Source organism: Clostridium sp., from assembly GCF_022482905.1.
In the GTDB taxonomy this organism is placed as follows: Bacteria; Bacillota; Clostridia; order Clostridiales; family Clostridiaceae; genus Clostridium_B.
On the sequence record NZ_JAKVOI010000001.1, the window covers coordinates 1 to 461,373 of the forward strand.

Below are 461,373 nucleotides of genomic sequence, written 5' to 3' on the forward strand. Positions count from 1 at the left end.
ATGCAAGAGAAAATAGTATAAAAATTTAAAACCCTTGTAGTATCAAGGCTTGAGCGTAATAGAAATGCTATTCGTCAAAAATTCGTCAAAAAATATTGTTTATAATATTTTGAGCCTTATGCATCATATCTTTTGTAACATGGGAATAGGTATGCATGGTTTGTTCTACATCATGGCCAAGTAATTTAGCTGCTGTTAGCCAGTCAGTGCCATCTGCAATTAATAGAGTAGCATAAGTGTGTCTAAGCTCATGTATAGTAAGATCAAATCCCACTTTTTTGAAATAGTTCTTTAGCATCTGGCTTAACCCTTGAATTTCTTTATAGGCTATAACTCTATTGTCTATATTTATAGGGTGTGAATTTTTAAAATCTAATAGATATTTTATAGTTGTTTTAGACATGGGAATTGTTCTATAGGAGTTTTTACTTTTAAGTTCACCGAAACCGGTTTTACGTGGCCCTATATTTTTCCACTGTCTGTCTATTTTTATAGTTCCCTTTTTAAAATCAATACGATCCCAGGTTAATCCTAATATTTCGCCGACACGCATCCCACAAGCCCCGGCAAGAATAAACATTATCTTATATTTGGGATTCCTGGTGTTTGAAATTAATTTTTCAAATTCGGCTCTGGTTAGAGCCTTTTTAGTACTTGGTTTCTTGCTTATCTTTATATTGATGTTATTTACAGGGGATTGAGGTATAATTTTATAGGGATCAACTGCCGCCCTGAAGATTACTTTTATCCGGGCTAAATAGGTATCAATCGTAGAGTATTTTAAATCATTCTGTGTCATTTTGTCGACACACATTTGGATATCAAGTGGCGTCACCTCGGTTAATTTCTTGTCATACAAGGTAGTAAAATAGTTAAGAGCACTTTCATATAGCAGTATAGTATTTTGCTCTCTATATAATTTTAAATGCTTTAAATACATGTCTATAAATTCTTTAAAAGTTATTTTGTCATATTCAGTGTTGATGTTATTTTTTATAGTTTCTTTTAATTGTTCCACTGCTTCCACAGCAGCATCCTTAACTTCCTGTGGAACTTTTTTCTTATCTGTTGCTTTAAATCCTTGTTTGCTTTTTTGTTTCCATCTCCCGTTATTATCTTTGTAAGATATAATATACTGCCAGCTATTGTCTTTTTTCCTGTAAGAAATGTTATATTGCATAAATAATCCTCCTCCTTTAATAAAACATATGTTCGCATACAAATTAAAAAATATATAGTACCTACATTCGTACCACCTCCTTAAATCCAATCAAACTTTAGTTTTAATAAATCTGATGAAACATTTTCTATGTGCGCTATTTCATCAAATGTATATCCAGCATAATCATTCAAGACATCATCTTTTATTAAAAATTCTGCGGCGAATAAGTTAGCTTCTCTTTCTATCTTGCAAGTTAAAAACAGTGTATAACTCTTCATAAAATAGCAATTGGTCTTTTTATGCAATACAGCGTGTCCTATCTCGTGGGCCAATACAATTATTCTTTCATAGTCATTTAAACAAGAATTTAAAAATATAGTTCTGCGACGATTTAAGTACATATATGCACCTGAGTATGAACCCAAAGGAACTATTTTTAAAACAACCCCCAAACATCTGGCAAGTTCATATACATTGTTAGTTTTGTATTTTCTTATTAATGCTCTTACTATTATTTTTATTCTAGAGTGCATTTCCCCACACATCCCCTTTTGTTATTTCCTGTATTTTTTAGGAGTATAAGTTTCTTTGTTTTTTACCTTTATGGTTTTTAAAGCCAGCTCAATTGCACTCCTAAATAATTCCTTATCCTCTTCCTTCATTTCTATGCCATTATAGTAAGATGGTCCTGATTCGCCTTTGTCCAATTTATCCATAATAGAATCAACATCTTTAGATATATCTCTAAGATCCCTTTTATTTAATTCAAGCTTTTCAGCTTCTTCTTTTTTAATATTACCTAATAGATCATCCACGCTTATTTTTAGAGCAGAAGATAATTTTTCAAGAGTATTCCTTGAAGGATTTGAGATTTTTTCATTTTCAATTTCACTTATTGTGCTTTTATTTATACCCGAAAGAGTTGCAAGTTTATTAATACTCAATTTATATTTCTGTCTTAATTTTCTTAAATTTTCACTTAAATTACTCATTGTAATATTTTCCTTTCTGTTCGGTTTATATTACATATTATAATACGAATGTTTGATAAAGTAAACAGCAATTCTAAGAAAATTAAAGAAAATTAAAGTATACTATAAATATTGTTCGAATTATCAAACAATATAGTCAATATTAAGAATTGAGTGTTTGACTAATCAAACATATAATATAGGCATAGTCAAACGGAAGGAGGTTGAAAAATATTGAACAACAACATAAAAGTGTTAGTCCAAAACTTGAAAGCTTCAGGAATTACAACAAGCGAAATAATTGAAAGAAGTGGTTTGAGCAGAACTCAATTTTATGCAATTTTAAATGGTGAATGTGTTCCAAAGCTTGATAATGCTAATAGGATATGTAAAGTTTTAGGAGCCAGCATTGAAGACGTATTTCCGGATTTAAAACCAGAAAAGGAGTTGAGATAAATGGAACAGCTTTTAACCAAGCCACAACTAGCCGAACACTGGCAGGTAACAGAAAAAGCTATAGAAAAGTGGATTAAAGATGGACTCATAACACCGTGCCAAAGAGTGCCTGGCCGTATGAGATTTTCACCAAGGTATATAGCCGAACTTGACGGAGTTAAACTTGAAAAACATTCCCCACTGGAATGGAGAAGATTGCAGAGGGAGTTGGAATTCTGGAGGACAAAGGCCGAGAAAATGGAGGAAACTTTTAACAAGCTGGATATGGTTATAACGGAAACCAGGTATTTAAAGCAGAAAGAAGCATAGACCTACATAAGCAATTTTAAGGTAGGTGATTAAGATGCAAGAACAGTACGACGCAATGCACGAACTCATTTTAACTATAGCAGAGAGCTTTGGTATGTCGCATGCAGATGCAGAAGTGTATGCCAGAAAGTTGAAAAACATGGCATTGGATGAATACAGAAAAGCTTTTAGAAAATAGGAGGTGAAATATAAATAATGGAATTTGGAACGTCTTATTTATCAGACAAAATATATATGGGAACTAGTAAAAAGCTAAAAGATGGTACTGCAATTTGGACAAAACAGACAGATGTAACGGACGCAGTTGTTAAAGCGGTATTTGAACACATGTATCTTGAGGCAGAAAAAACAGGTGCATATGAAATCTCAATACCTGGCTTTGGCAAAATGGTATTTACACGAGAGGGAAAGACGGGTGATACAAAATGATTGAACACATATTTAAATTGGAAGATGTTAAGCCAGGAGTACCAAAAGTGTACCAGTTCCCAGATAACAGTAAGGTCACAATAAATGATTTTCAACTTAAAAAAGACTGGGTTGCAGAAGTGGAGGTTACAAAATTAAAAGACCTGCCAGACACGATTTTTGTAACATTGTACAGCAAGTTTACGGAAATAGGTACTGTAGTGTCTAAAAGCTCTTACACATTGGAACTAGAGGTTGTGGATGGCGTAAAGTACTATTATTTGGAGCCATTGAAGGAGAGTGAGATAAATAAAATTGAGTGATATAAAAATCAAATCTGAATTTAAAAATTTATTGCCACCACTAACAGAGGAACAGAAAACAGAGCTTGAAAAAGACATTATAAAAAATGGCTGCCTTACTCCATTGGTAGTATGGAACAACATTTTAATAGATGGACATCACCGTTATGATATTTGCACTAAAAATGGCATACCGTTTGATCTAACAGAAATGGAATTCAAGGGCAAGCTGGAAGCTATGGAGTGGATTTGGAGTAATCAGAAGAACAGAAGAAATCTTAATAAATATGAACTTGCTCAAATAGCGCTTAAATTCAAACCTGTAATAGAAGCTAAAGCAAAGGAAAATCTCAAAACATCAACTGGCGGTAAAAATCCTCGGCCTTGTCAGAAATCTGACAACCCTGCAATAGATACTAAAAAAGAACTTGCAAAAATAGCTGGGGTAAGTCATGACACAATCCACAAAGTTGAGGTTATAGAAAATCAAGCTCCGGAGGATATTAAAAAGCAGGTAAAGGCTGGAGATTTGACAATCAATAATGCATATATTCTCACTAAATCGGCTGTAGAAGCCAAAAAGAAAAATGAGGAACAAGAAAAACTTTATAAAGAGCAACTTGAAAAAGAGGAGCAGGAACAGGAAAAAAGGAAAAAACAGGAGGAACTTGAAAAATCATTACCTGAAAACGCAGTCCTGATTGATAAGTTTAGGAAACCAAAAGAAACCCACATTTTCGGAATAACTGATTTCAATAATCTAAGTGAAGAACAACTTGGCGATTGTATAAAACACTCAAAAAAATATGAAGACGCAATATCTAAAGTAGCACTTTTAAGTACAAGCAATGATTCACTGAAAGCGTGGAGTTGTATAGCAAATACGACAGAACTTATTGACATAGAACTATCAGAGTTAAGTCTTGCTATCAAGAATTTAATAACGATCCAAAATTATTTTAAGGGGGTAAAAAAAGATGGGTAACTACAGCAGTCTTGAGAAAAAAGCAAGAGAAGCCATATTGGAACAAATGGACGAGCTTGGAGAAATAACAACAGATGCCGTAATGGAGCTTATAAGACCACACTATATCTTTGATATTCGTAAACTTAGAAATCAGGCTCTTAGACGTACCGCAAACAGTTTAATGCGAAGATATAAGGATGATAAGGGAATAAGGACATGTTTCAACTATAAGGATGATGGCGTTTCTAAATATGTGAATGTAGATAAAACTAAAAATTTAAAAGCTCTTGAGAATATAGAAGCTCAGTTAAATAAGAAATACAAAGGGTTAAATGCATCCAAGAAAAAAGTGGCTTTAAGAAAACAAGTACTATCCGGCCAGATATCTATAGAAGACATTGAAACAGAGAAGGAAAGGGGCACTGGAAGTGATTAAAATTATAACGCCCGAACGGGCAGACAGCATAATCGAAACCAGGAAGCCTTATGGCAGATTTATCGTGTTGGAGAAAGGTTGGTTTGTTGGTATAGACAACACCGCAGGAGAAGCATGGACAGAAGATTTTAAGCACCTTAAGAATTGCCTGGCATATCTGCATGGAGCACCGTTGGAAGATTGTTTGGAACTAGAATGGGGTGAAAATAATGTCTAGCGGCTGGAGTTGCTCATGTGCTGGTAGCAGAAAAGAGAAAATGAAAAATTGGAGAGTTGTTGTCCGCAATGGTAACTACTCAGAGTTTGAAAGTCCTAAGGGAGCATTTCACCCCAGTAAATATTCATCTGTAAGATGTTTGAAATGCGGTAGCATATGGAGAACTAAGGCAAATTACGTTAATGAATTAGAAGATATTTGAAAGGTAGATGATTAAATGACTGATTTTTGGTACAGGCAGCCAATACAAAGCAAAGAGTTTAAGGAGGGATTGAAGCAGGAAAAGCTATTCAGGCTGTATATGTTATTAGCTAGTTTAATTAAGGAAGAAAGAGAAGGACAGAAGGTTAAAAGTAGAATAAATGCTGTTAGGAGAGAAATTGGAAGGAGGAAAGGAAGTTGAAGGAAAATTGGTATGCACTTATCTTAGCTGTGGAAAAGGGTATTTCCTGTGAAAAAGCACTTGTAAAAATGGGTGTAAGTAGTGAACCTCACGTGCGTCGCACGCACAGGGAAGTACAGCAGAAAACCAAAGAAATGTTAGAACTTAGAAAGAAAGGCTATACAGTAAGGCAAATTGCAGAAATTTACAAACTTAGTTATTGGACTGCGAGAAGCAGAATCAAACGAGCTAAAGGAAAGGAAGTGAGAATATGTCGCAATTAGGAGCTGAAGTTTTAGGAGTCTACAGTCTGATAGCTGTAATTGTACTAGCTATATACCATGCAATTAGATATACAAGAGAGGACAGCATAGAAAATCAGTTAACTATAGTTGTCTTGGTACCTGTAATTATATTTCTAACAAATGTTATTTGAAGGAGGAAGATGGATGATTTACTGCACAGTTGGTAAATGCCCTATAGATCTTAAAGAGCCTATATGCTGTATTTACTGCAACAAAAACAAGAACTGCCCCAATGCTTGTAAAAGTACAAGCAGAGAATGTCGATTAAGTTTTGAGAATAGAAAAAGAACCCTTTGCAGAGGGTCCAAAAACAAAATTAACTAATTCCACTTTACTATAGAGTGGGAAATAAGTCAAATATGGAGGAATTAAAATGGAACAAAATCATGTTGTTATAGACCTGGACACATTTTCAAACTTACAGAAAGAAGCTGACGAATTAGAAAAACTTAAAAAGGAAAATTTAATACTCCCTAAGGATGTTTTTACAATGAAGAGAGACTTTAGAGACAAAGTTAACTTAGCAATTAATGGAACAATTGCTCTAAATATAGCGAGAGAGCTTTTAAGCAATAGCGAATTTAAGGATAGTCATATAGAAGATTTTGAAGAAAAGGATATCGAGGACAGGCTATTAGAAATAGGAGAATTTTCACTGATTTTTATAAACAAGAACGAGAAAACCGAGAAAGCTGAAGAAGATGAGTAAGGTTATAAAGGAGATAAACACACCGTTCAAGGGACTGCTTGCCACTCTTAATAGTTTGCTAGAGGTATTAAACAAGCTGGATTATAGAATCTATGACGCTAATGATTCAGACTATTATATTTTAGCAATTTCATATAACGACAAGGAAGACAGATTGGAAACTATTTGGGGAGAGGATAAATAGATGGAGAATTTTAAATTCAAGATACTTGAAATTAAACAAAACCCTGACGTAACAACTATAAAAGCTGCATTAAGGCAGAGTTATTTAAGACAATTGGAAAATGAATTAGAGCCTGGAGAAATAATTTAGGAGGGATAATATGGCAGATAAAAAAATGGTGGTTTTAAATGAAAGCCACACAATGTTAAATAAATTGCTTGAGACAAAACAGGAGGCGCTTCCAAAGGATTTTAACAAGGCAAGATTTTTACAGAATTGCATGACCGTTCTACAGGACACCGAGGGAATTGAACAATGTCAGCCGATTAGTGTAGCAAGGACAATGCTCAAAGGTGCATTTCTGGGGCTGGATTTCTTCAACAGGGAATGTTATGCAATACCGTATAGTGGAAGCTTGCAGTTTCAGACTGACTATAAAGGCGAAATTAAATTAGCTAAGAAATATAGTTTCAATCCTATAAAGGACATATACGCAAAGATTGTCCGCGAGGGTGATGATTTTCAAGAAAGCATTGAAGATGGAAGGCAGACAATCAACTTCAAACCGTTGCCGTTTAATAATGGTGAGATTATAGGGGCGTTTGCGGTATGTCTCTTCCAAGATGGCAGTATGCTTTATGAAACCATGACAAGGCAGGAAATAGAAGGTATACGAAACAATTTTTCCAAGGCAAAAAACAGCCCGGCATGGGTGAAAACCCCGGGAGAAATGTACAAAAAGACAGTGCTCCGAAGGCTGTGCAAATTAATTGAACTTGACTTTGACAGCGTCGAAACCAAAAAAGTCTACAATGAGACATCTGATTTTGAGTTTGAAAATCAAGAACACGAGGTTTCAAATTTTGATAAAGATGATAGCAATATCATTGAAGCTGATGCAGAGGTTCAGGAAGATACTTCGGAGGTAGGTGAAGACATTGAGAAAGATTAAGTTTAGGGCTTATATTAAAAAACTTGGAAAGATAGTGAATGTGGAAGAAATCAATTTTAGTAATGAAACAATAGGAGTAAAAGTACCTGGTGAAGGGTATTTACTTGTATATAACTTTAAAGATTTTGAGCTTATGCAATACACAGGCTTGAAAGACAAAAACGGCGTTGAAGTGTACGAGGGTGACATTTTGAAATTATTTTACGGGAAGGAAAATACGCCGCTTACAACAACCAAGGTATTTTTTAATAAAGAAGGGTATTGGGATTCAAAAAATCTGTCAGAGCAACATCCTGTCAGAGCATGCTATGGCGGATTTAATAAATGTGAGGTTATAGGCAATATTTATGAGAATCCAGAACTTTTAGAAGGTGAAGAAAATGCCAGTAACTAAGGAAAATTACTTCACCAAAGAAAATGACAGAGAATATATGTCAGTCAGCTTATTCAAGAGTTTTAAAGAATGTGAGGCCAAGACAATGGCAAAGCTTAACGGAGAATGGGAAGATAGCAACAAAGACGCCCTCCTACTTGGTAGCTATGTTCATGCATGGAGTGAAGGTACTTTAGAAGAATTTAAAGCCGAGCATCCAGAAATGTATTCTTCTAGAGGCAAAACCAAGGGACAGCTAAAATCTACCTTCCAGATTGCAGACCGCATGATTGCCACTCTAAAGGATGATGAACTAGTCAAAGAAGCCAGAGAAGGTCAGAAGGAAGTTATTCAAACTGCGGAATTGTTTGGGGTTCCATGGAAAGCCATGTTCGATATATACAATCCAGAGAAAAAGGTTATTGTGGATTTGAAAACTACCAGGAATATACACAGCAAATTCAATGGTAACGAGAACTTTATAACACACTATGATTACTTATTGCAGATGGCTATATACTGCGAAATCGACCGTATAAACCGCAAGGCGGATGATTACTTTCAGCCCCACATAATAGCCGTTTCCAAAGAAGAAATCCCGGACAAGGCTGTAATACTTCTAGGTACGGAATTCATAGAGGATAAGTTGCTGGAAACAGAAATATTAATGGACAGGGTGAAAGCCGTTTGGCAAGGCAGAGAACAGCCGACACGGTGCGAAGAATGTGACTATTGTAGATCTACAAAGAAATTAGAGAAAACCATATTTTATATGGACCTATAAGGAAGGGGAAAAATATGAAGCCAGAGGAAATCAAAGCAAAAATAATTGATTTACTTATAAATACTAACAGGAAAGGCATAGAGAGAGTAATTAAGTATATGGAGGACAGTGACTTCTTTGAAGCTCCTGCCTCTACAAGGTACCATGGCAATTATAAAGGCGGTCTTGCAGAACACAGTTTAAATGTCTATGAAATATTTAAGAAGAAAAATGTTGAGTACGATTTTGGATTGAGTGACGATACTGTGAAAATTACTGCGTTGCTGCATGATATATGCAAAACCAATTTTTATACTGTGAGTTCCCGAAACATGAAAAAAGAGGGTAAATGGGTAAAAGTTCCTTACTATGCAGTGGATGACCAAGCACCTTTCGGGCATGGAGAGAAAAGCGTTATTATACTCCAACAATTTATAAAACTAGGCAGAGAGGAAGTAATAATAATCAGGTGGCATATGGGTGGCTATGAGCCAAGCCAGAATTACAATAGTATAAGTAAAGCATGGAATATTTGCAAAGCCGGAGTTGCGCTTCACACGGCAGATTTAGAATCCAGCTATATATTAGAGACACATTTTGAACCGGGCGAGAGCACGAAACAGATGTCGTTTAAAGCTTAGGTGATAGCAATGGTTATTATGGCTGTACCATATAAAAATTTTAAGGAAAAGATAAAAATTACAAAAGAATATGGCGGAATGTACCATATAGAAGACCTTAATATGTACAGCACTAGAGGCATTTTATATATGGAAAGAAGGGAAACAATTGAATAATATACAACTTGTGGGTAGATTGACACGCGATCCGGAGTTAAATTATACACCTGGAAGTGGGCTGGCAATAGTTAAATTCACATTAGCGGTAAATAGGCCACGGTTTAACAAAGACAAACCCCAGGAGGCGGATTTTATAAATTGTGTGTGCTTCGGAAAGAGAGCTGAAGCAATAGCAAATTATGTTCAGAAAGGGCATAGATTCGGCGTTATAGGTAGACTACAGATTAACAAATATACGGATAAAGAAGGTAATAACAGGTGGAGCAGTGATGTTATTGTAAATGATTTTGAGTTTATGCAGGATAAAGGAAATAACAATAGCAGCTACAATAATTATTCTGCGGCTCCACAGCAGAATAATGATGCTGATTATGTGGAAGTTGAGGACGACGGAGACATACCATTTTGATAAATGAAATTTCAGTTAATACCCTCAGAAAGAGCTCTTGGCAAAGCTTAGAGAAATAATTCCGAAATTGATACTTATTTCAACAAATGCAACTAATTTTACAAAATTTTTAAATGAATTGATTATCATAAAACATCCCTCCTTTAGTTGCTTTGCCGAGTCTTCCAAGGTAATGCCCTTTCTCAAGGTATTAACTAATATAATTATAACATATAAAGGCAGGTGATTAGATGCAGATACATTATAAATTTTCAGATATGGAAATTTGGAAAGATATTAGAGGATATGAAGGATATTATCAAATTAGCAATAAAGGCAGGATACGAAGTCTAAACAGAGCTATAGTTGATAATAGAGGCATTAAGTTTAATAAAAAGGGTAAATTGTTGTCAACTCATAAGGGAGAAAATGGATATATATATGTTTCCCTAAAAAAGAAAAACAAAACTAGAACATTTACAGTGCATAGACTAGTAGCAATCTATTTTGTTTCAAATTTATTAAATTTGCCTATTGTTAATCACAAAGATGAAAATAAAGAAAATAATAAGGCTGAAAACCTTGAATGGTGTACCTATAAATACAATAATTCATATGGAACTAAAATAGCAAGAGGAATGGAAAATAGAGATAACTCTTATATTGCAGCCCGAAATAAAAGAGTGCTTAGTAAAAAAGTATTTCAATATAATTTTGACGATAATTTAATAAAAATATGGGCAAGTACTAGGGAATGTCAAAGAAATGGTTTTAGTCAAAGTTGCGTTGCGGCATGTTGCAGGGGCGAATATAAGCAGCATAAAGGATATAAATGGGCTTATGAAAGAAGGGATAATATTGCATTATAAATTTACTAATAAAGAAATAGGCGAAATATTAAACAACATAGTAATTTTAGTAGATTCCAGAGAACAGGCAAACCTTCATATATTAAGTTGGCTAAGTAAAAATAAAAAGAAATATAAAGTCCAAAAAATTGACTATGGTGATTATAGCTGCTATCTACCTGTAGGAAGTTTCAAAGGCCAGACAAGAGATGTCTATTTTACAGATGAATTGATAATAGAGAGAAAATTTTGTATTGACGAATTAGCCATGAATCTAAAAGACAAAAAAACTAATTTAGATGAAATAAAAAAAGAGACAATTGAATTATTTGGAGAAGAATATTTAACAAAAGTACTTAGAAGCGATTATAACAGGCTTAAATATGAATTTTCCAATATGAACAGACACGATATAGAATTTTATATCTTCTTAGAAGATCCGAATTTTGATAGAAATATTAGAACTGGCAACTACAGGTCACAATATAAGCCACATACGCTATATGCAAGGCTTAAAGCACTGGAAAGAGAATTTCATACAATAATAAGGCCTTACAGCAAAGAGATTATAGCAAGTGAAATATATAACACATTGAGATACGGAGTAAGAAACATTTTAGTTCATAGAGGTTTTATTGAAGAAAAAGAATTGGATACAGATATAAGTCCGGAAAGTCAGCAGGCGGCAAAATAATCATAGGAGAGGATTATATGGACAGGTTAAAAATAACTAATGTTTTTTGGAAGATATGGTATAGCGAAATACGGCAGACTGACAAGCCCATTTGTGCGAATTGCGGAAAAGAATTAAAAAATGGTGATTATATAGATCATTATTATCCAATGTACCAAGACAGAAATTGTTGCAAAGAATGTAAAATTAAAGGCTTATAGTCAAGGAAAATCCGTACTTAGAAAAGAGGTGAGAAGGTGGAACTGCAAGATATAGACTTAAAAAATTTGATAGAAAGAGAAACAGGAGAACATTTTAATAGGCAGGGGTATATAAAATGCCCCTTCCACAATGAAAAGACACCTTCCCTTGCAGTAAAATTTTATCCGGATGCAAATAAACAACGGTTTAAATGCTTCGGCTGTTCAACATCTGGAGATAGTATTGACTTCATAATGAAATTTAAGAATATGGCATATGAGCAGGCTCGGGAATATTTAGGGCTTACAGTTGAAAAAAGTGAGCAGGAACAGCAGGTTGAAAGGGTACAAGGCTTTATAGACTGGCAGATAAAGAAATTCGGATGGAAAGATACTCTCATAGGTTTATTTCCCTTCACAAACGATAAAAGCGAGATTGCATACTTTAAGGCTAAATTTAAAGATAGCGAAGGTAAAAAAAGATTATCTTATTACCATATAGAAAATGACAAGGTAGTTAATAAAAGAGGTTCAGAAGAGCTGCCGTATAACCTGTATAACGCATTACAGGGCATTGAAAATGATAATGTACTAATTATATGCGAGGGTGAAAAAGACGTAAACAATCTCAATTCTGTGCTTAAACGGAGCAATTACGTGGCAACCAGTGTTAAAAATGTAAAAGACCTATCAATGTATGAAGGTGCATATTTATACATCTGTGGAGACACTGGAGAAGCAGGAGAAAAATACAAGTGGTCCATATATAAAAAACTGTTTGGCTCCGCAAAATCATTTAAATTTATAAACCTCCCAGGTATAAAAAGCCTGGGAGACAATAAAGATGTAACCGACTGGCTGGATGCTGGACATGATAAAAAAGATTTATTAAATGCATTTGATAGGTCACTGGATTTAAAAAATAAATATGAGTTGCAGCAAGACTCTTTAGGTATTTACAAAACTATCGCCAAGGACGGCTCAGAGAAAAAAATATATATGACGAATTTTAATGTGGTGGATGCCACGGCCATACATTACGTAAACGAAGATGTTGAAGGTATAAAACTATCTATAAAAACATCTTTCGGCGGCATAATTGAAAAAAGAGATTATGTCACTGTATTTGATGATCCAAAATCATTCAGGAACTTTTTAGGATCTATGGACTTAATATTTAAAGGGCGTGTTGATGATCTGATGAATCTGAAAGCATGGGTAAATAAATATTTTGCCATTGAGAAATCGAAAGTTTATTCAGGCACTAGATTTGTATTTGAGAATAATGATATAAAGCTAGTAACTCAAGATGGAATGATAACCAGTAAGGGCGTAAATACCAAAATAAAAAGTGACGGCGGAACAGCTATTAAAATTGTAAATATAGATCCTATAGGGAAAGAAGAACTCCAGAAACTTATGAAATATTTATTTGAGTTTGCACCAAAGAGGATAAGCTATTCGGTTGTAGGTACCATAATTAATAATCTTGCCATAGCTCAGGCCATAGAGTTAAATATTAGTTTTCATCACTTGTTACTGGCGGGTGAGAGTGGCGGCGGTAAAAGTACAGTAATGGAAAATGTTATCGCTGCTATACTGAATTACCCGAAGGATGATATCAAGTCGATTACACTTACAACGCCTTTTGCTATGGAAAAAGCTTTAAGTGAAGGAAATTATTCATTGCTCTTCGAAGAGTTTAAACCAAGCAAAATGAATGATTATAAGAAAAATATGATAAGTGAAATTTTAAGAAACAGCTATGACAGACACACAGTAGATAGAGGTAATAGAAATCTAAAAAGCAATACAGTTCTTGCACTTACAAGGCCGCTTATACTGGCAGGTGAAGAAACATTTATTAATAATGAAAAAGCACTAAATGAAAGGTCATGTATTATTTATCTATCGAAAAACCAAAGGACAAAAGAGCAAACCACAGCTATGGAGTGGATCATAAATCATCAAGATATTTTGAATAAGCTTGGGCGGAGCTTAATTGAAATAGTCTTAAATATGTCAGTGGAGGAATATAAAACATTAAGAGAAAATGAATTTAGTGAGATAAAAGGAATTAAAGACAGGCCAGGCAATACAGCAGCCAATATTTGCACTGGAATTGCTATATTAAATGAGCTTATTAATCAATATGGTTTACAGAAAATTACAAACTATGAGAATGTAGTTGTCGCCAATATAAGAAATGAGATACTTGACGATATGGATGATTCACTATCGGAAGTTGAAAAGATTTTAGCATTATACGACCAAATTATAGGAGATGGTAGAATATATGAAGATAATGTTAAAAAAGCTGTACAGAGAAAAGATGGAAGTTTGTATATCAGGACCAGCGAAATGTATAACCAGATCTTTTCCTATATGAAGGACATTGGGAATAAACAATCCTTGATGGAGCTAAAGGATTTTAAGAAGCAGGCAAAAATGGCAGGATATCTATTGAAGGCATCAGATAGGCAAATAAAAGTAGAAAGTGCTAACATAAGGTTTGATTTATACGACATTAGTAAAATTAAAAAACTAGGGCTTGAATCTTTAGCCCCGCCGGATATCTTTGAGGATGAATGGGAAAAAGGGGAACAGAAAGTTGTGTTTCCGGACAAGTTCAACAAAGGTAACTAATTTCATAAATGGTTACCTATTTGTTACCAAAAATGTTACCTGCTCAAAGCATTGGTATTATTGGCTTTATATATTATATATATGTGTTAGTAACAAAGTAACATAAATATATATGTACACGCACGGGTACACATACACTCATATATAAAAGTTGACTGCATATCATTTTAAAAAATGTTACCTTGCTACCGAAAGTGCGTAAAGCTAGATATATCAATGGATGGAATAGGTAACAAAAAGCTGAAAAAAGTGTTACCAAAAATGTTACCGAAGGACGTTTTGATAGAAAAATGCTACATGAATAGAAATTTTAATCCCAGGGAGGTATATTGTTTATGGCAAGTAAGGACAAATATTATAGAATTGTTGAAGCTATGCTTTATAGATATAAAAATGTTGAAGCAGAAATTCAAAATATAGATTTGGCAATTGAAGAATTGGAATATGAATATCAGGGTTGCCTCCCTATAGGATATAAAGAGAAAAGTGGACCTACTTATAAGTTTAGCAGTGTTGTTGAGAATGAATTTACAAGTAAGAATATAAGACCTGAACATCTAAAGATATTAAGGCATAAGGCTGAGATGCAGAATAAAAGGATAGATAATGCATTAAATGCATTGGATGATAGGTCAAGAGAAGTAATTGAATTAAAATACTTTATAAAGCTATCCAATAAACAAATTGCTATTCGGTTGGATTTAACTGAACAGTGGGTATGTGAGATTAAAAGAAGAGCTATTAATAATCTGGTTGCATCTATGTTCATGGTATAGTTTAATAAAACTTTCATAAAAGTTTCATTTTAGTTTAATTATAATTTCAAACAAAGGAGTATTATAATATCATAGAAATTATTTAAAGGACATCTAGTCATATAGGTGTCTTATTTACGTTAAGTGTAAGGGAGGGATAGAAATGCTTACCAAGGATCAGGAGAAGATGATTACAATGCTTATTGAAGGTGAGAAGATAACTGATATTGCTAGGAAGATTGGAGTGAGTAGGCAGACTATTTACTCGTGGAGGAGTAATGATGAAGTTAACGCTGAGCTTGACCAACGGAGACGAGACATTGCTAACCAAGGTAATAACTATATACTGAAGGATGTTAGGACATATATAGATAATATTAAAGATTTAGCTAACAACAGCACTGACAAACGAGTTAAGCTTGCAGCTAATCAATGCTTGTTAAGCCAGATATATGGTAATGCAACGGCTGTAGTTCAAACTCTTAATAATGACACAGAGAATAACAACGTAAATGAGAATGAGCTTGAAGAACAACTCAAGAAGTTTAAAAATATGAGAGTTGTTAAGTAGAAATAGCTTGAAAGCGTTGATATGACTGGGGTTGAAAGAGGTTGAATGATTATTTACAACTTCGCTAAAATTTGATTTAGCGAAGTTCATATTTGGAATGGCTGAAGAGATCCCCGGACCCGCCCACCTTCTAATTTTTGGAAATGAAAATAGCCCGGTGAGAGGTGTCACAATTTCTGTGATATTTTAAAAAGCCATGTGGAAAACTTTGTCATAAAATGATATAATATGACAGGGGGAGGTATGCTATTATGGATTATTTAACAGCTTTTGTTGAGAGCAGATTTTTTTTGGAATGGATAAAACCAATAGTAACTCCTTTGATGGTAACTTTAATAACATATTCAGTTGGTGTTCTCCGTAAGAGAAGAAAAAGTGAAAGCGTAATTAGGAGTGTAAAAGTTGCTAATAAACAATTAGTAGATGCTGTTAGACCATTTTTTATTCAAAAAATTAAATTAAGGAAAGAAGTTATATTAAATATCAGAAATGCTATTAAAGAACGATATGATAATATAGAATTAGATTCTTTATTTACATTAGATCAGATTAAAGAAAATATTATTTTAGATATTTCAGAGACTAGATTTTTAAAAGACCAGGATAAATTTGATTTAATAGATTTTACAGAAGATACATTTAAAGAATATGTACCAGAGGAAAACGAACAGATAGCGGAAAATCAAAATATTGACATGCTTATAAGAGAGCGAGATAAAATAGCTCGTTATGATGAAATGTTAATTTTTACAATGGTACCTATTATTGTAACTGTGCTTATGTTTCTTATACAAAATGTATTTATGATTTCAAAAAATCATAAACCAGTGAATATATTTTTTTCAACAGAGAACATATTTATAGCAGCTGGTATAGCTGTACTTATAATAGGAAGCGTAAATGCTATCATGAAAATTGTAGAACATTTAAAAAATAAGAAGGAATAATATTTAAGAACTCTTAATTAGGGCTCTTTTTTCATACCTAAAATTGTGAGGTGATTTAAATGTATAGTTGGTGTATGGCACATCCATGGATGGCTTTTATTATTTTAATAATATTAGCTGATTCTGTTGGATATTGGTTCCACGGTGGTAAAAAGGGTGATTCTTAATGTTTCAAAATGAAGACGAACAAAATAAGTTTTTACTATACAAGTACCTTCAACAAGTAGGTTTTGACGAATCCACCGCAGAAAATATGATCCTACAGCACAGTTCAAACCTATTCGGCTACCACGGGTTGAGTTGGCAGTTGGGACGCATGAACCTTGAATTCTTCTGTATGTATTTTCTCCAGGATACATTTCTTCCGAAGGAAAATAACACTGCGGCGCCTATAGCTAATGTTCATAGAGATATTTGGAGTAATATACAAGACAGTATTATCGGTAATGGTGAAAATCAAAGAGGATGGATTCTTCCACGTGGCACTGGTAAATCTGCCTTTGGAAATTTTGCCCCGACTTGCTGGTGTCATGCATATGGAATCAAGAAATACACCTTGATTTGTTCTGATATAGGATCTACAGCAGAGAAATTTATCAAGGATATCAAGAATACCTTCCTTGAGAATAATTACATTAAACAAGCTTTTGGAGTGCTACTGAATGACAAGGATAAGAGATATATTTGTAATTCAACTCAATTAGAATTTACAAACAAAACATTCATTGAAGCTATTTCTTCTAGTTCTCCAATGAGAGGTAGAAAATATGGTAATAATAGACCTGATTTAATAATTTTAGACGACTATCAATCAGAGCCAGACGTTAGGACTGATGATGCAAGGGAAAAGAAGTGGAAAAGGTTCTCTGATGATGTTAAATACGCAGTTCAGAAGCCAGTTACCCGTAATGGCAAAACAGTGAAAAAAGGTACAACTTTGATAGCATTGGGAACTCTACAGCATAAAGAGTGCTTTTATAGCAGGCTTATGAAGCAGCCAACATGGAAATTTAAAAATGAGAAGGGTGTTTTGGTTGATGATATAGACACATATTTTAATACCGGTCTGTGGGAGCAATTTAAAAACATCCTTTTTGATTTTAAGAATGAAACTCACTTAGAGGATGCAAAAGAATTTTATTATAGCCATGAAAAAGAAATGCAGTTCCCTATGTTATGGGCTGAATTTTGGGACTGTTTAGATATGGCCATGAGTTACTATGAAAATCCGGCCAGCTTTAAACAGGAAGTTCAAGGGGATGTTGATTCTATAGGCGAAAAGTGGTTTAAAACTGTTGCAACACAGCCCCGGGAGGAAATTGAAACACATTCCTTTATGAAGACAATGCTGTGCATGGATCCTGCCAGTACCGACAATGGAAAATCTGATTATTCAGCTTATCTGGTGGGTTCCGAAGCTGAGAATAATCTAAAATACGCCCGTAAAGCAGAATTAGCGAAAATCAATGCCAGAACTGATTTTGATAAGTATATAGGCCATGCAGTGGAGTTACTAAAGGAATATCCGGACGCTACCCACGTCTATATTGAGAAAAATACATTCAATGGTGCAGATGCTAATTTATTAGAGAATAAAATTAATGCTGATGATGTGCTACGGGTAAGGAATATAGAAATTATAAATGAAATGCAGCGCAAAAATAAGGATGATAAAATCAGCACGATTATTCCTTATATGAATAAAGGTCAGATTATTTTCGCTGAAGAGGACCAGGATTTTATAAAACAAATTATGGAATTCGCCGGGCAGAAATTTAGCATCCATGATGATGCTCCAGATATAACAGCAGAGTTCGCAAACAGAATTGAAAATATAGAAGTTATCCACAATGTGCAGCTCTTTGATAGAAGAAAATTAGGATTGTAGGAGGTGATATTGTGCCAGCAGATTTGGAGCTTTTAAAAAAATGTAAGCAGGATTTTGATATGAAGCTTCCGGGATATATGTTAATGCAAAAATATTATGATGGTCATACTGAAGCCATGGAAAACTATAAGATGATTACAAAGCGTGCCAATACGAAGGTGCGCTGTAATTTTATACAGAAGTTTATAAATGAAGAGGCGAGTTACTGCTGTGGTAATAAAATAACTTATTCGAGTCACTCCAATAACCAAAATGTAATCGAGGACTTGAGATTGAATTTTAGGCACTGGAGAGAAAAACACAATAAGGAACTGTGTAAGCAGAGCCTTATTTTTAATGAAGCTTACGAGCTTTACTATATTGATTCTGATGGTCTATTTAATAGCTTGATTTGTACGCCTTTAGATAGCTATATTCTTCAGGATGATTTTGGGAATACGCAACTTTTTATACGATTCTGGACCAAAAAGTTTGACGATATGCGTACTCTCTATGCTGATGTGTATACTAATGGTGATATTAGCCATTACACCGTTATAGGTGATGTATTCAAACCTACTACAGGAGTTAAGGCGGATAGCAATGTATTTGGAAAGGTGCCAGTATCTGTTGTGAAAATTGGCACTATAGATGAAAGCTTATTTTCCATATTGAAGGGCTTGCAGGATGGATTTGAAACAAATTTGTCTGATATGGTGAACGAAATAAGTGATTTTAGGAATGCATATTTAATTTTCCAAAATTGCAAGTTAGATGATGAAACTAAAGACGAGAATGGAGAAACTGACTTAGACAAGATGAAAAGGCTTGGAGTTATGAGCCTTACAGGCGACAAAGCAGATGCAAAATGGTTGATTAAAGAAATTAATGATGATTTTGTCCAGAATACATTGAATACCCTTGAGGATAAGATGTACCAGCTAGCTTCACACATAAATAACAATGAAAAATTAGTATCCAATACAAGTTCTCTAGCTTTAAGAAACAGGCTCATAGGGCTTGAAGAAAAATGCACGAACAACATACAAGCTCTTGTGGATGCCATAAAGGTACGATTAAAGTTTCTTTTCATATACCTAAAAATTAGGCAAAACAAGGATTATGACTGGAAGGATATAGACATTAAAATTGTGCCTAACATTCCTACAGATGATTTGATGATAAGCCAAATTATAAGCCAGTTAAACGGGAAATTATCTACTAGAACGGGGCTCGCACAATTAAGTTTCATTGATAATCCCGACAATGAAATGAAGGAAATTGAAAAAGAAAGCAAGGCTGATTCTATAGGTCAGAGTCTTTTGAATGGTGGTGAAGGTGATGGCGAAGGTGGATCCGCAGTACAGGAGGGCAATAGAGCAGATAAGGCTTGATTCTGAAAAATATGCAGACGAACAGATGAAAGATATGTACTCTGACCAGAAAGACAAGCTTAATGAACTACACAGCTTCATAGGCATGATGTATATAAAATATAGTATAGATGGTCTATTAAAATTAAATAAAGCTCAAAGAGTCTCTATAACGTCTGCATTGGATTCTAAGTTGAAATCCATAGGGAAAAGCTTAGGGCAGAAAGAAGTCAGTAAAATAAAAAGTATTTTAAGTGAAACTTATAAGGATACCTATTATAAAAATGCTTATGTGCTCGACAAAGGCATGGATGTAAATATAAAATTCAAGATGCTGAAACAGGAATTTATTGATTCTGCTGTAAATGCAAAATTTAAAAGTTTAACTTTTAGTGATAGAATTTGGAATAATAAAGCAGATATGATTGATAAGTTAAAAAAATCTTTAGTTGAAGCCTATAAGGGTAATATTGCCATAGATAAAATAGCAAAGGATGTGCAGCATACTTTTAATGTAAGTGCATATGACAGCAATCGGCTTGTGGCTACAGAAACGGCAAGGGTGGCAGTAAAAGCGCAGGAGCAAATCGGCATAGATAGTGGTTGCAAGGAAGTAATGTGGTCTGCAACTTTAGATCATAGAACGGCGCCCTATGATGCCAGCCTTGATGGCAAGGTATGGAGAATAAATGAAAGCCACCCCGAACCAGTAATGGACACTCACCCACGTTGTAGATGTGTACTTATAAATGTACCGTTTGAAGGTTGGAAACCGACTAAAAGAAAAGATAATGAGACTAAAGAAATAATTGATTATATGGATTACGAGCAGTGGCTGAAAGAAAAAGTGGGAATTTCTAAAAGCAGTGACGCAAATTCTAAAAATAATGATATAATAAATAATACAGAAACATTTGGCGCATTAGATTTAAATGAAAAAGCAGTTAAAAGTCTAAAAGCCATTCATGCTGAGTTAAATGAATATAGCAGAACAAATCATAAAGAAAAACTTGTGGCCATGAGTATTAAAGATGGTTTAAAAAGGCAGGAATTAACTGGTAATGGTAATTCTGTTGTATTTACTAGTGAGCTTATTAACTTCTTAAATAATAGCGAGGCTAATAGTGTGATGTTGGTGCATAATCACCCGGGGAGTTCTTCTTTTTCAGATGCAGATCTAAAGGTTATGGTTAATTTCAATTCTATAAATGGAATAACCGTTGAAGGCCAAAATGGGACCAAATATATTTGCAAAATAGGCGATGGCATAATTCCTGATAACCTTTCTCAAATTACAGAGGATTTTAATGAGATAAAAAATGAATTGTTTGATGATTATAGGGCTAAAGTATTAACTGACGAAATGACACCGGATGAAGCGTGGTACGAACATTCAAATGAAGTTATGGAACGATTGGCTCATAAATATAATTGGATATATAGGAGGATAGAACCAAATGAAAAATAGAGAGAAAATGGGATTTGATCTAGTTGATAATAAACCAGACTATTTTATGACAAAAGAAGAAAACATAAAAAGAGATAAGAAAAAAATCAAAGAGGTTTATGAGGAAGACTCAAAATCAGATGATAAATAGAAGCCTTGTACTTAAATAAATAGTATAAGGCTTTTATTATGTCTAAAATTAAAGTCTTAGAAATAAGGCTTTTTTATTTTATAAAAATTTATGGAGGTGGGAAAAATGGATTTCGGGAAAGCGATTGAGGCAGTAAAAAAAGGATATAAAGTTGCTCGTAAAGGTTGGAATGGTAAAGAACAATATATTGAACTTGCGAATGCAATAAGTTATTTGAACACAAAGGGGAATGTAGTGAATTGTAACCATGAGGCTATAGGAAACAAGGCAATTGCTTTTGTTGGAACATCAGGGATACAGATGGGGTGGCTTGCGTCACAGGCTGATATGCTTGCAGAAGATTGGGTAATAGTCGAATAAAGTTTTAAAAAGTTCTTTATTTTTATAAAAATAATTGTGTTCTTAGTCCTATATTGGGTTAAGAGGGCATAGGAGGCGTAAAAAATATGTTAAAAAAGGAATTAGCAAAATTACTTGAGACTTTGAAAGATGATGATAACATAGATGAAACAATATCTAAAAGTGATTTGGGTAAGGCACTTGTAAATAGTGGTTTAACCTTGGATACTTTTAAAGAAAAAATTGAGAGTGATCCAAACTTTAAGTCCTTTATTGATTCTGAGAAGGATAAGCATCTTCAGAAGGGTATTGATACTTTTAAAACTAACAATTTACAAAAACTAGTTGATGAAGAATATAAGAAACAGCACCCCGAAGCCGATCCGAAGGATACTGAAATTGCAAAATTAAAAAAGCAATTTGAAGATATGCAAAAAGAGTCTCTTAAAAAAGACCTGACCAATAAGGCTTTGAAAATAATGACAGAAAAGAAATTGCCTGCCGATTTGGTCAGTTTTATTGTTGGGGCTGACGAGGATACTACAAACAAAAATCTTGAGACTTTGGAGAAGGTTTTTAATAGCCATGATGAAGCTATAAAAACGGAAATATTAAAAGATGGTACCTATAAACCAGGCGGTCAGGGTGGTGCTAAACCAACCGAAGATTCCGTTAAGGGACAAATAAATTCTATATTTGGAATTAAAGAATAGGAAGGATGATGAAATATGGAAAATGCAATTAATTATGCAACTTTATTCATGCAGGCACTTGATGCACAGATAGCTCAGCAGGCAACAAGCGGATGGATGGAAAGAAACGCAGGACAGGTTATTTATAACGGTGGAAAAGAAATAAAAATACCAAAAATAACCGTTGATGGCCTTGCTGATTATTCTAGGGAAGATGGTTATACCAGAGGCGCCGTTGGTCTTGATTATGAAACTATGGCCATGACTATGGATAGAGGTAAACAATTTTTGCTTGATTCTATGGATATTAACGAAAGTAATTTTGTAGTGAATGCTTCAACTGTAATGAGTGAGTTCCAGAGGCTAAAGGTTATTCCCGAAATAGATGTCTATAGGTATTCTAAAATAGCAGCTCTGGCAATTTCTAAAGGAAAAGCAAGTGGAGGATATACTCCTGTAGTTGACGACGTGCTGACTAAATTAAAAACAGATATTGCGGCAGTGCAGGACATTATCGGAGATGTACCGTTAGTAATTACAATGAGCAGAACTGTTAAAAATACTTTGGATATGAGTAAGGAAATTACAAGAAAGTTAGAAGTAGATACATTTACTTCTGGACAATATAACACTAAGGTTTCCATTATAGATGACTGCCCTATTGTTCCAGTACCAAGTGCAAGATTAAAAACAGCATACGTGTTTAATGATGGTAAAACTACAGGACAAGAGGCTGGCGGATTTACTCCGGATGCATCTGCAAAAAGTATTAACTGGATTATATGTGCTCAGAATGTGCCTATAGCAGTTTCAAAAACAGATAACATGAAAATATTTGCTCCCGAACAAGTACAGAGCCATGATGGTTACTTGATGGATTATCGTAAGTACCACGATTTATGGATCCCTGACAATAAGTTTGATGCACTGTTTGTGAATGTTAAGGAGGCGCTTGCATAATGTCTTTTAAATTGCAGAATTTGAATGTTATAAGGATAGTTGAAACTGAGGCACAAAAGCAGAGGCTTATAGCGCAGGGATTTAAGGATATAACTCTTAAACCAAAAGAAGAAAAGCCGCCTGAAGAACCTGCAAATACTGCACCACCTGCAGACGATAAGGCAAAACAGGGTAAAAAGTAGGTGATTTTATGACCGTATTGGATGATATAAAAACTATAAGAAATATATCTGATAATAGCAAAGACAACCTTATAAATATTTATATCCGAAGGGCTGAAACTCTTATAAAAGAATATCTAAACTTGAATGATGATTCCACAGATATTCAAGAAGCTTATCCGGATGCGGTGGTTTGTTATGTTATTGAATGTCTTACCCGTAAAGGAAATGAAAATATAAAACAGTTCCAGCAGGGGGCGAGAAGTGGCACTTACGAAACTGGACTTAGTAAAGAAGTAATAAGCCTCTTACCTGCCCCGTATGTGAGGATGATGGGATAATGCTACAGAATTTTACAGTAGGTATATATGTAAAAACTGAAGGACATCAGGATAGCCACGGTTCTTGGGTACCCGGAGAAGATCAGCATATAAAGGATATTGACTGCGATATACAGCCTTATTCACAAGAGCTTTTACTAAAGGAATATGGTTATAATATTGAAGTCAATAAGCGAATTTTTGTAGATTATTACGAGCCTTTAATTAAAATTGGTATCATTTTAAAGTATGTGAATAAACGTGGCGAAACTGAGGTATATGAAGTTAAGGCGATACCTTGGGATGATGAATATATGGAGGTGGCATGTCTTGAGTTACAAGAGCAATCTGAATGATGTCCTGGACGCATTAGAAAAAGGGAAGAAAGATGCACTTACTACAATTGGCACTTTTGGAGTTGCCGAGGTGCAATTAAGAGCACCAGTAGGAAAAAAGGAAGATGGTGACATAGACCCTGGAAGACTTAAAGGAAATATAACGTTCCAGGTTCACGACGATAATAACGGCGTTGATATTGGTGCCACTAATGCGGTTGTGAATAAAAAGGGTGAGCCTTATGCCGAATGGGTTGAAAAAGGAACTTCTAAAATGGCAGCGCAACCATTTTTGGAACCTGCCGTTATGGACAACTTAAGTAAAATTGAAGAAATAGCAGGACAAAAAATAAGCGTAAATATGGGAGGTAAATAATATGTTAAATCTGTATGATAGGATATTTGAGATTATAAGTCCTATAGTGACAAGCTATGCGGAGCATTACCCAACAGAAATGACAAAGAAATATCCGTATGCAGAATTTAACTTTCCCTAATATAACTGCAAATAATGAATACAGTGACTTAAACCAGCTTCAAATTGATATTTGGAGTAATAAGAGTGGACAGGTCGCAGAAATTGAAGCTATTACAGACAACTTAGTAAAGGCCTTAAATAAAAAAATAATAAATACTGGTGATATGCTTATCCAAATATTTAAGGATAATCCATATCGTCTGAAGCTCCCGGACAGTGATATAAATATACAGCGCCGGGAGCTTCGATTTTTAGTGAAATTATATGAAAAGGGATGATTATAAATGAATGGTACAGCAATAACGGGTTTTACTCCAAGTACTCCGAACCATCTACTTTTAGATGCAGGTGCAGTGTATAAAAATTATGGATTGCCTGACGAGGAATTACTTGGGGCAACTAGCGGAGGTAACGAGTTTAAAATAGCTCCGAAATTAAGACAGCCTAAAATAGATGGATTAAAAAGTAGTTATGCAAAAGGTATGGAGCTTATAACGGAAGTTGAAGTAACGCTAAAGACAAATATGCTTGAAGTTACGAAAGATATCCTTGTAATGGCTTTACTGGGAAAAGTAGATGAAAGCAGTAACGATGATTATTACGTTATAACAGGAAAGGCCACGATTTCCATAGATGATTATATAAATAATGTAGCTCTTGTAGCAAGACTAAGTGGCAGTAGTACTCCCGTGGTGATAATCCTTAAGAACGCTTTGAACACGGACGGACTGGATTTAAAGACCGAAGACGATAAAGACAATACTCTTCCGGTTACATTTACTGGACACGTCGATCCTTATCGCCCTGATGATTTGCCATACGAAGTGCATTTTCCTAAAGTAACGGACGTATTTGGACTTGCAAGTGCAGTTGTACAAGACGGTAAGGTAATTCTGTCATTTACTTCCGACGTAGCTGAAACAGTTCCTTTGAGCGGTTTTGTGGCAACAGTGGCAGGTGAAGCAGATGTAATTAGTTCTGTCGTAAGAGGAGAGGACGCAAAAACAATAGAACTTACTTTAACTACAGCGCCCACAGCAGGGCAGGCAGTAACTGTAGCTTACACGAAACCTACGGAAGAAAATGAACAGGTAAAATCCGCAGTAGGAACGGCACTTGAAACTTTTAGTTCTATAAATGTGGTAAATAGTTAATGGAGGGATTTTAAATGGCAGAGGAAAAAGAAAAATTATTGACAAGAGGTTTGAAGACCAAGGATTTGTTTAGCTTTACAAGAATAATTAAAAAAATGAATATAAAACCTGAACTTAAAAAGCTTGTAAAAGACGTAACAGGGAAAACAGAGGAAGAAAAAAAGGCTATGCAGCGGGATTTAAAAGTCGATATTATGTTTACTTTTATAGAAAGCATAGGAAACGCAGATCAGGAAATATATAAATTCTTAGGAGATTTGGCGGATAAAAAGCCAAAAGAAATTGAAGATCAACCACCACAAGACACTATGCAAATGGTTGAGGAATTATTTAACGAGGATGGGTTTGGAGATTTTTTATCTTCAGCAGTCAAGTAAATGAAGTTGACTGCTTGGATATTTTATTAAACAGATATAATTCTTCTGTAATGGAACTGGATGTTGTTTACGGGCTTGAATTAATTAAGAAGGCTTATGAAAAACAAATAGACAAACAGTTATGGCAAATGTGGCTTGCAAAGTATCCTTATATGGATAAAGATACTTTTATTAGTTTTGAGAAATTTAAAGAAGGAATGACTGATGAAAATAAATCAGGGAAACCAAAACAGACAAAGGAACAGATAATTGCCATGGCTGAAGAAATAAAAGCTGCGGATCAGAGACAAAGGGGGATAGAAAATGCAAATATTTAGTTTAGTAGGTTCTATCCTCTTAAAAGACAACGACACTAAAGGCAAACTTAAGGATATAGATAATACTGCAAAGCAGACAGGAAATAGTTTTGATTCTGTGTTCGATAAAATGGGAAGTACTGCGGTAAAAATTGGCGGTGAAATCGGTACTGCTATAGATAACATAGATAAGAAATTTCAACTATGGATGGCAGAAAATAAAAAGACGGCCAGTAGCAGTGAAGTAAGCGCCAAGGCTCTCGAAACTTATAAGGGCAAGATGCAAGCATTGTCCGAAGAAATTGAAAAAAGCCAAAAAGCCTTGAAAGGCGTTGCTGATGAATTTGGAAAAGGTTCTACTGAGTATAAAGAAGCTGAAAATCGAGTTATAGATTTAAAACTTAAATATAAAGAACTTGAGGACGAAAGTGGCAGGCTTCAAAAAGCTACCAACTCTATAAATTTTAAAAAGATTGCAGAAAGTGCAGCATCCGTGGGATCCACTATGACAATGAAATTTACAACTCCTATACTTGGAGCGTTAGGATTGGCGGCAAAATCGGCTACAAGTTTTGAGCACCAGATGGCGGATATAAGAAAGGAAATTGTCGCAAGTGGTGTTCCTATAGCACAAGTAAATAGCCTTATGTCACAGATGTCAAAAAGTTCTATTGCTTGGAGTGAAGATTTTGGACAGTCTACAGATGATATAAATGAAGGGCTATTGACTCTTGTAAAAGATGGCTATAGTGCTGATGAAGCTATGAAGATAATGCATAATTCGCTTTATGCCGCAAGAGGTGCCAATGAAGATTTATCTACTACAGTTGACGGACTTGGTTCCAGCCTTGAAGCTTTTGGGTTAAAAACAAATAATGCAGCGCAAACAGTAAAAAATATGTCTAAGTTAACAGATGCTTTTGCCTACGTAAGTAACCACACCAAAGGTAGTATGAGTAGTTTAAGTGAAGCTTCTAGTATTATGGGCTCAACTTTTACGGCATTAAAAATTCCTATGACACAAGCCGCATCTGCAATTGGTATATTGCAATCAAATGGTATAGATGCAAGTACTGCCGCAAATTCTTTGAAAGCTGGGCTTGTAAATTTAGTAAACCCGACAGATCAAATGTCTGCTGCCATGCAGAAAATGCATCTTGAAGTATTTAACGTTAAGGGTCAAATGAAAGATCTCCCTACAATCCTAAATGATATAGAAAAAGGGACTAAAGGATGGACCGATCAACAGAAACAAGCTGCCATTGCTACCTTATTTGGAAAGGAATCTTTGTCCAGTTGGAATGTGCTTTTAAACAAAGGCGGAGATCACCTCGGAGAATTATCCAAAGGCGCAGAAAATGCAACGGGTGAAGTACAGAAATTGTCTGATGCCATGAAAGATACTCCGGAGAACCAATTTAAGGAATTAAAAGAGAGTGTACACGCTTTGGGCATTGCTTTTGGACAGGACGTTTTACCAGTATTGACGCCATTTATAAAAAGTTTGACAGATATGATAAAAGCTTTTAGTAATTTAGATGATGGCACGAAAAAAGTAATTTTGACTTTTGCAGGCATAACCGCCGCGACTGGTCCGTTGCTATCAATTTTCGGTCATACTTATGACAATGTAAATAAATTGAATGAGTTTTTAGATAGGGCAAAAATAGGAGAAAAACTTTCTGGAATATTTACTAAAGTTCCCAAAGTAGCCCCTACAGCAGTATTTACAGGATTGGTGAATGGATTAAGTATAGCGGGAGCTGCAATATCTAGGTTTATTACTGGACCATGGCTATTGCTTGGTAACAGCTTTAAGGCTCTACCTAATTTAATTAGAAATTTTTCTTTTGCAGGAATCGCAGAGAAAATAATCACACCATTTAAAAATATACCTACATTATTTACCGGAATATTTGGTAAGGTTCCAGGTATATTTACGGGGTTTAGAACTGTTCTAACTGGTTTTGCATCTACAATTATCAGCTTAGGTCCTAAAGTAATTACGGGAATTAGATCTATGTTTAGTATTCAGGGGATCATGACAGGCGCAAGAGCGGCATTAGGGTTATTTACAAACCCTTGGGCGGTATTAATTTTGGCTATAGTTGCAGGTGTTGGAGCTATAATTGCCAATTGGGATAAAATAAAAGCTTTTGCGCAAAAAATATTTGGTGGAGATACAACTCAAATATTTACGCAGTTCAAGGAATTTTTTACACAGGTTTGGACCGACATACAAGCTAATTTAACGGCCGCGTGGAATTATATAGGACCAACAATAACTAATGCAGTAAAAGAAATACAGAGTTTTTGGAATGAAGTTTGGCCACAGATAAAGCAGGTTTTCGTGGAAGTATGGGACGTCATGAAAGTTTTATTGGCTCCTGCAATGGCGGCAATGTATACTGCTATTTCAGGTGGTATAGGACTTATAAAAGGAATTTGGGGCCCTGCTTGGAACTTGCTAAAAGATACTCTTAAAACCGCATGGGACTTAATGAGAGATGTTGTTAAAACTGCATGGGATCTTATTTCTGGAATAATTAAAGTCGGTCTTGATATTCTTACAGGAAACTGGGGCAAAGCTTGGACTGATATGAAATCCACATTTAGCAATCTTTGGAAAGATATAAAAGGTTTATTCGGAGATATGGCTAAAGATGCTATCAATTGGGGCAAAGATTTAATACAAGGTCTAATTGATGGCATAAAAGGAATGATTGGCGGTGTAGGAGATGCGGCTAAGGCGATAGGTGATAAGATAAAAAGTTTTCTACATTTCAGCCGACCAGATGAAGGGCCACTTAGAGATTACGAAACGTGGATGCCTGATTTTCTGCAAGGTTTAGCTAATGGCATAATAAAAAATAAGGATATTATTACAAAGGCAATGCAAGGCCTTACAGGTTCTATGTCTTTAGGAAACAGTAATAATTCTAATAAAGATTATGGACAGAATTTAAATAAATCTCTGGGTGAAGGTATTTCTGATAGTACAGACCAGGTGACAAAGCCAGTTAATAATCTCGTGACTACAGTGTCCACCACAATTGATAATCTTGTTAGCTCCTTTACCCAAAACGGCCAGAATAGCGACACTAATTTAGGAAATGGAATAACAGATAATGCAAATGCAACTATTAATCCACTAAATACCTTAATAACTACAATAACCACAGGAGTGAAAACATTTGTGCAGGCTTGTATTGGACATGGACAGGACACAGATACAAACCTTGGCAGTGGCATAACAAATAAATCCGGCGAAGTGATTAATGCTGCAAATACTGTAACTACTAAAGTGGGTAACAATTTAGATACTTTCGCTAAGGGCTCTATTAAATATGGACAAGGCGCGGATACATCTATAGCTACAGGAATAACCAATACAGCTAATAGCGTTACGAGTGCCGCTACTAATTTAGTAAATAAAGTTGGAAGTATATTAAAAACTTTTGCAAGCAGTTGTGTTTCTATAGGTAAATCCATAGGCGATTCCATAGCAAGTGGGATGAAATCCAGTGAAGCTAACGCTGTTTCTATAGCAAAAGAACTTACGCAAAAAGTAATAGATGCTTTTACCAACAAAGATGGCTTTGACATACACAGTCCTTCCAGAAGATTATTTAAAATAGGCTCTTATGCGATACAGGGACTTATAAATGGATTTTCTTCTATGGATGTTAAAAACTTTTTTCAGAACAAAATTGCGAGCATGATAGGGAGTGCCAGTGGCGTAGGTGGAAGCTTGCAAAGCTGGCTTGCTACAGCTCTTGCGATAACAGGGCAAAGTATGGCAGCGCTTCCAGCGCTCGAGCAAATAGCAATGCACGAAAGCGGTGGCAATCCTAATGCTATAAATTTATGGGATTCTAATGCGGCGGCAGGGCACCCAAGCAAAGGACTAATGCAGACCATAGATGAAACTTTTAATAGATTTGCTATAAAAGGATTAGGCAACATATGGAATCCTATAGCAAATGCTGTAGCCGCAATAAGATATATGGTGTCCCGTTATGGCAGTGTTATGAATGTACCAGGCATAGTAAGCATGGCAAATGGTGGCTCCTACGTTGGCTATGCAACTGGTACAGACAATGCGAGTGAGGGTGCTCATCCGGTCGCAGAAAATGGAATTGAAATAGTTCTTGGTAAAGCTCTTAAATGGTTTAGTGGCGGAGAAACAGTCCTTAATAATGCAGACAGCATGAAACTTATAGGAAATATAAAAACTGCCATTGATACAGTTAGAAGCCTTGGAAATATGAGCTTTAATTCAATTCCTGCTATAAAAACTGAAACCAAGAAAGATAAAACTGATTCTGAAAGTGGCAATAGTAATAAACCAGCGAATATATATTTTGTAATAAATAGTGAAGCTGTGGCAAAAGCAACGATTGACGATATAAATAAGTTGCAAGGAGATATACAAATTAAAACCACGAGATTAAGGAGGGGTCGTAAATGATACCGTACAATGGAATAACTTTTAATGGCAAGCATAGTTTGAATGATTTCGGACTGTGGGTTGAAGAAAAATCAATAGAACCTCCTCCTAAAGTTAAGGTTTTGGAATCTGTACCATATATGCATAGCAAATATGATTTTAGCACCATAGGTTCTGGCGGAGAAGAGGTCTTTGATGCCAGGACCATTACAGTAAAACTTGCATTGCTTTGTTATACGCGAGAAGAGTTATATACTGTTTACAGTCAAGCGTTGGAATGGCTTATGGATTGTGGCCAAAGTAAGTTAATGTTTGACTTTATGCCCGATTTTTATTTTCTTGCAAGAGTAGATGAAGCTCCGAAGCTTGATGAGTTTATAGACAACGGAGATTTGGAAGTTACTTTCGTGGCAGAGCCTTTTAAAATATCCACCTCTTTTATGGGTGACGATATTTGGGACACCTTTAATTTTTTAGCAGATTACACGCAATATACGAATCAATTTGCCATAGACAGTGAAACCACTGTAATTATGTACGACAACGGCAGGTTGATAAAACCTGTAATAAACTGCACCGCCGCAATGACTGTAACTTACGAAGGTAAAACCTATAATCTAAACGTAGGTGATAACAAATTGTGGGACTTGAAACTTAAGAACGGTAAAAATGAATTGATATTTAACGGTAATGGAACGGTAAAAATTCTATTTAGATGGGAGAGATTGTAATGTATAAAATTTGTGTTTACAATGGTGGACAAGAAACGGTTATACATTATCCTGTTCCGGATAAAGAAGCACCGCACCTTTTTAAAATGGATTTAACAGAGAAGGATAATGATATAGATACCTTCTCTTTTTCTATTGATATTGGTAATGCAGGATATAATTCACTTAAAGAATTTAAAACCAAAGTGAAAATAATAGACACTAGGGATAATAGTATTAGATTTACAGGCAGAATTTTAAAAGCCCCTGAAAATATGGATTCTAATGGATTTTATAAAGATGCTGAATGCGAAAGTGCTATGGCTTATCTTTTAGATAGTACGGCGAGAACACAAACTTATTTGACTTCTGATGTTAGTAGTGCCTTACAGGATTTACTTAATAGACATAATAATATTGTTGAAGATGATAAAAAAATATATCTCGGCACTGTAAATGTATCTGGAAGTATAGCCTATACGTGCCAGTATGAAACGACTTTAAGCGCAATAGTGAATATGCTAGGAGATATTAAATGCCACCTGCAAGTTAGGGAAACAAACGGAAAATTATACTTGGATTGCCTGAAAGAATTAAGTGATAGGATTATTGATGTCCGCCTTGGTATGAATATGAAAAGCCTTGTAAAAACTATAGATACCACTGATATTGGTACACGAATTATTCCTTTAGGAGCTAATAACCTTGATATTTCTAGTGTGAACAGTGGGCTTGATTATATAGATGATTTAAGCGCTAAAAGCTTGTATGGAGTTATAGAAAAACCAGTTGAATACAGTGATATAACGGATGCTACAGAGTTGAAAAATAAGGCTATAGCTGATATAAGTAGTTACACACAACCAAAATTGACGCTTGAAATTGATGCAGATGATTTGAGTTTTCTTACTGGTGTTCCTGCTGATGTATTTAAGAAGGGGTTGAACATCCATATTGTTAATCCTGTAATGGGAATAGACTCTATATTTACATTGGTTGAAGTAGATGCTGATTTAACACAAATATATAATCCAAAACTTACAATTTCCAATACACCAACATCTATACAAGATATTATTTCAAATATGCAAAATACGGCAGTGAATAATGAGTCTGTTCATAATGGTGTTCAGGTAGGAGACAGTTTTGGAATTAGAGTTGTAAGTGGTGACGGGAAGTTTGTAACCACTCTGAACGCTACGGAGGGTATTTCTATAGAGGATATAGTTGGAAATTTAAAGATGTTTTTTGTGGATATAGAAAACAGTACCTTGACTATGGATGGCATACAGCAGCTGACCAAGGACGGGAAAGTTGTGATTATAAATACAACAAACGATAATGGAGGCTTATTCAAGATTTTCGACAAGGATGGGAATATAAATTTATCTGCCGGATCTGAAAGTGGAAGTGCGGATAATGCAGGTGGTACATTGAATCTCTATAATGATGATGTATCTAAAAAGAGGGTTGACCTTGGCATAGTGAAAAACGGTGACTATGGAGTGGTCCAGGTGCATAATAGCGCGGATAAGGTAAAGACTGGAGTATATGGTGATATGCCAAGCTTATTCGGGCCTGGACTATATGTGTTTAACGACAGTGGAGGTGTTGCAAGCTATATAACTGAGACAGGTGGAGCTATAAATCTTGAACCTATTGCAACTAGAGCATGGGTAGAAGATTATGTGGCAAGCCATGCAGGAGGTGGAGCATAATGTCGGTTGATGTTAGCCAGGAAACCGCGCAGATAAGACATGCTGTATATGGAAAAGAAGTGAGAGAATCTCTCGCACATGGCATAGAAAAAATTGCTGGAGACGTAAATCAATTTGAAGAGACAATAGATAAAGACCAGCAGGATTTTAAGGATGAAATAACTAAACGACAGGATGATTATGAAACTTCTCTATCAAAAAAAGAAAATGATTTTGAAGATAATATGGAAGATAAGCAGCAGGCATATGAAGAAAATATAACTGGAAGACAGGATAATCTTGAAGATAGGCAGGGAAAACTGGAAGTACGCCAGACTAACCTTGAGAATACTTTTACCCAGGAAATTGAAAATGCCGTTAGCGAAAATCCTTCGTCTGCTGAAACAGTGTATGCAAGGACTGATCATGTAAATAACGTCACTTACCACAATCTTGGTGAAAGATTAGATACCGTTATGAACTTATTGGGATATATTCCAGTGGATGGCGGTAGTTTCTTTGATGATTATATAGAATTTGAAAAAGATGGTGGAACATTTTAGAGGAGGAGGTTAAATATGCAGACGCTATTATTAAGGAGAGGCAAAAATGAAAATCTAGATAGCCTTGAATTGCAGGCGGGAGAGCCTGCTTTTGTTTTAGACACGGGAAAATTAATTATCGGTAATGGTACTAACAAAGTAGTGATTAACCCTGCAAGTCCAGTACAAAATGTTAATGGTAAAACTGGGGCGGTGACGATATCTAAGTCAGATGTAGGGCTTGGCAACGTAGCAAATGAAAGTAAGGCAACAATGTTTACAAGTCCTGCTTTTACAGGAACGCCTACAGCACCTACTGCAACAACGAGTACAAATAATACTCAAGTTGCAACTACAGCTTTTGTGAAAGCACAAGGGTATTTAACGGGCAGTTCAACGATAGACGGAGGAACATTCTAAGGAGGGATAATATGGCTAATAAAATACAGTTAAGGCGTGGGCTAAAAGCGAATTTACCAACACTTGCTATTGGTGAACCAGCATTTTGCACAGATACAAAAGAATTTTATATAGGTACAGCATCCGGAAATGCAAAAATGTCGTCAGATCCTATAGATACTTCTGGTTTTGAAACTACTGCCGGAAGCCAAGCGAAGGCGAATGCGGCTTTAAGTAGCGCAAAAAGTTATGCAGATACAGTTCTAACAAATTCCAAAAGTTATACAGATGGTCTTGTTGGTAATATAAATGATTCTGCTTTGGATGCTAGTGTTAAAGGTAAATCCCTTACGAATATGATAAAAGTGCTTTTTCAAAATGTCAATAATGGGAAAAATAGCGTTTATTCCGCCATTGTTGACAAGGGTACAACACCAGCCAGTAAAGATTTTGCGGACTTGGTGGCAGGAATAAGCGCAATTAACACAGGTAAGAAGTGGGCCAGTGGGACAACCTCAGCTGGCAGTCAAACCAGTTTTGAATATGCTGATGGTTCTGATACCGGTTCAGCTTATCCTTTAAAACTACCTATAACATTTGAGCCTTCTCTTGTTTTAGCTGTGAGTCATGTAGCTTCTTATTATGTAGCAGTATATAGCAATATTTATGATGGCTATTATTCAAAGACTGCTAAGGTTATCCAATACATTGGCAGTAGTAGCCATGATAAAATGGTTGCTAATTATAAAGGAGATGTAAGCCCTGCTGGTTTGACAAGTGGCGGATTTACAATTCCAGCGATAGGATCTAGCTGGGTGTATAATTGGATAGCAATAGAATAAGGAGGTTTTATAAATGAAACAAATAGGAAGAAGAATATACTATGATAAAGCAACGGGAAATGTTTTATTGGATACTGGAGAAATGCAGGGTTCTGATGGAGCTTTAAAAGAAACTACAGTTGATCAAGATTTTGAATCTTATACAGTGTTGTCTGAAAGGAATGCAGATACTGTTGGAGTAATACAATTGGAATATGGAGACTTATCGGATAAATTTAGTACGTGTACAGGCTATTATGTAGATATAACTAAAATCCCAATAGATAAAGCGGCTATAGTTTTTACTTTTACAACACCAGAAGCGAGTTTGGAACATGTTAAACAGGTTAAAATAAATGAGCTTAGCCAAGATTGCCAGAGCGCTATTGTTGGAGGATTCCACAGCACAGCGTATCAAAACGTAGACAAAGTCTACGATAGTACGCAAGAGGACCAGGCAAACATAACAGGCAACGCTTTAAGTGCTATGTCTAAACTTGCAGGAACTCCGGGATGCCAAGATGACAAGTTCTACTACCATGCACGTGGAGAAGAATTCGTGGAGTGGACACCAGAGGAAACTTTGGCACTCGCAAGGGATTTCAAGTTGTTTAAGGAACAACAGCTGATTAAAAACAAGCAATTGCAGGCTTATGTGGATACCTTAGAAACTGTAGAGGAGGTACAAAAAGTAACATGGGATACAGTTGTTCCAACTTAAAAAAGGACTTGATTCTAATAGTTGCAATGGGAACTATATATATGGTATTGGAGGGCATATGGCGCGGATGGACACACATAAGTATGCTTGTAGTAGGCGGTATTGCTGCTTTTCTGGTGGGGAGGTTGAACGAGCATCCCAAATTCTACAACAGAAAGATGTGGGAACAATGTTCTATAGGAACTGGCATAGTCCTCGTATTGGAATTTACAAGTGGCATGATCCTAAATGTGTGGCTTGGTCTACAAATATGGGACTACAGCAATATGACGGGTAATTTATATGGACAGATATGCCTGCCGTATGCAGTACTGTGGTTTATGTTGGTGCCGTTTTGTATATATGTGGACGACTATCTGCGGTATAGAATATTTGGAGAGGAAAAGCCGGAAAGATTACTAGAAAATTATAAGAATTTATTTAAAGGTAAATAGAACACAGGGCAAAATAGGAGCTAGAGATAGCTTTTTTATTTTGCCTTTTTAAGGAGGCTAGAGATGGAAAATGAAATATTTAAAATGGCAGTACAGCAGGGTATATGGGCCATGCTGTTTATTTTTATACTTATCTATGTGTTGAAGGAACAGAGGGAAAGGGATGAAAAGGCAGGGGAAAGAGAGGCAAATTACCAGAGCATCATAGCAAAACTCACTGATAGGCTTAAAGCTATGGATGATATCGGTGAGGATGTAAAAGAAATAAAAAACAAAATATTTAAATAAGGAGGAAAATTAAATGCTAATAACATACGATTTCGGGCATGGTACCGGACAGGATAGGGGTGCGAATGGATATCGAAATGAGGAACATGACTGCAGGGAATATGGCGCACTTGTAATACAAAAGTTACAGAAGCTAGGGCATACCTGCTATAACTGTACACCTTCAGCTAGTCCGCCACTTACACTTGGGCAAAGCCTCGCCTATAGAGTGAACAAAGCTAATTCAATAGGTTCTCAATTACATTTATGTTTTCATGTAAATGCTTTCCAGACAGATAAGGCCACAGGATGCGAGGTAGAGTATGCTAGTTCTTCAGGACAGGCTTATGCATCTAAGGTATCAGCAGAGATTGCTTCAGGCTTAGGATTAACCAATAGGGGAGCTAAAAATCAACCAGGACTGTATGTACTTAGGCACACGGCCATGACAGCAATATTGGTTGAGCCATTTTTCTGTGACAATAAAAATGACTGTAATAAATACAATGCAGAAAAGCTGGCAACGGCTATAGTTAAAGGCATTACAGGACAGACGATATCAAGCGGGGAACAAACTACATCTACAGCACAGGCAGTACCAAACTATGATACCAGTATTCCAACAGGAGCAAATATATTCCCGATACCAAACACACCATTCTACATTGAGAAAAGAACGGATGGTGATATGGGAATACATCTGGACAGGGGCAATTATCTTACTCTTAGAAAGGGTGGAGCACCTGTAGTAGTTTATAACAATAATAAAGGTCAAGGCGGCTCTAAAGTATTATTTTAATAAAAATTTATGGAGGTAATATATTATGGAAAATATAACAAGTATAATTGCACAAGGTGTTTTAAGCATTGCAGGGGCGTTAGCCTCTTATTTTATTGCGGTAGGTGTTACTTATCTAAAAAAGAAAAAAGAGGCTTTAATAAATCAATTAGGAGTAGACCAATACAATAAGGATTATAAACTTGCACAGGATATATTCTATATAGTGGAACAGCAGTTTAAATTTATACCAAATGCTGGGGAGCAAAAAGCAGATGCATTTAATAAATTATTGAGCGAAAAAATTCCTGGGATATCTCAAGAGGAGTTAGACCATTTTAGAGAGGCTATTGTAGGAAAAATAAATACAGAGGTTAAGAGTTCTAATATATTAGCTCCTGCCTTTGTGGATGGTAAGGACGTATCAGATGTAGTACAGCCAGTACAGAAATAATTATACCCCGGGAAACCGGGGCTTTATTTTTTTATTTATTTGCAGGTAAATCATTAAAATCTTTTAATTTATTGTATATGCCAGTGGCAATTTTATAACCATCTGCAATCCTGTAAGGGCGTGTATAATCACCATAAACAGATCCCTTAAAGTTGCTATAGTCAATTTTGCTCATAGTAGTTTTACTATATTCCATCCAGATTGCTAACCCTTCAGAAGTTTTCCCATACTCATCTTCAAAATCCTCATCAAATTCCAAAATAAATTTATCTATGTTTTTATTCTTAGACAGAACTTCACTATAGGCTACTATTGTACTGGCTGCTATTTTAGCGAGATCAGTCTCATCTCCAACCTGTGGTTTAAATGTAATCGTAACAGTTTTGCCATTACCAGTACCAATTACATCAATATTTTTAAATTCCTTCTTAGAATTTATATCAAGTACATTTGTGCCTTTTACTTTTTTAAGCGCATCTTTTACAGTAGAATTATTTACTGTACTGTCAGCAAAAGTTGTTTTTGTAGATGCTTTTATTGTTGGTTTTGAAGTTTTTTGAGCTGTATTAGTGGTATTTGTGGTATTGACTGGCTTAGAATTACTATTGCCGAAATGTATTCCGATGGCCACAACAACGATTATTGCAGCTAATATTAAAATTGGATGATTTATTTTACTTTCAGGTCTTTGTTTCATCATTTTAATAAATTTATTATATTCTTTTTCGCTAGCTTCAAATTTAGCTGTCCCAATTTCTGTTATAATTTCAAGTATGTTATTATTAAATGCAGTATTCTTGTACTTATACTCTTTAGCATTTTTATCAGTTCCGCCTGCATTAAAGGCTATCTTACCATTTGTAAACTTGCAAACAGTAATAGTCTTATCTATAGGTATATCTTTAAAATCTCCACCTAAGTATTTTAAATTTAACCTCATAACAAAATCCCCCTTTATATTAAAATTGTATATAAAATGAGGGATTTTGTAAATAGAGAATATATATATAATATAATATGAGTAGAAACTCCAGCTTGAATTTAGCTGGAGTTATGTTTTGCCGTCAAAAATTCGTCAAAATTTCAGTTCTGACTTATAGTTTTTTGTTCTTAACATAATTTTACAAACTATGTTCAAGCTCTTTATTTAAAACACTTAACTCTTATTGTTCTAAAAAAATCTTACATTAATATATATGCAAGAGAAAATAGTATAAAGGTGTGAAATAAATTTATCTCACCCACATGTTAAAAATTTATCTTTTATTATGAAAAACTGTTACATTATCTATAATAATCTGTTATAATTAAAAATAGTAGGTTAAAGGGCATTTTGGGTGAAATATAATGTTTTCATAAGTAAAAAAATGCTTTTTATCTATAATAGAATATATAACACAAGGGGGAATCTGATTGGTAACCTTTGAAACACCATTAAAAAAATTGAAATATAGTATAATTAAACAGGTTATAGAGCTTACAAAAGATAATAAATTAACAAAGAAACGACTAGAGACAATTCCATACAATATAATTGAAAATGACAAATCTGAATATAGATGCTGTGTTTACAAGGAAAGAGCTGTTGCTTATGAAAGAGCAGTATTAGCAGCGGGATTTTTACCTACCGATAATACTGTGGAAGATCTTAAAAAAATTGAAGATAAGACTCATGTTATGTTTGTACTTTCTTCTGCCTGTGATCAGTGCCCGATAGATAGGTACAATGTTACAGAAGCTTGTAGGGGATGTATCCAGCATAAGTGCATGGAAGTATGTCCAGCAAAGGCCATTACAAGGGTAAATGGCAGGTCCTATATAAATCAGGATCTGTGCAGGGAATGTGGAATGTGCAGAAAAGTATGTCCTTATAATGCCATAGCGGAGGTTATGAGACCTTGCAAGAGATCATGTCCTACTGGTGCCCTGGAGATAAATCAGGATGATAGGAAAGCAAAGATTGAAAATGAAAAGTGCATAAGCTGCGGTGCCTGTATGGAAGCATGCCCTTTTGGTGCCGTATCGGATTTAAGCTATGTGGTTGATGTTACCAGAGATTTAATATCTGGTAAAGAGGTATATGCAGTAGTGGCACCTTCCATAACGGGACAATTCGGACCTAAGGTAACCGTAGGACAAGTTAAAAATGCCTTTAAGAAGATAGGATTTAAGGATATGGTGGAAGCAGCCTGTGGTGCGGACGCAGTAACAGTAAATGAGGCCAATGAGTTTGCTGAAAGAATGGAAAATAAAGATAAGTTTATGACAAATTCATGTTGTTCAGGTTTTATGAACTATATAGAATTAATGTTTCCCAATTTAGCGGATAAAATATCGGGAACTGTTTCACCAATGATTGCAACTGCAAGATTAATAAAGGCATTTAATAAAAATTCCATAGTTGTATTTGTAGGACCGTGTACTGCAAAAAAAGTTGAGATTACGAGAGAGTCTATAAAAAATGATGTTGATTACGTACTTACATTTGAAGAGATGGCTGCATTTATGGGCGCTTTTTCCATAGATCCTGAGAATTGTGAAGATGAGCTCATAGATGATGCATCGGCCTTTGGAAGAGGATTTGCACAAGGCGGAGGTGTTGCTGCTGCTATACAGGACTATATTTCCGAGAAAAATATGGATGTAGATTTTAAGCCTGTCAAGGTAAGTGGAAAAGATGAAATAAAGAAAACTATGGTAAGTGCAAAAGTAGGCAGAGTCCCGGGAAATTTTATAGAAGGTATGATGTGCCAGGGTGGTTGCATTGGAGGACCGGCAGCCATGGTGTCATCTATGAAGGCCAAGCCTCAGCTTATAAAATTTAGTAAACAGTCCAATAAAAAGACCATATTGTCAAATGAAAATCTTGAAAAATTCAAGGAAATAAATATGGAAAGGTAATATTTTATGTTTTTATAAAAAAGGAGAGGTAATTGGATGCTTTAAAACGTATTCAATTACCTTTTGCGCTTTAAAGATTTAAATCAGTATAAATAAAACTCACATGGACATTATAGTAAATAGAGTTAATTATAAGTCAATAATGGGATGTTTTAAGATGAAAACTGCTGAATTAGATAAAAAAATGATTAAGATGATATTGATAGGTATAATATCGGTATTTATACTGATAATTGCATATGAGTATTATTTCAAATATATGTATATTGTAAAAAGCCCTAAAAAGTTAAAATACATAATTCTATCTTATGGCAGATATGGAATTCTTGTATTTTTAATATTGCAGATGCTTCAGGTCGTCGCTTTTTTCATACCTGGAGAATTGATCCAAATTGCATCCGGTTATATATATGGAACATTTTGGGGAACTCTATTATCTATTTTGGGAATAACTTCAGGAAGTATAATTGCATATCTGATTTCGAGAATATTGGGAAAACCTCTGTTAGTCAGGATGATATCAAAAAGAAAATTTGAATTTTTCAAAAATATTCTTAATTTTAAAAATATGAATTTATTGGTATTCTTTTTGTATTTGATACCTGGTATACCCAAAGATATTTTGGCCTATATATGTGGAATATCTAGGATTAATTTAAGAGATTTTACTATATATTCTACGCTGGGCAGACTGCCGGGAATAATAATTTCTTCTTATTTTGGTTCAAAAATTTATTCTGGTGATAAACTTATGCTTATATTTATATCGGTAGCTATGATTTTACTATTTACAATAGGATTTCTTAAGAGAGAAAAAATAATGTTGAAGATATCAAAATATAAAACATAACTATATATGTGATATTATGAAATCAGTAGAAATTAAAAGAAATATTTATTTAATAACAGCAAATTTAGCAAATTGGGCTATATATACCCTATATGTGGAAAATTAGAATTTGAAAATATAAACTGTATTTATTATTATAATAATTGTGTTAGCACTCAATAATATTGAGTGCTAATAATGAGAGTTAATATTTGTTTAAAGTTGTCAATATTATTTTAAATTAATTAAAAATAATTTTAAGGAGGGGTTTTAATGAATATTAGACCACTTGGAGACAGAGTTGTTATAAAGAAAATCGAGGCAGAAGAAACTACAAAAAGTGGAATAGTTTTACCAGGAACTGCCAAGGAAAAACCACAGGAAGCTGAAATTGTAGCTGTTGGAGCAGGCGGAGTAGTAGATGGAAAAGAAGTTAAAATGGAAGTAAAAGTAGGTGACAGAGTACTATTCTCCAAATATGGTGGAACTGAAGTAAAACTTGATGGTCAGGAATATACAATTTTAAGACAGGATGATATTTTGGCTATAATTGAAAAATAAAATTAGATTCATATAATTTATAATTTTAAAGTTGTGAGGAGGGTTTTTTATGGCAAAGAGCATTCTATTTGGTGAAGAAGCCAGAAGATCTATGCAGGAAGGCGTAAATAAATTAGCAAATACAGTAAAGGTAACACTTGGACCAAAAGGAAGAAATGTAGTACTTGATAAAAAGTTTGGTTCACCGCTTATAACTAATGATGGTGTTACCATAGCAAAGGAAATTGAATTGGAAGATCCTTATGAAAATATGGGAGCTCAACTTGTAAAGGAAGTTTCAACGAAAACAAATGATGTAGCAGGAGATGGTACTACTACAGCTACATTGCTTGCACAGGCTATAATAAGAGAAGGATTAAAGAATGTTACAGCTGGTGCCAATCCTATGCTTTTAAGGCAGGGTATAAAAAAGGCAGTAGACAAAGCAGTAGAAGAGATAAAGAAGATTTCAAAAAAAGTAAGCGGAAAAGAAGACATAGCACGAATTGCAGCTATATCAGCTTCGGATGATGAAATTGGCAAGTTGATAGCAGATGCTATGGAAAAGGTAGGAAATGAAGGAGTTATAACTGTTGAAGAATCAAAATCAATGGGCACTGAATTGGACGTTGTTGAAGGTATGCAGTTTGACAGAGGATATCTGAGTGCATATATGGTAACTGATTCAGAAAAAATGGAAGCTGCATTGGATGATGCCTATATATTGATAACTGACAAGAAGATATCAAATATACAGGATATACTTCCGCTATTGGAGCAGATAGTAAAGCAAGGAAAGAAACTGCTTATAATAGCTGAAGATGTAGAAGGTGAAGCACTTACTACATTGGTTATAAACAAGTTGAGAGGAACATTCAATTGTGTGGCAGTTAAGGCTCCAGGATTTGGTGACAGAAGAAAAGAAATGCTTCAGGATATAGCAGTACTTACAGGTGGCAAAGTTATATCGGATGAGTTGGGAAGAGATCTTAAGGAAGTCAACATAGAAGATCTTGGAAGAGCAGATAATGTTAAAGTAACAAAAGAAAATACTACGATTGTAAATGGAAAAGGCGACAAGAGTGCAATTTCAGACAGAGTAAATCAGATTAGAAAACAGGTTGAAGAAACTACTTCAGACTTTGATAGAGAAAAGTTACAGGAAAGACTTGCAAAACTTGCAGGAGGAGTAGCAGTAATAAAGGTTGGAGCAGCAACTGAAACTGAATTGAAAGAAAAGAAGATGAGAATAGAGGATGCCCTTGCAGCTACAAAAGCAGCTGTTGAGGAAGGATTGGTTCCAGGAGGCGGAACAGCTTACTTGAATGTAATTCCTGAAATTGAAAAATTAACCTCAGATGTACAGGATATAAAAATTGGTATTGAAATAATAAGAAAGGCACTTGAAGAACCAATAAGACAGATAGCAGCCAATGCAGGCCTTGAGGGATCGGTAATAATAGAAAAAGTTAGAAATAGTGAACCAGGCATTGGATTTGACGCTTTGAGAAATAAATATGTCAATATGGTAGAAGCTGGTATAGTAGATCCAACCAAAGTTACAAGATCAGCTCTTCAAAATGCTGCATCGGTAGCATCTACATTCTTAACTACGGAATCGGCAGTGGCTGATATTCCAGAGAAGAATAATGCTCCAGTTCCAGGAGCAGGTGCACCCGGAATGGGCGGAATGGATGGAATGTATTAATAATACACATCCTGAAAAGTATACATTTAATAATAACCCGGTATCGTTATGGATCCCGGGTTATTATATTTTATGCAAAGAATATATTTTATAAATGTGTAAATAATTCTATAATAGGAGGAAATAATAAAATGAAAATATTAGTTTTTATTTTAGGTACTATTATAGGAAGTTTTTTAAGCTTATGTGTATACAGGATACCTCGTGAACAATCCATAATATATCCCCATTCCAGATGTACAAACTGTAATAACAAGATAAAGTGGAGAGACTTGATTCCTGTTTTTAGTTACATACTATTGAAGGGCAAATGCAGGTACTGCAATCATAATATATCACCACAATATTTTATAATTGAAGTTATAACAGGAATATTGTTTATTTTATTGTACATAAAATATGGATTTGGATTGATGTTTGTGAAATATGCGGCATTTCTGTCCATAGTATTACTGATAGCTGTTATCGATATCTATACAATGAATGTATATTTTAACACGATTATTGCAGGAATTGGTGCTTCAAGTATATTTCTATTAGTTGAATACTATATGGGATATGATATAAAAACATTTATATATGGAGGAATTGCAGCAGGACTATTTATAGTTTGTTTAATTTTACTTACCGGAGGCATGGGATTTGGGGACGCAGAGGTTTGCATAATAGCAGGATTGTTTTTAGGATTTAAACTTGTATTGCTGATGATTATCATTTCATTTTTCATCGGGACACTGGCAGGAATAATTTTAATTGCACTGGATATAAAATCCAGAAAAGATTTCATACCGTTTATACCATTTATTACAGCGTCTTCGATTATAACAGTTCTTTTGGGAAATACCTTAATGAGAATATATATATCCACAGTCTATTTCTAAAGTTTGCAATATATTTACGTTGACAAAAACAGAAAAATTGAATAAAATAGTGTAAATAGTTAGTGAAACAGATAGAAATACATCAAAATTTATAAAAATAAATAAAGAATCTTTTATTCAGCTCATATATCCCTTGAATATGGCAGGAAGTATCTACCGGAGGCCGTAAATTTCCGACTATGAGTGGAATTCTTATGTTATAATCATATTAATTTCACAAAATAATGAATTAATATGTTTTTTATTTGTAGGTAAAATATTTTCATTGCATATTTAAAGCTGGACATTTAAGAAATATAAATTTATAGGAGTGATTTTAATTGGCAAAAATTTTAAAAAAGGCATATACTTTTGATGATGTTCTTTTAGTACCAAACAAGTCGGAAGTTTTACCAAGAGAAGTTTCGTTGAAGACCAATCTGACAAAGAAAATAGAATTGAATATACCGATCATGAGTGCGAGCATGGACACTGTTACTGATTCAAGAATGGCTATAGCATTGGCGAGAGAAGGCGGTATTGGAATAATACATAAGAATATGACCATAGAACAGCAGGCCGTTGAAGTAGACAGGGTAAAGAGACAGGAAAATGGAGTAATAACAAATCCATTTTATCTTTCTCCCGACAATACCATAGATGATGCACTTTTACTTATGAGCAAATATAGAATATCTGGAGTTCCTATAACTGTAAATGGCAAACTTATTGGAATAATAACAAATAGAGATATAGTATTTGAAACAGATTATAGTAAAAAAATTTCAGAAGTTATGACTAGGGAAAAATTGATAACAGCTGCCCAGGATACTACTATTGAACAAGCTAAGGAAATACTGAAAAAGTATAAAATAGAGAAATTGCCTCTGGTTGACGCTGATAACAACCTTAGAGGATTGATAACATTAAAGGACATAGAGAAAGTAAAGAGATTCCCTAGTAGTGCCAAGGATGAAAAGGGAAGGCTTCTATGTGGAGCAGCTGTTGGTGTTACAAAAGACATGATGGACAGGGTGTCTGAACTTGTTAAGGCCGGAGTTGATGTTATTACGGTTGATACGGCGCATGGACATTCAAAAGGAGTTCTGACTGCAGTAAGTTTTATAAAAGAAAAATATCCTGATCTACAAATAATTGCAGGAAATATTGCAACAGCTGGAGCTACCAGGGACTTGATTTTAGCAGGTGCAGATTCAGTAAAAGTCGGTATAGGACCGGGATCCATATGTACTACCAGAGTTGTAGCCGGAGTAGGGGTTCCCCAATTGACAGCAGTAATGGACTGTGTAGAGGAAGCCAATAAATATGATATTCCTGTTATTGCTGATGGAGGAATAAAGTATTCGGGAGATATAGTAAAGGCATTGGCTGCAGGAGCCAAGGTTACCATGATGGGGTCCATGCTTGCAGGATGTGAAGAGGCACCTGGTGAAACTGAAATATACAAAGGAAGGACTTATAAAGTTTATAGGGGAATGGGTTCGCTTTCTGCCATGGCAAGCGGAAGTAAAGACAGATATTTTCAAGAAGGAAACAAAAAATTGGTACCGGAAGGTGTGGAAGGAAGAGTTCCTTATAAAGGATATGTTGCAGATACCATATTCCAGCTGGTTGGAGGAATACGTTCCGGAATGGGATATCTGGGAGCTGCTACACTGAACGATTTATATGAGAATTCCACCTTTGTAGTACAATCTGCAGCAGGCTTGAGAGAAAGTCATCCTCATGATATATCAATGACAAAAGAGGCACCAAATTATAGTGTAAGACAGTAGCAACTAATTTTATTGGGAGGAAATTTATGGACAGGGAATTGATCATTGTAGTTGATTTTGGTGGACAGTACAATCAACTTATAGCAAGAAGAGTGAGAGAAAACAATGTCTATTGTGAAATAGTTCCATATACTTGTCCTGTAGATAAGATAAAGGAAAAGAAGCCTAAAGGAATAATATTTACAGGTGGTCCCAAAAGTGTATATGGGGAAAATGCACCAAAGATAAGTAAAGAGATTTTTGAGCTGGGAATTCCTATTCTAGGTATATGCTACGGACATCAATTTATATGTGCCAATCTGGGAGGAAAAGTTGAAAGCGCTGTAGTTAGAGAATATGGAAAAGCAGATGTAGTGCTGGACAATAATAGTATTTTGTTCAATGGAATAGATGAAAAACAGAGCTGCTGGATGAGCCATACGGATGTGGTTTCCCGTGCACCAGAGGGTTTTAAAATTTTAGCTACTACAGATGAATGTCCTGTGGCAGCTGTGGGAGATGATTCCAGAAGAATATATGGAGTTCAATTTCATCCGGAAGTACAGCATACACCTTTCGGGAAAAAGATGATTTCAAATTTCTTGTTTACAATATGCAATCTCAAGGGTGACTGGTCCATGTCATCTTTTGTAGAAGAAAAAATCAGATCCATAAGAGAAAAGGTAAAAGATAAAAAAGTCATATGTGCCATGTCGGGTGGAGTTGATTCTTCTGTAGCTGCGGTACTTGTACATAAGGCAGTAGGCAAGCAGCTTACATGTATATTTGTAGATCATGGACTTCTCAGGAAAAATGAAGGAGATCAGGTTGAAGATGTATTTAAAAAGCAGTTTGACATGAATTTCATAAGAGTAAATGCAGGAGATAGATTTTTAGGCAAACTTGCAGGTGTAGATGATCCTGAAAAAAAGAGAAAAATAATTGGAGAAGAATTCATAAGAGTATTTGAACGGGAAGCTGAAAAGCTTGGGGATATAGCTTTTCTTGTCCAAGGTACCATATATCCGGATGTTGTAGAAAGCGGACTTGGAACTTCGGCTACTATAAAGAGCCACCACAATGTAGGAGGACTTCCGGAAAATATGAATTTTGAGCTTATTGAACCTCTCAGAGAGTTGTTCAAGGATGAGGTAAGGGCAGTAGGTGAAGAACTGGGAATACCACATAAATTAGTCTGGAGACAGCCTTTTCCAGGACCAGGCCTTGCTATAAGAGTATTGGGTGCAGTTACAGAGGAAAAGCTCGAAATAACAAGAGAGGCAGATGCAATATTTAGAGAAGAAATAGCAGAGGCAGGATTGGACGAATCAATATGGCAGTATTTTGCATGCCTTCCTAATATACGTTCGGTAGGTGTCATGGGAGATGAAAGAACTTACTGCTACACTGTTGCACTCAGGGCGGTTACATCTTCTGATGCTATGACATCGGATTGGGCCAAGATACCATATGAGGTACTTGACAAAGTATCAAGAAGGATAGTAAATGAAGTTAAAGGTGTAAACAGAATTGTCTATGACATAACGAGCAAACCTCCTTCTACTATAGAGTGGGAGTAAAATAAAAGAACGTGAAATCCAAGCAAACAAAGGGTTTTACGCTCTTTTTATTTCATGCTCAAGAACCAGTTCAGCAATAAAGTCAATAAATGGCCGGTTGTCTTTGTGAGCACGCTTCAGAAGGCTAATATATTCCTGGCGCAAGATCGGAGAAATGACAGCCAGGTAAGCCATCCTGAATAAGAGTCGCATTTATAAGCAGCCTGGAAATTCGACCGTTACCATCGATAAACGTATGAATGAAAACAAAGCGCTTATGAAGTTGGGCCGCAAACTCTATGGGATGATATTTGTTACGGTCAGAAGCCGACTACTGGAATAGCTTCTTCATTTCGCTACCGCTTGTTATTCCGGTGCCATTTTCAGCACCACACCAAGGACAATCTATACTATCACGCTCTTTTCCCCCAGGATAACCGGCGTTTGATATGGTAATGGTGAAATTTTCTAGAATCATTTTTTGGCTGAAAGCCTGTGGACTTTTCCCGGATAACCGGGCAAGCTTGGAGATGCTTATTCCAAGCTTCACACATAGAATTTTCAGCTGTTCAGATACTGACATACCAACACCTCTTTCGATATTCTGGTATATTGAAATATACTACAATAACATAGAGAAGGAATCAGACAATTGGCTATAAGATACCATTTCAGTTCAGAAAATAGCATGTTATTGATGTAACCAATATAAAAGTATTGTAAAAATGTTGTTGACAAATTATCTTAAAAGTTATATCATGTAGGAAATTGAAAAAAGAAAAAACTTCTTATCAAGAGAGGCAGAGGGACTGGCCCTATGATGCCCGGCAACCTGAATAATTTTATATTCAATGGTGCCAATTCCAGCAGGAATACCTGAAAGATGAGAAACTTAAAGGATATAACTTCCTATGGTTTCTCCAGAGGAAGTTTTTTATTCGTATTAATTTGTACTGACTAGAAAAACTAGAGGTCAAATTTAATTTATTATATAGATATTTTTATATTTTATAATAGATTAAATTTGACCTTTTTTATTCAAAAAATTAATAAATAAAACTAAAGGAGTGGTAAAAATGAAATAAAAACAAATATACTTTTAACCAAAATAGTAAAAAGTATAGAAATATAATAAAAATTAACAAAATTAATTGGGAGGAATTTAATTTGAAAAGTGTGAAGAAGATAATGTCGCAAATACTAATTTTAGTATTGGTATTAGTATTTTTTATAGGATGTTCACAAAATGGACAAAATAGCCAGAACTCTAATAATAATGGTAAAAAAGAAGTCGTAAAAATAGGAATAGGCTATCAAACAGTAACATCCCAAACTTGGGGTGCATTGATAATAAAGAATAAAAAACTTTTTGAAAAATATCTTGAAGAAAAATATCCTGATAAGGACTTTGTGGTTGATTGGTTCAATGCTCAATCGGGCCCCCCTTTAACTAATAACATGGTAGCAGGCAAACTTCAATTTGCTTTTATGGGAGATATGCCAATAATTATTAATGGTGAAAAAGGTCAATCGAGTTCAAATTATAAATCCGTATTTTTAGCTTTTGATGGAAAGGGAGAAAACGGAAAAAATCAAGCTATTTTGGTTCCTAAAAATAGTAAAATAACTTCTGTTAAGGATTTATCCGGGAAAACTGTAGCAGTTCCATTGGGATCCAGTGCGCATAGACTATTGCTCAATGAATTAGACAAGAATGGTGTAACGGATAAAGTAAATATAGTAAATCAGGATCTAACTGTTGGAATGACTAATTTGGAACAGAATAAAATAGATGCCCTTGCAGTATGGGAACCATTTACCAGCCTGATAGAAAATAAAGGAATCGGGAAAGTATTGGTAGATGGCAGTGATACTAAAGTTGATTATTTAGATGGAATTGTGGCAGATAGATCATGGGTGGAAAAGAATAAAGACTATACTGTGGCATTATTGAAAGCATTAATTGAAGCACATAAATTTATAAGGGAAAATCCAGATGAAGCAGCCAAAATATTTTCTGACGAAAGTAAATATTCATTAGAGGTCACAAAAAAAATAGTGAATAACGTAAGATTCGATCCAGTTATATACGATAAAGACGTATCTACATTGGAAGGAAGTAAAGACTTTTTAGAAAAACTTGGAAAGATCAAAAATGTCGATTTAAATGAATTTGTTGATTCTCAATATATAAAGGAAGCATACAAAGATTCGAAAATCGCATATCCCAGTGAAGAAGTCTTAAAAGGAAATTGGCAGCAGGTAAAGTAAAAGGAGAAGATAATTATGAAGCAAAACACGGCTCCTTATTTAAAAATAAAAAGATATATTTATCATATAATTTCCATAGCAGTATTTATTGTTATATGGTATATATTTGTTAAATTTAATCTAAGAAAGCCATTGATGTTTGGAAATCTGCCATCTCCCTTGGAAGTTTTGAAATCAATTAAGATAGTTTTAGTAGATAAGGTATTTTATATGCATGTTCTATATAGTAGTGCAAGAGTTATATCTGGATGTATATTAGCTCTTCCTATGGGGGTAATATTTGGTCTGTTGATAGGACTGACCAATTTTGCAAAAAATTTTATTTCACCGGTCTTTGAAATGTTGAGACCTATACCTCAAATTGCATGGATACCTATAGCAATATTGATATTCCCATCGGCTGAAGGTAGTATAATTTTTATAACATTTTTAGGTGCATTTTTTCCTATATTAATTAATACTATTGCAGGAACACAACAAGTTAATTTATCTCTTATTGATGCAGCAAGAAGTATGAATGCCACTAGATGGCAATTGATTAAGTATGTTTATTTTTCAAGTTCTGTACCTAATATTTTTACAGGACTTACTTTAGGAGTAGGTAATTCATGGATGAGTGTTATAGCTGCTGAAATGATTTCTGGTAAATATGGAATTGGATATTATACTTGGACATCTTATACTTTAATGCAATATCCTGAAACTATTGTAGGAATGATAACTATCGGTATAATAGGTACCATATGTTTCTCAGCTATAAAAATATTACAGAAAAACGTATTAAAGTGGCGCAAATGATGGTGGTGATTATAAGTGATTAAAATTAAAAATGTGTCCAAGGTATACAAATCTGATAAAAATATAAAAAATAAAGAAGTTTTAGCATTGAAAGATATTAATTTAGTTATTGAGGATAATCAATTTATCTGCCTTTTAGGTCCATCGGGATGTGGAAAAAGTACATTGTTAAGGATAATTGCAGGATTGGATTTACCTACAGAAGGAACTGTTGAAATAAATAATGAAGTTATTGACAAGCCTAACAAGGATAGTTCTATGGTATTTCAAGATTATGCTTTATTTCCATGGAAAACAGTTATAGAAAATGTGGAATTTGGTTTAAAATTGAGGAAAATTCCAAAAAATGAGGCAAAGAATAAAGCCCTTAGATATCTAAAACTTGTTAATATGGAAAAATTCAAAGATGCTTATATACATCAATTATCTGGTGGAATGAAACAAAGAGTGGCGATAGCAAGAGCACTGGTTATTGAACCTGAGATACTTTTAATGGATGAGCCTTTTGGGGCATTAGATACTTTTACAAGAATGCAATTGCAGGATGAATTGATTGATATATGCAAAAAGCGGAATTTAAGTGTTGTATTTGTCACTCATGATATTGAGGAGGCTGTATATTTGGGAGATAAAATTGCAATCATGAAGTCAAATCCCGGGAACATAAATTCCTTGATGGAAATTTCACTGGATAAGCCTAGGAATAGAATTGATAATGGCTTTGTGAATTATAGAAATTCAGTATACAAAGAATTTTCTTTGGCTAAAGATATGAAACCAGAATATAGTATATAACTTTTATTAGGAGGTAAGGTAATGAGTTTTGAGAGAATAAAAGCTGATGTATGCATTGTAGGTGGTGGTAGTGCAGGAACTATCGCAGCAATTAAAGCAAAAGAAAAGAATCCGGATTCGGTTGTAATTATATTTGACAAGGGGCCAATTGAAACATCTGGAGCAATAGGAAGAGGGATGGATGCACTTAATATAGTAGCAAGTCCCGGCTATTCAACTCCAGAAGATGTAGTTGAAGCACTTACGAAAGTAACAGAAGGTATTTTGGATCAGGAACCAGCCTATGTTTTAGGACAAAAAAGTATTCAGGTTATAAAAGATTTGGAAGATTATACTGGTAGAGAGCCTGGAGATTTATTTCCTATTGATGAAAATGGAAATTATAAGACAAATTATCTTCATCCTGTAGATCATCCCCTATATCTTGCCATGGATGGAGAAGATATAAAGAGGGGTTTAGCTGAAAGGGTAAAAAAGTTAGGCGTGAAGGTATTTAACTTTACACCTGCTGTGAAACTATTTACTACAAATGGAAAAATTTCAGGCCTGCTTGCATTTAATATTCGAACGGGAAAGATCTTTGTAGTAAATACACCGGCAGTTATACTTACAGCAGGTGCAGTAGGTAAATTTGGACTTCCTAAAGATGGATACTTAAGTGGAACATATGAGTTCCCAGGAAATACTGGAGAGGGTTTTTCTCTGGCATATCGAGCGGGTGCCGAATTGGTTAATCTTGAATGTTTTCAAACCAATTTATTGATGAAAGATTATAATGGACCAGCATGTGGATATGTTGTAATACCAAGAGGTGGATATGGAGTAAATGCCCTGGGTAAGAGATATTGGACCCATGGTTATTGGTCCGGAGATATGTTCCTGGCTGTATGGCGTGAATTCTTAGAAGGCAAAGGTCCAGTATATTTAAAAATGGATCATCTGCCTAAAGAGACTATAATCGGATTAGAAAAAATTCTTTGGGGAACAGAACGAACTACTCGAGGATTATTTCATAAACAACGAGGAGAAGATTATAGGAAATGGGATTCTGTAGAGCAGGATATGGAAGAAATAACTTTATGCAGTGGTCATAGCATGTCTGGAATAAAGGTCAATAAAGATACAGAGACAAGTGTTGCTGGACTATATGCGGCTGGAGATTGTGCAGCTGTACCTCATCAATATCTTACAGGAGCATTTGTATTTGGAAGTATAGCAGGTGAAAAAGCAGTTGAATATTCCAAATTACATGAAGCTGAAAATATTGATGAAGATATAGATAATATTGTAAAAGAAATAGAATTACCGCTAAATAATGTTGAGGGATTGAATGTAGAAGATGTGGAATATAAAATTAGAGCTAGAATAAGTCAGTATTTAACACCTCCTAAGAGTGATCCTCTCATGGAAAAAATGCTTTGGTGGGTTGACAGGATAAGAAAAGAGGATATAAAAAGAATAAAAGTAAGTGATTATCATGATCTGATAAAAGTTACAGAAGTAAATAGTATTTTGGATTGTGCTGAGATGGCAGCTAAGGCTTCGTTATACAGGACTGAAAGCAGATGGGGACTTGGACATTATCGTTTGGCATATCCTAAAAGGGATCCTAATTGGGAACATAAATGGGTGGTAATACAAAAAGATTTGGAAAATAATGAAATGAGACTGTTTAAAAAAGAAGTACCGGAACATAAATGGAAGTTTGAAGAGAAATTAGAATATGAATACCCAATTTTAAATGTGGATATAGGAAAAGGATATGTTCCTCCTAAAAATGGGGATAGAGATCCATGGATAGAGGAGAAATTTAAAAGAGAGGGATTTGATATTCCCAAAAGAATTGTTCCAGAATTTAATGGAGGTAATAGAGATGAGCAGAAATAATAGAAGGGACTATCAATGGATAAACTTTGATGCAGATAAATGTGTTTCCTGTGGCCTGTGTGTTAATTATTGTCCAAGGGATGTTTTGAGAATTGGAGAAGATGGAGTGCCATTTATGAAATATAAAAATGATTGTTGGTATTGTGATGCCTGCTCATATGTTTGCCCTAAAAATGCAATAGAATTAACAGAAGTTCCATATTTAATAAAATAATACAAATTATCTATGGCTTAGTTTGAAATTAACATTTACAAATTAATCATAATATGTTATTATATAGGAAATTGAAAAAAGAATAACTTCTTATCAAGAGTGATGGAGGGACTGGCCCTATGATATCCGGCAACCTGAATGAATTTTATGTTCAACGGTGCTAATTCCAGCAGGTAAATCCTGAAAGATGAGAGACAAAAGGACATGACTTCCTGTGGTTTCTCCGCAGGAAGTTTTTTAATTTTAATTTACTGGAAAAGCCAGAGATTAGATTTTATTAATATAAATAGATCTAATCTCTCTTTAAATATAAAATAAGGAGTTGATCACGTGTCTGAGAAGAAATTCAATTCGAAGGAAAATGGCTGGAGTGATCTTGTCAAAAAGGAAGACTGGTGGGCAGTATGGATAGGATTGATTCTGGTAGTGGCGGCAGTTGTTTTTTGGTCTTCTGGAAGCTCAATAAAATTTATTACCGCCAAAATTCCAAAATGGACAAATATAAGTGCTCTTTTCTCTGCACTGGGAAATAACATCTGGTCCATTGTACTTCTGTTTGTTGTATTTTTAATATTATTTTCTATTGTAAATTTATTTTTACATTACAAGTTTAAGGACTTTTTCATAGGATTTTTACTTTTATTTATTTTGAGTGTTATAATTAATTCTTTTAGTTCCTGGAGCTGGGCACAAAAATATAATCTTGAAGCACCACTTGTTGCCTTGTTCATAGGACTTATAATCAGTAATTTACTTTCTATTCCGAGATGGTTTGAAACAGCACTCAGAACAGAGCTATATGTAAAAGTAGGTATTGTACTTTTAGGTGCTACACTTCCCTTCACACTAATTGTAAAAGCTGGTCCCGTTGCATTTTTACAGGCGACTTTAATTGCAGTTTCAACGTTTTTGATAATTTATTTTGTAGGTACAAAATGGCTGGGATTGGATAAGAGATTTGCTGCCACTTTAGGGGCTGGCGGTTCCATCTGTGGAGTTTCAGCGTCAATAGCTGTAGGAAGTGCCATACAGACGAAAAAAGAACATGTGTCTGTAGCCATCTCCCTAGTAGTGGCCTGGGCGGTTGTGATGATTTTTGTACTTTCCATATTTATAAAAGTTACGGGCATACCTGCAGGGGCAGCAGGGGCATGGATTGGAACATCTGAATTTGCAGATGCTGCAGGAGTTACGGCAGCTAGTTCTTTTGGAGATAAAGCCATAACCACATTTACTCTTATGAAGGTTGTAGGTCGTGATATATTTATTGGAATCTGGTGCTTTATTCTCGCTATAATCTCCATTACTAAATGGGAAAATAAAGAAACCGGTGTAAAGGCCAATGCCTCTGATATCTGGCATAGATTTCCCAAATTTGTAATTGGATTTTTTGTAGCCTCAATATTTCTTACTATTTTGCTTTCAAGTGCTTCTCCTGCTGCTGCAGCAGCCATTAATTCCAATATAATTGCTCCAATTAAAGAGATCAGAACCTGGGCATTCACTTTTTGTTTCCTTTCCATTGGACTTACTACCCGCTTTAGACAGCTTACAGCTGTCGGCTGGAAGCCTTTTGCTGCATTTTCAGCTGGAGCAGTGGTAAATGTCATACTTGGATATTTGTTTTCTGTGGTGATTTTAGGATCTTATTGGTCAAGCTTATAGGGTGGAATTCAAATTTGAAAAAAGGGGATATCCTTATTCAGGATGTCCTCTTTTTAAATTGGAAAACCTATTAAACTAAAGTATTCCCCATTTTCTCCCGTATTCTACTTTCAGAATGTATTCTTCATCCTTAAATCCATTCTCTTTCAACATTTTAACTGCATAGTTGAAATCAAAAGTCTCGGTTTCCATAATTATTCTGTCTTTCTTAGCAGTGATCATCCAGTCATTATGGGCTGATTTTAAAATTTCCAGCATTGAGGCAATTCTTGAAAGACGCTGCTCCAGCAAGTGACCCCAATTTTTCAATGATTCAGCAGCTGTTTCCGTGTCCTCCAGTTTGGAGACTTTTGGGCAGGATTGAAAAAATTCAAAGATTATACGGACATTTTGTATACATGTGATTTGCTCCTTATTCACCGATAAATACTTCCTTTCCTAAATGAATCTAATATATACTATTTTATATTTTATTTTAAAATGCAGCAATAAGTAAATCTTTATAAGCACTTCATATCTTCTTCATAGCCAATCTATATAATAAAATTTAAAATTAGCAATAAGGAGTTGACGGCAATTTGCATACTTTAGTTTGTGTAAAACAAGTACCAGATACTACAGAAATTAAAATGGACCCAAAGACTAATACTCTGGACAGATCGAGTGCACCTACGATTTTTAATCCATATGATGCTCACGCACTTGAAGAAGCTGTTAGAATCAAGCGGAAATTTGGCGGCAGGATTTCTGTAATCTCAATGGGACCGCCTCAAGCACAAGAGGTGATTAAAAAATCCATTGAAATGGGTGCAGACGAAGGATATCTGCTTTCAGATCGTGCCTTTGCCGGTTCGGATACATTGGCAACGAGTTATATACTTGCAATGGGTATAAAAAAAATAATGGAAAATGAAAATATAAATATAATATTTTGCGGCAAGCAGGCTATAGATGGAGATACGGCCCAGGTTGGGCCTGGCATTGCTTCCAGGCTTGGTATAACTCAGCTGACTTATGTTGAGAAGATACAAAGTTTAGATCTGAAGGAGAGTACTGTTACAGTACACAGAAAAATTGACAGTGGATATGAAGTTGTGCAGTCAAAGCTTCCCTGTCTTATTACAGTAGAAAAAAGTATCAATGAGCTAAGTTTTTCTCCACTGCCAAATATGATTAGGGCAGCACGCTACAGAGCAAAAATTTGGGGAATCAATGATTTTAATGCTGATTTAAACCAATTGGGATTAAAGGGGTCTCCAACATCAGTTAGACGTATTTTCCCACCGGCCCAGAGATCTGGTGGAGAATTGCTCCATGGCAGTACTGATGAAGTTGTAAAAATACTTGTAGATAAATTAAAAGGAGGAATAATTAAATGCCAATCATAGTTGGAGATTCCTGCATAGGCTGCCAGTCATGTATTTCCAATTGTCCTGTTGGAGCTTTAGAAATGAATGGCGAAGATAAACTAACAGTCAATGCTGAAAAATGTATCGATTGTGGAAAATGCATTTCCATATGCCCGGTGTCAGCTTTAAACAATCCTGATAATAAAAAAAATAATAAGATAGTGCTGCAAGAGAGATCTTCTTTAAAATCTCCCATCAAGTCATGTGACAATACTGAAGGCATATGGGTTTTTGCAGAGCAATTGGAAGGAGAACTTGCTTCTGTCACCCTGGAACTGATAGGGGAGTCAAAGAAACTTGCTTCAAAATTAAATGTAATAGTATCTGCTGTTCTATTTGGAGATAAAGTAGAGAATTTAGTTTCTGTACTTTTTGAATATGGTGCTGATAAAGTGTATCTAGTAGACAATCCGGTGTTTCACTTCTACAGGGCGGAGACCTATAGTAAAGCCTTTTGTTACCTGATAGATAAGTATAAACCGGAAATATTGCTTATAGGTGCTACCACAACAGGACGAGATTTGGCTGGTGCAGTTGCCACTTCCATGAAAACGGGGCTTACAGCCGACTGTACCAAGCTTGATATTGATTTGGAAAAAGGAATATTGCTTGCCAGCAGACCTGCTTTTGGTGGGAATATTATGGCCACCATAGTATGCAAGGATCGCAGGCCTCAAATGGCCACAGTTCGGCCGAGGGTTATGAAAATGCCTGAACCCAAATTGGATAGAAGGGGTTTTATAATAAGAGAAAAATTTACTATTGACGAAAGTTCTCTGCGAACCAAGGTGCTGGAAATAGTCAGGCAAAAGTCGGAAGATGTGAGGCTTGAAGATGCGAAAATTATAGTCTGCGGAGGACGTGGGGTACAGAATGAAGAAGGTTTTATGCTTTTGGAAAAGTTAGCAAGAGTACTTGGAGGAGTTGTGGCGGGAAGTCGTGGCGCTGTGGATAAGGGTTTGATAGATTACAGGCATCAAGTTGGACAAACGGGCCAGACTGTATCACCAAAATTATATTTTGCAATAGGAATTTCTGGAGCTGTTCAACATGTTATTGGAATGCAGGGAGCTGAAACTATAGTCGCAGTTAATACAGATAAAGAATGCCCGATGATGAAACTTGCCACATACAGTATAGCTGGAGATTTATTTGAAGTGCTGCCTAAAATGATTGAAAGTTTTAAACAAGTCCTATCAGATAGTTATGAGATAAATGCCAATAGTTTGCATAACAGAATAAAGGGGGCAGGCAAAATTGACTGAAAAATTTGATGCTGTTGTTGTTGGTGCAGGTGTTGCAGGCCTTGCATCGGCATATGTAATGGCAAAAGAAGGCCTTAATGTCATTGTTGTTGAAAAAGGGAAACATCCTGGATCAAAAAATGTTATGGGTGGAGTATTATATCGTCAAATGATGGAGGAAATTATACCAGATTTTTGGAAAGATGCTCCACTGGAACGCCCTATTATTGAGCAGAATTTCTGGATCTTGGGAAAAAACTCTGTAGTTAAAACTGGATATAGGGGTATGGAATGGGGAAAAATCCCGTATAATAATTTTACAGTATTCAGAGGAAAGTTTGATCATTGGTTTGCTAAAAAGTGTGAGGAAGCTGGAGCACTGATCATTAATGAAACTGTGGTAAAAGAATGTATAGTAGAAAATAATAAGGTTGTTGGTGTAAGGACAGATAGGCCTGAAGGTGAAATTTATGCTAAAGTAGTGGTTCTTGCTGATGGAGTAAATTCACTCCTGGCTAAAAATCTTGGATTTCACAATGAATGGAATAGAGATCAGGTAGCTCTTGCTGTCATGGAAGAATTAAAGATGCCTTCAGAAAAAATTGAAGAACGTTTCAATCTTGATAAAGGTATGGGGGCAACTATAGAAATGTTTGGAGACGGGACACTGGGAATGGTAGGTACCGCATTTATTTATACAAATAAAGAACATATATCTATTGGCTGTGGAGCTTTGCTTTCACAGATGTGCAATAAAAACGTGAATCCCTATGAATTATTGGAATATATAAAGCATCATCCAATTATCAGGCCTTTAATTGAAGATGGAGAGTCCTGTGAATATTATGCCCATTTAATTCCGGAGGGTGGATATAACAGCATACCTAAGCTTGTTGGCGACGGCATTATAGTAGTGGGAGATGCTGCCCAATTTGTAAATGGTATTCATCGTGAGGGTTCAAATCTTGGAATGACATCGGGGCGTCTTGCCGCCGAAGCTATAATACGTGCCAGGGAACTGGGAAAATTTGATGAGCAAACACTTTCATACTATCAAGACCGTGTAAAAAATAGTTATATAATAAAGGATTTAAAGAAATATAGAAATGCTTCTACAACAATGGAAAACAATCCACAATTTTTTAATCATTATATACCAGCAGTCAATAAAGCTATGAGTGAGATGTTCACAGTTGACGGTATGCCTAAATCAAAAAAGCAGAAGCTGGCTATTAAGTACATGACTTCAGGCAGATCGATATTAGGTTTGGCAAGAGACGGATTAAAGATATGGAGGGCTATGAAATAATGGAAGAAGATAAGGTAAGTATTGATGACAAGTTGTTTTTAAATAGCTATAATGTTGACACGATTTCACATCTGGCTATTAAAGATTCTAAAGTATGCCTGAATTGTAGTGAAAGGATTTGCACTTTTGTCTGTCCTGCCCATGTATATGAATGGAAAGATGGACGTTTGACAGTTAGTTATGAAGGATGTCTTGAATGTGGTGCATGTCGTATTGGATGCAGGCATGGCAATATTGACTGGACTTATCCAAGAGGAGGATTTGGCATACAGTTCAGATTAGGATAGCATGGATTAATTTAAGAGTACTGCAAAGAGACCAGCAGGCTATTTTGTCTGCTGGTCTCTGTAATAATGTTATGGAGGGGAGAAATAAGATATGAGTATCAAATCAGTTATAAAACTTATGGATGTAAAAACTCTTATTGCAGGTACAGTTCCTGTGATTTTAGGTTCAATATATTCATTGTATGCTTTTAAAAAATTTAATGTACTATATTTTGTTTTATTAATATTTGCAATTATACTAATCCAAAGTTCCACTAATATGATCAACGATTATTTTGATTTTAAGCGAGGAGCAGATAACGGGAAAAATGCCAGTGAAAAAGTCTTGATAAGCGGAGAGATGACCAGTCGTCAGGTACTTTTTATTGTAGCTGTGTATGAGCTTATAGCTCTAGCAATTGGTATTTTTATAGCAGTTCAAACAAGTTATTATATTTTGTTGGTTGCTGTTGTCGGAGGTGCCATTTCAGTTTTGTATGCTTCCGGACCTTTACCAATTTCGTATACACCTATGGGTGAGATTGTATCAGGAATAACCATGGGAATCGGTATAACTACAACGGTTATTTATATTCAGTCAAATGTAGTCACTCTAAACACAGTGCTGGTAGCAGTTCCTACTGCCTTGTTTATTGGTACTATATTACTGTCCAACAATTTAAGTGATTTAACAGAGGATGAAAAAGTTGGAAGAAAGACATTACCTATAATTATTGGAATTGAAAATGCAGAAAAACTTTGGATGATAAGTGTAATTTCCTTGATTATATTGACTTATATATTAGTTATAATGCATATTTATCCCCTTATTGTATTGATACCAGTTACTTTATTATTTCCATACAAATCAATTTATGATTTTTTATCCTATAGTAAAAATATATGCACAAAAAACAGGACGATGGGGACCATAGCAAAAATTGGGCTGAAATATCATATAGCTGTAAGTACAGGATTGGCAGTTGCAATTTTAAATTCTTTTTGGAGCTAGGTTATAGTTATATTATTTGATTTTTTAATCATAGGCTTTGTACCGTAGTGTATAGATGCTATTCCTGCGGACAAAGATTTGTAGTTAGCATCATAAAAGCCTGTGGCTTTAAACATATACCTGAGTTCAGGCTTTGTCATAAAGTTATTTACGGAGTCCCGGAGATAAGAATAAGCGTTTTTACTGCCAGTTCCAAGGTATCCAATAACAGGAAGAATATTGTTGAAATACAATCCATATATCTGCTTGAATATAGGTAGTTGAGGAGTTGACAGTTCAAGGCATACTGCTTTTCCACCTGGTTTTAAAACTCTGTAGATTTCAGATAATGCCTTTGTTTTATTTACAATATTTCTTAATCCAAAAGCAATAGTTACACAGTCAAAGCTGTGGTCACTAAAAGGAAGTGCCTGTACATCACCTTTAATCAATTTATATTTATAATCATTGATACTTTTATTAAGATGTTTATAGCCAGTGTCAAGCATGGCTTCATTAAAATCCAGGCCTATAACTTCAGCATCCTTACCAACTTTTTTGCATTCATAGTATACCATTTTACCGGTACCACAACATAAATCTAAAACTTTGCTATTGTTCTCTATATTTGAAATATCAATGGCTTTTTTTCTCCAAATACTATCAATATTAAGAGTCAGCACTGTATTTAAAATATCATACTTTTCAGCAATAGATGTAAAAATATTTTCTACATTGGATGATTCAATTTTCATATCATACCTCTCTTTTACATTTAAATAAAGACCATATTCATTGTTTATGTGAAATATGGTCTTGAAATTTCAAGTTACATACGCATTGCCATTGGAAGAGCAAATAATATAATATTTACAACTGCCAGGAATACTATTAAGATTGTATAAACAATTGAAGTTTTTAAAACATTTCTATTCTTATAAGTATGCTTTGAAATTTTGTAGATGGTGTATATTGACCCTAAAGCTCCCAAACCTATTAATATAAACTGGAGTGCCTGTATGGTTTCATTGTTTAAGATAGAAGTTGATCCATGCATTTCTACACCAAAGAGTTCCATGAAGGTGAAAATTACGGATTTACCCTCTGCAAGCAAATGAAATAAGTTATGAGCTATATGTCCGGATAAATCCAAAGGTATAATGGCGTATCCGAATCTAGTAAAGTTTTGTTTGACTGAATCTCCATTAAATTTCTTCGCAATTAATCCTGTTATAGATAATAAAACAATAGGAATCAGCATAGCAATAATAAAAGTTACAGTGAAGGTTATGTAATAACTTGTAGTACCAAGCACATTTTCAAGCTGATTTAGGATATCTTTCCATATAGCCAGCATAGTAATATTCTGGACAAATACAATACCCATAATTACAACGGCTAGAAATGCTTCTGGAAGTTTTGGCTTGCGAATAAACCATAATTCCTTGGTAGGTATACGTGGATATACTCTAATAGAATCATTGGGACAATTTTTTACACAGTTACCACAAAAATTACATTCTGCATTGGTTTCCATGACTCTTGGAAATTCAAACATTGGACATCCTGCAGCCTTTTCACCACCCTTATAACAGGCAAGTACTTTACATTTGGCACATTTTTCTGGAGTTGCTCTTAATTCCATCATGCCAACCCTTGTATAATTGCTGGATACACCTCCAAGAAAACATAAATATCTGCACCAGGTTCTGCGTTCAAAGAATGCCCCCGAGAAAATGACTCCAATAGTAATAAGCAGTAGTACAACTCCTGAACCACGTGGTGATTCAACAACACCCCACACATGATCGCTCCAGGTTATCATTATAAACATTGCATCTATAATCCATATTCCATATTTTCTTAAAAATTTAGGAACTGGTCGATTGTTGCCAACAAACTTTTGAATAATATCATTAACAAGACCAAAAGGACATATGGCACACCAGAATCTACCAAGAAGAAATAGCATAATTGGTAGTATAGGCCACCATAATACCCATGTCCCAGCTGTACCAAAGTTATCGTGGGCAATAGAAGGTCCAACTAGTAATTCATAGACAATAAAGGAAAAAACTATTAAAATCGGCCACTGGAATATACCAGGGTACCATTTACTTTTTATAAATTCTTTAAATGTCTTGTTTTTAAGTAAATTTGCATTATTTGTATTATATGAAGAATTGAAATTTTTTTCATCTTCACATTTTTTATTTTCCATCATAAGAATTATTTCCTCACTTTCTATGCTGCTGAAGCTTTTTTCTTGTTTTTTAATATTCCAGCAATAATAATAATTAAGACAACTGCTCCTAAAAACCCGCCTATGACAAACCAATTAGGTCCGGAGCTAACTACTTTTATGTCAAAGTCAGCCATTTTTTCCTGGCCTTCTGCTGTAAAATTTGTTTTAATTGTCCAATCACCCTTATCTGAAAAATTTAGAGCCCCTGTATACTCCCCTTTTTCATGTCCTTCCTTAAAGTCAACAGTCTCGGGTTCAGAATCATCCATATTCATATTATCCATATTGTCTTTTGGCATGTCAGCAGTTACTTTAACATTTGCATTTTCCAATGGCTGTCCTTTTTTATCGTAGAGTTTGATTGTCAATGTGTTGTTGCCGACGTTCACTGTATCACCACTTGATATCAAGTCAATTTTTATTCCGTCTACGTTTTTTTCAATTTTGGTTCCACTGCCATCAGCCAGTACAGCTGCGGATAATATAAGTGTAAAAAATAACGCCATGATCGAATTTTTAATTAGTTTACTTTTCATGTTTTATACCCCTCCAATAATAAATGATAGTTTGTTTTATCCTACTCTAATCTCCAATTTATTTTTAATTTCTATAGTTGGTTTATATAAGTCCAGTACATAATCCACCAAGTTAGTCAGGCTTTCAACATAATTAGAATCCTTAAGGTTTTTAATGGAATCTTTAGCATTGGATGCAAATTTGAAAGCTTCCGTTATATCTATATTTTTTATGGCTACTGGATCTTTATCAATATAGTCATCCAATATTTGATATGTAACACCTAAATTATGACCATAATTTAACAGCATATTGAACTCTTTTTCATCTGCACCAGATAAAGCAGCCCCAAGGCCACAGCATACTCCCATAAAAAATGCTGTTTTTTCTTCAACTATTTTTAGATATGTTTCACGATTTATATTTGAAATGCTTGCATTTAGTATCTCAGATGCTGACATGACTTCTGTAACTATTCCCATGGTTTCGGAAAAACCTTTGGGAAGTTTGTCTGAAAATATAAGAAAAGCTCTGGAATATAATGCATCACCAGTCAATAAGGCTATTTTATCTCCATAAACTCTATTCAGTGTTTCATGATTACGTCTTGTTGAATCCCCATCGATTATATCGTCATGTATTAGGCTTGCACTGTGGATAAGTTCAATACCAACACACAGGTGTATTAATTTTTGTTCTACACTTTCCAGCACGTGGTTGTTTACAGCCCTTGATGACAGCAAGGTTAATATTGGGCGCAGGTATTTTCCCGTACTTGAGAAAAAATATTTAAAGATGTCTCTCGTTGAATTATCGCCTATATTATTAGTAATAGTTTTTAATTCGATTTTTACTTTGTCAAGTTCCTCGGCTATTGGCAAACAGATTTTACTAAATTCCATATTGTTTTACACCCCTTTTTATATAACTTGCCTAGCTATTATATAGAATGAATTAAGTATATAAACAGCATATGAAGATATGATGAAGACAAAAAGGACTAGATAAAATTAAAAGGCATTGAAATGTAGGAGAAAAATAGAAAATTATTATATAATAAGATATATAACCCATTAAATAGGTTAGGAGTGAAATTTTATGAATAGATTAAAACACAAAAAAATAATTATTGCAGTCACATTAATATTCGTTACTTTAATAGGAACATCTGTATTTGCATTTAATATTATAAGGAATTCAACTATCCCAAATAAAGCTATGTCATCAAAAAATTTTAACAGCCGAGTAACAGATTTTAAAACTAAAGATGAAGTTAATAAAAACATAAAGGTTAAATTTAAGGAGCCTAAATATAAACATGCAAATATGAAACAAATACATGTAGAGGGACAAAGACAAAGTAGTAGTTTAGGTTCATTTGATTTAACCGTAACGACATATAAAGGAGATGATAATAAATATATAAGAATACAAGAAGCCAAGGATACAGGAAAACCGGCGGAGTTATTGGCTAATTCTAAGAAAATATCTATCAATGATATCGACGCATGGATTTATGGTGATGAAAAAGGTGACAATTATAAGCAAATTATGTTTTGGAGAGATGGGATATATTATAATGTAGCATCAGATATAGATTTAAATGAATTAATAAAAGTGGCAGAATCAATAGAATAATTAAAAAATTTTAATTATTTTTGTGCATATTATCTTGTTGCTGGGATGTAATATCACTGGATTTATACTTATAATATGATGCCTTATATATATAAAATCCGCTAAAAATAGAAAGTAAAACTGATATAAAAATTCTTAACCAATATAGGGAATAATTATTATCAACAAATGTATTTTTTATGATTAAGCATAAGAATATTACGGGAATTAATAGTAAGTACATAAAAAGCCTGCTTATATTTCCGTAATACTTTTTTAAATCTTTTTCATCAGTATAAGCATTAATTGACAATTCATTATAAGAATCTTTTTCTTTTTGTAATATTAAAATTTCTTTATTTATATCATTTGAAGTTACTAAAGGTGATTTATTACCGTGGAATTTAATTCTTAACTTTAAACGTAATATTGAAAATTGTAGTAAGTTAAAATCTTTGATATAGGATTTAATACCAAACTCAGCCAGAGTATTTCTATAATTTTGTATATAGTTAATGTCTCTATTAGCAATAAATTCTACAGAATAAATATATTTGTTCTTTTCTGTTTTGCTAAAATAATAAGTAAAACCTGTTTGAGAAATCCTTTCAAGCTTCAATCCTTTTTTAGACATATTATTTAGCCACTTTTCATGACTTTCAAATGGATCTAAAAAAAACTTTAACTTTTTAATCATAATAGTATTATCCTCCTAATTTATATATTTTTTACCGAAATCATATAACATTTTTATACGGATAAATTCGCTTGTAAGAATATTTTTACCCTTCTCTGAAAGCACATAGCAATTCCTCTTCACATATCTAGTATCAGCAGTAGAAGTTATATACCCATTTTTATCTAGAGAATTTATAATTCCATATAAAGTTCCTGGCCCTAGGTTTATTTCACCGTGGGTTTTTTCCTCTAAAAATTTTTTTATGCCATAACCATGATTTTCATACAAAAATGCAATCATAACATAAAAAGTAGACTCAGTTAATGGTCTTGATTTTTTCCCCATGACAGTTACTTCTTTCTCAGTTAAAATATAGTACGCATTACGTAGTATAATAATTATAACACTATATCTGCTGGATATCAACTTCAAATAATTGTAAAACAAACTAGTTGATTTATACAATTAAATAGTCTAAAATTTCAATTAGGGGTTAATATATATAAATTTGGAGGTAAAAGTTATGGTGAAAAAGGGTATAACTTTGGATTTAAGCAAGGCAGAACCTTATTTGGGGAAAAGTGAAATCGAAAAATTAAGGCCTTTTGTTTCAGCGGCACATAAAATGCTGAAGGAAAAAAATGGTTCAGGAAGTGATTTCCTTGGATGGATTGATCTGCCCGTAAATTACGATAGAGAAGAATTTGACAGGATAAAGAAGGCGGCGGAAAAGATAAGATCTGATTCCGATGTACTTATAGTAATAGGGATTGGTGGATCATATCTTGGATCAAGGGCAGCTATAGAAATGCTGACCCATACATTCTACAACAGCATTTCAAAAGATATAAGAAAAAGTCCAGCTGTATTTTTTGCAGGAAACAATATAAGTTCTACATATATGTCCGATTTACTGGAGGCTGTAGAGGGAAAGGATGTATCCATAAATGTAATTTCAAAATCCGGAACTACTACAGAACCTGCTATTGCCTTCAGAATTTTCAAAGAGCTTCTTGAAAAGAAATACGGCAGGGAAGATGCCAAAAAGAGGATTTATGCAACTACCGACAAAAACAAAGGGGCATTGAAGTCATTGGCTGATGCAGAGGGCTATGAAACTTTTGTAATTCCGGATGATGTAGGGGGAAGGTATTCTGTTTTGACTCCTGTTGGACTTTTACCTATAGCTGCTGCAGGAATTGATATAGATGAAATGATAAGGGGAGCTGCTGACGCAAGAGAAAAATATGATATGGATGATCTGGACAAAAATGATGCATATAGATATGCAGCGGCTAGAAATGCACTCTTTAGGAAAGGGAAGACCATTGAAATGATGGTTAACTTTGAACCTTGTCTTCATTATTTTGGAGAATGGTGGAAGCAGCTGTATGGTGAAAGCGAAGGAAAGGATAATAAAGGATTGTTTCCAGCAGCAGGTGATTTTTCTACAGATCTTCATTCCATGGGACAATATATTCAGCAGGGATTGAGAATTTTGTTTGAAACTTTTATAAATGTGGAGAGCCCACGAAAGGATGTATTTATAAAGAAAGACAGTGAAAATCTTGACGGACTTAACTTCCTTGCAGAAAAATCAATGGATTTTGTGAATAATCAGGCACTCAGAGGTACGGTACTTGCGCATAATGATGGAAATGTTCCTGCTGTAGTTTTGAACGTACCCGAGCTGACAGCATATTATTTTGGATATCTGGTTTATTTCTTTGAAAAATCCTGTGCAATAAGTGGATATTTGACTGGTATCAATCCATTTGATCAGCCTGGAGTCGAAGCCTACAAAAAGAATATGTTTGCTCTTCTTGGTAAACCGGGATATGAGGATAGAAAGGCAGAGCTGGAGGAAAGACTTAAATAGATATTTAGTTGCCCACTTCATCGTATATTTTGTAATGAAGTGGGATTATTCAATTTGAGAAAGGTGAATCTTATGAAAAGAACATTTATTAAACTTTTGATAATATATTCTATCTTGTTTTTCATTATAAATTACTTTAACACTTCGGATGTCAATACTTTGGGGATAATTAAAATAATTGTTATAGCAGTTCTGTGCGGTGCAGCACTTTCAGGTATTACCGTACTGCTTAAAATCAATTTTGTGAAACACAATAAAGAGAGGTTGAAAAACCACAATAAAAAATTTTAGTGTCTGGATGTGATACAAATTATGAAAATACTGGTGGATGCAGATGCATGTCCGGCAAAGCATATAATAGAAGAGGTGGCATCTGATAATGGTATAGCTGTCACGATGTACTGCGATATGAATCATGTTCTGGGCAGTAATTACAGTACAATAAAATATGTAGACAGCGGGTTTCAAAGTGTTGATATGGTACTTATCGGTGAAGTTGGTGCTCATGATATAGTAGTAAGCCAGGATTATGGAGTTGCGGCCATGGCATTAGGGAAGAAGGCCTATGCTGTAAGTCCCAGGGGATATATATATGATGATAAAAATATAGATAAACTATTATTTGAAAGGCATATATCTTCAAAAGTAAGGCGTAGAGGTGGAAAAACTCCCAATCCCAAAAAAAGAACGTTGGAAGATGATAAAAGGTTGGAAAAATCGCTTGAAAGGCTCATAAGTATGAAAAAAAACCTATGACATAATATGGAATTATAGTATAATTTAAAGTACGGCATATTTGTAGATTTATTTGGGGGTGATATATGTGAATGAATTGGCGATAAGTTGTGATGTTGAGAGTCCCGAAGTGGAAAGATCTCCGGTTATTATAAATATAGAAAATCAGTTTGATGATAAATTATTATACAAGTATATAATAGGATATAATGGAACGTGGAGTGTTCTCAAGGATTTTACTTATGATAGAAATGTGAAGTGGACTCCCAGAAAAGATGGCAAATATATAGTTATGGTACAGGCTAAAAGGGAGGGTGGTAAGAAAAGTTTTGATTATATATCCAGAATGAATTACATAATAGGTGATGTACAGGAGAAATTCATAAATGATATTATTCTAAATAAAGATAGATTTACGCTTGGAGACAAGTTAAAAATAGTTGTAGATACAAATAAATGTCCCCTTATGTTCAGATATTGGGTAAAAGTTCAAAATCAGTGGAGACTTGTAAAAGATTACTCGACGGAAAATACACTTACATATACAGTAAAGTGTGAAAGTAATGGTGAAATACTGGTAGAATGCAAGGATATTGATTCTGAAAGTGATTTTGATGATTTTAAAAAAATAGATTTTTGTGTAGACCCTGTAAAAAAAGTTGAAATATTGGACTTTAAATGCTTGGACAGTGAATTGATTTCAGGATCGGAGATAAGTTTTCAGGTTGTATCAAAACGTGAAGAGAATAGGACAATACTTTATAAGTTTTTTAAAATAGATTCCAATGGAAAATCAGAGTGTATCCAGAATTATTCCACAAGAAGGATAGTCAGCTATGTAGAAGAAAAAGAGGGCTCATACAAACTCTTATGTCTTGCGAAGGATATGTATTCCACAAATAATTTTGACGATAGGGCAATTCTTAATTTTAGTGTAAAAAAATACAGGGAAATAATCATAAAGAATTTCATGACAGATTTGAATTCACCCCAGCTTACAGATACGGATATCAATATAATTGCCAAGGTTACAGGTGGAAAGGAACTTGTTTACAGATATGTTATCGAGGGAAATGAAAGACATGATTCCGGATATATAAGGTCATCAAGTTATTTGTGGAACAGCAAGTCAGCAGGTGAATACAGGATAATGCTGTTTGTGAAGGACATATCCTGTGAAAAAGAATATGAAGCCTGCGAATATATGAATTTTACCATAGATGAAAAGAGCAGCGAACCTGTCAATATACAGGATGTTACATTGAACAGAAATGACAGGATATTAAAAGGTGAGATTGTAAGGGCAGTTGTTTCGGCTTCAGGCGGAACGGATTTGAAATATGCTTTTTCAATAAGAAAAGATGGGGAGAATATAGAAAATATAGATTATGGAGTAAGCAATTGGCTGGAATTTGTGCCAAAGGAAAAAGGAGAATATGAGCTGGAGGCATTTGTAAAGGATAATTATTCAGAAAGGGATTATGACTGCCATATGATTAAAACCATAAATGTATTCAACTGCATACCTGCAAATATTGACTATATAATATACCCCATTAGAGAATATTATATGGTTGGCGATGAAGTATCAATATGTATAATAGTGCAGGATACTAAAAATGTACTGGTCAAGTATGTAATGAGCATAAATGGACATGCTGTTGAGGAAACAGATTTTATAGAGGAAAAGGAATATAAATTTGTACCAAAATGCAGCGGAAGGTATGCTCTGGAAGTATTTGCAAAGAATATTAAAAGTGATGTTGAGTTTGACTGCAGGAAGCGGTTGAATATTGGGATAAGAGACACGATTCCTGTTACGGATACAAAGCTTGTCTGTGAAAAAAATAAGTTTTTGATAAATGAGCCCGTTACATTTTATGCACATAGTTCTGGAGGAAAAAATGTAGTTTATGAATTTTATATAATGGAAAAGGGGAACTGGATTCTAGTTCAGAGCTACAGCAGAAAAAGCAGTTATACTTTTATACCATTTGACAGGGATGAATATAAGGTTATGGTACTGTGCAAGGATCAATACAGCGGGGATGTCTATGAAGATTATGATATATTTACATTTAAGGCAACATAGGTTATCATAAAAGTATCTTTAAATTAACATATGATTTAGGCGGGTGAAGAAATGAACGTAGATGGTGTATCAGATAAAAATGTTGATAATGCCCAAAAATTGCTGGAATTTCAGATGATGTCTCAGATTTTAAAGACGGCATTTGGAGACTCTGACTCTTTCAATTTGATTATGGAAAGTCTGACTAAAGCTATAAGCGATAGTGATGGCAATATAGATTTATCCAAGTTCAATCTGGGAGAGGAAGACTTGAGCAAGCTTGGATATGGCGGCGGACAAAGACTGAACAACGTTTATGCATCAGTAAAAAACGATATAAGCAGTGGCAATATGAGCATAGATGAAGCAGTGGAAAAGGCATCCAGAAAGTATGGAGTGGATAAAAATCTTATAATGGCGGTTATCAAGCAGGAATCAGACTTCAACACCAATGCCCAGTCCTCTGCAGGTGCAATGGGACTTATGCAGCTCATGCCTGGAACTGCAAGAGAGCTTGGAGTGGATAATGCATATAATGCAGAGCAGAATGTAGATGGAGGCACAAAATATTTGAAAGAGCTGCTGAATATGTATGGGAATTCTAAAGAAATGGCATTGGCTGCCTACAATGCAGGCTCTGGTACATTGGAGTCCAGGGGAGTAGACAACATATCAGGCATTTCAAAGCTGCCCTATGAAACTAGAGATTATGTTCAAAAGGTTATAGGATATTATAATAATAATAAAACAGTCTGATGGACTGTTTTATTTTGTATACTAATATATTTAATGGAGGTTGTACATGGAGAGACTGGATAAGATTTTATCAAATTTGGGATATGGGACTAGAAAACAAGTTAAAGCACTGGTAAAGGAGGGACATATAAAAATAGACGGTGTTTCTGTACGTGATAGTTCCATCAAAGTTGATACGGATAATAATAAAATAGAGATTGATGACAGAATTGTTGATTATAAGAAGCATGTCTATATTATGATGAATAAACCTGATGGAGTAGTATCGGCGACTTATGATAATTATGATGAAACTGTCATAGATCTTTTAGAAGCTGAACACAGGGCTTTTGATCCATTCCCCGTGGGAAGACTTGATAAGGATACAGTTGGACTTCTTCTTATAACTGATGATGGCGAAATAAATCATAGGATGATATCTCCCAAATGGCATATTGACAAGGTGTATTATGCTGAAATAGATAAAATTTTGACTGACAGTGATATTGAAGAGTTTGAAAAAGGTATAGTTCTTGATGACGGATATAAGTGCATGCCGGCCAAACTGGAAATTATAAAGGCGGATAAGGATGGATCCATGGCAAATGTAACTGTACAGGAAGGAAAATTTCATCAGGTAAAGAGGATGTTTGAATCATTGGAGAAGAATGTAGTATATTTGAAAAGAATAAAATTTGGACCGCTGCAATTGGATGACAATTTAAAAGAAGGGAGCTATAGAGAATTATTTGAATTTGAGTTAGAAAGCATTAAAAATAGTTTAAATATGAATTGATTACGGGCATATTAATATAAAATTTACAAATGTTCTTTAGAAATAACTTGATATTTTTGAATCGTTTTACTATAATAATGGTGCAAAGGTAAATAAAAGGAATAAATAGCCCCCTTTTTATTTATGAGCAAACAGCCTATGCCCCAATGGGCTGTTTTTTACTTTGTAGATAATTGTCTGCAGGATTAAATTACATTTATGCTATAGATTAATGCTTTAATACGTGATAAAATTAAAATAGTACAACTTAAAAGAATTTAAGGGGTTGAGACTATGGAAGAGTACAAATCCAAATTGAAAAGTGATGAAATGGATTATCTGTGTGAAGCTGTACTTTGTCTTGAAACCAGGGAAGAATGCTATAGATTTTTTGATGACATATGTACCATAAATGAAATAAAATCCTTGGAACAGCGACTACAGGTGGCAAAGATGCTGAAAAACAAGAAAACATATTTGGATATAGCGTCAGAAACGGGTGCAAGTACTGCTACGATAAGCAGGGTGAACAGATGTTTGAACTATGGAAGTGACGGATATAAAATAGTTTTGGATAGATTAAAAGATAAATAGATATATAGGAAATGTGCCGGTTCAGCACATTTTTTATTTTTATATGATTAAATTTTTAAGTAAGATGATATAATATAAAAGATAAAGAGTTGTTACTTAAATAATCATCAACAGGACAAAAAACCAGGGAGAGGATTCAATGGATTTAAAAAACCTTTTAAATAAAGAACAGTATGATGCAGTAAATACAATAGACGGACCGCTTCTCATACTGGCAGGAGCAGGATCAGGAAAGACAAGGGTACTTACTTATAGAATAGCACACATGATTAAGGATCTGGACATATATCCTTCCAAGATATTGGCAATAACTTTTACAAATAAAGCTTCAAGTGAAATGAAGGAAAGGGTAAGACAACTTGTTGGAGATGAAGTAGACAATATGTGGATATCGACTTTTCATTCAAGCTGTGTAAGGATACTCAGAAGGGAAATAGATAAGCTGGGTTATAATAAAAACTTTGCCATATATGACAGCTATGATCAAAAAGTACTTATAAAACAGTGTATGGAAGAACTGAATGTAGATGAAAAACAGATAACAGCCAGAGAAATAATAAACAAAATAAGCGAACAGAAGGATAATCTCATATCTCCCGTCAAATATAAGAAACAAAATGAGAACAACTTCAGATTGAACAAGGTTGCAGATGCATATATTCTCTATCAGAAAAGATTGAAAAACAACAATGCGCTTGATTTTGATGATCTGATATACAAAACTGTTGAACTTTTCAGGGAGCATAGAGATGTGCTTGAATTCTACCAGAGAAAATTCAAATATATAATGGTAGATGAATATCAGGATACAAACAGATCACAATATGAGTTTGTAAAACTTCTTGTAAGTCTGCATAAAAACATATGTGTAGTCGGTGATGACGACCAGTGCATTTATGAGTGGAGAGGAGCAGATATAAAGAATATACTTGACTTTGAAAAAGATTATCCTGATGCGAAAGTCATAAAGCTTGAGCAAAATTACCGTTCCAAGGGAAACATACTGAAGGCTGCCAATGATGTTATAAAAAATAACTGTGAGAGAAAGAAGAAGATACTTAGAACCAGCAACGACAATGGTGACAAGATAAAGTTGTATAGAGCATATTCCGACATTAATGAGGCAGATTATGTAGCCAGTCAGATAAAAAAATTGTGCAGAGAGGAAAATAGAAAGTACAGGGATTTTGCAGTGCTGTACAGGACGAATGCCCAATCCAGGATATTTGAAGATATATTTATGAGAAACAACATACCTTATAGAATAATCGGGGGCCTGAAATTTTATGATAGAAAGGAAATAAAGGACATAATGTCCTATTTGAAATTCATAAACAATCCGCTTGATGATATAAGCCTGAGGAGAATAATAAATGAACCCAAGAGGAATATAGGAAATACAACTGTGGACAAAATACAGGAATTTGCATCTTCAATGGACGAATGCATGTACAGTGTGCTTCTTGATGTGGAAGAAGTCATAAACTTGCCCAAAAGAAGCATTTCCTCCATAAAAAAATTTGTAAGCCTTATAAATAGTTTTATAAAGAGCAGAGATAGAATATCGGTTTCCAGTTTGTTGAGGGAAATACTTGAAACTACTGGATATCTGGATAAACTCAAGGTTTCAAAGGACCCTGATTCAATAAGCAGGCTGGAGAACTTGAAGGAGCTTGTATCTGCTGCCGTAGAATTTGAAACTTCGTCAGAGGATAAATCCCTGTCTGCATTTTTGGAAAAAGTAACCCTTGTATCTGATGTAGACAATTTTGATGAGAATTCAGATACTGTTGTTATAATGACAGTTCACAGTGCAAAGGGGCTTGAATTTCCAGTAGTGTTTATGGTAGGTATGGAAAATGGAATATTTCCCGGGAACCAGTCCATTGATAATCCTGGTGAAATGGAAGAATCAAGAAGACTGTGCTATGTTGGAATAACAAGAGCCAAGGAAAAGCTGTACATGACTTCATCCCAGAGCAGAAGAGTGTTTGGAAGAATGGCATGTTATAGTGAATCCGATTTTATATCTGAAATATCCGGCAGCTTGAAGGAATATGATAATATTAAAGCTGCACCGGAAAAGCTGAACAAGAAAATTATTTCAAACAATATAAATAAATGGGCATCCAAAATTTCTACGGAAATATCAGTAGATAGTGAAAAAATACGGCCTCCAAAAGTTGAAAGAGAAAAATTTAATGGATTAAGGGCAGAAGACATAAAAGCAGGTATAAAAGTAAGACACAATAAGTTCGGAATAGGAACTATAGTGAGCGTAAACAAAAGCGGTGAGGATATAAAATTAACTATTGCTTTCGACAAGAGGGGAATAAAGAATCTCATGTATGGAATTGCGCAGCTTGAGGCTGTATAGATGTCAAATGATAATTAGTATGGGGTGGTAACTTGTGAGTGGGGTCGATGACAAATCCAGAAAAATAAGTGAACTGATAGACGAATTAAACAGATATTCTTATGAGTACTATGTACTTGACAATCCAACTGTATCTGACAGCCAATATGACAAAAAATATGATGAACTTGAAGCACTGGAGAAGGAAACGGGTATAATATTTCCACATTCACCGACTCAGAGAGTAGGTGACAGGGTACTCTCCCAATTCCAGAAATACACACATAAAAGCAAACTCTGGAGCATGGACAAATCTCAGAGTATAGAGGGAATACATGAATGGCACAATAGAAATGCAAGGATTGTAAATGAATATAATTCAACACATGATGACAAGCTTCCAGAATTAAAATATATTTTGACCAAGAAATTTGATGGATTAACTATAAACTGTACTTATGATGGAAAAGGAGTACTTGTGAAGGCTGCTACAAGAGGCACTGGAACAGTTGGAGAAGATGTGACGGAACAGGTCAGGACGATAAACTCAGTTCCCCTTAAGATACAGAATGAAAATTTAATAGAAGTCCATGGAGAAGCCATTATGACCAAGAAGGCCTTTGAAGAATATAACAGTAAATCCGATGTACCTCTTAAAAATTTGAGAAATGGAGCTGCAGGTGCTCTTAGAAATCTGAATGTCAGGGAAACATCAAGGAGAAAGTTATCTGCTTTTTTCTATGATGTAGGATATAATGAAGGAAAAGCTTTTGAAAACTACATTGAAATGATGGATTTTATAAAAAAGATGGGATTCCCGGTGGACCCGTACATAAAAGAATGCAGTACGGTTGATGAAATAGAAGAACAGATTTCGTATATCGAGAGCATAAGAGATACACTTCAGTATGATATAGATGGAGTTGTTATTGTTGTAGATGACATTAGAACAAGAGATGTACTTGGTTATACAATTAAATTTCCAAGATGGTCCATAGCATATAAATTTGCAGCAGAGGAGGCAACTACAACACTTCTGGATGTAGAGTGGAATGTAGGACGAAGCGGCAGAGTTACTCCAACGGCAATACTTGAACCTGTGGAACTTGCAGGTGCTACCATAAAAAGGGCCACTTTGAACAATATGGATGATATAAATCGGAAGGGGATTAAAATAGGCTGCAAGGTATTTGTAAGGAGATCCAATGATGTAATACCTGAAATTATGGGTGTTGCGGGGGATGATCCGGAGAAAACTATGGAAATTCAGCCTCCAAAAGTTTGCCCATATTGTAAAAGTGAGATTGTCCAGGAGGGGGTTCATTATTTTTGTGAAAATACACTTTCATGCAAGCCACAGCTTGTAAAGAGTATTGTCCATTTTGGAGGCAGGGAAGCCATGGATATAGAAGGATTCAGTGAAAAAACAGCCTTTCAGTTGTTTGAGGAATTAAACATAAAATCCATACCGGACCTGTTCAGGTTGAATAAAGAAGAATTGATGAAACTGGATAAGTTTGGTGAGAAAAAATCACAGAATCTTATAGATTCAATAGAAAAGAGCAAAAATTGTGATCTGGCATCATTCATATATGCCCTTGGGATACCCAATGTAGGCAAGAAGACTGCTTCGGATCTTGCAAATACGTTCAAAAGTCTCCACGGTTTAATGAGTGCTGCTTATGAAGAGCTCATAAGTATTCAGGATATAGGAAATGTAGTTGCAAATACTATAGTGGAATTTTTCAAACAGAAGAATATAATAAAGAGTATAGAGGAATTATTAAAACTGGGAGTCAATCCATATTTTGAAGAAGCCAGAATTGAAGAAAGTATATTCAGTGGGAAAACCGTAGTAGTAACAGGGTCACTTGAAAATTATACGCGAACAACTATAAAACAAAAATTACAGGAACTTGGAGCTAAAGTATCGGAAAGTGTAAGCAGAAAGACAGATTATCTTCTTGCAGGAGAATCAGCAGGCTCAAAGTATGATAAGGCAGTTAAATTGAATATTCCAATAATAAGCGAAACTGAATTTGAAAAATTAATCTAACTTGTTTAATCGTTGGAGGATAAAAATGAAGAATACATTTAATTTGTTAGGATGGATAGGAGTTATTTTCACTACAATTGCATTGATATTGACACTTCTCACTACATATCAATTTGTCTATATAAAGTATTTTAATGGGTATTATACACTTCAGCTGTCCATAGCTGCAACTATGATAATATGGTCTTTAAATATGGTTATGTCAAGGGGTAACTTTAAAAATGTAGTATATCCTATAGCATGTATATTAATAGCATTTGCGACTATATTTTTTATGTACATGAAAGTTTATTGAATATATAATGGGGGCAATCCTTTGTGATTGTCTCATTTAATTTTATAGTGTTTTACCTATAATTAATTGAGGAGGTTTTGCAATGTCTGTTTCTATGGATGATATAAAATATGTATCTTCACTTGCAAGATTGGAATTCAGCGAAAGTGAGGGCAGAGAATTGAAAGAGTACCTGGACAGGATTTTAAAATATATATCCAGATTGGATGAACTTGATGCTGAAGATGAGGAGGAACTTGTTAATCCATACTACATGAAATGCAAATTCAGAGAAGATGTGCTGGAAGAATCATTGAAGATAGATGAGGTGATTGGGAATTCACCGAAGCATATTGAAAATTATATTGTTGTACCGAGAATTATGGAATAGACTTTGAAACATCGTACGTCATTTATAGGGAGTGGTATTTGCATGATGGAGTTTACTGCTGTTGAGTTGAGAAAAATGATATTGAACAAAGAGATAAAAGTTGAAGAAGTTGTAAGATCCTATCTTGATAGAATAGCTGAATTGGATGATAAGCTGGGGGCTTATTTGTATGTGGCGGAAGATGAATCGATAAAAAGAGCAAAAGAGCTGGACAGCAAGCTGGCATCTAATGCAGATATGGGAAAATTAGGAGGACTGTTTGGAATCCCGATAGCAGTCAAGGACAATATAAGCGTTTCCAAAATGCAGAATACCTGTGGGTCGAAAATGCTTGAGGGATATATATCGCCCTATGATGCCAGTGTTATAGAGAGAATAAAGAAAGAAGACGGTATAATACTTGGTAAGGTCAATATGGATGAATTTGCCATGGGGTCTTCAACAGAAAACAGCTGTTTCAAAGTAACCAGAAATCCCTGGGATTTTGAGAGAGTGCCTGGAGGTTCATCGGGAGGTTCTGCAGCTTCCATAGCATCATGTGAGAATCCCCTTTCACTTGGTACGGATACTGCAGGGTCTGTAAGACAACCATCATCATTTTGTGGAATAGTTGGACTTAAACCTACTTACGGAAGAATATCAAGATATGGTGCCGTTGCTTTTGGCTCAACTCTGGATCAGATAGGTCCAATGGCCAAAACTGTTGAAGATTGCGCCCTCCTTACACAGTATATAGCAGGTTATGACAAGAGGGATTTTACAACTGCAGATGTGGAGGTCCCGAATTATATTGATAGTTTGACTGATAATATAAGAGGGAAGAAAATAGGGATACCACTGGAGTATTTTGATCATACAATTGATACTGAAGTTAGGAAATGTCTTGAAAAAGCCATTGAAATTTTCATAGAAAATGGAGCAGATGTCAGATGCTGTTCGCTTCCGGCTTCCAGATATTCACTTGCAGCGTATTATGTGATAGGCTGTGCCGAAGCATCTTCAAATCTTGCAAGATTTGATGGAATAAGGTATGGTCATAGATCACAGGAGTGTAGGAATTCAGCAGATGTATATTTTAAATCCAGAAGTGAAGGGCTTGGTGAGGAAGTAAAAAAGAGAATAGTGCTTGGAACTTATGTACTGTCCAGAAACTATTGTGATTCATATTATAAAAAGGCACTTAAAATTAGAAATAAGATAAAGAAAGAATTTCAAAATGCAATGAAAGAATTTGATGCTATAATATGCCCTACAAGTCCTACAACAGCTTTTAAAATAGGTGAGAAAAAAGATGACTCTGTATCGATGTATATGTCTGATATCTATGTTGTCCCTGCGAATATAGCGGGAACCCCTTCAATTTCAATACCTTGTGGTATGGCAAACGGGCTTCCTGTAGGAATGCAGCTGATGGGCGGATATTTTAAAGAAGATGTATTGTTCAATCTGGCGTATAGTTTTGAACAGTCCACAGATTATCATAAATTGAGACCTGAAAATTCATGGATGAAATGCTAAAGGAGTGAACCTTTTTGGAATTTGAAATGATTGTAGGATTGGAAGTTCATGTTGAACTTTCTACAAATACAAAGATGTTTTGTGGATGCAGTACCAAGTTCGGAGAAATACCCAACAGTCATGTATGTCCTGTATGCCTTGGACTTCCCGGATCCCTGCCGAAGTTGAACGGAAAGGCAGTGGAGTATGCTGTAAAGGCAGGTATTGCGTTTAATTGTGACATAGCAGGAAACAGTAGAATGGACAGGAAAAATTACTTTTACCCTGACTGTCCTAAAAATTATCAGATAACCCAGAATCAATTTCCACTCTGCAGGAATGGATATATTGAAATAGAATTGGAGGATGGAGCAGCTAAAAAAATAAGACTTGACAGGATACATATTGAAGAAGATGCGGCAAAGCTCATTCACACTGGTAAAGGAACACTTGTGGATTATAACAGAGCCGGAATTCCACTTATTGAAATAGTTTCAAAGCCGGATATGAGAACATCCGGGGAAGCTGTATCATATCTTAAAAAATTGAAGGACACACTTCAATACATGGGTATTTCAGATTGCAGAATGGAGGAGGGATCCTTGAGATGCGATGCGAATGTATCTGCAAGATTGAGAAATAGTTGTGAATTGGGCACAAAAACGGAGATAAAAAATTTGAATTCCTTTAAAGCCCTAAAAAAAGCGATTGAATATGAGTATAAAAGTCATGTAAATACAATAAAAGAAGGGAAAAAAGTAAAACAGAAAACTAGAAAATGGGATGATCTAAAATTAGAAACTGTTGATATGAGAAATAAGGAAGAAGGAAATGACTATAGATATTTCCCGGAAGGGGATCTCTTACCTGTATGTATTTCAAATGATTATATAGAAAAAGTAAAGAGAAGCATACCCGAGCTGCCTTATGAAAAGGCGGGGAGATTTGAGAGAAAATATGGAATCGTGGGAACTGATGCTTTAAATATTGTTTTGGATATAAGCAAGGCCGGATTTTTTGAAGATACGGTTAAAATATGCGGCAGACCAAAAACTGCTTCCAATTGGATATTGGGATATATGACCGTACTCTTGAATAAAAATTCTATGGACTTTGATAGTATAAAAATTACTCCCGATAATATGGCGAAGTTTGTAAAATTGATTGAAGATGGTGTATTATCAAGCAATACAGGAAAGAGAGTAATGGAGGAGATGCTTGATACAGGAGGAGATCCGGATGAAATAGTTGAAAAAAGAGGATTGGCACAAAATAATGACAGAGGGGAAATCCTGAGAGTTGTGGAGCACGTCATAAATAAAAATCCTGGGTGCATTGAAGATTATAGGAATGGTAAGAAAAATGCTGTAAGATTTATTATAGGTTTAATTATGAAGGAAACAAGAGGAAGAGCAAATCCAACAATTGTAAATGAACTGGTATTGGAGAAACTCAGTAAGATTTGAATATGTATATAAAAATAAAAAGACACAGGGTGGTCTTTTTATTTTTTGACTTCATCCTTTGGAAAATCAATATCGGAAATGCGAATGTTTTCTGATATTCTATGTAAATGTTCTGCTATTTGTTCAAGTAAATAATTTTTATATTTTATTTGGGAAAGAGTTTGTTTTATGACTATAAATCCCCAGATGAGTATAAATACTATTGTACACATGGTTAATATCCCGAGAATTTCTATAGAAAGTATCATTTTACTATTCCTCCATGGTAAAAATTATAAACATATTATATCATAAAACGTTAATGCAAGTTAATTCGTTTATTTTTTTTATATATGTCAATAATTAAATATGTATAAATAAATTTTAAATGTCCATCAAGATAAGGAGAAAATTATGAGAAAGTTTATTTATTTAACTGCTGCTGCAATTCTAGCCAGTATTGCTATTATCCTTTTGAGCGGCGTATCTGTAGAAAAAAAGGCCAGACAGACAGACAGCAGTGATTATCAGAACTCAATTGTCTATAATATAAATGATTTTCCAAAGGATTTGATAATGCTGAGTTCCTATAATATACAGGAAAAAGATATACTTTCAAATTTATTTGATGGTCTTGTTTCCATTGATGAAAACGGCAATATAGTTCCTGACCTGGCAGAAAAATGGGATGTAAATCAGGATAAGACTCAATATACATTTACCATAAGAAGTAATGCAAAATGGAGTAATGGAGAAGATATAACTGCAGAAGATTTTGTAGACTTTTTTTCTCATATATTAAATAGGAATTTGAAGAATGTATATTCAGATCAATTGAACTGTATATTCGGAGTAGAAAAATATAGAGAAGATGATGGAAACTTCGAGGATGTTGCCATAAAAGCACTAAACAGAAAAACTCTCCAGATAAGGCTCAACTACTCTTCGGATTATTTTTTGAATGTGATGGCACAGCCTGTTTATTCTCTCAGAAAAATAGATGATGATCTGCTTAATTGGAAGAGGAAATATAAGGATATAGCCTATTCCGGAAGTTTCAAAATAGATAAGATATCAGATGAAGGGTATATAGAGATGAAGAAAAATAATAAATACTGGAATAAAAACAATGTTAGAAACAGCAGGATAGTCATAACTTCATTTTCCAGCAGTGAAAGTGCATTAGCAGCATTTCACAACAGCAAGATAAATGTATTTACAAACCCGCCAATTAGTGAGATACAAAATATTGAAAATGTTTCTGTGGTCCCGGCTTATGGAGGCAAAACACTTATCTTTAATATGAAAAAGCATGGCATTTTGGATAATATATACTTCAGAAGGGCAATTGCACTTTCAATTAGCAGAAAAAATATAATTCAAGATATATTGAAAAACAAAGTTGATGCGGCTGCTACTTATATACCGTACAGTGACAATATAAATTCTGTGGATCTCATGTCTCATAAGAAGGAGGCAGAAGAATTTATCAACAAGTCAAACTATGAGTATAATGGAGTACCCTTGAAAATTATATATATAAATACAGTAGAAAATAAAAAATTATGTGATTCCATAGCAAAAAATATTAAAGATACTTTTGATATAGACGTAAAATGTTATGGATATGACAGAGATGATTTTGATGCTGAGTTGAAAGGTAAAGACTATGATATAGCAGAAATAGGTTATAGGGGTAATTACTATTATCCATTGGAATTGCTGAACAATTTTGAATCATACTCCAAATTGAATTTCGGAGGGTATATCAGTACGCAATTTGATACAAAGATGCTTCAGGCAACTTTTGAGAAGGATGGAGCAAAGAGATTGACATATCTTAAGGAAGCGGAAAGTATACTTCTGAATGATAGTGCTTTGATACCTCTATATTATGATAGTACTATTATTTGTACTAAAAGCTATGTAAAAGGTGTTTATATAAATAAGCTGGGGAATGTAAAATTGGATAAGGCTTACTTGTCAAAATAAGCCTTATCCAATTTTTAGAAATTTCCCTTGAAAACATATAGTGTCAGGAAGAAAATAAACATATTCTTGTAAGAGTCAAAGGAAATCTTTGGAGATTTAAAGTGACCTTTTTTTCGACTGTAACTTGCATATTTTGCGAATACTGGAGCAAGTTCACATGTTTCGGGTAAAGGTACTGAAGGCATTCTGAAATTCTTTTCTTCTATTAAGTCCTCTGATTTTAAAGAAAAACTTCTATATCTTTCTGCGTTGTTCAGGTTTGGAGCTTCAGGCCAGCTGAGGATCAATCCTGAATCTATTATCTGATTTGTAAATATATCCATGGCTATTGAAGTACTTTCGTTTTTCCCTTTGTTTATATCGCTGTCTGTTAGGCAGCAGATCAGATACATTAGTATTTCAAGACAGGAAAATTTTACGTTCTTCTCTGAAGTATTTTTAAAAAATATGCCTTTGTCAGGATCATATAGATTCATCAGCTTTTTATAGATAAAGTCTGCATTTTCTTTGGCTTTTATTATGTTTAAATATTTGTATATAAGTATATAATTTATATAATTCAGGCAGTCGTTCTCCAGACTGTTTTTTCTATCTATGCTGCCGGTGTGTTCATCACCGTAAAATTTTTCAAACATCAATTCAGATATATCCAGTATCAGATTTTTAGATTTTTCATCTTTAGAATAACTATAAAATATGTTAAGGGCGAAACATAATTTTGTGAGCTCTGAAAAGGACTGATTATATAAGTTATCTTTTAACTCTACAAGCATGTTTAATATATCAAGAGAGAAGTTCCTGAATTGTTCTTTTTCACTTCCTTCGAGAAAAAGACTGCATTTGTAGTAGGCAGCCATTAGAAGAGACTGGGTTGAAAAATCAAATTTACTGGATTTGTCTGTGAATTTTGGTTGTTCATCATAGGAACTGTTTTCATGCTTTTTATCAACAAATACTCCCTGGCTCGTTCTAAAATACAAGGCGTAAAATTCAAGCTGCTTTTTGCATGTGTATATATAGAGTTTTCTTAAATTATATTTGTTTTTGTCTATATCCTTAAATAAACTGTAGTAATCACAAAGTTCAAGAAGGCAGAGGGTCATGAGGGCATTGCTGTCTATGTTTATCTCCTTTTTGAATTTTTCATCATTCCAGCATAATTTATTATTTATATTTATTAAATTTGGATTTGCCTTTCTATATATACACAGGAGTGGAGAAAGGTTTTTAAATGTGGTAATATCAAAATCAGGGATATTTTTTGATTTAAGATCTTTTGTCTGTATAGTAACACCACATTTTGAATACAGAACAATTTGTCTTAAAGACTCTTTTGACAGATAATACAGTTGAGATTTGATATTATCAGTACTTATTTTATTGATTTTTAAAAATGGACCTATATACTTCAAAACACTACACCTACCATAAATTAATCCTTATATTAATAATATGATATATAATATAAAATAGTGACTACTTGTTAGAAAAGAGAGGAAGATTTTTATGAAAGTTGGAAAATTGAGTTGGGATGATCTGAAAAATTTAATAGATAATAATAAAACTGTATTGAGAAGCGATGTTAGAATAAGAGGTGGTATAGGAGAAGATTGCAGCGTAATCAATTTTGGAGAAAAAGAATGTGTGGTATCTACAGATCCAATAACCGGTGCAGTGAAAAACAGCGGGAAATTAGCTGTACATATAAATTGTAATGATATAGCTTCCTGTGGAGTGGAGCCTGTTGGCATTCTTGTAACTATTCTTGCTCCTGAAGATTGTACTCTGGATGATATAAATGCCGTCATGAGGGAAATTGATATTGAAACGAGAAAATTGAATGTAGAAATACTTGGAGGTCATACGGAGGTAACCAGGGCTGTAAATAAAATTGTTGTATCATGTACCGTACTAGGAAAGGGAAGAAGTGGATCCGCGGTTTCAACATCTGGAGCAAGAGAAGGTGATGATATATTAGTAACTAAATATTTATGCCTGGAAGGTACAAGTATTATAGTAAGCGACTATGAAAAACAACTGAGTAGCTTGCTTTCAAAGGAAGAGATAGAGGAGGCAAAATCCTATATTGAATATATAAGTGTAGTTAAAGAAGGAATTATATCTGGAAAATTCGGGGTGAATTCAATGCATGATATAACTGAAGGTGGAATTCTTGGGGGCATATGGGAGGTAGCCAAGGCCAGTGGTACAGGTTTTAGAATATATATGGATAAAATGCCTATAAGTAAAATAACAAGAAAACTGTGCAGTGCTTACAATATAGATCCGCTTAGACTGATATCATCGGGAAGTATGCTTATAACTACTCATAGAGGGAGAGATCTTGTAGAGATTTTGAAAAACAGTGGAATCAAATCTTGTATTGTAGGTAAAATTACGAAAAAGAATGGTATACTAGTAAATGGGAAAAATGAAACTGAAGTAGAACCGCCTGAACGTGATGAATTATTTGTATTCAAGGAAAGATTTGATAAAAAGTATTATTGATTTTGGAGGTATAATATGCGAGTTGATGGTAGAAAAAATGACCAGATAAGGCCAATAAGGATAACAAGACACTATACTAAATACGCTGAAGGCTCAGTGCTTATAGAAACCGGTGATACAAGGGTCATATGTACTGCATCCATAGAGGACAGGGTCCCTCCGTTTTTAAAGGGAAAAAATGAGGGATGGATTACTAGTGAGTATAATATGCTTCCCAGGGCTACGCAGGCAAGAAAGATAAGGGATATATCGAGAGGAAAAATTGATGGAAGAACCATGGAAATACAGAGGTTGATAGGCAGGGCACTCAGATCGGTCGTAGATTTGAAGGCCATTGGTGAAAAGACCATATGGATTGACTGTGATGTAATACAGGCAGATGGAGGAACAAGGACGGCATCCATATCTGGCGCCTTTGTAGCTTTGGTTGATGCTGTAAATAAACTTCATAAGCACAGTCCATTTAAAATATATCCTATTAGAGATTTCGTAAGTGCTGTCAGTGTTGGAATAGTACATAAGGTAAAACTTCTGGATTTGTGTTATGTAGAAGATTCAAATGCCCAGGTGGATATGAACATTGTTATGACAGATACGGGGAAATTTGTAGAAATACAGGGAACAGGCGAGCAAAATCCGTTTTCGAGAGAAGATTTGGATGAGCTTCTTGCAATGGGACAAAAGGGAATAAAAAATATGATTCATGCCCAAAAAGACAGTCTGAAGATGGATTCCCTCTGGATAGGAACAGGTGGACAATAATGAAAAAATTGATAGTTGCAAGCAACAACAAGAATAAAATAAGAGAAATAAAGCAGATATTTTCACAGCATAATATCGATGTAATTTCTATGGAACAGGCAGGTATAGATATGGATGTTGTAGAGGACGGAAATACATTTATGGAAAATGCCTGCAAAAAGGCAAAACAGATACATGACATATCGGGAGGTATAGTACTTGCAGATGATTCTGGTATCATGGTAAAAGGATTAAATGGTGCACCGGGTATATACTCTGCCAGATTTTGTGGAGAACACGGTAATGACAAGAAGAACAATGAAAAATTATTAAAATTGCTGGAAGGAAAAAGTGAAGAAGACAGGAAGGCCAGGTTTGTTTGTGCCATAGCTATTATTTCTGAAAGCGGACAGACGTTGAAAGTAACTGGAGAAGTAGAGGGAATAATAGCTAATAAAGAATTAGGACAAAATAATTTTGGATATGACCCGTTATTTTATGTACCTGAATATAAAATGACATTTGCACAGATGTCTCCTGAATTAAAAAATTCAATAAGCCATAGAGCTAAGGCTCTGAAAGTTTTAGTGGGTAAAATTGATAAATTAATGGAGGAGGGTTGAGCTTGAGAATAGGTGTAATAAGTGATACACACAGGTATGCAGAAATTATAAAAAAGGCAATTAAGGTATTTGACAATCCCGACCTGGTAATACATTTAGGTGATAATGTACAGGATGTGAATATTATAGAAAAATTGTATAGGGGAAGAATAATCAATGTCAGTGGGAATTGTGATTTTTCAACGCACATTCCCAGTGAAAGGTTGGAGATAATAGAAAACAAAAAATTTTTTTTAACTCATGGACATAAATATGATGTTAAATATGATATATCACGATTGAAATATAGGGCTATGGAACTAAATGCAGATGTAGTTCTGTTTGGACATACTCATATATCTAAAATAGCGTATGATAATGGGATATGGTTTATAAATCCCGGAAGTCCGTATTTGTCTAGGGATGGGGTCAATAGTGTAGCTACAATAGATATTGAAGGTGGCATCATAAATGCCAGTATCAGGAAGGTTTGAATTAAAAAAGTCTAAAAAAACAAAAATAGCTATTGACGAATTCAATTATATCGTGTAGAATATTCTATGTTGTTGAGTGTTTGAAAAGCTTTCGTGGATATATACGAAAGATTTATTGATTTCGGGGTGTGGCGCAGATGGGAGCGCGCGTGGTTTGGGACCATGAGGTCGCAGGTTCAATCCCTGTCACCCCGACCACAAATCAATATGCACATATATCGTGCGGGTGTAACTCAGTGGTAGAGTGCTAGCCTTCCAAGCTAGTTATGAGGGTTCGATTCCCTTCACCCGCTCCAAAAGTATGCGTCTTTAGCTCAGTTGGATAGAGCAACGGCCTTCTAAGCCGTGGGCCGGGGGTTCGAATCCCTTAAGACGCACCATTTAGGCGCCATTAGCTCAGTTGGTAGAGCATCTGACTCTTAATCAGGTTGTCCGGGGTTCGAGCCCCCGATGGCGCACCAAAAATGTGGTGGACGTAGTTCAGTTGGTAGAGCGCCAGATTGTGGTTCTGGTTGTCGTGGGTTCGAGCCCCATCGTCCACCCCAAAAAGTTGGGGTGTAGCCAAGTGGTAAGGCAATGGACTTTGACTCCATCATTCGTAGGTTCAAATCCTGCCATCCCAGCCAAAATGGTTCACTAGCTCAGTTGGTAGAGCACATGACTTTTAATCATGTTGTCCGGGGTTCGATTCCCCGGTGAGCCACCAGTACTTTGTAAAAATGTAATTATATATGCAGGTGTGGCGGAATTGGCAGACGCACTAGACTTAGGATCTAGCGCTTTACGGCGTGGGGGTTCGACTCCCTTCACCTGCACCATTAACATTTGTAGATAATTTTTTAAGACGAGCGGGAGTGGCTCAGTGGTAGAGCGTCACCTTGCCAAGGTGAACGTCGCGAGTTCGAATCTCGTCTTCCGCTCCATTTTGCGGGTGTAACTCAGTGGTAGAGTGCTAGCCTTCCAAGCTAGTTATGAGGGTTCGATTCCCTTCACCCGCTCCAAAGTATGCGTCTTTAGCTCAGTTGGATAGAGCAACGGCCTTCTAAGCCGTGGGCCGGGGGTTCGAATCCCTTAAGACGCACCATTAAGCGCCATTAGCTCAGTTGGTAGAGCATCTGACTCTTAATCAGGTTGTCCGGGGTTCGAGCCCCCGATGGCGCACCAAATCAATTATATGTTTTCGGGGTGTGGCGCAGATGGGAGCGCGCGTGGTTTGGGACCATGAGGTCGCAGGTTCAATCCCTGTCACCCCGACCACAAATCAATATGCACATGTATACACATGCGGGTGTAACTCAGTGGTAGAGTGCTAGCCTTCCAAGCTAGTTATGAGGGTTCGATTCCCTTCACCCGCTCCATTTGTATTTACAGGATATTCAGAAATAGATTTAAGGCACCCATAGCTCAGTTGGATAGAGTGATGGACTTCGAATCCAGAGGCCGGGAGTTCGAGTCTCCCTGGGTGCACCATTAACCATTGATAACGCTGATAACACTAAGTTTCAGCAATTTAAAATTTGCTGATTTTTCTATTTTAACACATAAGAAAATAATGACCTGTAAATGAGAAGATTTTACATGGTAAACTTATACCAGATTAGTCATTTTGCTATTTTGAATAAAATTTTGTAATTATCACCAAACTTACAAATGCCACTACAATTATCATATAAATCTGAGAATAATATGTATTTTAATTTTATATGATTAAGATCTTTGAATGAAGGTCTTTTTAATTGGGCTAATAATTCTTTTTCACGTGAATCTGGTGCCACTAAGAAAAAATTGTATTGTTTGTCACCAAGAGAAGTTGCTAAGTCTAAAAGCCTTAAAATACCTGAATATATAGATGTACTTTTTTCTATTTCAAAAGCACAGTCTATTTCTTTGGTATTTTTATTTATCCAAATAACATCAATTAAAGAAACTGTTGTTAATACATCCCTCGGAATATCCAATTGTGGGAGATTTGACAACGTCATAAATTCTAGACTTTTTCCATCTAAAGATTTGCAATGGTCGTTTAAAGCTATAAAAACATTATATCCAAGACTTCTTCCGATTTCAGTTAATAATATTTGAATTTTAAGATGTTCATTTTCTTCTTTAAATTCAAATTTAACTTGATCATGACGTTTTTTAAGAGTCTTTTCTAGTTTGTTTTTATCAAATTTCAATGCGCTTTTCCAATTACCGCCTACAACTATTTTCCATATACCTACATCAAATAAAAAACCGGATAAGGCACCTAAATCTTTTGATAATATAGATTTGTACTTTTCATTTACATCAAGTATGACTTCTCTCATTTCTAAATAATGCCTCCATGATCCAAGTTTCTTTTTATCATTGAAAACAGTATTAAATCCATTTACCATTGCTGTATTAAATGGTGGTATGAAAGTAGGATGTAAGAAATAAAGAATGTTAGCTACAGCAGGAGCTAGTCCATTTATTTTATATTCATCAAGTTTGATAATTTCCTTTATTATTTTATCAGTATTCTTTGCAGATAAACAAGACTCCAGAAATTGTCCAAAGATAATCTTATTTCTTTCATTTTCATATATGTCAGGAATTCTTAATTTGGTTTTCCAGAAAAATGGATGGGCGGCTCCTTTAAAAACCTGTTTTTGTTCAGTTATGCAGGATAATACAAATTCTAATGGTGAACCTTTAAAATCATTTCCAAAGGTTCCTTTTTGATAGAATCTATAACATTTATGATCCCACGTCTTATTGATCTAAAAGCTTTCATTCTTGTTTCATTTTCGATAAACCATGTATTATATACTGATTCTGGATCAGATTTAAAATATTCAATTTGGTCTTTTAAGTTAACTGCCAATCTAATTTCCCCCATGAAAAATTTTATATAAAAATAGTGTAAACTTATATTTTTAATGTATCTAACCTAATTATACAACAAATAGCTGATTTCTATATACAATACAACAAAAAGTTGAAAAGCTGATGAGAGAAATGTCTAGGTAGGAAGAAGAAGTTATGAAATGTAAGTAAGTTCAATAAAAAACAAAATGTTAAAATCAGGAATCATACAAGGTCCAATCTTGTATGATTCAAAGAGACTATTTTAATTTTTTTTCATAGCTTTCAACCATCTTTTTAACCATCTGGCCTCCTATAGAGAAAACTTGTTGTTCGGGGTTATGGCTTTTATTGTATTTGGCTAATTCTTCTGCAGATTCAATTTTTAATTTTTCAAGGCCTTGTCGGGCTTCTGGTACTAATATTTTATTTTTCCTGGACAAAAAAATCATCTCCTTTTGATTATTTTGTGTATTTTAAATAATCATATACAAGAGTTTAAAAGGAAAGTTATCGGGTAAAAATAAATTCTTAGATTATAAAAAAAAGAAAAGCCAAGGGGTGAAATCCTTGGCACAATGTTATTTGGTATAGGAACTATGAAGGAAACTAAACACTGGGGATTCATCATCCCCAGCATAAAGTAAGTATCAATGTACTGGGAGACAAAATATTCTAACTCATATAAATTTCTTTCAAACTTCACATAAACTCTAACATTCTAACAACTCAAGTACATTGATATCCTTATATGAATAGCATGTGCAGAATTTAATTTATTATACAAAATTTTAAAAAATAATTATTCAAATGCTTGATAAAGTTCAAATTGAGATAATTATGGATAGTTACTTGAAGAACAATATTGAAAAGAGGAACAGATAGAAGATATAGAGAGAACTTTGAAAAATATGGAAACTAACAATTTTTCAATAAGAATAAAAGAAGTATTTTTGTATATTCTATATTTTGTATGAATAATTAAAATTACTTACTAAGGAAGGTGTATTAAATGAATACAGCAACTATATCTATGAATAAATATCAGCAGTGCATTGATGAATGTAATAAATGTGCCCAGAAATGTTATGAATGTTTTAAAGCATGTTTAAATGAACCGGATGTCCAGAATAGGAAAAATTGTATAGGTACACTTATTGAATGTGCCCAAATGTGCCAGATGTCAGTATCGCTTATGTCTATGGATAGTTATTTAGTAAAGGATCATTGTACGATTTGTGCTAATATTTGTGATAAATGTGCACAAGAATGCAGAATGTTTAAAGAACAACATTGTCAAACATGTATGCAGGAATGTCAAAAGTGTGCAAATGAGTGCAGAAACATGGCTAACATGTAATTAATAAAAATTCTTGCTTTGAGGAATTATTTAAGCTTTAATTTTGATAAGCCTATGCCTCAGGGTTAAATTAAGCTGCCAATGTGGAAAATTGTAAATAAAATAAATTTTTATATACTGTGTATCAGCATCTGATGTAATGTTGGGTGCCATTAAATATTGTTCATAAAGTAAATGGTTAATTAATAAATTTGACATAATGCTGTAACAAATGATTTGTAAAATAATAAGCACATTAAGGAAACATCCTTAGAAAAACTTAAAAATAATAGTTCCCTCTATTATTATAAGCAAGTGCCTGTGGTTGCAGGGCACGATAAACTTAAGTGCAACCGCCATTGGGTTATAATTTTGATAGATTTCCTTAAATAAAGTGCACTTCTTTGTCAAGACAATTTTTTAGTGAATTTATATAGATTGTTTATCTGGAGGCTGCTTTTTCCTTCATGATTTCCAACAAGCTTTAGATGTTGCTGAATGATATGCTTGTACGCACTCCCTAGCTAGTTAGATAAATTTTTCTTTGAAAAATTGAATAACACGGTGTATTATCTAATTATTGTATTTAAATGATAATTAATTAGGGAGGAAATTTATGTTAGATGTGATGAGTTTTATCGTGGTAGGTATTGCCGCAGGTATTTTGAGTGGATTATTTGGAATTGGTGGTGGAATAATTATAATTCCGAGTTTAATGTTTTTTAAAGGATTTTCTCAACTACAAGCTCAAGGTACTTCTCTGGTTGCTATGCTTCCACCTGTAGGTATACTTGCATTTATTGAGTATTATAAAAAGGGAAATACTAATTTGGTTGGAGGCATAATTATTTGTATTGCAATGTTATTGAGCGCTAAATTCGGAGGGCAATTAGCAAATATGCTTCCTATGAATGTGATGAAAAAGGCTTTTGGAATATTTGTTATTTTAGTTGGAATAAAAACTTTTTTCGGCAAATGACTGATATAAATACTATTTACCAGAGTAGCGAAAAATAATTAATTTACTTATATATACCGTATTATTCAAAAGAATTCTACGGTGTTTTTTATATTTACAAAGAATCAAAGATGAAAGCTTCTGAAATTAAGGTTATTGCAATTATGAGTTTTTAAATACTGGGAATTAATTCCTGATTAATTCTTTTAATTTTGATTTTCCATTTTATTTTGAAAAAAGAGATATTAATAAAATTGCAATAAGTGCAGTAAATAGCATAATGAAAATAAAACTACGGGCGAAAGAAGAGTAAGAGATTACTTTACTTTTAATTTGATAAATTGTTGATATTAAACCTCCAATTATTACGACTAACAATAGATCCCAATTTGAGGCTATAAGTGTATTGCTTAAGTGTAATCCTCTTATGAATCCATCTATGAGAACTGCAAACAACATAAATCTGCCAGCGTAGGCATCTCCTTGATATACAATGTTTTTTGTTCTCTCATCTACAACATCATAAAAGAGGGTATTTTTACCCTGTTTGTTATTTCTTCTAAACATTTTTTATTCCTCCTCCAAATAGAATAGATATTCAAAGTTTTTTTTCAGACACTTTGAAAGAATTAGTGCTAATTTAGCTGTTGGACAGTATTGACCAGTTTCTATGGAACTTATTGTTTGCCGACTTACGCCAGCCATAGTTGCAAGTTGTTCTTGAGAAATGTTGAGTTCAGCACGTGCAACTTTTAAACGATTATTTAATTTTGTCTTATTGTCCAAAGGTAACACCTCCACTAATTAAATGGTATCATGAAGGAACATATTTATATTTAGAGGTTTGTTCAATGAGTAAATTGCCAGTAACTAGAAGACAATTTCTGTAGTAAAATAATCTCCATAGGTATAGATCAGTTAAGGGGTAGGAAAGATGGCAGTAAAGAAACATAATGGAAGCTTCCCTACATAAATCTAAATATTCTAAAAGCTCAAGTATATTGATATCCTTGTATAAATATGGTACTATAGGCTAAAATAAGAAATGTATTATTAAATTACATGAGTATTTACACGAAAAGGAGAATTCGTTTATTATGCAGGTTAAGATATTTAAAGAAGAAAAAATTAAAGAGCTGGAAAATGACATTAATAATTTTATTAAAGATAAGGCTGTTAACGACATAAAGTTATCAGTGCGAGAAAATTCAACGATAAAATATATTGCTATGGTCATTTATAAAGAACAAAATCAAAGCAAGCAAAATCAAAATAAACGGAATGTGACAAAGAATGCATAACAAAATTACTTTTAACAATGTTTTAACGTTTAATTCCCTATTTAGAAATAAATTACATATATAATAATATATGTCCTAAGGAAAATACTTAGAGGGAGAAGTAAGCATTTGATTAGCTATCAGATGTTTATTTTTTTATTCATAAAATATAAATCATTAAATTTTAAGTCTATCAAAAATCCGGTAGTGAAATAAGTTGTAACTATTTTAAAGGTTTTACATAACATAAATTGAATTGCTTAATTTTGGAGGATATTATGTATTTTTATGAATACCCATTTTTTAGTTATAATGTCTATGGATATAGAAACGATGATATGAATGTACCTGTCAAAAAAGCTGTGGCCTATATAGTGGGAGGTCCCTTGGCTCCTAATATAAGAGGTACTGCTGTCTTTACCCAGGTACCTGGGGGAACAGAGGTATCTGTGGAAGTTAACGGATTACCACCGTATAGACCTGCAATGGACGGAAATCCTCAAATTGGACCTCACGGATTCCACATACATCAGAATGGTACATGTGCTGTAGGTAATTCTGAGGAACCATTCAATGCTGCTGGAGCACATTGGAATCCAACTAATCAGCCTCATGGCAATCACGCAGGAGATTTTCCCGTTCTCTTTTCTAATAATGGTTATTCTAGAATGACTTTTTTTACAAATAAATTTAATGTTGCTCAGATTGTTGGAAAATCCCTGATTATACATGAGAGCCCGGATGATTATAGAACTCAACCTTCTGGAGCATCTGGCAGAAGGCTAGCTTGTGGTGTTATTAAAGCAGTAATGTGATATGTGCAGTTTATTTAACCTGTATTTAATATATTCTTAACAGTACAGGACTAAAATAAAAAGTGAAGTTTATCCAGATAAAGTTTATTTACAATAGTTCCCTATAATTAAGTAAGCATTTTGAGTCAATTGCTCGGATGCTTATTTTCGTTATCCGTTAAATAAAGTAGATAGAGACAGAAATCAAGTTAAAAAGAGCTCCCGGCAGGGCTCTTTTTTCATCATGTTAATCTTAAACCCAGATCTAAACGTCATCAATGATTTATTTATAATTAGTCCTTTGAAAATTGAAATGCTACGGTGTATTATATAATTAGAAAAGTGGTGATATTATGAAAGATAAACGTTTTGAAACTATATTTACACAGGGAGTAATGGAAAGTTATAGTATAATAGTTGATAGAGAAACTGGGGTAAATTATTTATATGTCAGCAACGGCAGTTCTGGTGGATTAACTGTATTGTTAGATTCAGAAGGAAAACCTGTTATAACAAAAAAATAAATTCATATTATCAAGTGATGTATCACCAGAAAAAAATTTTACAATATTAAGGAATTAAGTATTCAAATTATTCCTAAGCGATGAGGTCTGCCTTTTATTTTAATATTGTTCATATATTAAATGATTAATTAATAAATTTGGCACAATATTGTAACAAAAATTGTTTAACATTTTAAATAACATAATAGTTCCCTATAGCAAAATAGGCATTTGGACTAAATAATCCAGATGCCTATTTTGTATTTAGAAAAGAAACTATTATAATTAGTTAACTTATTTTAAACCCTGTTCATAGGCCTGAACCATTTTTTTGACCATGTTTCCGCCTATGGAACCGGCCTCTCTGGAAGTAAGGTCACCATTGTAACCCTGCTTGAGGTTTACTCCAACCTCTGCAGCAGATTCCATTTTGAACTGGTTCAATTTTTCTTTCGCTTGTGGTACAATTGGTTTGTTGCTGTAAGACATTTAAAACACTCCTTTTTATAATATTAATTACTACTTACAATTAAAGTTTGTACATTATGCAAAAAAATATGTTAGGTAATTGAAGGTTGGGTTGGAAGACTTTAATATGAGAATTTCAGTTAATTTTTTTATTGACTTTAGCATTGCTATATGCTATTCTTAGAACAATAAAATATTACCTTTAAATAGGTCCTGTGAGATTTAGAAGGTGTGATTTTAGTTATTTATGATAATGATAGTGTAATTATGCCTTCTTTTATGGAGGCATTTTTTATACCTTTAAATTTAGCACCGAGAGGCTAAAAAGGAGGATTGTCAATGTTAAAAGGAAGACATCTTATAGATATAAAAGATTTTACCAGGGAAGAATTAAAAGAAATTTTCGACCTGGCAGATGTAATAATTTCAAATCCACAGCATTTTTCACATATTTGCGAAAGGAAAATATTAGCTACATTATTCTATGAACCAAGCACAAGGACGAGACTTAGTTTTGAAACAGCAATGCTTAGACTTGGAGGCAAGGTAATAGGATTCTCGGAACCCAATTCAAGTTCTGTATCCAAAGGTGAAAGTCTAGCTGATACCATAAGGATAGTTGGTTGTTATGCGGATGTAATTGCCATGAGGCATCCAAAGGAAGGAGCTCCCAAGGTTGCTTCCATGTATTCAAAAATACCTATAATAAATGCAGGAGATGGAGGACACCAGCATCCGACGCAGACATTAACGGATCTCCTAACAATAAGATCCATAAAAGGGTCTTTATCAAATCTAAAAATAGGCTGCTGTGGTGATCTTAAATTTGGAAGAACTGTGCATTCATTTATAAAAGCCATGTCAATGTATGAGAATAATGAATTTTTTCTCATATCCCCGCAAGAATTAAAAATACCCAATTATATTAAAAGAGAAATGGATAGAAACAATATAAGATATATGGAGACAAAGAAGCTGGAGGAAGTTATAAATTCACTTGATATACTCTATATGACAAGAGTTCAAAAAGAGAGATTTTTCAATGAAGAGGAATATATGAGACTCAAGGACAGCTATGTACTTGACAAGGCCAAAATGGAGACTGCACCCAAAGAAATGATAGTTCTTCATCCGCTGCCCCGCGTCAATGAAATTTCGTATGAAGTTGACGATGATCCGAGGGCTTGTTACTTCAAGCAGGCCCAGTATGGAGTTTATGCGAGAGAATCGCTCATAATAAAGCTTTTGGGAATAAATATATAGTAGGGGGCAGCAATATGCTTAAAATTACGAGTATCAAAAATGGAATTGTAATAGATCATATAAAAGCCGGTTACGGTATAAAAATATTCAATTATCTGAAGCTGACAAATGTAGATTATTCGGTAGCGCTTATAATGAATGCCCAGAGTGCCAAACTGGGCAAAAAGGATATAATAAAAATAGAGAATAAACTTGAACTTGACTTCACGGTACTGGGTTTCATAGATCCCAATATAACAATAAATATTATAAAAGACGAAGTCATAGAAAAGAAAATAAAACTGAAATTACCTAAAAAAGTTGAAAATGTCATTAAATGCAGAAATCCAAGATGTATAACTTCAGTGGAAAAAAATATACCACAGGCCTTTTATCTTGCAGATGAAGAACTTGGGGAATATAGATGTATCTACTGTGATGAAACTTACACTGATTTTACAATTTAAAGGGATTAAAGAAAGGAATAATTTTATTTATGATAATAGATAGACTTTATGAAAGTGTGAAGCAAAAAGGACCTGTATGTGTAGGATTGGACACCTCGGTGGAGTATATGCCGGAAAATATTAAAGAGTCAAGTGAATCCATTGAAGATGCTATATTTGAGTATAATAGAAATATAATAGACAGTACCTTTGATATAGCTGCCTGCTATAAAGTACAGATTGCATATTACGAGGCGCTTGGAATAAGGGGATTTGAGGTATATTCAAAAACTCTCAAGTACATAAAAAGCAGAAAAGGACTGGTTATTGCTGATATCAAAAGAGGGGATATAGCGAAAACTGCAGAGATGTATGCAAAGGCACATTTTGAAGGAGATTTTGAAAGTGATATTGTAACTCTCAACCCTTATATGGGACTTGACACAATAGCTCCGTATATACCATATATACAGCAAAAGCATAAAGGAATATTTGTGCTTGTAAGAACTTCAAACGGTGGAGCAAAGGATATCCAGTACCTTGATACGCAACAAGGCGGAAAAGTCTACAGGGTAGTTGGAGAAAAGTTAAAAACACTGGGAGACAAATATTTGGGAAAATGCGGATATAGTTCCATAGGAGGGGTAATGGGATGTACTCATCTGGAAGAGGGAAGAGAAATCAGAAAACATCTTGACAATACATTCTTTTTGATACCGGGATATGGTGCACAGGGTGGAGCTGCAAAGGACGTAGCTGTATATTTAAAAGACGGTAATGGAGGAGTCGTGAATTCTTCAAGGGGTATTTTGATGGCATACAAAAAGTATACTGACGGGTGGAAAAAATATGGAGAATGTGCGAGAATGGAAGTATTAAAGATGAGAGACGGCATAAGTCATGCTGTTTCAGAAATGGAGAAGATTTAAGTGGAGGATAAATTAAATCATATTGTCTGCAGGGTGGAAAAAAATACTGAAATCAAGGGCAACGTATATGAAATTGAATTTAATGGAAGATTCTGCGGATCTCCAGGGCAATTCTATATGATGAGAGCATGGGACAGGGAACCATTACTTTCAAGACCTATAAGCATACATTATCTTGATAATGAAAGGATTGCTTTTTTATATCAGGTAGTTGGTCAGGGTACTAAAAAACTTAACCTGTTGAAGACAGGTGATGAAGTGAGGCTTACAGGACCTCTTGGAAATGGATTCAATATAGATAATATAAGTGGGAAAGTGTCTATAATAACTGGAGGGATAGGAATTGCGCCCATGCTGTATCTAGCCAGAGCTATAAAAAAGGCATCCATGAAAAGAAATATCAGACTTGATTTGTATGCAGGTTTTAAACAAGATACATATATATTAGACAGATTTGGAAAACTTGTAGATAACATCTACTATTCCCTGGAAACCGGGAACAATGGTACAAAGGGATATATAACGGATATTTTTCATGCTGGAGAATATGACCAGGTGCTGTGCTGCGGACCTGAACCAATGATGATGAAAGTCGTGAAAATGTGCAGAGAAGAGTCCGTACCTGTATATGTTTCTATGGAAAAGCATATGGCATGTGGTATAGGTGCATGTCTGGTCTGTACCTGCAAGACGAAATATGGCAACAAGAGAACCTGCTGTGACGGACCTGTTTTTTCAGGAGACGATCTAATTATATAATATATTGTAGAAGGAGGATATCCATGGATATCTGCGGAGTGAATTTTAAAAATCCTATAATAGCTGCATCGGGAACCTTTGGATTTGGAGAAGAGTACAATAAGATATTCGATGTATCCACATTAGGAGGAATATGTTCAAAGGGACTTACATTGAACAAGAAGGAAGGAAACAACGGACTTAGAATTTTTGAAACCCCATCTGGAATTTTAAACAGTGTAGGGCTTCAGAATCCTGGAGTGAAACATTTCCTGAAATTTGAACTTCCTGAAATGAAAAAGTTCAATACTGTAGTCATAGCCAATCTTGGAGGGGCTACATTGGAAGATTATGTAGAAGGAATAAAGCTGCTTGATGATTCGGATGTTGATATGATAGAATTGAATATTTCATGCCCAAATGTAAAATTCGGGGGTATGGCTTTTGGAATAAAATCTTCCATTGCCTATGAAGTAGTCAGTTCTGTTAAGAAATACTGCAAAAAACCTCTAATAGTAAAATTATCACCAAATGCTGAAGATATTGTGGATATGGCGCAGAAGTGTTCCAATGCAGGGGCTGATGCCATATCGCTCGTGAATACTTTTAAGGCAATGGCAGTTGATATTTACAATAGAAAACCTGTATTTGATAATATCACGGCCGGACTTTCCGGGCCGGCAATAAAACCTATAGCTCTCAGAATGGTGTATGAAGTTTCAAAAGCAATAGATATTCCGGTTATAGGAATTGGCGGGATATGTACCTGGGAGGATGCAGTTGAATTCATAATGGCAGGAGCAAGCTTGATACAAGTAGGTACTGCTAATTTTATAAATCCTAATGCCTGTACTGAAATATTGGATGGAATAGAAAATTACATGAAACATGAAAAACTAAAAGACCTGTCCGAAATACGCGGAGTGGTTTAAGTTCAGTTGAAAATTTGTAAAAAGTAGGAGGATTATTGATAAATTATGAGTGATGATAATTTAGTTGTAAGTAAATTAAAGGAAGTAGGTGCTCTGCTTGAGGGACATTTCCTATTATCTTCAGGCAGGCATAGCGACAGGTATTGTCAATGTGCCAAGCTTCTTCAATATCCGGACAAGGCGGAAGAAGTTTTAAGTGTTGTTGCCAAAAAACTTGAAGAACTGGATTTCGATATAATTGTAGGACCGGCAATGGGAGGGGTAGTAGTATCCTATGAGCTTGCAAGGCAGCTCAACAAGCCGGGAATATTTGCCGAAAGACAAGATGGCAAGATGACTATAAGAAGAGGATTCGAAATAAGAAAGGGACAGAAGGTAATAATATCGGAGGATGTTATTACAACAGGAAAATCGTCTCTTGAAGTGGCAGGTATTATAGAAGGGCTTGGGGCCGAGGTTGTTGCACTCTGCTGCATAGTGGACAGGAGAGCAGATGGGGTAGATATACCTTATCCAGTCTACAGTTCTGTAAAGCTGAATATAAATACATATGATGCAGATAAATGTCCTCTATGCAAAAAGGGAATTCCCTATGAAAAGCCGGGAAGCAGGGTGTTCAACAAATAGTTCTGGTGTGCATTATATTTTATATTTCCAGATATGTTAATGGTGTCTGGAAATATTTTATCTGTACTCTTTTATAAATTCATAAAAAGTTAGTATTATTTCCATGACTTTTGAGTTATAATAAAAAATGAGTTTCACGATAACAGCTAATTATTTTTTAATTAGTTTATGAATTATGCCTATAAAAAAAGTTGCAGAAGGGAGGCACTGCTGTTATATAAAAAACAGTGGGAATCTAGTGAGAAGAAAGCCAAGTATTTTTAGTAAAGACTATGAAAAAAAAATGAAGCAGAGAAGAATAAAAATTTTTATAATCTCTGCAGCATGTATAGTACTGATAATTTTAATTGGTGTTTACTTGACTGGTGCATTAAAAGATGTTTTAAATGATGTGGGCAAGAAGGCACAGAACCCTGTTGTGCAGAATCAGAAAATTACAAAGACACCTGCCAAACCTCAGACGTCTGAAAACAAAACTGAAAAGACACAGTATACAGTACAGTTGAGCAGCGGTAAAAGTGTAAATTTAATATATGAGAATAAAAATAACAGTAAAGCATTTAAAGACATTACTCCTAAAGATGCTAATGTAGTATATAGTATAAGTCCTTCTGGAAAAAATGTTGTTTTATTTGACGGCAAAATTCAAAGTATGCTTTTATTTGATATTAATGGTAAAAAGCAGGATATAACAAATCCCCAATATATATCAAGTACTGGTTCAGTTGTATCAAAAGATGGACAGCTGTCATCAGATCCAAATTATATATGGTGCAGTTCACCAAAGTTTATAGATGATAATAATATAGCATATATAAGCCAACTTCCATGGATTGGAAAGACTTCGAAATATATATGGATCGAAAACATAAAAGATAAAAGTCACTTAATGGTTCAATCTGTGGAGGGTGAGGATATAAAATTTGGAGATTCTACAGATAAAGGTCTTACTGTTGTAGTCGATGGTAAAACTATGTATTTAACAGCATCAGGTGGAATTAGTCAATAAACTTTAGTTTATTGACTTTTTAAATGCTGAAAATTTACTGTACACAATAGTATTTGAGGAGGTCAAAGCTATTTATGATTATAGGATTGTCGTCTGCAAGCTTTTATCCGAATATAAAAACTGAAGATAGTATACCTCTTATGAAGTCATTGGGATTTGATGTGGGGGAAATATTTCTTAACAGTGCCAGTGAATATAAACCTGAATTTGGCAAAATACTTTTGGACAGGGAACTGCAGCATGATTTCAAGGTTAATTCCATACATGCATTTTCAGTTTCATTTGAGCCTTACTTGTTTGATGATTATAAAAGAAGAAGGGAAGATTCATTGAAATTGTTTAAAAATGTATGCAGACTGGCTGAAATTATAGGGGCAGGGTGCTATACATTCCATGGGATGAGGTACAGAGATATTCATTCCATAGATATTGACTTTATAGTAGATATTTATGATAGACTTATGTATATAGCAGGAGAGCATGGAGTAAAACTCTGCCAGGAGAATGTGTTCTGGTGTATGTCCAATAGTATTGAATTCCTATATGAGATTAAGGATAGATGCAGGGAACATTTATATTTTACATTGGATATTAAGCAGGCATATAAATCAGGAAAATCTCCGGAGAAATACATTGATATCATGGGAACTGATATTGCAAATTTTCATATAAATGACAGAGATAGCAACAGCGTATGTCTGTTGCCGGGTAGAGGGGATGTGGACTATAAAAAAATAGCTTGTAAATTTAAGGAAATAGAGTATAATGGAGTAGGTATAATTGAGGTTTACAAAGACAATTATACTAAATACAATGAACTTGCAGAGTCAAAAAGATATGTTGAAAGGGAGTTTGAATAATTTAATCCGTATGATTGAATAACAACTGTTGTATAGATTTCTGCAGGAGCTGAGTGTTTATGAACAAAATATTTGAACACCATATATAAAATTTGTGCTTTTTAGTATATAATTATAATCAAGGAGTCTTTATAAAAATTTAAGATAAAAATTTAGTTTAGATTTAGTGAAGTTCTTGACAATATAATTCATGTAAATGTATATGAAATATGTTATAATATCATAGTTAATATAAGCGCATAGTGTAATTTAGGAGGAAATGAATAATGAACGTTAAAATGGAGAAAGTAGAAAATAACGTGGTAAAATTGGAAATAACAGTAGAACTTGAGAAATTTAATGAAGCAGTAAAAAAGGCATTTGCAAAAAATGCTAAAAAATTTAATATACCAGGATTTAGAAAAGGCAAGGCTCCAATGAGCATAATAAAGAAATATTACGGCGAAGGTGTATTTTATGAAGATGCTATAAATTTTTGCTGTGATGATACATATCCAAAAGCAATACAGGAAAATGATATAAAACCTGTTGATTATCCTCAAATTGATGTACTCCAAATTGGAGAAAACAAGGATTTTATATATACAGCACTTGTAACAGTAGTGCCGGAGGTTGAACTTGGCGAGTACAAAGGAATTGAGGTCAAAAAAAATACATATAAGGTAGAAGATGCTGAAATAGAAGATGAATTAAAATCAAGGCAGCAGAAAAATGCAAGGATTGAGACAAAGGAAGATGGAGTCATTGAAAAAGGGAATATAGCGGTAATAGATTTTAAGGGATATGTAGACGGCAAACCTTTTGAAGGTGGAGAAGGAAAGGATTACGAACTTGAAATAGGTTCGGGAACATTTATAGATAATTTTGAGGAACAACTTATAGGATTAAAGACAGGGGATTCAAAAGATGTGAATGTTACATTCCCTGAAAAGTATGGTTCTGAAGAATTAAACGGTAAAGATGCATTGTTCAAGGTAACCATTAAAGGTATAAAGATAAAGGAGCTTCCAGAACTGGATGATGAGTTTGCAAAGGAAATTTCTGAATTTGACACTCTGGGCGAAGTAAGAGCAGATATAAGAAAAAAGAAAGAAGAACAGAATGAATTGAGGGCAAATAAAGAATATGAAGAGGCAGTTATTGATGCTGTAAGTTCAAATGCAAAAGTTGATATTCCCGAAGTTATGATAAAAAAGGAAATTGACAGTATGATTAAGGATTTGGAAATGAGATTGAAATATCAGGGACTGGATCTTGACTCATATTATAAGTATACAAACAATACTGAGGAAAAAGTCAGGGAATATATGAGGGAAACTGCAGAAAAAAGAGTTAAAAATGACCTTGTAATTGAGAAAATATCCAAAGTGGAAAATATAAATGCTACGGAAGAAGAACTTTTAAACAGGGCAGCCGAAATGAGTAAACAGTATGGAAGCAATGATACTGAGAAAATGGCTAAATTGATTCTTGACAGTCAGAGAAGTTATCTGGAAGTTGATGTAATAAATGAAAAAGTTATAAAAATGCTTGTTGACAACAGCAAGGCAATAGCATAATATGGTTTGTAATAATTATTTAAAAAAGTAGTTGTATAAAGGAGGAGAGATTTTATGAGTTTAGTACCAGTAGTTGTTGAACAGACTAATAGGGGAGAAAGATCTTACGATATTTATTCAAGGCTTTTAAAGGATAGAATCGTAATGTTAAGTGAAGAGGTAAATGATGTTTCAGCCAGCCTTATAGTAGCACAGCTCTTATTTCTAGAAGCGGAGGATCCTGATAAGGACATATCATTGTATATAAATAGTCCTGGAGGTTCAATAACCTCTGGTATGGCTATTTATGATACAATGCAGTATATAAAACCAGATGTATCAACTATATGTATGGGAATGGCAGCTTCTATGGGATCATTTTTACTTGTAGCAGGTGCAAAAGGAAAGAGATTTGCTCTTCCAAATGCTGAAATAATGATACATCAGCCTCTAGGTGGATTTCAAGGGCAGGCAACAGATATTGGAATCCATGCAAAGAGAATACTTACTATAAGAAAAAAATTAAATACAATATATAGTGAAAGAACAGGTCAGCCACTTGAAAAAATTGAGCAGGATACGGAAAGAGATAATTTTATGACTGCCGAGGAAGCTAAAAATTATGGATTAATAGATGAGGTTATTACGAGGAAATAACCTTTAGTGAGGTGTAGATATGGCCAAAAATGATGATAGAAAACAACTGAAGTGTTCATTTTGTGGTAAGACACAGGACCAGGTTAGAAGACTGATAGCAGGACCAGGGGTGTATATTTGTGATGAATGTATAGAACTTTGTTCTGAAATAATAAGCGACGAGTTTGAAGATGATGTTCAGGTAGACATGACAACTCTTCCAAAACCTGTAGAAATTAAAAGCTATCTTGATCAATATGTAATTGGTCAGAATGAAGCTAAAAAGTCATTGTCAGTAGCAGTGTATAATCACTATAAGAGAATAAATTCCAATAGTCATAACAGTGATGATGTAGAGCTGCAAAAAAGCAACATACTTTTACTTGGTCCTACAGGTTCTGGTAAGACTCTTCTTGCACAGACTCTAGCTAAATTCTTGAATGTTCCATTTGCGATTGCGGATGCAACTACTCTGACAGAAGCTGGATATGTGGGAGAGGATGTTGAAAATATACTTTTGAAGCTTATACAGAATGCTGACTATGATATAGAAAGAGCTGAGCATGGTATAGTCTATATAGATGAAATAGACAAAATTGCAAGAAAATCTGAAAATCCATCTATTACAAGGGATGTTTCGGGAGAAGGGGTGCAGCAGGCACTTCTTAAAATATTGGAAGGAACAGTTGCTTCAGTACCTCCCCAGGGAGGCAGAAAACATCCTCATCAGGAGTTTATACAGATAAATACAACCAATATTTTATTTATCTGTGGTGGAGCTTTTGATGGAATAGATAATATTATAGAACGCAGAACAAGAACCAGCACACTTGGATTTGGTGCAGAAATACAGTCAAAAAAGGAAAAGGATATTGGAAAACTTCTCAAGGAAATAATGCCGGGAGATCTTTTGAAGTTTGGTCTTATACCAGAGTTTGTAGGCAGAATTCCTATTGTGGTTACATTAGACGCTCTGGATAAAAAAGCGCTTATTAGTATACTTCAGGAACCGAAAAATGCACTTGTAAAGCAGTATAAAAAGCTGTTTGAACTTGACAACGTAGAACTTGAATTCAAGGATGATGCACTTGAGGCAATTGCAGATGAAGCATTGAAGAGAAATACCGGTGCAAGAGGACTTAGAGCTATAATAGAAGAAACCATGAAGGATATAATGTTTGATATACCTTCGAGGGAAGAAATTGCTAAAGTTATAGTAGATAAAAATACCATAAAAGATAAGAAGCCGGAACTTATAACTGTTGAAAATGGCAAGAGATCTCCTATAAAGGTTAAAAAAACTAGGCCTAGAAAAGGACCGGAAACAGCATAGGTTGTTTATTTTGAGTATTGAGGGTACTGTAAAATTCAGTACCCTTTTTAAAATGCCATTTGTATTGCAGTAATTGAAAAAAGGCCATTTTATAGTTATAATATATTAGTCTAATGTATTTGAGATTAGACTATGTAAATTGTTAAAGTGAGGAGAGAAATATGGACGAAAATTTGGAAGTAATGCCTTTGATTCCACTTAGGGGTATTACTGTGTTCCCATATATGGTTTTGCATTTTGATGTAGGTAGGGAAAAATCCAAGCTTGCATTGGAAAATGCCATGCTTAATGGACAGAAAGTATTTTTATCATCCCAAAAGGAATATTCAGAGGAAGAGCCCCATAGTGAAGATATATATACTGTAGGTACAATATGCAATATAAAACAGATATTGAAACTTTCAAAAGGGAATGTAAGGGTGCTCGTAGAAGGGGAAAAAAGGGGCTTATTAAAAAAATACATAGATGAAGACCCTTTTTTTAAAGTTGAAGTTGAAGTAATGGAAGATGATCGAGTTATTGATAATAATTACAAAGCACTTATTAAATATACGATAGAAGCATTTAGCGAATATATAAAATTATCTGACGATAATTTATCTGAATCTATTGTTACAATGAATGACGTGGACAATCCTGACAGGATGGCTGATATTATAAGCTCTTATCTAATATTAGACCACGATAAAAAGCAGGAACTCCTGGAAACCTATAAGACAGAGGAAAGGCTTAAAAAGATACTTGCTATACTAGTCGATGAAATAGAGATATTGAAGGTAGAAAACAAGATAGGTATAGAAGTAAGGAAGAATATAGATAAATCTCAAAAAGATTATTATTTAAGAGAGCAGCTTAAAGCAATACAGGAAGAGCTTGGAGAAGATGATGAAAATACAAGGGAGATAACTAAGTATAAAAACAAAATATCGAAAAATAAGTTCCCAAAGGCAGTAAAGGAAAAGGTTTTGTATGAGGTTGAAAAATTAAGCAAGCTTGGGAGTTATTCTACTGAATCAGGCATAATAAAAACATATCTGGATTGGGTAATTGGCCTGCCGTGGAATATTAAAACCAAAGATAATCTGGATATAAAAAATGTGAGAAAATGTCTTGAAAATGACCACTATGGCCTGAAAGATGTTAAGAATAGGATAATAGAATACCTTGCAGTTAAGAAAATGAACAGGACAATGAAGGGGCCTATTTTATGCCTTGTAGGGCCTCCGGGAGTAGGGAAAACTTCTATTGCAAAATCAATTGCAAAGGCACTAAATAGAAATTTTGTACGGATGTCTCTTGGCGGAGTCAGGGATGAAGCTGAAATAAGAGGACATAGAAGAACTTACGTTGGTTCTATTCCAGGACGGATAATATATGGTATAAAACAGGCTAAATCCAATAATCCTCTGTTTTTGTTAGATGAAATTGACAAAATGGGATTGGATTTTAAGGGAAACCCGGCAGATGCACTTCTTGAAGTTTTGGACAGCGAGCAAAATAATACTTTCAGAGATCATTATCTTGAGCTGGATTTTGACTTGTCTAATGTACTTTTTATAACTACAGCCAATACATTGGATACTATACCGCCTGCTCTTATGGACAGGATGGAGATAATACGAATATCAGGATATACAAATGAAGAGAAGTTTCATATATGCAAAAAGTATATTATTCCAAAACAGTTTAGAGAAAATGGTATAGAAGATAACAAAATTAAATTTTCTGATTCCTCCATATATACGATAATAGACAATTATACAAGGGAATTCGGAGTAAGAAATATGGAAAGAAATGTGGCTTCAATAATAAGAAAGGCAATTGTTGAAATTTTAGAAAAGAATAAAGACAGGGTGTTTGTGAATACTACTAAGGTAAAATCATATTTAGGTGTGGATATGTTCAGTTTTGATAAAATAAGTGAGGATGATAAAATAGGAGTGGTAATGGGAATGGCCTGGACGGCTTACGGTGGTGATACATTACCTGTAGAAGCAGTTGTAATGCCGGGAAAGGGAAGATTGGAACTAACGGGTCAACTTGGAGATGTCATGAAGGAATCTGCAAAAGCAGGATACAGTTATATAAGAGCTAATTATAAAAAATACTTGAATATAGAAGATGACTTTTATAAAAATTGTGACATTCATATACATGTACCAGAAGGTGCTATTCCTAAAGATGGTCCTTCTGCAGGAGTTACAATGGTTACGGCTATGATTTCAGCTTTAAGCAAGAAAAAAGTAAAACACAATGTTGCTATGACAGGGGAAATAACATTGACAGGAAGAGTCCTTCCTATTGGAGGACTTAAGGAAAAAAGTATGGCTGCATACAGGGCAGGAATAGATACGGTTATAATTCCAAGGGAAAATGAGAAGGATCTGGTAAAAATACCTAAAAGCATAAAAAGTAAGATGAAATATATAGTTGCGGATAATGTAGATGTGGTGTTGGACAATGCTTTAATTAATTGAGATAATAGTATGAGGAGGTGAATATATATTTGGAGATAAAACAGGCTGAGTTTATAATATCTGCAGCAAAAAAAAATCAATATCCAAAGGACAACGTAAATGAAGTAGCATTTGTTGGAAGATCCAATGCGGGAAAATCATCTTTAATAAATACCCTTGTGAATAGAAAAAAATTGGCTAAAACGAGTAGTACTCCTGGAAAAACAAGACTTGTAAATTTTTTTCTAATAAATGAAAAATTCTATTTTGTAGATTTGCCGGGATATGGTTATGCAAAGATTTCAAAATCTCAGAAGAATAATTGGAAGGAGATAATAGAATCATATCTTCTTAAAAGGAAGCAGCTAAAAGCTATAGTACTGCTTCTGGATTCAAGGCATAAACCAACAGCAGATGATGTTACAATGTATAGATGGATAGTATACTATAATTATAAGGCCATAGTTGTAGCAACAAAAATAGATAAAATATCCAGGAACCAGCTGGCTAAAAATTTAAAAATTATAAGAGAAACACTGAACTTAAAACCACAGGATGATTTGTTTACTTTCTCATCTTTAAATAAACAGGGCAAAGATGAACTCCTAAATGAAATTGGACGTATATTGGAAGGTGATAAACCTGAATAAACTAAATCTTATAAAAGATATTATTGTCTTTTCTCTCGTATATGTTCCACCTCTTATAGTATTTGGAAGACATTGGCTAGAAGTGAAAAGAAACAGAGTGATTTTAATATTCATAAGCATAATATATTTTATTTTGCCTATATATACGCAAAATATTGCACCCTTCATATTTGTTCTGTTTAATATAAAATATATGCAATCTAAGGAAAAATGCAATTATTTTAATATCAGGGAATTTAAAATTTTAGAAGGGTTTAGAATGGCAGCTATATCATATTTGGTGATTATTATAATATTACTTGCCCAGAGTGCCATTGCCTCCAGCTTTAAAATTGATTTGAGCCAGCAGCAGGAGATTGTAACCCATATGTCAGGTATGCCCTTGATAAAATTTGTTTTAATGATGCCTGTAGTTATACTGTTTGCTCCTGTATTGGAGGAATTTGTATTCAGGTGGATGTTTTTTGAGAAAATATTTAAAAAAAGGTTGGGAATATATGCAGCGGCAATACTGAGCAGCCTTATATTTTCATTTGTTCACTTCAGTTTATCTGCATTTTCCATAATATTGTGGATAGGTATTTATAATTGTTATTTAGCTCATAAGAAAGGATTCTGGTATGCTGTTTTTAATCATTCCTTTTTTAATTCCATAACGATGATTGTACTGCTTGCACAGAAACTAAGAGAATATGGATTTATGTAGGCACTGTTAATGTATAACAGTGCCTTTGAAATATTATTATATCTATCTATGTCTTTTATGACCATCAGAGTTTGAACTCATAAAGTCATTTAGAAATTTTGCTGCATCTGGAGAATTTTGAAGTTCTCTAACTTTCTGTAACACTTCATTTTGCATCTGATTTCTGTTTTCAAGACTGGAAAGTCTTTTTTCTAGGGCGCCAAGTTTGGATTTTATATCGGAATCATCAAGTCCGGTTTCACCGAGATCACCCATATTTAAATTATCTAACATTGAACTAATTTTATCATTTGACATCATTCCTCTTGAGCCACTAAACGAAGACAGCATGGATAATAATTGAGTAATATCAATATTTTTTAAAATATCTCCTAGATTAAATCCACTGTTGACGTTGTTCCTATGGTGATGTTTTGACATGAAATCACCCCTCCTTAAGATATTTCTTTTCTCATCTCTATGTGTATCACTTTAATATAAGTGTTTGATACTATATATTATTCATAAACAATGTATTTGACACAAAATAAAGTTTATATTTTTATGATAATTTTAATTTAAGATGAATAAATTTCTTATAATAGGGGATTATATAAAATGTAATCGGAGATACATTCTCCTATGCATCACATGATTTTATGTCATTTGATGTAATAACCCCCCATCCCCCTTGGGACCGTAAAGCGGTCCCTTTTTATATATATTTATTTCATGAAATTTAATATATTGAAACAATTTTGAAATGATTGGACTCGGTACTGCTGGAGTCGGATACAAGGACTAGTTTTACAGTATAATTTTTTATTACCGAGTTATTTGAATTTGATATGCCCTTAAAGTTCAGTATCCAGGATAGTTCTGAGGTATTTCCTTTATTGTCGCATTTTTTTTCCATAAATATTGCATCTTGAAATATGTAGGAATTATTTGCAGTGGCAAGTTTATCTATCGAATACAGATCCTCATTAGCCAAATTGGAAGAAAAAATGTTGTCTGGCATATAGGACCTGCTTGCTGGAAGCTTTTGAATAAAATCTATGAAAGTTGAAACAGTATCCTTTCCTACAAAAGTGTTATTGTCCTGTAAATTATAGTTTTTAAACTTATAATTTAAAAGTATGTAATTTGTGAGGATCATATTGTTCCCCTGAAATTTTCCTGTAATAATTTTAGGAGTCCTATTATTGGTACAATCTATAAATCCAAGTATGTTGTTAGAATTGGAAAGAATGTTTTCAAATTTATTGCCATTAAAAACAAAAATTCTCTGAAGCGAGTTTTTGCCGAGGGATCCCTGAATGAATATCTCGGGAATTCTGTCTCTTGATACGTCCATTATGGTTATTCTAAGGGGCCAATAGGGATAATAGCTGCTTATCGTGGATAGACTGTCATCCGTAGTTAAATCGTATACTTTATCTTTCATCTTCACTTTTATCATGTACTTGTTTCCAGCTTGCTTTACATATAATTTATCATCTATTCCATCGCCATTGAAATCTGCCTTTAGTGTCTTGTCTTCCAATATGTTGCTGAATGAAGGAGAGGCATCCTGAAAACAGTTTTTATATACTATAAATAGTATAATTAATGTAAAAATTATTAATGGAACTACAAAAAATAGATGCTTTCTTTTTAGAAATATTACTCTTAATTTCATAAATTTCACCTCCGATTAATTATATGAATTTAATTATATATTTAATTAATATGCACAAAATAAATTTATATGAAACAATATAAAAATTGGTTTCAATTCATAAAAGGTAGGAGGGAATGATATGAACTATAAGAAAGTAATACTGTTCTTTTTGATATTGGTTTTTCCCTTTAATTTAAATGGCTGTTCTGTGTACAGCAGGGAACAGTCTCAGCAGAAACAGCTTAATTTATATATAGGAGTAAAAGATAGAGAATCTTTAAATATAATAAAAATTTTAACGGATTTTTACCAAAAACAAAATCCAGATGTAAAACTCAATATAAATAATATTATAGGAGACAGGGTGGATGACAATGTAAGCAGTGAGAATGACATATTGTTTATTGACAGAAATGATATGTTGAATCTGGCACAAAAGGGCCTGATAGCGGATATGAAAAATTTTTATAAAGAAAATGATATTGCAACAAAATATTATTCAATACTAAAGGTATACGGCAGGTTCAACGATAAATATTATGGAGTACCGATTATGCCATGTACCCTAGAATTTTTGTACAACAAAAATTCTTTTCATAAACTTGACATAAAAACACCAGTTACTTTAGATGATTTTGAAAATATACTGAAAAAGCTTGGTTCAAGGAAAATACCTGCAGTTCTGGATGAGAATGTAGATATAAATAATGCAATTTTTTCCATAGTATCAAATAATAATTTAATACCAATGAGAAAACTTGAGAATATATATGGCAGCAGTGCAAAAGAATATGAAAAATTATCATATATACAGAATGTTTTTAAGGATATTGATACCCTTGTTAAGAATAATGTAATAAATGAAAATACATTTGAAGTTGGAAGTGAGTTGGACATTGATAAGTTAAAAAATGGTGCAATGCCCATGGTTATGGCATCTTCATATTATGTAAGAGATCTTGACGGAGAAGATATAGGAACTATAAGCGACAGCTTGTCAAGCATGAAAATACCTGTTATGTCAAATGTATTGATGTGTATGCCTACAAATGGGAACAATACTGATGAAGCAGGACAATTCATGAAGTTTAGTTTTGATGATAAAATGCAGAAGGAGTTCCTAAAAAGAGGATATATTACATGCAATAAAGATGTGAACAGTAAAAATAAGGGAATAAAAAAGAGTATAGCATTACATATGAAAAATAGTTTTGAAGACAATATATCAATTATATATAATATCCCGAGCAAAATGAGAAATGATATATCTGCCAAAATAGATGATATATTTTTAGGAAAATATACAGGAAATGAATGGAAAGAGATAGTGGAAAAAGAGCAGCAGTAAGCTGCCCTGATGGAAAATGTCTATTCCTGGTTTTTCCTGCAATCTGAGCATATTCCATAAAAATAAACTTGATTGCTTATGACTGTATAATCGACTTTGTCTCTGATTTTGTCATTCAAATCAGAAAAACAGATTCCGTTTACATCATCCACTTTCCCACAGCAGAGACATTGTATATGAGGATGGGGGTTGGTTCTGGCATCGTATCTGAAATTGCCTTCACCTACATTTAACTCCTGTATTAAATTTACTTCAACTAGAGTTTTCAGAGTCTTATACACGGTAGCCAGACTCATAGTCGGATAATCGGACAGTAGTGCTTTGTATATTGTTTCGGCAGAAGGGTGATCTTTGCTGGATTTTAAATATTTATATACGGCTATGCGTTGTGGAGTTAATTTCAGCTTTTTTTCTCTAAAAATGCCTGTCAAGTTATTCATATTCATCATCCTTATTATAGATTAGTAGCAAATAAGTTAGTCATTGCAGATTATATAATTATCTGATTAATATAACTATATAATAAAAATTATTACTTGTCAAAAATAATTTTATAATAATAATTTTAAGGGCAGAAAACTGCTCTTATTTTTATAAAGTTGGAGGAAATTTGAATGAACCTATATTTTGTACGTCATGGCGAGACTGAAGCAAATAAAGACAAGTTATATTATGGAGGAAATGAATCCAGCCTCACCGAAAAAGGCAGGGGCCAGGCTGAAAAGCTATCTAAACTGTTGAAAAATATACAATTTGACTATATATACATAAGTGAAAAAAAAAGAACTCTTGAAACTGCAAAGATAATTGTAAAAGAAGATTTTAAGAGATTCATAATTGACAGCAGAATAAATGAAATGAATTTAGGAAAATTTGAAGGTAAAAATTATAACTGTATAAAAGAGTTTTATCCAAAACAATGGGAAGATTGGTGCCGACACTGGAAAACGGCTGTGCCTCCGGGAGGTGAAAGCTATCTTCAGTTTTATACCAGGGTTAAAAGTTTTTTGGAGGGCATCTTGAAAAATAATAGAGGAGAAAATATACTTGTTGTAACCCATGCAGGAGTTATAAAGTCTATATACTGTTATATATTAAACAATACTATGGATTTTTTCTGGAAGTTTGCATCTCACAACGGTGATTTGTCAATTATAAAATATGAATATGAAAATTTGTATATTGATAGTATAATATGTTTGGATAGATTAAATGGTATAGTATGAGGTGCATAATTGTGAAAAAAATGTTCAACAACTTTTTGCTTATGATTCAGTTCATGACAAGAATCAATATAAATAGAAATCTAGATTGTCAGGAGGAAAATTTTAAGTGGGGATCTATATTTATGCCTGTAATTGGACTTATTATAGGGGGGATACAATGGATTACATATAAGCTTTTGGTAAATGTACTGCCTATGAATATCTCTGTAACAGCTGTTATTTTAGCCGGTATCCTGCTGACTGGTGCTATGCACATGGATGGGTTTGGAGACATGTGTGATGGCTTTTTTGCATTTAAAGGCAGAGATAAAATAATAGAAATAATGAAAGACAGCAGGGTTGGAACTTATTCCTGCATAGCAATTGTAATGGACATACTTTTTAAGTATAATTTATTATGTTATATAGCTCCTGTATTTTCGGTGTCCATAATAATTGCTCCAGTAATATCCAGACTATCTACACTGTTTCTTGTATCTGTTTGTAAACCGGCCAAGAGTACAGGTACAGGGAATTTGTTCATGGACTCTGTAAATATAAGTCAATTTTTTGCAGGTACAGCAATAAGTGCCGGAATTTTATTGTCTGTAGTTGCTGTTGATCCAAAATATTTAGTGCTGCTTGTAATTTCGGCAATTATGATATCGTTCTGTTTTAGCTTATATTGTAAAAGGAAAATTGGCGGTATGACCGGGGATTTGCTTGGTGCAAATAACGAGATTATAGAAATATCAATACTTGTTATAATATCTATAATGATGGGATAATTAAATTTTAGCAAAAGAGGATGAACTATGAAAAAGAAAAATTTTATTGCGGTTTTGTTAATATTGTTCATGTTGCCATTGTATGGCTGCAAGGACAATACTCAGGAGGAACCAATTTCGAAAACTGAATATATGCTTGGAACTATCTGTACTATAACCGTATATGATGATAAACCTGAATCTGTAATTGATAAAGCATTTGCAAGGGTAAAACAGATTGAAAATAAGATGAGTGCCAACAAAGCAGGTACTGAATTGGATGCAGTATCAAAGGCATCTGGAAAAGGTTATGTAAAAGTTTCAGATGATACTTTTTATGTACTGGAAAAAGGTAAATATTATTCGCAGAAATCAGGTGGGGCATTTGATATAACGATTGGTCCGCTGGTAAAATTATGGGGAATTGGAACTGACAATGAAAAATTGCCAGGTGAAGAGGAGATTCAAAATAGCAAGGCCCTTGTAAATTATAAAGATCTTCTACTGGATTATAAAAATAAAAAGGTCATGCTGGCAAGAAAAGGAATGTCACTTGACTTAGGTGGAATAGCAAAAGGATATGCTGCAGATGAAGCAGCCAGGATATTAAAACAAAATGGAGTTAAGCATGCAATAATAAATTTAGGAGGAAATGTTCTGGCAATAAACAACAATGTAAATGGGGATCCATGGAAGATCGGCATACAGGATCCTTTCCAGACTAGAGGAAACGTAGTTGCCTCCATAAAAGTTACAAACAAGACAGTAGTTACTTCTGGAATTTATGAGAGATACTTTAAAAAGAACGGTAAAATATATCATCATATATTGAATCCATTTACAGGATATCCAATGGATAATAATCTGGCTAGTGTAACGTTGGTTACAAATACTTCAATAGATGCGGATGCGATGACTAAAAATATATTTTATCTAGGTACTGACAAGGGAATGAAGTATGCGGAAAATATACCGGAATTGGAGGCAATATTTGTAACCAAGGATAAAAAGATATATATAACGGATGGATTGAAAAATAATTTTAATATAGTGGACACAGAATATAAGTTGATGAATTAACATGTTTTTACCGATATTGTCTGATAATCCATTAGAAATATTTTATTTACGCTTGATATAGAATATATTTAGTATTACTATATAATATATATCAATAAATACATCAAGGATATATAATATTAGATGGAAATGAGGTTGTATATTATGGCTAGTAAAGTCACTAAAGATATGACTATTGGAGAAGTTCTCAGAATTAATCCTGCGTATGCAGAAACACTTATGAGTTTTGGAATGGGATGCATTGGCTGCCCTGCATCACTTGCAGAAACTATAGAAGAAGCTGCTATGGTACATGGAGTAGACGTTAATGGACTGGTTGAAGCGTTGAATTCGGAAACAGTTCAGCAATAAAAAAATAGATAAACTACTGTAACAGTAGTTTATCTATTTTTTTATTGTGTCTATACAGTTTAGGCGTTCCTTAAGATTACAGTTATTGCAGTCATTATCGCAGGATTCTATATGAATCATGGTTTCCGTATTTTTAAGTGACTTTGACAGTTTATTTTCTATTTTATCGCATATATCATGTGCAGCTTTGACATGCATGTCCTGAGGAAATACAAGATGAAGATCAATATATCTCCTATCACCTGATTTCCTGGTTCTCAATCTGTGGAACCCGCAGAAAACAGAATTATATCTAGATATTATATTTTTAATTGTAAGTATTTCATCATCAGACAATTTAACATCTACCAATGGATTAAAAGCAGATTTTAAAAGATTGAAAGCTTCTTTTAAAATAAATATGGAAACTGCTATAGCTATCAGGGGATCAAGAACTTCCAGTTTTGTAACCCATATTAATAAGAGACCAAGTGCAATTCCAAGGGAAGTGTATACATCGGTTTTCAAATGGAGGGCATCTGCCTTCAGCGCCATGGAATCTTCTTTTTCGGCAACTTTGTATAATTTCCTTGATACAAGGAAATTTATACCCGAAGATATGAACATAACTGTAAATCCAATGGCGGATTGATGAGTATTTACCGGATGAAATAATCTGTCTGCAGCTTCAAATATTATCCATATTGAGACAATTAAAATCAACATACCTTCAAAAACCCCGGATACATCTTCAAATTTACCATGTCCATAGGGATGTTCAATGTCTGCAGGTTTGGAAGATATTCTGACAGAAAAAAAAGATACTAAAGATGCCGTTAGATCTATAGTAGAATGAACAGCCTCGGAGATAATACTTACCGATCCGGTAATAGTACCTACTATTAATTTCATGATTATTAAACTGCTGTTGGACAATATAGAAAGACATGCAGCCATTGTTTTCTTATTCATAATAACATCTCCATATATGAAAAATCTATTCTAAAATTTATGAATTCAATTTATCAATTGATAAAGTATAATAACTAATATGATAACCCATTATGTACTATAAGTCAATAAAAAAGCATTATGATATGAATTATCAATTGAAAATAAAAATTAGTAAATGAAAGCGATAATAGCCACATACTATTTATAATATATTATTTAAAGATTTTGTGTGACATATATTTTTGATTATTATGTATTATATTTTCTCTATTTCAAATAATAAATAAAGATATTGTTATTTGATTTTATAAAGTAGGGAGTGATATATAATGACAAAAAAAATGAAAACCATGGATGGAAATGGGGCTGCGGCCTATGCATCCTATGCATTTACAGAAGTTGCCGCCATATACCCAATTACCCCGTCTACTCCTATGGCCGAAGCAGTGGATGAGTGGTCTTCACAGGGAAAAAGAAATATATTCGGAGATACAGTCAAAATCAGTGAAATGCAGTCAGAAGCAGGAGCTGCCGGGGCAGTACACGGTTCACTTTGTGCCGGAGCCCTTACTACTACATATACTGCATCACAGGGACTTCTTCTTATGATCCCTAATATGTATAAAATAGCAGGAGAACATCTGCCGGCTGTTTTTCATGTTAGTGCCCGTGCAGTTGCAACTCATGCACTTTCAATATTTGGGGATCATCAGGATGTTATGGCCTGCAGGCAGACCGGATTTGCGCTTTTGGCATCCTCAAATGTCCAGGAAGCCATGGATATGGGATTTGTAGCTCATTTAAGCGCTATAAAATCGAGAGTACCATTTCTTCACTTTTTCGACGGATTCAGAACTTCACATGAGTATCAGAAAATAGATGTTATCGACTATGATGATGTAAAAAAGCTTGTTGATTATGAGGCACTGAATGAGTTCAGAGGCAGGGCCTTGAATCCTGAACATCCAACTGTCAAGGGAACAGCCCAAAACCCGGACATATATTTTCAAGGGAGAGAAGTATCCAACAGATTCTATGAAAAAGTACCCGATATAGTAGATCAATATATGAAGGAAATAAACAATATAACGGGTAGAAACTATAAGCCTTTTGAGTACTATGGAGAAAAAAATGCAGAAAATATAATAGTAGCTATGGGATCTGTGTGCGATACAATCGAGGAAACAGTAGATTACCTTTCCGAAAAAGGAGAAAAGGTAGGTTGTATAAAGGTACATCTCTATAGACCGTTCTCAACTAAATACTTTATGGATGTGCTTCCGGATACAGTAAAGAAAATATCCGTTCTGGATAGAACGAAGGAACCTGGATCAATTGGAGAACCTCTGTATCTTGATGTATGCAAGTTATTCTACGAAATGAAAAACAGGCCTCAGATATTTGCAGGAAGATATGGACTGGGTTCAAAAGATACTACTCCTTCTCATATACTGTCCGTATTCAACAATATGAAATCAGAGAATCCCAAAAAGCATTTTACAATAGGTATAATAGATGATGTAACAAACATGTCCCTTGAGGAAGGGGAACATATTGAAACTACTCCTCAGGGTACTATAAGCTGTAAATTCTGGGGACTTGGTTCAGATGGAACTGTAGGTGCGAACAAATCAGCAGTAAAGATAATTGGAGACAACACGAATTTGTATGCTCAGGCTTACTTTTCCTATGACAGTAAAAAATCCGGAGGAACTACGGTATCACATTTGAGATTTGGTAAAAATCCTATAAAATCGCCATATCTTGTAACCAGTGCAGATTATGTTGCATGTCATAACAGATCATTCATATATAATTATGATATTTTAAAAGGTCTGAAAAAGGGTGGTACATTTCTCCTCAATTGCCACTGGAATGAGGATGAACTGGAAGATAAACTCCCAATTTCAATGAAAAAGTATATTGCAGAGAACAATATAGATTTTTATATAATAGATGGAGTGAAGATAGCCAGGGAAATAGGACTCGGAGGGAGAATAAACATGATAATGCAGGCTGCATTTTTCAAGCTCGCAAAAGTGATTCCAATAGATGAAGCCGTAACATACCTGAAGGATTCAATAGAAAAAACCTATGGCAGAAAAGGTGAAAAAATAGTTGAGATGAATAAAATGGCTGTAGACAGGGGACTGGATGCAGTTGTAAAAGTAAATGTACCTGAAAGCTGGAAAAATGCACAAGAAGGGTGGGAAGGTGATAATAGGAATGTAGATATACCTGAATTTGTAAGGAATATCCAGATACCTATGGCCAAAAATGAAGGGGATGACTTGCCAGTAAGTTCATTTTTGAATATGGAGGATGGTACCTATCCTGTTGGAACTACTGCCTATGAAAAGAGAGGAATAGCTGTGATGGTTCCTGAATGGCAGATGGATAAGTGCATACAGTGCAATCAATGTTCCTATGTTTGCCCGCATGCTACTATAAGATCATTTTTACTGAACGACGAGGAAGTAAAGAATGCTCCAGCTGCTTTCAAAAGCAAAAAGGCAGCTGGAAAGGGACTGGAAAATTTGAATTTCAAGATACAGGTAAGTCCTATGGACTGTACTGGATGTGGAAATTGTGCAGATGTATGTCCTGCACCAGGCAAGGCAATTGTCATGAAGCCATGGGAGGAACAAGTGGATGTGGAATCTCAGAACTGGGATTATGCATTGAGCCTGTCAAAAAAGGAAGATCTGATAAACAGAAATACCTTAAAGGGAAGCCAGTTTATAACACCGCTTCTTGAGTTCAACGGTGCATGTCCTGGTTGTGGAGAAACTCCATATATAAGACTTCTTACACAGCTGTTTGGTGAAAGAATGATGATTGCAAATGCAACAGGATGTTCTTCCATATGGGCGGCAAGTGCACCTTCAATAGCATATACAAAAAATAGTGAAGGGAAGGGACCTTCCTGGGGAAATTCACTATTTGAAGATAATGCCGAATATGGTTATGGAATGTTTCTTGCTGTAAAGTATATGAGAGAGAGAATAAGAAAACTTATGCTCAATTATATTGAAAGCTCAAGAGAAAGCAGCAAAGAAAATAATTTGGTTCAGTCATTCAATGAATGGATAAATACAATGGAAGACGGAAGCTTGTCTAAGGTATCCTCACAGAAAGTTGTGAAATCTATTCTGGATTTTAAAGATTACTCCGACAATGCTATATTAAAGGAAATACTTGCAAAAAAAGATTTTCTTGTTAAAAAGTCGCAGTGGATAATAGGAGGAGATGGATGGGCTTATGATATTGGATTTGGAGGAGTGGACCATGTCCTTGCTTCAGGAGATGATGTAAACCTGTTTGTAATGGATACTGAAGTTTATTCAAATACAGGAGGTCAATCCTCAAAGTCCACTCAGACAGGGGCAATAGCAAAATTTGCTGCAATGGGTAAAAACACGAAGAAAAAAGATCTTGGACTTATGGCAATGAGTTATGGATATGTGTATGTAGCCCAGATTGCACTTGGAGCCAATATGAATCATGCATTGAAGGCAATAAAGGAGGCTGAAAATTATAGGGGACCATCGCTTATAATAGCATATGCACCGTGTATAAATCATGGTATAAAGACAGGTATGGGAACAAGTATAGCCCAGGAGAAAAAGGCGGTAGATGCAGGATATTGGCATCTTTATAGATTTGACCCCCAGTTGAAGCTTGAAGGAAAGAATCCATTTGTTTTAGATTCAAAAGAACCGAAAACTTCTTTTAGAGATCATATAGAAGGTGAGATAAGGTATTCTTCACTTAGAAAAGTACTGCCGCAAAAAGCTGATCAGTTGTATGCAATGGCTGAGAAAAATGCAAAAGACAGGTACGATATATATAAAAAATTATCGGAAATAGATTATCAGGATCAGGTTAAAAGATAGAAAAAACAGTTCCAGAATCCGTATTTAGATTCTGGAACTGTTTTTTTTACACTTTTACTTTTCGTTTTCGTCTACCCAGTCTTTTGCATTGGACGCATTAAATTCGTCTCCGATAGGTACATTTGATACAGGCTTTGCTTTTTTCATGTTTGCCCAGGCAGCAGTTTCATGATTTTCAATAGGTATTTTTTTATTGGATTTTCTGTTATCTAACATTTATATCACCTCTATAAATATTATTTTCAAAAATCCTGAATATATGAGTAAAATATAATTAAAGTTTTTCTCTGACTGATTTTGCGGCAGCTACCATGTTTATCAAACTTTTTTCAGCTTCATCATTACCTCTTGTTTTTAAGCCGCAGTCAGGATTAATCCAAAGTTTGTCAGGAGCAATTTTAGTGAGCATTATATTTATTGAGTTCTCAAGTTCTTCCTTCGAAGGTACTCTTGGAGAGTGTATATCATATATTCCAGGCCCTACTTGAGATTTGAAATTATTATTTTTTAGAAAATCAAGTATTGAGAAATCTGAACGAGCAGCTTCTATGGAATATACATCTGCATCCATATCTTTGATTTCATTTATTATATTTGAAAATTCACTGTAACACATATGTGTGTGGATCTGTGTTTCACTTTTAACTTTTGAGTTAGTTAAATGGAAAGCAGGTATCGCCCAATCCATATATTTTTTATGAATATCCTCGGACTTTAAAGGAAGTTTCTCCCTTAATGCAGGTTCATCAATCTGTATTACCTTTATACCGGCAGCTTCAAGATCCAGCACTTCTTCTCCAATTGCAAGTCCTATTTGATATGCTATCTGTTTTAATTCCAGGTCTTCTCTTGGAAAGGACCAATTTAAAATTGTAACAGGTCCTGTTAACATTCCTTTAACAGGTTTGTCTGTTTTGCTCTGAGCAAATTTTATCCATCTGACTGTCATAGGAGATGTACGCTGTATATCACCGTAGATTATAGGTGGTTTTACTGCTCTTGTTCCATAGGATTGTACCCATCCATTCTGTGTAAATAAAAAGCCATCAAGTAATCTGCCGAAGTATTCAACCATGTCTGCTCTTTCATATTCACCGTGAACCAATACGTCCAGTCCTATATTTTCTTGAAGTTTAATTACAGCTTCAATTTTTTCCTTGATTTCATTTTCATACTTTTCCTGTGTAATAGTATTTTCCCTTAAATCCTTTCTCAACTTTTTAATTTCATGAGTTTGTGGGAAGGAACCTATAGTGGTTGTAGGAAGTAGCGGTAATTTAAGAATATTGTTCTGTATTTCCCTTCTATGTTCGAGATTATCCTTTCTTACAAAATCCTCCGGCTTTAAGTTTTTGATTCTCTGTCTGATTTTTTCATTATGGCACAGAGGATTAGTTTCTTTTCTTTTCAATATTTCCTGATTTTTTATATAGATATTTTCGTGTTCATAGTTGCTGCAATCGAGTAGATTTTTTAACTCCGAGAGTTCAGTCAATTTTTCATCTGCAAAGGCCAGACTTTCTATATATTCTGACAAGTTTACGAGGTTGTCCAAGGTTCCCTTTGCAGTATCAAGATTTTTTATATTTTTGTCATTCAGGTTGCCTTCTTGAGTAACTGTATAAGGTACATGAAGAAGGGAACAGGAAGTACTTATATAAATTTTATCAGAATTCACATATCTGCTTATACGCTTAATTATATTGATACTTTTATTATAGTCATTTCTCCATACATTTTTTCCATTGACAATGCCTGCCAATAAAATTTTATCCTTCGGAAAGCCGTACTTTTCTATAAGCTCCAAATTTTCCTTACCTTCAATAAGATCCAGACCTATACCGTCGAATTTGAGATTTCCCAAATCCTTGTATATATCTCTTATATCACCAAAATAGGTCTGTAAAAATACATCGAATTTATAATCTTTATTTAAAATTTTATTGTATACATTTTTAAATAAATTTATATCATTTTCTGTCAGATCGGTTACTAAAATTGGTTCATCAATTTGCAGACAATCGATATTTTGCTCTTGAAATCTGTCCAATATATCTATATATACATCTGCAAGCTTATCGAGAAGTTCTCCAAATTTTTTATCGGTTTTTAAATATGAAAGTTTAAGGAAAGTAAAAATACCTATTATTACTGGTTTGGTTTCAATACCGATGTTTTTTGCCTCTCTATAGAGATCAAAAGGTTTTGTATCGTTTAGTTTAAAATTGATATCATCATCTATTTCAGGTACGATATAGTGATAATTTGTATTGAACCATTTTTTCATGGGTAGTGCTTTTACATCCTTGGAGTCGCTCTGATAACCTCTTGCCATTGAGAAATATGTATCAAGGGGTGAAAGTTCCAGTTCCAGATATCTTTTTGGTATGATATTCAAGAGATATGCCATATCAAGCATATTGTCATAATAAGAAAAGTCATTTGATGGAATAATATCTATTCCACTTTCTTTTTGCTTGGTCCAGTATTGCTTACGCAGCTGGCTGGCAGTAGAAAATAGCTCATTGGAATCTGTATTTCCTTTGAAATATGATTCTACTGCAAATTTTAATTCACGGTTAACACCTAGCCTGGGGTAACCTACAACGGTTGATTTTTTCATCGATTTTCCTCCTTATCTTCAATCCCAAAGATTCAGTTTCACATAAAAGGCAGGTCTCCTGGCTTAACTTCATCCTACTTGTTTCCCTTCCCGTCCAATAGACAGTGGTTTAGAAACTTTCGTCCAAATTACAGTAGTGGGTGCTGCTCAAGATTATAACTTGATTCCCTATTATCTTTTACAAATGAGTAAAAGCACCTTCTATGTTAAAGAATTCTTTTCAATTTAAAGTCATGAAGTAAATTATAGCATAAAACCACTTTATTATAAAGTGGTTTTTAGTCGTATTCTAGCCGCCTAAGGTTGTATCCTGAGTAGCATACCACTTTAATGCATCTGTAAGATTTGATGGTTTAAAATCCGGCCAGTAGGTATCAACTACGTAAAAATCGGAATAAACTGACTGTACAGGAAGGAATCCGCTCAAGCGTCTTCTGCTTCCCCAACGTATTATAAGATCTATTCTTGATATATCACAGGAATTTAAATTATCTATAATAGAAGATCTATTTTTTGAGCCTGCGTTATTTGAATTGACTAAATTACTTAAGTCCCAGTCCCATCCGTAATTCACAAGGAAATTAACTTTAATACCTCCGGTGCCTAAATTCGTTCTGTTATTGACATAAGGGCGTAGTTCATCCGGAAACATAGGTGAATTTGAATTACCGACAACTAAAAGTGAAGCATTTTCTTTGGATAATATGTCTACTGCAGCGATACAGGCTTCGGTAAAGGCTTCCGTCTGTATTTTTGGCCTCTTGGTGTTGTCTACAGTGAAACCATAATAGGTAATTTCATGAATGCCCAATTTTTTGCACAGCCTGAATAATTCAACTCCAGGCTTTAATCCGCATTCATAGCCCTTTTCTTTACTCATGCCGTTTTTTACTGCCCAGCGCCTATTTCCATCTGGAATTATTCCTATATGATTTGGAATTTTCATAAAATAAATACCTCTTTAAACAAATTTAAACATACAGCTATTGTTAAATTATTGCCACATGAAAAATTATTATTCAACTAATGCATATTAAAAATGTAAAAGAGGATGTTTCAAAACCAGGACATCCTCTTTTGAATGCTATCAATGCAAAAGTCTTTTCTTAACTTTTTTTTCAGCAGCTTCCACAAGTTTGTACATGATATAAGCTAACACGGACAATATTATTATACTCAGCATTACCGTATCTAATTGTGATATTTGTCCTCCAAATATTATGAGAAAACCAAGGCCTTCCTTTGCTACAAGGAATTCGCCCATAATTACTCCTACCCAGGAAAGTCCCACATTTATTTTCAGTGTAGATATCAGCGCAGGAATTGAGGCGGGCATTACAAGATGCATCAAAATCTGAAACTTTGAGGCACCAAAGGTTTTTAACAATCTTATTTTGTCCCTGTCAACTTCTTTAAAGGCATTTAGTACATTCAGTATAGTCACTACTATGGAAATAAGTACGGCTACCATGATAATAGCCGATATTCCGTTGCCTACCCAGAATATTATTATCGGTGCCAGGGCTATTTTAGGAAGTGCATTCAGTACAACAAGGTATGGATCAAGTACTTCGGATACGAAGTCAGACAGCCACAGAAGTACTGCAATTAAAGCACCAAGGATTGTACTTATCAGGAATCCAAGTATGGTTTCGATACAGGTTATACCTATATGTTCAAACATGGAACCTTCCATATATAGTTTTATCAGGTTTTTCCACATTCTAGAGGGGGTACTTGTCAGAAAGGGATCTATCCATTTCAAGTCACCGGCTATTTCCCATAGAGCAAAGAAACATATTAAAATCAAAGTTCTACATATAAGTATTTTCCTTTTCTTAGTGCGTATACTTTTTATATACAGCTGATGTTCTTTCAAATTGTCTATCATCATATATTCAACTCCTTCCAAATTTTGTTGAAGTATATTCTGAATTCAGGATCTTCTCTGCATTTTAAAGGAGAGGTATAAGATTGATCAAAGGTTATATCAAATATCTTTTTTACTCTGGCAGGTCTGTTAGAAAGTACCAGAATTCTATTTGACATGGAAATTGCCTCGGCAATATCATGAGTTACCATTATAACTGTTTTACCTTCCTTTTTTAGTATTTTAAATATCTCATCGCTTATATTGAGTCTTGTCTGATAATCAAGTGCTGAAAAAGGCTCGTCAAGGAGAAGAACTTCAGGGCTTAGAGCCAGGGTTCTTATTAGAGCCACTTTCTGCCTCATTCCGCCGGATAGCTCTTCGGGATAGTAGTTTACGAAGTCTATAAGGCCATAGTTCTTTAGTAGTGAAGTTATCTTATTCTTATATAAATCGATGGACTTATGTTGTATTTTTATACCTAATGTTATGTTGTCCCAGACAGTTGACCACTCAAAGAGCTGGTCCCTTTGAAACATATATCCCATTTTAGCAGAAGCGGAAGTTATCTTTTCATTGTCTATATATATATTTCCATAGGAAGGTTTTATGAGACCTGCAATTATATTTAAAAGAGTAGTTTTACCACAGCCGGAAGGTCCAACTATACTTAAAAATTCACCTTCCTTTACGGAAAGGCATATATCCTTCAAAGCTTCTGTAGAACCTTTTGGTGAATGGTAGTTCATATATATATCTTTTACTGTTAATTTATCCAAAATATCATCTCCCAGCCAGAGTTTGGTTGTTTATTTCAATTAATATGTTGTAAACCATGATTTATTATATGAAAATCCGAAATGTATTGTGATTGATGATTTTGGTGCTGTAAATATTGGGCAATTATGATTAGTGTCTTGAATTATGATCTATTTCATGTTAGAATTGCGTGATAACTCACATATGATATAATGTAATTGACAATAAAAAACTATTATTTTAAAAGGTGATTATGTATGAAAAATTTATTTCACGTGGGTCTTGATGTAGGTTCGACTACTGTAAAAATAGTTGTATCAGATATTAAAGACAGTATTGTTTACAATAAATATCAAAGGCACTTTTCCGATATAAAAAGTACTATATCCAGGGTTATTAGAGATGCCTATGAAAAGCTGAAAGATTCAGATATCACCATAATGGTTACGGGATCAGGAGGATTATCAGTATCCAAGTGGCTCAATATACCTTTTATACAGGAAGTAGTAGCTTGTACGAATACTATAGAAAAATTTATTCCACAAACCGATGTGGCCATAGAGCTTGGTGGAGAGGATGCAAAGATAACATTCTTTGAAGATGGAGTGGATCAGAGAATGAATGGTTCCTGTGCAGGTGGGACAGGTGCTTTCATAGATCAGATGGCTTCACTTCTCCAGACAGATGCAGAAGGATTGAATGAACTGGCTAAAAATTATAGAGTTATATATCCTATAGCAGCAAGATGCGGTGTTTTTGCAAAAACAGATGTTCAGCCGCTTTTGAATGAAGGCGCTGCCAAAGAGGATATTGCAGTATCAATATTTCAATCCGTAGTGAATCAAACAATAAGTGGACTTGCTTGTGGAAAAACTATAAAAGGCAATGTGGCATTTTTGGGAGGTCCATTGTATTTTTTATCCGAACTTAGAAAGAGATTTATAGATACATTGGGACTAACCGAGGATCAGGTTATATTTCCGAATAATTCACAATTGTTTGTTGCCCTTGGGGCGGCCATTTCTTCCAAGGACAAGAGGATTATTACATTTGAAAGCCTTGTAGACAGGCTTTCCCATTTAAGTGACACTTTAACTGATGAAGTACAGACTTTAAGGCCGCTTTTCAAAGACAATGGGGAATTGAGAAGATTTAAAGAGAGACATTCCAACAGTGTAGTTGAAAGGGAGAGCCTGGAAAATTACAGCGGGAACTGCTATTTTGGCATAGATGCAGGATCGACGACTACAAAGGCTGTACTTATAAGCGAGAATGGAAAGCTGCTGTATTCATTTTATGGAAGCAACAATGGAAATCCACTGAGATCTTCAGTAGAAATATTACGTGATATATACGGTAAGCTCCCCAAAGACGTTAAAATTGTCAATTCGGCAGTTACGGGTTATGGAGAGGCACTTATAAAGTCTGCACTTTCTGTAGACATTGGGGAAGTTGAGACAGTATCACATTATAAAGCAGCCCAATTTTTCCAGCCAGGCGTGGATTTTATACTTGATATTGGCGGACAGGATATGAAATGCCTGAAAATAAGGGATGGAGTAATTGACAATATAATGCTCAACGAGGCTTGTTCTTCGGGGTGCGGTTCATTTATTGAAACTTTTGCAAACTCCCTGAATATGAAAATTGAGGATTTTGCTAAAAGTGCGGAAACTTCAAAACGGCCTGTGGATTTAGGCTCACGATGCACTGTATTTATGAATTCCAAGGTCAAACAGGCGCAGAAGGAAGGCCTGTCTGTAGGAGATATATCTGCAGGACTTTCATATTCCGTTATAAAAAATGCACTTTTTAAAGTTATAAAAATAAGAGATCCAAGAGAACTTGGGAAAAAGATAATAGTCCAAGGTGGAACTTTTTACAATGATGCCGTGCTCAGGGCATTTGAGCTTATATCTGAAAGAGAAGTAATAAGACCTGATATAGCCGGGCTTATGGGAGCCTTTGGAGCGGCTATTATTTCCAAGGAAAGATATAATCCCTCATATACGAGTACTCTCCTGAAAAGGGAACAGCTTAAGAATTTTAATGCAAAGACAGCTATGAATAGATGCGGCAGATGTGCAAACAATTGTCTGCTCACTATAAACGAATTTTCCGATGGACACAAGTTTGTTTCAGGCAACAGGTGTGAAAGAGGAATAGGAATTCAAAATACCGGCAATGACATCCCGAATCTTTTTGATTACAAATATCGAAGAATATTTAATTATGTTCCTCTTAAAAAGGATGAGGCCTTTAGAGGACAAGTCGGTATTCCGCGAGTGTTGAATTTATACGAGAATTATCCATTTTGGTTTACATTTTTTACAAAATTAGGGTTTAGGGTGGAACTTTCACCTCGATCCACGAAGGACATATATGCTCTCGGGATAGAGACAATACCTTCAGAGTCGGCCTGCTATCCTGCAAAACTGGTACATGGACATATAATGAGCCTTATCAACAGGGGAATTAAATTTATATTCTATCCGTGCATACCTTATGAGCAGAAAGAACAGAAAAAGGCAGACAACCACTATAATTGTCCTATGGTAACTTCTTATCCGGAAGTCATAAAAAACAACATGGACGTACTCTCTGAAGAAAATATCAATTTCAAGAATCCATTTTTACCGCTGGATGACAGGAACAGGCTTATAGACAGGCTGTTTGAAGAATTTGGTGAATTCAATATACCAAAGGGAGAAATAAGGGAAGCAGTAGAAGCTGCATATAGAGAAGACAGGTGTGTAAAGGAAGATATAAGAAAAAAAGGTACAGAAGTAATTGAATATCTTAGGGAAACTGGCAAAACAGGGATAGTTCTTGCAGGAAGACCATATCACATAGATCCTGAGATAAATCATGGAATACCAAACATAATAACTTCCTATGGCATGGCAGTTTTAACGGAGGATTCCGTAGCACACCTTGGAGTTGTTGAAAGGCCTCTGAGGGTTGTGGATCAGTGGGTATATCATTCTAGATTATATTCCGCTGCAAGCTTTGTAGCAGTTCAGGATAATCTTGAACTTATTCAGCTGAATTCTTTTGGATGCGGACTTGATGCTGTTACTACAGATCAGACTCAGGAAATATTAAATAGGTATGAAAAATTGTATACTGTACTTAAAATAGATGAGGTAAGTAATCTGGGTGCAATAAAGATAAGAATACGCTCACTGAAGGCTGCGCTGGAAGAGAGGAAAAAGGCAGGTTTTAAACCTCACAAAGTTGGAGAAAATACCAAAAAGATAGTATTTACCAGAGAGATGAGGAAGAAACATACAATATTATGTCCTCAGATGTCACCAATACATTTCCAGTTTATTCAGGAAGCTTTCAATGCTTCAAACTATAAACTTGAAGTGCTTCCTTCAGTGGACAGGAGAGCGGTGGATGAAGGACTTAAGTATGTAAACAATGATGCCTGTTATCCATCCATAATAGTCGTAGGGCAGATAATAGAAGCTCTTAAATCAGGGAAATACGATCTGCACAATACATCGGTCATGATATCACAGACAGGCGGAGGCTGTAGAGCAACCAACTATATAGCATTTTTGAGGAAGGCATTGAAGGAAGCGGGAATGCAAAATATACCTGTAATATCCATAAATGTTGTTGGAATGGAAAAAAATCCGGGATTTAAAATTACACCGGGACTTATCAACAAGGGAATAATGGGACTTGTATATGGAGATCTCCTGATGAGGGTATTGTACAGGGTAAGACCTTATGAAAGAATACCGGGTTCTGCAAATTCTCTGTATAAAAGATGGGCTGAAAAATGCAAGGGAAATGTGAGAAATGGAAGTCATGTGGAATTTAAGCAGAATATATATAACATAGTAAGGGAATTTGACAATCTGGAGATAAATAATGTGAGAAAGCCGCGTGTGGGAGTAGTAGGCGAGATACTTGTAAAATTTCATCCAACTGCCAATAATGAAATTGTCAAGGTTCTTGAAAATGAAGGGGCTGAGGCAGTAGTTCCGGATCTAACGGACTTTCTGCTCTACTGTGCTTACGATGCAAAATTTAAACATGAAAATCTGTCGGGAACATTGCTGAGTGAAATAATAAAAGGTGCAGGTATAAAGTTCATCGAATATTATAGACGGCACATGAAAATTGCATTGAAAAACAGCTGCCGTTTTTCACCGCCTTCTGACATAGAAGAACTGGCAGAGGGGGCGTCCGGTGTGCTTTCTCTGGGAAATCAGACAGGTGAGGGATGGTTTTTGACAGCTGAGATGATAGAGCTTATAAAAAGCGGCACCAGGAATATAGTATGTATGCAGCCTTTTGCATGTCTCCCGAATCATGTGACGGGCAAGGGAATGATAAAGGAATTGAAGAGGAAATATCATGGAAGCAATATAGCTGCCATTGATTATGATCCCGGTGCAAGTGAGGTCAACCAGCTGAACAGGTTGAAGCTTATGCTCTCCGTTGCCTTCAAGTCACTTAAAGATCAGGAAGCCTTTGAAGCTGAAAGCAGTGAGTTTATGGGCAAACCTGCATTTGCGGATGATATAAATAAATAATGATTAATGGAAATGATTTTGTGAAAAATAGTTTTTCACAAAATCATTTTTTATTTCATACTATGGACTAGTATAAAAATTATATGGGGGACAAGTATGAAAAAACATAAAATAAGTATTTTGGCACTTCTGTTCAGCTTTGTAATGGCAGCTTCAATTTTTTCAGGATGCGGAAGCAGCAAGAATGGAGATAAAAGCCTTAAAAAGGTAAGGTTGAACGAGGTTGCAAGATCCGTATTCTATGCACCTATGTATGCAGCTATAAATGAAGGCATGTTCAAAAAGCAGGGGCTTGAGATAGATATTACTACAGGACAGGGAGCAGACAAGACAATGCAGACTGTGTTGAGTAAAAACGCCGACATAGGATTCTGTGGTCCTGAACAGGTAATATACATCTATAATCAAAAGAGAGAGGATTATCCTATATTATTTGCACAGATGACTACAACCGACGGTTCTTTTATGGTAAGCAGAAAAGATGAGAAAAATTTTAAATGGCAGGATTTGAAGGGAAAGAACATAATAGGTGGAAGGCCAGGGGGAGTACCGGAAATGGCGCTTGAGTATGCACTTAGAAAAAATAAAGTTGAACCTGGAAAAGATGTGAATATTATAACGAATCTTGCATATACTGCAACATCAGGTGCCTTTAAGTCGGGTACGGGAGACTATGTTGCACTTTTCGAACCTACTGCAAGTATGCTTGAGAAAGATAAAAATGGATATATAGTTGCCTCGGTAGGAGGAGCATCGGGAAGCCTTCCATATACCTGTTACTTTGCAACCAAATCCTATATTTCACAAAATCCTGATGTTATAAAGAAATTTACCAAAGCCATATATGAAGGTCAGGTATGGGTTCAAAAACACAGTGACAAGGAAGTTGCAGAATCTATAAAATCATTTTTCCCTGGTACTGATGAAGGAATACTCGAATCTGTGGTCAAAAATTATAGAAGTATAAATGCATATGCACTGACACCGGAAATCAAACAGGAAAACTTAGATAGATTAATGGATATAATACAGTCATATAAATCCAGTTTAATACCACAGAGACCTCCTTTTGAAAAAATAGTTGACAATTCCTTTGCAAAGGAAGCTGTAAAATGATAAAAAATTCTTGACAGTTCTTCAATTAACGTTATAATTATAATGTATAAATTGAATTACAGTACTGACTGTGAAGAAGAGTAGTAGAAATAACACGGTATAAAGAGAGGAAAATTATTAGTTGAGAGATTTTCCATACTATATTATTTCGAAGGTAGCTTTGGAGTTTCTTTATTGAATGCAAGTAGATAAAGACGGTTGTTTCCGTTAATTATTTAAGAGTCTGCATTATAGGTTTGTATGCTGCAGAAAAAAAGGTGGTAACGCGAGTCTTCGTCCTTTATTGGATGAGGACTTTTTATTTTTAAAAGAAAAGGAATATTACAAATAAATAAGGAGGATTTTTATGTCAGAGAAAAAAGAGATATCAACAACTTATAATCCAAAACAATTTGAAAAGAGAATTTATGACAACTGGCAGGAAAAGGGATACTTCAGTCCGCAGCCGGATGACCATAAAAAACCATATACTATAGTCATACCCCCTCCAAATATAACTGGCAAGCTTCATTTGGGCCATGCACTGGATGACACAATACAGGATATACTGATAAGAACTAAAAGAATGCAGGGTTATAGTGCATTATGGGTGCCCGGCGAGGATCATGCAAGTATAGCTACAGAAGTAAAGGTTGAAAAAGAACTTTTAAAGGATGGTATCAAGAAGGATCAAATAGGAAGAGAAGCATTTTTGGAAAAAACATGGGATTGGACTCATGAATACAGGGCAAGAATTGCCAATCAAATAAAAAAGCTTGGCAGTTCTGTAGATTTTACAAGAGAAAGATTTACCATGGATTCAGGACTCAACAAAGCAGTCAGAAAATTTTTTGTGAAGTTATATGATGATGGACTTATATACCAGGGCAACAGGATAATAAACTGGTGTCCAAAATGTCAGACGGCACTGTCCGATGCTGAAATAGAGTATGAAGAGCAGGAAGGTCATTTCTGGCATATAAAATATCCCATAGTAGGAAGTGACAGATATCTGGAAATAGCTACTACAAGGCCGGAGACAATGTTTGGTGATACTGCAATAGCTGTAAATCCCAAAGATGAAAGATACAAGGATCTAGTAGGGAAAAAAGCCATATTGCCAATAATAAATAGAGAGATTCCAATAGTTGAAGATGATTATGTCGACATGGAATTTGGAACAGGTGCTGTCAAAATAACACCTGCACATGATCCTAACGATTATCAGGTTGGAAAGAGACATGACCTTCCTGAGATAATAATAATGAATGAGGATGGAACAATAAAGCTGCCTGGAACCAAATACGACGGGTTGGACAGGTATGAAGCAAGAAAACTGGTAATAGAGGATTTGAAGCAGCAGGGTTTTCTGGTAAAAATACAAGAACATGTACATAATGTAGGATGTCATGACAGGTGCGGCACTACTGTTGAACCTATGCTTTCAAAGCAGTGGTTTGTAAAGATGAAGTCACTGGCAAAGCCGGCAGTTGATGCAGTTAGACAGGGAAAGATAAAATTCGTACCTAAAAGGTTTGAAAAGATATATTTCAACTGGATGGAAAACATACAGGACTGGTGTATATCGAGGCAGCTCTGGTGGGGTCATAGGATACCGGTGTGGTACTGCAAGGACTGTGGTGAGGTTATTGTATCCATGGATGAGCCTGAAAAATGTACGAAATGCGGTTCTAGTAATCTGGAACAGGATAAGGATGTGCTGGATACCTGGTTCAGTTCTGCACTATGGCCGTTTTCAACGCTTGGATGGCCTGACAATACCGATGATCTTAAATACTATTATCCAACAAGTACGCTGGTTACAGGCTATGATATAATATTTTTCTGGGTGGCAAGAATGGTTTTCTCGGGACTTTACTGTATGGATGATATTCCATTTCAGAATGTACTCATACATGGAATTGTCAGAGATTCTGATGGAAGAAAGATGTCGAAATCTCTCGGAAATGGTGTTGATCCTATAGATGTAATAGATGAATATGGGGCAGATGCACTCAGGTTTACGCTCATTACGGGAAATTCCCCTGGAAATGATATAAGGTACTATCCTGAAAGGGTGGAGGCTTCCCGAAATTTTGCAAATAAGATATGGAATGCATCCAGATTTGTGCTGATGAATATGGATGAAGATCTTATGAAAAAATATTCAGAGTGCAAAAATTATACTGAAGCAGATAGATGGGTATTGTCCAAATTGAATACACTTGTAGGGGAAGTTACTGAAAATATAGAGAAATTCGAACTTGGGATAGCATCGCAGAAGATATATGACTTCATCTGGGGAGAATTCTGTGACTGGTATATAGAACTTGTAAAGCCGGTTATGTACGGTGACAATGAAGAAGCAAAAGGTGTGGCCTATAATGTATTGAACAGGGTGCTGACTGTAAGTCTGCAGCTTTTACATCCAATAATGCCGTTTATAACTGAAGAAATATATACTCATCTCTATAACAGGGAATATGAGTCCATATGTATATCCAAATGGCCTGATTATGATGAAAAATTAAAGGATATGGAAGCTGAACGGAATATGGACTATATTATAGAAGCGATTAAGGCTGTAAGAAATTTAAGAACAGATATGAATGTCCCTGTTTCAAGAAAAGCAAAGGTACTTCTGCATATAACTGAAGATAAAGCAATAGGAGCCTTTCAATGTGGAGAAGATTATTTCAAGAAACTTGCTTCTGCTTCTGAAGTTCAATTTCTTGAAGATGAAAATGAAGTACCTGAAAATGCAGTTTCTACAGTTACAAAAGGAGCCCAGATATTCATTCCACTCTTTGATCTTGTAGACCGGGATAAGGAATTGGAAAGGCTGAACAAAGAGAAAACAAGACTTATGGGCGAAATAGAAAGAGTTGAAAAGAAGCTCAAAAATGAAAAATTTGTATCCAAGGCACCTGAGAAAGTAGTAGAGGGAGAAAGAGCCAAGGGTGAAAAGTACAGAGAGATGTTTAAAACTGTTTCAGAGCGAATAGATAGTTTGAATTAGTTAGGTGTGAAAGAGTATGAATTATATGGAAGCGCTGAATTATATAGAGAGTACGGCCAGATTCGGAAGCAATCTCGGGTTGGAAAGGGTTGAAAAATTACTTGAATTGCTTGGAAATCCACAGGAGAGGATAAAGTGCATACATGTAGCAGGTACAAATGGCAAGGGCTCAATAACAGCAATGATCAGTAAAATATTGAGTACATCCGGTTATAGAGTTGGAATGTATACATCTCCACATCTGGAAGTTTTTGAAGAGAGAATACAGATAAACGGAAACAACATATCCAGGGATGATCTTGCACTGTCAGTTACAGAAGTATCAAAAGCTGTTGACAAGGTATTGGAACTTGGATATGACAATCCCACGGAATTTGAGATAGAGACCTGTGTCATGTTCCACTATTTTGACAGGAAAAAGGTTGATTTTGCCGTAGTGGAAGTCGGACTTGGCGGAAGACTGGATGCAACCAATGCAATACCTCCCTTTGATGTGGGAACCGGTGGAGGCACGATTTTGAGCGTAATTGCATCCATAAGTTATGACCACATGAAGATTCTTGGAGATACTCTTGACAAGATAGCTTATGAAAAAGCGGGAATAATAAAAAAAGGTATTCCCGTAATTCTGTATCCCCAGAAAAAAATTGCAGAAAAAGTGATAGAGAACATATGCTTTGAAAAAAAATGTAGGCTTGTGAAAGTACCATGCAATTCTGTCAAACTGGTACAGAAGGGGAAAATAGACAAAAACAGCAGAAACTATTGTCAGGATCTGAATGCTCTTATGGCCGACGGGAAAGTGTACAGTATAAAATTATCACTGCTGGGTACTCATCAGATACTGAATTGTGTTGTCGCTATATTTGCTGCAGAAGAACTTATGAGAATGGGTGTAAATATTACAATGGAAAAATTGGTTCTGGCACTGTCTGAAGTAAACTGGATAGGCAGACTTGAAGTGATGAACAACAAGCCTCTTGTGGTTATGGATGGCGCACACAATATAGACGGTATAGAAATTCTTAAAAAGAGTATACAAACTTATTTTAAATATGAGAACATGGTCCTGATACTTGGAATATTGGCGGACAAACAGGTTGACGATATGGTGAGGGAAATAGTGCCTATGGCTAAAAATGTATTATGTGTCACTCCTGATAGTGACAGGGCGGAAAGTGCGGAAGAACTTAAAAAGGTTGTATTTAAATATAATAAAAATTGTGAAGCATTTGAAGATTATTATTCTGCCTATGTGAAAGCCATGTCCTGTGCAGGTGAAGATGACATAGTTGTCATAGCCGGTTCTCTTTATATGATAGGAGGCATGAGAAAACAGATTAATACCAATAAAAAAATATAGAAATGGCAAAAACATCAAAGGTGGCTTTATTATGAATCTTTTTAGGAAAAAATCACTGGAACAATTGCAGTATAGTATTCAAAAAACAGATCTGAGTAAAAATTTGAAAGCGGCGGATATAGCAGCACTCGGCATTGGAGCAGTTGTAGGTGTGGGAATATTTGTTGCAACTGGAGAAGGAGCCCATATGGCAGGACCGGGAATAATATTGTCATTTATTCTTGCTGGAATAGTAGCTTGCTTGTGCGGTCTGTGTTATTGTGAACTCTCTACGATGTTTCCGGTGGCAGGAAGTACATATTCATATGCATATATAGCTTTTGGTGAATTTATAGCTGTAATCGTGGGATGGTGTTTGACAGCGGAATATATTGTAGCGGCAAGTGCAGTAGCATCTGGATGGTCAGGAACTTTTAGGGGAATATTACAATCTACAGGTATAGTACTTCCACAGGTTATCTCTGCATCTCCAGCAAGTGGTGGAATCATAGATCTGCCTGCTGTTGTAATAATAATGCTTTTGACGGTACTGCTCTATACCGGAATGAAGGAGAGCTCAAAGGTAAATAATGTAATTGTTGTGATAAAGATGTCTGTAATTTTACTTTTTGTATTTTTAGGTGCATCACATATAAAAATTTCTAATTATCATCCTTTTATTCCCAATGGGTGGCACGGAGTTTTTACTGGAGCCAGTATTGTATTCTTTTCATTTCTAGGGTTTGATGCCATTTCCACTTCGGCTGAAGAAGCGGCTGACCCCAAAAAAGATGTATCAAAGGGTATAATAATGTGTCTTATAGTGGTATGTATTCTTTATGTGTCGGTGGCAACCGTACTTACAGGAGTTGTTCCATACAGGGAAATTGTTTCTGACAATGCAGTACCTGAAGCTCTATTCAGACTGGGTATAAGGTGGGGATCTGCTCTTGTAGGCGTAGGTGCCATTTTGGGAATGATTTCAACTATGATAGCGGTTTTATATGGTCAAGTAAGAGTATTTATGGCCATGTCACGGGATGGATTGCTGCCCAAAATATTTTGCAAAATACACAGCAGACACAAGACTCCATATGTGGCTACTGTAGTTGCAGGAATAATAGCTTCTATAATAGCAGGCTTCCTGCCCCTTAGAATAATAGTTGAATTTGTAAGTATCGGAACTTTGTTGAGCTTTATAGTTGTATCTGCAGGAGTAATTCATCTTAGAAAAACTATGCCTGATTTTGAAAGAAAATTTAAGTGCCCAGGAGTCCCGTTTACACCTATAATAACCATAATATGCTGTATAGTATTTTTGGTATCAATGAGGGGTATAACATGGATGGGATTTGCAGTATGGTTGTCTGTAGGACTCATTATATATTTTATCTACGGAAGAAAACACAGTGTACTGCAAAAAGAAGATAAATAGCAATTTAAAAAAGGTAGAGTTATCTATATTGACAGGAACCAGCACTAGCGGTTCCTGTCAATGTTAAGTTGTGATTAATTTAGTTAATTTCTCCGAATTGTAGTGTAATCACTAATCTAATTTTGTATAATTGTAGTACATAATTAGATTGGAATTGGAGGATATGACAATATGGAAGTGATTGTTCTTAATGGCAGCCCTAAAGGAGAAAAAAGTAATACATTCAGGATAACTAGGGCTTTTTTGGAAGGACTCATGGAAAGCAGAGACTGTAATATACATATGTTCAATATTTGTGAAAAAACTATTGAACACTGCAGGGGATGTTTTTCCTGCTGGACTAAAACTCCAGGTAAATGCATAATAAAGGACGATATGGAGGAACTTATAGAGAAGTATGTAGCATCAGATATTGTCATATGGAGTTTTCCACTTTACTATTTTGGAATGCCTTCAAAGGTCAAGGCATTTCTTGATCGAATGCTTCCTACGAATCTTCCATATATGAAAATAAACAATGATGGAACAAGCGGACATCCTTCCCGATATGATTTATCAAATCAAAATTATATTCTCGTTTCCACCTGCGGCTTTTACAGTAGAAAAAACAATTATGATGCTCTTATCAGGCAGTTCGAAATCATGTTTGGAGATAAACTTTCAAAAATAATTTGTCCCGAAGGAGAATTATTCCGTGTTCCGCAGCTTGAGAGAAGAATTTCAGAATATCTTTCCCATGCAAAAAAAGCTGGAATAGAATTTGGATGTAATGGTGTTATAAGTGGCAGCATACAAGATAAACTTGATGAATTGCTGTATCCTCCTGATGTATTTGTGGAAATGGCAGATGCCAGCTGGGATATTTCCGAAAATTCTTCAGAAGGGAAATCAAGTAAGGACAAGTCATACAATTTTATGAAGCAAATGGCAGCAATATACAACCCCGGAAGTTTTGAAAGAGATGTTCTGCTTGATATATATTTCACAGATATTGACAAAACCTATCAGCTTCACCTGGGAAGGGAACGATGTACTGTGGATACAGGAACCTCTGTTTCATATACAACGAGAATTGAAACTACTTTCGAACTTTGGAGAAGAATTTCAGAAGGAAAGGTCAATGGAGCGGAGGCACTGATGAAAAAACAGTATAAAGTTCTGGGTGATTTCAGTACAATGCTTAAAATGGATAGTTACTTTGGAATAAAGAGACAAACTACTGAAGTAGAATTCCAAAGGTACAAAACAAACATGCTTATACTTTTGCTCCAGTGGATAGTAATCTGGGTTGTACTGCCTATAGACAAGACCTGGGGAGGTACTGCGGGTATTGCTGTCTGTTCAATAATACCCCTTTTGTCATATAAGTTTAAACTTACGATTTATGATAAAATGAGTATTCCTCTAATCTGTTCATTGAGTATTTTGGGACTACTTGGAATTAGTTCTGCATTTCTAATATGTCTCTCATATTTAATGTTTGGCTTTATGTGGCTGCTTTCCTGCAGAAAGAAAATACCTCTTACTGCGTATTATTCAAGTAATGATTACAGTGGAATGGATGCCCTCGGTAATCCACTATTCTTGAAGACGAATAGAATTCTGACTGCGGCCTGGGGGGTACTTTATATTGTAATTGCTTTCTATACTTATTTTTTGATGGGAAGTATTTTATCAAGCTATGTCGGTCTCATAAATTCAATTGCACCTGTTGTCATGGGAGTTTTTACAAAATGGTTTGCAGGCTGGTATCCTGCCAAAATTGCCAGAGGATAATTTGTTTTTAATTGTAGTATGATAAGCAGAAAATGAGTAAAAAATTTTATTTTACTATATTTAGGAGGATGAAATCCTATGCTGAAAAAGATGAACTTGAAAACAAAAATTAGTATTATGATTGGCGCACTGTTAATATTGATTTTTGCAGCAACATTTTTTCTAGTACTGACGAGGCTGTATAATAGTAATATATTGCAAGCAAGGACTCTTTCAAAGGAAGTATCGAAATCTTACGCAAGTGAAATTGACAGACACTTTATAACTCTTGAGACAATAGCTGACACATTAAAAAGTTCAATAGATAGTCAAATGAAAAATGGTATTACAAATAGGAATATTATTATTGATGTTCAGAAAGATATATTAAATAAATATCCTCATATTTATGGAGTAACAGTGGCTTTTGAGCCCAATGCTTTTGATGGCAAGGATGCATCTTATGCTGGAAAACCGGAATATGGGAAAAAGGGAATGTTTATACCTTATGTAACGAGAGATAACGGTTCTTTTCATGTTGAACCGGCATATAATTCTGAAACGGACATGAACTGGTACAATAGGCCAAAAGAAAGTAAAAAGACATTTGTGACGGAGCCAACCGTATATAAGGTAAATGGCCAGGATATTTCTATGGCATCTTTGGTAGTACCTATTTTAGATGAAAATAAAAATTTTAGAGGTGTCATATCTATAGACTACAGCCTTGAAACATTTCAAGGTATTGTGGAGCAGATAAAACCTATGGGGGGATATGCACAACTTTTATCTAGAAATGGTAAATATGTAGCAAGCGGGGCTAACAAAAAATTGAGAATGACTGATGCAAAAAAAAGTGGCGGTGACTGGAATAATATTGCGAATCAAATTTCATTGGGAAAAAGTGTACAGGTTTTAGGAAAATCAATTTTAACTAATGAGGATGTTTTTAGAGTTGCATATCCGGTAAAGATAGATGACTATGATATAAATTGGAGTCTATGTGTGGATATTCCTGTAAAAAATGTTTTACAAGATTTCTATACTCAATTACGGTATATAATATTATTAGCTTTTATAGGACTTATTATTGTAATAGCAGTAACGATATTGATAGTTTCTTATATTACCAAGGGACTTAAATATGCTGAAAGTCAATTGGATTTACTAGCACAAGGTGATTTAAGCAGGAAGATTGATGTTAAGTATTTGAAATCAGAAGATGAGATTGGAAAAATGATCAATTCAATGTGGAAAATGCATGAGTCAATTAAAAATATAATAAAGGGAGTAGAGAATGGGTCTCTAAGTGTGGAATCAACTATAAGCAGTGTTGAGAAAAATATTGGAAATCTAAATTCTAGAATTTCTGATATATCTGCAACCACCGAAGAGCTGTCGGCAGGAATGGAGGAGACAGCTTCATATTCCGAAGAAATGAATAATTCCGTATCTCAAGTCAAGAAAAATATTGATGGAATATCGGTAGAAATCGAAAATGGTTTAAGAACAGCGAGGGAAATTAACGAGAGGGCAATTCAACTAAAATCCTCGGCGATTCAGTCACAAAAAAGTGTTCACAATATGAGTGACAATATAAAAATAAAACTTCAAGTGGCAATTGAGAAATCTAGAGCTGTAGAGCAAATAGGATCATTGACAGAGGGAATATTGGAAATAACTTCTCAGACTAATTTGCTAGCGCTAAATGCAGCTATTGAGGCTGCAAGGGCAGGAGAAGCTGGAAAAGGGTTTGCCGTCGTTGCAGATGAAATTAGAAAACTTGCCGACTTGTCAAAAAGTACTGTTATTGAAATCCAAAATATAATAAAAACTGTAACTGAGTCAGTTGATGCACTTAAAGGCAGTTCGAAAGATATGATCGAATTCGTTGAAACTCAGATTATACCGGATTATGATAATTTGGTAAATACAGGTGAACAATATAGTAGAGATTCTTCTGTAGTTGAAAAATTGGTTTCAAATTTTAATGAAATATCTGAAGAGTTGCTTGTCTCAATTTCCGGTATAGTAAAATCTGTGGAGGAGGTAGCCGCAGCATCTGGAGAAGGGGCTAAAGGAACAACCAATATAGCTCAGATGACATCGGCCATAGTTGAATTAAGTGATAATGTGATGAATCAAGCAGTTCAGTCAAATTTGAATGTAGAAAAATTAAGAAAGATAATTTCAGCATTTAAATTATAAAAAGTTGAAAAAACATAAAATAAAGAAAAGGAATGGCTGTCACACTAATTTTTTAGTGTGACAGCCATTCCTTTTATACAAAACATAACTAAATGGAATGTATAGATCTTTATGTAATCGTTAAATTTATAATATATTATTAAATTACTAAAAATAGATAGTTATTTTAACAATTTAACAAAAAAATATAAAAATAATATTGACAGTTAATAAAATCTCACATATAATCATATAAAACAATACAAAAACATATTAAATGGAAATAATGTGGCACATTTTATTAGATTATGTTTGCATTAACATTTTCCAAATATTTAAATTTGAAAGGGAGTATATTAATATGACAAGGAAAATTGCATTTTATGGAAAAGGTGGAATAGGTAAATCAACTACACAGCAAAATACAGCAGCAGCAATGGCACATTTTTATAATAAAAAGATATTCATACATGGATGTGATCCAAAAGCTGATTCAACACGTATGATTCTTGGAGGAATGAGCCAGAAGACATTAATGGATATGCTTCGTGATGAGGGTGAAGAAAAGATTACTGCTGAAACAATTGTAAAGACTGGATACGGGGATATCAAATGCGTAGAATCAGGTGGACCGGAACCTGGAGTAGGCTGTGCAGGCCGTGGTGTAATAACAGCTATTGACCTTATGGAAAAGAATGGTGCATATACTGAAGATCTGGATTTCGTATTTTTCGATGTACTTGGGGATGTTGTATGTGGTGGATTTGCAATGCCACTTCGTGATGGTAAGGCACAGGAAGTATATATAGTTGCTTCTGGAGAGATGATGGCCATATATGCTGCAAATAATATTTGTAAAGGTCTTGTGAAATATGCAAATAGAAGTGGTGTCCGTCTTGGTGGAATCATCTGCAATAGTCGTCAGGTAGACAGAGAAAGAGAATTTTTGGAAGAATTTACTGCATCGATTAATACACAACTAATTCATTTTATGCCCCGTGATAATATCGTACAAAAGGCTGAATTTAATAAAAAGACAGTTATAGAGTTTGATGATCAATGCAATCAAGCAAAAGAATATGGAGAGCTGGCACGGAAGATTATAGAAAACAAAAAGTTTACTATTCCTACACCGCTTGAAATGCCTGAGTTGGAAGCTATGGTTGTGAAATATGGTATCGGTGATTAAGTAAATATTATTAAATAGAGGAGGAATTAATTATGCCATATCATTTATTTAAATGTAGTGAATGTATTCCTGACAGGAAACAGCATGTAGTTGAAAAAGGAAAAGGTGAGAAGATAACAGATGCACTTCCACTGGGATATCTCAATACAATTCCTGGGACCCTTTCAGAGAGGGGATGTGTATACTGTGGTGCAAAACATGTTATCGGTACTCCTATGAAAGATGTAATACACATGAGCCATGGACCCATAGGATGCACCTATGATACCTGGCAGACCAAACGTTATATAAGTGACAATGACAATTTCCAGATTAAATATACTTTTGCTACGGATGTAAAAGAAAAGAATATAGTGTTCGGAGCTACAAAACTATTGAAGAAAAATATTATTGAAGCTTTCAAGGCATTTCCAAAGATTAAAAGAATGACCATATACCAAACTTGTGGTACGGCCTTGATAGGTGATGATATCGAAGCTGTTGCCAAAGAGGTAATGGATGAGATGCCGGATGTAGATATATTCGTATGTAATGCTCCGGGATTTGCTGGGCCAAGCCAGTCAGGAGGTCACCATAAGATAAATATAGCATGGGTCAATAACAAGGTAGGAACTTATGAACCTAAAATTACCAGTGATTATACCATCAATTATATAGGTGAGTACAACATTCAGGGTGATCAGGAAGTTATGCAGGATTATTTCAAGAGAATGGGGATACAGGTGCTTTCAACCTTTACAGGTAATGGATCCTACGATGACTTGAGAGGTATGCATCTTGCAAAGTTAAGCGTACTTGAATGTGCACGTTCTGCTGAATATATAGCTAATGAATTGAGAAAGCAATATGGGATTCCACGTATGGACATAGATGGATTTGGATTCGGACCGCTGTCGGCTTCACTTAAAAAGATTGGATTGTTCTTTGGAATTGAAGATAGAGCCCAGGCTATAATAGACGAGGAAACTGCCAGATGGAAGCCGGAACTTGATTGGTACAAAGAGCGTTTAAAAGGTAAAAAGGTATGTTTGTGGCCAGGTGGATCAAAATTATGGCACTGGGCACACGTAATACATGAGGAAATGGGAGTGGAAGTTGTTTCTGTATATACAAAATTCGGACACCAGGGAGATATGGAAAAGGGTATTTCAAGGTGTGACTGTCAAGGAGCACTTGCCATAGACGATCCCAATGAACTTGAATCACTTGAAGCTATGAGAACATTGAAACCGGATGTAATTTTTACCGGTAAAAGACCAGGTGAATATGCAAAAAAAATAGGAGTCCCATATATTAATGCACACGCATATCACAATGGGCCTTACAAGGGATTTGAGGGATGGGTCAGGTTTGCACGGGATATATATGATGCAATTTATTCGCCTATTCATCAATTGGCATTTGTGGATATAACCAAGGATGAAATACCTGAAAACAGCGGATTTCTTACCCAGAAAATTGAGTCTGATGGAAATTTGAGTGAAGAAGTAGCTGCGTCAGCTGAATTGAGGGAATATACTGGCAAATATGATTGCGTTTCATCACTGAGAGATAAGGACTACCCATATTTGGAGGAGCAAGAAGAAAAGAGAAAGGTAAAGAAAAGTGTAAAGAAGCTGGCAATGTAATAAGTGGAGGTGACTGTTTGTGGAACAGGATATGAAAGACAAGGTAGAGCAGCTTACAAATTATATAATGAAAAATTGTCTCTGGCAATTCAATTCACGTGCATGGGACAGAGAAAATCAGAATGAAGGAATACTTACAAGAACCATGCAGATATTATGTGATGAACCAGTTGAAAAAGAGACACCGGCCGGGAGGTATTACTGGGCTGAAGCTGTATATCTGGCAGGAGTTTATAAAAGCAGATATACGTGGATAAATGATATGAGCAAGGAAGAAATCAAGATACTAATGAAGGAACTCAAGGACAATATAGATTATTTGACTATTACAGGATCATTGAACGAAGAACTCAAGGATCCATTATATTAGAGAGGAGGCATAAATATGTCTTGCAGTGTAAAACAAAAAGAACGTGAAGGTATTATAAACCCTATATTTACGTGCCAGCCTGCCGGTGCACAGTATGCCAGCATAGGCATAAAAGATTGTATTGGACTGGTTCATGGAGGGCAAGGATGTTGTATGTTTGTAAGGTTGATATTTTCACAACATTTCAAGGAGAGCTTTGAACTTGCATCCTCGTCATTGCATGAAGATGCAGCCATATTTGGAGGATTGGGCCGTGTTGAACAGGGAGTGGATGTACTTTTGATGAGGTATCCTGACCTGAAGGTAATACCAATAATTACAACCTGTTCTACAGAAGTTATAGGTGATGATATAGATGGTGCCATAACAAAATTGAATAAAGGACTTTTAAAGGAGAAATATGCCGGCAGGGAAGTCCATCTTGTTCCAATTCACACACCAAGTTTCAAAGGAAGCATGGTCAGCGGATATGATATAACGGTGGAAGCATTTGTAAAGGCATTTGCAAAGAAAGACAAACCTAATGGAAAGATAAATCTTATTACAGGATGGGTGAATCCAGGTGATGTAAAAGAATTAAAGCATATTTTAAAGGAAATGGATATAGATGCTACAGTCCTGTTTGAAATTGAAAAATTTGATGCACCGCTGCTGCCTAAAGAACATGCAGCTCCTCATGGAGAAACTACAATAGAGGATCTCACTGATACTGCAAATGCTGTAGGGACGATTGCCCTTAATAAATATGAAGGTGGAAAGGCTGCAGAATATCTTGAAAATGAATTTGACGTACCTGCTGTCATAGGACCAACTCCTATTGGAATACGCAATACTGACATATTTCTGAAAAGACTGAGCAAAATGACGGGAAAGCCAATTCCGAAGTCACTGGCCTATGAACGTGGAGTCGCAGTTGATGCATTGACAGACCTTACACATATGTTCTTTGCAGATAAAAAGGTTGCTATTTTCGGAAATCCCGATCTTGTAATTGGACTTGCAGAATTTTGTATAGATCTTGAAATGAAACCTGTACTGCTTCTTCTGGGGGATGATAATCAAGGTTATGTAAAAGATCCTCGTATAAAAGAACTTCAGGAAAAAGTCAGCTTTGACATGGAGGTAGTTTTAAATGCAGATCTATTCGAACTTGAAGATAGAATCAAGAAAGGACTTGAACTTGATCTTATAATGGGTCACTCAAAAGGCAGATTCGTGGCTATGGATAATAATATACCTATGGTACGAGTTGGATTCCCTGTTTTCGATAGAGCGGGATATTACAGACATCCGACAGTTGGATATAATGGCGCAATATGGCTGGCAGAAGAAATGGCAAACGTGATGTTCAATGATATGGAATATAAGCGTAATAAAGAGTGGCTGCTTGCCATGTGGTAAATATTATAAATATAATTTTATATTTTGCCAGGATCGGTAGGTTATCGATTCTGGCAAAATCATTAAAGGAGGGTTATTGACATGATAGGTAGCACAATACGTATAGAAATAGACCTGGAGTCGTTTGAAAAACATTATAAAGACGCAAAAGGATTTCACCGCAGAGCGGAACAGTTTCTAAATGAGGGCCAGAGCTCAAGTGTAATATTCAATGTAGCTTCTATTGCTCTTGAACGATATTTGATTGCGATATGTTATCTATATGGAGCACCCCCATGGAACAATACTTATGCTTCTCTTATGGATATTGTAGAAATAATTGTTGACTTTCCACAAGATTTAAATGATGAAATAAGATCTATAGGCAAGTTGTCTCAGCCATATCTTTGCTCTATGGAGCCATATCATGGAAAGTTTCCTGAAGCAGCTGATGCAGATAGAATTCTTTCAATATGTGATAAAGTGAGCAGAACATTTGATCAATCAAGGATTTCAGCAATTAGATCAACAAAAAAGAAGGGAAAATGATATGAAAATTCACTATTTACAGCATGTGCCTTTTGAGGGCCCAGCAAATATTGTAAACTGGGCATATAAAAGAGGACATAAACTTACTGGTACCCATTTCTACAATTATGAAACTGTCCCTGATATGAGTCAATTTGATTGTCTTATTATCATGGGTGGACCTATGAATATTTATGAAGAAAAAAAATATCCGTGGCTGAAATATGAGAAAAAATTTATTAAAGAGGCTATTGATAATCATAAGACTGTATTGGGTATATGTCTTGGTGCACAACTTATTACTGATGTTCTCGGTGGTAAAGTAACTAAAAATCCGGAAGGAGAAATTGGATGGCTGCCTGTCAATTTCAACATAAAAGGAATCAATTCATCTCTTTTTAAGAGTTTTCCTGAAATGTTGTATGTTTTCCAGTGGCATAATGATACGTTCAGTGCACTGGGAAATGGTGCCAGATGCATTGCATATAGTAAAGCCTGTAAAAATCAAGCTTTTATATATAGAGACAGAGTAATAGGTTTTCAGTTCCATATGGAAAGTACAAAAGACAGTATTTTTTCACTTATGGAGAATTGCAAGGATGAGATGAAAGAAGGCTCCTATGTACAGACTCCTCAAGAGATAGAAGCAAAAATGGACAATTTGAAGGCAGCGAATGAAATTATGAATGATTTTTTAGATAAGCTTGAATCCATTATTTTGAAAGGAGACAATTATATATGGAAAGAATAAGATATATCCAGAGAGTCTGTCATGACGAGGAAAAAATCCACAGATTTTTGGATGAACAAAAGGTTGGAATACTTGGTATGTGTGACAAAAACAGTCCCTATGCCATACCCGTAAATTATATATATTGGAATAAAAAAATTTATATACATGGTATGGGAAGCGGTAAAAAAAATAGTATACTTGAAGCAAATTCCAAAGTCTCCTTTACAATCTTTGAGGAATTTGGAACAGTGAAGGATCCTATACCCTGTAAATGTGATACTTCATATTTTAGTGTTGTTATTTTTGGAAAAGCTATTCTTGTAGAAGACCTTGATGAAAAGACAAAAGCTCTTACAAAATTTCTGGATAAATTTGTTCCGGGATTTTTTAATAGTCCCCTTTCTACAAAATTTGTGAATAAATATCGTTCGTCACTGGACAATATGGCCGTTACTGTATATTGCATTTATCCTGATGATCTAACTGCTAAAGAAAACCCGGCAAACAACATTTATTAATAGTTATGTTATTCATATACTGTTATTTTAAAGCATTATATTATATAATAATGTTATTAGTTTAACATAATAAAAATAATTTACAGAAAGGAATTTAATATGTATATAGATACAGCTCTCACTCCCCAGGAAGTAGCTGATATACTGAAAATTTCCAAAAGTACGGTATATGAATTAATAAAGCGAAAAGAAATAAATTCCTATAGAGTGGGCAAAAAAGTACGTGTGGATTTGAAAGATGTTGAGGCATATAAGAATAAAACTAAAAATACCGTCACTGATGCAGCAGTACCTGAACCTGTATCATATAATACGGAACCTCGAAATAAGGTGCCTTTTGAAAAGTATAGTTTTGTTATATGTGGGCAGGACCCTATTTTGGACATACTTTGCAGATATCTGTCCTGTTATAAAGATGGAATACGTGTACTGAGATCCTATGAAGGAAGCTATAATGGGATATATGCACTTTATTGTGATAAAGTACAGGTAGCAACAGCCCATATGTGGGATGAGAGGACAGGAGAATATAATGTGCCCTATATAGAAAAAATGCTTCCTGGTACTCCTGCAATAGTAATAAGACTTGCTGCAAGAATGGAAGGATTTTATGTAGCCACGGGTAATCCAAAAAATATAAAAGATTGGGAAGATCTTAAAAGATCAGACATTACATTGGTAAATAGGGAAAAGGGAAGTGGAACAAGAATACTTCTTGATGAGCATCTTCGCAGTATGGGAATCGATGGAAGCAAAATAGAGGGCTATTATAGAGAATGTGTTTCACATCTTGCGGTAGCAAGTGTAGTTGCCAGAGGTGGTGCGGATTTTGGAATTGGAAATGAAAAAGCATGTTCTCAGGTTAAAGGCATAGAGTTTATACCGATACAAGAAGAAAAATATGATATGATCGTGAAAAAAAGGGATTTAAATAAACCATCCATCAAAGCCATCATGAACATATTGGAATCTGAGCAATTTCAAATGGAAATCATGGGTATAGGCGGATATGATATTAGCGAGATGGGAAAAATTATAGCCGAAACATAATTAAAATAAAAGGGAATTAAGTATATATTTGTGTAAAAGTCAAATCTATGCTCATTCCCACCGTGATTAGACCATATTATCCAGTTTCATGTAAACGTATAAAAATATAATTATCTAAAATAATATCCCTTAAAACTTAACAGCTTTAAGGGATTCTTTGGAGGCGCCATCCAGATTTGAACTGGAGATAAAGGTTTTGCAGACCTCTGCCTTACCACTTGGCTATAGCGCCATATTGAATTGGAGCGGAAGACGAGATTCGAACTCGCGACGTTCACCTTGGCAAGGTGACGCTCTACCACTGAGCCACTCCCGCATATTAAACTACAACAATGGTGGCCAGACCAGGAATCGAACCAGGGACACGAGGATTTTCAGTCCTCTGCTCTACCGACTGAGCTATCTGGCCAACTTGACTTGACGACTCAGAAGGGACTACGATCCTCAACTTTCAGCGTGACAGGTTGATACACTCCAACTAACTGAGCCACCGAACACAACCTGGTGGGCACAACAGGGCTCGAACCTGTGACCCTCTGCTTGTAAGGCAGATGCTCTCCCAGCTGAGCTATGCGCCCTGATATATCACGCACTATGCCGTCGCAACAATTAATATTATATATGCTGGATTTTATATTGTCAATACTTTATTTTTAAACTTTATCGTAATTTCTATAATTATCTATTAGTTGCAGATTTTAATATTTGGCCAATTTGTTCATGAGTAAATTTATAACTTTTGTTGCAGAAGTTACAGTTAAGTTCTTCTGTTTTACCGTCATCGTATATTTCTTTAAGATCCTTGGCCCCTATGCTTATTAGAGCTCTTTCGACCTTTTCCCTGGAGCAGTTGCATTTGTACACTGGATGGATTTCGTCAAGAATTTTTAAATCAGCTCCTTTAAAAATAGTTTTTACAATACCACCGGCATCCATACCGCTTACGATCATATCGGTTACAGAGGATATGTTTTTTATTCTGTCCATTACAAAATTTACTGTATTTTCTTCACAATCCGGCATCATCTGTATTATAAAGCCCCCGGCAGCTTTTATAGTCAGATCCCTGTCTACAAGCACACCGACTGCCACAGCTGAGGGAGTTTGTTCGGATACAGTGAAATAATAGGCGAGATCATCACCGATTTCTCCTGTAACTATGGGAACCTGACCTACATAAGGTTCTTTTAATCCCATATCCTTTATTACGACAAGATTTCCATTTGTACCTATTGCACCGCCTACATCCAATTTATCCTTGTTGTTAGGGGGCAGTTCTACTTGAGGATTTCCCATATAACCTTTAACACTTCCATCAGGATATGCCACTACAATTACGCCCCTGGCAGCTCCACCCCCGGATATTTTAATAGTCAGACTATCATTTTCTGATTTCAGCATGGTTCCCATGAGACTGCCGGCCGTAAGCATTCTTCCAAGAGCTGCAGCTGCCGTAGCAGAACATTTGTGTATTTTGACAGCTTCATTTACCAGCTGTGTAGTTGTAGTTGAAATTATTCTTACATTATTATCTAGAGCCATAGCTCGTACTATGTTATCGTCCATTATTATCTCCTTTGCGTATTACGTAAACTATTCTTTCTGAATTTTTTTGTACAAGTTCATCTGTATAATTATTGAGCTTTTGTAATATTTCAAATCCACATTTTGAAAGTAGGTTTTCTATATAATCACATTGATATGCTCTTTCTCTGTGGTGCTCATCAAATCTTCTGTATAATCTGCCTTCCCTGACAAAAAACGTAAGGTACATATCAACAACTTCATTTTCTAAATTATTATCCCATATATAGGTCAATTTCTCATCATCATAGTCGTATAAATTATTTCCAAGTATTTGGGTAAGTTTGTAATAGGAATTTATATCAAATACCAAAATACCATCTGTTTTCAAATGATTGAAAACCGCCATAAAATATTTTGTGAGATCGTCTTTGTTGAGTATGTAATTTGTTGAGTCCAGACAGCAGGTTATCAGATCAAATTCCATATTTAAATTGAGTTCAATCATGTTCTGACATATTAAATGTACTTTTAAGTTCCTGGCTCTAAACTTTGCTTCTGCTTCTGCAAGCATGTCGCTTGAAAAATCAACACACCAGATATCATGGAAAGATGGAGCGATTTTTTCTGTCAGGTTTCCTGTACCACATCCAATATCCAGATAATTTATTCTATCTATATTATATTTCTCACAGATTCCCAGAATTTTAGTACCCCATATATAGTAGTCTACATCTGTATTTATTAAATAATCATATATATATGCCAAATTGCTGTAACAGTCCATCTTTGTATCTTTCATAACATACTTCAATCCTTCTGCCTTTTTTGGTTTTCAATTATTATTTTATTTTTAGGTATATTGAGTTCTTTCTTGCGTTTGGCCATTATGCCGCCGATCCTTCCAGTTTCTTCTGCAGTAAGTCCACTCCATCCATAGCTGCTGACTTTTTCTCCAAGCCCAAGTTCCTCTGCTATTTCATATTTGAGTTTTTCCCTTAATTTTTCAGCATCTGTAAGTTCCTTGTTTGCCCTGAGTTTTGCCTTTATTATTTTTTTTAAAGGTGTTTTTGACATATACGACCCTCCCCGCTTCTATATAAATTATTTTTTCCTGAAAAGCGAGATTTATACTTATATTGATTATTTTAAGGGTTAACTTTTTACTGCAATCTGTTATAATTATACAAAGAATATAAATGTATGAATTATATAACTTTAATATATTTTATCACAGTGGATCAAAAATATAAAATCTTTATGTTATTTACTATTTTGCAAGTTTGGGTGTAAAATATTTAGTATATTCATATATAATGCTATTGAACAACATCTATATTTAAAATATAATATTATAAATGATTATGGTTATGCAAACTATACAAGGAGTGATTAATAATGAAGTCCAATGTTGCAGTTGTAGGCTGTACAGGAATGGTAGGAAGAACTTTTATCAAAGTATTGGAGGAAAGGAATTTTCCAATAGAAAATTTATATTTATATGCTTCGTCCAGATCGGAAGGTAAAGTAATTAAATTTAAGGACAAGAATTTTACCGTAGAAGAATTAAAAGAGGATAATATAAAGAATAAAAAAATAGATATTGCATTGTTTTCAGCAGGGGCATCGGTAAGTAAGGAATATGCCCCTATATTTGCACGTTATGGAGCTACTGTAGTTGACAACAGCAGCTGCTGGAGAATGGACAAGGATATTCCACTAGTTGTACCGGAGGTAAACCCCGAGGATATAAAATGGAACAAGGGAATAATTGCAAATCCAAATTGCTCGACTATACAAGCCATGCTTCCACTTAAAGCGTTGTACGACAAATATGGTATAAAGAGAATAATATATTCAACATATCAGGCAGTATCGGGTGCAGGACTGGGAGGATACAATGACCTGCTCAATGGATACAAAAATGAACCTCCGAAGAAATTCCCATACCCCATAGCAGGAAATATACTTCCACATATAGACGTATTTTTGGACAACGGATATACGAAAGAGGAAGAAAAGATGATAAATGAAACCAGGAAAATCCTCCATGATGATAACTTGAAAATAACTGCTACAACTGCACGAGTGCCAGTATTTTACGGCCACAGTGAAAGTATAAATGTAGAATTGAAAAGTCAGTTTGAAGTGGATGATATATTTGAGTTGTTCAGAAATATAGAGGGACTGATTTTAAAAGACGATGTTAAAAATCTTGTCTATCCAATGCCTATAGATGCAGAAGGCCATGATGAAGTATTTGTTGGAAGGATAAGAAGGGATTTCAGTATAGAAAATGGCTTGAATATATGGGTTGTAGCAGATAATATAAGAAAAGGTGCTGCTTCAAATGCAGTGGAGATAGCTGAATGCATCATAAATGGGAAGTAATAATATACTAGAATATATAATATGAATTTAGAATGGAGTGTTTTTATGAGTTTATTTAAGGGTTCAGGAGTTGCTATTGTTACACCGTTTAAGAATAACTCTGTAGATTATGAAAAGCTGGAAGAACTTATTGAATGGCATATAAAATCTGGTACAAAGGCTATAATTGTATGTGGTACTTCCGGTGAGTCATCTACCATGACGGTAAAAGAAGACCAGGACACAATAAAGTTTACTATAGACAAGGTAAACAAGAGAATACCTGTAATAGCAGGTACGGGAAGTAATTGTACGGCAGATGCCGTATATATGAGCCAGTGGGCTGAAAGTGTAGGAGCTGACGGACTGCTTGTAATTACTCCATATTACAATAAAACTACACAGAAGGGGCTTATAGAGCATTTCAAGGCGGTAAATGACAGTGTAAAAACTCCTATAATACTTTACAATGTTCCCAGCAGGACGGGATTGAATATACTTCCCAAAACACTGCAGAAACTGTGTGAATTTGAAAATATAGCTGCAATAAAGGAAGCAAGCGGTGATATATCCCAAATTGCATATATGAAGGCATTGTGTAGGGACAAGATAGATATATATTCGGGAAATGATGACCAGACAATTCCAATACTGTCTTTAGGCGGTATAGGGGTAATATCTGTACTGGCAAATATAGTTCCTTCCGATATGGAAAAAATGTGTGAACTATTTTTTAATGGTGATTTGGAAGGTGCACTTAAAATACAGCTGGACATGTATCCTCTTATAAAAGCCATGTTTATAGAGACAAACCCAATTCCTATAAAAACTGCCCTGAATCTTGTAGGGAAAGATGTAGGCCACTTAAGGCTTCCTCTCTGCAATATGACGGATGAAAATCTTGAAATATTGAAACGTGAACTGAAGAATTACAAGCTTCTAAAGTAAATTAGTAACTACTAATTATGTGAGGTGTATTTGAATGGTTAAGATAATGTTAAATGGATGCAGCGGTAAAATGGGAATAGTAGTATCGAAATTGGCAGACAGTGTTGAAAATGTATCCATTGCTGCAGGTGTAGACAAAAATTCCAGCAAAGAAAATTATCCTGTTTTCCAAAGTATAAACGACTGCAATATTTCTGCAGATGTAATTCTGGATTTTTCGAGACCGGATTCTCTGGATTCACTTATTGAATATGGAAAAAACAATAATATTGGCCTTGTACTGTGTACTACCGGATATACTGATGAGCAGATAAAAAAAATTGAAGAGGCATCACAAATAATACCTGTATTCAAGTCTGCAAATATGTCAATAGGAATAAATGTTATAAACAATGTGCTCAGGAATATAAGTTCGCTGTTATATAAAAACTTTGATATAGAAATAATTGAGGCCCATCATAACCAGAAAGTGGATTCACCAAGCGGGACTGCACTTTTACTTGCAGATAGCATAAAGAAATCCATTGATGAAAATATTGAATTTGTAAATGGACGACAGGGTATTAAAAAAAGAGTGCACAATGAAATAGGAATTCATTCAGTAAGGGGAGGCGATATAGTAGGGGAGCACGAGATCATTTTTGCAGGCAAGGGAGAGACCGTAGAGATAAAACATACTGCAATTTCAAGAGATGTATTTGCAGTGGGTGCATTGAAGGCTTGTGAGTTTATGTACAAGAGAAAAGCAGGCATGTATTCAATGGACGATATTATTTCAATCAACAAATAGAATGAAGGGGGATTTTCAGTTGAAAATCCTCATTATGTTTTATTCATTCCAGCCATTTTTCCAATCTGTCTGCTGCCAGTTTGAGTTTATCCATGGAGGATGCATAGGATATCCTTATATAACCTTCCCCACCAGGTCCAAAGGCAGATCCAGGTACAATTGCCACTTTGGCTTCCCGCAATAGCCTTTCACAAAAGTCCTCACTGCTCATACCGAAATTTTTAATAGAGGGAAACATATAGAAGGCTCCCATTGGAAGCTTTACATCAAAGCTCATTTCTCTTAATCTGGTGTACAGATAGTCTCTTCTTTTTATAAATTCACTTTTCATGTTTTCCACATCCTTCATGCAGTTCCTGAGTCCGTAGACTGCTCCCCATTGTACAATAGATGGTGCACAGGACACATTGTATTGATGGACCTTCATTATTGCATTCATGAATTTATCCACGGCGCATATATATCCAAGTCTTAGTCCTGTCATGGAAAACATCTTTGAAAATCCTCCTACAAGCATGATCTTGTCTTTTATATCATTGAATTGGGCTATAGAGTAATAATTTTGATAAAAAGAAAGTGATGCATACATTTCATCGCTTACAACAAAAATATTATGTTCCTTGATGATTTTATGTAATCTCGTATTGTCATTTTCGGACAAAACTGCACCAGTCGGATTGCATGGATAGGATATGACAAGTATCTTGGGTATCTCCGATTCAAGTATATTTTCCAGATTGTCGAAGTCAATGGAGAAATCATCTTTCAATTTATAATGTATAACCTCTCCGCCTATTATTTTCACACAGCTTTCATAGGCAGGATAAGCAGGTGTGGGTACCAGAACCCTGTCTCCTGTATTTATAAGTGCTGTGAATACATCCATGAGTCCTTCGCTTCCACCTATGGTAAGACAGATCTCATCACTTTCATAGTTTATGTTTAAAGATTGCAAGTAAAAGGATATTTCCCTTCTAAGCTCTATTATACCGGAATTAGACGTATAACCGGTTTTATTGTTGCCTATGGCAGCTATAATAGCTGATTTTATTCCAGAAGGAACATTGAAATCAGGCTGTCCAAGAGTAAGAGATACTGCATCCGGATATTTTTCAACCTTGTTATAGAATTTCCTTATACCAGATATTTCAACTTTTTGAACATTTTTAGATATTAAACTATTCAAGATATACCTCCATTATAAATAGTATCCAGTTATCTACCTATTTTGGATACTTCTTTTTTAAATACAAGACTGTCTATAGCTCTGGCAAACTGATCAGGACAGGAGGTACTTTTTCCATTACAGGAAATGCCCTTCAGCTTTTTTACCGCATCTTCCACATTCATTCCTTCGAGAAGTTTTGAAATTCCTTGGAGGTTGCCGTTACATCCCCCTACAAAACTTACATTGGTAATTTTATTGTCAACTACATCAAAGTTTATCTGTTTTGAACAGACGCCTGTTGGCTTATAACTATACATATTATTATCACCACATTTCACATTTTATTGATTTACAGGTCTATTATATATAATATTAAATAATTGCACAACTACAGGCAAAATAATTTTACTGTAATTATTACACTTTTTAAGGGAACTTCATATTATATTTGTAGGGGGTGATGATATTGAATCATATTTATATATGCAGTACTTCCTCTGACTTTATATCCAGGGTTAGTTTAAATGACTTTAAAGTTGAAAATAAAATCCATCTCAAATCAAATGATTTAAACAATAGAGTAGGTCCCCATGGCATATGCATCAAGGATGATAAAATTATAACAGCCAATAATTATAACAATAGTATATCAATAATAGATCTAAAAAATAATGTCCAGGAAGAAAGTTATTATATAGGTTCCCATTGCAATGATATAGTAACTTTAGGGAAAAAGGCATATATAATATGCGGTGATTCAAATAGTCTTGTAGTTTTTGATCTTGCTATAAAGAAGATTATTGAGCAGATACCCTGCGGGAATCTCCCCCACAGCATATGTCTGAATGTCAACAAAAAGTTGCTTCTAGTATCCAATATGGAAAATGATACGATAACGCTTATAGATTGTATGGATAGAAACAACATTAAAAATATAAAAGTTGGTTCCTACCCTACAAAAGCCATATTTACAATAGATGGTGAACATATAATAGTGTGTGAAAGTAATTTGGGGTCTGAATTCAGAGGCAGTATATCAGTATTGTCACTCAGAAACTACAAAATTATAAACAGAATAGTAGTTGGAAATTCACCGTTGGATATATATTGCAGCAGCAGGTATTGTTTTATATCAAATTTTGGCGATGGAACGGTTAGTGTAGTAGATATAAACAACTACAAAGAAGAAAAAAGAATTATAGTAGGTGGAATGCCGGCAGGATTATTAAAATATAATGACAATTTGTATATTGGGGACAATTACAACAACCTTTTGATAAAACTGGATATTAAAGACAACAGCAGACAATTCATACCTATAGGAGCAGAGCCTACAGGTATGGTATTGAATTGACTTTTTTATTTTTCAAGGAGAAGCTGAATAATTCTATAGTATAGGTCAGAATAATTGCTTTTCCACTTGTGACATAATTTATCTGCTTCTTTACTTGAATTTACGCATAATTTTATATTCATAAGAACAGTTCCATCTTTAACTGCACTTAGATCCACCATGAAATTGTTCTTGTTTTCCACGACATAATCGGCGCTTACTGAAATATTTTTTTTTATATTTTCAATATGTTTTTCCAGATATTCATTTATTGTCTGTATTTTGTCCGCTGAAATCATATTTTCAAATAGATCCAATACTTTTATACCTTTTTTGGTGATTTCCATTTTGTGGTCAGTATCTGGATCCACATATTCTATAAATTTTGAAGTCAGGAGTTCTCCTATATACTGCTGCAGTACAAAATAATTTATAAGATTGTTTTCAAGTATAATCTGTGTAATCTTGTTGTTGGATACAGGAATACTTATTTTTTTGAATATATATAGTAAAAGAAGTTTATTTTCTGCTAATTCTAGAGTATTTTCAGACATTAACATCCACCTCATTGAATTAAAATATTATAATGATCTCTTAAATAATTATAACATAAAACATATGAAAATAAATAAAATGGAAATTTCATTTATACCGGACTGACTGCTCTATAATTTTTTATTTAGTGTAATATTTGCTGAATTGAAATACTATATAAAACTATAGAAACAATTTGGGAGGTATATATGTGAAATCAAGAACATTGATAAAATTGTCCATGACCTTTATGTGTATATTCATAGGCACACTGTTTTTCATCATTACAAATTATAGGTATACTGGAGCTTTTACAACTGCAGACAGGGAATTGCCCATATACCACGTGAATACAGATGAAAAAAAAATAGCCCTGACCTTTGATGTAAGTCTTGGAAATGAAGAACATACCGGGGAAATATTAAATATACTTGATAAATATAAAATAAAGGCTACTTTTTTTATAGTAGGAGACTGGGCTGACAAATATCCTGATATATTGAAAGAAACTTCGGAAAAAGGTCATGAAATAGGCAATCATTCAAACAGGCATCCCGACATGACCATGCTGTCAGAGGACAAAATTCTGGAGGATATAAACATAAATGAAGCTAAAATAAGGAGGATAACGGGGAAAGGTACAAAACTTTTTAGATGCCCTTCAGGTTCCTATAATAATTCTGTAATAAATACAGTTAAAAATGCAGGATATTACTGCATACAGTGGGATGCTGACAGTACTGACTGGATGGAAAAAGGTGCAGATGCGGAATACAGGCGTATAATTAAAAACACAAAACCAGGTTCAATACTATTGTTTCACAATAGTGCCAGATATACTCCTGAGAATTTACCGAAAATAATAGAAAAACTTCAAAGTGATGGTTATAAATTTGTTACAGTGGGAAGCTTGATCTATAAGAGCAATTACAGTATAGATAATCATGGCAACCAAATTGCACAATAACCGTGTATTAAATAATTACAATTTATACTTATTTTAGTATATTTTATATTTAAAATGAATAATTATATGTAGATAAACTAATTTGAAAACCAATGGAAAGAGGGGTTTAGATGGAGAATCTTATGTTAAACAACAAGATTTATCTAGAGGGGGAAGTGATCTCTGAACTTAATTTTAGTCATGAAATGTACGGTGAAGGCTTTTATACTTTTTATATTAAAGTTCCCAGGCTGAGTGATACGAACGATGTATTATTTATAACAATTTCAGAAAGGTTAATAAATGATATAGACGTTAAAATAGGAACAAATATAACAGTTGAGGGACAATTGAGATCATATAATAAATTTGTAGATGGAGCAAACAGACTTATTTTAACTGTATTTGCAAGAAATATAGGCGTATGTACGGAAAAGAGTAAAAATCCAAACCAGATTTTTCTTGACGGATTCATATGCAAGGAACCGGTTTATAGAACAACTCCATTTGGTAGGGAGATTTCAGATATGCTACTTGCAGTAAATAGAGCCTATAATAAATCAGACTACATACCAACTATAGCATGGGGAAGAAATTCCAGGTTTTGCAAAACCTTAAAAGTTGGTGACAATATAAGAGTATGGGGAAGACTCCAGAGTAGAGAATATCAGAAAAAGATATCTGAAACTGAAACTGTAAAAAAGGTTGCTTATGAAGTCTCCATATCAAAGATGGAGAAGATAAACAAATCAACAGAGGACAATAATGACATAGATGAGATTGATGAAGAAGAAATTAATGTTGACAATATAGATAAGAGCAAGGACAGCAATTTGAAAAATAAACGGATTTCATAATTTATTATACATTAGGATCTTGAGGGCCTTTATGGGCCCTTCTTCTATAGGTTGGAATAAGTTGAAACAATCAATTATAATAGTTATATATGAGTTAAACAGAAGGAGATAAATCAATGAGAAGAAAATACATAAATTATCCCCCGGATATTCCTGTCTCAATAACGTTGGCTGATATAACAAACTATCCTATACACTGGCATGATTCCATAGAGATACTTTATGTACTGGAAGGTAATCTTACCATTACAATAGAAGCTGACAAATATGAGCTTATAGAAAATGACATAGAAATAGTAAATATAGATGAAGCTCATTCAATTATAGGTAATAGTTCTGAAAATAGAGTTTTAATATTTCATATGGATCCCATGTTTTTTAAGAAATATTACAGAGATATAAAAAATATGTTCTTTTTTACAAATACCACGGATGACATGGCTCAAGCAAATGATACATATAATAATTTAAGAATATTCCTGGCAAGGATAACCTGTGAGGCAGCTCAAAAGCAGAAGGGTTATGATGAAGAGATAAAGTCTATTCTTATAGATTTTCTTTATTATCTTATAAATAATTTTCACTATTTAATATATGAAAATGAAGAACTCAAGGGGAATGAAGAAAAACTGGAAAGATATCATAGAATTTCAAAATACATTTTTAACAACTATAACGACAACATAACCCTTCAGGATATAGCAAGACGGGAATTTTTGAGCACGGATTATTTATCACATGGAATAAAGGACGTTACAGGCTACAGCTTTACTGATCTTTTAAATTCAAACAGAGTTGAAGAGGCCCTGAAACTTCTCTTGGATACAGATAAACCAATATCCGAAATTTCAGAGGAAGTTGGCTTCTCACATGTCAGATATTTTAACAAACATTTCAAGCGTAGTTATAAGTATACTCCATTTCAATACAGGAAAAAATTTAAAATAGATGATGAGAAATTTGAAATGGAAAAAGTTGTAGAGTATCATGAGTTAAGCGAATGCATTTCATGGATAACTTATTATTTGAAGGATTATGATAGGTTCAACTATAAAGAGAATATAACTGAAATAAATATAAATATGAAACAGAATCTAGGGGATTTTACTAAAAGCTTTAAAAATATATTGAACATTGGAGATGCTTTTGATGTACTGCTTGAGGATAATAAAAAAATACTTGAAACTTTTCAGGAGGAGATTGGGTTCAAATATGGAAGGGTGTTAAATGTATTCAGTACAGACATGTGCGTATTTCCAAACTCAAGATTCTATAACTGGAACAGAAGCAGGGATGTATTCGAATTTTTAAATACTATTGATCTTATTCCACTTATAGTACTGGATAGCACGGGATTTTCAGCATCGGAATTTTTATTTGCAATTAAATCTTTTCTGAATTATTTTTCTGAATTGGATAGTTTGGATTTGAGTTCATTCAGGTTTCAATTCAGTTCGAAAATGGGTGACCATTTAAAAGATGAGATAATTGAGAATGCAATGGCTGAGTATAGTTTGCAGACAGAGTCTGATTTATTTTTTTATGAGGAGAAGCTGGATTATATATATGATACAGGCTATATGATACCTTATATTATAGATAGTTGTGCAAATAAAAGCTGCTCTCCAGGTTTTTTGAGGGCATTTGATGTAATCGACAGACAGGTTGATTTGACAAATGAGGTTTTTTTTGGATATCCTGGGCTCATAAATGATAAGGGAATAAAAAAACCTTCCTATTATGCTTATTATTTAATGAACAAGCTTGGAAATATTCTGGTTTCTACAGGTGAAGGATATATTGCCACCAAGTCGGAAAGTGATTATCAGATTTTAATTTACAACTATGATAATATGCACAATTTTTCAATAAATATAGTAAATATACCTTTTCCAATAAGAACTACCATGTACAAAATAAGTGAGGGCTGCGGATCTTCGTATAATTACTGGATTGACATGGGAAGACCCAAAAGACTGAATAAGGAAGAAAATCAGATTCTTCACAAAGCTGCTTTCCCGAATATACAATTTAAAAATTTTAGAAAAAGTACCATATATAATATACAGACTGTTCTAAAAGGACACGGTGCTGTACTTATATTGATAAAAGAAGCTTATTAAGCTATTTTCATATTGTACTTGTTTGTTAAATAAAGCAATATTGTACATTTTTATCAGCATTTAAGTGAATGTAAATTTTACTCAATAAATATTATAATTCAATTAGATTGGTGGCTATTTATTTTATAGGAAATTTGGAGTGAAATTTATGGAAATTGGCGATAATAATTTTGCAAAAGAAAAAATAACACGATTGATTTTTAAATTTGCAGTACCCTCTATTCTGGCCTTACTTGTTTCAGAACTCTATAATGTGGTTGATACCATATATGTAGGACACTATATTGGTATAGATGCGCTTGCAGCTGTTACCATTGCATTCCCAATTCAAAAATTACTTATAGCTACTGGCTTGTTGATAGCTGTAGGAAGTTCTACCTACTGTGCCAGAAGTCTAGGCAGGAAGGATAATGAAGGATTCGGGAAAATGGTACTTACATCCATTGGGATTACAGTGATAGTATTATTGTTCATATCTTTGATAATTTTTATATTCAGAGGTCCAATATTTTTTGCCCTTGGTGCGGGTAAATTGACGTATGGATTAGTTGATAAATATGTATCCATAATATTATTGGGAGGAATTTTTCAATCCCTGTCAGTAGTTGTCTGCTATATAATGATAGCATTGAAAAAAACAAGTGCATTATTGTATACTAATTTGGTGGGCGTTACTCTAAACATAGTGGTAAACTATATATTGATAGTTGTATTTGGTTTTGGCATAGAAGGGGCGGCATTGGCTACAGTAATATCCCAGATAAGTGCATTTGTTTTTGCATTTTTTAAATTCAAGGAGGTTGCAGCAGTATTCAATATTTCAATTTCTATTAAGTCAATTTATAAGTCTATTAGAATGGATAACGTAATTGATATAATAACAGTTGGATTTTCAACATTTGTTATAGAATTTGAAGACGCACTTGTTTCCATTGTGCTAAATAGCATACTTTATTCCCAGGGAGGTAATTCTGCAATAGTCATGATGGGAATAATAACAAAGGTTTCAATGTTTCTTTATGTTGTAATAATTGGTATAAGTTATGGTATACAGCCGATAATAGCCTACAATTGTGGTGCTCAGGATCACTCTAAAATAAGAAGTGTCCTGATTACCTCGATCAAGACTATATTGTTGACATCTTTTGTCTGCCTGCTGGTATTTATTGTATTAGCAAATTCTATAATCGGATTCTTTCTGAATGATTCAAACCTAATCAATGAGACAGTGAGAACATTTAGGCTGTGCACTTTTCTAGTCCCGTTTACGGGAATATATTATATAGTTATAAATTATTATCAGGCTATAGGGGAAGCCAAAAAGAGTTTCTTGTTTTCAATATACAAGGAAATATTGATATTTATTCCGTTGTCCCTGATGCTAATCCAGCTGTTTGGCTTGAATGGGCTCTGGTATGCGTATCCAGCAGCGGACGCAGTGGCTGCAATTACAGCTGTGTATTTTTTAAATCAGGTATTGAATGAAAATGAATCCCACAATTTAAAGTCCAGCTTTGCTGCCAAATAAATCCTCAAAATTACTTTTTCCTTTTTTTCTTTCTTACCGAGAAACCGAAAGTACCAAGTGGTTTTGAATTCAGGGCATAATATTCTCCATGGCTATAACATATAAGATTTGCCTTATTAAAACATATTCTATTATTTGAATCCAGCAAATTTTCATCAACTTTGACATTTAATATTTTAAAAAGAAAAAGATCATGTGTTCCAAGGGAAGTAATTGATTTCAATCTGCACTCCAGAGCAACTGGAGAAATTTCCAGAGAAGGTGTTGAAACACAAATACCTTTATCAAGATTTAAGTTGAAGTGTTTTATTTTATCTTCCCTTGAACCGGAAATTACACCGCAATAGTCTACAATTTTGACCATATCTTTTGTAGGAAGATTTACAACACATTCGCCGGTCTCTTTTATGTATTTATAGGAAAGTCTTTCAGGTCTTATGCCTATGGCAATAATGGGATCTTTTGTACAGACGGTGCTGACCCAGGCAGCCGTGAATATATTTAATTTATCAGATGAACTTTTGGAAGTAACGAGAACTACCGGAGCTGGATTCAACATTACACTGCCTTTAAAGTTTATTTTGCTCATTTATGACCTCCAGATTATAATTTGATTTTATAAAGCAATTATAATTAATATATGAACATAAGTAAAATTTAAATTTTTTTATGTTTTGCTTTTTATGTCCACTTTGTAGTAATATTAAAATGTAGCTGTAAAATACTAGAAATACGGCTAAATAAATATCTACCAAAGAGGTAAAATAGATGAAACAAGACTACAAGAAACAAGTAATTTTTTTGCCGCTGATTTGTATTTTACTGATAATAGCTAATTGTATATTCAACAATATTATCCTGAGTATGATAAGTTCAATAATATTACTTTCCTGTTCTGTTGTATATATTAAAATATACTCAGATGATAAAATAAAAGGTAACACAATTCCAAATGAAAGGCTAATAGTTATTAGTACAATAGGGCTGATCCTGAGTCTTGGCTGGTTGATTTTGAATATATTTATGTTTATTATATTTCAATTTGTTTCATGATTCAGTATTTTTATAATAACCATTTTTTATATTGTTTAATACACTGAAAATTGAGGGGAATGTATAACAAAAATAATGTGCATAAATGTCCCTGTGAGACACAGACAGTATAAACTTTATAAAAATGGGGGAAAATAATTATGTTTAATATAAATGATATTATTGCAGTTGGAGGAATTCTGGTAGGAGTAATTGGAGGTGTATTTGGAATTGTGTCGCTTTTGAAAAGAGACAGCAAGTTTCAAAAAAAAGTATCATCGTCAAAACCTACAGCTGCATTGATTGACTGGATTGAGCAAAAATCGGTGTCAGGAGTAAAGGCAGCTGAACAGCTGTCACATTCAGGAAGACTAAAGACAAATCAGGAAAAATTTACGGCGGCACAGAATACAGTGTATGCAGCACTTGAGGAAATAGGCGTGGTTCCTACAGATAATCAGAAGAAGCTGATTGATGATTTTATTCAAGGAGCTGTCAATGATCTTGGACATGGGCCAGAGGATGAAGTACAGAAAAATCAACAGCTGCAGAGTATTCAACAGAAGCTTGCAGTTCTGCAGTCAGAAAATGCACAGCTGAAGCAGACACTTATCTCAATAAAAGGTACGGCGGGAACAATAGAATAGAGATATGTCATCAAGTCTTAAAAATAATATGGAATTAAGAGTAAGAGACGGCGCTTTTAAAAGGGTGCTGTCTCTTATTTCTTTTATATGATACATAAATTGGAACATATAATTTTAGAATTGAGGGAAAAATACACTTGAAGGGAGGAAATAAAATGAAAAAGATAAGGCTTCTGAAAGCAGGAGAAATTGAGGTAAGAGTGCAGAGCATAAAAGAAATCAATAATGCTGTAGGTTGTGTGCTGCTGCTGTATAAGGATGCAAGAGTCGATATGAAGATATTAGATGAAACTTTTGGAATAACAGGATGGAGAAGAACACATGAGCTTATAAATGGCAATTTATTTTGTAATATAGATATATGGGATGATGAAAAAAAGGAGTGGGTAAGAAAACAGGATGTTGGGGTTGAAAGTTATACCGAAAAGGAAAAAGGACAGGCGTCGGACAGTTTTAAAAGAGCCGGGTTCAACATTGGAATCGGGAGAGAACTCTACACTGCACCGTTTATATGGATTAACCTTACAAATGGTGAGGTCGTTCAAAGAGGCAGCAATCTAAGTTTGTCACCAAGATTGAATTTTAAGGTTAAATCAATAGATTATAATGACAGCAGGGAAATCAGCTCACTTAGAATTGAAGACAACAACCATAGAATAAGATACTCCATGGGTAAAAATACAGAAGAAAAAGTATCGCCTAAAAACAACAATAAGTGTGAAAAGTGCGGTATTGAAATAACAGAGAATGTAGCAAACTACAGCAAAAGCAAATTTGGACATGTATTATGCATGAATTGTCAGAAAAGCGAGTTCAGTATAAAAAGATAAATAAAGTGGACAAGTATTTACAGGCAGGGGGATGGTTTAAGGAGAATAGATATTGAAAAATACTGTCAGTGTTCAATTAAAAAAGATGTACTGTGAAGCACATCTTTTTTAATTGAAATTTTTATTTCAAGGATGTAAATTTGAGTTGATCTGTTTATTTTCTGAAATAGGATCACAATCTGGAAACAGAGGTTTTAAGTTCTGATCCGGATAAAATTTTGGTATCGGTTCCTTATTGAATTTTTCACATACATTTTCTTCAGGTTCAGATGGACATGGCTCCTTAGGAACAGGACAATAGCTATAGGCTGGTATGAGAAGCTGTACTATGAGTTCACATTTAACAACAATGTAATACCCCAGGGTTATATCCAAAACCACACATTTATCATCATCTTTGTGGAATGAAGTCTGAAGTGCTTCGGCTACCATTTCAAGCTTTATTATATTTGTATCCTGACTGCAGTTTCCAGATACCTGAACTATAGAATCCGGACAATAAAATTTACCTATTACATCCTGCCTGTTTATTTCGAATAATTCACTTTTATTTGTTGCATTGCAATCAACGTAGTCAGCATAGAATGAAATAGTATAGCATATAATAAGTTTTTTAAAACCTTCTTTACCGCGAATTGGAATTTTATTCACGGATTTTAATGTAATTTTAAAATCCCTGCAGCCGATAAATATTTTGGGGCTATCCAATGGATTGCTTCTTAATTCACAGTCTGTAGTATTTGTGTCAGGCCCTTTACAATAAGAGAGGCATCTTTTAATTAGACATTGGTCAAAAACTTTTGGAACTTCAACACAAACAAGTTCTGATGGATCTGGCAAACGTCCTTGTTTGTTTACAAGACCGGGACGAGGCACAAATTTATCAAAATTTATGGACATTGATTCTCCTCCTTATAAAAGATTATGGTGATAATACATTACTTACGATATATATTATGCAGAAATATTATAGTTGTGATATTTAAGTAAGCTGCTTTGGGAAATTTTTATTGAGCAAGCAGGTTATAAATTGAATTCAACCAAATATAATTAAAGGGGGTGGATAATACTATGAAAAATGATTATCCTTGGATACTTAATATTGATGATACTTTGTGGAAAGTATATTTAGATGGCAATAATTCGTTAGTTTATAGGATAATGCAAGAGGAAAGCAAGTGGTCAGAGGAAAAAATTATTGATGTAGAAGTAATTAAATTTACAATATGTGTAGAAAGTGAAATAATTCATATAATATATTTAAATAAAAATAATGAGATGAAATATTGTACAAACAAAGAGGAAAAATGGTTTGGAAAAGTACTTTATATTGTAGAAAAAAATGAATTGAATATAGAGAGTTTAAAAACAGCAATTTTAAATGGCAGGATGCATTTATTCTATTTGCTTGTAGCTCCGGGAGAAAGCAAGCATGGAATTTTAAAACACTGTATATGGAATGGTACCAGGACAGATATTTATACTGTTCAACATATAGTTCTTTCAGACAAGGTTGAAGAATATTATGAAGTGGTTGTGGAAAAAAATAAATATATTCATGCTTTTTTCCTTTCAGACAGAGGAAATGAGATATCGTTGAATTACTGCAGATATGATGACTCATGGTCGACAGCCCAGAGACTCTATGGGCTGCAGGGTAATAATATATTGTTTAGAGTACTGTATATAAATAGTGGATTTGAAATAATCAACAAGAGCAGGGATGGAGTAATATATTCTCTGGACCATGTTCATATTGAAGATAACATAGACATGAAGGAATATAAAATATATAAAGGTGAAGCAGATCCGGTAGAACCTGTTCTATTTTATGCAAAAAACAGCATTTATACCTGCTGGAAAGAGAAAAACAGTATATTTTGTTCCAACTACAAGATGGGCAAATGGAGCATACCTGTTTGTCTCAACAAGGGAAATGAAATGCAGCTTGGAATATTCAATTTTATACAGGGAGCTGCCGGTGAAGTAGCTAATATGATTTATGGCGCTGAAAATGCCAGAGATGATACAACACATGTATTTTCACATGAAGAATTATGGGAGAACTTTGTAAGAAAACAAAAGAATAGGGAAAACAGCAGTATAAATATAAGACAGGAAGATGAAAGCATTGAGGAAATACAGGAAAAGTTTAAAAACATATTTTATGAAAACAGTATTTTAAAAGAAAAGATAGATTCCTTCAGCAGTTATATGCAGAAGAAAAAACAGATTACAGACGAATATAAAAATAAAATTGCAAAAATCATTGAGCAAAAAAAGAGGCTGGAGGAAAATTGTAAATTCTTTATGGAGGTCAAGGATAATATACAAAGAGAACTCAATCAGGTAAAACACAAGTTGGAAAGCAAGGAGAAAGCTGAGAAGAGTACTAAATATAAACTTGAAGAAAAAGATAGAAGCAACAGGGAATTGAAAGACAGGCTTGATTCTCTTATAGAAGAAAATATGAGACTTAGAGAGGAATTGAATTTGGAGAAAAGCAGGCCGCTGTTGAGAAAGTTGTTTGGAAAAAAGGACAATGATATATAATAATCTGTATAAAACTCTGATTGATTGATCGGAGTTTTATATTTTATAAGGCCAGATGTTGCATCAGCACTTGAAAATATAGAAATTTCAGTCTAATATTAAGTATTACATGGATATTTTATTAGGAGGGAAAAACATGCGTTCCAGGATAGAGAAGGATTTGCTTGGGGAAAGAAAAATATCTGATTTAAACTATTTTGGTATAAATACACTTAGGGCCCTGGAAAATTTTGATTTACAAGGTAAGATCAATAATGTAAATTTAATAAGGGAAATTGCACTTATAAAAAAAGCTGCAGCCATAGTCAATAGGAATTTGAATAATATATCGGATAAAAAAGCAGCTGCAATAATTAAGGCCAGTGAAGAAGCTGCAGCCGGGAAATTTGACGGACAATTCAAATTAAGTGCCTTTCAAGGCGGGGCTGGAACGTCCACAAATATGAATGTAAACGAAGTTATTGCCAATAGGGCAATAGAGCTGCTGGGAGGTAAAAAAGGCGACTATAGTTTGGTCCATCCACTTAATGACGTTAATATGTCGCAATCTACCAATGACGTCTATCCAACTGCACTTAGAATTGCAGCTATAAGGGCTATAAGAAAATTGAGCAGTTCCCTGGCTGATCTTCAGAATGAACTGCAAATTAAGGAAAATGAATTTTCAGATATATTGAAACTGGGCAGAACTGAGTTGATGGATGCACTTCCGATGATGGCAGGACAGGGATTCGGAGCTTATTCCAGGGCAATATCAAGGGATAGATGGAGAATCTACAAGGTGGAGGAAAGACTCAGAGAAGTAAATATAGGCGGTACTGCAATAGGTACTGGATTTAATGCTTCAAATAAATTTATATATGAAATAACAGATGTGCTCCAGGATTTGACCGGGCTTGGAATTGCAAGATCCGACTATCCAATGGATATTACCCAAAATTGTGATGTTTTTGTGGAAGTATCCGGATTGCTAAAATCACTTGCGGTCAATCTCATGAAAATTTCAAGTGATCTGAGAATTTTAAATTCAGGACCGAAAGGTGGAATTGGGGAGGTTATTCTTCCGGAGGTTCAGGCAGGTTCTACTATAATGCCCGGGAAGGTCAACCCTGTTATAGCTGAAATGGTTGCACAGGTCAGCATGAGAGTCATATCGAATGATGCAGCCATAACCATGGCAGCTGGATCAGGACAGCTTGAATTAAATGCATTTGTTCCTTTAATAGCTGAATGCCTTTTGGAATCACTTGAGCTTCTTGAAAGGGCAGTAGTGATATTTGGAGAAAAGTGCATTAAAAGTATCAATATAAATGAAGAGAATTGTAGAAAAAATATAGAGGCTTCTACAGCTGCAGCTGCAGCTCTCGTGCATTATATTGGATATGACAGGACAAGTGAACTGGCAAAAAAGGCTTTGAAGGACAATAGATCCATAAAAGATATTCTGTATGAAATGGACATATTGCCAAGGGATAAAATTGATGAGATATTAAATCCGTATCAGCTTACCAAACCGGGTATACCTGGTAAATATGAATAATGGAGGTGCAGTGATGGGATTGAACGAAACACCGCGTTCAGTTAGGACGCATATAGCAATCTTCGGGAAAAGGAACGCTGGGAAATCAAGCGTTATAAATGCCATAACTGAGCAGAATGCAGCTATTGTATCAGACGTTAAGGGAACTACTACAGATCCTGTTTATAAGTCTATGGAAATCCTTCCAATAGGGCCCTGTGTAATAATAGATACTGCCGGTCTTGATGATACTGGTGAATTGGGGCAGCTTAGAAGACAAAAAACAATGAAAGTTCTGAATGAGGCAGACATATCCATAGTTGTAGTGGATTCGACTGTTGGAATAACAGATTATGATGAATACATAATAAATGATATAAAGGAAAAGAAAATTCCAATTGTAATTGTATTGAATAAAGCGGATTTATCAGATGCAGGAAGTGATGAAGTTCAGAGTATAGAAAAAAAATTTGGAAGCCCTGTAATAAAAGTATCTGCAGTTACAGGTAGTGGAATAAGAGAACTGAAGGGTGAAATCATAAAAGTACTGCCTGAAAGCAGTGATAAATTCAAGATAATTGGAGACCTGATAAATCCAGGAGATTTTGTGGTCCTGGTTACCCCTATAGATAAAGCGGCTCCTAAAGGAAGACTTATACTTCCACAGCAGCAGACAATAAGAGATGTTCTTGAAAGTGATGCCATGGCTGTAATTACAAAGGAATACGAGTTGAGAGATACCCTCGATAACTTGTCCAAGAAACCCAAAATAGTTGTAACGGATTCCCAGGTATTTCTAAAAGTTGCTGCTGATACACCTAAAGATATATTGATGACGTCATTTTCAATATTGTTTGCAAGGTATAAGGGAAATCTAGTAGAGCTTGTAAAAGGGGTCAAGGCCATAGGTAAATTAAAAGATGGGGATAAGATCCTGATAGCAGAGGGGTGTACCCATCACAGACAGTCAGATGACATAGGAACAGTCAAAATACCAAGATGGATAAGGCAGGCTACCGGGAAGAAAATAGACTTTGAATATTCTTCAGGAGTTTCTTTTAAAGATGACATAAGAAAATATGCTCTTGTAGTTCACTGCGGTGGATGTATGCTGAACAGGTCAGCCATGCTCTACAGGATCAATTCGGCTAAAAAGTTTAAAGTCCCAATAGTCAATTATGGTATACTTATTGCATATGTACAGGGCATATTGGATAGGGCACTAAAACCATTCCCGCTGGCAAATATGGTATGGAAAGAAGAAAATTAGAAGAACAGGGCCTGTTGAAATGAAATTTTCAACAGGTCTCTATATAAAGAATATACTTCCTCTGTCTATGAGTTTCCCTTTCCTCAAGAATACAGGCTTCATATTGTGTTTTTTTAGAAAAGCAAGCATTTTTTCACCATAGGAATAATAGCTCAAGTCTCCAAAAAATACTACACAATCGTCAAAGGAGCCGCAGCATCCCCCTATAAAGCCATAATCGAAGTTAGGAAGTAAAATATCTCCATAGGGGATTTGCAGCAAATTGACATTCTCCTCTAAAAGTGCAGTATAAATACCGGTATCACTTGTAACAACTGCATTTTTACCGATTATTGCCGAGGAACATTTTGTATAGCCCTGGTTTACATTTATAAGCTTTTTATTTTTTATATTATTTAATAATACATGATCTGTATATTTTAAATTGTGGACGAATAATTCTGGAAGATCAAGTGCGTTCAAAATTATGTCCTCTGGATATCTATCTGTAAGTTTGCATTCGGATAAAAGCACATCTATGCCTATATTTTCTAACTTTTTTATAAAACTTTTATCAATATTTCGGTGAACTACAGCAGTATGTTTGTCTATAAAATGCAGAAGCATATCCGGATGACCGCAGACTTCGCCGTAGAGCTCTCTGCATGGCGGGCATATTATAATTTCTGCTCCAAGTTTGATCAAATTTTCTTTTTCTTCAATGCTTGTTCTAAAATCAATAATTGCGTATTTCATGTTAATTCTCCTTTTATGTTTGTAAATATTATAAGCTTGCAGGCTAAACTTGTCGATATTTGACAATCAAATTTTGAATATAGATTTTGTTTAGATGCATACTATTTGAGAAGGGAGTGTGAAAAATGCCGCTGTTAATTTTAGTTTATAAGGCTGAAAAAGAAAATATAATAAATGGAATAAGAGCTATGAGAGAATATTTTAAAGGTAAAAATATAAATATAGGTATATCTGAAAAGATGGAATCCGATACTCACTTCCTAAAGATATTTTCCGATAGTGAATTAAATGAAAGGCTTAAAAATATATTCAATATTTATATAGCTGATATACTGTACAGTATAATGGTAGATGAATTCTACAAAAAGGACATGGACAATTTTTTAAGTGAGACCTATTTTTTCTTGAATACCGGGGAGATTGAGTGGATAAAAAAAGAAAGTATTAATTGTATTAAAGGAAACATATCAATTATAGATGAAAATTCTGTCTATTGTATAAATAAAAAAAATGACATAATTGAAAAGATAATAAGATGTATAGATGAAAACAACAATATAAACGTAGAAGGATTTGTTACCTTCAGAATGAAGAATATACTGGATGATTTTGAAAGTATAGTGGATAAAGTGGTAGAAAAGTACATGGTTGAAAAAGAATATGATGAGTTTATAAAGCTTCTTAAGTATTTTGTGGAAATACAGGAAAGCAAAATAGATTATCTGGATATAGTTATACAAGATAGTGGAAATTATATTATAAGAGACGAAAATGGCGCTGATATAACAAATAAATTGTTCAACGAGCTGGATGAATGCAGAAACAATAATGCTGCAACTTCTGAAGATATGCTCATAAGTACTCTTATAACCAATGCCCCTGAGCGTATAAGCATACATTCCATTGAGAATTGCAGAAATGAAGAGCTTATAGATACAATACAGAAAGTGTTTACTGACAGGGTAAAGCTTTTTAATAAATGTAATGTATAATAGAATTTTTTATATTGACATATTTGATCAATAATAATAAAATAAGTACCATAAGCAAAGGTAATGACAAGGAAAAGTAGATAAAACATTGTCTCAAGAGATAAAAACTTGTTAGCTGAGAGGTTTTTTAGACGATGTTTATTGAAAAACCACCTTTGAACCGGATACTGAATATGGTATCACATATTTATCCATTATTAAGTATTTCCGTTAACCGGCGTTAAAGGTACAGAGATAACAGTATAAGTGTATGTATCGATCTATATAACTATACAATTATTTGTATGCTTTACGGTTAACTTGGGTGGAAACACGGCAGACAGCTCGTCCCATGATTTATGGGAGGGGCTTTTTTAATTTTAAAATTATTAATATCGTTGCTATATATTTTGTAGGAGGAGGAAAATAATGATAAAAGTATCTTTGAAAAATGGAAAAGTAATTGAAGTTGAGAGCGGATCTACTATATCGGATGTAGCATCTAAAATAAGTATTTCCCTCGGGAAAAAGGCGGTAGGTGCCAAGTTGAATGGAAAAGTTGCAGAACTCATGGAAGAAGTGAGGGAAGATTGCAGGGTTGAAATACTTACATTTGAAGATGAGGAAGGAAAGAAGATAGTATGGCATACTGGATCCCATATACTTGCACAGGCAGTCAAAAGGTTATATCCGGATGTAAAATTAGCCATAGGTCCTGCCATAGACAATGGATTTTATTATGACCTGGATGCAGATTTTTCATTTACGCCGGAGCTTCTTGAAAAAATTGAGTCAGAAATGAACAAAATAATAAAACAAAATGAGAAGCTTGAAAAATTTGAGTTGCCAAGACCTGAAGCCATAAAATTAATGGAAGAGGCTGGAGAACCCTATAAAGTTGAATTGATTAAGGATCTTCCAGAAGATGAGGTAATAACTTTCTATAGACAGGGAGACTTTGTAGATCTCTGTGCAGGTCCCCATGTACCTTCAACAGGCAGGGTAAAGGTAGTAAAACTTCTTTCAATTGCAGGGGCCTACTGGAGAGGAAATGAGAACAATAAAATGCTCCAGAGAATATATGGAATTGTCTTTGAAAAGAAAAGCGAACTGCAGGATTATTTGAAAATGATAGAAGAAGCCAAAAAGAGAGATCATAGAAAACTTGGGAAAGAACTTGATTTATTCAGCATACATGAGGAAGGCCCCGGATTTCCTTTCTTCCATCCAAAGGGAATGGTTATAAGAAATACCCTTCAGGAGTTCTGGAGGGAAGTTCATAGGAAAGCAGGGTATGATGAGATAATGACTCCGATCATATTGAATGAGGAATTGTGGCACAAGTCAGGACACTGGGATCATTATAAAGAAAATATGTATTTTACTAAAATAGATGATGAGGATTATGCTATAAAGCCAATGAACTGTCCAGGTTCAATACTTGTATATAAGAGTAAAATGCATTCCTACAAGGATTTTCCTATAAGATATGGTGAAATGGGAATTGTTCACAGACACGAGAAATCAGGAGCACTTCACGGACTTATGAGAGTGAGATGTTTTACCCAGGATGATGCACATATATTCGTAACTAGGGATATGATTAAAGAGGAGCTTTTGAATGTAATAAAACTTATAGATAATTTTTACAAGGTATTTGGATTTGAGTATTTTGTGGAACTGTCCACAAGACCGGAGAATTCCATGGGAAGTGATGAAGACTGGAATACTGCAACAGAGGGCTTGAAGTCTGCATTGGAGGCAGCAGGACTGGATTACAAGGTGAATGAAGGAGATGGAGCTTTCTATGGACCTAAGATAGACTTCCATTTAAGAGATTCAATAGGAAGAACATGGCAGTGTGGAACAGTTCAGCTGGATTTCCAGATGCCATCATGTTTTGACTTGACCTATGTAGGACCGGATGGGGAAAAACACAGACCAGTCATGCTCCACAGAGTTGTATTTGGATCTATAGAGAGGTTCATAGGAATATTGATAGAAAACTATGCAGGAGCTTTTCCCGTATGGCTTGCACCGGTTCAGGTTGAAGTTATGAATATAACTGACTCACAAATTGATTATGTGAATAAAATAGTAGAGGAATTAAAGGAAAGGGACATTAGAGTGGAGTCCGATGTAAGAAATGAAAAAATAGGATATAAAATAAGGGAAGCTCAGATGCAAAAAGTACCATATATGATTATAATTGGAGAAAAAGAAGTAAGAGAAGGAAACATATCCGTTAGAAGTAGAAAAGAAGGGGATATAGGAAGCATGCCGCTTGATGAATTCATTTCCAGAATCAAACATCAGATAGCTGAAAAATCAAGGGATATATAAAAAAATTATAGCAGCATATATTGACAACAGTGGATATGTATATTATACTGAATCATGTTGAGTTTAAAGAAGAAACCAGCCGTTTCTCACCTTACGACATTGCCGATAGGGTTATCAGGAATTTCAATATAGGATTTTAACATCTTTTTTCTATTGAAGTATAAGAGACGGCATATGCTGTCTCTTTTTTATATGTGTGATTGATTTATTAGGGGGTGAAAATTATTAATAAAGATTTTCTTGTAAATGAAAAAATAAGAGAAAAAAAGGTAAGAGTTATTGGAAATGACGGACATCAATTCGGCATTATATCTTTGGATGAAGCTCTTGGGTTTGCAGAAAAAAGTGAACTTGACCTGGTATTGATAGCTCCGGATGCAAAGCCGCCTGTCTGTAAGATAATGAACTATGGCAAATTTCTTTATGAGCAGACAAAGAAGGAGAGGGAATCCCGAAAAAAACAGAAAGTTACGGCACTAAAAGAAGTGAGACTCAGTCCTACTATTGAAGAACATGATATTTCCATTAAATCCAATAATGCAAGAAAGTTCTTGCTGTCAGGAGATAAAGTTAAAGTTACGATAAGGTTCAGAGGAAGAGAAGCAGAGTATTCATTTACTGGAAGAAAGATATTAAATAATTTTTATTCTAAACTTGAAGATGCCTGTACAATAGAAAAAAAGGCAAAACTTGAAGGAAGAAATATGATAATGGTTTTATCACCTAAAAAAGCATAATTGAATCGAGAGGAGGAATTGCTATGCCAAAAATGAAAACTAAGAAGAGTGCAGCAAAGAGATTTAAGGTTACAGGGACTGGAAAGCTTAAAAGGGCAAAGGCTTACAAAAGTCATAAGTTAACTGCTAAGACTTCAAAGGTCAAGAGAAATCTTAGGAAAACAGGATATGTTGCAGGAGCTCAGGAAAAGAATATGAAGGATTTACTACCTTATTTATAATCGGGAATTCTAGAAGGAGGTTAAAAAATGGCAAGAGTGAAAAGAGCTGTGAATGCTCGTAAATATCATAAAAAAGTATTAAAATTGGCTAAAGGCTATTACGGCGGAAGAAGCAAACTGTTTAAAACTGCCAACGAGTCTGTTATAAGGGCACTTAGAAATGCATATGTAGGAAGAAAGTCGAAAAAGAGAGATTTTAGAAAGCTTTGGATAGCACGAATAAATGCTGCAGCAAGATTAAATGGGCTTTCATATTCAAGGTTTATAAATGGAATAAAGACTGCGGGAATAGATATGAATAGAAAGATGCTTTCAGAAATAGCAATAAATGATCCAAAAGCATTTACTGAACTGGTTGAGATAGCCAAGAAACAATTAACTGCATAAATAAGATTGTATTTACATAAGAGTGTAGGGTTTCTACACTCTTTTGAATTAGTATATTACAAATAGAAGTTCAGGTGAATTTATTGGATATTATAAAGAGCAGGGATAATTTCAGGATTAAAGAAGTCAGAAAACTAAAGAATAGAAAATACAGGAATCAAAAAGGTGAATTTATAGTAGAAGGATTCAGATTTGTAGAAGAGGCGGTCAAGTCCAGATTCAATATTTTAATGATTTTTGTAGAAGAGGATTCGAAGGATAAATGGAGAGAATATATGGACAGCAGAAATATGGATATAGATGTTGTCGGAAGGATGTATTATACTTCCCATGATGTATTTAAAACCATAAGCAATACAGAAACTTCACAAGGTATAATTGCCGTAGTTCAAAATAACAATTTAAATATCATAAAGAAGGATGGCTTCTATGTACTTGCGGATAAAATTCAGGACCCCGGGAATATGGGAACTATAATAAGAAGTGCCCATGCATCTGGAGCATCAGGCATAATATTGACTAGGGGAACTGTAGATGTATATAATGAAAAGACACTCAGATCTACCATGGGCTCCGTATTTTACATACCAATATTGATAGATTATGATTTGGAGATTACAAGGTCGTTGAAAGAAGACGGGTTTCAAGTTGTAGCCAGTGAACTTGATGCCAATGTGAATTTTTACAATGTAGACTTAAAAGGGAAAATAATACTGGCTGTGGGAAATGAAGGAAATGGACTAAGTGATGATATAAAAAACATGGCAGACATAAAAGTTAAAATACCAATGCCGGGAAATGCTGAATCACTAAATGCCTCTGTGGCTGCATCCGTTATGATGTTTGAAGTTGTAAGACAGAAATTAAATTGACTTTTAAATATTGACATTGCAATAGGATAATTGTAATATTTACAATATGCAATAAATTATATACTGTACTTTGATGGAAAGAGTAGAAGTATGATTATTTACAGAGAGAGAAAATTTTAGTTGAGAGTTTTCTTAAAGTACATCCTGCTTTGAAGTTCATTCTGGAGTTCCAATTGTGAATATACAGTAGCGGTTGGCGGGTAAAATCGTTAAATTTGACAAGTGGATATTTATTATATCAATTTGGGTGGTAACGCGGATACGGAGTTCGTCCCTTTATAGAGGATGGACTCCTTTTTATTTTAACGAGTTTTATATGTTGTTATATTGAAGGAGAGGATATTTTGATAAAGGAAAAGTTACAGAAGATAAAAGAAGAGGCCATCAGGGAACTTAAAGACATAAAAGATAATACGGATGTAAACAGTATAAGAGTGAAATACCTTGGGAAAAAGGGAGAACTTACCCATATATTGAGAGGTATGAAATCACTTTCACCAGAAGAAAGACCTTTGGTGGGCAAATTGGCAAATGAAGTGAGAAAAAACCTTGAAGATGCCATAGAAGGAGCTTCACACAGGATAAAGAATGCAGAGAAAGAAGTTAAATTGGGAAATGAAACAATTGATATAACCATGCCTGGAAAAAAACAGATTATAGGTAAAAGACACCCTCTCGAACAGACTCTGGAGGATATGAAGCAGATATTTATTTCAATGGGATTTACTATAGAGGAGGGTCCGGAGGTAGAACTTGATTACTACAATTTTGAAGCACTTAACATACCGAAGAATCATCCGGCAAGAGGTGAACAGGATACTTTCTATATAAATGACAACATAGTTCTCAGAACACAGACTTCTCCAATCCAGATAAGAACTATGGAAAAACAAAAACCTCCTATAAAAATGATATCTCCAGGAAAGGTCTATCGTTCAGATGCAGTGGATGCTACGCATTCACCAATATTTTATCAGATGGAAGGACTTGTAGTTGACAGGGGAATAACTTTTTCAGACTTGAAGGGGACTCTGGAACTGTTTGCAAAGAAGATGTTCGGTGAAGGAATAAATACAAAATTCAGACCACACCATTTTCCATTTACAGAACCTTCTGCAGAAATGGATGCAACATGCTTTGTGTGTGGAGGAAAAGGATGCAGGGTTTGCAAGGGTGAAGGCTGGATAGAGCTTTTAGGATGTGGAATGGTACATCCGCAGGTACTTAGAAACTGCGGTATAGATCCGGAAGTGTACAGCGGTTTTGCCTTCGGCATGGGTGTGGACAGAATGGTTATGCTGAAATATGGCATAGATGATATAAGAAATATGTATGAAAGCGATATGAGATTTTTAAATCAATTTTAGGAGGAAATTATTTATGAAAGTTCCAGTAAGATGGTTGAAGGATTATGTAAATGTTGATATTCCAGCTAAAGAATTAGGAGATAAACTTACCTTGAGCGGATCAAAAGTGGAGGAGGTCATAACTACGGGAGATGAAATAAATAGCGTAGTTACCGGTAAAATCATAAAGATAGAGAAACATCCCGATGCAGATAAGTTATTTGTGTGCAGTGTTGATATAGGAAAAGAGGAACCTATTCAGATAGTTACAGCTGCCACCAACATGAAGGAGCAGGATATAGTGCCTGTGGCACTGCATGGTTCCACCATACACGGCGGCGTGAAGATAAAAAAGGGAAAACTTAGAGGTATTATGTCAAACGGAATGTTCTGTTCCGAAGAGGAACTTGGCATAGCTGGAGATAAGCCGGTATATGGACTTATGATACTTCCAGGATCTACACCTATTGGCAGTGACATAAAGTCGGTTCTTGACTTGGACAGCAGTGTAATAGATTTTGAAATAACATCCAACAGACCGGATTGTCTGAGTGTTATGGGAATAGCAAGGGAAACAGCTGCAATACTAAATGGAAAATATAGAGCTCCGGATATGTCATATAGGGAATGTCGGGACGAAGACATTAAAGATAAATTGAAAGTTGAAGTGGAAGATGAACTTTGCAGAAGATACATAGCAAAAATAATAAGAAATGTAAAAATAGCTCAATCACCGGGCTGGATGCAGAAAAGACTTTTAGAATCGGGAGTAAGACCTATAAACAATATAGTTGATATAACCAATTTCGTAATGCTTGAGCTTGGTCAGCCCATGCATGCTTATGATTTAAGGAATGTAGGATCAAGGACCATAGTTGTAAGAAGGGCCGGAGACGGTGAAAAGTTTACTACTTTGGACGGAGAAGAGAGAGAACTTGACAGAAATGTACTTACAATAAGGGATGGAGAAAGAGCAATAGGTCTTGCCGGAATAATGGGAGGACTTAACTCGGAAATAAAAGATGATACCAGAGACATAGTATTTGAATGTGCAAATTTTGATGGTACCAATATAAGAATTTCAGCACAGAAACTTTCACTTAGAACAGAAGCTTCATCCAGATTTGAGAAGGACCTGGATCCAAACCTGGCTGAAATTGCCATGAACAGGGCATGTCATCTGGTAGAAAAACTCGGTGCAGGAGAAATTATAGAAGGAAGTATTGATATTTATAATAAAAAGATTGAGCCTCATTATTTAGAGGTGGATTCATGCTGGATCAATAAATTTCTTGGAATAGACATATCAGCAGAACAAATGGCTCAATATCTTGACAGACTTGAATTAAAAGCGGAAATAAATAGTAGTATGCTGAAAATTCATGTTCCTACATTTAGAAGTGATATTAATATAAAAGAAGATGTAGCTGAAGAAGTGGCAAGAATATATGGATACGATAAAATACCATCTACTATAATAGATAGTGTAAATACCAGGGGTGGAAAAAGTGAAAAGCAGAAATTGGATGACAAGATTATAGACATACTTATTGCAAGTGGTTTGAATCAGTCTATAAGTTATTCTTTTTTCAGCAGGAAATCTTTTGATAAAATATGCCTTGATGAAGACAGTCAACTGAGGAAAGTAGTGACTATAAGAAATCCATTGGGTGAAGATTACAGTGTAATGAGAACTACTACAATTCCACCTATGATGGAGGCTCTTGGCAGAAACTATTCACGAAATAATAAATCTGCACGACTATTTGAAATTGGAAGAATATACATACCCAAAGATGATATGAACAAACTTCCAGATGAAAAAAATATGGTAACTGCAGGCATGTATGGAAATGTGGATTATTTTGATTTAAAAGGTGTTGTAGAAAATATTCTGTCATCTTTTCAAATAAAAGATTTTTCATTAAAGAGAGAGAGCAGCAATCCCACATTTCATCCAGGCAGGACTGCAAATCTCTATATAAAAAATAAATTTATAGGGGTTTTCGGAGAAGTACATCCAAATGTTGTTGAAAACTATGGAATTGAAGACAGATGCTATATATTTGAGTTGAACCTGGACTTGATTTATAGATATTCAAATTCCGATAAAAAGTATAGACCGCTTCCTAAATTCCCGGCTGTTTCAAGGGATATAGCCGTACTTGTGGATAAAGACGTACTTGTAGAGGATGTAGAAAATATAATTAGACATCAGGGAGGCAAAATGGTTGAGAATATAAAATTATTTGATGTGTATACTGGAAAACAAATAGAAAGAGGAAAAAAGTCCATAGCGTATTCCATATCTTACAGGCTTGAAAATAGAACTTTAACGGATTCAGAGGTAAACAAGGTTCATGACAGAATATTGAAAAATCTTGAGAACAAGCTTGGAGCAAAATTGAGATAGATAAATTGACAGACTGGCCTTGTCATTGAGTATTTAAATTCAATGACAAAGTCATTTCAAGAAAACCAATACAGGAATTTTTTACCATTAAATTTAATTAGCGGTTTAATATGTGAGGAATTTGTGATAAAATAGTTTTATATTGAAAACAGCAGTATCTGAGAGGGTGTTCAAATGAATGTAGTGACAGTTGTCATAAATGGCATAGAGTATAACTTAAAAGGTGACGAACAGGAAGAATATCTACACACATTGGCCAGTTATGTTGACAAAAAAGTAAAAAGTGTGCTGGAAATCAACAATAAATTAAGCACTTCCTCAGCGGCTATACTGTCGGCGGTGAATGTAGCTGATGATATGTTTAAAATGAGAGAATCCAATAAAAAGCTGGAAAAGGAATCTGAACAGTTTAAAAAAATTCAGAAAGTATATGAAGAAGAGATAGCTTCTCTAAAGAAGCAAATTCAATATAAGGAAGAATATAATGCAGAACTTCAGCAAAAATTGAAAGATTACGAGCAAAGTGGGTATTCCAAGAAAAAAGCTGAAGAAAAGGATAATGAAGTTCAAAAGTTGAAAGAGGAAATAGATATAACCAATGAAGCTGCAAAGGAGTATTTAAAAGAAAATGAGGAAATTAAATCTGAAAATAGGGAGTATAAATTTAAAGTTCAATCCCTTAAATATAAAATAATGGATCTCCAACATAAACTGGAACAAAATCAAATAAGTCTGGCAAAGGAAAGAAGCAGAAAGAATCCTCTTTTAAATGATAAATCAAATTAGAAACCGAACTAAATAGAAAGTTTTAGTTCGGTTTCTTTGTGTGGATATTTTCTGCATGCTGCATATAATAAAATAATATATCAAGTAAACTCAGGAGTAGTATGGTGGTAAATATATTATTTTGCATAAGGGAGGATTATGATAGAAATTTTGCAGGTGATTCAATGCAGTTTATCAAAACTATAAAATACCTTGAAAAAAAAGGCATAAAGGTGGATATAAATACAGGAATGATACAGGATTATTCCAAGTATGATATTATCCATTTATTCAATCTTACAAGAATAAGGGATACGTATAGTTATTATAAAAAGGCAAGATGCTTTGGAAAAAAGATAGTGTTATCACCTGTATACTGGAATCTAATAAAGTATTATAAGTTTATTCATGATGAACACGATATAGAATTGTGGAACAGGGGAAACACCAAGAGAAAGAGTATACTTCAGGGCTGTGATATGGTATATCCAAACAGTGAGCTTGAAGGAAAAGCAATATGTAAGGATTTCAATATGGATGTACCATATACAGTCGTTTATAATGGAGTTGAAACCGGGAATAGTGATATTGTAAAGTTTGACTTTAGAAAAAAGTACAGTTTGGAAAACTATATACTCTGTGCAGCTAGAATATGCAGCAGGAAGAATCAGCTTGCATTGTGCAGGGCGGCGCAGTATTTGAAATATGAACTGGTACTTGTGGGAAATATAAATGACAAGGCATATTTTAGAAAATGTATGAATTATAGAAATGTAAAATATCTTGGATTTATGGATAAATATAATCTATATAATGCATATAGATGTGCGAAGGTCCATATACTCCCAAGTTTTGTGGAAACTCCGGGGCTTTCATCACTTGAAGCCGCTTCTCTGGGATGTAACATAGTGTCGACTCTGGAGGGGAGCAGTAAGGAATATTTTAAAGATAAATGTATCTATTGCGATCCCTACAGTGAAGTGAGTATAAGAAAATCACTTGAAAATGCCTTGAATATGGCTGAAAGGGGCGGAGAATCCAAGGAATTAAAAGAATACGTGAATTTAAATTACAATTGGGAAAAATGTATAGATAAATTATATAGAAGCTATGAGATTTTATTAAGTTAGACCAGGTGATATTTATGGCAACTTTTATTCAAATGCCTACAGTTCCATATAATAGAATGTATCAGAGACCACAGCAGATAATGAGAAAATTGAGTGAGAGAGGACATACTGTATATTATATGGACAATATAAGGGAAAACTATATCATAAGAATAAATAAAAAATTATATGAGATTGGAGCGAATTACAGTATAGACACAAATCGGTTGGAGAGACCGATAATATTATGGTGTTCTCATCCGGAGAATGTAACCAGGATAGATAATCTATATCATGATTATATAATATTTGACATAATAGATGATTATTCCTACGAGTTTGAAAGCTGGAATGTATATTTAAAGGATATGTTGAAAGCTGCAAATATCATATTTGCCACTTCTGAAGAACTCTACAATAAATTTTTGACAGAATGTCATAAAATATACATGATAAAAAACGGACTGGATATAGAAAACTTTTCACCGGATAAAAAGAGCATTCCTGCAGATTTGCCATCAGGGAAAAAGATTGTGGGATATGTGGGGGCTGTTGCCGGCTGGATAGACTGGGAATTGATAAAATATATATCTGGAGGCAATTATAATATTGTTTTCATCGGTCCCAAAATTGGCAGTATAGATTTGGAGTTCAATAAAAATAATGTGTATTTTTTAGGAGAGAAAAAATACTGGCAGCTTCCATTTTATATAAGTAATTTTAATTGCTGTATTATACCTTTTAAAGTAAATAAAATGACCAACAGCTGTGATCCTATAAAGTTATATGAGTATATGGCATTGGGGAAACCTGTAGTAAGTACTGCCATACATGAAATAATAAAACTAGGGAATCTATGTTATGTATCTAGAAACTTTACAGAATTTATTATAAATCTGAATAAAGCGATTAATGATATCGATATGGAAACAGCCATTGCAAGGAGAAGGTTTTCAATAAATAACAGCTGGGATGAAAGGGTTGATCTGGTAATTAAGAAATTAAAAGATGACAATATATTATGACAAGCTACCGCATACTTGTTATTTTAAGACAGGGTAGCCCGAACGTAATCCGATTATAAAATTCCAATATTGTTGAAATACTTTCTATTGAATTTGATTTTTTCGTCTTCCGGTATAAATGCTGCTGCCATTTCATTGTGTTCATATGCCAGTTTATGATTACCAATGATATCATAACATACACATAATTGAAGGTGGGGAATCCATGTCCAATATGCATCATTGAAAAACCCGAGGCTGTCTTTGGGTTTTTCCACTTTCAGGGCCATGTCATACCAGAAAATTGCCTGTGCAATTTTGCTTTCTTTGAAAAACGATAAGCCTAATCTGCAGCATCCTTCAGCTCTGGGATTGTCATATTCAAAGCTCTTGAATATATAATTTCTTGCCTTTAAAAATTCTCCTGTCTTCTCGTAATAATCAAATATTTTATTACATACATTTATATTGTCTTCATACCAACCCATGTTTGAATTTAGAAATTTAGTATAGTATTCAACTGCCTCCTCATATCTGTTGTGGTCATAGAGTTCATTTCCATAATAAAGTATGTCTCTTAAAGAAAAATCCACACCTTGTTTTAACTTATTTTCATATATTTCAATATTTCTCTTAGGTTTATACTCCATCTTTCTATGGGTTATACTTATACTGCTGTTGATTATATTTCCGTATACTTTGAGATATTCATGAACAAACCCTAGCCATCTGAAATTTTTTTCTCTTTTTATCAATCTATTTCTCCTGTAACTCAAAGTTATATTTCCGTATTTGTCAAATCCAACATTATACTTCATTGTTACAGAATCCACAGAGTGATCCAAAGTATCTTTCAATGCGCTGAATTTTTTTATGTCTTCAGGAAGAAGAATATCATCTGCATCCATCCATAATATATATTCCTTGGTTGCTTTGCTGAAAGAAAAGTTTCTTGCAGCAGAAAAATCGTCTACCCATTTAAAATCATATATTTTATTGGTAAACTTTTTACATATATTTATTGAATTATCAGAAGAACCTGTATCTACAATTATTATCTCATCTACTATGTCTTTGATTGAATCAAGGCATCTTTCTATTACTTTTTCTTCGTTTTTGATTATCATACATAAACTTATAGTTATAAAATTTGGCAAAAAATCATCTCCTCGTTTAAAATCTTTATGTATAATAGGATAAGAACAAAATAATTGATAGAAGGACTGCTTAAGCAGTCCTTCTAAAAATGGTGTATTAGGAAATTCCAACACCTGCACTGGCGTAACCTGCAACGGTATTAATGAGACTAAGTCCTGATGCCGTTGCTGAGAATACCAGTAATAGTCGGGTACCTGCAGTTACAGAAATTGATAATCCTTCAGTCAATCCACTGCTCGTATTGCCTATAGATACTAAACCAGACAGTGCCGGAGATAAAGTTGCAACAGCACCCGGAATTGCAGTGAAACTATTGTCAGGAGCAGTCGATTGATATAACTGTGCTGTAATAGTTGTTGTTGAACCTATAAGAGATAATGCTGCACTTGTACTGAAATATGCTGCTATTGAGGTTATAACTCCATCACGGGGAACTGAAAATGCCATATTAATCAATGTCCCTGCAGCTCCAGTCAAATCAATTGTTCCACCTGTGACGTTTATATTAGTAGCAGAGTTTCCGAATCCCAGAACGCTTGCTGTACCAATTAATCCACCAGCAACAGTAGTCAGCACGACAGGACTTCCAGATGCAAATGGAATTATAGCACCAGCACCATCAGCACCGGCAGGGCCAGTAGGACCAGTAGGGCCTATAGGACCTTGAGGGCCGGTAGCACCTGGATTGCCTTGAATACCTTGAGGACCTTGAGGACCGACAGGACCTTGAGGACCAGTAGGGCCAGTAGGGCCGACAGAACCTTGGGCACCAGTAGCACCTTGAGGACCAGCAGGGCCTTGAGCGCCAGTAGGACCGGTAGGGCCAGCAGGACCTTGAGGGCCTTGAGGACCCTGATCACCGGCAGGACCCTGGGCACCAGTAGGACCAACAGGACCCTGAGGACCTTCTACACCTTGAGGACCAGTAGGACCGGCAGGACCAACAGAACCTTGGGCACCAGTAGGACCGGCAGGACCAGCAGGACCCTGGGCACCAGTAGCACCGTTGGCACCGGTAGGGCCAGTGGCACCTGTATTACCCTGAATACCCTGAGGACCCTGAGGACCTTCTACACCCTGTGCACCAGTAGGACCAGTAGGGCCGGCAGGACCAACAGGACCTTCTACACCTTGAGGACCGGTAGCACCAGCAGGACCGACAGGACCTTGAGAACCTTCAGGACCCTGGGCACCAGTAGCACCCTGAGGACCAGCAGGACCTTGAGGGCCAGTAGCACCGTTGGCACCGGCAGGACCCTGTGCACCAGCAGGACCTTGAGGGCCTTGAGGACCGGTAGGACCTACGGCACCATCAGCACCGGCAGGACCCTGTGCACCAGTAGGACCAGCAGGACCCTGAGGACCGGTAGCACCATCGGCACCGGTATTACCCTGGATACCTTCTGGACCTTGAGGACCCTGGGCACCAGTAGGACCGACAGGACCTTGAGGACCGGTAGCACCGTTGGCACCAGCAGGGCCCTGAGGACCAGTAGGGCCTTGAAGACCTTGAGGACCGGTAGCACCGTTGGCACCGGCAGGGCCCTGAGCACCAGTAGGACCGACAGGACCTTGAGGGCCGGTAGCACCGTTGGCACCAGCAGGACCCTGTGCACCAGTAGGACCTATAGGACCTTGAGGGCCGGTAGCACCGTTGGCACCAGCAGGACCCTGAGCACCAGTAGGACCGACAGGACCTTGAGGGCCAGTAGCACCGTTGGCACCAGCAGGACCCTGTGCACCAGTAGGACCAACAGGGCCTTGAGGACCGGTAGCACCGTTGGCGCCGGCAGGACCCTGGGCACCGGTAGGACCTATAGGACCAGCAGGGCCTTGAAGACCTTGAGCGCCAGTAGGACCGACAGGACCCTGAGGACCTTGAGCACCAGTAGGGCCTATAGGTCCGGCAGGACCTTGAGGACCAGTAGGTCCAGTTGGACATATAGGGCAAGGTGGAGGGCAAGGCGGTGGACAAGGCGATCCGCAATCATATTCGATTGACAGATAAGGAGGGTTTTGACCTCTGCTGCTGTCATATCCTATTATTGTATTCACAATATTTTCTATTCCTATTAAGGTTAGTCCATTATTTTCAATAGTGTGGTTGTACCATCCTCTAACCAACTCAGTAATATCTATTTGTATATAATTACATAAATCACCATCTGTAATTATTGTAGATCCATAAGGAGTTTGAAATACATTTGGTTTGTTATTCCACGTAACTGTATTTTCACTAAAGTCATTTAAATTTCTATATGCAGTCACGTATTGAGGCTGAAGGTTGCAATCTGGCGTGTTTTTTCCATTTACATAGAGATTTAAAACGGCATTTTTTATTGTACATCCAGATGGAATTGAACCTGGAATGTTGAATTTTAACAGGGATCTATACGCATCTGCATGTCCGCAGTTTTGGGTATATTGCCCGGTATATAAGGATGATGATGAGACAAAATTGGTATTTGAGAAAAACTCTGCTACATACACATCATCCGTTGGATAAGCTGTATAAAAAGCCATAGATTTACCTCCTCACTTTCGAGTATTATTCTGTTGTAATGAATGTTTTAAGTTTTATTTGTGGTTCAATTATAATATATGGATTCCTATTAAACTTGGTTACATGTTTTACAGGAATACAGACATAAAGATGAATATAATCAGAGGATTCAGTACTGAAAGTGTATTTCAATACCAAATCCTCTGATTTACAGACGAAAATATGGAATATCTCATTGTTTTGAGACAATCCATATAATAATTTAATATTAATGTATAGATAGGCAACTTGGTTTAAAGCTGTATATCTATATTTTTAGTTGCAGGAGCATCCGCAGGTTACTATTGCTCCAAGTGTTGAATTGTTCAGTGAAAGTGTACCAAGGGCAACAGTTGTTGTTGCTACTACCGTATAGGTACAGCATCCGTCAAAACATGAATCATCACAATCGCAGACAAAGAATGAAAAAGTATCATTGCCTATTGCTATAGGACCGTAGCTCCATGTTGGACCTATAGGAACTGGATTCATCTGACCAGTGCATTGTTTGAATACTTGAAATCTCAAAATACCGGCACCTGCAACGGTTCCTATGAGATTGGTGGCAAATTCAAGTTTTACACATGGATTTGATATTTTTGAAGTATTCAAATTCAGGGAAGCAACAGTAAAACTATCTCCAATTGATACAAGAGGTACTACAGTTGAAGTAGGACAGCTACATTTAATTATTGGCTGACAGCTTTTTTCTTCTTTTTGTTCTACCTTGCAGGGATTTACAGCGCAAGGATTATAATTATTATCGTAGCAATTGCCATTTGATAATGAATTCATAAATAAAATCCTCCTTAAATATACATATAAATTAGAGTAAAAAATAGTTTGTTATCAATTTTGTCATTGACTCCTAATACAATATATGAGTCTTGATAAAAAAGGTGATGATAAATGCATTTCCAGCTGGTTTTTTGATAATTACTTTGATTGTGTCAAAGATTACTATATAATTAGTATTGTGCAAGGAGATGAAGTGGAGATGAAAAAAATAGAGCTTTTGGCACCTGCAGGTAATCTTGAAAGTGTGTATGCGGCAGTTCAATCTGGAGCAAATGCTGTTTATCTTGGAGGAAGTAGATTTTCGGCCAGGGCATATGCGGACAATTTTGATGATGAAATTATGAAAAAAACAGTTGATTACTGCCATCTGTATGACGTAAAGATATATGTTACAGTAAATACAATTATAAAGGAAAAGGAAATTAAAGATGCGGTTTCATATGCAGGGTTTCTATATGATGTAGGAGTTGATGCACTTATAGTTCAGGACATAGGATTTGCAGTTCTTGTAAAAAAATATTTTCCAAACTTTAAACTTCATGCATCAACCCAGATGACGGTACATAATTTAGAAACCGCCCTTTTTTTAGAAAGCATAGGGTTTGACAGAATAGTTCTATCAAGAGAGTTGTCCTTAAAAGAAATAGAATCTATATCGAAAATACTTAATATGGATATTGAAGTGTTTGTTCATGGTGCACTCTGTGTATGCTATTCTGGACAATGCCTTATGAGCAGCATGATAGGCGGAAGAAGTGGAAACAGGGGGAAATGTGCCCAGCCCTGCAGACTGCCATATAGCATAGTTAAAGAAATGGATGATTCTTCAAAAAAAGGCTATCTTTTAAGCCCAAAGGATATGTGCACTATTGAAAATATAGGAGATATATTGAGAACTGGGGCATGTTCTTTAAAGATTGAGGGAAGGATGAAAAGACCTGAATATGTAGCAGGTGTCGTCAGGGAATATAGAAAAGCTATAGATAGCTTCCTGAATGACGGTATTGAAAAAATTCCGAAAACTGAAAGTATAAGGAAGCTTCTTCAACTGTTTAACAGGGAAGGATTTACAAAAGCCTACTTGCTCAAAAATACTGGCAGAGACATGATGTCCTATTCATTTCCAAGAAATACGGGAATTCAAATTGGAGAAGTTAAAAGTGATATGACAATTATTTTAAAAGAGGATATATTCATAGGTGATGGAATCAGAAACGGGAGAAGTGGTTTCAATATATGTAAAATAATCAAGAATGGAAAGGAAGTAGATGAGGCTAAAAAAGGTGACCATGTAAAACTTTTCCCATCAGATTACAGATATGGTGATATAATATATAGGACTTCGGATTCTGCTCAGATGAGAGAGCTTCAGTCTGTGTATAAAAATCCATATGGGAAAAAAATAGACTTGAATCTGAGAGTTAAATTTGAATTGGGAAATCCCATTGAACTTACAGCCAATTATGATGAACATGATTTTGTTGTAAAAGGGGAAGTTGTGGAAAGAGCACTAAAAAGACCTCTTAGCAAAGAAAGAATTTGCAGCAGTCTTTTAAAAACCGGGAATACTGTATTTGAATTTGGCAATATAGAATTTACAGATTATGAAGAAGGATTTTTACCTGTAGCTTCCCTGAATGCTGTCAGAAGGAAGCTTACAGATGAAATTGAAAAATACATATTATCTAAAAATAGATGTCGTGTTGAGAATACCAAATATGCAAATTGGGATATAGGCAGGAGTAGAGAACTTGAGTTACCTGAAAATATGGTTTTTGTATCAAATAGAGAACAGCTTAAAGCAGTATTGGAATCGAATTTGCATTGTATATGTATAAATCCATTTCAGCGCAATTGTCAAATTAGGCTGGGTGATATAGAAAAAAAGGTATATATAATGATTCCAAACATAGTAAAAGAGGAATTTAATTATATATGTAAATTTGTACAGGATAATCTACATATGATACAGGGAATAGTTACATCTAATTTAGGCATAATAAGTAAATTTGGAGGAAAGCTGAATATAATAGGTGATTATAAACTTAATATATTCAACAGCGAGGCTCTTGCTTTCTATAATAAATTGACCTGTGGAAACTGTCTGAGTGTAGAATTGAGCAAAGATGAGATAAAGAATATACTTGGACATATAAAGTCAGGATGTCAGCTCATGGTGTATGGAAGAATACAGCTGATGGTAAGTGAATACTGCGTTATAGGAAGTACCTTTGGCGGCAAAACTGCCTGCAGAGAATGCAATAGTTCCTGCAGATATGGAAACTATTATCTTGTAGACAGAAAAAATAAAGAGTTTCCACTGAGAACGGATAAGTTTTGCAGGGGATATGTATACAACAGTGTACCATTGAATTTATTGCAAAATATTAAAGAACTTAAAAACATAGGAGTAAACAGCTTTAGAATGGATTTTATAGATGAAAGCTATGAGAAGACCAAGGAAGTATTGAATGCCTTTGTTCAAGAGAAATGGGAAAAGGATTTTTCAAGGTTTACACGTGGTCACTATAAAAGAGGGATAGATTAGGAAAGGAGTTTTACGAGGCAAGATGAACGATAAATCTCTAAAGGTTTTGGAATTTGATAAAGTAAAAAACAAATTAAAAAAATATACAAGTACCGATGCAGCAAAGGATATAGTGGATGATTTAAGGCCCTATGATAACATATATGAAGCAAGGCAGCATTTGGAGGAAACTGGGGAAGCATTCAGGCTTCTTATAGAAAAAGGTTTACCTCCATTTGAAGGAGTTTATGATGCAAGAAATGCTATAGTGATGGCCAAAAAGGGTTCCATGCTCATGGCAGTTCAGATTTTGAGAATAGGTGCTGTTTTAAGGGCTTCACGTAGATTTAAGAAATATGTAAGTCATAAAGAGGATGAAGAAACTTTCAAGATAATAGAAGATATCTGCTCCGGGATAACAGAGTTGAAGTTTCTGGAAGATAAAATATTCATGTCCATAGAAAGTGAAGATACAATTTATGACAAGGCCAGTTCTAAATTGTACAATATAAGAAGGGCATTGAGAGATAAGAATTCTTCTGTAAGGGATAAGGTAAATTCTCTTGTTAGAAGTTATTCTCAATACCTTCAGGATGCACTCTATACTGTAAGAGGAGATAGATATGTACTCCCTGTAAAAGCGGAATATAAATTAATGGTACCAGGTCTAGTTCATGATCAAAGCTCAAGCGGGGCCACGTTATATATAGAACCTATGGGACTTGTAAATCTAAATAATGAAATAAAAGAATTGATGATGGAAGAAAATGCTGAAATAGAGAGGATACTCGCAGAATTATCGGGACAGATATACGGCAGTATATCTGCAGTTGAGATTAATGCGGATATATTGTGGGAACTGGACTTTATTTTTGCAAAGGCCAGATTTGCAAGTGACTTTAACTATACGATACCGGAAATAAATGATGAAGGTATAATGGATATAATACAGGCGAAACATCCTCTTATAGACGGAAAAGTTGCAGTGCCCATGGATTTTTATATGGGAAGGGATTTTAGGTCCTTGATAATAACAGGTCCCAATACAGGTGGAAAAACTGTTACATTAAAAACCGTAGGACTTGTACACATCATGGCATTAAGCGGACTTATGATACCTGCCAGGGAAAATTCCACTGTAGGATTTTTCAAGGAGATTTTTGCAGATATTGGAGATGAACAGAGTATTGAACAGAATCTTTCTACCTTTTCATCTCATATGACAAATACAGTAAACATAATAGATAAGGCAGACAGCAGTTCCCTTGTGCTCTTTGATGAACTGGGTGCAGGTACTGATCCTACGGAGGGAGCGGCACTTGCTGTAGCAATACTGGAGAACTTGAAGGGGAAAAGAGCAAGTATTGTTGCCACAACCCATTACAGTGAACTGAAAGTATATGCATTGAGAACTGATAGGGTAGAGAATGCATCTGTGGAGTTTGATGTAGAAACATTGAGACCTACCTATAGACTTATAATAGGAATACCTGGAAAATCAAATGCTTTTGAAATATCCAGAAGACTCGGGCTTCCAGATTATATAATAGAAGATGCAAGACAAAATATATCCAGTGAAGCTCTTAGATTTGAAGATCTCATTCAGAGTCTCCAGAGCAAAAATCTGAAGGCCGAGAAGTATTATAGGGAGGCTGAAAATTTAAGAGCCGAAGCGCTTCACATTAAGGAACAGTATGAGAATAAATTCCACAAATTAAAAGATTCGAGAGAGAAGACAATTATAGAGGCTCATAGAGAGGCAAAGAATATAATAAGAGAGGCAAAAGAAGAAGCTGACGCTATCCTAAGGGAAATGCACCAGCTTGAAGAAATGGGATACAACAGTGATGCAAGACAGAAACTGGAACAACAAAGAAGAAAACTTGGTGAAAAATTAAATAATGCAGAGAATAAATTGTATATAGACAAGGTTAATGATGGTGAAAATATTAAAAATGTAAAAGAGGGACAGGAGGTGTTTCTTCCATCTCTAAATCAGAATGTAATAGTGATCAATCCTCCAGATAATAAAGGTGAAGTTCAGGTTCAGGCAGGCATAATGAAAATAAGTGTAAAAATGAAGGATCTAAGAAAAATAAAAGGTGAATCAAAAAAGGAAAAGAAAAAAAAGAAGAAAGAGGTAAATCTTAATCTGAGGACTGTTCCGGTGTCCATAGATTTGAGGGGAATGGATTCTATTGAGGCAACCTATACAACTGATAAATATCTGGATGATGCATATATGAGCGGGCTCAAGGAAGTAACTATAATACATGGAAAAGGTACGGGAGTACTTAGGAATTCCATAAATGATATGTTAAAACGCCATTCTCATGTGGAAAATTACAGACTCGGGGAATATGGCGAGGGAGGAACAGGTGTCACAGTAGTTGAGCTCAAATAGATGCAATTATAAATATCAGGAGGTAAATATGCTTGCAGTAAGTGCGTGTCTTTGCGGGATAAATACAAGGTATGATGGAGGTAATAGCCTGAATGGGAGGATCCTAAAGTTAATGGAGTCCGGCATAGTTGTTCCATTTTGTCCAGAACAGCTTGGAGGGTTGGGTACGCCAAGACTTCCATGCGAGATATACGGTGGAGACGGCAGTGATGTAATAGACGGCAGTGCCATCATAATAAATCAGAAGAAACAGAATTTAACTGACAAGTTTCTAAAAGGAGCACATGAATCCATAAAGGTATGTAAAATGTGCAATATAAAAACGGCCGTATTAAAATCAAGGAGTCCGTCCTGCGGTTTTGGAGAGATATATGACGGCAGTTTTACAGGAAGTAAGATAAGCGGAAACGGGGTTACAGCGGAGATATTCAGAAGAAATGACATAAAGGTTTTCACAGAAGAGGAAATAGATGACAATTACAGCTTAATTGTCATCTGAAGAATCAACTACTTTTATATACTCCACTTCGGGATCTTCTGTTCCCTGTACGTAAAGGCCTGTGCTTTTGAGCTGACCTATATAGTCTACTATATCCCTTGTTATTTCCTCACCGGGACAGAGGACAGGAATTCCAGGTGGATAGGCCATTAGAAATTCACCGCTTATCATGCCAATGCTGCTTTTTAAAGGTACGGATTTTCTCTTGGAATTGAAAGCTTCTCTTGGAATTTTCAGCTGTCTTGGAATATCCGGAATATCCAGAAAATCAGATTTCACATGATTGCTTCCAGCATATTCAATGCTTATTTCTTTTAAAGCCTTTATGAGAATATCCATATTCTTTTTAGTATCACCGAAAGAACCTACGGCAAGCACATTGTATATATCTGACAGCTCCATCTGAATATTGTACTTATTTGAAAGGATCATATCCAGGTCATATCCGGTAATACCAAGATCCCTGCAGGTTATAGTTATTTTGGTTGGATCGAGGGAAAATACACCGCTGTTTCCAATTATCTCTTTGCCAAAGCAATAAAATCCTGGAATCTTGTTTATTTCGTATCTTGCGTAGTTTGATAGATCTATGGCTTTATCCAGCAGCTGTTTTCCATCTATGGCTATCTGACGCCTTGCACAATCCAATGAGGCCATCAGTATATATGATGGAGAAGTGGTTTGAAGAAGTGATAGAATCTGTTGAACTCTGTGTACATCAACCAGTCTGGAGTTTACATGCAGCAGGGAAGCCTGAGTCATGGCACCGATTATTTTGTGGGTGCTTTGACAGCATATATCACTTCCAGCTTCTATGGAGGATAGCGGCAGTCTATCATTGAAGGCCAGATGAGGACCATGGGCCTCATCTACTATTAAAGGGATATTATAGCTGTGAACTATATCGGCTATTTTTTTTATATCCGCTGCCACGCCGTAATAAGTTGGATTTATAATTAAAACAGCCTTTGCATCTTTGTTTTGAGAGAGTGTTCTGGAAACTGTTTCCGGAGTTACACCATGTGCAATACCAAGCCTTTTGTCAAGTTCAGGTGACATATATACTGGTATGGCTCCGCTCAGTATTATACCTGCAGTTACTGACTTGTGAACGTTTCTGGGTATTATTATTTTGTCGCCGGAATTTACAACAGACATTATCATTGCCTGGATAGCACCGGAAGTACCATGAATTGAAAAGAAGGCGGCATCTGATCCGTAAGCATCTGCAGCCAGTTCCTGTGCCTTTTTTATAGGGCCTGTTGGATGATGGAGGCTGTCAACTAGCTTAAAAACTGTAACATCTATTTTAAACGGATTTTCTCCAAGAAAGTTTTTAAATTCAGTATCTGCACCAGCACCTTTCTTGTGGCCTGGTACATGAAATGGTATTATGTCTCTGTTTACATATTCCATTAATGCATCAAATAGGGGAGTTTCATTTTGATCTAATCTATACACCCTTGTATAGCACCTTCTTCCATAAGAATACCTCTTAACTCTTGAAATTAAAGGGTTTACTGTATTTAATAAAAACTAATATTATTATATGTTAATTGTTTTATAAATTCAACAAGTATAGTATAATTAAAGTTATTAACTGTTAAATATTTCATAAATAATTATAGGTGGATATTGAAAAGAATTAACTTCTTTATAGTCTAATATAAATTAACGGGAGGTATGAATATGTATAAAGAAAAGTATGAAGAATGGTTGAATTCCAATTTTATCGATGAAAAAGCAAAATCTGAATTGAAAAACATAAAGGATGAAAAGGAAATAGAAGATAGATTTTATAAGGATCTGGAATTTGGAACAGGTGGACTTAGAGGGATAATGGCTGTGGGCAGCAACAGAATTAACGTATATACTGTGGGAAAGGCAACACAGGGATTGTCTGATTATCTTGCAGGTAAATATGGAAATAAAGAAAATATATCAGTGTGCATAGGGTATGATTCCAGATTGAATTCAAGTCAATTTGCTGAAACTGCCGCTCTAAATTTGTGTGCAAATGGTATAAAGGTGAATATCTTTGAATCACTGAGACCAACACCGATGTTGTCATATGCAGTTAGAGAACTTGGAAGCAAGGCTGGAATAGTCATAACTGCGTCGCATAATCCCAAAGAATATAATGGATACAAGGTATATGGAGAGGATGGGGGTCAGATTACAGATACTAATGCAAGGAAAATATTGGCTTGTATTGAGGACATCGACGATTTTTCGAAAATCAAAACTATGGATATAAATACTGCAAAGAGCAGAGGACTGTTAAATATAATAGGAGAAGAAATTGACAGATCCTATATAAGTAGAGTAAAGGAACTTGGAATAAGAAACGATCTTATAAAATCCAGAGCAAAAGAACTTGATATAATATATACACCGATTCATGGAAGTGGTAACATACCTGTAAGAAGGACATTGAGGGAACTTGGCTACGAAAAAGTAAATGTTGTAAAGGAACAGGAGCAGCCGGATGGGAATTTTCCTACAGCACAGTATCCAAATCCAGAGGATTCCAAAGTATTTAACATAGCGCTTGACATGGCTAAACGAATAAAGCCCGATATAATATTTGGAACTGATCCTGACTGTGATAGAATTGGAGTTGTGGTAAAGAATACTGAAGGTGAGTATAAAATACTGACTGGAAATCAGGTGGGAATTCTTCTGACTCACTATATAATATCATCTCTAAAAGAATTCGGCAGGCTGCCTGAAAACGGGGCAGTGGTAAAAACCATTGTTACAACTGATGCAGTTTTCAAAATAGCGGAAGATTATGGAGTAGAAATAGTAGAAGTACTTACGGGATTCAAGTATATAGGTGAAAAGATAAAAGAATTTAACGAAAATGGCAATAAAAAATTTATATTTGGATTTGAAGAGAGCTATGGATATCTGGCGGGGGATTTTGTAAGAGATAAGGATGCTGTAATTGCGGCCACTTTAATATGTGAGATGGCACTGTACTACAAGACAAAGAATAAGACACTTTATGAAGCACTTATGGATTTATATAAAAAGTATGGATTTTACAGGGAAAAACTTGTATCCATAGAGCTTAAGGGGAAAGAAGGACATGAAGAAATTGAAAAGGTTATGCAGTATCTGAGACATTCAATGAAGAATCATCTTGAAAATGTGAAAATAGTGAAGAAACTGGATTATAAACTAGGGGTGGAGAAAGATTTAGTCAATATAACGGAAAAGCATATAACATTACCTAAGTCGGATGTACTCAAGTTTATTTTTGAGGATAAATCATGGTTTGTTGTAAGACCGTCTGGTACAGAGCCTAAAATAAAAATTTATCTCTCTGTAATAGGTGACAGTCTGATGGATTCTGATAACAAAATTCAGGCCCTGCAGAAAAAAGTAAACAGGATACTTGATGATGCACGTAATTGTTAAAATATAAATTTAAGACACAGGTGAAGTTCATGAATATAAAAGCACGTTTAAAAGATAAATTATCCAATATATTGTTTTTAGAAATAGATGAAACTATGCTGGAGAAAATTTTTAAAGTTGAATTTGAAGAACAGATATATCTTCCTGTAAAGGCTGACAACATAATTGAGAGTGTTAAATCTAAAAATGACATGGAAAAAATTCCTGCTGGATTTTTTATAGAGGGTATGTTTTATGTAATGGGAACTGATGGAAATTTTAAGTTTAATCATTATTATATTGATATACTGAAAAAAGCTCCAGACAGCGTTAAATTTATAAAAGGTAAAATAGCAAGGGGCATAAAAAACGGTAAATATGAAGATGCATATATACTGTTCAAGGGATTGTTGAATATTGATAATTCAACAGAAATATATGATAAACTTATAATAACGGTAGATTATTTAAGAAGGGAAGACAGTGCTTACAAGGAGGAGGAACTGGAAATCCTTGAAAATGCAGAGAGCATAGAAAATTATGCTCTTCCCTATTTTTACCATGCAGTAATCGAAAAGGAGAACGATGATTATGAAAAAGCCCTCTTTTATATAAACAGTTATATATCAAAGGGTGGAGAGGAGACTATTGATATTACTGATTTTAAGGAATCTGTAAAATCAATAGTTGATTTTGACAGAGCCAGGGAAATTCTAAATGAAAATCCCGAAGAAGCTTTGAAAATATTGCTGCCTCTTATAGATGTGCTTGGGGATCATCCCTCCATTTACTACTATGTAGCAGTAGGTTACAGAATGCTTCAAAATTATGAGAAGGCTGTATATTACCTCAATGAAGCACTTAGTATAAACAGCAGTATGGTTGAAATAATTAATGAAATGGGAATAAATTATGCATCCATGGGAGATTATAAAACTGCGGTCTCATATCTTAGAAAAGCATTTGAAGCAACTAAGTCTGTAGAGATATGTACTAATCTTATAATGTGCTATCTGAATCTTGGGGATTTGGACAATGCAGCAATACATTTGGATATTGCAAAAAAATTGGATCCAAAGGATGAGATAGTTATTCAGTTGGAGGATATAATAAAAAAGAATAGATTTTAGTATTGTGAAAGGAGATTTTAATATTGAGAGTAAAAAAAGCTATAATACCAGCAGCAGGACTTGGGACAAGATTTCTGCCGGCAACCAAGGCGCAACCGAAGGAAATGCTGCCTATAGTCGATAAACCTACAATACAGTATATTATAGAAGAAGCTGTTGCTTCGGGAATAGAGGAGATCTTAATAATTACGGGAAGAAATAAGAGGGCTATAGAGGATCACTTCGATAAATCAGTTGAACTTGAAAAAGAACTTGAAAGTCATGATAAAAAGGAGCTTCTAAGTTTAGTTCGGAAAATATCAAATATGGCAGATATATATTACATAAGGCAGAAGGAACCAAGAGGGTTGGGTCATGCCATAAGTTGTGCTGAAACTTTTGTGGGAAAGGAACCTTTTGCAGTAATGCTTGGAGATGATGTGGTAGACAGTAAGGTACCATGTCTTAGACAGCTTATAGACTGTTATGATGAATACAAGACTTCCATAATAGGTGTTCAGGAAGTACCGGAAGAAGAAGTTTATAAATATGGAATAGTAAAAGGAATGTATATAGAAGATAGGGTCTATAAAGTAAAAGGACTCGTTGAAAAACCTAAAGTAAAAGAGGCACCTTCCAATATAGCAATATTGGGAAGATATATAATAACTCCGGCAATATTCAAGATATTAAAGGATACGGTGCCTGGAAAAGGTGGGGAGATTCAACTTACAGATGCCCTCAGAAGTCTGGTTAAAGTGGAAGCTATGTATGCCTATAATTTTGAAGGAAGAAGGTATGATGTAGGTGACAAATTAGGCTTTCTGCAGGCTACAGTAGAGTATGCCTTGAAGAGAGATGAGCTTAGGAAGCCTTTTATGAAATATCTTCTTGGTTTGAGAGATACTGAACTGTTCAAAAAGGCAACTGATGAGATAATAGATGAATCTGGTAAAAATAAGTTTACAAATTCATAAATAAAATATGTTGAATAATTTCTACTATGATGTAAAATAGAAAAAGAGAGTTTTTTCTAAAACTTTTGCAAAAAACTTTAGGAAGTGTTGATATGCAGAAAGACAGAAAACTTGTTATATACGATATAGTTTTGCTGGTTGCCTCATTGTATTTTGCCATGCTTTTGAGGTTTGACTTTAGTATACCTTTTGAATACATAGGATTTCTAAAGCTTTCATTAATTCCGGTAATAGCTATAACACTCGTATTTAATAAGTTTTTTAAATTGTATAATAGAATATGGAAGTATGCCTCTATAGAGGAACTAATGTCTATAATATATTCAATTTCACTTTCAAATGTTGTATTTATAATTTACAGTCATTTTGTGAACTTTAGATTTCTAGACAATAGGTATTTTAGATTTCCTTTTTCTGTTCATATAATTTTTTGGATGTTATCCGTAGTTACACTAGGTGGAGTCAGATTTTTAATAAGAGTAGTCGATCAAGGCAAGGGAGAAGGAGAAGTAAACAGAAGATGCAAGAAACTATTGATAATAGGGGCAGGTGATGCGTCTTCAATATTGATAAAGGAGATAAAAAGACACAATAACCTGAATTATGATATAGTGGGACTCATTGATGATGATGTCTCCAAGAAGAAGAAGTTTATAAGCGGAGTTGAAGTACTTGGCGGAAGAAATGATATTGTAGATATCTGTAAAAAAGAGAAAATAGAGGAAATAATAATTGCAATTCCATCCGCCGACATAGATGCTAAAAAAGATATTATAAATATATGCAAAAACACAGAATGCAAATTGAAAACACTGCCCGGTATATATGAGATTGTAGATGGAAGGGTGAACATAAGCAAATTAAGGGATGTAAACATAGAGGATTTGCTTGGAAGAGAAGAGGTAAGGTTGGATAACAGCAACATAAACAAATACATAAAGGACAAGGTAATATTGGTAACCGGAGGTGGTGGTTCCATTGGTTCGGAATTATGCAGACAGATAGCACGGTTCAATCCAAGAAAATTGTTGATACTTGATATATATGAAAATAATGTCTACAGTGTTCAAATGGAATTGAACTACAATCATCCAGAATTAAACAAGGAGGTTATAATAGCATCCATAAGGGACATTGATAGAATGAGAGATATATTTTCACAGTACAGCCCGGATGTTGTTTTTCATGCTGCTGCCCATAAGCATGTTCCACTCATGGAGCTGAATCCGAAAGAAGCCATAAAGAACAATATACTAGGCACCTATAATGTACTTAAGTGCTGCAATGAATTTAAAGTTAAAAAATTTGTCCAGATAAGTACGGACAAGGCCGTTAATCCTACAAATATTATGGGTGCTACCAAGAGATTTTGTGAAATTATGGTTCAAGCTTTTAATGGAATAAGCAGTACTGAATATGTTGCTGTAAGATTTGGAAATGTTCTTGGGAGCAACGGATCTGTTATACCGTTATTCAAGAAACAGATAGCCCATGGAGGACCGGTTACTGTTACTCATCCTGATATAAACAGATTTTTTATGACCATACCTGAAGCTGCCCAGTTGGTTATACAGGCAGGAGCCATAGCCCATGGAGGTGAAATATTTGTTCTGGATATGGGCAAACCTGTTAAAATAGTTGACCTTGCCAGGGATTTGATAACACTTTCAGGATATAAGCCTGATGTTGATATCAAAATAGAGTATACTGGATTAAGGCCTGGAGAAAAACTATATGAGGAACCTCTTATGAATGAAATAGCCCTTACATCAACGGGACATAATAAGATATTTGTGGAAAAACCAGATAATGTAGGTATCAAATTTGTAGAGGAATCCATCTTACAATTTGAAAAAGCTGTCAATGACAACAGAGAGAATATATTCAAGCTCATGGAGCAGAAAGTAACGACTTATAAAAGAAAAAAAAGTGAAGAAGAATCTGCATAGCAGGCAGGGAGGAAATATGAAGATCCTGATAATTTCACATATGTATCCTTCGAGCTTTAACCGCATGTCTGGAATATTTGTACACCGACAGGCTGAAGCTCTTGTGAAAAATGGATGTGAAGTAAAGGTTGTGAGTCCAGTACCATGGACACCTTTTCCAATTAAATATATGAATAAAAAGTGGAAAGCTTATTCTGATATACCATTAAAAGCTATAATTGGATCTATAGAAGTCTATTATCCGAGATATCTGGAATTTCCACATGGGATTTTGTTTCATAAATCAGGCTGGCTTATGGGAAAGTGTATATTTAGAACTTTAAAAAAGATATACAGCAATTTCAGATTTGATATAATACACTCCAATGTTGCGCTGCCAGATGGTTATAGTGCAATGATCGCAAATAGGAAATTTAATGTTCCGCACGTTGTTACCATACATGGACAGGATTTTCAAAATACAATAGCTAGAAACGATAAATGTAAACGAGCAGTATTTGAGGTTTTAAATACGGCGGATAGAATAATAACGGTAAGCAGTAAACTCAAGAATATAGTTAAGGGTGAGAAATTCTATAACAAGATAAAAGTGATAAACAATGGAGTGGATTTGAGTTCTGATTTCTGCAATTCTGAAAAAATGTATAGGAAAGCACACAGAAATTTAATAAAGATTTTGAGTGTATCAAATTTGAAGAAGACAAAGGGCATACATATTAATTTAAAGGCAATAGGAAAATTAAAGGATAAATATAGTAATATCCAATATGATATAATAGGAAATGGAGATTTTGAAGGACCTCTTAGAAAATTGGTCAGGAAATTAAATTTAGAAGACAAAGTAAATTTTTTAGGCAGAATGGAACATGAAAAGGTGATAAAATGCATTTCAGATTATGATATCTTTTCCCTGCCAAGTTATAATGAAGGGTTTGGAGTGGCATACATAGAAGCCATGTCCAGGGGAATACCTGTTATAGGTGTAAAAGGTGAAGGTATAGAAGATGCAATAACGAATGGATATAATGGATTTCTGGTTGACAGAGAAGATGTGGATAGCCTGCATAGTATCCTGGAAAAATTGATTAAAGATGAGGATACTAGAGTTAGAGTGGGATTGAATGGGAAGAATACAGTGGAGAAGTATTTTACCTGGGATGAAAATGCAAAAAAGGTTATAAAGCTATATGAAGAAATTACATAAACTATAAAACTCAGGAGGAAAGAAATGTTGCAATTAAAAGATGAATTGATATTGAAATTAAATAATAGAACTGCCAAGCTTGGAGTGGTAGGTCTGGGGTATGTAGGGCTTCCACTTGCAGTTGAAAAGGCAAAAGTAGGCTTTGATGTCATAGGGTTCGATGTACAGGACAAGAAGGTAAAAATGGTAAATGAAGGACATAATTACATAGGTGATGTAGTTGATTCTGACCTGTCCAAACTTGTTGAGGCAGGAAAACTCAGAGCAACTACTGATTTTGAATTTGTTTCAGATGTGGATGCAGTTACAATATCTGTCCCTACTCCCCTTGATTTATACAAACAGCCTGATTTGTCATATGTAGTAAATTCAACTAAAAGCGTGGCGAAATATCTTCACAGGGGAATGCTTGTAGTACTTGAAAGTACAACGTATCCCGGGACAACGGAAGAAGTGCTGAAACCAATACTTGAAGAAAGCGGCCTGAAATGCGGAGAGGATTTTTTCCTTGCATTTTCACCTGAAAGAGTTGATCCGGGCAATAAAGAATATAAGACAAAAAATACACCTAAGGTAGTTGGCGGTTGTACACCTGAATGCACGGAGGTTGCAGCGGCTCTTTACAGAAGTGTACTCAATAGTGATGTGTTTACGGTATCCTCACCGGCAGTAGCTGAAATGGAGAAGATACTTGAGAATACATTCAGAAATATAAATATAGGACTTATAAATGAATTGGCAATACTGTGCAGCAGGATGGGAATAGACATATGGGAAGTAATAGAAGCAGCAAAGACAAAACCATATGGATTTATGCCATTTTATCCGGGACCTGGTTTGGGAGGACATTGCATACCACTTGATCCATTCTATCTTTCGTGGAAGGCAAAGGAGTATGATTTTCATACAAAACTCATAGAAACCTCCGGTGATATAAATGATTCAATGCCTATGTTCGTAGTGGATAATGCCATGAAACTTTTGAACAAATATGAAAAAAAGGCCATGAATGGAGCAAAGGTACTTCTTCTCGGAGTAGCTTACAAAAATGATATAGATGATATGAGAGAGTCACCTGCCCTAAAGGTAATAGAACATCTTGAAGAAAATGGAGCTGACATTATAATAAATGATCCATATGTACCTGAGTTCAAACATAAAGGTAAAAAATACCATAGTATTGACTGGAAGGAAGTTATAGATGAAAGCGATATAGTAATAATAACTACAAATCACAGCTGCTATGACTATGAGCAGATTGTAGAGAGGGCAAAGCTTGTATACGATACTAGAAATGCTACAAAAGATGTTAAGAACAACAGGGATAAAATTCATAAATTATAAGAAAGAGGTGCCTTTATGAAAAAATTAAAATTTGCCATTATAGGGTGTGGAAGGATTTCTTATAAACATGTGGAGGCTTTGATAAACAACAGACAGGAAGCTGAACTTGTTTGCACATGTGATATAATACGTGAAAAGGCTGAGGAAAAGAAAAAAGAATATATAGATAAACTTGGAGAAAATATTGAAGTAAAAGTATATACAGATTATAAGAAGATGATTGACAGTGAAAAAATAGATGTAGTTACTATAGCTACAGAAAGTGGATATCATCCCCAAATAGCCATATACTGCATGAATAAAAACAAACATGTAATAGTTGAAAAACCTATGGCTCTTTCTATTAATGATGCGGATGATATGATAAAGTGTTCAAAGCAAAATAATGTTAAGCTTTGTATAAGTCATCAAAACAGATTCAACAAGCCAATCCAGAAATTGAGAAAGGCTATTGATGATAACAGATTCGGAAATCTGATAAATGGAACTGCAAGGATACTCTGGAACAGAAATATGAGTTATTATAAACAGGCACCCTGGAGAGGTACGTGGAAACTGGATGGTGGAACATTGATGAATCAGTGTATACACGATATAGATCTTCTTCAGTGGATGATGGGCGGTGAAATAGACAGTGTTTATGCACAATGTGATACTTTCCTCAGGGATATAGAGGCAGAGGATTTTGGGGCTGTAATCATAAGATTTAAAAATGGTTCCATAGGCATAGTCGAAGGAAGTGCCTGTGTATATCCTAAAAATCTTGAGGAAACCTTGAGCATATTTGGAGAAAAAGGTGCAGTCTGCATAGGAGGACTTGCAGTAAATAAAATAGAAACATGGCGTTTTGAAGATAATAAGGACAGTGAAGATGAAATATTGAAGGAGCAGGAAGGCGATCCAGATACCGTTTATGGTTTCGGACATATACCTCTATTCAAAAATATGATTGATGCTGTAAATAATGATACAGAACCATTGATTAATGGAGAAGAAGGTAAAAAGGGAATGTCTATAATTCTTGCAGCCTATAAATCCAGGCTTACAGGTTTGCCTGTTAAATTTCCGTTCAAGGATTTTTCAACTATGGATATGGTAAATATAGATAAAATACATAAGTAAATATTTGTGTATTCTTTTAAGAGGAGAAAGAAAATGGATAGATGTTTTATATCGCAAAAATCAGTCGTAGGAAAGAATGTCACTTTTGGGTATTTTGTAGTTGTGGAAGATGATGCAGTTATAGGTGATAATTGTATAATATCAAATAATGTAGTCATACACAGGGGAACGACCATAGGCAGTGATGTAAGAATTGATGACAATGCAATAATAGGAAAACAGCCAATGAGAGCTGCAAACAGTATATTCAAGGATGACGGTAAGCCTATGAAACCGGCTGTTATAGAAAATGGATGCCTTATAGGAGCGTCTGCCATAGTGTATGCAGGATCACATATAAATGAAAAATCCCTAGTTGCGGATTTAGCTGTAATCAGGGAAAATGTGACTATAGGTCAGAAAACCATAATTGGCAAGGGAGCTACAATTGAAAATTACTGCAGTATAGGATGTAATTGTAAAATTCAGACTAATGCCTATATAACGGCTTATTCAACAATAGAAGACTATGTTTTTATAGCTCCGTGTGTCGTAACTTCCAATGATAATTATGCAGCAAGGTCTAAAAAGAGATTCGGCAATTTCAAAGGCATTACGGTAAAAAATGGAGGAAGAATAGGAGCGGGGGCTGTTGTATTGCCCGGGAAAACAATAGAGGAAGATGGGTTTGCAGCAGCGGGAAGTCTGGTTACAAAAGATGTTGAAAAAGAAAATATAGTTGCGGGTAATCCGGCAAGATATTTCAGGAAGGTACCGGAAGATCAACTTTTAAAAAATCAGTAGTTATATTTATTTAATCTATGAGGTGTATCTATGATAATATGCATGCTTACATCAGGACATGATGTATTTGACAATAGAATTTATTATAAGGAAATTCTATCTTTGAAAAGGAAATATGAAAAAATATATCTCGTGGCACCCGGAAATAAGGACTTTGTGACAGAGGACGGTATAATAGTAAGATGTTTTCCTAAAAGGAAAAACTGGTGTGATAGAAGAATACCGATGCAGAATATTTTCGACATAGCATGCAAAATAAAAGCGGATGTATATCATGCCCATGAACCGGATTCATTTCAGGTTGCTACAAAACTCAAAAGAGAGCTTGGATCAAAGATAATATATGATTCACATGAATATTATCCTGAAGCTTTCTCTGAACATTTTAAATTTGGCAAATCACTGGTACAAAAAATTATTTACCTGTATGAAAAAAAAATTGCAAAACAGGCAGATTGTATAATTACTGTAAATGATATTCTAGTGGATAAGTTCAAAAAATACAATAAAAATGTACGGCTGATACCTAACTATCCGGTTCTAAAAGATGAATACTTCTGCAAGATCCAGCATACAAAGCCTACATTTGTATATGTAGGTGGACTTAGAGCTGACAGGGGAATATTTAAAATATTGGAAGCCATAGATAAAATAAAAGATAAAAATTTTAAATATATGTTCATAGGTCCATTTGAGACTGCAGAGTTCGAATCAAAATGCAGGAAATTTGTAAGAAGTAATCTGGGAAAAGTTGATATTTTATTTACTGGAAAGATTCCACATGCTGAAGTATTTAATTACCTTGGATTGTCTGATGTGGGATTTGTACTTTTACAGCCGTATAACTGGAGATATGTTAACTCTGAGCCCATAAAGCTATTTGAATATATGGGAAGTAAAACTGCTGTTATAGGAAGTGATTTCCCGATGATAAAAAACATATTGGATAAGTCAAACAGTGGAATATTGGTTAACCCAGATTCTGAATTGGAAATTTCAAATGCCATATTGGAATTGGGCGAAGACATAAAAAAAGCACGAGTTATGGGAGAAAATGGATATAAAGAAGTGATGAAAAACTACAACTGGGGTGTATGTGAAAAAGATTTATTGGATGCATATAGTGAGATGGAATAATGTATTTTGGAGGAACTATGGGTGAAGCAAAAAAGAACATTGGCAGTATAGCTAAGTACAGTATGATTATAACTGTTCTTCTGGTAATAAGTAAACTTACAGGACTTTTAAGAGAATTTATAGTGGCTATACAATTAGGAGCAACGGCTGAATCTGACATATTTAAAACTGCAAGTACAATGCCGCAAGTATTTTTTAGTGCGGTAGCAGCTGCACTTGTAACCACTTTTATACCTGTCTTTTCTGATATAAAAAATAACCATGAAAGGGCAGATGAATTTTTTAACAATGTATTGAATATAATTATTCTTTTATGTACAGTTTTATCCGTTGTAGCTATACTGGTTTCACCCCAACTTGTAAAGTTGTTTGCTGGAGGATTTCAAGGCGATAATTTTACGACAACCGTAAAGCTTACCCAAATACTTATGCCATCTATAATATTTTTAGGAATAAGTGGATTATATACAGGATATCTGCAGTCATATGATAAATTTGTTCAACCTGCTCTGACGGGAATTGCTGCAAATATAGCCATAATAATAGGACTGGTAATATTCTATAGGTATTATGGACTTATGGCAGCTATACTCTCAGTATTTGTAGGGGCTGTAACACAGGCGATAACTCAGAGACCATTTATGGGCAAAAGATACAGATATAGATTTATTATAAATTTTAAGGATAAAAGTGTAAGAAAAATGATGATTTTGGCTGTTCCTATACTTGTGAGCAGTGCAGTTTCCCAAATAAATTTGATGGTAGCAAGAAACTTTGCTTCATATTTGGTAAATGGGAGTATTTCTGTTATAGATTATGCAAGTAAATTTAGTACTATAATAAATCAAGTATTTGTTGTGTCCATAACTACAGTATTGTATCCAAAATTGACTGAAAAATTTGCACTTAATGATATAAAAGAATTTAAAGACCTGTTTGTAAAGTCGGTGAATATAGTCATGCTGGTATCCATTCCACTTATATTCGGTCTTGCTGTTCTAAGTGAACCTGTAGTAAAGTTGTTACTTGAACATGGAAGGTTCAACAGCAATGCAACTGTTGTGACAGCAGTCTGCCTTAAATATTTGGCATTTTCAGCATTTGGATATTCTCTTATGGATATACTTGGAAAAGTATTTTTTGCAATGAAAAATACAGTAATACCTATGATAAATGGTTTTATACTGGTAGGAGTTAATATTGTATTTATTTTGATTTTAGGACCAATTATGAAGGTGAATGGGATAGCTTTGGCAACTACATTATCGGTAACTATATTGGCATTGATTCTTTTTATAGAAATTAGGAAAAAATTAAAAGGTATAAGCTATAGAGTTATCTTTATAGGTTTTATAAAAATGACATTGTCAGGAGTCGTAATGGCGGCAGCTGTATTCATGTGTTGTAGGTTGTTAAACATGATTTTGCCATCGAATAACATATTTTTGACCTTGAATATAGTAGCAAGTACTATACTGGGAGTAATAGTTTATATAGTTATGTTAATTGTTCTAAAAGTGGAAGAATTAAGAGAATTGATTAAACTAAAAACTAAGAAACATAAGTGAGGAATTCAAATGGAAAACAGGAAATCAAAGTGTATATTATATGGCATTATAGTGGTAATATTGATTTTTGCATCTTCTGTATATAGAATTAAATTTTACAAGAGTTATATTGGTGATAAGCAAAGTCTCCCGCAGGAATTGAAAGACAAGACTATAGTCAGGCTGTGGATGAAAAAGAGTGTTATATCTCCAACTAGATCATATCAGATACAGAAGTTTAATAAGGAAAATAAGAACAATGTGTATATAATGCTCGAAGAATACAAAGAAGATTATTATAATGCGTTAAAAACAACTCTTGCCACAAAAAAGTATGCTCCGGATATTTTTGAATATGGTTTTACAGATCTTATGAAAAATAATGAAATAGCAGATTTGAATGACATAGGATTCAATACGCAAAGTGTGGATGATTCAAATATAGTAAGGTATAAAGGGATACCTCTCGGCGTGAAGTTGATGGAAACCAACTCTAAAATGATATGGAATAAAGAAATATTTAAAGAATCGGGAATTGATCCAAACAAACCGCCGTCTACATATGACGAGTTATTGGAATACTCATTAAAAATAAAGAAGAGATTTCCTAACATTACTCCATTTGCCTTCCCATTGCAGCAATATGATGATATGAAGGTATCTATTGGTGAACCGAGTGTAAATTCAGGAGATATATATACTACGTTCTGGAATTACAAAAAAGGTGCTTATGATTTTGGTAGTGCTAAAAGTATACTGGATATATATAATAAGATGTATAGTATGAATTTAATAGAAAAAGATTTTGATCAGAAAAGCAAAAATCAAATGAGGTCGGAGTTTTATCGTGGTGATATAGCTATGATGATAAGCACTTATGAGGACAAGGGATATTTTTCAAATATAGTACCACTAAATTTTCAAATTGGAATAAAAGATATAATACAGACAGGCAAAAATAAAAATATATATTATTATATTGAAAATAGTAATTTTTTAGTTGCGAATAAATGGTCAGTAAATGACAAAAAGAAAAAAGAGGCTATAAAGGAAGTCTACGATTATATGGTAAGTAATGATATTAACAAGGAAGTGCTTGAAACTAGAAATGCACTACCTTTAAATGTTGACAGCAAGCAGGTAAAGAATGATATTTACAGTGAATACAATGATACAAGCAAGTTTCATAATGAACAATATGATCCTACTATTTTTTTGAGTAGAGATTCCAGTTATGAAATAGGATTGGTTGTAGATGCTATAAAGGGTAAGAGATCAGTTGATTCAGCAATCCAGGGGTTAGATGGAAAATATAAATACTACTATGATTTTGCAGTAGACAAGGAAAATTTTGATTTTAACTATTATAAAAAGTAAAGTTTAAATGATTGGAGAAGTGTCATAAATGCATGAAAAAATATATAAATATCTAAAGCAATATAGCAAGATTGTATTAATATCAATAGTAGTTTCTGCCGTATTTAGTTTGATATTATCAAGAAAAATAGGTATGAAGACGTCAATTATGTTTTTTGCGGCACTTTTTTGTCTGATTATAAATATTTATCTTATATTTGTTGATAGAAAAAAATCCATCCTTTTATTTTTATTGCTATTGCCGATATATACAACTGTTAGACGTGTGTGTTATTTTGACATACTATTTATTAAAGTTACTTTTGAAACAATTTACATAAGTATTTTGTCAATAATCAGCTTTAAGGATATTACTTGCAGTATGACTAATTTGTTTAAAGCTAGAGAAAATTTATCTTTTAAATTTATTCTTATGACAATGATATTTTTGGCGTTTTGTATAAACAGTGCATTTTATTCATGGAATATACTAACTGGCTTAAGTAAAGTATATATAGGAGTATTAATGCCTGTAATGCTTATGATATGTTTTATCACATATTTTAGGAAAGAAGATAAGTACGCTGTATATTATGTCTTAATTTCAGCAATTGATTTTAGCTGCCTATATGGATTTGTACAGCTTTTTGCAAGGGGAATATCCATGTCTGCTATAAGGTCAAGTAAAATATATCTTACTTTTGGATATAATAATGTAAATATATTTGCAGGTATATTGATTTCAATATTGCCGCTTCTTGTAGAAATGATATTGTATAAGAAGAATAAAAAATTTGAAAAACTATTTTTGTATTCCTCATTTATTCTTTATTCCATATCTGCATTGATTACATTCAGCAGGGGAGCATGGCTCTGTTATATAGAAGTAATATTCTTGTCTTTATGCAGTAAGAAATATAGAAAGATATTTATAATATTGTTGATACCTGCGGTTTTTATTGCTAAGCCTGCATTTAATTATATAATAGACAGAGGAACAAGTACTACATTTTTTAATAACGAGTCCTCAGTTGCAAGAATTCAATCTATATTTACTGATTTGCTTATCATGAGGAATTATCCATTTGGCATAGGAGGAGGAAACTTTGCTGAAGCATACAAGACTTTTAGTCTCCAGGGATATTTATCAATGCCTGAAAGTATAAGATTTAAGTCTAATGCAGCTCAATATACTCTTGAACATGCACATAATTTACTCCTTCAGATAGGGGTCGAGTTTGGAGTAGTGGCAGCTGTTGTATTTATTATGATTATCATAAATAGGTTGAGGATGTGTTTGAAAAATATTGAATATAATAGGGGAATATTTAATTGTATTTTAATATATTCCATATTTTCACTGATAACAGGTAATGAGTTTGATCATAAAGGTGTGATTACAGGAACTCTTATAATATTTGTAGTATTTGGCATAGCACAGCTGCCTTTCAAAGAACAAAGCAATAATAAATTGGATTCTACAATGGGGGGAAATTAAGTATGATTAAACATCAAGATTTAACAGTTTCTATAGTAATTCCCTGCCGGAATGAAAAAAATTATATAAGAAAATGTCTTGATTCATTTGTAGTACAAACGTATAGAAAAGATCTATATGAAGTTCTGGTGTGTGATGGGATATCTGATGACGGTACTAGAGATATAGTTGAGCGGTATAAAAACCTGTATAGCAATATAAAACTCATAGACAATAAAGGATTATCAGCTCCAAGAGGAATGAATGAAGGGATTAAAAGTAGTAAGTCAGATGTTATAATAATCTTTGGTGCACATGCCTATGCCGATGAGAAATTCATAGAAGAGAATATAGCCGCACTTGTATCGCATGAAGTTGGATGTGTAGGTGGGCCAATTGAAACAATAAATGAAGATGACAAAGGATATGCCATTTCTATGGCTATGAGTTCACCTTTTGGAGTTGGAAATGCGTTATTTAGATATGCAAAGGAAGAAGTTTATGTGGATACCGTAGCTTTTGGCTGTTATAGCAGAGAAGTATTGGATCATATAGGATATTTTGATGAAGAACTTGTTAGGAATCAGGATGATGAATTAAATTTCAGACTGGTTAAAAATCACTATAAAATTTTACTGTCACCTAGAATAAAGTCTTATTATTACAGCAGATCCTCATTGAAGAAACTATGGAAACAGTATTATCAGTATGGATTCTGGAAGGTAAGGGTGATGCAAAAACATGGGGGAATTGCATCTATAAGGCACATAGTACCGGCAGTTTTTGTTATTACAAATATTCTAGGAATAGTTTTGGGTATATTCTATAAGTGGATATTATACTTATGGATATTAGAAGTAATTTTATATCTAATTGGAGATGTTGTTTTTTCCCTTAAACTCATAAAAAGTAACAGAAAAATATGGAAATATATATTTTTTATCTTCCCAATATTGCACATAAGCTATGGAGTAGGATTTATAAATGGAATTTTTAATTTCTATATTTTTAAGTCCAAGAAGACTGTTCAAAATAATACTAAGATGTCCAGATAATTATTTAAAGAAGAGGTAACCAATATGAATATTGGAAATAAATTAATTAGTATTTTATTATATGTTTACATATTATTTCAGCCGATTCTGCCAAGTAAGTATAAAATAGGGAAAATTCCCTTTAACGGGGATTTAATACTGGCTTTGATAATATTGGTTTATATCTTTTCAATTATTGTATTTAGTAGTTCGAGGAAAAGATTTATAGATGGTATAAAAGATTTTTTTAAAAGCTATATAAGCATATTCATATTTGCTTTAATCCTAATAATGTTCATGTCTATATCTTATGCTGCTGATAAAAAGGTAGCATTGTCAGAGACTGTAAGATTTTCAACATATATAATACTTTTCTTTATTATAAAATATGAATTAAACAGCAGAAGAATAGTTGATATGATATTGAAGTTATATATATTTACTATTTCTGTGGTTGGAGTAATAGGGTTATTTGAAGGTATAGTAGGTATAGGCTTTATTCAAAGAAGTCAGCATGGTATAAGGGATAGAGTTATGTCTACCATGGAAAATTCAAATAATTTAGGAGCTGTGATGGTTATTGCAATTTTCCCCGTAGTAATGCTGGCTCTGAATGAAAGAAATAGAAGGAGAAAAGTCATTTTTTCATTTTTGGCATTATTGTTTTTAGTGAATATTGTTATAAGCTTTTCAAGAAATGCCTGGCTGGGATTTGTTATTGGATGTTTGATGCTTGCATTGACTTACAACTGGAAAATTATTCTAACGCTTGCGGGTCTTGGCGGGATATCCATATTTGTACCCGCCATATCAAATAGATTAGCTGAATTTACAGATGCCAGTCAGAATTTATCCAGAATAAAGTTATGGGATATAGCAATTTTTATGATAAAGGATCATCCTATAAGAGGGGTAGGAAATGGAAATTACAGGGTTTTATACGATAAATATAAATTATTACTAAAGAAAAAAATAGAGTATTATCCATCAAATAATTTTCATCCACACAATATACTTCTTAAAATACAATCAGAGCTAGGTATATTTGGAACATTTACATTTGTTGGTGTGATGATATTTATTGTTTTAAGGATTATTAAGTTCAATAAAAATATAAAAGATAAATTTTATACACCATTTTTTAAGGGATTTTTAGCTTCTTTAATTGCATTTATAAGTATGAATTGCATAGATAATTTTTTTTCAGCACCTAAGGTAATAGCCTTCTTTTGGATATTAATAGCATGTTCTGAAGCTGTATTGTATAGGCAGAAGCCTGGAGGTGGTCTATATTATTAGGGTACTACATGTAATATCAGGAAATGATAATGGAGGCGGCGGGAAACATGTATTGAATATATGTTCAAATGATATGGACAATATGCAGTGCCATATGCTGTGTATAGGGAAGGGCCCTCTATATGACGAAGCTTTGAATAATAATATAGATGTATTCAGTTTAACCTTCAATGAAATAGTACGGGAAAAATTGAAAAGCATAGTTGAGTCAAAAAAGATTGACATAATCAATTTTCATGGAGCAAAATCAAACTTTTTATATCTTTTACTTGGGAAAAGTATAAAAAAGCCCTGTGCAGTTACGATACATAGTGATTATAGATATGATTTTTTGAACAGCACACTAAAAAAATATTTTTACACACCTTTGAGTATAATGGGACTTAGGAGATTTAAAAACTATATATGTGTGTCAAATTATCTGAAAATGTTACTTGAGGAAAAAAAATTTATTGGGGACAAGTACGTGGTGAATAATGGAGTGAATTTCAATTCTGTAAGGATAACTACGCCTAAAGAAGCTTTAAGGGCTCAATTCAATTTGGATGAACATGATTTTGTATATGTTATGATAGCCAGGATGCACCCTGTTAAAAATCATAAAAAGCTTATAGAGGCATTTTATATGCTGCAAGGACAGTTTCAGGATACTAAATTGCTTCTAGTAGGAGATGGTGAATTGAAAGAGAGCCTGAGCAGTCTTGCAGAAAATTTGAAGCTTACGGATAAAGTTATATTTGCAGGATTTAGAAATAATCCTCTGGATTTTATAAATGCTTCAGATATAAGTATTCTTACTTCCTTTAATGAAGGCGGTGCACCGCCTCTGGCAATACTGGAAAGTGCCCTGATAAAAAAGCCCGTCATATGTTCTGATGTAGGGGATATGCGTTCTGTAATCAGTGGCAAAAGTGGTTATCTGGTAAATCCAAAAAATAAACAGGATATATTCAGTAAAATGAAGGAAGCCTATTTAAATAGAAATAATTTGTGCAATATGGGACAGAATTTATATAAGGACATGTCAGATAAATTTTCAATGCATAGATTCTGGAAGAACTATTATTATGCATATTTGCATATTTTAAGTGGAGTGAAATAAATGAAAAGTTCTTTTATAGTGATGACCCTTATAATAGCTGGCAAGGTACTTGCACTTATAAGAGATTCCCTGATAGCGGCAAAATTTGGTGCAACCTATATTTCGGATATATACAATTTTTCAATAGGAATGGTAAATCTTCTGATTACTGTGAGCTATGGACTTACAACCACTTTCATACCGCTTAATGCAGAATATATAGAGACGGGAGATTTAAAAAAGAGAAACAAATTTGTAAATAATATTATTACTATAGCTTCTATTTTTACGATGATTGTAACTGTATTGCTCATTGTATTTGCAAAGCAGATAATATATATTTTTGGCCATGGATTTACTTCTAATGGTGTTGTATTTGGAACATCTGTTCAAATAACGAGGATTATGCTTGTGTCTCTCATATTTGTTACACTGCAGAGTGTAGCAGCAGGTGTTCTTCAATCCCACAAGCAATTTTATGAGCCGGCTGCAATGGCATTTGTATCCAATCTGGTTTATATAATCTATCTTGTATTCCTTACATCAAAATATGGTATACAGGGTTTTGCAGTTGCTATTGTAATAGGATTTCTGGCTCAATTTCTGATAAACATGCCTAAATACAGGAAGCTTGGATATAAGTATGTTCCCGTACTAAATCTAAGGGATAAAAACACAGTTAGAATGTTTAGGCTCATGCTGCCAATTGTAATAAGTACTTCGGTAATTCAGCTGAATGTGTTTGTAAATAGAGCTTTTGCAACTAATATATATTTTGGAGCAACGACCATACTTGATTTTTCCAACAAGATAAATACTCTTGCCTATGAAGTCTTTGCAATTGGGATTGCCATGATTGTATATCCAACTTTATCCGAGCTGGCAGCTAAAGGAGAGATTGTTGAATATAAAAAGACAATATCAAAGGCACTGACAATAATAATGATAATAATGGTTCCTGCAGCTACAGCAATAGGAATACTGAGAGAGCCTCTGGTGTACATAATTTTTAAAAGAGGGGCTTTTACGGATGAAGCTGCACGATTGACCGCTAATGCACTGTTGTTCTATTGTCCGGCAATGATTGCCTATGGAATACGTGATATTTTAAATAAAGCATTTTATTCTTTAAAAGATGCCAGAACTCCAATGATAAATAGTTTTTTAGGCATAATGATAAACATAATCATAAATATATTCATAGTAAAATATATGAAGGTGTCAGGGCTTACATTAGCCACTACGATATCTGCTGTTCTAACTACAGTAATGATGTTGTGGAATTTGAACAAGAGAACGGGCGGGATAAATGTAAAATGTATATTTGTAAATTTTATTAAAATATCTATTGCATCCGGGATAATGGCCTTGATTATATTTATAATCAATAGAATAAGCAGTCATGTGTTTGTGGGTACAATGCAGGCGAGTTTTGCATCAATAGTATTCTCCTTTTTTATTGGAACGGCTGTGTATGCAGTATGTCTCTATGTACTTAGAATCAGTGGTTACAAAGATATCATGAAATTAGTTAAGAATAGGATACTTAGCAGATAGAAGAAGGTGTTTTTTATTAATAGAGAACGTATTTTACAGATGGATATAATCAGATCAGTGGCTATACTTGCTGTAATAGGTATACATGTTTCTGGAGCTGTGCTGGGTTCGAATCCTTCACCGCTGGGTTATAATATTACATTTGTATTTAATCAGATCTGCAGATTTTCTGTTCCTGCATTTATATTTATTTCCGGAATGGGGTTAAGTATATCCTATAGAAGAGAAGAAAGCTATTTCCATTTTTTAGTAAAGAGATTCAAGAAGATTTTACCACAGTATTTTGTATGGTGTTTGATTTATATATTTGCAGTGACCAGGAACTTCAATATACGACAGGACATAAATTACATTATATACGGAAAGGTGTTTTATCATTTATACTTTATACCATTGATAGTAGAATTATATATTGTATTCCCGTGGATATACAGGTTTATAGATAAAAGATGGTTTTTACTGTTTAGTTTTGCAGTTAGCACATCTGTTATTATATATACATATTATTTTATAGATGTGACACCTGATATGTGGTTTTGGAATAAAAAAAATTTATTGTACTGGTTGTTTTATTTTTGCCTGGGAGGATATATAGGAAAGCATAGAAAGAACATACTTCCCAAAATAGAAAAATATAAATATGTTACATTGACAGGAATTTTGATTTCTACAGTTTATGTTCTATATCCACTTGCTCATTCTATTGAAAATATAAAAAATTTAGAACACGTAGTAACTTTTCAAAGGCCATCAATTGTAATATATAGTGTTTTATTAATATTGTTTATACTGGGACTAAACTTGAAAAATAGATTAATTATTGGCACAATAGAATATATATCAAGAAGAACTTATAGTATTTATTTATGCCATGCTCTGGTACTGTTTTTATGTATTAAGAATATAACAAATTTTTATTCAGCTAACAGCTTGCATTTTGAGCTGGCAGCATATTTGATTACTTTCTTTGGGGCGTTGCTTATAACTGAACTGAAAAAATTTCTATGATTTTAAAAACTAAATTGGGAGGAGCTTCTTATGAAGGCTGAGGACATAAAAATTGATATTGATAGAGATATAAAGAGGAGAAAAATTCAATTTGTGATAAAGAGGATATTTGATTTCATTTTTGCACTTGTTGGTTTAATACTTTTGAGTCCTGTTTTTCTTGCAATTGCACTTTGGATAAAGAAGGATTCCAGAGGACCTGTTGTATTCAAACAGGTGAGAGTGGGGAAAAACGGTACGAATTTTACAATATATAAGTTTAGAACAATGATAGTAAATGCAGAGAAAAAAAGGGAACTGGATATAGATGCTGAAAATTTAGAGAATTTTGTATTTCAAAGCAGAAATGACAGTAGAATTACAAAATCAGGGGCATTTTTACGGAAGACAAGTCTTGATGAAATTCCACAGCTTCTAAATGTACTTTTAGGAAATATGAGCCTTGTAGGCCCGAGACCTGAGATACCAGATGTAGTTAAATTGTATCCTGAGGCTTACAGTCGAAGACTACTTGTAACACCGGGAATAACAGGATTGGCCCAAGTAAGCGGACGTGGAGAAATAGAGCTGGGGAAAACCGTGTATTATGATTTAACCTATATAAAAAATTTTTCACTTATTTTGGATCTCAAGATAATTTTAAAAACATTCTCTTCTGTATTCAAAAGCGAAGGAGCGTTTTGAAAACTATGGTTGATAGCATGTTTACAAATATACTGGGGTACAATGTGTTCAAGGGAACAAAAGAGCAGCTTTTAAATTATATAGAACAATTTGAAAAAGTAAATATAGTATCAGGTAATCCGGAAGTACTTTATAATGGAATTAATAATATAGAGCTTTTAGGATTCTTTAAAAAAAAGTATTCAATTATAATACCGGATGGAGTGGGAACTGTACTGGCATCCAGATTATTGAAGAACCCGGTTTCAGAAAAAATTGCAGGAATAGATATAATGAAGGATATTATCCAAAAATGTGAAAGAGAAAATAGGTCGGTATATCTGCTGGGAGCCAAACAGGACGTTCTTGAAAACTGCATAAAGAATTTAACAAAGGTTTACAAGAATCTGAATATAGCTGGAAGTCATAATGGATATTTTGATCTAAAAAATTGCGGCCATATTTTAGAAGATATAAAAATAAAAAAACCATATGCCGTCTTCGTGGCAATGGGGTCACCAAGACAGGATATATTTATAAGCAACAATATAGAAAGACTTCCAGGTGTCGTATTTATGGGTGTTGGAGGAAGTTTTGATGTATTTTCAGGTAAAGTTAAAAGAGCACCGGAAGTCATGATAAAATTCGGCCTTGAATGGCTTTTCAGGGTAATTAAAGAGCCGTGGAGGCTGAAAAGGCTGATTTATATTCCTAAATTTTTATTGAAAGTGATACAGTATAAAAGAAAACACTAAATCTCCTTTTTTAACATATCCTTGAAGTTGATTTGTCCCAATTCATCCAGCAGATTGTTTTGAACTCTGGATAGGGCCTGATTTACCACACAATATGATCCATGTTCCATGTTGCAGTTTTTCGGATTGTCAAGACATCTGTTTATATATATCGGACCGTCTATGGCTTCAATAACATCCTTTAAGGTTATGTTTTCCGGTATTCTATTGAGAGAATAACCGCCGTTGACACCTCTGTAGGATTTTATAATACCACAGAGGGTCAGTTTTCTAAGCAGCTTTAATAGAAATCTGAGAGGTATTCCCTGATCTTTGGATATGGACTTAGCCTCAATTTTCTCGCCATATCCCAATTTTGACAAATAAAGTATAACCCTGAAACCATAATCTGCTTCCTGTGTAATTCTCATAATATCTCCCCAAATAATAATTATACTATTTCTTTTAAATTAATTATAACTAAATAGATGGATAATATAAAGTAGAATTATTAAAGTATTTGTGCTTTTTACAGGCTTTAATGATTTTAAGGTAATTTATCAAGGCTTTCAAGTATAAATCCTTTTTCTTTCCAACTCTGAATTACTGAATCCAATATTTCGGAATTTGTCCTGGAAACTGCGTGAAGTAGAACTATTTCGCCGTTATGAGTCCTGTTGAGTATTTTTTCTTTGGCAAATTCCGGCGAGGGCTGATTTTGTCTATTCCAATCATTATATGCAAAACTCCAGAATATAGTTTTATAGCCTAGTTTTTTTGTATAGAATAAAGACAGTTCACTGTATTTTCCCATTGGAGGTCTAAAAAATTTGGGCATTTCTTTACCTGTAACATTTTTATAGGCTTCTTCAGTTATAGTAAATTCTTTTTCAAAATCATCTGGATTCTTTGCACGCTCTGCCATTGAGGGATGTTTTGCAGTATGGTTGCACACTAGATGACCTTCATCCATCATTCTTTTTACAAGATCAGGATTGTCTTTTATATAGGGTGTTGTTACGAAAAATGCAGCTTTTACATTATTTTTCTTTAGTATATCCAATATTTTGACCGTATATCCATTTTCATATCCTTCATCAAAAGTAAGATATATTGTTTTTTTTGAAATATCACCTAAATAGTAGGCAGAATATTTGTTTATTAGGTTAGTTATTTCAGGAGGTTCTTCAGATGGCAAGCCATCTTTTCTAGGCTTGAAAAACCAGTTTTTTTCGGTTTTGTCCAGTTTGGATATATCCAATCCTTTTAAGATACCGGAGGTTTCAGCAGGTTCATTGCCCATTGCTGGATTATATGATGCAGCGGCTTTGGTCATATGTGGATAAATCAACATTAAGAGCGCAGATATTAAAAAAAAGCAAATTAAATTCTTTTTCACTTACTATCACCTTCCATGAATATTATATATTTATGGTGTACATGATAAGATGATTTATACTGGTAATTTATAATAGAAATAGATTGGATTTTCATAAATATTGTTTAAAAATATGATACATGGTAAAAATATCTAATAAGATGACTAATAAAAAATTAATAAAAAAGAAGGAAAATTATTCCACATGGAGAATAGTATTCTAGAGTACTTAATTTTATAACAATAACGGAGAGGGGGTAAAATTGTCTTACTCGGACTGCACGCCTTATGTGTGTATACTAAAATTTACTACAGGCAAAGTAGTATGATTTTAGTCATACAGCAGTACGCCATTGTAGCTGATGTATGGGAAATTAAAGTTGAGTTTAACTTGACGCTGCAATCATGACATGGCCTGTTGAGTAATGATTTCAGTAGAGTTTGATAGATTATGAATTTAAAATTTGAAATTAAAGATAATAAGCTTATAGTTCATATGATTGGAGAACTTGATCATCATAGTGCTGAAGAAGTTAGAAACAAAATTGACGATAGAATCGACAGGGATAATTTGAATAAGATTATACTGGATTTTTCCTGCGTGACTTTTATGGACAGTTCAGGAATAGGTGTAGTCATTGGAAGATATAAAAAGCTTAATCTAAAAAATGGAAGCATATGCATTGTAAATGCAACTGATTCTGTTAGAAGAGTATTTGAGTTATCAGGTATGTTTAAAATAATAAGGGTATATGACAGCATTGAGCAGGCTATTGAGAATATTTAATGGGGGGATAAAAACATGTACGATAACAGTATGAAAATAGAGTTTATTAGCAAGTCACAGAATGAAAGTTTTGCAAGAGTAGCAGTAGCAGCCTTTGCATCGCAGCTGGATCCTACTGTGGATGAACTGACGGATGTAAAAACTGCAGTATCAGAAGCAGTTACGAACTCTATTATTCATGGTTATGAAAACAAAGAAGGTATTGTAACAATCAGAGCTTATATAAATGGTAGGAAACTTAAGTTGATAGTAGAAGATGCTGGAGTTGGAATAGAGGATGTTAATCTTGCAATGCAGCCACTCTATACTTCCAGACCTGATCTTGAGAGATCTGGAATGGGATTTACAGTTATGGAAACTTTTATGGATTCTCTTCAAATACATTCTGAAAAGAACAAGGGGACAAGAGTTACGATGGAAAAAGTTTTTAAATCATTAAGTTAGGTGAATAATATGAGTGAAGAAGCTGTAAAAATATCAGATTATGATTATAATGACAATTTAAAACTTATAAAATCTGCAAGAAAAGGCGATAAGAACTCATTGAATAAATTGGTTGAAGTTAATCTCCCATTGGTTACGGCAATAAGCAAAAAATTCTTGAATAGGGGATATGAGTATGAAGATATATTCCAAATTGGCTGTATGGGACTTATGAAGGCAATTAACAATTTCGATGAAAAATACAACGTGAAATTTTCAACATATGCAGTACCAATGATAATGGGGGAAATAAAGAGGTTTTTAAGAGATGACGGCATGATAAAAGTCAGTAGAAGTGTTAAAAATACTGCAAAAAAGCTGCACTATGACAAGGAAAAGCTCATTAAGAAGCTAAACAGAGAGCCCACTGTAGAAGAACTGTCAGAGTACTCGGGAATAGAAGTAGAGGATTTGATATTTGCATCTGAGTCGGCAAATAATATGCAGTATTTATATGATACAATTCACCAGGATGATGGTGCACCGGTGCTGTTAATAGATAAGTTGAGTGAAAATCCAAATGAAGACGTGGAAATGGTGGATAGAATAGCTTTAAAAGAGACTTTGAAAAATCTCGATGTAAAATCCAGACAAATTATCATGCTGAGATATTTTAAAGACAAAACCCAGGTTCAGGTTGCAAAGATGCTGGGTATAAATCAGGTTCAGGTATCAAGAATTGAAAAAAGAGTATTAAAAACAATGAGGGATATTTTGAAGGAATAATATATGAACCTATTGCATATTTTCTGCAATAGGTTCATATATAACAGATATCTATTTTATATGGTCAAAATTTTCTTCTGTTTGCTGCGTCGTTCCGGGTTCTGTATTTTCAATGTCATTTTTATCATCAGTATTGTTATTTCCTCCGGGAAGTACATTCTTATTGTCGATAGGATTGTTGTCATTGTCATCCGTATCATTTGTAGCGCCATTTTTCAATGTTTTGTCATCAGTATCGGTATTTCCAAATGTGGAACTGCCCTTGAACCATGAATGAGGCAAATTGCATGTTTCTGTTGGGACGGTGCCCCTTAAAAACAATTCAGTGTATACTTTATTGCCAGTAGGATCCAGGTAGGAAAGCGGAGAAGGAAGTTTGCCCGATTCAGAACATATCTTGGCAGTTTCAACTCCAGAGGGCATAGGTATATCTTTTGGTAAAAGTCCATTGTGAAATGGTTCCATTATGGCAGCCCATAGTGCGGCAGCTGAATTACTATTTAAGGAACCAGGCAATGTTGAATTATTATCTTTGCCTATCCAGACTGCAGCTGAATAGTAAGGAGTTAGGCCCGAAAACCATAGATTTTTATTATAACTTGAAGTACCGGTTTTACCGCGAACCTGCATATTTCCAAAATTAGCATTGGCACCGGTTCCTTCCTGACTTACAGGACCTTTTAGAAGATCGTACATTATATAGGCCGTAGATGCTGGCAGTACTCTTTTGGTTTTTGTCTTGGACTCCAGAATTACTTTGCCGGATCTGTCTGTCACTTTTGTGTAAAGCCTTGGAGAAGTGTAAATACCATTATTCCCAAATACTCCATAGGCAGCGGCCATCTGCAATGTATTGGTACCATGATGGAGCTCGCCCAGGGAAAGTGCAGATATGCTTGATCTGTCATCATTATCTATGCTGATTCCAAATTTTTCAGCATAGGAAGCACCTGTATCGAGTCCAATCTTGTCTTCTATTTTTGAAGCTATGGTGTTTATGGATTTGGTAAGCGCCATTCTCAAGGTCATATCACTGCCTGTAACTGCAGAATCATCCTGCGGATAATATGGACTGCCGTTTGAATTATATTTTTGTGCAGTGTCATAGGACCAGTTTGCATCTTTCAAAACTGAGCCTGCTGTATATTTTTTTGTATTTATAGCAGGACTGTATACAGTTAGAGGCTTTATACTTGATCCTGGAGGTCTCAGGTAATTTTCAGATGCTGCCCTGTTAAATGACATAGCTGGCTGCATACCTCTTCCACCTACAAGTGATTTTACTTCTCCGGTATGATAATTTATGACTACAGCAGAGGCTTGAGGCTGCAGTATACCATTCTTGTCACTGTATGAACCGCTGCTGAACACAGGACTGTTTGTCAGAATATCTTCTGTCTTTTTTTGAAGCTCCTTATCCATGGTAGTGTAGATCTTTAAACCGCCATAGGTTAGCAGTTGATTCACTTGGGAATCACTGTATTTGTACTTTAACTTGAGGTCATTTTTTACCTGCTGGATGGCAGGCATTGAAAACCATTCATTTTCCAATCTATTGTTTGGTTCGCTATAGGGCTTTATAACAAGCTTGCCATTTGATATATCCTGTATGGCAGCTGTATATTGATTTTGAGTTATGTAATTGTTATCATACATTTTTTTCAGAACACTTTTTGTCCTATCCAGATAAATGGAGGGATTTTTTTTAGCCGAATTTGAGTAGGGATAGTATACGGATGGGCTTTGAGGTATTCCAGCAATAAAAGCAGACTCAATTAAATTCAATGAACTTACTGATTTACCGAAATATGCCTGGGAAGCAGATTCAACTCCAAAAGATTTTCCACCTAGGAATATTGTATTCATATATGCTTCAAGTATCTGATCCTTGGTTAAAAGTTTCTCGAGTTTTATTGACATGTACATTTCCTGTAATTTTCTTTTGAAACTCACATCCCTTGAAAGATATATATCCCTGACCAGCTGCTGGGTTATAGTAGATGCACCCTGAAGTCCAGGTTTGTTTGTTATCTTATTCTTTATATCGATGAAAATTACACCAAATATTCTTTTTATATCTATGCCGTTGTGCTTATAGAATCGTTCATCTTCGATGCTTACAAATGCATTCTTTAAATTATCAGGGATATTGCTGAAAGGTACAACAGTTCTATGCTCGGTACTTACCACTACATCCATGAAGTTTCCCTTATCGTCATATAATATGGAAGGTTCATTCAAGTTCAAAACTTGATTTACATTTAAATTGGGGGAATTTTTAATAATGGCAAGGCCAACTCCTACGCCAACTACGGATGCCAGTAAGAAAATACATATCAATATAGTAAATATGATTTTTAAAGCTTTATACCGAGACTTCTTATGTCTCTTTACCATAATTGTCCTCCTTATTAAAATCATATGCAAATTTACTGATTATATAAATTATAAATTATTATATCATAAATAAAAGTATTAATGAAATGAATGTACCCAACTTCAATACTAACATATATTTATGTTTATTATTTGTTAAGTATCTTGACTTGACGGATTAAATGTGACATACTTATAATAATTAATAATAAAAATTTACTAATATATTTTATTGATTGGAGGAATTAAATTGGATAAGTATGTGTGTAGTGCATGTGGGTATGTATATGATCCAGCTGTAGGTGACCCTGACAATGGAATTAAGGAAGGTACATCATTCAATGATTTGCCTGATGATTGGGTATGTCCAGTCTGTGGCGTTTCAAAAGACGAATTTGAAAAAGAAAATTAGAAATTTCATTGGGAAAGAATAGAAATATATTCTTTCCCTTTAAATTTGATTGTAAAATATGCAGGAATTAATTCATACAGAAAAATTTCTATTGTATTTTTGTTATAATATATTATATAATATATAGAAATTATTATAATATTCATATGCTTCAATTCAGAATTTACCGGGGAAAATTACTGTTTTGAATTGTTCATTATTATATTATATAATGGGGGCTCAATAAAAGATGGAAAAAACAATATTGGAATATCAGCAAGTCTTTAATAAAGCAGTTGAAAAATTTAAAAAAGCTGATGCTGTGTTAGCTGTCATGGTATTTGGAAGTATGGTTACAGGCGATCTGTGGTCCGAATCCGACATTGATTTTTTAATCATATGTGATTGTGATGAACAGGATCTGAAGAATATATACACGGAGGAAAACGGTATTCCGGTTCATGTCAAGCTCATGAGTAAGAATAAGTTTCTCCAGCTTAATGAAGAGAATATAAAAGGTGGATTCATGCACAGGATAATATCGTCTTCGAGGCTTGTATTTTCTAAAGATATGGAAGTTACTTCAAGATATGATGTTGGAAGATATTATCCCGATGTGGACAGGGAAAAATGGAGTATGGTGTATTTTGGAAATACGCTTGACAGCATATCTGTATGTAAAAAGTACCTGCAAAATGATGGGGTTTATACTGCATATTCCGCGGCTGTAAAATCAGTAGAAGAATTTTCAAAATTATATGTTAACTCCATGGGATATATGATAAGTAAAGATGCTATTACTGTAGCCGCAAATTTGAATAATAAATTCAAAGAATGTGTAGATAACCTGTTTTTTAATAATGATAGGGGTAAAAATTTAGAGAAAATTATAAATGAGACTGTTGCCTACTTGAACAAGTATGTAGATGATAATATAATAAGATTTGTGAATGTGCTTATAAATTATATGAGAGAAAAGGATGATTTTTTAAGTTCGGAAGAAATAAAAACCTGTGATCTATTTAAAGAATATCCGATACATATGGAAGAAATACTCAATAAGCTTTGGCAGAAGAATATTATAAAAAAGGAAAAAAGAGATTACACACTTAAGGATGGAACTATATTGTTTAAGGAAAATATATATTTTCTTTAAAGCTGTTTTGCATATACATTTTATATTGGAGTGGCAGTTATGAATAAGTACTTTATAGAGCTGGGTGATGAAGGAGTAGTCAAGTATAAGACTATAGAAAAGCATATAAAAAAATTAATAGACTCAAATAAAATAAAAGATGGAGAAAAGCTGCCGTCTATACGTAAACTTGCAGAATTTTTAAAAGTTAACAATATAACTATAATAAATACATACAAAAAGCTTCAGAGTGAAGGATATGCCTTTCAAAAAATGGGAAGCGGTACTTATGCAAAGAGGAGAGAAATAAATAGAAATTTTAGGAAGGAATATTCAAATGTACTAAAAAAAATATCAAGTAACGGATGCAATGAATATCTGGATTTTACGGGGGAAATGCCAAATGGAGATTTCTTTCCCGTAAGATCTTTCAAGAATGTTATAGATGAGGTATTGGAAAGAGATGGAGCCAGGGCACTTATTTATCAGGAAATTCTGGGATACAGTGGACTTAGAGAGAGCATAAGCAGTGTTTTCTGGAATGATAGGATAGATAGTGATGATATATTGATAGTATCGGGAGCCCAGCAGGGAATAGACATTATTTCAAAAGCTATAATAAATACGAATGATAGCGTGGTCATAGAAAAACCTACCTACAGCGGTGCACTGTCAGTCTTTAAATGGAGAAGGGCCGATATAATTGACATACCAATGGACAAAGATGGAATAGACATAGACAGATTTGAGAAGATTTTGAAAAAAAGTAATATAAAATGCTATTATACCATGAGCTATTTTCAAAATCCAACAGGTATAAGCTGCAGTTATGAAAAAAAGATGAAGATATTAAATTTGGCGGAAATATATGATTTCTATATAATAGAAGATGATTATCTTTCCGAGCTCATCTATGATAGAAATATAAAGTACAATAGCTACAAGAGTATGGATACAAATGACAGGGTTATATATATAAAGAGTTTTTCAAAAATATTTTTGCCTGGTATAAGACTGGGATATCTGATACCTCCCAAAAGATTTAGGGAAAGTATTCAAAATTGCAAGGTGAACACTGATATAGCCACTTCAAGTCTTATGCAGAGAGCGCTCGACCTATATATTAGAAAAGGCTTCTGGAGAGAATATATAAACAAGCTGAATTTTGTGTATGCCAAAAGATACGAATATACAAAAAAGTGCCTTTTTAAATATTTAAAAGATAAAGTAGTGTTTGAAGATCCAGGAGGTGGTCTTCACTTTTATATTGAGATTTTAAAAAGTATGCCTGTGGATTCAATAGCCATTTTTAAATATGCAATGAAAAAAAATGTTTTGATAACACCAGGTACCTTATTTTATAAAGATCCTTTGAAAGGCAGTAAATATTTCAGATTGAGTTTTTCACAGGTTGAAGAAAAAGATATAGATAGAGGTATCAATATTGTAGCTGATATTGTTGATTACTTTGGATAAACTATTAGATATATTGGGGGTGATGCTTTTGTCTTTAAATTGCATGCTGAATATTGATTGGAACAAAATTGACGATTACAGCCAGGAGCAGATAACTTATTTTTTGTATCTGGAAGGTAAAAGCATAAATTCTATTTGCAAAATAAGAAATTTAAGTAAAGAAATAATTGAAACTCAAATAATAGATGGTAAAATAAAGTATGGAATTCTCGCAAAGAGTAAAAACGTGAAGGAACTTTTTAAAACTATATCCATGTCTGGAAAATCTGATAAGATATATGTACTTGAGAATTTAAACGGACTCAATAAAAATAAGCTTGTAGAATTTATAAAATCCAATTATACTAGTATGAGGACAGGGGATAAGGAAAATGCCATATGGATATTGGGAGAACTTAAAATCAAGGAAGCTGTCGATGTTTTAATCAAGGGCATAGTGCACAAGCACGTAAATATAAGAAGGATGGCAGTTTCTGCTCTTGGAAAATTAGGCGATAAATCCGGAGAAAGTGCACTTATAAGGGCTTTGGAGGACGATAATCCCCAGGTTGTCATGTATGCCATAAAAGCACTGATAAAAATAAAGAGCAGCAGGGCAGTGGAAAAGGTCAGGAATATAGAAGACAGCAGCTGTAAATTGTATGTAAAAAATTCGGCTAAAGAATATTTAAATAGTGTTGAAAGCTTTTAAAAGAGGTGGATAGCCATGGGTTATTTTACAATTAAAGAAGAGGGCCGTGATAGGTTTGAGGAACAGAAATCTATATTTATAGGTAATGCGAAAAGAGTTTATACTGAAACAGAAGCCAGGAAATTTATAAGTGAAGTTAAAAATCATGCAAAGGAAGCAAAACATAATGTATATGCTTATGTTATAGGAGAAAATATGGGTATACAGAGATACAGCGATGATGGAGAACCTCAGGGAACTGCAGGACCTCCGGTTCTTGATGTAATAAAAAAGAATAAGATAACAAATGTAGCATTGGTAGTTACAAGATATTTTGGAGGTATTCTGCTTGGACGGGGTGGACTGTTTAGAGCATATTCAAGATCTGCATCGAGAACTATAGAGAAATCGAAAGTAGTTGAAAAGGTTCTGGGAGTAGAACTGAATATAATAATAAACTATGAAAATTTGGACAAGGTTAAATATGCTTTTGAAAAGAATCTCTGGTATATTGAGGATATAAAATATTCCGATAAAGTCAATATATTGATGTACTATGAGGCTGAAAACAGTGATAAGGTTATCAATAAAATAATAGAAATCACAAGTGGAAAATGCCAGGTTATAGTCGGAGATGAAGAGTATTATTTCAAAATAGAAAATAGGTTGTATAGGGAATAGATTATAAAAATTTGAGATTTCAAATATTTATGTGATATAATATTTAATGTTTTTATATATAGTAATTTAGGAGGGAATTATATGTCAGGACATTCAAAATGGCATAACATACAGGCAAAAAAAGGTAAAATAGATGCAAAAAGAGGTAAAATATTTACTAAAATAGGTAAGGAAATTGCAATTGCTGCAAAAGACGGCTCCAATCCAGATACGAATTCAAAATTGAGAGATGTCATAGCAAAGGCAAAATCAAATAATATGCCACAGGATACAATAACTAGAGCAATAAAAAAAGGTTCCGGAGAAATGGAAGGAATAAATTATGAAGAGATAATCTATGAAGGCTATGGTCCTGGCGGTGTAGCTGTAATAGTCAAGGCGCTGACTGACAATAAAAATAGAACTGCAGGTAATGTAAGAACTGCATTTACCAGAAGCGGCGGTAATCTTGGAGCTAATGGCTGCGTAGGTTGGATGTTCAATACTAAGGGACAGATAATAATAGAGAGAACTGAAGATATGGACGAAGACGATATAATGATGAAGGTGCTGGATGCCGGAGCTGAGGATTTTGATGCACAGGATGAGGTATTTGAGATAACTACTTCCATAGATGAATTTGCAAAAGTGAGAGACGCTCTCCAGAATGAGGGTTTTAAATTCATTTCGGCTGACATCAATATGATACCGGACAACTTAACGGCTGTTGATATGGAAACTGCTGAAAAGGTACAGAAGCTTATAGATAAACTTGAAGATGATGATGATGTTCAAGATGTCTATCACAATGCAGACTTTCCCGATGAATTTGAGGAATAGCTGATTTTAATATAATCTATATAATTTTAGGCCATTTTCAATAATAGATGATTTTTAGTATCTACAGGTTGGATATGGTCTTTTATTCTTACAATGTTCTTCCGAAAGGAGTGAAAATATGGACTTGAAAGAAATTGTCAAGTATTCTGGATTTACTCAAAAAGCATTTTGCTATTACAACAAAGACGTGATAAAAATGTTTCAGGAATATTTAAAAGACATAGAAGAGAGTACTTCGGAATTAGAAAGATTTGATGAAGTTCTGGAGAAGTGTAAAAAAATTATATATTCAGATCATACTGATATAAAAATAGCCGCGGAAAATATGCAGATACTGACGATAACTTATAATATGCATGAAAGAAAAAAAGATGGCTGTATAAAGAAGGAACTTTGTAGAATTTTCCCGGGCTTTTTCGGGAAATATGTTTACCTCATTTTTTCAGATTATTTTATGGAAGCTGTGGATACTAGGCAAAAACAAGCTTCATGGGAAAATATTGTTTCAATTCTCGACGAAATTGAGTATCCGGATGAAAGTCAAAACATAGAAAAATTTATTCAAGAAAACAGTGTAAACTGGAAAGTTGTAGAAAAGTTTATTCAGTGCAGCAAAAGGAGAATTGGATCAAAACATAATGCAAGTATTTATGATTACCCTAATATATTGAATTATTTTCAGGTTACAGAAAAAGATGTTGAGTTCTGTGATAAATTGTTTGGTTATATAAATTCAAAAAATCAAATAGACTATATGAAAAATCTAGCATCCTTGATAGATTCGGATTTGAGAGTACTCAGTGAAAAGTACAGGAATACTAAAAAGAATGTCGACAATATGCTTGAATTCAAAGTTCCAGATGCAATTGAAAAGGGCAGGGGCGTAATAAATATGCCCGAAATGACATTTGCCGTATGTGAATATAGAAGGTTTCTGCCTTTTGGAAATATGGACAGTCTAATATACAGGTTCAAACTTAGGGTTGATGAAATTGGTGATGTTGTGGGTCCCGAAAATATATACTTAATTAAAGGTATTGATTCCATACCTAAATACAAGAAATCCAAAATGAGTATTTTTGAATTTGGTTTTTCATTTTTGGTTGGAGTAAGGATTGGAGGTACAGAAAAACATATTCCTGAAGATATAAAAGTAATTACAATACCGGCCCATAAATATGCATGGTATACTTCCTCCGGCAGTCCAAACGTAAAGGATTTAATTGTAGAGGATTTATCCACTATAAACTTTATTGATAATAAGTATAGATTGTCAAATTTCCCTATCATGCAGTTGTATAATGAAAAACAGCTTGGAAAGAAGTCAGGCAGGCTTGTATTTAACAGTTATATACCAATTGAATAAAAAATATATATGAATGTATATTTTTAGTAAACAGTGTCCATAATATTTATTGAGGAGGGATATTATGGATACGATAAAATTACGTAAAACTTTGTTGGCAATTTCAACTATACTGGTTTTTGCATTAAGCTGTTATATATGTATAACCAAGATTAAAGACTACAATGCAAAAAAAGATGCATATCAGTTTAATACAAAAGAATATAATGCTGTAAATGCAAATTCTGATCCGGATTATACTGTTTCCAGTAAAGGCAACTTGATATTTAAGATACAATATGATAAAAGCGGAGATATTCAAATAGAAAAAGAGGAATCTGCAAAAAAACTGTCCGGAAGTACTAAAAACGAGGTTGAGAATTTCTATAAAAAGTCCGGATATGAAGTTGACAGCTTCAGTCCTCTTGAAGTAGTGCTTGTCAAGAAAGTAGATAAATATGCACCTAATAAATATGTAGTTGGAATAAAGAATGGATTTATAGCTATATACAAAACAGACAAAAGCGGGAATATGTTTATAGAAGATTCGAAGCGAGATATAACTGACATAAAGACAAGCAGATTAAAGGATAAGGATATAGAACTTCTTACAAAAGGAGATAAGTATTTTCAGTGTGATACACGTGAAGATGCTGAATCGCGCCTCGAAGACTATGAATAGTAGTCTCGAGGTCGTTTTTTTATCCACTTGAATAAAAACTTTTAAAATGATAAAGTATTATATGTTATCAATATTTTAGGGGGAAGTTTTCATTGTATGAATATATAATTGGAATATACAGGGGAATAAACAGAGACTATATAATAGTGGAAAACAATGGAATAGGATACAGGATAAATACATCCGGCAGCACCATTGCCAACCTTCCTAAAATAGGTGACGATATAATGGTATATGTAATGCAAATAGTCAGGGAGGATTTTATTGGACTATATGGATTCCTAACAAAAGAAGAACTTTCAATGTTCAACCTACTTTTGGGAGTAAATGGAATAGGAGCCAGGGCGGCTCTGTCACTTCTTTCCATAACCAGTGTAAATAATTTAAAATATTCTATAGTCATAGGTGACGAGAAAACTATAATCAGGGCTCCGGGTGTGGGCAAGAAAACCGCTCAGAGAATTATACTGGAGTTAAAAGATAAAATGGACTCAAAAGAGATAGATGGAAGAGATGGATATTCGACCTTTGAAAAAGAAAACTCTGAGAATAATATTTCAGAGGCACTTGAGGCACTTGTTTCACTTGGATATTCCGAGAAGGAGGCATCCAGGGCACTTCATTCGATAGACAGGAATAGTTCGGTGGAGGATATAATAAAAGAGGCTCTTAAATTTTTAATGGGTTAGGTTAGGTGAGGATATATGGAAAATAGAATTGTTACACCTTCTGCTTTAGAGGGGGAAAATGAATATAGTTTAAGACCTAAAAAACTCAAAGAATATATAGGACAAGAAAATGTAAAGGACAAATTAAAAATATTCATACAGGCAGCGCAAAATAGGAAGGAAGCATTGGATCATGTCCTGATCTATGGACCACCGGGACTAGGAAAGACAACACTTGCCAATATAATAGCAAATGAAATGGGCGGTAATCTGAAAGTTACATCAGGACCGGCCATAGAAAGGGCGGGGGATCTGGCAGCCATACTTACCAATCTCAATGATATGGATGTGCTGTTTATAGATGAAATACACAGATTGAACAGGAGCGTGGAGGAAATATTATATCCGGCTATGGAGGATTATGCTATTGACATAGTAATAGGCAAAGGGGCTTCATCCAGATCCATAAGGTTGGATCTGTCAAGTTTTACCCTGATAGGAGCAACTACAAGGGTTGGCCTTCTTACATCCCCGCTCAGGGACAGATTTGGTATGCTGTGTCCAATGCAGTTCTATAGTGAGAGTGAACTAAGCGAAATTATACTGAGATCTGCAGATATACTCAATGTTAAAATAGATATGGAAGCAGCAAGAGAGATAGGGAGGAGATCCAGGGGTACACCGCGAATTGCTAACAGGCTGCTGAAAAGAGTAAGGGATTATTCCGAAGTAAAGGGAAATGGAATTGTAGATCTTGATACAAGCAAGGCGGCTCTTCAACTTCTTGAAGTTGACAGTGAAGGGTTTGACAGTATAGATAATAAAATACTTACTGCAATAATAGACAACTTTCAGGGAGGTCCTGTAGGATTGGAAACTCTTGCGTATTTCATAGGAGAAGAATTGGATACTATAGAAGATGTATACGAACCATATCTGCTTCAAAAAGGATTTATAATAAGAACTCCAAGGGGAAGAATGGCATCGGACAGCGCCTATGAACATCTGCATAGATCAAGAAATAGAATTTAGCATATAGAATTTTATGAACTTAATGAAACGGAGTGAACCAATTGAAAATTACAGATTTTGATTTTTATCTCCCTCAGGAGTTGATTGCACAGCATCCTCTGAAACAGAGAGACGAAGCCAGACTTATGGTTCTTGATAAAGAAAATGGAAAAGTTGAACATAAGCTGTTTAGGGAAATAATAGATTATCTAAATCCGGGTGATTGTCTTGTATTAAATGATACAAGGGTACTTCCGGCAAGATTGATAGGAACAAAAAGAGATACAGGTGGAAAGATGGAAATACTCCTCTTGAAGAGAACAGGGGATGATACCTGGGAAACTCTGGTCAAACCCGGCAAGAGGGCCAGAGTCGGAAGCAGATTCGATTTCGGGAATGGTGAATTGAAAGCTGAGGTATGCGAAATCAAGGAAGATGGAAACAGAATAGTCAAGTTTGAATATGAGGGCATATTCGAGGAAGTACTGGACAGGCTTGGACAGATGCCGCTTCCACCATACATAAAGGAGAAACTTGAAGACAAGGAGATGTACCAGACGGTATATTCAAGGGAAGAAGGATCGGCGGCAGCACCTACGGCAGGACTCCACTTTACAAAAGAGCTTCTCCGCGGGATAGAGGAGAAGGGAGTTGTAATTGCCTTTCTGACCCTTCATGTTGGACTTGGAACTTTTAGACCCGTCAAGGTTGAAAATATAGAAGATCATGATATGCATTCCGAATATTATTGTATTACAGAGGATACTGCAGACAAGATAAACACTGCAAGGCAAAATGGCCACAGCATAGTTGCAGTTGGAACTACATCATGCAGGACACTGGAAACTGTCGGGGATGAAAATGGAATGGTCAGGGAGCAGTCCGGCTGGACTGATATATTCATATATCCGGGATACAGGTATAAGGTTGTGGATAAACTTATAACGAACTTCCATCTTCCTGAATCCACGCTGATAATGCTTGTAAGTGCATTGTGTGGCAGGGAGAAGATATTGAATGCATATAAAATTGCCGTTGATGAAAAGTACAGATTTTTCAGTTTTGGAGATGCCATGTTCATAAAATAGAGAGGTGTTTTAATGTATAAATTGCTTAAGAGACAGGGAAATGCAAGGCGTGGCCAGCTCAGTACGGTGCATGGTACTGTTCAGACTCCAGTATTTATGAATGTAGGTACTCTTGCTGCAATAAAAGGTGCAGTTTCCGCAATGGATTTAAAAGAAATAGGATGCCAGGTAGAACTTTCAAATACATATCATCTCAGCTTGAGACCGGGAGATGAGGTGATCAAGAAACTTGGGGGTCTCCATAAATTCATGAACTGGGATAAGCCTGTCTTAACCGATTCCGGCGGATTTCAGGTGTTTTCCCTGGCAAAAATAAGGAAGATAGAAGAAGAAGGGGTTTATTTCAATTCACATATAGATGGAAGCAGGATATTCATGGGACCTGAAGAGAGTATGAGAATCCAGAGCAATCTGGCATCCACCATCGCCATGGCCTTTGATGAATGCATAGAGAATCCGGCACCGAGAGATTATGTGGAGAAATCAGTACACAGAACCACAAGATGGTTAAAAAGGTGTAAAATGGAGATGGACAGATTGAATTCACTCCCGGATACAATAAACAGGCATCAGATGCTGTTTGGAATAAATCAGGGTGGAACTTATGATGATATAAGGATAGAACATGCAAAGGCAATAAGTGACATTGATCTGGATGGATATGCCATAGGGGGGCTGGCGGTAGGAGAGAGTGCAGATGAAATGTACAGAATAATAGAGTGCGTTGTACCAAATCTGCCGCAGGATAAACCGATATATCTTATGGGTGTTGGAACACCGGAGAACATACTTGAAGCAGTGGAAAGAGGAGTGGATTTTTTTGATTGTGTAATGCCGTCAAGAAATGGAAGACACTCACATGTATTCACCAGCCGGGGAGAGTTGAATCTTTTAAATGCAAAATATCAGCTCGATGATATGCCCATTGACAGCAGCTGCAGCTGCCCGACGTGTAAAAATTACACGAGGGCATATATAAGACATTTGTTCAAGGCAAAGGAAATGCTTGCCATGAGGCTGTGTGTAATACATAATCTATACTTTTACAACAATTTGATGAAAGAAATTAGAGATGCCATTGATGGGGATTATTTCCCAAAATATAAAAAAGAGAAGCTTGAACAATGGAATAAAAATTTATAAGGAGGTATATGTGTGCAAAGTTTAGGAGCATTGTGGCCAATTATAATTGTGGTTATAGTTTGCTATCTTTTCATGTTTTTACCGGAAAGTAAAAGAAGAAAAAAGTATAATACCATGCTTAGCAATCTTAAGGTAAATGACGAGATACTTACAAAGGGAGGTATAATTGGAAAAGTTACCAACATACAGGAAAAAGAGATTACAATCCAGACAGGACCTGACAGAGTTAAATTGAAACTCAGCAAGTCAGGTATACTGAGTGTCCTGTCTAGTAGAGATAGTCAGGAAGTTTCCCAAAAAGAAGATAAATAATTATGGAATAAAGCATCTTCTGTCTACATAGATACTATTAGATGGGAGGTGTTTTAATTTGGAAAAATACAATGATTATATTCCAGCTGCAGAAGGTGTGCTTAGAAGCTTTATAATTACAGTACTTATGTTGTTGATATTTGCTGTAATCATGACTTTTGTAGAGGTAGATGAATACATGAGTTCTATTTTCTATATTGTCACCACTATTTTGAGTATAATGTATGGAGCAATATATGCCTCACAGAAAATAAGAAAAAAAGGGTGGTTTATAGGAATAGTAGTTGCACTTTTATATGTACTTATACTTTATGTAGTTTCTGTAATTTCAGGAAATTCTGCTGTTATTGGATACGATGGTATAAAAAGATTTGTACTCGCACTTTTAGTTGGAAGCATATCTGGTATGATAGGAGTAAACATGTAGTTCTGCCCTGGCTGCAAACTTTATTTTGATTATGATTTATGTTATAATCAAACAGAAATCTTTAGAAATGGGGGAAATAAATGAAACATATAAAAACTTTAAATAATACCAATATAAAGGACAGCTTGAAAAAACCAGGCTGTAAGGAATGTGCCAATTCATGCCAGTCAGCATGCAAGACTTCCTGTACAGTTGCCAATTTAGCATGTGAAAACTAGCATAGACTTAAGGCAGTAACAGATGTTACTGCCTTAAGTCTATATAATTATACAATAAGAAGAAATTATTTTAGGAGGAAAGAATTTTGGCTGATATTCATAAGTTTGTTCAAGGTGGGAATTATTATGTAGTGGATGTTAACTCCGGGGCGGTTCATCTTGTAGATGAACTAGTATATGATATTCTGGATGAGGATAGATTGAAAAATCTGGATGAAAGTATGGAGGCACTTGGGAATAAATATAAAGAGGGAGATATCACAGAGGCATATAATGAAATTCAGTCTCTTGTGAAAAATAAAGTACTTTATTCCGAAGACCTATATGAAGATGCTGCAGCACTACATGACAATACACCTTCTTTTATAAAGGCACTTTGCCTAAATATTGCCCATGACTGCAATTTAAGGTGCAAATACTGTTTTGCAGATGAAGGAGAGTACAAGGGTGAAAGAAAGCTCATGTCTCCCGAAATTGGGAAAAGATCAATAGATTTTGTTATAGAAAAATCAGGACCAAGAAAGAATATAGAAGTGGATTTATTTGGCGGCGAGCCCTTGATGGCTTTTGAAACAATAAAGGAAATTGTGGAATATGCAAAGGAACAGGAAAAAGTACATAATAAAAATATAAGATTTACGATGACTACAAATGCTACTTTGCTTAATGATGAAATAATGGAGTATCTCGATAAAAACATGGGTAATATTGTCCTCAGCATAGACGGAAGGAAGGAAGTAAATGACAGGGTAAGGGTAAGAGCTGACGGAAGCGGGTCTTTTGACTCAATACTGCCAAGGATAAAAAAGATGGTAAAAATGAGAGACAAGTCCAAGCAATATTATGCAAGAGGTACTTTTACACGGGAAAATGTTGATTTCTTTGAAGATATAAAGTTCCTTGCAGATCAGGGATTCGATGAGATATCCGTTGAACCTGTAGTGCTTCCTGAAAAGAATCCACTTTCAATTCGTGAAGAGGATCTGCCAACTATATTTGAGCAATATGATAAATTATATGAGGAAATGCTTTATAGAAACAAACACGGTCAGGCATTCAAGTTTTATCATTTCAACATAGATTTAAACGGGGGGCCATGTGTATATAAGAGAATATCCGGATGCGGTGCAGGACATGAGTACGTGGCAATAACTCCGGAAGGGGATATATATCCATGTCACCAGTTTGTGGGAAACAGGGACTTCAAAATGGGAAACTTAGAAAATTTTAACAATATAAATGAATCTATAAGCGGGAAGTTTAAAAATTCACATATATACAACAAGCCGGAATGCATGAAGTGCTGGGCCAGGTTCTACTGCAGCGGAGGATGCCAGGCAAACAATTACAACTTCAATGGCGATATAAGAACACCTTATTCACTTGGATGTAAAATGCAGAAGAAAAGAATTGAATGTGCTATTGCACTTAAGTCCAGCACCATGGAAAATTAAAACATATTGACGGCTAATTTTTTAAGTAATATAATTGCTAATGTATATACGTGAAATTAGAAGCAGGTGTTTATATACGAAGGAGGATAAAGATGAAATCTAGGGCAAAGAAAAGCACTAGGATAAGAAGCAGCATAATTTTGCTATTATGTCTTGTTTTAATAGGATTTTTGGCATATTCAGGTGCATATGGAGTTAATTTGGGAAGTTATAGGATTAAACCCTTTGGTGAAGTAATAAATAAGGGCCTTGATCTTCAGGGAGGTATTTCTGTTCTGGAAGAAATTCAGTCCAAGAATGTAGATCAGAAAACAGTGGATAGAACAGTGGATTTACTGTCTTTGAGGGTAAATAAACTGGGTGTAAGTGAAACGGTAGTAACAAAAGAGGGCAATAACAGGATAAGGATTGAGATACCTGGAAAGTTTGACGCCAAGGAAGTAGTGGATGGTGTTGCAAAGACAGGTGAACTTAAGTTTGAGGGACCGGACAAGAGCACCATATTGACAGGAAAAGATGTGAAGGATGCAAGCGCATATATAAATCAACAGACTAATCAACCATCAATAAGTCTTGAATTAAGTGATAATGGTACAAAAAAATTTGCAGATGCAACGAAAAAATATATGGGTAAAAAAATATCGATATATTTAGATGATGAACTTCTTACAGATCCAACGGTTGATGCACATATAACTGATGGTAAAGCTGAAATAAGCGGAAGTCAGACACTTGAAGAGGCTCAAAGAAAAGCAAACCTCATAAAGTCGGGAGCTCTTCCGGTTACTGTAAAGCCGGTGCAGGTTACAACTATAGGTGCATCCCTGGGTGCAAATGCGCTTCCACTTAGTATACTGGCAGGTAAAATTGGAATAGGACTTGTAATGATATTCATGATATTATATTACAGGCTTCCGGGACTGATTGCCGATATAGCTTTGACATTGTACATATATATAGTTCTGGCTGCATTTGTGAATGTAAATGTGACCCTGACACTTTCAGGTATAGCAGCATTTCTGCTTACCGTAGGTATGGCGGTGGATGCAAACATACTTATATTTGAGAGGACAAAGGAAGAACTTAAAAGCGGGAAATCAATAAAGGCGTCTATAAATATCGGGTTCAAAAGGGCCATGACTTCAATTCTTGATTCAAATATAACGTCGATTATATCAGGAATGGTACTTTACAGTATAGGAACGGGAGCTGTAAAAGGTTTTGCCCTTACACTCATAATAGGTGTTGTACTCAGTATGTTTACAGCTATAACAGTTACAAGAACTCTTATGAAGTTGGTAGCGGACATAGGCTTGTTTAGTCATAAGGCTACAATTGGAACATTTGGCGTTCATGACTTTAGAAGGGGGATAGCAAAATAATATGAATAACATATACAGGATTATAGAAAAAAGAAAAATATGGTTCACAATATCCCTTATAGTAATTGCAATAGGAATTTTCACCATGGCTACAAAAGGATTGGAGTATGGATTGGATTTTAAAGGTGGTACTGTAGTTGAGATAAATTTGGGCAAAGATTTCAACAAACATGATGTGGATAAGATAATTCAGAAGTATTCAAATGATTTTCAGTCAAACAAGGTGAACAGCAAATCCATATCTATAAAAAGTTCCAATCTCAGCAATGATGATGTAAGCAGTATAATAAAGAGTATAAAGAAGGAGTATCCTAAAAGTACACTTACAAATCAGGAGAATATAGGAGCGTCCATAGGAAAGGAAGCCAGGATAAATGCCATTAAGGCAGTAATTATAGCCATTGCGGCAATGTTCATATATATAGCAATAAGATTTGAATTCAGCTATGGAATGGCAGCCATTATAGGGCTTATCCACAACATACTCATAATGCTTTCCGTTTATGCAGTTGCAAGGGTATCCATAGATTCCAGCTTTATAGCAGCGGCACTTACAGTTATAGGTTATTCTGTGCATGATACCATAGTAGTTTTCGATAGAATAAGGGAAAATCACAATTACATGAGAAGAGAAGATCCGGAGCTTATAGCCGATGCAAGTGTGACACAGACTCTTGCCAGATCAATAAATACAGTTGTTACAGTTATTATAACCCTGACTTCTGTCTATATACTCGTACCTTCGGTTAGAAATTTTTCAGAACCTATACTTGTTGGAATTGTTTCAGGATGCTATTCTTCCATATGCATAGCAAGTCCATGCTGGGTACTTATAAAAAGGTACATGACTAAAAGAAAAAAATTGAAAACTGCTGTCGACAAAGCAAATTAGCTGTTAAAATATCTTTTCATATGTTAGAATAAAAGATCCAGAGTATATTGAAACTCTGGATTTTTTTATTGTACCAGATCTGCCCATACTGTATTTGTAAAAACCAGCAATATAATTTATAATAGAGTTGCTTTTGATAAATTTGGAGGATTTTATTATGGAGATACGACAATATAATACTAATAGTTTCAATTTTTTGGGTTTGGAAGATCCCTTCCTTTTAAGGAATATGGGTAAGGCTTTAAAGAGAATAATTAAAGCGGTAAATGACAGAGAAAAGATTGTTGTATATGGAAACTGCGATCTGGACGGGGTAACGGCTGTGTCGCTGCTGTTTCTTGTATTGAAATATCTGAATGCAGATGTGGAGTATTTCATCTCTGATGATATGAATGACAAGTTTAATATAAATTCTAGAATAATAAGGAATCATATAAAATTTTTGGGTGCAGAACTTATGATAACAACTGGATGCGGAAGCAAGTCCATATCACAGGTTGAATTGTGCAGGAGACTCGGTATAGATGTGATAATAACGGATTATCACTGCTGTTCCGATGTTTTACCTGAAGCTATTATTATAAATCCAAATCAAAAGTACTGTGAATATCCATTTAAGGATCTGACGGCAGTAGGGATGGCCTTCAAACTTTCACAGGCCATATCAATGTATTATCAGATGACCTGTATAAATAAATACCTCGATTTGGTTGTGCTGGGAACGCTTTCCAAGGGAATTCATGTGTCTGGAGAAAATAGGGAAATGGTGGATCAGGGAGTGTATCAACTAATGTATACAAATAATTATGGATTTAAAGCTCTGCTGAAGGTCCACAATATAAAAAAGATAAACAGAGAGAGCATATTCAAACTTTCAAATAGCATGACTCCCTCGGCAAATAAGAGCAACAGATATATAGACAATGCGAGAATAGCTGTAGAACTTTTTACAACTGAAAACATGGATAGGGCAGAGCAAATAGCCAAATACTTGAAAAATGAGATCTTGGAATAGTAATTTTTTGGCGGTTGTGATATTATAATATAATGAATTTTATAAAATGGGCTTTAGGGGGTATGGATTAGTGGACTTGAAGGATAAGATAAGGGTAATAGATGGATTTCCAAAGGCGGGTATAAGTTTTAAAGATGTTACTACAATTCTTAAAGATAAAAAAGCCTTTAAATGCAGCGTGGATAAAATAGCAGAGCATTTAAAAAGCAAAAATATTGACATAATTGTGGGACCGGAGGCAAGAGGTTTTTTGTTTGGAGCTCCAATAGCATATGCCATAGGAGCTGGTTTTGTACCTGTAAGGAAGGTCGGCAAACTTCCCTGTGAGACAGTAAAGACAACCTATGATCTGGAATACGGAAGTGATGAATTGGAAATGCATAAAGATGCAATTTCTCCAGGACAGAGAGTTGCACTGGTAGATGATCTGCTTGCAACGGGAGGAACTATGGCTTCCGTTGCAAGGTTGGTGGAAAAACTTGGAGGAGAGATAGTATCCATTGATTTTGTCATAGAACTGACAGATCTGGGGGGAAGAGAACGACTTGAACAATATGATGCTTTCTCACTGGTCAAGTATAATATATAATTTATTGGATATAAGTTTAAATTGAAAGTTTATTCCGTATATAATATAATATTAGTAAAAAATAATGGCTGGTTCGATAAACCAGCCATTGATTTTAGGGAGTATGAGTATGCTGGGAAAATTAATGGAGAAAATAGATAAAAATTGCAGCAATATAAACAAGGAAATGGTGAGAAAAGCATATTATTTTGCAGACAAGGCTCATAAAAAACAGAAAAGAGAATCCGGGGCTCCATACATAACTCATCCCATAGAAGTAGCCTGTATACTTGCCGACATGGGAATGGATACAGGTACTATAGTTGCTGGACTTCTACATGATGTGATAGAAGATACGGATTTTGACCATGATGATATAACAAGGGAGTTCAGCGGCGAAGTGGCAAACCTGGTGGAAGGGGTAACCAAACTTGGGCAGCTGGAGTACAAGACAAGGGAGGAGCAGCAGGCAGACAATGTGAGAAAAATGCTTCTTGCCATGGCAAAAGATATAAGGGTCATACTCATAAAGCTGGCGGACAGACTTCATAATATGAGAACCTTGAAATATATGCCGGTTGAAAAGCAGAAGGAAAAATCAAAGGAAACTTTAAACATATATGCACCATTGGCTCACAGGCTTGGAATGTCGAAGGTGAAATGGGAGCTGGAAGATCTTGCACTTAGATACATAAATCCAAATGAATATTATTTCATAGTAAGGAAGATCTCTGAAAAGAGAGCAGAGAGAGAAAGATACATAGAACAGATAATAGGCGAATTGAAGAACAGTCTCAATGATGCCGGTATAGCTTCAGACATAGAAGGGAGACCAAAGCACTTTTACAGTATATATAGAAAGATGGTCAATAAGAACAAGACCATAGATCAAATATTTGATCTGACGGCGGTCAGGGTTCTTGTAAATACAGTAAAGGACTGCTATGCAGTGCTTGGAATAGCACATACCATGTATAAACCAATACCGGGAAGATTCAAGGACTATATAGCAATGCCGAAGCCTAACATGTATCAGTCGCTTCATTCAACGGTAATCGGGCCACAGGGGAAACCGTTTGAAATCCAGATAAGAACCTTTGAAATGCATAAAACTGCCGAATATGGTATAGCTGCACACTGGAAATATAAAGAAGGTGTAAATGAAGAGGACAGCATAGATAAAAAACTTACATGGATCAGGGAGATGCTGGAGTGGCAGACTGAAACCTCGGATGCAGAAGAATTTATAGAGGGATTTAAAATAGATCTGTTCTCAGATGAGGTATTTGTATTTACCCCCAAGGGTATAGTTATAAATCTTCCATATGGAGCAACCCCCATAGATTTTGCATATAAAATACATACTGATATAGGAAACAGCTGTACAGGAGCAAAGGTAAACGGCAAGATGGTCCCCTTGGATTATAAATTGAAGACTGGAGAGATAGTTGAAATACTGGTGTCAAGTACTCCAAAAGGGCCAAGTATAGACTGGCTTAATGTAGTAAAGAGCAATCAGGCAAAGAGCAAGATAAAATCCTGGTATAAAAAGGCCAAGAAGGAAGAAAATATACTTAAGGGAAAAGAGTTTCTTGAGAGAGAGACTAAAAAGCAGGGCTGTAATTTTGGAGAAATAGCCAAAGGTGAAGCTGTAAATATTGTATTGAAGAAGTACAATATGGGTTCCATGGATGAGCTGTATGCAGCAGTTGGCATAGGGGCCTTGAATTTAAATACTGTAGTATCGAGATTTAAGGAAATTCATGATTCCATGTTGAAAAAGAATATAACCGATTGGAGAGCCATACAGGATCAACTCAAGAAATCAGATAACAAGTCTGCAAGGGCAAAGAAAAAATCCCCTGGAGTAATAGTAAAGGGTGAGAGCAACGTACTTGTAAGATTTGCAAAGTGCTGCAATCCAGTACCGGGAGATGCAATAGTAGGGTATATAACGAAAGGTAGAGGAGTATCCATTCATAGAAGTGACTGTAAAAATATAGATTATCTATTGAGAAACAAGGAAAATAAGGTCGTAGAGGTAAGCTGGGGAAAACCTAAGGGTGAAGAATACATTACGGAAATACAGATTAAAAGTGAAGATAGACCAAGACTTTTGAATGAATCCATAGAAATTATCGGTGACAGCAATACTTCACTGTATGCGGTGGATGCCAAGCCAGTGAAAAATGGTATAGCTCTTATAAAAATAAAGCTCAAAATCACGGATGTAAAAGATATTAGGGATATCATGAAAAAATTCAGGAAGATGAAAGGCGTATTGGAAGTATATAGAACAAATAGTTAGAGGTGGTAGTATGCGTGCGGTAGTTCAAAGAGTCAAAGAGTCAAGAGTAGAAGTGGACAATAAGATAATTGGCGAAATTGGAAGAGGACTCAACGTGCTTTTAGGTATATCCAGAGATGATGATATTTCAGATGTAACATACCTGAGAGACAAAATAGTAAATTTGAGAATATTTGAGGATGACGGAGGAAAATTGAATAGATCACTTATGGATATCGGCGGAGATCTTCTTTTGATCTCACAATTTACACTTTATGGTGATTGCAGAAAAGGGAGAAGACCGAGTTTCATAGAAGCCCTTTCAGGCCGAGAATCTGAGAAATTGTATAATAAATTTATAGAAGAGTGCAGGTCAGTAGTAAAAAAAGTTGAAACTGGAAAATTTGGTGCAGATATGATGGTACATATAGAGAATGATGGCCCTGTCACCATTCTTTTGGACAGCAAAAAAATTTTTTAGAACAAGTTGTAGATGGAGGAGGTATGTGTATGAAGATACAGAGAATGTCAGTTGGAATGTATGCGGCCAATTGTTATATAGTTTTAGATGAAAATTCAAATGAGTGTGCAGTGATCGATCCCGGCGGAGACTCCGAGGTTATAAAAAATGCCTTGAAAGCCATGAATGCCGGCAAAGTGAAATTTATACTTCTGACCCATGGGCATGCAGACCATACTGGTGCCGCCCTGGATATAAAGAATTCTTTCAATGCACCAATTTATTGCAATAAAGAAGATTACAATATGATGAAGCGTGGAACTTTCATGTATGGGAATGTGCATGACAGTGTTGACGAATTCCTGAAAGACGGGGATAAACTGACCTTTGGAGGTCTTGAAATAAAAGTTATATACACACCGGGGCATTCACCCGGCGGCGTGTGCTTTCTTGTAGATAATGTAGTATTTACGGGAGACACACTGTTTTCCGGCAGTATAGGCAGAACTGACATGGAAGGCGGAGATTTTGATACCCTGATAGATAGTATAAAGAATAGGCTGATGATTTTGCCTGACAATACGGTTGTACTGCCAGGACATGAGGGGGAAAGTTCCATAGGCAGAGAGAGAAATTCCAACCCTTTTCTATAGTAAAGCTGTGCATGGAAGGATTAATTGAAAAATGAACAGGGCAAATATATAATGGTTATTGATACAAAGAAATTAAACAGAGAGGAAGTAAATATTCATGGCTATTCAGTCACCTAAAGGTACTAAAGACGTACTGCCTAGTGAAATATATAAATGGCAATATTTAGAGAACAAGTTCCGCAGTATAGCGGCATCTTATGGACACAGGGAAATAAGAACCCCTGCATTTGAATACACTGAATTGTTTCAGAGAGGTGTGGGGGAAACTACGGATGTTGTACAGAAGGAGATGTATACTTTTGAGGACAGGGGCAATAGAAGCATCACACTGAAACCTGAGGGAACATCTCCTGCTGTAAGGGCGTTTGTTCAGGGAAATCTTTATAATGAAGCCCAACCTACAAAATTATTCTACTTCACCCCGGCATTTCGATATGAAAATGTCCAGAATGGAAGACTGAGGGAACATCATCAATTCGGGATAGAGGCATTTGGAGCAGAAGGACCTTCCATTGATGCTGAAGTCATAAGCATAGCAATGAGAGTTTATAAAGAGTTGGGTGTGAATGACATAGAACTCAATATAAACAGCATAGGCTGTGCAAAGTGCAGGAAAGAATACAATACTGCACTTAAAAAGTATCTTTCAGAGAGATATGACGAACTGTGTGATACATGCAAGACACGATTTGATAAAAATCCAATGAGGATACTGGATTGTAAAATAGACGGGAAAAAAGAAGTTGTAAAAAATGCACCCAGTATACTCGACTACATATGTGATGAATGCAGGGAACATTTTGAAGGCCTTAAAAAGTACTTGAAGGCACTCGGCATAGAATTCAAAGTAGACCCGCATATTGTAAGAGGACTTGACTACTATACCAAGACCGTGTTTGAAATAATAAACAATGACATGACCATATGTGCCGGAGGAAGGTATGACTATCTTATAGAAGAAGTAGGGGGGCCGTCTATACCTGCAATGGGTTTCGGAATGGGAATAGAGAGGACGCTTCTTACCCTTGAGGAAAATGGAATAGAAATACCAAAATCGCCTTATATAGATTTATATATAGGTTCTATTGGAGATACTGCAAAGATGGAATCACTCAAACTGGCAAATCTATTGAGAGAAAACAATCTGAGATGTGAATGCGACCATATGAATAGAAAAGTGAAGGCTGAAATGAAATATGCAAATAAAATAGATGCACGATTTACAGTTATAATAGGAGAAGATGAGATTAAATCCGGTATTGCAAAATTCAAGAGAATGGATGATGGACAGCAATACGAGTTGAAGCTGGATGATTTTGATGAAATAGTCAGCATAATTCAATAATATGTATAACAGGAGTTGAGTATAAATGGGAGAATCTTTAGAAGGTTTGAAAAGAACCTCTATGTGCGGTGTTCTCAGGGAAGAAAACATAGGAAATGAATTCACTGTAATGGGATGGGTTCAAAGGAAGAGAAACCTTGGCGGACTTATATTTATAGATTTAAGAGACAGAACCGGTATAATCCAGGCTGTTTTTGGAGAGAAAATAAATAATGAGGCATTTGAAAAGGCGGATACTGTAAAATCCGAATACTGTATTGCAATCAAGGGTACTCTGGTCAAAAGAGAATCGGTAAACAGGGAAATACCTACTGGAATGGTGGAACTGGAAGGTGAATACATAAAGATATTCTCCAAATCTGAAACTCCGCCTATATATATAAAAGAAGATCTGGATGCGGCAGAAAGCATAAGGCTGAAATACAGATACCTTGACCTGAGAAGGCCTGACATGCAGAAAATATTCAAAATAAGGCACAGGACAGCAAAGGTAATAAGAGATTTCATGGATGAGGAAGGATTTCTGGAAATAGAGACCCCCGTACTTACAAAGAGTACTCCAGAGGGAGCAAGGGACTATCTTGTACCAAGCAGAAACTATCCGGGAAAGTTCTATGCCCTTCCACAATCACCACAGCTTTTCAAGCAGCTTCTCATGGTGTCTGGATACGACAGGTACTTTCAGATTGCAAAGTGCTTTAGAGATGAGGATCTGAGGGCAAACAGACAGCCTGAATTTACACAGGTGGATATGGAACTCTCATTTGTGGAGGAAGAGGATATAATTGAGTTGAATGAAAGGCTCATAAAGAAGATATTCAGGGAAATTGCAGGAGTGGATGTAAAACTTCCTATTGAAAGAATGACCTATGAAACTGCAATGAACAAGTATGGAAGTGACAAACCTGATCTGAGGTTTGGAATGGAGATAAATGATATAACTGATGAAGTTCGAAACATGGATTTCATGGTATTTAAAAGTGCAATTGAATCAGGAGGTTCTGTAAGGGCCATCAAAGTAGAAAATTGTGTTTCCATGGGAAGAAAGCAGATAGATAAGCTTGTTGAATTTGTAAAGGACTATGGATTAAAAGGACTTGTATGGATAGCAAACAGGGAAGATGGTGTTAAATCTTCCATAAGTAAATTCCTGAACCAGGAGATTATAGATTCCATATTTTCCAGGATGAATGTCGATACAGGCGATCTGGTACTTGTGGCTGCGGACAGGAATAGTACGGTACTCCAGGGACTTGGGGCACTTAGAGTCCACATGGCAAAGCAGACCGGAATACTTGAGGGAAACAATGAATTCAGATTTGTATGGATAACAGAGTTCCCGCTTCTGTCATACAATGAGGATGAGAAGAGATATGAGGCGGAACACCATCCATTTACCATGCCCATGGATGAGGATATAAAGTATCTGGATACTGATCCTGGCAGGGTAAGGGCCAAGGCCTATGATATAGTGCTGAATGGAGAGGAAATGGGAGGCGGAAGTATAAGAATACACGATACGGAACTGCAGCAGAAGATGTTTGAAGTTCTGGGATTTACAGACAAATCTGCCTGGGAGAGATTTGGTTTTCTGCTTCAGGCATTTAAATACGGCCCGCCTCCACATGGAGGACTTGCATATGGATTTGACAGAATGGTAATGTTTTTGGCTGGAACGGACAATATAAAAGATGTCATTGCATTTCCTAAAAACCAGAATGCCTTCTGTCCTCTCACGGAAGCACCTAATATAGTAGATGAAATACAATTGAAGGATCTTGGTGTCCGTATAGATGAAAAATAAGAAAATATGTAGTATAATGATAATATAATTTTATATACAGCTGACAATTCCTGCTGTGTACGTAGGTTCGAGTTCATATTGACCGAACATATCTAGAAAGGGAACTTGACTCTTTTTGTGAAATGATACCTGGTGAATATCAGGAACAGGAAGCAAAAAGGCGGTACCCACCTGCTTGAAAGCGGGTTCAAATAACTTGGGCTTACGGCATGGCGGGGTTTGTTTTGCTGCGATTTTATTCCATGTGAACCCATATCAATTTCAAGGGAGATGGTTATAGATGGGTTATGCATATATTATTCTAACTGCAGTAATATTCAGTACCATGGAGATAACAGGAAAGTTGGCTGTGGGCTTGAATCCGATCCAACTGAATTTTTTGAGATTTGCCATAGGCGGACTGATATTACTTCCATCGGCAGTCAAAGCTATAAAGGCCAGGGGTATAAAACTGAAAAAAGATGATCTTTATTATTTCCTGGTAGCGGGATTTCTCTGTGTCGTAGTAAGCATGTCCTTCTTTCAGCTGGCTATTACTTACACAACGGCATCTACAGTTGCAATAATATTCAGTACTAATCCTGTGTTTACTGTACTGCTTGCATATATTGTATTGAAAGAGGAATTGAACAAGGGGACCATTATATCTATACTGTTGAGTCTTGTGGGAATCTTTTTCATATTGAATCCTTTTGGTACAAGTGGTGATGTGAAGGGAATAGTACTATCAATACTGGCAGCAGTTACTTTTTCCATGTACAGTGTACTCGGCAAAATGAGATCCGGGAAATATGGAAGTATAGCCTTGAATTGCATTACATTTTTAATTGGCGATGTTATTATGCTTGTAATTATATTGATATCCAAACTTTCCGCAATTAGAAGCATGATAAACCCTGATGGAAATTTGAATTTCATGTCCAATATACCTATTTTTGAAGGAATAAACGGGGATAATATAATTCCGCTGATATTTCTGGGAATTGTAGTAACCGGACTCGGGTATATGTTTTATTTTCTTGCAATGGATGCTACTTCTGCAACCAAAGCCTCAGTGGTATTCTTTATAAAACCTGCCCTGGCACCGATTCTTGCATTGATTATACTTGGAGAAAAAATACCACTTAATACCGTTGCAGGAATAGTGCTTATTTTGATAGGTTCCTACTTTTCACTTACAGCTAAAGGCAAGGTATATAAAAAACAGGAAGAAATTACAAATTGATACTGCTAAAGAATTTCCAGGATTCAATGGACGTATGAACCCTGGAAATTTGTAGTTACAGTCTGGACTGGAGTCCTTTTATCGATTCTTGAATTTCCTCTTTTGAAAGTCCTCCCTTTGTTAAATCAGAATCTTCTTTTGACAATAGGTCATTATAAAATTTAAGTGCTTCTTCTATACAGCTTCTACTGTATTTGGCTTCTTCCAGTATATAGTAAATTACATCTTCTGCCTTGTCATATCTGTTTGTTTCCGTGTAGTAGTTTCTGATTTTTTCTTCTAAAACAGTAGGAAGCTTATATTGAAAAACATTATCTATTAAAGGCTGTATATCCTTGAAGTATTCTTCCAGGTCGCAGTGTTCACTTCTGTTCATATACGCATCGAGGAATACATCCAGAGATTTCTGGTTTATGTAGAAGGCATCATTCAGCCTGCCCTGTTTTTCAAGTATAAACCCCTCCTCCTCCAGAAGTTTTGCAATCATTATGCATCTGTCCGTATTCTGTCTTCTGTTACTGCTTGCCATGTCTATAATATTTTCCGTAGTAAAGGAATTGAAGAATTCAAGGCCAAGTCGGAATACGTCCTTGAAGGCATCGCCTATTAATTTAACAGCAGCTTCATAGTCTTCATCATTTTTCTCTGCTTCTATATTATTCAAATAGTCCATAAACTTTTTTATCAATTCATTTGTAAGGCTTTGCTTGAGCATTTGTAAAGATCATCCTCCTATTTGTATCCATTATACAATAAATTCTTTGTATGCTGTATATTTTATAATTAATAATATCACAATATAAATGTATTGAATATAAATTTGTATTGTGATATTATTATATTACCACATATAGTTATGATAACTATATGTGGTAATATAATAATAAATTTTGGGAAGTGATTTATTTGGAAGGGGATTTGAAATTCTACACACGAGGAGAAGAAGTTGCCAATGCAGTAACGCACGGAATAGGTGCAGGTCTGTCGGTAGCCGCACTTGTACTTCTGATCGTATTTGCAGAGAATAAAGGAGACAAATGGTATGTACTGAGTTATACCATATACGGTATTTCTCTTCTTTTACTATACTTGGAATCCACATTATATCACAGTATAACAAACATGAAGGTAAAGAAACTGTTTAGAATATTTGACCATGCATCGATCTATCTGCTGATAGCAGGTACTTATACACCATTTACACTGACGGTATTGAGGCCTACAGTTGGATGGATCATATTCGGTATAGTGTGGACACTTGCTATCGCGGGAATAATAATGAAGGTTTTCTGGATAGGAAGGTTCAATGTGATTTCTACTCTGATATATATTGGAATGGGATGGATAATAATATTTGCCATGAAAAGGCTCATGATGCTCCTGCCAACTGCAGGAATAGTGCTGCTTTTTGCAGGGGGCATTATATATACTGCAGGAGCGGTGCTCTATTTGATTGACAGGATACCGTACAATCATGCCATATGGCACTTGTTCGTAATGGGCGGCAGTATATGTCATTTTCTCTGCATACTTCTATATCTTTTCCCCGCCAAATAAGCTGAATGGGTATTGTCCTGATGAATGTGGACGATACCTTTTCTATTGTTAAAAAAAGAAAAAGAGTATATACTAGTGTATATACATATAATAATGTTTTAGGAGTGTGGAGATGGATAAATCATTGTTGATTGAAGAGATAAATAGATTGAAAGCTGAAAGGGACGCCTGTATATTGGCACATAATTATCAGATACCTGATGTACAGGATATAGCGGATATAGTCGGAGATTCTTTTGCGCTCAGCAGGGCGGCTGCAGATCTGGATAACAAGGTGATAGTGTTCTGCGGTGTAAGGTTTATGGCGGAAAGCGCAAAAATTTTATCCCCGGATAAGATCGTACTTCTGCCAGCAGCCAATGCAGGCTGTCCACTGGCAGATTCTATAGATGAGAAACAACTTGAGAGGGAGAAAAAAAATTATCCCGATGCAAAGGTGGTATGCTATATAAATTCCTCAGCGGAGGTAAAGGCTGCCAGTGATATATGCTGCACCTCTTCAAATGCAGTAAAGGTTGTTGACAGCATTGATTCAGAGCAGGTAATTTTTGTACCGGATCAAAATCTGGCTTCATATGTGGCGGAAAAGGTGGAAAATAAAAAGATAATACCATGGCTGGGCAATTGCATTACCCATGTAAGAATAACAATGGAGGATGTTTTCAATATAAAAAGAGAACACCCGGAGGCCGAGATGCTGGTTCATCCCGAGGTTAGTGAAGAGATAAGGGCAGATGCCGACTTCGTGGGGAGTACTTCACAGATAATAGACTATGCCCAAAACTCAAAGTGCCAGGAGTTTATTATAGGAACGGAAATAGGAGTACTGCACAAGATGCAGAATGACAGCCCGCAGAAAAAATTTTATCTGCTCAGCAAAAGACTTGTATGCGAGAATATGAAGATGACATCCCTTTATGACGTTTACAGGTCACTGATGAATATGGATAATGAAGTCATTGTCCCCGAAGATGTAAGTACAAAGGCATTGAGCTCCCTTGACAGGATGCTATCCGTAAAATAAACACTATAAAGTTTGGAAGGTGATGTAAATTGAAAAGATATATGGCTCATTGCAGTGGTGCTCCCATAACCAGTGAGCAGTATTATGACATAATTATAATAGGAGCTGGAATATCCGGGCTCTATACGGCGCTTATGCTTCCAGAAAATTTTAAAATAGCAGTTCTAAGCAAAAAAGATTTATTTGATTCGGATTCCTGTCTGGCACAGGGAGGGATTGCGGCCAGTATAGAAGATGATGACAGAAAGCTTCACGTAGAAGATACCCTCGATGCAGGCTGCTACATAAATGATAAGGAAGCTGTGAATGTACTTGTGAACGAATCCGAAGATGCCATAGACAAGCTGTTGGGGATTGGAGTGGAGTTCGACAGGGACAGCAGTGGGAAATATTATAGATCTCTTGAAGGGAATCATTCCATTCCAAGAATACTTCATGTCAACGGTGATGCTACAGGTAAGGGGATAATGGATGTACTCATTAAAAGAGTTGAGGATGCTCCAAATATAAAGGTCATAACTGATATACTTGCCGTGGATATTGTAACGGATGAGAAAAAATTTACAGGGCTCACTGCATTCTGGAAAAACAGGTTTATCTATTTCCGGGCAGGAATTTGTGTCATGGCATCCGGTGGAATAGGACAGATATTTTCAAAAACCACCAATGTGGATGTGCTTACGGGAGATGGAATAGCAATGGCACTTAGGGCAGGGGTGGATTTGGACAATATGCAGTATGTGCAATTCCATCCAACTGCATTGTATTCCCGTAATACGGGAGACAGGTTGTTTTTAATATCAGAGGCAGTCAGGGGAGAAGGTGCGGTTCTCAGAAATGCATGCAAAGAAAGATTTATGGATCGTTATGACAGAAGAAAGGAACTGGCACCGAGGGATATAGTAGCCAGGGCGATAGAGGACCAGATGAAAAGGTACAATTCGGATTACATTTATCTGGATGCCACACTGTATGACAGAGATTTTCTCGAAAACAGGTTTAATACTATATATTCAAAATGCATGAGCAGGGGAATAGAAATGGATAAAGATTATGTCCCCGTAACCCCGGCACAGCATTATTTCATGGGCGGTATAAAAGTAGACTTGTACAGCAGGACAAATATTAAAAATCTCTATGCCGTTGGAGAATGTTCATGTACAGGCGTGCATGGCGCAAACAGACTTGCAAGCAATTCTCTTATGGAAGCACTTGTATTCGGTAAAAGGGCAGCAGAGGATATTTCAAATAAAATGGACACTGACAAAGATGAAAAGAGCAATAATTTTCATGCTGATGCAGCAGAGAAGAAAGTAAAAAATAGATCACAGGAAATAGACAGGAATGAAATTATACTTCTTAAAAAGAAGGTAAAGTATTGTATGGATGAAAATGCAGGCATAGTGAGAAAGCTTGACAGTCTTGAACAGGCGCTTTCAACTGTGAACAGTATCATGGATAAAATTGAAAATGCAGTATGTACGGATATGAAAAATTATATTGAGCTTTATAATATGTGTCAGGTGTCACGGTGTGTTATTTTATCTGCCATTGAAAGCAGGACTTCCATAGGCAGCAATTATGTGGAAGAATATTGCAAAAATCCGGTTTCCAAAAGTTGGGGTGGTATCAATTGAATTATTTAATATTGGATGAATTTATAAAAAGAGCCCTGGTTGAGGACATAGATTATGGTGACATTACTACAGACAGCCTATTTGGCGGGAATGAAATTTCAGAAGCCAGAATTATTTCCAAGGACAACGGTATTATTTCAGGGATTCATGCGGCAGAGAGAGTATTTCATATTGTGGATGGAAATATAGAATTTCAAATTGAAAAAGAAGATGGTGATTCTGCAGGGTATGGGGATATACTGGCAAATATAGGTGGAAGTTCAAAGTCCATATTGAAAGGGGAGAGAACCGCACTCAATATAATGCAGAGGATGTCCGGTATTGCCACGGCAACAAGGAACATGGTGAATCTTGTAAAGGATTTTGATACCAGGATAGTTGATACGAGGAAAACCCTCCCGGGCTTTAGAATGCTTGATAAATATTCGGTAACTGTGGGGGGAGGATATAACCACAGAATGAGTTTATCTGATTATGTAATGATTAAGGATAATCATATAAAGGCGGTAGGTTCAATAAAAAAAGCAGTTGAAACAGTGAAGGAGAAACTGCCTTTTACACACAAAATTGAAGTCGAGGTGGAGAATCTGGATCAACTGAAAGAAGCACTTTCTACGGCGGCAGATGTGATAATGCTTGACAATATGGACATAGAAACTATGAAGAAGGCTGTGGAATTAATTGATGGAAGATTTGTGGTGGAAGCTTCGGGAAATGTAAGTGAAAAAAATGTGGCTGATATTGCAGCTGCAGGAGTTGATATTATATCAATAGGCAGTCTGACCCACTCTGTTAAGGCATTTGATATCAGCCTTAAATTTAGATGATACTGTCTGGGGCTGCCGCACTAATTTTTTAGTGCGGCAGCCCTATTTAAATTAAATGGATATTTTGTTTTTATCAATGACTGCTATCAGCATAAAGGTTATGAAACATACTATCCACTCCATATATATTACATGGGGGAATATCCTGAAAGAAGGTACCAGCTGCCATAGAAACAGGACTATTATACCTGCCAGCGTGGTAAAAAATGCGGAACTCTTTCTGCAGAATCCAGGGGCAAACACGGTGAACAGAAATACAAGAGTGAAAGCGGTACAAAGGCTGAGACCAAGGGATATGGTCTTTAATATGCCAGACATGGACAGGGCCATGACAAAGGTAAGTATACCTATAACTACAACAAATAATTTGGTCATTACAATCAGTCTGTGACTATTTATTTTAGGATTCAGGAATTTTTTGTAGATGTCATTTGTAAATAATGTGGATGCACCCAGAAGCAGATTGCATGCTGTAGACACATCTGCAGCCCAGAGGGCTGCAAGAGTCAGCCCTGCTGCAAAAGGATTCAGTGACAATATCATTTTTGGGAGCGCCATGGTGGCACTTACATCGGGAAAAGTAGTTTTAGCCGCCATTCCGATTATGGAGCATAAAAAGCCTATTGGTATCATGAGAAAGCCGGCTATGATGAAGCCTCTTTTTGCCACCTTTGGATTTTTGGCTGCAAATGCCAGTTGTACAGGCCCTTGCATGGACATGACCTGGGTTGCCATAATCAGGAACCAGCTTATAATTATCCACATTCCGGTACCCTGAACGGGATTGAAATAAGGTACATTTTGCGGAAGCTGCAGTTTTATGTTCTCGAGGCCTCCTCCTGAAGCGATGGCAAGCAGGGTACATATGATAATACCTGTATATTTCAAAGGCACGTTGAACAGGTTGCATAATCCGGAAGACCACATTCCCCCTATGAAGGTTATCCCTATGAAAACACATGCACTTACGAGCATACCGGTTTTAATGGTAAATATTCCAGGAAGTAGAGAAGAAAGAATTGCACCTCCTGCTATGTACTGGAGTGATACGACTACAGTCAGAATAATTATCTGGCATATTACACAGATAAGTCTGCCCTTTTCATCATAAAATTTCCCAAAGAGTTCAGGTACTGTAGACACGTTGAATTCACGATACTTGCCGGCAATTCCAAGCCCCATTACTATTGCTGCAAAGCCCCAGGCCACATTATACCACCCTGCAGACAATCCGATATCATAGGCCTGTTCAGCCACCCCTATTGTAGATGCGCCACCAATGGCAAGACCTATAAGGGAACAGGTTACGAGAGGTGTTGTAAGCTGACGCCCGGCCAGTGTATAGCTTTCTCCTCCTTTTACAGCTCTTTTTCTTGCAAAGAAGCTTATTATGAAAAGCATTAATATGTAGATGATAATTATTATTAAAGATATGTTCATTTTATAATTCCCTCCTATTTTGTTTCTCACCTTTCAAAAATAATTAAAAAAAGACATAAAAAAAGTCCCCGATCAAGGGACGAAAAGTCGTGGTACCACCCTAGTTAAACAATAAAAATTGAAATAAAAAAAGTACCGATTCAAGGGACGAAATAATCGTGGTACCACCCTACTTTGGAAACAAACACTATTGTTTTTCTCTTACTATTAACGGGAGTCAGCCGGCACAGCCTACATAATCACATGATTCAGCCTGCAGTTCAGGAATGTATTTCATAAAGCAGGCCAGACAGTTTGCACCAAACACCGTCTCTCTTCGCAGCGTACTAAATTACTTCTTTCCATCTTTACTTTTATTTATATATAAGTTATTATAGTTTAAAATATTTGTGAAATCAAAGGATAAAATGCATGTCTACCGCTGATTAAGTCTATATTTCTGTGAATATGTAGATATTCCTTGTAATTGCTGGTCATGACATTATATTATGTTATAATGTTTCAATAAGCTGAAATTATTTTAACAACTGGTAGGTGGTATAGGTGAAAATTTCGTTTTTGGGAGGAGCCCGTGAAGTTGGGGGAAGCTGTATACTGTTGAATATATCAAACAAGAATATACTTCTTGATTGTGGAATAAGGCAGAGTTCTTCAAAGGATCCAATTCCCGACTTTAAAATCATCCAGGAAAGTGGTGGAGTAGATGCAATAATTATAAGCCATGCACACATGGATCACATAGGATGTCTTCCGATAATAAGCAAGGAATATCCTATGGCCAGGATATATGCAAATTTAATGACAAAGGACCTTATGAAGGTCTTGCTTTATGACAGCTTGAAAATAATGAACAACAGGGAAATGGAGATTCCGCTGTATGCGGAGAAAGATGTAAAGTCCATGCTGAACAGGGTGTTCCCGATAAACTACATGGTGGAATTTTCTATATTCGAACATATAAAGCTGTGCTTTTATGCAGCAGGGCATATAGCAGGTGCTTCATGCATATATTTAAAATCACCTGAGGGAACAGTGCTCTATTCGGGAGATTTCTCAATATTTTCACAGAGAACCGTAGATGGGCTGAAGCTGCCGAAGCTCAGACCGGACATAGGAATTTTTGAAACTACATATGGCGACAAACTTCATTCAAACAGAGAAGTGGAAGAGGAAAAACTTGTAGACATAGTGAATGAATGTATTGTGAAAGGCGGCAAAATGCTTATTCCGGCCTTTGCACTTGGAAGAGCACAGGAGATCATACTCATAATAAAAAGGGCCATGAATAAAGGCCTGATTAAAGGTGTAAAGGTATATGTAGATGGAATGATAAGAGATATAAATCGGGTTTATAAATTAAATCCCGTTTATCTTAAGAATTCACTGGGCAAAAAAATTTTCAGGGGGATAGAGCCCTTCTATGATGGCAATATAATTCCGGTGGAAAATAGAGATACAAGGGAAAAAATAATAGAAGGCAGGGAGAGCTGTGTCATAATTTCAAGTTCAGGTATGCTTACAGGGGGATTCAGCCAGTATTATGCGGAAAAACTGGCTCCACTTGAAAGCTCGTATATAGTTATAACCGGCTATCAGGATGAAGAATCTCCAGGAAGAAAGCTTCTGAATCTTCTGGAGGAAGAAGATAAAAAACTGGAATTGAACGGGAAGCTGATACCGGTGAGATGCAGTGTAAAAAAAGTAGGACTTTCGGCCCATGGCGATAAAGAAGAAATAAAATCCCTGATAAAGATGCTTTCACCGAGAAATATATTTATGGTTCATGGAGATGAGAAGGTAATTGAAAGCTTTTCAAAAGAAATTTCCTGTGAAGCAAGAGCCAGGGTATATTCCCCAAAGTGTGGGGAAAGTTATCATATAAATGTAAATAATCCCAGAAAGCAGCTGAGCAGACAGATAGCAAAGATTATGGGAGAAGAAGGTTCTTTAAGCAGGATGGATATGGAAAAACTCTGGAGATTTGTTGCCAGCAGCTATGGGCAAAAATTTTTTACTGCAGAGGAACTTGCTTTTATCTGGACAGGTGAGGAAAATTCGAGCAGTGATCTGGAAGTCATATCAAATTTTCAGCAGAAGCTGATGGAGTCCATTTATTTTGAAAATGATGTGAAAAGGCTGTTTATGTTTAAAGCAAAGCCAGAGCATGAGGTTGCTGAGCTTTTGAGGCCAAGGGAATTGAAGCCAAATGAACTGAATGATCTGGTGGATAAATACTTTGGAAGCTTCAAGTTTAAAAAGGCAGGTTTTATTTATGGGCAGAAGAAGGTGGTTTTGAACTTTGATTTTCCGATTGTTGTTGAAAAACGAATATATGATGTCATAAAGAAATTTAAAAATGATGTTGGATGGAATGTTGAAATTTCCAGTTCTGTAAATATAAATGAAGCTTCAAATATTATAAGCAGGATGCTGTATGGAGCCGATATAAGAAAGATTTCCTACAGACTGGATGAGAACAGGGTTGAGGTAAATCTGAATTCCAATTTTCATGTTGATAAAAAGGTTGTGGATGAGTTTGCCAAAAATACAGGGCTTCAGCTTATATTCAAATTTCCTGTTGAAACAATATGTGAAAAGATAACTACAGAGAGTGATAAAAGCTGCAGTCCCATGGAACAAAACAAGGCGTTGAATTTTATTGACAGAGAATTTGAAAGTAGGGAATTCAAACCCTATAGGAAAAGTATAAGGTCGGATGAAAGCGGAAAATATATAGAACTTAGTTTTATAACACCTGTGATAGGGAAAAAATATGAAAAATATATAGAAAGGCTTGAGGATAGTACGGGATGGAATATAAAAATATCAGACGGCATAAACCAGAATCAAATAATAAATGAGGTAAAGCTGCTCTGCGGTATTAAAAATATAGAGCTGAAAAAAAGTCCATCCTTCAACATGATTGATTCAACTGTAACCTTGAAATTGAAAAATTCAGAATCAGAAGAAAAAATTCAGTGGATAAAACAAAAAATTGAACACGATACAGGCTGCCCGGTAATAGTCGATTTATAATTATTTAAAAAATTTTAATTTGACTATACTGTATACTCAAAATGTGGGCTATTATTATACTCCCTGGTTTTATAATATATGACATAGGGTTTTAAAAATGCAATTTTATACTGCAAATTGATTTTATATGCTGTGAAAATAGTAAATTGTATATTTTTAATATTGCAATAGGTTTTCTGGATTGAAGGACAAACAAGTTGAATATAACGAAAAACTTTTGTACAATATAATAGGCATATCAAAAGAGATCTGTTTCGACTTTCAATAAGGTGAGGAGTGAAGTATATATGAAAAACATAGAAGATCTAGTGGTTAATAACATAAGAATACTTTCGGCGGAAATGGTTCAAAAAGCAAACTCGGGTCATCCGGGGTTTCCTATGGGTGCGGCTCCGGAAGCATATGCAATCTGGGGCAGAAACATGAAACATGATCCAAAGGACCCCAATTGGATTGGCAGAGATAGATTCGTACTTTCGGCAGGGCATGCTTCGGCAATGTTGTATTCACTGCTGCATCTGTTTGACTATGGCTTGACAATAGATGATTTAAAAGGTTTTCGCCAGTGGAACAGCAAGACACCAGGACATCCGGAGCATGGTCATACAGTAGGTGTTGAGACTACTACTGGACCTCTGGGACAGGGAGTTGGAAATGCTGTTGGAATGGCTGTTGCAGAGCAGTTTATGGCTGCCAAATTCAATAAACCTGGATTTAACATAATAGACAATTATACGTTCGTATTGACTGGTGACGGCTGTCTTATGGAAGGGGTTGCATTGGAGGCAATTTCCCTTGCGGGAAACCTGGGCCTCGGGAAGCTCATACTTGTATATGACTGCAACAATATAACTATAGAAGGAGATACAGATCTGGCGGTTTCGGAAGATGTTGCGAAAAAATTTGAAGCATGTGGATGGCAGGCATTAAAGGTTGAGGATGGAACCAGTGTGGATAAGATAGATTCAGCTATAAAGGAAGCCAAAGCTGAAGCAAGCAAACCAAGTGTAATAATAGTGAAAACTCAGATAGGATACGGATGTCCTGAAAAACAGGGTAAATCTTCAGCACACGGAGAGCCTCTGGGAGAAGAAAATTTGAAGGCTACAAAAAAATTTCTCGGATGGAATTACGACAGGGAATTCTATGTTCCTGACGAGGTAAGGGATTTCCTCGATGAAAAAATAGAGAAATTTGATGCTGAAAAGGATACATGGGATAAATTGAAAGCTGAATATGACAGGAAATACCCTGAACTTTCAGAGGAACTGAACAGATGGCTGAGTGGAAAGGCAGCAGTTGACCTGGATACTGAAAAAGATTTCTGGGAATTTGACAAGGTCATGGCAACAAGGGCCGCTTCTGGAAAGCTCATTAACAAACTTGACAAAATATTTCCAAACCTCATAGGAGGTTCAGCTGATCTGGCACCGTCCAACAAAACAAATATGAATGGAGAAGGGGATTTTTCCATAAAAGACAGGTCGGGAAGGAATCTTCACTTTGGAATAAGAGAACATGCCATGGCCTCAATAGCAAATGGAATAGCTTTATATGGCGGATTAAAGGTATTTGTAGCAACTTTCTTTGTATTTACGGATTATATGAAAGGTGCTATGAGACTGTCCGCTCTTATGAAACTGCCTGTAGTCTATGTCCTCACCCATGACAGCATTGGAGTAGGAGAAGACGGGCCGACTCATGAACCAGTTGAACAGCTGGCTGCCGTAAGGAGTATACCTAATATGACCGTTTTCAGACCTGCAGATTCAAAGGAGACGGCAGCAGCATGGGATTATGCCCTTACAAAAGCCGATGGGCCGACGTGTCTGGTTCTTACAAGGCAGAACCTTCCTCTATATGAGGAAACCGGTATTGAAGCTCTAAAGGGAGGGTACATACTGAAGGATTCCAAAAAGTCCATACCTGATATAATACTTATGGCTACGGGATCTGAGGTTGAACTTGTATACAAGGCATGGGATGAACTTGCTAAAAAAGGTATAGATGCAAGAGTAGTAAGCATACCTTCCTTTGAAATATTTGAAAAACAGAGTGAAGCCTATAAAGAAAGTGTCCTTCCAAAGCAGGTCAGAAAGAGACTGGCCGTAGAAGCTGCGACTTCCTTCGGCTGGCACAAATATGTGGGCATGGATGGAGAGGTTATATCAATAGATCACTTCGGAGCCTCTGCGCCGGCAAATATATTATTTAAAGAATTTGGATTTACAGTAGAAAATGTAGTGGATAGGGCAGTGAAAATTTTAAAATAAGCTGGATTATTCAGATAAATAGCCATAAGTTTGGTTTTGCTTATGGCTATTTATGTTATATACTAGTAACATAGGTAAAATAAAAATGTAGATTGCAGAAGATTTTCTGCATAAGAGTCTTCATGAAAAGGAGATGTTTAGATTTGATTAATTTTCATTACTCAATTCCTACTGAAATTTTTTTCGGGAAAGACCAGATAGGTGTCCTGGGAAAGAATATAAGGAAATATGGTTCCAAGGTTCTCCTGGTATATGGTGGAGGAAGTATCAAGAGAAACGGGATATATGATGCTGCAGTTAAGATTTTAAAAGAAAACAAAATAAAGTTCTGGGAGCTTTCCGGAGTGGATCCAAATCCACGAATATCCAGTGTAAGACAGGGAGTGCAGATATGCAGGGAAAACAGGATAGATTTTATACTGGCAATTGGCGGAGGAAGTGTAATTGACTGTTCAAAAGTAATATCGGCTGGATTTTACTACGGAGGAGATCCCTGGGACATAGTTACTGACCCGTCTAAAATAAAAAAGGCCCTGCCTGTTGGAAGCATATTGACTCTGGCTGCTACGGGTTCTGAAATGGACATATTTGCCGTAATTACAAACGAGGATACCAGGGAAAAACTAGGAACCAGAAGCCAGTGTATAATACCAAGATTCTCAATACTCGATCCAACTTATACGTTTACCGTATCAAAAAAACAGACGGCGGCGGGAACTGCTGATATAATGAGCCATATACTTGAAATATACTTCAACAATACAGAAGGTGCCTATCTTCAGGACAGAATGGCCGAAGCCCTTTTGAGCACTTGTATAAAGTATGGACCAATAGCACTTGAACATCCTGACAGCTATGAAGCAAGGGCAAACCTGATGTGGACTTCAAGTCTTGCCATAAATGGACTGCTGACTTACGGCAAGGTCAAGGGATGGAGCGTACATCCAATGGAGCATGAGCTGAGCGCATTTTATGATATTACACATGGTGTGGGATTGGCCATATTGACACCTTTTTGGATGGAATATGTGCTTGATGAAAATACTGTGGACAGTTTTGCCGGGTATGGTATCAACGTATGGAATATAGATGAGAATGAAGATAAATTTGCTGTAGCCAGAAGTGCCATAGAGAAAACGAGAGAATTCTTTAATCTCCTGGGACTTCCATCAAGACTGAGTGATTTGAACATAGGACAGGAAAACTTTGAAAAAATGGCTGAAGGAGCTACAAGAGCTGGAAAAATAGGTGAGTTCAAGCCTCTTTCCAAAGATGACGTCATAAATATATACAAGGCAGCACTGTAAATATATTTTCCCCTACTTTTGACAAGTAGGGGTTTATTATTATGTGATTATACTTATAATAATTATTGAGAGCATATAAATCAATTTTAGAAAGGTGTAAATTCAAATGATAATTACATGTGACAATTTACTGAAAAAATATAGGGACAATAAAACAGAAAAGATTGCAGACAGGGTGAAATTTGTAGGTATATTCCACAAGGATGTTTACAATATAACTGCACCGTTTATAAACAGGGGAAGAATTGTAATGGCAGGAAGGGTTGAGTCCAAAATGGGCAATGATTCCATGGTGTCATTTTTTGAAAAATACAAGGATGCCTGGTGTCATATAATAGAGTCGCCTGTCATGAATCTGGAAGATCCTTTTTTTACCAGGATAGGTGACGAGATGATAGTAGGCGGGGTTGAAGTTTTCAAGGATATAAATAATCCTTACAACTTGATATGGCGGACTATAATGTACAGAGGAAAGGATATTTTTCATCTGAAACTTTTCTTTGTAGGGCCGGATGGCATGAAGGACCTGCGTATAACTGAACTCAAGGATGGCAGTATAGGTGTATTGACACGCCCTCAGGGAGCAAAGGGAGGAAAGGGGAAAATAGGATTTATAAAAATAAGGAGACTGAGCGATCTGAGTATAGGGGTAATTGAAGATGCACCTATTCTGAATGACTTTTTCAGTGATGAGGAATGGGGTGGTATAAACAGTATTTATCCTATTGATGAAAACAATATAGGCCTTTTGGGGCATATAGCAAAATTTGATGAGTACGGTATGAAACACTATTACTGCATGACATTTGTTCTTGAGATAAACTCCATGAAATACAAGGATGTCCGTATAATTGCGGAGAGAGGGGATTTCCTGCCCGGACCAAGCAAAGATAAAGTTTTGTATGATGTAGTGTTTGGAGGCGGGCTTACCTTTGATGGTAAAAAGGCAGTGATTTATGCCGGAATAAGCGATATTGAGGCCCAGACACTTGAAATAGACAATCCGTTTTATGAGTATATGGGTGAAGACAAAAGTGGAGAATTGGAGACTTTCTAAATATTTCAATATTGTTATAGGAGGAGAAATGAGTATAAAGAGATATGGATTTAATCCTATTATAAAGGCCGGAGATGTTGAACCTTCGTGTAAAAATCTTAAGGTTGTAGGGGCATTCAATCCTGGAGCCGCCATATATAAAGATCAGATAATACTGGCATTTAGAACTGCTGAAGCAGTTGATAATCCGGATGATGATTTCTTCCGGGTACCGATTGTGGATTCCAGCACAAGTTGTCTGAAGACTGTGGATATAGACAAAAGTAACAGAGATTATGATTTTAGTGATTCACGTGTAATAAAAAATATAAAGAAGCCATATGATTTTGAATACCTCACATCTATTTCCCACATAAGACTTGCAAGGAGCGATGATGGTATAAATTTCGATGTAGACGAGAGACCATTTATTTTCCCGGAAAACAAGTATGAAAGTTTCGGAATAGAAGATCCAAGGATAACCAGGATAGACAGCAGCTACTATATTACCTACAGTGGTGTTTCCAAGTATGGAATAGTAGTTGGTCTGGCTGTTACAGAAGACTTCAAAAGCTATAGAAAACTGGGTAATATATTTAATACGGAGAACAAGGACGCGGTAATCTTTCCGGAAAAAATAGGGGGGAAGTACTTTGCACTGAACAGACCGGTATCCAGAAGTACCGGCAAACCTATGATCTGGATATCTGAATCCGACAATCTGATAAATTGGGGTAATCACAGGCTGCTGGCATGTACAAGGGAAAATTGCTGGGATTCACGGAAAATAGGGGCAGGTATGCCTCCCATAAGGACAGATGCCGGATGGCTGGAGCTGTACCACGGTGTAGATGAACATGAATGCTACTCAATGGGGGCTCTTCTGCTGGATCTGGATGATCCTTCAAAAGTTATCGGGCGAAGTGAGGAACCTGTTTTATATCCCTGTGAGGACTATGAGACAGAGGGCTTCTTTTCAGATGTGGTTTTCCCCTGTGGTGCTGTTGAAATTAGGGATAAGCTGTATATATACTATGGTATAGCAGACAGTTCCATCGGGCTGGTTACTGCGGATACGGGTGATATTCTGAATTCTATTGGAGTGGCCGGTGAACCACAACATGGTAAAAATATTTATTGAGTGGCTCTTTTCTTATATCCGGCGATGTGTAAAATAAAAGATAAAGGATAGTATAACAGTATTTAGCGGAGGAATTGATATGAAAATAGGAGTTATCATGGGGGGAATATCCTCGGAGAGAGAAGTATCACTGAATTCTGGAAGAGAGATAATGAGTTGTTTTGATAAAACAAAGTATGAAGTAGTTCCAATTGTTATAGACAAAGAAAGAGATATTATAGATAAAACAGCAGGTATAGACTTTGCATTTATAGCACTTCACGGGAAATTCGGAGAGGATGGAACGGTTCAATCCGTTCTGGAAACTCTGGATATACCTTATTCCGGATGTGGACCTCTTACAAGTTCCATCTGTATGGACAAGGATATGACAAAGAAGGTGCTGAAGAGTGCAGGAATTAAAACTGCAAGGTGGATGTGTGTCAAATCCACAGATGAAATAGATTATGATTATTTGGATGAGATTGGGTATCCACTGGTTGTGAAGCCAAATTCAGGTGGATCAAGTGTGGCGACAAATATAGTCAAAAATAAAGAGAATATGGAAGATGCAGTAAATCTCGGCTTGGAATATGATGAAGAGGTCATGATTGAGGAATATATAAAAGGCGACGAAATTACCTGCTGCATTTTAAATGGAAACACGCTGCCGTTGATTCAAATAAAACCAAAGACGGAATTCTTTGACTATGAGGCAAAATACACTGAAGGTGCTTCGGATGAAATAATTGTCCAGCTTGAGGAGAAACTCCAAGGTGAAATCGAGGAGATATCCCGCAAATGCTGGGATGTGTTGAAGTGCAGGGTATACGTAAGAGTTGATCTGATTGTAAAGGACAATATACCTTATGTACTTGAACTCAATACACTTTCGGGTATGACAAAGAACAGTCTGTTCCCGAAAAGTGCGAAAGCTGTAAATATGTCTTACAGCCAGCTCTTGGACAAAATAGTTGAATACTCCATGGAAGAAAATCACGGTAAGATGGATAATGAAAAAATATGTGCGCCAGCTGAATACTAAACAGACAAATGCAGCCCTGTATAGATGATTAATTAACATTTATACAGGGCATTTTCTGCTTGATATGTAAACTGTTGAGAAGAGCATTGACAACGAAAAATTGTGATGATATAATCACTTACATGAAAAAATGAATCAAGATAAACTTATCAAGAGAGGTGGAGGGATTGGCCCTGTGAAACCCGGCAACCAGTATTGTATACATTGGTGCTAACTCCTGCAGCGAAAGCTGAAAGATGAGAAAATCATTAAGGTTTCAAACCCGGGGGATTTTCTCGGGTTTTTATTTTGATTAAACTAATTTGAGGGGGAACTTTTATGAAAAACATCAAAAAGACACTGGCAATTATATTTTCTTCTGTATTTGTTTTGACAGCATTATCAGGATGCGGAAGCAGCAGTGCAGGAAATACCGGAAGTGATACGTCAAAAAGTGAAAAGAAGGAGATAACAATAGGTGCTACACCAAAGCCCCATGAGGAAATACTTGAGAAGGTAAAGCCTATACTCCAGAAAGAAGGATATGAGCTGAAAATAAAAGAGTTCACAGACTATGTAACGCCAAACAAGGCTCTGGCATCTGGAGAACTGGATGCAAACTTCTTTCAGCATATACCATATCTTGAAGACTACAACAAAAAAAATGGTACGGATTTGGTTCCCGTTGCAAAAGTTCATATCGAACCGATGGGGATATATTCCAACAAGATAAAGAATTTAAAGGATCTAAAGGATGGGGCTGAAGTTGCAATACCGAATGATGCTACAAATGGTTCCAGGGCACTTAAACTGCTGGCAAAGGAAGGACTTGTAAAAGTAAAGGATGGAGAGCTTATTTCCAAGCTTGATATAATGGAAAATAAGAAGAACCTGAAGGTTCAGGAACTGGATGCTCCACAGCTTCCTAGAGTACTGGGAGATGTAGATGCCGCAGTTATAAATACAAATTATGCACTTGAGGCAAACTTAAATCCTACAAAGGATGCACTTGCCATAGAATCAAAGGAATCACCTTATGCAAATATAATTGCAGTAAAGAAGGAAGACAAGGATAAGCCTTATGTAAAGGCTCTTGTGAAGGCTGTAAATTCACCTGAAATCAAGAAATTCATAGAGGATAATTACAAGGGAAGCATAATTCCTGCATTTTAGTATGCAGACAAATTGAAATTTTCACAGTAGAGGTGATGTATTGTAAAAAAAGCAGTACATCATCTTTATTTATATGTGGATTTATGTAAAAATATATATAGAGGTGAATTCACGGTTATGTTTTTTGATATGGAAATTGATGATAAAAGTCCTGTTTACATACAGATAAAGAATTATATAAAGAATATGATACTTAGAGGGATGGTGGCTTCAGGCGAAAAACTCCCATCCACAAGGGAAATGTCCTCAAGGCTGAAGGTCAGCAGGAATACAGTTATTTGCGCCTATGATTTTCTGAAGGATGAAGGACTAATATACATGAAAAAGGGCAGGGGAGCCTTTGTAGCCGATGTAAAAGTAAATTTTCAGGGCAGATGGAATGTGGACTGGGAAAAACGCATAAACAGCTATGCCAGAAAGTCGGAAGAACTGGATATAATCAAGAGCGAGATAAAATGGGAAAAGGGTATGATATCATTTAAAAGCATAGCCCCCGATGACAGATTATTTGATGTGGACAATTTCAAAAAGTCATTTCTGAACTGCATATCAAGGGAAGGTGGAAGGATATTGAACTACGGGTATGCACAGGGATACAGACCGCTTATTGAATATCTTTTGAAGTACATGGAGAATAAAGGCATAGACGTGTCCCAAAAAGACATACTGGTGACAAATGGATTTACGGAGGGATTTGACATTGTACTGTCATGTCTTGCAGAGGAAGGTGACAGTATATTATGTGAAAATCCGACACACAATACAGCTATAAAGATTATGAAATTGCATAAATTAAATATAACGGGCATAAAAATGAACAAGGATGGAGCAGACCTTGACAATCTGGAAAAAAATCTCGGGAGTGATAAATTCAAGATGGCTTATTTAATACCTTCTTATCATAATCCTACGGGAATAGTCATGCCTCCGGATAAGAGGGCAAAGTTATATAATATTTTCAAAAAATATGATGTTCCCATAATTGAGGATGGCTTCAATGAGGAATTGAGATATTTGAGTGACCATGTATCGCCGATTGCCGCACTGGGCGGAAGTGGAAATAGTGTAATTTATATAGGTAGTTTTTCGAAAATACTTTTTCCGGGATTGAGGATAGGATGGATACTTGCAGACAGGGAACTTGTAGGATATCTTGAAAGTGCAAAAAGAAGCAGGAACATACACACCTCTTTTCTGGATCAGGCTGTATTCTACGATTATCTTAAAGAGGGAAATTTTGAAAAGTATATCAAAAAAGCACGAAAATTTTATAAGGACAAATATGAATTGGCTATAAGACTTGCAAAAAAATATATTCCTTATGATAAAATATATGGAGAGGGAGGACTGCATATATTTTTGAAAATTGAAAATGTGGACTCGCGGCAGCTCCTGGAAAGGTGCTGCAGACGTCAGGTAATATTTACTCCGGGAGATCTGTTCTATGTTGATGACGAAGGCAAGAATACATTCAGACTTGGATTTTCGAGAACTAGTGATGAGGATATAGAAAGAGGATTCAGGATAATAGGAGAAGAGGTCAAAAAAATAAAATCTATTTAGGAGGAATATTTGTGAGAATATTAGGCAAGAAGATGCTGTATAAGGGAAACTGGATATCCTTGAATGAGATAACCTACAGGGGGAAAAACGAGGAAAGATTCAAGTGGGAAAGTGTAGAGAGGACCAATTTTGTAAATACCGTAGTAATGGTGGCAAGGCTGGTTCCATCTGGCAGATATATACTTATAAAGCAGTACAGGCCGGTTATAGACAATTATGTAATTGGATTCCCGGCAGGACTTATGGAAGATGAGGATATAGAAAAAAATGCCCTTAGAGAATTGAAGGAAGAAACCGGCTATACGGGAGAAGTAAAATCAATAAGTCCAATGCTGTACTCAAATGCAGCCCTCCTTTCGGATACGGTAAGGCTGGTAAATGTGGATATAGATGAAAAGCTGCCTGAAAATATAAAACCAAAACAGGAACTGGAGGAAACTGAAGATATAGAAGTAATACTGGTTGAAAAAGACAGGATATCGGATTTTGTACTGGAGCAGCAGAAAAAAGGATTGGCAATTGGACTGGGATGCTGGTATGTATTCTGCGGACTTAAAAGAGACTAGACAGATGGACAGGTCAATGATAAAGGGTTTAATTATAATGTGCAGTATAATAAGTGCCTGTGGAATCATAGTGGTAATAATTGTATTGGTTACATTGTTCTCAGACAAAAAGTAAATAATAAAATTCTGGATGGAAGGTGTTGCATTTGAAAGACTGGCTTGTTAAGAAGGACAACTATGCGGCCGAAAATGACTCTGACGGATTTATAGATAAAAGTATATTTTCCATTTTAAAGGTGCTTTCGCTGATAAAGAGAAGAGATAAGTTGAAAACCGGATTTATGTACAGGATAAATCCGGCAGCAAAACTTGTGCTTATGTTTTTAAATATAATATTTCTGTCGCTTTCACGAAACCCACTATATATTGCGGCAGTAGACATATATTTTCTGCTGCTGCTGAGTTTTCTGGATGCAGAGGAAATAAAAAGTATATTTGCTTTGAGTCTTATAATGCCTCTGTTTACTTTCATAATGCTTATACCCTCGATGTTGATGGGAAATATGCTAAACAGCATTATGCTCATATTCAAGATATTTGGGACAATAATGATTGTAAACATTTTTTCCCGCACTACAAAATGGAGTCATGTCACAAGGTCACTTAAGGTATTTTTTATACCGGACATATTTATTCTTGTATTTGATATAACCTTGAAATACATCTACATACTGGGCCAATTTGCACTGGACATGTTCTATTCTCTCAAGCTCAAATCAATAGGGAAAAACAACAGCAAGTATTCAGTTGTAAGTGGAATAATGGGAGGACTGTTTTTAAAGTCAAATGAGATGGGGGCTGAAATGTATTCTGCCATGGAATGCAGGGGCTTTACAGGAGAATACATTTGCTTTTCAAAATTCAAATTTACCTTTTCAGACTTTCTTTACTGTGCGGGAAGTATGTTGATTATGATATTGTATTTTTACATGAGATAAAGGAGCAGCTTATTATGATAGAAATTAAAAATGTATGTTTTAGGTATGGAGACAGGGAAGTAATCAAAGATGCAAACATAAATATCCAGGAAGGCGAATCTGTGGCCCTCATAGGAGCCAATGGGAGTGGAAAGTCCACATTTTTGAAGCTGTTGAATGGCATAATATTTCCAGACAGCGGCAGCTACTATTTTGACAATGTAAACATATCCAAAAAGCAGATGGAAAACGGCAGGTATTCCAGAACGTTTCACAAAAAAATAGGATTCGTGTTCCAGAATTCAGATGCCCAGCTCTTCTGTCCTACAGTCTACGAAGAAGTTGCCTTCGGGCCGAGGCAGATGGGCATGGATGAAGTGAAAGTCAAGGAAAGGGTTGAAGACTGTCTTGAGCTCATGAACATAGCCGGACTTAAACACAGACAGCCCTACAATTTAAGCGGTGGGGAAAAGAAGAGGGCTGCAATAGCTTCCGTTCTTGCACTCAATCCTGATGTACTGACCCTTGATGAACCGATGAACGGTATAGATCCCAAAGGAAAGAGATTCTTGAGAGAACTTTTTATGGAACTGAACCAGGCGGGAAAAACTATAATATGTTCCACACATGATTTTGAATACATAGATGGAGTTTTCAAAAGGGCCGTTGTATTTTCCGAGGACCACAAGATAGTAAGAGATGATACATATGAAAGTGTGATAAATGACGACAGGTTTCTTATGGAAAATAATATAAAGTAAAAATTTTGGATATGTTGACATGATACAGATGTTGTAATATACTCGTCTTATAAAAAAGAATATGAATGATTTCAGGTGCCTTGTTCAAGGTGAAAAGGGAATGCGGTTGGATTCCGCAGCAGCCCCCGCTACTGTAATTGATGACAAGTCCTTATTATGCCACTTTTAATTGAGGAAGGCTGAGGATGTGTATGATTCATAAGTCAGGAGACCTGCCTGATATTTATTTCAAGCAAACTTTCGGAGGGAGAGTTCTTTATAATATTGTGCGGATGTATCTCATCTTTATAATAGGAGCAGAAACTGATTTTAAAGTTTGCTGTTCTTATTTTGTTTTTAGGAGGATTGTTATGGCCAAGATCATGATTCAGGGAACGGGATCATCGGTAGGAAAGAGTATAATTGTTACGGCTCTCTGCAGAATATTCAAGCAGGACGGCTTTAGTGTATGCCCGTTCAAATCGCAGAATATGTCACTGAATTCCTATATAACTCTTGACGGGAGGGAAATGGGAAGGGCACAGGTACTGCAGGCCTATGCATGTGGACTGGAACCGGAAGCGTATATGAATCCCATACTTTTGAAGCCCACTTCAGACAAAAAGAGCCAGATAGTTGTGAATGGGGAGGTATACTGCAACGCAACAGCGGTAGAGTATCAGGACATGAAATTGAATTTCAGGGATATGCTTGAATCTCAATTTTCAGATATTGAGAAGAAGTTTGACATAATTGTCATGGAAGGAGCGGGAAGCCCTGCAGAGATAAATCTGAGGGAACGGGATATTGTAAATATGGGAATGGCTGAAATCGCAGATGCATCTGTAATTCTCACAGGTGACATAGACAGAGGTGGAGTATTTGCATCCCTTGCAGGTACCATGCTGCTTTTAAAAGAAAATGAAAGGTCCAGAGTAAAGGCTACTGTAATAAACAAGTTCAGGGGTGATGTAGACATACTAAGACCCGGAATTGACATGCTTCAGGATATAATAAAAATACCATGTGTGGGAGTAGTCCCATACTTCAATTTGAATCTGGAGGATGAGGACAGTGCCATTTCCTTCAATAAATATAATACGGCAGCAATAGATATAGCAGTTGTGAAACTTCCGCATATATCCAATTTTACTGATATGGATGCCTTCAAGAATGAAGATGACGTATCTGTAAGATTTATTTCATCACCAGGTGAATTCGGAAATCCGGATATACTTATTGTGCCGGGAAGTAAAAATACAATAGACGACTTGATAAAATTGAGAGAATCAGGTCTTGAGCATTCCATAAAGGATTACAGCAAAAGAGGAATTGTAATTGGAATCTGCGGAGGATACCAGATGCTGGGAAATTCAGTAAAAGACCCATATGGTGTTGAAAGCAGTGCAGGAGAAACAAGAGGGATGGAACTCCTGGATATAGATACTATACTCGAGGGAAAAAAGGTAACCACCAGGGTTGATGCCAGAAGAGGAGATATTCATGTATATGGATATGAAATACACATGGGAGTCTGCAAATATGGAGACAATACAAGGCCGTTGTTCAGGATGGAAAATAAAAATGACGGAGCTGTAAGTCAAACAGGAAACGTAATGGGTACATATATTCATGGAGTATTTGATTCGGCGGATTTCAGGCAGTACATACTGAATAGGATACGGGAAAAGAAGGGGATCTCTCCAAAAAAATCATTGGATTACAGAGATTATAGAAACAGCCAGCTTGACAGACTTGCGGACATAGTCAGAAAAAACATGGATATAAAAGCCGTATATGATATTATGGGAATTTGACAGTTGGAGGAGTATTTTATGGAGTTGTCTTTGATACAGTTCAATTTTATAGATGTTGTTATTGCTGTAATCCTGGATTGGATAATAGGTGATCCACTGTGGTTTCCCCATCCTGTAGTATTTATGGGAAAGCTCATAGGCTTTCTTGAGAACAGGGCAAGAGCAAAGTGCATTACAAACAGAGGTATGAAATATTTTGGCGGGTTTATAGTGCTTGTTCTAGTATCGTCAAGTTTTCTCTTACCTTTTGTAATTCTCTTTATTTTTAGGAACAATGTTATTCTCTTCAATCTCATAAATATACTTTTCCTGTGTACCTGCCTTTCTGCAAGATGTCTTGATAAAGAGGCAAGCAAGGTGTATACTTCCCTTAAATATTCAGGTATAGAAGATGCGCGAAAAAAATTGTCCGGCATAGTCGGAAGGGATACAAAAAATCTGGATGAAGGACAGGTGACGAGGGCGGCTGTTGAAACCGTAGCTGAAAATACATCGGATGGAGTAGTTGCACCGCTTTTTTACGGCATTATTTTTGGTTCGCCCCTTTCCATGGCGTATAAAGCTGTGAACACAATGGATTCCATGCTGGGCTATATGAATGAAAATTATAGATACATAGGATTTTTCCCTGCAAAGGTGGATGACTTTTTTAATTTGATACCTGCAAGACTTACAGGCTTTTTAATGTGCATCATGTCCCCGCTTGTTGGAGGGAACATTTTGGATACCTTTAAAATAATGCTGCGTGACAGGAAAAACCACAAAAGCCCGAATTGTGCATATCCTGAAGCTGCAGCTGCCGGAGTCATGGGAGTACAGCTGGGAGGTACAAATGTATATTTTGGAGAAGTATTTTACAAGCCCCGTATTGGGGATAAGAGGAGAGAGCTCAATGCCGATCACATAAAGGGTGTCATAAGGCTCATGTATTTTTCCGAAATGGGTGCTGTCCTGATTGCTGCTGCAATCTATACAATTTTGATGGGATGTGTTGGGTAATGGATTTGGAACATGGTGGGGATATATACACGGAGGGGATTTTCAAAGGAAGGAAATTACTTGATTTCAGCTCCAATATAAATCCTTTGGGTGTACCTGCGAGCTTCAAAGAAAATATAGAGGAAGCTGTGAAACTTGCAGATGTATATCCAGATATAAAGTATAGAAAATTGAAGGAAAATATAAAAGATTATCTTGAAAGCTATGATTCCTGTTTCAGCAAGTGCGGGTGTGGAACTGTCGGGGAAAATTTACGGGACAGAATAAGTATAGTTCCTGGAAACGGGGCTTCGGAAATACTGGATCTTGCCCTTGGTCATTTTAAAAGTGTTTGTATAGTAGTACCTTCTTTTATAGAATACGAAAAGAGTGCATTGAAATGGAATTGTAATATAGTTTATTCAAGACTGAAGCCGGATATGAATTTTGACTATGAGGACATTAAAAAGAAGATTAGAAATGTTGATTCTCTCATAATAGGAAATCCAAACAATCCTAATGGGCAGATCATAGACAAGAAAAGATTTTACAGTATAGTGGAGTATTGTGAAAAAAATGGAAAGACTATAATTATAGATGAGGCTTTTATTGAGTTTGCAGGTGATTCACGGTACAGCTTTTTAAATGAAACTGGAAAATACAGATGTATTCTCATAGTCAGGGCGCTTACAAAGTTTTTTGCACTTCCTGGTGTAAGGTTTGGTTACGGTATTTCCTCAGACAGTAATTTGGTGATTGATATTGAAAAAGGCCAGAATCCATGGAATATAAACTGTTTTGCGGAAATTGCAGCAAAGTATGTACTTAGAGACAGTGAGTATATTGGCAGATCACTTGAATGGATAGCTTCGGAAAGAAAATTCATGAAAGAGAATCTTGAGAGGGCAGGTATAATTGAAAAAGTATATGATACATTTTCAAATTTTGTACTGTGCAGATTATCCAGTGGTGTAAATTCAGCTTGTGTATATGAGATGTGTCTAAAAGAAGGTGCTGTCATAAGGAAATGCGAAAATTACAGGGGACTGGGTGAAAACTACATAAGACTTGCCATAAAAGACAGGCATAAAAATGAAAAGATGCTTCACATAATAGAGAATTTATAAATGAGGGAGTGCAGTTGAGTTGATTGAAAAACAGTTCGTTACGCTTCTGTCCGAAAAAATTAATGTGCTTATAGTAGGTGGAGGAAGGGCTGCAGCTATAAAGCTGAAAACTTTTATACGAGGTAAATGCAATGTTATGGTTGTAGCACCGGCTTTTTCAGATTATTTCAAGAAGTTCGGCAGCAGTTTGAAACTGAATATAATATGTGGAGAATATGATAAGAAATATATATACGATAGACATATTGTAGTAATTGCTACAGATGATTCTAAATTGAATTCAGCTATAAGACGGGATTGTGAAGATTTATTCAAATTGTATATAGATGTCTCAAATCCGCCTATGGGGAATTGCATTATGCCCTGCCAGAGAAATACCCAAAATATATACTTTGGAGTAAATACTGAAGGTATATCCCCTCTCACATCTGTTTTTATAGCTGATATCATGAAAAAGAATATTTCCAGGTATGATGATTTTGTAGATTTTGCATCAGGCGTTAGAAACAGCCTTCCCGATGGTGTTGAGAGAAGGAAGATAATGAGCTTCATATGCTCGGAGGATTTCTATTTTTTCTACAGAAAGAACAAAGCACGCATTATAATAGACATGTTTTACAAAAATTAACGGAGTGATGATATTTTGAAATACAGGATTGCAACTAGAAAAAGCAGGCTTGCACAGATGCAGGCGGATATAGTAATAAGGCTTCTCATGGAAAAATGCGGTGCCTCGGGCAGGAAAGTTCTCATGGAAACTACAGGTGACAGGAGACTTGACATTGTATTGAATAAGATAGGTGGGAAGGGCCTTTTTATAAAGGAGATAGAGAGGGCACTTCTTGAAGGAAGGTCAGATGCTGCAGTTCACAGCATGAAGGATGTGCCCTTTGACGTGTCCCATGAGTTTGAAATGGCGGCGGTCTGCGAAAGGGAAGATGTAAGGGATGTTTTTGTGTCAAATTCAGGAGCCCATTTTGAAGATTTAAGACCGGGTTCCAAAATTGGTACCAGCAGCATGAGAAGGTCGGAACAGATTAAAAAGCTTAGAGGGGATTTATGTATAGTTCCAATAAGAGGAAATGTGCAGACGAGAATAAAAAAGATGAAGGAAGAAAATCTTCAGGGTATAATTCTTGCATCTGCCGGAGTTAAAAGGCTTGGACTTGATGATATTATAACGGATTATTTTAGTGTAGAGGATATTGTTCCAGCCATAGGCCAGGGTGCACTGGGAGTTGAGATAAAAAGAGAATACAGTGATGCGTATGTCTTCAGAAAAATAGATGACAGGGAAACAAGAATATGTGTTGAAGCGGAGAGAAGCTTTATGAGAACTCTGAATGGAGACTGTCACTCTGCCATAGGAGCTTATGCAAGAATTGAAGGCAAATGCATGGACATCATAGGAATGTATGAGATTGAGGATAGAGTTTTAAAGAGTCATATAAGCGGCAGCAAATCAGATTATATGGAACTTGGAAGGAAACTTGCATTGAATATGCTGGGGGAGTGATAAAAGTGAAAAAAGGCAAGGTGTATATAATAGGGGCAGGTCCAGGAAACGAGGAGCTTCTGACTTTGAAAGCAGTAAAAAAGTTGAAGGAGTGCAATCTGGTCATGTATGACAGGCTTGCAGGAGCAGGTGTATTGAACTATTTAAATGAAGACTGCCGGATATACTACTGTGGAAAAGAACCGGGCTGTCATTACAGGAAACAGGAAGAAATAAATGAAATGCTTGTAAAGTTTGCAGAGGAAGGATATATAGTTGGACGAATCAAAGGCGGTGATCCCTACATATTTGGAAGAGGAGGGGAAGAAGTACTGGCTCTTTCCAGAGAAAAAATTGATTTTGAAGTCATACCGGGGATAACTTCTTTTATATCCGTATTGAATTATGCAGGCATACCTGTCACACATAGAAATGTGGCACAGAGTTTTCATGTATTTACGGGGAAGGCCGCTGAGAATCTTCATATAGACTGGAGGGCTGCAGCGGCTGTGGGGGGGACACTTGTATTTATGATGGCATTTTCCAGCCTCGGCGAAATAGCAAATAGATTGATTGAGAATGGAATGAATGAAAACACTGTCTGTGCGGTTGTAATGGAAGGCACTACAGCCAGGCAGAGAAAGGTAATTTCCAATCTAAAAGAAGTATATCATGATGCCTTGGAGGCAGAACTTCATTCACCCTGCATTTTTGTAGTTGGAGAAGTGGTGAAATTCAGCAGTACATTCAGCTGGTACGAGGAAAAACCGCTTTTCGGCAGGAATATATGTATTACAAGATCAAAATCGCAGTCCGGGGAAATGAAAGGCAAACTCATGGATCTTGGCGCACAGGTTACCGAGATACATTCCATTAGAATAAAATCCACAAATGACAACATGGTTGAATATATAGACAGACTGCCTCTCTATGATTATATAGTATTTACAAGTGTAAATGGAGTAAACAGTTTTTTTGAACTGCTTTTGAGAAAAAATTATGATGTAAGGAATATAAAAGCTGTATTTGCCGCCATCGGGCCTGCTACGGAAAGAGAAATAAGAAGAAGGGGAATCATACCTGAAATAGTTGCCGAAAAATTTGTAGCAGAGAGATTATATGACAAATTAAAAAATTTTATAAGTCCGGGAAACAGAATCTTTCTGCCCCGTTCCAAAAATTCAAGACCATATTTATCACAGGTGCTCAAAAAATATGGATGCGCTGTCGATGAATGTTCTGTTTATGAAACGCTCTGTGGAGATCTCAATGATCCTCACTGTTTTGATGATGTGGATACGGTTGTATTTACAAGCCCCACTACCGTAAGAAATATGATGGAGCTTGTAGGTATTGAAGCCATAAGGGAGAAGTATATTATAGCCATAGGCCCCATAACGGGAAAGGAACTTAAGAAAAACAATCTAAAATATACGATGTCAGAGACCTACACTGAAGATGGAATTATAAAAAAGCTGAGAGAAAAGAGGAGAATGTGAAATGTTTAGAAGACATAGAAGGCTGAGAAAAAATGCTGTTATAAGAGATATGGTAAGGGAAACAGTACTTGATAAAAATGACTTCATATACCCCATATTTGTTGTTGAAGGTGAAAATGTAAAGAAGGAGATACCGTCACTTTACAACAACTATCACTATTCCATAGACAGACTGGATGAGATAGTATCTGATATGCATAGTGCAGGGGTGAAAAGTGTAATACTCTTTGGAATTCCGGACCACAAGGATGAAGTAGGATCTTCAGCCTATGATAAGGATGGAATAATACAGAGGGCAATAAGAAAATTGAGGGAGCTGGATTCCGAACTCTTCATAATCACGGATGTATGCATGTGCGAATATACGGATCATGGTCACTGCGGAATAGTACACAATCACGAGGTGGATAATGATGAAACAATAAAGTATATAGCGAAGACAGCTCTTTCCCATGCAGAAGCAGGAGCTGACATGGTAGCTCCTTCAGATATGATGGACGGCAGGGTACAGGAGATAAGAAAGGCTCTGGATGAAAATGGATATAAGGATGTATCAATAATGGCCTACAGTGCAAAATACTGTTCTGCCTTCTATGGGCCATTCAGAGATGCGGCAGATTCCGCCCCTAAGTTCGGAAACAGGAGAGGATATCAGATGGATCCCGGTAACATAAGGGAAGCCATGCTTGAGATAGAGGACGATATAAAGGAGGGAGCGGATATAATAATGGTAAAACCTGCACTCCCGTATCTCGACGTTATAAGATGGGCCAGGGACAGGTTTGATGTTCCCGTTGCAGCCTATAATGTAAGTGGAGAATTTGCAATGGTAAAAGCTGCTGCAAAGGAAGGGCTGATAGATGAAAAGGCAGTGGCAAAGGAAATGCTTACCTCCATAAAGAGGTCGGGTGCCAAAATGATAATTACCTATTATGCACTGGATATATGCAGATGGCTTGAAGAGGACAGATAGAGGGTACACTATGAAAAGTATAATAATATCTTCAGACAGCAGCGGCAGCGGCAAGACTACGGTGACTCTCGGACTCATGGGCGCTCTTGTAAAATCGGGATTTAAGATCCAGGGGTACAAGGTGGGACCTGATTATATAGATACCGCTTTTCACGAGAAGGTTACAGGAAGTGAATCCAGAAATCTGGATATCTTTCTTATGGGGGAAGACGGAGTAAGGGATTCCTATATGAGGGGAAAAGGTGATCTTGGAATAGTAGAGGGGGCCATGGGAATATATGATGGAAAGGGAATTGACACTGCATATTCAACTTATCATGTGTCCAGGGTACTCAATCTTCCAATTATACTTGCCATGAGCCCAAAGGGGGCAAGTACCACGATCTGTGCACAGATAAATGGGATTGCAGAATTTGGCCCTGCCAGTATAGCCGGTGTTATATTCAACAGTATAACGGAAAGTTATTATAGACTTCTTAAAGCAGCAGTGGAAAAAAACTGCGCACTTCAGGTATTTGGATATATACCCAAGGATGATAGGATATCCCTTGAAAGCAGACATCTCGGACTGGTTCAGAGTATAGAAATTGACAATCTTGATGAAAAACTTGATATATTGAGTGAACTTGTACTTAAAAATGTTGATATAGAAAAGCTTCTGAGATGCTTCAAAGAAGTAAATTATAAGAATGATGGCTTTCATTTGAGTTCTCTTGGATTAAAAATTGCAGTAGCATGTGACAAAGCTTTTCAATTTTATTACAAGGAAAATCTGGAACTTCTTGAGGAGGCGGGGAGGCTTGTGTTTTTCAGTCCCATAAAGGACAAAAAATTGCCGGATGACATTGATTTTCTATACATAGGTGGGGGGTATCCAGAAGTGTTTGCAGCTGAACTGTCCCAGAATAAAAGTATGCTGCTGGATATAAGAAAAAAGCTTGATTCAGGACTCAGGTGCTATGCGGAATGCGGCGGACTCATGTACCTTATGGATGCATTGCAGGGGACAGGAGGAGAAATATTAGACACCGTCGGCTTTTTTCACGGAAAAGCTTTTATGACGCACAGGCTCCAGAATTTTGGATATGCGACTATAGAAGTAGCTGAGGATAATTCAATATTAAAAAGAGGAATGAAAATGAACTGTCATGAATTCCATAGATCCCGTATTGAATCACAGGAAGATAAAATATACGAGGTTACAAAGCAGAGGTATGATGGAAGTATCAAGCGGTGGAAATGTGGATATTTAAAAAAGAACGTACTGGCTTCCTATGCACATATTCATTTTTTTACAAATATGAAGTTCATAACAAGCTTGTTGAATATCAAACACATGGAGGTATAATATGAAATTATTGAAGAATACTTTAAGCAGTATAAATGGCAGAGATGAGGAAGAAGTAAAAAGTGCATGGAAAAGAATCGACAATTTGACAAAACCAATAGGCAGTCTTGGAGAACTTGAAGAGATAAGTGCAAAAGTGGCAGGTATCAGAGGAAATTTTCCGGATAAAATAAAGAAAAAAAATATAGTTATAATGTGTTCCGACAATGGGGTGTGGGAGGAAGGCATAGGCAGCTGCAATCAGGATCTTACGGTAAGCGTGACCAATAATTTTACAAGGGGCATTACGGGTGTATGCATACTTTCTGATTTTTACGGTTCAGACAGGACTGTAGTGGATATAGGCATAAAGGTTGATATGGACAATCCGCAGGTTATAAACAGGAAGATAAATTATGGGACAAGAAATATGGCAAAAGAAGCTGCCATGACAAGGGAAGAAGCAGTAAGAGCCATAGAGGTGGGAATTGAAATGGTAGACCAACTGGCAGAAAAAGGGTATGACCTTTTGGGAACCGGGGAAATGGGTGTATGCAATACCGCCACAAGTTCTGCAGTACTCAGTGTCCTTTCAGGTATTTCTCCGAATATTGTAGTAGGCAGGGGATCTGGAATAACGGATGAGCAGCTTTCCCGTAAACTGGAGGCGGTAAAAAGGGCCATAGATATAAATAAACCTGACCCTGATGATGTAATAGATGTACTCTCAAAGGTTGGTGGATTTGATATATGCGGACTATGCGGATGCTTTCTCGGAGCGGCAAAAAACAGGATACCCATAGTAATTGACGGACTTATATCTTCGGTTGCTGCACTGTGTGCTGCAAGATTGAAAAGCTGTGCCAGGGACTTCATGTTTCCATCACATCTTTCCGCAGAACCTGGAGCAGGCTATGTCATGAAGGAACTGGGACTTACACCCATGCTGAATTTGAATATGAGGCTTGGAGAAGGGTCAGGATGTCCTCTTGCCTTCAGTATAATAGAGGCTTCAATTTATGCCATGAACAATATGGTGGACTTTGAAGACTCGAGAATAGATAGAGGACAGCTTGTAGATATAAGGGAGAAGAAGGGCGGCTGCAATTTATGAAGGATTATGTAAAAGTGCCTATGGATATTGAGAAGAAAAGCTTTGAGATAATAGGAAGAGAAATGGGATCACACAGCTTCTCGGAAAATGAACTCTCCATAGTAAAGAGAGTTATACATACCACTGCAGATTTTAAATACAAGGATATACTTTATATAAGACATAATGCCATAGATAAGGCCCTGGATCTTTTGAGTTCGGGTACCATGATCTATACGGATACCAACATGGCACTGGCGGGAATAAACAAGAATGCACTTGAAAAATTGAACTGCAGTGCTGAATGTTTTGTGGGTAGAGCTGATGTGGCATCAGCTGCGAAAGAAAAGGGGATAACCCGATCCATGGCAGCAGTTGAAATGGCGGCACGTCAGGGAGTGGAGTTCTTTGTATTCGGAAATGCACCTACTGCACTTTTTACTTTGAAGGAACTCACCATGAAAAATATAGCCCATCCCAAATTCATAGTAGGTGTTCCTGTAGGTTTTGTAGGTGCAGAGGATGCAAAACGCGAGATAGAGGAGCTGGATATCCCAATGATAACCGTAAGGGGGAGAAAGGGAGGAAGCAATGTGGCGGCAGCTATAGTCAATGCTCTTATGTATATTATAACACGCCGGTGAGGTGAGCGTATGTTTGATATGTATGTGGACTGTGATGGAAAAAAGTTGAGATGCGGATATACTACAGGCTCCTGTGCGGCAGCAGCGGCAAAAGCTGCTGTAAGCATGCTTTATTTCAATCACTGTTCGGATGAAACAAGAATTGATACTCCAAAGGGAATAGAGCTTCTGATACCTGTGTGCAAGGTAAACAAGAGGGAAAATTATGTTGAATGCTGTGTTATAAAAGATGCAGGTGATGATCCCGATATAACCGACGGCATTGAAATATGGGCACGGGCAGTCAGGTTAAAGAAAGGATATAAGCTGAAAGGCGGAATTGGAGTTGGAGTTGTTCAGGGAGAGGGATTATATGTGAAGGTGGGCGAGCCCGCCATAAATCCTGTTCCGAGAAAAATGATCGAGAAGGAAGTAAAGGAAATACTGCCGGAAAATTCAGGAGTTGAAATAACTGTATTTGTTCCAGAGGGAGAGAAAATAGCCGGAAGCACCTTCAATCCCAGATTGAATATAATAGGGGGGATATCAATACTTGGAACAACTGGAATAGTCACGCCCATGTCTGAGGAGGCACTTGTAGAGTCCATAGAAATTGATATAAACCAGAAGGTTGCAAATGGATACAGGGATGTAATACTGCTTTTTGGAGATATGGGCAGGGATATGGCACATGCACTGAAGCTGGATGAAAATAGGATGGTTATAATGTCGAACTATGTTGGAAAGGCACTTACAATATGCATGAACAAAGGAGTAAAGCACGTTGTGATTGTGGGACATATAGGCAAAATGTGCAAAATAGCGTCGGGGTGTTTCAATACCCACAGCAGGGTATGTGATGCGAGACTTGAGACCATGGCACTGGAGCTTGCACTTATGGGGAGAAGTGCTGAACTTGTCAGGAAAGTATACGACCAGAAGACTACTGAAGGTGCAGTCAACCTCCTGGGAGACGGATATGGGGAACTGTATTCGAGGATAGGTGAAAAAATATCTCAAAAAATATATGAATACACCCATAATGCGGTTGGTGCGGACATCATAATGTATTCCATGAAACGGGGGATACTGTATGATTCTATGAATAAACATGGAAGGAATGTTGTGAAATGAGCAGGGTTTTTATAGTGGGAATTGGTCCCGGAAGCAGGGATTATATAATCCACGAGGCAGTTGATACCATGAGAAGATCAGATGTGATTCTGGGCTTTGAAAGGGCCATAGACAGTTTGAAGTTCATTGATACACCTAAAGTAAAGGTTGGAAAACTCAATGATATAATTGACATTATAAATTCAAAGAAGTATGGAACTGTTTCAGTTGCAGCATCGGGAGATCCGCTATTTTATGGAATAACCGGATATATCGAGAAAAATTACAGTGGAGATATAGAGGTTGTACCTGGTATAAGTTCCTTCCAGTACATGATGTCAAAATTGAAAAAGAACTGGCAGGGTGCCTATCTTGGAAGTGTACACGGCAAAGATGATGACATTTTGAAAGCTGCCGCTTCAACTGGAATTTCAATATGGCTTACAGATAAAAACAATTCTCCGGACAGGATATGCAGTGTTCTAGCTGAAAATAATATGAGATGTATGGTATATGTAGGGGAAAATCTTTCATATGGTGACGAAAGCATAATATATGGTACACCGGACAAGTTAAAAAACATGAAATTCGGTGTATTGTCAGTTGTAGTAATAGAAAATCTGGATATCAGGGAGGGTTTTCAACCATGTATATAAAGGATGAAGATTTTATAAGAGGAAATTGTCCCATGACCAAGGAAGAAATCAGGACGATAAGTATTTCCAAACTGGATATAAAGCCTGAATCCAGAATGCTGGACATAGGTGCAGGTACAGGATCTGTAAGTATTCAGATGGCTAAATTGTGCTTTAATGGTGAAGTCATTGCAGTAGAAAAAAATCCGGAAGCACTGGAATTGATACATAAAAACATGGAGAAATTTCACACATATAATCTTAATATTTTACATGGAGAAGCATTGGAGGCTGAAAAACATGTTGAACCTTATTTTGACGGCATATTTGTAGGGGGAAGCGGTGGAAATATAAAAGAGATAATAAAATGTTATGGAAACAAATTAAAGTACAATGGAAAGATGGTGCTTAATTTTATAACCCTTAAAAATCTCAACAGTGCTGTTGAAATGCTTGAATCCATGGATTACGATCTGGAATGTATACAGATTTCTGTAAACAGAATACATGGTAAAAGTCTTATGATATCCTCAAACAACAGTATATTTATCGTGACTGCATCAAAAATCAATTGATATAGGGAGCTTGGGTACAGCAGTTTTGAACGTAACTGCGGAAAGGAAATAAATGAAGATTGCGGTAATCAGTATCACGAGGGCAGGAAACAGTATATTTGAAAAGCTAAAGGCACATTTCAACGTGGAGTTATATTCAAAGGACACTATTGATAATTTTAATCTCCAAAGCATTTCCAAAACGGCTGTGGAAAATTACAGGGCGGTAATATTCATAAGCTCCACGGGAATTGCAGTGAGAGCCATATGCAAATATATAAAGTCAAAGGTGGAAGACCCGGCTGTTGTTGTAATAGACAGTTGTGGAAAGTTCGTAATCAGCCTTCTGTCAGGACACCTTGGTGGAGCAAATGCCCTCACAGAAAATATAGCATCAGTACTTGGTGCAGTACCTGTAATAACTACTGCCACGGATAATATGGGATTGTCTGCACCGGACAGTATTGCTGTACACAATGACCTCGTAATAGATAATCTGGAAACGGCAAAATACATATCGGCACTTCTGGTGGAGGGGAAAAAGGTTGCATTTATTGATCAGAAGAACATTATAAAGTGTCCTGAAGGCTATGTTGAAAGCATGAATGGTTCCTGTGGTGCCGTAGTTGTAACGGATAATTTGAAATTGGATTTTGATGCGGAGGGGAACTTCAAACTGCTTAAACTCATAAGAAAAGATATAGTTCTGGGTATAGGATGCAGAAAAAATTTTACATCCGGGCTTATGCAAAATACAGTGCTTGAAATTCTTGAAAGCAGGAACATAGATATAAGAGCAGTTGCTGCAGTAGCCACTGTAGACTTAAAAGCAAAGGAGAAGGCAATACTGGATTTAAAAGATTTTCTGGGATGCGGACTTGACATATTTTCACGGGAGGAAATACGTCAAGTGCAGTGTAAATTTGAAGGAAGCGATTTTGTAGAAAAGACCATAGGCGTAAGAGGAGTGTGTCAGCCCTGTGCCTGGCTGTCAGGAGCAGTAAGCCTGACCGGAAAGATAAAGTGCGGCGGCATGACTTTGTGTATAGGAAGGAGAGCTTAGATTTGGGAAAACTGTATGTAATAGGCATAGGGCCTGGAAGTGTGGAAAATATGACACTGAGGGCTGTAAATGCTTTAAAGAAGAGTGAAATTGTAATTGGATATACAAAATATCTGGAAATGATTTCTGAACTGATTGAGGGCAAAAAGATATTTTCCACCGGGATGAGGGGGGAGATAGAAAGATGCAGAAAGGCAGTTCAATTGGCAGAGAATAAAATTGTGTCCATAGTGAGTACCGGCGATTCAGGGGTTTACGGAATGGCTGGACTTGTCCTTGAACTTGGCAAGTGTGACAATATTGAGATAATACCTGGAGTAACGGCATCTCTTGCCGCTGCATCGCTTGTGGGTGCACCTCTCATGCATGACAGCTGCAGCATAAGCCTGAGTGATCTTATGACACCTTATGATGTTATAAAAGGAAGGGTTGAGTTTGCTGCAAAAGGTGATTTTGTAATATCACTCTATAATCCCAAAAGCAAGGGAAGGCCCTTTTATCTTTCAGAGTGTATGGGTATTATAAAAAAATACAGGGATTCAAGTACACCTGTAGCCATTGTAAAAAATGCACTCAGGGAAGGACAGAATGTTGTAATTACTGAACTTGGGAAGTTTTCAGATGAATCAGTGGACATGATGAGCATCGTTATAATCGGAAGCAGCAGCAGCTATATCAAAAAAGGTAAATTTATAACCCCACGTGGATATAATATTAATTGAAGAGGGAGAAAATTATGGTAGAAAATGAAAGGGGAATACTCATAGTCAGCTTCGGCACAAGTATTCCGAAAATATTGAAATCATGCATAGAAAGTACTGAAAATTCTATAAAAAATGCATTCAAGAGCTATGAGGTGAGAAGAGCATTTACGTCGCATATGATAATTGACAAACTCAAGAAGGATTATAATTTAAGTATAGATACAGTGGAAGAAGCACTTGAGGAGATGGAGCTTGACGGCTTCAGGGAGGTATATATCCAACCGCTGCACATAATTCCAGGAGATGAATATGACAAACTGGTTGCAAGTTCGTGTAAATACAGCAGCAGATTTGAAAGTCTTGTTATAGGTAGGCCTGTATTGTATAGACAAAATGATTACAGAATAGCTGTAAAGGCACTAAGAACCCAAATCCAGAAATACTGCAGCCACGGCAGTGCAATAATTTTAATGGGCCATGGATCAAGTCATCCTATAAATGCCAGTTATTCCATGCTTCAATATATGCTGAGGGATGAGGGAATAAATAATGCATATATAGCTACCGTTGAGGGATATCCTGCTCTGGAAAATGTGATTCCACAGCTTGAAGCGAAAAATGTAGAAAAAGTTATGCTGATGCCATTCATGCTCGTAGCTGGGAATCATGCGTTTGAAGATATGGCAGGCAGTTTGCCTGATTCATGGAAAAATATACTTGAGAGAGAAGGTTTTGATGTGAAATGCTATATGCATGGGCTTGGAGAAAATCCGTGCTTTCACAGTATATATATACAGCATTTGAAGGATTCCATAAATGGAAATCCACTTATGAAGGAAGATAGTTATCCTGAGGCTGCAATAGACAGTATAAGAGGGAATGAAAAATGATAGGGCTTATTCTCGGGACATCTGAAGGAAGGGAGATCCTTTCTTTACTCAACAAAGTTACAGATGATATATTTGTATCTACTGCCACTGAATACGGAGGAAGTATATTGAAAAACTACAGGTATAAATACCTGAATTCCACACCTCTTGACTGCAGTGGATTTATCGGAGCTATTGAAAAAAACAACATAGAGCTGATTGTTGATGCGTCACATCCATATGCTGTTGATGTGACTGAAAATTCAATTGAGGCCTGCAGAAAACTTGGTATAGAATATATAAGATATGAGAGACCTTCGTGCATGGAGAAGTTTAAAAATATAAGCAGTGTCATAAGTGTAGGAAGCTACGGCGAATTATATGAAAAAATCAAATCTCTTGAGGGAACAATACTCAACACTACCGGGAGCAGAAATCTGGAGGTGATCATGTCCATGAACCTGAAAAACAGGATAATTCATAGAGTGCTTCCCCAGTCAGGGGTAATTGCAAAGTGTCAAAAATGCGGTGTAAAGGTTGAAGACATAATTGCTATTAAAGGACCAATTGGCAGGGAGTTGAACTGTGCCTTTATAAAGAATTACGATGCAAGGGCCATGATACTTAAAGACAGTGGAAGACAGGGTGGAACTTATGATAAAATAAGAGCATGTATTGACTGTGGAATATATGCTTTTATACTTGAAAGAAAAAAAATGAAGTATGATATTGTTTTTTATGATATAGTAAAGTTAGTGGATTATATAGAAAAAAAATATATTTTCAGGAGATAATTATGGAAATTACAGCTTTTTATCCTGGAAGTTTTGGTGAAATAATTCAGGGAAGGTCAGAAAACGGAGATGTATTGCTATCTTTTCCTGTAAATACATATAGCAGTGTGAAATTATTTGAATCCAGCAAAAGTAAAAAATTCATTCCAAGCTGGTCAAAAAAATCCTATATGTTTGTGAGAAATTTATTAAAGGCTTGGAACTATGAAAAATATTATTCAAATCTATATCTGGATATCAATTCAATGATACCAAGGGCAAAAGGTATGGCAAGCAGTACAGCAGATCTTTGTGCAGTTTACAGCTGTATGATCAAAATGTTCCATAGGGAATATAATGAAGATGAACTCGTAAAGCAATGTATAAATATAGAGCCTACTGACAGTATAATATTTGGGGAAATGACGCTTTTTGACTATAAAACAGGATTATACAGGGAAACTCTTGGAGATTATTTTAAATTCAATATACTGGTATTTCAAGGTGAAGGTATAGTTGACACTGTTGAATTCAATCATGATGCTTCAAAGCAGCCAATTATAGTTGATGATTTGATAGAGCCACTGAGGAGGGCCGTATACGATAGAAATCTGGAGCAGCTTCTGAAGGTATCCACGGAAAGTATACTGAGGAATCAAAGTAGATTATGTTATGATTTTTTGGAACCGGTTCTTAAAATATGTGAGCAGGCAGGTGGGCTTGGGATAATAGGAGCTCACAGTGGGAATGTACTCGGCATTGTTTTCGATGATATGGAGAAATTGAAGTTTGTAGAGAAAAGTACATATATTGACAAATTAAAGATATATGATCTATGTGCAATTGACAAATTTAAAAATTATATTATATAGAGGAGGGAAATTATTTGGGCAGAGGATATATTCAAGTTTATACTGGTAATGGAAAGGGCAAGACTACAGCAGCTCTTGGTTTGTGCCTGAGAGCAGTATGTGCAGGGAAAAATGTATATTTTGGACAGTTTGTAAAGGGAATGGACTACAGTGAGTTGAAAGTACCCTATTTAATACCTGATTTCACTATAGAGCAGTTTGGAAGGGATGCTTTTATAAATGGTGATCCAACTGATAAAGATATAAAAATGGCCAGGCAGGGGCTGAAGAAAATAAAGGAAGTACTATGCTCCGGAGAGTATGATATAGTTGTTCTGGATGAAATAAATATAGCATTATACTATAAATTGATTAGTGTAGATGAATTGCTTCATGTTTTGGATATAAGGAATTCTGAAGTGGAAGTAATTATCACCGGAAGATATGCAGATCCGAAAATAATAGAAAAAGCTGATCTTGTAACTGAAATGAAAGAAATCAAACATTATTACAATGAAGGGGTAAAAGCAAGAACTGGTATTGAAAACTAGTATAGAGCATATCTCTAAGTGTTCCAAATTATGGTTTGTTTAAATAACATGATCTATAATTTGGAAATAAGTAATTATCTGAATATTTAGTTATATGATAAAAGAGCATTCATAAGATAATGTGAGATATGGGGATAAATGACGAAGTTAATTCATAATTGAGATAAAAACAGCCTGTATCATAAATTAACCTGCAATTATTTAAATTGACCTTATTGTGTATATGTAATAGAATTTATTTGCAGTGAAAAATGTAAATAGTTTTTGGAGGTAATATCAATATGAAAAATATGAATGAAAAGTTATTTAGAATATTGATAGTTACGGCAGGAAGTATATTTTATTCCATTGGAGTAAATATGTTTGTTATACCGCATAGATTTTTAAGTGGGGGAGTTGCAGGTGTTGCAATTATAGCCCAATATTTGACGGGAATACCTTCGGGGTATTTTATTATAGCTATAAATATACCTATATTTATAATAGGATTTAAATTCGTAGATCTGGAATTTGGTATATTTAGTTTCATAGGAATGATATCCATGTCCATGGCATTGATATTTACAAAAGAAGTATCGGGATTGTACTATTTGCAAGATCCTCTTTTGTCGGCTCTTTGTAGTGGGATTCTTACTGGAATTGGTTCGGGGATGATATTCAAATGCAGGGCATCGCAGGGAGGAACAGATATAATAGCAGTAGCTATAAAGAAAAGATATGGAATTTCATTAGGCAGAATTACTTTTATAATAAATGCTGTAATAGTTTCAACAGGAATATTTATAGGAAGCCTTGAGACAGCAATATATACTTTAATATCGATGTATATGTATTCTGTAGTAGTTGACAAGGCAATCCAGGGACTTGACAGGGAGAAAATACTGTTCGTAATAACACAGGACAGTGAAGAGGTAGAAAAGGCCATACTTCAGAAACTCGGCAGAGGGGTTACCTGTCTTTACGGAGAAGGAGCTTATACTGGAGATAAGAAAAAAATAATATATTCAATAATGAATTCAAGACAGGCGGAGGAGGCCAAGGGTTTTATATCAAATATAGATTCTCATGCTGTCATGTCTATCATGGATACAAGTGAAGTCAGAGGCAAAGGTTTCAAACCTGCAGTATTTTAGTTGTTAAATTTTTATATAAGTCGTAAGGGCTTATTTTTTTTATCTAAAATGTGTATATTATATAAAATTTGGATTTGGGTATTTACATGAATAAAAAAATAATATATAATTGAGAATGAAAATCAATATTAATAAATATTGAGACTTTAGTATAAAATATCATCTGGATGTAGAAAATAATATACTGGATATAAATTGAATATTGTTAAAGGGGTCTTGATGTTCATGGAGAATATGATTATAGAAAAATATATGACCAAAATAAAAAGTCTGGAAGAAAAAGAATATCTTTTCGGAGTAATATCGTATGGCATCGCACCTACGTTATCAAGGAATAAACCATCTTCAATAATTACATTGAGAAGAGATAATGGAAGATTGAATGTACTTTGGGAAAAATACAGATATATTTTTTTGGAAGAATATAAGATCAACTTTCTTGAACTCAAGAAAAATGAGTATTCGTCTGTTATATTGTTCTATTATCCAGATGAGATTGAATCCGTCCTTTACGAGGGAAAAAATATGGATTTTTTGAGTAGGTTTGGGTACAGAAGGGAATTTGATTTAATACAAAATCTATTCATTTTAAAGGAAAGATTCAAAAATATATGTCCCCATGAAATTGGAGTATTTTTGGGATATCCCTTGAATGATGTAATATGTTTTATGGAACAATCTGAAAGGCAGTGCCTCATGTGCGGGTACTGGAAAGTATATGATGATGTTGACAGGGCTAAGCAGGTATTTGTGAATTATGACAGGGCAAGATATAATATAGCCAAGAGTGTAATGCAGGGAATTGTTCCATCAAGGATTATGAACATTCTTGAAACTGTTCCATATCATTGATTCTATGAATAATTATATAAAAGGAGGCGTTTTATGAGTATTTTAGTTGTAGGAGGAGACAGACTTGGAAATATAAAAGATAAATTGAATCAGAAGGGATTTGATGAGATAGGTCATGTCACAGGAAGGAAAAAGGGAGACAGAAAGATAAAAATTCCACAGAATACGGATCTTGTATTGGTACTTACAGATTTTATAGGTCATAACATGGCCGAAATCATAAAAGAGGAGTCAAGAAAAAATAATGTTTCAGTTATTTTTTCAAGACGGTCATGGGCGTGTATGCACAAGAACATAGAAGAATATATGAATCAACATTAATAAACCTTTTTATTTCTGATTTTATTTCAGAAATATTTTTTTGCAAATAATAACTAGAATGAGAACAGCCACAGATACAAGAGCAATTGTCCCTCCGGGAGCACTGTTTATGTAATAGGATAGAAATAATCCACCTATAATATCTATAAATCCAAATAGCACGGAAAAAATTAAGGTTGATTTAAAACCTCTATGTAGTTGAATCGCAGCTGCAGCAGGCATGGCTATCATGGATGAAATCACAAGTATTCCAAGTATGCGTATGGATACTGATACAGTAGCACTTACAAGCAGTGAAAAAAGGTAGTTTATGGATTTTACATTTATACCTGCTATTTTTGCACCTACTTCATCAAATGTTATGTACAGTAATTTGTTGTAAAATAGCGATAAAATTATTAATGAAATTATGCTTAAGATAAATACGGTGTACAATTCAGATTTTGAAACAGTAAGTATACTTCCGAACAGATAAGAATTTACATTTGCATTAGCCTTTCCGGTACTTATGAGTACAATTGCAAGTCCAACAGAAAATGTTAAAACTATTACCAGTATAAGTTCAGCATATTTTTCATAATAACTTCTTAGAAATTCTATTACAAGTCCGGCTGCAGAAGTAAATATGAAAGCAATCACTATAGGATTCAAACCAAATACAAGTCCTAAAGCTACTCCTGCGAAAGAGGAGTGAGATAATGAATCACCCATCATTGAATATCTTTTTAAAACTAGGAATACACCAACTGCAGGGCATAGTATGGAAATGAGTATGCCTGCGATTAAGGCATTTTGCATAAATCCGTATTCAAGCATTTGCGTCCTCCAATGTTAATTTTCTATATTCAGAAATAGTATATATGCTACACTCCCCATTTTTCATAGTACATATATGAGTGGAATTTTCTATGGCTGCCTTTAAGTTGTGTTCTACTGCCAGTACAGTTATATGATGTTTTTTATTTAAATGTTTTATTAATGAGTATATTTCAATCTGACTTTTGAAATCTATTCCCGTAGACGGCTCATCAAATATCAGGAGTTCAGGAGTTCCCATAAGGGCTCTTGCTATGAATATCTTTTGCATCTGTCCTCCAGATAGATTTCCTATCAAATTTTTTTTGAATTGAGACATGCCTACGTAATTAAGGCATTTATCTATACAGGCGGAATTCTTTATTTTTAAAGACTTCATATGGCTTTTTAATATTTCGTAGACAGTAATAGGAAACTGGGAGTTGAAACTTTCGAGCCTTTGAGGAACATAACCTACTTTATCTGTATCCAATTTTATTTTCCCACTTACAGGTATAAGAAGTCCAAGCATAAGCTTTATTAAGGTTGTCTTTGCACTGCCGTTTTCACCTAATATGGACGTGTAGCTACCGTGATTTATATTTAAATTGAGATTTTCAATCAGGTATGGCGATGAACCATTGTAGGAAAAAGTTAAATTTTGTATCGTAATCATAAAGAAGTTCCTCCAAAATTCATGTGAATTAAAAAATACATTAATATTATATATCTATATGCAATTCATTTGCAACAATAATAATAAAAAACTTTTAAATTTAGTATTGACGAGTGTATATAATCGATATATAATATTAAATGTCGGTTTTATTATGAGGTCCCTTGGTCAAGTGGTTAAGACGTCACCCTCTCACGGTGAAATCAGGAGTTCGATCCTCCTAGGGACTACCAGTTGAGTAATACGAGTGATTTGAAGGTTTTCAAGACACTCGTATTTTTTAGTTTCCCACATTTTTCCCACATAAGTTTTAGGTGGCTATAGAAAAATACAAATTCATATAATATCATTTAGCTTTTCAACAGCATTAATTTTTTGCTTTGGCATTACGTGAGTGTAAATATCAGCTGTTGTTTTTATATTGCTGTGTCCTAATAAAGCCTGGACTGTTTTTAATGGTGTTCCAGCTTCAAATAATTTTGTCGCATAAGTATGCCGTAAACAATGAAATTTTTTATGTTCTATATTTGCTTTTATCAATAAGTTTTTATAACTTCTAAATAGATTTTTAGCATCTGTGGGTTTTCCAAGTGCAGTAGCGAAAACAAGGTTGTTGTCTTCATAAGAATCACCTGATTTTATTTTCTCTAGTTTTTGCGCTAATTGATGTTGCTTTAAAATTGGAATCAATTTAGATGGAATAGGTACGATCCTATTACTAGATTCAGTTTTAGGTTTTTGGATTAAAGTCTTAGTTTGTCTTGTATCGTCTGATTCAATTACTTTTACTCTCTTTATAGTTTTATTTACAGTGATCTCCATATTATTAATGTCAATATCATCCCATGTTAAAGCTAAAAGCTCACCTTGCCTTAAGCCTGTAGCCAATGCAGTTAGGACTAGACATTTTAATCTACTTGTTGCTAAAGTTTTTTTCAAACGATATATTTCATCATTTGTAAATATTTTTATTTCTTCTTTGATTATATTAGCGGTACCAGGGATAAATATTTTTTTACCCACGCAAGGACTTTTTATTATATAACCTTCATCTACAGAGTAGTTTAAAAATTGTTTTAGAAGTTTATTTATATTTTTTATTAAATTACTGCTTTTACCTTTCTTGTATAATTGGTTATAATATCGCTGTATTTGAATACTTTTTAATTCACAAATTTTCAGTACTCCAATTTTACTATCCTTAATATAGTTCCTATAAAGTCCCTCATATTTTTCAAATGAAGAGGATTTAATTTTTTGCTTTATTATTTCAAATAACCATAAATGCATAAGCTGATTTAAAGTTATATTTTGAGAATTTATTTTAATGCCACTGTTTAAATCATTTAAATATTGATTTTTAAGTTTTTCAGCCTCTTTTTTACTTTTACCATAAAACTCTTTTCTAATTAACTTACCGGTTGAGTCTCTACCAATAGAAACAGAAATCCTATAATATTCAATTCCATTTTTAGTACAATTTGTCTTTGTGGCCATATTAAAACCTCCTTAATATGATTCTTTTTCTATAAAATATAAAACGCTTTCTGTCTCCATAATATTAAAATTAGAAATGTCTTTATCGGTAAGTTGCCTGAAAGCATCCAGCATAACCCTTGTTGGCGGAAATCCATTTCTAATAGAACCACTTATATGCAATTTGCCACAAGATGTTATGCAATAAAAAATATTATAATCATTCATTTTATAAATTACTATTTTCTTGAATGAACCGTATTTATTCATGAGATCCACGGTATCTTTATTTTTCTCTGTCACATCTATTAATTTTGATATTATACTCCCTCCTAAATTCAGAACGCCAGTTCTTTATATATTAAAAAAATATATAGGAGACTGAACTCCTATTAATAAATAATATTTTATACTGGCCTGCGTTTTAATACGGTAATATCAACTTCATGCCTTCCTAAGATTTCCTTTACGGCATCTATGTTTTCATTTATGCTTTTTATATCGCCTTGGATATATGCTATGTCATTGCTTATCTTATCTCTTTCAGCTTTGGAAACTTCTGAACTATGTTCCAACGCCCTTAGTATTTGCGTATTTTCATTTAGTTGAGATTTTATAGGCTCAAGTTTTGTATCTAATAGCTCGGCTATAGCTTTTAAATCATCTTTATCCATGAATATCATTCCTCTCTATAATTTAGTATAATCCGTATTTGGTAAATTTATACTATGTTGTTTTTTAAGAAGCTATTGATGATGAATTAATGTCATGTTCCATTTTTAAGCTCTGTCTATATTCAGCTGCTTCAGCAATCTTAGTAAATTCAACTACCGCATTGAAATTTTTCTTTACTTCTTCTTCAATTTCTTTTAGGGAAACTTTAAAAAATTCTTTTCTAGTATTTATTCTATTAACACGTCTATCGTCAAACTTTTTATGTAGAGCATTTTCTAACGAGGGAGCATCCTCACTAAAAATCATGGCATGTACATCAAATTTAAAAGGAACTGAGGCATCTCCTAATTCTCTAACTCTTTCATCCGGATTTAATCGTCTGGTCATTCCAATTTTATATATATTTTCTCCAAAAGATCCTATATTAGAGATTATGTACACGTAGCCGGCACGGGTATTTTTCTCTCTATTAGCTATATCTTCTTTATCTTTTCCTAATTGATTTAATGACATTGTAAGTGCATTTAATTTATCTAGTAATTTAGACTTTTCATCTTGGTTAGCTGTAGATAATTGCTCATTGATATCTTTAATAGCATTTTGAAAATGATGTTCTTCTTTTTCAATTTTCTTTTTAGCGTTTTCTATTTCCTTAAGGGCTTTAGCTTCTTCACGCATTCGTTCACGTATTTCTAATTGTTCTTCTTTTTCTTCCTGTTTTTTAATTTCATATTCATAAGCAAGTTCTAACTCTTCAATTTTTAGATTTAAGTATTCAGGCTCTATTGACACCCTCATTCTTTCTCCTAATTTGTTTAAAGTTTCAAATGATTTATTAATTCTTTTCTTCATGCTTTCAACATTGCTAAATTTTACTTTTGATATGGCAGCTTCACATTCATTGTTAAAAGAACGTAATATAAGTTTTATATTGTCATTAGTCATTGCCTTGCCTTTTGAAACACTATCTTCTACTATCCATCCATCATAAAAAGATATAGCTGTTTTATCTTTTACCATTTGTTTTTGTGAAGCCCTTATTTCATTAAGTTTAGCTTTAAAGGCCGTAGAACTGGTTAAGTTATATTGTGGAGTATATAATCCAACTGATTGAAATAAAAGTTCATTATCTAGTATAATTAAATCTTTTTGTTTCTCCTCTAGCTCGTGAGCAATTTCCTTCTTTTTAATGGATAGTTCTTTTTGCCTTTCTTGTAACTCATTTTCAATTTCCTCTTTTTTAGTAACTAATTCTTTAGCAAGTTTAATAGATTCATTATTTTTATTGATTAATGCTTTTTGTTCAGCTAGTGTTGAATTTAATTCATGGACATTTGATAACAATTCTTCATTTTGTTTTAATAATGATTCGTTATCAGAAGAAAGTTTACTATTCTCACTTTTATTTTTATTAAATTGTTCTGTGATAGTATTTAACTCTTCATTTATATTTTTTAGTTTTTCTTTTGAGTTGTTAATTTCAATATTAATTTTTTCCAGTTCTTCTTTTTTACCAGTTAATGATTCACTCTTTAATTCTTCGATTTGTGAAAATAAGGATTTTTGATCTTCCTTAATTAACTTATCCTTTTTTATGCTTAAAATTAGTAGGACAATTCCTGTGATTCCCGGTATTATAAAGAACCAGAAAGCAAACATTATTGCAATAAACCAAGTCTGTAAATACCACTTCTTTTTCATAAATAAGTGCCTCCATTATAATGAACTTTATTCAGAAATATGATAATAATATTATCTATGTTTCCTTTTCATTTTTAGTTCCTTTTTGTCTAATTTCCCTTTAAGTTCACGGCTTCTTTTAGTTTTTAATTCAATTGCATAATCTAATGATTTTATGTATTCTTTTTTAGCCTTAATTTCATTATCTAATTTGGCCAGTTTGATTTTTAGATTAAGATATTTAATTTCTTCTTTATTAGACATTAGTTTTTTTAATTCAGCTTTTAGGCTTGACATTTCCTTTTCTAAGGCTAAAAGTTTTTCCTTATTAAATAAATCCATATAGTTCTCCCAATTTCTTAAACTTATATTTAATGTTTCTATTGTTTAATTACTTCAGGAAACAATGCTATTAAATTAATCAAAGATATTCAATTTAAAAATAGTTGAATTAAAACTTCATATGGAATGCCTGTATAAGCAGATATTTGTTTTAATGTCATACCTTGTAGTTCAGTCTCATCAAATTTTACTCCAGATAATTTAAAGGCAAAATAATTAGCTTGCTTTTCTATTTTACCTTTGTTGCAGAAAGTGAATGCAGCACATAATAAGTTTGTATTGCACAAGGCATGTCCCAATTCATGAGATATAATGAACTTTTCTAATATTTCATTTAAGTCATTTCTTATAAATATTATTTCACTATTTTCTAAATCTCTACAGTAAAACGCATCCTTGTTTCTTAAAAGTATGTTATTTGGTTCAAGCTTTACAATTTTAATCCCCAAGTAATCACAAAGCTCATAAGGATCATTCGTTCCGTATGTTTCAAGCAATCCAGCTATTATATTATCAATCCATTCCATATAGGCTTCATCCCCCAAAGTAATTCTTACTTTTTATATTTATATCCTAATAGTTTTAATTGATGTAATAATTCATTGGCAAAGTCCATGATTTCTTCATCACCCATTTTTTCAGGTTCAAAACCGCCGTACCCAGCAATAGCAGGTTGTTTTAATATAAATTCCATAGCTTCCTGTGGAGTTTTGAATTCAAAATCCTCTTTATCTATATTAGTATTGGAATTCGTTTTGCTATCTGTGAGACCAAGTAAATAATCTAAAGAAACATTAAAATATTCTGCTATTTTTTTCTTAATAGAGTCACTGGGAATTCTTTTTCCAGATTCATATTGGGATAATGTTGTATTGCTTATATTGAGTATTTTAGCCATTTCTAATTGACTTATAGTTTTTTCTTCACGCAATCTTTTTATCCTGTTACCTAATATATTATTTTCCATTTATTATTTTCCTTTCACAATTAGTGAATTTAGGTTTATTATAACAAATAAATTAGTAAAATATATTATTTTTCACAAAATGAAAATAAAGTGTTGACTTTTGCAAAATGTGAAAGTATAATATAAATATAGATTTTGCTTATTGTGAAATAAGGAGGCGATTAAAATAAACAATAGAATGAAATTTTATAGGCAAAAGAGTAACTTAACTCAAGAACAGATAGCCAAAAAGTTAGGTATATCAGTAAGTGCCTACAATATGATAGAAAATGGTAATAGAGGAATATCTTTATTAAGAGCAAAACAGCTAGAAAAAGTATTCAATGTTTCTATAGATGAAATTTTTTTTGATAATAACTTTCACAATAAGCAAAATAGGGAAGCAAAGGAGGTAGTGTAATCCCATAAAATAATTCTACTAGCAAAAGGAAGTGAAATAAATGGCAAGAAAAGCTACGAAAGCAGCAGACAACATATATTATAAGGCACGAATGGAAGCGGCTGCTACAAATGACAAACTCAATAGTAGAGAAGGGGCTGCTGAAATAATAGGAATTGATAGAACCAGGCTTGCAAGAATAGAACTTGATAGTATTTGTGCTTATCCAGAGGAAGTCTTGATGATGTCTGATGCATACAATGCTCCAGAATTGAACAATTATTTTTGTTGTGAGCAATGCCCTATAGGGAAACATACCGTGCCACATCTTGAATTAACAGATATAGGCTATCTTGCAATTCAGATATCAGTTTCATTAAAAAATCCTGAATTCATGATAGATAGGTTGATGGAAATTGTGCAAGACGGAATAATATCTAAAAATGAAAAGCCAGAACTCAAAAGTATAGTTGGAAAATTAGATGGATTTTCTGAAAAAGTACAGTCATTAAAACTTTGGGCACAGAAAAATTTGAAGTAAGGAGGGATTATTTGTGGAGATGTCGGCAGTAGATCAAGGTTTTAAATCAGCAATTAAAGATGCAATCAAGGAAGCACTGAGTGAAGTCATGCGTGAAAAAGGAAATGAAGCAAAGGCAACCATGACAATAGATAATTGCGTTAAATACAGTGGCATTGGACGTGACAAAATTATGGAGTTGGCTCATAATCCTAACTCAGACTTCCCAAGATTTAAAGTCGGCACTAAGTGCCTTATAAATAAAAAGTTGCTGGATGAATGGCTGGATAAAATTTCAAAGGAAAAAAGAGTTTTGTGAGGAGGGATGGAGAGTGAGTAATTTAATTACAAAGCAGGTCAATTTTCAGAATGTGAACATGATGGCATGTAAAACAGATGAAAAAGTATTTGCCGGGATAAGGAGCATATGTGATGGACTGGGTATTGCATATAACGGCCAGATGGAAAGAATTAATCGTGATGATGTGCTGCCAGAGGGGGTTCGTAAAATACGCATACCCACATCTAGTGGAGAACAGGAAACTAACATGCTAGATATTGAGTATTTACCATTTTTCTTAGTAGGCATTAAAAGCTCCATGTGTAAAGAAGAAATAAGACCCCAATTGAAAGAGTTCAAGCTCAAGGCAAAAGACGTACTGGCAGAGGCATTCGTAAAGTCTAAATCGGAAAGCAACATGAAAATAGTATCTATGCTTCATGAAGAAATAGGACAGCTTATAAATGTTACCACTGATGTTCAGAGCAGGGTATCAAAGCTTGAGGAAGAGGACTACATCAAGCCATTTCAGAAAAAGGCACTTATAAATGCCAGGACCAGTAAGGTATTTGAGATAACAGGAGGTAAACAAAGTGATGCTTATAAAGATAAAAGTTTCAGAAGCAAGGTTTACCAGGACATATTCAGGAATATCAAAAATATTTATAACGTCAATGAATATGATGCAATACCAAAGCAGAAGTTCAGCGAAGCTTTGAAACTTATAAATGAGTATCAATTGCCACTACAGCTTAAATATGAACTTGAAAAGATAAACAATCAGATAAAAATGTCAGAGGAGGCGGTAATATAGTGACTCCATGGTACAGAGAATCAATAAGCAGCAGGAAATTTAAAGCCGGGCTGAAAGAAGCAGCACCATTTGCATTAACTATGGCGAGAGTTGCACTTGGGGTTGAACTTAAAAAGGGAGACAAGGTTAAAAGTAAGTTTGATGCGATAAGCAAGGAAATTGAGAGGAGGAAGAAAATTGAAAGCAAAGTATAAAGTTGGAGAAAAAGTAAGATTTGAATACAAGAATAATGATACAAGAGTTGGAGTTATAAAGAAAATCAAGAAAGGATTAGTTAACTATAAATATTTAATTACAGTTCAATATCCAGATATTATGCTGAACCAAGGCGCAGATAATGGTGTCCACACATATTTCTATTGGACAAAAGAGAACAAAATAATTGAAAAACTGGTTCCTGGCTATAAGGGATATTGTTAGAAAGGGTGAAGAAAAGTGTTGAAGGTAATAATTCCAGAGGACAACGCCGAACTGGATAAACAGATTGAAGCATTGGAATATGCAATACAGCATGACACTAATGAGAAAGACAGATGTATCCACTTGGCAGCATATGACAGGCTGGTTAAGGAAAATTTGAGGAGGATGAGAAGATGAATAAAGGAATCAAGTCATTAGAAAAAATATGTAAACCGGTGGTTGATTATCTTAAAGACAATTATAACCCGCATTGTGCGGTAGTTATTACGGACAATCAAATCAGATTGGTAGAGGATAAAATAGGTATACCAGTAGAAAGGGTTGAGAACAATGATTAAATACACACTAAAACAGATGTTAGAGAAGCTTGAGAGAAATCACAGTTTGAAGTTTGAATATCTCGGAGATGAAGACCACGGTATTGAAAACGGTGCTGTTATTCATCTAACCGAAGACGGATATGTTGTGGATAATTTCGGACATTCTATACTATCATGTTTCAATTTAGGAAGCAGATTCAGGTTAGTAAATGAGCCTGTAGACAGAATGACAGCTTTTAGGGCATTTTATGAAGGTAAAAGTATTTGTTGTGAATATAAAGATACAAGGCGTTGTTACAAGCCCAAAGAAAAGCTCATGTTAGAAGATAATGATAGATTTGCAATTTCAGTTTTGGAAATTCTATATGGCAAGTGGTTCATAAGGGAGGGAGAACAATGAATGGATATCTGCAATGCTTGATAGACCAATATGAAGGCAAGGCAAGAAAAGCTTTGGGAGGGGCAGAAAGAACAGTATACAGAGAGGTTCTGAATGATTTACTGAAGTTCAAAGAGTACGTGGAAAAGCCGGAGGAAGAAACTACTAATAAAGATATACCAAGGAAACATATTATTGTTGATTTTGCTGGACCAATAAAAGATCTAGGAGAATATCTTAAAAACTTTAGAGGTAAGACTACAGAAGAATTCTTGAAGGAATTTATGAAAGAAGGTGAATAAGATGGATGATTTAAGATTTAAAATACTTGAAGTTAAAAAGAATCCAGATGTAACAGTTATAAGGGCACAATGCACAAAAGATCACGAAAGTGTCACAGCTAGTATACCTACTATGGGTATAACTGATAGGGACTTTATAAAAAGAGCATTGAAAAATAGATATTTAAATGAAATTTCAGAACAACTGCAGGAAGGTGAAACAATATAAAATGCCCTCGGCAAAGGGCAAATTAAATTAATCATTAGTTCCATTTTACATTGGAACGGGAGAAAAATCAAATATGGGAGGTTGGAATATGAGTAATAAGCAAGATGCCTCTGCACTAAAAATTGTTAAAAAGGTAAATGAAAAATATCTTGGCTTTATAAAGAAAGAAGGTACTATGGCACTTACCAAGGGTAAAGATTATGAAAAAGGGTATATTGATGCGCTAATCAAGCAAAATAAATTTATAAAAGATTTTATAAATGAAATTTCAGGAGGTTTGATTTTATGAGCAAATTGTATGAAATAAGTGAGAGATACAGAAACATTCAGGAGCTTTTGGACAATCCGGAGCTCCATGATGAAGATATAAAAAAGGCACTTGACAGTATAGGAGAGGAATTCGACACAAAGGCAGAAAATGTGGCCAAGGTCATAAGTTCCATGTCTGCGGATGCAGAGGGAATCAAAAAGGAAATTGAAAGGCTTCAGGAGAGAAAAAAGGCTGTGGAAAACAGGGTAAAAGGATTGAAGGGCTATATCTACGAGCAGATGCAGGCCACAGGAAAGAAGAAAATCAAAGGTACATTGTTTACCTTGGCAATTCAGAAGAACGCTCCCAGTGTAAATGTAGTAGATGAAGATGTGGTACCGGAGCAATACAAGATACCTCAGCCTTCAAAGTTGGACAAGAAGGCAATACTTGAGGATCTGAAGCAGGACAAGAAGATAAACGGTGTTGAGATAAAGCAGGGTACAAGTTTGAGAATCAGATAGGGGGAAAATTTATTATGGAAAATACATTGATGAAATCACAGAATCAAGTGGTAAGTTTACTGGACAGCGTTGAAATAGGCGAAGTAAGGAATACATTAGGTAAGATAGCACAGTTTCAGTCAATCGTACAGAAGACTCTGAAGAATGGACATGACTATGGTGAGATAGGAGGAGTAACCAAACCAACTCTACTTAAACCAGGTGCAGAGAAAATACTTATGTTAATGGGACTTACAAGTGAGTATGACATAATCGAAAAAATCGAGGACTATGACAAGGGCGTATTTGCCTACACCATAAAATGCATATTGAGAAAGAACGGTCAGAAGATAACCGAAGGGGTTGGGAGCTGCAACTCCAAAGAGGATAAATATCGCTGGAGATGGGCCAGGGAAGATGATTTACCTATAGGCATAGATAAAGATACTGTAAAAAGTAAAACTGATAACTGGGGCCATGTAAAGTACAAAATTGAAAATGACGATATATGCAGCCAGGCAAACACAATACTTAAGATGGCAAAGAAAAGGGCGCAGATAGATGCAACTCTTACAGTAGCCAGCCTTTCGGAGATATTCACTCAGGATATTGAGGATATGGAACAGTTCCAGGAAAGAGAAAATGTGGAGAACATGAAGGCTGATGAAGTGGTAAATATAGTAGTTAGGTTTGGAAAACATAAAGGTAAGACGTTGGGACAGATAATGAGTACAGCGCCGGACTATATAAAATGGCTTGCTCAAAATGGAAAGGATGCGGCCATGAGAAAAGCATGTTCCATGATATTAAGTTCTAATACAAATACAAAACCTGACAAGCAAGACAAGCAGCAGGAGGAAATGGACATGTACGAGGGCACACCGTTTGCGGATGGTAATACGGAGCTTTAAGGAGTATTGAGCTATGGGAGAAGGTGATTACATTGGCTAGACCTCAAAAAGAAGGATTGGAATATTTCCCTCTGGATGTAGATATGGATCAAGATGATAAAGTTGCACTTATAGAAGCTCAACATGGACTGGTTGGTTTCGGTGTAATAATCAAATTATTAATGAAGATTTATAAACACGGTTACTTCTATGAGTGGACTGAAAAACAGCAATTACTCTTTTCAAAAAGGGTTAATGTCGACATTAACCAGATTAATGTAATCATTAATGATTGTATAAAGTGGGAATTATTTGATAAGAATGTCTTTGAAACCTATAAGGTACTTACCTCCAAGGGTATTCAGAAAAGGTATATGGAGGCGGTAGGCAGGAGACAGAAGGTAAAAATATACAAAAAATACCTGCTTTTGGATGATGAAACCATTAATGTATACAAAAACTTAGTTATTGTTAACATTAACTCTGATAATGAGGTAGTTAATGCAGACATTAATCCCCAAAGTAAAGTAAAGGAAAGTAAAGTAAAGAAGAGTAAAAGAGAGAGTAGAGAAAAAGAAGTTTCCGACAACGGAAACTCTCTCTCGGAAAAAGCAACGGAACTTTGTATGTATTACGAGGAGCTAAAACCAGGTGAAAGTATAACTGCACATCTAGCAGCTTTAAGGGCCTTCATAGGGACCTATGGATATGCACGTGCAAGGGAGGCGCTCAAGGTGACGGTGTGCAATAAAAACAGATTCATCAAGGGATACATGGAGACGGTACTGAAAAACTGGATTGCTGAGAAAAAGGAGGTTGAGGATGGTGGAAGCACTGAACAGGATACTGGGCCAGGTTCATATGACTTCTCAAGTGCCGGCGAATAACCATACGTATAAGTGCCCTTTATGCCATGACACCGGATGGATAGAGACAGATGCCGGATACAAAAGGTGCAGCTGTTACGAAAAAGAGCATGTGTTGAGGCTCTGGAAAAGTTTCGGGGTAAATCCTGCCACGGTAAAGACCCTGGATGATTACAAGCCTTATGATGATTTGACAAGAGAAGCCAAGAGAAAGGCCATAGCTTATATACGTGATTTTGAAAACATCAGGGATACAGAGAAAAACAGTTTCGGGCTCTTCGGACAACCGGGAGCAGGGAAAAGCCATATAGTCATTGCCATAGGTGCGGAACTCTTGAATAAAAAGAATCCTGTCCAGGTAGTGTATATGCCTTACCTTGAAGCCATGAGGCAGCTTAAGGCAAACGTCAATGATGATGAATACTACCTGAAGCTTTTAGGCAGGTATCAGAGAGCAAAGGTGCTCATAATAGACGATCTGTTCAAGGACAAGGTTACAAATGGACAGCTGATAAAGGACAGGTACGGGAACAAAGCTAAATTAAGCGATACCGACATAAAGCACATAATGCCAATTATAAATTACAGGTACTTGAACCGTTTGCCGACGATCATAAGCACCGAATGCACATTAGGCATACTTACGGAACTCGGAGATGCACTTGCAGGAAGGATACTTGAGTCGTGTGAGGGGAATATGACGGTGTTCAGGGGAGCCAAGTACAATTACAGAATGAGAAAATTTATTAAAAATTGAGGAGGGAAAAAGGTGAGATTGGTAATATCGCTTGAGAAAAAAGCAAGAATCAGTGTGGATGTGAGAAACGGAGAGGAAGTATTCAGGGATCTATCTGGCCATTTGTTAAACAAGGCAGTAGGAGAAAACAAAAGTCCCTATGCACCTGGACATGTTAGCGTCAAACCACATAAGGACTTGCAGAATACAGCTCCAGGTATTCCTGAAAGCTTTAGGGAAAATTTTCTTGAAGCAGTGGAAAAGAAAATAGAACCGCAGGAAGGACCAACAGAAGAAAGACGTGAGGATACTCAAGGTGAGAAGGAAGTAGGACCTATTCACAAGACACTTGTTATAACAAAATGCAAGCAATGCGGGAAAATATCAATAATTCCACTGCAGATTCAAAACGGAAAAGCGCTGGTTCATGGCGGCCTTGTATGTAAAAACTGCGGCAGTGAACTTGATGTAAGTGACCTGCATTATGGGAAAGCTGAATGTGCTGATTGTGGGCACTCAATATTTTTTTATGCGGCAGGTAACGAAGATTTGGAGATAAACTGTAAAAATTGCGGTAGCCCTTTAGATTTACTCTATAACGAGAATAAAAAGGAGTTTAGAAGTGCAAATTTATTTGGAATCAAGGGAGGAAAATAGAATGAAATCAACAGGAATTGTAAGAAAAGTAGACGAGTTAGGGAGAATCGTAATACCAATGGAGCTTAGAAAAACCATGGGCATTCAGGAAGGTACACCACTGGAGATATATAAAGACGAGGATCAGATAATACTCAAGAAATACAGCCCGGCGTGCGTATTCTGCGGGGAAGCAAGGGACGTAGTGAAGTGGAAAGGCAAGAATATATGCAAGAAATGCATGGATGAACTCAGAGGGAGGTAGGAGGATCGAATGTTAACACATTTTAGCTTGTTTACAGGGATAGGAGGTATAGATCTTGCGGCGGAATGGGCTGGATTCAAGACAATTGGCCAATGTGAATTTGCCGATTATCCAACCAAAGTACTTGAAAAACATTGGCCAGATGTGCCGAAATGGAGGGATGTAAGAGATGTCACAGCTGAGTCTGTTAGAGAAAAAGGAATACGAGACATCACGGTTTTATCAGCAGGATTTCCGTGCCAGCCTCACAGCGTTGCAGGAAAGCATAAGGCATCTGGCGATGAACGTAATTTGTGGCCTGAAACAGCAGAAAGGATTCGCATTCTTAAACCAAAATGGTTCCTGGGTGAAAATGTACCAGGGCTACTGTCAAGTGAGGATGGACGGTTCTTTGGAGGAATTCTCAGGGACATGGCCAAGATGGGGTACAGTGTCGGATGGTGCTGCTATGGAGCAAACAGAGTTGGAGCTCCACACAAAAGGGAAAGGATATTCATTATTGCCTACTCCAACAGCAACGGACTTCAAAGGGTGGAGGACTCCGGAAGCATCAAAGAAAGCAGGGAGAACGGCAAAAAACAATTTGAGAGATTTTATAAGGAATTTTTATGCGACTCCTACAGCGTCCCAGAATTTCAAGCCTATACGGGCATTGACACCGTCAGAAAAAAACGGGACTCATGGGAAGGTACTTCCAGGAAGTATAGGAGAAAAGCATCCAGAACTTATTGGGAGATATCCGAATCCCCGGTTCTTGGAGTGGATGATGGGATTCCCAACAGGGTGGACAGAAGTATAGCTTTGGGAAATACAGTGGTACCGCAGCAAGTATATCCCATATTGAAAGCTGTTGCAGATGCTGAAAATTTGATAAATAGCAGGTGATTAAATGAATTACAAATCTAAATATTCAACAGTATTCGAGTGTCCACATTGTGGCCACAAAAATAAAATGCCTTGTAACTTTTGTGCCAAGTGTGGAAAGAAATTGATTGAAGATAGATGCTTGCATTGCTGGAGAAACAGCAAGAAAGTTGTGAAAAGCACTGCTAAAAGCTGTGATGAATGCAACATAAATAAATTTTCTCCTGCAGGATTTCACATGTAGAGAGGTGAGGGCAACATGAGAAGTAAATACAATGCCAAGAAAATCATTGCGGATGGCATAACCTTTGATAGTAAAGATGAAGCAAAATACTATGAATACCTTAAACATCTTAAAGCATATGGGATGATAGAAAACTTTGAGTTACAGCCTAAGTTTACACTGATACCAAAGTTCAAATATAAGGGCAAAACAGAAAGAGCTGCCACATATACGTTAGATTTTTTAGTGTATAACCTTGATGGCACGGAGACTTATATTGACGTGAAGGGATATGGCACACAGCAGGGAGAGTTCAAATTCAAGCTATTGAAATCACTGCATCCGGACATGGACTTTAGGTGGGTAGCAATGTCATTAAAATATGGAGATAGATATGGATGGATTGAATATAGTGATCTTCAGAAAAAGAGAAGGGAGAATAAAAGAAAATGAAAAAAGTGAATGAAAAGGTTGATTTATCAAAGAAGGTTTTAGCTGTAAACATAGATAGTCCGGTATTCCAACCCGTTATTGATAGCTTGAATGAGCAAATAATTGAAGTTATAAAGAAAGTCTATAATGGAGAATTTGAAAGTGGAGATATAGCTTTAAAACTTACATTGTCAACTCCTACAGAATACAAGCAATTCCCTGCTGAAAATGACATTGGAGAACCTACCGTTGAGGAATATAAATATAAGGCGCTTCAATTTAACCATAGTATAACCACTACACTAAAGAAAGTAGATAAAGAGAATGGTAGGTATTGGGGAGAGAAGGAACTTAAAAAAGATGATTTTGGGAATTTTATTGAGGCACCTATAGAAGATCCACAATTAAGCATGTTTGACAAAGCTAATTGTTAGGGGGAATAGACAATGTTGATGCAGGAGTTCTACAGACAGAGAATTGCCATGCTAGAAAATGAAATTGAGAAAGCTGAGTTTGATGGAGATTTCAAGAAAGTTGCCAAGCTGATGGGAGAAAAGTCCAGGTGGGAAGATAGGGCAAGGAAGGATGGAGTTGAGATAGATGCTTGATACTGCGACGGTAACATTATCGTATAAGGAATTCAAAGAACTGCTGGATAAGGTAGAAAAGGCAGATAGAATATTGCAAGAGCATGACACAAAAGAATCTGAGTTGGATTTAAGCTTTGAGAGATATATGGCATTTAAAACTATATTGAGGAATGAACACGATCCAGATATTCCTTCATATGAGCAGTGGAAAAAGGAATTGATAGATGCACATAGAGATGGATTTGTTTAGATTAATGTGGAAGAAGGGCAAAAATGGAAGATTATAAATATTCTTTAGATATCATGAGGCAGGAACTAAAAAGCAAGTGGATTTGTCCAGAGATTAAATATGCTTTTAAGACAAGTGTGGAAGCTTTGGAAAAGCAGATACCTCAGAGTCCAACTCACTTGACAGCCGATAAGGATATTAAAATTGGAAGCTTTGTATTTCACAAGGGTGCCAAGATTTATAGCTGTAAGTGTAGAGAATGGGTAGGGTACAAGGATCCATTTTGTAAACATTGTGGACAAAGATTAAAGTGGGATTAGTTAGCAAAATTACTACCAAAACAAAAGCCAAGGATTTCACTCCTTGGCGCAATGTTATTTGGTATAGGAACTATGAAAGAAACTAAACACTGGGGATTTATCATCTCCATGTGAATAGTATGTGCAGAAATCAAATAATTATACATGGAAAATCTTAAAAAGTAGGTGGTGAAATGACAAATATAATTGTGGTACCGTATAAAAATTTCAAAGAGAAAATCAGGATAACCAAGAGATTCGAGAGAAAATACCACATAGAGGATTTGGCAGAAGATGCAGTGTGCGGCGTTTTGTATATGGAGAGGAAGTTGCTAAATGAATGAACTAACTTGTAGAGAAAAGGCTATTTTGACATACCAGATTTGGCAGAAAAGGAAGGCTAAGAAAGCGAAAAAGAAGGAGAATATGATATTTGAAGTTGTGGACATGGCTGTAAACAGGTGCAGGAAGATGAACCATTCTGTTAAGTAGGGAGGGAAGGTATGCAGGAATTAAACAGGATTGATAGTTTGAAGCTTGCTTTGAGATACAGCACTTCAGAGAAGCACAGGAAGTCATTACAGAAGAGGATAGCTGAAATCGAGAATAAAAGAAAATGTGATGTGCAGCAAAGTTTTTTATAGACATAAGTAATAAATAGGTGGGAGGCTGATAGTATGGAGAATAAGATAGATTATGAGGAAGCTGTAAAAATCGGAGTAAGAGAAGGAATAAAATATATAAAGGAGCAGGAGTATTACAAGACCAAAAGAAGATATGACAGGAGGTTAAGGAATACCAGGCTGCTTCTTAAACATTACAGAGATTTAAAAGTTCATAATGGGCTTGCAGATAGTTCTATTAATAGAATTCATGATAAAAATGCAATAGATGTATTAGATGAAATAGATCCTATAGATGATGAGGAACAGTACGCACAAGCTTTGACAAGAACTAAAATAAGAACTTCAATCATAATCGGACATATAAATAAGGCGATGAAATATTATGAGGCCATATGTAAAAATGATGGCAATGTAAAAGAGAGAAGATTTAATATTATTAAATATATTTATATAGATCCAGTTGAGGACAATATACCTCCTACCTATGAAGAAACATCAGAACATTTTAACCTTAATGTCAGAACAGTAGGAAGGGATGTGAGAAGTGCTATTGAGGATTTGAGCATATTATTTTTTGGAATAGACGGAATAAAACTATAGAAAAATGTCCTTGTCAAAATGCTATCAAACTCAATAATAGAGCCAAAGTAATAAAAATTTCAGGCATAAAAAGTGTCCTTTTTAGTGTCCTTGACGTGCCTTTTATAATATTGTAATCTGATATTGTGTAAAGTTGTAACTTTTGATAAGTCTATGGCTCCAGGATAAAATGGGGCCACCAATACGGGAAACCGTAAATAAAATAAATTCCTATATATTGTGTATCGGCACCTGACGTATTGTTGGGTGTCATTATATTTAACCTGTGGTTAATATGTTCTTAACAGCACAAAGATAAAATAATAATCGAAGTTGTAATTCAGATAAGTTTAATATAATAGTTCCCTATACACAAATAAGCATTTTGAGCCAGCCCCTCAGGTGCTTATTTTGTTACAAATAATTAATGGATATGACATTAAATTGCAATAAATGACCTGTAAAATGATAAATATAGTAAGAGATATCTTAAAAATAATAGTCCCCCTATTATTTGAATAAGAAAGTGTCTGCGGTTGCAGGGCACGATAAACTTAAGTGCAACCACCACTGGACAATAATTTTATATGTCTCCTTTAAATAAGCATCCGTTATTTTGGGTGCTTATTTTGCGTGGAGAAAAGTTTGGAGTGATAAACTTGAAACGTGATGATGAATATTATACAAAGCTGTATTACAGTGATTTTGAAGAATATTGCAGGAAGTGTCCTAATAGGAAAGAGAGAAGGATATGTTCCTGCAGGTGTAAGAGTAGTATTTGTAGATATGTTCTGGAATGAAGGTGAGGATATTGAGCCATCCTGAAATCATAAAAATTGGTGGGATAGATTATAATATTAGATTGGTTGATACATGTGACGAAGACGATCTAAACATTGACGGTAAAATAATTTTTGACAAACAAGAAATTAGAATTAAAAAAGGGTTAGAAAAGCAGTATGGAGAAAGCATTCTATTACATGAAATAATACATGGTATATTTGAATTTTGTGGATGGGAGCAGAATGAGGAGAATGTAACAAGGTTGTCAAATGCTTTATATCAGGTATTGAGGGACAATAATATTTTTAAATAAAGGTGGCTGGCTAGACTATTTAATATATATTATTTTTCTTTACGTACACCTTTAAAAGGTTTAGAACTTGAAGTTTTGTTATTTTTAAATCTACCAGTTTTTGAGTCTCTTTCAACCCAAGAATCAGTTTTAGAATTATGAGTTTGTGAACGCTGCTTTACTGCACCTTTACGGTATCCATCACCTGTATTGCCAGCCATAGTAACCATCTCCAATAATAGTCAACCACCTTCTAATACCAATATTCAACATTTTATGTTAAATTCCTGCTAATTTGGGAGGAATTTTGGAGATTACGGCGAATATATGGGGTATTAAGGAGGGATGAATTTGAGTAGAAATAAAAGAACTGCCAATATAAATTGGATAACTATAGGTATATATTTAACAATAATCATATTGATTTCTTTAATTATATATGGATTACTTTTTTTAAACTTTCCACCATCTCCAAATGGTACATCAAATACAGACTGGCTTCAATTTTGGGGAAGTTATATAGGGGGAGTTATTGGAGGAATGACTACTCTAGGTGGTGTATACTATACACTAAAACATCAAGATAATGATAAAGATGATAATGAGGATTTTCAATCAGAAATGAAGAGATTAGAAGTTATACCGTGTTTAGATAATCAATCATTAGAAGATCACTCATTTAGTAGAGATTATAATTTGCCATCAGGATATTTAATTTTTTATGATTCTACTATGGATAATCGATTTACAGAAGGAGTTTGTTTTATAAATAGAATTGAAACGCAATTTATGGATCAAATTATAGATGTTTTTAAGTTAAAAATTACTAATATAGGATTAGGTCCATGCATAGGAGTTAAAATAGATTTTTATAGAGATGATAAATTAATTCTGGAGAATATTCAGCCGCAATTTGGAATGGCTGTTGGAGCTTCAAATATTATTGCACTTACATTTATTGAGTATCCTATAGGCAAATATAAACTTGTATTTACAACAAACGATGTATATATGAAAAATAGTTATAAACAAGAGCTTGAATTTGAATACATGAGTAGATACAATGAGGATAATAATGAAGACGAATATGGAGTAGCTGTTAATGCCATTACGAAGCCTTCTTAACGGTTAATGTAAGATTAATTTTAATAAAAATATAGATTTTAAATTTAGGAGAGATTATTAGGCAATGAATAAAATCAAAAAATTTATTAGAAAAAATAAATGTCTGTCAATTGGTGCCATAATTTCTTTCTGTATAATCTTTTTATATAGATTAACTGATTCATGCCCAGATATATTGTGGGGATTGGGTGACTTTATATTTAAACTATCTTCAGATTTAGGATTAGCATATTTTGGTAGCTTTATTTTTTATATAATTCAAGTTTATATACCAAGAGAGGATGAATTATATAAGATTAATCAATGTATAAAAATACCTATTGATGAAATAATAAATGGTACTAAAAGAATAACGATAGAATTGGACTTGAATAAGAAATTTTGTGATATATCTGATGAGTCAACAATATATACTGGTAAAAACGTAATAAAAGAAGAGTATTTTAATTATATATTTAGATATATTGAAGAAATAAATATAAATTCACAAAGTGTATTTGTGTTAGCAAAATTTTTAGATAGTGATTTAATTCTGGCGCTTAATGGGATAGTTAATTCAAAATATTTTTATTATTTTAGGCAACAATACGATAATAGATATGATAAAAGTTGTCGATCACTTTATATCAAAACATACAAAAATGAAATGATCGAGTGTTACAAAAATGTAATAATACTTGAGAATTATGCAAGAAAAAATAGCTTTAAAATAGATAGAAAATAAAAGTAATAAATCAAAAAGTACTCTGTTATGAGTGCTTTATGTATAGCTTTAAGTTTTACATATTCAAAACAAACAAGGCAACTAGCAACGAGGTGGTGATGGATGAATGAAGCAAGAGCGCCGGATGTAAAGGAGCAGGCTAAATATGATTATTTAAATGGGATGAAATATAAAGATTTAGCAGAAAAATATAATGTTAGTTTAAATACGATAAAGTCCTGGGTAAAAAGATATAATTGGTCTAAGGAGAAAAAAGAAAGGGGTGCACACAAAAATAAAAAGGGTGCACCCTATAATAATAAAAATGCGAAAGGTCATGGAGCTCCAGCAAAGAACAAAAACGCTGAAACGCATGGCTTTTTTTCTAAGATTTTTCCACCTGAAACAATAGATATAGTGGAGGATATTATGGTTAAAGATCCATTGGATATGCTGTGGGAAAATATAATAATTCAGTATACGGCCATAGCAAGGTCCCAGAGAATTATGGATGTTACTGAAAAATCAGAAATGATTAAGGAACTCAAAAGATCCAAGGTCAAGACCAAGGACAGAAGTACACAGAAAACTTCCACCAATGAATCAGAGAAGGAGTATGAATATGAGTTTCAATTTGCTTGGGATAGACAGGCTACATTCTTGAAAGCACAGAGTAGAGCTATGTCTGAATTAAGAAGTCTTATCAAGCAGTATGATGAAATGCTTCACAATAATTGGGATAAGGCTACAGAGGAGCAGAAACTTAGGATTGAGAAACTCAGAGTTGAAGTAGATAAAGTCAAGAATCCTGACAAAGATAAGCCTATAGAAATTATGATAAAGAGAAAAAGTGATGAATAATGCTTATAGAAAAAGAAGTAAATCCAAGCTTTGAAGATTTTATTTTTAACTGGGATTATAAATTCTATTTTTTAGTTGGAGGTTATGGATCGTCAAAGAGTTATCATGTGGCCTTAAAATTGATCCTGAAACTGCTCCAAGAGAAAAGAACTGCACTTGTAGTAAGAGAAGTATTTGATACTATAAGGGACAGTTGTTATTCCCTTTTAGAGGAAATAGTAATTGATATGGGCCTTGATGATAGAATCAAGTTCACAGCTTCGCCAATGCAGGTTAAATTCCCCAATGGGTCTAAGATAATATTTAAGGGAATGGATAAACCTTCAAAGCTTAAGTCTATAAATAATGTTTCCATAGTATGGATAGAGGAATGTTCAGAGGTAAAATATGCAGGATTTAAGGAACTTCTAGGCCGTTTGAGGCATCCAAGCCTATCATTGCATATGATACTTTCAACCAATCCTGTATCGAAAGATAATTGGACATACAAGCATTTTTTTAAAGATGAAAAGAAGAAAATATTCACACTTGATGATGAGGAACTCTATAAAAAAAGAATAGTTGTAAGAAGCAACACATATTATCATCATTCACTTGCAGATGATAATTTATTTTTGCCCAAAAGCTATATACAGCAGCTTGATGAACTGAAAACATATGACCCTGATTTATACAGAATAGCCAGGAGAGGCAGATTTGGGGTAAATGGCAGGAGAGTACTTCCACAATTTGAAGTTGCTCCACATTATGCAGTGCTTCAAGCTATAGGTAATATAAAAAATCCAATCAGGAGAGTTGGCATGGATTTTGGTTTTGAAACTTCATACAATGCTATTGTAAGAACGTGTATTGATGATGATAAAAAGATACTTTATATCTACTGGGAGTATTATAAAAATCAAATGACAGACGATAGAACTGCAATTGAGATAGCGGAATTTAAAGACACCCAGGAACAAATAAATGCGGATTCAGCTGAACCTAAGACAATTAAATATTATAGACAGCAGGGTTTTAATATTAGAGGAGCTAAAAAATTTCAAGGCTCTAGGCTTCAGAATACTAAGAAGGTAAAGAGGTTTAAAAAAATAATTTGTTCCTCAAATTGCACCAATACTATAGCAGAGCTTAAAGATTTAACCTATGCTGTAGACAAGAATGAAGAGATTATAGAGGATGAATTTAATATTGATCCACATACATTTTCAGCTATATGGTATGGCCTTGATGGGTATGAGGTTGCTGATATAAAAGAGAAAAAATACGCAGACAGTGTTTACAACAAAGGCAAGGGTGTTGTTAAAAATGCACCTGTAGATCCTTATGGAAGGAAAGGAGGCGTGGTGTTCTAGTGGAAAGCAGCGAAGAAAGACAGGCTAAATCAATAAGAGATACATTGTTGAATCTACCCGGTAATGAGTTAGAGGAAAGAATAAGAGTAAGAAAAGACTATATTTTTTATAAAGGCAAATCCATAGATTTGGGAATGGCTAAACATGTACCAATATTATATGGGCAAAATTGGCCGGTGGATGATAACTGTGATTACAAGCCCACACAGGATATAAGGAATAAGATCAAACCGCTACTCCGGAAGCAGGCACGCTGGATGTTTGGGGTAAGGCCTACTTTAAAATTCAAACCCGACAATAAAGAAGACAGAGAAAAGTGTGAAGAACTTAGAAAATTTATTGAGGATGTATTGGATGATAACTCCTTCTGGCCGACAACTAAAAAGGCATTTTTAGAGTCATCGGTTAAAAAAAGAGTTTTGCTTAGGGTAGAAGCAAACCCTAATTCTCCACTGGTCATTAAATATGAATCAATAGAGAATTTCTATTACAAGGAGAAAAACGGGAAGCTTTTGTATGTTGTGTTCTTTGAAGAAGATGAGGAGAATGTATATAAAGAGTCCGATACAGAGAAGTTCTATTACCTCCATACTTATTATTACAAATTTACAGAAGGTGGGGAAAAGCAGGCATGGTATAAAAAAGAAACATATAAGAATTCAGATCTTCAGGAGAATATGACAATAGAAGTTGATACTGGATTTTCAACTATTCCATGCTGGTTGATAAAAAATGGCGGAGAATTAAATAATTCGTTTGGTGAATCTGATGTAGAGGAATTAATGGATATACAGAATCAATACAACAGGACTGTTAGTGATTTCAGGGATGCATTGAGATTTCAGATGTTTGGTGCTGAAGTTGTTATTGATGGAAATGAAGATGATGTCAACAAATTTACAATAGCTCCTGGTGCACTTCATGCAGTAAAGACAAATAATAGTGCATCCGATAACGGCAAACAGGCGGTAGTTCAAAGGATGGAGTATACAATGGGTAACAATGCAGCTGTTGAAGCCTATCTTGAAAGGGCTGAAGCAGATATGAATTTTACTATGGATATGCCCAAATTGAAGGATCTGAACAATATTCCAAGCGCAAAGGCTATGGGATATCTTTATAATGATTTGATTTCCAGGTGTGAAGAAAAATGGAATGATTGGACTCCGGCTTTTTTAGGACTTTTTGAATTTATAAAGGAAGTTGGGGAAGTGTGTTATCTGGGAAAGTATGATAAATCATGGAATCAATTGAAGTATAGTACCTTGTTTGAGCATAACTATCCTCTGCCGAGTGATGATGAAGCAAAGAAAACGCTGGCAATGAGTGAAGTCGATAGTGGAGTAAGATCTCACCAGTCTTACATCAAGGATTACTCAGACACAGAAAATGCCGAGGATGAATGGAATGAAATACTTAAAGAGAAATCACAGTTGACTAATTCAGAGGATTCATTTACTGAAGGTCTGAACAGTGAATTAAACAATGGCGTTGATAACAATTTGAATATTGGTGAATAATTATGAATGAATATGAAAAGATGATTCTTGATGCTAGAAAACAATTTGCATCCTTGAACTTTGAACAGGAAAAAGAACTTTTTAATATTTACAAAGATGTTGGAAACAAGCTGATTGGTGAAATTTTAAGTATGCCTCAATCCAGAACCAGGTACCATAAAATAGAGCAATATAAAATAATTAATGAATACAGGACAGAGCTTTATTATAATCTCAATAAAACAATTAAAAATAATGTATACAAAAGTTCTGATATACAGAAAGGTGTGCAGCTTAGTTTTGTAGACATTATTTCACCTGATAAAGCTACCAATGAAGCTCTGAAAAGGACTATAACAAAGGTATCAAGCAATGCGGTAAAACAGCTTATATCAGGCAGTTATTACAAGGATGGCAAGACTTTAAGTAAGAGGCTTTGGAATATAACAGGCGACAATGGCAGTAAAATAGATAAAATCATAAAGACCAATATTGCCAAAGGAGCCAATGTTAAAGAACTTGCAGCAGAGCTTGACAAATATGTTAATCCGAAGAACAGGATAACAGCTAAAAGTTTCAAGGCAGGAATCACCAATAAAGTATCTTACCAAGCTCAAAGGCTGGCGAGGACCTCAATTACACATGCCCAAACTGAGACCTTAATACAAAATGCAATAAGAAATCCATTTTGTAAAGGACTCAAGTGGAATTTAAGCCCCAGCCATTTTATGCGCATGCATGGCAGAAGGGATATATGTGACGAATATAACAGGAAGGTGTTTGCACCAGAGGATTTGCCACTGCAGCATCCTAATTGTTTATGCTATATGACAGAAGTGATTGAGGAATTAGACAAGTGTGTTGAAACCATGAAGGATTGGAGTAAAGATAGGGCCAATCCGGGAATTAAGTCTAATATAGATAATTGGGTTCAAAGCGAAAAGTACCCAGGTGTTGAAGCTAAGGGAAGTTATGACTCCCAAACTGGCAAAATCAATATTCAGGTTCGAGAGGTTAAATCTAATGTTAATAATGTCAATGCTGCGGAATTAGAAAAAATACAAAATTATAAACCTCCGTTAGCTAAAAGGCACAGGCTTCAATCAATAGGTAAAAATTCTAATCCAAAGGATAAGACTACAATAATACTTCCATATGTTGATTACAACAAGGATATTGAAGATATAAAGAAAGGATTGTATAATAAAGTAAATGATACTTTTGAAGTCAATGGAAGGGTATATGGTTGCCATAGTAACAGGTTCTATCCAATAAGTGGTGATGGATTTGTAACATTAGATAGAAATGAATATAAAGTATTAATTAAAATGAAAACAGAAAGTAAAAACCCGAGACTTAAAGAATTTTTAATAAGAATGGGAGCCACAGAAGAAATGATTCAAAAAATATCAAGTATTTTGAAGGTAGGTGAAGAAGACAATGGATACTAGAGAGCTTTTTAGTAAAAGAAAATTAACGGATGATGAATTGATAAGAGCAGCAGTAAAAGTATTAAAAGTTGAAACTAAAGATGTGTTAATAGTTAATGAAGTTAATGACTGGTTAAAAAGAGATAAGCAATCCGTTGTTTTCGAGTATACTGGATTCCTTGATAAAGAAGATACAGATGATTATATTGGATATTACTATTATAGTATTTATTTCTATAAAGATAAATTTTTAGGTAAACTAAAGCAACTAGAAAAAGAATTTAATACAGAAGTTATTGTTACCATTTAAAAGCACTTACTAAAAGAAAATAGTGAGTGCTTTTATTATATCCAAAATTAAGGAGGTAGAAATGAAAGATTATTTAATCTGGTTGAATGGTGGAAATAGCCTAGGCGGTACTGCAGAAGAAAATGAATTGATAAAGCTCAAAGAAAACTATAAAAAGGCTGAAAGCGGAAAACAGGCTGATAATTATGTATGTTATGAACTTAAAGATACAGATGGAGTCACTTATGTAAATTTATTTAATATACAGGCTATAGCAATTACCGAGTGTACTGGGAATAAAGATATTGGTTTTTCACCGTATAAATCTGCAAGAGAGGCTGAAATATATTATGGGCCTCAAATAAATACCAATAAGTGTGTAAGAGAGTTTGCTAAACGATTAAAAGACGCACTTGAAACAACAAGAATAAATAATTAAGATTTTATAAATCCATTTGGAAACAAGGAGGATTGGGCAAATGGGGAAGTATAAAAAGAAGCCAGTTGTAATTGAAGCCGTACAATTTCTAGACACAGCAGAGAGCTTGGATAAATTAAGTGATTTTATGGGGCAAATGAGAGTAAGTTATAAGAATCCAGATAAACCGGTAATTCCAATATCTACATTAGAAGGTACCATGTATGCCAGTGTTGGGGACTACATTATAAAAGGTGTAAATGGTGAATTCTATCCATGCAAGCAGGATATATTCAAGAAGACATATGAATCTCCGTCTATTACTGTAAATGATATCGCTGAAAATGATGATATACTAAATACCTTAAATGAGATGAACAGCTTACATAGCGAAATTTTTAATGATATTACGAAAATATATTTCCATTATGACATTAGCAATAGGCATCTGGGTGGACTTGTTCAAATTATAAAAGATGGTGAAGAGAAGAACATAACTTTATCCGGGGAAGATGCAGAAGAATTAACTGTAAGGTTGTGTACAGAATTTGGTGTACCATGGGAAACAATCAGTGAATTTGACATGACTTTAGAATCAGATACAATACCAATTTTTAATATTAAATTATATCCAATCAGAGTAAAACCTTAGAAATAAGGCTTTTTATTTTGTAAAAAGTGAGGAGGAACTGAAATGGCAAAATTAAAGGAAATCATAGGGGAAGCCCTATATAATCAGCTTCCAGCTGATAAGCAGAAAGAATATGAAAACAAGGATTATGAAGACATATCTGGCGGAGCTTATATCCCTAAAGATAAATTTGAACAGGTAAACGGGCAGGCTAAAGAATACAAAAAGCAAGTGTCAGAAAGGGATACTCAAATTACCAAACTTAAGGATGAATTTAAAGATACTGAGGGTTTAAAGGAAAAAGTTGAAAAACTGGAATCAGATAATAAAACTCAAAAAGAAACATATGAAAAACAGCTGGGAGATATTGCTTTTAATAATGCTTTAGAAAAAGGCTTAGGTGCCTATAGCGTTAAGGATAAGAAGTTAGTTATGGCACTTATTGATAAGGATAAGCTTAAGGTTGATGGAGATAACATCATAGGACTAAAAGAACAAATAGAGCCACTCCAGAAGTCACATGAGTATTTGTTTGAGAAAGAAATCAATGGAACAGGATCATTCGATACTGGAGGTGGCTCAGATGGGAATAAACCAGTAAAAAGCAATTTTGCAACGGAGTTGGGTAAGAAGAAAGCTGAAATTTTAAAGGCCAAAGGGCTGGAGGATTTCGCTAAATAATAAAAAGGAGATGTGAAAAGTAATGAGACAATCAAGCTATACAATTGGTGCAAAACAAAATAAATTGAGATTAATTGCAGGGGATCATTTTATATCACTTCCATTAAAGGTTAGAAAAGGTGATGTGGCCACGTTACTTGATACCAATGAAGTATTAACAGCAGGTACTCTGATAACTAAAGATGGAAAGCCAGTTACATCAACTACTACAACTACAGATGTATGGGGAGTCGTGTATCAGGATGTAAGCTTCAAAGGTTCCATGTCACCTACGGCAAATGCTGATGATGCTACGGAAGTAGTGCCGGTGTTTGTCCATGGTGCCTTATATGAATCAGCAGTTAAATTCAATGCAGATGAAGCTATAAAGGAAATTGAAAAATCTGCTTTGAAATTAATTATTTTTGGAGAATAGAAGGAGGAATTTGACTAATGAATTTAAGCGATTATATAAGTTCAAAGAATATTGCACTTTACATTAAAGAACTGCCGGCAGAATCTACAGTCGACAAAGTATTGTTTCCGGATAAAAAAGTAACCGGCACAAAACTTGAAATGGCAAAAGGGGCTAAGAAAAAGGCAGTTGCACTTAGAATGAGTACCTTTGATGCAGCAACCAAGATGAGGGCGTTAAGTGCAGACTTGAATGTCAAATCTACTGAAATACCTTTCTTTAAAGAGGGCATGGGTATTGACGAGACAACAAGAAGAGATCTGCAGAATGCGATTGGAGCTAACAATGAAAACTTTGTAAATGCATTACTAGGCCAAGTATTTGAGAATTATTCAAACCTGATAGATGGTGCAAATATAACTGCCAAGAAAATGAGAGCCAGTGTAATTCAAAATGGAGTGTTAAATTTTACTTCAAAAGATGGTGATATAGTAGTTGATTATGGCGTTCCTGAGAATCACAGGGAAGTTTTAACTGCTGATGATAAATGGACAAATCCTGATGCCGATATAGTGGGTGATGTAAAAGCATTTCAGAAAGCTATAACAGATGACCATTATGCAAAACCAACAGTGCTGCTTTTAACAGAGAAGACGTTTGACAGTACATTTTTAATAAACACTGTAATTACCAACCACATTAAGAACAGTAATCTGAATACCTCCCTAATTTTATCACAGGCTAATTACGTACAATTTGCCAAGGAAGTTCTTGGATTGACGGTTATTTTTCTAGAGGATACTACTTACAATCCAGAGGAGGGTGCAGATGCAATTCCATATTATGCAGATGGGAAGATAACTCTTATGAGTGGAACAACCCTCGGAAACACTGTCTATGGGACAACACCGGAGGAATTTGACAAGCAGTCGGGATCATCCAAGCTGGATACTTATATAGTTGATACGGGAATTGCAGTTACAACAATGGTAAAAGAAGATCCAGTAACAGTAGATACAAAGGTATCTGTAATGCCTATAGTCAGCTTTGACAGGGCAGATGAGGTATTCTTTGCAACAGTATATTAATTAGAGTAGTCAAATGAGGCTGCTCTTTAATTCTATTAAGAAAGGATGGTTTAAGAAATGGCTAAAAAAGATACAAGTACCACAGAGAAGACATTCAAGGCAAAGGCAAGACAATTTATCAAATATAATGGTGAGTATTTAAAAGAAGGACAGGAATTTGATGTTAAAGAATCTGATGTAACAGAATTAGGCAGATATGCCGATATAGAAATTCCAAAGGAAGCTGAAACTCCTCCGGTTAATCCAGCCGGTAAAGAAGGAGAAGGAGTAAAGGCAGGTGTATAGTTATGACATTTACACCTTTGGAAATATTGAAAGTAAATCTTAATGAAAGCCAGTATCCAATATTTTCAGATGAAGAACTTCAAAATCTGCTTGAGGTTAATGATAATAATGTTCTCAAAGCAAGCTGGAGAGGCTGCTTGATGAAGGCAAATACAGACAAAAGCATAAAAGTGGGTTCTGTAGAAATAGAAAACGCAGATCCGGATTATTGGAATAATTTAGCCGGTATTTATGAAGCTGACTATTTAGAGGAAAAAGCCGAACTTAATCCAATTGTAGATACAGGATATAAAACTTCCATGAGAAGGGCGGATGGTTGCTGATGGCCAGGATAAATCCGAACAAAATTATAAATGCAATCAACAAAGCAATAGCTGTGAATCCCACTGATATAACATTTACTATGACTGTAAAAAAAGAGGTGGATGGTGCCTTTGAAAATGAAACTGTTGATAAGACTATAATGGTGTTGATTTATATTGGTACCAGCACTAATTCAGTAAATATTAGTATAAATTCAGGTGTTCAAGGTATTTCATATACCAGCAGGTATAAAATGATTGCAGATAAGGATGCAGGATTGGATGTTAAACCAACACAGTCAATTAAATTTACAAGTAATGGTGACAAATTCGAGATAAAAGCTGTATATCCTATAATAATGAGTGATACAATCTGCGGATATGAATGTGACCTGGATCGTATAGATTAACTCATGCAAGGATGTGATTTTATGGGAACAAAGATTAATGATTTTATAGAACATAAATTAAATGGGATGCAGGGATTGCTTGACAATAAGATAAGACCATTATTGGTTAATGAAGCCAAATCAAAGGCTTATTGGAAGGATAGAAGTGGAGATGCTAGAAGAGGTTTGAAAGGTGGAGTGGAAGTTGAAGGCAGAAAATATACCTTATACTTGGCTCACAGCGAAGAATATGGACAATGGTTGGAGGAAGGTACTGGAATATATGGACCAATGCATAGACCTATAGTGCCGGTAAATAAAAAAGTTCTGAGTTGGCTTGATGAAGATGGAAAAAGGCATTTTGCTAAGAAAGTAAAAGGAATGAAACCTATGTCAATTCTAAGAGATACTCTGGAAAAGAATAAAAATAATGTAGCCAATGAAATAATCAGGTATTGGAGTGAATAGATATGAGGTCAGGAATAAGGCAAAAATTAATAGACAGCATCCCAGAACTTAATAATAAATGTTATGAACCAAATGTCCCGACAAAAGATACTCCAAAACCCTATGCAGTAGTATTACAGGGTGATGATACTGATAATGGAGAGGTAGTTGGATTCAAGAGGACCATAGAAGTATGGCTGTATGAAGAGAGGACTACTTTTAAGAATCTTGATTCATTAAGTGACAAAGTCATAAAAGCATTGGATATGCAGGTTATAGAAGATGCAAAGACAAATGAGACATTTACCTGTATATTTGGTGGAACCATAGGGCAGGATACTGTGGATCTGGAATGGGATGCCATAGCAAGGGGCTTGAAGTTTACTGTTATAGCACTGCATGAAGATGACGAATCTCCAGTAGATCCATGGATTGAAGCTGTATCCAGTTATATAACCAGTCTTACAAGCTTGCAAGTATATACGGACTACTGGAGGAAGAACTTTGCTGTGCCGTCTGTGCTTTGTAGGATACTAAAGGTTGAACCCGCACCGGCAACGTTTGGGGCTAATAAAATATTGAAGACCATACGGTGCCACTTTATAACTAGAAACAAGGGCGAAGCCAACAACTATATTTCTACTGTAGAAAATGAACTGATCCAGGATACAAAAATACCTTTGGATATAGCTGATAGAAGATATCTGACAATATCTAGCATAAGAGAAGATAGAGAAGCAGATCCACTTACAGTGGGTCAACTCAGTGTGGATTTTTTTAGATTGGAAAGCATTAAGAGAAAAAATATTCCTGTCATGAATAAAATCTCTGGCAGGGGAACGATAAAGGAGTGATAATATGGCAGATGTAAAATATCCTGTTGAAGATTTGATTGAAAACAGCAAGGCACTTACCGGCCACAGCAAAGAGGCGGCAGTTGGTGCTTTATTTAATTGCAAGGAGAAGGAACTTACAAAGAGTGACTTTAAAAAGTTGATAGATACATTTCTAAAAAGGAAGGTGAAGTAATATGGGTACAGGAACATGGAGCGAAACACAAAAACCAAGCATACCTGGAATGTACAACAGGTTTATGTGGGCAGCAGAAAATACACTGGCACAGGGCACTAACGGTATTGTTGCCATGCCGGTTAAATCCAATTGGGGACCAGTTGGAGAGGCTGTCTCTGTTGCAAGCCTTACTGATCTTAAAAACAAATTTGGTTCAAACATGAACTTGACAGCGTACAGACTTGGAAGATTGATACTTTTGGGACAGCCGAAGGAATTACTTCTGTATAGATTGGCAGATGAAAATGCAAAGGTTGCAAGCATTGTTTTAAAAGATGATGATGGTAAGGATGCTATAAAGCTTGAAACCTTATATCCTACAACAAGGGCTTTTAACATATCTGTAAAACCAAACATAGTAGACGAATCAATGCTTGATATAACTCTTTATGAAGGTACTGAGCAGATACATGTATTCAAAGTCTCAGGAAGTATTGATGATATTATAAATGCCATAAACAGCAATGAGGAAAATGTATGGATAAAAGCTTCTAAAGTAGAATCTGGAACATCAGAATCAGGAACGTCGGAGCCTGTAACCGGATCGGCAACAACTGGCCAAACTGTTGTGGGTAAATAAAAAAGGAGTGATGTCTAAATGGCTTATGAAAAACAGACGTGGGGAACCTATGAATGGGATAATTCAAAAAGTGATGAAGAAAATCTGACTGCAGCAGAAGCAGCAAACGCCCTTATTACAAAGGAAAAGTTGGATCATATAGAAGATGGCATTTTAAACAACGCTGGTACAGCCGGTGTCAGAGGAAATACAATACGAATAACAAGTGCAGATCCAGGGGCTACTGAAGGATTTATAAATGGAGATTTAACAATAAATGGTGTATCATTTCACCTATTTGAATTTACAGATGGAGCATGGGTGGATAAAGGTTCTTTGAAAGGTGATACTGGTGAAGCAGGACCGGCAGGAGCCAAAGGAGATAAGGGAGACAAAGGCGATACTGGTGCAACAGGAGCACATGTAACAGCTATTGCATTGACGGCGGATGCAGAAGGGAAGATAACTGGCGGTACAGCTACATTGAGCGACGACAGTACGGTTGAGATTACGGTAACGACAGCATCGTAAGTAAAATTTAAAGTAAAGGAGAGTTTATTATGGCAGAAATAGCTAGTATAGTAAATCAGCCACTTACAGGTGGGAACAATGGTACTGACAATATAACCAATGAGGATTATATGAATGCCATGTCCGCCTTTGAGGGCTATAAAATAGACGGATTTACCCTGGACGGTGTAAGTGATGCGGCACTTCAAGCAGCAGCTCAAGCGTGGGTGGACAAGAATAAAACCAATGGTGCAAATATATTATGCTTTATGGGTGCAGCAAAAGATACTGACATAGATTTGGTAAATACCCAGTCAAAAGCATTTAATGATGAGGCTATTACAAACGTAGGAACCAGTGGAATCTATGAAGGTATTGAATATTCACCTGGAGAGGTTGCTTGTTATATAGTGGGGCTTGCTGTAAGCAAGGGGATAAAGGAAAGTATTTGCAATGCCAGCACTATATTTGAAGATGTAAGCCCCAAGTTGAGCAGGACGCAGGTTGAAGCAGCACTTGCAGCAGGTACGCTTGTGCTCGTCAACGAGCAGCAGAATGTAATAGTTGTAGATGATGTTAATACATTAAAGAAAATTAGTGAAGGGCAGAGCGAAGCCATGGGGTATATAAGGGCAGTTAAATTCCTGTATACCGTAGATGCAGATACAAGTGCAAAGAGAAGCGACTTTATAGGATTGAACAATGATGATTCAGGGCAAAAAGTTGTTATATCTGCTTTGAAGAAATACTTTGAGACATTACAGGGTGACGGAGTTATAGGAGATTTTGCCGTCGAAATAGACAAAGAACTTCAGGCAAATGCAAAGTCAGATGAGTTCTATTGGAAGTGGAACGCTGTTTATATCAATATCATGAAAAAAATATTCGGTACGGGATATGTACAATAGGAGGGATAAAGTATGCCTTTAGATGCAAGCAGAATTGTAGATGGCTCTTTTGGTAGAGTTTATAAAGATGGAGTTGAGCAGACACAGGTTCAGGAATGCACTGCGGATGTTGATTTAGATGTAAAAGAAGTTAATGTTCTTGGGGACCGTTGGACAAGACATAAGGGAGGGACCTTAAAAGGTTCAGGAACTATAAAAGGCTATAAGGTAACAAGTGATATGATAAGAAACGGATTCAAAAGGTTTGAATTGATTACTCAGCTGGATGATCCTGAAGCATATGGTGCTGAATCAGTAAGATTAATGAATTGCATGACAAGCAAATTGCAATTGGTAAATCTTAAAGCCAATGACCTTATAGATGAGGAAACTCCATTTACTTTTGAAGGATATGAGCTTTTAGACTTTATAGAAGCAGATTAAGTAAAGTCCACTGGATGAATAAATCTGGTGGACTTGTTTTATAAAAATATAAAAATTAATAATTGGGAGGATTTTAAAATGAATACAGAAAGAATTGAAAATATGAGTGATGATGAAGCAATAGAAACTCTTTTAGGTGTGGGTAAATTGCCAACAAAAACGGTTGTTATACCGAGGTTGGGAATACCTGTTAAGATTCAAGCGCTTACAGGTAAACAGATAATACAGATAAGGAAGAACAATACGCGTAAAGTTAAAATAGAAGGTACGCGTCTTAAAGAAGATAAACTTGATGATGACAATTTTAACGCCGGAATAATTGAGAGAGCTACACTCTCCCCGAAATGGAACGATCCTAAGTTACTGGATAAATTTAAATCCAGCAGTGGTAAAGACGTTATTAAAAGGCTTCTTCTTGCAGGAGAAATGGATTCTCTTGAAGAACAGATATTCGATTTAAGTGGATACAATGATGGAATTGAGGATATAGAAGATATAAAAAACTCATCAAGTCCAGATACAGACTTAGATTAATAAATTTCCTGTGGGTAAGGCATCATTTAAAATTCAGGGAATTTTATGAAATGCCACCCGAAGAACAAAAGTTGTATCTGGCCAGTGCCGAACTTGAGAAGGAAGCAGAGGAAAAGTTAAGGAAGAAATGATAACGGGGGAGGAGGTGGAATAGTTGGCTGAAAGAGAAATATATCACTTGGACCTGGTCATTGACATCAAAGGTGATTCTGAAACGAGGAAAAAATTAAGTGCCATGGACAGGTATTTCGAGCAGACACAGAAGAAGGCAAGAATACTTGATAAAATGTCTGCATCACCCAGTGTAAAAATAACTGACAGGGCCACCAGCAGGATTGAAAAAATAAATTCATCTTTGAACAGAATAAATAAAATGGTAGCCTCCCCTACTATAAAAATCAAGGATAAGATATCTGGTGAATTAAGCATAATAAGGGGAGGAATAAACAAGACAATAGCAGCGGCCACGTCACTTGAGGGTGCACTTTTGGGTGTTGGCGGTGCCTGGGCAGGAGTAATAAAGCCAATGCAAATAGCTGGAGATTTTGAGCAGACACAGATGGCTTTTACAACAATGTTGAAAAGTGCACAAAAGGCAAATTCATTTTTATCTCAGGCCCAAAACATGGCAAATAAGACACCTTTTGAGTTTCCACAATTAGCTGATGCAAGTAAGAAGATGCTTGCTTTTGGATGGAACGTTAAGAGCATACTTCCTGATTTAACAACAATAGGAGATGCTGCTTCCGGATTGGGATTAGGTGCTGACGGGATAAATCAGATTACTCTAGCTCTTGGACAGATGAAAGCAAAAGGTAGAGTACAAGGTGACGAGATGCTTCAATTAACGGAAGCTGGCATACCTGCCACTAAAATACTCCAGGAGCAACTTGGATTGACTGCAAAACAGGTTGCCAATATAGGTGATGCAGGGATAAGTTCAGATAAGGCCATACGTGCACTGCTCACAGGTATGAATAAGAGATTCGGTGGAATGATGCAGAACCAGGCTAAAACTGCACTTGGTCTTATGTCCACATTGAAGGATACCTTTGAAAACAAATTGATGAATCCATGGGGACAAGGATTATGGAGTGGAATAAAGCCCGGATTAACAAAAGTCACTGACTGGTTGGACAAAAATGATAAGAAAGTTACTGAACTTGGTAATTTGTTTAAAAAAGCAGGACATAACGTAAGTTCATTCATAGGTGGAGGACTTGAAAGTGCACAGCGAAGACTGGACAGATTGATGAACAGCAGCCAGTGGAAGAATGCTGATCTTGGGGGAAAGATAACTCTTACATGGGATAAAGTGATTGCCGAACCATTCTCAAGTTGGTGGAATGGATCTGGCAGACCGAAGATAAACAAGGTTGCAGGAGGTATTGGATCTGCCATTGGTGGGACCATAGGCGGAGGGATTACTTCCTTCCTTGATGCACTTGGGGGCAAGGATAGCAGTAAGACCGGTGGTGCAGGTACAACAGCAGGTACAGCCTTTACGAATGGTTTCCTGCAGGCTTTTGATACTGGCAAGATAGTAGATAAATTGATATCCTCTTTTAAAAACGCCAATTTGAATGCTTTAAAAGATCCTAGTGGTAGTAATGTTGCCAAGGCTGGAATAATGGACTATATACTGTTTAGTTCCCTTGGGGGTGCAGCACTTTTAAAAGGTGGATTTAAGCTTGGCAAGGGTGCATTTAAATTCGGTAAATGGGCTTTTGGGAAAGAAGGAACTAAAACTGCTGAAAGTGCTGCCGAAAAAATGGCAGGAAGTGCAGGATCGGCTGCCCAAAAGGCTTCTAAAGCACGCAAAGGTTCAACCAGACCTTTTTCAAAGGAGATTGATGAGCTAAAGTCTAATATTGCAAATGCTAAAAAAGGAGTTGAAACTGCAGGTAAAAATGTAAATGATAAATCAAAAGCATATGCTACTGCCAGACAAGCATTTAAGGAAGCAAGAAATACTAAAACTTCTTCTGAACTTACCAATGCTGCAAAAGCCTTTAGAAAAGCTGCGGATACATCAAACGCAGCTGAAAAGTTGAGAAAGTCGACACAGAGCGAATTAAACAAGTCCATAAAAGATTATAAGAACCTTATGGCAAAAGTAGCAAATGTAAAAAATAGTGGTGCCTCAGTTCCGAAATCATTGTCAAAACAAGCAGATGAAGCCAGGGCAAGAATAGATAGCGTACGAGAAAAAGCTAAAAGTGCAGGGCAAAATGCAGCAAGAAAAAAAGAAACATATAGCAAAGCCAGGGATACATTTAAGGCTGCTAGAAGTGTTGGCAATGATTCTAATTTAAAGAAGACAACGTCTGATTTTAGAAAAGCCGTTAACGAATCCCAAAATGCGGAAAAAGCAAGAAAAGAAGCCCAAGAGAAGTTAAATAAGACCATAAAAGAGTATAATGATTTTATAAAAAAATCAAAAAATACAGCTAAAGAAGCTATTCCTAAAGCAGTAGAAAATTCAAGCAGGGCATCAAAATTCTTTAAGTTTGCAGGCAAGGGTATAAAAGGCATTCCTATTGTTGGAGGAGCACTTACTCTTGCAGGAGCAGGGCTTGATATATTAACATCTTCCGACAAGAAAAGGGGTGCTTTTGGTGCTGCCGGCAATATTGCAGGTGGACTTGCTGGAGCAAAGGCAGGTGCTGCCGTTGGCTCTATATTTGGTCCCGTAGGAACTGGAGTTGGTGGAATAGCGGGAGGTATAGCAGGTTCAATCGGTGGAGAAAAGGCTTTAGACTGGATCTATGATAAAACAGGACCCGCCACTAAATATCTACAGGATAAGTTTGGTGATGCTAAGAAATCTATTGAGAATAAATGGTCAAATACTAAAACTTGGTTTGGAACAAATGTCGGGACTCCTCTTAAAAACGGGGCAATAAACACTATAAATTTCACCGTTGGAGTTTTTTCAATGGGTAAGGAGGCTGTGCAAAGGAAATGGGCTCCAGTTGGTAGATGGCTTGATTCTAATGTATTTACACCTATAAAGGGGTATGCTTCTCAAGCCGGAGCATGGATCGCCCAGAAATTCGGTTCAGCTAAATCGTGGGCTCAATCTCACTGGTCAAGTTTTTCAGGGTGGTGGAGTACTAATGTTGGAACTCCAGTTAGCAACGCTGCTTCAAGAGCTGGAGCATGGATTGGACAAAGATTCGGTGCTGCCAAGGATGCGGCTCATACTGCATGGACAGGTTTCTCCGGCTGGTGGAGTAAGAATATTGGAGAGCCTACGAAAAGTGTTGCAACTGACGTAGGAAAATGGATAGGTGATAAACTTAGTGGCGCTAGAAAATCGGTAGAAACAGTATGGTCTGATTTTTCAAGTTGGTTTAAGGAGCATATAGGCGGACCTGCTTATGCACTATTAGAAAAAATTATGACAAAAGGGGAACAAACGACGGGATTAACTCCTTCTAATAGTAGGAAAAACGGTAAAAACCATGCTAATGGGGGTATCGTAACGGGTCCAGAATTCAGCCTTATTGGAGAAGCTGGATATGAAGCTATAATCCCACTTTCACCTAATAGAAGAAACCGAGGACTGCAGTTATGGCAACAGGCAGGGAAAATGCTTGGTGTAAGAATGTTTGCCAACGGTGGCATTGTTGGTGGTTCTACTGGTGGAGCAAAAGTTGCAAAAGCTACTGCAAATGTGTCAACTTCCATAGCTTTAGGAGACAATGCTTTATCTCAGTTTAAGCAGTATGGCAACAAGATAAATACCAATTTAAGCACAGGGATAGATCAGACAAGGCAGATACCAAATAACTCCATAAACAAGGTTGCTGCTACGTCAAAGGGAATTTTAAATAATTTTGCACAGAAGGGACATATCTATGGAATTGCAGTAAATAATGATATAGCAGCAGGTATACGATCCAATATGGGTAATGTCACAGGCATGGTTAAAACTCTTACAGACAAGGTAATAACACAGTTCAAGAATGGTTTTGGAATACATTCTCCAAGCAGGGTGTTCTATAAATTAGCACAGTATATTCCACAAGGATTTATAAATGGATTGACTTCCAAGGACATGGGAGGATTTATAAAGAATTGGATTGGTGATATAACATCTACAGCAGGCGGTGCTATGAGTGGCAATGTATCCGGATGGTTGAGTTCTGCATTAGCTATAACGGGTACTCCCATGAACTGGTTATCTGGATTGTTGAGGCTGGTGCAGGCTGAAAGTGGTGGAAATCCAATGGCTGTAAATCCGCAAGCTGTTAATGGAGAACATGCCACTGGATTGTTACAGACATTAGGTTCTACGTTCAGGCAGTATGCAGTAAAGGGATTGGATAACATCTTGAATCCTATTGCAAACGCAGCAGCAGCCATAAACTATATAAAATCTACTTATGGGAGTGTGTATAATACACCACTGTTCAAGGGCGGAAGCTATGTAGGTTATGCAACTGGCACAGACAACGCAAAACCAGGACTTGCCAGAATAAATGAAAGAGGATGGGAGTTTGTGGACTTTACCGGAGGAGAGAAAGTACTTAATCATAATAAATCTGTAAACCTCATGGAGAAGACAGCAAATTCAATAAAAAGGGTAAGAAATGCCATGATGGCACTGGCAAGAAGAGATACCAAGAGCGAAAGCGTTCCAGAAGATAACTCTAATCCAATGTATTATACCTCACAGCCGCAGATGGCTGTATCTGGTGGATATGGTGATGTTAATGTAGATGTCCAAAATAACTTCAGCGATAGCACAGATGTAGACGGGATAGTAGAAAAGGCAACTGTGGAATTTGCTAGAAAGTTAAAGGCAGCCTTGCTGAATAAGAAAAAATAAGGAGTGAAATTGATGAGTAATCAAAATCCAAGAAATGAGATTAAGGCTTTAAATAGAAAAATAGCAGAGCTTGAAGGTCAAGTTCAAACTCTGCAAGATTCTAAAAAAAGAGAACGAGAATTAAGCGTTGAAAAATCATGGTATTGTACAGCTAAACACTTTAAAAGTTTACTGGAAGATGCAAAGTATTGTCGTATTGCTGATTTTGGAAAGCCATGTCAAGATTGCAAGTATAATTTTGGACTTAATGGTAAGTTAAGATGTGACATGAATTATGCATATGAGAGATTTCGTGTTCTGACAATAGCAACAGGCATACGTTTTGGTCCTTGGAGTAAAGAAAAATAAATTACTCTGGATTTTCAGGTGCATTTTTTACAATAGGACATAATTTTTCACTACAGGAATTTCGTGCTTTATATTCACAATGATTAACGCCTTTTTTGTAGCCGTTTAATCCTGTAGTAATAATATGATGGTAAGTAATGTCAACAAAATATTCACAATCTTGTTCAGGACAATATCCATAAACAGGAACTATATAGTCCATAATTTATCACCTCCTTACAGGTGATAATTCTACAAATATTATAAAGTTCCCTTTATTGGCAAATTATGATATAATTTTATTAACATTTTGTGAATAGGGGGAAGGTTATGTTTAAAAAGATATCAATTATTATAGGCACGTTATTAATATCACTTGCTTTTGTTGGGTGCGCTCCAAAGGGTGATCCGTCACAAGTATTGAATGATTATTATGATAATATAAAAAATGGAGACGCTAAAGCAGCCTATAATACTTTAGCAGATGCAAGCAAAAAGAATTTTAAAAAGGATGATTTTGTTAAGTGGGTTAATGCTCAAAGTGAAGTGTATACTTTTAAAGGTGCAAAACTAGATAAAGGCAATGAATATAAAGATAAAAAGCTAGATGGTATTGTATATAAAAATGCGGTTGAATTTAACGTAGTGGATACTAGCCATGATAATTATAATGATAAAAATACAACAGCAAAATATAAAAGATATGTTGTAAATGATAATGGAAAGTGGAAAGTATACAGAGAGAAAGAAAATGGTAAAGATGTATTAGCAGGTTCCGTGATTGATTTAGCTTCAATGTATGCAGAAGGCAAAGGAAAGAGTATAGATTTAAACCAAGCTGCATCCATACTAAACGAATCAGTTAAGACAAATCCTAATTATAGTCCGACTTATTATGCGTTATCATCTGTTTATTGTAATTTAGAGAGATATGACGAATCAATTAATGCTGCGAATAAGTATTTAAATAATGTAAAAGATGAAAAAAATAAATCAGATACGTATAATATCTTAGGGATAGATTATAAAGGTAAAAAAGATTATGCAAAGGCAAAAAAATACTTCAGCCAAGCTATACAACTAAATCCCAATAATCAATATGCTAAAACTAACTTGCAACAGTTAAGTCAGGAAGAAGAACTTAACAGTTTATTTCAAAACTGATTTTACCAAAAAAAGAATCACTTAGGTGGTTCTTTTTTAGTGGAAAATACACCCGATTTTGAGAGTGAGTGTATGTATTAGTTGTCTCTATTTTTAGATATTTTAAATAGTTCAAATTCAACTAAGCTTTTTAATTTTTCACCTAAATTTTTAAATTCATCATCAGACAAGTTTAATTTTGTAAAGTCTTTGTTTGTGTAATAGCAGATAGTAGCAATTGCCTCATAAAATGCACCTGGATGTAAGATTGTAGATTTTGCAAAAAAGCCTCCTGGTATTTGGATATATTCTTCATCCTTTTTAGTGTTTATATATGGATAGAACTGATTAATAAAATCTTTATCATCATCTAACAACGCCAATGTTAAATCTTCTTTTGAGATTTTTTCATTTAAAAAAAATTTTTTTAAAAATTGAGCTTGATAATTATTTGCATCTTTATTGTTATATATAACTGTTGTAAAAGTATCTAAGGCAATCCATTTAGCAATTTGTTCATCTGTATAACCAATAGATTTAGCTATTCTTTGGATTTCGTCATAACTTGCATCGTTGGTATTTTTAAGTAATGAGTTTAATCTATTTATAGAAATGTTTGTATCTTTAGATATTTGTTCTAAACTGGTACCATTTGATATAAGATGTTTTAAAACTTTTTTAGTAATAGTGTCTCTTTCTCCAGCTAAGTCATTAATAGTAACATTAAGTGCTTTAGCCATTTTATTTAATGTCTCTATGCTAGGTTTTCTATTATTATTTTCATATCTAGTTATAGTGACAGGAGTAACCCCAATTTTTTCGGCTAACTGTTTTTGCGTTAAATTTTTGGATTCTCTTATTTTTTTTATTTTTGTACCAATATCCATTTTACAAGTCGCCTCACAATATCAGTATTTATTGTATATGTTTTATATACAATATAATATTTATTATATATGTTTTATATCCAAAATGGAATATATTTATGTATTCTTTAAAAAAAAGTACCAATTCAGTATTGACAATATACCATTATGGATATACAATATAAACATAAAATACCAATATGGTACGAAAATAGAATAGGAGGAAGATATATGGAAGTAAAAATAGCTAGGATAAGAAAAGGGCTTACGCAAAAACAGTTAAGAGAAAAAGTAAATATTTCTCCAAACAAATTAGTTCAAATTGAACATGGTAATTATTCTAGTGTTACTTTTGAGCAAATGAAAAAAATTGCAAAGGCACTCGGGACAGATGCAGTAAAATTATTTTTCAATAATGATAGTCGTAAAGAAAATTAAAAACCCGTCTGTTACTGCAAATAACAAACGGGTTGCCGAATAGGCTTTATAATACAATCACTATAAGTATTATAGCTTATTCCGGTAATAAAATCAAAGGAGAGTTATAATATGAATAATTTGGTAAGGTTTTTTCAGAATGATATGTTCAATTTGGCTGTGAAGTTGGAAAATGGGGAATGGGTATTTGATACTGAAAGAGTTGCTAAGTGCTTAGGTATAACTACCGTTGCCAAAAGTGGCAACGCATGTGTTAGATGGTCAAGGGTAAATGAATATTTAAAGCCTTCTACCAAAAGTGGTGGAAATGATAATTCGCCACTTGTGGCGAAAGGAGATTTCATTCCAGAACCTGCGGTGTACAAGTTAGCATTTAAGGCTAGTAATGAAGTAGCAGAGAAATTCCAAAATTGGTTGGCTACAGATGTTTTACCACAATTAAGGCAAACGGGTAAATATGAAACTGGCAATGTAGTAGATTTTGATAAAAAATTGGATAAGCTAAAGCTGGAAAAAGAAGGTTTAAAACTTGCAGTAAATATATTAAAGCCAAGCAAGGTATCAACTATAAAAATGCTTAAGGCTTTCAATGAATCTCAGGGGTTATCTGTTGATTATTTACCTGAATATGTAGATGAGGAAACTGGAAAATCTGCTACAGAGTTGCTGAAAAAATTTAATTTGCCGTATACAGCACGGAAATTCAACAAAATTATGATGGACAAGGGGTTCTTAGAAGAGAGAACTAGGAAATCAACTAATAAACAAGGGTATAAAAGATATAAGGTATTAACTGAAAAAGGATTGAAATATGGTAAGAATGTTATTTCTTCACGAGGAACAGAAAATGAAACACAGCCGTTATATTATGAAAGCACCTTTATGGAATTGGCAAATTCTTTAAGCCTTCTCCAGGAGGTGATGTAACATGGAAAAGTGGACTAACATTAATGAAAAGCAGATTTTAACAAAAGAATTTAGTGGTAAAAGAGTAGTGACATTTAAAGACGTAGATTTAGTTCATGAAAGAGTAAATGGTACAGCAAGTAGAAATTTTAGATCTAATAAGGAACATTTTATTGAAAATGAAGACTTTTATATTATAAATATAACTAACGACGAAATTCGTCGCCAGTTCGGTGTAAAGAAAAATGCCGGAAGACAACTTATTCTATTAACAGAAACAGGGTACTTAATGTTAGTAAAATCTTTTACTGATGATTTAGCATGGAAGGTTCAAAGAGAACTAGTTAATGTTTATTTCAATGTTCATCATCTAAAAGTAGAACAATCAAAGCTTCAGGAGCCATATAAACTGACTAAGAAATTTTATAATGGCAATCCAGTAATGGTATTGAAGGACTTGGAATTCCTTATAGGAACTTCAGTTCATACTATTGGCTATATTCTTAAAAGTAATAATCAATTTACTATAGGAGTGGACTATTTTCTACTGGAAGGCAAGGAGCTTAAAAATTTCAAGAAAAATAATGATGTTTCTAAATTAATAGGTTCACTGATTGTTATTCCCAAACAAGGAGTTGATAAATTGTTGAACTTGCTGTTACTTAAACCCGCAGGGGAATTAAGAGAAACATTTGAAAGATACTTTGAGTTAGAGAAGCCAGTACCACAAGGTAAGAACAAAGTACCAGTTTTGGAACAGCTTCAAGCTTGCAAGTTTATCGCTGATGATCTTAAAGTGGGGGAGGCAGTAAAAATGTCTATATATAGGATGGTTTGTGAGAAAAATGGAATCGGCACTGCTGTTGTGGACAAGATAGAACACAGAAAAAAGCTTGATAAAGAAGTCAAAGAAATCACCATGAAATATGGAGTGTACTTACTAGAACATTTTACAACGCATGAAATAATAGACATGAAAAATCAATGGGTTTATGATAATAATGTTAAATCAGAGAAAGTTAAAAGTTATATGCTAAAATTGTTTGACATCATTATTAAAATATCAACGAAAACAAAGAGAACGGCTTAAAATAGAGCACTTACTTTTATAGTAGGTGCTTTTCTTATGCTTAAAAAGAAGGTGATACCATGAATTCTACAGCACTTACGGAGGCCGTCAAGTTGCTAAATGAATTTACAACCATGATTGTACCTAATTATGATGTCTACCTTACGAATACAGCAGACAATGACACTTTCCATTTCCCTGTGAATCCATTCAACTATTCCATGGACCACGATAAAAAATATAACACCGTTGAAATAGTTGATGTAGGAGAGACTGATGTACCGGACAAAGGGACAAAAATACAGAAGATATCTTTTGATACCATATTCCCAAGAGAGTATGATTCCTACTGCAGGTATCAAGATATTCCGAGTCCCAAAAGTGTTATGGAGAAATTGAAGAAATGGCAGGAACAAGCACAGCCACTTAGATTAATTATCGACGGTGTGGGGCTGAATGAATTGGTCATAATCGACGCCATGCCGGAAAAAGAGGAACCTGGAGAAATAGGTGACAAATATATAACCATGAACTTCAGGACCTACAAGGAAGTTAAGGTTGAATTATATAATCCAAAAGCCAATTCTTCTACACTAAAAAATAACAGAACTCCAACAGCTACCACAAAAGGTACTTATGTTGTAAAAAAAGGTGACAATCTCTGGAACATAGCAAAGAAATATTATGGTAATGGAGCAAAATGGACAACTATATATACTAAAAATAAATCTGTTGTAGGCTCAAATGAAAACTTTATACTTCCTGGACAAAAGTTGGTGATACCATGAATATAATTTTGAATGAAAAATATGAACTGAAGAATGTAAATGAGGGAATAACCTTGCAGGAAAGCCTTGACAGCATTGCCTACAGTGCCACCATAATTCTTCTGGATACTGACGAATTGAGAAAACTGAACATAAAGAAAAAGGACAGGTTAAGGATAGTTGACATACATGCTGAAAAGAATCAGCCCACAAATTTATTTGATGGTGTTGTGTGGGAAGTTGTAAGAAGCAGGAAAAACAGGACACTTACAATAACGGGAAGGGAGAGGACTGTATTTATGGAAGAATCCGAAGATGATTTTCTGCTTCCTGCAGGACAGACTGCAACACAGAGGATAACAAAGTATGCCAAGGACTGGAATATACCTATAGCAAGTCTTATTGACACCAAAATAAAGCTTGAAAAGGCACAGCAGGGTGGACAAAAATTACTTGACCGTATAGATGCGGATCTTAGAGAAACTGCACAAAAAGGCGGTAACCTTTATAAAATAAGGATGCTCGACAAATTAAATATCATCCAGCTCGGCAGCAATAAAAATATATGGAAACTTGAAACTGTCGCTGATGATATTGAAACTACAAGCAGCCTTGAGAGTGCAGTTACAAGGGTCAAGGTTCTCGGCCAGGACAAGGATGATGGAAAAGCCACTCCGGTTATAGGTACTTATTCAAAAGACACCGACAAATACGGTACTCTGCAGAAAATCCTCCAGGATGAAAAAGTTACAAATGCCACCCAGGCAAAAGCCAAGGCTGCAAATATGTTTAGCGACGGTAAGGAAGTTATCCATATAACCTGCAACAAGGATGTAAATACCATAAGATCCGGTGATGCAATAATGGTGGATGGCGTTATATGGTATGTCATGGATATTACCCACAGCATGAATATACCTTATACAATGGACATAAATACAGGCACGCCACTGTATATAAGGAGGGCTTTTTACAATGAATAGTGAGAATGAAATGGCCGATCTGGTTAGTGTTATACATGGAAACAGTAGAGAAATTGCCGGAAAAGTAGTGAACAATACTGGATTCAGTATGGCACTTGGTACCATAACTCAATCTGGCCTTGTACTTGACAATTTTAAATATGAAATAACCAATTATATGGTGCTCGACTATCTGGCAATGGATAAGGACTATTTTACCGGAACTGATGTAGCCGGAGGAGAATACAGCCATTCACACAGGGTAAAAACCCCGGATGGATTGAAGCCTTTGAATGTAGGTGACAGAGTGATTGTGGCCACAATAGGGGCACAGAATATAGTTGTGGGGAGAGTGAGGTCAAATGCCTGATTTATTTCCTTCTGATGTGAATTATTCTGACGATCCATTAGAAGACACATCCGGTAGTGATACTGAATACAAAGGCTCTTATAAATTTGACTTTGACAAGGGTGAGTTTGTAAAGAACCCTGACGGGACAATAAAGAAATGCAATGATATAGAGGCATATAAACAGTGGTGCCAGCTTGCAATGTTAACTCCCAGAGGGCTGCTTGGATACAGTGATCTGTTCGGGCATGAACTGAATACTCTGGCAGGCACCCAATATTCTAAGGGTGCTGTAGAACTTGAGGTTAAAAGAATGACAATGGAGGCTCTTATGGTGCATCCAAGAACCAAAGATGTTACTAATTTCAGCTTTGCATGGCAGAACAGTGGGGAGCTGTACTATCAATATACTGTTGTTACTGTAGATAATGTTTCTCTTAATTTGAACAATACTACGAAAGTGTGGTGATTAAATGGATGATTTACAAATACCTGATTTTTTAAATGAAGATGCGGATACAATACATGAAAGAATGCTTGAAAAAGCGCCCAAAGATATAAATACTATCGAGGGAGATTTTTTCTGGAACAATACAAGGCCTGTAGCCGAAGAAATAGCAGCAACAAAACAACTTCAGCTTGCACAAATACTGAGACTTGCATTTGTACAGTACAGCAGTAAGCCATATCTTGATTTGATAGGAGGACCTCTTGGCATTACAGGAAATGCTGCTACCAGTTCACATGATACTCTAAAAATTGAAGGAGTACCGGGAACTGTGCTTCAAAAGGGCAAAGTTGCGGGAACGCCAAGCAGTGATGATGTAGAAAGTATAGAATTTGAGTTTCAAGAGACAAAAACCATAGATGATACTGGGGTAGTTGATATAGAGGTACAGTGTACGCAGCCGGGTACTATAGGAAATGTTAAGGCTGGCAGTGTAACACTTATGATAACTCCTATTAATGGAATTAAGAGTGTGACCAATGAGAAAAATTTTACAAATGGTACTGATGAGGAAGATGATGAACATTATAGACAGAGAATTTTAGAACAGATGCAAGCACCTGCAACTAGTGGAAATAAGACACAGTATAAAATATGGGCCAAGGAAGTTGATGGAGTTGGAGATGCAAAAGTATTCCCACTCTGGAATGGAAATGGAACTGTGAAAGTAGTAATTGTGAATGCAAATAAGAGGGCAGCAGACCAGGCATTAGTTCAAGAAGTTAAAGACTATATAGATCCACAGCCTGAAGCACACGGAGAAGGGCAGGCACCAATTGGGGCAACCTTGACAGTCGTATCCGCCACAGAAAAGGCAATAGATGTAACTGCCAAAGTAGTTCTTGCAGGTGGTTATACAATACAACAAGTGCAGGATAATTTTAATACAAACATGCAAAAATATTTGAGTGATCAGGCTTTTAACTCCACCTATATAAGTTATGCCAAAGTTGGAGGTATTCTATTAAGCACAGGTGGAATTGTGGATTATAATAGTTTAACTTTAAATGGTGGAACTGTAAATGTGGCACTGACAGATGAGGAAATACCTGTTGCCGGCACTATAAGTTTAGGGGTGTGATAAATGGCATATCCACAGGAAATAGATAAATTCACAGAAAAACTAAATAAACTTGATAATAACACCTATGTGATTGAGGAAAAGGTTGAGATTGTAAATGGTGTATATGAAGGTGAACTGGAACATGATAATATCAGCTTGCCTTCTATTAATGTATACACAGGAAGCAAACTTACAGGTCAGAAGATAGAAAATGTTATAGTGTCTACTCCAAGCCTTACACCATGGAAGAATACAATCAAGATATTTTCCACCGTATCTCCGGTTTATATAACCTACCAGACACAGGGGGATACTGTAGAGGCGGAGGATATAAACAAGGCTCAGGACAGTATCGTGAACACCCAGACCGAGGTTGATAGGTACAAAACTTCCAATGACAACAGGGTTACTGATGCCGAAAATAGGATTTCAACTGTGGAGAATAACAAAGCTGAAAAAACTTATGTGGATACCGAACTTAACAAAAGATATCTGAAGACTGAAACCTATAGCAAGACCGAGACAGACCAGAGAATACAGATGGTGGTGGATGCAGCACCTGAAGCACTGGACACCCTGAAAGAAATTGCAGAGTCTCTGAATAATGACCCTGATTTTGCAGCTACAATTACAACTGCACTTTCTAAAAAAGTGGATAAAGTAGATGGAAAACAGCTTTCTACAGAGGATTACACCACTACTGAAAAACAGAAATTAGCAGGGATAGAGGATGGAGCAAACAAGTATGTTCATCCTACCACGCACCCAGCGTCAATGATTACAGGATTATCAAAAGTTGCTACGAGTAATAATTATAATGACCTGAATAATAAGCCTAGTATACCAACGGCTCTTCCAGCAGATGGAGGTACTAGTTCATTTTTAGGTAATGCAGTTAATGTTGATAATTATAATGCACTGAATCCTTCAGTGATAGCTCAAGGCAATATAACGCCCATAAAAGCTCCAAACACAGCAAATGCACCTTGGAATAATACTACAGCAGGTTTATTGATTCAAAGCAATGATTCGGACAGCTTTCATATAATCATATTTAAAAGTGGTGGTGATGGATGGGCGTATCGTTCTTATTATAAAGGTACATGGTCAGACTGGAAGATATGGTCAACTTTTAGTGGAAGTTATAATGATCTGAGCAATAAACCAAGCATTCCGGCAAAAGTATCCCAATTGGTTAATGATAGTAAGTTTGTAACTCAAACAGACTTAGGAAATGCTGGCTATGGTGATATGCTGAAAAGTGTCTATGACAAAGATAATGACGGTGTAGTAGATAAGGCTGCAGGTATAAATAGGAAAGATATAACGGGGCAGACAGTAGATTTGAATAATATTACTTTAGAAGATGGGGTATTGAATAGGTATTATATAGAAACGTCTAATGGAGGATCGGCGAATATTTCAAATATGCCTGTAACTGACAACCCGTTTATTTTAGATGTAGAGTTAATTCGGTGGATAAGTTCTAGTGATTATATAACAAAACAAACTTTTGTGTCTACGGGCACTAAACGTAAATATGAAAGATTTTATAGTACTGGTTCTGGATGGAGTAGTTGGTCGACGGTATTAACCTCAACCAAGAAATGTACATGGAATGATCTCAAGGGGGTGTGATGTATGTATGGTAATCAAAAGTATGGGACTGTTGGGTATTCTCAAGAACAGCAGATATCACCTGAAGACATCAATCCGTATAAACCTGACTTGTTGAAATACATTACACCACTACTGCATGAGGTACCTGAATTTAAAGCCTGGAATGAATCCTGTGGTTATGAACTTGGCCTTCTAAAATTAGATGGAGAACAATTATTAAAACAGCTCTTTGTAGATACTGCCACATGGGGGCTTATATATTGGGAGAATCAATATGGCATCCCCATTGACTTAAACAAAAGCTACGAAGATAGGCGAGAAGTCATAAAGGCAAAACTTAGAGGCTCAGGTACAACAACGGTTCAGATGATAAAGAATACTGCCGAGGCCTTTAGTGGCGGTGAATGTAATGTAATTCAACATCCTGAAAACTACAGCTTTACAGTACAGTTTATAGGTATAAAAGGGATTCCAAAGAACATGGAAGCTTTTAAACAAATGCTTGAGGACATTAAGCCGGCACACCTGGCATATGACTTCAAATACACATATACAATTTGGAATTTTTTGAAAGACAAGAATCTTACATGGGGTCAGGCCAGGACCAAAACGTGGGACAATCTGAAAGTTTATGATGGATAGGAGGAGAAGATATGAAGACAACAGCAAATTACGGTCTTAAAAAGCCGGAAGGTACAGATGTAGTTGATATACAGAATTTCAATGACAATGCTGATATTATTGATGCTGAATTAAAGACAAGGGCTTTAGTGACAGACATTCCAAGCAGTCTTCCAGCAAATGGAGGCAATTCTGCAACAGCTACCAAATTAGCTACAGCTAGAAAAATAAATGGAGTTGCTTTTGATGGTTCTGAAGATATAACAGTTACTGCTAATCCAAACGCACATACACATACAAAATCACAAATAACGGATTTTCCTTCAAGTTTACCCGCCAATGGGGGAAATGCAACAACAGTAAACAATCACACGGCAAGTGGAACACCAGCAACTGCAGAAAAAACTGATATCGTAAAAATGATAAATGAGCTTTTTACAAATGTCAATAATGGGAAAAACAGCGTTTATTCCGCCATTGTTGACAAGGGTACAACACCAGCCAGTAAAGATTTTGCAGACTTGGTGGCAGGAATAAGCGCAATTAACACAGGTAAGAAGTGGGCCAGTGGGACAACCTCAGCTGGCAGCCAAACCAGTTTTGAATATGCTGATGGTTCTGATACCGGTTCAGCTTATCCTTTAAAACTACCTATAACATTTGAGCCTTCTCTTGTTTTAGCTGTGAGTCATGTAGCTTCTTATTATGTAGCAGTATATAGCAATATTTATGATGGCTATTATTCAAAGACTGCTAAGGTTATCCAATACATTGGCAGTAGTAGCCATGATAAAATGGTTGCTAATTATAAAGGAGATGTAAGCCCTGCTGGTTTGACAAGTGGCGGATTTACAATTCCAGCGATAGGATCTAGCTGGGTGTATAATTGGATAGCAATAGAATAAGGAGGTTTTATAAATGAAACAAATAGGAAGAAGAATATACTATGATAAAGCAACGGGAAATGTTTTATTGGATACTGGAGAAATGCAGGGTTCTGATGGAGCTTTAAAAGAAACTACAGTTGATCAAGATTTTGAATCTTATACAGTGTTGTCTGAAAGGAATGCAGATACTGTTGGAGTAATACAATTGGAATATGGAGACTTATCGGATAAATTTAGTACGTGTACAGGCTATTATGTAGATATAACTAAAAGCCCAATAGATAAAGCGGCTATAGTTTTTACTTTTACAACACCAGAAGCGAGTTTGGAACAGGTTGAACAGGTTAAAATAAATGAGCTTAGCCAAGATTGCCAGAGCGCTATTGTTGGAGGATTCCACAGCACAGCGTATCAAAACGTAGACAAAGTCTACGATAGCGCTCTTGAAGATCAATCCAACATAACGGGGAATGCACTTAGTGCTGTATCTAAAGTCGCAAATGTCCCGGGATGTGAAAATGACAAGTTCTACTACCATGCACGTGGAGAAGAATTCGTGGAATGGCAGGCAAGTGAATGTCTGCAGCTTGCTAGAGATTTCAAGGTATTTAAGGAACAACAGCTCATAAAAAACAAGCAATTGCAGGCTTATGTGGATAACTTAGAAACTGTAGAGGAGGTACAAAAAGTAACATGGGATACAGTTATTCCAACTTAAAGAAAGATATTGTTTTAATAATTATAATGGGGACTATATACATGGCATTGGAGGGCATATGGCGTGGATGGACACATATAAGTATGCTTGTAGTTGGAGGTATATCTGCTTTTCTAATAGGCAAGCTAAACGAGCATCCAGCCTTTTATAACAGAAAGATGTGGGAACAATGTTCTATAGGAACTGGTATAGTCTTGGCACTAGAATTTACAAGCGGTATGATCCTAAATGTGTGGCTGAAACTTGGTATATGGGACTACAGCAATACGTGGGGTAATTTATATGGGCAGATATGCCTGCCGTATGCAGTACTGTGGTTTATGCTGGTGCCATTTTGTATATATGTGGATGACTATCTGCGGTATAGGATCTTTGGAGAAGATGAACCTGTAGGATTGATAGAAAATTATAAGGATTTATTTATGAACAAATAGAATACAGGGCAAAATAGGAGCTAGAAATAGCTTTTTTATTTTGCCTTTTTAAGGAGGCTAGAGATGAACAAGCATCTATTTAATACTATAGTGGCGGGGGTAGGCAGCATGTTAACGTACTTCTTTGGTGGGTGGGATACGTGTTTAATAGTCTTGGTCGCATTTATGGTACTGGACTATGCCACTGGTCTTTTAAGTGCGTGGATACAATGCAAGGTGAATTCTAAAGTAGGATATAAAGGTATTGCAAAGAAAGCTTCTATACTTGTGGTGCTTATTGTTGCGGTACTTCTGGACAGACTTCTTAATAGTGGAATATGGGTTTTCCGTACCCTTGTGGCCTATTTTTATATAGCCAACGAGGGTATTTCTATTTTAGAAAACTGCGGGAAATGTGGACTTCCACTACCGCAAAAGCTGGTTAGAGCATTGGAACAATTAAAAGCAAAATAATAATATATTAAATAAGGGAGGGGATTCCATGATAAAAGGTGTTGATATAAGTAATTTAAACGGTAATGTAAATATGAACATACTGAAGAATGCAGGATACCAATTTGTTTTTATACGTGCCACAGAGGGTACTTCAGGGGCAGGTTCAAGGGATGAAAAATACCATACCAATATAGCAAATGCAAAGAAAGCAGGGTTACTTACTGGCGCATATCATTTTTCACATTCTTGTACTAAAGCCAAAGAGCTGACCGAGATAGCCAATTTCCTTGATTTCATAAAGGGTACGAATCCGGATATCGTTATACTGGATGCAGAAAACAGCTGCACCGGGGATATGACAGACTTATGCATAGATTTCTTGGACAAAGCTTCTGCGGTGGCACAGCCTTTGTTCTATGCAAATCCGAGTTGGATAAAGGCACACTTAAATTCCAAAATAACAAAGTTCCCGTTGTGGGTAGCAAACTATGGTGTAAGTAAGCCAAGTTTTACATTGTGGCCTTATTTTACAGCCTGGCAGCATACGGACAAGGGACAGATATCTGGCATAAGTGGGTACGTGGATCTCAACTATATGGATGATAATTTCTTTAGTGTTGTAAAAAATAAGACAACCAATGTAGCCCCAAAAGTTACAAGTGCTATAAAGAAATACGATACAAGTATACCTGAAGGAGATAACATTTTTAGGGTTCCTGGAACCAAAGCGTATATTGAGCAGACTACAGATGGCAGAATTGCGATCCATTTAGATAGGGGAAATTATGTAGCTATAGGACAGGGCTTCATAGATGCCTATTGGAATGACAACAAAGGTAAGTCTGGACATAAGAGGTTGAGCAATTAACGGAGAGTTTAAAAGGCTCTCTATTTTTTCTATTTTTTTATAAAAAATTTTATGGAGGTAAATAAAAAATGATAAATGTAAATGATATTGTAGCAGTAGGTGGCATTCTAGTAGGCGTAATTGGTGCAATTTTTGGATTGGTACCATATCTAAAGAAAAGGAAAATCAATACGGAAGAAATACTCGGCACTGCGGGAAACGTACTTGAAGCTACAGAACCAATCATCCAAGTGGCCAAGGGAATTCCAGCTTTGAAGCCTGCAGCAACACTGGTAGATTGGATCGAGCAAAAGGCGGTGGCCGGAGTGAAAGCAGCTGAACAACTGGCCCACGCTGGAAGTTTGACTAGCAACGAAGAGAAATTCAAATCAGCACAGCAAACCGTATATGATGCACTTAAAGAAATAGGTATAACTCCTACAGATAATCAAAAGAAGCTCATTGATGATTTTATCCAGGAAGCAGTCAATGACCTTGGACATTCTATTCCTACAGAAGCAGAAAAGAACGCACAGATTGCCAAGACACAGCAGGATCTGGCAGCTGTCCAGAATGAAAATACACAACTGAAACAGACCATTGCTAGTATTCAGAGTACAGTCGGAACAGCAACAGCTCAATAAAAGAAATCCCCTAAGGTTATATAATAGTACTTTAGGGGATTTTAAATATAAATAAAGTATAAAATTATAAGGAACCTTTTATTACTTTTAAATTTGACCTTATACCTAGATTTATATTACTAGATTCATTTTCAATTAAGGATATATGTGTCAACTCATATATTTCTTTATTTGGCAGATAACCAACAAAATTTTTAAAATCACTTTTTTGGATGATGTTATTATCTAATAATAAATTAATACTTTTAGAAAATAATGTAGGTTGTTCTGATTTTAAAGTATCATCAAGAGGTTCAACTTTTCTCCATTTCTTTGCTGAAATTTGTTTTCTTAGATACAGGGCTTGATTTGGAGTAAATATGGTTAACTCCTCACATCTATATATTATAGCTGCAAGAGAAACCTTCCATCTAGATTTTAAATCTAGTAAATGCCCTAAAGATAATGACATAACTTCATTTGGAAAACTGCTTTCAGGTAATAAAAAGCTTGATGCAAATTTATTAGCTTCCTTTTCAATTTTTTTAAGTTCGCCTTTATTTTTTTCTAAATCGATGCTACTAATGTTATTATGAAGGAGAATATGCCCTAATTCATGTGCTAAATTAAATCTGTTACGAACAGCTGAAGCATTATCTTCTAAAAATATAAATGGACGACCATTTTTGATTATTGAACACGCATCAATCTTTCTATTGCTGGTATTAACATTTTCCAATTTCATTTTTGATACTACAATACCGTTTTTTTCTAATAAAAGCATAACATTAGAAATAGGGCCATTACTTAATCCCCAATGTTTTCTTGCTAGTTGGGCTATTTTATCTATATCAGTATCATTTAAGCTATCTTTAGATAGATAATTATCTATGTTAGGTAAATTTACAGCAGGAAAATTAATATAATTACTTAACATTGTAAAAATTCTATATGACCAAATATTCCTTATATCAACCATTGCCCTTAAGTCTGCAGTTGCAGATGCAAGACTTCTGAAAAATGTTACGCCTTGTGATTGTGGACTTTCAATATCATCTTTAAAAGTAAAAAATTCATTTGAAAAATTTAGTGCCTTAGCGATTTTACTTAGGCTTTCATAAGATGGATTTCTATCACCCATTTCATATTTTGATATAGATTGTTTACTTATACCTGATAGATTTGAAAGTTCAGACATTGTTAAACCTCTTGCCATTCTTGCCTCAGTTAATTTTTTAGGTATAACAGTCTTCAACTTAAATATCCCCTTTCACAAACTTTTTAAAATTTTTTATGTCGACATTAGGGTCGTCAATCTGTTCTTCTTTAGGATATAAGGGTTTTATATATGGTATTGAAATTAAAGGAATATTATATATCCACTTGGAACATTTTACATTTGGAAATCCAATGTGCATAGATTTAGGATATTCAAAAGAATTATTTAATTTTTCATGTGTTATTATTACAAAAAATTTTTTAGTATCAATAGGAGTATAATCTTTTAAAAAAGATATTTGCCCATTGTTTAAAGATCTATTTTGTCTGAAAATAGCCGATCTAGGTATTGAATATTCTTTATTTAATTGACTTATCGTAATAATACATTTTTGAGATTCAAGTTCAATATGATGGCAATTCTTTTTGTGGTTTAATTTTATCGAATATTTAAATGGTAGTAAATTCTTATTTATGGCTTTTATGAACTCATATTGAACTGCCAAGTTAAGAATAAATGGAAGTATATCTTTGCCTAAATCATTTTGGTACATTTCATCATCTTTTTTAATTAAATTTACTAATGAATATCCCTTATAAATTGATGTAGAAATCCTTTGTTTGATTTTATTGGGAAATTCATAATTCATAAGTTGAATAGCATTTTCTTTATCATCTATATAATTCAAAAATATCACCTCTGTATACAAAATTACTTGTATACAATCTTACCATTATAATGTATTTTTGTCTACATAAAAGATATAAATTTAATATTCGTATACAAGTACTATATCAATTAGAAAGCTTTTTAATATATTCCTTAGAATAATACCGTAAATAATGCCATATAGTTTTAATAAAATCGACAACCTTTGAACCTTGTTTAGAAGAAATATTTTTATAAAAATTATAATTAGAAATGGCAATAAAAAAAATTAGTGATACACTTAAATAAGTTTCATTTGTATTAATGGGGCTTTTAATAATATTAAATTTTAAAAGTTCTGGTTGAAGTACTATTAATAATGATATTAAACCTGATGCATATATTATTGTAAAATGAATCCACTCAAACCATGCTTCAAATTGTGAATGCCTTTTTAATTTTAAAAAAATTAAACTTATTATATATGTGCAAATAAAGGCAATTAATGAAGATACAACGATAAAAATAATAAAAAATGATATATCGTCTTTCTTATAATAATTAGAAATTATTGTTAAACTAATACAAAGTATGATTCCATATAACATTAAAAACAAAAGTGGCAATAGAAGTAATTTAAGTAGGAAATTACTTATTTTATTAGACATTTTATCAACTCCATTTAGATAATTTTAAATTTGGGGTATTTTCTATCTTGCTAAATAATCGTTTCTTTTTCATAGATGCTTAAGTGTTTTTATATAAATTTTGGGGATACTATATATTCTACCTTGAAACAGAACAAATGTTCTTATATAATAGTATTATCTGGAACATAGGAGGTAGTGTATGAATAGTTTTATAGGATGGATAGGTGGCAAAAAGTTATTGAGGAAGGAAATAGTCAAACGCTTTCCTGAAAGCTTTAATAGATACATAGAAGTATTCGGAGGAGCAGCATAGGTATTGTTCTCAAAGGATAAACTGGCCAACACGGAAATCTACAACGATATAAACGGAGATTTGGTCAATTTATTCAGGTGCGTGAAATTTCACTGTGGAGAGCTACAGAGAGAATTATCATTTATGTTGAATTCAAGGGAGTTGTTTTATGATTTCGCAAGCCAGTACAATACTAGAGGCATGACTGACATCCAAAGGGCAGCACGTTTCTTTATGCTGATAAAGACAAGCTATGGAAGCGATCATAAGTCTTACGGTTGCATAAAGAGAAATGTAAATGCCATGGTTCAGTATCTTACTGATATTCAGGACAGACTCTGTGATGTAGTGATTGAGAATAAAGATTTTGAGAATTTGCTAAAGGTCTATGACAAAGAGGATGCACTTATATATTTAGATCCCCCGTACTATGGTACTGAAAGATACTATCAGGCACAATTTTCAAAGGAGGACCACATGAGATTACATGAGGTGCTCAGAAATATAAAAGGGAAATTTATCCTCTCATATAATGATTGTGAATTTGTAAGAGATTTATACAAAGATTTCAATATAGATGAGGTTCAGAGAAATCATAATCTTGTTGGGAAGTACAAGGGTAGGGAGCACAGGTATAGTGAGCTGATTATTAGAAATTATTGATGAATTGGTAAAGCCTGTTGAATTTTGACAGGCTTTATTTTTATTGTCAATACTTGTCCTTTTTAGCAAAAAGTTTTAAAATAAAATAAAAGAAACCATCTGACTATCAATCAATAATGGTTTCTTAAAACTAAATGTGTTTCATTGAATATACCTCTATTATATCATATATTCTCTGAAATGCTAATGTTATAATGGAGGCGTATAGGCAATGAATTTTCAAGATATAGTTGATTATTCTGAAATTATAGAAAAAGAAATTAAAAATATAAATGAAATAATAAATAAATTGCGAAATTGCATGAAATTACATCAAAATTGGTACAATTCTTTATTAAATGTATTATTAAATTTTAATGTATCAGGAACGAATGCAGTAAGTAGTGCCAATAATTTAAAGAATAATGTTAAAAAACAATATGATAATCTTAAACAAAATTTAATACAAATTGATTTTATGAATATGTGGCTCATATTAGAAAAACTTAATATAAATAATAATGATAATAAATTTAATGTAATAGTAAAATTAAACGAATTTATAAAATGTATGAAAGATGGATATTTAAAAATTCATTCTTTTATAAGTAGTACTAATAGTACTTCGCAAATTTATATGGACACAATATATGTTGTTAATTCTATGATTTATAAGTATGATGAAATTATAAGAGAGATAAATAACTTAACATTAATTAATGAATCACTTAATGTAAGTGACGAGCCAAGCAATTTATCCATAAGGTTATTAAATGAAAATAATAATTTAAATGATACAGTTGATTCACTAAAGATTATAGAAGATATATATAGTATAGTAGGTTCTATTATGAAAATTTCAAGCGAAGAACATCCACTTAAATATAATCGAATTGAATCTGGGACTATGCTAGCTCAACTGGTCGGAGATGGTACAGCGATCCTAATTGTCGGACGAGTTATAAAATTTTCTTATACAATATATAAAGAACAATTCAGTTGGGATGCGAGACAAAGAAAAGCATTAGGAGATATAAAAGTTCGTGGTGAATATTTAAAGCTAATAAGAGAGGAAGCTAAAATAGATAAAGAACCAGATAATTCTAAATTGCAAACTCAATTACAACGCTTAGAAGAATTAAACAATAAATTATTTCAAGATAATCCTTCAATAATTTTAAATGGCGAAAAGATAGGAATATCTGAATTAAAAAACAATAAAATAGCAGATGATTTTTTTTTGAAAGAAAATATAAATAAAATTCAAGATAATAATTCAAATAATGAAAAATAATTATTTCCCATTTGTTAATATACTTCATGGAGATCCATACTACGATAGAACAAATGTAGAAGAATATTTTAATACAGGAGCAGAGGCACAAGCTGTAGACTATAGGCCAATAAAAAGATAAAGAAAAGCTCTGGTGAAAAATCCAGGGCTTAGTTTTTAAATGCTTTGATGTGAGATGAAATTTATAAGAACTTTTGCAATTTAGCAAAAGTTACATTGTATAACAGTTATATTTAGAAAGGGATAATGTAAATGAAAAAAAGACAAAGAGTGCCGATTAAGCCAAGCCAGAAAAAAGGCTACTTGAAAAAAATGCTTATGCATGTTGCGTCTGTAAAGAAAGAGGTATAGGCCTTAATTTTCACCATTTAGATGAAGATCCATCAAATAACAGTGATGATAACATTGCTGTATTATGTGTTAAAGAACATGACAATCACCATAGGCCTAAGGTGTATGAAAGTATAAATCACTTAGAGTTATCAACTGATGAACTAAGCAAGAAAAAGGATAGTTGGGAAAATTTTGTTTCAGAGGCGAAGAAAGAACATCCTAAAGTATTGGCACTTGTAACTGCTTATGGTACACAAGAGAGCATTGTAGGTATGAAAATAGTATTTCAATGGGTAGACGGAAAGATAGAATTTGAAAGGAAATATCAACTTTTAGATGCTCCAATGGATATCTTGTTAGATAAAATGATTGATGAAGTAGTATGGATTGGTAAAAATATCAAATTACATTTAATTAATAAGGCAGTGCCAATCGAATATTGTCCTAATTGTGGAGAAGGAGTAATGAGTAGAATACTTGATAAAAATATGGCAATTAAAGAAACTGCGCCTGACTGGGAAACAGAATCACTTTGTACCATTTATATTAATCCACAAAACCCTTCGCTGGCTTATACAATTTTTTATAAAGGTACTGTTCTTTATAAAGCGGGTATTCATAAATGTGGAAATAATCTTCAATTTATGGACAATAAACATGAAGAATTGTATCCTCTATTTAAATATAAAATTAGAACTCAAGTAGTGAGACTATTAGTTGATAAATTACATGATTGGAATATTCAAAGAGCTATTGTTGGAACGGGTAATCCAGATGATCCAAATATTATAAGTATATTACATTTACCTAATATTTGGGAAGGAAGAAAGACAAATAAGCATAAAGTTAATAAAAATGATTAAAATATCATATTACTCAGATGATTTTATAACACTTTTATTTTTAATTTTTATCGTAATACAAATAATAGTATAAAAAGCCTTGGAGGGATCCAGGGCTTTTTAAAACATACATTAAATAAATATTCTTCCCGCATTTTTCCCACACAAGTTTTAAATAGATGTAAACACCTATATAATTGTATAGTGATAAAACATAGTCATATCAACTGTTGTAGAACATCACATATTTTTATAATAAAGTCTTAGTGAAATCAGGAGTTCGATCCTCCTAGGGACTACCACAAAGAAAAGAATGGCTTAACTTTAATGGTTAAGGTATTCTTATTTTTTATTTTTAAGGATTATTATTGAAGACTTTACACCATAGTTTTTATATTGCTTAATAAGTCTATTGATTTTTCCTTTTCTTTCTTTAAAACATGAGTATAAATATTGGCAGTTATTTCAATGCTGCTATGTCCTAAAAGCATTGATACAGTTTTTAAGGGTATATCATTTTCAAATTGTTTGGTAGCATACGTGTGTCTTAAAGCATGAAATTTTTTATGAAGTATATTTAATTCTCTTAAAAATTTTGCCCATGTTTTATCTAGATTTCCTGCATTAATTAAATTCCCCTACTGACTTAAAAATATATAATCTAAATAATCCGTGGTGTAACTATCACCGGCTTTTAATTTTTCCGACTTTTTAATTTTAATTGCACTTTTTATTATTTTTATAAGTGATTCTGGAAGTGGGATTGTCCTTTTTTGATTTCTCCACGCCTCATACTTGTTGCCAGAGAAAATAAAGCAATGAATAATATTTAATATATTGTGAACTAATTGCAGGAAGAGTTTTGGAGAAATCCAGGACTCTTTAATTTTGCCATCAAAGAAAAATATGGTAAAATTAAAATATAAGGATGAATTTTATAAATTAGGAGAGGTATTAATGTTATATTTAAATTATTTAAGTGGAATAATTATGATTATTGTCGGAGGTGTATGTAAGGTATATCCACCTAAGCATATAAATCATTCTTTAGGTTATAGAACACCATTTGCAATGAAAAATATTAATACATGGAATGAAGCAAACGAATTTGCTGGCATGGTTCTTGTGTGTGTCGGAATAATATCTTTATTGATAACTACATTTTTCATTGCACTGGGTGAAGTTAATAACAGCACACCAGCAAAAATATCTGTTATTTTGCTTATAATTTCTATACCATACACAGAAATTCATCTAAGAAAAGTGTTTAATAAAGATGGAATAAAAAAACTATAATTAGTGTATTTAATAGGGAGATGATTATATTAAAAAGGAAAGATTGTTTGGAATAATAAATTCTATGGTCATATTGCTGGTATTCTTTATAGGATTCCAAATCATGAAATTAAAAGGTAACATAATCAATTATATTATACTGTCGATAATAATTGGATGCATATTATACTTATATCCTAAATTATTTGATAAAAATTAATTTTAGAATTTCTTGGAGAAATACATTATGAAAATAAAAAAGAAACTGCCGATTAAAATAGCAATTATAATTGCTTCAGCTTTTACTGTTTTGTTTGCACTATTATCTATTAAAAATAGCAGTAACTATTTATTCCGCATTTTAGCCCAAGGGAGTCTATGTTTAACAATATTTTTAAGTGGCATTAATTATTTTAGTTACCAAAAGCAAAAAGTATTAGGAATCTTTCTGTGGATTGTTTCTGCATTTATTCTGTTTGTAATTGTTGATATCATAATTATATCGGTTAATATTTAAGGTATATAAATTATAATAGCAGTTTATTTATTAATCAATTTCCTCAATTTAGAAAGGAGATTTTTACATGCCACAAATTAACTACACAGTCAGTATTACCATTGTTAATTTTGTAATATTAGTTATAATTTTAATGGAATTATACAAAGCTATAAGAGGTATTAGAAATTTTGTTAACAGAAACAAAGAATTAAATAAAAAGGTAGATGCTATTTTAAGTAAGGTGGAAGATAAAGAAAACAAAGAACATGCCACAAAATAAAATATATAAGATTTTAACTGTAGGTGCTACTATTTGTAGTACTGTGTTTTTAATACTTAAAATCAAGAAGGTGTTATTAGATTCCAATGGTGTTAAGCCAAACAAAAACCAGTTCAACGTTCTGGTTACTGTGGAGACTACGCAAAAAAGTATGAATACTCAAACTCCAATAGATCAGGCGGCGCAAGAAACTCCGGCAAAGCCAGTTCAATAGAAACAATTTTAACCCCTAGATCATTAATTTGGTCTAGGGGTTATTTTTAGTCCATAAAAATATTTTAGCTGTACAAATAGTTCAAAAGCCTTAACGACCGTTATTGATAGCAAAAAATATTAACAGTAATATTCTGATAACGATAACACTAGTAACAATTCTTGTAAGTAAATTTCCCTTTGTTATTTTACTTGGATCGCCTGTCTGTGAATGGTTTATTGAAACAGCAAAATTAGCCATTGGATTTTTTCTATATTCTTCTATTTTGAGTTTATCTTCTTTATCCATGATTCTACCTCCATCATGTAATGAGCTGACGAATATTATATAATATTGTTTAATTTATATTAATTATCATATTTAAATAGGATTTAGCAGGAATATACATATTATTGTAGAATAATTAACTATAAATATTTTGTTGTGATATTAATTAAAAAGGGGATCTATTTATGTATAAAAAAGTTACAAGCAAACTTTTAATAGTATTCGTTACAACAATTTTATTATTTACAATGTCAGGATGTTCAGATTTATCAACTTCCAATAGTAAAGGCGCAATTGATCAAACAACTCAAAGTTTTACTGCCGAAAAAGCTGAATCAGCTGAATCTGATACCAGCCAATATCCAATAAAACTTGAAAAAGCCAAAGTCACTCATCACACAGACGGAGATACGATAGGTGTAACTTTAGAAAACGGCCAGTATGAAAAAGTAAGACTTATTGGTGTAAATACGCCTGAAAGTACGACTAAACATGAACAATACGGAGAACAGGCTTCCAACTACACAAAATCCCAGTTGTATGGGAAAACCGTGTATCTTGAGAGTGATGCAGGAAATACGGATAGTTATGGAAGACTTCTAAGGTATGTATGGCTTTTTCCGCCTGCGGAGATAAGCGAAAGCGAAATCAGGGCCAAAATGTTCAATGCCATACTTGCATATAATGGATATGCGGAACAGATGACAATTCAGCCAAATGCAAAATATGCTGATTATTTTAGAAGGTTCTGTGCTGAGGCAAGAGAAAACAGCAGGGGACTATGGGCAATAAACCCTAACGGCACTACTAAGGGTGACGGAATAAGTGCTCCTTCAAGTTCTGCATCAAGCAGCTCTAGTAGTAGCTATAAACCAAGCAGTAGCAGTTCTTATGGGTCCTCAAGTAGTTCAGGATCGTCTTCATCTAGTCAAGGAAGTACAGCACCGGCAGCACCTTCAAACGGGAAGATAAAGGGAAATATCAATTCTAAAGGTGAAAAGATATACCATTTACCTGGAGACCCGTATTATAACAGAACAAATCCTGAAGCATGGTTTAATACAGAAGCAGAAGCACAAGCTGCAGGTTATAGACCAATTAAAAGATAAAGAAAAGCTCTGGAGACTATCCAGGGCTTATAAATTTACAACAAAGTTTTAGAAATGATGTAATGTATATAGATCTTAAAATAAATAAATCTGATTAGCAGGAAGAAGTCGATTAGTGTCGAATATTAATATCATGAATAAAAATTTATTTTAAGGAGAATTCTTATGGTAGGAGAAGGAAGCTTAGAAGCTTATTTACAAATTATGCCTGTACTTAAAGATATATTGCTTGAAGATATAGCGGTAGCTGTTGCGGATACTACAAAATTTTTATATTATAGGCCAGGAGATACTTTAGATATAAAAATAAATGTAGGTAGTAGAATACCAGGTGATATTATGCTATATAAAACGATTAAGGAGGGCAAATCATATAATGCAATAGTCCCTAGAGAGGTATTTGGAATTTCATTTAAAGAAATTTCATATCCCATAAAGAATTCTGAGGGTAATGTTGTAGGCGGTATAGGAATAGGTAGAAGTCTAGATGAGCAATTTAAGGTTGAAGAATCAGCAGATAATTTATTTTCTTCCCTTGAAGAAACTAGTGCGAGTATTCAAGAAATTAATTCAGGAGCAGAAAAGTTGCTCAATATGATAGACAATTTGGTACAAATTACAGAACAGACGGAGAAAGAGATATCGGAGAGTAATGAAATAATAAGCATGATAGGTAATATTGCTTCCCAATCAAATTTACTGGGCCTTAATGCCGCAATAGAGGCAACTAGAGCAGGCGAACAAGGTAAGGGTTTTACGGTTGTTTCAAATGAAATGAGAAAGCTGGCTAAGTCAAGCAGCGAATCGTCAAACAAAATTTCAGAAATATTATTGGAAATGAATAAAAATATAAATAATATTTTTAAGATAGTAAATCAAGTTCAGTCAGTTTCAGAAAGCCAATCAGCTGCAACTGAACAGATAACAGCTACATTAGAGGAAATTACTAAAAATGCTCAAACTATGAGTGATATTGCGAGGATAAAATAGAAGCTGCTACTTAAAGCTTATTTTTGTTGCGTTTTTATTTTACAAAGAGAAAGGCCAGGGAGTAAAATCCCTGGTAAAAATGAAATTATAGAAATTATTGGGGGATGTTAGTAGTATGCACAGAAATCAGATTAGTATACATGGACAATTCCCCATCCTCCTTATATTTTAAATTTTTGTACAAGTTCATTTAATTTTTGTGCAAGTTCTGATTGATTCTGTGCGGTTAAAGCCACTTGACCTACAGCTTGGGTGTTTTCATCAATACCTTCTTGTATTTGTGACGCATTTTCAGAGGTTTTCTGCTGGCTGTCAGATATATGCTGCATTGCTTCGCTGACCTGGGTTATTGTAGCGGCCAATTCTTCAGACATTGAAGCTATTTCTTCAGATAAATTTTTTATGAAATCAGCATCTTTATAATATTGATTGCTCATGTCTTTGAATGACTTAAATTGTGGACCTACCTGCTCATTGATAAATACTAAAATTTCGTTACTGCTGTCAGATAAATTTTTGAATGCATCATTTACTTTTTCGATAGTATCTTGAATTGACGATACTGCCGTTGCGGAATCTTCTGCAAGTTTTCTTACCTCTTCAGCAACCACTGCAAATCCTTTACCCTGTTCACCGGCTCTTGCAGCTTCGATAGCTGCATTTAATGCAAGTAAATTTGTCTGTTCTGCTATTCCTGCGATAGTATGAGCCATAACTTTTATATTTTCAACTATCTTGCCATCTTCAATAGACTTTAATATTTTGGCTTTTTTATCTTTATATATTTTTTGGGAATTTTGTATTGCAGAAATTCCTTTTTGCTGTGCAAGCACAGCATTTTTCTTAGATTTATTCGAATTATTATTTCCATCTGCAGCTTTTTGTGATAATTCATTCACATTTGCATTGATTTCCTCTACAGATGCGGTTATTTCTTCTAAAGACGAGGTGGATTCCTCCATTCCTGATGTTATCACCTTTACAGAATTGTCCATATTATCTGCCTTTGCAGATAATTCTTCAGCCGTTGCAGACAACTGTTCACTGGCACTCCCCATATTTTCGGAGCTTTCCATTATAGACTTTAGAAGATGTATTATATTTTCCTGTGCAGTATTTAAGGAAATGCCTGTCTGACCAAATTCATCAGAACGGGTTATTGTTATGTTGGTTGAAAAATCAAATTTCTCCAGCCTTCCTGCAAAATTTTTTATCTTTAAAAGGGGGTTGTGTATATTCTTTGCTATAATCAATCCTAAAATTACAGATATAATGAAACTGATTATAACTAATATTATTATAAGTCTTAAGGAAAGATTGTATTTGGAAATGCTTGAATTGTAATCATTCTGTGCAAATTTCGAATTTTTGTCTATAAGTTGATCTATTACTGTGAAAAGATCATCTCTGGACTTTGCAGCAGATTGGGATTCTCTTATTGCATTATTATAATCTCCCTTTTGGATTAATAATATATAATTTTTTATAGATGTTTTCCAAATTTTATTATACTCGTTAAATTGATTTATTAAATCTTTGTTTTTGCCTTTTGATGAAGCTGAATAATTTGATATATGTGCATCGACCTGTTCTATGTTTTTGTTGATGCTGTTGATGGAGCTGTCTAATTGGGAATTGTTTTTGTTATTCATTATGTTGAGCAAATCACCGCGTATTTCCATAAAGCTTGTTTTAATGTCCTTTAATTCATTTGTTTCTTTTAGATTTATGTTGTAGATATTTTCTACATTCTTTTGAACTGTTTTTATTATATTAAGTGATACAATACCAACTATACAAGTCAATATTGCTACACTTATAAAAGACAGTATCAATTTTTTAAAGATATTCATCCTACTAAATAATAGTTTCATTAGATTTCCTCCTCTTAGTGTAAAATTGTTATAACATTTTTTCTATTGTAGTTTTTTGGACGTATTTAAATATTACAATTTTGATAAATTGGATAATTTATGAAGTACAAGTTCTCCTTGTGATATCTAATGGTATATTAAAGGAGTCATCACATTTAATTTGATGAATAGCTTTTATATGTAGAACATTTTTTTTATAAAAATTAAAACAAACTTTATATTTGTATATATTATTTACATTTTTATATATATACAAATTTATATCCTGAATATCAGCTATATTTATGTTATTTAAAGAATCAAATTCGTCAGATTTAAATATATATTCAGAAGTCATTTTTCTTAACGTTCCATATATTGAATATGATCTTTTCGGTACTCTTATTGTAAGAGTACCCAATTCAATTTCATTATCAAGATTGTATATATTTTTGTCTTTAGATCTTGTCAATACTTTTATTGCAGTATCTACGATTTTACTGTCAAATTGTTTGTTAGCACAATGAAGAAGTTCTGTAATTACAAAATCAAAACTTCTAGGAGTATTATAGCTTCTAACAGAAGACATTGCGTCTATGGCATCGGCAACAGAAATTATTTTACTTTCCAGTGGAATTTGGCTGCCTTTAAGATTGTCTGGATATCCAGTCCCGTCTATTCTTTCATGGTGGTACTTGATATATATGGCTATATCAGGATATATATTTTTTAATAAGTTATAACCATATGTACTATGCTTTTTTAATATATCATATTCATTTTTTGTCAGTTTACCCGGTTTGTTTAAAATATTTCTATTTATATATAGTTTACCTATGTCATGAAGCAGTGCTGCAAAATAGATTTTTTTTATTGAATTATGATTTAATTTTAATTGCAGGGCTATTTTCCTTGAAATATCAGCTACATTATATGGATGGAAAACTAAAAGAGGTTCTTTTTCTTTAAGTATTTTTGTCATCATATTTACAAGATCAAATATAAACTCAATTTTTTTATAGTAAATATACTGTATTTTATAAGAATTTATAATAGAATACATGATATATTTGAAAGTTTCTTTATGAACAAAGTTAGTATTAATATGATGAGTGGTGCTTAATGAACATAAATATATAAATATTATTGAATCATTTTTATTTTCCATGGGTATAAATAGTTCTTCTTTTGCATTTTTAAAAAAAATAGAAGGACCTGTATTGTCATCTTTTTTTATAAAAATAATTTCTTTGTAATTATATAATTGTTTTAATTTTTTTTCGTAAAATTTATTTGTATTCATTTTCGGCAGACTAGACAGTGATTTGAAGGCAGTATTTTCTATGTCTAAAATTTTATCCAGTGTTATAGAATTTGTAGCTATATTAAAATTAAAAATTGATAATACATTGCAGTTAAAGTAGTTCTTTATATCTTTTAGTAAGGTACCAATCAGAGTTTTATTAAATATAGATTTGCAAGATTCAGTAATTTTAATCACCTCCATATATATGATGAAACAATTCTATTATTTTGTTTCATTATAATTATTGTTAAAGTATTTATATACAAAGGATTACAAAAAAATTATTTCTAAATACAGTTAAAAAGCAAAAAAAATAATGAAACATTTTTTGTAATTAACTTAATAAAAATTACATTTGGAGGTATAGTTTACATGACAGTTGAACCAATAAGAAATAAGAAAAAAATAAAACAGATTTATTATTATTTAAAAGGTAAAGATTTAAAATATGGATTAATGTTAAAATTTGGGCTAAATACAGGGCTTAGAATAAGTGACATATTGCCACTAAAGATTAGAGACATTTTTACTATTACATGGGAGTATAAAGATTATCTCATACTAAAAGAGAAAAAAACTGGAAAAGAGAAGAAAATTAAATTAAATAATGCAATTAGAAAGGAAATAGACAATTATATAAAACAGGAAAACGTTACTTTGGAATCATACTTATTTCCAAGTCGTAAGGGTGGGCATATAAAGAGAATTCAGGCTTATAGAGTACTAAAAGAAGGAGCTAATGTTTGTGGAATTGAAAATTTTGGAACACATAGTTTAAGAAAAACATGGGGTTATTGGACATACAAGGTATCTAAATATAATATAGGATTAATAATGGATACATTTAATCATAGTTCACAACGTATAACACTTCGATATATAGGAATAAACCAAGATCAAAAAGATAAATTATATTCTATTGTGCAATTTTAATATATAATGTAAATTTGTGTTAAAAATTTGCACTATATATATAGACATATAAAATTTTATATGTTATATATATAAATGAAACAAAATAATAGAATTGTTTCATTTGTATGGGCATTTATGATGAATTAATTATCATAATGACAATATTATAACCTATAATTAAATTTTTATTTGAAAACATTTTAAGTATCTTTGATTTAAAGTAATAGTTATTCACGGGAGGAAAAGTTCCAGATAAATCTGGACCAGTCTCTTTTTTAAATAGAAAATATAAAGAACTGCTTTTATTTTAATCTGCTAAAGTTGTGGTATGCTGTTGATAGGTGGAGGTAATGTATGAAAGAAAAAAATAATATAAAATTGAACCAAGAAACTAAGAAGAATATGATTAATAAAATAAAAAGTTATTTTTTAAATGAAAGGGAGGAAGAGCTAGGGGATTTAGCTGCAGGGCTAATTTTAGAATTTATTATAGATGAATTGAGCATGGAATTTTATAATCAGGGAGTTTATGATTCATACAAATATATGAATGAAAGAGTCGAAGATTTGTTATCAATACAAAAAAACATTATATAACTAAACAAAACCTTCAGCCTAAAATCTAGCTGAAGGTATAATTATATATTAATTCATTAATGGTTGGGGCAAATAGTTTGATTTTTAACATTTTCACAACCTATTTTTTCTCAAGTGCTATTTTAAAGTTTTTTTCCTTATTATTTTCTTCACCTTTGATTACCAAGTACAGCTTTGTGACTTTTTCAAAATAAGGACTTTCAAAGTCAGAAGTTTCTTCGCAGAAATTAGAATTGTCATCTTTACGACTTCCTCTAGCACCACACTTATACTTACTTCCATTGTCATCTTCAAGATATACACTTTTAATATTCATATCAACTGGAACTAAAAATTTAGCATTTGCTACAGTAGGATATACATTCACATAGTCTATTTTTATAACCGAATTTATATCTTTACTAATATCTTTTATATAGTTAATTTCCCCGGCATTTTTCAATTTGTCATCAACCTTTATATTGACCTGCCAATTTCCATTAACAATTTTAGGAGCCTTATGAGATAATTTTTCAAAAAAATTCATTCTCTTATAAATGTGTGGAGTTATGGTATTGTCATAAAAATCATAAAATTTAATAGTAATACTATCAGGCAGTTTTGATATTTTGGTTTTATTAGTGCTAAAGTGAAAAATTCCTTTTTTTATCCTTGAATTTTTAAAGCTTCCCTTAGCTACATCCATATAATAAATGGAACTATATACAGCATCACTGTGACTTCCATCAAACAGTATTCTACCGTTGTTATCTAGAATTTGTAGTGAATCACACATTAAATCATCCCAATCATTATATCTACTATCAGCTTTTACACTATACCCAATAAGAAGTTCATTTCCACTCATAGTAAACTGATCTATAGTTATTGTAATTCCTTTGTCTGCAGCTGATTGAGAAAAATCTTTTTTATTTTTAACAGAATCCTGAACAAATCCATTTTGTATTGCATTATCGATGCCCTTGTCTCTAAAATTGCCAAGTAAGTTTCTTACTTCTTTTGATGCATTATTTATATAATTGGCAAAAACAGGTGATGTTTTATTCAAAAATATAAATAAAACGAGTATAATTGACAGAGAGGCTGTAACTTTAAAACAGGTTTTTTTATGCCTATTTTTTGCCCTTTTTATAGCTCTGTCTATAACAAAATCAACTTCTTCTGGAATTTCTATAGACTCCAGATGATTTTTAAAAAATTTTTTATTATAATTCATCTTCTCTATTCCTCCAATTCAATTCTTAATTGTTTTAGAGCCTTATGAATATAAGTCTTTACTGTTCCAATAGGGTAGTTCATAATATCGGCTATCTGTTTAACAGTTAAATCATTGAAATACCTGAGTATTATTATCATTTTAAATTTGCCTTCCAGGGTATCAATAGCCTTATATAAATCCAATATTTCTTCTCTATTATCAACTGACTTATATTCTTTAGTTCTATCAACAGTTCTTCCGAAAAATATCAATCTTTTTCTCTTATTTATATAGTTAATAGAGCTGTTTATGAGTATTCTCATTATCCAGGTATTAAAGTATTTTTTCTGCTTTAGTTTTTTTATAGATGTATAAGCTTTATATACGGTATCGTCTAATATCTCCAATGAATCATGTTTATTCTTTGTATAAAAATATGCTGTTTTATATAGAGTTTCCTTGTTCATTTTTATAAGCTCGCAAAAAGCATTTTCATCACCACTTTTTGCTTTGACAACCAGCTCCTCAGTGTTCATAAAATAATCCTCCAAGCAAGATATAGTATTATTACCAGTAATAACTTGTCATCTATTAGACATTTGAAATCATCATTTCGTTTTACTTATTTTCTAATTTTATATTTAAAATCCATATTACACCACATACTGAACTGAAACACATGTTCATAATGCATTGTGGTACACTTATAGTATTATAGATCATGGGAGGTTTGAAATGGAAAAGATGGATATGGGTATAAAGAATGTTATTTGGATTCCTATTGCTGTTGTCATTTTGATTATAGCTGTAGTTGTTATAGGTATGTTTTTCACTAAACATAAGTGAGTATTTGCTGGATGTCATTTATTTAACTGGGAGTTAATATATTCTTAACAGCATAAAGCTAAAATAATAGCTAAGGTTACTCCCTGGATAAAATTTAACATAGTAGTTCCCTATAAACAATTTCAAAATACACTCTATCAAACAACATTCAATAAAATAAGCATTTCGAGCCAGCCACTCGGATGCTTATTTTTGTAAAAGTTTGGACAATAAGTTTGAAATAAGCGTGATTAAAAACACAGTCAAAGCTCCAGAACCGATTTCGGGAAGGCATCATTAATTATTATGCACACGATTTAAAAAGCAGATTGTAAAATCAGGGAAAAATGAAGATGGGTAATAGTGTAATATTATTAATTACATTATAATAATTATTAATACAAGAATATTAGGGAGATAATTAATATGATTAGCAAGAATGAACCACCTCCAAATTATATGAGCAAGTATTATTATGAATATTATGCAAAGGTTGTACTTGAAGAACTTTATCCGGAAGAATTTACAAATCTGAAAAAGGGAGAAAGACCGGATTTGCAAAACGATGATAAAAAGTGGGGAGTAGAAGTTACTACGGCAATAGGTGTAGAAAAAGGAACGGCAGAAAGTTTATATATGAGAATATATCGAAATCTGGAACAAGAGGTAGAAAAAGATCTAAAGAGGAATATTTTACGAGAAAAAGCTGATGGAGATTCGTTTGATTTAATACTACGTGCTTTTAATAAAAAATTAAATAAACTGAATGGATATAAGTACTTTAGACGAAACGGCTTATTCATTTTTTCAGATATTTATGCAGATGATGAAATGATAATGAAAGTTGTTCATGATATGAAGCAGCTTCAGAAAAATATTAGTAAAAAGTTTTATGAAGTTTTTGTATTAGTTCCAGGAAAATGTTATTGCTTAAACTTATATACAGGCAGGTATAAAACACATCCAATTGAATCTGAAACTCAAACAATTCATGCTATTAAGGCAGGCAAACTTGTTGAAAAATATGGAAAAACAAAATAATTGAGTGCTTTTTATTTAACATGCAGTTAATATTACCTTAACAGTATAAAGTTAAAATAAAATTGAAACTTGGATAAAAATTTAATAAAATAGTTCCCTATACACAAATTAAGCATTTGGAATAAGCCCTCCGGATGCTTAATTTGTGTATTATTCATGGAATCAAGTATTTTGTTACAAACAATTAATAAATATGACATTAAGCTGTAACAAATAACTTATAGAATAATAAGTGTCCTAAGGAAATACCTTAGCGAAATTGAAAATAATAGATTTATATACATGAAAAGTAATGGTAATTACCAGACTGGTGCCTGTGGTTGCAGGACACAATAAACTTAAGTGCAACCACCAAAAATATTATTTAATGGATTCCCTTTCAAAATTGTAATAATAGAAAGGGTTTATTTAATTTATATCAAAATGGAATTTACTTTAGTGTTTCAAAGGAATATCCTTGAGATTTAAAGTATTCTATGATAGCGGGCAAGGCTTGTACAGTAGTAACTTTTGCAGGAGCATCATGCATGAGTACAACCAAATGGTCGTAAATAGCATATTTTTTTGTCTTATAAATTAAATTTTCAACAGATACATTATTATGTTCTGCATCACCACTTAAATCATTCCAGTCTACATAATGATAACCATTTTTTATAACTTCTTCTCTAAAAGGTTTTAACCTGTCCCCAAAAGAACCACCTGGAAATCTTACCAGTTTTAAATTATAATTTTCTCCTAAAATCGATGATAATACAGATTGACACTTGTAAATTTCTTGCATAAATATCTTTGGATTAGAATATATGTAACTCATATCGTGGGAATAAGTATGATTCCCAACTGCATGCCCCTGTGCAACTTCTTTTTTTACAAGTTCCGGATTTTGTTCTGCATTTTTTCCTATTAAAAAAAATGTAGCTTTTACATCATATTGTTTTAATGTATCCAATATTTTAGGGGTATTATTGGTAGATGGGCCATCGTCGAAGGTTAAATAAACCACCTTTTTGCCATCTTTTTTATAAGGATCAAAGTTACTTGAATCCACATTATTTTCTATATTGCTTGAAGACTTATTATCGGCTGAATCATTTGAATCCGCTGTATTTTCTTCCGTGCCTGAGGATTCTTTATTAATTGGATTAGTTGTATCCTCTAGTTTATTTGTTGATTCGTCTGAGAGTTTCTTGCTGCTAGAATTATCTGAGGTTGTACTATTTTCCGCTTTGTTTATGGATTCATTTTCCTTTGTTATTGATGTACAACCAGTAAGGCCAATGGAAAATAAAAGTAAAACTAGAATTGAAACAAGTACTGTATTTTTTCTTTTTTTGATGTTGACATTCATAATATATCATCCCTTCACCAATTATACCAATACATATTATACAACGTACAAAGTATAAAAACTACTAAATTTTGATTAAAAACTATTAATTTTTACAAACAATTAATAAATATGACATTAAGCTGTAATGAATAACTTATAAAATAAATTTTAAATGCTCACAAAATTTATTTATAGGAATAACATGTAGATATGAGTACTAAATTTTGGAGGAATTTTGTGGGTTGTTATGTTGAAGTAGAACCTTGTGTAAAAATTTACGTTGAGGACATTAATCCTTCAGGTAATAAAATTATAGTGTTTTTACATGGTTGGCCTGGAAGTCATGATTTATATGAATACCAATTCAATATACTTCCTAAACATGGATACAGATGTATTGGTATAGATCAAAGAGGATTTGGTAAATCTGACAGACCTTTTACAGGATATAATTATAATACACTGTCGGATGATGTTAGACAGGTGATAGAGGCATTACAGCTGAAAAATTTTATGTTAGCGGGACATTCTACAGGAGGGGCTATTGCTGTAAAGTATATGTCAAGACATAGAGGATATGGTGTGTCAAAGCTTGCTCTTTTTGCAGCCGCGGCACCTAGTCTTATTAAGCGTCCTGATTTTCCGTATGGGATTGATAGGAAAACTGTAACTGACATTATTAATCAAACATATGCAGATAGGCCTGAAATGCTTAATGATTTTGGCAATATATTCTTTTTCCAGCATATAACTGAACCTTTTGCCGATTGGTTCCTAAATTTAGGATTGCAGGCAGCAGGCTGGTCAACTATTGCAGTATCAGAAATGTGGATAAGGGAAGAGTTATTTGATGATTTGTCATCAATAAGTGTTCCAACTTTAATTCTACATGGAATCCATGATAAGGTTGTACCTTTTGAATTGGGGCAAATACAAAACAAGTACATTAAAAATTCAAAGCTTATACCATTCAAATATAGTGGACATGGATTATTTTATGACGAGAAAGACAAATTTAACAGGGAATTAATGAAATTCTAAATAAATACTACTAAATTAATAATTTACCTGTAGTTAATATCATCTTAACAATGTAAAGCTAAAATATAATTGAAGTTGAAATCCAATAAGTTTATCATAATAGTTCCCTATAACAAAGTAAGCATTTTGAGCCAGCCCCTCGAGTGCTTATTTTGTTTATTAAGATACTAAAGGGCTCTGGAGAAAGTACAGAGCCCTTTAGGAAGAATGGATTAACACATTACAATAATTTTATAGGGGATGGTTTGAGCAGGAATACTTCTTGTAGTAGGACCATAAATTACTATTAAATTGTGATTTGCAGGATTTTTATCAAACGGCTGTCCATTTTGAATCAATATTTGAGTGCTGTGTGATATGTTCAATTTCAGCATATTGTCCTCACTTACTAATTCATTGTTAAAATAATCTACCTTTATATTTCTAGATGGAAAATTTTTAGCTATTACAATTGCCCTGAATTGTGGTGGAAAAATTAGTGGGACAGGTGCACAGGCATCATAAAAGCCGGTTATTATATCCCCTGTTTTTATGATTTCATGTTCTACAAAATAGGTAAGTGGTGATATTACAAAATTTACTGTGGCTCTATGATCATCCTGTACAGACATTAATTTGTAACAGCCATTCTGATCAGAGGTTTCATTTATTAAAAAGTTACTGATTATAGTAACAATGCCATGGAAACTTTGAAAATTTATCATATTCTTCCTCGTTATTATTTAAATTAATATTCATTATAAATTATGAGAATTTGACTGTTTAAGTTACAAAAAGATACATACAGGATTTAAATGAAAAATTCTTTACTAAATTATTTCAATATGTTATTATGTTTTATGGTAACACAGTTGAAACAATATGCTGGGGTGTAGCACAGGTGGTAGTGCGCAAGTTTCGGGAACTTGAGGTCGCAGGTTCAAGTCCTGTCACTCCAACCAGAATAGCAAATAAAAGAGACTGGAATTAACTTTTACTACAAGCTAATTCCAGTCTCTGTATAATTTCGCGAACTAATCATTGACAATATCAACTTTAAGGGAATTTTCTACATACAAACTATCAGTATCTAATTTTCCATTCTCAATTTTAAATTCAGCCATTCTATGTATGGTAGTGTCTCCATACATAGGGACATTTTCCTCACTTTCCAGGATATATTTCATGTTATTGTTCAAAGGATTTATAAATTTATGAATTGACCAGATTCTACAATAGTTTTTAGTGTTTTTAGTTTGTATTATGTTGGTTTCATTTTTATCGCTATTGTAGGTAAAAGTGTGCTCGCTATCCCATATTTTTATTTCCATAATAATTCTCCTCTCAAAATTTAATATTAACATATATATATTATTGCATAATAAATTATATGTAAATCTTAATATGCATGTAAAAACTTTATAAATTGCCATACTTGTATTATAGCAGGTAGTTGATAATATTTGTAGATATATTATAATATATTCTTTTAAAATGTATGATTCGGTTAAAAATATGTTACTATAATAATAGAAATTTTGTAGAAATTTCTTATCTTTAAAATTAACGTGGTTTAATATCATATCTATTTAAAAAATAAGTTATTTATTGTACAATATTGAAAGATATAATTATTTAGAAAGGAAAATTCACGTATGAGGGAAAAAAAATCTTCAGGCAAAATCAGGAAACCTATATGGAAAATTATTTTATTGTTTTTTGCCTTTGAATTCGTATTCACAGTGATGACAGCCCCATTTCTTATATTTCGCGGACCCTTTAAGAATGTTACAAGAACAGTAGTTGGCGCAGCTATGACTACCTTGAGCCACCAGTATATTGCAAAAATATTTTTGTCTGATACAGAAATAAAACAGATACTTGGTCAAAATGAAATAGACAGTACAAAACAGCAAAATTTAGGCCTTTCTAAATTCAGCAATAATCATGACAGCAGTATAGAAAGAGATGATATAAGCTATGGTAAAAAGTTCAAGGGATATATGCTCATAATTCATGATCCTACAAGAGTAAAGGTCGGATATAGCAAAAAATTGGGAGTGGCAGGAGAGTTAACAAGCAGCATTGCGAAAGATAGAGATGCCGTAGCGGCAGTAAATGGCGGCGGATTTACAGATAGTTCCTCCGAGGACAGCGAGTGGACAGGCACTGGGGGGAAGCCTATTGGATTACTTATGAGTGAGGGTAAAATTATATACAATGATATAAGCAATCCTGATTCAAAGCATGAAATCATGGGTATTACAGAAGAAGGACAACTTATAGTTGGATATCACAGCATAAATGATATAAAAAAGCTTAATGTAAAAGAAGCAATATCATTTGGCCCGGCACTGGTTATAAATGGAGATGGAACTATAAAATCCGGTGATGGCAACTGGGGAATAGCCCCGAGAACTGCAATAGGACAGAGAAAAGATGGAGCAATATTGTTTCTTGTCATAGATGGGAGACAGAGTAAAAGCATAGGAGCTTCCCTTAAAGATATACAGGACATAATGCTGCAATATGGTGCTATAAATGCTACAAATCTGGATGGAGGATCTTCATCTACAATGTATTATGAAGGTCAGGTTATCAATAATCCATGTGATCCACTAGGTGAAAGGTCGGTTCCTTCTGCCGTTTATGTAGAGCAGTAAAAGCCAGAGATGATTAATTAAAAGGGAGTTGTGACATGAAAGTTTTTAGAAGAATTGTAATATGGGCTCTTATATCGCTGACAATACAATTTGCCGGATTGTTCTACATAGATAGGTATTTCTTATCTTCCAATACTGGGATTAAGGCAAAAAAGGTTATAAGAAGTGAACCTAAAAAGTCAGATATTGCAGTAAGTATACCCGATAATGCAAAAAATATAAGTCCGTCTTTTGATGGAAGGTATGTTGCCTATTATGATGGAAATATACTTGATATTGTAGATACGGAAACAGGCTATAAAAAGCAGGTCAAATTTGAAGATGGAGTTAAAATGTCATTTTATAAATGGCTGCCGGATAGAAATAGGATGCTCATAGTAGAGAAGCAAAATTCTTATGATGGTGCCAACTTTAGACTGGAATATTTTGAGGTTGATAAAAATATAAAAGAAAATATAAAGACGCTGGAAGGATTTAATACAAATACTGAAGTTGATGATATAAAGGAGTCCCCACTTACAAATGTAATATATATGAGGATGCAAAGCGCAGGCAGAAGAACCAGCATATACAGAATCAATATAATGAATGAAATGCAGAAAGTAAAAACAAATTCGTATATGATAGGTGATATTGAAATATTGTCATTAAAGGATAAGCTTATATATGAGGACAGTATATATAATAAAATTTATATAACAGGGGAAGATAGATCCATCGACATAGAAGAAGTTGAAAATCCCGTACTGTTAGGGGTGGATAATAGTGACAGAGTGTATATAGGGAGTTTGAAGGATGATAAAATTTCAGAGATACACTATGGAAATGCAGCTGAAGATATAAGTAGTTATCAAAATATAAATTTAGGAGAAGCTGCTGACAAAAATGATATACATATATCTTCTTCTGGAAATATATATGTGAATGATAATTTAAGAGGGGTAGTTAAGGATATTACAAGCGGAAAAGAATATATATATCATGGAAAATTTATACAGATGTATAACAGAGGTATTATTTCTGTAAGTGATGGAAAATTATCCAAAACTTTGGTAGACTAGATAGTAAGGAAATATGTAAAGGAAAGAAGTGAATTGTTTGAATACATACATATTAAGTAAGATACTAATCATACCGGGAATACTGATAGGTCTTACTTTCCATGAATATGCCCATGCACTTGTTGCAGACAGGTTGGGTGACAAGACACCCAAGTTTCAGGGAAGACTGACTTTGAACCCATTTGTGCATATAGATTTGATTGGCTTTATAATGATATTGATAGTAGGATTTGGCTGGGCTAAACCTGTTGAAACCAATCCAAATGCGTATAGAAACAGGAATAGGGATGATCTGAAGGTTTCAGCGGCAGGTCCAATTGCAAATCTTCTGGTTGCATTTATAGTTGCAATGCTTTATGTAATATTCTACAGGTTTGCCTTTACAAATAATGTTATGCCTATTTCAGTAGCCAATATAATTGCAAAAATACTTTTATATGCTGTCAGTATAAATTGCATGCTTTTCGTATTCAATTTGATACCCATACCTGGATTGGATGGTTTTCATATATTGCGGGATCTATTTCCTTCGCTGTATTATAAAGTATCGGATAAGATCTACAGATATCAGATCATAATACTGATTGCATTTGTTGCAACTCCAATAGCTAATTATGTTGTTGGTATTCCATCTTCGCTTTTATATTACAGGTTTATGAAAATAGCTTCTTCACTATTAGGCTAGTGAAGAAGCTATTTTTCAATTTCTTTGAATATACTTCGTACTCCCTGTCCCCAATTTTTATCTTCTGCATATTTTCTTCCTATCCACAGAAAAGGATCAGTATTTTTAGGCATGTCTTTGGATAGGTTTATTATGGTTCTGGCGGCTATTTTGGAGGAATCACTTATATTTGTATTGTATTCCTGCCAGCTGTGAAATACATTAAATGGATTGTTGGCAATTTTGGACGCATATTTTTCACTCTGGGGCACAAAATTTTGTTCCTGTCCAGTTATGGCAAAAAGTAAAATCGGATTCAGGTTGTACTCTTTGGCTGTATTTAATATAGTTGAAAAGTAAGGTTCCTTTACTAAAATAGAATTGCGATTTGCCAAAAATGCTTTTAACTTGCTTGTTCTGATTGGTCTGTACTTTATATAATAAGGCAAATTCGCATTTGGATATTTATCATTTGAGTATGTATATAATTTTTCAATATAATACATTGGAAATGTTAGATCATCTGCAGGACTACTTTTTGGAAGAACTTGTCCATTTACATATACAGTATAAAGAATCATGGAAAATACGATCACAGCTGCTGTAGCTGCTTTTTTCCACCTGGCAGTAGTGTAGTGCCTTATATTTTTACTTTTGGAGGTAACTTCAGAGACAGGTATAATTCTGTTCATATTGTAATCAACTTTTGAAATAGAATCAGTAACTGAAAAATGTTCTTTATTACCTTTTCTGTTTTTTATATATTGCTTCAGACTGTTTTTTTGAACTTCATTTTTTACGTTTGAATTCAACCAGTGCATAAGCTCATCAATAAAATTTTGATTCAAGTTTCCCGCTGAAATACATGAGTTAAAGATATCATACATAAAAATTGAATCCCTATTGTTAAAAATTGTATCTTTCAATGTGTAAAATTTTATTTTATTTCTCTCAGATATATTGAACTCGCCAAGCTTGTCATCCAGAATATGGTGTATGGTATTGGAAAGTATAGCGGCTTTGCCTGATGCAGTATAATCCGGGTATTTTTCATCTATATATTTTTTTAGTATAAGTATATCGTTTTTATTGAGTATCTTTTTATCTTTCAATTCATCTATAAAATAATACATAATTCACAACCCACACAAATAATATAATCTTATATTTATCGCCGACTTTTTGGAAAACTTTAAAGCTATTTGTCGATTGAAATACTGTAAATTGAAAGCTGGACTAAATTTAAGGTATATGATAAAGTTATAACATATTTTATCAGCACAAAGGGGAAATCTACATGAGACTTAGAAAAAAGTGGTGGGCCAGGCCGGAAATGGAAGTCAGTAATTTGTCTGTAATGAATCCGGGGAACTATAAAGGAAAATGGATGGAGCAATTTGAAAATAAGAATCCCATATATCTTGAACTTGGATGCGGAAGAGGAAAATTTCTATGTGAACAGGCTCAGAATAATATTGATATAAACTATATAGGAATTGACCTTAAAGATGAAGTACTTATATATACACTTAGGAAAATTCAACAGAAGGAATTAAAAAATGTACGGGTAATACCCATGAATATAACCGGAATTGGGGATATTTTTGATACAAATGAGATAAGCAGGATATACATAAATTTCTGTAATCCATGGCCCAAGAAGAGACATAACAAAAGAAGGCTGACTCATACTAGATTTTTAACAGTCTATAAAAAATTCTTGAAAAAGGGAAGCGAAATATGGTTTAAAACTGATGATGTGGAACTCTTTAATGAATCCCAGGAATATTTTAAAGAAAACGGGTTTGCCATAGAGTACTTGACCTATGATCTTCATAATAGCAATTTCCACGGAAATATAACTACGGAATACGAAGAGAAGTTCACCTCAATTGGAATGCAGACCATGTTTTTGATATCGAAGATGCTTTGAAATTATTCTTAAAAGTACTGCGGATATAATTATTATACTCAATATCAGTATGGCTGAGTGATAGAAGAATTCTTGAGGTAACATGTTTATAACAGGATCAATTTTAGGGTCAAATATCCAGTAATCGTTTCTAAAGAATATTTTATGAAACAGATTGAATAAATCGTCAAAATTTATAATAAATGAGATTGAAGAAATTGCCGCAAACAAAAGGAGAATGTGGTAAGTCTGTTTTATAAACATAAGATTTTCAAGCTTTATGCTGGCGTATATGCCTACAAAACTAATGATGCCTGTAATGGGTATGAGTATATTCATATAATTGAAGATGTGTTTTACTTCTTGAAAATGAATTTGTCCATATTTTGAATAAGGTATTGAAGGAAGTTTGAATTCCTGATATTTTGGATTTGATATGTATTTGATTATATAATCATAATTTTCCAGTATTTTATTTTTACTGAAACCTGAGTGCTGTTCTATATCTAAATTTTTAATCTCAAAATGGTATAGAGGTTTGAATATGATAACTAATTTTGTGGATGTGCAGATAACAAATATGGCAAAAGTTAGAGAAAACAATAATTTAATTAATTTGAAACTATGTATATACATTGCTTGTACAACCCCTCATTATAACAGTTTGATAATATGTATTATTATAATATATATTTACTATATATACTATGTTTTTATAAACTTAATTTATAAATGAAAAAAGATATGGAAGTGAAATCAGAAGGAAGTATGGTAAAAGCACAGTAGAGAAATTCAATAAAAAATTGCTCAATAGGAAATGAGAATGCAGGCAGTCTGATTTAAGGATTGCTTATGTTTTTTTATAGAATAAATGTATATTTGTGATAAAATATATTATATAAATATCAATGAATTATAGGGGAGAGGCACATTGATGAAGAAATTAACGCTGCAAGATCTGGAATCAAAACTTTGGTCGTGTGCAGATATCTTGCGAGGGGAACTGTCTGCTGCACAATATATGGATTATATATTTGGGCTGCTGTTCCTGAAAAGGTTGAATGATCAATTTAAGTGGGAGAGGAAAATTAGATACAAAGAATTTAAAAAGCGAAAAATAGCGGAAGAAGAAATAATGAAATTTTTAAATGATCCTTCAGTATATGAAACTTTTTATATACCGGAGCAGGCAAGGTGGGATAATTTAAGAAATCTAAGTTTAAATATAGGTTCCGAACTTGACAGGGCACTCAGAGTAATTGAGGATGAACCAAAAAATAGTGAAATTTCTGGAGTCCTAACTATTTTAAATTATAATGACAGAGAAAGAGTTCCGGATAAAAAGCTGAGTCAGCTATTGCATGTATTCGATAGCATGAATCTTTCAAACGAATATCTGGAGTCGGAGGATATACTTGGAGATGCCTATCAATACCTTATAAAGAAATTTGCAGACGAGGGAGGAGCCAAGGGGGGAGAATTCTATACCCCAACTGAAGTAGTCAAAGTAATGGTGAACCTATTGAAACCTGAGGAGGGAGATAAAATCTATGATCCTACCTGCGGCTCCGGTGGTATGCTTATCCAAAGTATAGAATACATAAAAGAACAGGGTGAAAATTATAAAAATGTTTATTTGTATGGTCAGGAGATAAATCTTTCTACTTGGGCAATTTGCAAGATGAATATGCTCCTTCATGGTGTAAAAGAGGCCGATATCCAGAAGGGTGATACCATAAGAGATCCGAAACATACTGAAGGCGGAGTTTTGAAGAGCTTTGACAAGGTCATTGCAAATCCTCCTTTTTCATTGAAAAACTGGGGATTGGAAGAGGCAGGTGCTGATCAGTATTATAGATTTTCATATGGAATGCCGCCAAAATCTTATGGTGACATGGCCTTTGTGTCCCATATGGTGGCAAGTTTGAATACTAATGGCAGAATGGCATCTGTAGTACCCAACGGTGTGCTGTTCAGAGGGGGAGCTGAGAACAAAATAAGGGAAAATTTTTTAAAGGATGACTTGATAGAAGCTGTCATAGAGCTTCCACAAAATATATTCTATGGTACAGGTATTCCTGCAGCTGTTCTTGTTATAAACAAGAACAAGGAAGAAAAGAGAAAAAACAAGGTTCTATTTATAGATGCGAGTCAAAACTTTATAAAGGATGGAAACAAGAATAAATTAAGAGATGAAGATATTAGGAAAATAACAGAAACTTTTGATGAATATAGAGATGTTGAAAAGTACTCAGGCATAGTTGATATGGATATTATAAAGGAAAATGACTACAATCTGAATATAAGCAGATATGTGGATACTACTGAACCGGAACCGGAGGTAGATATTGATCTGGTGCTGGAAGATATAAGAGAGTTGAAAATGGATATGGTTGATACAGAGTACAAACTCAATTGGTATCTGGAAGAAATGGGCTTTGACACCATTTAGAACGGCAGGTGGTTCAAATGAAAATACCAAAAAATTGGAATATATACAGACTGGAAGATTTAGGGAAAACCTATCCAGGGCTTTCAGGAAAAACCAAGGACGATTTTGGAGAGGGCAAGCCATATATACCATATAAGAATATATTTAACAATGGTAAAGTGGATACCAATTATATGCAATATGTAAATATCTCAGATGATGAAAAACAGCACCCTGTCAAATATGGAGACATTTTTTTTACAGTGTCCTCGGAAATCCCGGACGAAGCGGGAATGAGTTCAGCTCTTCTGAATGATATAAAAGGCGAAGTGTATCTCAATAGCTTCTGCATTGGATACAGATTAAATGATTTTAAAATACTTTATCCAGGTTATGCAGCATATTTGTTTAGAGAAAAGCATGTAAGAACGATGATGACAAGGCTGGCCCAGGGTTCAACTAGATTTAATCTGTCTAAAGATTCTGTTTTGAAGTTGAAAATAGCACTTCCTCCACTGAAAGAGCAGAGAAAAATAACTTCCATTCTGTCTTCTGTAGATTCTGAAATTGAAATTATTGATAAGCTTATAAATAAAATGAAAAAGCTTAAAAATGGATTGATTTACAAACTTATTTTGAAAGGTATAGGTCATAAAAAATTCAAAATGAGCGAATTTGGAGAAATACCCCAGGAGTGGGAGATAAAAAAATTAGGAGATATATGCAATTTCAAACAGGGATTTCAAATTTCGCGAAGTCATCAAATAAGTGAGAAAAGAAAGGGATATGTAAGATATTTATATATAACCGATTTTTTCTCTGACAGGAATAAATTATACATTAAAGATAATAAAAGATTTTATCATATTGACTATAAAGACATAGTTGTAGTCAATACAGGGAATACCTGCGGGAAAGTCTTTAGAGGTGAAAGCGGAGTTTTAAGCAATAATATGTTTAAGATATTCAGTAACAGGGACATTTTGGATAGAAATTATATGTGGTATTATTTAAACAGCCCCATTTACTGGAAACAGTTGAATAAATATTTCAATAGCGCCGGTCAACCTCATGTTGGACATAAAAATATGTCGGAGTTGAAAATAGCCCTGCCTGATATGAAGGAGCAGAGGAAAATAGCTTCTATTCTGTCATCTGTGGATGGAGAGATAAATAAATACTTGATGAAAAAACAGAAATTTCAGAAGTTGAAGAAAGGCTTTATGCAGCAGCTTCTAACTGGAAAGATAAGAGTTAAAGCTTGAATGGAAAAGGAGGTATAGAGTATGGAAAATTTAAAATGTATTATGTTTGATTGTATGGAAACCTTGATAGACATGACTGAGCTTCCTGACAAAAAGGACTATGCGCTGTGGGCTTTTGAAGGCTCAGGATGTGAAGAATATTTTAAAGATTTTGCTGAATTCTATGAGGACTACAAGGCTGCAGGGGAAAGCATTTTGGCCAAAATACCTGAATACAAAGAGTATGGTTTTAAAGAGCAATATGAGTATATTGCCAGAAAAAAGGGAATTAACCTCAAAACAGAAACGAAAATGGTGGAACTGCTCTTAAACAATTTCCTTAAAAATTACAGAAAAAGGTGCTATGTTGACAAAAATGTCAAAGATGTTCTCGAATATTTAAACGGCAGATATAAGTTGGGTGTAGTTTCAAACTTTAAAGTAAAGGGGGCTATAAGGGATCTCCTTGAATATACAGGTATAAAAAGTTACTTTGAGTTTGTAATAAATTCTGCAGAAGAAGGATGGAGTAAGCCGCACCCCAGAATATATACGAATGCAGTAAAAACATCTGGCTTTGTTTTTGACGAAATAGTATTTATAGGGGATGATTTTGTAAATGATTATCTGGGACCCCGAAGGATGGGAATTAATAGCATATTTTTCGACAAAAAAAGATGTGCTCCTGAAGATTGCAGTAAGATAAATGAATTTTTAGAACTCAAAAATATATTATAAAGGAGTATGTATGGAAAACATATTGTTTTATTTTGTAATCTATGCTTTTGGAGGATGGTGTTTGGAGGTTGCCTATGCTGCAGTTAATACGGGAACTTTTGTAAACAGAGGATTCTTGAATGGACCTGTCTGTCCAATATATGGTATTGGAGCAGTGATGGTAATAGATTTTTTGACACCTTTTAAGGATGATTTGATTGTGCTGTTTGCTGCATCGGTAATTGTTACTTCTTTTCTTGAATATATTACGGGATGGATTCTTGAAAAACTCTTTAATGACAAGTGGTGGGATTATTCCCAATATCCGTTTAATATAAAAGGCTATATATGCCTCAAGTTTTCACTGGCGTGGGGCACCGGCTGTATTTTGATTATGAAGGTTATTCATCCTGTAATTGTGGAATTTGTCAAATTTATTCCACTGCTTTTAGGTGACGTTCTTCTGTCATGTCTGGCAATCATATTTATTATTGATATTATATCAACAGTTGATACTGTAATGAAACTTAACTTTAGATTGAGGAAGATACATGAGATATCCGGAAAAATAAAAGAAAAATCAAATTCACTTGGAGAGAAAATATCTCATGAGACTATTGAACTCAAGTCAAAATATGAATATCAGGCAGTGGGTCTTAGGAAAAAGTATTCTGAGCTGTCCGAGGATGCAATAGAAATTAAGGAAAAATATGAAAATGAACTTTCTGAATTAAGACAAAGATACGAAAATAAATTATCCGAGATAAGAGAAAAATATGAGAAAGAGTTAGTTGAGCTTAAAGAAACATATAAGAAGCTGACTGGAAGGAAAAATCATCTTCACAGGAGAATTATAAGGGCATTCCCTGATATTAAATCCAACAAGTATTTTGAAGCTTTGAATGAATTGAAGAAAAATGTAACTAAGAAATAGGTGGGATTGTTTAGTTCCCGCCTATTTTTTAATTATTCTTTAATGGCATATACCATAAACATTGTTGAATCCGATCCATATTTTTTATTGCCTTTGAGGAGCTTAGGAATTTTTTGTGTATCAGCATATACCCGCTTGCTGATGTCTGTGTTGATAGTTATTTTATTGATACCATTTTTTATAAGTATGTCCACATCCCATTGTGGTCTTGTAAAATTACATATATAGAGTTTTGCTGCGAAATTATTGCGCTGACGAATTAACTCTTCACTTTGCAGTCTGCGATTGTATGAACTGCAACACCAGTTTTGCATTTCCATGTAGTTTTCACCAGATTTTTCTGCTAGATTGAAATCATGTCCGTAATTGGCATCGAAGTTCATTATTTTACCTCCAGGAGCAAGAACACGGCACCATTCTTCATAAGCCCTTTTAGGGTCTGGCAATGTCCATGTAACATTTCTTGATATTATAAAATCAAAACTCTCATCTTCAAATTGTAGATTTTGAGCATCCATTTCAATAAATTTTATATTGTTGTAACCAAGATTTTTTGAATTAGCTACTGCATTATTAATCATGTTCCGGGAATAATCTATTCCTGTTACTTCAAAGCCAAGATCACACAATAAAAATGAATAAAAACCAGCACCTGTTCCTACATCCAATGCACGAAGTCCACTACCATCTGAAATTGCTTCACTGATTATATCTGTCCAAATTTTACGCTGAAATCCTTCCAGATCTTTAATACGACATGAACTGAATTCATCGGCACGTTTTGACCAATAATCATTGATTTCTTTTTGTAAATTCATATATTTCATCCCTTTATCAAAAATTTGCAGTTTACTCAGCAGGGGGTTCGTCGTTGATAATTTTGTTAGCTTCTTCATTTGAAAGATCATAATCGAAAAATGTCTTGTAAAAGTATCTGGTTTCTTTAATTATATCTATATTTGAAAACTTATCTGGATATAGAGTCTTTGCAGCCCATTGTACCTGTAATGCTTCCTCTGCACTGTATCTATCCCAGTAAAAAGCACCAAATGGATTAAAGTATATCCTTTTAGATTTTACCGCACTTGTTTTCTGCAGTACAGGATCCTTTATTAAATTGTCCATAACTTTTTTACCGCTGTTTACCTTCATTAAAGTATTACTACCTAATATAATGACATCAGGATTCCATTTTAATATTTGTTCCATAGATATTTTTTTATTATTCCCTTTTATGTCCTTAGCTGCATTCACTCCACCGGACACCTTTATCCAATTGTCAATTATTGTATCACTGCCATCTACAATAAGTGGTGATATTGAGGTTATGTGGAGAACCTTAGGCTTTTTATCTTCTGGTAGTTTGGATGTTATGCTGTTTATCATGTTAAGTTTGCCGTCCAAATATGAATTATATTTTTCTGCTCTCTTTTTTGCACTGTCACCTAGAACTTCTCCTGTAAGATCAACACATTTTTTTAAACCGTTGAAATCAGTAAAATTTAATTGTACAGCTGGAATGCCCAATTGTGACATTTTATTTGCATTTTTTTCATTTACAGGTATAAATACAACATCGGGTTTTGTCTTCATAAGTGCTTCTGTATTTGGGGTGCTGTCTTTGTTAAATGTTGTTGTTGCATTATTCATTTGAGGATTTACCTTATATAGCCATGGTGCCATTTTTTGTGTTAGAACAGTTGCAACAATTTTATCTCCTCCTCCAAGCATTGCTACAATTGCATTATGGGCCTGCCAGGCATCCGCCACTCTTTTTACATTTACGGGTACCTCTACCTTTTCACCTGCAGTATCAGTAACAATTTTTGTCTGTATTTTTTTCTCCTCTGTTTTTTGTGAAGTCGAATTGTTACTACATCCAGATAATAAGAAAATTGTTGCAAAAACGATAGAAATACTGCATTTTAAAAATTTTTTCATGGTCATGCATCTCCTTATTTTTATATAACTTTGTAATATAAATGGCTATAAGTTATTAATATGTTACATAAAATCTATTTATATTAACGTTTTATATAGTTATGACTTATTTTATCAATAATATATTAAAAAATCAATACAATAATTGGCACTTTAGCATTTATTATAGACCTTGCAAAGTTACAAAATTGTAAGACGGCATTTTATTTTGTAAGGCAGCAGACATGGAGCTGAAGATGAAATTCACCTATAATTTAGATAGATAGGAGGGAAAGTATAAAATGGAGATATTGAAGGTGGAAAACTTAACTAAGGTATATGGGAAAGGTGAAAACAAGGTAGAAGCATTGAAAAACATAAATTTATCCGTAAACAAGGGAGAATTTGCAGCAATTGTAGGTGCTTCAGGTTCAGGCAAGAGCACGCTTCTGCATCTTCTTGGAGGCCTTGACAGACCTACTGCAGGCAAAGTGATAATTGAAGGAGAAAATATTTATGATTACAAGGAGAACAGACTTGCTGTATTCAGACGGAGAAAAATAGGATTTGTGTTTCAATTCTTCAATCTGATACCTGTTCTGGATGTAGAAGAAAATATATCACTTCCGGCACTTCTTGACAATGACAGGGTGGATGGAGAGTATCTGGGCGAAATCATAAAATTGCTGGGGCTTGAGGAAAGAAAAAACCATCTTCCATCAGAACTGTCGGGAGGTCAGCAGCAGAGAGTGTCTATTGGAAGAGCTCTTTTGAACAAACCTTCCATAGTTCTTGCAGATGAACCCACGGGAAATCTTGACAGCAAGAATTCCAAAGAGGTAATTGAACTTTTGAAATATACAGCTAAAAAATACAATCAAACCCTTGTACTGATTACCCATGATATAAACATAGCGTCTATGGCGGACAGGGTATTTACCATTGAAGATGGACATATAATTTCGGATAAACATCTGCAAAATGACTAGATAAAGAAGGAGGTGATTAATATGATTACAACTTACAGGAAACTTACAGGAAAATATCTCAGCTCAAATAAAAAGAGAAGCATACTCACTATTATAGGGATAGTACTGTCTGCTGCACTCATATGCACAATAGGTTTTTTTATCGTGAGCATGCAGAATGCTGAAATTGAAAGTGTAAAGAGTAAGTATGGCTCCTGGCATGTTTCCTATACAGCTCCAGATAAAGAGCTTGCTGCAAAAGTCACCGGAAATCCCAAGGTTTCACGCAGTGGTTTTTATCAGCAGGGTGAGAATATAAAGATAAATGAGGAGGTAAGTGTGAGCTCTGTTACAGCTTCGGACAGCGCTCTGGAACTTCTTCCCTATAAGATAAAGACAGGGAGATTTCCACAAAATGACCATGAGGCAGCTGTGGAAAACTGGGTGCTCAGGTATGTGAAAAAAGATGCAAAATTAGGTGACAGGATAAAATTAAATGGCAGGGAGTATACCCTGGCTGGAATACTCCAGGACAATGTAAGCAGTCAAGTTAATAAGACAGGTATTTTTTTATCCAGGGACAACAATATTGACAGACATAAATCAGTACTGCTCGCGGAGATAAGTCCAAAGACAAATTTGAAAAGGGCAGTTTCAGAGCTGGATGGTCTGCCAAAAAGCAAAACAGTAAAGGCTGGCGGTAGAACTGCTGCTTCTGTTGTAAATAATTCTCCCCTCATAGATATACAAGGTGGAGGAGACGGCAAATCAGGATTGTCCGGGCTATATTCTACAGTGGCAATTGTGGTAGGAATAGTGCTTGTCGCAGCAATTGCGGTAATATACAATTCTTTTCAGATAAGTGTAGTGGAGAGAATGAGACAGTTCGGTCTCCTGAGGGCAATAGGCGCCACTCCGGCACAGATAAGGAAAATAGTACTCAGGGAGGCATCGGTACTTTCACTCATAGGTGTGCCACTGGGAATCCTCTGTGGTATCATAGCTATTTTCGCCATAAATTTTATATTCAGGATAATTGGTAAAGATATGGTTTCTGTGGCGATAAAAGTATCCATATCACCTGAAGTCATGCTTATAAGTGCTGCGGTTTCAATAGCAGCCATATATATATCTGCGCTGCTGCCAGCACTTTTTGCAGGGAGAATTTCTCCACTGTCTGCCATAAGCGGAAGAACAGCCATTGTAAAGGAAAAAATAAAAAGAAGGAAAAACATGATTGTAAACAGGCTGTTTAAATTTGAAGGAAATATGGCCTACAAAAATATAAAGAGGAACAGGAAGAGATACAGGATAACTGTATTTTCCATAGCAATAAGCGTAGTGCTTTTTGTAACCTTCAAATCCTTTATGGATATGACCTTGAATTTATCAGGTAGTGTCAACGAGTCCAAGAACATACACTTTTCACTTCAGTCAAATGGAAAGAACAGTTTTATAAAGGATAAGATAATAGAAGATATAGATGGCTTGAATTCGGTAAGTAAAATATACAAAATGTACAATGAGTACAATTTTGTCCAATTTATAGATGGAAGCAGGGAAATAGAGGCGGTAAAATCTATAGATGGAATATACGGCAAAGCCGCGGAGGTGAAAGGTGAAAAAAAGATACCCATGAATGGAGTTGTCACTGTATACGATGAAAATGCCCTTGAGGCTTCGAAAAAGTATCTGCAGTCCGGAAGTATAGACGTGGATAAATTAAATGGGGAAAATGGTGTTATTCTGGTAAACAAGAATGTGGTGTACAATAAAAGGGAAAAGAAAAGCTATGTCGGTCCGGTGGCGAATATAAAAGCAGGGGATGAGATAGAACTTAAATACAGCGGAGAGACGAGGACTACTTCAATAGACGATGGAAATATTACAAATAGTTATAGAGAAGCAGCCAAAAACGGCGGTGATATCAAAAAAGTAAAAGTGTTGGCAGTTCTAAAAGATGAACCTTTTGATTTGTATGGACAGAATGGACTCAAGCTTATAACTACCGGGGAAGTGGCAGAGAAACTTACGGGAATAAATGACATAAGGCCAGTGGCACTGAATATTGCCATCAAAGATGTTAAAAATGAAAACAGTGCAAAAGACCAGATAGAAAATATTATAAAGTCAGATCCATCACTGAGTGTGATAAATTACCTTGATAAAAACAGAAGTACCAGATCGGTGATTTTAATGATTGAAATACTGGTATATGGATTTGTAGTGGTGGTGTCACTGATAGGAAGCGTGAACATCATAAACACTCTCACAACAAATATAATACTGAGGAGAAGGGAATTTGCCATTTTAAAGGCAATAGGTCTTACCCAAAAGGGACTGAAGAAGATGATAGTGCTGGAAGGCTTCCTATATGCGGTTATTGGAAGCATATACGGCGCTATAATAGCCTGCGGTCTTTCCTATATGATGTACAGGGGAACGGTGAGTGTTAGAGAATTCAGCTGGCAGATTCCCTGGAGCGGAATAGCCATTGCAGCTGCTGCAGCTGTGGCCATAGGATATCTTTCCGTGCTTTCACCTCTTTCCAGAATAAACAGGGAAAATCTGATTGATACAATAAGAGAAGATTATTAGCAATTTACAGTGTATGATCCACAATTTATGTTGGATTGTGCACTGTTTGTAATTTTGTTGAAGCAATGTTGATAAACGTACATTGCAATGCTAAACTATAAATAAATATAGAAAAAATCCAGGGGTGAAAGTAATGTACAAACTGCTTTTGGTTGAAGATGACAGTGCTCTTGCAGTGGGAATAGAGTTCACTTTGAAGGACGAAGGATATGAGGTTCTTACAGTTTCAACAGTTGAAGATTCAAAGAGAATATTGGAAAATTATAAATTTCACCTTGTTATTCTGGATATAAACCTGCCGGATGGAAGTGGATATGATTTGTGCAAGTATATAAGGAACAAAAGTGATATACCTATAATATTTCTAACTGCTCTTGATGAAGAGGTAAATATAGTTCTTGGACTTGAGATAGGTGGAGATGATTATATAACAAAACCATTTGGAGTAAAAGAATTCTTGTCGAGAATAAAGGTAATCTTGAGGCGGAATTATAAAAGTGCACCGGCAGAAGATAAATTTAAAAGTGGAGATATAGCTGCAGATACTTCCAATGCTTCCATAGTCAAGCACGGCAAAAAAATTATACTTACAGCACAGGAATACAGGCTCTTGTTGATATTTCTGAACAACCCTGGGGTTGTCATGAAAAGAAAAGAAATATTGAATAAACTGATTGAAGGTGAAGAGGTGTTTTTTGATGAAAATACTCTTTCAGTTTATATAAGAAGAATCAGGGAAAAGATAGAAGATAATCCCAAGGAGCCGGAATATATAGTAACTCAAAGAGGATTTGGGTACATGTGGAGTAAACATGTCATTAAGGAGTAATTTCATATGAAAAGATATTTTATTAATCCGGAGCTTAAAAAAAGTTCCGCAATTATTTTACTTTTAAATCTTATATTTTTTACTGGTATGCTTTTAACTGTAAAAATGTATTATGACAGTTTAAGAAGAGATTATATAAAGACTTTTGGAACTGTTGTTGCCGAAGTGAGTAAAAGTAACCCGGAAATCATAAAAGAAATAATGCCTGCTATTGTAAAGGGAGTAGATGATAAAGATGAACAATCTGGAATGCTCATGCTAGAACAGTATGGTATCACTGAAGATTTGGAAAATGGACTTTTCCCATATATCAATAAAACCTATGCAAAATATAAATTTTTTGTATTCATTCAAATATTTACTGTAACAGCTGTGCTGTTTGTGCTTAATTATATTCACCATGGATATTTTTATGAGAGAATAAGAAGATTCAATATCGGTGCGAAAAAAATACTGCAGGGTGATTATGATATATCAATGCCAGAAGATAGAGAAGGTGATTTTTCAAAGCTTTCAACCTCGTTTAATTCAATGAGGGAAATAATAAGAAATAATTTCGATGAATTAAAAAAGGAGAAGACTTTTCTAGTCAATCTGCTTTCAGATATATCCCACCAGCTAAAAACACCTCTTTCCTCAATGATAGTCTACAATGATATTCTTTTGAATAAACATGTTTCAAAAGAACAGTCGGATGTTTTTTTGCTCAACAGCAGAAATCAAATGTACAGAATGAATTGGCTTATTAAAAGTTTATTGAGACTTGCAAGACTTGATGCCGGGGCAATTCAGTTCAATATGGAGCTGCAGAGCCTAAATGAAACTGTAATGTATTCACTTGAAGCTCTTGATGAGAAGATAGAAAATACGGGAGTGAAAGTCAATGTTAATCAAAAAAATGAAGTCATTTTTTCCCATGACAGGGAGTGGATTTGTGAGGCGCTTATGAATGTTCTGAAGAATTGCATCGAACATGTGAGAGAAGATGGAATTATAAATATAACTATTATGGAAAATCCAATATATAGACGGATTGCAATATCCGATAATGGTGAAGGTATACCAGAAGCTGATCTGCCAAATATATTCAAGAGATTTTACAGAGCCAGGAATTCCAAAGACAAAGAATCAATAGGAATAGGTCTGGCACTGGCAAAATCCATAGTAGAATCCCACAACGGGATTATTGTTGCAAACAGTATTCTAGGAAAAGGAAGTACATTCACCATTACATTTCTGAAATACTAAAGTTGTATATTATGGTTCAAATAACCAGGCTTTTGATATAAAGGTTCTTTTCTTTTCGCAGATCAAGGAAACCATTTTCATTAAATAGCAGTGGATTTGTCAAATCGTTGATATTTATTTGAAGTATTTTGTAGGTCTGATTATTATTCAGAATAACATTTTCACCAATATAATAGTCTATTATATGATTTAAAAATGTAGTTGTGTATTTACAATCCAATTTTCCGAGACTTTCATTCTGCAGTACCTTTAAGGCTTCAAAAGGGCCGGCGATACTTTTATAGTAATTTTCAGAGTTTGCTTCATCGAATAAGTCGGCAATAGCTATTATTCTGGCAAATTTATGTATTTTATCCTCTTTTATGCCAAGAGGATATCCAGATCCATCCATTCTTTCATGATGCATCAGTATTCCATAAGCTATAGAATTGCTCAAGTACGGAATTTTTTTGACAAGATTGTATCCTATAGTAGGATGTGTCTTGAATATTTTGTATCCCTCAGAGCCAAAATTGTATTCTTCAGCCAATATATGTTTATCTAGTTTGACTTTACCAAAATCATGTAGTATTGCAGAATAAGTCAGTAGATTTATTTCTTTATCATCAAGGCCTATCCATCTTCCAAGTATACTGCTTATAGCTGCTACATTGATGCTGTGTCTATAGATAGTATCGTTTCCACTTCCATAAAATACTATATTCCTGACAACAATTCCAGTTGAACTGAACTCTTCCTGTATTTTTTCTGTGAATTGTCTTATATCTTCTATTTCAGGAACTCTAAGATTGGATACTTTATAGAATACATCTTTTAAATTAGAAGACAATTCATTGAAGGTGTCTTGAAGTTCCTGCACTGTTTCTGTATTGACGATTAAAGGTTCGGAATTGTATTCAACATAAACATCTACATTATTTACAATGTAGTTTTGTTTCAATCTATCTATTATGGATTTTGTGATGGAAATGTCCTTGGCCAGCAGTATCTTGTTTTGGTAAATAATATCGCCAGCAGATACCATTCCAGGTCTCAACTCGTCAATTCTTAATACTTTCTTTTTTAATGGCATATGCTTCACCCCGTAAATAACTAAATTAGAAATATATAGCAAGTACTTATATTATCGTGTGTTATATATACATCTAAATACATTTTATATCAATATTTTGTATTATAAGGACAAAAATTAAAAAAACTGCAGAAAAATACACTGGATTTTACTGCAGCTTTCAACAAGCTAATTTTTAAAACTGTGAATTGGAGCAGGAATTCTGCCTCCTCTATTTATAAAGGCCTGACTGGAGAATCTACTTACAGGCATTATAGGGGCCTTGCCGAGAAGCCCGCCAAAATTGGCTTCATCACCAACGGATTTTCCATACACAGGAATAACCCTTACGGCAGTTGTCTTGTTGTTTATCATTCCGATAGCAGCTTCATCTGCAATTATACCGGATATAGTGGCTTCCGGTGTATCTCCAGGAATTCCTATCATGTCAAGACCTACAGAACATACACAGGTCATGGCTTCCAGTTTTTCCAGATTCAATGAACCTGTATTTACAGCACTTATCATTCCCTCATCCTCGCTTACAGGTATAAAAGCGCCGCTTAGACCGCCGACCTGGGAAGCTGCCATTATACCTCCCTTTTTAACAGCATCATTTAAAAGGGCAAGTGCAGCGGTTGTTCCCGGACATCCACAGCTTTCAAGGCCTATTTCTTCAAGAACTCTTGCTACACTGTCACCTACGGCAGGTGTCGGTGCAAGGGATAAATCCACTATCCCGAAGGGTACATTCAATCTGCTTGAAGCTTCCTGCGCTACCAGCTGACCCATTCTGGTTATTTTAAATGCGGTTTTCTTTATAGTTTCGGCAACTACGTTGAAGCTTTCACCTTTTATTTCTTCAAGGGCACATTTGACAACGCCAGGTCCACTCACGCCTACGTTGATTATTGCTTCAGCTTCACCTACACCGTGGAAGGCACCTGCCATAAAAGGATTGTCTTCCACTGCATTCGCAAATATTACAAGCTTGGCACATCCTATACTTTCATTTTCCCTTGTTAGATAGGCAGCCTTTTTTACTATGCTTCCCATATGTTTTACTGCATCCATGTTTATGCCGGATTTCGTACTTCCTACATTTACAGATGAGCATACCTTCTCAGTCACAGCGAGAGCTTCTGGTATTGAATCTATAAGAATTCTGTCACCCTTTGAATAGCCTTTATGTACAAGGGATGAAAAACCACCGATAAAATCTATTCCAAGAGTATGGGTAGCTTTATCAAGGGTTTTTGCAAATTCTACGTAATCGGAATCCGAACTTGCCTGGGCAATAAGTGAAATAGGTGTAACAGACACTCTTTTATGTATTATTGGTATGCCATATTCTGTTTCTATGTCATTTGCAGTCTTGACTAGATTTTCAGCATATTTGGTTATTTTGTCATATATTTTGGTCCTGCATTTTGTACCATCGCTGTCTATGCAGTCCAGAAGTGATATGCCCATGGTGATTGTCCTGATGTCAAGATTTTCCCGCTCGATCATATTTATTGTTTCCATTATATTCTTAAAATTAATCATTAAAACACCCTCTATATTTAATATTGTAAATGATATTATATTTCGTGCATGGATGTGAATATATCTTCACGCTGTATTTTAATTGAAACTTTGATTTCATCAGCTTTTTGTGTAAGGATATCTTTTAATGAATTGAAGTTTACCTTCATATTGGATATGTCTACAAGCATTATCATTGTGAAGTAACCCTTTATCAAAGTCTGGTTTATGTCCAGAATGTTTATGCTGTTTTCAGATAGTATTGATGTTATTTCATGTATTATTCCAACCTTATCCTTCCCAAGTACAGTTATAAAAGCCTTCATTTTTACCGCTCCCTTTTCATATTGATATATCATTTGAAGAAAAATAAAAGAGACTAAATGACTAGTCTCCGGGAAATCAAATTTGAATGGGAATTAAAATTCATCCCAATAGAATCCCTGTCCTTTTACCTGAGAGTTTCACTAGAAACAATTGCTAGTTTTCCCCTTCGGCGCTCCAAATAGAGTCTCTCCAGAGGTACGTCAGATAATAGTCTTTATAAATTCAATTATCTTCATCCGATATTAAAATTATAAGAAAAATTATAGCATATTGTTAAAATCAAAGCAAATAAAAAAAGCTGCAGTATTCAAGCAGCTTTCCTCTTTCTATTTTGCTTCTCTGGCAGCTTTCAGGATTTCATCGTAATCTGGATAATCCGTTACCTCGGGAATATAATTCACATATGTTACTTTATTGCTGCTGTCAACTACAAAAGCAGCTCTCGCCAGGAGTCCAAGATCCACAATATAAGTTCCAAAGTTCTTGCCGAAACTTCTATCCTTGTAATCTGATGCTGTAAGTACATTTTTTATTCCATTTGCTGCGCACCAACGTTTCTGTGCAAAAGGCAAGTCCATGGATATCGTATATACTGTAACACCAGGTATCTGAGAACTTTTTTCATTGAAAGTCCTGGTTTCCAAATCACAAACGGGAGTGTCTATGGATGGAACTGTTAAAAAAATTCTGACGCCATTTGTGTCCTTCAATGATATAGGATCCAGATTATTATCTATTATGGTGAAGTCAGGTACGGTATCACCTACTTTAATAATATTTCCAGATAGTTTTACAGGTTTTCCCTGAAATTTTAATTCCATATAAATCCCTCCAATAAAATATATTGTTTAATAATTATTATCTTTTATATTTATTATAATACCACAATTATATAAAATATGCAATTAATTTTCTTTTACCACTGTTTAAACATATTGGCAATTTAGTGTATAATTTATGATGAATTATTTACTATGGAATCACTAAGGAGTGAACTCAATTGGAGAATTTAGGCGGTAAAGTAGCAGTAGTAACAGGGGCATCCAGAGGCATAGGAAAATCTATAGCAGTCAATCTGGCGAGATGTGGTGCAAATGTGGTCGTAAATTATAAAAGCAGCAGAAGCGAAGCAGAGCAAACATTGAGTGAAATAAAGAAATACGGAAGCACAGGTTTAGTGGTCCAAAGTGATATAAGTATGTATGAAGATGCCAGAAAATTGATGGACCGTACAGTCGAATACATGGGCAGGATTGATATACTTGTAAATAATGCAGGAGTATCCGATATAGGAGTTTTTGTAGATATGGTGGAAGAACAGTGGAATAAAATAATAGATGTCGATCTTAAAGGAGTACTCAATTGCACGCACTGTGCATTGAAGTACATGATCCCGAAAAAAAATGGGAATATAGTGAATATATCTTCTATATGGGGCAATGCTGGAGCTTCCTGTGAAGCTGTCTATTCAGCAGCTAAAGGTGCTGTAAATTCATTTACAAAATCAATTGCAAAAGAAATGGCCCTGTCAAATATAAGAATAAATGCCGTGGCACCTGGTGTAATTGATACACGTATGAACGGCTGGCTCGGCAATCAGGAAAAACAGGATCTAATAGATGAAATACCGGCAGGCAGATTTGGGAAAACCGATGATATAGGAAGCGTTGTAGCTTTTTTATGCAGCGAATCCTCCAGATATATAACGGGACAGGTAATAACTGTAGACGGGGGTATGCTTTAAACATTATAAAACTTTATTGTCAATGTAATTAAAATATATATCAATAATGATAAAAATTGTTCGATAATTAACAAGGGTATTTAAGCTGTTACAAAAATTATTAATATAGGATGAGTTGACATGAGTAAAGTTATAATATTGGATGATATGGCGTATATAAGGTACAGGATCAGAGATACGTTGGAAAATATGGGACTGGATGTGTGTGAGTCAAATAATTCCTTCGATTTTTTCAACAAGTTGTCCGACAATAAAGATGATATAAGTCTTATAATATTGGAAGTGGGACTTGGCAGCGAGGATGGATTTGAGGTACTTAAAAAAATTAAGGCCAGGGAATTGAATATTCCCGTTATGGTACTTACCAAACTGAATACAAGAGATGCATTTATAAAATGCATAAAAGAAGGTACTTCCGAATATATTTTAAAGCCCTTCAATAACAAGGTACTGACTGAAAGAATAAGAAAACTTGTTAAAGCCTTTGATACCAACAGTGATTGTGGCGAAATAAAATATTTGAATTTTCAGCAGTATATCACAAGACAGATAGAAAGAGCCAAGATTGAAAATACCAGATTGTCAGTTATGATGTCAAGTTTGGTTAAACTGAATGTGAAAAAGACAGATGAAAAAATAGAAGTTAAGGACAGCTATCTAGTTTTAATGGATATTCTCTACGAAAAGCTGAAACAATTTTTTAAAACCCCGGATTTATTTGAAAAATACGGACTTTCCACATTTATTGCAGTTCTTCCGAAGTGCAATACGAATATGGCAAAATACAGAATAAGCAATATAGAAGTTTTATACGATAATATTAAAAGCCAGGATTCCAATTATTCTCAATATCATCTTGTGAGTGAATCGGTTACCTTTCCGGAGGATGGTTTGAATAAGGATGAGCTTCTTAATAAGCTTGCCGTTAAAATCAAGAATAAAATCAATGAATAAGAAAAGACAAACCTAGGTTTGTCTTTTCTTATTGCTATAATTTTTTATAGTAATTTTATATAATCTGAGTGGACATATCCAGTAGTTGATCCTACAGATACTTTGTACCATAATCCACTTGTACCAAGAATGGTTACATTAGTTCCATTTGACAGCGAAGAAATTACACGACCCGTCCAGGGACTGAGCCTTAAATTTAATGATGAAGAAGGATCTTTCAAAGTTACCTTGCCTGACTTTTCCGAGCTTGAACTGCCGCTTGAAGCTGCAGCTGCCTGTGAAGCAGACACATAACTTGATGAAACATAGCCGGTTTTACCATTTACGCTGACTTCGTACCAGCCACTGCTTGTACCTATTATGTTCAATTTGGTGGCGTTTGAAAGAACACCTATAATGGAGCCATTAGGCGAATTCCTCAAGTTCAATACTGAAGAAGCATTGCTCAATTTTACATACCCGATTTTTGAGGATGCTGTGGTGCTGCTTCCAGAACCCTGTCCAACTGATGGACTGAGAGCATTCCCGATCTTTATATAATCGGCGCTCACATATCCATAAGTGGAATTGAACTTGATTTTATACCAATTTCCTACTATTCCAACGATTTGAACAGATTGTCCAGATTTTAAACTCCCGATTACTCCGAAAGAAGTGCCTGCCCCGCTTCTTACATTCAATGAGTTAGATACATTTACGATTCCCGATTTTGAAGTTGCCTGGACAATAGGCGTAGAAGTATTGGAAGAGGATGAACTGCCTGATCCAACGTATATGTATCCTTTTAAGAATAAATTGCCCCTATCCTGCATCTGAGCCTTTGACATGGCTTTTACGCTTCCATCATAAGCACCTCTGACGTTGAAATTACCTTCATTGAGGTATACAGTATTTCCTTCAACCTGCTCTACAAAACCAACATGTCCATAACCCTTTGAACCTCCGCTCCATACTGCAATTGAATTTGCCTGTGGCTCGGTTCCGTAGGAATATACTCCATCTCTTGCATTGGCATACCACCAGTCAATAGCATTCCCATAGAATTCCGAAGGTAATGTAATGCCAAGTTTCTCAATAACCCTTCCATATGTAAACCAGGTACACTGACCAGTATATCCACATTTTGCAAAAATATTTCCTTCACTTGTATATGCACTGCTTTGAGTGTTTGGTATAATTCCAGCAGCTTGGACATTATTGTACACTAGAGGATTGATACTCATGAGAGATGCCGAAATAAAGAATGAAAACACCAGCTTTTTAGATCTGTTCATGACTTACCTCCTGTTTATAATATAATTATATTATCGTTTGTATTAAAAAATAGTTTAATACAATTATACTATTTTTTTAAATTATATTCCATAAAATAATATAAGTGCAGATTTGGTATTTTACACAAATCTGCACTTTCTTATTTTTTCAACTAATAGCCGACTGCTGCACGTTGTCCGGGATGAGTATATCCACCGGGATATACTGAAATATGCCCCGGAAAACTGCCTGGTCTGTGTCTGAAATTTGGTATGCTGCTGATATTGCCGGTACTGGTTGAATTGGTAGTTGCTGTAAATGATTCGCCGTCTGTTCCTATTTCAGAAGGATATATTGCGATGTTTCCGTTTCCTGATACCATGGCAACGGGATGGACTTCATTGCTGGAATCATTCAGCGAATTTCCATTGGCTTTGGCCGATTGGTACTTTACCGTATCCGTATTTGCCAGAGGCAGCAGCTGGTTGTATTGATTTGATGGATCTTCACTTATCCACTCTGCCGATGTGCCAATCCCCTGTTCATAGGAAGAATCAAGGGTGGTGGATATGGTTTTGCCAATTGTTTCTCCTTCAGGTGTAGTTGCAGTAAAGGTCAAATTCCATGTAGAATCCGAGGTCTTGGATATGGTGACGCTGATAGTGGAACCGATTGGTATGCTCATTATATTCTGAGAGGCATCCGGAAGCTTTTCCCAAAATACATTTGCAACAGGTTGTCCATCTTCTATTTCTTCGATAGTTCCCATTTGAAGAAGATCTTCAGAATTTACTCCTCCCAGGCCTATCCACTGTGCAGCTAAAGCATTTTGTTGATTGGCTGAAATATTAGGGACTGTCCAATTTCCAGAAACACTTGTATAGGCATCACTTTGAGAAGCAGGTGTGACTATATATCCAGCCCAGTTACCTGATTTTTCGGCGTTGGCGGGAAGATTCACGGTATTTATGGTACTATTGGACTGATTTTGGTGAACTGACTGACCTATATGCCGGGAATGATAATTTGACAGTATATAGTTATTATCGGCAGTACTGCTGGATTGTTCCGCTGCAATTACAGATCCAGATATTCCTCCCAATGCCATAAATAGTGCCAGAACCAGTATCTGAAGCTTTTTTAAAATACTTTTCATTTTGATTTATCCCCCTCTCTTAATGTTGATACTTATGCATATTTTCCTGCTTTTATATTACAAAATCATGATGAAAATATTACTATACTGTGAACTTTTTTTATGTGATGGTTTATTTGGGAAAAGTCTATTTATGATATAATAAGTTTTAAGCATAACTTTATGAGTATAACGTTGAAAGAGTTGATTTTATGGCCTGCAATGAAAATGAGATAAAAATATCTGTAAGAAATCTTGTGGAGTTTGTATTCAGGTACGGGGATCTGGACAATAGATTTACAAGCAGTGCAAGAGCTGTTGAAGGTACAAGGGTGCATCAGGAACTGCAGAAACAATACAAAAGCAGAATGAAGGAGAAGGACGGCATACAGCAGTATGATTCTGAAGTATTGTTGAAATATAAAATACAATACCGGAGCTTTAAATTTTTCATAGAAGGTCGTGCGGACGGCGTAATAGTGCAGGATGACTGTACTATCATAGATGAAATAAAAACAGTTGCAATACCTCTGGATACTATAGATGAAAATTATAATCCTCTGCATTTTGCTCAGGCCAAATGTTATGGGTACATATATTCCATTCAGAACAACTTGGAAGACATATACATTCAGCTGACCTACTACAATATAGATGACAATAAAGTCAAATTTATTAAAAAAGAGTTTCGTATAGGTGAATTAAAGGGTTTCTTTGAGGATGTTCTGGAAAGGTATTATAAATGGGCGGAATTTAAGAACAAATGGAATGAAATGAAAAATTCTTCAATTGAAAAACTCAAATTTCCATTTGGAGGATACAGGAAGGGGCAGAGAGATCTGGCGGTTGCAGTATACGGAACCATAAGGGATGGAAGAAGATTGTTTGCAAAGGCACCTACCGGCACGGGAAAGACAATTTCCGTACTTTTCCCTTCAATAAAAGCTATGGGACAGGAAATTGTGTCCAGAATATTTTATTTGACTGCAAAAACCATTACGAGGACTGCAGCAGAGAATACAATCAGGATATTGACTGAAAATGGGCTGAAATTGAAAACACTTACGCTTACGGCAAAGGAAAAAATGTGTTTTAAAGATGAAGTGACCTGTAATCCGGAAAAATGTGAATTCGCAAAAGGGCATTATGATAGAGTAAATGAAGCTATATTTGATATCATAAACAGGGCAGATTTGATAACAAGAGATAAAATAATAGAATATTCCAGGAACTTTAAGGTTTGTCCCTTTGAATTTTCCCTGGATCTGGCATTGTTCTGCGACTGTATAATATGCGACTACAATTATGCATTTGACCCGGAAGTTTATCTCAGAAGATTTTTTGATGACAGTGCAAGCAATTATATACTGCTGATCGACGAGGCACATAATCTTGTGGATAGATCAAGGGAGATGTTCTCCGCGGAGATTCATAAAAAACCATTTCTGGATATAAAAAAGTTCATCAAGGGTGACATTAAAAGCTTGAAGGCGTTAAATAAGATAAATTCCTATATGCTCAAATTAAAAAAGGGTTTTGAGGATATATATGTTCAAAAGGATAAACTTGTTGAATTATATTTCATGTTGAAAGATTTTTTGCAGAGAATTGAAAAATGGATAGTTCAGCATCCTGAAAGTGAAGGGTATGAACAGATCCTGGAACTTTATTTTGCTGTAAATTCTTTTATAAAAATAGGTGAGAGCTATAATTCGAGTTTTGTTACATATATGGAAAATATGCCCACGGATATAAAAATAAAGGTATTGTGTCTTGACTCGGCTTCACTTTTAGATGAAAGGATGGAAGGAGCACGTGCCGCAATACTTTTCTCAGCTACACTGTCACCCATTGGATATTTCAAGGAAATGCTTGGCGGAAGGGATGGTGATTACAATATAACTATTCCTTCACCTTTTGATATACAGAACAGAACAATCCTGATAGCAAATAATGTGAGTACGGTTTATAGAAAAAGGGGAAAAAGTTATCTTCCCATTGTAAGGTATATAAATGAAATGATATCCATGAAAGTCGGGAACTATATGGTATTCTTTCCATCATATTGCTATATGGAAAAAGTATATGAATTATTTACAGATGAATATCCGGATGTAGGAACTGTAATTCAAAAATCGGGCATGGATGAAGATGAAAGGGATGAATTCCTCATGAATTTTACTGAAAAAAATGGAGAATCTTTTGTAGCTTTTGCAGTGCTTGGTGGAATATTTTCCGAGGGAATTGACCTTAAGAAAGACAGACTTATAGGAACTATAATTGTGGGGGTTGGAGTTCCGGGGATATGTTTTGAAAGAAATATAATAATGAAGTATTTCAACAGAAAAAATGGACTTGGATATGAATATGCCTATATGTATCCGGGAATGAACAAGGTGCTACAGGCTGCAGGAAGGGTAATAAGAACTGAAGAGGACAGAGGAGTTATATTCCTGATAGACAACAGATTTCTTACAAGAGAGTACAAAAGCCTGTTTCCGAAGGAGTGGTATCCCAATAATATTGTAAATTCTACAGGCTGCGTCAAAAGTGTACTCAGTGGATTCTGGAACAGTGTATAATATCATTATAAATGAAAGGCGGAATTGGTATGAATGGTTTTTACGGATTGATAGGAGAAAAGCTGGGACACAGTTTTTCTCCTTTGATAAACAGCATGGTGCTTAAAAAAATAGGCTTGGAAGGAAATTACAACCTGTTTGAAGTTGAAAGGCCAAATATAGAAAAGGCTTTAGAAGGATTGAAGGTTTTGGGATGCAGGGGAAGCAACGTGACTATACCCTACAAGGTTGAGGTCATGAAATATCTGGATGAAATATCGGAGGAAGCTGAGAATATAGGTGCAGTAAATACCATAAAGTTCTGCAATGATACATTGAGAGGTTATAATACCGACTATTATGGTTTTGGAATGACCTTGAAAAAGTATGGAATAGGTGTCAAGGGCAAAAATGTGGTTATACTTGGAATTGGAGGAGCTTCCAGGGCTGTTGAAAGATATATTCTGGACAATGGTGCTGCGGACATAGTATATGTAAGCAGGAATCCAGCAAAGAATATAGGACGTGGATTTGAAATCATATCCTACGATGAACTCAAAAATATAAAAGACAGCGATATTATAATAAATTGTACACCCTGTGGAATGTATCCGAATGTAAACAACTGTCCTGTGGACAACGAAATTCTCGGTAGATTCGGTGCTGCTGTTGATTTGATATACAATCCTGAAAATACTTTGTTTCTCAAAAATGGAAAAGAGATGGGATTGAAGACAGTAAATGGCCTATATATGCTGATAGCACAGAATGCAGCGTCACAGAGAATCTGGCATGATATGGACATATCTTTGGAAATTGTAGATCGAGTGTATGATGAATTTGGAAAGCTGGATATATAGGGGGATTTTTATGGAGAACACAGGCAAAAATATAGTGCTTATAGGTATGCCGGGCAGTGGTAAAACCTTGATTGGCAGTAAAATATCCCTCAAACTCAATAAAAAATTTGTGGATCTGGATGAATATATTGAAAACAAAGAAGGATGTCCAGTTACAGAAATTTTTGAGAAGGGAGAAAATTATTTTAGACTGCTTGAGTCACGTGCAGCAGAAGAAGTCAGTGCCGAAGACAACATTATAATATCAACTGGTGGAGGTATTATAAAAAATTTTGTCAATATAATTAATTTAAAGAAAAAAGGGGTTATAATTTTTATAGATAGACCTATTCAAAATATAATAGGTGATGTGAATATAGAGAGCAGACCTCTTTTAAAAGATGGTGTTGATGCATTAAAAAAAATTTACAGGGAAAGATATGACATCTATAAAAAATACTGCGATTTTAAGGTAAATAATACAGGAAGTATTGATGAGACAGTTGATGCTATAATCATGATTTTTAACAGGGCAGGTGATATTAATGAATAAAATCATCAATGTCAGGAATACAATAATAGGAGAAGGTATGCCTAAAATCTGTGTACCCATGGTAGGAAAAAGTGTGAATGAACTCATGAATGAAGCAGAACTTCTAAAAAGTATTGATTTTGATATCATTGAGTGGCGGGTGGATTTTTTTGAGAGTGTAAAGAAAATAAACGAAGTGGAAGGTACACTCCGCAAAATTAGAGATATACTTCCTGAGATACCTATGATTTTTACATTTCGGAGTATAGATGAAGGCGGACAGATAGAAGCAAGTAAAGAATTTTATGTGGAGCTTAACGAAAAAATTATTCGAACAGGACTCGTAGATATTATTGATATCGAGCTTTTTAATGACGAAGATGATATAAGAAAGTTAATTCATACAGCCCATATGAATTCTGTATTTGTTATTATTTCCAATCATGATTTAAAAAAAACACCGTCAAAAGAGGAGATAATATATCGTCTTTGCAGAGAACAGAAGCTTGGTGGAGATATTATTAAAATTGCAGTAATGCCAAATTGTACTAGAGATATAATTAATTTGCTGGATGCTTCACAAATTGTAAAAGAAAAATATGCCAGGGCGCCTGTTGTAACCATGTCAATGGGTGGGAAAGGTGTTATAACCAGATTGTCAGGTGAGATCTTCGGGTCGGATATTACATTTGCAGCTGTAAAAAAAGCTTCTGCACCCGGACAGATTTATATAGAAGATGTGCGTAAAACAATCCAATTGCTGCATAATAATCTAAATTAGACAAATACTGGTTAAAATGTTAAAATGACAGCAAAGCTCTTGTATATTTTATGGAAGGTTGTTTATGAAAAGAATAAAAAGTATTATAATTGAATTGGCAGTTATAGTTGTTATATTTTCTATTGTCACTCTTGCCGATTTAGTTGATATCCAAATAAAGAATTCATCGCAGCATTTAAAAAATATACAGGACATGGAATCTGTGATAGACCAGAATAGAAAACAGATACATGAACTGGAGAATGATATAATGAAAATAAACAAGCAGATTTCAACTTTGAAAAAGGATATTGATAATTCTTCAGATGACAGAGACAAATTAAATGCCAGGATCATTGAATACAATAATAAATTGAAACAGCGCAATGAAAAACTGAAAATCTACAATGAAAAGGTCAATGAATACTCCAGGGATTATAACAGCTATAAAAACAGTCAGGGTATTATAAACGGAATCAAATATTTTTTTAAATAGAGAACGGGTGATGAAGTGAAAAAAAGGGACGGAGTTTATCCATTTTTATTTTTGGTATTTGGAATAATACTGATTACACTGATTTCAGGATTGTCAATAAAAAGCTATGTCAGAAACAGCCAGGATAAAAGTAAGGTTTCCGTGAATTCAAATAATCAGTACAACAATAAAATATTCTTTATCAAACCGGCTTATGATCCAAAGGATACGTCTGTAAAGATATTCAAGGAAAAAAGAATCCTGGAGCTGTATGGTGACAATAAATTGGTTGGAAGATTTAAGATAAGTCTTGGAAGACAGGTCAGCGGGGCAAAGGAAAGAGAAGGAGACAACAGGACTCCTGAGGGAAGCTATTATGTATGTTATATAAATGCAAACAGCAAATATAAATATTTTTTCGGAATAAGCTATCCAAATATAGAGGATGCCCAAAATGGATTGAACAAAAATGTCATAGATGAAATTACCTACAATAAAATCAAGATGGCAATTGATGAAGGCAGAACACCTCCTTGGCATACACCTCTTGGAGGCGAAATCGGAATTCATGGAGGAGGTACGCAGTCTGACTGGACTTATGGATGTATTGCTATGTCAGATAAAGATATAGATATAGTAAAAGATTATATAAAATTAAAGACAGAAATATATATCTATAGATAAATAAGTCAAAAAATGCTTTGAAAAGTTTGAAATAAGTGTTATACTATAGATACTTGATATAGTACTGATTATCATTATTGATTCAAACAGACCATTCATATGTTTGAATTTTATATTTTAAATAAAAACCACCCCGCAGGGGTGAGGGGGTTATTATGGATTGCTGTATGAACGAAGATAAAAAGAAAGCAATACAGGCATTGAAAACGTCAAAGGGTCAGATTGATGGAATCATCAAAATGATAGAAGAAGGGAGATACTGCATAGATATATCAAACCAGATAATAGCCGCACAAGCACTTTTAAAAAGGGCAAATTTAATGATACTCAGGCAGCACCTTGATAACTGCGTAAAAGATGCCTTTTTAAACAACAAGGGAGAAGAAAAAGTCGATGAAATAATGAATTTACTGAAAAAACTTTTGGACTGATCAATTTTGTAAAAAGGAGGTACAAAAATTGGAGGATAAAACTTTAGCAATAGAGGGTATGACATGTGCAGCGTGCGCAAAGGCAGTAGAAAAGGCGGCACTTAGGGTCGAGGGAGTAAACGAGGCGAATGTAAACATTGCTACTGAAAAGTTAAGAATAAAATTTGATCCTCAAAAGGCAAAGATTTCAGATGTAAAAAAATCCATACAGAAGTCGGGCTACAGAGCACTTGAAGAATCTCAAAAAGAAGATAGTGACAGGGAAAGAAAACAGAGGGAAATAAATGGACTTAAAAGCAGGTTTATAATGTCTGTGGTGTTTGCAGTACCGCTCCTTATTATAGCTATGGTACCTATGATTATTGAAAAGATGGGTGGAATGCTTCCTCCTCCCATAGATCCTATGAATCATCCTGGAGTTTATGGACTTATTCAACTTGCCCTGGTAATTCCTGTAATGGTAGTTGGACACAGGTATTTTTCGGTAGGTTTTAAATCTTTATTCAGGCGGACACCCAATATGGATTCACTTATAGCAATAGGAACTTCTGCAGCATTTTTATACAGTACGGTTTCTGTAATAAGGACACTGGCATCCGGAATTGAGTATCACATGTATTTTGAGTCTGCTGGAGTAATACTTACTTTAATAACTCTTGGGAAATATTTTGAGGCTGTAGCAAAGGGTAAAACTTCCGAGGCAATAAAGAAGCTCATGGAGCTTGCACCTAAAACTGCCAAAGTAATCAGGAATGAAATGGAAGTTGAAATACCAATTGATGAAGTAAAAGTTGGAGATACAGTGGCAGTCAGACCAGGAAAAAAGATTCCTGTAGATGGAAGAATAGTTGAAGGATTCACATCCATTGATGAATCCATGATTACAGGAGAGAGTATCCCGGCAGAAAAAGCTGTAGGTGACAAAGTGATTGGTGCAAGTATAAATAAAAATGGATTTATAAAATATGAAGCAACTCAGATAGGCAAGGACACTGTACTGGCACAGATAATAAAGCTTGTTGAAGAAGCACAGGAGTCCAAAGCTCCCATACAGAAGATGGCTGATATGATATCCGGTTATTTTGTACCAGTAGTTATAACACTTGCAGTTGTATCATCTGCTTTGTGGCTGCTGTACGGCGAGTCATTTGTATTTGCGGTAACTATATTCATATCGGTACTTGTAATTGCATGCCCTTGTGCCCTTGGGCTGGCTACTCCTACAGCCATTATGGTGGGCACTGGAAAAGGGGCAGAGTACGGCGTACTTATAAAAAGTGGCGTGGCACTGGAGTCTGCCCATAAAATTCAGACGGTAGTGCTGGATAAAACAGGTACGATAACTGATGGAAAACCGAAGGCTACAGATATAATCGCAGCTGAAAATGTGGATGAAAGCTATCTTCTCAAAATTGCTGCCTCCTGTGAAAAAGCATCGGAACATCCACTGGCTGAGGCTATTGTAAAAGAAGCACAGCTAAGAAAAATAGAATTTCTGGAAGTTGATTCATTTAATGCTGTACCTGGACATGGTATCAAATCCGCTGTTGACGGTAAAAATATTATCTTAGGGAATGGAAAGTTCATGAGGGAAAACGACGTGGATTTAAATGATATGGAAAATAAATCACATCAATTGGCATCTCAGGGAAAGACACCTATGTACATTGCCTCAGACAACAAGCTTCTGGGAATAATAGCAGTTGCAGATACAGTTAAGAAGAACAGTAAAAAGGCCATAGAGAAACTTCATTCCATGGGAATTGAAGTTGCAATGATAACAGGAGACAACAAAAAGACAGCAGATGCAATAGCCAAACAGGTTGGAGTTGATAGAGTCCTTGCAGAGGTACTTCCTGAGGACAAGGCAAATGAAGTGAAAAAACTTCAGGCAGAGGGCAGAAAAGTTGCCATGGTGGGAGATGGAATAAATGATGCTCCTGCACTTGCACAGGCGGATATAGGTATGGCAATAGGCTCAGGTACGGATGTTGCCATTGAATCGGCGGATATAGTGCTTATTAAAAGTGATCTCATGGATGCTGTTACTGCAATAGACCTGAGCAAGAAGACAATAAAGAATATAAGGGAAAATCTTTTCTGGGCATTTGGATACAACACTTTGGGAATACCGGTTGCCATGGGAGTACTTTTCATATTCGGAGGACCACTTCTCAATCCGATGATAGCAGCTCTTGCCATGAGTTTCAGTTCAGTTTCAGTACTTTTAAACGCACTCAGGTTGAAAAGATATAAACCTGAAATATTAGTTGGCTGATAATCTTTATTTAAATATAAATTATATAATAAAAAATAGGAGGAATATCATCATGTTTTTCAAAGATAAGATAAAAAAGACATTGCACGTAGAAGGGATGACCTGCCAGCACTGTGTACATCACGTCAAGGAAGCATTGGAATCCATAGATGGAGTTTCAAGTGCAAAAGTTGATCTGGGCAGCAAGACTGCCGTTATAAAATCTTCCGGTGAAATAGAAGACGATGCTATAAAGAAGGCTGTGGAAGATGCAGGTTATGAAGTATCAAGTATAGAATAATCAGTACATGAAGGTATGAGGCTGTTTCAAAATCGGTTAACTGGTTTTGAAGCAGCTTCATTCTTTTTCAGAGTTATTGACAAGTATACTTTCTGGGATTATACTTATAGCATAATATATGTTCATATGTTCATACGTTTATATAAAACAACTAATATAGATTAAGGGGGGATTGTTATGGATGGTACAGCTGAAGTAAACTTGAAAAATACCCAAAATCGTGAAAAAGATCTTAAAAAATGGGTATTTATATTGGAAGGTCTTGACTGCGCGCATTGTGCCGCAAAGATAGAGGACAAGGTTAATAATATGCCTGAAATAAAAGGAGCTTCTCTGGATTTCCTGTCAAAAAAACTCAAGTTTGAAATTTATGATGAAAGCAGAATTGAAAGAACTATAGAAACTATAAAATCAATAGTCAATAAAATAGAACCGGAAGTAAAAATTGTATACGAATCGGAGAAAGACTTAAAAAACCCAAGAAGTGGAGAAAAAAGTTCAAAAGCTGAAAAGATAATTTTTTTAATAGCTGTCTCAATTTATATTGTCTGCACAATTTTTAAATTTTCATACTGGGTTGAATTTGGTCTATATGTTGCAAGTTATATTATAATAGGAAAAGATGTTTTAATTAAGGCTGGAAAGAATATTTCAAACGGTCAGGTATTTGACGAAAATTTTCTCATGTGTATTGCTAGCATTGGGGCTTTTTCAATTGGAGAATTTCCGGAAGCTGTGGCTGTTATGTTATTTTACAGGATAGGAGAATATTTTCAGGATAGGGCGGTGGACAAGTCCAGAAAATCAATAGCTGATCTGATGGACATAAAACCTGATTTTGCAAATTTAAAAACTGAGGATGGCATAAAAAAGGTTGATCCCGATTATGTAAATATAGGAGAGCTTATTATAGTTAAGCCTGGAGAAAAAATTCCACTGGATGGGGAGATAGTAGAAGGAAATTCCATGCTTGATACATCAGCTCTGACAGGTGAATCAGTTCCTAGAGAAGTTGTATGTGGGGATATAGTTCTTGGAGGATATATAAATAAAAATGGGGTTTTGACTGTAAAAGTAAACAAGAAATTTGGACAATCTACAGTAGCCAAGATACTTGATCTGGTTCAGAATGCCAGCAGCAAGAAGTCTCCAACAGAAAATTTCATTACAAAGTTCGCAAGATATTATACTCCCATAGTAGTTGCTTTTGCAGCAGCCCTGGCAGTAATACCACCTATGCTTATGCAGGATGAAAGTTTTTCAAAATGGCTTTACAGGGCACTTGTATTTCTGGTAGTATCCTGTCCTTGTGCGCTTGTCATATCAGTACCACTTGGATTTTTTGGCGGGATAGGAGGAGCTTCAAAAAATGGAATTCTTGTAAAGGGCGGAAACTATCTGGAGGCCTTGAGCAATGTGGATACGGTAGTATTTGACAAGACAGGCACTCTTACAAAAGGAATGTTTAAAGTTACGGACATTAAATCATTTAACGGATATGAAAATCAGGATGTTCTAAAATATGCGGCTTTTGCGGAAGCCTATTCTAATCATCCTATAGCCGTATCAATATTGAAGGAATATAACAAGAATGTAGATAAGGATGTAATTGAAAATTACACTGAAATATCAGGAAAAGGAATCAGGTCAATCATAGGTGGAAAAGAAATACTTGCCGGCAATTCAGGACTTATGGATGATGAAAAAATACAATACAGTAAGACGGAAAATTTTGGAACTACTGTCCATATAGCTGTTGACAAAGTCTATACAGGTTTTATATTGATATCAGATGAAATAAAGGAGGACTCGAAATCGGCAGTCAGATCCTTGAAGAACATCGGAATAAAAAACACAATAATGCTTACTGGTGATAATAAGATAATAGGAGAGAAAATAGCAAATGAGTTGGGAATTGATGAAGTTTACACTGAATTACTGCCTGATCAAAAGGTTGAAAAATTGGAGTATATAGATCGTCAAAAAGAAAGCAACAAAAAACTTGCCTATGTTGGAGATGGAATAAATGATGCACCGGTACTTGCAAGGTCGGATGTGGGAATTGCAATGGGAGGCATAGGCTCAGATGCTGCAATTGAGGCCGCAGATGTGGTTATCATGACGGATGAGCCGTCGAAGATAACTATAGCCATTAAGATAGCCAGAAGAACTAAAAATATAGTATCACAGAATATTGTATTTGCACTTGGTGTAAAAGCCGTAATTTTAGTTTTAGGGGCTCTGGGCATAGCAAATATGTGGATGGCGGTTTTTGGTGATGTAGGAGTTGCACTTATAGCAGTGATGAACTCTATGAGGGCCATGAAAGTTGTAGTTTAATAGTTGAGGATGTTTGCTGATTTGTTTAAGGTTTACATTATTTTAAAGGCAATATACTAAAAAATAGTACAGGATTTAACACTGTACTATTTTTAGTATAAAACTATTAAAAATAACTAAAAAACATGTTGATACAGATTTAAAAATATTGTATAATAGTCTCGTAGAGAAGTTAATCGCCCACAATCTTATAATTAAATATTTGACTATGCCTGTTGATTTTTTATTCAATGGGTATATTTTTTTATAATATTTTGATTCAACTATATCAATAAAAGAATTGTGATATACTAAATATAAAAATATAGTATACAATACTTTAAAAATATATTATAATTAATTTAGTATAACATTATTATTAGATAAGTTTATTAAATCAATTATGTGGGGAGAAATGGCATGATGATTAATAGTTTGAATAGTGATTTGATTGAAAAAGATTTAAGGTATTTAAAACTTCTTTCCAAAGAATATCCTACAATATCCAGTGCAAGTACGGAAATTATAAATCTTCAGGCAATATTGAATTTACCAAAAGCGACGGAACACTTCATAAGTGACATACATGGTGAATACGAATCATTTACACATGTGCTCAGAAATGCTTCGGGGGTAATAAAGAGAAAGATAGATGATGTTTTTTTAGATACACTTACAGTCAGACAGAAATCTGAGCTGGCAACCATTATATACTATCCTGAAGAAAAACTTCGGATCATTAAAGATAAAGGGGAAAATTCGGACGAATGGTATTCTAAAACATTGTATAAACTTATACAATTATGTAAAAATGTATGTTCCAAGTATACACGCTCGAAAGTCAGAAAGGCGCTTCCCGGAGATTTTGCATATATAATAGAGGAGCTTCTTCATGAACAAGGGGATAAAATAGATAAAAAAGCTTATTACAGTGAGATAATAAGAACTATAATAAATATACAAAGGGCAGATCAGTTTATTATAGCTATTTCAAAAGTAATACGGGATCTTGTAGTGGATAGGCTCCATATTGTAGGTGATATATATGATAGGGGACCTGGAGCCGAGATAATAATGGATGCACTTATGCGTCATCATTCTGTTGATGTACAGTGGGGAAACCACGATGTACTGTGGATGGGGGCTGCTTGTGGATGTCAGGCATGTGTGGCAAATGTACTGAGGATATCGTTAAGATATGCAAATCTCAATACAATTGAAGAAGGATATGGTATAAACATACTGCCTCTTGCTACATTTTCAATGGAGTTTTATGGAGACGATCCATGCAAAGACTTTATACCAAGGACTTTGGACAAGAGTATAAACAGTAAGGATATGATTTTGTTTGCCAGAATGCACAAGGCCATAACTATTATACAGTTTAAGCTTGAAGGTAATATAATAAAAAATCATCCTGAATTCAATATGAAAAACAGGCTGCTGCTTGATAAAATAGACATAAAAAATAAGCAGGTGGAAGTAGATGGCAAAATTTATGAAATAAATGATACAAACTTTCCTACTGTAGATTGGAAAGACCCATATAAATTGACGGATAGAGAGGCATGTCTTATAAAAAAACTTACACGCTCATTTGTGAATAGTGAAAAATTACAGAGGCATATAAGATTCTTATATAAAAAGGGAAGTATGTATCTTGTATATAATTCAAATGTAATGTATCACGGGTGTATACCTTTAAACAGGGACGGAAGCTTTAAAAAAGTCAATATAGGTGGAGTTTGCTGCAGTGGGAAAAGTTTTTTAGACAAGTGTGATGAAATTGTAAGAAATGCATATTTTGAAGAAGGTAGTATAAAAAAAATTAATATGGACATGATGTGGTATATGTGGTGTGGAGAGGATTCACCTCTTTTTGGAAAAGAAAAAATGACCACCTTTGAAAGATATTTCATAGATGATAAAACTACACATCATGAAGAAAAAATTTTTTATTACAAATATAGAGACAATGAGGATGTCTGCAAAAACATACTTGAAGAATTTGGACTTTCACCTGAGCATTCCCATATTATAAATGGACATATACCTGTAAAAACAAAAGATGGTGAAAGTGCGATCAAGGCAAATGGAAAACTTCTTGTAATTGACGGCGGGTTTTGTAAAGCGTACCAGCCTCAAACAGGTATAGCAGGCTATACCTTGATTTATAATTCATATGGATTCATGTTGACTTCCCATGAACCATTTACTTCAATTAAAGATGCAGTACAAAATGATAAAGATATAATATCGTCAACCAGGATACTGGAACATGTTGTAAATAGAAAGCGAGTTGCAGATTCGGATATAGGAAGGGAATTAAAAAAACAGGTTTCAGATTTAGAGAGGCTTCTGATTGCATATAGAAAAGGTTATATTGAAGAAGTCAGAAAATAGGATGTCACTGCATTAAAGCAGAGATGAAAATATTTTGCAAAAGGCTTCAAAACCCCTTACTAGAGGTGGCAGGGTATTAAAATAATCTTCTGTCACCTTTTTACTGTTCATGATATCTTGAAAAAACAGGTTTTCCAGCTCCTCTGTAGATTCCTCATCATAAATTACGGCATTTATTTCATAGTTCAATTCGTAGCTGCGAATATCCATGTTTGCAGTACCTATGGTGCATAATTTCCCGTCTATACTGGTCGTTTTGGCATGAATAAAGGATTTGCTGTCATAGAAATAAATTTTTACTCCATTTTTTATTAGATCTTCAAGATATGTTCTGGAAGCATAGTAGACAAGTACATGATCGTACTTTCCAGGAAATACTATGCGTACATCTATTCCGCTCAATGAGGCAACTTTTAAAGCATTCAATATGCTTTCAGTAGGGATGAAGTAGGGGGTTGTTATATAAATATGATTTTCGGCCATACTTATCATTTTAAGTACTGCTTGTTCAATAGCCGGGAATTCAGAATCAGGTCCGCTTTTTACAAGCTGCATAAGTTTGCCGCCTTGATTTTTTACAGAGGAAATAGGTGGAAAAAACTCTTCGAAGTTTCCGTCGTAAAAAAAGTATTCTCTGTTTGCAGCTTTTATAGTTGCAAAATCATCTATAAAAACGGCTTGAAGACCGTAGGTAAAATCCCCTTTTACCATGAGGTGTGTGTCTCTCCAATATCCGAATCTGCTTTTACCAAGGTATTCATCGCCTATGTTGATGCCGCCGACAAAGCCAACATATCCGTCAATAACCACGATTTTTCGGTGGTTTCTATAATTTATCTGGGTATTTATGTTTTTTAAAATAGGAGCTAAAAAATACGAGTATTGAACTACATCTACACCGGCTTTTTTCAGGTCGTTTATGTACTTTTCTCCTAATTTTATACATCCTACCCTGTCAAGTATGAGTCTTACATCTATACCCTCACAGCTTTTCTTTATTAGAATTTTTTTGATTTTCCTGCCTATAGTATCATTTTTGATAATGTAATATTCCATGTGGATATGATGTTTTGCTTTTAAAAGTTCTTCCTTTAAATATTCAAACTTTTCCATTCCGTTCTTAAATATTTTCACATTATTGTTTACAAATAGTGGGGATTCGCTATTTCTGGACAGTAATTCAATCAGGGGTCTGTAGGTATCGTCTTTTACACGCTTTATTGCTTCATCTATGAGCTTTTCTATATTTATATTTGTTTCATCATGCAGTTTGTGCCTTTTCCAGTTCCTCCCTAAGAATATGTAAGCTATTAATCCTACAAGTGGTAGAACTATGAGAACTGCAAGCCAGGCAATTGTCTTTTCGGGATTTTTCCTTTCAAGTACAATTACCACAACTGATACCAGTATATTTATTAGCATAATTGCAAATAGACCGTATTTCATCTGTATTACCTCCAGAATGAAGTTTATTGAAGTTTATTATATCATCTTTTCATAAATTTAGGATAATTATAATAAAATAGAATTAAAGAAACTGCATAAAATTTTAACATGTATTAAGTAATAATTAATATTTTGTAAAACATATATATTGTGATCCTAAAATGTGATAATTATAAGTGAAATTAGCTTGAACCTATGTTATAATAGAAATAAATCAATGAATCTTTAAGATATCTCTATATAATTTAAAAAATTAGGAGGCGACCTATTGCTGAAATGCGAGATTTGTGGTAAACTAGCTGATAAACATCACATAGTTTATAGAAGTCAAGGCGGAGTTGATTTTCCGTTAAATTTCAAATACCTTTGTCCAGAACATCATAGGGGAAAGACGGGACCTCACAAAAATAGGAAGGTTGATTTAGAGTACAAGCTTGAAATGCAAGATAAACTTGAAAATATATTATGTAAGGAGTTCTATACTCTAGATGAATTGGTAAAATTACTGGAGATAAATAAAGGTATGTTAAAAAGGCTTCTCAGAGAATATAAATTATATAAAGAAGGTTATAAGAGTTCAGACGTAATATTTAGACTGATGGGAAGAAAGAAATACACGAAATATATGCTTGAAGAATATTATGATTTTATAGCAAGACTTTAGCAGCATTTTGAAAATATAATATTGATTTATGATAAGTAATGTAAATGACAAGTGAAGACAGACTAGACACTTGTCATTTATTGTAAATTAATATGTTTCTATTATTAAAATTTATTAGGTTAGGTAAAGGGGGCTGTTAATTATGAAGGAGAACATACTCATATTACTGACACTGGACGAAATAAGCAATATTACAAAAGGATTAAAAATTGCAGTTAATTCTGTATCTCAAGGTGATACGGAAATAGATGATAAGCTGGAGAGTAATATAGAAGACGTATTAAAGAAGTTAATGCATGTTGAGGCTGAATGTTCTAGATAACGAAAACTTCATGTTGTAATATTAGGTTTAGAACTCTTGAATTAGGGAAGTATATGCTTCCCTAATTTTAAGGGTTATATTAAAATTTACTGTTTATTCTTGTTATTCCTTAAGGTGTAAACAATAATAAAAATATGAATATAGAGAGGATGATATTATGAATATAGCATTTTTTCTTACACCTAAGAAAGATGTAGTTTATGAGAGTCCGGATTCTACCATGATGCACATATTAAAAAAAATGGAGACATATAGGTACACAGCTATTCCTCTTGTAGACAAATTTGGAAAGTACAAGGGAACGATTACAGAAGGTGATCTTCTCTGGAAATTGAAAAATTCTCCTCATCTTACGTTTGAAAATACTGATAGAGTTTTATTGAAAAATATAGAGAGAAATATAAACAACAGGCCGGTTCATATAAATTCAGATATGAAAGATCTTATATCTCTTGCAGAAAACCAGAACTTTGTTCCTGTGTTGGACGACAATGAGATATTTATAGGAATTATAAAGAGAAGTGATATAATAAACTACTGCTATAGGGAAATGTTGACTGCTCATGAAAAAGTTTTAACAGCAAATCCATGATTTTATATTGACAACCTACAATTTAAGTGATATCATGTAAACAATCCTTTGACAGGGAAGAGTAGTTATATGACTTAGTTCAAGAGAGTTTAGAATGGTGGAATCTAAATACGATAGCATATAGTGAATGGACCCTAGAGGAGTAAAACGAAATCTGAAGAGAGTAGTAGTTACCGTAAGCCATACGTTATAATGGAGAAGACATGTTAGTGTCTGATTGAGAGATGCCTTTAAAGCATAACTTAGGTGGTACCGCGGATAATCCGTCCTATTTGTAGGGGCGGCTTTTTTATTTGCAAAAATTTACAGGTGGTGTTCATTATGCTATGAAAGTATAAAAGAAATAATTTTATTTGCAATAGTTAGTATATTTTTAATTTAGTGAGAATTATATTTGTAGTTTGAAGGAGAGTGTTATCATGAATTTGAAAAAGATGATTATAAATTCTATATTACTTGCCATAGGTGCTATACTGCATCAAATTGTACCGCCAATTCTGTTTGGAATGAAGCCTGATATTTCACTTGCAATGTTGTTTATAATAATTATATTTAACAGAGAATACAAGACATGTCTTGCTGCAGGTATTGTAGCAGGAATTTTAGCTGCAGCAACTACTACTTTCCCGGGTGGACAATTTGCCAATGTAATAGACAAGTTTATTACAGTAAATGTAATGTTTGCAATTTTGAAGCCGCTTAGAGATAGAATAAACGACCAGGTGAAAGTTATAATTATTACTGCATTAGGAACGATAGTGAGTGGATCTGCTTTCCTAACTGTTGTATTGTTTACAGTAGGATTGAACGGAAGTTTTATTATGTTTTTCCTGTCTGTAGTTTTACCGGCAGCACTTGTAAATACCATAGTAGCAGTTTGTCTGTTTAATATTATAAATGTTGCTGTAAAAAGAGGTGCAATAAAACAGGCATAATCATAATTATTAAAAAATGATTATAAATCTAATAATTTACTTAAATTCATATAATTTTATAGTTTATAAATCTTAAAAGTGCACAAACTCTATATACAACAATTAGTAAAACTTAAATTTAAAATCTGTCGAATTAAAGGAGGAATTAATTATGGCACGAACAGGAAACAAAGTATTAGTTCCAGAAGCAAAGGCAGGTCTGGATAGATTTAAGACGGAGGCTGCAAGGGAAGTCGGTGTTACTTTAAAAGATGGCTATAATGGAGATATAACATCTCGAGAAGCCGGATCTATAGGCGGACAGATGGTTAAAAAGATGATAGAGGCTTATGAAAATACTTTAAAGTAATGCTGAAAGAAAACTGGATGGCTGTAGTGTCATCCGGTTTTTTCTTTCATATAAGTATGAACTGGAGGTAAAATTATAAATGCCAGAAAAATATTGGCCGGAAACCATAATACTATGGGGAGCAGGAGCTACAAAATATTTGGGACTTCATACCACAAATGGGTTAATGAAAATAATTTTTAAAATTATAAATAACGATTTCTCCTTTTTAGGAGATAAAGATGGAAGATTACAGAAGGCCTTTAAAAAATTAGTGACGGAAGAACTTGTATATAATAAAAAACTTTCTGAAATATATGATTTGGAGGCATTGGCAGTCATATTGAATACAAATCCAGGATTTAGCATGAATGAACTTTTTACAATGATTGACCAACTCATAGGAAATAACATGGGCTTTAATGCATTTGTTGACAATAAGACAGAGTTTTTGAGGGTCGAAAGAATAAAATCTGCAAGAAGATGCCTTATGCTGCTTATTGAAGAACTCGAAAGAATTAGCGTACAAAATGAGCAGGGATGTTTTGACAGAGAAAAAATTGAGCCATATTATGAATTCTCAAAAGTGCTGTCCAAACTCATGGTGGAGGAGGGAAAAGAATTTGATAGAAGAGGCTATAAGAGGAATACAAGAAGATTTTATATGTATTCCTATGGAGTAATATCCTTCAATTGGGATCCAACCCTGCTCTGGAATTTGTATAATGCACAAAGAGAGGAGAATAAAAAAGAAATAAAATTACAGGATAATTTGAATCTAAAATTATCAAGTGATTTTGGAATCCAGATAGCCTCTTCTGCAAGAGAAAACAATGATTCCGAAATATGGTATACGCCAGATGAGTCCAAATGCAGGATAGTCAATGACTACAAATATCCTTCAAGAGTGCTGCGAATGGGGAAAATATTGTTTCCACATGGTATGTTTGGTTCAAGGATTTGTCCAGAATGTGGTAAATCCATAATAAATTTTTCCGATAATTTTAATAGATTGTCAACAGAAATTTTTGGACCTTCCCTGATACACGAATTGCAAATAGCATGGGAATATAAGACGGAAAAAGAAAAGAGATATAAAAGGGGAGCGATAGAGTGCCCATATTGTGGACAGATAACTTATCCTTATGATATGCCTATTATAATGCAGACACTGGCAGGTAAGGATAGTATAACGCCGCTATGTGAGATAAAAACCGAGATGGGACTGCTTATGAAAAATGCAAAGCACATAGTGTTTGCGGGGTACAGTCTCCCTATGGATGACATAATGGTAAAAACCTTTTTTATGTCTTCGATATCGGGAAATGACAAGAAAAAACTGAAATGTACTGTCGTAAACTATGACTCTGAGTATGACGAAAACTGCAAGTGGTTGGAAGGAGTAAAAATAACAGATTATATAAATAGGAAAGCCGGCACATCCACTGCTAGATGTATAAAGAGCATATGTGACGTATTCAGCGTGGAGAATATAAGAGTATCGCTGGAGGGTATACCTGATGTATTCATGAAAAACGGGACTTGCAGCAGAGATGCCGTAATAGATCTGCTGTACCCGGAGAAATACTTTAGAGAAGGATTCCCTATAGAAAGATAACATATTGTTAAATTTAAAACAATATTATATTGAAAAAATAATATTATGTGATAAAATAAAATTGTCAGTATTTGATTTAAAACTGAACTAAATTTTATAAAAGGAGGATTCCGCATTTATATCCTTATGGGAATGACAGCGGAAAAAATTATGGAAAGACAAATAAGAACTTGGTCAAAGATCAGTGTAAGACAGTTGGCTATAATAGGCATGTTGTCGGCAATTTCAATTGTTCTTGGTGTAACGAGGCTCGGGTTTATACCAATTCCACCTGTAAATGCAACTATAATGCATATACCTGTTATAATAGGAGCGATTCTGGAAGGACCATTGGTGGGTGGATTTGTAGGACTTATATTTGGTATATTCAGTATTATACAATCGATTACGGCGCCAACGGTAGTTTCATTTGCATTTATAAATCCACTGGTATCGGTACTGCCAAGGGTGCTTATAGGAATAATATCCTATTACATCTATTCTGCTATAAGAATAAACAACAAGTTTATTCCAACAGCAATTGCTGCTTTGGCAGGATCTCTTACTAATACTATTGGAGTTTTGGGTGCTATTTTTATCATATATCTGGCTCCTTATGCAAAAGCATTGAACTTGAGCATACCTGCTGCAAAAAAAGGAATACTTACGGTGGGAGTAATAAATGGAATCCCAGAAGCGGCGCTATCTGTTGTTATTACAGTAGCTGTTGTAGGGGCTGTAAATAAAATGAGACATAAATAATATAAATGATAAATGAAGTCCTGAGTACATATGCTTGGGGCTTTTGAATTTGAGCTGGTTAAAGGGGTGTAATTTATGAATGAAATTTCTTTTACAAGTATAGATGGAATAAGAATAGGAAATGCTCAAAGCTTGAAGGGACAGACTGGATGCACTGTTGTAATATGTGAAAATGGTGCAACCGCTGGGGTAGATGTAAGGGGAGGCTCGCCTGGTACACGTGAAACTGATCTTCTGAATCCCGTAAATTTTGTTGATAAAATTCATGCAGTTGTTCTTTCAGGGGGAAGTGCTTTTGGACTTGATGCCGCAAGTGGTGTGATGCAGTATCTTGAAGAGAAGGATGTAGGGTTTGATGTAAAGGTTACAAAAGTTCCCATAGTGTGCAGCGCGGTATTGTTTGATCTGAATATAGGAGACTATAAAATAAGACCTGATAAAGTTATGGGATACAATGCATGTAGGAGCTCTGAACTCAATATATGTGAAAATGGAAATGTAGGAGCCGGAACGGGAGCTACTATAGGCAAGATACTGGGACCAGAGCATTCAATGAAAGGTGGACTTGGAACTTTTGCTGTCCAGGCAGGAAATTTGAAAGTCGGTGCGGCAGTTGCAGTTAACTGTCTTGGTGATATAGTAGATCCGCATACAGGCAATATAATAGCTGGTGCGCTGAAAAAAAATGGTAGATGCTTTGCGGACAGCGAAAAAATTATGCTTGGGCAATATTCTGAAAAGAAAAATTTATTCAGTGGGAATACAACTATAGGTGTTGTGGCAACCAATGGAAGATTTACAAAATCAGAAATGAACAAGGTGGCTTCAATGGCCCATGATGGATATGCCAGAACCATGAGACCGGCTCATTCAATGTTTGACGGAGATACTATTTTTACTATGTCTACAGGAAATGTAGAAGCTGATATGAGTGTGGTTGGATTTCTTGCTGCGAAAGTTGTTGAAAAAGCAATAATAATGGCGATTAAAAGTGCAGAGTCAGTAAATGGATATAAATCTTATAATGAATTACAGTAAAATTCCATTGTAATAATATAATAAATAAAGTCTATTTTATATAATTTATTTATGGTAAAATAAAAGAAAATAATAGTTCGATATCTTAATTGTGCGCCATAAGAGATAAATTATTCCTGGGAAGGTAAATTCTGTAGCAAATATGGAATTAATTATAAATATTGGATATAGGATTCATAAGTCCCTGTAAAATTTGTAAAGGATTTTAACAAAATTTAAGAACTTTAAAAATTGAAATAAAATATAAAATAGATGATAGTTGGTGTAAAATATGAAGCTAGGATTTTCAAAAGTTATAAGTTTATCTGAGCTTAAAGCTCTGATTAGGAGTTTTTATAAATTAACAGGTATAATGTGTTTGATAAGATACAATGGAAAAAATTTGAGTGTATTTTCAAATAAAAATTTACTTGCTAATTTTAGGTTCAGTAATTATGATAAAAATATAATTGATCAAATCAAAAATCATAATAAATATGGGTTGTTCAAGAGTAAGAGCGGCCTTATGTATGTAGGTATACCGGTATATATTGAAGCTGAACTGGAATGTCTCATTTTTACTACACCAATATTTTATAAGACACCTGATATGAAATATCTTAACGATGAAATAATTATATCAAAGCTGGAAAAAGAGAAAGTGCTGAACTGCATACATAATATACCATTATTTGAGAATGAAAAAATTATGGAAATGATAAAATTTCTCTATAACATGGTGAATATTGTAAAAGAAATCACACCTGCAGATGAAGTTAATTATGATAGAGTTTACGGTAAGCTGCACAAAAATACAGAAAAATTCATGGAAGAATACAATAGTGTAAAGAGAAAAGCATATTATGATGAACTTACCAATTTGCCAAACTGGAATTATTTAAAGGAAAGAATTGAAAAATATATATTACTTAATCCTGATAATAAATTTGCATTATTTCACATAGATTTGGATAATTTCAAAAATATAAATGATATATTTGGATACAAATACGGGGATAGGCTTTTGAAGAAGATTGGAAGTATTATAAAAGAGATATACAATAAAAATGCAATAGTTGCAAGAAAGTATGGCAATGAGTTCCTTGTTTTTAAATTGGAAGTAGATTTAGAGGACCTTGATAGGGAAGTTCAGGAATTGCTTAGTATCCTGAGTGGTTTATGGAACCTGGATGGGACTGAAGTACTCACGTCGGTAAGTATAGGTATAAGTATATATCCAGATGGCAGTAATAATGCAATGGGTTTGATAAGAAGTGCGGATATAGCATTAAACAAAGCCAAGTTAAGTGGAAAAAATTCCTATAGAGTATTTGAAAAATCCATGTATGATGAAATTCTGAGAAAAAGTGAAATGGAGAAAGAAATCAGGAAGGCAATAAAAAATGGAGAATTTCTATTGTATTATCAGCCTCAGGTGGATGTAACAAGTAATAAAGTTGTAAGTTTTGAAGCATTGATTAGATGGAATAGTTCCAGGCTGGGTTGGATAAGACCTGATCAATTTATAGGACTGGCGGAAGAAACAGGACTTATAGTTCCCATAGGAGAGTGGGTTTTCAGAGAAGCCTGTATTCAGAATGTACTGTGGAAAAGTGAAGGATATGATTTTGATTTTATATCTGTAAATGTTTCAACAGTTCAGCTTAAAAATAGTAATTTTATTGATATGGTTGAGAAAACACTTGAGGAAACTGGAGTTGATCCGGAATCCATTGAGATTGAAATAACCGAGAGTGTTGCTATGGAGTCTCTGGAAGAGAATATTAGGGTAATAAATAGGTTGAAAGGCATGAATATAAGAATTGCACTAGATGATTTTGGAAGTGGATATTCTTCCTTAAATTATTTAAAGAGTATACCTATAAATACCATTAAAATCGATAAAACCTTCATAGATGGGATATGTGAAGACTCATATGAAAGTATAATAACGGAACAGATAATAAATCTTGCCCATAGAATGAAGCTTGACGTCATAGCCGAGGGAGTAGAATTTAAAGATCAGTTTATACTGCTGAAGATGAAGAAATGCAATAAAATTCAAGGCTATTATTTTGGAAAGCCAATGCCTGCAGAAGATATTGAAGGCATATTGTGTGATAAAGGTGATTTAAACTGATATATAAAATTACGGGTTTTAAAGATGTTTTAAAACCCGTTTAACAAGTTACTTTGTGCTCCCTACTCCAAAATCTGTATTGTTCCACAATATTTCTATGTTTTTTTCTTTTTCTAAAAAGTGAAAGTATCCGTGGAACCATTCTATTAAATTTTCATCCCTTTTTATATTTGTAGAATTTTCTACAAATATATTTATGCATCCATATTCAAAATATTTAAGTAAATATTCAATATCCTGCTTTATCATATCTTTTGTTTGTCCCTGTATTCCAACTAGAAGGCAGATGGATTTGAAATAACGGGAAACTTCCAATGGATTTGAAAATATGGCATTTTTATTTAAGACTTTGTTTCTGAAATTGCTGTCAAAGGTTTCAATCCCACACTTGAATATAATTGGTATTTCAAAAAAATCCTTCATTTCATGAAGTCGGTGTCTATATAGCCAGTGGCTTTCAAAAAATAGCTTATTTATTTTTTTATATGAGATCAGTGACTTTATATCCTCTAAAGTTGGCTTTGGAATTTCAAAACAGCTGCCGGAGTTTATAATTTCAAGGACCCCGTATTTACCTGTGACTTTTTTTAAAACGGATTTATTCAAAGAAATATCTTTTGTAATATCTTTATCGTTGTCATTTATATAGTCACAGAATGAACATTTCCCCCATATGCAGGGAGAGGATTTTAAAAGTACGATTTCTCTTTGGTTTTTTTTATCTATTGTACTGTAGCGTATCACCTGAACTCCTCCTTATATAGTGCAAAAAATTAACAAATATTTAGGGCTTTATTAAGAAATAATTATTAGAATTAGTAATATAATATAAAATGTTAGGGTGATTAAAATGTTTGTAGATATATTCATTAAGAGGACGCAATTTATAAAATATGTTATTTCGGGAATCATAAATACAATTATAACATTAGTAGCATACAATATACTTATTAATTTTGGAATTCACTATATAGCGGCAAACATTGCAGGATATTTTTTGGGGGTTATAAATGGATTTGTATTAGATAGAAAATGGGTATTTAAATCCAATGGGAAAATTGGATTTCTGTTTGCAAAATTTATAAGCGTAAATATTATATCCCTTATGCTCAGCAGCATACTATTATTTGTTCTAGTGAATAACTTTAGTTTAAATAAAACGGCGGCTCAGTTTATATCCACTATCATTACAGGACTAATTAATTATACATTGAATAGATTCTGGACATTTTGTTGAACTTTTATATTGAGCTTATCAGCTGTTTTTCACGTATAAAAATCTATTGACTTTATCAATTCTCTGGAGTAAAATCTATAAATGTGAAATATATGAATTTTTTTGGGGTGTAGCCAAGTGGTAAGGCAATGGACTTTGACTCCATCATTCGTAGGTCCGAATCCTGCCATCCCAGCCAAAGATGGTTCACTAGCTCAGTTGGTAGAGCACATGACTTTTAATCATGTTGTCCGGGGTTCGATTCCCCGGTGAGCCACCAGTATCTTTCAAACTAACTATATATGCAGGTGTGGCGGAATTGGCAGACGCACTAGACTTAGGATCTAGCGCTTTACGGCGTGGGGGTTCGACTCCCTTCACCTGCACCATTATTATTCGGATATGCTGAAGTTTTATTTTTATATTTGATTAGGATTAGATTCAAGTCTAATTCTTTATTTATATAAAAAATATTATTGGATTGTTAATAAAATCATAATGAAAGGAAAAGATGAATTTATGGATTTAGATAGAATATTTTTTTCAAAGTTTCTGAAGAATTTATTTTCAGATACGGTTAAAGTCAAATACTGGGATGGCACTGAAGAAAACTTTGGTGAAGGTCAGGAAAAGTTTACAATAATATTTAATGAAAAGATCCCCAAGAAGGAACTTTTAGGAGATCCCTTTATGACTCTTGGAGAAGGATATATGGACAATAGGCTTGATTTTAAGGGGAATATTAGAGAAATACTTGAATCAGTTTACAAAAACAGGGGAAGCTTTCTGAACAATGCAGGTATGTTTTCAAAATTATACAAGGTAATTCCCAATACGCTTAAAAGAAGTAAAGAAGATATACAGTATCATTATGATGTTGGAAATGATTTTTACAGCATATGGCTGGATAAGACAATGACCTATTCCTGTGCCTATTTTAAGAATGAAAATGATTCTCTATACCAGGCCCAGATCAATAAGGTTCAGCATATACTTAAAAAATTAAATTTGAAAAAAGGTCAGAGACTTCTGGATATAGGATGCGGGTGGGGCGAGCTTATATTGTCCGCTGCAAAACAGTATGGTGTTAAAGCACTTGGAATAACTTTAAGTGAAGAACAGTATAGAAAGGTAAAAGACAGAATAAAAGAAAATAATCTTGAAGGAATAGTAGATGTTAAACTTGCAGATTATAGAGAAATTACAGGAAAAACAGATAAATTTGACAGAATAGTAAGCGTAGGTATGATTGAACATGTGGGAAGAAAAAATTTGCCTTCCTACATGGAAGCGGTAAAAGCAATGCTTGTGGAAGGCGGAATTTCGCTTTTGCATTGTATTACAGCTCAGACGGAATCAGAACCAAATCAGTGGATAAAAAAGTATATTTTCCCTGGAGGATATATACCTTCTATAAGGGAACTTGTAAGTTTAATGGCAGATAATGATCTTCATCTCATAGATGCTGAAAGTTTAAGACTTCACTATTATTTGACACTTAAATGCTGGGCGGAGAATTTTGAAAACAATCTGGATGAAATAAGAAAAATAAAGGATGAAAGATTTATAAGAATGTGGGATTTGTATTTGAATGCCTGTGCAGCTTCTTTTCACTATGGAGTAATAGATATCCATCAATTTGTATTTACAAATGGATTGAACAATGAAATCCCTATCACAAGAAAATATCTTTATGAAGACTAAAATAATTTAAATTGGGATCTTTGAACAAGGAGATGAGCCTTTGTGAGTAGGAATAAAAAAAGATTGATTGCCAGTATAACTATCTTTATTGTAATATTATTGGCTGGTGTAATGTATTATAATAATTATAGGAATAATTCAAGTAAAAATGATATTGGCATTAAGGATAATAATAGTAAAAATATTACAAAGACTTCAGAAGAGAAAACTGCTCCTAAAGCTCAAAAGCTTCAAAAGGACAATCATTCAGGTAAAGGTGAGAGGAGCAATGGCAATTCAACTGCAGCAATTACCGGAGATAATGCAGTAAAACTGGTTAGAAATCGTGTGAAAAGCGATGAACCAAATGCCAGCTTTACCTTTGACCATATTGAAACAAAAGATAATGTAGAATACTATGTCGTACATGCCTTTGACAGTATGGAAGATCACGGGGCTACAACCGGATGGTATTATGTTGATAAATCCACTGGCAAGGTTTATGAATATGATTTGGTCAGCAATAAACTTATTTCGATACCCTGAAATGATATTCCGGGGTATTTTCAGTAATAGGCATGAATTTATAGCCCAGTGATTTATAGTGTTCAATTATTTTTGGAAGTGCATTACATGTGTTTTGATTATTACCACTGCAGTGAGCCAGTAAAAATACTCTATTGGGATTTATGCATTTTTCAGTGCCTTGATTATAGAGTTTATTTACTGGTGTATTGTGGTCAAGTCCATCTGACAGGCATATGTTCCAGTCAAATATTTTGTATCCAAGACAATGCAATTTATTAAAAAGGTCTTCATCCATATGTCCTTTGCTTCCAGAGGGAAATCTTATTATTCTTGGAGAAAAACCCAAAATATTTTTTATGGATTTTGCACTTTCATTCATTTCATTTATAAATGAGTCGGAGTTTTTGTATATTTTAGCGTAATCGTGCGTAAAAGTATGCAATCCAATACTATGTCCTTCATTTTTCATTCTTTTTAAAATAGTCTCTCTCCCATCCAATTTATAACCTATTACGAAAAAGGTAGCTTTTACGTTTTGAGATTTTAAAATATCAAGTATTTCATTTGTGACATCATCACTTGGGCCATCATCAAATGTTAGATATATTAAATTTTGAGAAGTTCTATTTTCATATTTTGCAGTAACTTTTTGTGGAGAAAATAGTATCATTAAAGTGAGTGTCACAATTATAGCATAGGATATAATGTTTTTGAGTTTCATTTTGAAGATCTCCTTTTATGAATTTGCTGCTATACCTTAGTATTGCACATATTGTTTATTTTATTAAATAGATTTTGTTATGGTATTGCAGTTGTGATATTATATTCTAGTATAAAACTATAATTAGGTTTAATTACATGAGGAGTGAATAATTTTGGAAGTTTATTTTGACAATAGTGCCACCACCAGACCATATAATGAAGTTATAGAAATTATGTCATATATCATGAAAAATTACTATGGGAATCCGTCTTCTGCATATTCACTTGGAATACAAGCTGAACACAAGATAAATGAATGCAGGAATATAATAGCAGGTACATTGAATTGCAGCAGAGATGAAATAATATTTACTTCTGGCGGGAGTGAGAGCAATAATTTTTTGATTAGGGGTTTTGCAAACAGAGGGAATCATATCATAACAACTGAGATAGAGCATCCAAGTATTTTAAACACATGCAAATATCTCCAAAATTGTGGGGTTAGAGTAACATATTTGGGCGTAGACAAGTATGGAAAAATAGATATTGAGGAACTGCTGGATAATATAAACAAGGATACGGTAATTGTAAGTGTAATGCATACCAACAACGAAACCGGAATCATACAGGATATAGAAAAAATAGGAAATGCAATAAAAGGTAAAAGCAGCAGAGTGAAGTTTCACGTAGATGCAGTTCAGGCATATGGAAAGTATAAAATAGATGTAAAAAAGTCAAATATTGATTTGCTGTCCATAAGCGGGCATAAGATACACGGACCCAGGGGAATTGGAATTGCATATGTAAGAAATGGACTCAGGCCGAGGCCTCTCATATATGGGGGAGGGCAGGAAAAAAACTTTAGATCAGGAACGGAGAATCTGTCGGCTATTGCCGGACTGGCAAGGGCGGCAGAAATAATATATGGAAAATATGAAAATAATTTTAATGAGGTAACTGGACTAAAAGATTATTTTATAAGTGAATTGAAAAAGTTGCCTGATGTAAAGATAAACAGTGAAGGTGATTTTTACTCACCATATGTTTTGAATGTATCTTTTATGGGAGTCAAAGGAGAGGTACTGCTGCATATGCTTGAGGACAATAATATATTTGTTTCTACAGGTTCTGCATGTTCGGCTAAAAAAAGCGGAAACAGTCATGTACTTGGGGCGCTTGGGATGGAGAATGAAGAAGCAAGAGGGGCAATAAGGTTCAGCTTTAGTGAGTTTAATACAAAAGAGGAAGTTGACTATACGATGGATGCACTTTATAAATCTTTGAAGTTTTTAAGGAGAATCAAGATATGAGAAAACTGCTGCTGGTCAAATATGCACCGGAAATTTTTTTGAAGGGATTAAACAAGGGAAAGTTTGAAAAGAAACTTGCAGACAATATAAAAAATGTCATGGGAGGTATTGAATACTATTTTGTAAAAGATCAGGGAAGATGGTTTATAGAATGCAGCAATCTGGAAGAAGCTATAAAAAGATTGAAAAAAGTATTTGGCATATCCGAGATATGTATAGCCTATGAAATTGATCCTGATATGGAAAGCATAGAGAAAATGGCACTTTCAAGTGCACTTAAATGCAGGGGAAATACATTTAAGGTTGTTACCAAGAGGGCTGACAAAAAGTTCCCGATGACTTCCATGGAAGTGAGCAGGGAAGTAGGAGCATACATACTGGAAAATTCGGAAGGACTTTCAGTTGATGTTAAAAGTCCTGATTTTTTCGTGAACATAGAGATAAGAGACAATGCCTATGTATATTCAGAGAGAATAAAGGCTGAAGGCGGTATGCCGTATGGAACAAATGGAAGTACAATGCTTATGCTCTCAGGAGGAATTGATTCTCCTGTTGCAGGTTATATGATGGCAAGAAGAGGAGTCAAACTTAATTGTGTATATTTCCACAGTCATCCATATACAAGTGAAAGGGCAAAGGAAAAGGTAAAGGATCTGTCCAATGTGTTAAAGGAATATACTGGCAGTGTGAATCTGTATGTTGTTCCATTTACGGATATACAGATGGAGATTATTGAGAAATGCAGGGAAGATGAGCTTACAATCATAATGAGAAGATTTATGATGAGAATAGCATGCAGTCTTGCCGAAAAATATGATGTGGATTCTGTAACTACAGGAGAAAGTATCGGTCAGGTGGCAAGTCAGACCATGGATGGACTGATAGTCAGCAATGATGTGGCAGACAGACCGGTTTTCAGACCGCTTATAGCAATGGACAAGATTGATATAATGGATATTGCAAGGGAAATAGGTACTTATGATATTTCTATATTACCATATGAAGACTGCTGTACCATATTTGTACCTAAACATCCAAAGACCAAACCTAGAGTTGATGAAATAAGGAAGGCGGAAGGTGTGCTTGAAATTGATACACTTGTCCAAAAAGCTATTGAGGGGACGGAACTTTTCAATTGATTTTGTATATGGATACAAAAATAAGGATATAGGGTTCAATCTATATCCTTATTTCGTTATAACTAACGAAAAACAATATATAGGGGGGTAGTGTGAACAAAATAGGATGTATGGAAAATCCTATCTTCATTTAATTCAAATAATACTAGCGAATAATTAATATTATTTGATATAAACTATTATAAGATATTAATGATAATAAATCAATACTTTCCGTAAAAATATAAAAAATGAGCCTAGGCTCATTTTTTAATCACATATGGAATTTATTGTATCCAGCAGTATGTTCAAGCCAAATTCAAGCTCATCCTTTGATATAACAAGCGGCGGGAGCAGTCTTATTACGTTGGGACCGGCTGTTAACACGAGAAGACCCTTTTCAAGAACTTTCTTTTGAACTTCGGAGGCTTTATCCGAGATTATCTGTATTCCTACCATAAGACCTATTCCTCTGACTTCCACGATGTTTTTGGAATTGGACTTTTCAAAAAATTGTTTTATAAAAAGACCTTTCTGTGATACTTCATCTAAAAATCCGGAACTTGTAAGTTTGTCAACTACACAGTTTGCACCGGCAGTACTTACTAGATTACCTCCAAAAGTTGAGCCATGGTCACCAGGTACAAAAGTATTTTCCAATTTTTCATTGCAGAGTACTGCACCAATTGGAAGACCACCTGCAAGACCTTTTGCTGTGGAAACTATATCCGGTTCTACATTATAATTTTTATAGCCGAATATTTTACCTGTTCTGCCCATGCCGCACTGAACTTCATCGAATATAACCAATATATCTTTTTCCCTGCTTATTTCAAAGACCTTGTTTATAAAGTCAGAGGAGAGGGGATTTACTCCACCTTCACCTTGTATAGCTTCCAGCATTATGGCGCAGACGGAGGTATCAATGGTTTCTTTTAGAGAGTTTATATTTGCATCTACATATTTGAAACCGTCAGGAAAAGGTCCGAAATATTTGTGGAATTTTTCCTGACCGGTAGCCTTCAGGGTAGTCAAGGTTCTGCCGTGAAAACTCTTATTGAGAGTTATTATAGTTTCACGCCCGCTGCCATATTTCAGGTAGCTGTATTTTCTTGCGAGCTTTATGGCACATTCATTGGCTTCAGCTCCCGAATTGCAGAAAAATACTTTGCTCATGCCACAGGCTTCAGTAAGTTTTTTAGCCAATGTCAAAGAGGGTATGTTCAAGAATATATTTGAAGTGTGGGCCAGAGTCCTGACCTGATCTGTTACAGCCTTGACCCAGTCTTCATTTCCATAACCAAGTGATGAAACTCCAATTCCAGATGTAAAGTCCAGGTATTCATTGTTTTCAGTATCATAGAGATTACAGCCTTTTCCATGTGTGAATACTATAGGAAGCTGACCGTAAGTATCCATAAGATATTTTTTTGAATAAGATAAATAATCCATATAAATTTCCTCCTAATAAATCATAGTACCTATACCTTGTTTTGAAAAAAGTTCGAGAAGAAGGCAGTGGGGTATTCTTCCATCAATAATGTGTGCTCTTCTTACGCCGGATTTGATTGCCCCTATGCAGCAATTTAGTTTAGGTATCATTCCGCCTTTTATAATATTATCTTTGTAGAGTGTTTTTGCTTCATCAAGATTTAATTTTGATATTAAGCTGGATGTATCGTCTACATCCTTCATTACACCGGGTACATCCGTAAGAAGTATTAATTTTTCTGCTTTCAGGGCGGATGCAATTTTAAAGGCACAGGTGTCTGCGTTTATATTGTATGTTTCCGAGTTGTCTCCAAGAGCTACACTACTTATTACAGGTATATATCCATTGTTTATTGAATCTTCAATTATTTCCGTATTTATGCTTGTAATCTCGCCTACATAACCAAGATCTTCTTTACCTAAAAGCTTTTTGGCCTTTATCATAGAACCATCTATGCCACACAGGCCTATGGCTTTTCCGTTATTGGTTTCAATAAGACTGACAAGATCTTTGTTTACTTTTCCACATAGTACCATCTGAACTATGTTCATTGTCTCTTCATCTGTGTACCTCAATCCATTTATGAATCTGCTTTCCTTGTTCAATTTTTTAAGGTAGGATGAGATGAGCGGCCCGCCACCATGTACAACTACAAGATTTATTCCAACGCATTTCATAAGTATCAAGTCATTTATGACGTATTCTTTTAGTTCCTCATTTATCATGGCATTTCCGCCGTACTTCACCACCAGTGTCTTGCCCCTGTATTTTTGTATATAAGGCAGTGATTCGGCAAGAACTCCTGCTATTTCATTGTGATCCAAAGTTGTGTTCCTCCTTTAGAAGTTATTATTTTTTAATTTCAGGATCTGTAACTTCCGTTTATTTTTACATAGTCATAGGTCAAATCACAGCCCCAGCAGGAAACAACACAGGAACCAGAATTCATATTTACGAGTATCAAAACTTCATCTTCAGACAATACGGATTTTGCGGTATCCTCTGAAAAATCTGTAGGGTAGCCATTGCTGAATACATCTATTTTTCCACTTGAACTCTCTATTGACAGTTCAATTTTGTTTACATTAAAATCCACACCTGCATATCCAAGGGCATCCAGAATTCTTCCCCAGTTGGCGTCACAGCCGAACATGGCGGTTTTTACAAGATTGGAGCATATTACTGACTTGGCCAATATTTCTGCACTATTTTCATCAGGTGCATTTGTTACCTTGCATTCAACCAGTTTTGTAGCACCTTCACCATCTTTTGCCATCATCTTTGCAAGGTGGATGGTTACTGCACTCAGGGCTTCTGAAAATATATAATAGTCGTCATCCTCTTTTTCTATGACAGGATTTTCAGCCAGCCCATTTGCTATTATGAGAGCCATATCGTTTGTGGAAGTGTCCCTGTCTACTGAAATTCTGTTGAAACTTATTTTGACAGACTCTCTCAAGGCTTTGTCCAAAAGCTGCGGTGATATATTTGCATCTGTGGTAATGAATGCAAGCATAGTTGCCATATTTGGATGTATCATTCCAGAACCCTTTGTCATGGCACCTATTGTTACAGTTTTCTCATGCAGTTTGAAGGTAGTGGATATTGTTTTGGCAACGGTGTCCGTAGTCATTATTGCAGCAGAGGCATCCATATAGCCGCTTTTGCTTAAAGAATTTACAAGCGGGGAAACAGCTTTCTGTACGGCTGATATATCAAGCTGTACACCTATGACGCCGGTGGATGCCACGAGTACGTCGTCTGGGTTTAAATCGAGAAGCTGGGCACAAAGGCTGCACATCTTTTCTGCATTGTCAATACCTTTGTCACCTGTACAGGTATTTGCATTCCCGCTGTTTGCAACTATAGCCTGAGATTTGTGATCGCTTAAATGTTTCATAGTCACAAGTACAGGAGCACCTTTTACCTTGTTCTGTGTATAAACACCTGCAGAATTGCACATTTTTTCTGAATAAATTAAGGCCAGATCTTTATTATCTGCAGATTTGAGACCTGCACTTACCCCGGAAGCCTTGAATCCTTTTGGTGAAGTGACTCCGCCTTTTTCGATTTTGAAATTCATATCAGATTATCCTCCTTTTGAGTATTAAAATATAGATGGCACAGCACTTAAACCATCAGTTTCATCGAGTCCCGAAGCTATATTCATGTTCTGAATACCCTGACCTGCCGATCCTTTTATCATATTGTCTATACAGGATATCAGTATCAGTTTCCCGTTTTCTTCATCATAGTGAAGTGAAATCTGACAATAATTCGAAAGTCTTACATTGTTTATCTTTGCAGATTCTCCAAGGGGAAGCACATTTACAAAAGGTTCGTTGCTGTAAAAGCTGGAGTATTCTTCATGAAGCTTTTTCATGTCAACATCTCTCTTGGGCGTGGTATATATGGTAGATAAAATTCCACGATTTATCGGAAGAAGATGAGGAGTAAATGTGAGCTTTACTTCATTATTTGAAATAGAATTCAAAGTTTCTTCTATTTCAGGAGTATGTCTATGCTTTGCTATTTTGTATGCACTTAGATTTTCATTGCAGTTGTTAAACAGCGAAGGCTCACTCAATCCTCTTCCACGTCCGGTAACTCCGGATTTGGAATCTGAAATTATTCCCGTTTCCTCTATTATATCATTAGAAATAAGGGGAAGGAGAGCAAGTTCGATTGAAGTAGCAAAACATCCAGGATTTCCTATAAGCTTTGCAGTTCTTATTTTTTCCCTGTTGAGTTCAGGAAGACCATATACGGACTGGCTATGTAGGTCGGGTATTTCAAAATCTTTTCCATACCATTTTTTATAGGTAAGTCCATCTTTGAATCTGAAATCGGCCCCCATGTCTATACATAATCTATCCTTGTCCAATATTTTCTGTGCTATATTTTCACTTAAACCGTTTGGTAGAGCTATAAAGACAACGTCACTTTTTTCTATTACAGCTTCACTGTCTTCACATATCAATTCATTCAAATTATAGAAATTCGGATATATGTCCGAAAATTTTTTTCCTTTATAGCTGACGGATGATATAGATGATATTCTGACCTTACTATGATTTGATAAAAGTCTTATAAGTTCAGCTCCTACATAACCCGTACCGCCTATTATTCCAACCTGCAGCGATTTAATTACCCCCTCTGACAAAACTATTTATAATAGTTATTATTATAAAACTTTATGAATAATTATGCAATAATATCTATAAAAAACTTGAAAAATTTTTATGGATATTAGCCTAAACATTATAAATTATTCGCAAAGCTGTTTACCTGAGTCATACATAATAATTAATGCATAAGTATACATAATTGTGTGTGCAGCTTTTAATATACATGTAATTATAGTTGAATGTCCTATTATGTTTTGTATATAATTATTTACAGTATATATTAAATAATTATACAAGTTGGTAATCAAAGGAGATAATATGAATAAAAAGGATTTGTCAAATATAAGGAAGGAATTTAAGATTGAAAGTTATGCACTTCCTATTAAAGAGGTGTACAGCGTATATTTGAAAAAGGATAATGGAGCTATAATAACCAAAGAACTTGTACCTTTTGGAATGATGGATATTGAAACAAGGGAGCTCTATTTGAAGAATTTTAAAAAGGTGCTTACGGGTACCATAGATTCAAAAATATTTGAACTCGATTTTATGAAAAAAGAAATTAATGAAACACAGAGTGTACTGTATAATGCACTGAGCAGCGGAAGCAGCATACCAGAATTTGCAGATTGGATAGTAGATAGAATTGCAAAAAATTTCAATTATGATACGGATATAGTGATCAATTTCATCAAGGCTCAATATTATAGGGGAAATGGGAAAAAAACTTCCGGGGAAGAGGGGATTGAAGAAGCTATAGAAGCTGTGGAATTCATACTCTGCAGTATAAATAAAGTGGATGTCCCTAAAAAGGTTTTGAAGTTTGATTATTCGGAGATGAAATTCAAAGCAAATTCGGCCCTGGATGTAACTGTAAATTTGAATTCTCCGCTTGATGGATTCATGTTTCCAAGCTTTAGTTCAGGATATGTGGATGTTAACAAGCTGGTCTACTATTCACATAAATCCAGGGAGTTGAATAAGACTTTTGTGGAGGACATTCTTGGCTGTGTTATTAAACCAACATCAGAGGAAGAAAAGGAAAGCTTTAATGCTATAATTCAAACTGCAGTAGAAAATAAAATTAAACCTCAGGTAATGCAGAAAATATATGAGAATATGAATGAAAAACTTCAGGAATCGGAAGATGAGGATGAAGAAGCTAAAGTTGACATGAGGGAAATTTCAAATATACTGGAACAGAGCGGAGTTGAAAACAGGGAACTTGTAAAGAGTGCATTTGAAGAAGTATGTGGAGGCAACTATGAATTCAAAGTAAAAAATGTAGTGCCTGATTTTGAAAGCAGATCCGTGAAAATAGAGAATGACAATATAAATATAACAATAACCCCTGGAAAGTTGAACTCCGTAAGGCAGATAAGAGACAAAGAGGGAAGGAAATGCCTCCTTATAGTATTAAATGAAGATGTAACTATAAATGGCTTGAGTATCCAAACTGAAAATGGAGATTTTGAATAAATTATCTAATATTGTTGATTATCTGTTAAATAAATAGTAGAATGTAAATAGAAATAATTCTGAGCATTTAAGTCTGATATAATTTTATAACTAAGACTTAAATTTTTTTGATATCAAATAAGAGTTAAATACTCGGATATAGAGGAGAGGTACAATGGATAATAAGCTGCTAAAAATAAATAATCTTAAAACAAAGGTTGGAGAAACTGAAATATTGAAGGGCTTGAATCTGGAGATTGGAAAAGGAGAGGTTCATGCAATAATGGGACCGAATGGTGCAGGAAAATCCACGCTTGTAAATACTATAATGGGTCATCCAAAATATTCCATATCCAGTGGGGATATATTATTTGAAGGAAAGTCCATAAATGATCTAAAGGTTGATGAAAGGGCAAGACTTGGTATATTCATGTCATTTCAGTATCCGGAAGAGATACAGGGAATAACAGTTGAAAATTTTCTTCGTACTGCAAAATCTGCTGTTAGTGGAAAAAAGAGCGGAATACTGGCTTTTAGAAGATTGCTGAAGGAAAAATTGAAACTTTTAAAAATAGATGAAAGCTATTCAAAGAGATATTTGAATGTGGGATTTTCAGGAGGAGAAAAGAAAAAAAATGAGATTCTCCAGATGGCCGTACTTGAACCAAAGCTTGCAATGCTGGATGAAACTGATTCAGGACTTGACGTAGATGCCGTAAGAATAGTATCGGAAGGTGTAAGCAAACTCAGAACGGAAGAAAATTCGGTGCTTATAATTACACATCACAACAGCATTCTGGAATATCTCAAACCTGATTATGTTCACATACTTGTAAATGGAAAAATAGTCAAGACGGGCGATAGTTCCCTGGCAGAAGAGATAGAGAAGAATGGATATGATGCATTCAAGGCTTTGGCTTAATATAGTACTTGAAAATGGAGGTGTTCTTTGTTGGAAAAAAATAAAACTTATATAGAAGATGTGCGAAGAAGTATCTACGATATAAAAAACAAGGATAATTACAGCTATAAAAGTGACAGCGGACTTACAAAAGACATAATAGAAAAAATATCCGAAGAAAAAAATGATCCTGACTGGATGAGGGAGTTCAGGCTCAAATCCCTTGAAATATACGATAAAACGCCTATGCCTTCCTGGGGACCTGATTTAAAAGACCTGGACATGGACAATATAGTTACTTACGTAAGACCAGATACGAGCATGAAACATGACTGGAAGGATGTGCCCGAGGATATAAAACAGACTTTTGACCTGCTTGGGATTCCGAAAGCTGAGCATGAATCACTTGCAGGAGTCGGTGCACAGTATGATTCGGAGGTCGTTTATCACAATGTGAGTGATGAACTTAGAAAACAGGGCGTACTTTATATGGATATGGAGACAGCCATAAGGGATTATGAGGATCTGGTAAGGCCTCATTTCATGAAGCTTGTACCACCAACTGACCATAAATTTGTGGCACTTCATGGAGCCGTCTGGTCAGGAGGTTCATTTGTATATGTTCCTGCAGGTGTCCAGGTTGATATCCCGATCCAGTCATATTTCAGGTTGAATGCACCGGGGGCAGGACAATTTGAACATACACTTATAATAGTAGAAAAGGGAGCAAAGATTCATTATATAGAAGGATGTTCAGCACCTAAGTACTATGTGAACAATCTTCATGCAGGATGTGTTGAATGCTATATAGGAGAAGGCGCTACTTTAAAATACAGTACTATAGAGAACTGGTCCAGGAATATGTACAATTTGAATACAAAGAGAGCTGTTGTGGATAAAAATGGACGTATAGAATGGGTGACAGGATCTTTCGGCTCCAAGGTTTCAATGCTCTATCCAATGAGTATATTGAGGGGAGAAGGAGCAAAATGTGAATTTACAGGTATAACTTTTGCAGGAGCAGGACAATATCTGGATACAGGTTCAAAAGTAGTTCATGCAGCTCCCAACACTACATCTACAGTAAATTCAAAGTCAATATCCAAGGATGGTGGAGTTTCAATTTACAGGGGACTTCTGAGTTCCACAAGCGATGCGGTGCATTCAAAGTCAAGTGTATCCTGTGAATCACTTATGCTTGACAGTAAGTCCAGATCGGATACAGTGCCTATTGTAAGTGTTGCAAACAATAATGTAGATATAGGACATGAAGCGAAGATAGGAAGAATAAGTGATGATGCAATCTTCTATCTCATGAGCAGGGGACTTACAGAGGAAGAAGCAAGGGGAATGATAGTAACGGGGTTTGTTGAACCTGTTGCAAAAGAACTTCCACTTGAGTATGCTGTGGAGATGAACAATCTTATTAAACTGGAACTAAAGGGAACCATAGGATAGGAGGTATAATATTATGGACATAAAAGATAATTTCAGAGAAAAAAAAGATATAATTTCAACTTTTGAAAATAAAAATGATTTTAGACTAAACCAGGCCTATGTTCCTACATGGAGATATCTTGGATTAAATGATTTCCATATTGAAAATTATGAGCTTCCCGAGATAGAATCGTATAAACTGGATTATATGAATTTCAAGCCTGAAAATTTTGAGGGAATTACTGTGGTTCCTACAAAGGATGCTGTCAGACATGAATGCCTGTGTGGACATTCAAGTTTCAAGAATGCATCTTCCGTATCGAAGGATTTTGTAAGACTTGCGGAGAACGGATTTAATTCGGGCATATTTGTAAAAGTCCCGGAAAACAAGGTTGTGGATTCATATATAAGGCTTAATTTTAATTTGAATGATGATAACCCGACGGTTATAGACAATAATATTATTACAGCAGAACCAAACAGCAGAATTACATTATTGGTGGATTATTCTACACAGGGCGGCAGGACAAAGGCATTCCACAATGGATTGACCAGGGTGATTGCAAAAGCTGGCTCAGAAGTAAATGTCATAAAAATTCAGAGGATGAATGATTTGTCCACGCATTTTGATTCAAATATGGCAGTAGTTGAATCCGGTGCAAGAGTGAACTGGGTTACAATAGAAATTGGAAGTGGTACAAATGTTACAAACTACAATTCCGATTTGAATGGAGACCACAGCAGTGCAGATATATACTCGGCCTATCTTGTGGATGGAGACAGAAAACAGGATCTTTACTATACTACAAATCATTTTGGCAGAGAAAGTACCAGCAACATGGTCATAGAAGGTGTTCTGAAAGACAGGGCAAGGAAAGTATTCAAGGGAAATATAGATTTCAGGAGAGGTTCTTCCAAATCAAAGGGAGCACAGGCTGAAGAGGTTCTTCTTTTAGATCCTACGGTTAAAACTGACAGTGTTCCAATACTCCTGTGCCAGGAAGAGGATGTGGATGGACAGCATGCTGCAAGTGTGGGAAAGATAGATGAAAATCAGCTCTTTTATCTCATGAGCAGAGGACTTGATTATAGTGAAGCGGAAAAACTTGTTATAGAGGCCAGATTCAGTCCGATTTTTGATAGAGTGCCGGCAGATGATTTAAAAAATTTCTTGTCTGAAGAACTTAGAAGGAGGCTCGTAAGATGAGTAATACAAATGTAGAAATTAAAAAAATAGATGTAGAAAAAATAAGAAAGGATTTTCCGATACTTTCCATAAAAGTAAATGGAAAAGATCTGGTCTATTTTGATAACGGGGCAACAACTCAAAAGCCAGTTCCTGTTATGAATGCTGTGAGAAATTATAATGAAAAGTTGAATGGAAATCCCCACAGAGGAGCGCATTATCTGGGAGTTACATCTACTAAAGCCTATGAACAGGCACGCGAGAAGGTGAGAAAATTCATAGGTGCTGAGAAGGCATCACAGATAATTTTTACAAGGAATGCTACGGAATCACTTAATCTGATAGCATATAGCTATGGGCTGAATTTTATAAATGAAGGTGATGAAATAGTAATAGCTGTTTCCGAGCACCACAGTAATATACTTCCATGGCAGATGGTGTCAAAAGTCAAAGGTGCGGTATTGAAGTACATGTATACTGACGATGACGGCAAAATTACCGAGGAGGAATATAAAAATAAGATCACAGACAGAACGAAGATAGTGGCAGTTGCACAGATGTCAAATGTACTTGGGACCAAACACCCCGTGAAGCAGATTGCAAAGTATGCCCATGAAAAAGGTGCTGTAGTTGTAATAGATGGAGCCCAGAGTGTACCGCATATGAAGGTCGATGTAAAGGACATTGATGCAGACTTCTTTGTTTTTTCAGGACACAAGATGCTTTCCTCCATGGGAATAGGGGTACTTTATGCAAAGGAAAAGCTGCTTGAAGAAATGCCTCCATTTTTAAGAGGTGGAGACATGATAGAGTATGTTACAGAACAGGATGCCACTTTTGCGGAGCTCCCATTCAAATTTGAAGCAGGGACGCAGAATGTAGAAGGAGCGGTATCACTTGGAGCAGCTGCTGATTATTTGAATTCCGTAGGACTTGACAATATAGAAGCTTATGAAAAAGAGCTTACAAAATATGCCCTTGATAAACTTTCAGATATAGATTACGTTACAGTTTATGGACCGGGGAATGTGGAGGATAGAGGAGGAATTATATCCTTCAATATAAAAGGTGTGCATCCACATGATGTTGCAACTGTCCTGAACAGTTATGGAGTAGCAGTAAGATCCGGACATCATTGTGCACAGCCCCTGATGAAATATCTTGGAATTCAGGCTTCTTCAAGAGCAAGTTTTTATTTTTACAATACTTATGAGGAAATAGACAGATTTATAGAAGGAGTCAAGAATGTAAGGAAGTGGTTGGGCTATGGACGATCTTAGTCTCATATATTCAGAAATAATAACAGAACACAATCAGGATACTACAAATAAAAGGGAAATAAAAGATCCCGATCTGAAGGAAAGAGGACACAATCCGAGCTGTGGAGATGATATAACTCTTTCCATGAAATTCAAGGGGGATGTTATAGATGATGTAGCATATCAGGGAAGTGGATGTGCCATATCACAGGCATCTACGTCCATGATGATAGATCTCATAAAAGGGAAAACTATTGATGAGGCCATGGAGTATGTAAAGACCTTTATTGGAATGATAAAAAAGGAAATTACAGATGATGACGAGCTTGAAAAACTTGAGGATGCCATAGCACTCAAGAATATATCGATGATGCCTGCAAGGGTAAAATGTGCAGTGCTTGCATGGCATACTCTGGAAGAAGCTATAAAAAAAAGAAATACGAAAAAGTAAACACGGGCTGTTAAAATTGAAGGTATTCAGTTTTAACAGCCTTTTGTCTAAAATTTTTATGCCGTGCTGTAATATATGTGGATAATATAGTACAATTAATATGATCATCAAACTAGTATCAGGAGGTATTGTAATGGACAAGAAATGGGAAAATGTAAAAAATGGTACAGATATCAGGGGTGTCGTAATAGAAAATGATGAGAGGGATGTAAATCTTACATATGATATGATTTCTACCATAGCCAGATCATTTGCAGTATTGCTGTCATCCAAAAAAAATAGAAAGCTGGCAGACTTGAGGATATCCATAGGAATGGACTCAAGGATAACCAGCAGCAAAATAAAAGAAATAATGTCCAGGGAAATTTCAGGGCTTGGCTGCAGTGTAATTGACTGTGGACTTTGTTCGACACCTGCAATGTTTATGAGTACTGTGCTTGATGGCTGCAAGGTGGATGGTGCAGTTGAGATAACCGCAAGTCACCTCCCGTATTATTATAATGGACTGAAATTTTTTACAGAGAATGGTGGCTTTGAGAGCAGTGATATAACAGAACTGCTTGCCATTTCAGATAGTGGAGAACTTCCAGAACAAACTGAGGAAGGGGAAATAGAAGAAAGAGCTTTAATGGATGATTACAGCAGATTTTTAATAAATAAGATAATAGATGGAATAGATGACAAAGTTAACAGAATACAGCCGCTCAAAGGATTCAGGATAGTTGTAGATGCCGGGAATGGCGCGGGAGGATTTTTTGTAGAAAAGGTTTTAAACAAACTTGGAGCAGATACGGTTGGGAGTCAGTTTATCGAACCGGACGGCAGATTCCCCAATCATATACCTAATCCTGAAAAAAAGGAGGCAATGGATTCTATAAAGGATGCAGTACTTAAAAATTCTGCAGACCTTGGTATTATTTTTGATGCGGATGTAGACAGGGCTGCAGTAGTAGACAGCAGGGGCGGAGAGATAAACAGGAATGCACTTATTGCACTTGCATCGGCTATTGTACTTGAGGAACATCCGGGTTCCATAATAGTTACAGATTCAGTTACAAGCAATGGACTTAAGAAGTTTATTGAATCACATGGTGGAATTCACCACAGGTTCAAAAGAGGATATAGAAATGTCATAAATGAGGCTATAAGATTCAACAAGGAAGACAAAGAGTGTTATTTTGCCATTGAAACTTCAGGACATGCAGCATTAAAGGAAAATTATTTTCTGGATGATGGCGCCTATCTTGTTTCAAAAATACTCGTAAAGATGGCAAGATTGAAAAATGAAGAAGGAAAAACACTTACGGACCTCATTTCAGACTTGGAAGTTCCACGTGAAAGTGTGGAATACAGGATAAAAATCAAATGCGATGAATTTAAAAAATATGGAGCAGGGGTATTGGAAGATCTTAGAGCATTTGTGGACAGTGTAGATGGATGGAGTATTGAACCAAAGAATTATGAAGGTGTAAGGGTAAACTGCAATGATTCAAGTGGCTCCGGATGGTTTCTCCTTAGATTGTCACTTCATGAAGCTGTTATGCCGTTGAATATAGAATCTGACAAGGATGGTGGTACATTGTTCATAGCATCCAGGCTGGTGGAGTTTCTAAAGAAGTATGACAAACTTGATTTTTCAAGTGTGAAATAGATATTGCAGGGGATTCCTAAAAATATATGATTAGGAATCCTCATTTTTCAAGAAGTCTGAAAATTGCATTTGAAGTTTCTCTTTGTCGTTTTGATTCATAAAAGAGGCAGTTATGCCGTTCTTTATAGTCTTTTTTATGTCAGCCACAGTAAAGTTCTGATATTTTACAAGAAACTTGAATTCATCAATTATATTTGTATTGGAAACAGTAGTATTATCTGTATTTACAGTTACAAAGAGTCCATTATCCAAATATGTTTTTATGGGATGGGATTCATAGGAGGAAACTGCAGATGTATTTACATTGCTTGTAATGCACATTTCCAGGGGAATATTATGATTTTTCAAGTACTCAACTACGGAGCTGTCTTTAAAGGCAAATATTCCATGTCCTATTCTTTCGGCATCCAGGAGCTGTATGGATTTTATTATATTTTCAGGTTTTCCTGTTTCACCTGCATGTACGGTCCGGTGAAGCCCATAATACCTGGCCATTTCAAAGGCTTTTCTGTGTATTTCGGGAGGAAAATCCTCCTCGTTGCCGGCAAGATCTATTGCGGCAACTCCCATACCAGCAAAATCTTTTGCAATATTCACCAATCTAATGCTTTCTTCCGGAGGTTCATGGCGCATGGCACACAAAATCAAGGCAGACAAGATCCCATATTTTTTAAAACCGTATTGCATTGCTTCAAGTGCTGCCTTTATAACATCATGTGCAGATAAGTTCCTTGTATGGTTGAAGGGAGCAAATCTTATTTCAATATATTTTATATTGAGTTTTTCCGAATCTTCCAGAAGTTCCAGTGTAGTTCTGTATATATTTTCGTAGCTCTGCATGACTTTTATAGGTATGTCGAATTTGTCCAGGTATTCTTTTAAAGAAGAACATTTTCCGCATACGCCTGTATATGATGTCAATTTGTGCATATCATAAGTTGGAAGTTTAATATTGTCTTTTTCTGCAATGTCTATCATTGTAGAAGGTCTTATACTTCCATCCAGATGACAGTGCAGATCAGTTTTGGGAATATCCAGAAGAAATTTATCCAAATTCATTATATTTCCTCCAATGGTTATATTTTAATATAAATTATAGTTGAAATAATGAATAATAACAATGTAGCTACAATGATATTTTCATGAAATGCATCTTTGATGCCCAGTCTTTTTCATAGGGAATATTCAAGACATCCGGAGTATGCTGGGATATAAGAGGATAACTGTAGTGAAATGAAGTTATGATTGCAGAATGCTGTATTTTGCCACTGATGTTTTCATAAAATATAAGATCACCTGGTTCAAGCATTGATATGGAATTGATTTCTTCTCCTTTAATACCATATAATTTTTCTGCATGGTTTATTTTAAGATACCAGTAGAGAGATCCGGCCACAGCCCAGGAAACTGAAGAGGCATTTTGATTGTACCACCACTGATTTCTGCCTGAAAAAATCAGTGGTGCACCTCCGGCTCTCAGACACTGGGATGTGAAATTTGTGCAGTCACCACCGTTGCTGCCCTGAACGGCAAAATATCTATAAGAAGAATTTGGAACTACGGCGTAGTTTACAGCATAGTTTACCGCCTTGATTCTGTTGTAGGATGAAATACTTCTATAATGCATAATTTCTCCTCAATTATTAATTCTGTTATTAATGTATGATTGCATTTAAATAGTTATTCGGCAATATCTGTAAAAGTTTTATCATCACGAGAGGAGCTCTTTTTACTGCTCAACAAAATGGAAGTTATAATGCTGGTTGTCAATATTATGAATATGATTGCAAGGGAAGCTATTACAGAAACATTTATATGGAAAAAGGTAATGGAAAGTTTGATTCCGGTAAACATCAATATACAGGCAACTCCGTATTTTACATAGGCGAATTTGTTGTGGAGTTTTTCAAGTAAAAAGTACATGTTCCTCAGTCCTAATATTGCAAATATATTGGAAGTATATACTATAAAGGGATCGGTAGTTATAGAAAATATAGCGGGTATTGAATCTATGGCAAAAATTATATCTGAAGCTTCTATTAATATCAGTATTGCAAAAAGTGGAGTTGCATAGAGTACTTTATTTTTTCGTGTAAAAAATTTCTGACCATCCAGCTCTTCTGAAACAGGAATGATTTTGTCCAGTAGCCGAATTATTCTGCTTCGCTTGAAATTAACTACAATATCATTTTTAATCATCATTTTTATGCCACTTATTATCAATAGTATTCCAAATATATACAGCATCCAGTGAAATTTGTTGATGACAGTAACTCCTAGAATTATAAATATAAGTCTTAATATTACTGCGCCAATGATTCCATAGGTGAGTATTCTTTTTTGGTATTCAGGCTTTACAGCAAAACATTCGAATATTATTAAAAATAAGAAGAGATTGTCCAAACTAAGACTTTGTTCAATAACGTATCCTCCAAGGAAAGACAGGGCCTTTTCCTGCCCCATGAAAATATAAATTCCGATGTTGAATACAATAGCCAGTCCTATCCAGAAACTTAAATGCAGCAGCGATTTTTTTGTAGACATAAATTTACCTCCAAAACTTAAGATTGATAAAGATTATTATGGTAATTATAATAACATAAATATTGCATTGCATCAAGTTATTAATATTGTTTTTAATAGATATATTTTGCTTATAAACAGTTATTTAATACTACATATGATATGCAAGATTATTGATTTATTGTGATATAATATTACAAGGTGATATTATGGACAGGAATAAACTACTTAAAATATTTAACAGTCAGATAAGTGGAAAGAATCATAGTAAGGGAATTAGGGTATTTAACGGTGATCTTGTTTCTTCCGTAGATATTCAAAATAAAGATGGACTTATCTATATAAAAGGAAATGTGATTTCAGAAAATCTTTTTAATGAGTATAAAACTCAGATTGAAATAGATGCTCAAGATAAGAATGTAGTTTCAACCTACTGCAGCTGTAAGGATTATGAAAATAATGAATTCAGCAAGGGCAATTATTGCTGTAAACATTTGATAGCTACATTTTATAAAGCTGTGGATGATCTTGTGAAGAATCCTCTTTTTAATAACTGTAATCCGGTAGTTGAAAATACTGTTGGATTTCGCAGTCAGTCAGATATTCTATCAGTGCTTTTGGGTGGAAAAGAAGACAGGGAAGAAATAAAAATAGAGGTATATGTGAGCAGAAATCAGTGGGAAAACAAGTTGTCAGCTGAGTTTAAAATAGGTCTTGGCTCTATGAATTCAGGCAGCCTGTATGTTTTAAAGGATATAAATCAATTTCTGATTTCAATATACAATAATATACCTGTAATCTACGGAAAAAACTTTACACTTAATATGAATGAAAACAAATTGAGTGTAAAGGATAAAATACTTGTTGATTTTATCCAGACTCTGAAGGTTGTGGAAGGAAGTTATACATACCGCAGCAAGATAAGAAAGTCAAATATAGATGGAAAATACATACATATACCTGATTATCTGGTGAGAGAATTCTTCCGTATAGTAAAAGGACATAAAGTCTATCTTGATGAAGGATTTCTATATAGATGTGTGGAAACTGAAATAGTCGAAGACAATCCTCCTGTAGAGTTTGATTTGAAAAGCATAAATGAAAATTATGTGCTTAAAGTGGAAAATGGAATTCCTCTCCCGCTGGATTCAAGGAACACTGTGCTTTTTTACGGTTCGACCATATATATTCCGGATGCGGAATATTGTATAAGATTCAGGGCTTACATTTCCGTATTTAATAATGCAGATTCGGTTGTATTCCCTTCTTCTGAAGCTGAAACCGTACTTAAAAAACTGATACCGCAACTTAACCTGCTTTCAGACAATGTGAAATTGTCAAAGCCCATAATGGATAAGATAGTAGATGAAAAATGTGAATTTAAATTTTACTTTGATAAAAAGAGTAAAAATATAATACTTACAGTAAAGGTAAAATATGCAACTTTTGAATTCAATATATTTCAGGACTGCAGGGAGAAAATTGTATATAGAGAAGCCAGAAGAGAACTGGAAGTTGTAAGACTGCTGATAGCATTGGGATTTGAAAGAAGACAGGATGAATTTTATTTTTTGAGGGAGGATGACTACATATTTAATTTTTTTAAAAGTCAGATACAGAAACTTCAAGATATTGGAGAAGTATTTTATTCTGAGAATTTTAGAGGAATTAGGTCCATTGGAAACCAAAGTCTAAGTGCAAGTATTAAAAGTGGAAAATATGACTACTTTGAAATGAAATTTAAAATAGGAAGTATATCACCTAAGGAGACCTCCTCTATATTGAAAGCTTTCAGGGATAATCTCAAATACTACAAGTTGAAAAATGGAGAGTACCTTGACCTGGAACAGCTGGAACTGAAAAAGTTTTTGAAACTGCTTGATTCAGTAGCTCCTAAAAATATAAGCGACAATTGCATAGAAATACCAAGGAATAAAGCCATTTATGTAAATGAGTGTATAGATCAGGGCAAAATGAGATATATAAGCGGAAAGTCAGAACTGGAAAGAATAAAAAACAGGTTGAAAAATATAAACACTCTGGAGTTTGAGAAACCGAAAAATTTACAGGGGGATTTCAGGGAATATCAGAAAATAGGTTACAATTGGTTTAAGACACTGGACTATCTTGGGTTTGGCGGAATATTGGGTGATGAAATGGGACTTGGAAAAACCTTTCAGACCATTGCTTTTCTGATGTCCAATACAGGAGGCAGATCGTTAATTGTAGTTCCAACCTCTCTTGTATATAACTGGGTAAATGAATTTGAAAAGTTTGCTCCGGATATGAGAATAGCGGCAGTTAATGGAATAAAAAAAGAGAGAATGAAACTCATAGACCATATGAGTGAGTATGATGTTTTTATAACTACATATAATCTTCTGAAGAGGGATATGGATGTATATAAAGACATTGAGTTTGACTATTGTATCCTGGATGAAGCCCAGTACATAAAAAATTCCCATTCCGAAAATTCAAGAAGTGTAAAAAAGATAAAATCCAGAAGAAGATTTGCGCTTACAGGTACTCCGGTGGAAAATTCAGTTATGGAACTCTGGTCCATATTTGATTTTATAATGCCTGGATATCTTTATGATGAGAAGAGATTCAGTGTAAGGTATTACAAGAGATTTAAAGAAGAACCTGTAGTTATAGAGGACCTCAACAGACTTGTAAAGCCATTTATTCTCCGTAGAAGGAAAAAAGATGTTATAAGGGAGCTGCCTGATAAAATAGAAAGGACCATTATGGTAGATATGGGTGACAGGCAGAAAAAGGTATATGGAACTTATGCCGGACATGTTCTTGATCTTGTGGAAAAAAAGGTAAAGGACAATGAATTCAAAAACAGTAAAATTGAGATACTTGCATATATTACAAAACTCAGACAGCTGTGTCTTGATCCGTCAATAGTAATGGAAAATTACAGTGGTGGAAATGCGAAAATGGAGGTACTGCTTGAATTGATTGAACAGGGAGTGGATGAAGGACATAAAATACTTGTATTTTCACAGTTTACATCTGTTTTAAAAAATATCTGCAGTAAAATAAATGGCGAAGGGATAGAGTACAGCTATCTGGATGGTTCAATACCATCAAAGAATAGAATCGTGATGGTTGAAAACTTCAATTCGGGTAATGTACCGGTATTCCTGATAAGTCTAAAAGCAGGTGGAACGGGGCTGAATCTTACGTCTGCAGATATAGTGATCCATTTTGATCCCTGGTGGAATCCTGCCGTAGAAGAACAGGCTACGGACAGGGCTCACAGGATAGGACAGGAGCATGTAGTGGAGGTTATAAAGCTTGTGGCAAGAGGAACTATAGAGGAAAAAATTGTATTTCTCCAGCAGGACAAGAAAAAACTCATAGACAGCTTGCTGGGAGATGAACTATCCGGCAGTCATGGAATTTCCTCACTGTCGGAACAGGAAATAGTAGGTCTGTTTAGATAGATGAATTTACTCTTAAAAATTTTTGCCCTTATATATCGAATAAGATATAAAAAAGGATACTAGAAATATGATAAACATTGTGATTACAATACCAGCAGTAATTATGTTATCTGGAAGACTGCCTAAATAATTTGTGATGTGTTTAACGTTTTGTATTTTCCCAATGGTGGTGAATGCAAAGAATATGACAAGAAATAGACCTATAGCTGCATATCTTGTGGCAGCATAACCGTATTTGAAGTATACTGGCAGGACGGAACAGCTTAAAAGTAGGACACCTGCAAAACTTCCCAATATATATTCTAAAGTCATTTTGCCGGATAGTTGTATTATGTACAAGGATTGCATAAGGTTTGGAAGTATAAATGCTGAAAGTATACCCAAAAGTCCGAATATCAATATGGATATATATTTTGACATAACTATGGTAATTCTATTTATAGGAAGACTGTTAAGCATGACATTTGCTTTTTCATCTTTATAGAAAGTTCCAGTTACGAGTGCATATGCGGAAAAATTGGATATAAATGCAAACATGAGAGAGGGATCATCCTTGAAATTAATACTTGTTAATAATGAAACAAGTATAATTATTATAAAAGTTTTTTTCTGTATCAATATATCCTTTAAAATCAAATTAATCATTGTTTTTACCTCCATTTACCGTATATACCAGGATATCGTCCAGGCTTGCTTTTTCAAAAAGTACTTCTCCTTTAGAAAAATTTTTGATGCTCTCCATATTTTTTGTAAGTGCTTCAAAACCAAAGGAGTTTTCTTTTATACTTATGAGATAGTTTTTGATATCAGATGTCAGCAGGCTTTTATTTCCTTTTACAATTTTATAATTGTCGAGAATGCTATCTTTGGTATCTGAAAAAACTATTTTGCCTGAATTTAGAAATGTTATATAGTCTGCTATTTTTTCCAAATCAGCGGTTATATGGGTGGAAAACAATACGGACTTGTTTTCATCCTGTATTATTGAATATAGGATGTCGAGCATTTCATTTCTGAATACTGGATCAAGGCCTGAAGTAGGTTCATCCATTATTATGAGTTCTGGATTATGTGAAAGTGCAATTGCAAGAGAATATTTCATTTTCATGCCCTTTGAAAGTTGTTTTATCTTTTCCCTTACAGGAAGGTTGAAATCGGCCATGTATTTATTGAAAATATCATTGTCCCAATCTTTATAAAAACGCCTTATTATGTTTTTCATTTCAACTAAAGTCAGGTCGTCATAAAAACAGTTTTCATCGTATACAAAGCCTATTTTCTGTTTTATTTGTCTCTCATGACTTATGTTGTCCATATTAAAAACCTTGATGGATCCTGAGTTTTTCTTTACAAGATTCATTATAAGCTTTATAGTAGTACTTTTCCCAGCACCATTTGGACCTATAAGTCCCATGATATATCCTCTTGGGAGATTAAAACTTATATTGTCGAGAATAAATCCTCCATAAGTTTTACTCAGATTTTTTATTTCCAGAATGTTATTCATTATCTTCCCCCTTGCTTTATATATTGTCGTATAAAATATCAATCATTTCTTTTAATTGTTCTTTTTTTAATCCTATTATTTTACTCTCTTCTATGGCTTCAATAAGTTTGTCTTCAATGGATTTGATTTTTTTCTCTCTTAAGAATTCCCTGTTCTGTGATGATACATAAGAACCTTTTCCCGGCACGGTTTCAATGAATCCTTCTTTTTCCAGCTCCTCATAGGCTCTCTTTGTAGTTATTACACTTATTTTCAGTTCTTTTGCAAGATTTCTTATAGAAGGAAGAAGTTCACCCTCTGATAGAACTTCTTTTATAATATTATCTTTTATCTGTCTTGTAATTTGTTCATATATTGGATCCTTTGATATATTGGAAATAATTATGTTCATGATTGCTGCTCCTTTTAAAAGATCGCACATACTGTATATAATTGATTATATACAGTATAAACACTAATAAAATTTTTGTCAATATAAAAAACTTGAAATGCATGTAATGCACTTCAAGTCTTTACAATCCCAAACTAGTCCATGGATTCCATTATGCTGACTAAAGTTTCTTTTGAAATATTTCCCTGAATTACGTATTGTATATTGTTCTTATTCAATGCCACTCTTAATTCACTGCAATTTTCAACCCAGGAGGAATAGGCTTGAGCACCATTTATATATAATTTTTCACCAACATTATTGTTAAAATTGATATTCCTGTCCTGCAGTATAGTAAAGTGCTGATCTTTGTAGGCATAATTCATTTTTACAAATTTTTCATTGTCATTATCAGGTATATTTATATTTACAAGCTTGAATCCATCAGGTATATGAGATGGTTTAGCAACCTTATGACCAAAGCTGTTCTCAACAGAATTCATATTCATAAGGTGAGGAGAAACTGATGAAATGGAAGCAGAAGTGTTTTTCTGTACGTTATTGTTCTCTTCAGAAGTATTCTTTTCAAGAGAAGCCTGATTGGAAGAAACATCTCCATCCGCTTGTTTTTTGCCTTCAGAATCAGTAGATACAATCTCAGATTGAATATCCTTCGGTGCTATCTTATTTTCTGTTTTGTCTTTTGCAGAAGGAACGTTATTTACTGGATTCAATATATCATTAATTTTTGTGTCTGCACTTGATTTGTCATTTATATCAGTAGTATGTTTAGTATCTTTTAAGTCTTTAGATGCTTTATCAGCATTTTGCGTATTCTCTTTATTATTATAAGCATACTTGTCATCCTTTAAAGCAGTATTATTCAAAGACGGATTGATAATTGAATTCTTTATTAAATTCCCCAGGTTTTCCAGTTGCCTTTCTGTGGCAGATATATTCAAACTGTATTTTTTATCTATTTTATCAGGAAAAAGATAGCTATAGCCTGTAGTGGCAAAAGCCATAAATGCAGCACATATACCGGCAACATAAGCAGGTCGTATTCTCATTTTGTTTTGCTTTTTACATCTACTTAAAGTTTCTTGTTTTAGTTCATCTGTCATATGTATATCTTTCAAAGATGAATTAACTATATCTCTAAAAAATTTTATATTATCCTTCATATTCAATAGTACCACCTATATTATATTTTAATAAATCCCTTGCCCTGTAAAGTCTACTTCTCACAGTTCCCTCCGGTATTTTTAAAGTCTGGCTTATCTCTGGTGTAGATAATTCATTATAATAATATAAAAGTATAACTTCCTTATATTTCTTAGGTAAATCCATAACCTTTTTTAACAAATCCTCATATTCTATATTTTTAATTGCCTTACTATCTATATCAATGGAATTTTCTCTTATATTCAGCACTCCGTATTCTGGGTCCTGAAATCTCAGCACCCGTTTAATCCATGAACTTCTGAGGACATCCCTGCAGGTATTTATGGTTATAGCCAGTATCCAGGTTTTTTCACTACTTTGTCCATTAAATTTGTGAAAGTTTTTGTAGACTTTTATAAATACTTCCTGAAATACATCTTCGGCTAAGTGCCTATCCTTGAGATATACGAAGGCTGTTCGGAGTACATCATTACCATAGGAATTCATCAATCTTTCCAATTCGTTGTCCAAGTTATTCTCCTTTCCATATATTAGACGAAATATATTGACGTTCTGCTTCTTGTTATCTCCATAAACTTAGTTATATTATAATACATTTTTATTGCTTTAGGAAACTAAGTGATAATATTAAAATATTATGAATTTTTATTTGACTTTCATAAGCTTATATAGTAAACTTTTACATGACAGTCAAAACAATTTTGTAAATGTTTACTACATGAGTTGGAAACTATGATGAATTCCCTTAATTTGGGCACCTAGGGAGTTAGGAGTTAGTGGTGCAACCTGCCAACAATTAAATTAAATTTAATTGTTGGTTTTTTGTATTTTAAAATGCTAAGTTAAATCAAATTGACATAAAAAGGGGGAAATTAAATGAACAAAAATGGTGATTTACATGCTGACAGCCTTAAGAAAAGCTTTTTTAAATCATATCTGATTTTTTTTGCACTGATAGTCTTTTCAATTATTGTTATATCTGCAATAGCATTTTTTAGTTCCAAAAGTGCCCTCACAAAGTTAGGAGAAACAGCTCTCAACAATAAGGTACAGATGGGACTGGCTATGATGGAGAGCCTGGAAAATCAGGTTGATGCCGGTAAAATCAGCAGAAATGATGCACAGGAACTTTTTAGAACAAAGATGCTGAATGCAAAAGGCAAGGATGGTAAGACAAGAAATTTGAACTCAAAATTGGAAATGAATGTACAGGCATACATGTATGCCATTGATAAAAACGGGAAGGAAATGATGCACCCTTTTAAAGAAGGTGAAAATATTTCAAATATTAAGGATGGAAGTGGTAACAGCGTTGTAAAACTAATAATTGATGAAGGAAATAATCCTAAAAACAATGGTATAATACATTTTCAATGGAAAAACCCGGGAGAAAAATCTACAAGAGCAAAAATGGATGCCGTAGCTTATTTTCAGCCCTGGGGCTGGTATGTAAATGTAGGATGTTATGAATCGGATTTTTATAAGCCCGTTTATAAAATATTAAGGTTTATAATTATAGTTTCATTGGTTTTGATGGCTGCTTCCATGTTTTTTATAATGAGTATTATGAAGAAAAAAATAGAACCATTACAAAATATAGTACAATCCATGGAATGGGTATCTAAAGGAAACATGCAGGTTAAGGTGGATGTAAAAAACAGTGATGAAATGGGGTATATAGGAAATATATTTAATAGGATGACTCTAAATATCAGAGATATACTTGTGAAAATAAAGCAGATAACTGAAGTGCTGGATCATAAAGTTGAAGCTATAAATTCATCTTCAGATATTGCATCCCAAAATTCAAATAATGTAAAAGAGGCAATGGATCAAATATCTTCTGCTATAAATAATTCTGCTAAGGATATGCAGGAAAGTTTTAATAGTATTAAATTTTTATCAGAAAATATAGATGAAGTTAGAAATAGTAGTGTTGCTATGAAAGATGAGGCAGCATCTGCCACAAGCTTGAATTCAAGAATTGTAGAGGTACTTGCCGACCTGGAAGATAAAAGTTCACAGAGCATAGCTTCATCAAAGGATATAAATGATAAAATTGAGAAACTGCTTGGCAAGTCAAATGAAATATCCGGTATAGTAAATGTTATAGAAAATATATCAAATGAAATAAATTTATTGTCTTTAAATGCATCAATAGAATCAGCAAGGGCAGGAGAAGCCGGCAGAGGCTTTTCAGTAGTGTCCGAGCAGATTAAAAAATTGTCAAACGATACGTCGGACTCTGTTAGTAAAATACGCAGTCTTATTGACGATCTTATTTCTACAATAAATACCTCAGCAGATAGTGTGAAGGAATCCGGAACTGTTGCCGAATCTCAGATAGCGACTATAAATGAGACGAAAAATACTTTAAATAAAGTGTCATCTTTTATACAAAAAATACCTGAAATAATTAAGAAGAATGTGGATAAAATAGATGATGTTCACAAAAATGCGGATGTTGTAACCTCATCTATGGATTTGGTAGTTTCTGCAACTGAAGAAATATCCGCATCTTCTGAAGAAATAAATGCATCGACTTCAGAAGTAAGCCAGAATGTTGGGCATATAAGAAATCTTTCTGATGAATTGAGGGATTTTTCAAATGAATTGAACTCGAAGTTGTCCCATTTTAAATTGTAGTAACATTTTTTGATGATTATGTATAATATAAAATAAACGTAAGAAAGTAAAATTTATACTTGATTAAATTTTATATATGTAGTATTATAAATTTGATTTAAGTGAGATAATAATGAATTGCAATGATGAGAAGAGTAAATTATTATTTGCCTATTAGAGAGGATTTCCCATGGATGGAAGGAAATCTTAGTCAATAATGATTGAAGTGCATCTTTGAGCTCTGAATTGAAGCCTAGTAGACTTCAGCGTGTATGCCCGTTAGAGCATTGAGGTATGATTGTACCAAAAAAAGAGTTGTCTTATTTTAATGGATTTATTTCCTTTATTTGAGATAAACAGAGTGGAACCGCGGAAGTAATCTTCTGCCTCTGAATTGAGGCAGAAGATTTTTTACTTTTTGGAATCCGAAATCCCGAAAGTAAAATTAGAATTTATTATAAAAGTATTTATGGGAGGAATAATTATGAATTCTGTAGGATATTTTGATTCAATTGCAGATAAGTGGAATGTAATAAGAGAGGAGTATTTTGAAGATAAATTAAAGTATATAGCACTTTCGCAATTTGATATAAAAGATAAGATCTGTGCAGATCTAGGGTGCGGAACAGGTTTTATATCTCAGGCACTCTCTATAGATGCAAAGCTGGTATTTTCTATCGATAATTCAAGAAACATGTTGAGGCAGCTTCATAATGAGACTCTGGAAAAAGGTATTAAAAATATATATCCTATAAAAGGAAGCATATCGGATTTGCCTCTCTTTGATGAATCAATTGATGCTGTTTTTATAAATATGGCACTGCATCATGTAGTAGATGCAGAGAAGGCCGTAAGGGAAATGTACAGAGTACTCAAAAAAGATGGAGTATTTGTAATATGTGATGTTGAAGAACACAATGGGGAATGGGCAAGAACTGAAATGCATGATGAGTGGTTGGGATTCTCTCATTCACTTATAAGAGGATGGGCAGAAAAAGCTGGATTTTCAGATGTGCAGGTAAAGAGTACAGGACTCAAATGCAAAGGATATTCAAGTAAAGGTGAGTGCACAGAACCAGGAATATTTATGGCAAGAGGCATACGAAAGGAGAAATAAAATGAATATTGAATCTTTATTAATACACGGTGGAATAGATGGGGATAAAAATACTGGTGCAGTTAGTGTGCCTATATATCAAACCTCAACGTACAAGCAAAAGGGATTAGGTGAAAACGAAGGGTATGAGTATTCAAGAACTGGGAATCCAACTAGAGAAGCTGTTGAAAAACTTATAGCCGATATTGAAAATGGACATGCAGGATTTGCTTTTTCTTCCGGCATGGCCGCCATATCGGCGGTATTGATGTTATTTAAAAGTGGAGACAAAATAATTATATCTGACAACGTCTATGGTGGAACTTACAGGGTACTGGACAAGATATTTAAAAATTTTAATCTGGAATTCGAACTTGTAGATACAAGTAATATCGAGGCTGTTGAGAACAGCATTACAGAAGATGTCAAGGCAATTTATATCGAGACACCGACCAATCCTCTCATGACAATAACAGATATAAAAAAGATATCGGAACTTGCAAAGAAAAAAAATATATTGACAATTGTAGATAATACTTTTATGACACCATATCTTCAAAGGCCCATAGAACTTGGGGCGGATATAGTAATTCACAGTGCAACTAAATATCTTGGAGGGCACAGTGATCTAGTTGCTGGACTTGCTGTAGTGAATAGTCAGGAACTGGCGGAAAGACTCCACTTTATACAGAATTCTACAGGTGGAATATTAAACCCTTTTGACAGCTGGCTTTTAATAAGGGGTATAAAGACATTATCGGTCAGAATGGACAGACATGAACAAAATGCAGAATATATATCTGAGCTGTTGAGCAAGAATCCATCTATTGAAAAGATATATTACCCTGGACTTGAAAATCATATAGGTCATGGTATTCAGAAAGTTCAGGCCAGTGGATATGGAGCAATAATTTCATTTGTGCTGAAGAATGATGTGAATATAAACACATTTTTTAAGAGCTTGAAATTGATAACCTTTGGTGAGAGTCTCGGGGGAGTTGAATCCTTGGTATGTCATCCTGCCACAATGACACATGCAGCCATACCTTCTGAAATAAGGCAAAAAGTTGGAATCGTGGATAATCTAGTTAGATTATCAGTTGGGATAGAAAGCAAAGAAGATCTTATAAAAGATTTAAATAATGCAATAGAAGTATCGAAATAAACATTTTGGAGGTATATTTTAATGAATTTCTACAATGATATAAAGGAAATGATAGGGAATACTCCTGTATTAAAAATAAATAGATTTAAACTTAAAGATGGTGTAAATATATTTGCAAAACTTGAGAACTTCAATCCGGGAGGTAGTGTAAAGGACAGAATAGGAAGTTATATGATAGAACAGGCAGAAAAAAGGGGAAAATTGAAAAAAGGATCTTCTATAATAGAAGCTACGGCGGGAAATACAGGGCTTGGAATTGCACTTGGTGCACTCAATAAAGGTTATAGGGTAATTTTTGTGGTTCCTGAAAAGTTTTCAATTGAAAAACAGGTTCTCATGAAGGCTCTTGGGGCAGAAATAATCCATACACCGGAAGAAAAGGGAATGAGAGGTGCTATAGAAAAATCCAGGGAACTGCTGGAGAAAATACCGGATTCCATTTCTCTTGGACAATTTGAAAATAAAGATAATCCTGAGGCACATTATATTTTTACGGGACCTGAGATATACAGACAGCTGGATGGTAAAATAGATTATTTTTTGGCTGGAGCAGGAAGCGGAGGAACTTTTACAGGAGTAGTAAAATATTTAAAAGAAAAAAATAAAAATACAAAGGCAATTCTTGCAGATCCAAAAGGCTCAAAACTAGGTGGCGGCGAAGAAGAAAAATACAGTATAGAAGGAATAGGAAATGATTTTATACCGGATACCATGGATATGAATCTTGTGGATGATGTAATAAAAGTAACTGACGATGAAGCTTTTACCACGGTTAGAGAGCTGGCAAAAAAAGAGGGGATTATTGTAGGATCTTCTTCTGGAGCAGCACTGGCGGCAGCATTAAAGCTGGCCAAAAATATAGATAAGGGAAATATAGTTACCATATTTCCGGATAGAGGGGACAGGTATTTCAGCAAAAATTTGTACCTTTCTGCAGTATAAAAGGGATATTAATTTCATTGAACACAAAGATCCACTTGTGAATATATTGGTTAATGGTAGTAAATAAAAAGGGGTTGCCATTTTGAATATATATGTGGTGGTAAGGGGAGATTCCATATGGTCTATAGCACAAAAATTTGGAGTAAGTGCTCAAAGTATAATAGCGGCAAATGATTTAAACCCTTCTCAAAGCCTGGTCATAGGTCAGACACTTGTAATTCCAGGCAGGGAAATGACATATACTGTGAGGGAAGGAGATTCACTCTGGAGTATAGCCGATAGGTTTGGAATTTCTCTACAGAATATAATATTGACCAACAATATTTTAAATCCGGAAGAGATCTATCCGGGAATGACACTTACAATTCCAGCACAAGCTAGAAATTATGGATTTATAGAAACAAACGCCTTTATACAGCCTGCGAATCCTGAAAGAGATAGTAATTTAGTAAGTGGTGTTGCAAGGTATTTAACTTATTTGACTGCTTTTAGCCATCATGTTACCAGCAGCGGGGGAATTACTCCTTTAAATGATGATGCAGCAATAAGTGCAGGAATGGATTTTAGAACTGCACCGCTTTTATCCGTAACCAATATATCAGGGGATAATTTTGATACGGATCTGATACACAACATATTGAATAATCAGTCTCTCCAAGATAATTTAATTGACAATATAGTTTCTGCACTTCAGGCTAAATCATATTCGGGGATTATTATAGATTTTGAAAGAATTCCACCAGAGGACAGGGAGAAGTACAATGATTTTCTGAGACAGCTGGTGGCAAGGCTTCATCCCATGGGATATGTTGTGGGAACAGCACTTGCACCTAAAACCTATGATATAACCACAGGTTCATGGCATGGAGCTCATGATTATAGGGCACATGGTGAAATAGTAGATTTTGTAGTCATAATGACTTACGAATGGGGGTGGTCAGGAGGGCCACCTATGGCAGTAGCACCACTTAATGAAGTAAGAAAAGTGATTGACTATGCAGTAAGTGTAATACCACGTAATAAAATATTCATGGGAGTTCCTCTTTATGGTTATGATTGGACGCTGCCTTATATACCGGGGGGAGAATTTGCAGAAGTTATTGGAAATCAGGAGGCAATAGATAGAGCAAGAAGATTTGGAGCGGAGATAAAATATGATGAAACATCAAAGTCTCCATATTACAATTATATAGATGAAGAGAGAAGAGAACATGTGGTGTGGTTTGAAGATGCAAGAAGTGTTTCTGAAAAGTACAAACTTGCCAGTGAATATGGATTGAGGGGAGTAAGTTACTGGGCTCTTGGACGACCATTTCCCCAAAATTGGCAAGTGCTTGACAATATGTTCTTTATAGAGAAGGTTATCAATTAGAGTATTAAAAAAACTTATTTTTTAATGACACGGTATTGTCACAATATGGGTTTATTATTAAATATACTAAGAGAAAACTTAGTGAGTTTCCCTATACACAAAATAAGTGCAGGAGCAAAAAGCCTGCACTTATTTTGTGTTGATTTGCTTTATAGAGCATTATACATAAAATATCACAGAACATTATATAGCAGGGCACGATAAATTGTGATATTTTATGATAAGAATAAGTTATTGTATGCTTTAAGAAGTACAATTGAAAGGGAATCCTAATTAGGTACAAAATTTGCTGATTAAAAAACTTAGAGGTGATTTTAAATGATCGATAAACTTATTTCTATAATACAGGATGAGGATAAAAAAAATCCTTTCACTGATGAACAGATTTCAAAAATGCTTGGAATATCGAGAGAAAAGGTTAATGAACTAAGACAGCAGTCAAATATACCAAGTTATTTAGAAAGGAGAGATGAAGTCTTATTAAAAGCCATAAATTCAATAGTATCTGTAGATAAAGACATCTCCTACAGAAAATTATGTGTGAAATTAAACAATCAGGGGTTTAAAATATCTACATTTGGATTAAATAAATATAGAGATTATATTGAAAATATAAAGGGTAATATGACAAATCACAACAAAAAAACAAAAAAATATATAAACAAAAAAGCAAACGGTTGTTTTAATAATATTATAGGTAATAATGGCAGCTTGAATCATGTAATAAAACTTGCAGAAGCAGCCGTTATGTATCCTAAAAACGGACTGCATACTTTAATAGTTGGCAATACAGGGGTAGGTAAAAGTCAATTAGTTGAACAGATGAATTTTTTTGCTAGAAAGATCAGAAAAAAAGATATACCTTTTGTAGTGTTCAATTGTGCCGATTATGGTGATAATCCACAATTGCTTGTATCACAGCTATTTGGATATAAAAAAGGAAGCTTTACAGGAGCAGATTCTGATAAAGAGGGACTCATAGAGAAGGCAGATGGGGGTATGCTGTTTTTAGATGAAATACATAGATTGCCACCAAAAGGACAGGAAATACTTTTTAGAGTTATAGATAAGGGTGAATTTAATAGACTAGGTGAGACAGATGTAATAAGAAAAGTAAATGTGATGATAATAGGAGCAACAACTGAAAATATAGAATCAAATTTGTTAAATACATTTAGGAGAAGAATTCCGGTTCTCGTAGAAATACCTAATTTAGAAGAAAGACCTGTAATCGAAAGGATGCAACTTATAAACAAATTTTTCAGACTTGAGGCTCAAAGAATAAATAAGGAGATGCTTGTATCCGGAGAAATTATAAGGAGTCTTCTATTTTATAGATGTCCGGGCAATATAGGACAATTGAAATCAGATATACAGGTTATATGTGCGAGATCGTTTCTAAATTTTATAGCTAATAACTATGATAAAGTAAATGTTTTGATAGATGATCTTCCATCACACATAAAAAAGCAGATATCATATATATATGAGAAATCAATAGACTTCAATATGGTGAATATAAAAGATATGAATATCTGTGATGATGATAACATAATAGATGATGATGAAAATAGTATATTTAAGTACAATATATATGATTTTATTGAAAAAAGAATAGAGGAACTTAAAAGTGATGGAAAATCCATGGAAGATGTTAGAAATATACTATCGGAAGATCTTGAAGAAAAGGTTGGGAATTATGCTAACGACATAGTCAATAGATATTCTGGTATGTCCAAGCAATTGCTGGAAGATATAGTTGGAAAGGAGACGATAGACATAGTAGATGATATAAAAAAAGTGCTGCTGCCTGAAATGGAAAATTTTGACTCATCAATTTATAATGTATTGTGTCTTCATATAAGCTCTGCAATAGAAAGATTGAGAACGGGAAAAAATATAGTAAATCCCAGACTACATACCATAAAAGTAAAATATGGCAGGGAATTTAAAATGGCACTGAAGGTAATAAAAATGATAAATATGAAATTAAAAATGAATTTCCCGGAGGATGAGGCTGGATTTATAGCCTTATATTTAAATAAATTTCTGAATAAAGAGGAAGGTACAAGTGAAAGTAAAGTTGGGGTTATTGTAGTTACACATGGAGAGGTATCAAAAGCTATGCTTGAAATTTCCAGGTCCATAATAGGAATAGAACATGGAGAAGCTATAACTATGTCCCTTGATGAAAAGCCTGAGGATGTATATATTGAGGCAAGAAATATGGTAAAGAGAATAAATACAGGTAAGGGTGTATTGCTTTTGGTAGATATGGGTTCACTAATAACTTTTGGAGACATTATAACCAAAGAACTTGGAATACCAACAAGAATAATTTCACGAGTAGATACTTTAATGGTACTGGAGGCTCTTAGAAAATCGGTTCAGAGTACGGCTACTTTAGATTCGGTGTTTAATTCATTATTGGATCTGGAAAAAATACTTCCAAGAAGTTTTAGAAACAATAATGTTACAGATGTTAATATAAAAGAAAAAGTTATAATTACTACATGTGTTACCGGAATAGGAACTGCAATAAAAATAAAGGAAATGATATTACATAAGCTTAAAGAAATAGGCTGTCAAGATTTAGAAATAATTCCTTTAGGACTTATTGAGGAAAATGGAAGCCTATTGGAGAAGATAAAAAATATAAGAGTAAGAAAAGAAGTTATAGCAGTAGTAGGAACTGTAAATCCGGAAATTCCAGATATTTTTTTCGTATCACTTGAAGAGTTCTTAAAAGGTGAAAAAATGGAATTGTTTATTAATTTAATCAACAATAAAAAAGCTCCCGCAAATTCAGAAATTCGGTTAAAAGATATGTTTCATGCAAGTATTGTGAGAGTTTTTCATTCTATGAGTTCGAAGGAAGAAATTATAAGTATAATGACGAGATTAATGGAAAAGGCAGGATTTGTATCACGTGATTTTTATGAAAATATACTTGACAGGGAGGATCTTGGAAGTTCATGTATAGGGGATGGTGTGGCGATACCGCATGGAAGTTATGATAAAAGTATAATTAACCCAGCAATAGGAGTGGCTATAATTAAAAATCCAATGGAATGGGATGAAGAAAATAATGTAAGTGTTTTGTTCATATTGGCTTTGACTACTGCTCATAAAAAATTATTCTTGGAACTATATAAAGTAATAAAAAATAGTGATTTGATAGTTAAAATAAGAGACATGGATGATAGAAAGTTAATCACCAACACAATATTAGAATATATAAAGCAAAATTATATTATACAGAGTATGTAACAGAATATAGAAATTTAGTAGTATTAATTAAAATACATGAGTGCTATAGATAGTAATATTTCCTATGTAAACGTATTGAAATAGCGGCTTTGAGCTAGTCCGTATGGTTTGGCAAGCTAATTGCTTTATAAAATAATGAAAACGTTAATAAGACTTCGGGTAGCTTTGGAGAGGAGAATATAACCATGATAGAAAATATAAAAGAATATCTAAGAAAGGATTTAATAATAAATAAATTAGAAGCTAAAACCAATGAGAATGTATTTAAAGCAGCTTTTGATTTGTTGTATTCTAAGAATTTTGTAAAAGATTCATTTCTAAATGGATTAGTTAAAAGAGAAAAGGTATTTCCTACAGGACTTAGAGTTGGAAAGTACAATGTAGCTATACCACATACAGATGCGGTACATGTACTGAATCCTGCAATTGCAATGATAACCTTAAAAGATCCAGTTAAATTTAAGTGTATGGATGGAGACGGGGATGTAGATGTAAAAATTGTATTTACTATGGCATTGAATAAACCACATAGTCAAATTCTGATGCTTCAGCAGTTAATGAATTTAATTCAAAACCAAAAAATGATGAAAAGTATACTCGAAAAAGATGATGTAGACAGTATTTACAAAATATTGACAAATATGTCAATTAAAAATAATTAAAAGATATTTAATTCTTGCAGAAATTTTGCAAGAAGTTTAAATAAATATATATTAAGAAAGGATATGAAAATTATGTCAGGTGAAAAAGGAAAACTTGTTTTAGTTGCTTGTGGTACAGGTATAGCTACTTCAACGGTTGTTTGTGAGAGAGTTGAAAAGCTAATTAAGGATAATAAGCTAAACGCAAGAGTTATCCAGTGCAAGATAGCAGAAGTTGCAGGTTATGAAGACCAGGCAGATCTATTGGTCACTACTACCATAGTTCCTAGAAAATATAAGATGCCAGTAATAAAGGGAATGAATTATCTTACAAATATAAATACAGAAAAAATTGATAAACAAATTATTGATATATTAGAAGCATAAAAAGCACATAAGTTATCTTTTCTAACTTTCAGCTAAAACAGAGATAACTTATGCGTAATATTGTTAACAAATTAATTATAGCATATTCAATGGATTAATAGTTTTAAATATAATGTTTTACAAAAAAAGGGAAAGAAGGGGATTAATATGTTAATATCTGCAGTGAAGTATATTATAAACTTAGGGCCAACAGTTATGCTTCCTATAATACTTACTATAATAGGAATAATATTTGGACAAGGTATAAAGAAAGCGTTTAAATCCGGTATAACTATAGGAATTGGCTTTGTTGGTATCAATCTGGTAATCGGTTTACTTACAGGTGCAGGAGGATTGGGAGAAGCAGCACAGAAAATGGTATCAAACTTCGGACTGCACCTGAGTATTATAGACGTAGGATGGCCGGCAGCAGCAGCAATAGCCTGGGCATCACCTATAGCGGCAATTATGATACCAATTGCCATGTTAGTCAATTTGGGAATGCTGGTTACAAAGCTTACAAATGTATTGGATGTTGATATTTGGAATTATTGGCACTTCACAGCAGCAGGAGCTACGGTGTACGTTTTGACGGGCGGAAATTGGATATTTGCCATTTTAGCGGCAATATTGTATGAAATAGCAGTTTTGAAAATTGCTGATAAAACTGCTCCAATGGTTCAAGATTTTTTTGGACTTGAAGGAGTTTCACTGCCGACAGGCTCCACTGCAGCATGTGGACTTATAGGTATTCCAATAGTTAAATTAGTTGCCAAGATACCTGGAATTACAAAATTACATGCAGATCCTGAAAGCATTCAGAAGAAATTTGGTGTATTTGGTGAACCTATGATGCTTGGATTAGTATTAGGAATAATTATAGGTGCACTTGCAGGTTATGATATTGGTGGAATATTTAAGATGGGTATTTCTATGGGTGCTGTTATGCTGCTTATGCCGCGTATGGTAAAAATACTTATGGAAGGTTTAATCCCATTGTCAGAGTCAGTTAAGAACTTTCTTCAGAAGAGAAATCTTGGAGAAGGAAGAGATATAACTATAGGGTTGGATGCGGCTGTTTCAGTTGGACATCCAGCAGTAATGGCTACAGCACTGGTACTTGTTCCTATAACTATATTTTTAGCAGTTATTCTACCGGGAAATCAGGTTCTTCCATTTGGGGATCTTGCAACTATATGCTTCTATGTAGCGTTTATAGTAGGATCAGCTAAAGGCAATATAGTTCATTCTGTCATATCAGGAACCATAGTTATGGCATTTGTACTTCTTATGGCAACCAATATTGCGCCATTCCATACGATGATGGCACAACAGGCACATTTTACCATGCCTAAAGGAACGTCCACTATTTCGAGTCTGGATCTTGGAGGAAACTTCCTCAATTGGATAGTAGTAAAGATATTTCAGTTAATATAGATTTAATTTAAATATGGAGGTAATACTATGAAAATTATAACAGTTATTGGATCAGGACAAATGGCATCTGCACTATCTTTCCCGGCAGTTGAGAATGGAAACAAGGTAAGATTGGTTGGCAGTCCATTGGATAGAGAGATAATAGATACATTAAGGGATACAGCATTTCATTCTACATTAAAGCGTCAGTTGCCTGAAACAGGAATTGAATACTATCAAATTGATGATGTGAATAAGGCACTGGATGGAGCCGATGTTGTGATATGCGGGGTTAGTAGCTTTGGAGTTGATTGGTTTGCAGAAAATATACTGCCTATTATACCTGAAGATATTCCCGTTCTTTCGATAACAAAAGGAATGATTGACCAGAAAGATGGAAATTTGACTAGTTATCCACAATATTTTAAAAGCAGGCTTGTTTCCAATAAAAAGCTTTCCATTAATGCCATAGGTGGTCCATGTACTAGCTATGAACTTGCCGATAAAGATCATTCTGCTGTTACATTTTGTGGGGAGAATATAGATACTCTTAGAATGCTTAAAGGATTGCTTGAAACTTCATATTATCACATCAGTCTGTCTAGGGATGTTGCAGGTGTTGAGTGTGCAGTTGCACTTAAAAATGCTTATGCACTTGGAGTATCATTCGCCATTGGGTTAGCCGTTGGACGCGATGGTTCAGGAATAGAGCACTATAATTCACAGGCTGGACTTTTTGGACAGGGTGTAAAAGAAATGAAGCATCTTCTTAAGATAGTAGGTGGTGGAGAAGAAAACATTGTCTTATCTGCCGGTGACCTTTATGTAACTGTATTTGGTGGACGTACTCGTAAAATTGGAACTCTACTTGGACGGGGCTTTTCCATGGAAGAAGCTATGAACCAATTACAGGGAGTAACTCTTGAATCAATAGTAATTGCCACCCGTACAGCACGTGCAGTTAGGAAGCTTGCAGAAAGAGGAGTTGTTAGGCTTAGTGATTTTCCATTGCTAATACACATTGACAATGTTATAAACCATGGTGCTGCAGCAGCTGATATCCCATGGGCAGATTTTGAAACGGAAACAGTATAGTGTTAAGCATTTTTACAAGCAGGAGCAGAAATGCTCTTGCTGTTGCAGTGCAGATAGATAAAGCCGAAGGAGGGTAAGAAATGAAGGATTTAGCAAGCTTTAGTGTAGAAGAAATGACCGGACTTGAGTACAAGTGTTCATGCGGCAGGACTCACAGGGTGGAAATAGATGATATAAAGGTGGGCAGTGGTGTCATAGATGAACTCCCAAATATAATAAAGGATTATGAAGGAAGAAGAATATTTATTGTAGAGGATGTCCATACCTTTGAAGTGGCAGGGAGAAAAGTTGAAAAGCTGTTAAAGGACAAATTTAAAGTAAGCAGGTATTTATTTGACAAGGAACACCTGATACCCGATGAGACAGCCCTTGGAAGGCTGCTCCTTGAAATACCGAAGGATACGGAGCTTGTTGTTGCAGTAGGTTCAGGGGTTATCAACGATGTTTCAAGATTTTTGAGCTACAAGGTGGGGATACCCTATGTAATTGTTGGCACGGCACCCTCCATGGACGGATATGCTTCAGTAGTTTCGCCTCTCATATGCGACAGCGTGAAGGTTACCTATGATGCAGCATATCCAAGGGCCATAATTGGGGACACAGATATAATGAAGGAGGCGCCCATGCAGATGCTCCAGGCGGGACTCGGAGATATTCTCGGCAAATACACTGCACTTGCAGACTGGCATATTGCAAATGTATTAAATGGAGAATACCTCTGCAGTGAGGTGGAAAATCTGGTCATGACCTCTCTTAAAAAATGCGAGGAGGCTGCCTCCGGCCTGACAGGCAGGAAGGCTGAAACTGTGAAGAATATAACGGATGCACTGATTATGTCCGGAATTGCCATTGGTATGGTGGGTGCATCAAGGCCGGCCTCCGGCGGAGAACATCAGCTTTCACACTGTTATGAAATGATTTTTATGAACAGGGGTGAAGAAGAAAAGTGGACTCACGGCAATACCGTAGGTGTGGGCGTTGGAATTGTGGCTTATGCATACAAATATGCAGCAGGAATTGACATCAATAAAGTACTTGAAAAAGGTGATTATCTGTATCTTGACAGAGACAAGTGGACGCAGAATATAAAAGATGTGTTCACAAGAAGTGCCGAAAACATCATTGAATTCAAACAGGACAGCATCAATTTTGAACCCGAAAAGAGAAAGGCTCAAATGGACAGGATACTTGAGAAATGGGAGGACATAAAAAAGATATGCAGTATCAACGTTCCGGAGCCGGAAAATATAATCGGAACCCTGAAAAAATGCGGTGCCGTATGGAATCCACGGGATATAGGAATAGACAGGGAACTGTTTATAAAAAGTTTTGCTGCTGCAAAGGACATGCGCAAGAGATACGGAATCTTTCAACTCCTTGAAGATATAGGCAAACTGGATGAGGCAGCCGGCTATGTAGCAGATATTTATTACAATTGAATTCTGTTTCAGAAACAGTCTGAATAAAAGGTTGTATTGAAAGGGGGAGATAGTATATATGACAGACAGGACGCAAGATATTTTGAAAAGAGTAAAATGCTTTATCCTCGATCTTGATGGAACTGTTTATCTCGGAGACAAAATACTGGAGGGTTCCATGGAATTTCTTGAAGAACTGACGAAGGACAATATCAAGTTCAAGTTTTTCACAAATAATTCTTCTAAAAATTCACAATTTTATGTAAACAAAATCAGGAAAATGGGGTATGAGCTAACGGACGACATGATGCTCACTTCAAATCAGGTAATAATAAATTATATAAAACAGAACATGGCGGACAGGAGGATATTTGTCCTTGGCAATGAATACCTGAAAGCCGATTTCAGGGAGGCAGGAATAAATCTTGCTGCAGATGATGCGGAGGTGGTTGTTGCGGGATTTGACACATCACTTGTATATGAAAATATATCCAGGGCCTGTGAATTTATAAGAAATGGAGCCGTATTTCTTGGAGTGAATCCCGATTTCAACTGCCCTACTGAAAATGGTTTCATACCGGACTGCGGTTCCATATGTGCAATGATTACAGCCTCAACAAGAAGAGTTCCTGAATTTTTCGGAAAGCCCTCCCGCCATACCTTGAAATATATTCTTGAAGACACAGGATTAAGGGAGGAGGAAATTGCCTTTGTAGGAGACAGGCTTTATACCGACATAGCCATTGGGAAGGGAAACAATTCTGTAACCATCCTCGTACTGTCGGGTGAAGCAAAGCTTCATGATCTGGATGATTCTGAAATACAGCCCACGCTTGTTTTTAATT

General features: G+C 34.8%; 483 protein-coding genes, 24 tRNA genes, 1 other RNA gene, 3 pseudogenes, 8 riboswitches and 5 other annotated features (1 of these 524 only partly in view). Of the genes and pseudogenes, 411 read left to right on the forward strand and 100 right to left on the reverse strand.

All coding sequences use genetic code 11. The features are described from left to right. Positions 1 to 85: 85 nt before the first annotated feature. From LKE46_RS00005 to LKE46_RS00015, 3 genes are all read right to left on the reverse strand, one after another. Positions 86 to 1,180, reverse strand: coding sequence for a tyrosine-type recombinase/integrase (locus LKE46_RS00005; RefSeq protein WP_291717241.1), 1,095 nt, complete (start codon positions 1,178 to 1,180; stop codon positions 86 to 88). Positions 1,181 to 1,260: 80 nt separating this feature from the next. Further along, entirely contained in the window at positions 1,261 to 1,695 is a 435-nt protein-coding gene (locus LKE46_RS00010; protein WP_291717242.1) for an ImmA/IrrE family metallo-endopeptidase, read from the reverse strand. Positions 1,696 to 1,716: 21 nt separating this feature from the next. Then, complete coding sequence (locus tag LKE46_RS00015) at positions 1,717 to 2,154, reverse strand: helix-turn-helix domain-containing protein (protein WP_291717244.1); 438 nt, start codon at positions 2,152 to 2,154, stop codon at positions 1,717 to 1,719. Positions 2,155 to 2,367: 213 nt separating this feature from the next. On the opposite strand from LKE46_RS00015, the gene LKE46_RS00020 reads away from it, so the two are divergent. The 54 genes from LKE46_RS00020 to LKE46_RS00285 all read left to right on the forward strand — a co-directional run bounded on the left by LKE46_RS00020 (position 2,368) and on the right by LKE46_RS00285 (position 37,926). Continuing rightward, the gene (locus tag LKE46_RS00020) at positions 2,368 to 2,589 is read left to right on the forward strand and encodes a helix-turn-helix transcriptional regulator (RefSeq protein WP_291717246.1); all 222 of its coding nucleotides are present in this window, start codon (positions 2,368 to 2,370) and stop codon (positions 2,587 to 2,589) included. Beyond that, complete coding sequence (locus tag LKE46_RS00025) at positions 2,590 to 2,898, forward strand: histidine kinase (protein WP_291717248.1); 309 nt, start codon at positions 2,590 to 2,592, stop codon at positions 2,896 to 2,898. It abuts the gene before it with no gap. A 34-nt stretch (positions 2,899 to 2,932) separates the two neighbouring features. After that, positions 2,933 to 3,076: a hypothetical protein gene (locus LKE46_RS00030; protein WP_291717250.1), complete on the forward strand. Its 144-nt coding sequence runs from the start codon at positions 2,933 to 2,935 to the stop codon at positions 3,074 to 3,076. 17 nt (positions 3,077 to 3,093) lie between these two features. Beyond that, on the forward strand, positions 3,094 to 3,327 hold the full coding sequence (locus tag LKE46_RS00035; protein WP_291717253.1) for a DUF7446 family protein: 234 nt from the start codon (positions 3,094 to 3,096) through the stop codon (positions 3,325 to 3,327). Continuing rightward, entirely contained in the window at positions 3,324 to 3,629 is a 306-nt protein-coding gene (locus LKE46_RS00040; protein WP_291717254.1) for a hypothetical protein, read from the forward strand. The genes LKE46_RS00035 and LKE46_RS00040 overlap by 4 nt, the downstream gene beginning before the upstream one ends. Continuing rightward, on the forward strand, positions 3,622 to 4,593 hold the full coding sequence (locus LKE46_RS00045) for a hypothetical protein (RefSeq protein WP_291717256.1): 972 nt from the start codon (positions 3,622 to 3,624) through the stop codon (positions 4,591 to 4,593). Before LKE46_RS00040 ends, LKE46_RS00045 begins: the two co-directional genes overlap by 8 nt. After that, complete coding sequence (locus LKE46_RS00050) at positions 4,586 to 5,011, forward strand: hypothetical protein (protein ID WP_291717258.1); 426 nt, start codon at positions 4,586 to 4,588, stop codon at positions 5,009 to 5,011. The genes LKE46_RS00045 and LKE46_RS00050 overlap by 8 nt, the downstream gene beginning before the upstream one ends. Continuing rightward, complete coding sequence (locus LKE46_RS00055; RefSeq protein WP_291717260.1) at positions 4,974 to 5,228, forward strand: hypothetical protein; 255 nt, start codon at positions 4,974 to 4,976, stop codon at positions 5,226 to 5,228. Before LKE46_RS00050 ends, LKE46_RS00055 begins: the two co-directional genes overlap by 38 nt. A gap of 40 nt (positions 5,229 to 5,268) precedes the next feature. Beyond that, complete coding sequence (locus LKE46_RS00060; protein WP_291717262.1) at positions 5,269 to 5,430, forward strand: hypothetical protein; 162 nt, start codon at positions 5,269 to 5,271, stop codon at positions 5,428 to 5,430. A 15-nt stretch (positions 5,431 to 5,445) separates the two neighbouring features. Further along, positions 5,446 to 5,631, forward strand: coding sequence for a hypothetical protein (locus LKE46_RS00065; protein WP_291717264.1), 186 nt, complete (start codon positions 5,446 to 5,448; stop codon positions 5,629 to 5,631). Next, positions 5,628 to 5,894: a hypothetical protein gene (locus LKE46_RS00070; RefSeq protein WP_291717266.1), complete on the forward strand. Its 267-nt coding sequence runs from the start codon at positions 5,628 to 5,630 to the stop codon at positions 5,892 to 5,894. The genes LKE46_RS00065 and LKE46_RS00070 overlap by 4 nt, the downstream gene beginning before the upstream one ends. Continuing rightward, on the forward strand, positions 5,882 to 6,046 hold the full coding sequence (locus LKE46_RS00075; protein WP_291717268.1) for a hypothetical protein: 165 nt from the start codon (positions 5,882 to 5,884) through the stop codon (positions 6,044 to 6,046). Before LKE46_RS00070 ends, LKE46_RS00075 begins: the two co-directional genes overlap by 13 nt. Before the next feature lie 13 nt (positions 6,047 to 6,059). Next, entirely contained in the window at positions 6,060 to 6,239 is a 180-nt protein-coding gene (locus LKE46_RS00080; protein ID WP_291717270.1) for a hypothetical protein, read from the forward strand. A gap of 49 nt (positions 6,240 to 6,288) precedes the next feature. Then, complete coding sequence (locus LKE46_RS00085; protein ID WP_291717272.1) at positions 6,289 to 6,624, forward strand: hypothetical protein; 336 nt, start codon at positions 6,289 to 6,291, stop codon at positions 6,622 to 6,624. Next, complete coding sequence (locus tag LKE46_RS00090) at positions 6,617 to 6,808, forward strand: hypothetical protein (protein ID WP_291717274.1); 192 nt, start codon at positions 6,617 to 6,619, stop codon at positions 6,806 to 6,808. The genes LKE46_RS00085 and LKE46_RS00090 overlap by 8 nt, the downstream gene beginning before the upstream one ends. Continuing rightward, a complete protein-coding gene (locus LKE46_RS00095; protein ID WP_291717276.1) occupies positions 6,809 to 6,937 on the forward strand; it encodes a hypothetical protein in 129 nt (42 codons plus the stop codon). It begins immediately after the preceding gene. Positions 6,938 to 6,947: 10 nt separating this feature from the next. Further along, positions 6,948 to 7,739, forward strand: coding sequence for a recombinase RecT (locus LKE46_RS00100; RefSeq protein ID WP_291717278.1), 792 nt, complete (start codon positions 6,948 to 6,950; stop codon positions 7,737 to 7,739). Next, positions 7,717 to 8,133 carry a YopX family protein gene (locus LKE46_RS00105; protein ID WP_291717280.1) on the forward strand — a complete coding sequence of 139 codons (417 nt, stop codon included), beginning with the start codon at positions 7,717 to 7,719 and terminating at the stop codon, positions 8,131 to 8,133. Before LKE46_RS00100 ends, LKE46_RS00105 begins: the two co-directional genes overlap by 23 nt. Then, positions 8,120 to 8,896 carry a PD-(D/E)XK nuclease-like domain-containing protein gene (locus LKE46_RS00110; RefSeq protein WP_291717282.1) on the forward strand — a complete coding sequence of 259 codons (777 nt, stop codon included), beginning with the start codon at positions 8,120 to 8,122 and terminating at the stop codon, positions 8,894 to 8,896. Before LKE46_RS00105 ends, LKE46_RS00110 begins: the two co-directional genes overlap by 14 nt. Positions 8,897 to 8,910: 14 nt before the next feature. Beyond that, positions 8,911 to 9,516, forward strand: coding sequence for an HD domain-containing protein (locus LKE46_RS00115; RefSeq protein ID WP_291717283.1), 606 nt, complete (start codon positions 8,911 to 8,913; stop codon positions 9,514 to 9,516). A gap of 9 nt (positions 9,517 to 9,525) precedes the next feature. Then, a complete protein-coding gene (locus LKE46_RS00120; RefSeq protein ID WP_291725482.1) occupies positions 9,526 to 9,672 on the forward strand; it encodes a flavoprotein in 147 nt (48 codons plus the stop codon). Continuing rightward, positions 9,665 to 10,084 carry a single-stranded DNA-binding protein gene (locus LKE46_RS00125; protein WP_291717285.1) on the forward strand — a complete coding sequence of 140 codons (420 nt, stop codon included), beginning with the start codon at positions 9,665 to 9,667 and terminating at the stop codon, positions 10,082 to 10,084. The genes LKE46_RS00120 and LKE46_RS00125 overlap by 8 nt, the downstream gene beginning before the upstream one ends. A gap of 230 nt (positions 10,085 to 10,314) precedes the next feature. Then, on the forward strand, positions 10,315 to 10,932 hold the full coding sequence (locus LKE46_RS00130; RefSeq protein WP_291717287.1) for an NUMOD4 domain-containing protein: 618 nt from the start codon (positions 10,315 to 10,317) through the stop codon (positions 10,930 to 10,932). Then, the gene (locus tag LKE46_RS00135) at positions 10,904 to 11,605 is read left to right on the forward strand and encodes an ERCC4 domain-containing protein (RefSeq protein WP_291717289.1); all 702 of its coding nucleotides are present in this window, start codon (positions 10,904 to 10,906) and stop codon (positions 11,603 to 11,605) included. Before LKE46_RS00130 ends, LKE46_RS00135 begins: the two co-directional genes overlap by 29 nt. A 236-nt stretch (positions 11,606 to 11,841) precedes the next feature. Further along, a complete protein-coding gene (locus LKE46_RS00140; RefSeq protein WP_291717291.1) occupies positions 11,842 to 14,430 on the forward strand; it encodes a CHC2 zinc finger domain-containing protein in 2,589 nt (862 codons plus the stop codon). 335 nt (positions 14,431 to 14,765) lie between these two features. Beyond that, positions 14,766 to 15,206, forward strand: coding sequence for a sigma-70 family RNA polymerase sigma factor (locus LKE46_RS00145; RefSeq protein WP_291717293.1), 441 nt, complete (start codon positions 14,766 to 14,768; stop codon positions 15,204 to 15,206). Positions 15,207 to 15,348: 142 nt separating this feature from the next. Continuing rightward, positions 15,349 to 15,756 carry a helix-turn-helix domain-containing protein gene (locus tag LKE46_RS00150; RefSeq protein ID WP_291717295.1) on the forward strand — a complete coding sequence of 136 codons (408 nt, stop codon included), beginning with the start codon at positions 15,349 to 15,351 and terminating at the stop codon, positions 15,754 to 15,756. Positions 15,757 to 16,007: 251 nt separating this feature from the next. Then, positions 16,008 to 16,703 (forward strand): hypothetical protein, encoded by a 696-nt coding sequence (locus LKE46_RS00155; RefSeq protein ID WP_291717297.1) that lies wholly within the window; start codon positions 16,008 to 16,010, stop codon positions 16,701 to 16,703. A 166-nt stretch (positions 16,704 to 16,869) separates the two neighbouring features. Further along, on the forward strand, positions 16,870 to 18,591 hold the full coding sequence (locus LKE46_RS00160; protein ID WP_291717299.1) for a hypothetical protein: 1,722 nt from the start codon (positions 16,870 to 16,872) through the stop codon (positions 18,589 to 18,591). Positions 18,592 to 18,602: 11 nt separating this feature from the next. Continuing rightward, positions 18,603 to 19,964: a phage portal protein gene (locus tag LKE46_RS00165; protein ID WP_366847163.1), complete on the forward strand. Its 1,362-nt coding sequence runs from the start codon at positions 18,603 to 18,605 to the stop codon at positions 19,962 to 19,964. Beyond that, positions 19,912 to 21,411 (forward strand): minor capsid protein, encoded by a 1,500-nt coding sequence (locus tag LKE46_RS00170; protein WP_291717301.1) that lies wholly within the window; start codon positions 19,912 to 19,914, stop codon positions 21,409 to 21,411. The genes LKE46_RS00165 and LKE46_RS00170 overlap by 53 nt, the downstream gene beginning before the upstream one ends. After that, a complete protein-coding gene (locus LKE46_RS00175) occupies positions 21,401 to 21,541 on the forward strand; it encodes a hypothetical protein (protein ID WP_291717303.1) in 141 nt (46 codons plus the stop codon). The genes LKE46_RS00170 and LKE46_RS00175 overlap by 11 nt, the downstream gene beginning before the upstream one ends. A gap of 105 nt (positions 21,542 to 21,646) precedes the next feature. Beyond that, a complete protein-coding gene (locus LKE46_RS00180; RefSeq protein ID WP_291717305.1) occupies positions 21,647 to 21,901 on the forward strand; it encodes a DUF2829 domain-containing protein in 255 nt (84 codons plus the stop codon). Positions 21,902 to 21,987: 86 nt separating this feature from the next. Further along, complete coding sequence (locus LKE46_RS00185) at positions 21,988 to 22,593, forward strand: DUF4355 domain-containing protein (RefSeq protein ID WP_291717307.1); 606 nt, start codon at positions 21,988 to 21,990, stop codon at positions 22,591 to 22,593. A 15-nt stretch (positions 22,594 to 22,608) separates the two neighbouring features. Next, on the forward strand, positions 22,609 to 23,532 hold the full coding sequence (locus LKE46_RS00190; RefSeq protein ID WP_291717309.1) for a hypothetical protein: 924 nt from the start codon (positions 22,609 to 22,611) through the stop codon (positions 23,530 to 23,532). Further along, positions 23,532 to 23,714, forward strand: a complete 183-nt coding sequence (locus LKE46_RS00195) for a hypothetical protein (RefSeq protein WP_291717311.1) — start codon at positions 23,532 to 23,534, stop codon at positions 23,712 to 23,714. Before LKE46_RS00190 ends, LKE46_RS00195 begins: the two co-directional genes overlap by 1 nt. Positions 23,715 to 23,722: 8 nt before the next feature. Continuing rightward, complete coding sequence (locus LKE46_RS00200) at positions 23,723 to 24,034, forward strand: phage head-tail connector protein (protein ID WP_291717313.1); 312 nt, start codon at positions 23,723 to 23,725, stop codon at positions 24,032 to 24,034. Next, complete coding sequence (locus LKE46_RS00205; protein ID WP_291717315.1) at positions 24,034 to 24,369, forward strand: hypothetical protein; 336 nt, start codon at positions 24,034 to 24,036, stop codon at positions 24,367 to 24,369. The genes LKE46_RS00200 and LKE46_RS00205 overlap by 1 nt, the downstream gene beginning before the upstream one ends. Beyond that, positions 24,344 to 24,724 carry an HK97-gp10 family putative phage morphogenesis protein gene (locus LKE46_RS00210; RefSeq protein WP_291717317.1) on the forward strand — a complete coding sequence of 127 codons (381 nt, stop codon included), beginning with the start codon at positions 24,344 to 24,346 and terminating at the stop codon, positions 24,722 to 24,724. The genes LKE46_RS00205 and LKE46_RS00210 overlap by 26 nt, the downstream gene beginning before the upstream one ends. A 98-nt stretch (positions 24,725 to 24,822) precedes the next feature. Further along, entirely contained in the window at positions 24,823 to 25,104 is a 282-nt protein-coding gene (locus LKE46_RS00215; RefSeq protein WP_291717319.1) for a hypothetical protein, read from the forward strand. Positions 25,105 to 25,110: 6 nt separating this feature from the next. Beyond that, on the forward strand, positions 25,111 to 25,980 hold the full coding sequence (locus LKE46_RS00220; RefSeq protein WP_291717322.1) for a SwmB domain-containing protein: 870 nt from the start codon (positions 25,111 to 25,113) through the stop codon (positions 25,978 to 25,980). A gap of 14 nt (positions 25,981 to 25,994) precedes the next feature. Beyond that, positions 25,995 to 26,357: a hypothetical protein gene (locus LKE46_RS00225; protein WP_291717324.1), complete on the forward strand. Its 363-nt coding sequence runs from the start codon at positions 25,995 to 25,997 to the stop codon at positions 26,355 to 26,357. Positions 26,358 to 26,371: 14 nt separating this feature from the next. After that, the gene (locus LKE46_RS00230; RefSeq protein WP_291717326.1) at positions 26,372 to 26,674 is read left to right on the forward strand and encodes a hypothetical protein; all 303 of its coding nucleotides are present in this window, start codon (positions 26,372 to 26,374) and stop codon (positions 26,672 to 26,674) included. Then, a complete protein-coding gene (locus LKE46_RS00235; protein ID WP_291717328.1) occupies positions 26,661 to 31,124 on the forward strand; it encodes a phage tail tape measure protein in 4,464 nt (1,487 codons plus the stop codon). Before LKE46_RS00230 ends, LKE46_RS00235 begins: the two co-directional genes overlap by 14 nt. Next, complete coding sequence (locus tag LKE46_RS00240; RefSeq protein ID WP_291717330.1) at positions 31,121 to 31,834, forward strand: distal tail protein Dit; 714 nt, start codon at positions 31,121 to 31,123, stop codon at positions 31,832 to 31,834. Before LKE46_RS00235 ends, LKE46_RS00240 begins: the two co-directional genes overlap by 4 nt. Beyond that, positions 31,834 to 33,531, forward strand: a complete 1,698-nt coding sequence (locus tag LKE46_RS00245; RefSeq protein WP_291717333.1) for a phage tail spike protein — start codon at positions 31,834 to 31,836, stop codon at positions 33,529 to 33,531. The genes LKE46_RS00240 and LKE46_RS00245 overlap by 1 nt, the downstream gene beginning before the upstream one ends. Continuing rightward, entirely contained in the window at positions 33,531 to 34,073 is a 543-nt protein-coding gene (locus LKE46_RS00250) for a hypothetical protein (RefSeq protein ID WP_291717335.1), read from the forward strand. The genes LKE46_RS00245 and LKE46_RS00250 overlap by 1 nt, the downstream gene beginning before the upstream one ends. Positions 34,074 to 34,088: 15 nt before the next feature. Next, positions 34,089 to 34,472, forward strand: a complete 384-nt coding sequence (locus LKE46_RS00255) for a hypothetical protein (RefSeq protein WP_291717337.1) — start codon at positions 34,089 to 34,091, stop codon at positions 34,470 to 34,472. Between the two features lie 11 nt (positions 34,473 to 34,483). Continuing rightward, positions 34,484 to 35,293 (forward strand): hypothetical protein, encoded by an 810-nt coding sequence (locus LKE46_RS00260; protein WP_291717339.1) that lies wholly within the window; start codon positions 34,484 to 34,486, stop codon positions 35,291 to 35,293. A gap of 13 nt (positions 35,294 to 35,306) precedes the next feature. After that, a complete protein-coding gene (locus LKE46_RS00265) occupies positions 35,307 to 35,993 on the forward strand; it encodes a hypothetical protein (protein WP_291717341.1) in 687 nt (228 codons plus the stop codon). Then, positions 35,969 to 36,427: a putative ABC transporter permease gene (locus LKE46_RS00270; protein WP_291717343.1), complete on the forward strand. Its 459-nt coding sequence runs from the start codon at positions 35,969 to 35,971 to the stop codon at positions 36,425 to 36,427. The genes LKE46_RS00265 and LKE46_RS00270 overlap by 25 nt, the downstream gene beginning before the upstream one ends. Before the next feature lie 63 nt (positions 36,428 to 36,490). After that, positions 36,491 to 36,715 carry a BhlA/UviB family holin-like peptide gene (locus tag LKE46_RS00275; protein WP_291717345.1) on the forward strand — a complete coding sequence of 75 codons (225 nt, stop codon included), beginning with the start codon at positions 36,491 to 36,493 and terminating at the stop codon, positions 36,713 to 36,715. A gap of 13 nt (positions 36,716 to 36,728) precedes the next feature. After that, a complete protein-coding gene (locus LKE46_RS00280) occupies positions 36,729 to 37,493 on the forward strand; it encodes an N-acetylmuramoyl-L-alanine amidase (protein ID WP_291717348.1) in 765 nt (254 codons plus the stop codon). Positions 37,494 to 37,518: 25 nt separating this feature from the next. Then, positions 37,519 to 37,926: a hypothetical protein gene (locus LKE46_RS00285; RefSeq protein ID WP_291717350.1), complete on the forward strand. Its 408-nt coding sequence runs from the start codon at positions 37,519 to 37,521 to the stop codon at positions 37,924 to 37,926. A gap of 31 nt (positions 37,927 to 37,957) precedes the next feature. Here the strand turns inward: LKE46_RS00285 and LKE46_RS00290 are convergent, their stop codons facing one another. Next, entirely contained in the window at positions 37,958 to 38,866 is a 909-nt protein-coding gene (locus LKE46_RS00290; protein WP_291717351.1) for a hypothetical protein, read from the reverse strand. A gap of 473 nt (positions 38,867 to 39,339) precedes the next feature. Between LKE46_RS00290 and LKE46_RS00295 the strand changes: the two genes are divergently transcribed. The 7 genes from LKE46_RS00295 (at position 39,340) to guaA (ending at position 48,119) form a co-directional block, all read left to right on the forward strand. Further along, positions 39,340 to 40,827 (forward strand): 4Fe-4S dicluster domain-containing protein, encoded by a 1,488-nt coding sequence (locus tag LKE46_RS00295; RefSeq protein WP_291717353.1) that lies wholly within the window; start codon positions 39,340 to 39,342, stop codon positions 40,825 to 40,827. A 157-nt stretch (positions 40,828 to 40,984) separates the two neighbouring features. Next, positions 40,985 to 41,677, forward strand: a complete 693-nt coding sequence (locus LKE46_RS00300; protein WP_291717355.1) for a TVP38/TMEM64 family protein — start codon at positions 40,985 to 40,987, stop codon at positions 41,675 to 41,677. A gap of 252 nt (positions 41,678 to 41,929) precedes the next feature. Then, on the forward strand, positions 41,930 to 42,217 hold the full coding sequence (groES, locus tag LKE46_RS00305; RefSeq protein ID WP_291717357.1) for a co-chaperone GroES: 288 nt from the start codon (positions 41,930 to 41,932) through the stop codon (positions 42,215 to 42,217). 49 nt (positions 42,218 to 42,266) lie between these two features. After that, the gene (gene groL / locus LKE46_RS00310; RefSeq protein WP_291717359.1) at positions 42,267 to 43,904 is read left to right on the forward strand and encodes a chaperonin GroEL; all 1,638 of its coding nucleotides are present in this window, start codon (positions 42,267 to 42,269) and stop codon (positions 43,902 to 43,904) included. A 131-nt stretch (positions 43,905 to 44,035) separates the two neighbouring features. Then, the gene (locus LKE46_RS00315) at positions 44,036 to 44,785 is read left to right on the forward strand and encodes a prepilin peptidase (RefSeq protein WP_291717361.1); all 750 of its coding nucleotides are present in this window, start codon (positions 44,036 to 44,038) and stop codon (positions 44,783 to 44,785) included. A 102-nt stretch (positions 44,786 to 44,887) separates the two neighbouring features. After that, positions 44,888 to 44,985: riboswitch (purine riboswitch) on the forward strand. Between the two features lie 120 nt (positions 44,986 to 45,105). Then, the gene (gene guaB / locus LKE46_RS00320; protein ID WP_291717363.1) at positions 45,106 to 46,560 is read left to right on the forward strand and encodes an IMP dehydrogenase; all 1,455 of its coding nucleotides are present in this window, start codon (positions 45,106 to 45,108) and stop codon (positions 46,558 to 46,560) included. 26 nt (positions 46,561 to 46,586) lie between these two features. Beyond that, positions 46,587 to 48,119 (forward strand): glutamine-hydrolyzing GMP synthase, encoded by a 1,533-nt coding sequence (gene guaA / locus LKE46_RS00325; RefSeq protein WP_291717365.1) that lies wholly within the window; start codon positions 46,587 to 46,589, stop codon positions 48,117 to 48,119. A 124-nt stretch (positions 48,120 to 48,243) separates the two neighbouring features. Here guaA and LKE46_RS17640 read toward each other — a convergent pair whose 3' ends face one another. Both LKE46_RS17640 and LKE46_RS00330 read right to left on the reverse strand, forming a co-directional pair. Continuing rightward, positions 48,244 to 48,399, reverse strand: a complete 156-nt coding sequence (locus tag LKE46_RS17640; protein WP_291726873.1) for a Fic family protein — start codon at positions 48,397 to 48,399, stop codon at positions 48,244 to 48,246. Between the two features lie 30 nt (positions 48,400 to 48,429). Continuing rightward, positions 48,430 to 48,681: a hypothetical protein gene (locus LKE46_RS00330; RefSeq protein WP_291717367.1), complete on the reverse strand. Its 252-nt coding sequence runs from the start codon at positions 48,679 to 48,681 to the stop codon at positions 48,430 to 48,432. Between the two features lie 202 nt (positions 48,682 to 48,883). After that, a riboswitch (SAM riboswitch) is annotated at positions 48,884 to 48,988 on the forward strand. Between the two features lie 286 nt (positions 48,989 to 49,274). Here LKE46_RS00330 and LKE46_RS00335 point away from each other — a divergent pair. The 6 genes from LKE46_RS00335 to LKE46_RS00360 all read left to right on the forward strand — a co-directional run bounded on the left by LKE46_RS00335 (position 49,275) and on the right by LKE46_RS00360 (position 55,728). Then, positions 49,275 to 50,369, forward strand: coding sequence for an ABC transporter substrate-binding protein (locus LKE46_RS00335; protein ID WP_291725486.1), 1,095 nt, complete (start codon positions 49,275 to 49,277; stop codon positions 50,367 to 50,369). A 15-nt stretch (positions 50,370 to 50,384) separates the two neighbouring features. Beyond that, complete coding sequence (locus tag LKE46_RS00340; RefSeq protein ID WP_291717369.1) at positions 50,385 to 51,167, forward strand: ABC transporter permease; 783 nt, start codon at positions 50,385 to 50,387, stop codon at positions 51,165 to 51,167. A 15-nt stretch (positions 51,168 to 51,182) separates the two neighbouring features. Further along, on the forward strand, positions 51,183 to 51,962 hold the full coding sequence (locus tag LKE46_RS00345) for an ABC transporter ATP-binding protein (protein WP_291717371.1): 780 nt from the start codon (positions 51,183 to 51,185) through the stop codon (positions 51,960 to 51,962). Positions 51,963 to 51,983: 21 nt separating this feature from the next. Next, positions 51,984 to 53,849 (forward strand): fumarate reductase/succinate dehydrogenase flavoprotein subunit, encoded by a 1,866-nt coding sequence (locus tag LKE46_RS00350; RefSeq protein ID WP_291717373.1) that lies wholly within the window; start codon positions 51,984 to 51,986, stop codon positions 53,847 to 53,849. Further along, the gene (locus LKE46_RS00355; protein ID WP_291717375.1) at positions 53,836 to 54,063 is read left to right on the forward strand and encodes a 4Fe-4S dicluster domain-containing protein; all 228 of its coding nucleotides are present in this window, start codon (positions 53,836 to 53,838) and stop codon (positions 54,061 to 54,063) included. The genes LKE46_RS00350 and LKE46_RS00355 overlap by 14 nt, the downstream gene beginning before the upstream one ends. 87 nt (positions 54,064 to 54,150) lie before the next feature. Next, positions 54,151 to 54,257: riboswitch (SAM riboswitch) on the forward strand. A gap of 136 nt (positions 54,258 to 54,393) precedes the next feature. Next, on the forward strand, positions 54,394 to 55,728 hold the full coding sequence (locus tag LKE46_RS00360) for a YeiH family protein (RefSeq protein WP_291717377.1): 1,335 nt from the start codon (positions 54,394 to 54,396) through the stop codon (positions 55,726 to 55,728). Between the two features lie 75 nt (positions 55,729 to 55,803). On the opposite strand, the gene LKE46_RS00365 is transcribed toward LKE46_RS00360, so the two are convergent. Next, a complete protein-coding gene (locus tag LKE46_RS00365; RefSeq protein ID WP_291717379.1) occupies positions 55,804 to 56,148 on the reverse strand; it encodes a hypothetical protein in 345 nt (114 codons plus the stop codon). A 158-nt stretch (positions 56,149 to 56,306) separates the two neighbouring features. Here LKE46_RS00365 and LKE46_RS00370 point away from each other — a divergent pair, with 158 nt between their 5' ends. From LKE46_RS00370 to LKE46_RS00390, 5 genes are all read left to right on the forward strand, one after another. After that, on the forward strand, positions 56,307 to 57,116 hold the full coding sequence (locus LKE46_RS00370) for an electron transfer flavoprotein subunit beta/FixA family protein (protein WP_291717381.1): 810 nt from the start codon (positions 56,307 to 56,309) through the stop codon (positions 57,114 to 57,116). Next, positions 57,104 to 58,402 (forward strand): electron transfer flavoprotein subunit alpha, encoded by a 1,299-nt coding sequence (locus tag LKE46_RS00375; RefSeq protein WP_291717383.1) that lies wholly within the window; start codon positions 57,104 to 57,106, stop codon positions 58,400 to 58,402. Before LKE46_RS00370 ends, LKE46_RS00375 begins: the two co-directional genes overlap by 13 nt. After that, the gene (locus LKE46_RS00380; RefSeq protein ID WP_291717384.1) at positions 58,395 to 59,690 is read left to right on the forward strand and encodes an FAD-dependent oxidoreductase; all 1,296 of its coding nucleotides are present in this window, start codon (positions 58,395 to 58,397) and stop codon (positions 59,688 to 59,690) included. The genes LKE46_RS00375 and LKE46_RS00380 overlap by 8 nt, the downstream gene beginning before the upstream one ends. Next, the gene (locus LKE46_RS00385; RefSeq protein ID WP_291717386.1) at positions 59,690 to 59,977 is read left to right on the forward strand and encodes a ferredoxin family protein; all 288 of its coding nucleotides are present in this window, start codon (positions 59,690 to 59,692) and stop codon (positions 59,975 to 59,977) included. Before LKE46_RS00380 ends, LKE46_RS00385 begins: the two co-directional genes overlap by 1 nt. A gap of 91 nt (positions 59,978 to 60,068) precedes the next feature. Beyond that, entirely contained in the window at positions 60,069 to 60,968 is a 900-nt protein-coding gene (locus LKE46_RS00390) for a prenyltransferase (RefSeq protein ID WP_291717388.1), read from the forward strand. Here the strand turns inward: LKE46_RS00390 and ubiE are convergent. The 4 genes from ubiE to LKE46_RS00410 all read right to left on the reverse strand — a co-directional run bounded on the left by ubiE (position 60,965) and on the right by LKE46_RS00410 (position 64,610). Next, a complete protein-coding gene (gene ubiE, locus LKE46_RS00395; RefSeq protein WP_291717390.1) occupies positions 60,965 to 61,702 on the reverse strand; it encodes a bifunctional demethylmenaquinone methyltransferase/2-methoxy-6-polyprenyl-1,4-benzoquinol methylase UbiE in 738 nt (245 codons plus the stop codon). The genes LKE46_RS00390 and ubiE overlap by 4 nt on opposite strands. Before the next feature lie 74 nt (positions 61,703 to 61,776). Further along, positions 61,777 to 63,171, reverse strand: coding sequence for a 4Fe-4S binding protein (locus tag LKE46_RS00400; protein WP_291717392.1), 1,395 nt, complete (start codon positions 63,169 to 63,171; stop codon positions 61,777 to 61,779). Between the two features lie 20 nt (positions 63,172 to 63,191). Then, a complete protein-coding gene (locus LKE46_RS00405) occupies positions 63,192 to 63,728 on the reverse strand; it encodes a FixH family protein (RefSeq protein ID WP_291717395.1) in 537 nt (178 codons plus the stop codon). A 36-nt stretch (positions 63,729 to 63,764) separates the two neighbouring features. Then, positions 63,765 to 64,610, reverse strand: a complete 846-nt coding sequence (locus tag LKE46_RS00410) for a polyprenyl synthetase family protein (protein ID WP_291717397.1) — start codon at positions 64,608 to 64,610, stop codon at positions 63,765 to 63,767. 196 nt (positions 64,611 to 64,806) lie between these two features. Here LKE46_RS00410 and LKE46_RS00415 point away from each other — a divergent pair, with 196 nt between their 5' ends. Next, complete coding sequence (locus LKE46_RS00415; RefSeq protein ID WP_291717399.1) at positions 64,807 to 65,346, forward strand: DUF4367 domain-containing protein; 540 nt, start codon at positions 64,807 to 64,809, stop codon at positions 65,344 to 65,346. A gap of 10 nt (positions 65,347 to 65,356) precedes the next feature. Here the strand turns inward: LKE46_RS00415 and LKE46_RS00420 are convergent, their stop codons facing one another. Continuing rightward, complete coding sequence (locus LKE46_RS00420) at positions 65,357 to 66,022, reverse strand: DUF2812 domain-containing protein (RefSeq protein ID WP_291717401.1); 666 nt, start codon at positions 66,020 to 66,022, stop codon at positions 65,357 to 65,359. A 15-nt stretch (positions 66,023 to 66,037) separates the two neighbouring features. Then, positions 66,038 to 66,349 (reverse strand): PadR family transcriptional regulator, encoded by a 312-nt coding sequence (locus LKE46_RS00425; RefSeq protein ID WP_291717403.1) that lies wholly within the window; start codon positions 66,347 to 66,349, stop codon positions 66,038 to 66,040. Positions 66,350 to 66,527: 178 nt separating this feature from the next. Between LKE46_RS00425 and LKE46_RS00430 the strand changes: the two genes are divergently transcribed. The 13 genes from LKE46_RS00430 to gatB all read left to right on the forward strand — a co-directional run bounded on the left by LKE46_RS00430 (position 66,528) and on the right by gatB (position 80,833). Continuing rightward, on the forward strand, positions 66,528 to 67,883 hold the full coding sequence (locus LKE46_RS00430; protein ID WP_434735185.1) for a glucose-6-phosphate isomerase: 1,356 nt from the start codon (positions 66,528 to 66,530) through the stop codon (positions 67,881 to 67,883). Positions 67,884 to 67,955: 72 nt separating this feature from the next. Continuing rightward, complete coding sequence (locus LKE46_RS00435; protein ID WP_291717406.1) at positions 67,956 to 68,174, forward strand: hypothetical protein; 219 nt, start codon at positions 67,956 to 67,958, stop codon at positions 68,172 to 68,174. A gap of 21 nt (positions 68,175 to 68,195) precedes the next feature. Beyond that, on the forward strand, positions 68,196 to 68,639 hold the full coding sequence (locus tag LKE46_RS00440) for a YaiI/YqxD family protein (RefSeq protein WP_291717408.1): 444 nt from the start codon (positions 68,196 to 68,198) through the stop codon (positions 68,637 to 68,639). 67 nt (positions 68,640 to 68,706) lie between these two features. Further along, complete coding sequence (locus LKE46_RS00445) at positions 68,707 to 70,710, forward strand: triple tyrosine motif-containing protein (RefSeq protein ID WP_291717410.1); 2,004 nt, start codon at positions 68,707 to 68,709, stop codon at positions 70,708 to 70,710. Positions 70,711 to 70,761: 51 nt separating this feature from the next. Beyond that, positions 70,762 to 71,445 (forward strand): lytic transglycosylase domain-containing protein, encoded by a 684-nt coding sequence (locus tag LKE46_RS00450; protein ID WP_291717412.1) that lies wholly within the window; start codon positions 70,762 to 70,764, stop codon positions 71,443 to 71,445. A 46-nt stretch (positions 71,446 to 71,491) separates the two neighbouring features. Next, entirely contained in the window at positions 71,492 to 72,220 is a 729-nt protein-coding gene (locus LKE46_RS00455; RefSeq protein WP_291717415.1) for a pseudouridine synthase, read from the forward strand. A gap of 273 nt (positions 72,221 to 72,493) precedes the next feature. Beyond that, positions 72,494 to 72,793 (forward strand): YerC/YecD family TrpR-related protein, encoded by a 300-nt coding sequence (locus LKE46_RS00460; RefSeq protein ID WP_291717418.1) that lies wholly within the window; start codon positions 72,494 to 72,496, stop codon positions 72,791 to 72,793. A gap of 139 nt (positions 72,794 to 72,932) precedes the next feature. Next, a complete protein-coding gene (gene pcrA, locus LKE46_RS00465; protein WP_291717420.1) occupies positions 72,933 to 75,170 on the forward strand; it encodes a DNA helicase PcrA in 2,238 nt (745 codons plus the stop codon). Between the two features lie 34 nt (positions 75,171 to 75,204). Then, positions 75,205 to 77,205, forward strand: coding sequence for an NAD-dependent DNA ligase LigA (ligA, locus tag LKE46_RS00470; protein ID WP_291717422.1), 2,001 nt, complete (start codon positions 75,205 to 75,207; stop codon positions 77,203 to 77,205). Between the two features lie 25 nt (positions 77,206 to 77,230). Continuing rightward, complete coding sequence (locus tag LKE46_RS00475) at positions 77,231 to 77,500, forward strand: hypothetical protein (protein ID WP_291717424.1); 270 nt, start codon at positions 77,231 to 77,233, stop codon at positions 77,498 to 77,500. Positions 77,501 to 77,582: 82 nt separating this feature from the next. After that, positions 77,583 to 77,870 carry an Asp-tRNA(Asn)/Glu-tRNA(Gln) amidotransferase subunit GatC gene (gene gatC, locus LKE46_RS00480; protein WP_291717426.1) on the forward strand — a complete coding sequence of 96 codons (288 nt, stop codon included), beginning with the start codon at positions 77,583 to 77,585 and terminating at the stop codon, positions 77,868 to 77,870. A gap of 36 nt (positions 77,871 to 77,906) precedes the next feature. After that, complete coding sequence (gene gatA, locus LKE46_RS00485) at positions 77,907 to 79,388, forward strand: Asp-tRNA(Asn)/Glu-tRNA(Gln) amidotransferase subunit GatA (RefSeq protein WP_434735203.1); 1,482 nt, start codon at positions 77,907 to 77,909, stop codon at positions 79,386 to 79,388. 14 nt (positions 79,389 to 79,402) lie between these two features. Further along, positions 79,403 to 80,833, forward strand: coding sequence for an Asp-tRNA(Asn)/Glu-tRNA(Gln) amidotransferase subunit GatB (gatB, locus tag LKE46_RS00490; protein ID WP_291717428.1), 1,431 nt, complete (start codon positions 79,403 to 79,405; stop codon positions 80,831 to 80,833). Between the two features lie 38 nt (positions 80,834 to 80,871). On the opposite strand, the gene LKE46_RS00495 is transcribed toward gatB, so the two are convergent. Then, complete coding sequence (locus LKE46_RS00495; RefSeq protein WP_291717430.1) at positions 80,872 to 81,081, reverse strand: hypothetical protein; 210 nt, start codon at positions 81,079 to 81,081, stop codon at positions 80,872 to 80,874. Between the two features lie 145 nt (positions 81,082 to 81,226). Here LKE46_RS00495 and LKE46_RS00500 point away from each other — a divergent pair, with 145 nt between their 5' ends. Further along, complete coding sequence (locus LKE46_RS00500; protein WP_291717432.1) at positions 81,227 to 82,804, forward strand: peptide ABC transporter substrate-binding protein; 1,578 nt, start codon at positions 81,227 to 81,229, stop codon at positions 82,802 to 82,804. A 14-nt stretch (positions 82,805 to 82,818) separates the two neighbouring features. Here the strand turns inward: LKE46_RS00500 and LKE46_RS00505 are convergent, their stop codons facing one another. Beyond that, positions 82,819 to 84,216 carry a hypothetical protein gene (locus LKE46_RS00505; RefSeq protein ID WP_291717434.1) on the reverse strand — a complete coding sequence of 466 codons (1,398 nt, stop codon included), beginning with the start codon at positions 84,214 to 84,216 and terminating at the stop codon, positions 82,819 to 82,821. Positions 84,217 to 84,310: 94 nt separating this feature from the next. On the opposite strand from LKE46_RS00505, the gene LKE46_RS00510 reads away from it, so the two are divergent. The 19 genes from LKE46_RS00510 (at position 84,311) to LKE46_RS00600 (ending at position 88,619) form a co-directional block, all read left to right on the forward strand. Further along, positions 84,311 to 85,312: an AIR synthase family protein gene (locus LKE46_RS00510; protein ID WP_291717436.1), complete on the forward strand. Its 1,002-nt coding sequence runs from the start codon at positions 84,311 to 84,313 to the stop codon at positions 85,310 to 85,312. 15 nt (positions 85,313 to 85,327) lie between these two features. Then, positions 85,328 to 86,074, forward strand: coding sequence for a ribonuclease PH (gene rph, locus LKE46_RS00515; protein WP_291717437.1), 747 nt, complete (start codon positions 85,328 to 85,330; stop codon positions 86,072 to 86,074). After that, positions 86,074 to 86,676, forward strand: coding sequence for an XTP/dITP diphosphatase (locus LKE46_RS00520; protein ID WP_291717440.1), 603 nt, complete (start codon positions 86,074 to 86,076; stop codon positions 86,674 to 86,676). Before rph ends, LKE46_RS00520 begins: the two co-directional genes overlap by 1 nt. A gap of 2 nt (positions 86,677 to 86,678) precedes the next feature. Next, positions 86,679 to 87,149, forward strand: a complete 471-nt coding sequence (locus LKE46_RS00525) for a metallophosphoesterase (protein ID WP_291717442.1) — start codon at positions 86,679 to 86,681, stop codon at positions 87,147 to 87,149. 122 nt (positions 87,150 to 87,271) lie between these two features. Further along, a tRNA-Pro gene (locus LKE46_RS00530) sits at positions 87,272 to 87,347 on the forward strand. 24 nt (positions 87,348 to 87,371) lie between these two features. Next, positions 87,372 to 87,445, forward strand: a tRNA-Gly gene (locus LKE46_RS00535). A 7-nt stretch (positions 87,446 to 87,452) separates the two neighbouring features. Beyond that, positions 87,453 to 87,529, forward strand: a tRNA-Arg gene (locus LKE46_RS00540). 5 nt (positions 87,530 to 87,534) lie between these two features. Beyond that, positions 87,535 to 87,610: transfer RNA gene (locus LKE46_RS00545), tRNA-Lys, on the forward strand. 8 nt (positions 87,611 to 87,618) lie between these two features. Continuing rightward, positions 87,619 to 87,694: transfer RNA gene (locus LKE46_RS00550), tRNA-His, on the forward strand. 6 nt (positions 87,695 to 87,700) lie between these two features. After that, positions 87,701 to 87,775: transfer RNA gene (locus LKE46_RS00555), tRNA-Gln, on the forward strand. 4 nt (positions 87,776 to 87,779) lie between these two features. Further along, a tRNA-Lys gene (locus LKE46_RS00560) sits at positions 87,780 to 87,855 on the forward strand. A 27-nt stretch (positions 87,856 to 87,882) separates the two neighbouring features. Continuing rightward, a tRNA-Leu gene (locus LKE46_RS00565) sits at positions 87,883 to 87,967 on the forward strand. 30 nt (positions 87,968 to 87,997) lie between these two features. Then, a tRNA-Gly gene (locus LKE46_RS00570) sits at positions 87,998 to 88,072 on the forward strand. A 4-nt stretch (positions 88,073 to 88,076) separates the two neighbouring features. After that, positions 88,077 to 88,150 (forward strand) — tRNA-Gly (locus LKE46_RS00575). A gap of 6 nt (positions 88,151 to 88,156) precedes the next feature. After that, positions 88,157 to 88,233 (forward strand) — tRNA-Arg (locus LKE46_RS00580). 4 nt (positions 88,234 to 88,237) lie between these two features. Further along, positions 88,238 to 88,313, forward strand: a tRNA-Lys gene (locus LKE46_RS00585). Positions 88,314 to 88,330: 17 nt separating this feature from the next. Continuing rightward, positions 88,331 to 88,406, forward strand: a tRNA-Pro gene (locus tag LKE46_RS00590). 27 nt (positions 88,407 to 88,433) lie between these two features. Continuing rightward, a tRNA-Gly gene (locus LKE46_RS00595) sits at positions 88,434 to 88,507 on the forward strand. Between the two features lie 35 nt (positions 88,508 to 88,542). Further along, positions 88,543 to 88,619: transfer RNA gene (locus LKE46_RS00600), tRNA-Arg, on the forward strand. 131 nt (positions 88,620 to 88,750) lie between these two features. Here LKE46_RS00600 and LKE46_RS00605 read toward each other — a convergent pair. Next, the gene (locus LKE46_RS00605; protein WP_291717445.1) at positions 88,751 to 89,458 is read right to left on the reverse strand and encodes a hypothetical protein; all 708 of its coding nucleotides are present in this window, start codon (positions 89,456 to 89,458) and stop codon (positions 88,751 to 88,753) included. Between the two features lie 115 nt (positions 89,459 to 89,573). On the opposite strand from LKE46_RS00605, the gene LKE46_RS00610 reads away from it, so the two are divergent. Beyond that, the gene (locus LKE46_RS00610; protein WP_291717446.1) at positions 89,574 to 89,855 is read left to right on the forward strand and encodes a hypothetical protein; all 282 of its coding nucleotides are present in this window, start codon (positions 89,574 to 89,576) and stop codon (positions 89,853 to 89,855) included. A 383-nt stretch (positions 89,856 to 90,238) separates the two neighbouring features. On the opposite strand, the gene LKE46_RS00615 is transcribed toward LKE46_RS00610, so the two are convergent. Continuing rightward, entirely contained in the window at positions 90,239 to 90,421 is a 183-nt protein-coding gene (locus tag LKE46_RS00615; protein ID WP_291717448.1) for an alpha/beta-type small acid-soluble spore protein, read from the reverse strand. Positions 90,422 to 90,990: 569 nt separating this feature from the next. On the opposite strand from LKE46_RS00615, the gene LKE46_RS00620 reads away from it, so the two are divergent. Together LKE46_RS00620 and LKE46_RS00625 are read left to right on the forward strand one after the other, a co-directional pair. Next, the gene (locus LKE46_RS00620) at positions 90,991 to 91,338 is read left to right on the forward strand and encodes a four-helix bundle copper-binding protein (protein ID WP_291717450.1); all 348 of its coding nucleotides are present in this window, start codon (positions 90,991 to 90,993) and stop codon (positions 91,336 to 91,338) included. Positions 91,339 to 91,933: 595 nt separating this feature from the next. After that, positions 91,934 to 92,296: a TSUP family transporter gene (locus tag LKE46_RS00625; RefSeq protein WP_291717452.1), complete on the forward strand. Its 363-nt coding sequence runs from the start codon at positions 91,934 to 91,936 to the stop codon at positions 92,294 to 92,296. A 204-nt stretch (positions 92,297 to 92,500) separates the two neighbouring features. On the opposite strand, the gene LKE46_RS00630 is transcribed toward LKE46_RS00625, so the two are convergent. Continuing rightward, on the reverse strand, positions 92,501 to 92,842 hold the full coding sequence (locus LKE46_RS00630; RefSeq protein ID WP_291717454.1) for a hypothetical protein: 342 nt from the start codon (positions 92,840 to 92,842) through the stop codon (positions 92,501 to 92,503). Positions 92,843 to 92,845: 3 nt separating this feature from the next. After that, on the reverse strand, positions 92,846 to 93,061 hold the full coding sequence (locus LKE46_RS00635; protein ID WP_291717456.1) for a helix-turn-helix transcriptional regulator: 216 nt from the start codon (positions 93,059 to 93,061) through the stop codon (positions 92,846 to 92,848). Between the two features lie 311 nt (positions 93,062 to 93,372). Between LKE46_RS00635 and LKE46_RS00640 the strand changes: the two genes are divergently transcribed. The 3 genes from LKE46_RS00640 to LKE46_RS00650 all read left to right on the forward strand — a co-directional run bounded on the left by LKE46_RS00640 (position 93,373) and on the right by LKE46_RS00650 (position 94,873). Beyond that, on the forward strand, positions 93,373 to 93,576 hold the full coding sequence (locus LKE46_RS00640; RefSeq protein ID WP_291717458.1) for a hypothetical protein: 204 nt from the start codon (positions 93,373 to 93,375) through the stop codon (positions 93,574 to 93,576). A 257-nt stretch (positions 93,577 to 93,833) separates the two neighbouring features. Beyond that, positions 93,834 to 94,370: a superoxide dismutase family protein gene (locus tag LKE46_RS00645; RefSeq protein ID WP_291717460.1), complete on the forward strand. Its 537-nt coding sequence runs from the start codon at positions 93,834 to 93,836 to the stop codon at positions 94,368 to 94,370. 332 nt (positions 94,371 to 94,702) lie between these two features. Next, positions 94,703 to 94,873 (forward strand): DUF6440 family protein, encoded by a 171-nt coding sequence (locus LKE46_RS00650; RefSeq protein ID WP_291717462.1) that lies wholly within the window; start codon positions 94,703 to 94,705, stop codon positions 94,871 to 94,873. 273 nt (positions 94,874 to 95,146) lie between these two features. Here the strand turns inward: LKE46_RS00650 and LKE46_RS00655 are convergent, their stop codons facing one another. Further along, positions 95,147 to 95,341: an alpha/beta-type small acid-soluble spore protein gene (locus tag LKE46_RS00655; protein WP_291717465.1), complete on the reverse strand. Its 195-nt coding sequence runs from the start codon at positions 95,339 to 95,341 to the stop codon at positions 95,147 to 95,149. A gap of 318 nt (positions 95,342 to 95,659) precedes the next feature. On the opposite strand from LKE46_RS00655, the gene pyrB reads away from it, so the two are divergent. The 14 genes from pyrB (at position 95,660) to LKE46_RS00725 (ending at position 109,422) form a co-directional block, all read left to right on the forward strand. Further along, the gene (gene pyrB / locus LKE46_RS00660; RefSeq protein ID WP_291717467.1) at positions 95,660 to 96,583 is read left to right on the forward strand and encodes an aspartate carbamoyltransferase; all 924 of its coding nucleotides are present in this window, start codon (positions 95,660 to 95,662) and stop codon (positions 96,581 to 96,583) included. Positions 96,584 to 96,597: 14 nt separating this feature from the next. Then, positions 96,598 to 97,029: an aspartate carbamoyltransferase regulatory subunit gene (locus LKE46_RS00665; RefSeq protein ID WP_291717469.1), complete on the forward strand. Its 432-nt coding sequence runs from the start codon at positions 96,598 to 96,600 to the stop codon at positions 97,027 to 97,029. Between the two features lie 29 nt (positions 97,030 to 97,058). Further along, positions 97,059 to 97,937: an orotidine-5'-phosphate decarboxylase gene (pyrF, locus tag LKE46_RS00670; RefSeq protein ID WP_291717471.1), complete on the forward strand. Its 879-nt coding sequence runs from the start codon at positions 97,059 to 97,061 to the stop codon at positions 97,935 to 97,937. After that, positions 97,938 to 98,696, forward strand: a complete 759-nt coding sequence (locus LKE46_RS00675) for a dihydroorotate dehydrogenase electron transfer subunit (protein WP_291717473.1) — start codon at positions 97,938 to 97,940, stop codon at positions 98,694 to 98,696. A gap of 23 nt (positions 98,697 to 98,719) precedes the next feature. Beyond that, positions 98,720 to 99,607, forward strand: coding sequence for a dihydroorotate dehydrogenase (locus LKE46_RS00680; RefSeq protein WP_291717475.1), 888 nt, complete (start codon positions 98,720 to 98,722; stop codon positions 99,605 to 99,607). Positions 99,608 to 99,652: 45 nt separating this feature from the next. Continuing rightward, positions 99,653 to 100,234, forward strand: a complete 582-nt coding sequence (gene pyrE / locus LKE46_RS00685; protein WP_291717478.1) for an orotate phosphoribosyltransferase — start codon at positions 99,653 to 99,655, stop codon at positions 100,232 to 100,234. Positions 100,235 to 100,409: 175 nt separating this feature from the next. Next, positions 100,410 to 101,243, forward strand: coding sequence for a hypothetical protein (locus LKE46_RS00690; protein WP_291717480.1), 834 nt, complete (start codon positions 100,410 to 100,412; stop codon positions 101,241 to 101,243). 74 nt (positions 101,244 to 101,317) lie between these two features. Continuing rightward, positions 101,318 to 102,103, forward strand: a complete 786-nt coding sequence (locus LKE46_RS00695; RefSeq protein ID WP_291717483.1) for a sugar phosphate isomerase/epimerase family protein — start codon at positions 101,318 to 101,320, stop codon at positions 102,101 to 102,103. Positions 102,104 to 102,369: 266 nt separating this feature from the next. Next, a complete protein-coding gene (gene tig / locus LKE46_RS00700; protein WP_291717485.1) occupies positions 102,370 to 103,662 on the forward strand; it encodes a trigger factor in 1,293 nt (430 codons plus the stop codon). 54 nt (positions 103,663 to 103,716) lie between these two features. Next, a complete protein-coding gene (gene clpP, locus LKE46_RS00705) occupies positions 103,717 to 104,298 on the forward strand; it encodes an ATP-dependent Clp endopeptidase proteolytic subunit ClpP (RefSeq protein WP_291717487.1) in 582 nt (193 codons plus the stop codon). 19 nt (positions 104,299 to 104,317) lie between these two features. Beyond that, the gene (gene clpX / locus LKE46_RS00710; protein WP_291717489.1) at positions 104,318 to 105,610 is read left to right on the forward strand and encodes an ATP-dependent Clp protease ATP-binding subunit ClpX; all 1,293 of its coding nucleotides are present in this window, start codon (positions 104,318 to 104,320) and stop codon (positions 105,608 to 105,610) included. Between the two features lie 161 nt (positions 105,611 to 105,771). Next, positions 105,772 to 108,087 (forward strand): endopeptidase La, encoded by a 2,316-nt coding sequence (gene lon / locus LKE46_RS00715; protein ID WP_291717492.1) that lies wholly within the window; start codon positions 105,772 to 105,774, stop codon positions 108,085 to 108,087. Between the two features lie 29 nt (positions 108,088 to 108,116). Further along, complete coding sequence (gene yihA / locus LKE46_RS00720) at positions 108,117 to 108,716, forward strand: ribosome biogenesis GTP-binding protein YihA/YsxC (protein WP_291717494.1); 600 nt, start codon at positions 108,117 to 108,119, stop codon at positions 108,714 to 108,716. Positions 108,717 to 108,975: 259 nt separating this feature from the next. Further along, positions 108,976 to 109,422 (forward strand): CPBP family intramembrane glutamic endopeptidase, encoded by a 447-nt coding sequence (locus LKE46_RS00725; RefSeq protein WP_291717496.1) that lies wholly within the window; start codon positions 108,976 to 108,978, stop codon positions 109,420 to 109,422. 42 nt (positions 109,423 to 109,464) lie between these two features. Here the strand turns inward: LKE46_RS00725 and LKE46_RS00730 are convergent, their stop codons facing one another. After that, the gene (locus LKE46_RS00730) at positions 109,465 to 109,842 is read right to left on the reverse strand and encodes a hypothetical protein (protein ID WP_291717498.1); all 378 of its coding nucleotides are present in this window, start codon (positions 109,840 to 109,842) and stop codon (positions 109,465 to 109,467) included. 298 nt (positions 109,843 to 110,140) lie between these two features. After that, on the reverse strand, positions 110,141 to 111,082 hold the full coding sequence (locus tag LKE46_RS00735) for a VCBS repeat-containing protein (RefSeq protein ID WP_291717500.1): 942 nt from the start codon (positions 111,080 to 111,082) through the stop codon (positions 110,141 to 110,143). Positions 111,083 to 111,203: 121 nt separating this feature from the next. Here LKE46_RS00735 and LKE46_RS00740 point away from each other — a divergent pair, with 121 nt between their 5' ends. Further along, entirely contained in the window at positions 111,204 to 112,412 is a 1,209-nt protein-coding gene (locus LKE46_RS00740) for an ABC transporter substrate-binding protein (protein WP_291717502.1), read from the forward strand. A 20-nt stretch (positions 112,413 to 112,432) separates the two neighbouring features. Here the strand turns inward: LKE46_RS00740 and LKE46_RS00745 are convergent, their stop codons facing one another. Then, complete coding sequence (locus tag LKE46_RS00745; RefSeq protein WP_291717504.1) at positions 112,433 to 112,852, reverse strand: Fur family transcriptional regulator; 420 nt, start codon at positions 112,850 to 112,852, stop codon at positions 112,433 to 112,435. Between the two features lie 174 nt (positions 112,853 to 113,026). Between LKE46_RS00745 and cobC the strand changes: the two genes are divergently transcribed. The 4 genes from cobC (at position 113,027) to LKE46_RS00765 (ending at position 115,815) form a co-directional block, all read left to right on the forward strand. Then, positions 113,027 to 113,638: an alpha-ribazole phosphatase gene (gene cobC / locus LKE46_RS00750; RefSeq protein ID WP_291717506.1), complete on the forward strand. Its 612-nt coding sequence runs from the start codon at positions 113,027 to 113,029 to the stop codon at positions 113,636 to 113,638. An 11-nt stretch (positions 113,639 to 113,649) separates the two neighbouring features. Further along, positions 113,650 to 114,405 carry an adenosylcobinamide-GDP ribazoletransferase gene (cobS, locus tag LKE46_RS00755; RefSeq protein WP_363316053.1) on the forward strand — a complete coding sequence of 252 codons (756 nt, stop codon included), beginning with the start codon at positions 113,650 to 113,652 and terminating at the stop codon, positions 114,403 to 114,405. Between the two features lie 27 nt (positions 114,406 to 114,432). Continuing rightward, positions 114,433 to 115,464, forward strand: coding sequence for an FAD:protein FMN transferase (locus LKE46_RS00760; RefSeq protein ID WP_291717508.1), 1,032 nt, complete (start codon positions 114,433 to 114,435; stop codon positions 115,462 to 115,464). 144 nt (positions 115,465 to 115,608) lie between these two features. Then, positions 115,609 to 115,815, forward strand: coding sequence for a DUF1858 domain-containing protein (locus tag LKE46_RS00765; protein ID WP_291717510.1), 207 nt, complete (start codon positions 115,609 to 115,611; stop codon positions 115,813 to 115,815). Positions 115,816 to 115,848: 33 nt separating this feature from the next. Here LKE46_RS00765 and LKE46_RS00770 read toward each other — a convergent pair whose 3' ends face one another. After that, complete coding sequence (locus LKE46_RS00770) at positions 115,849 to 116,766, reverse strand: cation diffusion facilitator family transporter (protein ID WP_291717512.1); 918 nt, start codon at positions 116,764 to 116,766, stop codon at positions 115,849 to 115,851. A 311-nt stretch (positions 116,767 to 117,077) separates the two neighbouring features. Between LKE46_RS00770 and nifJ the strand changes: the two genes are divergently transcribed. Continuing rightward, entirely contained in the window at positions 117,078 to 120,644 is a 3,567-nt protein-coding gene (nifJ, locus tag LKE46_RS00775) for a pyruvate:ferredoxin (flavodoxin) oxidoreductase (protein WP_291717513.1), read from the forward strand. A 54-nt stretch (positions 120,645 to 120,698) separates the two neighbouring features. Here the strand turns inward: nifJ and LKE46_RS00780 are convergent, their stop codons facing one another. The 5 genes from LKE46_RS00780 to LKE46_RS00800 form a co-directional block, all read right to left on the reverse strand. Then, complete coding sequence (locus LKE46_RS00780) at positions 120,699 to 120,860, reverse strand: DUF3787 domain-containing protein (RefSeq protein WP_291717515.1); 162 nt, start codon at positions 120,858 to 120,860, stop codon at positions 120,699 to 120,701. A 58-nt stretch (positions 120,861 to 120,918) separates the two neighbouring features. After that, a complete protein-coding gene (metE, locus tag LKE46_RS00785) occupies positions 120,919 to 123,267 on the reverse strand; it encodes a 5-methyltetrahydropteroyltriglutamate--homocysteine S-methyltransferase (protein WP_291717517.1) in 2,349 nt (782 codons plus the stop codon). A 31-nt stretch (positions 123,268 to 123,298) separates the two neighbouring features. After that, a riboswitch (cobalamin riboswitch) is annotated at positions 123,299 to 123,484 on the reverse strand. A gap of 72 nt (positions 123,485 to 123,556) precedes the next feature. Continuing rightward, on the reverse strand, positions 123,557 to 124,213 hold the full coding sequence (gene uppS, locus LKE46_RS00790) for a polyprenyl diphosphate synthase (protein WP_291717519.1): 657 nt from the start codon (positions 124,211 to 124,213) through the stop codon (positions 123,557 to 123,559). 141 nt (positions 124,214 to 124,354) lie between these two features. After that, positions 124,355 to 125,158, reverse strand: a complete 804-nt coding sequence (locus LKE46_RS00795) for an ABC transporter permease (protein WP_291725494.1) — start codon at positions 125,156 to 125,158, stop codon at positions 124,355 to 124,357. Beyond that, entirely contained in the window at positions 125,158 to 125,916 is a 759-nt protein-coding gene (locus tag LKE46_RS00800) for an ABC transporter ATP-binding protein (RefSeq protein WP_291717522.1), read from the reverse strand. Before LKE46_RS00800 ends, LKE46_RS00795 begins: the two co-directional genes overlap by 1 nt. A 237-nt stretch (positions 125,917 to 126,153) precedes the next feature. On the opposite strand from LKE46_RS00800, the gene LKE46_RS00805 reads away from it, so the two are divergent. The 15 genes from LKE46_RS00805 (at position 126,154) to LKE46_RS00875 (ending at position 148,678) form a co-directional block, all read left to right on the forward strand. Beyond that, positions 126,154 to 130,449 (forward strand): 2-hydroxyacyl-CoA dehydratase, encoded by a 4,296-nt coding sequence (locus LKE46_RS00805; protein WP_291717524.1) that lies wholly within the window; start codon positions 126,154 to 126,156, stop codon positions 130,447 to 130,449. A 96-nt stretch (positions 130,450 to 130,545) separates the two neighbouring features. After that, positions 130,546 to 131,565: an ABC transporter substrate-binding protein gene (locus tag LKE46_RS00810; RefSeq protein ID WP_291717527.1), complete on the forward strand. Its 1,020-nt coding sequence runs from the start codon at positions 130,546 to 130,548 to the stop codon at positions 131,563 to 131,565. A 61-nt stretch (positions 131,566 to 131,626) separates the two neighbouring features. Continuing rightward, positions 131,627 to 131,849, forward strand: a binding site (T-box leader). A 62-nt stretch (positions 131,850 to 131,911) separates the two neighbouring features. Next, positions 131,912 to 134,563 carry a valine--tRNA ligase gene (locus tag LKE46_RS00815; RefSeq protein ID WP_291717529.1) on the forward strand — a complete coding sequence of 884 codons (2,652 nt, stop codon included), beginning with the start codon at positions 131,912 to 131,914 and terminating at the stop codon, positions 134,561 to 134,563. Positions 134,564 to 134,579: 16 nt separating this feature from the next. Next, a complete protein-coding gene (locus tag LKE46_RS00820) occupies positions 134,580 to 135,926 on the forward strand; it encodes a bifunctional folylpolyglutamate synthase/dihydrofolate synthase (RefSeq protein WP_291717530.1) in 1,347 nt (448 codons plus the stop codon). A 31-nt stretch (positions 135,927 to 135,957) separates the two neighbouring features. Next, positions 135,958 to 137,340, forward strand: a complete 1,383-nt coding sequence (locus tag LKE46_RS00825) for an amino acid permease (RefSeq protein ID WP_291717532.1) — start codon at positions 135,958 to 135,960, stop codon at positions 137,338 to 137,340. Positions 137,341 to 137,511: 171 nt separating this feature from the next. Next, entirely contained in the window at positions 137,512 to 139,116 is a 1,605-nt protein-coding gene (locus LKE46_RS00830; RefSeq protein WP_291717534.1) for a flavodoxin family protein, read from the forward strand. Between the two features lie 78 nt (positions 139,117 to 139,194). Next, positions 139,195 to 141,303: a methyl-accepting chemotaxis protein gene (locus LKE46_RS00835; RefSeq protein WP_291717536.1), complete on the forward strand. Its 2,109-nt coding sequence runs from the start codon at positions 139,195 to 139,197 to the stop codon at positions 141,301 to 141,303. Between the two features lie 340 nt (positions 141,304 to 141,643). Then, positions 141,644 to 142,471: a nitrogenase iron protein gene (nifH, locus tag LKE46_RS00840; protein WP_291717538.1), complete on the forward strand. Its 828-nt coding sequence runs from the start codon at positions 141,644 to 141,646 to the stop codon at positions 142,469 to 142,471. A 32-nt stretch (positions 142,472 to 142,503) separates the two neighbouring features. Next, positions 142,504 to 144,099, forward strand: a complete 1,596-nt coding sequence (gene anfD, locus LKE46_RS00845) for a nitrogenase iron-iron protein, alpha chain (RefSeq protein WP_291717540.1) — start codon at positions 142,504 to 142,506, stop codon at positions 144,097 to 144,099. Between the two features lie 19 nt (positions 144,100 to 144,118). Then, positions 144,119 to 144,469 carry a Fe-only nitrogenase subunit delta gene (anfG, locus tag LKE46_RS00850; RefSeq protein WP_291717542.1) on the forward strand — a complete coding sequence of 117 codons (351 nt, stop codon included), beginning with the start codon at positions 144,119 to 144,121 and terminating at the stop codon, positions 144,467 to 144,469. A 15-nt stretch (positions 144,470 to 144,484) separates the two neighbouring features. Continuing rightward, positions 144,485 to 145,870 (forward strand): Fe-only nitrogenase subunit beta, encoded by a 1,386-nt coding sequence (anfK, locus tag LKE46_RS00855; protein ID WP_291717544.1) that lies wholly within the window; start codon positions 144,485 to 144,487, stop codon positions 145,868 to 145,870. Positions 145,871 to 145,951: 81 nt separating this feature from the next. Then, on the forward strand, positions 145,952 to 146,398 hold the full coding sequence (locus tag LKE46_RS00860; RefSeq protein ID WP_291717546.1) for a hypothetical protein: 447 nt from the start codon (positions 145,952 to 145,954) through the stop codon (positions 146,396 to 146,398). Position 146,399: 1 nt separating this feature from the next. Next, positions 146,400 to 147,128, forward strand: a complete 729-nt coding sequence (locus LKE46_RS00865; protein ID WP_291717548.1) for a type 1 glutamine amidotransferase — start codon at positions 146,400 to 146,402, stop codon at positions 147,126 to 147,128. After that, positions 147,116 to 147,628 carry a pyridoxamine 5'-phosphate oxidase family protein gene (locus LKE46_RS00870; protein ID WP_291717550.1) on the forward strand — a complete coding sequence of 171 codons (513 nt, stop codon included), beginning with the start codon at positions 147,116 to 147,118 and terminating at the stop codon, positions 147,626 to 147,628. Before LKE46_RS00865 ends, LKE46_RS00870 begins: the two co-directional genes overlap by 13 nt. 99 nt (positions 147,629 to 147,727) lie before the next feature. Then, entirely contained in the window at positions 147,728 to 148,678 is a 951-nt protein-coding gene (locus LKE46_RS00875) for a helix-turn-helix transcriptional regulator (RefSeq protein ID WP_291717552.1), read from the forward strand. 158 nt (positions 148,679 to 148,836) lie between these two features. Here LKE46_RS00875 and LKE46_RS00880 read toward each other — a convergent pair. From LKE46_RS00880 to LKE46_RS00910, 7 genes are all read right to left on the reverse strand, one after another. After that, positions 148,837 to 148,910 (reverse strand) — tRNA-Cys (locus LKE46_RS00880). Between the two features lie 9 nt (positions 148,911 to 148,919). Then, positions 148,920 to 148,994, reverse strand: a tRNA-Gly gene (locus LKE46_RS00885). A 17-nt stretch (positions 148,995 to 149,011) separates the two neighbouring features. Further along, positions 149,012 to 149,087: transfer RNA gene (locus LKE46_RS00890), tRNA-Phe, on the reverse strand. A gap of 93 nt (positions 149,088 to 149,180) precedes the next feature. Next, positions 149,181 to 149,256, reverse strand: a tRNA-Val gene (locus tag LKE46_RS00895). Between the two features lie 100 nt (positions 149,257 to 149,356). Then, a complete protein-coding gene (gene hslO / locus LKE46_RS00900; RefSeq protein WP_291717553.1) occupies positions 149,357 to 150,244 on the reverse strand; it encodes an Hsp33 family molecular chaperone HslO in 888 nt (295 codons plus the stop codon). After that, positions 150,234 to 150,989 carry a class I SAM-dependent DNA methyltransferase gene (locus tag LKE46_RS00905; protein WP_291725496.1) on the reverse strand — a complete coding sequence of 252 codons (756 nt, stop codon included), beginning with the start codon at positions 150,987 to 150,989 and terminating at the stop codon, positions 150,234 to 150,236. Before LKE46_RS00905 ends, hslO begins: the two co-directional genes overlap by 11 nt. 23 nt (positions 150,990 to 151,012) lie before the next feature. Further along, positions 151,013 to 151,279 (reverse strand): small, acid-soluble spore protein, alpha/beta type, encoded by a 267-nt coding sequence (locus LKE46_RS00910; RefSeq protein ID WP_291717554.1) that lies wholly within the window; start codon positions 151,277 to 151,279, stop codon positions 151,013 to 151,015. A 321-nt stretch (positions 151,280 to 151,600) separates the two neighbouring features. Between LKE46_RS00910 and LKE46_RS00915 the strand changes: the two genes are divergently transcribed. Genes LKE46_RS00915 through dapB form a run of 3 tightly spaced genes read left to right on the forward strand, consistent with a single transcriptional unit; the run spans position 151,601 to position 154,310 of the window. Beyond that, positions 151,601 to 152,593, forward strand: a complete 993-nt coding sequence (locus LKE46_RS00915) for an aspartate-semialdehyde dehydrogenase (protein WP_291717555.1) — start codon at positions 151,601 to 151,603, stop codon at positions 152,591 to 152,593. 45 nt (positions 152,594 to 152,638) lie between these two features. Beyond that, positions 152,639 to 153,520, forward strand: coding sequence for a 4-hydroxy-tetrahydrodipicolinate synthase (dapA, locus tag LKE46_RS00920; RefSeq protein WP_291717556.1), 882 nt, complete (start codon positions 152,639 to 152,641; stop codon positions 153,518 to 153,520). A 34-nt stretch (positions 153,521 to 153,554) separates the two neighbouring features. Continuing rightward, positions 153,555 to 154,310, forward strand: coding sequence for a 4-hydroxy-tetrahydrodipicolinate reductase (gene dapB, locus LKE46_RS00925; RefSeq protein ID WP_291717557.1), 756 nt, complete (start codon positions 153,555 to 153,557; stop codon positions 154,308 to 154,310). 43 nt (positions 154,311 to 154,353) lie between these two features. On the opposite strand, the gene LKE46_RS00930 is transcribed toward dapB, so the two are convergent. Beyond that, positions 154,354 to 155,496, reverse strand: a complete 1,143-nt coding sequence (locus LKE46_RS00930) for a pyridoxal phosphate-dependent aminotransferase (protein ID WP_291717558.1) — start codon at positions 155,494 to 155,496, stop codon at positions 154,354 to 154,356. Between the two features lie 29 nt (positions 155,497 to 155,525). Beyond that, a complete protein-coding gene (locus tag LKE46_RS00935; RefSeq protein WP_291717559.1) occupies positions 155,526 to 155,795 on the reverse strand; it encodes a TIGR03905 family TSCPD domain-containing protein in 270 nt (89 codons plus the stop codon). Positions 155,796 to 155,944: 149 nt separating this feature from the next. Between LKE46_RS00935 and LKE46_RS00940 the strand changes: the two genes are divergently transcribed. Further along, on the forward strand, positions 155,945 to 156,832 hold the full coding sequence (locus tag LKE46_RS00940; protein WP_291717560.1) for a YncE family protein: 888 nt from the start codon (positions 155,945 to 155,947) through the stop codon (positions 156,830 to 156,832). A 5-nt stretch (positions 156,833 to 156,837) separates the two neighbouring features. On the opposite strand, the gene LKE46_RS00945 is transcribed toward LKE46_RS00940, so the two are convergent. After that, positions 156,838 to 157,365, reverse strand: a complete 528-nt coding sequence (locus LKE46_RS00945) for a DUF4364 family protein (protein WP_291717561.1) — start codon at positions 157,363 to 157,365, stop codon at positions 156,838 to 156,840. A 221-nt stretch (positions 157,366 to 157,586) separates the two neighbouring features. Here LKE46_RS00945 and pdaB point away from each other — a divergent pair, with 221 nt between their 5' ends. From pdaB to LKE46_RS00965, 4 genes are all read left to right on the forward strand, one after another. Beyond that, a complete protein-coding gene (gene pdaB, locus LKE46_RS00950) occupies positions 157,587 to 158,312 on the forward strand; it encodes a polysaccharide deacetylase family sporulation protein PdaB (RefSeq protein WP_434735204.1) in 726 nt (241 codons plus the stop codon). Positions 158,313 to 158,422: 110 nt separating this feature from the next. Further along, the gene (locus LKE46_RS00955; RefSeq protein ID WP_291717563.1) at positions 158,423 to 159,148 is read left to right on the forward strand and encodes a single-stranded DNA-binding protein; all 726 of its coding nucleotides are present in this window, start codon (positions 158,423 to 158,425) and stop codon (positions 159,146 to 159,148) included. Positions 159,149 to 159,264: 116 nt separating this feature from the next. Further along, positions 159,265 to 161,271, forward strand: coding sequence for a helix-turn-helix domain-containing protein (locus LKE46_RS00960; protein ID WP_291717564.1), 2,007 nt, complete (start codon positions 159,265 to 159,267; stop codon positions 161,269 to 161,271). A gap of 148 nt (positions 161,272 to 161,419) precedes the next feature. Next, positions 161,420 to 162,799, forward strand: coding sequence for an MATE family efflux transporter (locus LKE46_RS00965; RefSeq protein ID WP_291717565.1), 1,380 nt, complete (start codon positions 161,420 to 161,422; stop codon positions 162,797 to 162,799). A 10-nt stretch (positions 162,800 to 162,809) separates the two neighbouring features. Here LKE46_RS00965 and LKE46_RS00970 read toward each other — a convergent pair whose 3' ends face one another. Then, a complete protein-coding gene (locus LKE46_RS00970) occupies positions 162,810 to 163,388 on the reverse strand; it encodes a flavin reductase family protein (protein WP_291717566.1) in 579 nt (192 codons plus the stop codon). A 604-nt stretch (positions 163,389 to 163,992) separates the two neighbouring features. Between LKE46_RS00970 and LKE46_RS00975 the strand changes: the two genes are divergently transcribed. Next, positions 163,993 to 164,478 (forward strand): phage holin, LLH family, encoded by a 486-nt coding sequence (locus LKE46_RS00975; RefSeq protein WP_291717567.1) that lies wholly within the window; start codon positions 163,993 to 163,995, stop codon positions 164,476 to 164,478. Between the two features lie 155 nt (positions 164,479 to 164,633). Next, positions 164,634 to 165,308 (forward strand): hypothetical protein, encoded by a 675-nt coding sequence (locus LKE46_RS00980; protein ID WP_291717568.1) that lies wholly within the window; start codon positions 164,634 to 164,636, stop codon positions 165,306 to 165,308. Between the two features lie 126 nt (positions 165,309 to 165,434). On the opposite strand, the gene LKE46_RS00985 is transcribed toward LKE46_RS00980, so the two are convergent. Then, positions 165,435 to 166,208, reverse strand: coding sequence for a hypothetical protein (locus LKE46_RS00985; RefSeq protein ID WP_291717569.1), 774 nt, complete (start codon positions 166,206 to 166,208; stop codon positions 165,435 to 165,437). Positions 166,209 to 166,379: 171 nt separating this feature from the next. Between LKE46_RS00985 and LKE46_RS00990 the strand changes: the two genes are divergently transcribed. The 3 genes from LKE46_RS00990 to hydF all read left to right on the forward strand — a co-directional run bounded on the left by LKE46_RS00990 (position 166,380) and on the right by hydF (position 170,650). Beyond that, complete coding sequence (locus LKE46_RS00990; RefSeq protein WP_291717570.1) at positions 166,380 to 167,861, forward strand: hypothetical protein; 1,482 nt, start codon at positions 166,380 to 166,382, stop codon at positions 167,859 to 167,861. Between the two features lie 136 nt (positions 167,862 to 167,997). After that, the gene (locus LKE46_RS00995; RefSeq protein ID WP_291717572.1) at positions 167,998 to 169,401 is read left to right on the forward strand and encodes an aspartate ammonia-lyase; all 1,404 of its coding nucleotides are present in this window, start codon (positions 167,998 to 168,000) and stop codon (positions 169,399 to 169,401) included. A gap of 13 nt (positions 169,402 to 169,414) precedes the next feature. Beyond that, a complete protein-coding gene (gene hydF / locus LKE46_RS01000; protein WP_291717573.1) occupies positions 169,415 to 170,650 on the forward strand; it encodes a [FeFe] hydrogenase H-cluster maturation GTPase HydF in 1,236 nt (411 codons plus the stop codon). Positions 170,651 to 170,689: 39 nt separating this feature from the next. On the opposite strand, the gene LKE46_RS01005 is transcribed toward hydF, so the two are convergent. Beyond that, a complete protein-coding gene (locus LKE46_RS01005) occupies positions 170,690 to 171,385 on the reverse strand; it encodes a DUF6873 family GME fold protein (protein WP_291717575.1) in 696 nt (231 codons plus the stop codon). Between the two features lie 125 nt (positions 171,386 to 171,510). On the opposite strand from LKE46_RS01005, the gene ytxC reads away from it, so the two are divergent. The 11 genes from ytxC (at position 171,511) to LKE46_RS01060 (ending at position 183,574) form a co-directional block, all read left to right on the forward strand. Next, the gene (ytxC, locus tag LKE46_RS01010) at positions 171,511 to 172,377 is read left to right on the forward strand and encodes a putative sporulation protein YtxC (RefSeq protein ID WP_291717576.1); all 867 of its coding nucleotides are present in this window, start codon (positions 171,511 to 171,513) and stop codon (positions 172,375 to 172,377) included. A gap of 54 nt (positions 172,378 to 172,431) precedes the next feature. Further along, positions 172,432 to 172,712 (forward strand) — a binding site (T-box leader). 73 nt (positions 172,713 to 172,785) lie between these two features. Beyond that, positions 172,786 to 174,699, forward strand: coding sequence for a threonine--tRNA ligase (thrS, locus tag LKE46_RS01015; RefSeq protein ID WP_291717577.1), 1,914 nt, complete (start codon positions 172,786 to 172,788; stop codon positions 174,697 to 174,699). 215 nt (positions 174,700 to 174,914) lie between these two features. Continuing rightward, entirely contained in the window at positions 174,915 to 175,436 is a 522-nt protein-coding gene (gene infC / locus LKE46_RS01020) for a translation initiation factor IF-3 (RefSeq protein WP_291717579.1), read from the forward strand. A 23-nt stretch (positions 175,437 to 175,459) separates the two neighbouring features. After that, the gene (gene rpmI / locus LKE46_RS01025) at positions 175,460 to 175,657 is read left to right on the forward strand and encodes a 50S ribosomal protein L35 (RefSeq protein WP_291717581.1); all 198 of its coding nucleotides are present in this window, start codon (positions 175,460 to 175,462) and stop codon (positions 175,655 to 175,657) included. A 27-nt stretch (positions 175,658 to 175,684) separates the two neighbouring features. Then, positions 175,685 to 176,044 (forward strand): 50S ribosomal protein L20, encoded by a 360-nt coding sequence (gene rplT, locus LKE46_RS01030; protein WP_291717584.1) that lies wholly within the window; start codon positions 175,685 to 175,687, stop codon positions 176,042 to 176,044. An 89-nt stretch (positions 176,045 to 176,133) separates the two neighbouring features. Then, positions 176,134 to 176,916: a TrmH family RNA methyltransferase gene (locus LKE46_RS01035; protein WP_291725498.1), complete on the forward strand. Its 783-nt coding sequence runs from the start codon at positions 176,134 to 176,136 to the stop codon at positions 176,914 to 176,916. A gap of 61 nt (positions 176,917 to 176,977) precedes the next feature. Further along, positions 176,978 to 177,195, forward strand: a binding site (T-box leader). A 68-nt stretch (positions 177,196 to 177,263) separates the two neighbouring features. Then, on the forward strand, positions 177,264 to 178,283 hold the full coding sequence (gene pheS / locus LKE46_RS01040) for a phenylalanine--tRNA ligase subunit alpha (RefSeq protein ID WP_291725500.1): 1,020 nt from the start codon (positions 177,264 to 177,266) through the stop codon (positions 178,281 to 178,283). 13 nt (positions 178,284 to 178,296) lie between these two features. Beyond that, positions 178,297 to 180,675, forward strand: a complete 2,379-nt coding sequence (gene pheT, locus LKE46_RS01045) for a phenylalanine--tRNA ligase subunit beta (protein WP_291717586.1) — start codon at positions 178,297 to 178,299, stop codon at positions 180,673 to 180,675. A gap of 174 nt (positions 180,676 to 180,849) precedes the next feature. Next, on the forward strand, positions 180,850 to 181,461 hold the full coding sequence (zapA, locus tag LKE46_RS01050; RefSeq protein ID WP_291717588.1) for a cell division protein ZapA: 612 nt from the start codon (positions 180,850 to 180,852) through the stop codon (positions 181,459 to 181,461). Between the two features lie 101 nt (positions 181,462 to 181,562). Continuing rightward, complete coding sequence (locus LKE46_RS01055) at positions 181,563 to 182,570, forward strand: glycosyltransferase family 4 protein (protein ID WP_291717590.1); 1,008 nt, start codon at positions 181,563 to 181,565, stop codon at positions 182,568 to 182,570. 14 nt (positions 182,571 to 182,584) lie between these two features. After that, positions 182,585 to 183,574: a glycosyltransferase gene (locus LKE46_RS01060; RefSeq protein ID WP_291717592.1), complete on the forward strand. Its 990-nt coding sequence runs from the start codon at positions 182,585 to 182,587 to the stop codon at positions 183,572 to 183,574. Positions 183,575 to 183,627: 53 nt separating this feature from the next. Here LKE46_RS01060 and LKE46_RS01065 read toward each other — a convergent pair whose 3' ends face one another. The 3 genes from LKE46_RS01065 to LKE46_RS01075 all read right to left on the reverse strand — a co-directional run bounded on the left by LKE46_RS01065 (position 183,628) and on the right by LKE46_RS01075 (position 188,048). Continuing rightward, positions 183,628 to 184,680, reverse strand: a complete 1,053-nt coding sequence (locus tag LKE46_RS01065) for a tetratricopeptide repeat-containing glycosyltransferase family 2 protein (protein WP_291725502.1) — start codon at positions 184,678 to 184,680, stop codon at positions 183,628 to 183,630. A 127-nt stretch (positions 184,681 to 184,807) separates the two neighbouring features. Beyond that, positions 184,808 to 187,234 carry an exosporium glycoprotein BclB-related protein gene (locus tag LKE46_RS01070; RefSeq protein WP_291717594.1) on the reverse strand — a complete coding sequence of 809 codons (2,427 nt, stop codon included), beginning with the start codon at positions 187,232 to 187,234 and terminating at the stop codon, positions 184,808 to 184,810. 295 nt (positions 187,235 to 187,529) lie between these two features. After that, positions 187,530 to 188,048: a DUF4489 domain-containing protein gene (locus LKE46_RS01075; RefSeq protein WP_291717596.1), complete on the reverse strand. Its 519-nt coding sequence runs from the start codon at positions 188,046 to 188,048 to the stop codon at positions 187,530 to 187,532. 202 nt (positions 188,049 to 188,250) lie between these two features. Here LKE46_RS01075 and LKE46_RS01080 point away from each other — a divergent pair, with 202 nt between their 5' ends. Genes LKE46_RS01080 through LKE46_RS01090 form a run of 3 tightly spaced genes read left to right on the forward strand, consistent with a single transcriptional unit; the run spans position 188,251 to position 193,481 of the window. Then, entirely contained in the window at positions 188,251 to 190,599 is a 2,349-nt protein-coding gene (locus tag LKE46_RS01080; protein WP_291717599.1) for a DUF3656 domain-containing U32 family peptidase, read from the forward strand. Between the two features lie 22 nt (positions 190,600 to 190,621). Further along, positions 190,622 to 192,982, forward strand: coding sequence for an endonuclease MutS2 (locus tag LKE46_RS01085; protein ID WP_291717601.1), 2,361 nt, complete (start codon positions 190,622 to 190,624; stop codon positions 192,980 to 192,982). A 28-nt stretch (positions 192,983 to 193,010) separates the two neighbouring features. Further along, positions 193,011 to 193,481 (forward strand): DUF523 domain-containing protein, encoded by a 471-nt coding sequence (locus LKE46_RS01090; protein WP_291717603.1) that lies wholly within the window; start codon positions 193,011 to 193,013, stop codon positions 193,479 to 193,481. Here the strand turns inward: LKE46_RS01090 and LKE46_RS01095 are convergent. Next, the gene (locus LKE46_RS01095) at positions 193,467 to 194,942 is read right to left on the reverse strand and encodes an aminotransferase class I/II-fold pyridoxal phosphate-dependent enzyme (protein WP_291717605.1); all 1,476 of its coding nucleotides are present in this window, start codon (positions 194,940 to 194,942) and stop codon (positions 193,467 to 193,469) included. The two genes, LKE46_RS01090 and LKE46_RS01095, sit on opposite strands and share 15 nt — an antisense overlap. Positions 194,943 to 195,170: 228 nt before the next feature. On the opposite strand from LKE46_RS01095, the gene LKE46_RS01100 reads away from it, so the two are divergent. From LKE46_RS01100 to LKE46_RS01190, 19 genes are all read left to right on the forward strand, one after another. Further along, positions 195,171 to 196,907, forward strand: a complete 1,737-nt coding sequence (locus LKE46_RS01100) for a phospho-sugar mutase (RefSeq protein WP_291717607.1) — start codon at positions 195,171 to 195,173, stop codon at positions 196,905 to 196,907. 29 nt (positions 196,908 to 196,936) lie between these two features. Then, complete coding sequence (locus tag LKE46_RS01105) at positions 196,937 to 198,016, forward strand: tetratricopeptide repeat protein (protein ID WP_291717609.1); 1,080 nt, start codon at positions 196,937 to 196,939, stop codon at positions 198,014 to 198,016. A 23-nt stretch (positions 198,017 to 198,039) separates the two neighbouring features. Beyond that, the gene (gene galU / locus LKE46_RS01110; protein ID WP_291717611.1) at positions 198,040 to 198,972 is read left to right on the forward strand and encodes a UTP--glucose-1-phosphate uridylyltransferase GalU; all 933 of its coding nucleotides are present in this window, start codon (positions 198,040 to 198,042) and stop codon (positions 198,970 to 198,972) included. Positions 198,973 to 199,064: 92 nt separating this feature from the next. Continuing rightward, positions 199,065 to 200,921 carry a polysaccharide biosynthesis protein gene (locus LKE46_RS01115; RefSeq protein ID WP_291717613.1) on the forward strand — a complete coding sequence of 619 codons (1,857 nt, stop codon included), beginning with the start codon at positions 199,065 to 199,067 and terminating at the stop codon, positions 200,919 to 200,921. Then, the gene (locus LKE46_RS01120; protein ID WP_366847169.1) at positions 200,902 to 202,125 is read left to right on the forward strand and encodes a glycosyltransferase; all 1,224 of its coding nucleotides are present in this window, start codon (positions 200,902 to 200,904) and stop codon (positions 202,123 to 202,125) included. The genes LKE46_RS01115 and LKE46_RS01120 overlap by 20 nt, the downstream gene beginning before the upstream one ends. A 24-nt stretch (positions 202,126 to 202,149) precedes the next feature. After that, complete coding sequence (locus LKE46_RS01125; RefSeq protein ID WP_291717616.1) at positions 202,150 to 203,469, forward strand: nucleotide sugar dehydrogenase; 1,320 nt, start codon at positions 202,150 to 202,152, stop codon at positions 203,467 to 203,469. Between the two features lie 15 nt (positions 203,470 to 203,484). After that, positions 203,485 to 204,591 carry a Gfo/Idh/MocA family protein gene (locus tag LKE46_RS01130; protein WP_291717617.1) on the forward strand — a complete coding sequence of 369 codons (1,107 nt, stop codon included), beginning with the start codon at positions 203,485 to 203,487 and terminating at the stop codon, positions 204,589 to 204,591. Positions 204,592 to 204,624: 33 nt separating this feature from the next. Continuing rightward, on the forward strand, positions 204,625 to 205,374 hold the full coding sequence (locus LKE46_RS01135) for an N-acetyltransferase (protein ID WP_291717619.1): 750 nt from the start codon (positions 204,625 to 204,627) through the stop codon (positions 205,372 to 205,374). 30 nt (positions 205,375 to 205,404) lie between these two features. Beyond that, entirely contained in the window at positions 205,405 to 206,511 is a 1,107-nt protein-coding gene (locus LKE46_RS01140) for a glycosyltransferase family 4 protein (protein ID WP_291717620.1), read from the forward strand. A 17-nt stretch (positions 206,512 to 206,528) separates the two neighbouring features. Beyond that, on the forward strand, positions 206,529 to 208,079 hold the full coding sequence (murJ, locus tag LKE46_RS01145; protein WP_291717622.1) for a murein biosynthesis integral membrane protein MurJ: 1,551 nt from the start codon (positions 206,529 to 206,531) through the stop codon (positions 208,077 to 208,079). A 9-nt stretch (positions 208,080 to 208,088) separates the two neighbouring features. Then, positions 208,089 to 209,435 carry an ABC transporter substrate-binding protein gene (locus LKE46_RS01150; RefSeq protein ID WP_291717625.1) on the forward strand — a complete coding sequence of 449 codons (1,347 nt, stop codon included), beginning with the start codon at positions 208,089 to 208,091 and terminating at the stop codon, positions 209,433 to 209,435. Between the two features lie 361 nt (positions 209,436 to 209,796). Continuing rightward, positions 209,797 to 210,912: an O-antigen ligase family protein gene (locus LKE46_RS01155; protein WP_291717627.1), complete on the forward strand. Its 1,116-nt coding sequence runs from the start codon at positions 209,797 to 209,799 to the stop codon at positions 210,910 to 210,912. Positions 210,913 to 210,914: 2 nt separating this feature from the next. Next, positions 210,915 to 211,946: a glycosyltransferase family 2 protein gene (locus LKE46_RS01160; RefSeq protein WP_291717629.1), complete on the forward strand. Its 1,032-nt coding sequence runs from the start codon at positions 210,915 to 210,917 to the stop codon at positions 211,944 to 211,946. A gap of 24 nt (positions 211,947 to 211,970) precedes the next feature. Further along, positions 211,971 to 213,224, forward strand: coding sequence for an O-antigen ligase family protein (locus tag LKE46_RS01165; RefSeq protein WP_291717631.1), 1,254 nt, complete (start codon positions 211,971 to 211,973; stop codon positions 213,222 to 213,224). After that, a complete protein-coding gene (locus LKE46_RS01170; protein ID WP_291717634.1) occupies positions 213,208 to 214,326 on the forward strand; it encodes a glycosyltransferase in 1,119 nt (372 codons plus the stop codon). The genes LKE46_RS01165 and LKE46_RS01170 overlap by 17 nt, the downstream gene beginning before the upstream one ends. Beyond that, positions 214,327 to 215,862 carry a murein biosynthesis integral membrane protein MurJ gene (murJ, locus tag LKE46_RS01175; protein WP_291717636.1) on the forward strand — a complete coding sequence of 512 codons (1,536 nt, stop codon included), beginning with the start codon at positions 214,327 to 214,329 and terminating at the stop codon, positions 215,860 to 215,862. Between the two features lie 39 nt (positions 215,863 to 215,901). After that, the gene (locus tag LKE46_RS01180) at positions 215,902 to 216,870 is read left to right on the forward strand and encodes an acyltransferase (RefSeq protein WP_291717638.1); all 969 of its coding nucleotides are present in this window, start codon (positions 215,902 to 215,904) and stop codon (positions 216,868 to 216,870) included. A gap of 30 nt (positions 216,871 to 216,900) precedes the next feature. Then, complete coding sequence (locus LKE46_RS01185) at positions 216,901 to 217,554, forward strand: sugar transferase (protein WP_291717640.1); 654 nt, start codon at positions 216,901 to 216,903, stop codon at positions 217,552 to 217,554. A 17-nt stretch (positions 217,555 to 217,571) separates the two neighbouring features. Then, entirely contained in the window at positions 217,572 to 218,288 is a 717-nt protein-coding gene (locus tag LKE46_RS01190; protein WP_291725505.1) for a WecB/TagA/CpsF family glycosyltransferase, read from the forward strand. On the opposite strand, the gene LKE46_RS01195 is transcribed toward LKE46_RS01190, so the two are convergent. Together LKE46_RS01195 and pdaA are read right to left on the reverse strand one after the other, a co-directional pair. Next, entirely contained in the window at positions 218,285 to 218,698 is a 414-nt protein-coding gene (locus tag LKE46_RS01195; protein ID WP_291717642.1) for an RrF2 family transcriptional regulator, read from the reverse strand. The genes LKE46_RS01190 and LKE46_RS01195 overlap by 4 nt on opposite strands. Before the next feature lie 116 nt (positions 218,699 to 218,814). Further along, complete coding sequence (gene pdaA, locus LKE46_RS01200) at positions 218,815 to 219,603, reverse strand: delta-lactam-biosynthetic de-N-acetylase (protein WP_434735205.1); 789 nt, start codon at positions 219,601 to 219,603, stop codon at positions 218,815 to 218,817. Between the two features lie 493 nt (positions 219,604 to 220,096). Here pdaA and spoIIAA point away from each other — a divergent pair, with 493 nt between their 5' ends. Genes spoIIAA through sigF form a run of 3 tightly spaced genes read left to right on the forward strand, consistent with a single transcriptional unit; the run spans position 220,097 to position 221,641 of the window. After that, on the forward strand, positions 220,097 to 220,432 hold the full coding sequence (gene spoIIAA, locus LKE46_RS01205) for an anti-sigma F factor antagonist (protein ID WP_291717644.1): 336 nt from the start codon (positions 220,097 to 220,099) through the stop codon (positions 220,430 to 220,432). A 15-nt stretch (positions 220,433 to 220,447) separates the two neighbouring features. Beyond that, positions 220,448 to 220,876, forward strand: a complete 429-nt coding sequence (gene spoIIAB, locus LKE46_RS01210) for an anti-sigma F factor (RefSeq protein WP_291717646.1) — start codon at positions 220,448 to 220,450, stop codon at positions 220,874 to 220,876. Positions 220,877 to 220,885: 9 nt separating this feature from the next. After that, entirely contained in the window at positions 220,886 to 221,641 is a 756-nt protein-coding gene (sigF, locus tag LKE46_RS01215) for an RNA polymerase sporulation sigma factor SigF (protein ID WP_291717648.1), read from the forward strand. A 51-nt stretch (positions 221,642 to 221,692) separates the two neighbouring features. Here the strand turns inward: sigF and LKE46_RS01220 are convergent, their stop codons facing one another. After that, entirely contained in the window at positions 221,693 to 224,038 is a 2,346-nt protein-coding gene (locus LKE46_RS01220; RefSeq protein WP_291717650.1) for a transglycosylase domain-containing protein, read from the reverse strand. Between the two features lie 229 nt (positions 224,039 to 224,267). Between LKE46_RS01220 and rd the strand changes: the two genes are divergently transcribed. The 27 genes from rd (at position 224,268) to LKE46_RS01355 (ending at position 249,168) form a co-directional block, all read left to right on the forward strand. Further along, entirely contained in the window at positions 224,268 to 224,429 is a 162-nt protein-coding gene (gene rd / locus LKE46_RS01225; protein WP_291717652.1) for a rubredoxin, read from the forward strand. 229 nt (positions 224,430 to 224,658) lie between these two features. Further along, a complete protein-coding gene (locus LKE46_RS01230) occupies positions 224,659 to 225,564 on the forward strand; it encodes a nucleotidyltransferase domain-containing protein (protein ID WP_291717654.1) in 906 nt (301 codons plus the stop codon). Positions 225,565 to 225,603: 39 nt separating this feature from the next. Next, the gene (locus tag LKE46_RS01235) at positions 225,604 to 227,019 is read left to right on the forward strand and encodes a PLP-dependent aminotransferase family protein (RefSeq protein WP_291717656.1); all 1,416 of its coding nucleotides are present in this window, start codon (positions 225,604 to 225,606) and stop codon (positions 227,017 to 227,019) included. A 43-nt stretch (positions 227,020 to 227,062) separates the two neighbouring features. Further along, a complete protein-coding gene (locus LKE46_RS01240) occupies positions 227,063 to 227,710 on the forward strand; it encodes a HEAT repeat domain-containing protein (RefSeq protein WP_434735186.1) in 648 nt (215 codons plus the stop codon). Between the two features lie 15 nt (positions 227,711 to 227,725). After that, on the forward strand, positions 227,726 to 228,370 hold the full coding sequence (locus tag LKE46_RS01245; RefSeq protein ID WP_291717658.1) for a YigZ family protein: 645 nt from the start codon (positions 227,726 to 227,728) through the stop codon (positions 228,368 to 228,370). Between the two features lie 81 nt (positions 228,371 to 228,451). Further along, on the forward strand, positions 228,452 to 229,189 hold the full coding sequence (locus LKE46_RS01250) for a YebC/PmpR family DNA-binding transcriptional regulator (protein WP_291717659.1): 738 nt from the start codon (positions 228,452 to 228,454) through the stop codon (positions 229,187 to 229,189). 118 nt (positions 229,190 to 229,307) lie between these two features. Further along, a complete protein-coding gene (locus LKE46_RS01255; RefSeq protein ID WP_291717661.1) occupies positions 229,308 to 230,555 on the forward strand; it encodes a GyrI-like domain-containing protein in 1,248 nt (415 codons plus the stop codon). Positions 230,556 to 230,619: 64 nt separating this feature from the next. Next, on the forward strand, positions 230,620 to 231,216 hold the full coding sequence (locus LKE46_RS01260; protein WP_291717664.1) for a hypothetical protein: 597 nt from the start codon (positions 230,620 to 230,622) through the stop codon (positions 231,214 to 231,216). Between the two features lie 92 nt (positions 231,217 to 231,308). Continuing rightward, the gene (ruvA, locus tag LKE46_RS01265) at positions 231,309 to 231,905 is read left to right on the forward strand and encodes a Holliday junction branch migration protein RuvA (RefSeq protein ID WP_291717666.1); all 597 of its coding nucleotides are present in this window, start codon (positions 231,309 to 231,311) and stop codon (positions 231,903 to 231,905) included. Between the two features lie 15 nt (positions 231,906 to 231,920). Further along, positions 231,921 to 232,916 (forward strand): Holliday junction branch migration DNA helicase RuvB, encoded by a 996-nt coding sequence (ruvB, locus tag LKE46_RS01270; protein WP_291717668.1) that lies wholly within the window; start codon positions 231,921 to 231,923, stop codon positions 232,914 to 232,916. A 41-nt stretch (positions 232,917 to 232,957) separates the two neighbouring features. After that, entirely contained in the window at positions 232,958 to 233,983 is a 1,026-nt protein-coding gene (gene queA / locus LKE46_RS01275) for a tRNA preQ1(34) S-adenosylmethionine ribosyltransferase-isomerase QueA (protein ID WP_291717670.1), read from the forward strand. 12 nt (positions 233,984 to 233,995) lie between these two features. Further along, positions 233,996 to 235,126, forward strand: coding sequence for a tRNA guanosine(34) transglycosylase Tgt (gene tgt, locus LKE46_RS01280; protein WP_291717672.1), 1,131 nt, complete (start codon positions 233,996 to 233,998; stop codon positions 235,124 to 235,126). A 12-nt stretch (positions 235,127 to 235,138) separates the two neighbouring features. After that, positions 235,139 to 235,438, forward strand: coding sequence for a preprotein translocase subunit YajC (gene yajC, locus LKE46_RS01285; RefSeq protein WP_291717675.1), 300 nt, complete (start codon positions 235,139 to 235,141; stop codon positions 235,436 to 235,438). A gap of 58 nt (positions 235,439 to 235,496) precedes the next feature. Next, entirely contained in the window at positions 235,497 to 235,865 is a 369-nt protein-coding gene (locus LKE46_RS01290) for a TIGR04086 family membrane protein (protein ID WP_291717677.1), read from the forward strand. An 80-nt stretch (positions 235,866 to 235,945) separates the two neighbouring features. Beyond that, positions 235,946 to 236,083 carry a six-cysteine ranthipeptide SCIFF gene (scfA, locus tag LKE46_RS01295; protein ID WP_291717679.1) on the forward strand — a complete coding sequence of 46 codons (138 nt, stop codon included), beginning with the start codon at positions 235,946 to 235,948 and terminating at the stop codon, positions 236,081 to 236,083. A gap of 86 nt (positions 236,084 to 236,169) precedes the next feature. Then, entirely contained in the window at positions 236,170 to 237,537 is a 1,368-nt protein-coding gene (scfB, locus tag LKE46_RS01300; RefSeq protein ID WP_291717680.1) for a thioether cross-link-forming SCIFF peptide maturase, read from the forward strand. A gap of 92 nt (positions 237,538 to 237,629) precedes the next feature. Next, on the forward strand, positions 237,630 to 238,919 hold the full coding sequence (secD, locus tag LKE46_RS01305; protein WP_291717682.1) for a protein translocase subunit SecD: 1,290 nt from the start codon (positions 237,630 to 237,632) through the stop codon (positions 238,917 to 238,919). 1 nt (position 238,920) lies between these two features. Further along, on the forward strand, positions 238,921 to 239,811 hold the full coding sequence (gene secF / locus LKE46_RS01310; protein WP_291717684.1) for a protein translocase subunit SecF: 891 nt from the start codon (positions 238,921 to 238,923) through the stop codon (positions 239,809 to 239,811). Between the two features lie 157 nt (positions 239,812 to 239,968). Next, positions 239,969 to 240,826, forward strand: coding sequence for a DHH family phosphoesterase (locus LKE46_RS01315; protein ID WP_291717685.1), 858 nt, complete (start codon positions 239,969 to 239,971; stop codon positions 240,824 to 240,826). A 70-nt stretch (positions 240,827 to 240,896) separates the two neighbouring features. Continuing rightward, entirely contained in the window at positions 240,897 to 241,415 is a 519-nt protein-coding gene (locus tag LKE46_RS01320; RefSeq protein ID WP_291717686.1) for an adenine phosphoribosyltransferase, read from the forward strand. A 109-nt stretch (positions 241,416 to 241,524) separates the two neighbouring features. Further along, complete coding sequence (locus LKE46_RS01325) at positions 241,525 to 243,702, forward strand: RelA/SpoT family protein (protein ID WP_291717687.1); 2,178 nt, start codon at positions 241,525 to 241,527, stop codon at positions 243,700 to 243,702. Positions 243,703 to 243,712: 10 nt separating this feature from the next. Beyond that, entirely contained in the window at positions 243,713 to 244,162 is a 450-nt protein-coding gene (gene dtd, locus LKE46_RS01330; RefSeq protein ID WP_291717688.1) for a D-aminoacyl-tRNA deacylase, read from the forward strand. A 29-nt stretch (positions 244,163 to 244,191) separates the two neighbouring features. Then, positions 244,192 to 244,794 (forward strand): MBL fold metallo-hydrolase, encoded by a 603-nt coding sequence (locus LKE46_RS01335; RefSeq protein ID WP_291717689.1) that lies wholly within the window; start codon positions 244,192 to 244,194, stop codon positions 244,792 to 244,794. A gap of 97 nt (positions 244,795 to 244,891) precedes the next feature. Next, positions 244,892 to 246,139, forward strand: coding sequence for a histidine--tRNA ligase (gene hisS / locus LKE46_RS01340; protein ID WP_291717690.1), 1,248 nt, complete (start codon positions 244,892 to 244,894; stop codon positions 246,137 to 246,139). Positions 246,140 to 246,164: 25 nt separating this feature from the next. Then, a complete protein-coding gene (gene aspS / locus LKE46_RS01345; protein WP_291717692.1) occupies positions 246,165 to 247,943 on the forward strand; it encodes an aspartate--tRNA ligase in 1,779 nt (592 codons plus the stop codon). A 44-nt stretch (positions 247,944 to 247,987) separates the two neighbouring features. Further along, positions 247,988 to 248,166, forward strand: a non-coding RNA gene (gene ssrS, locus LKE46_RS01350) — 6S RNA. 57 nt (positions 248,167 to 248,223) lie between these two features. Then, the gene (locus LKE46_RS01355) at positions 248,224 to 249,168 is read left to right on the forward strand and encodes a DMT family transporter (protein WP_291717695.1); all 945 of its coding nucleotides are present in this window, start codon (positions 248,224 to 248,226) and stop codon (positions 249,166 to 249,168) included. Between the two features lie 55 nt (positions 249,169 to 249,223). Here the strand turns inward: LKE46_RS01355 and LKE46_RS01360 are convergent, their stop codons facing one another. Then, a complete protein-coding gene (locus LKE46_RS01360; protein ID WP_291717697.1) occupies positions 249,224 to 249,883 on the reverse strand; it encodes a DUF6483 family protein in 660 nt (219 codons plus the stop codon). A 191-nt stretch (positions 249,884 to 250,074) separates the two neighbouring features. Between LKE46_RS01360 and trhA the strand changes: the two genes are divergently transcribed. The 4 genes from trhA to nadC all read left to right on the forward strand — a co-directional run bounded on the left by trhA (position 250,075) and on the right by nadC (position 254,213). Continuing rightward, the gene (gene trhA, locus LKE46_RS01365; protein ID WP_291717699.1) at positions 250,075 to 250,725 is read left to right on the forward strand and encodes a PAQR family membrane homeostasis protein TrhA; all 651 of its coding nucleotides are present in this window, start codon (positions 250,075 to 250,077) and stop codon (positions 250,723 to 250,725) included. Between the two features lie 112 nt (positions 250,726 to 250,837). Beyond that, positions 250,838 to 251,749, forward strand: coding sequence for a quinolinate synthase NadA (gene nadA / locus LKE46_RS01370; protein ID WP_291717701.1), 912 nt, complete (start codon positions 250,838 to 250,840; stop codon positions 251,747 to 251,749). A gap of 41 nt (positions 251,750 to 251,790) precedes the next feature. Further along, complete coding sequence (gene nadB, locus LKE46_RS01375) at positions 251,791 to 253,386, forward strand: L-aspartate oxidase (RefSeq protein WP_291717703.1); 1,596 nt, start codon at positions 251,791 to 251,793, stop codon at positions 253,384 to 253,386. Beyond that, on the forward strand, positions 253,383 to 254,213 hold the full coding sequence (gene nadC, locus LKE46_RS01380; RefSeq protein WP_291717705.1) for a carboxylating nicotinate-nucleotide diphosphorylase: 831 nt from the start codon (positions 253,383 to 253,385) through the stop codon (positions 254,211 to 254,213). The genes nadB and nadC overlap by 4 nt, the downstream gene beginning before the upstream one ends. 51 nt (positions 254,214 to 254,264) lie before the next feature. Here the strand turns inward: nadC and LKE46_RS01385 are convergent, their stop codons facing one another. After that, entirely contained in the window at positions 254,265 to 255,653 is a 1,389-nt protein-coding gene (locus tag LKE46_RS01385; RefSeq protein ID WP_291717707.1) for a sodium:solute symporter family protein, read from the reverse strand. A 140-nt stretch (positions 255,654 to 255,793) separates the two neighbouring features. Beyond that, positions 255,794 to 256,010, reverse strand: a binding site (T-box leader). Positions 256,011 to 256,196: 186 nt separating this feature from the next. Here LKE46_RS01385 and LKE46_RS01390 point away from each other — a divergent pair. The 33 genes from LKE46_RS01390 (at position 256,197) to LKE46_RS01550 (ending at position 290,759) form a co-directional block, all read left to right on the forward strand. Further along, positions 256,197 to 258,689, forward strand: coding sequence for an MBL fold metallo-hydrolase (locus LKE46_RS01390; RefSeq protein WP_291717709.1), 2,493 nt, complete (start codon positions 256,197 to 256,199; stop codon positions 258,687 to 258,689). A gap of 287 nt (positions 258,690 to 258,976) precedes the next feature. Next, complete coding sequence (tkt, locus tag LKE46_RS01395) at positions 258,977 to 260,962, forward strand: transketolase (RefSeq protein WP_291717711.1); 1,986 nt, start codon at positions 258,977 to 258,979, stop codon at positions 260,960 to 260,962. A 143-nt stretch (positions 260,963 to 261,105) separates the two neighbouring features. After that, positions 261,106 to 262,269, forward strand: a complete 1,164-nt coding sequence (locus LKE46_RS01400) for an iron-containing alcohol dehydrogenase (protein WP_291717713.1) — start codon at positions 261,106 to 261,108, stop codon at positions 262,267 to 262,269. Positions 262,270 to 262,375: 106 nt separating this feature from the next. Beyond that, positions 262,376 to 263,326 (forward strand): DUF1861 family protein, encoded by a 951-nt coding sequence (locus LKE46_RS01405; RefSeq protein WP_291717715.1) that lies wholly within the window; start codon positions 262,376 to 262,378, stop codon positions 263,324 to 263,326. A 28-nt stretch (positions 263,327 to 263,354) separates the two neighbouring features. Then, positions 263,355 to 264,446: a glycoside hydrolase family 130 protein gene (locus LKE46_RS01410; protein WP_291717717.1), complete on the forward strand. Its 1,092-nt coding sequence runs from the start codon at positions 263,355 to 263,357 to the stop codon at positions 264,444 to 264,446. A gap of 79 nt (positions 264,447 to 264,525) precedes the next feature. Beyond that, entirely contained in the window at positions 264,526 to 265,470 is a 945-nt protein-coding gene (locus LKE46_RS01415) for a D-alanine--D-alanine ligase (protein WP_291717719.1), read from the forward strand. 143 nt (positions 265,471 to 265,613) lie between these two features. Then, positions 265,614 to 265,713, forward strand: a riboswitch (SAM riboswitch). A gap of 75 nt (positions 265,714 to 265,788) precedes the next feature. Then, positions 265,789 to 266,622, forward strand: coding sequence for a MetQ/NlpA family ABC transporter substrate-binding protein (locus LKE46_RS01420; RefSeq protein WP_291717721.1), 834 nt, complete (start codon positions 265,789 to 265,791; stop codon positions 266,620 to 266,622). A 117-nt stretch (positions 266,623 to 266,739) separates the two neighbouring features. Next, entirely contained in the window at positions 266,740 to 268,185 is a 1,446-nt protein-coding gene (locus LKE46_RS01425) for a PLP-dependent aminotransferase family protein (protein ID WP_291717723.1), read from the forward strand. 11 nt (positions 268,186 to 268,196) lie between these two features. Continuing rightward, the gene (locus LKE46_RS01430; RefSeq protein ID WP_291717725.1) at positions 268,197 to 268,751 is read left to right on the forward strand and encodes an NUDIX domain-containing protein; all 555 of its coding nucleotides are present in this window, start codon (positions 268,197 to 268,199) and stop codon (positions 268,749 to 268,751) included. A 137-nt stretch (positions 268,752 to 268,888) separates the two neighbouring features. Next, on the forward strand, positions 268,889 to 269,689 hold the full coding sequence (locus tag LKE46_RS01435) for an energy-coupling factor transporter transmembrane component T family protein (protein WP_291717727.1): 801 nt from the start codon (positions 268,889 to 268,891) through the stop codon (positions 269,687 to 269,689). Between the two features lie 14 nt (positions 269,690 to 269,703). Continuing rightward, positions 269,704 to 270,429 carry an energy-coupling factor ABC transporter ATP-binding protein gene (locus LKE46_RS01440; protein ID WP_291717729.1) on the forward strand — a complete coding sequence of 242 codons (726 nt, stop codon included), beginning with the start codon at positions 269,704 to 269,706 and terminating at the stop codon, positions 270,427 to 270,429. Between the two features lie 56 nt (positions 270,430 to 270,485). Further along, positions 270,486 to 270,663: riboswitch (cobalamin riboswitch) on the forward strand. 116 nt (positions 270,664 to 270,779) lie between these two features. Next, complete coding sequence (locus LKE46_RS01445) at positions 270,780 to 272,225, forward strand: cobyric acid synthase (RefSeq protein WP_291717731.1); 1,446 nt, start codon at positions 270,780 to 270,782, stop codon at positions 272,223 to 272,225. A gap of 18 nt (positions 272,226 to 272,243) precedes the next feature. Then, the gene (gene cbiB / locus LKE46_RS01450; RefSeq protein ID WP_291717733.1) at positions 272,244 to 273,224 is read left to right on the forward strand and encodes an adenosylcobinamide-phosphate synthase CbiB; all 981 of its coding nucleotides are present in this window, start codon (positions 272,244 to 272,246) and stop codon (positions 273,222 to 273,224) included. A 5-nt stretch (positions 273,225 to 273,229) separates the two neighbouring features. Further along, positions 273,230 to 274,330 (forward strand): pyridoxal phosphate-dependent aminotransferase, encoded by a 1,101-nt coding sequence (locus LKE46_RS01455; RefSeq protein ID WP_291725512.1) that lies wholly within the window; start codon positions 273,230 to 273,232, stop codon positions 274,328 to 274,330. Positions 274,331 to 274,349: 19 nt separating this feature from the next. Beyond that, positions 274,350 to 274,958 carry an NAD(P)-dependent oxidoreductase gene (locus tag LKE46_RS01460; protein ID WP_291717735.1) on the forward strand — a complete coding sequence of 203 codons (609 nt, stop codon included), beginning with the start codon at positions 274,350 to 274,352 and terminating at the stop codon, positions 274,956 to 274,958. Positions 274,959 to 274,973: 15 nt separating this feature from the next. Next, complete coding sequence (hemC, locus tag LKE46_RS01465; protein ID WP_291717737.1) at positions 274,974 to 275,846, forward strand: hydroxymethylbilane synthase; 873 nt, start codon at positions 274,974 to 274,976, stop codon at positions 275,844 to 275,846. A 5-nt stretch (positions 275,847 to 275,851) separates the two neighbouring features. Next, positions 275,852 to 277,324 carry a uroporphyrinogen-III C-methyltransferase gene (cobA, locus tag LKE46_RS01470; RefSeq protein ID WP_291717739.1) on the forward strand — a complete coding sequence of 491 codons (1,473 nt, stop codon included), beginning with the start codon at positions 275,852 to 275,854 and terminating at the stop codon, positions 277,322 to 277,324. A 1-nt stretch (position 277,325) separates the two neighbouring features. Continuing rightward, positions 277,326 to 278,297, forward strand: a complete 972-nt coding sequence (hemB, locus tag LKE46_RS01475) for a porphobilinogen synthase (protein WP_291717741.1) — start codon at positions 277,326 to 277,328, stop codon at positions 278,295 to 278,297. Between the two features lie 10 nt (positions 278,298 to 278,307). Beyond that, a complete protein-coding gene (locus tag LKE46_RS01480; protein WP_291717744.1) occupies positions 278,308 to 279,645 on the forward strand; it encodes a cobyrinate a,c-diamide synthase in 1,338 nt (445 codons plus the stop codon). 1 nt (position 279,646) lies between these two features. Continuing rightward, on the forward strand, positions 279,647 to 280,738 hold the full coding sequence (gene cobT / locus LKE46_RS01485; RefSeq protein WP_291717746.1) for a nicotinate-nucleotide--dimethylbenzimidazole phosphoribosyltransferase: 1,092 nt from the start codon (positions 279,647 to 279,649) through the stop codon (positions 280,736 to 280,738). Next, positions 280,735 to 281,361, forward strand: a complete 627-nt coding sequence (locus LKE46_RS01490; RefSeq protein ID WP_291717748.1) for a precorrin-8X methylmutase — start codon at positions 280,735 to 280,737, stop codon at positions 281,359 to 281,361. Before cobT ends, LKE46_RS01490 begins: the two co-directional genes overlap by 4 nt. Before the next feature lie 9 nt (positions 281,362 to 281,370). After that, positions 281,371 to 282,474, forward strand: a complete 1,104-nt coding sequence (gene cbiD / locus LKE46_RS01495; protein WP_291717750.1) for a cobalt-precorrin-5B (C(1))-methyltransferase CbiD — start codon at positions 281,371 to 281,373, stop codon at positions 282,472 to 282,474. Continuing rightward, positions 282,471 to 283,109: a precorrin-6y C5,15-methyltransferase (decarboxylating) subunit CbiE gene (gene cbiE, locus LKE46_RS01500; RefSeq protein ID WP_291717752.1), complete on the forward strand. Its 639-nt coding sequence runs from the start codon at positions 282,471 to 282,473 to the stop codon at positions 283,107 to 283,109. The genes cbiD and cbiE overlap by 4 nt, the downstream gene beginning before the upstream one ends. Further along, entirely contained in the window at positions 283,100 to 283,663 is a 564-nt protein-coding gene (gene cbiT / locus LKE46_RS01505; protein WP_291717753.1) for a precorrin-6Y C5,15-methyltransferase (decarboxylating) subunit CbiT, read from the forward strand. Before cbiE ends, cbiT begins: the two co-directional genes overlap by 10 nt. A gap of 52 nt (positions 283,664 to 283,715) precedes the next feature. Next, positions 283,716 to 284,705, forward strand: a complete 990-nt coding sequence (cbiG, locus tag LKE46_RS01510) for a cobalt-precorrin 5A hydrolase (RefSeq protein WP_291717755.1) — start codon at positions 283,716 to 283,718, stop codon at positions 284,703 to 284,705. A 2-nt stretch (positions 284,706 to 284,707) separates the two neighbouring features. Further along, positions 284,708 to 285,427: a precorrin-3B C(17)-methyltransferase gene (gene cobJ / locus LKE46_RS01515; RefSeq protein WP_291717757.1), complete on the forward strand. Its 720-nt coding sequence runs from the start codon at positions 284,708 to 284,710 to the stop codon at positions 285,425 to 285,427. A 14-nt stretch (positions 285,428 to 285,441) separates the two neighbouring features. Continuing rightward, positions 285,442 to 286,299 (forward strand): sirohydrochlorin cobaltochelatase, encoded by an 858-nt coding sequence (locus LKE46_RS01520; protein WP_291717759.1) that lies wholly within the window; start codon positions 285,442 to 285,444, stop codon positions 286,297 to 286,299. Then, positions 286,296 to 287,072: a cobalt-precorrin-6A reductase gene (locus LKE46_RS01525; RefSeq protein WP_291717761.1), complete on the forward strand. Its 777-nt coding sequence runs from the start codon at positions 286,296 to 286,298 to the stop codon at positions 287,070 to 287,072. Before LKE46_RS01520 ends, LKE46_RS01525 begins: the two co-directional genes overlap by 4 nt. Before the next feature lie 2 nt (positions 287,073 to 287,074). Beyond that, positions 287,075 to 287,923: a kinase gene (locus LKE46_RS01530; protein ID WP_291717763.1), complete on the forward strand. Its 849-nt coding sequence runs from the start codon at positions 287,075 to 287,077 to the stop codon at positions 287,921 to 287,923. Positions 287,924 to 287,937: 14 nt separating this feature from the next. Then, the gene (locus LKE46_RS01535) at positions 287,938 to 288,453 is read left to right on the forward strand and encodes a cob(I)yrinic acid a,c-diamide adenosyltransferase (RefSeq protein ID WP_291717765.1); all 516 of its coding nucleotides are present in this window, start codon (positions 287,938 to 287,940) and stop codon (positions 288,451 to 288,453) included. Between the two features lie 281 nt (positions 288,454 to 288,734). After that, positions 288,735 to 289,586 carry a YitT family protein gene (locus LKE46_RS01540; RefSeq protein ID WP_291717767.1) on the forward strand — a complete coding sequence of 284 codons (852 nt, stop codon included), beginning with the start codon at positions 288,735 to 288,737 and terminating at the stop codon, positions 289,584 to 289,586. A 225-nt stretch (positions 289,587 to 289,811) separates the two neighbouring features. Further along, positions 289,812 to 290,438, forward strand: a complete 627-nt coding sequence (locus LKE46_RS01545) for a DUF3793 family protein (protein WP_291717769.1) — start codon at positions 289,812 to 289,814, stop codon at positions 290,436 to 290,438. A gap of 33 nt (positions 290,439 to 290,471) precedes the next feature. Continuing rightward, complete coding sequence (locus tag LKE46_RS01550; RefSeq protein WP_291717771.1) at positions 290,472 to 290,759, forward strand: DUF2325 domain-containing protein; 288 nt, start codon at positions 290,472 to 290,474, stop codon at positions 290,757 to 290,759. A 21-nt stretch (positions 290,760 to 290,780) separates the two neighbouring features. Here LKE46_RS01550 and LKE46_RS01555 read toward each other — a convergent pair whose 3' ends face one another. Both LKE46_RS01555 and LKE46_RS01560 read right to left on the reverse strand, forming a co-directional pair. Further along, on the reverse strand, positions 290,781 to 291,575 hold the full coding sequence (locus LKE46_RS01555; RefSeq protein WP_291717773.1) for a metal ABC transporter permease: 795 nt from the start codon (positions 291,573 to 291,575) through the stop codon (positions 290,781 to 290,783). Further along, entirely contained in the window at positions 291,568 to 292,230 is a 663-nt protein-coding gene (locus LKE46_RS01560; RefSeq protein ID WP_291717775.1) for a metal ABC transporter ATP-binding protein, read from the reverse strand. Before LKE46_RS01560 ends, LKE46_RS01555 begins: the two co-directional genes overlap by 8 nt. 158 nt (positions 292,231 to 292,388) lie before the next feature. On the opposite strand from LKE46_RS01560, the gene LKE46_RS01565 reads away from it, so the two are divergent. Continuing rightward, a tRNA-Glu gene (locus tag LKE46_RS01565) sits at positions 292,389 to 292,463 on the forward strand. A 103-nt stretch (positions 292,464 to 292,566) separates the two neighbouring features. Here LKE46_RS01565 and LKE46_RS01570 read toward each other — a convergent pair. From LKE46_RS01570 to LKE46_RS01600, 7 genes are all read right to left on the reverse strand, one after another. Beyond that, positions 292,567 to 293,727, reverse strand: coding sequence for a tyrosine-type recombinase/integrase (locus tag LKE46_RS01570; RefSeq protein ID WP_291717778.1), 1,161 nt, complete (start codon positions 293,725 to 293,727; stop codon positions 292,567 to 292,569). Between the two features lie 12 nt (positions 293,728 to 293,739). After that, complete coding sequence (locus LKE46_RS01575; protein WP_291717780.1) at positions 293,740 to 294,009, reverse strand: hypothetical protein; 270 nt, start codon at positions 294,007 to 294,009, stop codon at positions 293,740 to 293,742. Between the two features lie 104 nt (positions 294,010 to 294,113). Next, positions 294,114 to 294,380, reverse strand: a complete 267-nt coding sequence (locus LKE46_RS01580) for a hypothetical protein (protein ID WP_291717782.1) — start codon at positions 294,378 to 294,380, stop codon at positions 294,114 to 294,116. 64 nt (positions 294,381 to 294,444) lie between these two features. Then, on the reverse strand, positions 294,445 to 296,082 hold the full coding sequence (locus LKE46_RS01585) for a DUF4041 domain-containing protein (RefSeq protein ID WP_291717784.1): 1,638 nt from the start codon (positions 296,080 to 296,082) through the stop codon (positions 294,445 to 294,447). 51 nt (positions 296,083 to 296,133) lie between these two features. After that, positions 296,134 to 296,403, reverse strand: coding sequence for a hypothetical protein (locus LKE46_RS01590; RefSeq protein ID WP_291717786.1), 270 nt, complete (start codon positions 296,401 to 296,403; stop codon positions 296,134 to 296,136). An 89-nt stretch (positions 296,404 to 296,492) separates the two neighbouring features. Further along, positions 296,493 to 296,930 (reverse strand): ImmA/IrrE family metallo-endopeptidase, encoded by a 438-nt coding sequence (locus LKE46_RS01595; RefSeq protein ID WP_291717788.1) that lies wholly within the window; start codon positions 296,928 to 296,930, stop codon positions 296,493 to 296,495. A gap of 26 nt (positions 296,931 to 296,956) precedes the next feature. After that, positions 296,957 to 297,370 carry a helix-turn-helix domain-containing protein gene (locus LKE46_RS01600; RefSeq protein WP_291717790.1) on the reverse strand — a complete coding sequence of 138 codons (414 nt, stop codon included), beginning with the start codon at positions 297,368 to 297,370 and terminating at the stop codon, positions 296,957 to 296,959. Between the two features lie 178 nt (positions 297,371 to 297,548). On the opposite strand from LKE46_RS01600, the gene LKE46_RS01605 reads away from it, so the two are divergent. The 31 genes from LKE46_RS01605 (at position 297,549) to LKE46_RS01755 (ending at position 310,076) form a co-directional block, all read left to right on the forward strand. Then, the gene (locus LKE46_RS01605; RefSeq protein ID WP_291717792.1) at positions 297,549 to 297,770 is read left to right on the forward strand and encodes a helix-turn-helix transcriptional regulator; all 222 of its coding nucleotides are present in this window, start codon (positions 297,549 to 297,551) and stop codon (positions 297,768 to 297,770) included. A 40-nt stretch (positions 297,771 to 297,810) separates the two neighbouring features. Beyond that, positions 297,811 to 298,290 carry an XRE family transcriptional regulator gene (locus LKE46_RS01610; protein ID WP_291717794.1) on the forward strand — a complete coding sequence of 160 codons (480 nt, stop codon included), beginning with the start codon at positions 297,811 to 297,813 and terminating at the stop codon, positions 298,288 to 298,290. Between the two features lie 19 nt (positions 298,291 to 298,309). After that, positions 298,310 to 298,588, forward strand: coding sequence for an excisionase (locus LKE46_RS01615; RefSeq protein WP_291725514.1), 279 nt, complete (start codon positions 298,310 to 298,312; stop codon positions 298,586 to 298,588). A gap of 13 nt (positions 298,589 to 298,601) precedes the next feature. Continuing rightward, positions 298,602 to 299,363: an ORF6C domain-containing protein gene (locus tag LKE46_RS01620; protein WP_291717796.1), complete on the forward strand. Its 762-nt coding sequence runs from the start codon at positions 298,602 to 298,604 to the stop codon at positions 299,361 to 299,363. Continuing rightward, on the forward strand, positions 299,363 to 299,557 hold the full coding sequence (locus LKE46_RS01625) for a hypothetical protein (protein WP_291717798.1): 195 nt from the start codon (positions 299,363 to 299,365) through the stop codon (positions 299,555 to 299,557). The genes LKE46_RS01620 and LKE46_RS01625 overlap by 1 nt, the downstream gene beginning before the upstream one ends. Then, the gene (locus tag LKE46_RS01630; protein WP_291717800.1) at positions 299,541 to 299,783 is read left to right on the forward strand and encodes a hypothetical protein; all 243 of its coding nucleotides are present in this window, start codon (positions 299,541 to 299,543) and stop codon (positions 299,781 to 299,783) included. Before LKE46_RS01625 ends, LKE46_RS01630 begins: the two co-directional genes overlap by 17 nt. Before the next feature lie 15 nt (positions 299,784 to 299,798). After that, on the forward strand, positions 299,799 to 299,960 hold the full coding sequence (locus LKE46_RS01635) for a hypothetical protein (RefSeq protein ID WP_291717802.1): 162 nt from the start codon (positions 299,799 to 299,801) through the stop codon (positions 299,958 to 299,960). Continuing rightward, positions 299,957 to 300,121: a hypothetical protein gene (locus LKE46_RS01640; RefSeq protein ID WP_291717804.1), complete on the forward strand. Its 165-nt coding sequence runs from the start codon at positions 299,957 to 299,959 to the stop codon at positions 300,119 to 300,121. The genes LKE46_RS01635 and LKE46_RS01640 overlap by 4 nt, the downstream gene beginning before the upstream one ends. Next, complete coding sequence (locus LKE46_RS01645) at positions 300,114 to 300,503, forward strand: hypothetical protein (RefSeq protein ID WP_291717806.1); 390 nt, start codon at positions 300,114 to 300,116, stop codon at positions 300,501 to 300,503. Before LKE46_RS01640 ends, LKE46_RS01645 begins: the two co-directional genes overlap by 8 nt. Then, entirely contained in the window at positions 300,500 to 300,784 is a 285-nt protein-coding gene (locus LKE46_RS01650; RefSeq protein WP_291717809.1) for a hypothetical protein, read from the forward strand. The genes LKE46_RS01645 and LKE46_RS01650 overlap by 4 nt, the downstream gene beginning before the upstream one ends. A 1-nt stretch (position 300,785) precedes the next feature. After that, entirely contained in the window at positions 300,786 to 300,992 is a 207-nt protein-coding gene (locus LKE46_RS01655) for a hypothetical protein (RefSeq protein ID WP_291717811.1), read from the forward strand. 88 nt (positions 300,993 to 301,080) lie between these two features. Further along, the gene (locus LKE46_RS01660) at positions 301,081 to 301,281 is read left to right on the forward strand and encodes a hypothetical protein (RefSeq protein WP_291717813.1); all 201 of its coding nucleotides are present in this window, start codon (positions 301,081 to 301,083) and stop codon (positions 301,279 to 301,281) included. Then, positions 301,278 to 301,766 (forward strand): siphovirus Gp157 family protein, encoded by a 489-nt coding sequence (locus LKE46_RS01665; RefSeq protein WP_291717815.1) that lies wholly within the window; start codon positions 301,278 to 301,280, stop codon positions 301,764 to 301,766. The genes LKE46_RS01660 and LKE46_RS01665 overlap by 4 nt, the downstream gene beginning before the upstream one ends. A gap of 14 nt (positions 301,767 to 301,780) precedes the next feature. After that, on the forward strand, positions 301,781 to 302,656 hold the full coding sequence (locus tag LKE46_RS01670; protein ID WP_291717817.1) for a hypothetical protein: 876 nt from the start codon (positions 301,781 to 301,783) through the stop codon (positions 302,654 to 302,656). Positions 302,657 to 302,688: 32 nt separating this feature from the next. Continuing rightward, complete coding sequence (locus LKE46_RS01675) at positions 302,689 to 303,522, forward strand: DUF4373 domain-containing protein (protein WP_291717819.1); 834 nt, start codon at positions 302,689 to 302,691, stop codon at positions 303,520 to 303,522. Beyond that, on the forward strand, positions 303,458 to 304,258 hold the full coding sequence (locus tag LKE46_RS01680) for an ATP-binding protein (RefSeq protein WP_291717820.1): 801 nt from the start codon (positions 303,458 to 303,460) through the stop codon (positions 304,256 to 304,258). The genes LKE46_RS01675 and LKE46_RS01680 overlap by 65 nt, the downstream gene beginning before the upstream one ends. Positions 304,259 to 304,270: 12 nt before the next feature. Then, positions 304,271 to 304,894 carry a hypothetical protein gene (locus LKE46_RS01685; RefSeq protein WP_291717822.1) on the forward strand — a complete coding sequence of 208 codons (624 nt, stop codon included), beginning with the start codon at positions 304,271 to 304,273 and terminating at the stop codon, positions 304,892 to 304,894. 1 nt (position 304,895) lies between these two features. Further along, a complete protein-coding gene (locus LKE46_RS01690) occupies positions 304,896 to 305,138 on the forward strand; it encodes an AbrB/MazE/SpoVT family DNA-binding domain-containing protein (protein WP_291725516.1) in 243 nt (80 codons plus the stop codon). 9 nt (positions 305,139 to 305,147) lie between these two features. Further along, positions 305,148 to 306,023 carry a DNA cytosine methyltransferase gene (locus tag LKE46_RS01695; protein ID WP_291717824.1) on the forward strand — a complete coding sequence of 292 codons (876 nt, stop codon included), beginning with the start codon at positions 305,148 to 305,150 and terminating at the stop codon, positions 306,021 to 306,023. 4 nt (positions 306,024 to 306,027) lie between these two features. Next, complete coding sequence (locus LKE46_RS01700; protein ID WP_291717826.1) at positions 306,028 to 306,246, forward strand: double zinc ribbon domain-containing protein; 219 nt, start codon at positions 306,028 to 306,030, stop codon at positions 306,244 to 306,246. 15 nt (positions 306,247 to 306,261) lie between these two features. Further along, positions 306,262 to 306,678, forward strand: a complete 417-nt coding sequence (locus tag LKE46_RS01705) for a DUF1064 domain-containing protein (RefSeq protein WP_291717828.1) — start codon at positions 306,262 to 306,264, stop codon at positions 306,676 to 306,678. Next, positions 306,675 to 307,091: a hypothetical protein gene (locus tag LKE46_RS01710; protein ID WP_291717830.1), complete on the forward strand. Its 417-nt coding sequence runs from the start codon at positions 306,675 to 306,677 to the stop codon at positions 307,089 to 307,091. Before LKE46_RS01705 ends, LKE46_RS01710 begins: the two co-directional genes overlap by 4 nt. A 12-nt stretch (positions 307,092 to 307,103) precedes the next feature. Continuing rightward, positions 307,104 to 307,265: a hypothetical protein gene (locus LKE46_RS01715; RefSeq protein WP_291717833.1), complete on the forward strand. Its 162-nt coding sequence runs from the start codon at positions 307,104 to 307,106 to the stop codon at positions 307,263 to 307,265. Further along, positions 307,258 to 307,497, forward strand: a complete 240-nt coding sequence (locus tag LKE46_RS01720; RefSeq protein ID WP_291717835.1) for a hypothetical protein — start codon at positions 307,258 to 307,260, stop codon at positions 307,495 to 307,497. The genes LKE46_RS01715 and LKE46_RS01720 overlap by 8 nt, the downstream gene beginning before the upstream one ends. A gap of 23 nt (positions 307,498 to 307,520) precedes the next feature. Then, on the forward strand, positions 307,521 to 307,796 hold the full coding sequence (locus tag LKE46_RS01725) for a hypothetical protein (RefSeq protein WP_291717837.1): 276 nt from the start codon (positions 307,521 to 307,523) through the stop codon (positions 307,794 to 307,796). Between the two features lie 188 nt (positions 307,797 to 307,984). Beyond that, positions 307,985 to 308,119 (forward strand): flavoprotein, encoded by a 135-nt coding sequence (locus LKE46_RS01730; RefSeq protein WP_291717839.1) that lies wholly within the window; start codon positions 307,985 to 307,987, stop codon positions 308,117 to 308,119. Continuing rightward, positions 308,112 to 308,267, forward strand: coding sequence for a hypothetical protein (locus LKE46_RS01735; protein WP_291717841.1), 156 nt, complete (start codon positions 308,112 to 308,114; stop codon positions 308,265 to 308,267). Before LKE46_RS01730 ends, LKE46_RS01735 begins: the two co-directional genes overlap by 8 nt. A gap of 11 nt (positions 308,268 to 308,278) precedes the next feature. Beyond that, on the forward strand, positions 308,279 to 308,419 hold the full coding sequence (locus tag LKE46_RS01740; RefSeq protein ID WP_291717843.1) for a hypothetical protein: 141 nt from the start codon (positions 308,279 to 308,281) through the stop codon (positions 308,417 to 308,419). Between the two features lie 33 nt (positions 308,420 to 308,452). Then, on the forward strand, positions 308,453 to 309,001 hold the full coding sequence (locus LKE46_RS01745; protein WP_291717845.1) for a hypothetical protein: 549 nt from the start codon (positions 308,453 to 308,455) through the stop codon (positions 308,999 to 309,001). A 651-nt stretch (positions 309,002 to 309,652) separates the two neighbouring features. Then, positions 309,653 to 309,805, forward strand: coding sequence for a hypothetical protein (locus tag LKE46_RS01750; RefSeq protein ID WP_291717847.1), 153 nt, complete (start codon positions 309,653 to 309,655; stop codon positions 309,803 to 309,805). Continuing rightward, the gene (locus LKE46_RS01755; RefSeq protein WP_291717849.1) at positions 309,777 to 310,076 is read left to right on the forward strand and encodes a hypothetical protein; all 300 of its coding nucleotides are present in this window, start codon (positions 309,777 to 309,779) and stop codon (positions 310,074 to 310,076) included. The genes LKE46_RS01750 and LKE46_RS01755 overlap by 29 nt, the downstream gene beginning before the upstream one ends. Before the next feature lie 29 nt (positions 310,077 to 310,105). Here the strand turns inward: LKE46_RS01755 and LKE46_RS01760 are convergent, their stop codons facing one another. Continuing rightward, complete coding sequence (locus LKE46_RS01760; RefSeq protein WP_291717851.1) at positions 310,106 to 310,276, reverse strand: hypothetical protein; 171 nt, start codon at positions 310,274 to 310,276, stop codon at positions 310,106 to 310,108. Positions 310,277 to 310,406: 130 nt separating this feature from the next. Between LKE46_RS01760 and LKE46_RS01765 the strand changes: the two genes are divergently transcribed. The 25 genes and pseudogenes from LKE46_RS01765 (at position 310,407) to LKE46_RS01885 (ending at position 331,139) form a co-directional block, all read left to right on the forward strand. Continuing rightward, positions 310,407 to 311,180: a hypothetical protein gene (locus LKE46_RS01765; protein ID WP_291717852.1), complete on the forward strand. Its 774-nt coding sequence runs from the start codon at positions 310,407 to 310,409 to the stop codon at positions 311,178 to 311,180. Between the two features lie 64 nt (positions 311,181 to 311,244). Further along, positions 311,245 to 311,904, forward strand: a complete 660-nt coding sequence (locus LKE46_RS01770; RefSeq protein WP_291717854.1) for a hypothetical protein — start codon at positions 311,245 to 311,247, stop codon at positions 311,902 to 311,904. Between the two features lie 102 nt (positions 311,905 to 312,006). Next, positions 312,007 to 312,744: a phage terminase small subunit gene (terS, locus tag LKE46_RS01775; RefSeq protein WP_291717856.1), complete on the forward strand. Its 738-nt coding sequence runs from the start codon at positions 312,007 to 312,009 to the stop codon at positions 312,742 to 312,744. Next, positions 312,744 to 314,096, forward strand: coding sequence for a PBSX family phage terminase large subunit (locus tag LKE46_RS01780; RefSeq protein ID WP_291717858.1), 1,353 nt, complete (start codon positions 312,744 to 312,746; stop codon positions 314,094 to 314,096). Before terS ends, LKE46_RS01780 begins: the two co-directional genes overlap by 1 nt. Then, positions 314,096 to 315,616 carry a phage portal protein gene (locus LKE46_RS01785; RefSeq protein WP_291717860.1) on the forward strand — a complete coding sequence of 507 codons (1,521 nt, stop codon included), beginning with the start codon at positions 314,096 to 314,098 and terminating at the stop codon, positions 315,614 to 315,616. The genes LKE46_RS01780 and LKE46_RS01785 overlap by 1 nt, the downstream gene beginning before the upstream one ends. Positions 315,617 to 315,618: 2 nt before the next feature. Continuing rightward, a complete protein-coding gene (locus tag LKE46_RS01790; protein ID WP_291717862.1) occupies positions 315,619 to 317,046 on the forward strand; it encodes a hypothetical protein in 1,428 nt (475 codons plus the stop codon). Further along, entirely contained in the window at positions 317,036 to 317,335 is a 300-nt protein-coding gene (locus LKE46_RS01795; RefSeq protein WP_291717864.1) for a hypothetical protein, read from the forward strand. Before LKE46_RS01790 ends, LKE46_RS01795 begins: the two co-directional genes overlap by 11 nt. Before the next feature lie 61 nt (positions 317,336 to 317,396). Next, positions 317,397 to 317,753, forward strand: a complete 357-nt coding sequence (locus LKE46_RS01800; RefSeq protein WP_291717866.1) for a hypothetical protein — start codon at positions 317,397 to 317,399, stop codon at positions 317,751 to 317,753. 40 nt (positions 317,754 to 317,793) lie between these two features. Continuing rightward, a pseudogene (locus LKE46_RS17775) lies at positions 317,794 to 318,042 on the forward strand (hypothetical protein); the annotation flags it as partial. 384 nt (positions 318,043 to 318,426) lie between these two features. Continuing rightward, positions 318,427 to 319,044 carry a phage scaffolding protein gene (locus tag LKE46_RS01810; RefSeq protein WP_291717870.1) on the forward strand — a complete coding sequence of 206 codons (618 nt, stop codon included), beginning with the start codon at positions 318,427 to 318,429 and terminating at the stop codon, positions 319,042 to 319,044. Positions 319,045 to 319,066: 22 nt separating this feature from the next. Next, on the forward strand, positions 319,067 to 319,459 hold the full coding sequence (locus LKE46_RS01815) for a hypothetical protein (protein WP_291717872.1): 393 nt from the start codon (positions 319,067 to 319,069) through the stop codon (positions 319,457 to 319,459). A gap of 17 nt (positions 319,460 to 319,476) precedes the next feature. Then, positions 319,477 to 320,526, forward strand: a complete 1,050-nt coding sequence (locus tag LKE46_RS01820) for a major capsid protein (RefSeq protein ID WP_291717874.1) — start codon at positions 319,477 to 319,479, stop codon at positions 320,524 to 320,526. A gap of 57 nt (positions 320,527 to 320,583) precedes the next feature. Continuing rightward, positions 320,584 to 320,811 carry a hypothetical protein gene (locus LKE46_RS01825; protein WP_291717876.1) on the forward strand — a complete coding sequence of 76 codons (228 nt, stop codon included), beginning with the start codon at positions 320,584 to 320,586 and terminating at the stop codon, positions 320,809 to 320,811. A 2-nt stretch (positions 320,812 to 320,813) separates the two neighbouring features. Further along, positions 320,814 to 321,134 (forward strand): hypothetical protein, encoded by a 321-nt coding sequence (locus LKE46_RS01830; RefSeq protein WP_291717878.1) that lies wholly within the window; start codon positions 320,814 to 320,816, stop codon positions 321,132 to 321,134. Next, a complete protein-coding gene (locus LKE46_RS01835) occupies positions 321,134 to 321,523 on the forward strand; it encodes a hypothetical protein (RefSeq protein WP_291717881.1) in 390 nt (129 codons plus the stop codon). Before LKE46_RS01830 ends, LKE46_RS01835 begins: the two co-directional genes overlap by 1 nt. A gap of 21 nt (positions 321,524 to 321,544) precedes the next feature. Beyond that, positions 321,545 to 321,970: a hypothetical protein gene (locus LKE46_RS01840; protein ID WP_291717883.1), complete on the forward strand. Its 426-nt coding sequence runs from the start codon at positions 321,545 to 321,547 to the stop codon at positions 321,968 to 321,970. A 2-nt stretch (positions 321,971 to 321,972) separates the two neighbouring features. Beyond that, a complete protein-coding gene (locus LKE46_RS01845) occupies positions 321,973 to 322,803 on the forward strand; it encodes a hypothetical protein (protein WP_291717885.1) in 831 nt (276 codons plus the stop codon). Between the two features lie 4 nt (positions 322,804 to 322,807). Beyond that, positions 322,808 to 322,978 (forward strand): hypothetical protein, encoded by a 171-nt coding sequence (locus tag LKE46_RS01850; protein WP_291717887.1) that lies wholly within the window; start codon positions 322,808 to 322,810, stop codon positions 322,976 to 322,978. Between the two features lies 1 nt (position 322,979). Beyond that, the gene (locus LKE46_RS01855; RefSeq protein WP_291717889.1) at positions 322,980 to 323,600 is read left to right on the forward strand and encodes a phage tail sheath N-terminal beta-sandwich domain-containing protein; all 621 of its coding nucleotides are present in this window, start codon (positions 322,980 to 322,982) and stop codon (positions 323,598 to 323,600) included. Positions 323,601 to 323,618: 18 nt separating this feature from the next. After that, the gene (locus tag LKE46_RS01860; protein ID WP_291717891.1) at positions 323,619 to 324,110 is read left to right on the forward strand and encodes a collagen-like protein; all 492 of its coding nucleotides are present in this window, start codon (positions 323,619 to 323,621) and stop codon (positions 324,108 to 324,110) included. A 29-nt stretch (positions 324,111 to 324,139) separates the two neighbouring features. Then, positions 324,140 to 324,997, forward strand: coding sequence for a phage tail sheath subtilisin-like domain-containing protein (locus tag LKE46_RS01865; RefSeq protein WP_291717893.1), 858 nt, complete (start codon positions 324,140 to 324,142; stop codon positions 324,995 to 324,997). Positions 324,998 to 325,009: 12 nt separating this feature from the next. Continuing rightward, positions 325,010 to 325,420, forward strand: coding sequence for a phage tail tube protein (locus LKE46_RS01870; protein ID WP_291717894.1), 411 nt, complete (start codon positions 325,010 to 325,012; stop codon positions 325,418 to 325,420). Between the two features lie 78 nt (positions 325,421 to 325,498). Further along, positions 325,499 to 325,954 (forward strand): phage tail assembly chaperone, encoded by a 456-nt coding sequence (locus tag LKE46_RS01875; RefSeq protein ID WP_291717896.1) that lies wholly within the window; start codon positions 325,499 to 325,501, stop codon positions 325,952 to 325,954. Between the two features lie 154 nt (positions 325,955 to 326,108). Then, the gene (locus tag LKE46_RS01880) at positions 326,109 to 330,791 is read left to right on the forward strand and encodes a tape measure protein (protein WP_291717898.1); all 4,683 of its coding nucleotides are present in this window, start codon (positions 326,109 to 326,111) and stop codon (positions 330,789 to 330,791) included. Between the two features lie 12 nt (positions 330,792 to 330,803). Next, complete coding sequence (locus LKE46_RS01885; RefSeq protein WP_291717900.1) at positions 330,804 to 331,139, forward strand: hypothetical protein; 336 nt, start codon at positions 330,804 to 330,806, stop codon at positions 331,137 to 331,139. Position 331,140: 1 nt separating this feature from the next. Here LKE46_RS01885 and LKE46_RS01890 read toward each other — a convergent pair whose 3' ends face one another. Then, on the reverse strand, positions 331,141 to 331,341 hold the full coding sequence (locus tag LKE46_RS01890; RefSeq protein ID WP_291717902.1) for a hypothetical protein: 201 nt from the start codon (positions 331,339 to 331,341) through the stop codon (positions 331,141 to 331,143). A 107-nt stretch (positions 331,342 to 331,448) separates the two neighbouring features. Here LKE46_RS01890 and LKE46_RS01895 point away from each other — a divergent pair, with 107 nt between their 5' ends. Further along, positions 331,449 to 332,282, forward strand: coding sequence for a tetratricopeptide repeat protein (locus LKE46_RS01895; RefSeq protein ID WP_291717904.1), 834 nt, complete (start codon positions 331,449 to 331,451; stop codon positions 332,280 to 332,282). 77 nt (positions 332,283 to 332,359) lie between these two features. On the opposite strand, the gene LKE46_RS01900 is transcribed toward LKE46_RS01895, so the two are convergent. After that, positions 332,360 to 333,148, reverse strand: coding sequence for a helix-turn-helix domain-containing protein (locus LKE46_RS01900; RefSeq protein ID WP_291717906.1), 789 nt, complete (start codon positions 333,146 to 333,148; stop codon positions 332,360 to 332,362). A 210-nt stretch (positions 333,149 to 333,358) separates the two neighbouring features. Here LKE46_RS01900 and LKE46_RS01905 point away from each other — a divergent pair, with 210 nt between their 5' ends. The 16 genes from LKE46_RS01905 to LKE46_RS01980 all read left to right on the forward strand — a co-directional run bounded on the left by LKE46_RS01905 (position 333,359) and on the right by LKE46_RS01980 (position 345,395). Next, positions 333,359 to 333,565 carry a helix-turn-helix domain-containing protein gene (locus tag LKE46_RS01905; RefSeq protein ID WP_291717908.1) on the forward strand — a complete coding sequence of 69 codons (207 nt, stop codon included), beginning with the start codon at positions 333,359 to 333,361 and terminating at the stop codon, positions 333,563 to 333,565. A gap of 111 nt (positions 333,566 to 333,676) precedes the next feature. After that, positions 333,677 to 334,492: a BRO family protein gene (locus LKE46_RS01910; RefSeq protein WP_291717910.1), complete on the forward strand. Its 816-nt coding sequence runs from the start codon at positions 333,677 to 333,679 to the stop codon at positions 334,490 to 334,492. A gap of 1 nt (position 334,493) precedes the next feature. Then, a complete protein-coding gene (locus tag LKE46_RS01915) occupies positions 334,494 to 335,561 on the forward strand; it encodes an ORF6N domain-containing protein (protein ID WP_291717912.1) in 1,068 nt (355 codons plus the stop codon). Positions 335,562 to 335,620: 59 nt separating this feature from the next. After that, the gene (locus LKE46_RS01920; protein ID WP_291717914.1) at positions 335,621 to 336,328 is read left to right on the forward strand and encodes a LysM peptidoglycan-binding domain-containing protein; all 708 of its coding nucleotides are present in this window, start codon (positions 335,621 to 335,623) and stop codon (positions 336,326 to 336,328) included. After that, positions 336,325 to 337,290 carry an XkdQ/YqbQ family protein gene (locus LKE46_RS01925; RefSeq protein ID WP_291717916.1) on the forward strand — a complete coding sequence of 322 codons (966 nt, stop codon included), beginning with the start codon at positions 336,325 to 336,327 and terminating at the stop codon, positions 337,288 to 337,290. The genes LKE46_RS01920 and LKE46_RS01925 overlap by 4 nt, the downstream gene beginning before the upstream one ends. Then, positions 337,283 to 337,639 carry a hypothetical protein gene (locus LKE46_RS01930; protein WP_291717918.1) on the forward strand — a complete coding sequence of 119 codons (357 nt, stop codon included), beginning with the start codon at positions 337,283 to 337,285 and terminating at the stop codon, positions 337,637 to 337,639. Before LKE46_RS01925 ends, LKE46_RS01930 begins: the two co-directional genes overlap by 8 nt. Further along, the gene (locus LKE46_RS01935) at positions 337,632 to 338,087 is read left to right on the forward strand and encodes a DUF2634 domain-containing protein (RefSeq protein ID WP_291717920.1); all 456 of its coding nucleotides are present in this window, start codon (positions 337,632 to 337,634) and stop codon (positions 338,085 to 338,087) included. Before LKE46_RS01930 ends, LKE46_RS01935 begins: the two co-directional genes overlap by 8 nt. A gap of 4 nt (positions 338,088 to 338,091) precedes the next feature. Next, positions 338,092 to 339,207 (forward strand): baseplate J/gp47 family protein, encoded by a 1,116-nt coding sequence (locus LKE46_RS01940; RefSeq protein WP_291717922.1) that lies wholly within the window; start codon positions 338,092 to 338,094, stop codon positions 339,205 to 339,207. Between the two features lie 3 nt (positions 339,208 to 339,210). After that, the gene (locus LKE46_RS01945; RefSeq protein ID WP_291717924.1) at positions 339,211 to 340,827 is read left to right on the forward strand and encodes a hypothetical protein; all 1,617 of its coding nucleotides are present in this window, start codon (positions 339,211 to 339,213) and stop codon (positions 340,825 to 340,827) included. Between the two features lie 3 nt (positions 340,828 to 340,830). Next, entirely contained in the window at positions 340,831 to 341,451 is a 621-nt protein-coding gene (locus LKE46_RS01950) for a YmfQ family protein (protein WP_291717926.1), read from the forward strand. Positions 341,452 to 341,462: 11 nt separating this feature from the next. After that, a complete protein-coding gene (locus LKE46_RS01955) occupies positions 341,463 to 342,335 on the forward strand; it encodes a hypothetical protein (protein WP_291717928.1) in 873 nt (290 codons plus the stop codon). A 13-nt stretch (positions 342,336 to 342,348) separates the two neighbouring features. Next, positions 342,349 to 343,035: a hypothetical protein gene (locus tag LKE46_RS01960; RefSeq protein WP_291717930.1), complete on the forward strand. Its 687-nt coding sequence runs from the start codon at positions 342,349 to 342,351 to the stop codon at positions 343,033 to 343,035. Next, the gene (locus LKE46_RS01965) at positions 343,011 to 343,469 is read left to right on the forward strand and encodes a putative ABC transporter permease (RefSeq protein WP_291717932.1); all 459 of its coding nucleotides are present in this window, start codon (positions 343,011 to 343,013) and stop codon (positions 343,467 to 343,469) included. Before LKE46_RS01960 ends, LKE46_RS01965 begins: the two co-directional genes overlap by 25 nt. 63 nt (positions 343,470 to 343,532) lie before the next feature. Further along, positions 343,533 to 343,922 carry a phage holin family protein gene (locus LKE46_RS01970; RefSeq protein WP_291717934.1) on the forward strand — a complete coding sequence of 130 codons (390 nt, stop codon included), beginning with the start codon at positions 343,533 to 343,535 and terminating at the stop codon, positions 343,920 to 343,922. A 28-nt stretch (positions 343,923 to 343,950) separates the two neighbouring features. Then, positions 343,951 to 344,772: a glycoside hydrolase family 25 protein gene (locus LKE46_RS01975; RefSeq protein ID WP_291717936.1), complete on the forward strand. Its 822-nt coding sequence runs from the start codon at positions 343,951 to 343,953 to the stop codon at positions 344,770 to 344,772. A 68-nt stretch (positions 344,773 to 344,840) separates the two neighbouring features. After that, complete coding sequence (locus LKE46_RS01980) at positions 344,841 to 345,395, forward strand: phage holin, LLH family (RefSeq protein ID WP_291717938.1); 555 nt, start codon at positions 344,841 to 344,843, stop codon at positions 345,393 to 345,395. Positions 345,396 to 345,459: 64 nt separating this feature from the next. Here LKE46_RS01980 and LKE46_RS01985 read toward each other — a convergent pair whose 3' ends face one another. From LKE46_RS01985 to LKE46_RS01995, 3 genes are all read right to left on the reverse strand, one after another. Further along, positions 345,460 to 346,629, reverse strand: a complete 1,170-nt coding sequence (locus LKE46_RS01985) for a helix-turn-helix domain-containing protein (RefSeq protein ID WP_291717940.1) — start codon at positions 346,627 to 346,629, stop codon at positions 345,460 to 345,462. A gap of 1 nt (position 346,630) precedes the next feature. After that, positions 346,631 to 347,281, reverse strand: a complete 651-nt coding sequence (locus LKE46_RS01990) for a hypothetical protein (protein ID WP_291717942.1) — start codon at positions 347,279 to 347,281, stop codon at positions 346,631 to 346,633. 106 nt (positions 347,282 to 347,387) lie between these two features. Continuing rightward, a complete protein-coding gene (locus LKE46_RS01995) occupies positions 347,388 to 347,909 on the reverse strand; it encodes a hypothetical protein (protein ID WP_291717944.1) in 522 nt (173 codons plus the stop codon). 181 nt (positions 347,910 to 348,090) lie between these two features. Between LKE46_RS01995 and LKE46_RS02000 the strand changes: the two are divergent. From LKE46_RS02000 to LKE46_RS02015, 4 genes and pseudogenes are all read left to right on the forward strand, one after another. Continuing rightward, a pseudogene (locus tag LKE46_RS02000) lies at positions 348,091 to 348,846 on the forward strand (DNA adenine methylase). Positions 348,847 to 349,057: 211 nt separating this feature from the next. Beyond that, positions 349,058 to 350,119, forward strand: a complete 1,062-nt coding sequence (locus tag LKE46_RS02005; RefSeq protein WP_291717946.1) for a hypothetical protein — start codon at positions 349,058 to 349,060, stop codon at positions 350,117 to 350,119. After that, positions 350,109 to 350,240, forward strand: coding sequence for a sunset domain-containing protein (locus LKE46_RS02010; protein ID WP_291717948.1), 132 nt, complete (start codon positions 350,109 to 350,111; stop codon positions 350,238 to 350,240). The genes LKE46_RS02005 and LKE46_RS02010 overlap by 11 nt, the downstream gene beginning before the upstream one ends. A gap of 331 nt (positions 350,241 to 350,571) precedes the next feature. Further along, on the forward strand, positions 350,572 to 351,315 hold the full coding sequence (locus LKE46_RS02015; protein WP_291717950.1) for a hypothetical protein: 744 nt from the start codon (positions 350,572 to 350,574) through the stop codon (positions 351,313 to 351,315). A 356-nt stretch (positions 351,316 to 351,671) separates the two neighbouring features. On the opposite strand, the gene LKE46_RS02020 is transcribed toward LKE46_RS02015, so the two are convergent. Beyond that, complete coding sequence (locus tag LKE46_RS02020; RefSeq protein WP_291725518.1) at positions 351,672 to 351,923, reverse strand: tyrosine-type recombinase/integrase; 252 nt, start codon at positions 351,921 to 351,923, stop codon at positions 351,672 to 351,674. Between the two features lie 259 nt (positions 351,924 to 352,182). Here LKE46_RS02020 and LKE46_RS02025 point away from each other — a divergent pair, with 259 nt between their 5' ends. The 4 genes from LKE46_RS02025 (at position 352,183) to LKE46_RS02040 (ending at position 353,562) form a co-directional block, all read left to right on the forward strand. Continuing rightward, positions 352,183 to 352,590 carry an SdpI family protein gene (locus LKE46_RS02025; RefSeq protein ID WP_291717952.1) on the forward strand — a complete coding sequence of 136 codons (408 nt, stop codon included), beginning with the start codon at positions 352,183 to 352,185 and terminating at the stop codon, positions 352,588 to 352,590. 226 nt (positions 352,591 to 352,816) lie between these two features. Continuing rightward, positions 352,817 to 353,086 carry a hypothetical protein gene (locus LKE46_RS02030; protein WP_291717953.1) on the forward strand — a complete coding sequence of 90 codons (270 nt, stop codon included), beginning with the start codon at positions 352,817 to 352,819 and terminating at the stop codon, positions 353,084 to 353,086. Between the two features lie 67 nt (positions 353,087 to 353,153). Then, complete coding sequence (locus LKE46_RS02035; RefSeq protein WP_291717955.1) at positions 353,154 to 353,348, forward strand: hypothetical protein; 195 nt, start codon at positions 353,154 to 353,156, stop codon at positions 353,346 to 353,348. Continuing rightward, positions 353,335 to 353,562, forward strand: coding sequence for a hypothetical protein (locus LKE46_RS02040; RefSeq protein ID WP_291717957.1), 228 nt, complete (start codon positions 353,335 to 353,337; stop codon positions 353,560 to 353,562). The genes LKE46_RS02035 and LKE46_RS02040 overlap by 14 nt, the downstream gene beginning before the upstream one ends. A 90-nt stretch (positions 353,563 to 353,652) precedes the next feature. Here the strand turns inward: LKE46_RS02040 and LKE46_RS02045 are convergent, their stop codons facing one another. Beyond that, the gene (locus tag LKE46_RS02045) at positions 353,653 to 353,850 is read right to left on the reverse strand and encodes a hypothetical protein (protein ID WP_291717959.1); all 198 of its coding nucleotides are present in this window, start codon (positions 353,848 to 353,850) and stop codon (positions 353,653 to 353,655) included. Positions 353,851 to 354,014: 164 nt separating this feature from the next. On the opposite strand from LKE46_RS02045, the gene LKE46_RS02050 reads away from it, so the two are divergent. Next, the gene (locus tag LKE46_RS02050) at positions 354,015 to 354,938 is read left to right on the forward strand and encodes a thermonuclease family protein (RefSeq protein ID WP_291717961.1); all 924 of its coding nucleotides are present in this window, start codon (positions 354,015 to 354,017) and stop codon (positions 354,936 to 354,938) included. Positions 354,939 to 355,103: 165 nt separating this feature from the next. Continuing rightward, entirely contained in the window at positions 355,104 to 355,928 is an 825-nt protein-coding gene (locus LKE46_RS02055) for a methyl-accepting chemotaxis protein (RefSeq protein WP_291717963.1), read from the forward strand. Positions 355,929 to 356,089: 161 nt separating this feature from the next. Here LKE46_RS02055 and LKE46_RS02060 read toward each other — a convergent pair whose 3' ends face one another. Both LKE46_RS02060 and LKE46_RS02065 read right to left on the reverse strand, forming a co-directional pair. Then, positions 356,090 to 357,802, reverse strand: a complete 1,713-nt coding sequence (locus LKE46_RS02060; RefSeq protein WP_291717965.1) for a methyl-accepting chemotaxis protein — start codon at positions 357,800 to 357,802, stop codon at positions 356,090 to 356,092. Between the two features lie 97 nt (positions 357,803 to 357,899). Continuing rightward, positions 357,900 to 359,288, reverse strand: a complete 1,389-nt coding sequence (locus tag LKE46_RS02065) for an HD-GYP domain-containing protein (RefSeq protein WP_291717967.1) — start codon at positions 359,286 to 359,288, stop codon at positions 357,900 to 357,902. A gap of 171 nt (positions 359,289 to 359,459) precedes the next feature. Between LKE46_RS02065 and LKE46_RS02070 the strand changes: the two genes are divergently transcribed. Beyond that, entirely contained in the window at positions 359,460 to 360,020 is a 561-nt protein-coding gene (locus LKE46_RS02070) for a tyrosine-type recombinase/integrase (RefSeq protein ID WP_291717969.1), read from the forward strand. Between the two features lie 336 nt (positions 360,021 to 360,356). Further along, a complete protein-coding gene (locus LKE46_RS02075; protein ID WP_291717971.1) occupies positions 360,357 to 360,599 on the forward strand; it encodes a DUF2164 domain-containing protein in 243 nt (80 codons plus the stop codon). 100 nt (positions 360,600 to 360,699) lie between these two features. Here LKE46_RS02075 and LKE46_RS02080 read toward each other — a convergent pair whose 3' ends face one another. Both LKE46_RS02080 and LKE46_RS02085 read right to left on the reverse strand, forming a co-directional pair. Then, positions 360,700 to 361,815 (reverse strand): DUF4179 domain-containing protein, encoded by a 1,116-nt coding sequence (locus tag LKE46_RS02080; RefSeq protein WP_291717973.1) that lies wholly within the window; start codon positions 361,813 to 361,815, stop codon positions 360,700 to 360,702. A gap of 5 nt (positions 361,816 to 361,820) precedes the next feature. Then, positions 361,821 to 362,333 carry a sigma-70 family RNA polymerase sigma factor gene (locus tag LKE46_RS02085; RefSeq protein WP_291717975.1) on the reverse strand — a complete coding sequence of 171 codons (513 nt, stop codon included), beginning with the start codon at positions 362,331 to 362,333 and terminating at the stop codon, positions 361,821 to 361,823. A 715-nt stretch (positions 362,334 to 363,048) separates the two neighbouring features. Between LKE46_RS02085 and LKE46_RS02090 the strand changes: the two genes are divergently transcribed. Continuing rightward, positions 363,049 to 363,663, forward strand: coding sequence for a hypothetical protein (locus LKE46_RS02090; RefSeq protein ID WP_291717977.1), 615 nt, complete (start codon positions 363,049 to 363,051; stop codon positions 363,661 to 363,663). Positions 363,664 to 364,093: 430 nt separating this feature from the next. On the opposite strand, the gene LKE46_RS02095 is transcribed toward LKE46_RS02090, so the two are convergent. Then, positions 364,094 to 365,014 carry a polysaccharide deacetylase family protein gene (locus tag LKE46_RS02095; protein WP_291717979.1) on the reverse strand — a complete coding sequence of 307 codons (921 nt, stop codon included), beginning with the start codon at positions 365,012 to 365,014 and terminating at the stop codon, positions 364,094 to 364,096. Positions 365,015 to 365,233: 219 nt separating this feature from the next. On the opposite strand from LKE46_RS02095, the gene LKE46_RS02100 reads away from it, so the two are divergent. Beyond that, positions 365,234 to 366,037, forward strand: a complete 804-nt coding sequence (locus LKE46_RS02100; protein ID WP_291717981.1) for an alpha/beta fold hydrolase — start codon at positions 365,234 to 365,236, stop codon at positions 366,035 to 366,037. A gap of 212 nt (positions 366,038 to 366,249) precedes the next feature. On the opposite strand, the gene LKE46_RS02105 is transcribed toward LKE46_RS02100, so the two are convergent. Further along, positions 366,250 to 366,741 carry a hypothetical protein gene (locus LKE46_RS02105; RefSeq protein ID WP_291717983.1) on the reverse strand — a complete coding sequence of 164 codons (492 nt, stop codon included), beginning with the start codon at positions 366,739 to 366,741 and terminating at the stop codon, positions 366,250 to 366,252. A gap of 161 nt (positions 366,742 to 366,902) precedes the next feature. Between LKE46_RS02105 and LKE46_RS02110 the strand changes: the two genes are divergently transcribed. Then, positions 366,903 to 366,978, forward strand: a tRNA-Pro gene (locus LKE46_RS02110). A 72-nt stretch (positions 366,979 to 367,050) separates the two neighbouring features. Here the strand turns inward: LKE46_RS02110 and LKE46_RS02115 are convergent. Continuing rightward, positions 367,051 to 367,347, reverse strand: coding sequence for a hypothetical protein (locus LKE46_RS02115; protein WP_291717985.1), 297 nt, complete (start codon positions 367,345 to 367,347; stop codon positions 367,051 to 367,053). A 324-nt stretch (positions 367,348 to 367,671) separates the two neighbouring features. Between LKE46_RS02115 and LKE46_RS02120 the strand changes: the two genes are divergently transcribed. Genes LKE46_RS02120 through LKE46_RS02130 form a run of 3 tightly spaced genes read left to right on the forward strand, consistent with a single transcriptional unit; the run spans position 367,672 to position 370,425 of the window. Next, the gene (locus tag LKE46_RS02120; protein WP_291717987.1) at positions 367,672 to 368,679 is read left to right on the forward strand and encodes a phosphodiester glycosidase family protein; all 1,008 of its coding nucleotides are present in this window, start codon (positions 367,672 to 367,674) and stop codon (positions 368,677 to 368,679) included. 35 nt (positions 368,680 to 368,714) lie between these two features. Further along, a complete protein-coding gene (locus tag LKE46_RS02125; protein WP_291717989.1) occupies positions 368,715 to 369,740 on the forward strand; it encodes a hypothetical protein in 1,026 nt (341 codons plus the stop codon). 37 nt (positions 369,741 to 369,777) lie between these two features. Further along, a complete protein-coding gene (locus LKE46_RS02130) occupies positions 369,778 to 370,425 on the forward strand; it encodes a site-2 protease family protein (protein WP_291717991.1) in 648 nt (215 codons plus the stop codon). An 8-nt stretch (positions 370,426 to 370,433) separates the two neighbouring features. Here LKE46_RS02130 and LKE46_RS02135 read toward each other — a convergent pair whose 3' ends face one another. Further along, complete coding sequence (locus LKE46_RS02135) at positions 370,434 to 371,537, reverse strand: hypothetical protein (RefSeq protein WP_291717993.1); 1,104 nt, start codon at positions 371,535 to 371,537, stop codon at positions 370,434 to 370,436. A gap of 164 nt (positions 371,538 to 371,701) precedes the next feature. Here LKE46_RS02135 and trmB point away from each other — a divergent pair, with 164 nt between their 5' ends. Further along, on the forward strand, positions 371,702 to 372,337 hold the full coding sequence (gene trmB, locus LKE46_RS02140) for a tRNA (guanosine(46)-N7)-methyltransferase TrmB (RefSeq protein ID WP_291717995.1): 636 nt from the start codon (positions 371,702 to 371,704) through the stop codon (positions 372,335 to 372,337). Here the strand turns inward: trmB and LKE46_RS02145 are convergent. Then, positions 372,293 to 372,952 carry a TIGR01906 family membrane protein gene (locus LKE46_RS02145; protein WP_291717997.1) on the reverse strand — a complete coding sequence of 220 codons (660 nt, stop codon included), beginning with the start codon at positions 372,950 to 372,952 and terminating at the stop codon, positions 372,293 to 372,295. The genes trmB and LKE46_RS02145 overlap by 45 nt on opposite strands. Positions 372,953 to 373,250: 298 nt before the next feature. On the opposite strand from LKE46_RS02145, the gene LKE46_RS02150 reads away from it, so the two are divergent. The 4 genes from LKE46_RS02150 to LKE46_RS02165 are packed head-to-tail and all read left to right on the forward strand — an operon-like array spanning position 373,251 to position 377,642. Continuing rightward, a complete protein-coding gene (locus tag LKE46_RS02150; RefSeq protein ID WP_291718000.1) occupies positions 373,251 to 374,768 on the forward strand; it encodes a type I restriction-modification system subunit M in 1,518 nt (505 codons plus the stop codon). A gap of 17 nt (positions 374,769 to 374,785) precedes the next feature. Next, the gene (locus tag LKE46_RS02155; RefSeq protein WP_291718002.1) at positions 374,786 to 376,012 is read left to right on the forward strand and encodes a restriction endonuclease subunit S; all 1,227 of its coding nucleotides are present in this window, start codon (positions 374,786 to 374,788) and stop codon (positions 376,010 to 376,012) included. 21 nt (positions 376,013 to 376,033) lie between these two features. Next, on the forward strand, positions 376,034 to 376,729 hold the full coding sequence (locus LKE46_RS02160) for an HAD family hydrolase (RefSeq protein WP_291718004.1): 696 nt from the start codon (positions 376,034 to 376,036) through the stop codon (positions 376,727 to 376,729). 10 nt (positions 376,730 to 376,739) lie between these two features. Continuing rightward, positions 376,740 to 377,642, forward strand: a complete 903-nt coding sequence (locus LKE46_RS02165; protein ID WP_291718007.1) for a putative ABC transporter permease — start codon at positions 376,740 to 376,742, stop codon at positions 377,640 to 377,642. 32 nt (positions 377,643 to 377,674) lie between these two features. Here LKE46_RS02165 and LKE46_RS02170 read toward each other — a convergent pair whose 3' ends face one another. Beyond that, positions 377,675 to 378,460: a class I SAM-dependent methyltransferase gene (locus tag LKE46_RS02170; protein WP_291718009.1), complete on the reverse strand. Its 786-nt coding sequence runs from the start codon at positions 378,458 to 378,460 to the stop codon at positions 377,675 to 377,677. A 31-nt stretch (positions 378,461 to 378,491) separates the two neighbouring features. Further along, on the reverse strand, positions 378,492 to 379,583 hold the full coding sequence (locus LKE46_RS02175; RefSeq protein ID WP_291718011.1) for an ABC transporter substrate-binding protein: 1,092 nt from the start codon (positions 379,581 to 379,583) through the stop codon (positions 378,492 to 378,494). A 281-nt stretch (positions 379,584 to 379,864) separates the two neighbouring features. Between LKE46_RS02175 and LKE46_RS02180 the strand changes: the two genes are divergently transcribed. The 4 genes from LKE46_RS02180 to LKE46_RS02195 all read left to right on the forward strand — a co-directional run bounded on the left by LKE46_RS02180 (position 379,865) and on the right by LKE46_RS02195 (position 385,205). Further along, positions 379,865 to 380,551, forward strand: coding sequence for an ABC transporter ATP-binding protein (locus LKE46_RS02180; protein WP_291718013.1), 687 nt, complete (start codon positions 379,865 to 379,867; stop codon positions 380,549 to 380,551). 21 nt (positions 380,552 to 380,572) lie between these two features. Next, the gene (locus LKE46_RS02185) at positions 380,573 to 383,128 is read left to right on the forward strand and encodes an ABC transporter permease (RefSeq protein ID WP_291718016.1); all 2,556 of its coding nucleotides are present in this window, start codon (positions 380,573 to 380,575) and stop codon (positions 383,126 to 383,128) included. Between the two features lie 133 nt (positions 383,129 to 383,261). Further along, the gene (locus LKE46_RS02190; protein WP_291718019.1) at positions 383,262 to 383,957 is read left to right on the forward strand and encodes a response regulator transcription factor; all 696 of its coding nucleotides are present in this window, start codon (positions 383,262 to 383,264) and stop codon (positions 383,955 to 383,957) included. A 6-nt stretch (positions 383,958 to 383,963) separates the two neighbouring features. Beyond that, complete coding sequence (locus tag LKE46_RS02195; protein ID WP_291718020.1) at positions 383,964 to 385,205, forward strand: HAMP domain-containing sensor histidine kinase; 1,242 nt, start codon at positions 383,964 to 383,966, stop codon at positions 385,203 to 385,205. A gap of 16 nt (positions 385,206 to 385,221) precedes the next feature. Here the strand turns inward: LKE46_RS02195 and LKE46_RS02200 are convergent, their stop codons facing one another. From LKE46_RS02200 to tpx, 4 genes are all read right to left on the reverse strand, one after another. Beyond that, the gene (locus LKE46_RS02200) at positions 385,222 to 386,277 is read right to left on the reverse strand and encodes an HD-GYP domain-containing protein (RefSeq protein ID WP_291718022.1); all 1,056 of its coding nucleotides are present in this window, start codon (positions 386,275 to 386,277) and stop codon (positions 385,222 to 385,224) included. A 168-nt stretch (positions 386,278 to 386,445) separates the two neighbouring features. Beyond that, positions 386,446 to 387,804: a PFL family protein gene (locus LKE46_RS02205; RefSeq protein WP_291718024.1), complete on the reverse strand. Its 1,359-nt coding sequence runs from the start codon at positions 387,802 to 387,804 to the stop codon at positions 386,446 to 386,448. Positions 387,805 to 387,839: 35 nt separating this feature from the next. After that, positions 387,840 to 388,109: an ACT domain-containing protein gene (locus LKE46_RS02210; protein ID WP_291718026.1), complete on the reverse strand. Its 270-nt coding sequence runs from the start codon at positions 388,107 to 388,109 to the stop codon at positions 387,840 to 387,842. Positions 388,110 to 388,216: 107 nt separating this feature from the next. Beyond that, positions 388,217 to 388,313: riboswitch (glycine riboswitch) on the reverse strand. A gap of 123 nt (positions 388,314 to 388,436) precedes the next feature. After that, positions 388,437 to 388,931, reverse strand: a complete 495-nt coding sequence (gene tpx, locus LKE46_RS02215; protein WP_291718028.1) for a thiol peroxidase — start codon at positions 388,929 to 388,931, stop codon at positions 388,437 to 388,439. 179 nt (positions 388,932 to 389,110) lie between these two features. On the opposite strand from tpx, the gene ymfI reads away from it, so the two are divergent. Beyond that, complete coding sequence (gene ymfI / locus LKE46_RS02220) at positions 389,111 to 389,854, forward strand: elongation factor P 5-aminopentanone reductase (protein ID WP_291718030.1); 744 nt, start codon at positions 389,111 to 389,113, stop codon at positions 389,852 to 389,854. Between the two features lie 120 nt (positions 389,855 to 389,974). After that, entirely contained in the window at positions 389,975 to 390,808 is an 834-nt protein-coding gene (locus LKE46_RS02225; protein ID WP_291718032.1) for a response regulator, read from the forward strand. 44 nt (positions 390,809 to 390,852) lie between these two features. Here the strand turns inward: LKE46_RS02225 and LKE46_RS02230 are convergent, their stop codons facing one another. After that, complete coding sequence (locus LKE46_RS02230) at positions 390,853 to 392,082, reverse strand: SH3 domain-containing protein (protein WP_291718034.1); 1,230 nt, start codon at positions 392,080 to 392,082, stop codon at positions 390,853 to 390,855. 152 nt (positions 392,083 to 392,234) lie between these two features. Continuing rightward, positions 392,235 to 393,218 carry a G1 family glutamic endopeptidase gene (locus tag LKE46_RS02235; RefSeq protein ID WP_291718036.1) on the reverse strand — a complete coding sequence of 328 codons (984 nt, stop codon included), beginning with the start codon at positions 393,216 to 393,218 and terminating at the stop codon, positions 392,235 to 392,237. A gap of 191 nt (positions 393,219 to 393,409) precedes the next feature. Here LKE46_RS02235 and LKE46_RS02240 point away from each other — a divergent pair, with 191 nt between their 5' ends. The 11 genes and pseudogenes from LKE46_RS02240 (at position 393,410) to LKE46_RS02290 (ending at position 406,759) form a co-directional block, all read left to right on the forward strand. After that, positions 393,410 to 395,779: an ATP-dependent DNA helicase gene (locus LKE46_RS02240; RefSeq protein WP_291718038.1), complete on the forward strand. Its 2,370-nt coding sequence runs from the start codon at positions 393,410 to 393,412 to the stop codon at positions 395,777 to 395,779. A gap of 29 nt (positions 395,780 to 395,808) precedes the next feature. Continuing rightward, entirely contained in the window at positions 395,809 to 396,618 is an 810-nt protein-coding gene (gene aroE, locus LKE46_RS02245) for a shikimate dehydrogenase (protein ID WP_291718040.1), read from the forward strand. A gap of 10 nt (positions 396,619 to 396,628) precedes the next feature. Next, positions 396,629 to 397,150, forward strand: a complete 522-nt coding sequence (locus tag LKE46_RS02250; RefSeq protein ID WP_291718042.1) for a shikimate kinase — start codon at positions 396,629 to 396,631, stop codon at positions 397,148 to 397,150. Beyond that, a complete protein-coding gene (aroD, locus tag LKE46_RS02255) occupies positions 397,143 to 397,910 on the forward strand; it encodes a type I 3-dehydroquinate dehydratase (RefSeq protein WP_291718044.1) in 768 nt (255 codons plus the stop codon). The genes LKE46_RS02250 and aroD overlap by 8 nt, the downstream gene beginning before the upstream one ends. A gap of 64 nt (positions 397,911 to 397,974) precedes the next feature. Continuing rightward, entirely contained in the window at positions 397,975 to 398,385 is a 411-nt protein-coding gene (locus tag LKE46_RS02260; RefSeq protein ID WP_291718046.1) for a coiled-coil domain-containing protein, read from the forward strand. A 15-nt stretch (positions 398,386 to 398,400) separates the two neighbouring features. Further along, entirely contained in the window at positions 398,401 to 399,048 is a 648-nt protein-coding gene (locus tag LKE46_RS02265; RefSeq protein WP_291718048.1) for a L,D-transpeptidase family protein, read from the forward strand. Between the two features lie 167 nt (positions 399,049 to 399,215). Then, the gene (locus LKE46_RS02270) at positions 399,216 to 399,479 is read left to right on the forward strand and encodes a metal-sensing transcriptional repressor (protein ID WP_291725519.1); all 264 of its coding nucleotides are present in this window, start codon (positions 399,216 to 399,218) and stop codon (positions 399,477 to 399,479) included. A 19-nt stretch (positions 399,480 to 399,498) separates the two neighbouring features. Continuing rightward, positions 399,499 to 401,757 (forward strand): annotated as a pseudogene (locus LKE46_RS02275) (heavy metal translocating P-type ATPase); the annotation flags it as partial. 52 nt (positions 401,758 to 401,809) lie between these two features. Next, positions 401,810 to 402,037, forward strand: coding sequence for a heavy-metal-associated domain-containing protein (locus LKE46_RS02280; protein ID WP_291718051.1), 228 nt, complete (start codon positions 401,810 to 401,812; stop codon positions 402,035 to 402,037). Between the two features lie 177 nt (positions 402,038 to 402,214). Continuing rightward, positions 402,215 to 404,377 carry a heavy metal translocating P-type ATPase gene (locus tag LKE46_RS02285; protein WP_291718053.1) on the forward strand — a complete coding sequence of 721 codons (2,163 nt, stop codon included), beginning with the start codon at positions 402,215 to 402,217 and terminating at the stop codon, positions 404,375 to 404,377. 399 nt (positions 404,378 to 404,776) lie between these two features. Next, positions 404,777 to 406,759: a fructose-1,6-bisphosphatase gene (locus tag LKE46_RS02290; RefSeq protein ID WP_291718055.1), complete on the forward strand. Its 1,983-nt coding sequence runs from the start codon at positions 404,777 to 404,779 to the stop codon at positions 406,757 to 406,759. Between the two features lie 12 nt (positions 406,760 to 406,771). Here the strand turns inward: LKE46_RS02290 and cls are convergent, their stop codons facing one another. Next, on the reverse strand, positions 406,772 to 408,205 hold the full coding sequence (gene cls / locus LKE46_RS02295) for a cardiolipin synthase (RefSeq protein WP_291718057.1): 1,434 nt from the start codon (positions 408,203 to 408,205) through the stop codon (positions 406,772 to 406,774). A 268-nt stretch (positions 408,206 to 408,473) separates the two neighbouring features. Here cls and LKE46_RS02300 point away from each other — a divergent pair, with 268 nt between their 5' ends. The 9 genes from LKE46_RS02300 (at position 408,474) to LKE46_RS02340 (ending at position 416,562) form a co-directional block, all read left to right on the forward strand. Further along, positions 408,474 to 408,869 (forward strand): HNH endonuclease, encoded by a 396-nt coding sequence (locus LKE46_RS02300; RefSeq protein WP_291718059.1) that lies wholly within the window; start codon positions 408,474 to 408,476, stop codon positions 408,867 to 408,869. 142 nt (positions 408,870 to 409,011) lie between these two features. After that, positions 409,012 to 409,191, forward strand: a complete 180-nt coding sequence (locus LKE46_RS02305) for a hypothetical protein (protein WP_291718061.1) — start codon at positions 409,012 to 409,014, stop codon at positions 409,189 to 409,191. Between the two features lie 157 nt (positions 409,192 to 409,348). Further along, the gene (locus LKE46_RS02310) at positions 409,349 to 409,783 is read left to right on the forward strand and encodes a CBS domain-containing protein (RefSeq protein WP_291718062.1); all 435 of its coding nucleotides are present in this window, start codon (positions 409,349 to 409,351) and stop codon (positions 409,781 to 409,783) included. A gap of 39 nt (positions 409,784 to 409,822) precedes the next feature. After that, positions 409,823 to 410,057 (forward strand) — a binding site (T-box leader). Positions 410,058 to 410,202: 145 nt separating this feature from the next. Then, positions 410,203 to 410,718, forward strand: coding sequence for a tryptophan transporter (locus LKE46_RS02315; RefSeq protein ID WP_291718064.1), 516 nt, complete (start codon positions 410,203 to 410,205; stop codon positions 410,716 to 410,718). Between the two features lie 151 nt (positions 410,719 to 410,869). Continuing rightward, entirely contained in the window at positions 410,870 to 411,067 is a 198-nt protein-coding gene (locus LKE46_RS02320) for an alpha/beta-type small acid-soluble spore protein (protein ID WP_291718066.1), read from the forward strand. 79 nt (positions 411,068 to 411,146) lie between these two features. Continuing rightward, on the forward strand, positions 411,147 to 412,664 hold the full coding sequence (locus LKE46_RS02325) for a hypothetical protein (RefSeq protein WP_291718069.1): 1,518 nt from the start codon (positions 411,147 to 411,149) through the stop codon (positions 412,662 to 412,664). 150 nt (positions 412,665 to 412,814) lie between these two features. Further along, a complete protein-coding gene (locus LKE46_RS02330; RefSeq protein WP_291725524.1) occupies positions 412,815 to 413,405 on the forward strand; it encodes an ECF transporter S component in 591 nt (196 codons plus the stop codon). 75 nt (positions 413,406 to 413,480) lie between these two features. After that, positions 413,481 to 414,443 (forward strand): P1 family peptidase, encoded by a 963-nt coding sequence (locus LKE46_RS02335; RefSeq protein WP_291718071.1) that lies wholly within the window; start codon positions 413,481 to 413,483, stop codon positions 414,441 to 414,443. 271 nt (positions 414,444 to 414,714) lie between these two features. After that, the gene (locus LKE46_RS02340; protein WP_291718073.1) at positions 414,715 to 416,562 is read left to right on the forward strand and encodes an EAL domain-containing protein; all 1,848 of its coding nucleotides are present in this window, start codon (positions 414,715 to 414,717) and stop codon (positions 416,560 to 416,562) included. 48 nt (positions 416,563 to 416,610) lie between these two features. Here the strand turns inward: LKE46_RS02340 and LKE46_RS02345 are convergent, their stop codons facing one another. Further along, positions 416,611 to 417,306 (reverse strand): radical SAM protein, encoded by a 696-nt coding sequence (locus LKE46_RS02345; RefSeq protein ID WP_291718075.1) that lies wholly within the window; start codon positions 417,304 to 417,306, stop codon positions 416,611 to 416,613. Between the two features lie 106 nt (positions 417,307 to 417,412). Between LKE46_RS02345 and LKE46_RS02350 the strand changes: the two genes are divergently transcribed. The 6 genes from LKE46_RS02350 (at position 417,413) to LKE46_RS02375 (ending at position 420,007) form a co-directional block, all read left to right on the forward strand. Continuing rightward, positions 417,413 to 417,799 (forward strand): GtrA family protein, encoded by a 387-nt coding sequence (locus LKE46_RS02350; protein ID WP_291718077.1) that lies wholly within the window; start codon positions 417,413 to 417,415, stop codon positions 417,797 to 417,799. Positions 417,800 to 417,902: 103 nt separating this feature from the next. Continuing rightward, positions 417,903 to 417,977: transfer RNA gene (locus LKE46_RS02355), tRNA-Gln, on the forward strand. Positions 417,978 to 417,982: 5 nt separating this feature from the next. Continuing rightward, positions 417,983 to 418,058 (forward strand) — tRNA-Lys (locus LKE46_RS02360). A gap of 24 nt (positions 418,059 to 418,082) precedes the next feature. Beyond that, positions 418,083 to 418,167 (forward strand) — tRNA-Leu (locus LKE46_RS02365). Between the two features lie 130 nt (positions 418,168 to 418,297). Further along, positions 418,298 to 419,482, forward strand: a complete 1,185-nt coding sequence (locus tag LKE46_RS02370; RefSeq protein ID WP_291718079.1) for an SAM-dependent methyltransferase — start codon at positions 418,298 to 418,300, stop codon at positions 419,480 to 419,482. A 42-nt stretch (positions 419,483 to 419,524) separates the two neighbouring features. Beyond that, positions 419,525 to 420,007 carry a hypothetical protein gene (locus tag LKE46_RS02375; protein ID WP_291718081.1) on the forward strand — a complete coding sequence of 161 codons (483 nt, stop codon included), beginning with the start codon at positions 419,525 to 419,527 and terminating at the stop codon, positions 420,005 to 420,007. Here LKE46_RS02375 and LKE46_RS02380 read toward each other — a convergent pair. Continuing rightward, positions 419,991 to 420,710 carry a polysaccharide deacetylase family protein gene (locus LKE46_RS02380; protein ID WP_291718083.1) on the reverse strand — a complete coding sequence of 240 codons (720 nt, stop codon included), beginning with the start codon at positions 420,708 to 420,710 and terminating at the stop codon, positions 419,991 to 419,993. The genes LKE46_RS02375 and LKE46_RS02380 overlap by 17 nt on opposite strands. A 154-nt stretch (positions 420,711 to 420,864) precedes the next feature. Here LKE46_RS02380 and LKE46_RS02385 point away from each other — a divergent pair, with 154 nt between their 5' ends. Together LKE46_RS02385 and thiI are read left to right on the forward strand one after the other, a co-directional pair. After that, the gene (locus tag LKE46_RS02385) at positions 420,865 to 422,001 is read left to right on the forward strand and encodes a cysteine desulfurase family protein (protein WP_291718085.1); all 1,137 of its coding nucleotides are present in this window, start codon (positions 420,865 to 420,867) and stop codon (positions 421,999 to 422,001) included. Continuing rightward, on the forward strand, positions 421,998 to 423,140 hold the full coding sequence (gene thiI / locus LKE46_RS02390; protein ID WP_291718087.1) for a tRNA uracil 4-sulfurtransferase ThiI: 1,143 nt from the start codon (positions 421,998 to 422,000) through the stop codon (positions 423,138 to 423,140). The genes LKE46_RS02385 and thiI overlap by 4 nt, the downstream gene beginning before the upstream one ends. A 249-nt stretch (positions 423,141 to 423,389) precedes the next feature. Here the strand turns inward: thiI and LKE46_RS02395 are convergent, their stop codons facing one another. Genes LKE46_RS02395 through argC form a run of 4 tightly spaced genes read right to left on the reverse strand, consistent with a single transcriptional unit; the run spans position 423,390 to position 427,750 of the window. Beyond that, positions 423,390 to 424,571 carry an aspartate aminotransferase family protein gene (locus LKE46_RS02395; RefSeq protein WP_291718089.1) on the reverse strand — a complete coding sequence of 394 codons (1,182 nt, stop codon included), beginning with the start codon at positions 424,569 to 424,571 and terminating at the stop codon, positions 423,390 to 423,392. 12 nt (positions 424,572 to 424,583) lie between these two features. Continuing rightward, positions 424,584 to 425,435 (reverse strand): acetylglutamate kinase, encoded by an 852-nt coding sequence (gene argB / locus LKE46_RS02400; protein ID WP_291718091.1) that lies wholly within the window; start codon positions 425,433 to 425,435, stop codon positions 424,584 to 424,586. A gap of 38 nt (positions 425,436 to 425,473) precedes the next feature. Then, positions 425,474 to 426,694, reverse strand: a complete 1,221-nt coding sequence (gene argJ / locus LKE46_RS02405; RefSeq protein ID WP_291718093.1) for a bifunctional glutamate N-acetyltransferase/amino-acid acetyltransferase ArgJ — start codon at positions 426,692 to 426,694, stop codon at positions 425,474 to 425,476. A 24-nt stretch (positions 426,695 to 426,718) separates the two neighbouring features. Next, complete coding sequence (argC, locus tag LKE46_RS02410) at positions 426,719 to 427,750, reverse strand: N-acetyl-gamma-glutamyl-phosphate reductase (RefSeq protein WP_291725526.1); 1,032 nt, start codon at positions 427,748 to 427,750, stop codon at positions 426,719 to 426,721. Positions 427,751 to 428,057: 307 nt separating this feature from the next. Between argC and LKE46_RS02415 the strand changes: the two genes are divergently transcribed. The 7 genes from LKE46_RS02415 (at position 428,058) to LKE46_RS02445 (ending at position 436,082) form a co-directional block, all read left to right on the forward strand. Continuing rightward, positions 428,058 to 429,218, forward strand: coding sequence for a DUF4317 family protein (locus LKE46_RS02415; RefSeq protein ID WP_291718095.1), 1,161 nt, complete (start codon positions 428,058 to 428,060; stop codon positions 429,216 to 429,218). 154 nt (positions 429,219 to 429,372) lie between these two features. After that, complete coding sequence (gene sufC / locus LKE46_RS02420; RefSeq protein ID WP_291718097.1) at positions 429,373 to 430,119, forward strand: Fe-S cluster assembly ATPase SufC; 747 nt, start codon at positions 429,373 to 429,375, stop codon at positions 430,117 to 430,119. Between the two features lie 30 nt (positions 430,120 to 430,149). Beyond that, complete coding sequence (sufB, locus tag LKE46_RS02425; protein ID WP_291718099.1) at positions 430,150 to 431,556, forward strand: Fe-S cluster assembly protein SufB; 1,407 nt, start codon at positions 430,150 to 430,152, stop codon at positions 431,554 to 431,556. Between the two features lie 13 nt (positions 431,557 to 431,569). Continuing rightward, on the forward strand, positions 431,570 to 432,742 hold the full coding sequence (gene sufD / locus LKE46_RS02430; RefSeq protein WP_291718102.1) for a Fe-S cluster assembly protein SufD: 1,173 nt from the start codon (positions 431,570 to 431,572) through the stop codon (positions 432,740 to 432,742). After that, on the forward strand, positions 432,739 to 434,001 hold the full coding sequence (locus LKE46_RS02435; RefSeq protein ID WP_291718104.1) for a cysteine desulfurase: 1,263 nt from the start codon (positions 432,739 to 432,741) through the stop codon (positions 433,999 to 434,001). The genes sufD and LKE46_RS02435 overlap by 4 nt, the downstream gene beginning before the upstream one ends. After that, positions 433,988 to 434,431: a Fe-S cluster assembly sulfur transfer protein SufU gene (sufU, locus tag LKE46_RS02440; RefSeq protein ID WP_291718106.1), complete on the forward strand. Its 444-nt coding sequence runs from the start codon at positions 433,988 to 433,990 to the stop codon at positions 434,429 to 434,431. The genes LKE46_RS02435 and sufU overlap by 14 nt, the downstream gene beginning before the upstream one ends. A gap of 133 nt (positions 434,432 to 434,564) precedes the next feature. Beyond that, positions 434,565 to 436,082, forward strand: coding sequence for a phosphomannomutase/phosphoglucomutase (locus LKE46_RS02445; RefSeq protein WP_291718108.1), 1,518 nt, complete (start codon positions 434,565 to 434,567; stop codon positions 436,080 to 436,082). A gap of 30 nt (positions 436,083 to 436,112) precedes the next feature. Here LKE46_RS02445 and add read toward each other — a convergent pair whose 3' ends face one another. The 3 genes from add to LKE46_RS02460 form a co-directional block, all read right to left on the reverse strand. Further along, the gene (gene add / locus LKE46_RS02450) at positions 436,113 to 437,141 is read right to left on the reverse strand and encodes an adenosine deaminase (protein ID WP_291718110.1); all 1,029 of its coding nucleotides are present in this window, start codon (positions 437,139 to 437,141) and stop codon (positions 436,113 to 436,115) included. 67 nt (positions 437,142 to 437,208) lie between these two features. Continuing rightward, entirely contained in the window at positions 437,209 to 437,709 is a 501-nt protein-coding gene (locus tag LKE46_RS02455) for an amidase domain-containing protein (RefSeq protein ID WP_291718112.1), read from the reverse strand. Between the two features lie 53 nt (positions 437,710 to 437,762). Continuing rightward, complete coding sequence (locus LKE46_RS02460; RefSeq protein ID WP_291718114.1) at positions 437,763 to 438,626, reverse strand: TerC/Alx family metal homeostasis membrane protein; 864 nt, start codon at positions 438,624 to 438,626, stop codon at positions 437,763 to 437,765. Between the two features lie 188 nt (positions 438,627 to 438,814). Between LKE46_RS02460 and LKE46_RS02465 the strand changes: the two genes are divergently transcribed. Next, positions 438,815 to 442,060 carry a DEAD/DEAH box helicase gene (locus LKE46_RS02465; RefSeq protein ID WP_291718117.1) on the forward strand — a complete coding sequence of 1,082 codons (3,246 nt, stop codon included), beginning with the start codon at positions 438,815 to 438,817 and terminating at the stop codon, positions 442,058 to 442,060. A gap of 12 nt (positions 442,061 to 442,072) precedes the next feature. Here LKE46_RS02465 and LKE46_RS02470 read toward each other — a convergent pair whose 3' ends face one another. The 5 genes from LKE46_RS02470 to LKE46_RS02490 all read right to left on the reverse strand — a co-directional run bounded on the left by LKE46_RS02470 (position 442,073) and on the right by LKE46_RS02490 (position 445,632). Then, positions 442,073 to 442,705, reverse strand: coding sequence for an ABC-2 transporter permease (locus LKE46_RS02470; RefSeq protein WP_291718119.1), 633 nt, complete (start codon positions 442,703 to 442,705; stop codon positions 442,073 to 442,075). Then, positions 442,698 to 443,567 (reverse strand): ABC transporter ATP-binding protein, encoded by an 870-nt coding sequence (locus tag LKE46_RS02475; protein WP_291718121.1) that lies wholly within the window; start codon positions 443,565 to 443,567, stop codon positions 442,698 to 442,700. Before LKE46_RS02475 ends, LKE46_RS02470 begins: the two co-directional genes overlap by 8 nt. 16 nt (positions 443,568 to 443,583) lie before the next feature. Then, positions 443,584 to 443,958 carry a GntR family transcriptional regulator gene (locus LKE46_RS02480; protein WP_291718123.1) on the reverse strand — a complete coding sequence of 125 codons (375 nt, stop codon included), beginning with the start codon at positions 443,956 to 443,958 and terminating at the stop codon, positions 443,584 to 443,586. Positions 443,959 to 444,092: 134 nt separating this feature from the next. After that, a complete protein-coding gene (locus LKE46_RS02485; RefSeq protein ID WP_291718125.1) occupies positions 444,093 to 445,121 on the reverse strand; it encodes a DUF4367 domain-containing protein in 1,029 nt (342 codons plus the stop codon). Beyond that, positions 445,111 to 445,632 carry a sigma-70 family RNA polymerase sigma factor gene (locus tag LKE46_RS02490; protein WP_291718128.1) on the reverse strand — a complete coding sequence of 174 codons (522 nt, stop codon included), beginning with the start codon at positions 445,630 to 445,632 and terminating at the stop codon, positions 445,111 to 445,113. The genes LKE46_RS02485 and LKE46_RS02490 overlap by 11 nt, the downstream gene beginning before the upstream one ends. Positions 445,633 to 445,838: 206 nt before the next feature. Then, a riboswitch (cyclic di-GMP riboswitch) is annotated at positions 445,839 to 445,922 on the forward strand. 76 nt (positions 445,923 to 445,998) lie between these two features. Between LKE46_RS02490 and LKE46_RS02495 the strand changes: the two genes are divergently transcribed. From LKE46_RS02495 to LKE46_RS02550, 12 genes are all read left to right on the forward strand, one after another. Further along, entirely contained in the window at positions 445,999 to 447,768 is a 1,770-nt protein-coding gene (locus tag LKE46_RS02495; RefSeq protein WP_291718130.1) for a methyl-accepting chemotaxis protein, read from the forward strand. A gap of 463 nt (positions 447,769 to 448,231) precedes the next feature. Further along, positions 448,232 to 448,864 (forward strand): class I SAM-dependent methyltransferase, encoded by a 633-nt coding sequence (locus LKE46_RS02500; RefSeq protein ID WP_291718131.1) that lies wholly within the window; start codon positions 448,232 to 448,234, stop codon positions 448,862 to 448,864. Between the two features lies 1 nt (position 448,865). Next, positions 448,866 to 450,008, forward strand: coding sequence for a bifunctional cystathionine gamma-lyase/homocysteine desulfhydrase (locus tag LKE46_RS02505; RefSeq protein WP_291718133.1), 1,143 nt, complete (start codon positions 448,866 to 448,868; stop codon positions 450,006 to 450,008). A gap of 21 nt (positions 450,009 to 450,029) precedes the next feature. Continuing rightward, complete coding sequence (gene cysK / locus LKE46_RS02510) at positions 450,030 to 450,950, forward strand: cysteine synthase A (RefSeq protein WP_291718135.1); 921 nt, start codon at positions 450,030 to 450,032, stop codon at positions 450,948 to 450,950. 82 nt (positions 450,951 to 451,032) lie between these two features. After that, positions 451,033 to 452,322, forward strand: a complete 1,290-nt coding sequence (locus LKE46_RS02515; protein WP_291718137.1) for a glycoside hydrolase family 18 protein — start codon at positions 451,033 to 451,035, stop codon at positions 452,320 to 452,322. 318 nt (positions 452,323 to 452,640) lie between these two features. After that, entirely contained in the window at positions 452,641 to 455,592 is a 2,952-nt protein-coding gene (locus LKE46_RS02520) for a sigma 54-interacting transcriptional regulator (protein WP_291718140.1), read from the forward strand. A 185-nt stretch (positions 455,593 to 455,777) separates the two neighbouring features. Further along, entirely contained in the window at positions 455,778 to 456,254 is a 477-nt protein-coding gene (locus LKE46_RS02525) for a PTS sugar transporter subunit IIA (RefSeq protein ID WP_291718142.1), read from the forward strand. A gap of 72 nt (positions 456,255 to 456,326) precedes the next feature. Then, positions 456,327 to 456,620, forward strand: a complete 294-nt coding sequence (locus tag LKE46_RS02530; protein ID WP_291718144.1) for a PTS sugar transporter subunit IIB — start codon at positions 456,327 to 456,329, stop codon at positions 456,618 to 456,620. Between the two features lie 147 nt (positions 456,621 to 456,767). Continuing rightward, positions 456,768 to 458,036 (forward strand): PTS galactitol transporter subunit IIC, encoded by a 1,269-nt coding sequence (locus LKE46_RS02535; RefSeq protein ID WP_291718146.1) that lies wholly within the window; start codon positions 456,768 to 456,770, stop codon positions 458,034 to 458,036. A 27-nt stretch (positions 458,037 to 458,063) separates the two neighbouring features. Continuing rightward, positions 458,064 to 459,110, forward strand: coding sequence for a glycerol-3-phosphate dehydrogenase (locus LKE46_RS02540; RefSeq protein WP_291718148.1), 1,047 nt, complete (start codon positions 458,064 to 458,066; stop codon positions 459,108 to 459,110). Positions 459,111 to 459,190: 80 nt separating this feature from the next. Further along, positions 459,191 to 460,549, forward strand: coding sequence for a sn-glycerol-1-phosphate dehydrogenase (locus tag LKE46_RS02545; protein WP_291718150.1), 1,359 nt, complete (start codon positions 459,191 to 459,193; stop codon positions 460,547 to 460,549). A gap of 58 nt (positions 460,550 to 460,607) precedes the next feature. Then, positions 460,608 to 461,373, forward strand: partial view of an HAD-IIA family hydrolase gene (locus tag LKE46_RS02550; protein ID WP_291718153.1) — the 5' portion only. 44 nt of this gene lie beyond the right edge of the window; only the first 766 of its 810 coding nucleotides appear in the window; the start codon lies at positions 460,608 to 460,610; its stop codon lies beyond the right edge, outside the window.

Coding starts and splice junctions, on each gene's coding strand:
- LKE46_RS00005 (WP_291717241.1), bottom strand. CDS start 1,180: ATGCAATATAACATTTCTTACAGGAAAAAAGACAATAGCTGGCAGTAT.
- LKE46_RS00010 (WP_291717242.1), bottom strand. CDS start 1,695: ATGCACTCTAGAATAAAAATAATAGTAAGAGCATTAATAAGAAAATAC.
- LKE46_RS00015 (WP_291717244.1), bottom strand. CDS start 2,154: ATGAGTAATTTAAGTGAAAATTTAAGAAAATTAAGACAGAAATATAAA.
- LKE46_RS00025 (WP_291717248.1), top strand. CDS start 2,590: ATGGAACAGCTTTTAACCAAGCCACAACTAGCCGAACACTGGCAGGTA.
- LKE46_RS00030 (WP_291717250.1), top strand. CDS start 2,933: ATGCAAGAACAGTACGACGCAATGCACGAACTCATTTTAACTATAGCA.
- LKE46_RS00035 (WP_291717253.1), top strand. CDS start 3,094: ATGGAATTTGGAACGTCTTATTTATCAGACAAAATATATATGGGAACT.
- LKE46_RS00040 (WP_291717254.1), top strand. CDS start 3,324: ATGATTGAACACATATTTAAATTGGAAGATGTTAAGCCAGGAGTACCA.
- LKE46_RS00050 (WP_291717258.1), top strand. CDS start 4,586: ATGGGTAACTACAGCAGTCTTGAGAAAAAAGCAAGAGAAGCCATATTG.
- LKE46_RS00060 (WP_291717262.1), top strand. CDS start 5,269: ATGAAAAATTGGAGAGTTGTTGTCCGCAATGGTAACTACTCAGAGTTT.
- LKE46_RS00065 (WP_291717264.1), top strand. CDS start 5,446: ATGACTGATTTTTGGTACAGGCAGCCAATACAAAGCAAAGAGTTTAAG.
- LKE46_RS00075 (WP_291717268.1), top strand. CDS start 5,882: ATGTCGCAATTAGGAGCTGAAGTTTTAGGAGTCTACAGTCTGATAGCT.
- LKE46_RS00080 (WP_291717270.1), top strand. CDS start 6,060: ATGATTTACTGCACAGTTGGTAAATGCCCTATAGATCTTAAAGAGCCT.
- LKE46_RS00085 (WP_291717272.1), top strand. CDS start 6,289: ATGGAACAAAATCATGTTGTTATAGACCTGGACACATTTTCAAACTTA.
- LKE46_RS00090 (WP_291717274.1), top strand. CDS start 6,617: ATGAGTAAGGTTATAAAGGAGATAAACACACCGTTCAAGGGACTGCTT.
- LKE46_RS00095 (WP_291717276.1), top strand. CDS start 6,809: ATGGAGAATTTTAAATTCAAGATACTTGAAATTAAACAAAACCCTGAC.
- LKE46_RS00100 (WP_291717278.1), top strand. CDS start 6,948: ATGGCAGATAAAAAAATGGTGGTTTTAAATGAAAGCCACACAATGTTA.
- LKE46_RS00110 (WP_291717282.1), top strand. CDS start 8,120: ATGCCAGTAACTAAGGAAAATTACTTCACCAAAGAAAATGACAGAGAA.
- LKE46_RS00115 (WP_291717283.1), top strand. CDS start 8,911: ATGAAGCCAGAGGAAATCAAAGCAAAAATAATTGATTTACTTATAAAT.
- LKE46_RS00120 (WP_291725482.1), top strand. CDS start 9,526: ATGGTTATTATGGCTGTACCATATAAAAATTTTAAGGAAAAGATAAAA.
- LKE46_RS00130 (WP_291717287.1), top strand. CDS start 10,315: ATGCAGATACATTATAAATTTTCAGATATGGAAATTTGGAAAGATATT.
- LKE46_RS00135 (WP_291717289.1), top strand. CDS start 10,904: ATGAAAGAAGGGATAATATTGCATTATAAATTTACTAATAAAGAAATA.
- LKE46_RS00145 (WP_291717293.1), top strand. CDS start 14,766: ATGGCAAGTAAGGACAAATATTATAGAATTGTTGAAGCTATGCTTTAT.
- LKE46_RS00150 (WP_291717295.1), top strand. CDS start 15,349: ATGCTTACCAAGGATCAGGAGAAGATGATTACAATGCTTATTGAAGGT.
- LKE46_RS00155 (WP_291717297.1), top strand. CDS start 16,008: ATGGATTATTTAACAGCTTTTGTTGAGAGCAGATTTTTTTTGGAATGG.
- LKE46_RS00160 (WP_291717299.1), top strand. CDS start 16,870: ATGTTTCAAAATGAAGACGAACAAAATAAGTTTTTACTATACAAGTAC.
- LKE46_RS00170 (WP_291717301.1), top strand. CDS start 19,912: ATGGCGAAGGTGGATCCGCAGTACAGGAGGGCAATAGAGCAGATAAGG.
- LKE46_RS00175 (WP_291717303.1), top strand. CDS start 21,401: ATGAAAAATAGAGAGAAAATGGGATTTGATCTAGTTGATAATAAACCA.
- LKE46_RS00180 (WP_291717305.1), top strand. CDS start 21,647: ATGGATTTCGGGAAAGCGATTGAGGCAGTAAAAAAAGGATATAAAGTT.
- LKE46_RS00185 (WP_291717307.1), top strand. CDS start 21,988: ATGTTAAAAAAGGAATTAGCAAAATTACTTGAGACTTTGAAAGATGAT.
- LKE46_RS00190 (WP_291717309.1), top strand. CDS start 22,609: ATGGAAAATGCAATTAATTATGCAACTTTATTCATGCAGGCACTTGAT.
- LKE46_RS00195 (WP_291717311.1), top strand. CDS start 23,532: ATGTCTTTTAAATTGCAGAATTTGAATGTTATAAGGATAGTTGAAACT.
- LKE46_RS00200 (WP_291717313.1), top strand. CDS start 23,723: ATGACCGTATTGGATGATATAAAAACTATAAGAAATATATCTGATAAT.
- LKE46_RS00205 (WP_291717315.1), top strand. CDS start 24,034: ATGCTACAGAATTTTACAGTAGGTATATATGTAAAAACTGAAGGACAT.
- LKE46_RS00215 (WP_291717319.1), top strand. CDS start 24,823: ATGCAGAATTTAACTTTCCCTAATATAACTGCAAATAATGAATACAGT.
- LKE46_RS00220 (WP_291717322.1), top strand. CDS start 25,111: ATGAATGGTACAGCAATAACGGGTTTTACTCCAAGTACTCCGAACCAT.
- LKE46_RS00225 (WP_291717324.1), top strand. CDS start 25,995: ATGGCAGAGGAAAAAGAAAAATTATTGACAAGAGGTTTGAAGACCAAG.
- LKE46_RS00235 (WP_291717328.1), top strand. CDS start 26,661: ATGCAAATATTTAGTTTAGTAGGTTCTATCCTCTTAAAAGACAACGAC.
- LKE46_RS00240 (WP_291717330.1), top strand. CDS start 31,121: ATGATACCGTACAATGGAATAACTTTTAATGGCAAGCATAGTTTGAAT.
- LKE46_RS00245 (WP_291717333.1), top strand. CDS start 31,834: ATGTATAAAATTTGTGTTTACAATGGTGGACAAGAAACGGTTATACAT.
- LKE46_RS00250 (WP_291717335.1), top strand. CDS start 33,531: ATGTCGGTTGATGTTAGCCAGGAAACCGCGCAGATAAGACATGCTGTA.
- LKE46_RS00255 (WP_291717337.1), top strand. CDS start 34,089: ATGCAGACGCTATTATTAAGGAGAGGCAAAAATGAAAATCTAGATAGC.
- LKE46_RS00260 (WP_291717339.1), top strand. CDS start 34,484: ATGGCTAATAAAATACAGTTAAGGCGTGGGCTAAAAGCGAATTTACCA.
- LKE46_RS00265 (WP_291717341.1), top strand. CDS start 35,307: ATGAAACAAATAGGAAGAAGAATATACTATGATAAAGCAACGGGAAAT.
- LKE46_RS00270 (WP_291717343.1), top strand. CDS start 35,969: ATGGGATACAGTTGTTCCAACTTAAAAAAGGACTTGATTCTAATAGTT.
- LKE46_RS00275 (WP_291717345.1), top strand. CDS start 36,491: ATGGAAAATGAAATATTTAAAATGGCAGTACAGCAGGGTATATGGGCC.
- LKE46_RS00280 (WP_291717348.1), top strand. CDS start 36,729: ATGCTAATAACATACGATTTCGGGCATGGTACCGGACAGGATAGGGGT.
- LKE46_RS00285 (WP_291717350.1), top strand. CDS start 37,519: ATGGAAAATATAACAAGTATAATTGCACAAGGTGTTTTAAGCATTGCA.
- LKE46_RS00290 (WP_291717351.1), bottom strand. CDS start 38,866: ATGAGGTTAAATTTAAAATACTTAGGTGGAGATTTTAAAGATATACCT.
- LKE46_RS00300 (WP_291717355.1), top strand. CDS start 40,985: ATGAAAACTGCTGAATTAGATAAAAAAATGATTAAGATGATATTGATA.
- groES (WP_291717357.1), top strand. CDS start 41,930: ATGAATATTAGACCACTTGGAGACAGAGTTGTTATAAAGAAAATCGAG.
- groL (WP_291717359.1), top strand. CDS start 42,267: ATGGCAAAGAGCATTCTATTTGGTGAAGAAGCCAGAAGATCTATGCAG.
- LKE46_RS00315 (WP_291717361.1), top strand. CDS start 44,036: ATGAAAATATTAGTTTTTATTTTAGGTACTATTATAGGAAGTTTTTTA.
- guaA (WP_291717365.1), top strand. CDS start 46,587: ATGGACAGGGAATTGATCATTGTAGTTGATTTTGGTGGACAGTACAAT.
- LKE46_RS00330 (WP_291717367.1), bottom strand. CDS start 48,681: ATGTCAGTATCTGAACAGCTGAAAATTCTATGTGTGAAGCTTGGAATA.
- LKE46_RS00340 (WP_291717369.1), top strand. CDS start 50,385: ATGAAGCAAAACACGGCTCCTTATTTAAAAATAAAAAGATATATTTAT.
- LKE46_RS00350 (WP_291717373.1), top strand. CDS start 51,984: ATGAGTTTTGAGAGAATAAAAGCTGATGTATGCATTGTAGGTGGTGGT.
- LKE46_RS00355 (WP_291717375.1), top strand. CDS start 53,836: ATGAGCAGAAATAATAGAAGGGACTATCAATGGATAAACTTTGATGCA.
- LKE46_RS00375 (WP_291717383.1), top strand. CDS start 57,104: ATGCCAATCATAGTTGGAGATTCCTGCATAGGCTGCCAGTCATGTATT.
- LKE46_RS00385 (WP_291717386.1), top strand. CDS start 59,690: ATGGAAGAAGATAAGGTAAGTATTGATGACAAGTTGTTTTTAAATAGC.
- LKE46_RS00390 (WP_291717388.1), top strand. CDS start 60,069: ATGAGTATCAAATCAGTTATAAAACTTATGGATGTAAAAACTCTTATT.
- ubiE (WP_291717390.1), bottom strand. CDS start 61,702: ATGAAAATTGAATCATCCAATGTAGAAAATATTTTTACATCTATTGCT.
- LKE46_RS00400 (WP_291717392.1), bottom strand. CDS start 63,171: ATGATGGAAAATAAAAAATGTGAAGATGAAAAAAATTTCAATTCTTCA.
- LKE46_RS00405 (WP_291717395.1), bottom strand. CDS start 63,728: ATGAAAAGTAAACTAATTAAAAATTCGATCATGGCGTTATTTTTTACA.
- LKE46_RS00410 (WP_291717397.1), bottom strand. CDS start 64,610: ATGGAATTTAGTAAAATCTGTTTGCCAATAGCCGAGGAACTTGACAAA.
- LKE46_RS00415 (WP_291717399.1), top strand. CDS start 64,807: ATGAATAGATTAAAACACAAAAAAATAATTATTGCAGTCACATTAATA.
- LKE46_RS00420 (WP_291717401.1), bottom strand. CDS start 66,022: ATGATTAAAAAGTTAAAGTTTTTTTTAGATCCATTTGAAAGTCATGAA.
- LKE46_RS00425 (WP_291717403.1), bottom strand. CDS start 66,349: ATGGGGAAAAAATCAAGACCATTAACTGAGTCTACTTTTTATGTTATG.
- LKE46_RS00430 (WP_434735185.1), top strand. CDS start 66,528: ATGGTGAAAAAGGGTATAACTTTGGATTTAAGCAAGGCAGAACCTTAT.
- LKE46_RS00435 (WP_291717406.1), top strand. CDS start 67,956: ATGAAAAGAACATTTATTAAACTTTTGATAATATATTCTATCTTGTTT.
- LKE46_RS00440 (WP_291717408.1), top strand. CDS start 68,196: ATGAAAATACTGGTGGATGCAGATGCATGTCCGGCAAAGCATATAATA.
- LKE46_RS00450 (WP_291717412.1), top strand. CDS start 70,762: ATGAACGTAGATGGTGTATCAGATAAAAATGTTGATAATGCCCAAAAA.
- LKE46_RS00455 (WP_291717415.1), top strand. CDS start 71,492: ATGGAGAGACTGGATAAGATTTTATCAAATTTGGGATATGGGACTAGA.
- LKE46_RS00460 (WP_291717418.1), top strand. CDS start 72,494: ATGGAAGAGTACAAATCCAAATTGAAAAGTGATGAAATGGATTATCTG.
- pcrA (WP_291717420.1), top strand. CDS start 72,933: ATGGATTTAAAAAACCTTTTAAATAAAGAACAGTATGATGCAGTAAAT.
- LKE46_RS00475 (WP_291717424.1), top strand. CDS start 77,231: ATGAAGAATACATTTAATTTGTTAGGATGGATAGGAGTTATTTTCACT.
- gatC (WP_291717426.1), top strand. CDS start 77,583: ATGTCTGTTTCTATGGATGATATAAAATATGTATCTTCACTTGCAAGA.
- LKE46_RS00495 (WP_291717430.1), bottom strand. CDS start 81,081: ATGATACTTTCTATAGAAATTCTCGGGATATTAACCATGTGTACAATA.
- LKE46_RS00500 (WP_291717432.1), top strand. CDS start 81,227: ATGAGAAAGTTTATTTATTTAACTGCTGCTGCAATTCTAGCCAGTATT.
- LKE46_RS00510 (WP_291717436.1), top strand. CDS start 84,311: ATGAAAGTTGGAAAATTGAGTTGGGATGATCTGAAAAATTTAATAGAT.
- rph (WP_291717437.1), top strand. CDS start 85,328: ATGCGAGTTGATGGTAGAAAAAATGACCAGATAAGGCCAATAAGGATA.
- LKE46_RS00520 (WP_291717440.1), top strand. CDS start 86,074: ATGAAAAAATTGATAGTTGCAAGCAACAACAAGAATAAAATAAGAGAA.
- LKE46_RS00605 (WP_291717445.1), bottom strand. CDS start 89,458: ATGAGAGAAGTCATACTTGATGTAAATGAAAAGTACAAATCTATATTA.
- LKE46_RS00610 (WP_291717446.1), top strand. CDS start 89,574: ATGTTAGCTACAGCAGGAGCTAGTCCATTTATTTTATATTCATCAAGT.
- LKE46_RS00620 (WP_291717450.1), top strand. CDS start 90,991: ATGAATACAGCAACTATATCTATGAATAAATATCAGCAGTGCATTGAT.
- LKE46_RS00625 (WP_291717452.1), top strand. CDS start 91,934: ATGTTAGATGTGATGAGTTTTATCGTGGTAGGTATTGCCGCAGGTATT.
- LKE46_RS00630 (WP_291717454.1), bottom strand. CDS start 92,842: ATGTTTAGAAGAAATAACAAACAGGGTAAAAATACCCTCTTTTATGAT.
- LKE46_RS00640 (WP_291717458.1), top strand. CDS start 93,373: ATGCAGGTTAAGATATTTAAAGAAGAAAAAATTAAAGAGCTGGAAAAT.
- LKE46_RS00645 (WP_291717460.1), top strand. CDS start 93,834: ATGTATTTTTATGAATACCCATTTTTTAGTTATAATGTCTATGGATAT.
- LKE46_RS00650 (WP_291717462.1), top strand. CDS start 94,703: ATGAAAGATAAACGTTTTGAAACTATATTTACACAGGGAGTAATGGAA.
- LKE46_RS00655 (WP_291717465.1), bottom strand. CDS start 95,341: ATGTCTTACAGCAACAAACCAATTGTACCACAAGCGAAAGAAAAATTG.
- pyrB (WP_291717467.1), top strand. CDS start 95,660: ATGTTAAAAGGAAGACATCTTATAGATATAAAAGATTTTACCAGGGAA.
- LKE46_RS00665 (WP_291717469.1), top strand. CDS start 96,598: ATGCTTAAAATTACGAGTATCAAAAATGGAATTGTAATAGATCATATA.
- pyrF (WP_291717471.1), top strand. CDS start 97,059: ATGATAATAGATAGACTTTATGAAAGTGTGAAGCAAAAAGGACCTGTA.
- LKE46_RS00680 (WP_291717475.1), top strand. CDS start 98,720: ATGGATATCTGCGGAGTGAATTTTAAAAATCCTATAATAGCTGCATCG.
- pyrE (WP_291717478.1), top strand. CDS start 99,653: ATGAGTGATGATAATTTAGTTGTAAGTAAATTAAAGGAAGTAGGTGCT.
- LKE46_RS00690 (WP_291717480.1), top strand. CDS start 100,410: ATGCCTATAAAAAAAGTTGCAGAAGGGAGGCACTGCTGTTATATAAAA.
- LKE46_RS00695 (WP_291717483.1), top strand. CDS start 101,318: ATGATTATAGGATTGTCGTCTGCAAGCTTTTATCCGAATATAAAAACT.
- tig (WP_291717485.1), top strand. CDS start 102,370: ATGAACGTTAAAATGGAGAAAGTAGAAAATAACGTGGTAAAATTGGAA.
- clpP (WP_291717487.1), top strand. CDS start 103,717: ATGAGTTTAGTACCAGTAGTTGTTGAACAGACTAATAGGGGAGAAAGA.
- clpX (WP_291717489.1), top strand. CDS start 104,318: ATGGCCAAAAATGATGATAGAAAACAACTGAAGTGTTCATTTTGTGGT.
- lon (WP_291717492.1), top strand. CDS start 105,772: ATGGACGAAAATTTGGAAGTAATGCCTTTGATTCCACTTAGGGGTATT.
- LKE46_RS00725 (WP_291717496.1), top strand. CDS start 108,976: ATGGCAGCTATATCATATTTGGTGATTATTATAATATTACTTGCCCAG.
- LKE46_RS00730 (WP_291717498.1), bottom strand. CDS start 109,842: ATGTCAAAACATCACCATAGGAACAACGTCAACAGTGGATTTAATCTA.
- LKE46_RS00735 (WP_291717500.1), bottom strand. CDS start 111,082: ATGAAATTAAGAGTAATATTTCTAAAAAGAAAGCATCTATTTTTTGTA.
- LKE46_RS00740 (WP_291717502.1), top strand. CDS start 111,204: ATGAACTATAAGAAAGTAATACTGTTCTTTTTGATATTGGTTTTTCCC.
- LKE46_RS00745 (WP_291717504.1), bottom strand. CDS start 112,852: ATGAATAACTTGACAGGCATTTTTAGAGAAAAAAAGCTGAAATTAACT.
- cobC (WP_291717506.1), top strand. CDS start 113,027: ATGAACCTATATTTTGTACGTCATGGCGAGACTGAAGCAAATAAAGAC.
- LKE46_RS00760 (WP_291717508.1), top strand. CDS start 114,433: ATGAAAAAGAAAAATTTTATTGCGGTTTTGTTAATATTGTTCATGTTG.
- LKE46_RS00765 (WP_291717510.1), top strand. CDS start 115,609: ATGGCTAGTAAAGTCACTAAAGATATGACTATTGGAGAAGTTCTCAGA.
- LKE46_RS00770 (WP_291717512.1), bottom strand. CDS start 116,766: ATGAATAAGAAAACAATGGCTGCATGTCTTTCTATATTGTCCAACAGC.
- nifJ (WP_291717513.1), top strand. CDS start 117,078: ATGACAAAAAAAATGAAAACCATGGATGGAAATGGGGCTGCGGCCTAT.
- LKE46_RS00780 (WP_291717515.1), bottom strand. CDS start 120,860: ATGTTAGATAACAGAAAATCCAATAAAAAAATACCTATTGAAAATCAT.
- metE (WP_291717517.1), bottom strand. CDS start 123,267: ATGAAAAAATCAACCGTTGTAGGTTACCCCAGGCTAGGTGTTAACCGT.
- uppS (WP_291717519.1), bottom strand. CDS start 124,213: ATGAAAATTCCAAATCATATAGGAATAATTCCAGATGGAAATAGGCGC.
- LKE46_RS00795 (WP_291725494.1), bottom strand. CDS start 125,158: ATGATAGACAATTTGAAAGAACATCAGCTGTATATAAAAAGTATACGC.
- LKE46_RS00805 (WP_291717524.1), top strand. CDS start 126,154: ATGAAAAATTTATTTCACGTGGGTCTTGATGTAGGTTCGACTACTGTA.
- LKE46_RS00810 (WP_291717527.1), top strand. CDS start 130,546: ATGAAAAAACATAAAATAAGTATTTTGGCACTTCTGTTCAGCTTTGTA.
- LKE46_RS00815 (WP_291717529.1), top strand. CDS start 131,912: ATGTCAGAGAAAAAAGAGATATCAACAACTTATAATCCAAAACAATTT.
- LKE46_RS00820 (WP_291717530.1), top strand. CDS start 134,580: ATGAATTATATGGAAGCGCTGAATTATATAGAGAGTACGGCCAGATTC.
- LKE46_RS00825 (WP_291717532.1), top strand. CDS start 135,958: ATGAATCTTTTTAGGAAAAAATCACTGGAACAATTGCAGTATAGTATT.
- LKE46_RS00830 (WP_291717534.1), top strand. CDS start 137,512: ATGGAAGTGATTGTTCTTAATGGCAGCCCTAAAGGAGAAAAAAGTAAT.
- LKE46_RS00835 (WP_291717536.1), top strand. CDS start 139,195: ATGCTGAAAAAGATGAACTTGAAAACAAAAATTAGTATTATGATTGGC.
- nifH (WP_291717538.1), top strand. CDS start 141,644: ATGACAAGGAAAATTGCATTTTATGGAAAAGGTGGAATAGGTAAATCA.
- anfD (WP_291717540.1), top strand. CDS start 142,504: ATGCCATATCATTTATTTAAATGTAGTGAATGTATTCCTGACAGGAAA.
- anfK (WP_291717544.1), top strand. CDS start 144,485: ATGTCTTGCAGTGTAAAACAAAAAGAACGTGAAGGTATTATAAACCCT.
- LKE46_RS00860 (WP_291717546.1), top strand. CDS start 145,952: ATGATAGGTAGCACAATACGTATAGAAATAGACCTGGAGTCGTTTGAA.
- LKE46_RS00865 (WP_291717548.1), top strand. CDS start 146,400: ATGAAAATTCACTATTTACAGCATGTGCCTTTTGAGGGCCCAGCAAAT.
- LKE46_RS00870 (WP_291717550.1), top strand. CDS start 147,116: ATGGAAAGAATAAGATATATCCAGAGAGTCTGTCATGACGAGGAAAAA.
- LKE46_RS00875 (WP_291717552.1), top strand. CDS start 147,728: ATGTATATAGATACAGCTCTCACTCCCCAGGAAGTAGCTGATATACTG.
- hslO (WP_291717553.1), bottom strand. CDS start 150,244: ATGGACGATAACATAGTACGAGCTATGGCTCTAGATAATAATGTAAGA.
- LKE46_RS00905 (WP_291725496.1), bottom strand. CDS start 150,989: ATGGACTGTTACAGCAATTTGGCATATATATATGATTATTTAATAAAT.
- LKE46_RS00910 (WP_291717554.1), bottom strand. CDS start 151,279: ATGTCAAAAACACCTTTAAAAAAAATAATAAAGGCAAAACTCAGGGCA.
- LKE46_RS00915 (WP_291717555.1), top strand. CDS start 151,601: ATGAAGTCCAATGTTGCAGTTGTAGGCTGTACAGGAATGGTAGGAAGA.
- dapA (WP_291717556.1), top strand. CDS start 152,639: ATGAGTTTATTTAAGGGTTCAGGAGTTGCTATTGTTACACCGTTTAAG.
- dapB (WP_291717557.1), top strand. CDS start 153,555: ATGGTTAAGATAATGTTAAATGGATGCAGCGGTAAAATGGGAATAGTA.
- LKE46_RS00935 (WP_291717559.1), bottom strand. CDS start 155,795: ATGTATAGTTATAAGCCAACAGGCGTCTGTTCAAAACAGATAAACTTT.
- LKE46_RS00945 (WP_291717561.1), bottom strand. CDS start 157,365: ATGTCTGAAAATACTCTAGAATTAGCAGAAAATAAACTTCTTTTACTA.
- pdaB (WP_434735204.1), top strand. CDS start 157,587: ATGACCTTTATGTGTATATTCATAGGCACACTGTTTTTCATCATTACA.
- LKE46_RS00955 (WP_291717563.1), top strand. CDS start 158,423: ATGGAGAATCTTATGTTAAACAACAAGATTTATCTAGAGGGGGAAGTG.
- LKE46_RS00960 (WP_291717564.1), top strand. CDS start 159,265: ATGAGAAGAAAATACATAAATTATCCCCCGGATATTCCTGTCTCAATA.
- LKE46_RS00965 (WP_291717565.1), top strand. CDS start 161,420: ATGGAAATTGGCGATAATAATTTTGCAAAAGAAAAAATAACACGATTG.
- LKE46_RS00970 (WP_291717566.1), bottom strand. CDS start 163,388: ATGAGCAAAATAAACTTTAAAGGCAGTGTAATGTTGAATCCAGCTCCG.
- LKE46_RS00975 (WP_291717567.1), top strand. CDS start 163,993: ATGTTTAATATAAATGATATTATTGCAGTTGGAGGAATTCTGGTAGGA.
- LKE46_RS00980 (WP_291717568.1), top strand. CDS start 164,634: ATGAAAAAGATAAGGCTTCTGAAAGCAGGAGAAATTGAGGTAAGAGTG.
- LKE46_RS00985 (WP_291717569.1), bottom strand. CDS start 166,208: ATGTCCATAAATTTTGATAAATTTGTGCCTCGTCCCGGTCTTGTAAAC.
- LKE46_RS00990 (WP_291717570.1), top strand. CDS start 166,380: ATGAAAAATGATTATCCTTGGATACTTAATATTGATGATACTTTGTGG.
- LKE46_RS00995 (WP_291717572.1), top strand. CDS start 167,998: ATGCGTTCCAGGATAGAGAAGGATTTGCTTGGGGAAAGAAAAATATCT.
- hydF (WP_291717573.1), top strand. CDS start 169,415: ATGGGATTGAACGAAACACCGCGTTCAGTTAGGACGCATATAGCAATC.
- LKE46_RS01005 (WP_291717575.1), bottom strand. CDS start 171,385: ATGAAATACGCAATTATTGATTTTAGAACAAGCATTGAAGAAAAAGAA.
- ytxC (WP_291717576.1), top strand. CDS start 171,511: ATGCCGCTGTTAATTTTAGTTTATAAGGCTGAAAAAGAAAATATAATA.
- thrS (WP_291717577.1), top strand. CDS start 172,786: ATGATAAAAGTATCTTTGAAAAATGGAAAAGTAATTGAAGTTGAGAGC.
- rpmI (WP_291717581.1), top strand. CDS start 175,460: ATGCCAAAAATGAAAACTAAGAAGAGTGCAGCAAAGAGATTTAAGGTT.
- rplT (WP_291717584.1), top strand. CDS start 175,685: ATGGCAAGAGTGAAAAGAGCTGTGAATGCTCGTAAATATCATAAAAAA.
- pheT (WP_291717586.1), top strand. CDS start 178,297: ATGAAAGTTCCAGTAAGATGGTTGAAGGATTATGTAAATGTTGATATT.
- zapA (WP_291717588.1), top strand. CDS start 180,850: ATGAATGTAGTGACAGTTGTCATAAATGGCATAGAGTATAACTTAAAA.
- LKE46_RS01055 (WP_291717590.1), top strand. CDS start 181,563: ATGGTGGTAAATATATTATTTTGCATAAGGGAGGATTATGATAGAAAT.
- LKE46_RS01060 (WP_291717592.1), top strand. CDS start 182,585: ATGGCAACTTTTATTCAAATGCCTACAGTTCCATATAATAGAATGTAT.
- LKE46_RS01065 (WP_291725502.1), bottom strand. CDS start 184,680: ATGATAATCAAAAACGAAGAAAAAGTAATAGAAAGATGCCTTGATTCA.
- LKE46_RS01070 (WP_291717594.1), bottom strand. CDS start 187,234: ATGGCTTTTTATACAGCTTATCCAACGGATGATGTGTATGTAGCAGAG.
- LKE46_RS01075 (WP_291717596.1), bottom strand. CDS start 188,048: ATGAATTCATTATCAAATGGCAATTGCTACGATAATAATTATAATCCT.
- LKE46_RS01080 (WP_291717599.1), top strand. CDS start 188,251: ATGAAAAAAATAGAGCTTTTGGCACCTGCAGGTAATCTTGAAAGTGTG.
- LKE46_RS01085 (WP_291717601.1), top strand. CDS start 190,622: ATGAACGATAAATCTCTAAAGGTTTTGGAATTTGATAAAGTAAAAAAC.
- LKE46_RS01090 (WP_291717603.1), top strand. CDS start 193,011: ATGCTTGCAGTAAGTGCGTGTCTTTGCGGGATAAATACAAGGTATGAT.
- LKE46_RS01100 (WP_291717607.1), top strand. CDS start 195,171: ATGTATAAAGAAAAGTATGAAGAATGGTTGAATTCCAATTTTATCGAT.
- LKE46_RS01105 (WP_291717609.1), top strand. CDS start 196,937: ATGAATATAAAAGCACGTTTAAAAGATAAATTATCCAATATATTGTTT.
- LKE46_RS01115 (WP_291717613.1), top strand. CDS start 199,065: ATGCAGAAAGACAGAAAACTTGTTATATACGATATAGTTTTGCTGGTT.
- LKE46_RS01125 (WP_291717616.1), top strand. CDS start 202,150: ATGTTGCAATTAAAAGATGAATTGATATTGAAATTAAATAATAGAACT.
- LKE46_RS01130 (WP_291717617.1), top strand. CDS start 203,485: ATGAAAAAATTAAAATTTGCCATTATAGGGTGTGGAAGGATTTCTTAT.
- LKE46_RS01135 (WP_291717619.1), top strand. CDS start 204,625: ATGGATAGATGTTTTATATCGCAAAAATCAGTCGTAGGAAAGAATGTC.
- LKE46_RS01140 (WP_291717620.1), top strand. CDS start 205,405: ATGATAATATGCATGCTTACATCAGGACATGATGTATTTGACAATAGA.
- murJ (WP_291717622.1), top strand. CDS start 206,529: ATGGGTGAAGCAAAAAAGAACATTGGCAGTATAGCTAAGTACAGTATG.
- LKE46_RS01150 (WP_291717625.1), top strand. CDS start 208,089: ATGGAAAACAGGAAATCAAAGTGTATATTATATGGCATTATAGTGGTA.
- LKE46_RS01155 (WP_291717627.1), top strand. CDS start 209,797: ATGACTAATTTGTTTAAAGCTAGAGAAAATTTATCTTTTAAATTTATT.
- LKE46_RS01160 (WP_291717629.1), top strand. CDS start 210,915: ATGATTAAACATCAAGATTTAACAGTTTCTATAGTAATTCCCTGCCGG.
- LKE46_RS01165 (WP_291717631.1), top strand. CDS start 211,971: ATGAATATTGGAAATAAATTAATTAGTATTTTATTATATGTTTACATA.
- murJ (WP_291717636.1), top strand. CDS start 214,327: ATGAAAAGTTCTTTTATAGTGATGACCCTTATAATAGCTGGCAAGGTA.
- LKE46_RS01180 (WP_291717638.1), top strand. CDS start 215,902: ATGGATATAATCAGATCAGTGGCTATACTTGCTGTAATAGGTATACAT.
- LKE46_RS01185 (WP_291717640.1), top strand. CDS start 216,901: ATGAAGGCTGAGGACATAAAAATTGATATTGATAGAGATATAAAGAGG.
- LKE46_RS01190 (WP_291725505.1), top strand. CDS start 217,572: ATGTTTACAAATATACTGGGGTACAATGTGTTCAAGGGAACAAAAGAG.
- LKE46_RS01195 (WP_291717642.1), bottom strand. CDS start 218,698: ATGAGAATTACACAGGAAGCAGATTATGGTTTCAGGGTTATACTTTAT.
- pdaA (WP_434735205.1), bottom strand. CDS start 219,603: ATGACCAAAGCCGCTGCATCATATAATCCAGCAATGGGCAATGAACCT.
- spoIIAA (WP_291717644.1), top strand. CDS start 220,097: ATGAATTTAAAATTTGAAATTAAAGATAATAAGCTTATAGTTCATATG.
- spoIIAB (WP_291717646.1), top strand. CDS start 220,448: ATGTACGATAACAGTATGAAAATAGAGTTTATTAGCAAGTCACAGAAT.
- sigF (WP_291717648.1), top strand. CDS start 220,886: ATGAGTGAAGAAGCTGTAAAAATATCAGATTATGATTATAATGACAAT.
- LKE46_RS01220 (WP_291717650.1), bottom strand. CDS start 224,038: ATGGTAAAGAGACATAAGAAGTCTCGGTATAAAGCTTTAAAAATCATA.
- LKE46_RS01230 (WP_291717654.1), top strand. CDS start 224,659: ATGGAAAAAACAATATTGGAATATCAGCAAGTCTTTAATAAAGCAGTT.
- LKE46_RS01235 (WP_291717656.1), top strand. CDS start 225,604: ATGAATAAGTACTTTATAGAGCTGGGTGATGAAGGAGTAGTCAAGTAT.
- LKE46_RS01240 (WP_434735186.1), top strand. CDS start 227,063: ATGCTGAATATTGATTGGAACAAAATTGACGATTACAGCCAGGAGCAG.
- LKE46_RS01245 (WP_291717658.1), top strand. CDS start 227,726: ATGGGTTATTTTACAATTAAAGAAGAGGGCCGTGATAGGTTTGAGGAA.
- LKE46_RS01250 (WP_291717659.1), top strand. CDS start 228,452: ATGTCAGGACATTCAAAATGGCATAACATACAGGCAAAAAAAGGTAAA.
- LKE46_RS01255 (WP_291717661.1), top strand. CDS start 229,308: ATGGACTTGAAAGAAATTGTCAAGTATTCTGGATTTACTCAAAAAGCA.
- LKE46_RS01260 (WP_291717664.1), top strand. CDS start 230,620: ATGGATACGATAAAATTACGTAAAACTTTGTTGGCAATTTCAACTATA.
- ruvB (WP_291717668.1), top strand. CDS start 231,921: ATGGAAAATAGAATTGTTACACCTTCTGCTTTAGAGGGGGAAAATGAA.
- tgt (WP_291717672.1), top strand. CDS start 233,996: ATGTATAAATTGCTTAAGAGACAGGGAAATGCAAGGCGTGGCCAGCTC.
- scfA (WP_291717679.1), top strand. CDS start 235,946: ATGAAACATATAAAAACTTTAAATAATACCAATATAAAGGACAGCTTG.
- secD (WP_291717682.1), top strand. CDS start 237,630: ATGAAATCTAGGGCAAAGAAAAGCACTAGGATAAGAAGCAGCATAATT.
- secF (WP_291717684.1), top strand. CDS start 238,921: ATGAATAACATATACAGGATTATAGAAAAAAGAAAAATATGGTTCACA.
- LKE46_RS01315 (WP_291717685.1), top strand. CDS start 239,969: ATGGAGATACGACAATATAATACTAATAGTTTCAATTTTTTGGGTTTG.
- LKE46_RS01325 (WP_291717687.1), top strand. CDS start 241,525: ATGCTGGGAAAATTAATGGAGAAAATAGATAAAAATTGCAGCAATATA.
- dtd (WP_291717688.1), top strand. CDS start 243,713: ATGCGTGCGGTAGTTCAAAGAGTCAAAGAGTCAAGAGTAGAAGTGGAC.
- LKE46_RS01335 (WP_291717689.1), top strand. CDS start 244,192: ATGAAGATACAGAGAATGTCAGTTGGAATGTATGCGGCCAATTGTTAT.
- hisS (WP_291717690.1), top strand. CDS start 244,892: ATGGCTATTCAGTCACCTAAAGGTACTAAAGACGTACTGCCTAGTGAA.
- aspS (WP_291717692.1), top strand. CDS start 246,165: ATGGGAGAATCTTTAGAAGGTTTGAAAAGAACCTCTATGTGCGGTGTT.
- LKE46_RS01355 (WP_291717695.1), top strand. CDS start 248,224: ATGGGTTATGCATATATTATTCTAACTGCAGTAATATTCAGTACCATG.
- LKE46_RS01360 (WP_291717697.1), bottom strand. CDS start 249,883: ATGCTCAAGCAAAGCCTTACAAATGAATTGATAAAAAAGTTTATGGAC.
- nadA (WP_291717701.1), top strand. CDS start 250,838: ATGGATAAATCATTGTTGATTGAAGAGATAAATAGATTGAAAGCTGAA.
- nadB (WP_291717703.1), top strand. CDS start 251,791: ATGGCTCATTGCAGTGGTGCTCCCATAACCAGTGAGCAGTATTATGAC.
- LKE46_RS01385 (WP_291717707.1), bottom strand. CDS start 255,653: ATGAACATATCTTTAATAATAATTATCATCTACATATTAATGCTTTTC.
- tkt (WP_291717711.1), top strand. CDS start 258,977: ATGAAAAACATAGAAGATCTAGTGGTTAATAACATAAGAATACTTTCG.
- LKE46_RS01405 (WP_291717715.1), top strand. CDS start 262,376: ATGATAATTACATGTGACAATTTACTGAAAAAATATAGGGACAATAAA.
- LKE46_RS01410 (WP_291717717.1), top strand. CDS start 263,355: ATGAGTATAAAGAGATATGGATTTAATCCTATTATAAAGGCCGGAGAT.
- LKE46_RS01415 (WP_291717719.1), top strand. CDS start 264,526: ATGAAAATAGGAGTTATCATGGGGGGAATATCCTCGGAGAGAGAAGTA.
- LKE46_RS01420 (WP_291717721.1), top strand. CDS start 265,789: ATGAAAAACATCAAAAAGACACTGGCAATTATATTTTCTTCTGTATTT.
- LKE46_RS01425 (WP_291717723.1), top strand. CDS start 266,740: ATGTTTTTTGATATGGAAATTGATGATAAAAGTCCTGTTTACATACAG.
- LKE46_RS01440 (WP_291717729.1), top strand. CDS start 269,704: ATGATAGAAATTAAAAATGTATGTTTTAGGTATGGAGACAGGGAAGTA.
- LKE46_RS01445 (WP_291717731.1), top strand. CDS start 270,780: ATGGCCAAGATCATGATTCAGGGAACGGGATCATCGGTAGGAAAGAGT.
- cbiB (WP_291717733.1), top strand. CDS start 272,244: ATGGAGTTGTCTTTGATACAGTTCAATTTTATAGATGTTGTTATTGCT.
- hemB (WP_291717741.1), top strand. CDS start 277,326: ATGTTTAGAAGACATAGAAGGCTGAGAAAAAATGCTGTTATAAGAGAT.
- LKE46_RS01480 (WP_291717744.1), top strand. CDS start 278,308: ATGAAAAGTATAATAATATCTTCAGACAGCAGCGGCAGCGGCAAGACT.
- cobT (WP_291717746.1), top strand. CDS start 279,647: ATGAAATTATTGAAGAATACTTTAAGCAGTATAAATGGCAGAGATGAG.
- LKE46_RS01490 (WP_291717748.1), top strand. CDS start 280,735: ATGAAGGATTATGTAAAAGTGCCTATGGATATTGAGAAGAAAAGCTTT.
- cbiD (WP_291717750.1), top strand. CDS start 281,371: ATGTTTGATATGTATGTGGACTGTGATGGAAAAAAGTTGAGATGCGGA.
- cbiE (WP_291717752.1), top strand. CDS start 282,471: ATGAGCAGGGTTTTTATAGTGGGAATTGGTCCCGGAAGCAGGGATTAT.
- cbiT (WP_291717753.1), top strand. CDS start 283,100: ATGTATATAAAGGATGAAGATTTTATAAGAGGAAATTGTCCCATGACC.
- cbiG (WP_291717755.1), top strand. CDS start 283,716: ATGAAGATTGCGGTAATCAGTATCACGAGGGCAGGAAACAGTATATTT.
- LKE46_RS01520 (WP_291717759.1), top strand. CDS start 285,442: ATGGTAGAAAATGAAAGGGGAATACTCATAGTCAGCTTCGGCACAAGT.
- LKE46_RS01525 (WP_291717761.1), top strand. CDS start 286,296: ATGATAGGGCTTATTCTCGGGACATCTGAAGGAAGGGAGATCCTTTCT.
- LKE46_RS01530 (WP_291717763.1), top strand. CDS start 287,075: ATGGAAATTACAGCTTTTTATCCTGGAAGTTTTGGTGAAATAATTCAG.
- LKE46_RS01540 (WP_291717767.1), top strand. CDS start 288,735: ATGAAAAATATGAATGAAAAGTTATTTAGAATATTGATAGTTACGGCA.
- LKE46_RS01545 (WP_291717769.1), top strand. CDS start 289,812: ATGGAGAATATGATTATAGAAAAATATATGACCAAAATAAAAAGTCTG.
- LKE46_RS01550 (WP_291717771.1), top strand. CDS start 290,472: ATGAGTATTTTAGTTGTAGGAGGAGACAGACTTGGAAATATAAAAGAT.
- LKE46_RS01555 (WP_291717773.1), bottom strand. CDS start 291,575: ATGCTTGAATACGGATTTATGCAAAATGCCTTAATCGCAGGCATACTC.
- LKE46_RS01560 (WP_291717775.1), bottom strand. CDS start 292,230: ATGATTACGATACAAAATTTAACTTTTTCCTACAATGGTTCATCGCCA.
- LKE46_RS01570 (WP_291717778.1), bottom strand. CDS start 293,727: ATGGCCACAAAGACAAATTGTACTAAAAATGGAATTGAATATTATAGG.
- LKE46_RS01580 (WP_291717782.1), bottom strand. CDS start 294,380: ATGGATAAAGATGATTTAAAAGCTATAGCCGAGCTATTAGATACAAAA.
- LKE46_RS01585 (WP_291717784.1), bottom strand. CDS start 296,082: ATGAAAAAGAAGTGGTATTTACAGACTTGGTTTATTGCAATAATGTTT.
- LKE46_RS01590 (WP_291717786.1), bottom strand. CDS start 296,403: ATGGATTTATTTAATAAGGAAAAACTTTTAGCCTTAGAAAAGGAAATG.
- LKE46_RS01595 (WP_291717788.1), bottom strand. CDS start 296,930: ATGGAATGGATTGATAATATAATAGCTGGATTGCTTGAAACATACGGA.
- LKE46_RS01600 (WP_291717790.1), bottom strand. CDS start 297,370: ATGGAAAATAATATATTAGGTAACAGGATAAAAAGATTGCGTGAAGAA.
- LKE46_RS01605 (WP_291717792.1), top strand. CDS start 297,549: ATGAAATTTTATAGGCAAAAGAGTAACTTAACTCAAGAACAGATAGCC.
- LKE46_RS01610 (WP_291717794.1), top strand. CDS start 297,811: ATGGCAAGAAAAGCTACGAAAGCAGCAGACAACATATATTATAAGGCA.
- LKE46_RS01615 (WP_291725514.1), top strand. CDS start 298,310: ATGTCGGCAGTAGATCAAGGTTTTAAATCAGCAATTAAAGATGCAATC.
- LKE46_RS01640 (WP_291717804.1), top strand. CDS start 299,957: ATGAATAAAGGAATCAAGTCATTAGAAAAAATATGTAAACCGGTGGTT.
- LKE46_RS01645 (WP_291717806.1), top strand. CDS start 300,114: ATGATTAAATACACACTAAAACAGATGTTAGAGAAGCTTGAGAGAAAT.
- LKE46_RS01650 (WP_291717809.1), top strand. CDS start 300,500: ATGAATGGATATCTGCAATGCTTGATAGACCAATATGAAGGCAAGGCA.
- LKE46_RS01655 (WP_291717811.1), top strand. CDS start 300,786: ATGGATGATTTAAGATTTAAAATACTTGAAGTTAAAAAGAATCCAGAT.
- LKE46_RS01660 (WP_291717813.1), top strand. CDS start 301,081: ATGAGTAATAAGCAAGATGCCTCTGCACTAAAAATTGTTAAAAAGGTA.
- LKE46_RS01665 (WP_291717815.1), top strand. CDS start 301,278: ATGAGCAAATTGTATGAAATAAGTGAGAGATACAGAAACATTCAGGAG.
- LKE46_RS01670 (WP_291717817.1), top strand. CDS start 301,781: ATGGAAAATACATTGATGAAATCACAGAATCAAGTGGTAAGTTTACTG.
- LKE46_RS01680 (WP_291717820.1), top strand. CDS start 303,458: ATGGTGGAAGCACTGAACAGGATACTGGGCCAGGTTCATATGACTTCT.
- LKE46_RS01690 (WP_291725516.1), top strand. CDS start 304,896: ATGAAATCAACAGGAATTGTAAGAAAAGTAGACGAGTTAGGGAGAATC.
- LKE46_RS01695 (WP_291717824.1), top strand. CDS start 305,148: ATGTTAACACATTTTAGCTTGTTTACAGGGATAGGAGGTATAGATCTT.
- LKE46_RS01700 (WP_291717826.1), top strand. CDS start 306,028: ATGAATTACAAATCTAAATATTCAACAGTATTCGAGTGTCCACATTGT.
- LKE46_RS01705 (WP_291717828.1), top strand. CDS start 306,262: ATGAGAAGTAAATACAATGCCAAGAAAATCATTGCGGATGGCATAACC.
- LKE46_RS01710 (WP_291717830.1), top strand. CDS start 306,675: ATGAAAAAAGTGAATGAAAAGGTTGATTTATCAAAGAAGGTTTTAGCT.
- LKE46_RS01715 (WP_291717833.1), top strand. CDS start 307,104: ATGTTGATGCAGGAGTTCTACAGACAGAGAATTGCCATGCTAGAAAAT.
- LKE46_RS01720 (WP_291717835.1), top strand. CDS start 307,258: ATGCTTGATACTGCGACGGTAACATTATCGTATAAGGAATTCAAAGAA.
- LKE46_RS01725 (WP_291717837.1), top strand. CDS start 307,521: ATGGAAGATTATAAATATTCTTTAGATATCATGAGGCAGGAACTAAAA.
- LKE46_RS01735 (WP_291717841.1), top strand. CDS start 308,112: ATGAATGAACTAACTTGTAGAGAAAAGGCTATTTTGACATACCAGATT.
- LKE46_RS01740 (WP_291717843.1), top strand. CDS start 308,279: ATGCAGGAATTAAACAGGATTGATAGTTTGAAGCTTGCTTTGAGATAC.
- LKE46_RS01745 (WP_291717845.1), top strand. CDS start 308,453: ATGGAGAATAAGATAGATTATGAGGAAGCTGTAAAAATCGGAGTAAGA.
- LKE46_RS01750 (WP_291717847.1), top strand. CDS start 309,653: ATGAATATTATACAAAGCTGTATTACAGTGATTTTGAAGAATATTGCA.
- LKE46_RS01755 (WP_291717849.1), top strand. CDS start 309,777: ATGAAGGTGAGGATATTGAGCCATCCTGAAATCATAAAAATTGGTGGG.
- LKE46_RS01760 (WP_291717851.1), bottom strand. CDS start 310,276: ATGGCTGGCAATACAGGTGATGGATACCGTAAAGGTGCAGTAAAGCAG.
- LKE46_RS01770 (WP_291717854.1), top strand. CDS start 311,245: ATGAATAAAATCAAAAAATTTATTAGAAAAAATAAATGTCTGTCAATT.
- terS (WP_291717856.1), top strand. CDS start 312,007: ATGAATGAAGCAAGAGCGCCGGATGTAAAGGAGCAGGCTAAATATGAT.
- LKE46_RS01780 (WP_291717858.1), top strand. CDS start 312,744: ATGCTTATAGAAAAAGAAGTAAATCCAAGCTTTGAAGATTTTATTTTT.
- LKE46_RS01790 (WP_291717862.1), top strand. CDS start 315,619: ATGAATGAATATGAAAAGATGATTCTTGATGCTAGAAAACAATTTGCA.
- LKE46_RS01795 (WP_291717864.1), top strand. CDS start 317,036: ATGGATACTAGAGAGCTTTTTAGTAAAAGAAAATTAACGGATGATGAA.
- LKE46_RS01800 (WP_291717866.1), top strand. CDS start 317,397: ATGAAAGATTATTTAATCTGGTTGAATGGTGGAAATAGCCTAGGCGGT.
- LKE46_RS01810 (WP_291717870.1), top strand. CDS start 318,427: ATGGCAAAATTAAAGGAAATCATAGGGGAAGCCCTATATAATCAGCTT.
- LKE46_RS01815 (WP_291717872.1), top strand. CDS start 319,067: ATGAGACAATCAAGCTATACAATTGGTGCAAAACAAAATAAATTGAGA.
- LKE46_RS01820 (WP_291717874.1), top strand. CDS start 319,477: ATGAATTTAAGCGATTATATAAGTTCAAAGAATATTGCACTTTACATT.
- LKE46_RS01825 (WP_291717876.1), top strand. CDS start 320,584: ATGGCTAAAAAAGATACAAGTACCACAGAGAAGACATTCAAGGCAAAG.
- LKE46_RS01830 (WP_291717878.1), top strand. CDS start 320,814: ATGACATTTACACCTTTGGAAATATTGAAAGTAAATCTTAATGAAAGC.
- LKE46_RS01835 (WP_291717881.1), top strand. CDS start 321,134: ATGGCCAGGATAAATCCGAACAAAATTATAAATGCAATCAACAAAGCA.
- LKE46_RS01840 (WP_291717883.1), top strand. CDS start 321,545: ATGGGAACAAAGATTAATGATTTTATAGAACATAAATTAAATGGGATG.
- LKE46_RS01845 (WP_291717885.1), top strand. CDS start 321,973: ATGAGGTCAGGAATAAGGCAAAAATTAATAGACAGCATCCCAGAACTT.
- LKE46_RS01850 (WP_291717887.1), top strand. CDS start 322,808: ATGGCAGATGTAAAATATCCTGTTGAAGATTTGATTGAAAACAGCAAG.
- LKE46_RS01855 (WP_291717889.1), top strand. CDS start 322,980: ATGGGTACAGGAACATGGAGCGAAACACAAAAACCAAGCATACCTGGA.
- LKE46_RS01860 (WP_291717891.1), top strand. CDS start 323,619: ATGGCTTATGAAAAACAGACGTGGGGAACCTATGAATGGGATAATTCA.
- LKE46_RS01865 (WP_291717893.1), top strand. CDS start 324,140: ATGGCAGAAATAGCTAGTATAGTAAATCAGCCACTTACAGGTGGGAAC.
- LKE46_RS01870 (WP_291717894.1), top strand. CDS start 325,010: ATGCCTTTAGATGCAAGCAGAATTGTAGATGGCTCTTTTGGTAGAGTT.
- LKE46_RS01875 (WP_291717896.1), top strand. CDS start 325,499: ATGAATACAGAAAGAATTGAAAATATGAGTGATGATGAAGCAATAGAA.
- LKE46_RS01885 (WP_291717900.1), top strand. CDS start 330,804: ATGAGTAATCAAAATCCAAGAAATGAGATTAAGGCTTTAAATAGAAAA.
- LKE46_RS01890 (WP_291717902.1), bottom strand. CDS start 331,341: ATGGACTATATAGTTCCTGTTTATGGATATTGTCCTGAACAAGATTGT.
- LKE46_RS01895 (WP_291717904.1), top strand. CDS start 331,449: ATGTTTAAAAAGATATCAATTATTATAGGCACGTTATTAATATCACTT.
- LKE46_RS01900 (WP_291717906.1), bottom strand. CDS start 333,148: ATGGATATTGGTACAAAAATAAAAAAAATAAGAGAATCCAAAAATTTA.
- LKE46_RS01905 (WP_291717908.1), top strand. CDS start 333,359: ATGGAAGTAAAAATAGCTAGGATAAGAAAAGGGCTTACGCAAAAACAG.
- LKE46_RS01910 (WP_291717910.1), top strand. CDS start 333,677: ATGAATAATTTGGTAAGGTTTTTTCAGAATGATATGTTCAATTTGGCT.
- LKE46_RS01915 (WP_291717912.1), top strand. CDS start 334,494: ATGGAAAAGTGGACTAACATTAATGAAAAGCAGATTTTAACAAAAGAA.
- LKE46_RS01920 (WP_291717914.1), top strand. CDS start 335,621: ATGAATTCTACAGCACTTACGGAGGCCGTCAAGTTGCTAAATGAATTT.
- LKE46_RS01925 (WP_291717916.1), top strand. CDS start 336,325: ATGAATATAATTTTGAATGAAAAATATGAACTGAAGAATGTAAATGAG.
- LKE46_RS01930 (WP_291717918.1), top strand. CDS start 337,283: ATGAATAGTGAGAATGAAATGGCCGATCTGGTTAGTGTTATACATGGA.
- LKE46_RS01935 (WP_291717920.1), top strand. CDS start 337,632: ATGCCTGATTTATTTCCTTCTGATGTGAATTATTCTGACGATCCATTA.
- LKE46_RS01940 (WP_291717922.1), top strand. CDS start 338,092: ATGGATGATTTACAAATACCTGATTTTTTAAATGAAGATGCGGATACA.
- LKE46_RS01945 (WP_291717924.1), top strand. CDS start 339,211: ATGGCATATCCACAGGAAATAGATAAATTCACAGAAAAACTAAATAAA.
- LKE46_RS01950 (WP_291717926.1), top strand. CDS start 340,831: ATGTATGGTAATCAAAAGTATGGGACTGTTGGGTATTCTCAAGAACAG.
- LKE46_RS01955 (WP_291717928.1), top strand. CDS start 341,463: ATGAAGACAACAGCAAATTACGGTCTTAAAAAGCCGGAAGGTACAGAT.
- LKE46_RS01960 (WP_291717930.1), top strand. CDS start 342,349: ATGAAACAAATAGGAAGAAGAATATACTATGATAAAGCAACGGGAAAT.
- LKE46_RS01965 (WP_291717932.1), top strand. CDS start 343,011: ATGGGATACAGTTATTCCAACTTAAAGAAAGATATTGTTTTAATAATT.
- LKE46_RS01970 (WP_291717934.1), top strand. CDS start 343,533: ATGAACAAGCATCTATTTAATACTATAGTGGCGGGGGTAGGCAGCATG.
- LKE46_RS01975 (WP_291717936.1), top strand. CDS start 343,951: ATGATAAAAGGTGTTGATATAAGTAATTTAAACGGTAATGTAAATATG.
- LKE46_RS01980 (WP_291717938.1), top strand. CDS start 344,841: ATGATAAATGTAAATGATATTGTAGCAGTAGGTGGCATTCTAGTAGGC.
- LKE46_RS01995 (WP_291717944.1), bottom strand. CDS start 347,909: ATGTCTAATAAAATAAGTAATTTCCTACTTAAATTACTTCTATTGCCA.
- LKE46_RS02005 (WP_291717946.1), top strand. CDS start 349,058: ATGAATTTTCAAGATATAGTTGATTATTCTGAAATTATAGAAAAAGAA.
- LKE46_RS02010 (WP_291717948.1), top strand. CDS start 350,109: ATGAAAAATAATTATTTCCCATTTGTTAATATACTTCATGGAGATCCA.
- LKE46_RS02030 (WP_291717953.1), top strand. CDS start 352,817: ATGAAAATAAAAAAGAAACTGCCGATTAAAATAGCAATTATAATTGCT.
- LKE46_RS02035 (WP_291717955.1), top strand. CDS start 353,154: ATGCCACAAATTAACTACACAGTCAGTATTACCATTGTTAATTTTGTA.
- LKE46_RS02040 (WP_291717957.1), top strand. CDS start 353,335: ATGCCACAAAATAAAATATATAAGATTTTAACTGTAGGTGCTACTATT.
- LKE46_RS02045 (WP_291717959.1), bottom strand. CDS start 353,850: ATGGATAAAGAAGATAAACTCAAAATAGAAGAATATAGAAAAAATCCA.
- LKE46_RS02050 (WP_291717961.1), top strand. CDS start 354,015: ATGTATAAAAAAGTTACAAGCAAACTTTTAATAGTATTCGTTACAACA.
- LKE46_RS02055 (WP_291717963.1), top strand. CDS start 355,104: ATGGTAGGAGAAGGAAGCTTAGAAGCTTATTTACAAATTATGCCTGTA.
- LKE46_RS02060 (WP_291717965.1), bottom strand. CDS start 357,802: ATGAAACTATTATTTAGTAGGATGAATATCTTTAAAAAATTGATACTG.
- LKE46_RS02065 (WP_291717967.1), bottom strand. CDS start 359,288: ATGGAGGTGATTAAAATTACTGAATCTTGCAAATCTATATTTAATAAA.
- LKE46_RS02070 (WP_291717969.1), top strand. CDS start 359,460: ATGACAGTTGAACCAATAAGAAATAAGAAAAAAATAAAACAGATTTAT.
- LKE46_RS02075 (WP_291717971.1), top strand. CDS start 360,357: ATGAAAGAAAAAAATAATATAAAATTGAACCAAGAAACTAAGAAGAAT.
- LKE46_RS02080 (WP_291717973.1), bottom strand. CDS start 361,815: ATGAATTATAATAAAAAATTTTTTAAAAATCATCTGGAGTCTATAGAA.
- LKE46_RS02085 (WP_291717975.1), bottom strand. CDS start 362,333: ATGAACACTGAGGAGCTGGTTGTCAAAGCAAAAAGTGGTGATGAAAAT.
- LKE46_RS02090 (WP_291717977.1), top strand. CDS start 363,049: ATGATTAGCAAGAATGAACCACCTCCAAATTATATGAGCAAGTATTAT.
- LKE46_RS02095 (WP_291717979.1), bottom strand. CDS start 365,014: ATGAATGTCAACATCAAAAAAAGAAAAAATACAGTACTTGTTTCAATT.
- LKE46_RS02105 (WP_291717983.1), bottom strand. CDS start 366,741: ATGATAAATTTTCAAAGTTTCCATGGCATTGTTACTATAATCAGTAAC.
- LKE46_RS02115 (WP_291717985.1), bottom strand. CDS start 367,347: ATGGAAATAAAAATATGGGATAGCGAGCACACTTTTACCTACAATAGC.
- LKE46_RS02120 (WP_291717987.1), top strand. CDS start 367,672: ATGAGGGAAAAAAAATCTTCAGGCAAAATCAGGAAACCTATATGGAAA.
- LKE46_RS02125 (WP_291717989.1), top strand. CDS start 368,715: ATGAAAGTTTTTAGAAGAATTGTAATATGGGCTCTTATATCGCTGACA.
- LKE46_RS02135 (WP_291717993.1), bottom strand. CDS start 371,537: ATGTATTATTTTATAGATGAATTGAAAGATAAAAAGATACTCAATAAA.
- trmB (WP_291717995.1), top strand. CDS start 371,702: ATGAGACTTAGAAAAAAGTGGTGGGCCAGGCCGGAAATGGAAGTCAGT.
- LKE46_RS02145 (WP_291717997.1), bottom strand. CDS start 372,952: ATGTATATACATAGTTTCAAATTAATTAAATTATTGTTTTCTCTAACT.
- LKE46_RS02150 (WP_291718000.1), top strand. CDS start 373,251: ATGAAGAAATTAACGCTGCAAGATCTGGAATCAAAACTTTGGTCGTGT.
- LKE46_RS02155 (WP_291718002.1), top strand. CDS start 374,786: ATGAAAATACCAAAAAATTGGAATATATACAGACTGGAAGATTTAGGG.
- LKE46_RS02160 (WP_291718004.1), top strand. CDS start 376,034: ATGGAAAATTTAAAATGTATTATGTTTGATTGTATGGAAACCTTGATA.
- LKE46_RS02165 (WP_291718007.1), top strand. CDS start 376,740: ATGGAAAACATATTGTTTTATTTTGTAATCTATGCTTTTGGAGGATGG.
- LKE46_RS02170 (WP_291718009.1), bottom strand. CDS start 378,460: ATGAATTTACAAAAAGAAATCAATGATTATTGGTCAAAACGTGCCGAT.
- LKE46_RS02175 (WP_291718011.1), bottom strand. CDS start 379,583: ATGAAAAAATTTTTAAAATGCAGTATTTCTATCGTTTTTGCAACAATT.
- LKE46_RS02180 (WP_291718013.1), top strand. CDS start 379,865: ATGGAGATATTGAAGGTGGAAAACTTAACTAAGGTATATGGGAAAGGT.
- LKE46_RS02185 (WP_291718016.1), top strand. CDS start 380,573: ATGATTACAACTTACAGGAAACTTACAGGAAAATATCTCAGCTCAAAT.
- LKE46_RS02190 (WP_291718019.1), top strand. CDS start 383,262: ATGTACAAACTGCTTTTGGTTGAAGATGACAGTGCTCTTGCAGTGGGA.
- LKE46_RS02195 (WP_291718020.1), top strand. CDS start 383,964: ATGAAAAGATATTTTATTAATCCGGAGCTTAAAAAAAGTTCCGCAATT.
- LKE46_RS02200 (WP_291718022.1), bottom strand. CDS start 386,277: ATGCCATTAAAAAAGAAAGTATTAAGAATTGACGAGTTGAGACCTGGA.
- LKE46_RS02205 (WP_291718024.1), bottom strand. CDS start 387,804: ATGATTAATTTTAAGAATATAATGGAAACAATAAATATGATCGAGCGG.
- LKE46_RS02210 (WP_291718026.1), bottom strand. CDS start 388,109: ATGAAGGCTTTTATAACTGTACTTGGGAAGGATAAGGTTGGAATAATA.
- tpx (WP_291718028.1), bottom strand. CDS start 388,931: ATGGAATTAAAATTTCAGGGAAAACCTGTAAAACTATCTGGAAATATT.
- LKE46_RS02225 (WP_291718032.1), top strand. CDS start 389,975: ATGAGTAAAGTTATAATATTGGATGATATGGCGTATATAAGGTACAGG.
- LKE46_RS02230 (WP_291718034.1), bottom strand. CDS start 392,082: ATGAACAGATCTAAAAAGCTGGTGTTTTCATTCTTTATTTCGGCATCT.
- LKE46_RS02235 (WP_291718036.1), bottom strand. CDS start 393,218: ATGAAAAGTATTTTAAAAAAGCTTCAGATACTGGTTCTGGCACTATTT.
- LKE46_RS02240 (WP_291718038.1), top strand. CDS start 393,410: ATGGCCTGCAATGAAAATGAGATAAAAATATCTGTAAGAAATCTTGTG.
- aroE (WP_291718040.1), top strand. CDS start 395,809: ATGAATGGTTTTTACGGATTGATAGGAGAAAAGCTGGGACACAGTTTT.
- LKE46_RS02250 (WP_291718042.1), top strand. CDS start 396,629: ATGGAGAACACAGGCAAAAATATAGTGCTTATAGGTATGCCGGGCAGT.
- aroD (WP_291718044.1), top strand. CDS start 397,143: ATGAATAAAATCATCAATGTCAGGAATACAATAATAGGAGAAGGTATG.
- LKE46_RS02260 (WP_291718046.1), top strand. CDS start 397,975: ATGAAAAGAATAAAAAGTATTATAATTGAATTGGCAGTTATAGTTGTT.
- LKE46_RS02270 (WP_291725519.1), top strand. CDS start 399,216: ATGAACGAAGATAAAAAGAAAGCAATACAGGCATTGAAAACGTCAAAG.
- LKE46_RS02280 (WP_291718051.1), top strand. CDS start 401,810: ATGTTTTTCAAAGATAAGATAAAAAAGACATTGCACGTAGAAGGGATG.
- LKE46_RS02285 (WP_291718053.1), top strand. CDS start 402,215: ATGGATGGTACAGCTGAAGTAAACTTGAAAAATACCCAAAATCGTGAA.
- LKE46_RS02290 (WP_291718055.1), top strand. CDS start 404,777: ATGATGATTAATAGTTTGAATAGTGATTTGATTGAAAAAGATTTAAGG.
- cls (WP_291718057.1), bottom strand. CDS start 408,205: ATGAAATACGGTCTATTTGCAATTATGCTAATAAATATACTGGTATCA.
- LKE46_RS02305 (WP_291718061.1), top strand. CDS start 409,012: ATGAAGGAGAACATACTCATATTACTGACACTGGACGAAATAAGCAAT.
- LKE46_RS02310 (WP_291718062.1), top strand. CDS start 409,349: ATGAATATAGCATTTTTTCTTACACCTAAGAAAGATGTAGTTTATGAG.
- LKE46_RS02315 (WP_291718064.1), top strand. CDS start 410,203: ATGAATTTGAAAAAGATGATTATAAATTCTATATTACTTGCCATAGGT.
- LKE46_RS02320 (WP_291718066.1), top strand. CDS start 410,870: ATGGCACGAACAGGAAACAAAGTATTAGTTCCAGAAGCAAAGGCAGGT.
- LKE46_RS02325 (WP_291718069.1), top strand. CDS start 411,147: ATGCCAGAAAAATATTGGCCGGAAACCATAATACTATGGGGAGCAGGA.
- LKE46_RS02330 (WP_291725524.1), top strand. CDS start 412,815: ATGGAAAGACAAATAAGAACTTGGTCAAAGATCAGTGTAAGACAGTTG.
- LKE46_RS02335 (WP_291718071.1), top strand. CDS start 413,481: ATGAATGAAATTTCTTTTACAAGTATAGATGGAATAAGAATAGGAAAT.
- LKE46_RS02340 (WP_291718073.1), top strand. CDS start 414,715: ATGAAGCTAGGATTTTCAAAAGTTATAAGTTTATCTGAGCTTAAAGCT.
- LKE46_RS02350 (WP_291718077.1), top strand. CDS start 417,413: ATGTTTGTAGATATATTCATTAAGAGGACGCAATTTATAAAATATGTT.
- LKE46_RS02370 (WP_291718079.1), top strand. CDS start 418,298: ATGGATTTAGATAGAATATTTTTTTCAAAGTTTCTGAAGAATTTATTT.
- LKE46_RS02380 (WP_291718083.1), bottom strand. CDS start 420,710: ATGAAACTCAAAAACATTATATCCTATGCTATAATTGTGACACTCACT.
- thiI (WP_291718087.1), top strand. CDS start 421,998: ATGAGAAAACTGCTGCTGGTCAAATATGCACCGGAAATTTTTTTGAAG.
- LKE46_RS02395 (WP_291718089.1), bottom strand. CDS start 424,571: ATGGATTATTTATCTTATTCAAAAAAATATCTTATGGATACTTACGGT.
- argJ (WP_291718093.1), bottom strand. CDS start 426,694: ATGAATTTCAAAATCGAAAAAGGCGGAGTCACTTCACCAAAAGGATTC.
- LKE46_RS02415 (WP_291718095.1), top strand. CDS start 428,058: ATGAATAAAAAGGATTTGTCAAATATAAGGAAGGAATTTAAGATTGAA.
- sufC (WP_291718097.1), top strand. CDS start 429,373: ATGGATAATAAGCTGCTAAAAATAAATAATCTTAAAACAAAGGTTGGA.
- sufD (WP_291718102.1), top strand. CDS start 431,570: ATGGACATAAAAGATAATTTCAGAGAAAAAAAAGATATAATTTCAACT.
- LKE46_RS02435 (WP_291718104.1), top strand. CDS start 432,739: ATGAGTAATACAAATGTAGAAATTAAAAAAATAGATGTAGAAAAAATA.
- sufU (WP_291718106.1), top strand. CDS start 433,988: ATGGACGATCTTAGTCTCATATATTCAGAAATAATAACAGAACACAAT.
- LKE46_RS02445 (WP_291718108.1), top strand. CDS start 434,565: ATGGACAAGAAATGGGAAAATGTAAAAAATGGTACAGATATCAGGGGT.
- add (WP_291718110.1), bottom strand. CDS start 437,141: ATGAATTTGGATAAATTTCTTCTGGATATTCCCAAAACTGATCTGCAC.
- LKE46_RS02455 (WP_291718112.1), bottom strand. CDS start 437,709: ATGCATTATAGAAGTATTTCATCCTACAACAGAATCAAGGCGGTAAAC.
- LKE46_RS02460 (WP_291718114.1), bottom strand. CDS start 438,626: ATGTCTACAAAAAAATCGCTGCTGCATTTAAGTTTCTGGATAGGACTG.
- LKE46_RS02465 (WP_291718117.1), top strand. CDS start 438,815: ATGGACAGGAATAAACTACTTAAAATATTTAACAGTCAGATAAGTGGA.
- LKE46_RS02470 (WP_291718119.1), bottom strand. CDS start 442,705: ATGATTAATTTGATTTTAAAGGATATATTGATACAGAAAAAAACTTTT.
- LKE46_RS02475 (WP_291718121.1), bottom strand. CDS start 443,567: ATGAATAACATTCTGGAAATAAAAAATCTGAGTAAAACTTATGGAGGA.
- LKE46_RS02480 (WP_291718123.1), bottom strand. CDS start 443,958: ATGAACATAATTATTTCCAATATATCAAAGGATCCAATATATGAACAA.
- LKE46_RS02485 (WP_291718125.1), bottom strand. CDS start 445,121: ATGAAGGATAATATAAAATTTTTTAGAGATATAGTTAATTCATCTTTG.
- LKE46_RS02495 (WP_291718130.1), top strand. CDS start 445,999: ATGAACAAAAATGGTGATTTACATGCTGACAGCCTTAAGAAAAGCTTT.
- LKE46_RS02500 (WP_291718131.1), top strand. CDS start 448,232: ATGAATTCTGTAGGATATTTTGATTCAATTGCAGATAAGTGGAATGTA.
- LKE46_RS02505 (WP_291718133.1), top strand. CDS start 448,866: ATGAATATTGAATCTTTATTAATACACGGTGGAATAGATGGGGATAAA.
- cysK (WP_291718135.1), top strand. CDS start 450,030: ATGAATTTCTACAATGATATAAAGGAAATGATAGGGAATACTCCTGTA.
- LKE46_RS02520 (WP_291718140.1), top strand. CDS start 452,641: ATGATCGATAAACTTATTTCTATAATACAGGATGAGGATAAAAAAAAT.
- LKE46_RS02525 (WP_291718142.1), top strand. CDS start 455,778: ATGATAGAAAATATAAAAGAATATCTAAGAAAGGATTTAATAATAAAT.
- LKE46_RS02530 (WP_291718144.1), top strand. CDS start 456,327: ATGTCAGGTGAAAAAGGAAAACTTGTTTTAGTTGCTTGTGGTACAGGT.
- LKE46_RS02535 (WP_291718146.1), top strand. CDS start 456,768: ATGTTAATATCTGCAGTGAAGTATATTATAAACTTAGGGCCAACAGTT.
- LKE46_RS02540 (WP_291718148.1), top strand. CDS start 458,064: ATGAAAATTATAACAGTTATTGGATCAGGACAAATGGCATCTGCACTA.
- LKE46_RS02545 (WP_291718150.1), top strand. CDS start 459,191: ATGAAGGATTTAGCAAGCTTTAGTGTAGAAGAAATGACCGGACTTGAG.